The 449,268-nt window shown below is 58.4% G+C and carries 464 protein-coding genes, 6 tRNA genes and 10 pseudogenes (1 of these 480 only partly in view); 232 read left to right on the top strand and 248 right to left on the bottom strand.

Translation table 11 applies throughout. The features are described 5' to 3' along the window. From EIK79_RS03270 to EIK79_RS03260, 3 genes are all read right to left on the bottom strand, one after another. Positions 1-259: the 5' portion of an IclR family transcriptional regulator gene (locus EIK79_RS03270; protein ID WP_124953683.1), read on the bottom strand. Its footprint begins 503 nt before the window's first position; the window shows 259 of its 762 coding nt (coding positions 1-259); the start codon lies at positions 257-259; the stop codon falls past the left edge of the window. Positions 260-614: 355 nt separating this feature from the next. Next, positions 615-1,106, bottom strand: a complete 492-nt coding sequence (locus EIK79_RS03265; protein ID WP_124953682.1) for a GNAT family N-acetyltransferase — start codon at positions 1,104-1,106, stop codon at positions 615-617. A gap of 60 nt (positions 1,107-1,166) precedes the next feature. Beyond that, positions 1,167-2,051, bottom strand: coding sequence for a cell surface glycoprotein related protein (locus EIK79_RS03260; protein ID WP_124953681.1), 885 nt, complete (start codon positions 2,049-2,051; stop codon positions 1,167-1,169). Between the two features lie 794 nt (positions 2,052-2,845). On the opposite strand from EIK79_RS03260, the gene EIK79_RS03255 reads away from it, so the two are divergent. Then, a complete protein-coding gene (locus EIK79_RS03255) occupies positions 2,846-3,442 on the top strand; it encodes a rhomboid family intramembrane serine protease (RefSeq protein WP_368276577.1) in 597 nt (198 codons plus the stop codon). Positions 3,443-3,456: 14 nt separating this feature from the next. On the opposite strand, the gene cofH is transcribed toward EIK79_RS03255, so the two are convergent. The 3 genes from cofH to EIK79_RS03240 form a co-directional block, all read right to left on the bottom strand. Beyond that, entirely contained in the window at positions 3,457-4,821 is a 1,365-nt protein-coding gene (cofH, locus tag EIK79_RS03250; protein ID WP_124953679.1) for a 7,8-didemethyl-8-hydroxy-5-deazariboflavin synthase subunit CofH, read from the bottom strand. A gap of 92 nt (positions 4,822-4,913) precedes the next feature. Next, positions 4,914-5,879, bottom strand: a complete 966-nt coding sequence (locus EIK79_RS03245) for a formyltetrahydrofolate deformylase (protein WP_124953678.1) — start codon at positions 5,877-5,879, stop codon at positions 4,914-4,916. A gap of 129 nt (positions 5,880-6,008) precedes the next feature. Beyond that, complete coding sequence (locus tag EIK79_RS03240; protein ID WP_124953677.1) at positions 6,009-6,194, bottom strand: hypothetical protein; 186 nt, start codon at positions 6,192-6,194, stop codon at positions 6,009-6,011. Between the two features lie 152 nt (positions 6,195-6,346). Between EIK79_RS03240 and fer the strand changes: the two genes are divergently transcribed. Then, positions 6,347-6,982 carry a ferredoxin Fer gene (fer, locus tag EIK79_RS03235; RefSeq protein ID WP_124953676.1) on the top strand — a complete coding sequence of 212 codons (636 nt, stop codon included), beginning with the start codon at positions 6,347-6,349 and terminating at the stop codon, positions 6,980-6,982. Between the two features lie 76 nt (positions 6,983-7,058). Here the strand turns inward: fer and EIK79_RS03230 are convergent, their stop codons facing one another. The 3 genes from EIK79_RS03230 to EIK79_RS03220 form a co-directional block, all read right to left on the bottom strand. After that, on the bottom strand, positions 7,059-7,334 hold the full coding sequence (locus tag EIK79_RS03230) for a winged helix-turn-helix domain-containing protein (RefSeq protein ID WP_124953675.1): 276 nt from the start codon (positions 7,332-7,334) through the stop codon (positions 7,059-7,061). A gap of 77 nt (positions 7,335-7,411) precedes the next feature. Continuing rightward, the gene (locus EIK79_RS03225) at positions 7,412-8,200 is read right to left on the bottom strand and encodes an ABC transporter permease (RefSeq protein WP_124953674.1); all 789 of its coding nucleotides are present in this window, start codon (positions 8,198-8,200) and stop codon (positions 7,412-7,414) included. Next, on the bottom strand, positions 8,197-9,162 hold the full coding sequence (locus EIK79_RS03220) for an ABC transporter ATP-binding protein (RefSeq protein WP_124953673.1): 966 nt from the start codon (positions 9,160-9,162) through the stop codon (positions 8,197-8,199). The genes EIK79_RS03225 and EIK79_RS03220 overlap by 4 nt, the downstream gene beginning before the upstream one ends. A gap of 315 nt (positions 9,163-9,477) precedes the next feature. On the opposite strand from EIK79_RS03220, the gene EIK79_RS03215 reads away from it, so the two are divergent. From EIK79_RS03215 to EIK79_RS03195, 6 genes are all read left to right on the top strand, one after another. Beyond that, positions 9,478-10,581, top strand: coding sequence for a PstS family phosphate ABC transporter substrate-binding protein (locus tag EIK79_RS03215; RefSeq protein WP_124953672.1), 1,104 nt, complete (start codon positions 9,478-9,480; stop codon positions 10,579-10,581). Positions 10,582-10,637: 56 nt separating this feature from the next. Further along, positions 10,638-11,702: a phosphate ABC transporter permease subunit PstC gene (gene pstC, locus EIK79_RS03210; RefSeq protein WP_124953671.1), complete on the top strand. Its 1,065-nt coding sequence runs from the start codon at positions 10,638-10,640 to the stop codon at positions 11,700-11,702. Beyond that, positions 11,699-13,309, top strand: coding sequence for a phosphate ABC transporter permease PstA (gene pstA / locus EIK79_RS03205; RefSeq protein WP_124953670.1), 1,611 nt, complete (start codon positions 11,699-11,701; stop codon positions 13,307-13,309). The genes pstC and pstA overlap by 4 nt, the downstream gene beginning before the upstream one ends. Then, a complete protein-coding gene (gene pstB, locus EIK79_RS03200) occupies positions 13,302-14,213 on the top strand; it encodes a phosphate ABC transporter ATP-binding protein PstB (protein ID WP_124953669.1) in 912 nt (303 codons plus the stop codon). Before pstA ends, pstB begins: the two co-directional genes overlap by 8 nt. Before the next feature lie 105 nt (positions 14,214-14,318). Beyond that, the gene (locus EIK79_RS17895; protein WP_185715490.1) at positions 14,319-14,468 is read left to right on the top strand and encodes a DUF7557 family protein; all 150 of its coding nucleotides are present in this window, start codon (positions 14,319-14,321) and stop codon (positions 14,466-14,468) included. Between the two features lie 300 nt (positions 14,469-14,768). Then, positions 14,769-15,050, top strand: a complete 282-nt coding sequence (locus EIK79_RS03195; RefSeq protein WP_124953668.1) for a PadR family transcriptional regulator — start codon at positions 14,769-14,771, stop codon at positions 15,048-15,050. A gap of 198 nt (positions 15,051-15,248) precedes the next feature. Here EIK79_RS03195 and EIK79_RS03190 read toward each other — a convergent pair whose 3' ends face one another. Then, the gene (locus tag EIK79_RS03190; RefSeq protein ID WP_124953667.1) at positions 15,249-16,574 is read right to left on the bottom strand and encodes a polysaccharide deacetylase family protein; all 1,326 of its coding nucleotides are present in this window, start codon (positions 16,572-16,574) and stop codon (positions 15,249-15,251) included. A 1,149-nt stretch (positions 16,575-17,723) separates the two neighbouring features. Between EIK79_RS03190 and xacR the strand changes: the two genes are divergently transcribed. Further along, a complete protein-coding gene (gene xacR, locus EIK79_RS03185; protein WP_124953666.1) occupies positions 17,724-18,479 on the top strand; it encodes an HTH-type transcriptional regulator XacR in 756 nt (251 codons plus the stop codon). Positions 18,480-18,742: 263 nt separating this feature from the next. On the opposite strand, the gene xacF is transcribed toward xacR, so the two are convergent. Next, positions 18,743-20,185 carry a 2,5-dioxovalerate dehydrogenase gene (gene xacF / locus EIK79_RS03180; RefSeq protein ID WP_124953665.1) on the bottom strand — a complete coding sequence of 481 codons (1,443 nt, stop codon included), beginning with the start codon at positions 20,183-20,185 and terminating at the stop codon, positions 18,743-18,745. Between the two features lie 103 nt (positions 20,186-20,288). Between xacF and gfo6 (EIK79_RS03175) the strand changes: the two genes are divergently transcribed. Further along, positions 20,289-21,380 carry a D-xylose 1-dehydrogenase Gfo6 gene (gene gfo6, locus EIK79_RS03175; protein ID WP_124953664.1) on the top strand — a complete coding sequence of 364 codons (1,092 nt, stop codon included), beginning with the start codon at positions 20,289-20,291 and terminating at the stop codon, positions 21,378-21,380. A gap of 31 nt (positions 21,381-21,411) precedes the next feature. Here the strand turns inward: gfo6 (EIK79_RS03175) and EIK79_RS03170 are convergent, their stop codons facing one another. The 5 genes from EIK79_RS03170 to EIK79_RS03150 all read right to left on the bottom strand — a co-directional run bounded on the left by EIK79_RS03170 (position 21,412) and on the right by EIK79_RS03150 (position 27,725). After that, positions 21,412-21,762, bottom strand: a complete 351-nt coding sequence (locus EIK79_RS03170; RefSeq protein ID WP_124953663.1) for a hypothetical protein — start codon at positions 21,760-21,762, stop codon at positions 21,412-21,414. Between the two features lie 72 nt (positions 21,763-21,834). Beyond that, positions 21,835-24,042 carry an ABC transporter ATP-binding protein gene (locus EIK79_RS03165; protein WP_124953662.1) on the bottom strand — a complete coding sequence of 736 codons (2,208 nt, stop codon included), beginning with the start codon at positions 24,040-24,042 and terminating at the stop codon, positions 21,835-21,837. Further along, positions 24,043-25,056, bottom strand: a complete 1,014-nt coding sequence (locus tag EIK79_RS03160; protein ID WP_185715489.1) for an ABC transporter permease — start codon at positions 25,054-25,056, stop codon at positions 24,043-24,045. It abuts the gene before it with no gap. Then, on the bottom strand, positions 25,046-26,044 hold the full coding sequence (locus EIK79_RS03155) for an ABC transporter permease (RefSeq protein ID WP_124953661.1): 999 nt from the start codon (positions 26,042-26,044) through the stop codon (positions 25,046-25,048). Before EIK79_RS03155 ends, EIK79_RS03160 begins: the two co-directional genes overlap by 11 nt. 34 nt (positions 26,045-26,078) lie before the next feature. After that, a complete protein-coding gene (locus tag EIK79_RS03150; RefSeq protein ID WP_394337768.1) occupies positions 26,079-27,725 on the bottom strand; it encodes an ABC transporter substrate-binding protein in 1,647 nt (548 codons plus the stop codon). A gap of 264 nt (positions 27,726-27,989) precedes the next feature. Here EIK79_RS03150 and EIK79_RS03145 point away from each other — a divergent pair, with 264 nt between their 5' ends. Continuing rightward, positions 27,990-30,059, top strand: coding sequence for an alpha-glucuronidase family glycosyl hydrolase (locus EIK79_RS03145; protein WP_124953659.1), 2,070 nt, complete (start codon positions 27,990-27,992; stop codon positions 30,057-30,059). 54 nt (positions 30,060-30,113) lie between these two features. Beyond that, positions 30,114-30,347 carry a hypothetical protein gene (locus EIK79_RS03140; RefSeq protein WP_124953658.1) on the top strand — a complete coding sequence of 78 codons (234 nt, stop codon included), beginning with the start codon at positions 30,114-30,116 and terminating at the stop codon, positions 30,345-30,347. 18 nt (positions 30,348-30,365) lie between these two features. On the opposite strand, the gene EIK79_RS03135 is transcribed toward EIK79_RS03140, so the two are convergent. After that, the gene (locus EIK79_RS03135) at positions 30,366-31,271 is read right to left on the bottom strand and encodes a HEAT repeat domain-containing protein (RefSeq protein ID WP_124953657.1); all 906 of its coding nucleotides are present in this window, start codon (positions 31,269-31,271) and stop codon (positions 30,366-30,368) included. A 149-nt stretch (positions 31,272-31,420) separates the two neighbouring features. Between EIK79_RS03135 and EIK79_RS03130 the strand changes: the two genes are divergently transcribed. Next, positions 31,421-32,305, top strand: a complete 885-nt coding sequence (locus EIK79_RS03130) for a fumarylacetoacetate hydrolase family protein (RefSeq protein WP_124953656.1) — start codon at positions 31,421-31,423, stop codon at positions 32,303-32,305. 12 nt (positions 32,306-32,317) lie between these two features. Here the strand turns inward: EIK79_RS03130 and EIK79_RS03125 are convergent, their stop codons facing one another. Beyond that, complete coding sequence (locus EIK79_RS03125) at positions 32,318-34,645, bottom strand: glycoside hydrolase family 3 N-terminal domain-containing protein (RefSeq protein WP_185715491.1); 2,328 nt, start codon at positions 34,643-34,645, stop codon at positions 32,318-32,320. Positions 34,646-35,581: 936 nt separating this feature from the next. Here EIK79_RS03125 and EIK79_RS03120 point away from each other — a divergent pair. Together EIK79_RS03120 and EIK79_RS03115 are read left to right on the top strand one after the other, a co-directional pair. Continuing rightward, a complete protein-coding gene (locus EIK79_RS03120; RefSeq protein ID WP_124953655.1) occupies positions 35,582-36,532 on the top strand; it encodes a ring-cleaving dioxygenase in 951 nt (316 codons plus the stop codon). Positions 36,533-36,609: 77 nt separating this feature from the next. Then, positions 36,610-36,966 carry a four-helix bundle copper-binding protein gene (locus EIK79_RS03115; protein ID WP_124953654.1) on the top strand — a complete coding sequence of 119 codons (357 nt, stop codon included), beginning with the start codon at positions 36,610-36,612 and terminating at the stop codon, positions 36,964-36,966. 280 nt (positions 36,967-37,246) lie between these two features. On the opposite strand, the gene EIK79_RS03110 is transcribed toward EIK79_RS03115, so the two are convergent. The 3 genes from EIK79_RS03110 to EIK79_RS03100 form a co-directional block, all read right to left on the bottom strand. Continuing rightward, positions 37,247-38,062 (bottom strand): manganese catalase family protein, encoded by an 816-nt coding sequence (locus EIK79_RS03110; protein ID WP_124953653.1) that lies wholly within the window; start codon positions 38,060-38,062, stop codon positions 37,247-37,249. 252 nt (positions 38,063-38,314) lie between these two features. Next, positions 38,315-39,067 (bottom strand): proteasome assembly chaperone family protein, encoded by a 753-nt coding sequence (locus EIK79_RS03105; RefSeq protein ID WP_124953652.1) that lies wholly within the window; start codon positions 39,065-39,067, stop codon positions 38,315-38,317. A gap of 97 nt (positions 39,068-39,164) precedes the next feature. After that, positions 39,165-39,662: a hypothetical protein gene (locus EIK79_RS03100; RefSeq protein WP_221621662.1), complete on the bottom strand. Its 498-nt coding sequence runs from the start codon at positions 39,660-39,662 to the stop codon at positions 39,165-39,167. 205 nt (positions 39,663-39,867) lie between these two features. On the opposite strand from EIK79_RS03100, the gene EIK79_RS03095 reads away from it, so the two are divergent. Further along, entirely contained in the window at positions 39,868-40,692 is an 825-nt protein-coding gene (locus tag EIK79_RS03095) for a succinate dehydrogenase/fumarate reductase iron-sulfur subunit (protein WP_394337767.1), read from the top strand. A 14-nt stretch (positions 40,693-40,706) separates the two neighbouring features. On the opposite strand, the gene EIK79_RS03090 is transcribed toward EIK79_RS03095, so the two are convergent. Both EIK79_RS03090 and EIK79_RS03085 read right to left on the bottom strand, forming a co-directional pair. Next, positions 40,707-41,132 (bottom strand): CBS domain-containing protein, encoded by a 426-nt coding sequence (locus tag EIK79_RS03090; RefSeq protein ID WP_124953651.1) that lies wholly within the window; start codon positions 41,130-41,132, stop codon positions 40,707-40,709. An 81-nt stretch (positions 41,133-41,213) separates the two neighbouring features. Then, positions 41,214-41,546, bottom strand: coding sequence for a DUF7130 family rubredoxin-like protein (locus tag EIK79_RS03085; RefSeq protein WP_233737886.1), 333 nt, complete (start codon positions 41,544-41,546; stop codon positions 41,214-41,216). 110 nt (positions 41,547-41,656) lie between these two features. Between EIK79_RS03085 and EIK79_RS03080 the strand changes: the two genes are divergently transcribed. Beyond that, positions 41,657-41,992: a DUF5789 family protein gene (locus EIK79_RS03080; protein ID WP_124953650.1), complete on the top strand. Its 336-nt coding sequence runs from the start codon at positions 41,657-41,659 to the stop codon at positions 41,990-41,992. 22 nt (positions 41,993-42,014) lie between these two features. Here the strand turns inward: EIK79_RS03080 and EIK79_RS03075 are convergent, their stop codons facing one another. Then, the gene (locus tag EIK79_RS03075) at positions 42,015-42,497 is read right to left on the bottom strand and encodes a YciE/YciF ferroxidase family protein (protein ID WP_124953649.1); all 483 of its coding nucleotides are present in this window, start codon (positions 42,495-42,497) and stop codon (positions 42,015-42,017) included. 86 nt (positions 42,498-42,583) lie between these two features. Continuing rightward, on the bottom strand, positions 42,584-42,883 hold the full coding sequence (locus EIK79_RS03070) for a DUF7553 family protein (protein ID WP_124953648.1): 300 nt from the start codon (positions 42,881-42,883) through the stop codon (positions 42,584-42,586). A 142-nt stretch (positions 42,884-43,025) separates the two neighbouring features. On the opposite strand from EIK79_RS03070, the gene EIK79_RS03065 reads away from it, so the two are divergent. Beyond that, positions 43,026-43,769 (top strand): YqjF family protein, encoded by a 744-nt coding sequence (locus EIK79_RS03065; protein ID WP_233737885.1) that lies wholly within the window; start codon positions 43,026-43,028, stop codon positions 43,767-43,769. 21 nt (positions 43,770-43,790) lie between these two features. Here the strand turns inward: EIK79_RS03065 and EIK79_RS03060 are convergent, their stop codons facing one another. After that, positions 43,791-44,738 (bottom strand): TIGR03557 family F420-dependent LLM class oxidoreductase, encoded by a 948-nt coding sequence (locus tag EIK79_RS03060; RefSeq protein WP_124953647.1) that lies wholly within the window; start codon positions 44,736-44,738, stop codon positions 43,791-43,793. Between the two features lie 347 nt (positions 44,739-45,085). Further along, positions 45,086-45,364 (bottom strand): hypothetical protein, encoded by a 279-nt coding sequence (locus EIK79_RS03055; protein ID WP_124953646.1) that lies wholly within the window; start codon positions 45,362-45,364, stop codon positions 45,086-45,088. A 228-nt stretch (positions 45,365-45,592) separates the two neighbouring features. Here EIK79_RS03055 and EIK79_RS03050 point away from each other — a divergent pair, with 228 nt between their 5' ends. From EIK79_RS03050 to EIK79_RS03040, 3 genes are all read left to right on the top strand, one after another. Then, a complete protein-coding gene (locus EIK79_RS03050) occupies positions 45,593-47,170 on the top strand; it encodes an FAD-dependent oxidoreductase (protein ID WP_124953645.1) in 1,578 nt (525 codons plus the stop codon). A gap of 98 nt (positions 47,171-47,268) precedes the next feature. Beyond that, on the top strand, positions 47,269-47,835 hold the full coding sequence (locus EIK79_RS03045) for a uracil-DNA glycosylase (protein ID WP_124953644.1): 567 nt from the start codon (positions 47,269-47,271) through the stop codon (positions 47,833-47,835). A 47-nt stretch (positions 47,836-47,882) separates the two neighbouring features. Further along, entirely contained in the window at positions 47,883-49,211 is a 1,329-nt protein-coding gene (locus EIK79_RS03040; RefSeq protein ID WP_124953643.1) for a TIGR00341 family protein, read from the top strand. Between the two features lie 42 nt (positions 49,212-49,253). Here the strand turns inward: EIK79_RS03040 and EIK79_RS03035 are convergent, their stop codons facing one another. Beyond that, a complete protein-coding gene (locus tag EIK79_RS03035; RefSeq protein WP_124953642.1) occupies positions 49,254-49,466 on the bottom strand; it encodes a hypothetical protein in 213 nt (70 codons plus the stop codon). A 294-nt stretch (positions 49,467-49,760) separates the two neighbouring features. On the opposite strand from EIK79_RS03035, the gene EIK79_RS03030 reads away from it, so the two are divergent. From EIK79_RS03030 to EIK79_RS03020, 3 genes are all read left to right on the top strand, one after another. Beyond that, positions 49,761-50,120, top strand: coding sequence for a hypothetical protein (locus EIK79_RS03030; protein WP_124953641.1), 360 nt, complete (start codon positions 49,761-49,763; stop codon positions 50,118-50,120). A 126-nt stretch (positions 50,121-50,246) separates the two neighbouring features. Beyond that, on the top strand, positions 50,247-50,519 hold the full coding sequence (locus tag EIK79_RS03025; protein ID WP_124953640.1) for a hypothetical protein: 273 nt from the start codon (positions 50,247-50,249) through the stop codon (positions 50,517-50,519). A gap of 51 nt (positions 50,520-50,570) precedes the next feature. Beyond that, entirely contained in the window at positions 50,571-50,837 is a 267-nt protein-coding gene (locus EIK79_RS03020; protein ID WP_221621661.1) for a hypothetical protein, read from the top strand. 18 nt (positions 50,838-50,855) lie between these two features. Here the strand turns inward: EIK79_RS03020 and EIK79_RS03015 are convergent, their stop codons facing one another. From EIK79_RS03015 to EIK79_RS03005, 3 genes are all read right to left on the bottom strand, one after another. Next, positions 50,856-52,088 carry a CBS domain-containing protein gene (locus EIK79_RS03015; protein WP_124953639.1) on the bottom strand — a complete coding sequence of 411 codons (1,233 nt, stop codon included), beginning with the start codon at positions 52,086-52,088 and terminating at the stop codon, positions 50,856-50,858. A gap of 264 nt (positions 52,089-52,352) precedes the next feature. Beyond that, complete coding sequence (locus EIK79_RS03010; protein WP_124953638.1) at positions 52,353-53,447, bottom strand: putative sulfate/molybdate transporter; 1,095 nt, start codon at positions 53,445-53,447, stop codon at positions 52,353-52,355. 73 nt (positions 53,448-53,520) lie between these two features. Then, positions 53,521-53,955, bottom strand: coding sequence for a universal stress protein (locus tag EIK79_RS03005; protein ID WP_124953637.1), 435 nt, complete (start codon positions 53,953-53,955; stop codon positions 53,521-53,523). Between the two features lie 211 nt (positions 53,956-54,166). On the opposite strand from EIK79_RS03005, the gene EIK79_RS03000 reads away from it, so the two are divergent. From EIK79_RS03000 to EIK79_RS02990, 3 genes are all read left to right on the top strand, one after another. Further along, positions 54,167-54,844, top strand: coding sequence for a helix-turn-helix domain-containing protein (locus EIK79_RS03000; protein WP_124953636.1), 678 nt, complete (start codon positions 54,167-54,169; stop codon positions 54,842-54,844). A 134-nt stretch (positions 54,845-54,978) separates the two neighbouring features. Beyond that, on the top strand, positions 54,979-55,719 hold the full coding sequence (locus EIK79_RS02995; RefSeq protein ID WP_185715487.1) for a helix-turn-helix domain-containing protein: 741 nt from the start codon (positions 54,979-54,981) through the stop codon (positions 55,717-55,719). A gap of 151 nt (positions 55,720-55,870) precedes the next feature. After that, complete coding sequence (locus EIK79_RS02990) at positions 55,871-57,664, top strand: ribosome biogenesis/translation initiation ATPase RLI (protein WP_124953634.1); 1,794 nt, start codon at positions 55,871-55,873, stop codon at positions 57,662-57,664. Positions 57,665-57,699: 35 nt separating this feature from the next. Here the strand turns inward: EIK79_RS02990 and EIK79_RS02985 are convergent, their stop codons facing one another. Next, the gene (locus EIK79_RS02985) at positions 57,700-58,821 is read right to left on the bottom strand and encodes a glycosyltransferase (protein ID WP_124953633.1); all 1,122 of its coding nucleotides are present in this window, start codon (positions 58,819-58,821) and stop codon (positions 57,700-57,702) included. Positions 58,822-58,992: 171 nt separating this feature from the next. Between EIK79_RS02985 and EIK79_RS02980 the strand changes: the two genes are divergently transcribed. From EIK79_RS02980 to EIK79_RS02955, 6 genes are read left to right on the top strand one after another with little or no spacing between them, the layout of a single operon-like run. Continuing rightward, positions 58,993-59,766: a CDP-alcohol phosphatidyltransferase family protein gene (locus EIK79_RS02980; protein WP_124953632.1), complete on the top strand. Its 774-nt coding sequence runs from the start codon at positions 58,993-58,995 to the stop codon at positions 59,764-59,766. An 18-nt stretch (positions 59,767-59,784) separates the two neighbouring features. Further along, positions 59,785-59,988, top strand: coding sequence for a hypothetical protein (locus EIK79_RS02975; protein WP_124953631.1), 204 nt, complete (start codon positions 59,785-59,787; stop codon positions 59,986-59,988). Beyond that, entirely contained in the window at positions 59,985-60,986 is a 1,002-nt protein-coding gene (locus EIK79_RS02970; protein ID WP_124953630.1) for a zinc-dependent alcohol dehydrogenase, read from the top strand. The genes EIK79_RS02975 and EIK79_RS02970 overlap by 4 nt, the downstream gene beginning before the upstream one ends. After that, positions 60,986-61,387, top strand: coding sequence for a 6-pyruvoyl trahydropterin synthase family protein (locus EIK79_RS02965; protein ID WP_185715486.1), 402 nt, complete (start codon positions 60,986-60,988; stop codon positions 61,385-61,387). The genes EIK79_RS02970 and EIK79_RS02965 overlap by 1 nt, the downstream gene beginning before the upstream one ends. Further along, positions 61,354-62,211, top strand: a complete 858-nt coding sequence (locus EIK79_RS02960) for a class I SAM-dependent methyltransferase (protein WP_233737883.1) — start codon at positions 61,354-61,356, stop codon at positions 62,209-62,211. Before EIK79_RS02965 ends, EIK79_RS02960 begins: the two co-directional genes overlap by 34 nt. Continuing rightward, positions 62,208-62,759 (top strand): metal-dependent hydrolase, encoded by a 552-nt coding sequence (locus EIK79_RS02955; RefSeq protein WP_124953629.1) that lies wholly within the window; start codon positions 62,208-62,210, stop codon positions 62,757-62,759. The genes EIK79_RS02960 and EIK79_RS02955 overlap by 4 nt, the downstream gene beginning before the upstream one ends. 32 nt (positions 62,760-62,791) lie before the next feature. Here EIK79_RS02955 and EIK79_RS02950 read toward each other — a convergent pair whose 3' ends face one another. Continuing rightward, positions 62,792-63,064: a DUF7475 family protein gene (locus EIK79_RS02950; RefSeq protein WP_124953628.1), complete on the bottom strand. Its 273-nt coding sequence runs from the start codon at positions 63,062-63,064 to the stop codon at positions 62,792-62,794. A 250-nt stretch (positions 63,065-63,314) separates the two neighbouring features. Between EIK79_RS02950 and EIK79_RS02945 the strand changes: the two genes are divergently transcribed. Continuing rightward, positions 63,315-64,577: an MFS transporter gene (locus EIK79_RS02945; protein ID WP_233737873.1), complete on the top strand. Its 1,263-nt coding sequence runs from the start codon at positions 63,315-63,317 to the stop codon at positions 64,575-64,577. Between the two features lie 28 nt (positions 64,578-64,605). On the opposite strand, the gene EIK79_RS02940 is transcribed toward EIK79_RS02945, so the two are convergent. Next, the gene (locus EIK79_RS02940; RefSeq protein ID WP_233737870.1) at positions 64,606-65,703 is read right to left on the bottom strand and encodes a TrmB family transcriptional regulator; all 1,098 of its coding nucleotides are present in this window, start codon (positions 65,701-65,703) and stop codon (positions 64,606-64,608) included. A 119-nt stretch (positions 65,704-65,822) separates the two neighbouring features. Here EIK79_RS02940 and EIK79_RS02935 point away from each other — a divergent pair, with 119 nt between their 5' ends. Together EIK79_RS02935 and EIK79_RS02930 are read left to right on the top strand one after the other, a co-directional pair. After that, positions 65,823-66,542, top strand: coding sequence for a DUF7504 family protein (locus tag EIK79_RS02935; protein ID WP_124953627.1), 720 nt, complete (start codon positions 65,823-65,825; stop codon positions 66,540-66,542). Next, complete coding sequence (locus tag EIK79_RS02930) at positions 66,539-68,722, top strand: hypothetical protein (protein ID WP_124953626.1); 2,184 nt, start codon at positions 66,539-66,541, stop codon at positions 68,720-68,722. Before EIK79_RS02935 ends, EIK79_RS02930 begins: the two co-directional genes overlap by 4 nt. Positions 68,723-68,755: 33 nt before the next feature. Here EIK79_RS02930 and EIK79_RS18925 read toward each other — a convergent pair whose 3' ends face one another. Then, a complete protein-coding gene (locus EIK79_RS18925; protein WP_267900516.1) occupies positions 68,756-68,887 on the bottom strand; it encodes a DUF7503 family protein in 132 nt (43 codons plus the stop codon). Positions 68,888-69,097: 210 nt separating this feature from the next. Here EIK79_RS18925 and EIK79_RS02925 point away from each other — a divergent pair, with 210 nt between their 5' ends. The 3 genes from EIK79_RS02925 to EIK79_RS02915 are packed head-to-tail and all read left to right on the top strand — an operon-like array spanning position 69,098 to position 72,879. Further along, positions 69,098-69,277: a hypothetical protein gene (locus tag EIK79_RS02925; RefSeq protein WP_124953625.1), complete on the top strand. Its 180-nt coding sequence runs from the start codon at positions 69,098-69,100 to the stop codon at positions 69,275-69,277. Next, positions 69,270-71,282 (top strand): hydantoinase/oxoprolinase family protein, encoded by a 2,013-nt coding sequence (locus EIK79_RS02920; RefSeq protein WP_124953624.1) that lies wholly within the window; start codon positions 69,270-69,272, stop codon positions 71,280-71,282. Before EIK79_RS02925 ends, EIK79_RS02920 begins: the two co-directional genes overlap by 8 nt. A 4-nt stretch (positions 71,283-71,286) precedes the next feature. Continuing rightward, positions 71,287-72,879 carry a hydantoinase B/oxoprolinase family protein gene (locus EIK79_RS02915; RefSeq protein WP_124953623.1) on the top strand — a complete coding sequence of 531 codons (1,593 nt, stop codon included), beginning with the start codon at positions 71,287-71,289 and terminating at the stop codon, positions 72,877-72,879. Positions 72,880-72,909: 30 nt separating this feature from the next. On the opposite strand, the gene EIK79_RS02910 is transcribed toward EIK79_RS02915, so the two are convergent. After that, positions 72,910-74,307: an arylsulfotransferase family protein gene (locus EIK79_RS02910; protein WP_124953622.1), complete on the bottom strand. Its 1,398-nt coding sequence runs from the start codon at positions 74,305-74,307 to the stop codon at positions 72,910-72,912. A gap of 193 nt (positions 74,308-74,500) precedes the next feature. Further along, positions 74,501-75,121, bottom strand: coding sequence for a DUF7547 family protein (locus tag EIK79_RS02905; protein WP_124953621.1), 621 nt, complete (start codon positions 75,119-75,121; stop codon positions 74,501-74,503). Between the two features lie 102 nt (positions 75,122-75,223). Here EIK79_RS02905 and EIK79_RS02900 point away from each other — a divergent pair, with 102 nt between their 5' ends. Continuing rightward, complete coding sequence (locus tag EIK79_RS02900; RefSeq protein WP_124953620.1) at positions 75,224-75,853, top strand: DUF7504 family protein; 630 nt, start codon at positions 75,224-75,226, stop codon at positions 75,851-75,853. Positions 75,854-75,898: 45 nt separating this feature from the next. After that, complete coding sequence (locus EIK79_RS17890; protein ID WP_185715485.1) at positions 75,899-76,042, top strand: hypothetical protein; 144 nt, start codon at positions 75,899-75,901, stop codon at positions 76,040-76,042. Positions 76,043-76,161: 119 nt separating this feature from the next. Here EIK79_RS17890 and dpsA read toward each other — a convergent pair whose 3' ends face one another. From dpsA to bioB, 6 genes are all read right to left on the bottom strand, one after another. Continuing rightward, the gene (gene dpsA, locus EIK79_RS02895; protein ID WP_124953619.1) at positions 76,162-76,710 is read right to left on the bottom strand and encodes a DNA starvation/stationary phase protection protein DpsA; all 549 of its coding nucleotides are present in this window, start codon (positions 76,708-76,710) and stop codon (positions 76,162-76,164) included. Positions 76,711-76,911: 201 nt separating this feature from the next. After that, positions 76,912-77,406, bottom strand: a complete 495-nt coding sequence (locus tag EIK79_RS02890) for a hypothetical protein (protein ID WP_124953618.1) — start codon at positions 77,404-77,406, stop codon at positions 76,912-76,914. Positions 77,407-77,539: 133 nt separating this feature from the next. Continuing rightward, positions 77,540-78,214 carry a dethiobiotin synthase gene (gene bioD, locus EIK79_RS02885; RefSeq protein ID WP_124953617.1) on the bottom strand — a complete coding sequence of 225 codons (675 nt, stop codon included), beginning with the start codon at positions 78,212-78,214 and terminating at the stop codon, positions 77,540-77,542. Continuing rightward, on the bottom strand, positions 78,211-79,437 hold the full coding sequence (locus EIK79_RS02880) for an aminotransferase class I/II-fold pyridoxal phosphate-dependent enzyme (RefSeq protein WP_124953616.1): 1,227 nt from the start codon (positions 79,435-79,437) through the stop codon (positions 78,211-78,213). Before EIK79_RS02880 ends, bioD begins: the two co-directional genes overlap by 4 nt. 13 nt (positions 79,438-79,450) lie before the next feature. Beyond that, positions 79,451-80,506 (bottom strand): transcriptional regulator, encoded by a 1,056-nt coding sequence (locus EIK79_RS02875; RefSeq protein WP_124953720.1) that lies wholly within the window; start codon positions 80,504-80,506, stop codon positions 79,451-79,453. A 28-nt stretch (positions 80,507-80,534) separates the two neighbouring features. Beyond that, positions 80,535-81,644 (bottom strand): biotin synthase BioB, encoded by a 1,110-nt coding sequence (gene bioB, locus EIK79_RS02870; protein WP_124953615.1) that lies wholly within the window; start codon positions 81,642-81,644, stop codon positions 80,535-80,537. A gap of 149 nt (positions 81,645-81,793) precedes the next feature. On the opposite strand from bioB, the gene EIK79_RS02865 reads away from it, so the two are divergent. The 3 genes from EIK79_RS02865 (at position 81,794) to EIK79_RS02855 (ending at position 83,437) form a co-directional block, all read left to right on the top strand. Then, positions 81,794-82,123, top strand: a complete 330-nt coding sequence (locus EIK79_RS02865; protein WP_124953614.1) for a DUF7116 family protein — start codon at positions 81,794-81,796, stop codon at positions 82,121-82,123. Between the two features lie 76 nt (positions 82,124-82,199). Next, positions 82,200-82,784 (top strand): hypothetical protein, encoded by a 585-nt coding sequence (locus EIK79_RS02860; protein ID WP_124953613.1) that lies wholly within the window; start codon positions 82,200-82,202, stop codon positions 82,782-82,784. 53 nt (positions 82,785-82,837) lie between these two features. Further along, complete coding sequence (locus EIK79_RS02855) at positions 82,838-83,437, top strand: hypothetical protein (RefSeq protein ID WP_124953719.1); 600 nt, start codon at positions 82,838-82,840, stop codon at positions 83,435-83,437. A gap of 5 nt (positions 83,438-83,442) precedes the next feature. Here the strand turns inward: EIK79_RS02855 and EIK79_RS02850 are convergent, their stop codons facing one another. From EIK79_RS02850 to EIK79_RS02815, 8 genes and pseudogenes are all read right to left on the bottom strand, one after another. Continuing rightward, positions 83,443-84,420, bottom strand: a complete 978-nt coding sequence (locus EIK79_RS02850; protein WP_124953612.1) for an isocitrate/isopropylmalate family dehydrogenase — start codon at positions 84,418-84,420, stop codon at positions 83,443-83,445. Next, a complete protein-coding gene (gene leuD / locus EIK79_RS02845; protein WP_124953611.1) occupies positions 84,417-85,058 on the bottom strand; it encodes a 3-isopropylmalate dehydratase small subunit in 642 nt (213 codons plus the stop codon). The genes EIK79_RS02850 and leuD overlap by 4 nt, the downstream gene beginning before the upstream one ends. After that, positions 85,055-86,476, bottom strand: coding sequence for a 3-isopropylmalate dehydratase large subunit (leuC, locus tag EIK79_RS02840; protein ID WP_124953610.1), 1,422 nt, complete (start codon positions 86,474-86,476; stop codon positions 85,055-85,057). The genes leuD and leuC overlap by 4 nt, the downstream gene beginning before the upstream one ends. Continuing rightward, on the bottom strand, positions 86,473-86,739 hold the full coding sequence (locus EIK79_RS02835; RefSeq protein WP_124953609.1) for a hypothetical protein: 267 nt from the start codon (positions 86,737-86,739) through the stop codon (positions 86,473-86,475). The genes leuC and EIK79_RS02835 overlap by 4 nt, the downstream gene beginning before the upstream one ends. Before the next feature lie 10 nt (positions 86,740-86,749). Further along, positions 86,750-87,796 carry a ketol-acid reductoisomerase gene (ilvC, locus tag EIK79_RS02830; RefSeq protein WP_124953608.1) on the bottom strand — a complete coding sequence of 349 codons (1,047 nt, stop codon included), beginning with the start codon at positions 87,794-87,796 and terminating at the stop codon, positions 86,750-86,752. Further along, positions 87,793-88,431: an acetolactate synthase small subunit gene (gene ilvN / locus EIK79_RS02825; protein ID WP_124953607.1), complete on the bottom strand. Its 639-nt coding sequence runs from the start codon at positions 88,429-88,431 to the stop codon at positions 87,793-87,795. Before ilvN ends, ilvC begins: the two co-directional genes overlap by 4 nt. Further along, positions 88,428-90,203: a biosynthetic-type acetolactate synthase large subunit gene (gene ilvB, locus EIK79_RS02820; RefSeq protein ID WP_124953606.1), complete on the bottom strand. Its 1,776-nt coding sequence runs from the start codon at positions 90,201-90,203 to the stop codon at positions 88,428-88,430. The genes ilvN and ilvB overlap by 4 nt, the downstream gene beginning before the upstream one ends. A gap of 270 nt (positions 90,204-90,473) precedes the next feature. Further along, positions 90,474-91,679 (bottom strand): annotated as a pseudogene (locus tag EIK79_RS02815) (LeuA family protein); the annotation flags it as partial. A 312-nt stretch (positions 91,680-91,991) separates the two neighbouring features. Between EIK79_RS02815 and EIK79_RS02810 the strand changes: the two are divergent. Next, on the top strand, positions 91,992-92,831 hold the full coding sequence (locus tag EIK79_RS02810; RefSeq protein WP_124953604.1) for an aldo/keto reductase: 840 nt from the start codon (positions 91,992-91,994) through the stop codon (positions 92,829-92,831). A gap of 91 nt (positions 92,832-92,922) precedes the next feature. Beyond that, a complete protein-coding gene (locus EIK79_RS02805) occupies positions 92,923-93,627 on the top strand; it encodes an MBL fold metallo-hydrolase (protein ID WP_394337766.1) in 705 nt (234 codons plus the stop codon). Between the two features lie 72 nt (positions 93,628-93,699). On the opposite strand, the gene EIK79_RS02800 is transcribed toward EIK79_RS02805, so the two are convergent. From EIK79_RS02800 to EIK79_RS02785, 4 genes are all read right to left on the bottom strand, one after another. Further along, on the bottom strand, positions 93,700-94,020 hold the full coding sequence (locus tag EIK79_RS02800) for a DUF7126 family protein (RefSeq protein ID WP_124953602.1): 321 nt from the start codon (positions 94,018-94,020) through the stop codon (positions 93,700-93,702). After that, a complete protein-coding gene (gene guaA / locus EIK79_RS02795; protein ID WP_124953601.1) occupies positions 94,020-94,937 on the bottom strand; it encodes a glutamine-hydrolyzing GMP synthase in 918 nt (305 codons plus the stop codon). Before guaA ends, EIK79_RS02800 begins: the two co-directional genes overlap by 1 nt. After that, complete coding sequence (pyrG, locus tag EIK79_RS02790; protein WP_124953600.1) at positions 94,937-96,580, bottom strand: glutamine hydrolyzing CTP synthase; 1,644 nt, start codon at positions 96,578-96,580, stop codon at positions 94,937-94,939. Before pyrG ends, guaA begins: the two co-directional genes overlap by 1 nt. Positions 96,581-96,672: 92 nt before the next feature. Further along, positions 96,673-97,305, bottom strand: coding sequence for an alpha/beta hydrolase (locus EIK79_RS02785; protein ID WP_124953599.1), 633 nt, complete (start codon positions 97,303-97,305; stop codon positions 96,673-96,675). A gap of 53 nt (positions 97,306-97,358) precedes the next feature. On the opposite strand from EIK79_RS02785, the gene EIK79_RS02780 reads away from it, so the two are divergent. Further along, entirely contained in the window at positions 97,359-98,201 is an 843-nt protein-coding gene (locus EIK79_RS02780; protein WP_124953598.1) for a PspA/IM30 family protein, read from the top strand. 83 nt (positions 98,202-98,284) lie between these two features. Here the strand turns inward: EIK79_RS02780 and thrS are convergent, their stop codons facing one another. Further along, positions 98,285-100,234 carry a threonine--tRNA ligase gene (gene thrS, locus EIK79_RS02775; RefSeq protein WP_124953597.1) on the bottom strand — a complete coding sequence of 650 codons (1,950 nt, stop codon included), beginning with the start codon at positions 100,232-100,234 and terminating at the stop codon, positions 98,285-98,287. 437 nt (positions 100,235-100,671) lie between these two features. After that, the gene (locus tag EIK79_RS02770; RefSeq protein ID WP_124953596.1) at positions 100,672-100,941 is read right to left on the bottom strand and encodes a hypothetical protein; all 270 of its coding nucleotides are present in this window, start codon (positions 100,939-100,941) and stop codon (positions 100,672-100,674) included. 209 nt (positions 100,942-101,150) lie between these two features. Between EIK79_RS02770 and EIK79_RS18675 the strand changes: the two genes are divergently transcribed. Continuing rightward, positions 101,151-101,321 (top strand): hypothetical protein, encoded by a 171-nt coding sequence (locus EIK79_RS18675; protein ID WP_233737865.1) that lies wholly within the window; start codon positions 101,151-101,153, stop codon positions 101,319-101,321. A 6-nt stretch (positions 101,322-101,327) separates the two neighbouring features. Beyond that, positions 101,328-101,576 (top strand): His/Gly/Thr/Pro-type tRNA ligase C-terminal domain-containing protein, encoded by a 249-nt coding sequence (locus EIK79_RS18670; protein WP_267900519.1) that lies wholly within the window; start codon positions 101,328-101,330, stop codon positions 101,574-101,576. Positions 101,577-101,650: 74 nt separating this feature from the next. Here EIK79_RS18670 and EIK79_RS02760 read toward each other — a convergent pair whose 3' ends face one another. The 4 genes from EIK79_RS02760 to EIK79_RS02745 all read right to left on the bottom strand — a co-directional run bounded on the left by EIK79_RS02760 (position 101,651) and on the right by EIK79_RS02745 (position 104,814). After that, positions 101,651-102,151 carry an HTH domain-containing protein gene (locus EIK79_RS02760; RefSeq protein WP_124953595.1) on the bottom strand — a complete coding sequence of 167 codons (501 nt, stop codon included), beginning with the start codon at positions 102,149-102,151 and terminating at the stop codon, positions 101,651-101,653. A 196-nt stretch (positions 102,152-102,347) separates the two neighbouring features. Next, entirely contained in the window at positions 102,348-103,397 is a 1,050-nt protein-coding gene (locus EIK79_RS02755; protein WP_124953594.1) for a dipeptide epimerase, read from the bottom strand. Beyond that, positions 103,394-104,410 (bottom strand): DUF1611 domain-containing protein, encoded by a 1,017-nt coding sequence (locus EIK79_RS02750; protein WP_124953593.1) that lies wholly within the window; start codon positions 104,408-104,410, stop codon positions 103,394-103,396. Before EIK79_RS02750 ends, EIK79_RS02755 begins: the two co-directional genes overlap by 4 nt. Before the next feature lie 59 nt (positions 104,411-104,469). Continuing rightward, positions 104,470-104,814 (bottom strand): DUF5802 family protein, encoded by a 345-nt coding sequence (locus EIK79_RS02745; protein WP_124953718.1) that lies wholly within the window; start codon positions 104,812-104,814, stop codon positions 104,470-104,472. Positions 104,815-104,953: 139 nt separating this feature from the next. Between EIK79_RS02745 and EIK79_RS02740 the strand changes: the two genes are divergently transcribed. From EIK79_RS02740 to EIK79_RS02730, 3 genes are all read left to right on the top strand, one after another. Continuing rightward, a complete protein-coding gene (locus tag EIK79_RS02740) occupies positions 104,954-105,616 on the top strand; it encodes a DUF1405 domain-containing protein (protein WP_124953592.1) in 663 nt (220 codons plus the stop codon). Between the two features lie 90 nt (positions 105,617-105,706). Further along, positions 105,707-106,549 carry a hypothetical protein gene (locus EIK79_RS02735; RefSeq protein ID WP_124953591.1) on the top strand — a complete coding sequence of 281 codons (843 nt, stop codon included), beginning with the start codon at positions 105,707-105,709 and terminating at the stop codon, positions 106,547-106,549. 78 nt (positions 106,550-106,627) lie between these two features. Further along, a complete protein-coding gene (locus tag EIK79_RS02730) occupies positions 106,628-107,311 on the top strand; it encodes an ArsR/SmtB family transcription factor (RefSeq protein WP_124953590.1) in 684 nt (227 codons plus the stop codon). A 6-nt stretch (positions 107,312-107,317) separates the two neighbouring features. Here the strand turns inward: EIK79_RS02730 and EIK79_RS02725 are convergent, their stop codons facing one another. Then, complete coding sequence (locus EIK79_RS02725) at positions 107,318-107,773, bottom strand: hypothetical protein (protein ID WP_124953589.1); 456 nt, start codon at positions 107,771-107,773, stop codon at positions 107,318-107,320. 158 nt (positions 107,774-107,931) lie between these two features. Then, positions 107,932-108,579, bottom strand: a complete 648-nt coding sequence (locus EIK79_RS02720; RefSeq protein WP_221621660.1) for a hypothetical protein — start codon at positions 108,577-108,579, stop codon at positions 107,932-107,934. Between the two features lie 319 nt (positions 108,580-108,898). On the opposite strand from EIK79_RS02720, the gene gatD reads away from it, so the two are divergent. Genes gatD through EIK79_RS02705 form a run of 3 tightly spaced genes read left to right on the top strand, consistent with a single transcriptional unit; the run spans position 108,899 to position 111,483 of the window. Continuing rightward, complete coding sequence (gene gatD / locus EIK79_RS02715; protein WP_124953587.1) at positions 108,899-110,140, top strand: Glu-tRNA(Gln) amidotransferase subunit GatD; 1,242 nt, start codon at positions 108,899-108,901, stop codon at positions 110,138-110,140. Next, positions 110,131-111,048 carry a GNAT family N-acetyltransferase gene (locus EIK79_RS02710; protein WP_124953586.1) on the top strand — a complete coding sequence of 306 codons (918 nt, stop codon included), beginning with the start codon at positions 110,131-110,133 and terminating at the stop codon, positions 111,046-111,048. Before gatD ends, EIK79_RS02710 begins: the two co-directional genes overlap by 10 nt. A 51-nt stretch (positions 111,049-111,099) precedes the next feature. Then, positions 111,100-111,483 carry a PaaI family thioesterase gene (locus tag EIK79_RS02705; protein ID WP_124953585.1) on the top strand — a complete coding sequence of 128 codons (384 nt, stop codon included), beginning with the start codon at positions 111,100-111,102 and terminating at the stop codon, positions 111,481-111,483. Positions 111,484-111,504: 21 nt separating this feature from the next. On the opposite strand, the gene EIK79_RS02700 is transcribed toward EIK79_RS02705, so the two are convergent. Both EIK79_RS02700 and EIK79_RS02695 read right to left on the bottom strand, forming a co-directional pair. Then, positions 111,505-112,518 (bottom strand): LLM class flavin-dependent oxidoreductase, encoded by a 1,014-nt coding sequence (locus tag EIK79_RS02700; RefSeq protein WP_124953584.1) that lies wholly within the window; start codon positions 112,516-112,518, stop codon positions 111,505-111,507. Positions 112,519-112,624: 106 nt separating this feature from the next. After that, positions 112,625-113,440: a DUF7839 domain-containing protein gene (locus EIK79_RS02695; protein WP_124953583.1), complete on the bottom strand. Its 816-nt coding sequence runs from the start codon at positions 113,438-113,440 to the stop codon at positions 112,625-112,627. A gap of 147 nt (positions 113,441-113,587) precedes the next feature. On the opposite strand from EIK79_RS02695, the gene cbiT reads away from it, so the two are divergent. From cbiT to EIK79_RS02640, 11 genes and pseudogenes are all read left to right on the top strand, one after another. Beyond that, entirely contained in the window at positions 113,588-114,154 is a 567-nt protein-coding gene (gene cbiT, locus EIK79_RS02690) for a precorrin-6Y C5,15-methyltransferase (decarboxylating) subunit CbiT (RefSeq protein ID WP_124953582.1), read from the top strand. After that, positions 114,151-114,879, top strand: coding sequence for a cobalt-factor II C(20)-methyltransferase (locus EIK79_RS02685; protein WP_124953581.1), 729 nt, complete (start codon positions 114,151-114,153; stop codon positions 114,877-114,879). Before cbiT ends, EIK79_RS02685 begins: the two co-directional genes overlap by 4 nt. Continuing rightward, complete coding sequence (locus EIK79_RS02680; RefSeq protein ID WP_124953580.1) at positions 114,872-115,729, top strand: cobalt-precorrin-4/precorrin-4 C(11)-methyltransferase; 858 nt, start codon at positions 114,872-114,874, stop codon at positions 115,727-115,729. The genes EIK79_RS02685 and EIK79_RS02680 overlap by 8 nt, the downstream gene beginning before the upstream one ends. A 30-nt stretch (positions 115,730-115,759) precedes the next feature. Then, a complete protein-coding gene (cbiG, locus tag EIK79_RS02675) occupies positions 115,760-116,731 on the top strand; it encodes a cobalt-precorrin 5A hydrolase (protein WP_124953579.1) in 972 nt (323 codons plus the stop codon). Between the two features lie 6 nt (positions 116,732-116,737). Beyond that, a pseudogene (locus EIK79_RS02670) lies at positions 116,738-117,606 on the top strand (precorrin-3B C(17)-methyltransferase). Positions 117,607-117,611: 5 nt separating this feature from the next. Further along, entirely contained in the window at positions 117,612-118,550 is a 939-nt protein-coding gene (gene cobJ, locus EIK79_RS02665; RefSeq protein ID WP_124953578.1) for a precorrin-3B C(17)-methyltransferase, read from the top strand. Then, positions 118,540-118,788 carry a ferredoxin gene (locus tag EIK79_RS02660; protein WP_124953577.1) on the top strand — a complete coding sequence of 83 codons (249 nt, stop codon included), beginning with the start codon at positions 118,540-118,542 and terminating at the stop codon, positions 118,786-118,788. Before cobJ ends, EIK79_RS02660 begins: the two co-directional genes overlap by 11 nt. Beyond that, positions 118,781-119,488, top strand: coding sequence for a cobalamin biosynthesis protein (locus tag EIK79_RS02655; protein WP_124953576.1), 708 nt, complete (start codon positions 118,781-118,783; stop codon positions 119,486-119,488). The genes EIK79_RS02660 and EIK79_RS02655 overlap by 8 nt, the downstream gene beginning before the upstream one ends. Next, positions 119,488-120,717: a CbiX/SirB N-terminal domain-containing protein gene (locus tag EIK79_RS02650; protein ID WP_124953575.1), complete on the top strand. Its 1,230-nt coding sequence runs from the start codon at positions 119,488-119,490 to the stop codon at positions 120,715-120,717. Before EIK79_RS02655 ends, EIK79_RS02650 begins: the two co-directional genes overlap by 1 nt. Continuing rightward, positions 120,714-121,085 (top strand): DUF3209 family protein, encoded by a 372-nt coding sequence (locus EIK79_RS02645; RefSeq protein WP_124953574.1) that lies wholly within the window; start codon positions 120,714-120,716, stop codon positions 121,083-121,085. Before EIK79_RS02650 ends, EIK79_RS02645 begins: the two co-directional genes overlap by 4 nt. After that, a complete protein-coding gene (locus EIK79_RS02640; protein WP_124953573.1) occupies positions 121,078-122,295 on the top strand; it encodes an outer membrane protein assembly factor BamB family protein in 1,218 nt (405 codons plus the stop codon). Before EIK79_RS02645 ends, EIK79_RS02640 begins: the two co-directional genes overlap by 8 nt. Positions 122,296-122,318: 23 nt before the next feature. Here the strand turns inward: EIK79_RS02640 and EIK79_RS02635 are convergent, their stop codons facing one another. From EIK79_RS02635 to EIK79_RS02610, 6 genes are all read right to left on the bottom strand, one after another. Further along, positions 122,319-122,825 (bottom strand): hypothetical protein, encoded by a 507-nt coding sequence (locus EIK79_RS02635; RefSeq protein WP_124953572.1) that lies wholly within the window; start codon positions 122,823-122,825, stop codon positions 122,319-122,321. Between the two features lie 67 nt (positions 122,826-122,892). After that, a complete protein-coding gene (locus EIK79_RS02630; RefSeq protein ID WP_221621659.1) occupies positions 122,893-123,534 on the bottom strand; it encodes a methyltransferase family protein in 642 nt (213 codons plus the stop codon). A gap of 23 nt (positions 123,535-123,557) precedes the next feature. Then, positions 123,558-123,905 (bottom strand): (2Fe-2S) ferredoxin domain-containing protein, encoded by a 348-nt coding sequence (locus EIK79_RS02625; protein ID WP_124953571.1) that lies wholly within the window; start codon positions 123,903-123,905, stop codon positions 123,558-123,560. Beyond that, on the bottom strand, positions 123,902-124,642 hold the full coding sequence (locus EIK79_RS02620) for a CbtA family protein (RefSeq protein WP_124953570.1): 741 nt from the start codon (positions 124,640-124,642) through the stop codon (positions 123,902-123,904). The genes EIK79_RS02625 and EIK79_RS02620 overlap by 4 nt, the downstream gene beginning before the upstream one ends. 3 nt (positions 124,643-124,645) lie before the next feature. Continuing rightward, complete coding sequence (locus EIK79_RS02615; RefSeq protein WP_124953569.1) at positions 124,646-124,828, bottom strand: CbtB domain-containing protein; 183 nt, start codon at positions 124,826-124,828, stop codon at positions 124,646-124,648. A 52-nt stretch (positions 124,829-124,880) separates the two neighbouring features. Beyond that, a complete protein-coding gene (locus EIK79_RS02610; protein WP_124953568.1) occupies positions 124,881-126,944 on the bottom strand; it encodes an ATP-binding protein in 2,064 nt (687 codons plus the stop codon). Between the two features lie 34 nt (positions 126,945-126,978). On the opposite strand from EIK79_RS02610, the gene cobN reads away from it, so the two are divergent. From cobN to EIK79_RS02595, 3 genes are read left to right on the top strand one after another with little or no spacing between them, the layout of a single operon-like run. Next, on the top strand, positions 126,979-130,839 hold the full coding sequence (cobN, locus tag EIK79_RS02605; protein ID WP_124953567.1) for a cobaltochelatase subunit CobN: 3,861 nt from the start codon (positions 126,979-126,981) through the stop codon (positions 130,837-130,839). Continuing rightward, the gene (locus tag EIK79_RS02600; protein ID WP_124953566.1) at positions 130,829-131,515 is read left to right on the top strand and encodes a precorrin-8X methylmutase; all 687 of its coding nucleotides are present in this window, start codon (positions 130,829-130,831) and stop codon (positions 131,513-131,515) included. Before cobN ends, EIK79_RS02600 begins: the two co-directional genes overlap by 11 nt. Further along, complete coding sequence (locus EIK79_RS02595; protein ID WP_124953565.1) at positions 131,512-132,276, top strand: cobalt-precorrin-7 (C(5))-methyltransferase; 765 nt, start codon at positions 131,512-131,514, stop codon at positions 132,274-132,276. Before EIK79_RS02600 ends, EIK79_RS02595 begins: the two co-directional genes overlap by 4 nt. A gap of 62 nt (positions 132,277-132,338) precedes the next feature. Here EIK79_RS02595 and EIK79_RS02590 read toward each other — a convergent pair whose 3' ends face one another. Continuing rightward, on the bottom strand, positions 132,339-133,109 hold the full coding sequence (locus tag EIK79_RS02590) for a CbiX/SirB N-terminal domain-containing protein (RefSeq protein ID WP_124953564.1): 771 nt from the start codon (positions 133,107-133,109) through the stop codon (positions 132,339-132,341). 289 nt (positions 133,110-133,398) lie between these two features. On the opposite strand from EIK79_RS02590, the gene cobT reads away from it, so the two are divergent. Continuing rightward, a complete protein-coding gene (gene cobT / locus EIK79_RS02585; RefSeq protein WP_124953563.1) occupies positions 133,399-134,400 on the top strand; it encodes a nicotinate mononucleotide-dependent phosphoribosyltransferase CobT in 1,002 nt (333 codons plus the stop codon). Then, positions 134,397-135,692: a cobyrinic acid a,c-diamide synthase gene (locus tag EIK79_RS02580; protein ID WP_124953562.1), complete on the top strand. Its 1,296-nt coding sequence runs from the start codon at positions 134,397-134,399 to the stop codon at positions 135,690-135,692. Before cobT ends, EIK79_RS02580 begins: the two co-directional genes overlap by 4 nt. A 1-nt stretch (position 135,693) precedes the next feature. On the opposite strand, the gene EIK79_RS02575 is transcribed toward EIK79_RS02580, so the two are convergent. Further along, positions 135,694-135,999 carry a MazG nucleotide pyrophosphohydrolase domain-containing protein gene (locus EIK79_RS02575; protein ID WP_124953561.1) on the bottom strand — a complete coding sequence of 102 codons (306 nt, stop codon included), beginning with the start codon at positions 135,997-135,999 and terminating at the stop codon, positions 135,694-135,696. 97 nt (positions 136,000-136,096) lie between these two features. On the opposite strand from EIK79_RS02575, the gene EIK79_RS02570 reads away from it, so the two are divergent. After that, entirely contained in the window at positions 136,097-136,960 is an 864-nt protein-coding gene (locus EIK79_RS02570) for a hypothetical protein (protein WP_124953560.1), read from the top strand. 323 nt (positions 136,961-137,283) lie between these two features. Here the strand turns inward: EIK79_RS02570 and EIK79_RS02565 are convergent, their stop codons facing one another. The 3 genes from EIK79_RS02565 to EIK79_RS02555 all read right to left on the bottom strand — a co-directional run bounded on the left by EIK79_RS02565 (position 137,284) and on the right by EIK79_RS02555 (position 140,281). Then, positions 137,284-138,249 (bottom strand): transcription initiation factor IIB, encoded by a 966-nt coding sequence (locus tag EIK79_RS02565; protein WP_124953716.1) that lies wholly within the window; start codon positions 138,247-138,249, stop codon positions 137,284-137,286. A 167-nt stretch (positions 138,250-138,416) separates the two neighbouring features. Further along, on the bottom strand, positions 138,417-139,757 hold the full coding sequence (locus EIK79_RS02560) for a TIGR00341 family protein (protein WP_124953559.1): 1,341 nt from the start codon (positions 139,755-139,757) through the stop codon (positions 138,417-138,419). A 68-nt stretch (positions 139,758-139,825) separates the two neighbouring features. Continuing rightward, positions 139,826-140,281 (bottom strand): YbhB/YbcL family Raf kinase inhibitor-like protein, encoded by a 456-nt coding sequence (locus EIK79_RS02555; protein ID WP_124953558.1) that lies wholly within the window; start codon positions 140,279-140,281, stop codon positions 139,826-139,828. 148 nt (positions 140,282-140,429) lie between these two features. Between EIK79_RS02555 and EIK79_RS02550 the strand changes: the two genes are divergently transcribed. The 3 genes from EIK79_RS02550 to EIK79_RS02540 all read left to right on the top strand — a co-directional run bounded on the left by EIK79_RS02550 (position 140,430) and on the right by EIK79_RS02540 (position 143,278). Then, a complete protein-coding gene (locus EIK79_RS02550) occupies positions 140,430-141,437 on the top strand; it encodes a CapA family protein (protein WP_124953557.1) in 1,008 nt (335 codons plus the stop codon). A 233-nt stretch (positions 141,438-141,670) separates the two neighbouring features. Next, positions 141,671-142,189, top strand: a complete 519-nt coding sequence (locus EIK79_RS02545; protein ID WP_124953556.1) for an Lrp/AsnC family transcriptional regulator — start codon at positions 141,671-141,673, stop codon at positions 142,187-142,189. Between the two features lie 441 nt (positions 142,190-142,630). Continuing rightward, the gene (locus EIK79_RS02540; RefSeq protein WP_233737862.1) at positions 142,631-143,278 is read left to right on the top strand and encodes a halocyanin domain-containing protein; all 648 of its coding nucleotides are present in this window, start codon (positions 142,631-142,633) and stop codon (positions 143,276-143,278) included. 156 nt (positions 143,279-143,434) lie between these two features. Here EIK79_RS02540 and EIK79_RS02535 read toward each other — a convergent pair whose 3' ends face one another. Then, positions 143,435-144,190 (bottom strand): IclR family transcriptional regulator, encoded by a 756-nt coding sequence (locus EIK79_RS02535; RefSeq protein ID WP_124953555.1) that lies wholly within the window; start codon positions 144,188-144,190, stop codon positions 143,435-143,437. Between the two features lie 364 nt (positions 144,191-144,554). Between EIK79_RS02535 and EIK79_RS02530 the strand changes: the two genes are divergently transcribed. The 5 genes from EIK79_RS02530 (at position 144,555) to EIK79_RS02510 (ending at position 150,700) form a co-directional block, all read left to right on the top strand. Next, a complete protein-coding gene (locus EIK79_RS02530) occupies positions 144,555-145,787 on the top strand; it encodes a mandelate racemase/muconate lactonizing enzyme family protein (protein WP_124953554.1) in 1,233 nt (410 codons plus the stop codon). A gap of 491 nt (positions 145,788-146,278) precedes the next feature. After that, positions 146,279-147,589: an ABC transporter substrate-binding protein gene (locus tag EIK79_RS02525; protein ID WP_124953553.1), complete on the top strand. Its 1,311-nt coding sequence runs from the start codon at positions 146,279-146,281 to the stop codon at positions 147,587-147,589. A 38-nt stretch (positions 147,590-147,627) separates the two neighbouring features. Further along, the gene (locus tag EIK79_RS02520; protein ID WP_124953552.1) at positions 147,628-148,572 is read left to right on the top strand and encodes a carbohydrate ABC transporter permease; all 945 of its coding nucleotides are present in this window, start codon (positions 147,628-147,630) and stop codon (positions 148,570-148,572) included. A gap of 2 nt (positions 148,573-148,574) precedes the next feature. Next, positions 148,575-149,501 (top strand): carbohydrate ABC transporter permease, encoded by a 927-nt coding sequence (locus tag EIK79_RS02515; RefSeq protein WP_221621657.1) that lies wholly within the window; start codon positions 148,575-148,577, stop codon positions 149,499-149,501. Between the two features lie 35 nt (positions 149,502-149,536). Then, positions 149,537-150,700 carry an ABC transporter ATP-binding protein gene (locus EIK79_RS02510; protein ID WP_124953551.1) on the top strand — a complete coding sequence of 388 codons (1,164 nt, stop codon included), beginning with the start codon at positions 149,537-149,539 and terminating at the stop codon, positions 150,698-150,700. Positions 150,701-150,729: 29 nt separating this feature from the next. On the opposite strand, the gene EIK79_RS02505 is transcribed toward EIK79_RS02510, so the two are convergent. After that, positions 150,730-151,503 carry an SDR family NAD(P)-dependent oxidoreductase gene (locus tag EIK79_RS02505; RefSeq protein WP_124953550.1) on the bottom strand — a complete coding sequence of 258 codons (774 nt, stop codon included), beginning with the start codon at positions 151,501-151,503 and terminating at the stop codon, positions 150,730-150,732. An 89-nt stretch (positions 151,504-151,592) separates the two neighbouring features. On the opposite strand from EIK79_RS02505, the gene EIK79_RS02500 reads away from it, so the two are divergent. The 5 genes from EIK79_RS02500 to EIK79_RS02480 all read left to right on the top strand — a co-directional run bounded on the left by EIK79_RS02500 (position 151,593) and on the right by EIK79_RS02480 (position 157,161). After that, on the top strand, positions 151,593-152,636 hold the full coding sequence (locus EIK79_RS02500) for a zinc-dependent alcohol dehydrogenase (protein ID WP_124953549.1): 1,044 nt from the start codon (positions 151,593-151,595) through the stop codon (positions 152,634-152,636). A 106-nt stretch (positions 152,637-152,742) separates the two neighbouring features. Continuing rightward, positions 152,743-153,810 carry a D-xylose 1-dehydrogenase Gfo6 gene (gene gfo6 / locus EIK79_RS02495; protein ID WP_124953548.1) on the top strand — a complete coding sequence of 356 codons (1,068 nt, stop codon included), beginning with the start codon at positions 152,743-152,745 and terminating at the stop codon, positions 153,808-153,810. A gap of 738 nt (positions 153,811-154,548) precedes the next feature. Beyond that, positions 154,549-155,493: an ABC transporter ATP-binding protein gene (locus EIK79_RS02490; RefSeq protein ID WP_124953713.1), complete on the top strand. Its 945-nt coding sequence runs from the start codon at positions 154,549-154,551 to the stop codon at positions 155,491-155,493. Next, entirely contained in the window at positions 155,490-156,329 is an 840-nt protein-coding gene (locus EIK79_RS02485; protein ID WP_124953547.1) for an ABC transporter permease subunit, read from the top strand. Before EIK79_RS02490 ends, EIK79_RS02485 begins: the two co-directional genes overlap by 4 nt. A 91-nt stretch (positions 156,330-156,420) precedes the next feature. Next, on the top strand, positions 156,421-157,161 hold the full coding sequence (locus EIK79_RS02480; RefSeq protein WP_185715483.1) for a superoxide dismutase: 741 nt from the start codon (positions 156,421-156,423) through the stop codon (positions 157,159-157,161). Positions 157,162-157,167: 6 nt separating this feature from the next. Here the strand turns inward: EIK79_RS02480 and EIK79_RS02475 are convergent, their stop codons facing one another. Beyond that, positions 157,168-158,739 carry a TrkH family potassium uptake protein gene (locus EIK79_RS02475; RefSeq protein ID WP_124953546.1) on the bottom strand — a complete coding sequence of 524 codons (1,572 nt, stop codon included), beginning with the start codon at positions 158,737-158,739 and terminating at the stop codon, positions 157,168-157,170. Beyond that, entirely contained in the window at positions 158,736-160,061 is a 1,326-nt protein-coding gene (gene trkA / locus EIK79_RS02470; protein WP_124953545.1) for a Trk system potassium transporter TrkA, read from the bottom strand. The genes EIK79_RS02475 and trkA overlap by 4 nt, the downstream gene beginning before the upstream one ends. A 163-nt stretch (positions 160,062-160,224) precedes the next feature. Between trkA and EIK79_RS02465 the strand changes: the two genes are divergently transcribed. The 3 genes from EIK79_RS02465 (at position 160,225) to EIK79_RS02455 (ending at position 161,429) form a co-directional block, all read left to right on the top strand. Beyond that, complete coding sequence (locus EIK79_RS02465; RefSeq protein ID WP_124953544.1) at positions 160,225-160,779, top strand: NUDIX hydrolase; 555 nt, start codon at positions 160,225-160,227, stop codon at positions 160,777-160,779. Positions 160,780-160,853: 74 nt separating this feature from the next. Beyond that, positions 160,854-161,039 carry a hypothetical protein gene (locus tag EIK79_RS02460; RefSeq protein WP_124953543.1) on the top strand — a complete coding sequence of 62 codons (186 nt, stop codon included), beginning with the start codon at positions 160,854-160,856 and terminating at the stop codon, positions 161,037-161,039. 138 nt (positions 161,040-161,177) lie between these two features. Beyond that, positions 161,178-161,429 carry an MTH865 family protein gene (locus EIK79_RS02455; protein WP_124953542.1) on the top strand — a complete coding sequence of 84 codons (252 nt, stop codon included), beginning with the start codon at positions 161,178-161,180 and terminating at the stop codon, positions 161,427-161,429. A gap of 164 nt (positions 161,430-161,593) precedes the next feature. Here EIK79_RS02455 and EIK79_RS02450 read toward each other — a convergent pair. Together EIK79_RS02450 and EIK79_RS18920 are read right to left on the bottom strand one after the other, a co-directional pair. Beyond that, positions 161,594-161,700: transfer RNA gene (locus tag EIK79_RS02450), tRNA-Glu, on the bottom strand. A 120-nt stretch (positions 161,701-161,820) separates the two neighbouring features. Continuing rightward, entirely contained in the window at positions 161,821-161,955 is a 135-nt protein-coding gene (locus tag EIK79_RS18920) for a DUF7128 family protein (protein WP_267900515.1), read from the bottom strand. A gap of 110 nt (positions 161,956-162,065) precedes the next feature. Here EIK79_RS18920 and EIK79_RS02445 point away from each other — a divergent pair, with 110 nt between their 5' ends. Genes EIK79_RS02445 through EIK79_RS02435 form a run of 3 tightly spaced genes read left to right on the top strand, consistent with a single transcriptional unit; the run spans position 162,066 to position 166,350 of the window. Further along, positions 162,066-164,201: an AAA family ATPase gene (locus EIK79_RS02445; protein WP_124953541.1), complete on the top strand. Its 2,136-nt coding sequence runs from the start codon at positions 162,066-162,068 to the stop codon at positions 164,199-164,201. Positions 164,202-164,247: 46 nt separating this feature from the next. Then, positions 164,248-165,264: an aldo/keto reductase gene (locus tag EIK79_RS02440; protein WP_124953540.1), complete on the top strand. Its 1,017-nt coding sequence runs from the start codon at positions 164,248-164,250 to the stop codon at positions 165,262-165,264. A gap of 15 nt (positions 165,265-165,279) precedes the next feature. Next, the gene (locus tag EIK79_RS02435; protein ID WP_267900518.1) at positions 165,280-166,350 is read left to right on the top strand and encodes an NAD(P)H-dependent flavin oxidoreductase; all 1,071 of its coding nucleotides are present in this window, start codon (positions 165,280-165,282) and stop codon (positions 166,348-166,350) included. Positions 166,351-166,355: 5 nt separating this feature from the next. Here EIK79_RS02435 and EIK79_RS02430 read toward each other — a convergent pair whose 3' ends face one another. After that, a complete protein-coding gene (locus EIK79_RS02430; protein WP_124953538.1) occupies positions 166,356-167,228 on the bottom strand; it encodes a universal stress protein in 873 nt (290 codons plus the stop codon). 98 nt (positions 167,229-167,326) lie between these two features. After that, a complete protein-coding gene (locus EIK79_RS02425; protein ID WP_124953537.1) occupies positions 167,327-168,508 on the bottom strand; it encodes an MFS transporter in 1,182 nt (393 codons plus the stop codon). A gap of 118 nt (positions 168,509-168,626) precedes the next feature. Between EIK79_RS02425 and EIK79_RS02420 the strand changes: the two genes are divergently transcribed. Next, complete coding sequence (locus EIK79_RS02420) at positions 168,627-170,072, top strand: MATE family efflux transporter (protein WP_124953536.1); 1,446 nt, start codon at positions 168,627-168,629, stop codon at positions 170,070-170,072. Between the two features lie 364 nt (positions 170,073-170,436). Next, positions 170,437-171,381 (top strand): acyltransferase family protein, encoded by a 945-nt coding sequence (locus EIK79_RS02415; protein ID WP_124953535.1) that lies wholly within the window; start codon positions 170,437-170,439, stop codon positions 171,379-171,381. Between the two features lie 34 nt (positions 171,382-171,415). Here EIK79_RS02415 and EIK79_RS02410 read toward each other — a convergent pair whose 3' ends face one another. The 4 genes from EIK79_RS02410 to EIK79_RS18915 all read right to left on the bottom strand — a co-directional run bounded on the left by EIK79_RS02410 (position 171,416) and on the right by EIK79_RS18915 (position 175,686). After that, entirely contained in the window at positions 171,416-172,582 is a 1,167-nt protein-coding gene (locus EIK79_RS02410; protein ID WP_124953534.1) for a FecCD family ABC transporter permease, read from the bottom strand. Positions 172,583-173,496: 914 nt separating this feature from the next. Then, complete coding sequence (locus EIK79_RS02405; RefSeq protein ID WP_124953533.1) at positions 173,497-174,570, bottom strand: M24 family metallopeptidase; 1,074 nt, start codon at positions 174,568-174,570, stop codon at positions 173,497-173,499. A gap of 115 nt (positions 174,571-174,685) precedes the next feature. Next, positions 174,686-175,111, bottom strand: coding sequence for a TRAM domain-containing protein (locus EIK79_RS02400; RefSeq protein WP_124953532.1), 426 nt, complete (start codon positions 175,109-175,111; stop codon positions 174,686-174,688). Positions 175,112-175,557: 446 nt separating this feature from the next. Then, complete coding sequence (locus EIK79_RS18915) at positions 175,558-175,686, bottom strand: hypothetical protein (RefSeq protein ID WP_267900514.1); 129 nt, start codon at positions 175,684-175,686, stop codon at positions 175,558-175,560. Positions 175,687-175,954: 268 nt separating this feature from the next. Here EIK79_RS18915 and EIK79_RS02395 point away from each other — a divergent pair, with 268 nt between their 5' ends. Together EIK79_RS02395 and EIK79_RS17885 are read left to right on the top strand one after the other, a co-directional pair. Beyond that, positions 175,955-176,377, top strand: coding sequence for a helix-turn-helix domain-containing protein (locus EIK79_RS02395; RefSeq protein WP_124953531.1), 423 nt, complete (start codon positions 175,955-175,957; stop codon positions 176,375-176,377). A gap of 140 nt (positions 176,378-176,517) precedes the next feature. Further along, entirely contained in the window at positions 176,518-176,691 is a 174-nt protein-coding gene (locus EIK79_RS17885) for a hypothetical protein (protein WP_185715482.1), read from the top strand. A gap of 126 nt (positions 176,692-176,817) precedes the next feature. Here the strand turns inward: EIK79_RS17885 and EIK79_RS02390 are convergent, their stop codons facing one another. Then, complete coding sequence (locus tag EIK79_RS02390; RefSeq protein ID WP_124953530.1) at positions 176,818-177,093, bottom strand: winged helix-turn-helix domain-containing protein; 276 nt, start codon at positions 177,091-177,093, stop codon at positions 176,818-176,820. Between the two features lie 448 nt (positions 177,094-177,541). Here EIK79_RS02390 and EIK79_RS02385 point away from each other — a divergent pair, with 448 nt between their 5' ends. After that, entirely contained in the window at positions 177,542-178,570 is a 1,029-nt protein-coding gene (locus EIK79_RS02385) for a DUF1616 domain-containing protein (RefSeq protein WP_124953529.1), read from the top strand. Between the two features lie 6 nt (positions 178,571-178,576). Continuing rightward, positions 178,577-179,158 (top strand): metal-dependent hydrolase, encoded by a 582-nt coding sequence (locus EIK79_RS02380; protein ID WP_124953528.1) that lies wholly within the window; start codon positions 178,577-178,579, stop codon positions 179,156-179,158. Between the two features lie 7 nt (positions 179,159-179,165). On the opposite strand, the gene EIK79_RS02375 is transcribed toward EIK79_RS02380, so the two are convergent. Both EIK79_RS02375 and EIK79_RS02370 read right to left on the bottom strand, forming a co-directional pair. Next, positions 179,166-180,770, bottom strand: coding sequence for an alkaline phosphatase family protein (locus EIK79_RS02375; protein WP_124953527.1), 1,605 nt, complete (start codon positions 180,768-180,770; stop codon positions 179,166-179,168). Positions 180,771-180,937: 167 nt separating this feature from the next. After that, positions 180,938-181,492, bottom strand: coding sequence for a DUF7344 domain-containing protein (locus EIK79_RS02370; RefSeq protein WP_124953526.1), 555 nt, complete (start codon positions 181,490-181,492; stop codon positions 180,938-180,940). A 421-nt stretch (positions 181,493-181,913) separates the two neighbouring features. Between EIK79_RS02370 and EIK79_RS02365 the strand changes: the two genes are divergently transcribed. From EIK79_RS02365 to EIK79_RS02340, 6 genes are all read left to right on the top strand, one after another. Continuing rightward, a complete protein-coding gene (locus EIK79_RS02365) occupies positions 181,914-182,939 on the top strand; it encodes a Gfo/Idh/MocA family protein (protein ID WP_124953525.1) in 1,026 nt (341 codons plus the stop codon). A 1-nt stretch (position 182,940) separates the two neighbouring features. Continuing rightward, on the top strand, positions 182,941-183,924 hold the full coding sequence (locus tag EIK79_RS02360; protein WP_124953524.1) for a glycosyltransferase family 2 protein: 984 nt from the start codon (positions 182,941-182,943) through the stop codon (positions 183,922-183,924). Continuing rightward, a complete protein-coding gene (wecB, locus tag EIK79_RS02355; RefSeq protein ID WP_124953523.1) occupies positions 183,917-184,984 on the top strand; it encodes a non-hydrolyzing UDP-N-acetylglucosamine 2-epimerase in 1,068 nt (355 codons plus the stop codon). Before EIK79_RS02360 ends, wecB begins: the two co-directional genes overlap by 8 nt. After that, positions 184,977-185,918, top strand: a complete 942-nt coding sequence (locus tag EIK79_RS02350) for a polysaccharide deacetylase family protein (protein WP_124953522.1) — start codon at positions 184,977-184,979, stop codon at positions 185,916-185,918. Before wecB ends, EIK79_RS02350 begins: the two co-directional genes overlap by 8 nt. Positions 185,919-186,044: 126 nt before the next feature. Then, positions 186,045-187,049 (top strand): GNAT family N-acetyltransferase, encoded by a 1,005-nt coding sequence (locus EIK79_RS02345; protein ID WP_124953711.1) that lies wholly within the window; start codon positions 186,045-186,047, stop codon positions 187,047-187,049. A gap of 82 nt (positions 187,050-187,131) precedes the next feature. Next, positions 187,132-188,436 carry an antibiotic ABC transporter permease gene (locus EIK79_RS02340; RefSeq protein ID WP_233737858.1) on the top strand — a complete coding sequence of 435 codons (1,305 nt, stop codon included), beginning with the start codon at positions 187,132-187,134 and terminating at the stop codon, positions 188,434-188,436. On the opposite strand, the gene EIK79_RS02335 is transcribed toward EIK79_RS02340, so the two are convergent. Then, positions 188,428-189,441 (bottom strand): lipid II:glycine glycyltransferase FemX, encoded by a 1,014-nt coding sequence (locus EIK79_RS02335; protein ID WP_124953521.1) that lies wholly within the window; start codon positions 189,439-189,441, stop codon positions 188,428-188,430. The two genes, EIK79_RS02340 and EIK79_RS02335, sit on opposite strands and share 9 nt — an antisense overlap. Positions 189,442-189,836: 395 nt before the next feature. Between EIK79_RS02335 and EIK79_RS02330 the strand changes: the two genes are divergently transcribed. The 3 genes from EIK79_RS02330 to EIK79_RS02320 all read left to right on the top strand — a co-directional run bounded on the left by EIK79_RS02330 (position 189,837) and on the right by EIK79_RS02320 (position 192,293). Continuing rightward, positions 189,837-190,451 carry a DUF7344 domain-containing protein gene (locus tag EIK79_RS02330; RefSeq protein WP_124953520.1) on the top strand — a complete coding sequence of 205 codons (615 nt, stop codon included), beginning with the start codon at positions 189,837-189,839 and terminating at the stop codon, positions 190,449-190,451. Between the two features lie 115 nt (positions 190,452-190,566). Continuing rightward, positions 190,567-191,682 (top strand): DUF354 domain-containing protein, encoded by a 1,116-nt coding sequence (locus EIK79_RS02325; RefSeq protein WP_124953519.1) that lies wholly within the window; start codon positions 190,567-190,569, stop codon positions 191,680-191,682. A gap of 56 nt (positions 191,683-191,738) precedes the next feature. Next, the gene (locus EIK79_RS02320; protein ID WP_124953518.1) at positions 191,739-192,293 is read left to right on the top strand and encodes an NAD(P)/FAD-dependent oxidoreductase; all 555 of its coding nucleotides are present in this window, start codon (positions 191,739-191,741) and stop codon (positions 192,291-192,293) included. 90 nt (positions 192,294-192,383) lie between these two features. Here EIK79_RS02320 and EIK79_RS02315 read toward each other — a convergent pair whose 3' ends face one another. Continuing rightward, the gene (locus EIK79_RS02315) at positions 192,384-192,686 is read right to left on the bottom strand and encodes a HalOD1 output domain-containing protein (RefSeq protein WP_221621655.1); all 303 of its coding nucleotides are present in this window, start codon (positions 192,684-192,686) and stop codon (positions 192,384-192,386) included. 250 nt (positions 192,687-192,936) lie between these two features. Between EIK79_RS02315 and EIK79_RS02310 the strand changes: the two genes are divergently transcribed. Both EIK79_RS02310 and EIK79_RS02305 read left to right on the top strand, forming a co-directional pair. After that, positions 192,937-194,004, top strand: coding sequence for a glycosyltransferase family 4 protein (locus tag EIK79_RS02310; protein WP_124953517.1), 1,068 nt, complete (start codon positions 192,937-192,939; stop codon positions 194,002-194,004). 72 nt (positions 194,005-194,076) lie between these two features. Further along, entirely contained in the window at positions 194,077-195,552 is a 1,476-nt protein-coding gene (locus tag EIK79_RS02305) for a sulfatase (protein WP_124953516.1), read from the top strand. Here EIK79_RS02305 and EIK79_RS02300 read toward each other — a convergent pair. The 3 genes from EIK79_RS02300 to EIK79_RS02290 all read right to left on the bottom strand — a co-directional run bounded on the left by EIK79_RS02300 (position 195,540) and on the right by EIK79_RS02290 (position 199,908). Then, complete coding sequence (locus EIK79_RS02300) at positions 195,540-196,781, bottom strand: WD40/YVTN/BNR-like repeat-containing protein (RefSeq protein WP_124953515.1); 1,242 nt, start codon at positions 196,779-196,781, stop codon at positions 195,540-195,542. The two genes, EIK79_RS02305 and EIK79_RS02300, sit on opposite strands and share 13 nt — an antisense overlap. After that, positions 196,778-198,691 carry a hypothetical protein gene (locus EIK79_RS02295; RefSeq protein ID WP_124953514.1) on the bottom strand — a complete coding sequence of 638 codons (1,914 nt, stop codon included), beginning with the start codon at positions 198,689-198,691 and terminating at the stop codon, positions 196,778-196,780. Before EIK79_RS02295 ends, EIK79_RS02300 begins: the two co-directional genes overlap by 4 nt. A gap of 254 nt (positions 198,692-198,945) precedes the next feature. Continuing rightward, positions 198,946-199,908 (bottom strand): hypothetical protein, encoded by a 963-nt coding sequence (locus tag EIK79_RS02290; protein ID WP_124953513.1) that lies wholly within the window; start codon positions 199,906-199,908, stop codon positions 198,946-198,948. 147 nt (positions 199,909-200,055) lie between these two features. Here EIK79_RS02290 and EIK79_RS02285 point away from each other — a divergent pair, with 147 nt between their 5' ends. Further along, the gene (locus EIK79_RS02285; RefSeq protein WP_124953512.1) at positions 200,056-201,537 is read left to right on the top strand and encodes a flippase; all 1,482 of its coding nucleotides are present in this window, start codon (positions 200,056-200,058) and stop codon (positions 201,535-201,537) included. A 5-nt stretch (positions 201,538-201,542) separates the two neighbouring features. Here EIK79_RS02285 and EIK79_RS02280 read toward each other — a convergent pair whose 3' ends face one another. Further along, positions 201,543-202,679, bottom strand: a complete 1,137-nt coding sequence (locus EIK79_RS02280) for a Gfo/Idh/MocA family protein (RefSeq protein ID WP_221621654.1) — start codon at positions 202,677-202,679, stop codon at positions 201,543-201,545. Positions 202,680-203,055: 376 nt separating this feature from the next. On the opposite strand from EIK79_RS02280, the gene EIK79_RS02275 reads away from it, so the two are divergent. Then, positions 203,056-205,176: a hypothetical protein gene (locus EIK79_RS02275; protein WP_124953511.1), complete on the top strand. Its 2,121-nt coding sequence runs from the start codon at positions 203,056-203,058 to the stop codon at positions 205,174-205,176. Between the two features lie 88 nt (positions 205,177-205,264). Next, positions 205,265-205,486 carry a hypothetical protein gene (locus tag EIK79_RS02270; protein ID WP_124953510.1) on the top strand — a complete coding sequence of 74 codons (222 nt, stop codon included), beginning with the start codon at positions 205,265-205,267 and terminating at the stop codon, positions 205,484-205,486. 20 nt (positions 205,487-205,506) lie between these two features. On the opposite strand, the gene surE is transcribed toward EIK79_RS02270, so the two are convergent. The 5 genes from surE to EIK79_RS17880 are packed head-to-tail and all read right to left on the bottom strand — an operon-like array spanning position 205,507 to position 209,939. Continuing rightward, positions 205,507-206,295: a 5'/3'-nucleotidase SurE gene (gene surE, locus EIK79_RS02265; RefSeq protein WP_124953509.1), complete on the bottom strand. Its 789-nt coding sequence runs from the start codon at positions 206,293-206,295 to the stop codon at positions 205,507-205,509. A 47-nt stretch (positions 206,296-206,342) separates the two neighbouring features. Next, positions 206,343-207,746, bottom strand: coding sequence for a methyltransferase domain-containing protein (locus EIK79_RS02260; protein WP_124953508.1), 1,404 nt, complete (start codon positions 207,744-207,746; stop codon positions 206,343-206,345). Between the two features lie 18 nt (positions 207,747-207,764). Beyond that, the gene (locus EIK79_RS02255; RefSeq protein WP_124953507.1) at positions 207,765-208,487 is read right to left on the bottom strand and encodes a prephenate dehydrogenase/arogenate dehydrogenase family protein; all 723 of its coding nucleotides are present in this window, start codon (positions 208,485-208,487) and stop codon (positions 207,765-207,767) included. 50 nt (positions 208,488-208,537) lie between these two features. After that, positions 208,538-209,710: a M24 family metallopeptidase gene (locus tag EIK79_RS02250; protein WP_124953506.1), complete on the bottom strand. Its 1,173-nt coding sequence runs from the start codon at positions 209,708-209,710 to the stop codon at positions 208,538-208,540. Positions 209,711-209,762: 52 nt separating this feature from the next. Further along, positions 209,763-209,939 (bottom strand): hypothetical protein, encoded by a 177-nt coding sequence (locus tag EIK79_RS17880; RefSeq protein WP_221621653.1) that lies wholly within the window; start codon positions 209,937-209,939, stop codon positions 209,763-209,765. Positions 209,940-210,179: 240 nt separating this feature from the next. Here EIK79_RS17880 and EIK79_RS02245 point away from each other — a divergent pair, with 240 nt between their 5' ends. The 5 genes from EIK79_RS02245 to EIK79_RS02225 all read left to right on the top strand — a co-directional run bounded on the left by EIK79_RS02245 (position 210,180) and on the right by EIK79_RS02225 (position 214,615). Next, positions 210,180-210,650, top strand: a complete 471-nt coding sequence (locus EIK79_RS02245) for a hypothetical protein (protein WP_124953505.1) — start codon at positions 210,180-210,182, stop codon at positions 210,648-210,650. Between the two features lie 24 nt (positions 210,651-210,674). Further along, positions 210,675-211,415 carry a ThuA domain-containing protein gene (locus EIK79_RS02240; protein ID WP_124953504.1) on the top strand — a complete coding sequence of 247 codons (741 nt, stop codon included), beginning with the start codon at positions 210,675-210,677 and terminating at the stop codon, positions 211,413-211,415. A 70-nt stretch (positions 211,416-211,485) separates the two neighbouring features. Then, on the top strand, positions 211,486-212,454 hold the full coding sequence (locus EIK79_RS02235; protein ID WP_124953503.1) for a sugar phosphate isomerase/epimerase family protein: 969 nt from the start codon (positions 211,486-211,488) through the stop codon (positions 212,452-212,454). A gap of 89 nt (positions 212,455-212,543) precedes the next feature. Next, a complete protein-coding gene (locus tag EIK79_RS02230) occupies positions 212,544-213,656 on the top strand; it encodes a Gfo/Idh/MocA family protein (RefSeq protein ID WP_124953502.1) in 1,113 nt (370 codons plus the stop codon). Positions 213,657-213,748: 92 nt separating this feature from the next. Further along, positions 213,749-214,615 (top strand): SMP-30/gluconolactonase/LRE family protein, encoded by an 867-nt coding sequence (locus EIK79_RS02225; protein ID WP_124953501.1) that lies wholly within the window; start codon positions 213,749-213,751, stop codon positions 214,613-214,615. Positions 214,616-214,695: 80 nt separating this feature from the next. Here the strand turns inward: EIK79_RS02225 and EIK79_RS02220 are convergent, their stop codons facing one another. After that, a complete protein-coding gene (locus EIK79_RS02220; protein WP_124953500.1) occupies positions 214,696-215,676 on the bottom strand; it encodes a hypothetical protein in 981 nt (326 codons plus the stop codon). A 90-nt stretch (positions 215,677-215,766) separates the two neighbouring features. Next, on the bottom strand, positions 215,767-217,002 hold the full coding sequence (locus EIK79_RS02215) for a hypothetical protein (protein WP_124953499.1): 1,236 nt from the start codon (positions 217,000-217,002) through the stop codon (positions 215,767-215,769). A 492-nt stretch (positions 217,003-217,494) separates the two neighbouring features. On the opposite strand from EIK79_RS02215, the gene EIK79_RS02210 reads away from it, so the two are divergent. The 3 genes from EIK79_RS02210 (at position 217,495) to EIK79_RS02200 (ending at position 222,574) form a co-directional block, all read left to right on the top strand. Further along, positions 217,495-217,848, top strand: a complete 354-nt coding sequence (locus EIK79_RS02210; RefSeq protein ID WP_124953498.1) for a hypothetical protein — start codon at positions 217,495-217,497, stop codon at positions 217,846-217,848. A gap of 76 nt (positions 217,849-217,924) precedes the next feature. Continuing rightward, positions 217,925-219,310 (top strand): hypothetical protein, encoded by a 1,386-nt coding sequence (locus EIK79_RS02205; RefSeq protein ID WP_124953497.1) that lies wholly within the window; start codon positions 217,925-217,927, stop codon positions 219,308-219,310. Between the two features lie 159 nt (positions 219,311-219,469). Continuing rightward, complete coding sequence (locus EIK79_RS02200) at positions 219,470-222,574, top strand: VirB4 family type IV secretion system protein (RefSeq protein WP_124953496.1); 3,105 nt, start codon at positions 219,470-219,472, stop codon at positions 222,572-222,574. 62 nt (positions 222,575-222,636) lie between these two features. On the opposite strand, the gene hflX is transcribed toward EIK79_RS02200, so the two are convergent. From hflX to EIK79_RS02155, 9 genes are all read right to left on the bottom strand, one after another. Continuing rightward, a complete protein-coding gene (gene hflX / locus EIK79_RS02195) occupies positions 222,637-223,956 on the bottom strand; it encodes a GTPase HflX (protein ID WP_124953495.1) in 1,320 nt (439 codons plus the stop codon). Positions 223,957-224,039: 83 nt separating this feature from the next. After that, entirely contained in the window at positions 224,040-224,765 is a 726-nt protein-coding gene (locus EIK79_RS02190) for a ribosome assembly factor SBDS (RefSeq protein ID WP_124953494.1), read from the bottom strand. A 57-nt stretch (positions 224,766-224,822) separates the two neighbouring features. Then, positions 224,823-226,694, bottom strand: a complete 1,872-nt coding sequence (locus EIK79_RS02185) for a S9 family peptidase (RefSeq protein WP_124953493.1) — start codon at positions 226,692-226,694, stop codon at positions 224,823-224,825. A 160-nt stretch (positions 226,695-226,854) separates the two neighbouring features. Then, positions 226,855-227,607, bottom strand: a complete 753-nt coding sequence (gene psmA, locus EIK79_RS02180; RefSeq protein WP_124953492.1) for an archaeal proteasome endopeptidase complex subunit alpha — start codon at positions 227,605-227,607, stop codon at positions 226,855-226,857. Between the two features lie 2 nt (positions 227,608-227,609). After that, entirely contained in the window at positions 227,610-228,089 is a 480-nt protein-coding gene (locus tag EIK79_RS02175) for an Rpp14/Pop5 family protein (protein ID WP_124953491.1), read from the bottom strand. A gap of 3 nt (positions 228,090-228,092) precedes the next feature. Next, positions 228,093-228,716: a class I SAM-dependent methyltransferase gene (locus EIK79_RS02170; RefSeq protein WP_124953490.1), complete on the bottom strand. Its 624-nt coding sequence runs from the start codon at positions 228,714-228,716 to the stop codon at positions 228,093-228,095. After that, positions 228,700-229,395: an RNase P subunit p30 family protein gene (locus EIK79_RS02165; RefSeq protein WP_124953489.1), complete on the bottom strand. Its 696-nt coding sequence runs from the start codon at positions 229,393-229,395 to the stop codon at positions 228,700-228,702. The genes EIK79_RS02170 and EIK79_RS02165 overlap by 17 nt, the downstream gene beginning before the upstream one ends. A gap of 8 nt (positions 229,396-229,403) precedes the next feature. Beyond that, positions 229,404-229,841 (bottom strand): RNA-binding protein, encoded by a 438-nt coding sequence (locus EIK79_RS02160; protein ID WP_124953488.1) that lies wholly within the window; start codon positions 229,839-229,841, stop codon positions 229,404-229,406. 9 nt (positions 229,842-229,850) lie between these two features. Beyond that, positions 229,851-230,042: a DUF1918 domain-containing protein gene (locus EIK79_RS02155; RefSeq protein ID WP_124953487.1), complete on the bottom strand. Its 192-nt coding sequence runs from the start codon at positions 230,040-230,042 to the stop codon at positions 229,851-229,853. 203 nt (positions 230,043-230,245) lie between these two features. Between EIK79_RS02155 and EIK79_RS19370 the strand changes: the two are divergent. Continuing rightward, positions 230,246-230,338 (top strand): annotated as a pseudogene (locus EIK79_RS19370) (heavy metal-binding domain-containing protein); the annotation flags it as partial. A gap of 117 nt (positions 230,339-230,455) precedes the next feature. Here the strand turns inward: EIK79_RS19370 and moaC are convergent. Genes moaC through EIK79_RS02130 form a run of 4 tightly spaced genes read right to left on the bottom strand, consistent with a single transcriptional unit; the run spans position 230,456 to position 233,666 of the window. Further along, positions 230,456-230,935 (bottom strand): cyclic pyranopterin monophosphate synthase MoaC, encoded by a 480-nt coding sequence (moaC, locus tag EIK79_RS02145; RefSeq protein ID WP_221621652.1) that lies wholly within the window; start codon positions 230,933-230,935, stop codon positions 230,456-230,458. Continuing rightward, entirely contained in the window at positions 230,932-232,365 is a 1,434-nt protein-coding gene (locus EIK79_RS02140) for an NAD(P)H-hydrate dehydratase (RefSeq protein ID WP_124953485.1), read from the bottom strand. The genes moaC and EIK79_RS02140 overlap by 4 nt, the downstream gene beginning before the upstream one ends. Positions 232,366-232,417: 52 nt before the next feature. Then, entirely contained in the window at positions 232,418-232,696 is a 279-nt protein-coding gene (locus EIK79_RS02135; protein ID WP_124953484.1) for an acylphosphatase, read from the bottom strand. Positions 232,697-232,745: 49 nt separating this feature from the next. Beyond that, on the bottom strand, positions 232,746-233,666 hold the full coding sequence (locus tag EIK79_RS02130) for a DNA-3-methyladenine glycosylase family protein (RefSeq protein ID WP_124953483.1): 921 nt from the start codon (positions 233,664-233,666) through the stop codon (positions 232,746-232,748). An 80-nt stretch (positions 233,667-233,746) separates the two neighbouring features. Here EIK79_RS02130 and EIK79_RS02125 point away from each other — a divergent pair, with 80 nt between their 5' ends. Then, positions 233,747-234,217, top strand: coding sequence for a DUF555 domain-containing protein (locus EIK79_RS02125; RefSeq protein WP_124953482.1), 471 nt, complete (start codon positions 233,747-233,749; stop codon positions 234,215-234,217). A gap of 262 nt (positions 234,218-234,479) precedes the next feature. Here the strand turns inward: EIK79_RS02125 and EIK79_RS02120 are convergent, their stop codons facing one another. The 3 genes from EIK79_RS02120 to EIK79_RS02110 form a co-directional block, all read right to left on the bottom strand. Beyond that, positions 234,480-234,719 (bottom strand): UPF0058 family protein, encoded by a 240-nt coding sequence (locus EIK79_RS02120; RefSeq protein WP_124953706.1) that lies wholly within the window; start codon positions 234,717-234,719, stop codon positions 234,480-234,482. A 206-nt stretch (positions 234,720-234,925) separates the two neighbouring features. Continuing rightward, a complete protein-coding gene (locus tag EIK79_RS19405; RefSeq protein WP_124953481.1) occupies positions 234,926-235,108 on the bottom strand; it encodes a DUF7836 family putative zinc-binding protein in 183 nt (60 codons plus the stop codon). 92 nt (positions 235,109-235,200) lie between these two features. Continuing rightward, positions 235,201-236,181, bottom strand: coding sequence for a transcription initiation factor IIB (locus EIK79_RS02110; protein WP_124953480.1), 981 nt, complete (start codon positions 236,179-236,181; stop codon positions 235,201-235,203). Positions 236,182-236,475: 294 nt separating this feature from the next. On the opposite strand from EIK79_RS02110, the gene EIK79_RS02105 reads away from it, so the two are divergent. Further along, entirely contained in the window at positions 236,476-237,972 is a 1,497-nt protein-coding gene (locus EIK79_RS02105; RefSeq protein WP_124953479.1) for a sodium:solute symporter family transporter, read from the top strand. Positions 237,973-238,102: 130 nt separating this feature from the next. Here the strand turns inward: EIK79_RS02105 and EIK79_RS02100 are convergent, their stop codons facing one another. Further along, positions 238,103-238,387, bottom strand: coding sequence for a DUF357 domain-containing protein (locus EIK79_RS02100; protein WP_124953478.1), 285 nt, complete (start codon positions 238,385-238,387; stop codon positions 238,103-238,105). Between the two features lie 116 nt (positions 238,388-238,503). On the opposite strand from EIK79_RS02100, the gene EIK79_RS02095 reads away from it, so the two are divergent. The 3 genes from EIK79_RS02095 (at position 238,504) to EIK79_RS02085 (ending at position 241,022) form a co-directional block, all read left to right on the top strand. Next, on the top strand, positions 238,504-238,965 hold the full coding sequence (locus EIK79_RS02095; protein ID WP_124953477.1) for a hypothetical protein: 462 nt from the start codon (positions 238,504-238,506) through the stop codon (positions 238,963-238,965). An 87-nt stretch (positions 238,966-239,052) separates the two neighbouring features. After that, a complete protein-coding gene (locus tag EIK79_RS02090; protein ID WP_124953476.1) occupies positions 239,053-240,093 on the top strand; it encodes an NAD(P)/FAD-dependent oxidoreductase in 1,041 nt (346 codons plus the stop codon). Positions 240,094-240,731: 638 nt separating this feature from the next. Further along, positions 240,732-241,022 carry a DUF7545 family protein gene (locus tag EIK79_RS02085; RefSeq protein WP_124953475.1) on the top strand — a complete coding sequence of 97 codons (291 nt, stop codon included), beginning with the start codon at positions 240,732-240,734 and terminating at the stop codon, positions 241,020-241,022. Between the two features lie 21 nt (positions 241,023-241,043). On the opposite strand, the gene EIK79_RS02080 is transcribed toward EIK79_RS02085, so the two are convergent. Together EIK79_RS02080 and EIK79_RS02075 are read right to left on the bottom strand one after the other, a co-directional pair. Further along, positions 241,044-241,703, bottom strand: coding sequence for a 2,5-diamino-6-(ribosylamino)-4(3H)-pyrimidinone 5'-phosphate reductase (locus EIK79_RS02080; protein ID WP_124953474.1), 660 nt, complete (start codon positions 241,701-241,703; stop codon positions 241,044-241,046). Positions 241,704-241,766: 63 nt separating this feature from the next. Then, positions 241,767-242,879, bottom strand: a complete 1,113-nt coding sequence (locus EIK79_RS02075) for an NADH:flavin oxidoreductase/NADH oxidase (RefSeq protein WP_124953473.1) — start codon at positions 242,877-242,879, stop codon at positions 241,767-241,769. 245 nt (positions 242,880-243,124) lie between these two features. Here EIK79_RS02075 and EIK79_RS02070 point away from each other — a divergent pair, with 245 nt between their 5' ends. Then, the gene (locus EIK79_RS02070; protein ID WP_124953472.1) at positions 243,125-244,390 is read left to right on the top strand and encodes a S8 family peptidase; all 1,266 of its coding nucleotides are present in this window, start codon (positions 243,125-243,127) and stop codon (positions 244,388-244,390) included. 7 nt (positions 244,391-244,397) lie between these two features. Here the strand turns inward: EIK79_RS02070 and EIK79_RS02065 are convergent, their stop codons facing one another. Beyond that, on the bottom strand, positions 244,398-244,829 hold the full coding sequence (locus EIK79_RS02065; protein WP_124953471.1) for a DUF5796 family protein: 432 nt from the start codon (positions 244,827-244,829) through the stop codon (positions 244,398-244,400). Between the two features lie 135 nt (positions 244,830-244,964). On the opposite strand from EIK79_RS02065, the gene EIK79_RS02060 reads away from it, so the two are divergent. Both EIK79_RS02060 and EIK79_RS02055 read left to right on the top strand, forming a co-directional pair. Then, entirely contained in the window at positions 244,965-245,810 is an 846-nt protein-coding gene (locus EIK79_RS02060; protein ID WP_124953470.1) for a shikimate kinase, read from the top strand. Beyond that, a complete protein-coding gene (locus EIK79_RS02055) occupies positions 245,768-246,073 on the top strand; it encodes a chorismate mutase (RefSeq protein ID WP_124953469.1) in 306 nt (101 codons plus the stop codon). Before EIK79_RS02060 ends, EIK79_RS02055 begins: the two co-directional genes overlap by 43 nt. Before the next feature lie 42 nt (positions 246,074-246,115). On the opposite strand, the gene EIK79_RS02050 is transcribed toward EIK79_RS02055, so the two are convergent. Continuing rightward, positions 246,116-246,394 (bottom strand): hypothetical protein, encoded by a 279-nt coding sequence (locus EIK79_RS02050; protein WP_124953468.1) that lies wholly within the window; start codon positions 246,392-246,394, stop codon positions 246,116-246,118. 360 nt (positions 246,395-246,754) lie between these two features. On the opposite strand from EIK79_RS02050, the gene EIK79_RS02045 reads away from it, so the two are divergent. Beyond that, a complete protein-coding gene (locus EIK79_RS02045; protein WP_124953467.1) occupies positions 246,755-248,203 on the top strand; it encodes an aryl-sulfate sulfotransferase in 1,449 nt (482 codons plus the stop codon). Between the two features lie 353 nt (positions 248,204-248,556). Here EIK79_RS02045 and EIK79_RS02040 read toward each other — a convergent pair whose 3' ends face one another. The 7 genes from EIK79_RS02040 to EIK79_RS02010 form a co-directional block, all read right to left on the bottom strand. Further along, entirely contained in the window at positions 248,557-248,928 is a 372-nt protein-coding gene (locus tag EIK79_RS02040; RefSeq protein ID WP_124953466.1) for a hypothetical protein, read from the bottom strand. Between the two features lie 190 nt (positions 248,929-249,118). Next, positions 249,119-250,066 carry an AAA family ATPase gene (locus EIK79_RS02035; RefSeq protein WP_124953465.1) on the bottom strand — a complete coding sequence of 316 codons (948 nt, stop codon included), beginning with the start codon at positions 250,064-250,066 and terminating at the stop codon, positions 249,119-249,121. Between the two features lie 102 nt (positions 250,067-250,168). Then, the gene (locus EIK79_RS02030; RefSeq protein ID WP_124953464.1) at positions 250,169-250,795 is read right to left on the bottom strand and encodes a nucleotidyltransferase family protein; all 627 of its coding nucleotides are present in this window, start codon (positions 250,793-250,795) and stop codon (positions 250,169-250,171) included. Further along, positions 250,792-251,031, bottom strand: coding sequence for a hypothetical protein (locus EIK79_RS02025; RefSeq protein ID WP_124953463.1), 240 nt, complete (start codon positions 251,029-251,031; stop codon positions 250,792-250,794). The genes EIK79_RS02030 and EIK79_RS02025 overlap by 4 nt, the downstream gene beginning before the upstream one ends. A 165-nt stretch (positions 251,032-251,196) precedes the next feature. After that, on the bottom strand, positions 251,197-251,967 hold the full coding sequence (locus EIK79_RS02020; RefSeq protein WP_124953462.1) for an enoyl-CoA hydratase/isomerase family protein: 771 nt from the start codon (positions 251,965-251,967) through the stop codon (positions 251,197-251,199). A gap of 68 nt (positions 251,968-252,035) precedes the next feature. Continuing rightward, a complete protein-coding gene (locus EIK79_RS02015) occupies positions 252,036-253,124 on the bottom strand; it encodes a Gfo/Idh/MocA family protein (RefSeq protein ID WP_124953461.1) in 1,089 nt (362 codons plus the stop codon). 88 nt (positions 253,125-253,212) lie between these two features. Next, a complete protein-coding gene (locus EIK79_RS02010; RefSeq protein ID WP_124953460.1) occupies positions 253,213-253,584 on the bottom strand; it encodes a DUF7344 domain-containing protein in 372 nt (123 codons plus the stop codon). A gap of 253 nt (positions 253,585-253,837) precedes the next feature. Here EIK79_RS02010 and EIK79_RS02005 point away from each other — a divergent pair, with 253 nt between their 5' ends. Further along, positions 253,838-254,227 carry a hypothetical protein gene (locus EIK79_RS02005; RefSeq protein ID WP_124953459.1) on the top strand — a complete coding sequence of 130 codons (390 nt, stop codon included), beginning with the start codon at positions 253,838-253,840 and terminating at the stop codon, positions 254,225-254,227. A gap of 92 nt (positions 254,228-254,319) precedes the next feature. On the opposite strand, the gene EIK79_RS02000 is transcribed toward EIK79_RS02005, so the two are convergent. From EIK79_RS02000 to EIK79_RS01980, 5 genes are all read right to left on the bottom strand, one after another. Then, positions 254,320-254,607 (bottom strand): MarR family transcriptional regulator, encoded by a 288-nt coding sequence (locus tag EIK79_RS02000; RefSeq protein ID WP_124953458.1) that lies wholly within the window; start codon positions 254,605-254,607, stop codon positions 254,320-254,322. Between the two features lie 159 nt (positions 254,608-254,766). Next, entirely contained in the window at positions 254,767-255,432 is a 666-nt protein-coding gene (locus tag EIK79_RS01995) for a thioredoxin domain-containing protein (RefSeq protein WP_124953457.1), read from the bottom strand. Beyond that, entirely contained in the window at positions 255,432-256,871 is a 1,440-nt protein-coding gene (locus EIK79_RS01990) for an RtcB family protein (RefSeq protein ID WP_124953456.1), read from the bottom strand. The genes EIK79_RS01995 and EIK79_RS01990 overlap by 1 nt, the downstream gene beginning before the upstream one ends. A 72-nt stretch (positions 256,872-256,943) precedes the next feature. Then, on the bottom strand, positions 256,944-257,453 hold the full coding sequence (locus tag EIK79_RS01985; RefSeq protein WP_124953455.1) for a hypothetical protein: 510 nt from the start codon (positions 257,451-257,453) through the stop codon (positions 256,944-256,946). A gap of 91 nt (positions 257,454-257,544) precedes the next feature. Further along, on the bottom strand, positions 257,545-258,012 hold the full coding sequence (locus tag EIK79_RS01980) for a cupin domain-containing protein (protein WP_124953454.1): 468 nt from the start codon (positions 258,010-258,012) through the stop codon (positions 257,545-257,547). A gap of 328 nt (positions 258,013-258,340) precedes the next feature. On the opposite strand from EIK79_RS01980, the gene EIK79_RS01975 reads away from it, so the two are divergent. Beyond that, entirely contained in the window at positions 258,341-260,554 is a 2,214-nt protein-coding gene (locus EIK79_RS01975; RefSeq protein WP_185715479.1) for an immune inhibitor A domain-containing protein, read from the top strand. Between the two features lie 23 nt (positions 260,555-260,577). On the opposite strand, the gene EIK79_RS01970 is transcribed toward EIK79_RS01975, so the two are convergent. Then, positions 260,578-261,009: a DoxX family protein gene (locus EIK79_RS01970; protein WP_124953452.1), complete on the bottom strand. Its 432-nt coding sequence runs from the start codon at positions 261,007-261,009 to the stop codon at positions 260,578-260,580. A gap of 113 nt (positions 261,010-261,122) precedes the next feature. Between EIK79_RS01970 and EIK79_RS01965 the strand changes: the two genes are divergently transcribed. After that, positions 261,123-261,968, top strand: coding sequence for an alpha/beta fold hydrolase (locus tag EIK79_RS01965; RefSeq protein ID WP_124953451.1), 846 nt, complete (start codon positions 261,123-261,125; stop codon positions 261,966-261,968). A gap of 5 nt (positions 261,969-261,973) precedes the next feature. Here the strand turns inward: EIK79_RS01965 and EIK79_RS01960 are convergent, their stop codons facing one another. Next, positions 261,974-262,666, bottom strand: coding sequence for a TOBE domain-containing protein (locus EIK79_RS01960; RefSeq protein WP_124953450.1), 693 nt, complete (start codon positions 262,664-262,666; stop codon positions 261,974-261,976). A 66-nt stretch (positions 262,667-262,732) separates the two neighbouring features. Between EIK79_RS01960 and EIK79_RS01955 the strand changes: the two genes are divergently transcribed. The 8 genes and pseudogenes from EIK79_RS01955 to EIK79_RS19195 all read left to right on the top strand — a co-directional run. Further along, the gene (locus EIK79_RS01955) at positions 262,733-263,707 is read left to right on the top strand and encodes an extracellular solute-binding protein (protein ID WP_124953449.1); all 975 of its coding nucleotides are present in this window, start codon (positions 262,733-262,735) and stop codon (positions 263,705-263,707) included. Beyond that, positions 263,704-264,495, top strand: coding sequence for an ABC transporter permease (locus tag EIK79_RS01950; RefSeq protein ID WP_124953448.1), 792 nt, complete (start codon positions 263,704-263,706; stop codon positions 264,493-264,495). Before EIK79_RS01955 ends, EIK79_RS01950 begins: the two co-directional genes overlap by 4 nt. A 3-nt stretch (positions 264,496-264,498) precedes the next feature. Next, positions 264,499-265,518, top strand: coding sequence for an ABC transporter ATP-binding protein (locus EIK79_RS01945; protein WP_124953447.1), 1,020 nt, complete (start codon positions 264,499-264,501; stop codon positions 265,516-265,518). Positions 265,519-265,896: 378 nt separating this feature from the next. Then, a complete protein-coding gene (locus EIK79_RS01940) occupies positions 265,897-266,076 on the top strand; it encodes an enolase C-terminal domain-like protein (protein WP_185715478.1) in 180 nt (59 codons plus the stop codon). A gap of 43 nt (positions 266,077-266,119) precedes the next feature. Next, positions 266,120-266,293: a hypothetical protein gene (locus EIK79_RS17870; protein WP_185715477.1), complete on the top strand. Its 174-nt coding sequence runs from the start codon at positions 266,120-266,122 to the stop codon at positions 266,291-266,293. A 76-nt stretch (positions 266,294-266,369) separates the two neighbouring features. Then, positions 266,370-267,404 (top strand): hypothetical protein, encoded by a 1,035-nt coding sequence (locus EIK79_RS01935; RefSeq protein ID WP_124953445.1) that lies wholly within the window; start codon positions 266,370-266,372, stop codon positions 267,402-267,404. A gap of 108 nt (positions 267,405-267,512) precedes the next feature. Beyond that, positions 267,513-267,778: pseudogene (locus tag EIK79_RS19200) on the top strand (aminotransferase class V-fold PLP-dependent enzyme); the annotation flags it as partial. A 5-nt stretch (positions 267,779-267,783) separates the two neighbouring features. Next, positions 267,784-267,878: pseudogene (locus EIK79_RS19195) on the top strand (RidA family protein); the annotation flags it as partial. Positions 267,879-268,275: 397 nt separating this feature from the next. Here the strand turns inward: EIK79_RS19195 and EIK79_RS01920 are convergent. The 3 genes from EIK79_RS01920 to EIK79_RS01910 form a co-directional block, all read right to left on the bottom strand. Then, entirely contained in the window at positions 268,276-269,919 is a 1,644-nt protein-coding gene (locus EIK79_RS01920; protein WP_124953444.1) for an MBL fold metallo-hydrolase, read from the bottom strand. A 271-nt stretch (positions 269,920-270,190) separates the two neighbouring features. Continuing rightward, complete coding sequence (locus tag EIK79_RS01915) at positions 270,191-271,735, bottom strand: alkaline phosphatase family protein (protein ID WP_124953443.1); 1,545 nt, start codon at positions 271,733-271,735, stop codon at positions 270,191-270,193. 67 nt (positions 271,736-271,802) lie between these two features. Further along, a complete protein-coding gene (locus EIK79_RS01910; protein WP_124953442.1) occupies positions 271,803-272,837 on the bottom strand; it encodes a lysylphosphatidylglycerol synthase transmembrane domain-containing protein in 1,035 nt (344 codons plus the stop codon). A gap of 153 nt (positions 272,838-272,990) precedes the next feature. Here EIK79_RS01910 and EIK79_RS01905 point away from each other — a divergent pair, with 153 nt between their 5' ends. Then, positions 272,991-273,401: a DUF7475 family protein gene (locus EIK79_RS01905; protein ID WP_124953441.1), complete on the top strand. Its 411-nt coding sequence runs from the start codon at positions 272,991-272,993 to the stop codon at positions 273,399-273,401. A gap of 63 nt (positions 273,402-273,464) precedes the next feature. On the opposite strand, the gene EIK79_RS01900 is transcribed toward EIK79_RS01905, so the two are convergent. Together EIK79_RS01900 and EIK79_RS01895 are read right to left on the bottom strand one after the other, a co-directional pair. After that, a complete protein-coding gene (locus EIK79_RS01900; RefSeq protein ID WP_124953440.1) occupies positions 273,465-275,993 on the bottom strand; it encodes a penicillin acylase family protein in 2,529 nt (842 codons plus the stop codon). Positions 275,994-276,074: 81 nt separating this feature from the next. After that, entirely contained in the window at positions 276,075-277,058 is a 984-nt protein-coding gene (locus EIK79_RS01895; protein ID WP_124953439.1) for a bile acid:sodium symporter family protein, read from the bottom strand. Positions 277,059-277,202: 144 nt separating this feature from the next. Here EIK79_RS01895 and EIK79_RS01890 point away from each other — a divergent pair, with 144 nt between their 5' ends. Next, positions 277,203-278,354 (top strand): sulfatase-like hydrolase/transferase, encoded by a 1,152-nt coding sequence (locus tag EIK79_RS01890; protein WP_124953438.1) that lies wholly within the window; start codon positions 277,203-277,205, stop codon positions 278,352-278,354. A 6-nt stretch (positions 278,355-278,360) separates the two neighbouring features. Here the strand turns inward: EIK79_RS01890 and EIK79_RS01885 are convergent, their stop codons facing one another. The 4 genes from EIK79_RS01885 to EIK79_RS01870 form a co-directional block, all read right to left on the bottom strand. Then, a complete protein-coding gene (locus EIK79_RS01885; protein WP_124953437.1) occupies positions 278,361-279,182 on the bottom strand; it encodes a polysaccharide deacetylase family protein in 822 nt (273 codons plus the stop codon). Positions 279,183-279,245: 63 nt separating this feature from the next. Beyond that, positions 279,246-279,956 (bottom strand): CPBP family intramembrane glutamic endopeptidase, encoded by a 711-nt coding sequence (locus tag EIK79_RS01880; protein ID WP_124953436.1) that lies wholly within the window; start codon positions 279,954-279,956, stop codon positions 279,246-279,248. Beyond that, positions 279,953-280,159 carry a helix-turn-helix transcriptional regulator gene (locus tag EIK79_RS01875; protein ID WP_124953435.1) on the bottom strand — a complete coding sequence of 69 codons (207 nt, stop codon included), beginning with the start codon at positions 280,157-280,159 and terminating at the stop codon, positions 279,953-279,955. The genes EIK79_RS01880 and EIK79_RS01875 overlap by 4 nt, the downstream gene beginning before the upstream one ends. Then, complete coding sequence (locus tag EIK79_RS01870) at positions 280,156-280,572, bottom strand: hypothetical protein (RefSeq protein ID WP_124953434.1); 417 nt, start codon at positions 280,570-280,572, stop codon at positions 280,156-280,158. The genes EIK79_RS01875 and EIK79_RS01870 overlap by 4 nt, the downstream gene beginning before the upstream one ends. Before the next feature lie 240 nt (positions 280,573-280,812). On the opposite strand from EIK79_RS01870, the gene EIK79_RS01865 reads away from it, so the two are divergent. Next, positions 280,813-281,853, top strand: coding sequence for a DUF2304 family protein (locus tag EIK79_RS01865; protein ID WP_124953705.1), 1,041 nt, complete (start codon positions 280,813-280,815; stop codon positions 281,851-281,853). Positions 281,854-281,945: 92 nt separating this feature from the next. Further along, the gene (locus EIK79_RS01860; protein ID WP_124953433.1) at positions 281,946-283,793 is read left to right on the top strand and encodes an ArnT family glycosyltransferase; all 1,848 of its coding nucleotides are present in this window, start codon (positions 281,946-281,948) and stop codon (positions 283,791-283,793) included. 87 nt (positions 283,794-283,880) lie between these two features. On the opposite strand, the gene EIK79_RS01855 is transcribed toward EIK79_RS01860, so the two are convergent. Then, the gene (locus EIK79_RS01855; RefSeq protein ID WP_233737849.1) at positions 283,881-285,242 is read right to left on the bottom strand and encodes a S8 family peptidase; all 1,362 of its coding nucleotides are present in this window, start codon (positions 285,240-285,242) and stop codon (positions 283,881-283,883) included. A gap of 644 nt (positions 285,243-285,886) precedes the next feature. On the opposite strand from EIK79_RS01855, the gene EIK79_RS01850 reads away from it, so the two are divergent. Further along, positions 285,887-286,573 carry a DUF7504 family protein gene (locus EIK79_RS01850; RefSeq protein ID WP_124953432.1) on the top strand — a complete coding sequence of 229 codons (687 nt, stop codon included), beginning with the start codon at positions 285,887-285,889 and terminating at the stop codon, positions 286,571-286,573. Between the two features lie 432 nt (positions 286,574-287,005). Here EIK79_RS01850 and gatA read toward each other — a convergent pair whose 3' ends face one another. From gatA to EIK79_RS01835, 3 genes are all read right to left on the bottom strand, one after another. Further along, on the bottom strand, positions 287,006-288,280 hold the full coding sequence (gatA, locus tag EIK79_RS01845) for an Asp-tRNA(Asn)/Glu-tRNA(Gln) amidotransferase subunit GatA (protein WP_124953431.1): 1,275 nt from the start codon (positions 288,278-288,280) through the stop codon (positions 287,006-287,008). Further along, positions 288,277-288,555, bottom strand: a complete 279-nt coding sequence (gatC, locus tag EIK79_RS01840; RefSeq protein WP_124953430.1) for an Asp-tRNA(Asn)/Glu-tRNA(Gln) amidotransferase subunit GatC — start codon at positions 288,553-288,555, stop codon at positions 288,277-288,279. The genes gatA and gatC overlap by 4 nt, the downstream gene beginning before the upstream one ends. Before the next feature lie 128 nt (positions 288,556-288,683). Next, positions 288,684-289,391 carry a PHP domain-containing protein gene (locus EIK79_RS01835; protein WP_124953703.1) on the bottom strand — a complete coding sequence of 236 codons (708 nt, stop codon included), beginning with the start codon at positions 289,389-289,391 and terminating at the stop codon, positions 288,684-288,686. A 156-nt stretch (positions 289,392-289,547) separates the two neighbouring features. Here EIK79_RS01835 and purL point away from each other — a divergent pair, with 156 nt between their 5' ends. Continuing rightward, on the top strand, positions 289,548-291,716 hold the full coding sequence (gene purL / locus EIK79_RS01830) for a phosphoribosylformylglycinamidine synthase subunit PurL (protein WP_124953429.1): 2,169 nt from the start codon (positions 289,548-289,550) through the stop codon (positions 291,714-291,716). A gap of 22 nt (positions 291,717-291,738) precedes the next feature. Here purL and EIK79_RS17860 read toward each other — a convergent pair whose 3' ends face one another. Together EIK79_RS17860 and EIK79_RS01825 are read right to left on the bottom strand one after the other, a co-directional pair. After that, complete coding sequence (locus EIK79_RS17860) at positions 291,739-291,897, bottom strand: DUF7550 family protein (RefSeq protein ID WP_185715475.1); 159 nt, start codon at positions 291,895-291,897, stop codon at positions 291,739-291,741. 60 nt (positions 291,898-291,957) lie between these two features. Next, positions 291,958-293,547: an ArnT family glycosyltransferase gene (locus EIK79_RS01825; RefSeq protein WP_124953428.1), complete on the bottom strand. Its 1,590-nt coding sequence runs from the start codon at positions 293,545-293,547 to the stop codon at positions 291,958-291,960. Between the two features lie 171 nt (positions 293,548-293,718). Between EIK79_RS01825 and hisF the strand changes: the two genes are divergently transcribed. Continuing rightward, on the top strand, positions 293,719-294,534 hold the full coding sequence (hisF, locus tag EIK79_RS01820; protein ID WP_124953427.1) for an imidazole glycerol phosphate synthase subunit HisF: 816 nt from the start codon (positions 293,719-293,721) through the stop codon (positions 294,532-294,534). Positions 294,535-294,554: 20 nt separating this feature from the next. On the opposite strand, the gene EIK79_RS01815 is transcribed toward hisF, so the two are convergent. Further along, positions 294,555-296,816 (bottom strand): CDC48 family AAA ATPase, encoded by a 2,262-nt coding sequence (locus EIK79_RS01815; protein WP_124953426.1) that lies wholly within the window; start codon positions 296,814-296,816, stop codon positions 294,555-294,557. Continuing rightward, positions 296,813-297,046 carry a hypothetical protein gene (locus EIK79_RS01810; protein WP_124953425.1) on the bottom strand — a complete coding sequence of 78 codons (234 nt, stop codon included), beginning with the start codon at positions 297,044-297,046 and terminating at the stop codon, positions 296,813-296,815. Before EIK79_RS01810 ends, EIK79_RS01815 begins: the two co-directional genes overlap by 4 nt. A 176-nt stretch (positions 297,047-297,222) precedes the next feature. Between EIK79_RS01810 and EIK79_RS01805 the strand changes: the two genes are divergently transcribed. Then, entirely contained in the window at positions 297,223-297,993 is a 771-nt protein-coding gene (locus EIK79_RS01805) for an alpha/beta fold hydrolase (RefSeq protein WP_124953424.1), read from the top strand. 4 nt (positions 297,994-297,997) lie between these two features. On the opposite strand, the gene panB is transcribed toward EIK79_RS01805, so the two are convergent. Together panB and EIK79_RS01795 are read right to left on the bottom strand one after the other, a co-directional pair. Next, positions 297,998-298,810, bottom strand: coding sequence for a 3-methyl-2-oxobutanoate hydroxymethyltransferase (gene panB / locus EIK79_RS01800; RefSeq protein ID WP_124953423.1), 813 nt, complete (start codon positions 298,808-298,810; stop codon positions 297,998-298,000). A gap of 60 nt (positions 298,811-298,870) precedes the next feature. Continuing rightward, positions 298,871-299,581, bottom strand: coding sequence for a DUF2270 domain-containing protein (locus EIK79_RS01795; RefSeq protein ID WP_124953422.1), 711 nt, complete (start codon positions 299,579-299,581; stop codon positions 298,871-298,873). Between the two features lie 109 nt (positions 299,582-299,690). Here EIK79_RS01795 and EIK79_RS01790 point away from each other — a divergent pair, with 109 nt between their 5' ends. Continuing rightward, positions 299,691-299,933: a DUF5822 domain-containing protein gene (locus EIK79_RS01790; protein ID WP_124953421.1), complete on the top strand. Its 243-nt coding sequence runs from the start codon at positions 299,691-299,693 to the stop codon at positions 299,931-299,933. Positions 299,934-299,937: 4 nt separating this feature from the next. Here EIK79_RS01790 and EIK79_RS01785 read toward each other — a convergent pair whose 3' ends face one another. From EIK79_RS01785 to EIK79_RS17855, 3 genes are all read right to left on the bottom strand, one after another. After that, positions 299,938-300,453, bottom strand: a complete 516-nt coding sequence (locus EIK79_RS01785; RefSeq protein ID WP_124953420.1) for an HAD family hydrolase — start codon at positions 300,451-300,453, stop codon at positions 299,938-299,940. A 179-nt stretch (positions 300,454-300,632) separates the two neighbouring features. Further along, on the bottom strand, positions 300,633-300,971 hold the full coding sequence (locus tag EIK79_RS01780; RefSeq protein ID WP_124953419.1) for a hypothetical protein: 339 nt from the start codon (positions 300,969-300,971) through the stop codon (positions 300,633-300,635). A gap of 106 nt (positions 300,972-301,077) precedes the next feature. Then, entirely contained in the window at positions 301,078-301,239 is a 162-nt protein-coding gene (locus EIK79_RS17855; protein WP_185715474.1) for a hypothetical protein, read from the bottom strand. Positions 301,240-301,815: 576 nt separating this feature from the next. On the opposite strand from EIK79_RS17855, the gene EIK79_RS01775 reads away from it, so the two are divergent. After that, positions 301,816-302,280, top strand: a complete 465-nt coding sequence (locus tag EIK79_RS01775; protein ID WP_124953418.1) for an NUDIX hydrolase — start codon at positions 301,816-301,818, stop codon at positions 302,278-302,280. A gap of 28 nt (positions 302,281-302,308) precedes the next feature. Here EIK79_RS01775 and EIK79_RS01770 read toward each other — a convergent pair whose 3' ends face one another. The 5 genes from EIK79_RS01770 to serS all read right to left on the bottom strand — a co-directional run bounded on the left by EIK79_RS01770 (position 302,309) and on the right by serS (position 306,906). Beyond that, positions 302,309-303,433 carry an acyl-CoA dehydrogenase family protein gene (locus EIK79_RS01770; RefSeq protein ID WP_124953417.1) on the bottom strand — a complete coding sequence of 375 codons (1,125 nt, stop codon included), beginning with the start codon at positions 303,431-303,433 and terminating at the stop codon, positions 302,309-302,311. 50 nt (positions 303,434-303,483) lie between these two features. Continuing rightward, positions 303,484-304,290 (bottom strand): aminoglycoside N(3)-acetyltransferase, encoded by an 807-nt coding sequence (locus EIK79_RS01765; protein WP_124953416.1) that lies wholly within the window; start codon positions 304,288-304,290, stop codon positions 303,484-303,486. A gap of 82 nt (positions 304,291-304,372) precedes the next feature. After that, positions 304,373-304,657 carry a DNA-directed RNA polymerase subunit L gene (locus EIK79_RS01760; protein WP_124953415.1) on the bottom strand — a complete coding sequence of 95 codons (285 nt, stop codon included), beginning with the start codon at positions 304,655-304,657 and terminating at the stop codon, positions 304,373-304,375. 60 nt (positions 304,658-304,717) lie between these two features. Next, positions 304,718-305,476 (bottom strand): CPBP family intramembrane glutamic endopeptidase, encoded by a 759-nt coding sequence (locus EIK79_RS01755; protein WP_185715473.1) that lies wholly within the window; start codon positions 305,474-305,476, stop codon positions 304,718-304,720. 71 nt (positions 305,477-305,547) lie between these two features. Continuing rightward, positions 305,548-306,906: a serine--tRNA ligase gene (gene serS / locus EIK79_RS01750; protein ID WP_124953413.1), complete on the bottom strand. Its 1,359-nt coding sequence runs from the start codon at positions 306,904-306,906 to the stop codon at positions 305,548-305,550. A 110-nt stretch (positions 306,907-307,016) separates the two neighbouring features. Between serS and EIK79_RS01745 the strand changes: the two genes are divergently transcribed. The 3 genes from EIK79_RS01745 to EIK79_RS01740 all read left to right on the top strand — a co-directional run bounded on the left by EIK79_RS01745 (position 307,017) and on the right by EIK79_RS01740 (position 309,905). After that, a complete protein-coding gene (locus EIK79_RS01745) occupies positions 307,017-307,928 on the top strand; it encodes an MBL fold metallo-hydrolase (protein WP_124953412.1) in 912 nt (303 codons plus the stop codon). A 236-nt stretch (positions 307,929-308,164) separates the two neighbouring features. Further along, positions 308,165-308,329: an FmdB family zinc ribbon protein gene (locus tag EIK79_RS17740; protein WP_148094119.1), complete on the top strand. Its 165-nt coding sequence runs from the start codon at positions 308,165-308,167 to the stop codon at positions 308,327-308,329. A gap of 190 nt (positions 308,330-308,519) precedes the next feature. After that, positions 308,520-309,905, top strand: coding sequence for a S8 family serine peptidase (locus tag EIK79_RS01740; protein WP_124953411.1), 1,386 nt, complete (start codon positions 308,520-308,522; stop codon positions 309,903-309,905). A gap of 23 nt (positions 309,906-309,928) precedes the next feature. On the opposite strand, the gene EIK79_RS01735 is transcribed toward EIK79_RS01740, so the two are convergent. Both EIK79_RS01735 and EIK79_RS01730 read right to left on the bottom strand, forming a co-directional pair. Then, positions 309,929-311,059, bottom strand: a complete 1,131-nt coding sequence (locus EIK79_RS01735) for a S8 family peptidase (protein WP_124953410.1) — start codon at positions 311,057-311,059, stop codon at positions 309,929-309,931. 292 nt (positions 311,060-311,351) lie between these two features. After that, on the bottom strand, positions 311,352-312,494 hold the full coding sequence (locus EIK79_RS01730; protein WP_124953409.1) for a CBS domain-containing protein: 1,143 nt from the start codon (positions 312,492-312,494) through the stop codon (positions 311,352-311,354). Between the two features lie 83 nt (positions 312,495-312,577). Here EIK79_RS01730 and EIK79_RS01725 point away from each other — a divergent pair, with 83 nt between their 5' ends. Then, positions 312,578-312,895, top strand: coding sequence for a lycopene cyclase domain-containing protein (locus EIK79_RS01725; RefSeq protein ID WP_124953408.1), 318 nt, complete (start codon positions 312,578-312,580; stop codon positions 312,893-312,895). Here the strand turns inward: EIK79_RS01725 and EIK79_RS01720 are convergent, their stop codons facing one another. The 8 genes and pseudogenes from EIK79_RS01720 to EIK79_RS01685 form a co-directional block, all read right to left on the bottom strand. Next, a complete protein-coding gene (locus EIK79_RS01720; RefSeq protein WP_124953407.1) occupies positions 312,896-313,102 on the bottom strand; it encodes a hypothetical protein in 207 nt (68 codons plus the stop codon). A 62-nt stretch (positions 313,103-313,164) separates the two neighbouring features. Continuing rightward, the gene (locus EIK79_RS01715) at positions 313,165-313,713 is read right to left on the bottom strand and encodes a hypothetical protein (RefSeq protein WP_124953406.1); all 549 of its coding nucleotides are present in this window, start codon (positions 313,711-313,713) and stop codon (positions 313,165-313,167) included. Positions 313,714-313,781: 68 nt separating this feature from the next. Continuing rightward, positions 313,782-314,426 carry a triose-phosphate isomerase gene (gene tpiA, locus EIK79_RS01710; RefSeq protein ID WP_124953405.1) on the bottom strand — a complete coding sequence of 215 codons (645 nt, stop codon included), beginning with the start codon at positions 314,424-314,426 and terminating at the stop codon, positions 313,782-313,784. Positions 314,427-314,494: 68 nt separating this feature from the next. Then, a complete protein-coding gene (locus EIK79_RS01705; RefSeq protein WP_449405134.1) occupies positions 314,495-315,049 on the bottom strand; it encodes a multiprotein bridging factor aMBF1 in 555 nt (184 codons plus the stop codon). A 101-nt stretch (positions 315,050-315,150) separates the two neighbouring features. Further along, the gene (locus EIK79_RS01700) at positions 315,151-315,762 is read right to left on the bottom strand and encodes a CDP-alcohol phosphatidyltransferase family protein (protein WP_124953403.1); all 612 of its coding nucleotides are present in this window, start codon (positions 315,760-315,762) and stop codon (positions 315,151-315,153) included. Beyond that, complete coding sequence (locus tag EIK79_RS01695; RefSeq protein ID WP_124953402.1) at positions 315,759-316,253, bottom strand: adenylate kinase family protein; 495 nt, start codon at positions 316,251-316,253, stop codon at positions 315,759-315,761. The genes EIK79_RS01700 and EIK79_RS01695 overlap by 4 nt, the downstream gene beginning before the upstream one ends. Then, positions 316,250-317,317, bottom strand: a complete 1,068-nt coding sequence (hisC, locus tag EIK79_RS01690; protein ID WP_124953401.1) for a histidinol-phosphate transaminase — start codon at positions 317,315-317,317, stop codon at positions 316,250-316,252. Before hisC ends, EIK79_RS01695 begins: the two co-directional genes overlap by 4 nt. Before the next feature lie 66 nt (positions 317,318-317,383). Continuing rightward, positions 317,384-317,557 (bottom strand): annotated as a pseudogene (locus tag EIK79_RS01685) (TRASH domain-containing protein); the annotation flags it as partial. Between the two features lie 452 nt (positions 317,558-318,009). On the opposite strand from EIK79_RS01685, the gene EIK79_RS01680 reads away from it, so the two are divergent. After that, positions 318,010-318,351 carry a winged helix-turn-helix domain-containing protein gene (locus tag EIK79_RS01680; RefSeq protein ID WP_124953399.1) on the top strand — a complete coding sequence of 114 codons (342 nt, stop codon included), beginning with the start codon at positions 318,010-318,012 and terminating at the stop codon, positions 318,349-318,351. 105 nt (positions 318,352-318,456) lie between these two features. Here EIK79_RS01680 and EIK79_RS01675 read toward each other — a convergent pair. The 10 genes and pseudogenes from EIK79_RS01675 to EIK79_RS01635 form a co-directional block, all read right to left on the bottom strand. After that, positions 318,457-319,688: pseudogene (locus tag EIK79_RS01675) on the bottom strand (RNA-guided endonuclease InsQ/TnpB family protein). After that, entirely contained in the window at positions 319,685-320,074 is a 390-nt protein-coding gene (gene tnpA, locus EIK79_RS01670) for an IS200/IS605 family transposase (RefSeq protein WP_124953398.1), read from the bottom strand. The pseudogene EIK79_RS01675 and the gene tnpA overlap by 4 nt, the downstream one beginning before the upstream one ends. A 152-nt stretch (positions 320,075-320,226) precedes the next feature. Continuing rightward, positions 320,227-320,433, bottom strand: a complete 207-nt coding sequence (locus EIK79_RS18660) for a hypothetical protein (protein ID WP_233737848.1) — start codon at positions 320,431-320,433, stop codon at positions 320,227-320,229. A gap of 78 nt (positions 320,434-320,511) precedes the next feature. Next, positions 320,512-320,574, bottom strand: a pseudogene (locus tag EIK79_RS19190) (hypothetical protein); the annotation flags it as partial. A gap of 245 nt (positions 320,575-320,819) precedes the next feature. Continuing rightward, entirely contained in the window at positions 320,820-322,097 is a 1,278-nt protein-coding gene (locus EIK79_RS01660; protein WP_221621651.1) for an MFS transporter, read from the bottom strand. A gap of 216 nt (positions 322,098-322,313) precedes the next feature. After that, the gene (locus EIK79_RS01655; RefSeq protein ID WP_124953396.1) at positions 322,314-323,201 is read right to left on the bottom strand and encodes a hypothetical protein; all 888 of its coding nucleotides are present in this window, start codon (positions 323,199-323,201) and stop codon (positions 322,314-322,316) included. Positions 323,202-323,311: 110 nt separating this feature from the next. Next, positions 323,312-324,520, bottom strand: coding sequence for an outer membrane protein assembly factor BamB family protein (locus EIK79_RS01650; protein WP_124953395.1), 1,209 nt, complete (start codon positions 324,518-324,520; stop codon positions 323,312-323,314). A 414-nt stretch (positions 324,521-324,934) separates the two neighbouring features. Beyond that, on the bottom strand, positions 324,935-326,098 hold the full coding sequence (locus EIK79_RS01645; RefSeq protein WP_124953394.1) for a hypothetical protein: 1,164 nt from the start codon (positions 326,096-326,098) through the stop codon (positions 324,935-324,937). Positions 326,099-326,192: 94 nt separating this feature from the next. Next, the gene (locus EIK79_RS01640; protein ID WP_124953393.1) at positions 326,193-327,026 is read right to left on the bottom strand and encodes an MBL fold metallo-hydrolase; all 834 of its coding nucleotides are present in this window, start codon (positions 327,024-327,026) and stop codon (positions 326,193-326,195) included. A 35-nt stretch (positions 327,027-327,061) separates the two neighbouring features. Then, positions 327,062-327,403 (bottom strand): hypothetical protein, encoded by a 342-nt coding sequence (locus EIK79_RS01635; RefSeq protein WP_124953392.1) that lies wholly within the window; start codon positions 327,401-327,403, stop codon positions 327,062-327,064. A gap of 186 nt (positions 327,404-327,589) precedes the next feature. On the opposite strand from EIK79_RS01635, the gene EIK79_RS01630 reads away from it, so the two are divergent. The 5 genes from EIK79_RS01630 to EIK79_RS01610 all read left to right on the top strand — a co-directional run bounded on the left by EIK79_RS01630 (position 327,590) and on the right by EIK79_RS01610 (position 332,157). Next, positions 327,590-328,090 carry a DUF6789 family protein gene (locus EIK79_RS01630; RefSeq protein ID WP_124953701.1) on the top strand — a complete coding sequence of 167 codons (501 nt, stop codon included), beginning with the start codon at positions 327,590-327,592 and terminating at the stop codon, positions 328,088-328,090. Positions 328,091-328,176: 86 nt separating this feature from the next. Continuing rightward, entirely contained in the window at positions 328,177-328,842 is a 666-nt protein-coding gene (locus tag EIK79_RS01625; protein ID WP_124953391.1) for a hypothetical protein, read from the top strand. Positions 328,843-328,887: 45 nt separating this feature from the next. Beyond that, a complete protein-coding gene (locus EIK79_RS01620; RefSeq protein ID WP_124953390.1) occupies positions 328,888-330,630 on the top strand; it encodes a spermidine synthase in 1,743 nt (580 codons plus the stop codon). Between the two features lie 13 nt (positions 330,631-330,643). Continuing rightward, positions 330,644-331,174, top strand: coding sequence for a DUF2617 family protein (locus EIK79_RS01615; protein ID WP_185715472.1), 531 nt, complete (start codon positions 330,644-330,646; stop codon positions 331,172-331,174). 26 nt (positions 331,175-331,200) lie between these two features. Continuing rightward, a complete protein-coding gene (locus EIK79_RS01610) occupies positions 331,201-332,157 on the top strand; it encodes a hypothetical protein (RefSeq protein WP_124953388.1) in 957 nt (318 codons plus the stop codon). 24 nt (positions 332,158-332,181) lie between these two features. Here the strand turns inward: EIK79_RS01610 and EIK79_RS01605 are convergent, their stop codons facing one another. The 4 genes from EIK79_RS01605 to EIK79_RS01590 form a co-directional block, all read right to left on the bottom strand. Further along, positions 332,182-332,736, bottom strand: a complete 555-nt coding sequence (locus tag EIK79_RS01605; RefSeq protein ID WP_124953387.1) for a magnesium transporter — start codon at positions 332,734-332,736, stop codon at positions 332,182-332,184. Continuing rightward, positions 332,733-333,299 (bottom strand): magnesium transporter, encoded by a 567-nt coding sequence (locus tag EIK79_RS01600; protein ID WP_124953386.1) that lies wholly within the window; start codon positions 333,297-333,299, stop codon positions 332,733-332,735. Before EIK79_RS01600 ends, EIK79_RS01605 begins: the two co-directional genes overlap by 4 nt. Positions 333,300-333,343: 44 nt before the next feature. After that, positions 333,344-334,483, bottom strand: coding sequence for a DNA-methyltransferase (locus EIK79_RS01595; protein ID WP_124953385.1), 1,140 nt, complete (start codon positions 334,481-334,483; stop codon positions 333,344-333,346). 105 nt (positions 334,484-334,588) lie between these two features. Further along, positions 334,589-335,965 carry a signal recognition particle protein Srp54 gene (locus EIK79_RS01590; RefSeq protein WP_124953384.1) on the bottom strand — a complete coding sequence of 459 codons (1,377 nt, stop codon included), beginning with the start codon at positions 335,963-335,965 and terminating at the stop codon, positions 334,589-334,591. Positions 335,966-336,123: 158 nt separating this feature from the next. Between EIK79_RS01590 and dnaK the strand changes: the two genes are divergently transcribed. Next, complete coding sequence (gene dnaK / locus EIK79_RS01585; protein WP_124953383.1) at positions 336,124-338,019, top strand: molecular chaperone DnaK; 1,896 nt, start codon at positions 336,124-336,126, stop codon at positions 338,017-338,019. Between the two features lie 49 nt (positions 338,020-338,068). Here dnaK and EIK79_RS01580 read toward each other — a convergent pair whose 3' ends face one another. Continuing rightward, complete coding sequence (locus EIK79_RS01580; RefSeq protein ID WP_124953382.1) at positions 338,069-338,941, bottom strand: TIGR01548 family HAD-type hydrolase; 873 nt, start codon at positions 338,939-338,941, stop codon at positions 338,069-338,071. Then, positions 338,938-339,390, bottom strand: a complete 453-nt coding sequence (locus EIK79_RS01575; protein ID WP_124953381.1) for a UPF0146 family protein — start codon at positions 339,388-339,390, stop codon at positions 338,938-338,940. Before EIK79_RS01575 ends, EIK79_RS01580 begins: the two co-directional genes overlap by 4 nt. Here EIK79_RS01575 and EIK79_RS01570 point away from each other — a divergent pair. Further along, on the top strand, positions 339,385-339,906 hold the full coding sequence (locus tag EIK79_RS01570) for an archaemetzincin family Zn-dependent metalloprotease (RefSeq protein WP_124953380.1): 522 nt from the start codon (positions 339,385-339,387) through the stop codon (positions 339,904-339,906). The two genes, EIK79_RS01575 and EIK79_RS01570, sit on opposite strands and share 6 nt — an antisense overlap. Before the next feature lie 147 nt (positions 339,907-340,053). Then, a complete protein-coding gene (locus EIK79_RS01565) occupies positions 340,054-340,239 on the top strand; it encodes a hypothetical protein (protein ID WP_124953379.1) in 186 nt (61 codons plus the stop codon). Between the two features lie 44 nt (positions 340,240-340,283). On the opposite strand, the gene EIK79_RS01560 is transcribed toward EIK79_RS01565, so the two are convergent. Together EIK79_RS01560 and EIK79_RS01555 are read right to left on the bottom strand one after the other, a co-directional pair. Next, positions 340,284-342,107 carry a ribosome biogenesis/translation initiation ATPase RLI gene (locus EIK79_RS01560; protein ID WP_124953378.1) on the bottom strand — a complete coding sequence of 608 codons (1,824 nt, stop codon included), beginning with the start codon at positions 342,105-342,107 and terminating at the stop codon, positions 340,284-340,286. Continuing rightward, positions 342,107-342,424, bottom strand: a complete 318-nt coding sequence (locus tag EIK79_RS01555; protein ID WP_124953377.1) for an EMC6-like membrane protein — start codon at positions 342,422-342,424, stop codon at positions 342,107-342,109. The genes EIK79_RS01560 and EIK79_RS01555 overlap by 1 nt, the downstream gene beginning before the upstream one ends. Positions 342,425-342,639: 215 nt before the next feature. Between EIK79_RS01555 and EIK79_RS01550 the strand changes: the two genes are divergently transcribed. Continuing rightward, positions 342,640-342,912, top strand: a complete 273-nt coding sequence (locus tag EIK79_RS01550; protein WP_124953376.1) for an ArsR family transcriptional regulator — start codon at positions 342,640-342,642, stop codon at positions 342,910-342,912. 29 nt (positions 342,913-342,941) lie between these two features. On the opposite strand, the gene EIK79_RS01545 is transcribed toward EIK79_RS01550, so the two are convergent. Beyond that, the gene (locus EIK79_RS01545; RefSeq protein WP_124953375.1) at positions 342,942-343,211 is read right to left on the bottom strand and encodes a thioredoxin family protein; all 270 of its coding nucleotides are present in this window, start codon (positions 343,209-343,211) and stop codon (positions 342,942-342,944) included. 101 nt (positions 343,212-343,312) lie between these two features. Here EIK79_RS01545 and EIK79_RS01540 point away from each other — a divergent pair, with 101 nt between their 5' ends. From EIK79_RS01540 to hisE, 4 genes are read left to right on the top strand one after another with little or no spacing between them, the layout of a single operon-like run. After that, the gene (locus EIK79_RS01540; protein WP_124953374.1) at positions 343,313-343,471 is read left to right on the top strand and encodes a preprotein translocase subunit Sec61beta; all 159 of its coding nucleotides are present in this window, start codon (positions 343,313-343,315) and stop codon (positions 343,469-343,471) included. A gap of 39 nt (positions 343,472-343,510) precedes the next feature. Further along, positions 343,511-344,104 carry a pyridoxal 5'-phosphate synthase glutaminase subunit PdxT gene (gene pdxT, locus EIK79_RS01535; protein ID WP_124953373.1) on the top strand — a complete coding sequence of 198 codons (594 nt, stop codon included), beginning with the start codon at positions 343,511-343,513 and terminating at the stop codon, positions 344,102-344,104. A 45-nt stretch (positions 344,105-344,149) separates the two neighbouring features. Further along, entirely contained in the window at positions 344,150-344,647 is a 498-nt protein-coding gene (locus EIK79_RS01530; protein ID WP_124953372.1) for a bifunctional nuclease family protein, read from the top strand. Continuing rightward, on the top strand, positions 344,640-344,924 hold the full coding sequence (gene hisE / locus EIK79_RS01525; RefSeq protein ID WP_124953371.1) for a phosphoribosyl-ATP diphosphatase: 285 nt from the start codon (positions 344,640-344,642) through the stop codon (positions 344,922-344,924). Before EIK79_RS01530 ends, hisE begins: the two co-directional genes overlap by 8 nt. A 2-nt stretch (positions 344,925-344,926) precedes the next feature. Here hisE and EIK79_RS01520 read toward each other — a convergent pair whose 3' ends face one another. Next, complete coding sequence (locus EIK79_RS01520; protein WP_124953370.1) at positions 344,927-345,286, bottom strand: DUF5518 domain-containing protein; 360 nt, start codon at positions 345,284-345,286, stop codon at positions 344,927-344,929. Between the two features lie 96 nt (positions 345,287-345,382). On the opposite strand from EIK79_RS01520, the gene EIK79_RS01515 reads away from it, so the two are divergent. Together EIK79_RS01515 and engB are read left to right on the top strand one after the other, a co-directional pair. Next, positions 345,383-346,354: an NOG1 family protein gene (locus tag EIK79_RS01515; RefSeq protein ID WP_124953369.1), complete on the top strand. Its 972-nt coding sequence runs from the start codon at positions 345,383-345,385 to the stop codon at positions 346,352-346,354. 3 nt (positions 346,355-346,357) lie between these two features. Next, a complete protein-coding gene (gene engB / locus EIK79_RS01510) occupies positions 346,358-346,975 on the top strand; it encodes a GTP-binding protein EngB (RefSeq protein ID WP_124953368.1) in 618 nt (205 codons plus the stop codon). Between the two features lie 3 nt (positions 346,976-346,978). On the opposite strand, the gene EIK79_RS01505 is transcribed toward engB, so the two are convergent. Next, a complete protein-coding gene (locus EIK79_RS01505) occupies positions 346,979-347,716 on the bottom strand; it encodes an SDR family NAD(P)-dependent oxidoreductase (RefSeq protein WP_124953367.1) in 738 nt (245 codons plus the stop codon). A gap of 111 nt (positions 347,717-347,827) precedes the next feature. Between EIK79_RS01505 and EIK79_RS01500 the strand changes: the two genes are divergently transcribed. The 4 genes from EIK79_RS01500 (at position 347,828) to EIK79_RS01485 (ending at position 350,831) form a co-directional block, all read left to right on the top strand. Next, positions 347,828-348,355 (top strand): GNAT family N-acetyltransferase, encoded by a 528-nt coding sequence (locus EIK79_RS01500; protein ID WP_124953366.1) that lies wholly within the window; start codon positions 347,828-347,830, stop codon positions 348,353-348,355. A 70-nt stretch (positions 348,356-348,425) separates the two neighbouring features. Then, positions 348,426-349,331: an ABC transporter ATP-binding protein gene (locus EIK79_RS01495; protein WP_124953365.1), complete on the top strand. Its 906-nt coding sequence runs from the start codon at positions 348,426-348,428 to the stop codon at positions 349,329-349,331. After that, positions 349,328-350,113 carry an ABC transporter permease subunit gene (locus tag EIK79_RS01490; protein ID WP_124953364.1) on the top strand — a complete coding sequence of 262 codons (786 nt, stop codon included), beginning with the start codon at positions 349,328-349,330 and terminating at the stop codon, positions 350,111-350,113. Before EIK79_RS01495 ends, EIK79_RS01490 begins: the two co-directional genes overlap by 4 nt. Before the next feature lie 31 nt (positions 350,114-350,144). Continuing rightward, positions 350,145-350,831: an HAD family hydrolase gene (locus EIK79_RS01485; protein ID WP_124953363.1), complete on the top strand. Its 687-nt coding sequence runs from the start codon at positions 350,145-350,147 to the stop codon at positions 350,829-350,831. Between the two features lie 9 nt (positions 350,832-350,840). Here EIK79_RS01485 and EIK79_RS01480 read toward each other — a convergent pair whose 3' ends face one another. The 3 genes from EIK79_RS01480 to EIK79_RS01470 are packed head-to-tail and all read right to left on the bottom strand — an operon-like array spanning position 350,841 to position 353,054. After that, a complete protein-coding gene (locus tag EIK79_RS01480; protein ID WP_221621650.1) occupies positions 350,841-351,260 on the bottom strand; it encodes a hypothetical protein in 420 nt (139 codons plus the stop codon). A 49-nt stretch (positions 351,261-351,309) separates the two neighbouring features. After that, entirely contained in the window at positions 351,310-352,686 is a 1,377-nt protein-coding gene (locus tag EIK79_RS01475) for a DUF402 domain-containing protein (RefSeq protein WP_124953361.1), read from the bottom strand. Further along, positions 352,683-353,054, bottom strand: a complete 372-nt coding sequence (locus EIK79_RS01470; RefSeq protein ID WP_124953360.1) for a DUF7532 family protein — start codon at positions 353,052-353,054, stop codon at positions 352,683-352,685. Before EIK79_RS01470 ends, EIK79_RS01475 begins: the two co-directional genes overlap by 4 nt. A gap of 109 nt (positions 353,055-353,163) precedes the next feature. Between EIK79_RS01470 and EIK79_RS01465 the strand changes: the two genes are divergently transcribed. Beyond that, entirely contained in the window at positions 353,164-353,820 is a 657-nt protein-coding gene (locus tag EIK79_RS01465) for a riboflavin synthase (protein WP_124953359.1), read from the top strand. 6 nt (positions 353,821-353,826) lie between these two features. On the opposite strand, the gene EIK79_RS01460 is transcribed toward EIK79_RS01465, so the two are convergent. Then, positions 353,827-354,846: a PrsW family intramembrane metalloprotease gene (locus EIK79_RS01460; RefSeq protein ID WP_124953358.1), complete on the bottom strand. Its 1,020-nt coding sequence runs from the start codon at positions 354,844-354,846 to the stop codon at positions 353,827-353,829. A 115-nt stretch (positions 354,847-354,961) separates the two neighbouring features. On the opposite strand from EIK79_RS01460, the gene EIK79_RS01455 reads away from it, so the two are divergent. Then, a complete protein-coding gene (locus tag EIK79_RS01455; protein ID WP_124953357.1) occupies positions 354,962-355,147 on the top strand; it encodes an HVO_0416 family zinc finger protein in 186 nt (61 codons plus the stop codon). A 70-nt stretch (positions 355,148-355,217) separates the two neighbouring features. Here the strand turns inward: EIK79_RS01455 and EIK79_RS01450 are convergent, their stop codons facing one another. Together EIK79_RS01450 and EIK79_RS01445 are read right to left on the bottom strand one after the other, a co-directional pair. After that, entirely contained in the window at positions 355,218-355,670 is a 453-nt protein-coding gene (locus EIK79_RS01450; RefSeq protein ID WP_124953356.1) for an RNA-binding domain-containing protein, read from the bottom strand. Continuing rightward, positions 355,660-356,199 carry an AAA family ATPase gene (locus EIK79_RS01445; RefSeq protein ID WP_124953355.1) on the bottom strand — a complete coding sequence of 180 codons (540 nt, stop codon included), beginning with the start codon at positions 356,197-356,199 and terminating at the stop codon, positions 355,660-355,662. Before EIK79_RS01445 ends, EIK79_RS01450 begins: the two co-directional genes overlap by 11 nt. A gap of 98 nt (positions 356,200-356,297) precedes the next feature. Between EIK79_RS01445 and EIK79_RS01440 the strand changes: the two genes are divergently transcribed. Then, positions 356,298-356,373, top strand: a tRNA-Arg gene (locus tag EIK79_RS01440). A 204-nt stretch (positions 356,374-356,577) separates the two neighbouring features. Then, positions 356,578-356,982, top strand: a complete 405-nt coding sequence (locus EIK79_RS01435) for a hypothetical protein (RefSeq protein WP_124953354.1) — start codon at positions 356,578-356,580, stop codon at positions 356,980-356,982. Positions 356,983-356,990: 8 nt separating this feature from the next. Here the strand turns inward: EIK79_RS01435 and EIK79_RS01430 are convergent, their stop codons facing one another. After that, complete coding sequence (locus EIK79_RS01430) at positions 356,991-358,085, bottom strand: aminopeptidase (RefSeq protein WP_124953353.1); 1,095 nt, start codon at positions 358,083-358,085, stop codon at positions 356,991-356,993. A 279-nt stretch (positions 358,086-358,364) separates the two neighbouring features. Further along, the gene (locus EIK79_RS01425; RefSeq protein WP_124953352.1) at positions 358,365-358,592 is read right to left on the bottom strand and encodes a YgaP family membrane protein; all 228 of its coding nucleotides are present in this window, start codon (positions 358,590-358,592) and stop codon (positions 358,365-358,367) included. 290 nt (positions 358,593-358,882) lie between these two features. Here EIK79_RS01425 and EIK79_RS01420 point away from each other — a divergent pair, with 290 nt between their 5' ends. Further along, the gene (locus tag EIK79_RS01420; protein WP_124953351.1) at positions 358,883-359,890 is read left to right on the top strand and encodes a threonine aldolase family protein; all 1,008 of its coding nucleotides are present in this window, start codon (positions 358,883-358,885) and stop codon (positions 359,888-359,890) included. A gap of 73 nt (positions 359,891-359,963) precedes the next feature. Here EIK79_RS01420 and EIK79_RS18900 read toward each other — a convergent pair whose 3' ends face one another. Further along, positions 359,964-360,098 (bottom strand): DUF7859 family protein, encoded by a 135-nt coding sequence (locus EIK79_RS18900; RefSeq protein ID WP_267900512.1) that lies wholly within the window; start codon positions 360,096-360,098, stop codon positions 359,964-359,966. A 62-nt stretch (positions 360,099-360,160) separates the two neighbouring features. Beyond that, positions 360,161-360,706: a metallophosphoesterase gene (locus EIK79_RS01415; RefSeq protein ID WP_368276533.1), complete on the bottom strand. Its 546-nt coding sequence runs from the start codon at positions 360,704-360,706 to the stop codon at positions 360,161-360,163. A gap of 40 nt (positions 360,707-360,746) precedes the next feature. Here EIK79_RS01415 and EIK79_RS01410 point away from each other — a divergent pair, with 40 nt between their 5' ends. From EIK79_RS01410 to EIK79_RS01390, 5 genes are all read left to right on the top strand, one after another. Beyond that, entirely contained in the window at positions 360,747-361,688 is a 942-nt protein-coding gene (locus EIK79_RS01410; protein ID WP_124953350.1) for a cation diffusion facilitator family transporter, read from the top strand. A 327-nt stretch (positions 361,689-362,015) separates the two neighbouring features. Continuing rightward, complete coding sequence (locus EIK79_RS01405; protein WP_124953349.1) at positions 362,016-363,533, top strand: ATP-binding protein; 1,518 nt, start codon at positions 362,016-362,018, stop codon at positions 363,531-363,533. A 59-nt stretch (positions 363,534-363,592) separates the two neighbouring features. Beyond that, a complete protein-coding gene (locus EIK79_RS01400; RefSeq protein WP_124953348.1) occupies positions 363,593-365,266 on the top strand; it encodes a Na+/H+ antiporter NhaC family protein in 1,674 nt (557 codons plus the stop codon). 66 nt (positions 365,267-365,332) lie between these two features. Next, positions 365,333-366,403, top strand: a complete 1,071-nt coding sequence (locus tag EIK79_RS01395; protein WP_124953347.1) for an archaeosine biosynthesis radical SAM protein RaSEA — start codon at positions 365,333-365,335, stop codon at positions 366,401-366,403. A 56-nt stretch (positions 366,404-366,459) separates the two neighbouring features. Continuing rightward, the gene (locus EIK79_RS01390; RefSeq protein ID WP_124953346.1) at positions 366,460-370,155 is read left to right on the top strand and encodes a tetratricopeptide repeat protein; all 3,696 of its coding nucleotides are present in this window, start codon (positions 366,460-366,462) and stop codon (positions 370,153-370,155) included. Positions 370,156-370,164: 9 nt separating this feature from the next. Here EIK79_RS01390 and purQ read toward each other — a convergent pair whose 3' ends face one another. From purQ to EIK79_RS01375, 3 genes are all read right to left on the bottom strand, one after another. Continuing rightward, positions 370,165-370,854 carry a phosphoribosylformylglycinamidine synthase I gene (gene purQ, locus EIK79_RS01385; RefSeq protein ID WP_124953345.1) on the bottom strand — a complete coding sequence of 230 codons (690 nt, stop codon included), beginning with the start codon at positions 370,852-370,854 and terminating at the stop codon, positions 370,165-370,167. Further along, positions 370,851-371,102: a phosphoribosylformylglycinamidine synthase subunit PurS gene (gene purS / locus EIK79_RS01380; RefSeq protein ID WP_124953344.1), complete on the bottom strand. Its 252-nt coding sequence runs from the start codon at positions 371,100-371,102 to the stop codon at positions 370,851-370,853. Before purS ends, purQ begins: the two co-directional genes overlap by 4 nt. A 98-nt stretch (positions 371,103-371,200) precedes the next feature. Continuing rightward, entirely contained in the window at positions 371,201-372,124 is a 924-nt protein-coding gene (locus tag EIK79_RS01375; protein ID WP_124953343.1) for a helix-turn-helix domain-containing protein, read from the bottom strand. 389 nt (positions 372,125-372,513) lie between these two features. Here EIK79_RS01375 and EIK79_RS01370 point away from each other — a divergent pair, with 389 nt between their 5' ends. Beyond that, on the top strand, positions 372,514-372,858 hold the full coding sequence (locus EIK79_RS01370) for a hypothetical protein (RefSeq protein WP_124953342.1): 345 nt from the start codon (positions 372,514-372,516) through the stop codon (positions 372,856-372,858). A 278-nt stretch (positions 372,859-373,136) separates the two neighbouring features. Here EIK79_RS01370 and EIK79_RS01365 read toward each other — a convergent pair whose 3' ends face one another. Next, positions 373,137-374,156: a phosphoribosylaminoimidazolesuccinocarboxamide synthase gene (locus EIK79_RS01365; protein WP_124953341.1), complete on the bottom strand. Its 1,020-nt coding sequence runs from the start codon at positions 374,154-374,156 to the stop codon at positions 373,137-373,139. Positions 374,157-374,398: 242 nt separating this feature from the next. Here EIK79_RS01365 and EIK79_RS01360 point away from each other — a divergent pair, with 242 nt between their 5' ends. After that, positions 374,399-376,033, top strand: coding sequence for an Hsp70 family protein (locus EIK79_RS01360; protein ID WP_124953340.1), 1,635 nt, complete (start codon positions 374,399-374,401; stop codon positions 376,031-376,033). Between the two features lie 54 nt (positions 376,034-376,087). Then, on the top strand, positions 376,088-377,587 hold the full coding sequence (locus EIK79_RS01355; protein WP_124953339.1) for a J domain-containing protein: 1,500 nt from the start codon (positions 376,088-376,090) through the stop codon (positions 377,585-377,587). A 7-nt stretch (positions 377,588-377,594) separates the two neighbouring features. Here EIK79_RS01355 and cofG read toward each other — a convergent pair whose 3' ends face one another. The 3 genes from cofG to EIK79_RS01340 form a co-directional block, all read right to left on the bottom strand. Beyond that, positions 377,595-378,647 carry a 7,8-didemethyl-8-hydroxy-5-deazariboflavin synthase subunit CofG gene (cofG, locus tag EIK79_RS01350; protein ID WP_233737901.1) on the bottom strand — a complete coding sequence of 351 codons (1,053 nt, stop codon included), beginning with the start codon at positions 378,645-378,647 and terminating at the stop codon, positions 377,595-377,597. Positions 378,648-379,032: 385 nt separating this feature from the next. Next, on the bottom strand, positions 379,033-379,638 hold the full coding sequence (cofC, locus tag EIK79_RS01345; protein WP_124953338.1) for a 2-phospho-L-lactate guanylyltransferase: 606 nt from the start codon (positions 379,636-379,638) through the stop codon (positions 379,033-379,035). A gap of 116 nt (positions 379,639-379,754) precedes the next feature. Beyond that, positions 379,755-380,468: a TMEM165/GDT1 family protein gene (locus EIK79_RS01340; RefSeq protein ID WP_124953337.1), complete on the bottom strand. Its 714-nt coding sequence runs from the start codon at positions 380,466-380,468 to the stop codon at positions 379,755-379,757. A 175-nt stretch (positions 380,469-380,643) separates the two neighbouring features. Here EIK79_RS01340 and EIK79_RS01335 point away from each other — a divergent pair, with 175 nt between their 5' ends. The 3 genes from EIK79_RS01335 (at position 380,644) to arcS (ending at position 384,521) form a co-directional block, all read left to right on the top strand. Further along, complete coding sequence (locus EIK79_RS01335) at positions 380,644-381,198, top strand: NUDIX hydrolase (protein WP_124953336.1); 555 nt, start codon at positions 380,644-380,646, stop codon at positions 381,196-381,198. Between the two features lie 30 nt (positions 381,199-381,228). Further along, a complete protein-coding gene (gene tgtA, locus EIK79_RS01330; protein WP_124953335.1) occupies positions 381,229-382,701 on the top strand; it encodes a tRNA guanosine(15) transglycosylase TgtA in 1,473 nt (490 codons plus the stop codon). A 65-nt stretch (positions 382,702-382,766) separates the two neighbouring features. After that, complete coding sequence (gene arcS, locus EIK79_RS01325) at positions 382,767-384,521, top strand: archaeosine synthase subunit alpha (protein WP_124953334.1); 1,755 nt, start codon at positions 382,767-382,769, stop codon at positions 384,519-384,521. On the opposite strand, the gene msrB is transcribed toward arcS, so the two are convergent. Further along, positions 384,518-384,931 carry a peptide-methionine (R)-S-oxide reductase MsrB gene (gene msrB / locus EIK79_RS01320; RefSeq protein ID WP_124953333.1) on the bottom strand — a complete coding sequence of 138 codons (414 nt, stop codon included), beginning with the start codon at positions 384,929-384,931 and terminating at the stop codon, positions 384,518-384,520. The genes arcS and msrB overlap by 4 nt on opposite strands. A 971-nt stretch (positions 384,932-385,902) precedes the next feature. Between msrB and EIK79_RS18380 the strand changes: the two genes are divergently transcribed. Beyond that, positions 385,903-386,121, top strand: coding sequence for a hypothetical protein (locus EIK79_RS18380; protein WP_124953332.1), 219 nt, complete (start codon positions 385,903-385,905; stop codon positions 386,119-386,121). A gap of 358 nt (positions 386,122-386,479) precedes the next feature. Here the strand turns inward: EIK79_RS18380 and EIK79_RS01310 are convergent. The 3 genes from EIK79_RS01310 to EIK79_RS01300 all read right to left on the bottom strand — a co-directional run bounded on the left by EIK79_RS01310 (position 386,480) and on the right by EIK79_RS01300 (position 388,256). Next, a tRNA-Ile gene (locus tag EIK79_RS01310) sits at positions 386,480-386,553 on the bottom strand. Positions 386,554-386,676: 123 nt separating this feature from the next. Next, positions 386,677-387,183 (bottom strand): FxsA family protein, encoded by a 507-nt coding sequence (locus EIK79_RS01305; protein ID WP_124953331.1) that lies wholly within the window; start codon positions 387,181-387,183, stop codon positions 386,677-386,679. Between the two features lie 98 nt (positions 387,184-387,281). Beyond that, positions 387,282-388,256 carry an FKBP-type peptidyl-prolyl cis-trans isomerase gene (locus tag EIK79_RS01300; protein ID WP_124953330.1) on the bottom strand — a complete coding sequence of 325 codons (975 nt, stop codon included), beginning with the start codon at positions 388,254-388,256 and terminating at the stop codon, positions 387,282-387,284. Positions 388,257-388,364: 108 nt separating this feature from the next. Here EIK79_RS01300 and cyaB point away from each other — a divergent pair, with 108 nt between their 5' ends. The 5 genes from cyaB (at position 388,365) to EIK79_RS01275 (ending at position 392,802) form a co-directional block, all read left to right on the top strand. Then, on the top strand, positions 388,365-388,925 hold the full coding sequence (gene cyaB, locus EIK79_RS01295) for a class IV adenylate cyclase (protein WP_124953329.1): 561 nt from the start codon (positions 388,365-388,367) through the stop codon (positions 388,923-388,925). A gap of 63 nt (positions 388,926-388,988) precedes the next feature. Further along, positions 388,989-390,194 (top strand): methionine adenosyltransferase, encoded by a 1,206-nt coding sequence (locus EIK79_RS01290; RefSeq protein WP_124953328.1) that lies wholly within the window; start codon positions 388,989-388,991, stop codon positions 390,192-390,194. A 41-nt stretch (positions 390,195-390,235) separates the two neighbouring features. Continuing rightward, positions 390,236-390,703 carry a DUF5804 family protein gene (locus EIK79_RS01285; RefSeq protein WP_124953327.1) on the top strand — a complete coding sequence of 156 codons (468 nt, stop codon included), beginning with the start codon at positions 390,236-390,238 and terminating at the stop codon, positions 390,701-390,703. Positions 390,704-390,746: 43 nt separating this feature from the next. Beyond that, on the top strand, positions 390,747-391,601 hold the full coding sequence (locus EIK79_RS01280; protein WP_221621649.1) for an alpha/beta fold hydrolase: 855 nt from the start codon (positions 390,747-390,749) through the stop codon (positions 391,599-391,601). Positions 391,602-391,632: 31 nt separating this feature from the next. After that, a complete protein-coding gene (locus tag EIK79_RS01275; protein WP_124953325.1) occupies positions 391,633-392,802 on the top strand; it encodes a glutamate--cysteine ligase in 1,170 nt (389 codons plus the stop codon). A gap of 1 nt (position 392,803) precedes the next feature. Here EIK79_RS01275 and EIK79_RS01270 read toward each other — a convergent pair whose 3' ends face one another. Continuing rightward, positions 392,804-393,673, bottom strand: a complete 870-nt coding sequence (locus EIK79_RS01270; RefSeq protein ID WP_124953324.1) for an SDR family NAD(P)-dependent oxidoreductase — start codon at positions 393,671-393,673, stop codon at positions 392,804-392,806. 106 nt (positions 393,674-393,779) lie between these two features. Here EIK79_RS01270 and EIK79_RS01265 point away from each other — a divergent pair, with 106 nt between their 5' ends. After that, positions 393,780-394,499: a helix-turn-helix domain-containing protein gene (locus EIK79_RS01265; protein WP_185715470.1), complete on the top strand. Its 720-nt coding sequence runs from the start codon at positions 393,780-393,782 to the stop codon at positions 394,497-394,499. An 89-nt stretch (positions 394,500-394,588) separates the two neighbouring features. On the opposite strand, the gene EIK79_RS01260 is transcribed toward EIK79_RS01265, so the two are convergent. The 3 genes and pseudogenes from EIK79_RS01260 to EIK79_RS01250 form a co-directional block, all read right to left on the bottom strand. Then, a complete protein-coding gene (locus tag EIK79_RS01260) occupies positions 394,589-394,981 on the bottom strand; it encodes a hypothetical protein (protein WP_124953323.1) in 393 nt (130 codons plus the stop codon). 44 nt (positions 394,982-395,025) lie between these two features. Continuing rightward, positions 395,026-395,499 (bottom strand): annotated as a pseudogene (locus EIK79_RS01255) (sodium/proline symporter); the annotation flags it as partial. Continuing rightward, positions 395,414-395,926, bottom strand: coding sequence for a hypothetical protein (locus EIK79_RS01250; RefSeq protein ID WP_185715469.1), 513 nt, complete (start codon positions 395,924-395,926; stop codon positions 395,414-395,416). The gene EIK79_RS01250 and the pseudogene EIK79_RS01255, both read right to left, overlap by 86 nt. A 301-nt stretch (positions 395,927-396,227) precedes the next feature. On the opposite strand from EIK79_RS01250, the gene EIK79_RS01245 reads away from it, so the two are divergent. Then, entirely contained in the window at positions 396,228-396,806 is a 579-nt protein-coding gene (locus EIK79_RS01245) for a winged helix-turn-helix transcriptional regulator (protein ID WP_124953322.1), read from the top strand. An 84-nt stretch (positions 396,807-396,890) separates the two neighbouring features. Next, entirely contained in the window at positions 396,891-397,382 is a 492-nt protein-coding gene (locus tag EIK79_RS01240) for a phosphopantetheine adenylyltransferase (RefSeq protein ID WP_124953321.1), read from the top strand. Between the two features lie 2 nt (positions 397,383-397,384). On the opposite strand, the gene EIK79_RS01235 is transcribed toward EIK79_RS01240, so the two are convergent. Further along, positions 397,385-397,693 (bottom strand): cyclin family protein, encoded by a 309-nt coding sequence (locus EIK79_RS01235; RefSeq protein WP_124953320.1) that lies wholly within the window; start codon positions 397,691-397,693, stop codon positions 397,385-397,387. 115 nt (positions 397,694-397,808) lie between these two features. On the opposite strand from EIK79_RS01235, the gene EIK79_RS01230 reads away from it, so the two are divergent. Beyond that, positions 397,809-397,892: transfer RNA gene (locus EIK79_RS01230), tRNA-Leu, on the top strand. Positions 397,893-397,969: 77 nt separating this feature from the next. Here EIK79_RS01230 and EIK79_RS01225 read toward each other — a convergent pair. Then, positions 397,970-399,148 carry a type I restriction enzyme HsdR N-terminal domain-containing protein gene (locus tag EIK79_RS01225; protein ID WP_124953319.1) on the bottom strand — a complete coding sequence of 393 codons (1,179 nt, stop codon included), beginning with the start codon at positions 399,146-399,148 and terminating at the stop codon, positions 397,970-397,972. 87 nt (positions 399,149-399,235) lie between these two features. Then, positions 399,236-400,477, bottom strand: coding sequence for a putative manganese transporter (locus EIK79_RS01220; RefSeq protein ID WP_124953318.1), 1,242 nt, complete (start codon positions 400,475-400,477; stop codon positions 399,236-399,238). Between the two features lie 150 nt (positions 400,478-400,627). On the opposite strand from EIK79_RS01220, the gene EIK79_RS01215 reads away from it, so the two are divergent. The 16 genes from EIK79_RS01215 (at position 400,628) to EIK79_RS01140 (ending at position 414,328) form a co-directional block, all read left to right on the top strand. Further along, positions 400,628-401,833: a thiolase domain-containing protein gene (locus tag EIK79_RS01215; RefSeq protein ID WP_124953317.1), complete on the top strand. Its 1,206-nt coding sequence runs from the start codon at positions 400,628-400,630 to the stop codon at positions 401,831-401,833. Continuing rightward, positions 401,830-403,245, top strand: a complete 1,416-nt coding sequence (locus tag EIK79_RS01210) for a zinc ribbon domain-containing protein (protein ID WP_124953316.1) — start codon at positions 401,830-401,832, stop codon at positions 403,243-403,245. Before EIK79_RS01215 ends, EIK79_RS01210 begins: the two co-directional genes overlap by 4 nt. Before the next feature lie 64 nt (positions 403,246-403,309). Further along, entirely contained in the window at positions 403,310-403,486 is a 177-nt protein-coding gene (locus EIK79_RS01205; RefSeq protein WP_124953315.1) for an HVO_2753 family zinc finger protein, read from the top strand. A 10-nt stretch (positions 403,487-403,496) separates the two neighbouring features. Then, entirely contained in the window at positions 403,497-403,763 is a 267-nt protein-coding gene (locus tag EIK79_RS01200; protein ID WP_124953314.1) for an elongation factor 1-beta, read from the top strand. A 97-nt stretch (positions 403,764-403,860) separates the two neighbouring features. Beyond that, positions 403,861-405,105, top strand: coding sequence for an inorganic phosphate transporter (locus EIK79_RS01195; protein WP_124953313.1), 1,245 nt, complete (start codon positions 403,861-403,863; stop codon positions 405,103-405,105). Between the two features lie 77 nt (positions 405,106-405,182). Next, positions 405,183-405,473 (top strand): 50S ribosomal protein L21e, encoded by a 291-nt coding sequence (locus tag EIK79_RS01190; protein ID WP_124953312.1) that lies wholly within the window; start codon positions 405,183-405,185, stop codon positions 405,471-405,473. Continuing rightward, positions 405,470-405,826, top strand: coding sequence for an RNA polymerase Rpb4 family protein (locus EIK79_RS01185; protein ID WP_124953311.1), 357 nt, complete (start codon positions 405,470-405,472; stop codon positions 405,824-405,826). Before EIK79_RS01190 ends, EIK79_RS01185 begins: the two co-directional genes overlap by 4 nt. 95 nt (positions 405,827-405,921) lie before the next feature. Then, a complete protein-coding gene (locus tag EIK79_RS01180; protein ID WP_124953310.1) occupies positions 405,922-406,476 on the top strand; it encodes a DUF655 domain-containing protein in 555 nt (184 codons plus the stop codon). A 52-nt stretch (positions 406,477-406,528) separates the two neighbouring features. Then, positions 406,529-407,398: a 16S ribosomal RNA methyltransferase A gene (locus tag EIK79_RS01175; RefSeq protein WP_124953309.1), complete on the top strand. Its 870-nt coding sequence runs from the start codon at positions 406,529-406,531 to the stop codon at positions 407,396-407,398. Further along, a complete protein-coding gene (locus EIK79_RS01170; RefSeq protein ID WP_124953308.1) occupies positions 407,385-407,966 on the top strand; it encodes a HemK2/MTQ2 family protein methyltransferase in 582 nt (193 codons plus the stop codon). Before EIK79_RS01175 ends, EIK79_RS01170 begins: the two co-directional genes overlap by 14 nt. Positions 407,967-408,011: 45 nt before the next feature. Next, the gene (locus tag EIK79_RS01165; protein ID WP_124953307.1) at positions 408,012-409,004 is read left to right on the top strand and encodes a 5-methyltetrahydropteroyltriglutamate--homocysteine methyltransferase; all 993 of its coding nucleotides are present in this window, start codon (positions 408,012-408,014) and stop codon (positions 409,002-409,004) included. Further along, complete coding sequence (locus EIK79_RS01160; RefSeq protein ID WP_124953306.1) at positions 409,005-410,081, top strand: methionine synthase; 1,077 nt, start codon at positions 409,005-409,007, stop codon at positions 410,079-410,081. Between the two features lie 118 nt (positions 410,082-410,199). Next, positions 410,200-411,225: a tyrosine--tRNA ligase gene (locus tag EIK79_RS01155; protein WP_124953305.1), complete on the top strand. Its 1,026-nt coding sequence runs from the start codon at positions 410,200-410,202 to the stop codon at positions 411,223-411,225. Between the two features lie 219 nt (positions 411,226-411,444). Further along, positions 411,445-412,680: an outer membrane protein assembly factor BamB family protein gene (locus EIK79_RS01150; protein WP_124953304.1), complete on the top strand. Its 1,236-nt coding sequence runs from the start codon at positions 411,445-411,447 to the stop codon at positions 412,678-412,680. After that, entirely contained in the window at positions 412,677-413,093 is a 417-nt protein-coding gene (locus EIK79_RS01145; protein ID WP_124953303.1) for a hypothetical protein, read from the top strand. The genes EIK79_RS01150 and EIK79_RS01145 overlap by 4 nt, the downstream gene beginning before the upstream one ends. Positions 413,094-413,158: 65 nt before the next feature. After that, complete coding sequence (locus tag EIK79_RS01140) at positions 413,159-414,328, top strand: pyridoxal-phosphate-dependent aminotransferase family protein (protein ID WP_124953302.1); 1,170 nt, start codon at positions 413,159-413,161, stop codon at positions 414,326-414,328. Between the two features lie 3 nt (positions 414,329-414,331). Here the strand turns inward: EIK79_RS01140 and EIK79_RS01135 are convergent, their stop codons facing one another. From EIK79_RS01135 to EIK79_RS01095, 9 genes are all read right to left on the bottom strand, one after another. Beyond that, positions 414,332-415,306: a Gfo/Idh/MocA family protein gene (locus EIK79_RS01135; protein WP_124953301.1), complete on the bottom strand. Its 975-nt coding sequence runs from the start codon at positions 415,304-415,306 to the stop codon at positions 414,332-414,334. 56 nt (positions 415,307-415,362) lie between these two features. Then, positions 415,363-416,172: a CBS domain-containing ParB/RepB/Spo0J family partition protein gene (locus EIK79_RS01130; RefSeq protein ID WP_124953300.1), complete on the bottom strand. Its 810-nt coding sequence runs from the start codon at positions 416,170-416,172 to the stop codon at positions 415,363-415,365. A 75-nt stretch (positions 416,173-416,247) separates the two neighbouring features. Next, the gene (locus EIK79_RS01125) at positions 416,248-417,723 is read right to left on the bottom strand and encodes a DHHA1 domain-containing protein (RefSeq protein ID WP_185715468.1); all 1,476 of its coding nucleotides are present in this window, start codon (positions 417,721-417,723) and stop codon (positions 416,248-416,250) included. Between the two features lie 107 nt (positions 417,724-417,830). Further along, positions 417,831-419,273: an NADH-quinone oxidoreductase subunit N gene (locus EIK79_RS01120; protein WP_233737899.1), complete on the bottom strand. Its 1,443-nt coding sequence runs from the start codon at positions 419,271-419,273 to the stop codon at positions 417,831-417,833. A gap of 104 nt (positions 419,274-419,377) precedes the next feature. Next, positions 419,378-420,973, bottom strand: a complete 1,596-nt coding sequence (locus EIK79_RS01115) for a complex I subunit 4 family protein (RefSeq protein ID WP_124953298.1) — start codon at positions 420,971-420,973, stop codon at positions 419,378-419,380. After that, positions 420,970-422,994 carry an NADH-quinone oxidoreductase subunit L gene (nuoL, locus tag EIK79_RS01110; RefSeq protein WP_124953297.1) on the bottom strand — a complete coding sequence of 675 codons (2,025 nt, stop codon included), beginning with the start codon at positions 422,992-422,994 and terminating at the stop codon, positions 420,970-420,972. The genes EIK79_RS01115 and nuoL overlap by 4 nt, the downstream gene beginning before the upstream one ends. Positions 422,995-422,998: 4 nt before the next feature. Beyond that, positions 422,999-423,301, bottom strand: a complete 303-nt coding sequence (gene nuoK, locus EIK79_RS01105) for an NADH-quinone oxidoreductase subunit NuoK (protein ID WP_124953296.1) — start codon at positions 423,299-423,301, stop codon at positions 422,999-423,001. After that, a complete protein-coding gene (locus EIK79_RS01100; protein ID WP_124953295.1) occupies positions 423,298-423,651 on the bottom strand; it encodes an NADH-quinone oxidoreductase subunit J family protein in 354 nt (117 codons plus the stop codon). Before EIK79_RS01100 ends, nuoK begins: the two co-directional genes overlap by 4 nt. After that, complete coding sequence (locus tag EIK79_RS01095; RefSeq protein WP_124953294.1) at positions 423,648-423,920, bottom strand: NADH-quinone oxidoreductase subunit J; 273 nt, start codon at positions 423,918-423,920, stop codon at positions 423,648-423,650. The genes EIK79_RS01100 and EIK79_RS01095 overlap by 4 nt, the downstream gene beginning before the upstream one ends. Positions 423,921-424,240: 320 nt before the next feature. Here EIK79_RS01095 and EIK79_RS01090 point away from each other — a divergent pair, with 320 nt between their 5' ends. After that, the gene (locus tag EIK79_RS01090) at positions 424,241-425,191 is read left to right on the top strand and encodes a twin-arginine translocation signal domain-containing protein (protein ID WP_124953293.1); all 951 of its coding nucleotides are present in this window, start codon (positions 424,241-424,243) and stop codon (positions 425,189-425,191) included. Positions 425,192-425,391: 200 nt separating this feature from the next. Next, positions 425,392-425,709, top strand: coding sequence for a hypothetical protein (locus EIK79_RS01085; protein ID WP_124953292.1), 318 nt, complete (start codon positions 425,392-425,394; stop codon positions 425,707-425,709). Positions 425,710-425,814: 105 nt separating this feature from the next. On the opposite strand, the gene EIK79_RS01080 is transcribed toward EIK79_RS01085, so the two are convergent. Further along, positions 425,815-426,225 (bottom strand): DUF7548 family protein, encoded by a 411-nt coding sequence (locus tag EIK79_RS01080; protein WP_124953291.1) that lies wholly within the window; start codon positions 426,223-426,225, stop codon positions 425,815-425,817. Positions 426,226-426,307: 82 nt separating this feature from the next. On the opposite strand from EIK79_RS01080, the gene EIK79_RS01075 reads away from it, so the two are divergent. Next, positions 426,308-426,679 (top strand): DUF5798 family protein, encoded by a 372-nt coding sequence (locus EIK79_RS01075; RefSeq protein ID WP_221621648.1) that lies wholly within the window; start codon positions 426,308-426,310, stop codon positions 426,677-426,679. A gap of 32 nt (positions 426,680-426,711) precedes the next feature. On the opposite strand, the gene EIK79_RS01070 is transcribed toward EIK79_RS01075, so the two are convergent. Both EIK79_RS01070 and EIK79_RS01065 read right to left on the bottom strand, forming a co-directional pair. Continuing rightward, positions 426,712-427,125, bottom strand: coding sequence for a CoA-binding protein (locus EIK79_RS01070; RefSeq protein ID WP_124953290.1), 414 nt, complete (start codon positions 427,123-427,125; stop codon positions 426,712-426,714). 48 nt (positions 427,126-427,173) lie between these two features. Next, positions 427,174-428,007, bottom strand: coding sequence for a geranylgeranylglycerol-phosphate geranylgeranyltransferase (locus tag EIK79_RS01065; protein WP_124953289.1), 834 nt, complete (start codon positions 428,005-428,007; stop codon positions 427,174-427,176). Positions 428,008-428,161: 154 nt separating this feature from the next. Here EIK79_RS01065 and EIK79_RS01060 point away from each other — a divergent pair. The 3 genes from EIK79_RS01060 (at position 428,162) to EIK79_RS01050 (ending at position 430,418) form a co-directional block, all read left to right on the top strand. After that, positions 428,162-428,238 (top strand) — tRNA-Arg (locus EIK79_RS01060). Positions 428,239-428,691: 453 nt separating this feature from the next. Beyond that, a complete protein-coding gene (locus EIK79_RS01055; protein WP_124953288.1) occupies positions 428,692-429,618 on the top strand; it encodes a MarR family transcriptional regulator in 927 nt (308 codons plus the stop codon). Beyond that, complete coding sequence (locus EIK79_RS01050; RefSeq protein ID WP_124953287.1) at positions 429,615-430,418, top strand: DUF6036 family nucleotidyltransferase; 804 nt, start codon at positions 429,615-429,617, stop codon at positions 430,416-430,418. Before EIK79_RS01055 ends, EIK79_RS01050 begins: the two co-directional genes overlap by 4 nt. Positions 430,419-430,569: 151 nt before the next feature. On the opposite strand, the gene EIK79_RS01045 is transcribed toward EIK79_RS01050, so the two are convergent. Next, positions 430,570-430,767 carry a MarR family transcriptional regulator gene (locus tag EIK79_RS01045; RefSeq protein ID WP_185715467.1) on the bottom strand — a complete coding sequence of 66 codons (198 nt, stop codon included), beginning with the start codon at positions 430,765-430,767 and terminating at the stop codon, positions 430,570-430,572. A 291-nt stretch (positions 430,768-431,058) separates the two neighbouring features. Here EIK79_RS01045 and EIK79_RS01040 point away from each other — a divergent pair, with 291 nt between their 5' ends. After that, positions 431,059-431,958, top strand: a complete 900-nt coding sequence (locus EIK79_RS01040; RefSeq protein ID WP_124953285.1) for a glycoside hydrolase family 16 protein — start codon at positions 431,059-431,061, stop codon at positions 431,956-431,958. A gap of 216 nt (positions 431,959-432,174) precedes the next feature. Here the strand turns inward: EIK79_RS01040 and udk are convergent, their stop codons facing one another. Further along, on the bottom strand, positions 432,175-432,819 hold the full coding sequence (gene udk / locus EIK79_RS01035; protein WP_124953284.1) for a uridine kinase: 645 nt from the start codon (positions 432,817-432,819) through the stop codon (positions 432,175-432,177). 160 nt (positions 432,820-432,979) lie between these two features. Here udk and EIK79_RS01030 point away from each other — a divergent pair, with 160 nt between their 5' ends. After that, complete coding sequence (locus EIK79_RS01030; RefSeq protein WP_124953283.1) at positions 432,980-433,753, top strand: hypothetical protein; 774 nt, start codon at positions 432,980-432,982, stop codon at positions 433,751-433,753. A gap of 528 nt (positions 433,754-434,281) precedes the next feature. Beyond that, positions 434,282-435,772: an IMP dehydrogenase gene (gene guaB / locus EIK79_RS01025; RefSeq protein WP_124953282.1), complete on the top strand. Its 1,491-nt coding sequence runs from the start codon at positions 434,282-434,284 to the stop codon at positions 435,770-435,772. A gap of 1 nt (position 435,773) precedes the next feature. Here the strand turns inward: guaB and EIK79_RS01020 are convergent. Next, positions 435,774-435,847 (bottom strand) — tRNA-Lys (locus EIK79_RS01020). A gap of 95 nt (positions 435,848-435,942) precedes the next feature. Here EIK79_RS01020 and EIK79_RS01015 point away from each other — a divergent pair. Further along, positions 435,943-437,391, top strand: a complete 1,449-nt coding sequence (locus tag EIK79_RS01015; protein WP_124953281.1) for a DHH family phosphoesterase — start codon at positions 435,943-435,945, stop codon at positions 437,389-437,391. 12 nt (positions 437,392-437,403) lie between these two features. Here the strand turns inward: EIK79_RS01015 and EIK79_RS01010 are convergent, their stop codons facing one another. The 3 genes from EIK79_RS01010 to EIK79_RS01000 all read right to left on the bottom strand — a co-directional run bounded on the left by EIK79_RS01010 (position 437,404) and on the right by EIK79_RS01000 (position 439,043). Next, positions 437,404-437,700 (bottom strand): PRC-barrel domain-containing protein, encoded by a 297-nt coding sequence (locus EIK79_RS01010; RefSeq protein ID WP_124953280.1) that lies wholly within the window; start codon positions 437,698-437,700, stop codon positions 437,404-437,406. Between the two features lie 71 nt (positions 437,701-437,771). Beyond that, on the bottom strand, positions 437,772-438,536 hold the full coding sequence (locus EIK79_RS01005) for a helix-turn-helix transcriptional regulator (RefSeq protein ID WP_124953279.1): 765 nt from the start codon (positions 438,534-438,536) through the stop codon (positions 437,772-437,774). A 273-nt stretch (positions 438,537-438,809) separates the two neighbouring features. Beyond that, positions 438,810-439,043 carry a DUF5816 domain-containing protein gene (locus EIK79_RS01000; protein ID WP_124953278.1) on the bottom strand — a complete coding sequence of 78 codons (234 nt, stop codon included), beginning with the start codon at positions 439,041-439,043 and terminating at the stop codon, positions 438,810-438,812. A 551-nt stretch (positions 439,044-439,594) separates the two neighbouring features. On the opposite strand from EIK79_RS01000, the gene pan2 reads away from it, so the two are divergent. Further along, on the top strand, positions 439,595-440,815 hold the full coding sequence (pan2, locus tag EIK79_RS00995) for a proteasome-activating nucleotidase Pan2 (RefSeq protein WP_124953277.1): 1,221 nt from the start codon (positions 439,595-439,597) through the stop codon (positions 440,813-440,815). A gap of 42 nt (positions 440,816-440,857) precedes the next feature. Here the strand turns inward: pan2 and EIK79_RS00990 are convergent, their stop codons facing one another. Continuing rightward, positions 440,858-443,110, bottom strand: coding sequence for an NADP-dependent malic enzyme (locus tag EIK79_RS00990; protein WP_124953276.1), 2,253 nt, complete (start codon positions 443,108-443,110; stop codon positions 440,858-440,860). Between the two features lie 147 nt (positions 443,111-443,257). Here EIK79_RS00990 and EIK79_RS00985 point away from each other — a divergent pair, with 147 nt between their 5' ends. Beyond that, a complete protein-coding gene (locus EIK79_RS00985) occupies positions 443,258-444,148 on the top strand; it encodes a COX15/CtaA family protein (protein WP_124953275.1) in 891 nt (296 codons plus the stop codon). A 21-nt stretch (positions 444,149-444,169) separates the two neighbouring features. Here EIK79_RS00985 and EIK79_RS00980 read toward each other — a convergent pair whose 3' ends face one another. From EIK79_RS00980 to EIK79_RS00970, 4 genes are read right to left on the bottom strand one after another with little or no spacing between them, the layout of a single operon-like run. Continuing rightward, entirely contained in the window at positions 444,170-445,621 is a 1,452-nt protein-coding gene (locus tag EIK79_RS00980; RefSeq protein WP_124953274.1) for a replication factor C large subunit, read from the bottom strand. Beyond that, positions 445,618-445,746 carry a hypothetical protein gene (locus EIK79_RS18895; RefSeq protein ID WP_267900511.1) on the bottom strand — a complete coding sequence of 43 codons (129 nt, stop codon included), beginning with the start codon at positions 445,744-445,746 and terminating at the stop codon, positions 445,618-445,620. Before EIK79_RS18895 ends, EIK79_RS00980 begins: the two co-directional genes overlap by 4 nt. Further along, entirely contained in the window at positions 445,733-446,068 is a 336-nt protein-coding gene (locus EIK79_RS00975) for a hypothetical protein (RefSeq protein ID WP_124953273.1), read from the bottom strand. Before EIK79_RS00975 ends, EIK79_RS18895 begins: the two co-directional genes overlap by 14 nt. Then, positions 446,069-446,299, bottom strand: coding sequence for an AbrB/MazE/SpoVT family DNA-binding domain-containing protein (locus EIK79_RS00970; protein WP_124953272.1), 231 nt, complete (start codon positions 446,297-446,299; stop codon positions 446,069-446,071). A 170-nt stretch (positions 446,300-446,469) separates the two neighbouring features. On the opposite strand from EIK79_RS00970, the gene EIK79_RS00965 reads away from it, so the two are divergent. From EIK79_RS00965 to EIK79_RS00950, 4 genes and pseudogenes are all read left to right on the top strand, one after another. After that, positions 446,470-447,063, top strand: a complete 594-nt coding sequence (locus tag EIK79_RS00965; protein WP_124953271.1) for a GNAT family N-acetyltransferase — start codon at positions 446,470-446,472, stop codon at positions 447,061-447,063. 107 nt (positions 447,064-447,170) lie between these two features. Continuing rightward, a complete protein-coding gene (locus EIK79_RS00960; protein ID WP_124953270.1) occupies positions 447,171-448,091 on the top strand; it encodes an ABC transporter ATP-binding protein in 921 nt (306 codons plus the stop codon). Further along, positions 448,088-448,936, top strand: coding sequence for an ABC transporter permease (locus EIK79_RS00955; protein WP_124953269.1), 849 nt, complete (start codon positions 448,088-448,090; stop codon positions 448,934-448,936). Before EIK79_RS00960 ends, EIK79_RS00955 begins: the two co-directional genes overlap by 4 nt. A 67-nt stretch (positions 448,937-449,003) precedes the next feature. Next, positions 449,004-449,268: pseudogene (locus EIK79_RS00950) on the top strand (glycine cleavage system aminomethyltransferase GcvT); the annotation flags it as partial.

Below are 449,268 nucleotides of genomic sequence, written 5' to 3'. Positions count from 1 at the left end.
GAGCGACGTTGTACACCTTCATTCGGGTGCGTGACTTCTCACCAAGATGAAGGAACCGGGCACCCACGTGGTACGTGCCGTCGTTGTTGAGAAGATATTCCATCTCGGTGAGTGTCTGTAAGTGATCGTGAATCGTGCTGGTCGGCATCTCCAGTTCACCGGCGAGCTCAGACACCCCCGCACCGTTCAGTTCGTGGAGCGTCTCGATGATCTCGAACGTCGTCTTCGTCGCCTGCACTGATGTGCCATCCGTAGCCATGAAAGTCGTGTTCATTGTCATACATGATAATTGTTCCGGTGATACCGGAGATGAGCGGTGGGATATCCGACCAAATTTTGGGCGTGCATGGGACCACAGCAGAGTAGTGTATGGAATCATACATCATACACGTTCACATGATTTTTGTCATAGAATTATAGTTATTTGATATGATGGCCCTGATAATCACGAGATGGCCGGAACAGAACTAGACGTACAATTGATCGTTAGAGCAAGTTACGGATAATATGTAATAACTCTCACCGGTAATGATCGGGGTTTGTTCGCCCGGCCCGGTGGAAACCAGGAAATTCCGTGACTGGAAACGCGTTCGTCGATTGTATTTGTGGAACTGCTACAGTTCCCGGACCAGTACTCGGTCCTCAACCTCGTGGCCGGCGTGCTCGACCGTCCGTTCCTGGTTGATTTCGAACCCGTGTTTCCTGTAGAAACTCAGAGCGATGTTGTTTTCGGCCATGACGGTGAGCCACGCCGACGCACAGTTTCGCGCACGGAGGTCTTCGAACAGTCGGTTTAGCAGTTTAGTGCCAGCCCCGTCCCCCCACCGGTCGGGATGGACATAGATCCGCCATACGACCGCGTCGGCGGGACCGTCTTCACTAGGACCTCCCTGCGCGAATCCGATCACCTCCGCCTCGACCGCTACAATCATCGTGGTGTCGTCTTTTCGAATGGCTGTTTCGAGACTGTCTCTATCGTACCATTCTGCGAGCATGTCCTCGACGGCGTTTGCACCGACGATGGGCGCATGAGCTGCGTGCCACGCCTTCCGCGCGACGTGTTGGACTGCCACGGCGTCCGCAGGCGTCGCCGTTCGAAATTCCATTTTTCTAACACATGTCGGTCGTTGTTGTGAAGGTGTCGGTGGATATCGATGGGAGTGCGCTCAGTCGTCGTCGCGTCCGAGCACGAACATCATGAGCGCAACGAGTGCAACGATCGCCTGAACCACACCGAATCCTCCTCCGGTGACGCCGCTACTCCCGGTAGTATCGGGTGATGAGCGATGTGTTGGCGGGTGGGAGTTGACTAGGGGGGTGTTCTCATCGGGTGTTTCAGTCGTCGGTTCGGTTCGATTGTCGGACGCCATACGGATCTCAACCGGTTCGTCCATGGCGAGTTCGGTCATCTCACCGGTGCCCGAGCGGACGAGCCAGCGCTTGATCTCGTTCTGTTCGGGCCGGCCTTCCCACTCTTCCCACGGGTAGTTCTCGGAATTCTCGTTGAATCTCATAGCAACCGTGATGGTGTCGTTCGTTTCTTCGAGCCCTCGAAACGCCGCCCCGTCGGTCCGGTGCCCGTTCATGAGCCACTCGATGTGGCTTGACCGACGACTGTGGCGAAACACGTCGTCGCGGTTGTTGTACGTGTCGTCTTCGACGACCCAATCGCCGCTCTCGGGCAGCCCAGAGATATCGGCTGTGATGACCGCTCCGCCCCCAGTGGTGTTGCTGTGCTCGTCATGGAGAAACACGAGGCTCAGCCCACTCTGTCCGTGGTAGACGAACAGCTGACTGACCTGGTCCATCTGGATGTCGTCCGTTCCGTAGGAACTGTACTGGCCCTCCGGCTCGGTGGCTGGTGAGCGATAATCGTAGAACGCTTCGACTGAACGGGTGCCGTCGCCAAGTGGTGTGACCCGAATCGAATCGTCACCCTGTGTAAAAACGACCGTCGGCGTCTCTGCTTGACCCACTGCTGGTGTCCCGACCACCGCAACAACGATGACCAGCCCGATGACCGAACTGACCACGATCTGTAGCGTGTTCATCCGTCGCCCCGTCGCTGGATCAAGCGGGATCCACGCCGGCCACGTCGTACACTGTCGTGGTCCATTGCTACGCTGTCGACAGCAGATGACTGTATAACGACAACACGACACATGTAACAAACCACGGTAGCCGGTGCAAAAACAGATGCGCTTGTTGACAACGAGCGGTACTGACTGTATCGATAGAGAAATTAGACCAGTGTCGAGTCAACCGGTGAACAACTGAACGTCTGCGATATGTTCGGATTCTTCTTTCATTGCGGAAAATTTCTCGTATCATCCGAGTTCGAACGGATTGTCCGCACACAGTCCATCAATTGCTGTTTTCGAGGGAGCTGCTCCGCTGAAAACGACGTGGTACGTCGTCGATACTGGTGTGTTCTCACCGTGGATCTCGTGGACGCGTGTTCGTTGCTCTACCCCAATCCCCGCGCTGTCGGCGGCCGCGACCGGATCTAGGACTGATTACCTGAATTGGGGCGCTAAGGCCCCTTCCTTAAGGAGCGACCGAAGGGAGCGAGTAGGGAGGGAATACAGCGTTACGGTCGTCCGTTGCTATCACAATGTTGCCCGTGAAATTCTAACTCAGATTGAATTTCATATTTCTCTGATGAAAAGCTACCATCAATGTTGCTTTGCTGTCGTTCCGTTATTTCCATCTTCTACTGTTTTTGTTCTCTCCTTTGGAGACCAACGAGCGATTCCACCGACCCAGCCGTTCCAATCGCTGTTTCGAGGCAAAACGACTCTCGTATAACCGTCACAGGTAATACAATTCAGTCCGAATAGAACGTGTGACACGGAGTCCGACTCTGAAAACCCTGCAGATCCTCATCGGGGTGTTTCTCGTTCAAATCCTCGCCGGAATTTTCCATATCGGATACGGTTTGTTCGCGCTTTCACTGCCGCTTTCTGTCGCACCGTGGACCATCGTGGTGAGCGTGTACGCCCACGCCGGTCTCGTTCACCTGGTCGGGAACGCGTTCGCACTCGTCCTTTTCGGGCTCGCGGTCGAACGGGTGACCACACCAGCGCGCTTTCACCTCTACTTTCTCGTTTCTGGCGCGCTCGCTGGCGTCACGCAGGTAGCTGTGTCGGGGTTGTTCGGGCCATCAGTTTCTGTGATCGGAGCCAGCGGCGCGGTGTTCGCGTTACTGGGGTACGCGCTCACGGGGAACGCGTTGGCTATCGGCGTCCTCTCGCGGTTGAGTCAGCGCGCCCAAGCCGGCGTGTTCGTCCTCATCGCTGTCGTAGTCACGTTCCTCACGGCCGGTCCCGGCGTGGCGCTGTTGGCGCATTTCACAGGACTGGTCATCGGTCTTCTCGCCGGGCGCGTACGATTACTCCACACCGACGGAAACACGGACTCAACGACCGCAACGAAGCCGTAGCGACAGTTGGTTTCTCACCCGGAGTGTTCGACCAGCGGTGTACCGTCGGCACGCGGACCGAGCTGCGGACCAAATGGTGGCGCTGTCGGATCAATCTCTCGTCGTTCAGTGTAGTCCGTCGATCGTTCGACAGGAACGCGTCCGATAGCGGTGATCATCTCGACGTACTCACGGAATGAGCGGGCTTCCCCGTACCCGCCACCAGCGCGCTTCGTGATCTCTTCCGAGAGGATGGTTCCCATGAAATCATCGGCACCACACGAGAGCATCTTTAGCCCCAGCTCGTCGCCGTATTTGACCCACGACGACTGGATGTGATCGATATTGTCAAGAAACAGCCGGGAAACGGCGATCATCAGCTCGTCTTCCGCAGTGGTCGCTCCGTCGTCGATCATCCCCTCTTCGTACAGGGGGGTGTTGGGGTGGATAAACGAGAGCGGCACGAATTCAGTGATAACCCCGGTTCGGTCCTGAATATCCCTGACGCGTTTGAGGTGCATGATCCGGTGCATCTCGTTTTCGACGTGTCCGTACATGATGGTCGCAGTCGTCGACAGCCCCACATCGGCAGCGGCTTCGATCGCGTCCATCCACTCGTCGGTACGCATCTTGCCGGGGCAGATGACATCACGCACCTCATCAACAAGGATCTCTGCGGCCGTTCCCGGTACACTGTCTAGCCCGGCCGCTTTCAACCGGCCGTACACCGCTTCGTAGCTCCACTCCGTTCCCCGACGAGCGTGGTAGGCCTCTTCGGGCGTCATCGAGTGGAGATGCACGTCGTCGACTGACATCGCCGCCATCTGTGCTGTGTATGTCCCCGGGTTCTTCTCGTAGCGTTCGGGAGATTTGTAGTTGAGATCGCCTCGATCGCTGGCTTCGAGTATTTCGCGGTGCTCGTCGTCGAGCGCGAACGCCGGATGGAGCCCAGAGACGGAGGTGACTTCGTAGATCCCTGTATCAAGCGCGTCCGCGACGATGGCGCGGGATTCTGCCGGCGTCTTGGTGAATCCGTCGTGTGCGGCGTCGTTGTCTTGCAGAAACTGCTTTGACCGATCTTTGAAGTTGCAGAACAAACAACCCGTGTTGCAGGCCGTCGTGACGTTGTTGTTGAGATTGGCGATGATCGTAACTTCGTCACCGACGATCTCCTCACGCCGACGGTCAGCGATTTCGAGGACTACCTCTTTCCGACGGGGATCGATCCCGTCCCGGTCCGTTCCCGTCGTGAGAAGCTCAACGCCGTCAGCGACCGTGAGCCGATCGCCTGCGCGGGCTTTCGCTACCGCGTTCTCGAAACTCTGGTCGGTCTCCGGTCGATGGGTAAAACCGAACCGGTTCCGCGGAACGTTCGCTTGAACCGGTGAAACGCTCGTCATATTTTTGGATCAGAGGGATCTACAAAGTAGCTTACGTTCCTCCCAGTACTGACAACATCCGGGTCTGCACTGACGCCGCTATCCGCTATGTGTCACCCTGTCTCGGCTTCGACGTTTTGCTCAGTCCGTTCATCGATCGGCACGCTCGGATTAGCGTTGTGCAGTTCTTCGGGTGTTCCGAGCTGCACCGCCTCGGTGTCGACTCCGTTCCGGAGGTGGGTCGTCCCTTGATGAACGTAGATGGAATCGGAGAGATGGAGCTTGATCGCCTCCAGAAGCGCGTCGGCCTCAAGTGGTTGTCCACGACGCTGGAGATCGGTTTCCGTAGCGTCGGCAGGAACATTGAACGCCCGTTGCGTGATGATCGGTCCTTGATCGAGATCCGTCGTCGCGTAGTGTGCGGTGACGCCAGCGATCCTGACACCCGCATCGAGTGCCTGTCTGTACGGTTCCGCACCGGGGAAGGCAGGGAGCAACGATGGGTGGATGTTGATGATCTGTCGCTCATACCGGAACACGACTTCAGGACCAAGGATCCGCATATACCGGGCCAGAACCACGAGATCGACGTCGTACTCCGAAAGCAACGTCAACAACTGCTCTTCGTCGGGCGTGCCGTTTTCGTCCCCGATATCGTAAAAGGGGATGTCGTGCGCCGTGGCAATGGATTCGAGATCCGAGTGATTTCCGATGACGACCCCGATTTCGGCGTCCAGTTCTCCGTCTCGTTTCGCTTCCAAGATCGCCTCCAAACAGTGTGATTCCTTGGTGACGAGGATCCCGAGCCGTTTGGCTGTTGACTCCGCGGGGAACCGGATTTGTATGCTCACACCCAACTCCTCCCCGAGTTCGTGAAGGTCATCGCGGAGCGTTTCCGGCCGACAAACCATTTCAGCGGTGTCGACGTGCATGGTCATCCGGAACAGCCCGTCTTGAACGGCTTGGTCCAAATTCTCGATGTTGATCCCGCGCTCGAAGAGTAGATTCGTGATGTTCGCTATCAGTCCCGTGTCGTCGGTGCCAACGATGGTTACCTCAGTGTACTCTTGTGTCTTCATTTGAGAATATTCCCTCATATCGTCTGCCGCTATTATATTAGGGATATCCAACAGCATAAAAACTCATCGTCTCAGGACGAGCGTTCCGTGGTGTGGTATCGAACGACAGCCACCGCTCGGACGAGAACGTTAGCTCGTGTCTGTTTCTATTGCTTTCTTCAGTACTATCGGAGTGATGACAGCGTCTGATACACCGATCGCAAGCACGAGCCATCGCATGGTCCCTTCAAGGAAGGCGAACGCGATGAACGCCAAAATAACAAATCCACTGAAACCAGCAGCGTACGGAATGATCGCTTTGAGCTGAGTGCTCATAACGAAAACATTATCGAATAGAGTATTATTAGTTTCGTTTCTATATTATAAGATCTAATTTAGTGCCAGATATACCGAGTGGTCATGGTCGAAAACGAGAGAGGTGTTTCGGCCAGTCAAACTCTTTTGCGCGTCGGTTCACTACTACCCGCATGGTCTCCCCGTTCGATGTGCTACAACTTGATGCGGACGCGGACGACGCTCAGATCGAGCGTGCGTACCGTCGACGGGTGAAAGAGTCCCACCCAGATCACGGGGGATCGGTCAGAGAGTTTCAGCGTGTTCAGTCGGCATACGCGGCGCTCACAGGCGACGCCGGCATCGACGTACAGGAGGAAGGGACCGACGACGAAGCCGGACGAAATGGAACGTCTCGCGTCGAATACCTCAACTACGAAGTCCTCGACGATCACGGGTGGGACTTCGATGACGAAGACCTGTTCGAGAAAGCGGCTGCTGCGGACCTCGATCCAGCTGACTACGGACGGTTCTTAGTCCATCCACACGAGTCACTGCTTGAAGCGGCCGAGAACCGCGGCTTCGTGTGGCCGTACGCCTGTCGCGGCGGGGCGTGTGCCAACTGTGCGGTTGGAGTCCTTGCGGGTGAGCTTGCGATGCCGGTCAACACCATCCTCCCGTCGGAGATGCTCGCGTGTGGGATCCGCCTTTCATGTAACGGCGTCCCGATCACCGAGACGATGAAGGTCGTGTACAACATCAAACACCTCCCCCGGCTCGATGAACTCCGATTGCCACCCCGCCCGTTCGAAGAGGCCCACAACGACTGAGGGTCTCGATACGGACAAGGTGCTTGCCGTAGCTGGCTATCGACACGGAGCAACTCACTCAGGCGTCCTGAGCAAGCTATGCGAGGTTTTCGGCTTCGATCGTCTCCCAGATCTCGGCTCCTTGTTCTGTGATCCCGTACACCCGACCTTTCTTTCGGTCGTCGGAAACAAGAAGCTCAACGAACGCCTGCTCGCGCAGTTCACCCAGCGCCCGCGAGATGTGCGACATAGACAACTCCGTGTCTTCGGCCAGCTGTGACGGCGTTGCTGGCTGATTCACCAGATATTTGAGGACGGTCACGCGATACGTCGAGGCAAGGACGAAACTCACCTCATCCCAATGCGGTGCCATTCCATACCACGACATGACTTCGTCTGCTAGCTACTTGAGTACTCGGGCTACACTCGACGGAAAACAAAGATCTAGCGTCAGTCAGTCAACCCGTAGCCGTGTTTGAACAGCCATACGTCGACTGCGACGACGACAACGGTCGCGCCCGTGAGCACTGCGAGAGACACGACTGGACTGATGTCACTGAAGTCGAGGAACGCGAACCGGACGCCCTCAACCATGTACACCATCGGGTTGAGCAGCGAGACGGACTGCCAAAATGAGGATAAGGCGCTCAGGGGATAGAAGACCGCGCCGAAGAACACCAGTGGTCGGATGATGAACTGGTTCATCACGGTCAGGTGGTCGAAGTCCTCTGCCCACAGTCCGCCGATGACGCCGAACCCTGCGAACAGCAGCGTGATTATGAACACGAACGCGACGACGTAAACAGGGTGGGCGAATCCGACCGGTGTCATCGATGGAATGACGTTCGTGAACAACACACCAACTCCTGTTATCAACGCGGCGATGAGGGTACCCCGCAGCGCGCTCGCTGCGACGTACGCAAGCACCATTTCAGTGTACGAAAGGGGTGATGTCTGAACTTCGTGGATATACTCGTTCCATCGCCCGTGAAAGATGGAAAACGAGGCGTTTTGGAAGGCGTCGCTGACCGCACCGAGTACGACCAATCCCGGGAGGATGAAATGGATGTACGTAACGTCACCACCGACATCGATGCGTCCACCGAGGATCACACCGAACACGATCAGATAGAGGGCGTTCGTGATCGCCGGCGGGAGAAACGTGTTTCGGGGGCGGCGAACGAACCGGAGTATCTCCCGGTGGATGAGCGTCCGCAACCCAGCGGAACCAATACTCATAGCATCCCCTCCGGTGTGGCTCGTTCTGGATCAGATGTGGATTCCTCGTCAGTGCCGGTCAGCGAGACGAACACCTCTTCGAGTGACGTGCGCGAGATGTCCATATCGACCACGGTGTGTCCCTGCCGGTCGAGGCTGCGAACCAGCGCAGGTGCAACCGCGCCGCCTGTGGGGGCAGTCACCACGAGGGCGTTGTCTGTCATCTCTATCTCCGTGACGCGTTCGTCGTCGATATCCGGTGGTCGGACGGGTGGCGATTCGAGTTGGAGACGAATCGTGTCGTTTCCGCGTTCCATCAACGATTCCGGACTCGCAACGGTGAGCTTCTGTCCCCCGTCCATGATGGCAACCGTATCACACAGCCGTTCGGCTTCCTCGATGTAGTGGGTCGTCAGCAAGATCGTGGTGCCGTCATCGTTGAGTTCGGTGATGATCTCCCACAGATCGTGGCGGAGTTCTACGTCTACGCCGGCAGTCGGTTCGTCGAGAATGAGCAGATCTGGGTCCGAGACGAGCGCCCTGGCGAGCATGAAGCGGCGCTTCATCCCGCCCGATAACCAGTCGAACCGCGTGTTGCGCTTGTCATAGATCCCAACCGTTTTGAGCGCCCTGTCGGCGCGTTTGCTCGCCGTTTCGCCGGTGATACCGTGGTAGCCCGCCTTGTGGATCAACACTTCCCGGATCGGGAAGAACCGGTCGACGTTGAACTCCTGCGGTGCGAGTCCGATCCGATCGCGGGCGTCCCGGTATTCCGACTGCACGTCGTGACCGAACACGCTTGCCTCTCCCCCTGATTTCCGAACGAGTCCGACGAGAATGTTGATGAACGTCGTCTTTCCTGCTCCGTTGGGACCGAGCAGACCGAAGAACTCGCCCTGTTCGACAGAGAGAGAGATCCCATCCAGCGCTCGAACGCTGCCGTAGCTTTTTTCGAGATCCGTCGTAGAAATGGCAAGCGACACGAACATACATAGGGTGGGCAGACGATTAAACGTGTTGTGTCGGTGTGGCTGACCCACTGCCGTGAGTGCTTTCGGTCGTCCACCCGTCTGTCGCTCCTGAGCCGGCGGAACTCCGAACCCCGATCCGTTTCAGAACGCTCACGCCGCAGATTCCCTGTGGCGCGTTCAATAGAGGTAACCATACTGCTACATACTACTCATTTCTATCAGATCTCACTATACCACGTGTTTCATATCATTTAATTATATATACATCTTACATCGATGTACTCATATTATAAACCTCTTTAGGACGGATCTGTCTGTACTCGGGTGATGGCGTACGACACAGAGCGGCTGTCTGGACCGGTGTCACGACGTACATTTCTCCTTACGTCCGGCATGGTGGGGACGACAGCGCTTGCTGGCTGTCTCGGTGGAGGAAGTGGAGGAAACGACCAGTCATCTGGTGACACCACGGGCACGTCGACGCTGACCGGAGACGGTTCATCGACGGTGTTTCCGATCATGAATACGGGAGCGAGCTACTGGAATTCGAACCCAGAACCGGGTGATAAAGATTACTGGCCGAACAAGTGGGCAAAACAGACGTACAACACCGACAACCGTCTCGCGGATTTCTTTGCCAAAAAGTACGGCTATGAGACCACGGGCAAGCGCTCAAACCCACCGTTCCGGGTGAGCATCGCGCTCAGTCACTCTGGTACGGGCGTCGAGGGCGTAATGGACGGTCGGATCGACATCGGTGACGCGAGCGCCTCGGCACAGGCCGAGCTCTCGGGAAAAGACGTTTCGGACGCTGAAATGAAGAAGTTCGTTGACCACGTGGTCGGCGTCGACGGCCAGCCGATCGTTGTGAGCAAGGCGATCAAAGACGCGGGCGTCACAACGATCACGCTCGCTCAGCTAAAAAAGATCTACCGCAAAAAGATCACGAACTGGAGCGAGCTCGGCGGTCCCGATAAGGATATCCTCGTGCTTGGTCGAGCTACAGGCTCTGGTACTGACACCGCGTTCCGATCGAACGTGTACGGTGATCCCGAGGCCTCCATCAGTCCTGACCAGCGGTACGGGAAGAATCAGCAACTCCAACAGGCCGTCTCACAAGCCGACAATGCGATCGCGTATATGGCACTCGCGTTCGTCCAACCCGACGGACAGGTGCCGCCGATCGGCCTCAAAATCGATGGCACGTTGTATAAATACGGCAAAAATCTTGGAGCGAAGAAATACCCGCTCTCGCGGGACCTTCACGCTTACACGTGGGAAGACACCTCCAAAAAGGAAGCCGCGTTTCTCAACTTCATCCTGAGCGACTTCGGGCAGGAAATGTTCGTCAAGGAGAACAACTACTTCGCGCTCCCGAAGGATCGACTCAAGCAACAACGCAAGAAAGTTGAATCGAGCAAATACGAGTGAGTTGCTTTCGCAGTGTCCACACACGTATTCAGCTTCCGATCGAAGACGTGATGATAATGTCAAAATTTGATACTCTTTCGACGCGCGTTCACAGACACCGACCAGAGGACGACGGTGCGTTAGCGGTATTGGGAGTCGGTTTCAGCTGTCTATTGATCGCGTTTGTACTGTTTCTGACCGGATCGGGCCTGACTGCTGTTCCGTTCCTCGGGTTCCTCGTAGCGGCGGGCGTCGGGTGGATCGCTTACCAGCCCACGACGGCAAAGTGGCTCATGTTTCTGGCGACGGTTGTGACCGTTATGACCCTCGGTCTCATCGTGGCGTTCATCGTCCGGGAGGCGATTCCAGCCATACGGATGATGGGGGTGGACCTTCTTATTCGGACGAATGAACCGCTGTGGGGCTCGGGGACGTTTTCGCTGGCACCGATGATCGTGGGTACTGCAACGACAACAGTGATCGCGATGACTATCGCGGCTCCGCTTGGGATAGCGGGGGCGCTGTTTCTGAGCGAGATCGCCCCATCCACGGTTCGTGAGATCGTCAAGCCCGGAATCGAGTTATTGGCAGGCATCCCGTCCATCACCTACGGATTTATCGGGTTCGTCATCATCAACGGCTTTTTCGACAGCCAACTTCAGACGCCGACGATTGGTAACTACTTCACCGTCGGTCTGGTGATCGGAATCATGGCGCTCCCGACGATCGTGACGGTCGCTGAGGACGCCATCTCGACTGTGCCTGAATCGATGAAAAGCGGCTCGTTGGCGGTCGGGACGACCGATTGGCAGACGATGAAGAGCGTCACGATCCCGGCGGCGTTTTCAGGCATCTCTGCCGCGGTGTTACTCGGTGTCGGCCGTGCAATGGGCGAGACGATGGCCGCGACAGTGATGATTCCCCACACCAAGGGATTTCCCTCCCCGTTGTTCGATGTATTCGGGGGAACTGGTGAGACGCTAACCACGGTGATCGCCTTTGAGGGTGGGAACGCCAGTGGAACCCACATGAGCGCGCTGTTTGCGGCTGGCGTCATCCTATTCCTTACCGTACTCACGCTGAGTGTCGCTTCACAGATCATTGAATCGAGAATGCAGCGGAAACTGGGTGGGAAGCAATGAGCACAGAGAGACAGACACAGCTTGTTTCGACGCAGTCGTCGATTGGTAGCCGAGCCACCGTGGCGATCATCGGTCTTGGACTCGTTGTGTTTGCGGTGAGTTGGCTGGCGCTGTTCCAGTGGATTGGTGGCGAGACGGACGTTCTGGGTGTCGGCCTGTTCCGTCTGCTTGGCGTTTGCCTCCTGTTCATTGGTGTTGGTACCGGTGCATGCGGATTTGCCGCCCGTTCCGGTCGAATCGCTGCGACGCCACGACGGTCTGCTGGACTGCTTACGGGCGTGCTGTTTGGTCTGCTGGGCTTTCTGGTTGGTGGGTTGAGCGGTGCCCAGACGTTCGGTCTCGGCACCGCCGGCTGGTTGGTGTCTGCCGCGGGGATTGGTACCGCTGCCGCCACGGCAGCTGTGTTTCCCCGCGAGGAGTTGGGGTCCACTATTCCACCAAGCGTGTTCGTGACGTTCGTCGGAGCTGTCATCACGGCCGGAATCATCGACGCCGGCTGGACGTGGACGCCGGTGGATCTCTCAGTAACGTTGATCGGACCGGTCGTAGTTCCCTTACTCACAATCGTTGCGTCATTGATCGGTGTTTGGAGCGCGGCGAAAGCTCACAGCGGATTCGGTGCTCGTGGCCGACAGAGCGGCGCGTTTCTCCTCATCTCGTTGAGCATCCTCGGGATGCTCTCGGTGCTCGTGTTGTTGGTTGGGTTTATCGTCGTTCGAGGACTCGACACCGTGTTGACCGACGCAGGCGTGGGAATTGGTTCGATCACCGTTCTGAACATTCAAATCCCATGGGTTGACGTTCAGATCCCGTTTTTGATGAACGTCACGCAGGGTCTCTTTGTCGATGTCAACGGCATCTTGCCCGCCATCGTGGGGACGCTCTGGTTGGTTATCGGGGCAGTCGTTTTCGCCGTGCCACTTGGAATCGGTGCTGCGATCTTCCTTACCGAATACAGTGAAAGCGAGCGGTTCACACAGCTCGTGGAGATCGCTACCAACGGACTGTGGAGCACGCCGAGTATCGTTTTCGGTCTTTTTGGACTCACATTTCTCCTTCCACGAATCAGTAACAACCACCGATCGCTCCTCGGTGGACAGCTCGTGCTCGGGTTCATGTTGTTACCACTTGTGGTCATCACCAGCTACGAGGCGATCAAGGCGGTACCGGACGAGTTCCGGGACGCGAGCGCCGCACTCGGGGTCACGAGATGGCAAACCATCAGAAGCGTCGTGCTTCCAGCAGCGATGCCCGGTATCATCACGGGAATCATTCTCGGCGTGGGCCGGATCGCCGGTGAAACCGCACCGCTGTTGTTCGTGTTTCCGAGATCAACGTTTCCCAGCTCAGTCCCGAACGTGCTTGGATCGTTCGAGTTCTCGCTTGCGCCCCCCTTTGTAACCAACGAGGCGCTACTGAGCGGAGGGAGTGCGCTCCCCTACCAGTTGTACGCCTCAATCACCAGCGGCCACGTTCCCGGCCAGACGTTCACCGTCGAACAGTTCGGCTGGGGAACGGCGTTCGTACTGTTGATTGTTGTTCTCGCGCTGTACGGTATCGGCATCACAACCAGGCTTTACTTCCAGAGGAAGCTCCAGCATGAGTGACATTGATATGAAACAAACACGGGCAGAATCAAACGAACAGCGGACGACTACTACGGTTGGTGAGACCGAGGAGGAACTTCAGTCGGAGTGGTCGGCGTACGAATTCGACGGCCAGACCAAGATTTCCGTCTCAGATCTGGATGTCTACTACGGCAGCGATCAGGCACTGCGGGGGGTGTCAATGGACATTCCCGAGAAGAGCGTTACCGCGCTCATCGGGCCATCGGGGTGTGGGAAATCGACGTTCCTCCGGTGTCTCAACCGGATGAACGACCGCGTCAGCAGCGCTCGGGTCGAGGGATCGGTGACGCTTGACGGTGAGGAGATATACCAAGACGGCGTGAACCTCGTCGAGCTACGAAAACGCGTCGGAATGGTGTTTCAGGCCCCCAATCCGTTTCCAAAATCCATCAGGGATAACATCGCCTACGGGCCGCGCAAACACGGCGACATCGACACCGGTCTACTCGCGCGCCTGCTGGGCGACGCAAACCCCGAGGAAGAAGAGGATTTGATCCAGCGATCGCTTCGGCAGGCGGCCCTCTGGGAGGAGGTCAGCGACCGATTGGACGACAACGCGCTCGGTCTGTCGGGTGGACAGCAACAGCGGCTCTGCATTGCTCGGTGTCTTGCGGTCGATCCTGAGATCATCCTGATGGATGAACCAGCTTCGGCGCTAGATCCGATCGCCACCTCGAAGATTGAGGATCTCATCGAATCGCTGGCCCAAGAGTACACGGTGGTTGTGGTCACGCACAATATGCAACAGGCCGCACGAATCTCGGATCAGACGGCAGTCTTTCTCACTGGCGGCGAACTCGTCGAATATGACGACACGGACACGATCTTTGAAGATCCCAATAGCCAGCGGGTCGAAGACTACATCACCGGCAAATTCGGATAATCGTCGTGACACGAGAGCACCACTAATAGTCGTTTCTCACCACAGCGTCATACTCTCCTGCCTGCGTAGACAGTATTTATCCGGTTACATCCCCAATAGCCAGTGATGCCTGACGTTACCCTTGACCAAGAGACAATCGAACAACTCGACGCGCTTCGAGTTGAGGACGAAAGCTACGATGAGATCGTCTCCGAACTCATCAGCATCTATCAGGCGACGGAGCTGACACTTTTTAAAACAGGTGATGAAATATAAAATAGTATTGACTTCTCCTGCGTCCTGAAGGACAGGGGACCGTTAGTCGCCTTCGTCAGGCGGAGCTGTCTCGCCGTTCTCCGTACTAATTGGTCCGGACACCGGTTACGACTGCTGAGTGGGAACACTCGCGTTGTGCCAGCGCGACGGAAAGAGGGAATCATCCCCTGGCCGTCCCATGGTGCCCTAACCGCCACAGCGCGTGTGATGACCCGGGCCGAACCCATATTCCCTTACTAATAATACCTGTGAAGTTATGGGAAAGAGATATGTGACATGATATCTTAGTCATAGATAGATATGTATGACTTGACTGGTTTCCAACGAGACTTGTTATACGTCATTGCAGGTAGCGACGATCCACACGGACTTGCGATCAAAGACGAACTCGAAACGTACTACGAGAAGGAGATTCATCACGGCCGACTGTACCCGAATCTCGACACATTGGTAGAGAAAGGGTTAATCGAGAAGGGCCATCGGGATCGACGGACGAACTACTACACGGTCACGCGCCGGGGTCAGCGCGAGATCGACGCCCGTACCGATTGGCAAGCACAGTACGTTGATCCTGTGGCCTAAAATCCAAACCACTACGAATCATTAATATAGTTTTATTTGTATATTGTATCAGTTACTCCAAATATAGGCGCATATCCCCCCGGTATCTACCGACGTGAACAATGGGCGTTGGTTGATTATAATATCTCAAGATGATAAAATAAAATTAAAAAACCACACGACGTTATTTAGGGAACAGGACCGATAGATTCCGTATTATCACTTATTCTTGGTTAGTTGCGTTGGTGTGATGACATCGACATTCTTCTTTTCAATATAATCGAGGAGTTTCTTGAAGTCTGCTTTCGGCAGCCATCCATCACCGTCACCAATCTCGTGGAAGTAAAGAACAGCGAGCTGGTTGAATTCGGCGGCCATATCGATGATCCGACGGGATCCTCGGATGGATTCCCCGTTTATTCTAGAGATAAATGATGGATTACTCGGATATTTCGCGTTGTTCGGACATCCTCCCTGCAGGTACGCTGTCTCGAACAGCTCATCGATGTTTTTGAGTGCCGCGTTGTTCAGGCGATGGTTCGGGAGAACGAAGTGCTTTGCTCCTTGCTTGAACCCCTGTATCTTGAGGTACTGCTGGACCTGTTGAAGAGCCTGCTTTTGCTGTTCAGCCTTCATTGTTGACAGGGGTTGGCCGTAGTGACCGACGATGTCCCATCCTGCTTTCGACATCTCGCGCATCTGTTGGGAGGTCACGTACTCCTCGGAGTTGACTGCATTCGGAATGACTGCTACCGATCCAGGCCATCCCCGCTCTTTTAACATTGGGAAGGCGTTCTCATAGGTGGTGTAAAATCCGTCATCGAACTGGAGCATCACCTTTCCTTTGTTCCCTTTGGGAACTTTCCGGAGGTCGTCGACTAACACTTTGAACTTCTTACCGTCCTGCCGTGGTCCGACTTGTATCTCGATCTTCGTTACGTTCCCTAGCTTGGGATTCCCTGTTTTGTCCGTGTAGCCGAGATCGAACCGAACCCATCCATCCAGTTCACGCGGGAACTGACGAATCGCAGTAACCATGGCGCTCTCAGCTGGAGCGATGACGTTCACCGCGATCCTCATGCGGGTGTCCTGAAGCTTCAGATTTGGCTTCTTTATTTTCGCTGCCAGCGAGAGATCGTGTTTGGTGAGATCGAGCGCGTTCTCACCGCCTGAATCGGAGAAGAACGTTTTGGTGATCTTGGCGACGTTCTCCCCCCCTTTCGGTTCGAGCGCCACGGACTGGTTCCCTTGAAACACGTCTTTAGTAGTGGTCGATAGCTTGCCTGCAGCGGGTTGCCAATCCTTAACACTACTGAAATCGACGACCGATTGGCCCGGTGCGTTGTTGCCACCGGAGCCGCCACTGCTACCGCCGCTGGTGGTGGTGGTCGCGGTGGTGGTCGCAGTGCCGTTGTCGGTCCCACTAGGATCGGCGGGTTTATTTCCACCTCCTCCCCCCGGAAGAGACGAACACCCAGCTAAGGACACTACCCCAGTGACACCCATCGTCGTGAGAAATGCACGGCGAGTAGATTCTTTTCCCATACGATAAGCTTCCAGCACAACGTACTATATGTTTTGTGAATCACCGATCGTTTACCGTGCTATCGACAGATCCGTGGGTGTCGATTGCTGTTCTGGTGAATAAGCGGCGTGCGAATGTCACTCACACCGACTGACAGCATGTTTCGGTCTGATTGCACTCCGTACAGTGGTTCAACCGCCGAATATCCAAAAAGATCGGTGATGATACTGGGAGGCGACCGAACAACATCGTAAAAGCCATTGCTATCTGTTCCGACACTGAATGAGGTGTCCAAAACGTAATCATTAGAAGTAATAACTCGATCAAATCAGCGTTTGATATTCATTACTCTCGTAATATTGATGTGTCCAGTCGCGGCTCCGCGTGGCAAGAAACGGTGAAACTGTTAGTTCGCACTGGATCAGCTGTCCGGACAATATCGAATCTATAAACTGTTATAATCAGCTAAAATCGTATGCCTTTGCTGGATAACATTCTGACTAGATAGTATCACATCGATATCTGACGCCCCCTCGGCGTCGGTGGAGCTACTTTCGTATGAGTAAACTATTCTACCGGTATAGCTACCGGAACTAGCTCCTATCTGGATGTCGTATGGACAATAGAAATCAGTTCGGATATGTTCAGTATATAGCCACCCACTGACATAGCGTGCTTGGTAATGATAGATGTCATTACAAACGTATGGCCGTAATGGACAAGCGCTCCAGTGTCTTATTTGCGGGAGAGAGCCACAGACAACAGCATCGTCTATAGTTCAGACGATTCAGTATTACTGTTAGGTGTGTGAAAATAAATGTCTTGCAATGTTCTTCACCAGAAAACGAGCGACGCGCTCGGCTTTGAGCCAGCCTCTTGCTCTATCGCAATTCGGGACGAGAAGCCCGCGATGACATGCGATTGCAGGGGGCACGGCGATCCGACACACTGTTGCAGTTCGCGTCGTCACCGGTTGATAGTCTCAAAACGGCCGGTAGACTGTGTGTTGACACCACGAGGGAGGCTACGGTGACCACGATCAGCACTGCTCTGGATGAATGATGACAGGTGGGCGTCCCGCGTCGATCACCACTATACTGGTTATTTTCGCTGCCTATATTGTTCTATAGAACAGAACGTTTATTCGGAAAGACACTAAAGGAGAACGCATGGACGCCAAATATCCGGTGCGGACTACGGAAAAGACGCTTGCTCTGATCGAACAGTTGATGGAGGGCGGTCCCTGTGGTGTGACCGAACTGGCGAGTGATATCGATATGGGAAAGAGCGCTGTGCACAACCATTTGACAACGCTTCAAAAGCACGGCTACGTGCAACAGATCGATGACGAATACCAACTCAGTTTGAAGTTTCTTGAAGTCGGCGGTCGAATTCGTAAGTCAATGGAACTGTACCAAGTGGCCGAGCCTGAAGTGAAGTCACTCGCAGCAGAGACTGGCGAACTCGCCAACATACTCATTGAAGAGCAAGGAATGGGCGTCTATTTGATGCGAGCGAAAGGGGCAGATGCGGTGGATCTCGATACGTACGCTGGTCTTCGGACACGCCTCCACACGACGGCACTCGGAAAGGCGATTCTCGCTTATCTTCCGGAGTCGAGAGTCACAGAAATACTTGATCAGCACGGTCTCCAGCAGAAGACGCCAAAGAGTATCAGCACGCGCGAGGAATTGTTTCAAGCGCTTGATGCTGTCCGCGAGCGTGGGTATGCTATTGACGACGGCGAGCGTCTTGAAGGGCTTCGGTGTCTCGGCGCTCCCGTCAGAACGTCCTCGGGAGAAGTATTAGGGGCGATCAGCGTCTCGGCCCCTGCGAGTCGCGTCAGCGATCAAGACCTCCACGGCGACCTTCCCGAGAAAGTGCTCAGCGCGGCGAACGTCATTGAACTCAATATCAACTACTAGTCTGTTCTGTCATCTTGGACGATTACTGATTTGATCTTCAATCTGTTTTGGACGCTCTCTAACGTAGATGGGTCGAACACGGGCGTTTGGACGCGTTGTCATCACTGTACGGGAGCCACAGCTGTTCTGCATTTCAGAATTGGGTGACGGTGTGTTCCTGCGTTGTCCCCACAGTTTACGTGCCACCGACATGTCTGCGGATACGCGTCGAAACAGCACCGACGGAGGAGACGCAGAATAAGAAGAAACAGCGGATTCCGGATTCAGTAGTTGTCGTAGACGGTTTTCTCGATGGTGTAGAAATCGAGCCCGGCGTCGCCCTGTTCGCGCCACGTTTCCGAGGACGAACGTTTGAACCCACCGAACGGCACGTGGAGTTCGAGACCAGTGGTTTTCTCGTTGACTTTCACGACGCCCGCCTCTGCCTCTTCGACGAACCGGTTGGCTTCAGTGTGATCGTCAGTAACGATACTGGCAGAAAGTCCGTACTCGACGCCGTTAGCCACGTCGAGTCCCTCCTCGAAGTCCTCGACCTGCAACACGGCGACGACGGGACCGAACACCTCTTCTTGGGCGATGCGCATGTCGGGTTCGACATCGGTGAAGACGGTCGGCTCGACAAAGTACCCATCGTCGAGACCCTCCGGAACGCCGCCGCCTGTAGCGAGCGTCGCCCCCTCGCTTTGGGCAACGTCGATGTATTCGAGGGTCGAATCCAGTTCGTCGTCGCTTACCTGCGGACCCATCTCGTGGTCGTCGCCGGGACCGATGTCGATGGTTTCCGCTTGCTCAACCAGTTCCGCAACGAAGTCGTCGTACACGTCTTCGTGGACAATGGCGCGGGAACACGCTGTACAGGACTGTCCCGTGGTTCCGAACCCACCTGAAGCGACGATGTCGGCGGCCTCTGCCGGATCGGCCGACGCGGAGACCACCGTCGGGTTCTTCCCGCCGAGTTCGGTTTGGACGCGTTTTCCGGCGTCGGTCGCTTGGTCGTACACCAACTGGCCGACCTGACTACTGCCAGTGAACGAAACGAGGTCAGTGCCGTCGTTTTCGATGAATTCGGTGCCAACCTCGCTACCGGGACCGGTCACGACGTTGAGAACGCCGTCCGGGAGTCCCGCTTCATCGAGGGCCGCTGCGATTTCGATGACGACGCCAGGGGCCTGTGACGCGGGCTTGAGGACGACGCTGTTGCCCGCAGCGAGCGCGGGCGCGAGCTTCCACGCCGGAATGGCGATCGGGTAGTTCCACGGTGTGATGAGCGCGGCGACACCGACCGGTTCCGTTCGGACGTAGAGATTCGTACTGGGCGCGCTTGCCCCTTTCACCGTCCCGCCGAGATCTGCGGCCTTGGTTGCGAAGTAATAGAAGATGTCGATCGCACGCTGGACCTCACCGGCAGCCTCCGGGCGGGCTTTCCCCTCCTCAGCGATCAGGAGATCGGTTAGCTCCGATTTGCGCTCTTCGAGGAGCGCTCCAGTCGCCCGAAGGATGCGCCCGCGCTCGGGACCGGGAGTGGCTGCCCACTCCGATTGTGCGTCGGCAGCGGCCTCGACTGCCGTCGACGCGTCGGCCGCGGTAGATCGTTGATACTGTGCGATGACCTCACTCGGATCTGCAGGGTTCGTTACGTCGAGCGTCTCTCCCGTCTCGGTTGCAACCCACTCACCGTCGATGTAGTTCTCTCGTGTCTCCACCATTAGATTGGTATTCATGGTTCACTCATACTATTCTTACGGTTTTTTCGAGCGTCGTCGTGCTACCGTCCACTACATTTTTGGCAGTCGCCTCGAACTGCAATACATGTTAGTCGACGACTATCTGCAGAACATGAGAGACCGCGATTGGGAACAGCTGGGATCGGGGACGCTTCGCTTTGCCTTGGTCGGTCTCGGGTGGTGGACGCGCGAGCAGGCGATTCCGGCGATCGAGTCGGCGGCGTTCTGTGAGGCCACTGTTGCGGTCAGCGACAGTCAGGAGAAAGCTGCGGACGTGATGGCTAAAACAGATCGTTTGGAGACAACGATCACCTACGAGGAGTTCGTGAACGGCGAGGCAGCCGAGGAGTACGACGCCGTGTACATCTGTACACCTAATGCCCGGCACTTACCGTACGCGGCAGCGGCAGCCGACCACGGCAAGGCAATCCTCTGTGAGAAACCGATCGAAGCGACCCAAGAACGCGCAACGGAACTCGTCACAACGACACAGGACGTTCCGCTGATGGTCGCCTACCGGATGCAGACCGACCCTCAAGTGCGCCGAATGCGTGAACTCATCGCGGAAGGCGCTATCGGTGATCCGGTGGTCGTCCACGGTCACATGGGTCAGCAGTTGCTTGATACGGTGTCGGAGTCGCCGGATCAGTGGCGACTCGACCCAGAACTCTCCGGGTACGGCGCAACAGTGATGGATCTCGGCATTTACCCCCTCAACACCGCTCGGTTCGTTCTCAATGCTGATCCGGTGAGTGTGACCGCACAGATGCATTCGGAAAACGAAGCGTTTCAAGACGTGCCCGACCAGCACGCCGCGTTTACGATACAGTTCGACGACGGAACGTACGCCGCTTGTACGGCCAGCCAGAACGCGTATCGTTCGGGGCAGTTACGGATCGTCGGCACAGAGGGCGAACTCCGACTCGAACCGACGTTCCTCGGTGAATCGCCCCAACGATTGACGCTCCGGTCATTCGATGGGCGGACGGCGGAGATAGACGATGGCCGTCGTGATGTGTTCGGTGACGAGATGACTGAGGAATTCGACTACTTCGCTGACAGGGTCCTTCGTGATGAGCCGCTCGGTCCCGACGGTGAGCACGCGCTTGTGGATATGCGGACGCTCGCAGCCATTTACGAGGCGGCCGAGACCGGCCACGAGATAGCAATTCAGTGACGCAGCCGTGGCGAGGCTGTGCACCGACAGCTCACGTGGTTGTTGTCCCTTGCTGTTCGAGGATGTCAACGAACTCGTTCGTAAACTCGACTGTCCGTGTCGGTAGTCCGTACCGGTCAGTTTCCATGTCGTACTCTCGGAGCTTCGAAACCGTTTCCTCGGTGTGTGGCAGCGTCGTCACCGTCTCACGGACATCGATTTCGAGGCGCCCCTCGTCGGTGTCCAGCCACGCCTGTGTCCGTTGTTTTTCGTCGTATTCGATGGTGTACGTCTCGCCACCGATCGCGGCCACGATGTCGTCGATCGTTCCGATCTCGATCCGCTCGGTGTCAGTACTGAGAAACAGCGTCTCGTCCGCACACTCCGGCTCGTACCGTGCCATCAATACGGTGTGCACCCGTTCACTAATAGCGTTGTCGCTGTTTGCTCCGGTCGTCGGAAGTCGACGGCGGTGTCAGTTCGGGGGTTCGTTCCGCCGCTGTGCACCTTCTACGGGTTCGCTGTCCCAGTACTCGTGGTCGGGATGTTCTCGGAAGCACGCGGCTTTCCCGTCTCCGTCGTTGATCTCCTGTAGCTCCGGTTGCTCCTTGCGACACACCTCGCGGGCGACGGGACAGCGCGTGTGGAACCGACAACCCGATGGTGGATCGACCGGATCCGGCACGTCGATCTCCCTGATGGGGGGATCGTCGGCTTCCATTGCGTCGAGATCCAAATTCGGCGTCGCCCACCGGAGTACCTCCGTGTACGGATGGCGTGGATCGTGAATGAGCCGCTCAGCCGAGCCGATCTCGACGATCTCACCGAGGTACATCACAGCGATCCGTCCATCACCGTGTTCAGCGAAATACCGCGCGTTCGAGAGATCGTGCGAGATGAACAGGAACGAGGTGTCGAACTCCGATTGTAGTTCGAGCATCAGATCCATGATCTCGATGCGCAACGAGACATCAACTGCGCTGATCGCCTCGTCAGCGAGAATCGCGTTCGGATTCATCAACAACGCCCGGGCGAGGACAACACGCTGTTGCTCACCGCCCGACAACTGGTGTGGATACCGGTCGATGAAATCCTCCGGTGGCGTCATACCGACCCGTTCGAGCAGCGAGTAGATCCGGCTTCGACATTCGTTCGTGCTGGCGTTTGGGTGGGTGTGTCGGAGTGGCTCCGAGAGGATGTCCACGATACGCCGGTTGGGATTGAGCGCGCTGCCCGGATCCTGGTGGATGATTTGGAGTGCTGACCGGATCTCGTCGTGTGAGATCGTGCTGTCGCTCCCGTCTGCCGTCCAGATATCCTGTCCTCGATACTCAACCGAGCCACCGGTCGGGCGCTGCAGTCCGATCATCGTCTTGCCCAACGTCGTTTTCCCGCAGCCACTCTCACCGAGAAGGCAGACGAGATCTTGCTCTTGGATGTCGAGCGAAACATCATCAACTGCTCGGACAGTGTCTGGATCGCCGCTGAACCGCTCAAGCAACCCTTGTTCTTTCGTGAAGTGGACATCGACGTTCGTGAGCGATAGGAGGGGCTGGCCGTCGGTCTTCGATTGCTGTGTATTCGTCGTCCGATCCGCCATATCACTGGCGTCGTACCAGTCGCTCGCCTTTCCGGCGTTGAGAGGGATCTCCTCGCGGGCTTCTTGCCAGTGGTGACACGCCGCTCGGTGGTCGGTGTCGAACTCGTCGAACACGTCGAGTTGTGGGTCTTCGGCCCGACATTTCTCGGTCGCAAGCGAACACCGCGGATGGAACCGACAGCCCGATGGGACGTTCACTGGCGCGGGACCCTCTCCGTCGATGGGTTGCATCTCCACCAACGGCGCGTCGATGTTCGGCGTCGCGTTCAACAGTTTCCGTGTGTAGGGATGGGCTGAGTCACCGATGATCGAATCACGCGGGCCGATCTCAGCGAACTGGAACGCGTAGATGATCGCCATCCGGTCGGCAAGCGACGCGACTAGCGGGAGATCGTGCGTGATGAAGACGATCGTCAGATCGTACATCGATTGGAGATCGTCAAGGAGTTGGAGGATCGATCGCTGCATCAACAGATCGAGCGCGGCCGTCGGCTCGTCCATCACGAGCACCTCCGGATTCAACACCATACTCAGGGCGATCAAGGCGCGCTGTTGCATCCCACCCGAGAGTTCGTGGGGATACGAATCGAGCACTCGATCCGGCTCAAGATAGAGGTTTTCGAGCAGTCCCCGAGCGAAATCGATCCCTTCGGAGACGCTCCTGTCGTGGGTCTTGAGCGTCTCCGTGAAATGGGTCCTGATCTTCATCGTCGGGTTGAACGAACTCATCGCGCCCTGGAACACCATCGACACCTCTTCCCACCGGAACTGGCGAAGCTCTTCGTCGCTCAGCTCCAACACGTCGACGGTCGATCCGTCGTTCCGGTGATAGCGGATCTGTCCGCTGAGCACTCCCGGATCGGGAACGGCATCGAGCAGGGCGGACGCGAACATCGATTTCCCGCTCCCACTCTCGCCAACGATGCCGAGGATCTCGCGTCGATCGATGCTGACACTAGCGTCGTTGAGAACGTACGTTTCTCCATCGTTGTAGGTGACGTTCGCGTCGTCAATTTCGAGGATCGGATCGTCGACGCCCTCGTCCGATGCCGCTCGGTTTCCAGCTGCACTATCTGTAGACATTCACATCATCCCCGTTGTCGTGGTCTCGTTCTCTTCTTCGATCGATTCCGATTCGCCGGTGAGCCGGGTACGGACCTGCGGGTTGAACACCCGGTCGAGTCCTTGGCTTACCAGAATGAGCCCGAACGTAAGCCCGACGATGGCGACGATCGGGACGAGAAGCCAGTGGAACGCCTCCATGGTGAGCAGACCGCCTTTTTCGTACCCATAGTTCAGCGTGACGCCCCAGTTCTGCCCGGTGTACGGTAATACACCGAGGAAGTACAAGCCGACGGCCGCGAAGATGGTGTAGCGCGCGGCGAGCACGAAGTTGACCATCACGTACGGCATGATGTTCGGCAGCACGTCCTTGAGAATGATGCGCGGCGTGCTCGTTCCCATCGTTCTGGCGGCCTCGATGTAGCTCGATTCCCGGATCGAGAGCACCTGCGACCGGATCGAACGCCCCAATCCGGCCCAGTAGTTGATCGTGAGGATCACTCCAAGGAAGATCGGATTTTCCGGTTTTAACGCGACCGCCAGCACAATGACGAGCGGCAGTCCCGGAATCGCCATGAAGAAATCGGAAATCGACGTAATAGCGTTGTCGACGGTTCCGCCTTTGTACCCGGAGATGGTGCCGACGAGGACCGCGATCCCGGTCGCCCACACGCCGCCCGCCAACACCATCAACAGCATGAACGGCGTCGAATCGATGATCAGAGCCAGCAGGTCGACGCCGGACCGTGTCGTTCCCAGCGGGAACTGCATGGTCTCGAAGGGTTTGAGGAGCGGATCGGCCTGATTAGTCCCGGGATTGCGCCAGAGGCCGAACACTTCGACCAGTGCCATTAGTCCGTAGACACTCAGGATGAGGAGACCGATCCGGGTGCGCATATCCGCCCACGCGATGACGGCCGGCTCGTAGACCCAACGACGACCGAACTCGCGTAACCGTTCACGGCGGCTCATCTCCACCGCCGACGCCTCCGACCGCCAGTCGATGTCGTCCGTGGAATCTGCCTCAGTAGCCATCGGTATCACCTGCGCTGATGCGTGGATCAATCAGTCCGTACGTCAGATCCGCAATACACACCGCGACGACGAGTGTGACCGTGATAACCAGGAAACAGCCCATCATCAGCGGATAATCGTTCGCGTTGACGGCATTGATCAGATAGTAACCGAGTCCGGGATAGGAAAAGATCTCTTCGAGGACGACGGTTCCCCCGAGGCGAAACCCGAGCAACAGGAGCAGCCCGGTGTACATCGGAAGGATGGCGTTCTGGGCAACGTATCGGGTCGCGATGCGGCCATCAGAGAGACCGCGCAGCCGAGCGACTTCGACGTACTCTCTGCCGAGCACCTGAATGCTGTTGCTCCGCATGTTGAGCGCCGTCGATCCGATCCCGCCGATGGTGAACGCGATGATCGGAAGAGCGGCGTGGTGTAGAACGCTGGTGAAATATTGGAGGGTAAAGCCTGCTTCGACCGTCCGCGCGACCGCGTTCCCGGTCGGAAAGAGGCGGAGCTGGTATCCGAGGAAAAACAGACCAACCACGGCGAAAATGTAGTACGGCACCGCCATCAGGAAGATCGATCCGCCCGAAAACACAGTGTCAAAAATCGAACCCTCCCAGTACGCTTGAACGGCACCGATCAGCACGCCGATGACGAACATCAGCACCGTCGAGACGACAACAAGAAGCACCGTCCACGGGAGCGCTCGGGCGATGATTTCGAGAACAGGCGTTCCGTAGGATATCGATTCTCCCAAATCCAACTGTACGACACCGACGAGATAATCGAGGTACTGCTGCCACAGCGGCGCGTCGGGCCGAATGTTCTGGAGTGCCTGAATGCGTGCGTCGACCTGTTCGGCCGGAACACCCTGCCGGAGAAGTTGCACTCGCAACTGGGTGAACGGACCACCGGGCAGCAGGCGGATCAAGCCGAAGCTGAGCGTCGCAACCGCGAACACGGTGAGTGGAATCCTGAGTGTGCGTCTGAGATAGTAGTTCATGGTGTCTCGTTATATATGGAACAATTTTATAAGTTCATGCGTCGTGCTGGAGTTCGCCTTCGTGGGTCCACCAGTACGGCGGCCATTTGACGCGTCGATTAACGTTCTCCTTCGGGGGGATCGTCCAGTTGTCGTTAGTCATCCATGACTGTTCGTATTTTGAGACGAGTCCGAGGAACGGGAGTTCGATGTGGCTGTGCCACGCGGCCCGTTGGACGAACGGGCGTGACTTGTCATCACTGGGTTGTTGTGCGATTTTCTCGGTCTCCTCTAAGGGAGTGATCGTCATCTCGCCCCCGCCTCGTCCGGGAATCGTCTGTTCGGATTCGGCTTTCTCCCGGTAGTTGTGACCGCCACCGATCTCCTCCTCCCACAGCTGGTAGCGCAACGGGAAATACGGGAACGTCGACCGTGAGCCACCCGGCAGCCAGTAGAGACTCCCCATCGTGAAGTTGCTGTTGGAATAGTGGCTGAACCAGTCGTTGGTCGGCAGCGTGCTGATCGAGAAGTCAAAGCCGAAGTTGTTCAGCTGATCGACGACCGTGCTAGTCATCGTCGTCCAGTCCGACCAACCTGCCGGCGAGTAGTACTCCCCGCCGATGGTGCCGTCTGAGCTCTGCCATTTCCCGTTCTGCTTGGAGTAGCCGGCGTCTTGGAGCAGTTTGGTCGCTTTCTGGGTTTGGCTTGACTTGGGTCCGTACGTCTCGAAATCACTCATCCAGTCACCAAGCCAGTACTCCTGATCTTTGGGCGCGATCCCACACGGCGTCTGACTGACGAACTTCGAGCGCGGCCCGGCGTTGTCGACGATCGCCTGCCGGTTGATGACGTGGGCGACCGCTTGCCGGACTGCACGCTTACCGAAATGCGGATCGTCGTGGTTGAACACGACGCCGTACCCCCACTTCGCAGGAATGTTGACCTCCACCACGTGATCTTTAAACTGATCGACGATCTCCGGCGGCACGAACAGGCTCGTCGCCGCATCGATCTTATCGCCCGAGACCAACGCCTGGTGTTGGGCGGTGTTCCCGCCGAAGCTCTGGAGCAGATACGTGTCGATGTCGACGTTGTCGGCGTTGTAGAACTCGGGGTTGGGTTCGAACTCGAACGCCTGTTTGTCCTTGCTTACGAACGAGAACATCCCGCTGGCGACGGGATCTTCCCACGCCCATTGTAGAAACTCGGACACATCTTTGTCGAGGAATTTCTCGTGGGTTTCTTTTTTCGTGTCTACGAAGAAGTTCGTGAGTTCGAACTTGATGATCTGTGGGTTCGTCGTGTTTGAAAGCAGCAATCGGGCGGTCTTCTTATCCACGATCTTGTAGTCGTCGAGATAGCCCCACAGCGACGTTCCGGTTTTCTTCGCCAGTTGGAGTTGAACATCCAGATCCTCGGTCGTCCAATCATCGCCGTTATCCCACGTCAGATCATCGCGGAAGGTGAGCGTGACCTCTTTGTCGTTGATCTGCAGATCTTTGAGTGCACCAAGGAGGAACTTCTCCTTGTTGAACGAGTATTTCAAAAATGGCGCGAAAACCGCTCTGCCCGCCGGCCACGCGTAGTTTTGGATCCCAGAGGTGTTGAAGTGGAGATCGACAGGATTACCGGTGTAGGCGTTTCGAAATGTGGCGCTGTCACTGGATTGATTTCCTCCGGTGCAGCCGGAAAGCATTGCCATTCCGGATGCCCCAGCTACGGCTAGTAGTTCTCGACGGCTAATCAAGCCGTCGTAGTCGCTCAAACCGCTGTTAGATTTCATAACATGGGATACGTAACCATGGTTGATAATAAACATTGTGGATGATAATCACGTCTTGATGTGATATTTAATACTGTTCCGGCATGAGCGGATCGCGCCCGGCGATCGAGGACGGACAGCACACTCAGATATCTTCCCGACCAGCACAGTTTTACAGATCGCCGTCAATAGGTCGATCGATCGATGCACCAGTACGACGATTGCTGGCTCCGATACGACTGTGTCGTTGAGAGCGAGCGCTTGGATTCGTATCGACGGCGGTGTGCGCACGCGTACGTTGCCGAAACGGCACCGGAACTGAGCGCGGTTCGGGACGAACTCCGGCGGGCACTCCCCGAACTTCTCGGGACCGATCCACACCTCTGGCAACATCCGCCGACGACGGTTGAGGGGTTTCTCGCCATCGGGACTCCTGCGGACATGGAGATGATCGCCGGATCGGTACCAGTCGATGCCGTTCACGATCTCAACGACGGAGGGTATCTCATCCGTTCGGTGCGTTGGAACGAGATGGACTGTCTCGTCGTCACCGCGCCCACTGATCGGGGGTTGGTGTACGGAACGTTCCATCTGCTCCGGCTGTTACAGACCGGTGAGTCGATTGAGGAGTTGGCTATCCGCGAGGAGCCGGCGTACGAACACCGGTTGCTCAACCAGTGGGACACCCCGTTTCACCGGTCGGTTGAGCGCGGATACGGTGGTGAATCGATCTTCGACTGGGAACGATTGCCCGATCTTCGACCGAGATACGAGGACTACGCTCGGCTGCTCGCCTCCGTCGGGATCAACGGGATCGTCCTCAACAACGTCAACACGACCAAGCCCTCACGAGCGAGCGCAAACGACGCGTTCGAGGCGTTCGAGGGGTGGCAGCTGCTCGAATCGCGCCGCCTCGAAGATCTCACCGGACTCGCGTCGCTGTTCCGACGGTACGGGATCCGGACGTATCTCTCGGTTAACTTCGCGTCACCGATGCTCGTTGGGGATCTCGACACCGCCGATCCCGAGGATCCGGCCGTTCGAGCGTGGTGGCGGGAGAAAGCCGACGAGATATACGACCTCATTCCGGATTTCGGTGGGTTCCTGATTAAGGCCGACTCCGAAGGCCAACCCGGTCCGTACGACTACGACCGTGATCACGTGGCGGGAGCGAACGCGATCGCGGCGGCGCTCCAGCCACACGGCGGACGGGTCTGGTGGCGAGCGTTCGTGTACGGCTCACACGAGGACCGGGCGGTACAAGCGTACGAAACGTTCGAACCGCTGGATGGAGCGTTCGCTGACAACGTCACCGTTCAGGTCAAGAACGGCCCGATTGACTTCCAACCCCGTGAGCCAGTATCGACGTTGTTTGGCGCGATGGCGGAGACGAGTCTCGGATTGGAGCTACAGATCACCGGAGAGTACACCGGCCAAGGCGTTCACGCGACCTACCACCTCCCGCTGTGGAAGGAAGTACTCGACTTCGACACTCACGCCGACGGCGAGGACACGCCGGTGCGGTCGCTGTTCGACGACGACGGTGCGGGGATCGTGGGCGTTGGAAACGTCGGAGAAGATCACAGCTGGACGGGTCAGTACCTCGCGCAAGCGAACTTGTACGCCTTTGGCCGTGTCGCGTGGTCTCCCGATCGGTCCACCGAGGCGATCACCGAGGAGTGGGTCCGCCAGACGTTCGGAACCGGCGAGGATGTCGTCGATACGGTGTGTGAGATCCTTCAGGACTCTTGGGAGGCCTGCATCGACTACGAAACCGGCGGACTCGGTCTCATGCATATGATGCACAACGGCGAGGAGTATCTCGAAAACCATTATCACCCATCGCCGGCGGAGTGGCCCGGCTACCACGGCGCGAGTACCGACGGGATCGGTGTCGACCGGACCGAGACCGGAAGCGGTTACGCCGCGCAGTATCCATCACCGATCGCGGATCGGTACAACTCCGTGGAGACGTGTCCCGAACAGTACCTCCTCTTTTTCCACCACCTCCCGTGGGAGTACGAACTGGCGGACGGCACGACGGTTGTTCAGCGATTGTACGACAACTGTTTCGCGGGCGTTGCGGAGATCAAGCGGCTGCGGGAGCTGTGGCACAACCTTGCGGGAGACATCGACGACAGGCGGTATCACCACGTTGCAGAGCGGTTCGACGAGCAACTCGCACACGCCAAGCGGTGGCAGACGGTGCTCACGTCGTACTTCTATGAGCAGTCAGGCGTTCCCGACGAACACGGTCGCGTTCAAGACGAGTAGCGCTGTCCGCCTGCCCACCGCTGTGTTTTTCACCGATCCAACCGATCTCACCCTATGTCGAACCGCTCCGTGCTGCTCGATCTCGTCTGTGCCCAGCGTCGACAGATGAAGTTCCTTCTCGCGCTCTTGATCGCCTCGGGACTGTTTGTCGGGCTGTCGGTCCTGTTTATTGAACCTGGCGACGCGTCGTTTCCGATCCTCGTCGTTGATATCGTTCTCGTCGTCGGTTGCTTCGTCTTTTTCAGCACGGCCTATTGGTACTGCACCAAGCGAGCGATGGACGAGTGACCGTCGGTGTCTGCTCCGCTATGCGGAGTCAGCAAGGAAGTTCGCCGTCTTCGTTGCGATCGCTCGGACGGTTTCGTCGGACGCCGTTTCGGCAACAGTTCGCAGTTTCGGGACGGCCGCGGCGTCACCGAGGTGCCCGAGCGCACGGATGGCACGCGCACGGACAATCGTGCTCTCACGGTCGAGGCAGTCGATCAGTTCGTCCCCAAGGGGTGTGACGACCGCCGGATCCACGGCCGCGAGTTCAGCGAGTGCGTCGACAGCACCTCCGGACACGATGGGATCCACGTCGTCTAACAGTGCGCCGAGATCGCTGGCGCTGTCGAACGCCGCTCGTGGTTCCGTTTCGGTGATCGCAACGACGACGTTGATCAGTGTTTGTCGTCCAGCGATCTGCCGGCTCCGCTCGGCTTCCGCGTGCTCTTGCAGCGTCCGACGGGTCGCACGGTCGCCTACGACGCTGAAATCTGTGGCAGTGCGGTCCGGTTCGGTGTCGCTGAGGCAGTCGATCAGCGACCGTGTGTAGGGCGCGACCAGTTCCGGTCGCTCTACGACGAGTTTCCCGAGGACGGTCCCAGCGGTCAGTCGCACGTCGACGACCTCGCTATCGAGCGCATCGATGAGACCCGACACTCTCCCGTCGAGTTCGTTCGGCTCCTCTTCCACGACGGCGTCGAGCGTGGCGATCGCACGGAGCGCAATCGGTGGCTTGTCCACACCAGCTAACGGTGCGATCACGTCGAGAAGCGGCACCACAGCACCGACGTTCTGTTCTGCGAGCGCTTCACAGACGTTCACGCCCCGCTGTCGGATCAGCGGGTCCGACGAGGAGAGTGCAACACGCACGTCAGCCTCCGTGACATCACGAGGCGTAACCGACTCGGGAGCGATCCCATCGAGCGGCGCAGGGGAATCCGCGGTCATACCAGCATCTATGCAGCGTGAAGTAAATACGTACGGGATCGTCCGTCTACGCCCCTGCACTAAGCGATGACGACATCCTCCAGACGGGCGATCCGTTCGCCTTCGTCCTCTGGCGATACTCTTTTAACGATATCAGTGCATCAACGTGTATGCGGTATTATCGACTCTCAGATGAGGAGCATGGGTCGCGCTCTGGATCTCTCGTCGTCATTGACGACGATGACGACGCGTATGACTTGACGACGGCGTCGGACGATCTCGGCTCGTTCACCGAACTCGCGCGCGCGGCGAACGCCTGCAATCAGTCGATCGACGCCATTGCCCGAAGCCGAATCTCCGACGCCGATCCTCGTGATCTCGACACCATCGATACGAACGCTCTTCTGCCAGTTGTCCCGGATGAAGTGTGGGCAGCGGGCGTCACGTACCGGATCAGCGAACAGGCTCGCACGGCTGAGAGTGGCAAGCCAGAAGTGTACATCGACGTGTACGACAGTGAACGCCCTGAGCTGTTCTTGAAGGCGACGGCCTCGCGGACGGTCGGTCCCGGAGACGCTATCGGCGTTCGAGGCGACTCCGAGTGGGACGTTCCAGAGCCGGAGCTGGGCATCGTCCTCCATCGCGGGGAGGTGGTCGGTTACACGATCGGTAACGACGTGTCGAGTCGTGACATTGAGGGCGAAAATCCCTTGTATCTTCCACAGGCGAAGGTGTACGATCGCTGCTGCTCGCTCGGTCCCTGCGTCGCCAGCCCGGACGTCGTCGGAGACCCTCACGACCTCACGATGTCGCTCACCATCGAACGCGACGACGAGGTGGTGTACGAGGAAACTACGTCGACAAGCGAGATGGTGACCACCTGCGATCAGTTGGTCGAATATCTCAGACAGCACAACAGCCTTCCAGAAACGCTCGTTCTTCTCACCGGCACCGCGCTCGTTCCACCGGAGACGTTCACGCTCCACGAGCAGGATCAGGTCACAATCGACATCGATCGCATCGGACGACTCGTCAACGACACCGTCGTCGTTTGAACGGGAAGGTGTTCAGCGTTCGGCGTCCGACACGCCAGTCTCTGTGAAGTACGTTCGTTCGGGCAACGGCACGGGTTTTGTTTCCGTCACCTCGAACGAGGCTGATGCAACGATGTCGGCTGCCGAATGGCCGACTCGGAACTCATACGGACCCGCCTCAACAGCAAGATCGAGGTTTCGGTCGCGGTAGGCGAGTTGTGAGGCGTCGACCTCGAAACGGACCCGCTTGGCGTCGCCCGCGTCGATGTGGACGCGTTCGAACCCGACGAGTTCCTGAACCGGACGCGCTTGATCCGGATTCTGCGCGCTGGCGTACAACTGCACAACGTCGTGGCCCGCTCGGTCACCAGTGTTCCCGACGATTACCTCAGCGGTCACCGTTCCCGACGGCCGAAGCTCATCGGTCGACACCGAGAGATCACCGTACTCGAAGTCCGTGTAACTCAATCCGTGACCGAACGCGTACAGCGGATCACTCTCCGTGTAGACGTACTCCTCGTTCGCGGTGTTGGGCTTGCGACTGTAATGGACTGGGAGCTGTCCGACGGTGCGGGGGATAGACACTGGGAGATGGCCGCTGGGGTTGTGTTCACCGAATAGCACGCTAGCGATCCCCGCTCCACCCTGTTCGCCGGGAAGCCACGCCTGGAGCACAGCCGGGACTTCCTCAGCGATCCACTCGATGGCGTGTGGTTTGCCACTCACGACAACGACGATGAGCGGCGTGTCTGTCTCGTGGCACCGCTCGACAAGCTCCTGTTGGACGCCGGGCAGTCCCAACGTCACCACGTCACACCCCTCACCGCTCGTGGGGACGCTCGGTCTGTCATCGTCTCCCTCGGCGTCGGAGAAGTCCACGGCAGAACGCGCACCGACGACCGCGATGGCGACATCAGCCGCGGCCACGGCGTCGACAGCTTGATCGATCCCGTCGGTATCGTGGCCGGTCGTGGCACACCCCTGTTCGTGGCACACGTCAAATCCGTGATCACCACTCCGAGCGCGGACGGCATCAAGGGGGGTCGTCGCCTCGAAGTCGGTTTCCTCTTCGGGGTAGTGGGCGGGGTAAGCGTAATCACCCAGCAGCTCTTGGGGATCGTCGGCTTTCGGACCGACGACCGCGAGCGTCTCCAGTTCCTCACCCGAAAGTGGGAGTGTGTCGTCGTCGTTTTTCAACAGCGTCATCGACTCGCGTGCTGCCTGTGCGGTGAGTTGCGTCGCCGTCTCGGTGCCGAACGGCTCGCTCGCCGTCTCGGGATCGACCGACGCGTCAGCAAGCAGTCCCTTTCGGGCCTTCATGCGCAGGACACGACGAACGGCCTGATCGATCGTTTCTTCATCGAGTTGGCCCTCCTCGACAGCGGTAACGAGGTGTTCACCATAGCAGTCCGTGTACGGAAGTTCGACATCGATCCCAGCTTCGAGTGCGGTAATCCCCGCTTCCTGCCGGTCGGCCGCAACGCCGTGCTCGCTCCGGAGGAATTCGACGCTGTAGTAGTCGGAGACCACGGTCCCCTCAAAGCCCCACTCCTCCCGAAGCACGTCGGTCAGTAACCAGCTGTCGCTGGCACACGGCACCCCATCGATGTCGTGGTAGGCGTTCATCACTGATTCGGCGTTCGCTGTTCGGACCGCTGCCTCGAAGGGGAACAGGTGGGTCTCGCGGAGTTCGCGCCGACCGACCGACACCGAACTCCGGTTCTTTCCGCCAGCACCGACGCTGTGGCCAGCGAAATGTTTCAACGTTGCCGAGATCCCATCACCATCGCCCTGCAGTCCGTCGACGTAGCTACACGCCATCGACGCGACGAGATACGGATCCTCTCCGAACGTTTCTTCGACGCGTCCCCAGCGGAGATCACGCGCTACATCGAGAACCGGGGACAGGGCGTGTGCTGTGCCGATCGCCTCCAGTTGACGCCGAATGTTGTCGGTGATCGCTGCGAGAAGATCTGGCGACCACGTGCTCGCCACCCCAATCATCTGCGGGAACGTCGTTCCTTCGGGACCCATGTAGCCACTCAGACACTCCTCGTGGGGGATCGCTGGAACACCGAGGCGCGTCTCCTCTCGAAGATACTCCTGTATCTCGTTCGTGCGTTCGGCGGCCGTCTGCGGTGACAGACTTCCCTCACCACCGACGCGCGTCAGATGACCGATGCCGTTCGAGAGGTGGTCGTCAAGTGCTGCTTCGTCGAGATGGCCCTGTTCGTCGAAGAGCGCGCCGGCGTTCACCGATCCGAGCTGTGCCGCCTTTTCTGTGAGCGTCATCCGTTCGAGGAGCTGTTCCACTCGCTCGTTGGTCGTTCCACTCCCGCCACTGTCTGCGTCTGGTTCCATCACCAGAGTTGTTTCGATCATGAGTCTTAACGATTCGGGTGTCGGCTGTGAAAAACGTCTGGCGACGGCTCTCCCTATTGTTCTCTACAAGAGAATAATTTGGTCTGGCTTGATCGTCCATAAACAAGCACAACGCCGCTTTGCTGCTTACATCTACGAGACGGCCATACCGAGAACACCGTCAGGGGATGTGGATTCCATTGTTATTCATTGATACAGAACAAAATCGGCACTCGCTTTGTTGTCTCGACGGGACTATATGGTGTTACAAGGGTACGATTGTAATGGGTTCGGATCGGTCGTGACAGTCCTCCACCTCCGTACAGTCGTCGAGACAGGATTTATTGATCCTAAGACGAGGTGATCCGTGATTGAGACGCTTTTGTGAGCGCACCGATAGCTGGCGTTCGATCTCGACAGTCAGTTCCGATCACAGTGAAGATACGTCCTGTGTTCTCTATGGAAGAATTTCAACTGTACGCCGGAAACGACGAGTATCACGGCTACCGCTTGCGACGCGCGCCAGGTAGCCGATGGCGTACGATCGATGACATCGAACGCTGAGGGAATCAGAGCCGTGATTAGTCCCACCAAACAGACGTATTCGTTTGCGATGTGTAAGTGTTATCCGAGATGATTGGAGGAGATTTGACTCACGACGCTGATTTATATAGGAAATCAACTATAGGGATCTCTACAGACTCTTTTCATCTTTCTATCGGCCTACTAACATATTCAGCGCCCAGTGTCTCATACGACAGATCTGAGGATTCGACGTTTCCATCCTAATACTGAACTAACGGCACGTTTGTGTGTTCAGTATAGTTATCCATCAATAACCGACCAATCCCTTCCGAAACGAGGTAACAGTGGTGTCACCTGGTGATCCAAGGGGTAGCTGAGCTATAAATAGCTCCCTGCTCCTACCAAACGGTGATGGCACCGACCACGCCTGGGCTTCACCACGTGACTGCGATCGCAAGCGATCCACAGGTCAACGCGGAGTTCTACGTCGACACGCTCGGTCTCAGATTCGTGAAAAAGACGGTGAACCACGACGACACGTACACGTACCATTTCTACTTCGGTGACGGCGAGGGAACGCCGGGGACGAACCTCACGTTCTTTCCGTGGGGCGATCGAGGCCGGTCGGGACAGTTCGGCGCGGGGCAAACGAAGACCACGGCGTACGCCGTTCCGCCGGACTCACTCGGTTACTGGATCGACAGACTGGAATCACACGGCGTCGACGTGACGGAACCGACCGAACGGTTCGGGGAGACAGTCATTGCGTTCGATGATCCAGACGGGATCTCGCTCGCTCTCGTCGCGACCGACGACGCACCCCCTGCCCGTCCTTGGGAAGCGAGTCCCGTCCCGGAGAGCCACCAACTGCGCGGTTTGAACAGCGTCACCCTAGCCGTCAATGAAATCGAACCGACTGCTGACGTACTGACCACGGGACTCGGCTACGAATTCGAGACTGAGGAGGACGGACGACACCGATACCGAGCCGCTGGTGGCGGACCTGGTTCGGCTGTGGATCTCCTCGAAACAGACCGCACACGCGGCCGATCCGGGGTTGGCACCGTTCACCACGTCGCCTACAAAGCCCAAGACACGACCGAACAACAACGGTGGCGCGAACACCTGATCGACCAGAACCTTCGCGTCTCTGAAATCATCGACCGAACGTACTTCCAGTCGATCTACTTCCGTGAACCGGGCGGCGTGCTCTTCGAAATCGCAACAACGGGACCCGGCTTCACTGTTGATCAAACGGAGGACGAACTCGGTACCGACCTTGCGCTGCCGGAGTGGTTAGAACACGAACGCGCAGAGATCGAATCTCATCTGCCATCGTTCGAAACGCCGCCCAAGAGCTAACGACAGCCCATCGAAGGGACGACACGGCAAAGGCAGGCACAGTCGTGATCCCGTTTATTGTCTTCTGATGAAATGCAATGGCTCTTGCAGAAACCGTCTCCAAGATCGACCGGCTGAATGACCAACAACGAGAGTGTATCGAGCAGTGTCAGGAGGCAACCGAGGTTTGTGAGTGGTGCGCTGATGAGTGTGCAGACCACGGTGAGGAAATGGCGCGGTGTCTCCGCCTCTGTCGGGATGTTGTCGATATCGCGTCGCTTCACGCCCGGTTCATGGCCCGCGATTCCGGCTACAGCTCTGAACTCGCTGGAATCTGTGCTGACCTGTGTGAGGAATGCGCTGAGGAGTGTAGCCGTCACGACCACGACCACTGTCAGGTGTGTGCAGAAGTGCTCCCCGACTGTGCTGAAAGCTGTCGCGCGATGAGTGCCTGATCGGACGAGTCCGGACGCACCAGTTCCGATCGAGCGTCACAGCGACGGTCGGTCACCGAGCGTCCGCAACAGCGTTTTGTTCGACGATAGAGAAGCGGTATCAAATTGTTCTTTGCGTGCTCCGTAAAGAATCGTGCGAGTTGCTGGGTCTCGCCTTCGTTCGCGGCTTCAACAGCCATATTGGTGTCGCGGAGTAGCCCCATGGCCCGACGTTCACAGGACCGGTCACGTTAGGGCTATCTCGGCGCGAACGTTCAGATGGGTGCGTTAGTGAGATATTTCAGTTCACTTCGTTGTACATCTCTTCGATGACCTTTTCGAGATCTGGCTTCCCGCCGCCAGGCTGTTCAGACAGGAAGGAGAACTCGCCTTTTCCGTCGGGAGATTCGCCCTGCGTCCACGGCTGTTCCGGATCCTCACGGTCGCCACTGAACGTAGACATGAATGCGTAGTTGTGCTTCTGGTTTTCTTCTTCTTGTGGGAAGCTTCCTGGGATCGGCATGGGTTCCTCAAAGGACTCTTCGAGCACAACGCGCCACTGGTTCTGATGCATGGTATCACGGGCGATGAGATACGAGAGCATGTCTTTCATTCCGGGATCGTCTGTCACCTCCCACAGACGGGTTGCTAAGAGGCGGCCCGTCGATTCGGCCATTACGTTCGCGTACATGTCTGCGGCCATATTGCCGCTTGCGACGACACAGCTACCGTTGAACGGAACGCCGTTACTGTCAACCGGCATCGCATGCAGTCCTGCCGAAAGCGCCTGTCGGGGCTGCCCGCTGTCCATCATGGTGGCGATGACCGGGTCCTTTCGCGCTTGATCACGATCTTCCGCAGAGGCCCCCTCTAAGTTCTTCGCCACGGCAGTTGCAAGCATCTCAATATGTCCCAGTTCTTCGGCGGCCGTCTCCATCAGCATCATCCGAAACTGGTGCTGTTCTTTGGGTACTGCGAATGCCTGAAACATATACTGGAGTGCAACACGCATTTCTCCCTCGACACCCCCGATCGCTTGTTGAAGCATCTTCGCAAACTCCGGATCCGGCTCTTCGACACGCACCTCGTACTGAAGTTCTTCACTGTGATGGAACATCTGTCTCCCAGTATGACGGTGCCTGCCGGTACTAGTGTTTATTCTGCCTTCATACACAAGTAGTTATTATTAAAATATATAGAAATGAAGTGTGAGACCAAACTCGGCTCCGCGTGGGTGTTCGGTGGGGCGTCTCACGGCGCGCTCCGAGTCGTGTTCCCATTACATTCGTACCCCTGTAAAAGCAGGGCCGCTGTGTTGACGTGTCTGCTCGACTCACTCACTGCTTCCCATCGCTCCGTTATTCTGCTGCTAATGGAACGTCGCAGTGGGCTGTGCACGGGTGCTCCCGTCGGACGATTCTCCGAGTTGTTGTAGCGCTGATTCAGCGACAGGAGAGATATCGATCGACTGCTCGACGAACGGTTCCGTGTCGATCTCGATTCCGGTGATCGGTTCGATCCCCTGATCGATGACGATCCGGGCCGCTTCGTAATCGGGTAGTGTATCGGTGCTCTTGACGAGGAGTCCGACGCTGTCGAGGCCGTCGTCTGACGCCTGGTTGAGAAGCGTTCCCGTCGGTCCGGTAACGATCCCGGCATGGTGTGGCGACGCGATTTCCGCCTTCTCAAGGTGGGCTTCGCCCCGTCCTGTCGTGAGTCCGTACAGCCGTTCGGGATGGTCCGTTTCGTTCTGTTCGATCGTTTCGGAAAACCCACTAATGTAGATCGGCGTCACCCCCTCCTCGTTGAGCCAGTCGGTGATGCAACCGGCGAAATCCGGAGCGTTGGACGCTGGTATCGGGATGTCACTGACTAACACCAACAGGTTCCGCGTTTCATCCGCGTAAATCTGAAGCGGTGGTCGAACGCGGGGGTCAGTCGAGCGATAGGCAGCGACGGGAGGAATGCTCTCGCAGTACACGCCAGCGTAGTACTCCATCTCCAGCGTGGAGACGAGGTAGTCGGTGATGAGCTTCCCGATCAACCCCTTCCCTGGTAGCCCATCGATCAACGTCGGTTCGTCGAGCGTGATGTCTGGTGATTTGATAGTGATGTGTGCCATGAATGGGCTAGTACATTCGTTCGGATAACGTTGACTGCAGCATATTCCGAGCAACACGACAAGCGGGCTATGGTTATTTCGGGTTCATTCCTGAGCGCTACCGGTTGGATCCGACCCACGTCCCGAGCGTGAGGCCGTAGATGATATGACCCACGTGAAAAATGAGCCGCTCGTTCGCTTCGAGATCCATGTCCAACAGCCACTTTAACACGATGTGTACCCCGAAGACAGACAGCAACAACCCGAACGCGGTCCCCCGAACGATGCCCTGCCATTCGTCGGCAACGTCCGAGCCGGTTCCACCGGGAGCACAGCACAGGACGAAGGCGACGCCGCCCACAGTGCCGTACACCAAATGGAGGATGATTCCGTGAACCGTGTGTTCCTCTGACGACCCTCCGGCGATGTACTTCGCCCAGAAGTTCGCCGTTGGTGGGAGCGAGCGTGTGATCGGGACGCGAAACGCAGTCATCACGAGGGTTCCGATGAGTCCGCCTTTTCCTCCCACTCGGACGGCGTCGAGTCCGTCTGCTACCGTCTGTGGTGGCCGTTCGGAGCAGTCCTGCCCGGTGGCTTTGAGGACGTTCGAAAGCATGGGATTCTGTCACCGATGACTGCCAATATCAGCAGCCAGTTTGATAGAGCTACCGGTCCGAAACCCACGATCGTACCGGAATCCGACGCCCGTCCTGATCGATAGCACCAGTGGGACTTATTGTCATAGTCGCCGTACGATCCTCTAGGTGATACGCGTGAGCCAACAAGAGACGACCGCGGACACACAGGACGATTCGGAGAGAATTCCATCCCGTGAAATGTTGGCAGGGCGGTCTCCGCAGCAGCAACGAACGGCGGAGAGGACGACCCAACAGTCCAAGAGAGCGACCAGTGACCGGCCGGAGGATCAGGTTCGACTCCGAGTGTTCCGCTACGATCCCGGTGTCGAGGACAAGCGCGAGCCGCGTTTCGATGAATTCGTCGTCCCGTTCGAACAGGGAATGACAGTGTTGGACGCACTGATTCACGCTCGTGACACGTTCGATCCGTCGTTGACCTTCCGACACTCCTGTCGTCAGGCGATCTGTGGCTCTGATGCCTTTTTCATCAACGGTCGGCAGCGCCTCGGCTGTCGGACGCAGATCGAGGGTCTTTCAGAACCGATACAGGTCGAACCGCTCCCACACCAGGACGTGATAAAGGATCTTGTCGTCGAAATGGAACACTTCTACGACCAGATGAAGGCTGTCAACCCGTACTTTCAGACTGAACAGAAACCAGATGACGCGCTCGAAGAACAGCGCCAGCGACCGGAAAACCGCGAGAAGATCAAGATGAGCACGCGCTGTATCTGGTGTGGCGCGTGTACGTCCTCCTGTAACATCGCGTCTGGCGGCAACTATCTCGGCCCGGCGGCGATCAACACATCCTACCGATTTCTGATGGACGAACGCGAAGGTGAGGAGATCAAGCAACAACGACTCGAAACGATGGAGGAAGAACAAGGGGTGTGGCGGTGTCAAACCCAGTTCTCCTGCACTGAAGTCTGTCCGAAAGACATCCCCCTGACTCAGCACATACAGGAACTCAAACGCGAGGGCGTCAAGCAGTCACTCAAATTCTGGTGAGTCGCCCTCGTCGATTACGGTTCATAGCCTGGCGACTGCTTTTCGATGATTGTCGAAGCATCCGCCAACTGTTCTCCAACTAATGAGACGACATCATCGAGCGACACGACACCGACGAGCGAATCGGAACTGTCGACGATGGGAAGCCGCCGCACTCCTTTTTCGGCCATCGTTCGTGAGATGGCGAGACTATCCTCGTCCTCTTGCAGTGTCACCATTCCTTCAGTCATTATCTCCTCTGTAGTCACATCCGAGAGGTTGCCGTCGTGATCACCCGTTGCGAGAGCAATTTGGCGGTCCGTGAGGATCCCCGCCACCTTGCCGTCGTCTTCGACGACGAGTGATCCGACGTTTCTTTGACTCATTTGCTTGGCACAGTCGCTCACGGCGTCGTTTTTCGATGCTGTTATCGGATCGTTTGCGATTTCTCTTACAGACATGCTTCACCAGTAGTATCACCCAATCGAGCCTAAACATCACGCCTGTATCTGCCACGGTGTGTTGTCGAGAAACGTTCCCCGTCAATCCTCGGTCCAGTACATCAGCGCCTCTTTCGGTTCGCCACACCCGGTACACTGATCCGGGAGCCCCGACTTGATCTGTCCCATCTCGCCGCACTCCGTACACCGCCACATCAGTTCTCCTTCGCCAAATTCGTGGCCGGAACGAGCGTGTTCGACCGTCAGACTCTGGGCCCCCGCTCGCGTGGTCACGAAAACGCCTCCTTCTCCGATTCCACGGATCGTTCCGATCGGATTGCCGTCTTCGGTGTACACTGTCTGTCCGACTCCGAGTGTCTGTCCGCCTGATCCGGTGTTTGGTTGCTCCTCGTCTGGTGGCGTTTCCCCGTTCATGTTCGATTACTCGCTGCCTAGTCACTTAAACCTCCGCCCGGTTCCGTTGTTTTCTGCAAACTGGATATGCGTGGTAAAGACGTATACCGCCGCCGACTCCAAGGAGGGATATGCCCGAAGATGAGACCGATCGTGTGGGTGGTGTCGACTTCACAGACACCATGCCGATCCTTAAGGAGGCGTCGTATCCGATGACAGTCGAGGAGTTGGTCGACGAGCACGGCGACCACGAAGTGAACCGGACCAACGCCGAGCCGATCACGATCGATGAACTGTTCGATCCGATGGGCGAGACCACGTTCGAGTCGCCCTCGGAAGTTCGACAGATGATTCTCAATCTGATGCCAAAAGAATCAGTTGGTCGTGAGGGGTACTCCGACCGCGGTGGTTCGGCCCCCGAAGAAACCGAACCCGTCGATCAGCAGGACGAAGACGAGTCTGTGTAGTTCGTGTGACTATTGACCGATATCACTCCGGCGATCGAGTCTCACGGCTGATGTCGGACAGCTTATTCAACGCGTTTTCCTCTTCCTGCCGGGACTGTTCGAGTAGATCGGCGGCCTCGTCCATTCCGAGATCGGAAGCGGTGGGAATGAGCGTGTCGTAGGCACCGATCTCGTAATGTTCTGTCTTCTGTCCGGCCGAGAGGTTGAACCGATCGAGAACCTGCTGCTCGGGATCTCTGCTGGCAAATTCGTCGTGATCCTCGATCAGTCCCTCCACTGCTCTATCCGGTTTCCCCTCCGGTTCCATATCCATCATCCCGAACACCTCTTCAAGTCGGTGGACGTGCTCTTCGGTTTCCGAGCGGTGTTCCGAGAAGGCCTCTCGCAACGTGTCTTCGGCGGTTTGCTGTTCAAGCTCTGAGAGCGTATCGACGAGTTGCTGTTCGGTGTAGTAGATGTTTTTCAGGCCATCCTCGAACATTTCATCGAGTTGGTTGGCAGTCATTGCAATCACCAGCTAACAGATCACCGGCTAGTTCCATAAACAGACCACCAGCAGTCGAAAGCTACGTTCGGTTCTCTGTCGCGTGGTTACTCCTCCGCGTTCCATTCCGTGTGTTCCTGCCGGAAGATGTCGATCGCGTCCCGTGCCTCAGCGATTTGAGTTTCGGTATCACCGCTTGCTGTATCGAGGAGTCCAGTGAGCTTTTCCTCGATCGGCGTGAGCCGCTCGACTTCCATCCCGGGATCAGTGTCCTGTGTCGTTTGACCGTCGGTGAGTTCCATCAGACCCTCATCGATCGAAGCGAGTTGTTCACGGACGACTGCGTTGTCAGTCGTCTCACTCGCCCGCTGAACGGACCGACGGGCGACCGAAAGTTGATCGATCATAGGCGTTCCTCGGATGACCGTCGGCTTAGTCACGAGGCCTGTATTCCCTTGCTGCGTGCGACCGTGCGTCTCCGCAACTGAGACGTCTCTGCACGGACGCCCATTTGCAACCAAAGCCCCTATCGGCCACACGCTTGTTTCTGTGAGTGATGAACTGGTTTCGGCGTGGTTCAGTATGGTAAGCGCGTCGTTCGCGTTCAGTTGGCGTCGCGTTGTGTTCATTAACTGGCCCGTCGAAGCGGAGCTACTCGCTTCTCACCTTCCGGGGCCGTTCGCCGTTCACACGTACGACGGTACGGGGTGGCTGACGATCGTTCCGTTCGTCAACGCCGAGACGCGACCGCTCGGCGTCCCCCGACGCCTTGGAGTTGATCTCCCGGAATTGAATCTACGGACGTACGTCGTTCACGACAGCGATCCTGGCGTGTACTTTTTCAGCCTCGACGCCCCCAGCGTGCTCGCCGTACTCGGAGCGCGGTTCACTCACTGCCTGCCGTACTACTACGCGCAGATGTCCGTCGACAACGGCACGAACGGGATCCGGTTTCGGAGTCGACGACGGCATCCAGGCAGCCGCCCAGCGAGTTACGACGCCACGTACCGCCCGACCGGGTCCTCATTCACGGCCGGTCCAGACTCGCTCAGTGGGTTCTTGACCGACCGTCACCGCCTCTACACCCAGTCACAGAACGGAGACATCCGGTACACTGATATTGAACACGAGTCGTGGACGCTGTACGACGCACGCGTCGAGACGACTGAGAACGCGCTCTTTCAGGCAAACGGGTTCGATCACCCCGACACCGAGCCGGTGTGTTATTACAGTCCCAGTATCGAGGTGACGACAACACCCAGCAAACATTGGGAGCGGACAGCGCAGGAATAAACGGATATGGGTACCGATACGTTAGTACGATGGAAGGATCTCGTTCTCGTACAGATCGAAGAATCCCTCCTGATCGGGACCGACCTGATGAACATACACGTGATCGAACCCCGCATCGGCGTACGCTTCGATCAGCTCAATGTGGTCGTCCGGATCGGGACCACAGGCGACGAGTTCGGCAACGTCGTCCTCGGTGACCATCTCCACGGCCTGCTCAAACTGTTTGGGCGTCGGGAGCAACTGTCCGACCTCGCCGGCGAGCGCGACGTTCGGCCACCACTCGTGGGCGATCTCGCGGGCTTCGGATTCCGATTCAGCATAGCAGACCGTCATCTGTCCGTAGCGCGGGCCATCGTTCGTCTCCGTGAACGTCTCAACCAGCGACTCTTTGGGAGCGGTGCTAACGAGTCCGTCACCGATGTCCCGTGCCGCCCGAGTCGATTTTGGTCCTGTTCCGGAGACGTAGATCGGCGGTGGTTCTTCTGGGAGCGTGAACAGCCGGGCGTTCTCAACGGTGTAATGGTCCCCGCGGTGGGTGACGTTCTCGCCGGTCCAGAGTTTCCGCATGATTTCGACCGCCTCTATGAGCATCTCCAAGCGGACATCGAACGGCGGCCACCGGTCGCCGGTCACGTGCTCGTTGAGGTTCTCACCCGTGCCGACGCCGAAGAAAAAGCGGCCGTCGAACATCGCCGCCGTGGTGGCGACTGCGTGGGCTGTCACTGCTGGATGCATCCGCACGGTCGGACACGTAACGCCCGTTCCGACATCCAACGAGTCGGTTGCCTCAGCGACAGCCCCCAGCGTGCTCCAGACGAACGGCGCGTTTCCTTGTGTCGAGGTCCACGGATGAAAATGGTCCGAGATGAGGGCATACCCAAAGCCGGCCGCTTGTGCGCGAACCGCGTTCTCGACCAGCGTGTTCGGTCCCCGTTCCTCGCTACTGAGTGTGTATCCGATGTTCGTCACGGCTGATCACTCCGGCTCGTGACGGCACGCGTCGGACGGTTGGTTGGCTGTGCGTCGTCGAACTCGGAAACGGGTGGACATGACATCTTCGGACGGGACGTTCTAATTTGGCTGCGTCGGTTGATCTCTCCGTGCTGCTCTGCTGGTCGGTGGATCCCTGAGCCATGGCTGCTCATAGATGACTGCCGAGCGCAATCCCGAAACAGGGGATGGTCGACGAAAGCGGATCGTTCCGGCGGCTCCCATCGGCATTAGCGTGGTCGTCTGTTTGATTGCATCGGTATCTACTACGGCATTATACAAGAAGGTTCGGCCGACTGTGACCGGTCATCGTTTGGGCGCGTCGATCACTCGTGTGTCCCCGTCTGGAATCGAAACACTGTGACGTACGCCCCGATGCCGGACGGAACACGCTCTAACATGGCGCGCGGAAGCGTCTGGAGCGCGTTCGGGTCATCCCATCCGAGTGTCGTCATCGTGGCGTCGTCAAGGGTGTCGGCGGGATCGATTGTCACGTCCTCGGCCACGACGCCATGGATAACGCCGAGTTCGGTTCCGCTCTCGTCGATGATCGGCAGCCCCGTGTCCTCGGATCTCACGCCCTCTGTAGACGTTTCTCTCGTCATGGCCTGAGATCTGTCCTCCGTAACCGTAACGATCACGCAGGAACTGGCAGGCGTTTCAGGACCCCCGTTAGCTGTGGCTGGTGCGCTTTGCGCCACCGATCCAGCGCCTCCATCAGGGGGCTACTCGTGCCGCCGTGGATGAGCATCAACTCCCCGGTAAATACCGGGCGAACGGCCTTCCCCGCTGGGCGCGTCGGCTTACTTCTGTCACAGCACCCGGTGATCGATATGGATAACACCAACACTCCGGACGACAGCTCCCCGGCCGGACAGGCAGGACGACACAAGCCGATCTGGTTCGATACCACACCCGAAACGGGGTACGAAGCACTCGATGGCGAGGTGAGCGTCGACACTGCCGTCATCGGTGGCGGGATCGCGGGCATCACGACGGCGTACGAACTCCGAAACGCCGGTCAGTCGGTTGCCCTGATCGAACGCGATCGAATCCTGTGTGCCGTCACTGGACGCACGACCGCGAAGCTCACGTCGTTACACGGCCTGTTGTACGCACACCTCTGTGATCATTTCGGCCAGCAGCACGCTCGCCAGTACGCCAACGCCAACGAGGCAGCCATCGATCAGGTCGAGACGACCATCGAAGCGCAGGGAATCGATTGTGAGTTCGTGCGCACGCCGGCGTACACGTACGTCGAATCCGAAACCGGTCGCCAGAAGATACGAGAAGAAGTCGACGCTGCGCGCCGCCTCGGGCTTCCTGTGTCCTACGTCGAATCGACGGACCTACCATACGACGTAGAAGCAGCCGTCGAGTTCACCGACCAAGCGCGGTTCAACCCCCGACGGTATCTGCTGGAACTCACACGAACCATTCCCGGCGACGACAGCCACGTCTTCGAACGGACGACGGTCCGAGACGTTACGGACGGCACACCGTGTCGCGTGACAACCGATCACGGTGCGGTGATCGCTAACGACGTCGTGATCGGGACGCATTTCCCCATTCGGGATCCCGCCCTCTATTTCGCCCGGCTCTCCCCGAAACGCTCGTATGTCCTCGGTGTGCGCCTCGCCACCGAGCCTCCGAAGGGTCTGTACTACGATCCCGAAGAGCCGTACTTTTCGGTTCGACCACATCCCGATGACAACGCGTCGATGGTGTTGATCGGCGGTCAGAATCACCGAACGGGCCACGGCAACAGCACAAAAGAGCACTACCGTCGACTGGAGCGCCAAGCCCGCGAACGGTTCGACGTCGAATCGATCGAGTATCGATGGGCAACACAGGATTACGTCGCCATCGATCACGTTCCGTTCGTGGGTCGGCTCGCACCCCAGATGCGCCACCTGTACGTGGCGACCGGATTCGGTGGCTGGGGGATGACCAACGGGACTGCTGCCGGACGACTCCTCAGTGATCTGATTCTCGACCGGGAGAACCCGTATCGGTCGGTGTATCAGCCGACGCGACTCAATCTACGAGCCTCGGCTGGACAGTTGTTGTCGCACAACGTCCCCGCCGCGAAACACCGAATCGGGGATCGGATCGGGAGTCCCCCTCGGTTCGACCGTTCGCAACTCGATCGGGACGAGGCGGTGGTTGTCACCGAACAAGAAGATCCCGTCGCAGCTTACCGCGATGAGTCGGGACGGCTCCACGCCGTCTCGGCCATCTGTCCCCACATGGGATGTCTCCTCAGGTGGAACGACGGCGAGAAGTCTTGGGACTGTCCGTGTCACGGCTCTCGGTTCGACATCGATGGCACTGTCCTCGACACGCCAGCGGTCACGGAGCTTGACCGGTACGACCATCTCCTTCAGGGCGACCGATCGGACAGCACGTGACCGATCACGCGGTGCCCACCACCGGCGTTGGCGTCCCCCAGAACACGAATGGGAGTGATTGATACGTCTCCCCGTAGTCCCGTCCGGTTACCCACACTATGACCATCGAATCCGATTTCGACACCGAATTCGACGAAGCGCTTACGAACGTTCCCGAAGATCAGTACGACCGTTCTCGGTTCGTTCCGGGCAGCGGATCGCTCGACGCGGAGATCGTGCTCGTCGGGGAAGCCCCTGGTGAACAGGAAGTCAAACAGAACGAGCCGTTCGTCGGACCGGCGGGGACACGGCTCCGTTCGTTGTTCGAGGATGTCGGTCTCGACCGGGTGGAGCCGTACATCACGAACCTCGTGAAGGTCAGACCACCGGAGAATCGCAATCCCCGTCGGGAGGAGATCGACGCGTGGAAACCGCTTCTCGACGCGGAACTCGAACGCGTCGATCCCACTGTCGTGGTGCCGCTGGGAACGTTTGCCTCCCGCGAGCTGCTCGATACCGATCGGACGATCTCAGCGCTGCGTGGACAGGCCTACGAGCGGAACAGTCGACTTGTCGTGCCAACGTACCACCCAGCGGCGTCGTTTTACGACGACAGCACCCTCGATGCCCTCGCAGAGGATCTCCGTTTAGCAGCAGAGAACGTACAGTCAGAGCGCACCTCATAGAGACGATCACGGGGCACATTTTTCTTATTGCCCGTCGTCAATCCGGTGTGCGTCTCGTTCAGCTACTCGTTTCCGATCGACAACACGACACCGTCACCGACTTCCTCGATTCGGAGGGGATCGACTACATCCGACGGCGGGTCCGGACGAACGAACCTGATACCACGAAGTGGCTCATCGAATTCCCGGTGCCGACCGACGCGATCGGGTACGTGTTCGATCGCTTGATCGATATGGGGATCGATGAGGAGCAGTACACCACCGTCATAAGCCTCGAAGGAGCGTCAACGCCTCGATCGGAGTCGCTTCTCGATCGGTTTGCGAGTGATTTCGACACGCTGACCCGCCTCGAACTCAAATCGAAAGCGCGAGACATCAGCTACGATCTCCGATCGTTTCTCGTGATGATCTTTCTGAGCGCGATCGTCGCAACCGTGGGGCTACTCATGGACTCACCAGCGGTCGTCGTGGGATCGATGGTCATCGCCCCCATTATCGGTCCGGTGATGACTGCCACTGTCGGTGCTGCCACTGGGGATCGGAAAATGCTGTTACACAGCCTTCGGAATCAGGCGCTCGGCTTCGGAGTGGCGATTCTCGGAGCAATGTTGTGCAGCGTCGGCCTGCAGCTCGGCGGGATCGCACCGAACTCGCTAGACGTTTCGACGGTCGAGTTGATTTCCCTCCGGAGTGCACCGAACTGGTTCACTGCTCTGATCGGGATCGCCTCCGGTGCCGCTGGTGCCTTCGCGTTGACGACCAAAGGCTCCACATCGCTCGTCGGCGTGATGATCGCGGCCGCACTCATTCCTGCGGCCGCGACCGTCGGGATCGCCGCCATGTGGGGCGCGTCCCGGCTGGCCGTCGGTTCGTTGTTGCTGTTGGTGCTCACGCTCCTCCTGATCAACGCAAGCGCCTTCGCCGTACTGTGGTGGTTCCAGTACCGTCCTCAACGTCAGGGATGGCTGGTTTCAGCCGACTCCGGAACGTGGCTCGTTGTTGTGACGGGGATCGTTCTGATTGCACTCACCGTTCTCACGGCGGGAGCCTTTTATGAACAAAGCTCGTTCGAACAAACAGTCAATCACGAAGTGGAAACAACGCTCGCTGCTCCCGAATACGCGTCTCTTGAACCGGTCACGGTGCGAACCGAGTACACTGGTCCCGGTCCGTTCAGTTCCCCTGAGACGGTCACGGTTGTCGTGAGCCGCACGGATGGCGATAGTCCCCCTCCGGAGGTGGCAGAAACGTTGGATAGACGAATCACCGAATCGACCGACGAGACTCCCATTGTCCGCGTTCGCTTCGATAGCTACCAGTATTCAAACACCAGTCGCGTGAACGTCCCGAGTCGACCGTCCCCGTTAGGGACGTGATGGCAGTGTTTACTCCCATTTGTCGTCGAGTGTGGACGTTGTTCATCGGTCATCGATGTACCGGAATCCAGTGACGGTTATCTCTCCGCACGTCGGACAAACGCTTTCGACGACGCCGTCGGGACGCCGGTCGGAGAGGGTGGCTGGAGCGGACAGTCCGACCGACTGGCGGTGTTGGCATTCATTGCAGGTGATCGTCACCGTTGTTGACGAGCCTGTTCTTTCCGCCGGTGTGAGACCACCATTCTGGGTCATTTGTCTCCCTCCCCCTGCGGTCGAGCGGGCAGGGTAATCGTCACTACGATTCGAACGGTCAAATTTGTACTGGTGTCGGTAGATATGAACTCTCCTGTAATGATTCATGCTTGCAAAAGCAACTGTCCGGTAACGTTCGTCGTCGCCCACGGTGGTGGAAAATCGACTGTCGCGCGTTGTTGTCGGTGAACGGTTTACGCACGCGTCTTCTTACCCCCCGAGGACTGCACTGCGATCCACAACCTTGTATTGGAAGACAGAACGAGTAGCGTCCAGAGGATCCTTACCTTACGCATGGCAGTCATCGACACACTGGTCGTATTCGTGATCAGTCTGCTCGTCGGAGCAACTGGTATCTACATCGGTGCCCGTATCATCACCGATACGGAAAGCTTCACGTATGCGATCATCACAGCGCTTATCGCCTCAGTCGTGTGGGCCATTGTTGCCCTTTTCCTCGGTTGGATCCCGTTTCTCGGTCCACTCCTCGGGCTGCTGGCGTATCTCGGCGTAATCAACTGGCGGTATCCCGGCGGTTGGATCAGTGCCATCGGGATCGCGCTGATCGCGTGGGTAGCCTCGTTGATCATTCTGTACGTGCTTGCGGCGTTGGGAATCGTCGCGCCCGACGCCGTCGGGGTCGTCGGGATGTAATCTCTGTGCCGCCTTCTGCGTCGAATTCTGCCGAATGAACCGGGGCAAGACGGGCGTCGAAACGTCTCGGTGATAGCTGCAAATTCCGGGACGGCGTTTTCAATGCTGGATCGTTTTCCATCGAGTATGGCCGAGACACCAGACCCGGATATGATCGAACAGAGCGATAACTACTACCACGTCAGATACAACGATCCGGATCAGTTCGATACGATCCGCACACCGGACTGGGCGGCAAACGCGGCAGAATCGGTATCGGAGGGAAGCGAGGTTCGCACCGGGCAAACGGCGGGGTCGGACGACTGGCTGGTAGAGAGTGTGCTGATCCCGACCGAAGGGATGGACGAGGATAGCGCAAAAGAACAGGCCCAACAGATCGTTGAGAAACTCGAATCGTGAACCAGGGCGGTCCGCGGACTTTTGCCCGCGCTTGCCGTACACACAACAGCAATGTCAGACACCTCACCAGAGAACGAAAAAACGCCCACGAAAGCCCGAATGATAATCGAACCCGACGCGTTGCACGAGGGAGAGGACGAACTCTTTCTCGACTGCCCACAGTGTGGTTCGACCACAACGATCTCTCGGATACTCAACAAAGGCCGATGCTCAGGATATTTGGACGCGAAGGAGGCAGAGTCCACAACCGAGGACGAACAGCTTCTCGATCCGATCTGCACCGCGAAGCTGTCACTCGAACTCGTCTGGACTTCCTGAGCCTCCCGATCGGTCTCACTATTCGGCTGTACGCCACCAGCTGAGCAGCTTTTTGGCCTGTGAGGAGGAACGATTCCGCCGTTCACCGGGGTGCTTCCGGGATTTATCTTCAAGGGCATTTCCTTCCGCAACGGCGGCCGCCTCCTTGAACGCCGGGCGGGCACCGTACTCCTCGGCCGATCCCACGAACCGCCCTTGATCGGTGAACAGCCGAACGGTTACGAGCAATAACGGCGTGCCGCGCTGGCGCTCCTGATGCTCGTGGAACACGACGTTCGCTTCCAAAATATCCATGTCTTGGTATTTCTGGTCGATCCGTTCGATTCGGGAGGCGATGTCGGTACGGGTAAGATTTCCTTCCAAATGTTCGACACCGAACACTTGTATGTCCATGTGGCTCTCTTCGTCGACCGTCAGCGCGCGCAGAACGTCAGTCGTCGTCATGATGCCGATCGGTGTGCCGTTCGAGTTGATGGCAACCAACGATGAGTACTCAGTGCCGAGGATCTCCGCAACGGCTTCATCAAGCGGCGTCTCGGGGGCAACAGTGCGGACAGGCGTCGACATTACATCCCGAGCTGGGAGGTCGAGCATCCGGGCAGATTCGCCAACGCGCTCGCCAAAGCTGCGGTTGCTGCGAAAGCCAGGAGACGAACCCGCCCCGCCGTGGCCGTCGAAGCCGTCGGGTGCACCGCTTCGATTGCGGTCCATCTTCCGGACGATGAACTCCACGAGGTCGAAGACGCTGATGAGACCGATCGCTTCCGTCTCTTCGATCACTGGCACGCGAGAGATGTCGTTTTCCCGGAGCACGTTGATGACCCGGCCCAGCGTATCGTCCGGTTTGACCGAGATGAGATCTCGGGTGAAGACATCCTCGACACTGAGTGCGTCTAAATGTTCCAACACGAGATCGAGAATGGCGTGGTCGGTGATAACCCCATAGAACTGTGTTCCCTCGTAGACGGGCAGCAGTTTCAGTTCACTCTCAACCATCAACCGCGCCGTTTCTCGGACATCCTCCGTCCGACTGACCCGGGGTGGACTCCGAACGATCGACCGTAACTTCTCCCCCGGGTCGTGGTGGGAGCCGAGCAGTTCCTTTCGCGGAATAACCCCTTCGACTTCCTCGCCCTCTACGAGGATGGCGTTCGTCAACACCTCCCGATCGAACGCCCCTCGGAGCTTTGACACCCGCGTCTCTGGATCGAACGATGCGTGCTCGGTCATAACAGCCTCCGAGATGTCCATCGCTAGAAGATGTGTTACCGTGAGAGAAAAGCCGTGTGGTTGCAATGACTGCCGTTGCGCGTCCTCTCTCACGGGCGGTCCCCGCTCGATTCCAATAAATATTCGATCACAGACAATTCGCGCAGAACCGATACAGTACGGTCCGGAGCCGATCTATCTGTATTACAGCCAACCCAGACATTTCCAAGCACGACCATTACAAGCGTATGCTTGTAATAAGGGATGATACTACACATAACCAACAGCAATATACCCGAACAGGAATCAGTTTTCAGCGGTCGTTCGTTCCAGGGTTAGGTGCACGAGGATTCCGACAGCGAACGCGACGCCGAGACCCACGAGGATCGCCACCACTCCGATACCTGCTGAGAGCAGACGGTTCGAGGAGCGCAGGACGCTCGTCGCCAGCGACGCCCCGATGATCACGAGCAATACGCCGAGCATCGCCACTGGAAACGCGCGTAGCAGCGGTGCTGTCGTGAAAAGCGCGATCCCAAGATAAAACAACCCGACGACGACGTTCGCACCGCCTGTTCGCGCGCCGAACGCGTGTTTTCCCGCGATCCCATCACAGCCGTGGCACATCGGGATTCCACCGACTGGAATCGCCACCAGATTCGTCATCCCCATGCTCGTCGACAGTTCGTCGGGTGTGACATCTTCTCCGAAGCGATCAGCGATCAACAGCGAACTTGCGAGTGCCGCGTTCCCAATCGTCATCGCCAACTGCGCAACCACGCCGTCCGCAGTAGTCCACGTGATCCCAGTTGTGAACGGCGTTGGCGGCGGTCCCGGCCAGTGGGGTGCCGGTAGTCCTGCTGTCACGATGGCAATCGTTATCCCGACGGTCAGGACGGCGAGCGCGCTCACGTTTTTCGAACCTGCACAGATGAGCACGACGACGATCAGCGCCCCCACGCCGGCGAGAACCCACCGGTCGCTGGCGAGGTGGAGACCGGTTTCAACGAGGAGCAACCCGACTGCGAACTGCACGCCTCGGACGACCGGCGTTCCGATCCAGCGTTCGGCGGCTGCTAAGACGCCCCCGAGACCGATCACGAGGAGCACGACGCCCAGTATCACCCCGGCGGTGGCGAGTTCAGCGTATGTGAGCGTTCCAGCGATAGCGAGGGCGGCCAACGCCTTCATCGGTTCGACCGAAACGGGCAGGCCGTATCTGATTCCCCAGATGATCTGGAAGACGCCGAAGGCCACCAGCACGTGTGGCACCGAGACATCGGTCACGAGTCCGAGAGCGACGACGATCGGCAACACCGTGATCGAATCACCGATCGCTCCTGTGATCTCGTTCGAACCGAAGGCGAGTCGTTGATGGTCGATCCGATTCAGGAAAGACACCGTTCGAACACCCCTGTGTTTCCTGGCCTGCGGCGCAGGGATCGTCACTGTTCAGCGTCTCACTGTGCGATGCTTACCGAACGATGGTAACTGGCACTGATGACCGGCGAGCAACCGTTTCGGCGACGCTTCCGAGGAGGATACGACTCGCACCGGAACGGCCGTGGCTTCCAATAACGATGTGATCCATCCCGTGGTCGTCAGCGTACGCCACGATGGCGCGTTTGGTTGATCCGGTTTGTATTTCGGTGTCAATGCCAACGTTGTGGGCGTCGGCCCGTTCGGTCGCCTCCGCCAACAGCTGTTGGGCCTCTTGCTGTCGTTGTTCTTGAATGGCTTCGTAACTCACCATCCCACCCCCTTCGATTCCGCCGTAAGCGTGCTGCTGGACAGGATCCAGAACGTGAATGACCGTGATGTCGTCCTCAGCGTGTTCGGTCAGCGCGTACTCCAATGCCTCGCGCGATTGCTCGGAGCTATCGATCGGAACGAGAATGTTCCGGGACATTGACGGGGACTACGACGCCGAGTCGTAAATACTGTCCGCTCGGTGAGTAATCGAAAGCAACCTGTCGAGACACGCGGGGACGGCAGGATCCAGCCCCGGTCGCCACCGAGACCCCGGAGTGGTACGGCGGCATATTTTATATAATCCTTGAATATCGAAGGTTCTATATTCTTTGTTATCAGTAGCAACCATACAGCAACACTCCGAACACATGACTGATACAAACATCGTCGTTGATATCACAATCCCTGCTGAGAGTTTCGAACTGGGACGGGTGTTCAGTGAGTTTCAGGGTCTTAGCGTTCGGCTTGAGCGGGTCGTGCCACTCCGCTCCGAGCCGTTGCCGTTGGTGTGGCTATCACACGACGATCCATCGGCGGTGCAAGCGGCGCTTCAGGAGCATTCACAGACGGAACTCGTTCGAACCATTTCGACGGCGAACGATGAGGAACTGTTCGAAGTCCACTGGCAAACGGAAATCGGTGGACTCATCCGGATCATGATCGACACGGATGCCCGTCTGCTTAAAGCCGAAGGCACCGCCGAGGAGTGGCGGTTTCGGCTTCGCTTTGCGACTCACGAGGATCTCACGGCGTTCAATCAAGCCGTTACCGATCATGGTATCCCCCTGTTGCTCCGGCAGTTGCACAGTTCGGCCGAATCGACCGACGACCCGTCGTTATCAACCAAACAACGAGAAGCGATCACGGAGGCGTATCGACAGGGCTACTTCAACGTCCCCCGAGACAGTTCCGTAACTGACCTCGCTGACGCGATGGATATCAGCGATTCCGCGCTGTCACAGCGCCTCCGTCGTGGTCTCTCCGTGCTGGTCCGGGAAACGCTCATTTCGAACACAACAAGCGACAGCGCGGCGAGCGAGGAGTGACTGCTGACACCTTTCTTACTGAAGGGTGGTTGAGTAATTAGTCACACCGACGATTATTATACAGGATGGAAGAGAGAATTAATAGTAAGATGATCAAGGAAATACTTACCGGCGAGTCACCCGATCAGACGGACATGGGCATTCGAACGGATCGAAACGCGAACCAGATCGCTGGGATCGGCCGAGGAGACGAAAGCACGCTCGTGTGTGGGCGGCTTCCGACCGAAGCGTTCGGGTTGCACGAAACGTTTGCCACGGTGCCGGATCTCACCGTCGAGTGTGCTCCGCTTGTAGCGGCGGGCGAGACAGCCAACATGTCTATGTTGTGGGCCAGCACTGACGAAGCTGATCTGACAGGCATCTTGAATGATGACCCGACCGTGTTTGCTGCTAAAGAGCTGTGTCAATCTGACGATCGGTGCTTATATCGGGTGGAGTGGACTCACAACGTTCACCGCTGCATCGAAATCCTTCTTCAATCGCAGGGAATCCTGCTCAGCAACCGCGGCACCCGGTCAGGATGGGCCGTCGAAGTTCTCTATCCCACCCGTGAGGATGTTCGAACCGCGACGGAGTGCTGTGAGCGCTACGGGCTTTCCGTTACGATCGATACGATTCGCTCACTTGACTCCGATCGGATGGTCCAGTGTGGACTGACACCGGCACAGCACCGGGTTCTCACGCAGGCGTGTCGACACGGGTATTTCGACGTTCCCCGGAAAATCGGGCTTGAGGAACTGGCGGACAAGATGAGCGTCTCGCACCAGGCCCTTTCCGAACGGTTGCGCCGGGGGCACGACACGCTCATCAGATCCACGCTCATCGAAACGTCGTCCGTCTCGCCAACAGCCCCCGCGTCGACGCTGTCCCTGTAGTCCCACCGGTGTGCTCAACATGCAGTATCGATCGCCATAGCTACCCGGTTCCCCTTCAATTACAACTACTGCACTCCGATCGGGTCATCGATGGCCGTCCGAGCGCGGAGCCGCAGAAATTCACTTGTGGTCCGGTCCACTACTCGTTCGCATGGGAGACCCCACCACATCAGCGCAACAAGATAAGTACGTGGCGGTGATCGATCAGGAGATGGTCACCGACGAGGTTCGAGACATCGCGCTGAAATACGATCCCCTGAATCAGACGGGGCAGGATGAGGGGTTTCACCTGACAGACGACGGGGAGTTACACATCAACGACGAGGTAGTGATCGAGGAGCACAAGATCGTTGCAAACAAGATTCCCACTGACGCGATCGAGATCGTGCAGCTTCCCGCTGAACGCGGTGAGTTGGTCCATCAGTTCGGAGACAACGGCTTTCGCCTCTACGAACTGCCCGGACCGTCCGAGGGGCGTGTCGTCGGCTTGCTCGGTCCGAACGGCGTCGGCAAATCGACTGCGCTCGGCATTCTCAGCAGATCGTTGAAACCAAATCTCGGAGACGCCGCGGCTGATCCGGGGTGGGACACCATCGTTCGTGAATTTCGCGGTACTGCTGTCCAGACGTATCTCGAACGGCTCCGGGACGGAACCGTTCGAACGGCGTACAAACCCCAGCGGATCGATCGGATTCACGATCAGTACGACGGCACCGTTGGGGATCTCCTCGGTGACCGCGACGAACGAGGCGTGGGTGATGCGCTCCTCGAACGCCTCGATCTCACTGCGCTCACCGACCGGCGCGTCGATGACGTTTCCGGCGGCGAGTTACAACGTGTTGCGGTCGCTGCGACGCTCGTGGCTGACGCCGACACGTATCTGATCGACGAACCGTCGTCGTATCTCGATGTCGATCAACGGCTGACGGTCGCCCAAACAATACAGGAGTTCACAGGGGACTCGGTGGCACTTGTTGTCGATCACGACCTCATCACGCTGGATGTCGTCGCTGACAGCGTTCATGTGGTGTACGGTGAACCGGCGGGGTTCGGGGTTGTCTCACGGCCGCTTTCAACCCGGCGCGGGATCAATCAGTTTCTCGATGGCTATTTGCGCGATGAAAACGTCCGGATCCGGGAACAGGCGATCGACTTCCTTCAGGACTCTACACGCCCCGCCGATCGCGGAACTGACGCGTTCGAATTTCCGACGCTGAAAACGTCATTCGAGTCGTTTTCACTGCGCGTCGAACCGGGAACGCTCCGGGACGGTGAAGTTCTCGGCATTCTGGGTCGAAACGGGCTGGGAAAAACGACGTTCGCAAAGCTGCTTGCAGGCGTTCTCACGCCAGACGAGGGAGAGATCGGCACCGATGTCAGGGTCTCGTACAAACCCCAGTATCTGCAACCCGCCTTCGAAGGGACGGTAGAAGAGTTGTTCGCCAGCGCCCTTGATGTCTCCAGTCGAACGGTCGAAACCGATCTGCGGCAGTCGTTCGATCTCGATTCTTTGTCGGAACGAACAGTGGCGGATCTCTCCGGCGGTGAGCTACAGCGAGTGAGCATCGCGCTCGCGCTCGGTCGAGACGCACAGCTGTATCTGTTGGACGAGCCGTCTGCGTATCTCGACGCCCAGCAACGAACGGCGTTCGGTGCGACGCTGCGCCAGTTCGTCACGCGAGAGAACGTGTACTGCTTCGTTATCGAGCACGATTTACTCCTTCTTGATTACGTTTCCGACCGGGCCGTGGTGTTCGAGGGCGACCCCGGAACGCGAGGGATCGGGCGGTCTCCGCAGCCCGTCCACCACGGAATAAACCGGTTTTTACAGACCGTGGGCGTAACCTTCCGGAAGGATCCAACCACTGGCCGCCCGCGAGCGAACAAACCTGGGAGCCAGAAGGATCGGGAACAAAAATCGGCCAACGACTACTACGTCGTGTAAACTTGCAGAGAGATGGCTACTTGCGAATGCCGGGTTCACTGTGCTTCGAGGAGTCGCTCAACGTGTGATCGAAGTGATCTCTGGAATGTCTTTCGGGAGAACCGTTCTGTGGAGAACGCCGGAGATTCGTCGGCGTCTACCGCACGTGCGATGAGTGTGACGGCCTCTCTGAGGGAATCGAACAGCCGATCGGAACGACCGTCGAGCACTTCCTGTTGGCCCCCACTCGCGGGAGCGAACGCGATCATTCCGGCCGTGCCGTACTCAGCGACGGTCATCCCAAAATGCTCTTTCGGTTTCATATTCAGGCCGTACTTGTGGGTGCACAACAACCGTTCACGACGGCTTCGTGTGACGTTTCGTTCCACCACGACGTACGATCGTTCGCGGGCGGCGGCGGTGACCCGAGCGGCGTAATTTCGGTACGCCCGCGGTGTCGCGCCAACGATGTGGAGGTGAAGATCGTATCCTCGTTCGCGGAGACGGTCGATCACCGTGATCGCGTCGAGCACTCGTTTATCCGGCGCGAGTCGCCCGACCACGACGATTCCTTCCTCACGGTCCGACCACGGACGGTCACACGGGACCGGATCGACAGGTGGGACACACACCGTCGGCCGACCGCCGTAAATCTCCTCGACCACTGACGCTGTCCACGAGGAATTCGAGAGCAGTGTGACACCGGGAGCAGTCGCCTCAGCACGGGTGGGACCGGCGAGGCGGCTCCAGAGACGGTTCAGACGACCCGGAGCAGCGTCAGAAAGCCGATGGAGATTGAACTGCGGATAATGGACGTACTGGACCGATGGAAGCGACAGCGAGAACTCGTTTGCCGTGCTCACCGCGAGATCGAATTCACCAGCAAATGATCGGAAAAAGCGGTGGAGCAGGACACTCCGGAACGCGAGTTGTGGACCGATCCACGGAGCACCAGCCGAAAGCGTCCCCGAGATTGCCGGTGCACCACGGGGCATCCTCACAGCGATATCCGGGATGGAGACACCAAAGCGGTCCGCGAGAACTGCTGGGTTCGTCCCCGAAACGGTGATCAACGTGACATCGTGGATGGTCTGGAGCGCTTCACAAGCAGCGAGACAGACAGCGTCAGCACCGCCATGGAAATCAAGCGTGTTGTGGAGCACAGCGACGCGGGCCATATGCGGCGTTCGTGTCGTTTCTCAATAACCCTACGCCCTCTACTTTTTTGTGTTTCCGATCGAAAGACGCGTCGTGACGTGTGTGTTCGTTGGTGCGGGATCGGTCGCGGGGAAGTGTGTAGCTGGTCTCTCTGACTTGTCGCTTGAAGATCCGGCGTCTGGGCGACTCCTATGACAGCGACCACAACGACCAGTCTTCAGCGTGATTGGATTCTCGTCGTCGCCCTCTTCATGCTCGTGCTGCTCGCCGGAGCCAGCGGCGTTGCCGTGGTTACAGCCCCTCAGCTGGCGACGCAGTGGCTCGTTCTCACAACTGTCGTCGGGACTGTTGAGCTTCGATACCTCCGGCAGCATCTCGACACGAATCATCCAGTAGGGACAGAGGGGTTGTACGATTCTCTCGGATTCGCAAACGCGGTGACGCTCACCCGTGGCGCGGCCTTCGCGGCCGTCGCTGGGTTCGCCGTCGTCGAACCGACGCCCGCTCTGGCGTGGATGCCAGCATTGCTCTACGGCTCGGGCTGTCTGCTCGATTGGGTGGATGGGTTCACAGCCCGCATTCTGGGACGAACGACGGTGCTCGGGACGAAATTGGACATGGCGTTTGACACGCTCGGCGTTCTGGTCGCCCCGATCGTCGCCGTGCTCTGGGGACGGCTGCCCGTTTGGTATCTGTCGCTTTCGGCCGCGCGATATCTCTTCAAAGCCGGCCGCGGACTACGACGACAACGCGGGAAACCGATCGCAGAGCTTCCACCAAGCGTAGTTCGACGGCCGCTTGCGGGAGTACAGATGGTGTTCATTACGGTCGCGCTGGCACCTGTGCTCTCACCTGAGACGATTCAAACGCTCGCCGCCGTCGTGCTTCCACCGTCACTGATCGTGTTTTTGCGGGACTACCTCGTCGTGGCGTGCCACCTCGGCCGACAGAAGGATCATTATTGATCGAGATGTACAATGCGTGTGAACACCGCAGGCAACCACGTGGTCTCGCTTCCGCCACCCCTAATCAGTCGGGCGATTGACACACTTGATCCGTGGAAGATACTTCTTGAAAAGATCGTTCGCGTTCGGGACGCCGATGAAACCGGTGTGAGGCCCCTCTCAACGGTGCTTGGGGCGCTACGGACACGACTACAGGACGCACCACAGGGGATCGGTCGATGAACCGGCAGTCGCTTTATTTCACCGCGCCACACGAGACCGAACTCCGGCGAACAACGTTCGAGCCGGCCGCCGACGAGGTGGTTGTTAAAACGCGTGTCTCAGCCATCAACCGCGGGACCGAACTCCTCGTTTATCGCGGTGAGGTCCCGCCGGAGCTTCCGGCTGATGAGACCATTGACGCGCTTGACGGTGATCTCTCGTTCCCACTCCGGTATGGATACGCAGCGGTCGGTGAGATCGTCTCGTCCGGCCAAACGATCTCCGACGACCGCGTTGGACAGCGCGTTTTCGCGTTCAATCCCCATGAGTCTCGATTCGCAACACAGCCCGAGGCGCTCGTGCCCGTTCCCGACGACGTGACCGACGAAACAGTGGCGATACTCCCATCAGTTGAGACGGCGACATCGCTCGTACTCGACGGTCGTCCGCGTGTTGGGGAACGGGTCGCCGTCTTCGGCGCGGGCGTCGTCGGTCTGTGTACGATCGGCGTGCTGTCCACGTTTCCTCTCGAACGACTCGTTGCGGTCGATCCGCTCTCGGACCGGCGTGAACACGCCTCGGAACTGGGCGCCGACGAGACTGTTGCCCCCGACGAACTAGCAGCAGTGACGAGAAACGAAGACGGGATGGATCTCGTGTACGAACTCTCAGGCCGTCCGTCGGTGCTCGACGACGCGGTCTCCGTGACGGGGTATGATGGCCGCGTCGTCGTCGGATCGTGGTACGGTATCAAGCGAGCCCCGCTTGATCTCGGAACGAACTTCCACCGCGACCGCATTACCATCGAATCGAGTCAGGTGAGTACGCTGTCGCCCGAATCACGCGGCCGTTGGACGAAGGCGCGGCGGATCGACACCGCGCTCGCTCGTCTGCGAGCGCTCCCGGTTGCCTCGTTGATCACTCACCGCGTCCCGTTCACTGACGCACCGTTGGCGTACCAACTGCTCGATGACCGAACCGGCTCTCCCTTGCAGGTGCTCTTAACGTACTCACAATGATGACGAACACGAATCACATGTATGAACTCGCGGTCACGCGGGATTTCGTCGCACAGCATTATCTCACCGTTCCCGATCCAGGAGCGGAAGGAAACGTTCACAGCCACCGGTACGCTGTCGAACTACGGTTCGCCGGACCGACGCTCGACGAGTACGGTTACCTCGTCGATATTGACGCGGTGAACGCTGCTCTCGACAGTATCGAGAAACGATACCGGGACGCCACGCTCAACGATCTCCCGGAGTTCGAAGGGACCAACCCGAGCGTTGAGCGGTTTGCCCGACTGCTCGGTGACCGCGTCGAAAACGCGATCAGTGAACCAAATCCGACGCAGTTTCTCGTCCGTCTCTGGGAGGGCGAATCGGCGTGGGCAAGCCACCACCGCTCTCTGGATCGATGACCCACGCTGATCCCCAGTATCTCGACGCGAAGCGGTCGATCGATCGCCGGGCGCTTTCATCACGGGTCCGGGAGCGACTGCTGACTGTGCTTCCGGACGATCCGCGCGTTCTTGAAGCCGGGTGTGGCACGGGCACGATGGTCGCTCGGCTCCATGAATGGGGCGTCGACGCCGGAACGTACCGAGGTGTCGATCGGTCGCTGACTGTGCTCGAACACGCCCGGGACCGGTTGACGACCGAACTCGACGCCGAACCGCTCGATGAGGGGTTTCGGGTCGCGGAGCTGTCCGCCCGGTTCGAGCAAGGAGATGCCCTCTCGGCGTTCGACGGGGAGACCGCCGATCTTCTCATCGCGGCGTCCTTCCTCGATCTCGTTCCGGTTCGTCGGGCGTTCGACGCTTTCGAAGCCGCCCTGAGAGCGTCTGGATTCGTCTACGCACCGCTCACGTTCGACGGCAGCACGATCTTCCAGCCAGACCACCCGGCCGATGCGGCGATCGAGGCGGCGTACCACGCCGCTATCGACGAGCGATCCGGACGCGACGCGCACGCTGGCCGACACGTGCTCGATCACCTCCGAAAGCGGGACGGCCGCCTGCTCTCGGTCGGTTCCTCCGATTGGATCGTTCGACCGCGTGATGGAACGTATCCCGGCGAGGAACAAACGTTTCTCGCTGCGATTCTCGGATTCGTTGAAGACGCTGTCAACGACCATCCCGAGGCGAACGACTGGCTTGAAACGCGACGGCGACAGCTCGACGCCGGAACGCTGAGCTACACCACACACCAGTACGATTTCCTTTATCAGACGCCCGAGCCGTGATGGTTCTTACCCACATCGCCGTTGGGATGGCCCTGTCGCTACCAGTGGCGGCCGTCGCGCCCGAATTCGCTACCGCCACCGCTATCGGCGGAGCGATCGGTGGAGCCGTCCCCGACGTGGATCTCCTCGTCGGTGATCACCGGCGGACGCTCCACTTTCCCGTGTTGTACTGGCTGCCAGCGATTGCGCTCACGGCGGTCGCGCTGGTTGCGATTCCCATCGTCGTCGTGGCTGCAGTCGCCGTCAGTGCCGCGGCTGTCCATTCGGTGAGCGATGTGCTCGGTGCCGGGGAGGAACTCCGGCCGTGGGAACGAACGAATACGGACGCCGTCTACGACCACCTCCGGGGACAGTGGCTCCGCGCTCGGTACGTCGTCCGGTACGACGGAGCACCCGAGGATTTCGTGCTCACAGTGGCGTTCTCAACGCCGGTCGCTGTCTGTTTTCAGGGGCTTCCTCGGTGGATCGCTGTTTCGACGGTCGTCGTCGCCCTTCCGTACACGCTCGCCCGGAAACGACTCGCGGACCAGTTCGAGAAAATCCTGTAGCTTGGTGTCTCTCTGTGGGCTGCAGACAGCGGCTACCCCGCGCGCTGGTTGATCCAGAGATACAGCACGATTTGAACGGCGACGAACGGAACGCCAACTATGTAGAGCGAACGACGGTAGCCCAACAAAAGCAGCCCGATCCCCGCGAAAAAGCCGATCCCCGCGAGCAAGAACGCGGTGGGGAGCACGCCCGGAAAGGCCATGATCCCCAACACCAAATGTATTACACCGGTGATAATTGTGAGTCCGATAGCGATCCAGTGAAGCGTGGTGAGTGATTCGGTGTTGGTCTCGGGTCGACTCATTGTAGTGTATTATTATCTGATGGTAAATAAATTGGTCGCCTGTAACACTGATTATTCGGGTTGCTACTCCCTCATATTTTCTTATTAGAAACACCACACATATTATTTGTTGTGGAACATTTATTGAATCTGTCTGATTAGTCCGGCACTGATCCGAACAGTGCCGGACCGCAGTGATGTCGCGTGTAACAACAGGTATTGTTAAACAAGTTGATAATTATTATTAGGTCTTAGCGTTGATCGTCCGACGATGCGTTTTCGAACGTGGCTTCTGGACTCGGTGATGGAGGTATTCGGTAGCGACAACGAGGAGACCAGCAGTTACCAGTCTGCGTCGTCTCAGGCGGGGAACGAGCGGCCGCGGCGCGCCCGTCTCGCAGATTCAGTCATCTTCACCGTCCTCGGAGTAGTGTTTTCGACGTGGGCGGTACGTATTCCTGCTGTCAGCAGAGCGCTTTCCCTCTCGGAGGGAGAGATCGGGCTTGCGTTGCTCGGACTCGCGATCGGGAGTATTTTCGGACTCATGACAAGCGGCGTTCTCGTCTCGCGCTACGGTGGCCGGTGGGTCATCCGCGGTGGACTCGGTGTTTACACCGTCGCACTCGTGGGAATCACACTCACGAAGGGGCTTGTTGCGCTCATCGGCGCGGTTCTCGTGTTCGGATTCGGGAAGGGTGTGATTGATGTCGCCGCCAACGCCCAAGGCGTTCGGATCGAACGGGCCTATCCCGGCCAAATCATGGGGAGTTTCCACGCTTTGTTCAGTGGCGGTGGCTTGGTCGGTGCGGGACTCGGAGCGGTTGCGACCAGCGTCGGCCTGTCCGTTCAGACCCACTTCACGCTCGTCGGCACTGCTCTGTTCGTTACAGGACTCACAGCGAGCGTTTGGCTGCTCCCGAAATCTCCAGACGCGGGAACGGGACCGACCGTCGTGTTGCCATCCCGGACGCTCGTTGCCTTCTGTGTCATCGGCTTCTGTGCGCTGTTCATCGAAGGCGTCGGCAACGATTGGAGCGCCGTGTTCCTCGAAACTAGCGCCGGTGGCACCGAAACCATCGGTGCGCTCGGCTTCGCAGCATTTTCCGGTACGATGATGCTTGGACGGTTCCTCGCTGATCACGCCGTCGAGCGGACGAATCCGAAGCGATTTCTCCGTTTCGCCGCGCTCGTTGCCGCCGTGGGTATCGGACTGACGCTCCTAGCTCGGCCACTCGTCGCCGTGGTCGGATTCGCGGTGTTGGGACTCGGACTCGCTGGTATGATGCCGGTTGCGCTGAGCATCGCAGCAACCCACGACCCCGAGACACCACCGGAACAGGCGATCGCCGCCGTTTCGACAGCGGGCTACGGCGGATTCGCAGTCGGTCCGGTGGTGATCGGTCTCATCGCGGAAGCGACATCGTTGCGCGTCGCGTTCGTTCCCGCTCTCGTCTTGATCGTTCTCCTCGTCGCAGTCACGGGACTGCTCCCGACCGTTGCCCGATCAGTTGCTGACGCTGAGACACCCGCGTGATGGTTTCCAGTTCGAACACCGCATACCTCTACCCGATCCGGTCAATCGTGAAGCGTTTGCCGGCGATGTCTTCGACGTGTGCGCCCCGTCCACCGACGGTGTAGACAGTCTCCTCCGTGTGAAAGCGGATCTGTGCCTCAGCAGCGAGTTTCACGAGCGACGGTCCCTCACCATCGGTCTGCGAACCGGTGTAGTTTACGGCGACGAATTCCCCTGTGAGCTGGCACTCTTGGCCGGTCTCTGTGAAAATCCCCCGGATCCGTCCTGCTATTCGTTCATCGGATTCGAGGAGCGGTTCGAGGGCACGAATGCATTCGGTGATCTCGACGAACGAGAACGGCGGCTGGTCGTTCCGATCAGCGTAAATCGTCTCGTACACCTCCCAGAGCCGTGTCAGATAATACCAGTGAAAGACGTACGCCGTCGTGTAATCATCGATGAGGACGCCGTATTCTTCTGTCTGCCTGTCTGGCGTTGCATAACACGCCTGCTCCCGATCGACCAACACGAGAAACGGACCGGTGAGTTCGCGCCGCCGAACTTCGGTGCAGACCCCATCGAACGCGGCCCTATCGACCGGAAGCGCTTCGTCAGCGGGTGAGTAGAGCGAGAGATGGACGTGAACACCACGGTCATAGGCCTCCGCTAGCAGTGGCTGAAGCGCCCTGAATCGACTGGGGGTGGCTGCCAACTGGATGTGATCGTGTGCCGTCTCGATGGCGTCACGCGCGTGGTCAAACACCGTTCGTAGCTGCTGAACCAAACTCACGTTGCTGTCGGTGACTTCTGGCTCCTGATAGCGCGTTTCGATCTCTTCGATAGCGGCTTCGTACCGCTGAACAGCCGTTTTGAGGCCGGCAAGCGCGTCATTCGGACTGTTCGCCCGAGCGTAGAGGCGATCTTGATCGTACATGGTGACGTATCCCTGCTCTTCGAGCGCGCGGAGTACGTCGTAAATTCGAGGTTGGGGAACGCCGCTCACAGACGCGATCTCACTCGCAGCCGCAGAGCCACGGTCCAGCAGCGTTGCGTATGCGTCCGCTTGATATGGAGACATCCCAGCGTCTTCGAGAACAGTAATCAGTTCGTCGGTCTCCATCACCGATCGCAGATTCTTCCGTCGCACACATAAGTACGTGCATCTCCCGTGTTCGTCCCGATCGGGAATATATTTCCCACACCATAATGCTGAATATAAATCTGAATTCCGATAGGTTGATACTTTGATGGAATGCTATGAATAACATGAAACACGCATCACGCGGTTCGAACGCTTCGGGATCGAGACAGACTGAGAAATCGTTCACCGATACACTCATGGGACTCAAACGTCGTGGCTGTTGTGTGCTCGTGACCGGTCAGGTAGATGAACGGGTTCGGGCTGCACAGTCGCGTCGGCTTTTCGGTGAGCGTGAGACGTCTCGACAACGCGTACTAACGCTTACCGACGCAACGTCGGATCTCGACGCCCAGTATCTTCCCGAGAGCATAACACCAGCCCATTCGAGTGTGACCACGCTCAATTACACTGGCGTCGTGCGTGATATCGCAAGTACGGCTGATCCGACGGCTGAGTTGCCCCCGACAGCTGCCAGTTCGGAGCCGTCGGATTCGATGGGCAATCTCGGGGACCTCCTGTACGACTCGATCAAAGAAACTATTCGAGCCGGGCAGACGGTTCCGGGCGAACTCCGCTTGGGTATTGCAACCCTGTGTGTGCTCCTCGATACCGACGGTCTCTCAGCAACTGAAGCGTTCGTCCGCGCCCTCCGTGCGGATGTGCTGGCCGTCGGGGGTATGGCTCATTTTCATCTTCCGTGTTCACCCGGCTCCGAAACACTGGCTGCGCTGGATCCTCTGATAGATATCCACATCGAACTTCGTGAGTCAAATGGATCTGTCGAGCACCGATGGCGTCTGTCCGAAACTGATCACGTGACCGATTGGCTTCCACTCCAACGATGAGTCAAGCCGTACTCAACGACGCCGTTCGCGTTGTTCCCCAGTCGGGATCCAAGCCACCAATGATCGATCTCGTCGACGATATCGAGGGAATTCGGGCACAGCTTTCGACGAGCCGGCGCGTTCGGCCAGCACGCTGTTCGAGCACTCAGTTTCGATTCCCTGTGGACGTGGCATATGAACTGTCGCCGCTTGCGGTCTGGACACACCAGTCCAATCCGATACTCGTGCAGGATGATGGTGGGTTTGTCTGTGCCGAACTCATGCACCACGAAAGCGCCTCGTTGTCGGCAGGACAGTACACCATTGATATCACCTCGTTGGGTCTGAAAGTGTATCTGTACGTCGAAGGAGAGGTAGAAATCTCTCACACTGACGATCGGGGCCGGATCATCGATTGCCGAGGGGCTGAGACAGTCCAGCTGGGGCTGCGGTCGTTTCATGAGGTGCCGGCAGCGACGGTGACGACGACCGACCAGCCCCGAGATGTCATGCGTGCGCTGTCCTGTCTGGGATCGGCGCTGAAAACCACCTCCTGTGAGCGGTCGTTTCCGACGCTTCGGGGGCACCCCCCGCTGTTCGAACGAGGCGAGCGCTTTCAGGTCCCTGGAGATCTGGAGCGGACCACGGAGACAGCGAGTCTCCGCATTGAGGTTCCACCGACGCTTGAGATGATCTATCCGGTCGCGCCACTGGCCTACTACCTGAACGCCGTTGTCGTTCCAGGAGACACCCCGTGTCTCGTCGCCGGGGACAGTACTATTCCACTCGACCGCGGTGATGGCGTCGAACAGGGTGGAGCGCAACTCCTCAAACACGTCTTTACGCTCGATTGCATCGCGCGAACGGAGGGGTTTTATCCGATCACGCTCGGTGAACGCACAGCACTCGAACAACGCCATTCGGATTCCATCGCAATCGATTTTGCGACGCTCTACGAGCGATCTCTTGCCGAACAGGTACAGACGTATCTCTCGATCCCGTTCGATCGCGTCGAAGACATCGTTCCGCGCTGGCCGCTGACTGCTGACGTTCGACCGGTTGGAAACTACCTTCCGTATCTCCCGTTCGTCGTTGCAAGTCTCGGCACCATCCGGTGTCTCCCGATGAGTTGTCCGTGGTCACCGCCCTCAGACGCGCCCGAAATCGAGGCGTTCTATCGAGCGGGGCAGGAAGCCGCCCGCAACGATGGGGCAGACAACGGGACTGGTACGTCCTCCGTCTCGGGTCCCCCCACCCGATCCTCGGAAAACGGGTTCGACAGTGCCATGTCATCGGTCATTCACAATCCCCCAACCGCAGACAGCATCGCCCACCTGTGGCTCGCTGATGGGTATCCGATGCAGGGGACAAAGCCGACGCTGGACGCGTTCGAACGTCGGTTCGATCCGATCACGGCGACAGAGTACGAAGTGGTAGTGATCAGCAACGACGCACAGATGGAAGCTGAATCGGATGTTGCCGAACTGTACGGACAACACGAACGAATGGATTTCGACGTGACGATACGCGAACAACTGTCTCGTGCCAACCTTCGAGAGCTGTTTACCGAGGAGTACGATCTCGTCCACTACGTGGGACACGTCGACGCAGACGGACTCCAGTGTGCCGATGGCTGGTTAGACGTTCGGACGCTCGACGCGGTCAATACCCGGATATTCGTTCTCAACGGCTGTCGATCCTACGAACAAGGCGAGGCGTTGGTCGAACGCGGTGCAGTCAGCGGGCTGTGTACGCTGGCGAACGTCGGAAACACGCCGGCTACCCAGATCGGTCGGACCGTTGCGCGACTGCTCAACGGCGGCTTCAGCCTCAGTGGCGTCCTCGACATCATCAGTGAGGACTTTCTCACCGGACAACAGTATATGATCGTGGGTGATCCCAGTAGAGCGGTCGTCCAACGACACGACGCCACCTCGATCCTCGCTGAAATCACACCCGCCTCGGACAACGACGAGCTCCGAGTGGATATTCACGGCTATCCGACGATCCGCTCACCCGTCGGTATGCTCTACGCACCAGCCATAGACGAAGAGACGTTTTACCTCAACAGTGGCCACATGACAACAGTGACCGCTTCTCGCTCAGAAATTAAAGAGTATCTTCACCACGATCGCTTCCCCGTTCGGATTGCGGGATCGTTTGCGTGGAGTGATGCGGTTTCTCTCGATTCGATCGAATGACGCGCCGCCGGTTAGGCCTCACCGCAAACTGGGTTACGGTCCCGGAAAGGTGGCATTGCGAGCGACTGCGACGCCGCTCTGGGAGAGCACTACCAGGACCGTGAAGATCGCAGTCGTTAGTTTCGGATGTTCTGCCAGCCGTTCCACGATTATACTATCGGACATGACGTTTCTATAAATGGACCAACTAACAAAATATTTATCTGATCGTTTTTAATAAGAATTTGTCGGATGAGAACAGTGGGGCGGCACCGTGCACGGAACCTCACTCGTTCGGTGTCGTTGTTCGACAGCCACAAACGACTGTCGTCTCCAGCCGAATAGTCTCACAAACCCTTTTCTGATTCCACCCGACGGATATCGGTAGGTTCCAACATGCACAGGAACATCACCGAACAGGGACGGATCGTCTGTTCTGACACCCACCCGAAGCGGTGCCGGCTCGGGTGGTCCGACGACCGACCGCGCGAGCAGTTCTCTGCAGACAGCACGCCGCCTTCGGGCGAGAAAAGACGAGACAATAACGCCAGTGTCGGACGTGATTTCGATGTGTGAGTCCAGTCGGTTGCGACTCGGGACTGATGTCGGTGGAACGTTCACGGATATCGTTTTATCGACCGGGACCCACCTCTTCACCGCGAAAGTCCCAACAACAGCCGATCAAAGCACCGGCGTTGTTGAGGGAATTCGGACGGTCTGTGACAGAGCGGCTGTCGCGCTCGAAGACGTAGACGAGTTCACTCACGCGATGACCGTCGCTGTCAACGCCCTCCTCGAAGGGACGGGTGCGAAAACGGCACTCGTCACCACCGAGGGATTCGGTGACGTGCTCGAAATCGGTCGGCAGACCCGACCGAGCCTTTACGATCTCTCGCGGACGCCTTCAGAGCCACTCGTCCCCCGGCACCGACGGTTCGAGCTGTCAGAACGGACGACCCCCTCAGGGCGAGCGGACGGCGTGGAGACATCAGCTATTCGTGAGATCGCCCGCCGCGTCCGCGATAGCGAGGCTGAAAGCGTCGCGGTCTGTCTGCTGCATGCCTACGCCGACCCCAGCAACGAGCAGCGAGTCGTTGCGCTCCTCACGGATGAGCTCGATATCCCGGTTTCAGCGTCGCACGAAGTGCTTTCCGAGTTTCGGGAGTACGAGCGGACTTCTACGACCGTTGTGGACGCCTACGTCACACCGACGATCGACAGCTATCTCAAGCGACTCACCCACGAAGCGACCGAGATGGGACTGCCAGAGCCGCTCGTGATGCAGGCAAATGGCGGCGTTGCCGGGGCGGAGGCGATCCGGGAACACGCGGTTACCACGTCGCTGTCCGGCCCGGCTGCAGGCGTTGTCGGCGCGAAGACGACCGCGAGCGGTCTCGTTGCTGGCCGTGGACTCCGTGGCGTCGTCACGTTCGATATGGGCGGGACATCGACCGACGTGAGCCTTGTCAGCGATGGCTCGATCGAGCGCACGACGGACACAGAAATCGGTGGCCGACCGATTCGGACACCGGCGGTCGATGTAACAACAGTCGGCGCGGGTGGGGGCTCAATCGCGTGGGTTGACGCGGGTGGTGCCCTCCGCGTTGGTCCCCAGTCAGCCGGTGCCACTCCGGGTCCCGCCTGCTATGGAAAGGGGGGAACTGAACCGACCGTCACCGACAGCTACCTTCTGCTCGGCTACATGGGAGAGAACACGACGCTCGGGGGTGACATCTCGCTCGATGTCGACGCGGCGCACGCTGCCCTCACTGCTCTGGCTGCGGAAGCCGGTCTCTCAGGTCCGATCGCGGCTGCACGCGGTGTTTATCGCGTTGCCAACGCGAATATGGCACGGGCCATTCGGGGAGCGACGGTCGAACGCGGCCACGATCCCCGCCGGTTCGGTCTCGTGGCGTTCGGCGGTGCTGGACCGCTGCACGCGGGGGCACTCGGGGCTGCGCTCGGCATCGAGACGGTCTTGGTTCCGCCGGCGTGTGGGGTGCTGTCGGCGTACGGCCTGCTTGCGGCCGACGAAACACACGACGCGGTCCAGACGCATCGCACTACACTCGCCACGGCCGATCCGACGGTCATTGAGGACCGGTATGCCGATCTCGCTGCGCAAGCACGCACGGACGCCCGTGATCCCGATACGGCCACGGTCGAACGGCAGGCCGACCTTCGGTACACCGGACAAGGTTTTGAACACACCGTAGCAGTCGGGTCGCCGTTCGATCCGGAAACGGTTGCCGAACGCTTCCACGACGCCCACGAGTCGGCCGCCGGATACCGGATGGATGAGCCGATCGATCTCGTCAACCTCCGAGTTCGGGTCTCTTCCCCCCGCTCCGGGCCGACGGTCACCCACGAAGCGGACGGCGACGCACAGATCGGCGTTCGTGAAGTCCGCTTCGAGGACGCGGAAAGCGAGGAGACGCCGGTGTATGAACGATCCGGGCTTTCAGTCAACCGGACGCTCAGCGGCCCTGCCATCGTCGAACAACCGGAGAGTACCGTCGTGATTCCACCGACGTGGGACGCTCAAGTCCACTCGGACGGAACGATTATCCTCACGGAGTGATTCAATGATGTCTATCGATCCAGCCACCCTCGAAATCCTCCGAAATCAGCTCGAAGGAGTCGCTGAGGAGATGGGCCACGTGCTCGTTCGTGGCGCGTACTCCCCGAACATCAAAGAACGCCGGGACTGTTCGACCGCGCTGTTCGACGCCGACGGTCGGCTGGTCGCACAGGCAGAACACATCCCGGTCCACCTCGGTGCGATGCCCGCGGCTGTCGACGCCGTGCGCCAGCACGATCCCACCCCCGGCGAGGTGTGGGCGCTCAACGATCCGTTCATGGGCGGAACCCATCTCCCGGACGTAACGCTCGTCTCGCCGCTCGCCCCGGGCGACGAGATCGTGGGATACGCCGTCTCACGCGCTCACCACGCTGATATCGGTGGCGCGACACCCGGAAGCATGCCCGCTGGGAGCCGTGACATTCACGAGGAAGGTCTCCGCCTCCCCTGTGTCCGCCTCGTTCAAGAACACGAGATCGTTGACGACGTTCTGGATCTCGTTCTCGCCAACGTTCGAACGCCGGACGAGCGCCGAGCGGATCTCCGTGCGCAACTGGCTGCCCACGATCGGGCTGAAAGCCGCCTCGGTGATCTTCATAGCGAACACGGTGAAACGCTGCTAACCGCCTTCGACGCGGTCATCGACTACTCCCGCCAGCGGATCGAAGTGGAACTTGCTGACGTTCCTGACGGTGTCTACGAAGCCAGAGACGTACTCGAAGGTGATGGCGTTACCGACAACGCGATCCCGATCACGGCGACAGTTACGGTCGACGGGTCGACGCTTGACGTAGACTTTACAGGCACGGCCGACCAAGTGGCTGGCAACCTCAACGCGCCGCTCGCCGTCGCCAAAAGTGCGGTGTACTTCGTGATTCGGTGTCTGACCGACCCGGAAATCCCACCCAATCAGGGCTGTTATGATCCCATCACGGTGTCCGCTCCGGACGGATCACTGCTCAATCCACAGCCCCCTGCGGCCGTCGCAGGCGGAAACGTCGAGACGAGCCAGCGCATTACTGACGTAGTGTTCACGGCGCTTGCGGAGACGATTCCCAGTCGGGTGCCCGCACAGGGCCAGGGAACGATGAACAATCTCACCATCGGCTCGCGCAACGGGGAATTCGTCTATTATGAGACGATCGGCGGCGGTGCCGGCGCGACCAGCGAACGGGACGGACCTGACGGCGTACAAGTGGGAATGACCAACACGTTGAACACGCCTGTCGAAGTGCTCGAAACCGAATATCCGCTCCGGGTCGAACGCTACGCGCTTCGCCCCGGAACAGGAGGTGACGGCCACTATCGCGGCGGACTCGGACTCGAACGATCGGTGACTGTCGAACAACCGGCCACGGTCTCCCTTCTCACCGAACGACGACGCACGCGCCCGAGCGGTATCGCGGGGGGCAACGACGGTGCGACCGGTGAGAACCGTATCAACGGTGAGCGTGTTCCGGCGAAAACGACGATCGATGTCGACGCCGGAACGACGGTTACCGTTCACACTCCCGGCGGCGGCGGCCACGGTGCGCCGGCCGACCGCGATCCCCGCGCCCGAGACCGAGATCGCCGCAGTGGAAAAACGGACGGATAGTCCGACCGCGTTCGGTGAACGCCCGTCGACTCAGTTTTTCTCGTCTCGGTAGAGCGGGAACCGGAAGCCGATCCGCCGATCGTGTAGCTGCCATTTGATCTCAAGCGTGATCCACGTGAGACCCACGAGAAGACCGAAAGCGACGACAGCGAACTCTTGAGTACCCATCCATACTGGACTGACGAACAGGATCCCGTTAGTGATCCGGTGGGGAACGACGGACTGGACGCCATCAGCAATCGTATCCAGAGGACTGAATCCGTCACCATCACCAGCGGTTGCGTTGTCGGCCGTCCGGGACTCATAACCGAGTGTTTCTGCGCTTTTTCCTTTCGTGCTCTCAACACCCGTTTCGAGCCGTTCGGCCTCGTAGGGCAACGTCGATTCGACTTGCCACTCGATCGCCCCGTTCGGAGCGATCTCCATCACACGATTGCCGTGGGTGTCGGTGACGAGCGTGTTGCTGTTCGGCAGGCGGTCGGCGTCTCGTGGCCACTGCATTTGTTCGTCCGACCACTCCCAGCTCCGGACCCAACTGCCGTTGTTGCGCTGGAACTCCTGAATCCGTCCGTTCTCCGAATCAGCGACGACCACAGCAGGTCCGCCCCGTGACGCAGGAATGTAGTCGGGGTTGTGCTGTTCGAACATGGTGCTGTAGTTGTCTTCCGCTCCGAGCGTCCAATTCTCCTGCAGTCCGGTCTCGGGATCGATGAAGGCGACTTGGTCCTGGTTCCGGAGGCTGACCATGATTTTCCCCGCGTTCGTCCCGTTCTCGATGTACTCGACATCATTGATGTGCGCCCAGTCGTGGGGATACGGCCCACCGCCATCGACAGGGTAGTCGCTTTGGGCGTCCCACAACCACTCGATGATCTCCGTTTCGGTGTCGACAATGAACACCTGATCGTCGAGGATGTCCGCGATCAGAACGTGTGTCCCGTTGATCCGGACGGCGTCATGCCATTCACCGGCAGTTTCCTGGTGGTCGTAGCGCTCATAGAGCACGTCGACTTCGCCGGTCTTGAGGTTGACACGCTCAAGGACGTTTTTCGCACACGGCGGATCGCTGCACGTCGGCCCCTTGGTGTGGATCGTGTCCGTCGCGGTGTACTCAACGACCATCGGATTCTCCGCGACGGGATCGACATCGAAGTACTTCGTGTGAGTGTCGTTGTAATATACGATTTCACCGTTCGGAGCGTAAGCGGTGATTGTTCCGTGCCGCCCCGATTCGGTAACGACCGTGTGGTTGTCAGTCGGCGGTGCGTTCGGTGTGGACTCCTTGGACGCGGTCGAAACACCGCCTGAGGCCGCAGTAGCGAGCACCGCGGCCGAAAAAAGGAGCGCAACCACGAACACGGCACGGAGTCGGTTGCGAGAGAGCGCTGATCGAACGCCCCCACGTGATAGCTGCCACCGGTCGATCACGGTACCGTCACTCTCGACTGTCGCCGCGTTGTCTGGGAAACCATTGATTTCCGCTTTCTGAGCAAGATATTAGGATTTTGTGAATCGTATCGGGCTGAAGACGCTACTAAGCGATACGATTGCGTAGTCGAGTGACGCGATTCACGCCCGCCCTAAAGGGGGAGATTCTCTCGCTGGTTAAAGATAGGCAGGATCAATCGGTATTGTCGTCCTCGTCGTCATCGAGTTCTCGCTTTATCGTATCTAATTCCTCGTCCACGTCTATCCCGTCGTCGCTCGGATCCGTATCTGGCTCGCTCACATCGATCCTGATCGCACCGTCTTCTATGGGCTGCTCGTCGGTGGTGTCTTCCGTCCCGTTCGTTTCACTGGTTTCGGTCGAATTCGTGAGTCGATCATCGATCTCCTCGCGGAGCGTTCGGGCGTCGTTCAGCAATGCTCGTGCGTCGTCGTTCGATGGCTCTCCGTGGAGCGCTCCCTGAAGATCCGATAAGGCGCCATCGAGCGCGTCGAGCGTTCGACGGCCAGTCTCCTGAACGCGTCGATTTTCCCGTTGTCGAGACGTTCCCTGTTGCTCCTGTCCGTTGACCAACCCGAGTACCCCTTGGAGAAGTTCGAGCGCGCGGATGTGTGTCTCTAGCAGGGAGATGAGCGTCGGAATCGTATGCTCTTCGGTAAACCGGAGGAAGCGACCGGGCGATGGGAGACGACGGGATCGAGGCTGGTGCTCATCGGCGAGCGTGTCCTGTAGCTCCGAGAGCGTCGTCGAAAGCTCTGTGAGCAGTTCTTCGAGATCCTCGTCCTGTTTGGCCATACCGCAACTCCGGGCTCCGACGTGAAACACGTGTCGGAGATTCGGTGATTGAGATTGCCAGAAGCTTTATAATATATACAGATAGTATCATACAATATTGGGATGGATGGGGAGAATACAACCAGAGCCTTTGCTCGCTCACTCGCTGCGCTCAAACGACAGGGATGTAGCTTACTCATCACTGGCCCGGTCCGTGATGGCTCTCACCTCCGACTCTCCCGGCGCTTGCTGGGCGATATCGACACAGACCGACGCTGGCGGGTGATCGTGGCGACCGACACCGAGGGGATCGAAACCCGTTGTCCGAAGCGGGCCGAGACACACCGCTACCGAATCATTGACCGTCGACCAGCGATACGAAGCAGTGCGGTCTGTGCGCGCTCCTCACGGGTCGATCTCGGGCGGGTGGCACGCGACGTTTCCGTAACGATCGATGAATTCGACAGCGACGCCAATGGACTGGCCCCCGGCGAGCTTCGGCTCTGCGTTGACTCGCTTCAGCCACTCCTCGACACCCATCGCTCCGGGACCATCACACAGTTCATCGATCGCACGACCGAACGCGTCCACGAAACGAAGGGGATGGGTCATTTCCATCTTCCCGTCGATCCCGAGCGAACGATCGTCTCAACACTCATCGATCGGTTCGACGTACACGTCGAACTCCGGGGCGGCAAACACCGGTGGCACCTCCTCGATGATGACATCCAAACCGGCTGGCTGAGGATCTAGGCCAACCAAAACATTTTTAGATTTAGGTGCGCCTAATCAACGGTAATGGCTACGTCCGAACCCGCAGTGGAGTCCGCCGAGGCGATCGTTACCGCACACGCGACTGCGCCCGAGAAAACGGTGTTCGTCGAATCCGGCAATCACGACGCGTGGATCGCAACGAATCTAGTCGTCGATCTCGAACGATAGTTCTGTTCGCCGCAGTCTCGTTTTTCCATAAACCGTGAAACGAGCGGAGTAATTGCTGCTGTCTGGAGTTCGGACGGGAAGGTCCGCGTGTCGACAGTCGGACGGAAAAATCGGAGCGATCAGTGGGTTGCTTCCTCAAGGACCAGCGTATCGTCTTCGAGGTAATGTTCGATGTGGTGAGCGTCCTCTTCGACCTCTACGAGAATGTCCCGCAGTAGCTCCCCAGTCGCGTAGTCACCGAGGTTATCCGCAAGCTCGATGTGGTCACGGAGCGATTCGATGATGTCGCCGTACATTTCGAGGTCGTTCGCGAGCGAGAGTCGGAGGTCGTACACGTCTTCGCCCTCGAACGAAACCGTAGCCCGTTCTGCTTGAGTGGTCGGGCCAGCGACCGGCACGCCACCGAGTGCCTGAGCGCGTTCTGCGATCTCATCGGCTCCGTGCTCAACTGTCTCGTAGGCCTCTTCGAGGAATAGGTGGAGATCCCGAAACTCAGCGCCTTCGGCGTCCCAGTGATGCTTTTTCAGCTGGTGGTACAGAACGTAAGCGTTCGCAAGATCGGTGTTCAACGCGTCGATGATCTGCTCGGATCGATCAGTATCGATCCGGAGATCGTTCTCGGTCACGGTTCCTTGCTTCTGACGGATCCGCCCTTCTTGTGTGCTCATCTCAGTCGGTTATACTCGCGCCTATCACTTAAATCTTCGTGAGACAGAAAATAATCTTCGGCTAACCAAAACTCCATTTTCATGATTGAGATCAATAACGCACATATGGAAAACTTACATCGATAGCGCGACTGATCACCGAGACAGTGTGATCAGTCGCGGAGGAATTAGTCCACAGCAGTAAGAACGGAAACGATGTCGCTACTCGCGGGATTCGTTCAGGACTTCAGTGTCGTTGTGTAAGACGACGATTCGTCGGGGCGCTTCGTTTTTGAACTCGAAGACGGCGTCGTATTTGATATCCGTTAAGCACATCGAACACGGGCCGTCGTTCTCGCGTTTGTAGGACTGTATCGAAACGGTGAGTGTCCCCGCTTTACTCGTCGCGCGTTTTAGTTTTGCCGTATAACACGAGTCCGATCCGGTAATGGTCCCTGTAACGCGGATGCGGGCTGTCTCGAACGACGCGCTGCTCTCGTTTGTTCCTGCGCCACACTCGGTAGAAATCACATCGAACGAGCGGTTCGTGAAGACTGAGGTGCCGGTGTCAGTTGTCGTGTCCCCTGCGTCGGTAGTCGCTGTCTCTGGTCTCGTGTCGTTCTGCTCGGTTCCCCTACTACTCCGTCGAGTGGTACAACCAGCCAGTCCGAACGTGGCGCTTCCACCGATAGCTTTGAGAAGCGCGCGTCGATTCATAATGTATTCTGTGTCATTATTCTACAAAGGTGTTCGGAAATAACAGATGGTTGTTTGATCTACTACGATATCGATCGACAGATCGCGGCCAATAACGCGGTTGCAGACCGTACGTGGCGCTTTCGAGAGGATGTCAAGAGTCGGGCGCACCACGAGCAGGGAGTGGATCGAGAAGCGGGAGCAACCGTTCACTCGCCGTGTCGATGAGGTCGGCCTGTTCGACCGACGGCATCGTTACCACCGGGGCGTCGATCATCGTTTCGAGCGTGTGTGGATTCGATCGTTCCGCGATGGTGGTGCCGTCGTACTCGTTCAACACGACCGCCAGCACCGGAACGTTGCGCCGTTGTAATGCTTCGATCGTCAGCGCGGTGTGATTGAGCGTACCGAGTCCTGAGCGCGCGACGACCACCGCGAAACAGTCGAGCGCGGCGACGAGATCCACGACTTCCCGACCATCGGCAAGTGGTACACGCAGCCCTCCGATCCCTTCGAGGACGCCCACCGCGGCGTCCGTGAGTGCGGCGGCCGTCTCCTCTTGAATCGACTGGTAGGAGAGATCGGCGTCTTCGTGTTCGGCCGCCACGGCGGGGGCCAGTGGTTCCGTAAGATACCGGAGACAGACGGCGGCGTCGGGATCGTCACAAACCGTGGCGACGACGTTCGCGTCATCGTCGGGTGGAAAGCCCGTTTGGGCCGGTTTTACGGCCCGAGCGTCACATCCACGTTCACGGAGCGCACCCACCAAGCCGGCGGTAACGACAGTCTTTCCGACGCCCGTATCGGTGCCGACAACAGCAATCTTCACCGTTTCCCCTCCGCTCGTTCGAACGCCGTCACACACTGCTCGATGTCGCGTTCGGTGTGGGTTGCCATGGGTGCCAATCGGATCCGGCTCTGCCCGTCGGGCACTGTTGGTGGACGAATGGCGGGCGCGATGATCCCCGCTTCTGTGAGGTGGGTGGCGAGTTCTACCGCCTCGGATCGGTCCCCGACCACCACCGGTAGAATGTGCGTTGTTCCCATCACGTCGAGGCCAAGCGATTCTAGTCCGGTGCGGAGCCGTTCGACGTTGTCCCACAGCTGTGTACGCCGAGACCCGTTTCTGGCGATCGAAAGCGCCGTTCGTGCCGCTCCAGCGGCTGGCGGTGATAAGCCGGTTGAGAAGACAAACGAACGCGCGACGTTCGAGAGGTGTTCGACGACCGGCTCGCTGGCAGCGACGAACCCACCCTGTGCGGCGAGTGCTTTCGAGAGCGTTCCGAGCTGTACGTCAACCCGCTCGGTGAGTCCCTCGCGCTGGACGATCCCGCCACCGTCTTCGAACACGCCGGTTGCATGGGCTTCATCGACCATCACCCACGCGCCGTACCGCTCTGCGGCGTCACACACCGCACTCAAGGGAGCAACGTCGCCATCCATACTGAACACTGAGTCGGTGACGACAAGCCACGATTCATCACTGCTTTTAGGGGCACGATCGGCCATTGCTTCGGATAGCGCGGTGGCGTCGCAGTGGTCGTAGACGACGGTCTCCGCGTCGGATAACCGACAGCCATCGATTATACTCGCGTGGTTATACGCGTCAGAAAACACGACATCCGGATCAAGCGCTGTAATGGTGCCGACGTTCGCCGCATACCCCGAGGAGAAGACGAGCGCCCGCTCGGTTCCTTTCGCTTCAGCGAGATCGCGTTCGAGCGCGCGGTGAACGGGTGTGTCGCCGGTGACCAACCGACTCGCCCCCGCTCCCGTTCCGATCGAGTGAGCAGCGTCTCCGGCAGCGCGTTGAACGCGCTCGTCGGTAGCCAGTCCGAGATAGTTGTTCGATCCGAACACCACCATCTCTGGTTGCTTTCCGAAGACCGGCTGGTCGGCACCGGGATCCTCGGCGTATCGGCTTCGTTCGCGCACCGATTCGATCGGGGTGAGATCCCGTCGTAGCCCTCGCTCCTCGCGGTCGTCTAGTCGTGTCTTGAAGTCGAACCCCCGATCGGCTGAACTGGGGCGTTCCGCTTGGTCGTCGCTCATATCGGCCAATCAGTTAGAACCCCGGCAGCAGCTCTGCCGGACCGAACACGCCGTAGACGCCGTTTCGGTTCATCCGGACCCCCGTCTTTAGGTAGCCGATCGCCGGCCCGTTCACGTTCGCTGCCATGCTCGTCGCGTCACCAAGCTGGAACGTATTGGTCGCGCGTTCGCCGTCGAACGTCGTTCCGGTTACGCTCACGGTCGTTGTCGTCGGCTTCTCGTCGTTACGAACGTCAAGAACCCCGCCGACAGAAACGTCGTCCGCGTCGCAGATCCCAGCCCGTTCGAGTAACACATCGTCGGCGTGTTCCATATCAGTGAACTCAAGCACCCCATCGTGGTCGTCGATCACTGCCTCAATCTCTGCGTCGGTCATCTCTCGGGCGGTTTCGATATCGTATCCATCGAGGTGGGCGATGTCCTCCCTGACCGTTCCTCGGTTGTCCTCGTAACCGGATTTGAGTCCCACACCCCACCTGATGTCGATCGACTCCACGTCTACGAACGACTGGGCCGCAAGCGCCGCGCCGCCGGTGAGAAATCCGGGTGTCGCACCCGCGCCGCAGACGAACGTGATGCCCGAATCGACCAGCTGTTCTTCCCGTTCGTCGAGCAGTCCGATGACGCGCGACCGTTTGAGCACGTCGATCAACACGCCGTCGTATCCAGCACCGACGAAACGGTCAGCGACGCGCGGGATGAAATCGTGTTCGAGGTTCGGCAACGCCATGAGCACTGCGTCGATGAGACCACTTTCTGCGATCACGTCGTCGATCGGCGTTGTTGTACTGTCTCCCTGAACCGAGGCGGCGACGCCCTCGCCTGCTCCGCTCTGTTTGATCGCGGTTCCGCCATCGGTCACTGGGTCGCCAGCTCCGCCGTCGCCGCTCGCGATGTTGCCCTCTGTCGCGTCGAGAAGTTCCGTTACGTCCAATCCCTCGTGATCGACTGCGATCCCGTGACGATCACACGCCGCAACAGGTGTGAGCCATTCTTTGTGAGTCGATAGTTCAAGCGTCCGTCGTCCGATACCACCCGTGCCGAGTACCGCAACTGTAATATCATCAATCATGGTTGTAACGTTGAGTTCTCTCGTGTCAGTCGTCTTGCTGTGCGGTGTTGGTCGCCGTTCCGGCAGCGGTCTCGACGCCCGGCGAGTCGCCGTCCCGAGCTTTCACCGCTGCCGAGTCGAAATCGTTAACGGTCCGGTTTGGTTCCAGTCCTGCCCGCTCGATGATCCGGATGTCCTCTCCCGGAGATTGACCCTCAGTCGTGAGGTAATCCCCTGTAAGAACGCCGTCAGCGCCCGCTTCGAACGGAAGATGTTGCTCGTCCGGAGCGAGATTCACCTCCCGACCACCGGTGAGTCGCACCCGAGCGTAGGGATGGAGGAACCGATACACTGCAACCGTTTTGATCAGCTCAGTCGTCGAGATCCGCGCCGACTCCCGCTCACCGAGTGGCGTTCCAGCCACTGGGTTGAGGACGTTCACCGGGAGTGAGGACACCCCAATGTCTTGGAGCGCGATGGCGGCCTCGACCCGATCCGTCGGCGTCTCACCCATCCCCAAAATGACGCCGGCACACAGTTCCATCCCTGCCTCCCTTGCGACTCGGAGCGTTTGCACCCGATCCTCGAAGGAGTGGGTGGTGACGATCTCCGGGAAATATCGCGGGGAAGTCTCGATGTTGTGGTTGTAGTGGTTGATCCCCTCTTCGGCAAGGATCGCAGCCTCCTCGTGGGTGAGGATGCCGAGACTCGCATCGACTTCGACGCTCGTTTCCTCACGAACCAGCCGGATCGCACGGATGACCTGCTCCCACTCCTCAGGCCGGTGTTCCTTGCTCACACCCTTTTCCGCGACCACGACGCCAAAACGCTGTGCACCGTCCCGCTCGGCGCGTTTCGCCGCCGAAAGGATTTCCTCGGGATCGAGAAACCCGTGCGTGTCGATCCCGGTGTCGAAATGCACTGATTGGGCACAGAACCCACAGTCCTCCGCGCAGTTGCCTGCCTTGGCGTTCACGATGCTACACGCATCGACAGTTCCATCGCTGAACTGTGACCGAATGAGATCCGCTCCCGCTGCTAGTGCCCTGACCGGCTGAGCGAGCAACGCGAGTCCGTCCGTCCGATCGAGCGTCTCACCGTCGAGTACGCGCGTGACAGCGCCGTCAACCGTTCGGTTACCAGTCTCGTTAACCACACAGCTACAACTGGTTGACTAGTTATAAACGTTTACGGTTCTTGTAGAATAGTATGGAATTATAGCATACGCAAATTACTACAATTATTCATATCGAGTATAAACTTAGCCGGTACAGCTATAGTGGAGAGTGTGCTATGTTGTCCCAGATGGGGATTATTAGCACGCCCTTACTGGAGGAAGCACGGTCGATTTTCAGCGATCTGGGGTACACCGTGTCCACTGCTGGGACCGAACTCCGGGCAGAGCGGAAATGGCGTGTAGTGTACGTCACAACGTCCGATCCAGACAACACTCCTAATCGGGGCAATCTCCGGTGTTTCGTGGCACCCGAAGATCGGGCGGCGTCACTGTGTGAGGATCTGCTCTCCCGTGCCCCGGATTATGAGTGGGCGGTGATGGGTCTCGTTGACTCCGGTGGTTATCGGATCTACCACCCGGAAACGGGCGGGGGAATCTCGGCCTCATCGTCCGTGTGATTCGCAGTCGCTTCGGCTATCTTTTTTATCAAGTTATGAGGCGTACACATTTATCTGTGGCCGTGGTAATTGGCGTATGGATACCTCTATTCTGAATCGAATTCTTCAACATAGATACGTCAATGCGGTACTCGCGTGGTCGTTGATCGGCTTTGTCGGTGGCGTTGCCGTCGTCAACGCGAGCCGTAATCCCTTATGGGCAGGGTTTGCGACGGTCATTGTTGTGCTCAGCGTGATTCCGGCTGTTCGACGCCGTTCGATGTGGACGATGCTGCCGTGGGAAGTGCTTGTGCTCGCGTCGCTCCCGTTGTTGGCACGAACGTTTGGAATTCCCGGAACTGGTCGCGTAGCGACGTATCTCTCTGTTGCGACGGTCGCCCTCATTATCGCGGTCGAACTCGATGCGTTTACAGCCGTATCGATGACCGACACGTTCGCCGTCCTTTTCGTTGTCATCACCACGATGGCTGCGTCGGGCGTTTGGGCAGTCGTTCGGTGGAGCGGAGACGTGTATCTGGGGATCGTCTTCCCGCTCACAGAACGGGAGTTAATGATCGAGTTCATCGCGTCCACGATCGCGGGTGTGATCGCTGGCGTCGTTTTCGATGTCTACTTCCGCCGACTCCGCCAGACGGACAGTTCACGGGTGAGTGACGCGTGAGATGGCCCACACTCCCCATCGGAGACCGATTCGAACGGCGACTCGTGTGGGTCATGCAGGTCGGTCTCATTGGAATGTTCTTCATCGGTCTCGACCGTCGAAACACTGGTATCATCGTGAACAGCTTCATCGGGCTGTTCGTCGCTCAGCTGCCACCGCTCATGGAGCGCGATTACGACATCCCGATGGATCCCACGCTCACGCTGTGGATTACGGGCGCAGTGTTCTTTCATGCGCTCGGGACAGTTGGGATTCCAGGCGCTGATCTCTCGTTTTATCGATCAGTGTGGTGGTGGGATCATCTCACACACGCCCTTTCAGCGTCGGTCGTTACCGCAGTCGGGTACGCGACTGTTCGCGCAATCGATCTCCACAGCAGCGACGTCCATCTCCCATCAGAATTCATGTTCGTGTTCTTGTTGTTGTTCGTCCTCGCGTTCGGCGTGCTCTGGGAGGTGGTCGAATTCACGCTCAGTGAAGTGTCTCGTATCGTCGGTGGGGGATCGATCCTGACCCAGTACGGCATCGAGGACACGATGCTCGATCTCGTGTTCAACGCTGTCGGTGCAATCGTGGTCGCCGTCTGGGGAACGGCGTATCTCAGCGGCGTTGTCGGCGCTCTCACCGAACGGTTCGATGACCGGAGTGAATGAGTGTCTTAAAGCCGGTTGATGATCGCGCTCGTCATGTCCTCGGTGGAAGCGCTTCCGCCGAGATCGGGGGTGTGCGGTCCCTGTTCGAGCGTTTCCTCGACAGCCGCTCTGACTCGTGTCCCAGTGTCGTCGTAGCCGAGGTGTTCGAGCATCATCGCTGTGCTGAGGACGGTCGCGGTCGGGTTTGCGATCCCCTCTCCGGCAATGTCGGGTGCGCTGCCGTGTACCGGCTCGAACAGCGCGTTCTCCGCGCCGATGTTCGCGCTCGGAAGTAGCCCCAGTCCTCCGACGAGTCCAGCGGCAAGATCCGACAGCATGTCACCAGCGAGGTTCGGGCAGAGGACCACGCCGTACTCTTCCGGTTGCATGATGAGCTGCATAGCGAGCGCGTCCATCAGTGCCGTGTCGTACTCGGCGTCGCGTTCCTCAGCAACGCCGTCAATGCTTTCAAGGAACTGCCCGTCGGTGGCGCGCATGACGTTGGCCTTGTGGGCGACGGTCACCGGATCGTCGCGTTCTGCGGCGTAATCAAAGCCGAAGCGAGCGATCCGTCGAGAGGCGTCGTCGGTGACAACACGTGTGAGCGTCGTGATTCCCGGTTCGATCTCGTTTTCGATCCCGGCGTAGACGCCTTCGGTGTTCTCACGGATGAACACGAGATCGGTCTCGGGTTTCACGGCGTCAACGCCGGGATACGCCCGAGCCGGCCGAATGTTGGCGAACGAGCCGACCGCTGCCCGGAGGGGCAAAATAACGTCCGCAGCCGTCTCGCCGGCTGCGCCGAACAGCGTTGCGTCGCTGTTTTCGACCAACCGGACCGTCCGGTCGGGAAGCGCCTCACCCGTGTCTGAACGCGTGTCGTCACCGGCCTCACCCATCACGAACGACAGCCCGAGGTCGAGTTCATCGAGTATCCGCACCGCTGCCGGCACCACCTCGCGCCCGATACCGTCGCCTGGAATCACCGCGATCGTTTCGCTCATTGGATGTATGGAAGGTCGGCCGCTGTTTGTTCGATGGCCTGTTCGTTCGATTTCATCAGCGCTGTCGTGTCCCAGATACCATCGACCAAGGCGGTCCGTTGGGCCGGATCGACCGCCACATCGAGGGTTGTGGACTGATCGTCTGATCCGCGTTCGTAGGTGACCGTCTCCGTCTCGACATCCACTGTCAGCTCGGTGTCTGGGTGGTTTTCGACGGTCGTCTGTAGCTCACTGATGGTCCCCTCGTCGGCGGTGACTGTCGGGATGCCTAACGCGAGACAGTTCCCCGCGAAGATCTCCGCGAAGCTCTCCCCGACGATGGCGTCGATTCCCCACCGCATGAGCGCTTGGGGGGCGTGCTCGCGCGAAGAGCCACACCCGAAGTTCGCGTTGACGACCAGCACTGACGCGTTCTGAAACCGCCGTTCGTTGAACGGGTGGTCTTTCCGGTCGTCCTGATCGTCAAATCGCTGATCGAAAAACGCGAATTCGCCCAACCCGTCGAAGGTGACGACCTTCATGAACCGTGCTGGAATGATCTGGTCGGTGTCGATGTCGTTGCCTCGGACTGGGACACCGGTGCCGGAAACGCGGTCGATCGACGGGACCGACGCAGCGTCGGCGTCACTGTCGCTCATGCGACGGTCACCTCCGGTAGGGTTCGCACGTCGGTCACTTCGCCGGTGACGGCTGCGGCGACGACCATCACGGGACTCATCAACACGGTACGGCCGTCTTTGCTCCCTTGCCGTCCGACGAAATTCCGGTTCGAGGAGCTTGCACACGCCTCATCGCCGTCGAGTTGATCCTCGTTCATGCCGAGACACATCGAACAGCCCGCGTCGCGCCAGTCGAAGCCGGCGTCGGTGAACACCGCGTCGAGCCCCTCGGCTTCGGCGGCGGCTTTGACGCGTTGGCTGCCGGGAACGACCATCGCCCGCACGTCTGGGTGTACCGTTCGTCCCTCTAGGAAACTGGCTGCGGTTCGGAGATCGCTCAACCGGGCGTTCGTACACGAACCGAGGAAGGCGACATCGATCTCGTAACCGTTCATCGTCTCACCCGGTTCGACCCGCATGTGCTCCTGTGCGCGCCGGGCCGTCTCTCGTTTGGCCTCGGGCAGCTCGGTGGGATCGGGAATCGGCTCGGTGACGCCAGCGACCTGTCCTGGGGTGGTTCCCCACGTGACGCACGGCTCGATCGCAGAACCGTCGATCTCGACCACGTCGTCGTACTCGGCGTCGTCGTCGCTTTTGATCGATTCCCAGTACGGTCGTAGCTCCTCGAATCGCTCGGGATCATCGGCAAACGCTTCGGTGTCCCGGAGCCACTCATAAGTGGTTTCGTCGGGATTGACGTAGCCCGCTCGGGCACCACCTTCGATCGACATGTTGCAGATGCTCATCCGGCCTTCCATCCCGAGCGATTCGATGGCTTCACCGGCGTATTCGTACACGTGGCCGACGCCGCCATCAGTGCCAAGCTCTCGAATGATTGTCAGGATGATATCTTTGGCTCCGACGTGCTCGGACAGCTCTCCGGTAACGCGGATCTGTCTGACCCGCTGCTTGTCCATTGCGATTGATTGCGTGGCGAGTACGTCACGGATCTGACTCGTTCCAATGCCAAAGGCCAGCGCGCCGAACGCGCCGTGTGTCGAGGTGTGACTATCGCCACAGACGATCGTCATGCCGGGTTGGGTCAGGCCCTGTTCTGGACCGATAACGTGGACGATGCCTTGGTTCCCGGTCGTCGGATCGTCGAACTCGATCCCCGCCGCTTTGACGTTCTGTTCCAACTCACTCATCATCTCTTCGGCGGCGTCGTCACCCAGCGGCCGGGACTGATCGGCCGTCGGAACGATGTGATCGACGGTCGCGTGCGTGAGGTCGGGTCGGGCGACCTCGATGTCCCGTTCGCGCAACATGCCGAACGCTTGGGGACTAGTCACCTCGTGGATCAGGTGCAACCCGACGAACAGCTGATCTTGTCCGTTGGGAAGCGTCGTGACGGTGTGGCGGTCCCACACCTTATCGTACAGCGTTCCGCGGCTCATGCGTCCTCGCTCCGTCCCCGCTCGTAGAGTCGATCGCGGGCGACACCTTCTCCGTGCGGCGGCGTGTGATCGATCTCCGCGAGTCGTGGACCTGTCTGTTCCTCAGCGGGGTGGTCACGGCTGCCTGTTGCTGATTCGTCCTCCGTCGCTGCGCCGCCGTCCGTGACGACGACCGGTCCGCGCCGGTACACCATCGCCGTCCCGAACGCCTCTTCAGTGAACGGATTCGTGTGATCGACCGCTCCTAGCGTCTGCTCTGTCATTTTTCTGTCCTCAATCGTCCGCAGTGATTCGTTCTTCCTCACTTTCCTCGGCGTCGGTGGCTTCGCTCCATGCGAACAGTTGACGGAGTTCTTCACCGACCGCCTCGATGTCGTGGTTCTGCTCTGCTTGGTGGTGGAGCGAGTAGCTCGGTCGTCCCGCGCGGTTTTCCACGATCCATTCGCGCGCAAATTCCCCGTTTTGGACTTCTTCGAGCGTCTCCTCCATGTTCTCCCGGACGTGGTCGTCGACGATCCGGTCGCCTCGCGTCAGTCCGCCGTACTCTGCTGTATCGGAGACCGAATCCCACATTCCGCCCAGTCCATCCTCATACAGCAGGTCGACGATGAGCTTCAGCTCGTTCATGCACTCGAAATACGCCATTTCGGGGCTGTAGCCGGCATCCACGAGCGTTTCGTAGCCGTGTTTGATGAGGCTCGTCACGCCACCGCAGAGAACGGCTTGCTCACCGAACAGGTCGGTCTCGGTTTCCTCACGGAACGTGGTTTCGACCACACCCGCGCGGGCACAGCCGATGGCTTGGGCGTACGCGAGCCCTTCTTCTTTCGCGGTGCCGGTCGAATCCTGGTAGATGGCGAGCAATCCGGGAGTGCCTTCGCCGTTCTCGTAGTTGCGTCGGACGAGATGGCCGGGGCTTTTCGGGGCAACCATCGTCACGTCAACGTCCGCAGGCGGCTCAATTTGGCCGTAGTGGATGTTGAAGCCGTGCGCGAACTGGAGCGTGTCGCCCGCTTCGAGTCCGTCCTTGATATCCGCGTACACCGCCGGCTGAACGGTGTCCGGGACGAGCATCGAGACGATGTCAGCCGCTTCAGCAGCGACTGCAGGCGTCGCTACCTCTAGTCCCGCGTCTTCGGCGGCCGCCCGAGAAGATGACCCCTTCCGAAGCCCGACGACGACGTTGACGCCGCTGTCAGCGAGGTTTTGGGCGTGGGCGTGCCCCTGACTTCCGAAGCCGAGTACGGCGACGGTCTTGTTTTCGATAGCGCTTCTGTCCGTGTCTTCGGTGTAGTAGATCGTTGTGTTTGAATTGCTCATTGTGAGTCGTTCGTCTGTGTTCGTTCGTACCGCTCTTCTTCTGCGTCTGTGGTCCACACCTCTCCGCGTGCGAGCGCTGTCTGTCCTGTACGAGCGATCTCCCGGATGCCGAACTGCGCGAACGCGTCGATGGCGTCGTCGATCTTCTGCTCATCGCCAGTGATCTCGACGGTGATTGTTCGCGGACCCGCATCGAGAATCGTCCCACTGTACATCTCGGTGATCGCGTGGACTTTGTCCGGCTCCTCGCCGTGGACTTTCAGCACGACCAGTTCGCGTCGAACGGCGTCGCCGCCGAGTTCGCGCACCGAGATCACCGGAAGGAGCTTTTTGAGTTGGGTCTCGACCTGCCGGATCCCTGGCTGTGACTCCTCGATGACGAGTGTGATGCGCGCGGTCTCGGGATTCGTTGTGGAACCGACGGTGAGGCTCTCGATGTTGAACTGCCGCCGACTCACCAACCCCGACACCTTCGACAACACTCCCGGCTCGTGTTGGACGAGCGCGGAGATGACGGTTCGGTGACGTTCGTGGTCGGCTCCGTTCTGGGGATCGAGCCGGATCCCCTCCGGGGAGCGTCGTCCGTCGGGGATGTCTCGGGCTTCGGGGTGCGGTCCATCGAGTCCCCGACTCATAGTTGGTCCTCCGAAAGGGCGAACTCGGCGTTGTTACCGCCGCTGGACACCATGGGGTAGACGTTCTCTTCTGGATCGATGAACACGTCCACGACGCTCGGCCCATCGTACGCCTGCGCCGCTTCGAGTGTGTCCGGGACCGCCTCGTACTCACGGACCGTAAAGCCCTTCGCGCCGAACGCCTCCGCAAGCGTGGCGAAATCGGGCACCCACTGGTATTCGGACGCCATCCGACGCTGGTCGAAAAACGCGTCCTGCCACTGGCGGACCATCCCGACGGCCTCGTTGTTCAACACGATGACAGTGATGTCGAGTCCCTCGCGGACGGCGACGCTCAACTCCTGAATCGTCATCAACAGCGACCCGTCGCCGTCGAAACAGACGACATCCCGATCGGGCGCGGCCACCTTCGCACCGATGGCCGCTGGCAGTCCGTATCCCATCGTTCCCAACCCGTGTGAAGAGATCCACGTGTTCGGCTCCGTGTACGTCCAGTACTGGGCGGCCCACATCTGGTGTTGGCCGACGCCCGTGGTGACGATGGCGTCATCGGGCGTGAGTTCGTCCATCGCCTCAACGACGAACTGGGGTTTCAACGGCTCGTCCTCTGGCGTGGCGTACGCCATCGGATACGCCTCTTTCCACGTCTGGCACTGCTTGCGCCACTGGGACGCCGCTGGAGCGTCATCCATCGCGGTCCGAAGCTGTTCGAGAACGCACGATGCGTCTCCGATCAGCGGATAGTCGGCGTGAACGTTTTTCGAGATCTCGGAGGGATCGATGTCGACGTGGATGATCTCGGCTTCGGGCGCAAACGTCTCGATCCCGCCCGTGAGCCGGTCGTCGAACCGCGTCCCGATGGCGAGCAGGCAATCACAGTGAGAGATCGCCATGTTCGCATACCCCGTTCCGTGCATCCCGGCCCACTCCAACGCCAGTTCGTGGTCTTCCGGGAAGCTCCCGATACCGGGCATCGTCGTCACAACGGGGATCTGGTGTTCGATGGCGAACGTCCGCAGTTCCTCGCTCGCGTCTCCTTTGATGACCCCACCGCCAGAGAGGATCAACGGCATTCTCGCGTTCGAAAGCGCTTGAATCGCGTCCTTAACGGCGCTCTCGGCTGCAGTTTCGGAGATCTCGTGGTACTCCGGCGTCGTAGGTCCGTCGGGGACGCTGTCTGTCGTCCCGTTCGTTACGTCCTTGGGGAGATCAACGAGTGTCGGTCCGGGTCTACCCTCACGCGCGAGTGCATACGCCTCACCGACCACGTCTCCGACCGTCGCCGCGTTGTCTGCGAAGTAGCTCGCTTTCGTCACCGGACGGGTGACACCGACCGTATCGGTCTCCTGAAACGCGTCGTGGCCGACGAGGTCCGTGGGAACCTGCCCGGTCAGCGCGATCACCGGATCGGAATCCATGTCGGCGTCGGCTAACCCCGTCGTGAGGTTCGTCGCACCCGGTCCTGATGTCGCCATACAGACGCCGGGTTCACCGGTGAGCTGTCCGTAGGCGTCGGCGGCGTGGGCCGCCCCCTGCTCGTGGGCCATCGTGATGTGGGTCAAATCCTGCTTGGCGTACAACGCGTCGTAAACGGGCATGATCGCACCGCCCTGAACGCCAAACAGATGCTCGACACCGGCGTTTTCGAGCGCGGTAACGACGGCCTCCGCGCCGTTCGTGACCGAGATCGAGTCCTCATCTGGTCGCGTTTCTGCCGCAGCGGTGGTCGTGCTCTGTTCGTCTGTGTGAACGGTCGAGACGTGATCACTCATCGGTAGTCACCCCTCTCGCGTCGCTCATCATACATGTCTGTGTGGTTGTTTGTTGGTGGTGGATAGCTCCAAAACGGTGCAGCGAACGCCGGATGTGAGGTGGTGTAGGGGCTAGTTGGCCCCTACAATAATGAGAGACGTGACGCTCGGTACGGTCGTATTCCGGGCGACTGTGAGCGTCATTATCGGACGATGTTCCGGGTGATGTATAAACCTTCCGCGTCCGGCAATTGTGCCGTCGCTGTCGACAGCAGCGAGCAGTGAGAATCATCAGTTTACTCTCACCTGCTCTTTGGAAACATCCATATCGCGGGCGAACTCTCGGAGTGTTTCTACGGTGATCCGCTCCTTCGTAGCTCCTTTATCCTTGACGCGTCGTGTGAGTTCGCGGACTTCTTCGTCCGTCGGTTGGAACCCGTCGGCTTCGAGTCGTTCACGAACCGAATGCTGTCCGGTATGCTTACCGAGTACGAGCTCCCGTTCTGCACCGACCATCTCGGGCGTCATCACTCCCGGTTCGAACGTATCGGAGTTCTCGATGATACCCGCGGCGTGGATGCCCGACTCGTGGGCGAACGCGTTTTGCCCGACGACAGGCTTGTTCGCTGGAACGCCGATGTCGCTTTTCCGCTCGATCGTTCGTGACAGCTCTGTTAGCTGTCTCGTATCGATGCCGGTATCGACATCGTACAGACAGGATAATGCGGTGAGAACCTCCTCGTATGCGGCGTTGCCCGCGCGTTCACCGATGCCGTTCACGCTAACTTGTGCTTGGGCTGCGCCCGCTTCGTACCCCGCAACGGCGTTCGCGGCGGCCAACCCAAAGTCATCGTGTGTGTGAACGTCGACCTGCGCGTCGGTGTGCGTACAGACGGTGTCGATCAGTTCCCCGAACCGGCCGGGGGTTGCCACCCCACAGGTGTCCGGGATGTTGATCCAGTCGACGCCCGCCTCGCTGACGGCCTCGACAATCTCCGTCAGAAACGCCTCGTCAGTTCGCGTGGCGTCCATCGGTGAGTACATCACGTCGACACCCGCTTCACGGACGCGCTCGACGGCGTCAACGGATCGCTCGCGGACTTCTGTGCGCGTCGAATGCATCGAATCCTGAATCTGCACGTCGCTCGTGCTCGCGAACACGTGGACCAACTCGACACCCGAATCGAGTGCGGCCTCGATGTCCGCCTCTACGACGCGCGCCAATCCACACACCGTCGTCTCTGTACCCTCTGCAATGTCACGGACGGCTTCGAACTCCGCGTCCGAATTCACTGGGAACCCCGCTTCGATAACGTGTGTTCCCATCTCGTCGAGCAGCGCCGCTATCTCCCGTTTGTCATCATAGGAGAACGATGTTCGCGGTGACTGCTCCCCATCACGGAGCGTCGTATCGAAAATCCGTGCGTGGCTGATCTCAGAAGTGGAATCTAACGTGCCCTGGAAGAACTCGACCCGCCGGCGACGCCGACGTGTCCTCCATACTTTCGCTCATGTGCATTCGTCCAATATCCCACACTGAATATAAGTGTGGCTCTCTCGGTGATTTCTGCGCCGAACGCCCCGGCCACTGTCTCGTTAATCGCCCGACGTAATCATCATCAAGGTCATCTTCATACCTTATACTCCGCCGTGACCCCACCGATTCAGTCGGTAACAAGGGTTTAGAAAGTGAAAAAATAAATAATGGTGGCACGAAAACATGTCTTCGCGGACCGGTTGCTCGGAGCTTCGTAGTGGTTGCAGGCGGTTATCCGTAGCTATTCCTATGTCCGTCCCGTAATTCAAATCATGAAACACGTCACCGCCGCCGGTCAGGCGGTTCCAGCGGTCGGTCTCGGAACGTGGCAGCTGACGGGAGCGGACTGTTATGAAGCCGTGCAGTCGGCGGTTGATCTCGGGTATCGGCACATCGACACCGCACAGGTGTACGGTAACGAACGTGAAATCGGAGACGCAATCGGTGCGAGCGGTGTCGATCGAGATTCGTTGTTTCTAACGACGAAGCTCGGTCGTGGCAGTTACAGCTACGACGCTGTGCTCCGATCGACTGACGAGAGCCTCTCAAAACTCGATACGGAGTATCTCGATCTGTTGTTGATCCATTGGCCCGTTGATCGCCTTCCGACCGCACCCTCGCTCAGCGAAACGATCGACGCGATGAACGAACTCCACCAACGGGGCAAGGTCAGACACATCGGTGTGAGCAACTTCGGCATTGATCGCCTCCACCGTGCACGCACCCTCTCCGAGATACCGATTCTCACCAACCAAGTGCAGTACCACCCGTTTTGGGACCAGACGCAGCTCCTCGACTACTGCCAGATACACGATGTCATTCTCACCGCGTACAGTCCGTTCGGTCACGGCAGCGTGATCGGAGATCAGACGCTGTGCGAGATCGGCGAGCGGTACGGGAAATCCAGCGCACAGGTCGCGCTTCGGTGGCTGCTCCAACAGGAGATGGTGTGTGCCATTCCGAAGGCGTCGTCGCCCGACCATCTCAAAGCGAACATCGACGTGTTCGATTTCGAACTCACTGATTCGGAAATGGAGACGATTCACCGTCCATCCAAGCTCCGGACGGTTTCGAGCATGGTCGCCTCACGGCTTTCCGACTGGAACCAGTGAGGAATGAGATAGATCTCCGTGTGTGGTATGCCGGGAAGGCGTTCTCAGAATCATCGGGAGTTTCATAGTTCGCGTTCGTACTACTTGTATGGTGTTCGAACTCACAGAGTCAAAGAGGAGCGAAGCTCCGCACGCAGCGAGACGCACCGCGTGGCAACTCGATCTAACCGGTGTGAACGCGTATCTCGTTGACGACGGAACAGTAACGCTCGTGGATACCGGAACGCCGTGGGGTATTTCGAGGCTCGTCCGTGAGATCGAACGAACTGGGCACGCTGTCACGGACATCGACCAAGTCTTGCTCACCCACTACGACATCGATCACGTTGGCGGTCTCCGTGGATTAGACCGCGATATCCCCGTGTATCTCGGGACGCCCGATCGGGGCTTTCTCACCGGGCAGGAACGGCCACCCTTGTCGACACCCAAAGGAGTGTTACACCGCGTCGTCGGTCCGTTTCTCCGGGATCGGGATCACGTGATCGAACCTGTCGAGGATGGCGATGCGATCGGCAGCTTCAAAGCGTACCACACGCCCGGACACACGCCGGGACACATGGCGTATCTCAGCGAGTCCCTTTCGATCGGCTTTCTCGGAGATCTCGTCATTGAACGCAAGGGAGAACTAGTTCCGTCTCCGTGGTATCTGAGCTACGACACTGATCAGGTCGCTGACAGCATTCGCGATCTCGCAGATCGGCAACCTCCGATCGAGACGGTCGGCGTCGGGCACGGCGTGCCATTTCTCAAAAACGGCTGTGTCCGATTAGCCGAACTCGGCCGAGCGATCGCGTGAGTCGCGGTGTCTCATGTCGGGTGACCACGACCCGTTCGCCAGCCACATGGGAGTCCTTCGGTAGCGAGGTGATCAGGCAGTGAGTTCTTCAGCGACGGTTTCGGGGGCCATCAGTTTGGGATCGAGGATGAGTTCCGCGCCAGTGCGCGCGAACTCGGGGAGCGAGTCGTGGCTGTAAACGACGACCCGTAGTTGGGGGTTGATCTCGTTTGCGACCGGGATCGAAGTCGCAAGCGTGGCGTCGGTCACAATCAGCAACTCGGCGGTCTCAGTGCCCGCGTCGAGGAGCTGTTCGCGTGCAGCCGTTCCCGCGGCGCGGGTGGTATCGACACCAGCGGCTTCGAGTGCGTCACCCAGTCCATCGTCGTCGGGTCCGATAACGACAGCGTTCATTACTCGTACTCGATGGTCGCCGGAGGTTTGTGTGTAACGTCATACAACACGCGAGAGACGTTCGGGAGTGTTCCCGTGATCCGACTCTGGATCCGCTGGAGAACGTCCCAGTCTAACGGCTGTGCGCGGGCGGTCATCCCGTCACGGCTTTCGACCGACCGAACAGCGACCACGTGCCCGTGAACTCGGTTGTCACCTTTCACGCCGGTCGCTTTGCCGAGCACCGCCGCGAACGCCTGCCACGGCTCGTACTCTTCGAGTTCGTCCTCCACGACAGCGGTCGCCTCTCTCGCAACTTCGAGTCTGTCTTCAGTGACTTCTCCAATAATACGAACCGCAAGCCCCGGACCGGGGAACGGCATCCGTTCGGAGACAACCGATTCCAGTCCGAGCGCGCGGGCCACTTCCCGAACCTCGTCTTTGTACAGCTCCCGCACCGGTTCAACGATGCCATCAAAATCGACGACATCGGGCAGTCCACCAACGTTGTGGTGAGATTTGATATTGCCGTCGCTCTCGATGCGGTCGGGGTAGATCGTCCCTTGGACGAGATAGTCGGCGTCACTACTGCGGGCTTCACGCTCGAATTCACGGATGAACTGTTCACCGATCGCGTGGCGCTTTTCCTCGGGATCAGTGACGCCCGTCAGTGCTTCGAGAAACCGATCCTGTGCGGAAACGATCCGGAGGCGATCCATGTACGCGAACGTCTCCTGGATCTCGTCGGTTTCACCCTTCCGCATCAGTCCTGTGTCGACGTACACGGGGACGAGTTGGTCACCGACGGCTTTGTGGGCGAGCGCCGCAGCAACCGAGGAGTCTACACCCCCCGACAACGCGATGATCGCCTTTGCCGAGCCGATCTCCTCGCGGATCTCGGCAACGGCGTCCTCGATGAATCGCTCTGTTTCGACCATTATCGAGCCACCTCGGCTCGGTCGGTTTCACGTTGCTCGATTATGGCGTCGATCAACCCGACGAACGGCGGACTCGCGCGGCCGGGCCGGGATCGGAACTCCGGATGGAACTGCGTCCCGAAGAAATACGGATGATCGGGCAACTCCAATATCTCCATTCGGTTGCCGACACGGCCCGAAAAGCGCAGTCCGTTCGCTTCTAGCTGGGCGATGTAGTTGGGATTCACCTCGTATCGGTGGCGATGGCGTTCGACGCACGGCCCATCATACAACTGGGCGGCGAGGGTATCTGACTGGAGTTCCGTTTCGTAGGATCCGAGTCGCATCGTCCCTCCCATCTCGTCGAGATCCGACTGATCGGGCAGCAGATCAATCACTGGGTTGGGTGTTTCCTCATCGAACTCCCGAGAATGAGCGGTGTCGAAACCGAGAACGTTGCGGGCGTACTCCACGACTGCGAGCTGGAAGCCCAGACACAGCCCCAGATACGGGATCCCGTTCTCGCGCGCGTACTGGATGGCGTCGATCTTACCTTGGGTCCCCCGGACGCCGAACCCACCGGGAACGACAATCCCGTCGGCGGATTCGAGTCGTTGTTCGTGTTCGGGGTTCATCTCCTCGGAGTTGACCCAGCTGACGTTCACATCGACGCGGTGGTCTAGGCCGGCGTGTTTGAGCGCTTCGTGGACCGAGAGATAGGCGTCTTCCAGCGCGTATTTCCCGACGAGCGCGACGTCAACCTCGCCGTCGGCCTCACGGGTGACGATCTCTCGCCAGCCGTTGTCTCGTTCGTCCTTCGGGATCGCTGGCTCCTGTAGCCCAAGCTGCTCCATCACGTACTCATCGAGCCCTTCGTCCTCAACCATCAGCGGCACGTGATAGATGTCGTCGACATCCGGGTTCGAAAACACTGCTTCTGTCGGCACGTCACAGAACAGCGCGATCTTCTCTTTCGTTTCGGGATACAGTCGGTCGTCACACCGGCCAACGAGCACGTCCGGCTGAAGACCGATGCTCCGAAGTTCCTTAACGCTGTGTTGGGTCGGTTTGGTCTTTTGCTCGCCGTTTTTCGAGTACGGAACGAGCGTCACGTGGGTGAGGAGAAAATCCTCCGGCGGTTGCTCGTGAACGAACTGCCGGATCGCTTCGAGAAACGCCATCCCTTCGATGTCACCGACCGTCCCGCCGATCTCAACGATACACACGTCGTGGCCCGATGCGGCCTCTCGAATCTGGCGCTTAATATCGTCGGTGACGTGAGGAATGATCTGGACCGTCTTTCCGAGGTAATCCCCAGAACGCTCCTTCTCGATCACGTGTTGGTAGGTTTTGCCCGTTGTGATATTGTGATCGGATGTCATGTCGATATCAAGAAAGCGCTCGTAGTTGCCCAGATCCAGATCGACTTCACCACCGTCTTTCAACACGTACACCTCTCCGTGTTGGAAGGGGTTCATCGTTCCCGCGTCGACGTTCAGATACGGGTCGATCTTGACGGCAGTAACGTCGAAGCCAGCGTTGGCGAGCAGTCGGCCGGTGCTCGCGGCCGTGATCCCCTTGCCGAGTCCAGACATCACGCCGCCAGTGACGAAAATAAACTTGTTTCCCAATGTTGGGTCGTAGTCTGTCGGCTCCGTCGGCATACTGTGGGTGGGCCGCTGTCGGTGAAAACCGTTTCGGGCGCGAGGCGATGCGTGAACCGATGGCGCACCGACGCGTCGGTTCGTTGTGCCCGTTACAGCTCGTTCTGGAAGAACGTTGATACCTGTTCTGCGACGCGTTCGGTTTGTCCGACGAAGAAGTGGTCTGCGCTCACTTCGAGGACAGTGTGGTCGGTTTCGATTGCTCGATCAACGAGGGGCTCCCAGTCAGCGGTCGTATCGCGTTCGCCATAGACGATCTGTGTCGGACAGTCGATCGTTTGGAGGGCATTGACGGCGTCCAGTTCTCCGATCCGAGCACCGGGAGCGAGGGCACAGACACACGCCACGTCGGTGTCGCTGTGGCCCGCGGCGACGAGCGCAAGCGTCCCGCCAAAGCTGAATCCGTACACTCCGACGCGTTCGTACCGCTCGTTGGCCCACGCGATCGCGTTCAGCGTGTCGGTGTGCTCACCGCGTCCCTCGTCCCACTCGCCGTAATCGAACCGGAGTGCGGCGACCCCGGTGGCAGCGAGCGCGTCGGTCACAGCGGTCAGTCGTTGATCAGTGCGGGTCCCACCCATCTGTGGATGGGGTGGGCAAGCAACAACACACGCAGTTTCCTCTGGAGCAGTCACCGTTCCGCGAACGTCACGCGCACCGCCAATGAGAACTGGCTCCGATTCCGTGGGAGTGTCCTCCGATTCAGAGCCGTTGTGATCCGTCATGGGTCGTGTTCGTTAGTATGTGGTTTAATAGGCTGGATCGTTATAGTCTGACTATGGGAATCCTTTCACGGACGTCGTACGTTATCCGTTCGAAGATCAACGCCCTCCTCAACCGCACTGAAGATCCCTCCGAAACGCTCGATTATTCCTACGAACAGATGCGAGACGAGCTACAGGAGGTCAAAGAGGGGATTGCCGATCTTACCACACAGAAAAAGCGCCTCGAGATGCAGAAACGGCGTCTTGAAGAGAACGTTGACAAGCACAACGAGCAGGCGCGGACGGCGGTCGAACAGGACCGGGAAGACCTCGCTCGCCAAGCCTTAGAGAAGAAAAAGCAGAAGATGAATCAGATCGAGGATCTCGAAGGACAGATTGCCGATCTACAACAAACCCAGGATTCCCTCGTTGAGAAAAAGGATAAGCTCCAAAACCGCATTGAGGAGTTCCGCACGAAAAAGGAATCCATGAAAGCCCGCTACGAGGCCGCCGAAGCGTCAGCGCGCGTCTCCGAAGCCGTGACCGGGGCAGGCGACGAGATGGAAAACGTCTCACAGGCCATCGACCGTGCCGAAGAACGTACTCAGGATATGGAAGCTCGCTCTGCGGCGCTCGATGAGCTTGAAGAAACGGGGGCACTCGACAGCTCGCTGTCGGACAAAGACAGCCTTGAACGCGAGCTCGATGAGATATCGGCCAATAACGAAGTCGAAGCCGAACTTGATACCCTCCGCTCGGAGATGGGCAAAGAGTCCAAGAACAAAAGCAACGACACGACGACCGAGACGGAGACTGAAACGGAGACAGAGACGGATGTCGCGTCTAACTCCTCGTCTGACTCGAACTCGGAGATCGAGAGTGAACTGGAGGAGCTTCAGGACGACAAATCGAAGTAATCTCACATCTATCTTTAAACAGCGAGAGAATCCTCCTCCTTTAGGGCGGGCGTGAATCGCGTCACTTGATTCCGCAGCCGCCGTTAATCGGCCGAACTCGATTCCATCGCGCGCTGAATGTCTGGCTCGACGTGTTTTTCGTCCCGCTCCCGTTCAAGACGCCTCCGGAAGGCTTTGATATCCACGTCGTTTCGCTCTTGCTCTTTCCGGTCTCGGACCGAGACCGTCCCGGCTGCTTGTTCGTCGTCACCAATGATCAGCATGTAGGGAACGCGGTCGTCGTGGGCGGCCTGAATCTTCTTTCCGACGGTCCATGACCGATCTTCGACGGTCACACGGAACGAACCCAACGCCTCTTTGATGGTCTCAGCGTACTCGATGTGATCGTCGGTGATCGGCAGGATACGGATCTGTTCGGGCGCGAGCCAAAGGGGGAAGCGACCGTTGAAGTGCTCGATGATGACGCCCATGAAACGCTCGAACGATCCTAACAGCGCTCGGTGAATCATCACCGGCCGGTGTTCTTCGTTGTCCTCGCCAATGTAGGTGAGTCCCAATCGCTTGGGAATGTTGAAATCCAACTGCACCGTTCCGATCGTCCACTCTCGATCGAGCGCGTCTTTGGCGTTGATACCGATCTTCGGCCCATAGAAGGCGGCTTCGCCAGCCTCTACGTCGTAGTCGAGATCCTCGGACTCCAGCGAGTCTCGGAGCGCGTCAGTGGCGTTCGTCCAGATCTCCTCGCTCCCGATCGCGTTATCCCCCCGCGTTTCGAGTTTGTACACCACCTCCAAATCGAGGTGACCGTAGATCTCTTCGATGACCTGAATGGCGTCGATGATCTCACCGCGGATCTGATCGGGACGAATGAACGCGTGACCGTCATCCTGGGTGAACCCACGAACCCGGAGCAACCCCGATAACTCACCCGACTGTTCGTTTCTGTAGCACGTGCCGAACTCGGAGAACCGGATCGGAAGATCTCGGTAAGAGTGGGTGTCCCGGTCGTAGATGTAGGCGTGGTTCGCACAGTTCATGGGCTTCAGGCCGTACTCCGTGTCGTCCTGTTCCCAATTGAACATTTCACCTTGCTCGGTGAAGTTCTCGTAGTGACCCGTCGGTTTCCAGAGCTCGGCTTTGTTGAGTTCGGGCGTCCACACCTCCTCATAGCCCAGTTCGTCGTTTTTGTTCCGGACGTACTCTTCGAGTTCGCGCCGGATCGTCATCCCGTTAGGGTGGTAATGCACACAGCCCGGCGAGTGGTCGGGCACGGAGAAGAGATCGAGCTCTTGACCGATCTTGCGGTGATCGCGCTCTTTGGCTTTCTCGCGGCGTTCGAGGAACGATTCGAGCTCTGATTCGGATTCAAACGCCGTTCCGTGCACCCGCGTGAGGCTTTCGTTGTCCTCTTCGCCGCGCCAGTACGCAGAAGAGATCGACAACAGCTTGAACGCGCCGATTTCCCCCGTCGAGTCGACGTGCGGACCCTTACAGAGGTCTTTGAACTCCGCTTGCTCGTAGAATGACACCGGTTCCTCGCCGGCCGCCTCCGTTTCGAGGATCTCGCGTTTGAATCGGTTGTCCTGATAGATCTCGAATGCTTCGCTCCGCGAGTGGGTGACGCGCTCGATCGGGATGTCTTCCGCGATGATCTCCTGTGCTTCGTCTTCGATCTGCGCCAGCGCCGTATCGTCGAGATCGACGTTGTGCACGTCGTAGTAAAAGCCGTCATCCGTCCACGGGCCGATCGTGAGCTTCGCCTCGGGATAGAGTCGGAGCAACGCCTGTGCGAAGACGTGGGCTGCGGAGTGCCGGAGCACGTCGAGATACTCCTCGCTGCTTTCGGTGACGATCTCAACATAGGCACCGTCGTGGATCGGCGTCTGTGCGTCTACAAGCTCTCCGTCGATAACGCCCGCCACAGTGTCGCGCCCGAGACCGGTGCCGATCTCGTAGGCGACATCCTCGACGGTTGCGTCCTCCTCGACGGTGAGCTCAGATCCGTCTGGAAGCGTGACCGTGATTTCGTCCATACACCAGCAAACCGAGGACGGAGGATAAGTGTGTTGAGACCGTGCGAACGGTTCCAGGGGGAGCTTAGGATCTGCCCGTGACTGGGTGGCTAATCAAGTGTGATCCTACATACAGTTTGATGAATTTTGTTTTATATCTCGTCTATATGGAGTGTTGACCTAAATACTCATGCAGTGCCCCGTCTCTAAACAATAAATCACAGAATATATGTTTGAATTGACTGAATCACTGTCTATATGAGATGGGAAGTGCTTCAGCTTCAAACATGTTCTCAGCGAGCGCTGTGGCACAACACCAGTCGGTTGACTGCAAGCGAAGCTCAAAAATTATTCCAGCACTATCATGAGTGTCGCTGCAGCCAGCACCAGGCACGGGAGGGTTGCTGATGGGTGTAGCGAGTGCTGTCAGTTTGTGGATCCTAGCCGGACTCGTCGTGTTAGCAGTCGGTCCGCTCTTTGTTGAGCGGCCGATGTGGACGCCGTTCTGGCGTGGGGTGTCCTCGATTTTTGATCCGTGGCGACGCGTCCATTGGCTGTGTGTACCTGTGCTGGTGCTCATCGTATTGGTGCTGTTTGGACTGCAAGCGCGTTCGCTTCAGGCGATCCCGGTAATCGAACAGCGTTTGAGTTGCCCCGAAGGCATCATCTGGGTGTTGTTTCGCTTGTTGAGCAGCATCGGAAACCGACATCGACGTTTCGTCACTCATATACGATTCTGATATTCCACTAATTTATAACTCTTTTCCTCAGATGATAAAAACGATACCGTGGCGGACTATTTTTCGTTTAGTAACATTTTCGACATCTTTAATCGAAAGATACGCGATTTGTGAGACCGTATAGCCAGATGGACGGATCTGAACCCTTTCTGTATCATTGTATGACATAGAGTACTCTATAGAGACAATGAGTTGATATGTATGGCCGGATATTTATGGCCGCGTTGCTCGAACAGGCCGCTCGCCACGAGACGCCTCGGCTGCCGACGTGGCTGTCGCCCACACAGGTCCGATTCATTCCTGTGAGCAACGACCACGTTGCGTTCTGTGATAATCTCGTGGAGACGCTCGCTGACTCCGGGATCTAGGCGGACATTGACGACCGGAATGAGTCCGTCGGCAAACGGATCGCTACAGCAGAAACCGATTGGGTCCCCTACTACGCGGTTGTGGGCGATCAGGAACTCGAAGAACCGATGTTCAGCGTCACTGTCCGGGGGCAAGACGACACGGAGTTGTCTATCGACGCTCTTGCTGAGACAGTAGCCAACGATGTGGGTGACAAACCCGCCAAACCGCGGCATCTTCCCCGGTATGTCAGCGATCACCCGGAGTTCGCGTGAGGCTGTCGCTGACTGGAGGGTTGGCCGGGAGGATCCACGCCAACGGTGGCACGCGAGTAGGGAGGGGGATGAATTCAGTCGTCGCTCGGAACGGCGGCTCGATCGCTCGGTTCGGACTCCTGTCGCTCATTGTTGAGCGCCCTGATCCGATCCATCGGCGTTGTGGGCGTCGCTTCCTCGGCGGTAGCGGAGGGAACGACCCATTCAACCTCACCGTCACGTCGACAAGCCAACGCCACGCTCGGCAACGAGATGAACTCGTGGGTCTCGCCGGTGATCGCTGAATGGATGGTTTCCCGGTCGAACCCTCCTTCGAGCGTCGCACCGCATTCGGTGGCCCACTGCTTGAATTCGGCAACCCGTTCCCGGATCGTTGCCCCAGCGTCCGTACGAGCGACTGCGGGATCAGTACTCACCCGTGAACCCCATACTGTGACCGTGTACTCCTCGACCTCTCCCTCTGTCGTGAACTCCTCAAGACGGTCAATCATCGTCTCCACTTGCACACCGGTCCCCGAGGAAAGTGACCGAACGTACAATTCCATCCGTTTGGACGAGCTGGCATTCTCGGACATCTTGTCTGTACACCACGGCGTAAACGACCAAAAACGTTCGCTACGTTTCCTATAGTGACAATCCCTCCCGCAATACATTACAAATGTACATATTTACAGGAACGGAATGGCTGATACGTATCGGTCGTGGCTATGGTCACCAAACGTGACGGAACACAGGGAAATCAGTGGTTAGGCGGATCGTTCACACTCGATTTCATATCGGCTCCACGCCAGTTCCGGGTCGGTTGACCGTCGACAGATCGATGGTTCCCGCCGACAGATCGATCCCGCTGTAGCGATCCTCCGCCAAGAGGAGCGCCCCGTCGAGGTCAGCATAATCGACCAGCGGGGTGAGGTGGCACGCGCCAGCGATGGCAGCGTTCGTCTCGACCATACAGCCGAGCATGATTTCGAGATCGTGCGCGCGGGCGGCGTGGATCAACTTGCGTGCTTGGCGTGGACCACCGCATTTCATGAGCTTGACCACGACGATGTCGGAGCGGTCGGCCACGTTCGGCACGTCAGCCGGAGTGACACACGATTCGTCGACAGCGATCGGGAGGCGAGCATGTTCATAGACGAACCGGAGTCCATCCCTATCAGTGGCAGCAACCGGTTGTTCGAGGAATTCGATGTTGTGGTGGGCGAGTGTTTTACTCATTTCGACCGCTTCTCGGGGTGTCCACGCCTCGTTGGCGTCAACGCGGATCCGTGCCTCGGGCGCGGCATTCCGGACAGCCTCGATGATTTCGGGATCATGGTCGGTTCCCAGTTTCGTTTTCAGCACCGTGTAGCCCGCATCGACGGCCTCGCGGGCATTGTCAGCCATCGTCTGCGGATCGTCGAGACCGACAGTGAACGAGGAGGTGATCGATCGAGAAGGATCGAGACCGAAAAGCCGGTACAATGGGAGATCGAGCCGTTTCCCAACGAGATCATGAACCGCGATGGAAACCGCAGCCTTCGCTGCGGCATTGCCCCGAACGTGATCGTTCATCGCGCGTGTGATCGCGGCCCGGTTCAACGGGTCCCCAACCGTTTCGAGGGCGTCGAACAGCCTTGGCAAAACGGATTCGACCGTCGCTGGAGTTTCGCCGTAGTAGGGGTCCGGCGCTGCCGCGCCGACACCTGTTCGTTCCCCGTCGTCGATCCGAACGATGACGTTCTCGGTCGTTTCAGTCGTTCCTCGGGAGATGGTAAATGGCCGATCGAGGGGTAACGAAACGCGTTCGAAGGAGGCTTCGAGATCGACGTTCTGCGTCATGGGTGTTCCTCAATAGCGGTTACGATCTCCTCGACGCCGCACCGGATTGGATCGGTCGCAGGCGCGCCAATGGCGTTTTCGTAGGTTTCGAGGGCGTCCCGTGCGTCCGCCGCGTCGAGTGCTGCCGTGTTGAGCGCGCCACCGACGACCGAACACGGCGTGAACGCTCCTGCGAGCGATTCGTACAACTCGACGACTTCCGGAACGGACGGAAGCGAGAACGATTCATATCCATGGATGACATCTCGACCAGCCTCGTGACAGAGAACGAGTGCATCCGCCATCGTGCCGTGGAGGATGCTGCTCGTCACTCCCGAATACGCGGGATGAACGATCGATCCCTGTCCCTCAACAAAGAGGTAGTCGTGGTGTGCCCGGTCGAGGAGCATCCGCTCCAGTGCCCCTGCCGCGAAATCACTCACGACGCGGTCGATGACGATGCCATCGCCGTCGAGCATCACGCCTGTCTGGCCGGTCGGCACCATTCCCGCGTCGAGTCCCCGGTCGCGGGCAGCCTCGACCAACTCCATCGTCGTGGTCATTTTCCCGACCGAACAGTCCGTTCCGACCGTGAGCACTACCGTCGCGTCGATGTCACGCGCCGAACCATCGCTCACTGTGAGTTCCTCTGGTGGGCGACGAACGTCCCAGATCCGACAGTCGTGTGTTGCCGCGAGTTGCGCGAACTCCTCATCGGTCCCGAGATACTGATGCAAGCCGGACCATACGTCACTCCCGCGCGCGAGCGCTCCGGCGATATCCGAGCGCCACGTTTCGTCGAACGTCCCACCGATCGGTGCGATCCCAACAACGAGGACATCAGCCTCCGGAACCGCTTCGATGGTGTCGACGATGGGTGCGTCCTGTACGTCTGTCAGGTGGTCGCTTACCCGGCTCCCGGCCGTCGCACGATCGATGACAGCTACGATATCGTGGTCGCCGTACCGCAACAGTCCCTGGGCGGTTTTGGCCCTCGATGGAAATCGATCGTGAGCGAGTAACGCGAGTCGCATACGTTCTCCTTGCGGTGAACGTAGTTAACTGGCCCGACGTCCGATGATCGGTCGAGCCGTCAGATTCCGGCCGCAATTCCCATCTCGACGAGCTGTGTAGCGCGGTCGGCTTTCGCCAAGAAGACCTCCCGAAGCGTTGGTGGCTCGTCCAATCGCTCGGGAAGCATCGACTCAGGAACAGCCAACGTCTGGCCCGGAATGCCGGTGTCCCCGTGAACCGCGAGATGGCGATTTCCGAGCTTCATTACTAGTGGATTGTCGAGGCGCTCAATCCCCCGACCGGTAGCGTACAGTTGCTCGTTGACCGCCTCGTGTTGTTCGTCGTGCATCACCGGCCGGTCGCCTGCGTATGGCTCTACGTACAACCGGCCGAGATAGTACGCCCGTGAGAACGGTTCGAACATTCTTCCCACAGTTATTTGTTAGCCATTCACATGAATAAGGGTTTGGCAGTGGATTTATATTGACGTGCAATCAGTTCTGATAAAATCGACATGTGGTGAAGTCGACACCGCTTTATTCTGGGAGTGAAGGAAGTCGGTCATGATCCCAAAGCGGTGGGCACAGTATTATCTGGGTAACGGTCCGAGCCTCGTCTGGTTGTTGCTGGCAAACGTGGTGGGTGTGCTTGTCGGTGTTCGGTACTACGTGGAGACGATGCCCGCCGTCTCGACGTTCGCGTGGCCGTTGTACGCGGATTCACCGACTGCCGTGTTGCTCGCAGCACTGTCGATAACGACGCTGTTACCGAATCTCGGCCGTCGAATCGATGACGCACCGATGAACCGTCCGCTCGCGTATCTCCACACGCTGGCGTTCGTGTGGCTTGTAAAGTACGGTCTCTGGACGGTGCTCGTGCTCAATCTCGAATTCTCCTCATACTACCCCGATCTGTGGGCGTATTTTGGCATTATCATCACCCACCTGTTGTTCGTTGTGGAAGCACTTCTCATTCCGCAGTACGGAGAAACGACGCGGGGGGCACTCGTGGTTTCCTTTGTTGCGCTGTTGTGCAACGATTTCGTCGATTATTGGCTTGCCGACGTTGGTGTGTGCGCACTCGGCCAGCCACTCAGCCGGTGTGATCTGTATCCGCCGCTGCGCGCCGAGCCCGGCGTGGTTATTCCACTCCTAACTGTTGTGCTCTCGGTCTGTTCGGTCGTCGTTGCGTCCCGATTGTTCGAACGGTTTGAACCCGGAGAATAGTTTCTACCGCGGCTACCACGGATCGTTTAGGCCATAAACAGTCCGAACGGACAGCTGTCCTTTTATGTATGGGCGAAGTGGAACAGCTAAATGGATCGTCACCTCACACTCGTGCTCTTAACTGCCGTAATGCTTGCTGTCGGTGTGATGCCAGGGACGGCCACAAACGGCAGCGCACAGATGGAGGACGGCGACCCGATGGGTCACTCGGTGTCGTCATTCATGCAGGTCAGCGCTGTGGAAGCTGATAGCACAGTTGACCGAGAGATGTGGAGAGCGTCGTTCGAAAACGCCGAAAACGAGTCTGTGAAAGCAGAGCTGATCGAACAGCGCTCGGAACAACTCTCAAGAGATCTGTCGGCGGTTCACGCCCAACAGGAACAGATCAAAAACGGGACCCTCTCGCAGGCGTACACTGATGCCCTCACCGCTCACGTTACTGAGCTTCGACAGTCCGTCCAGAACACCAGTCAAACCGCGAATAAATCGAACGTTAGCTCGGAGTCGCTCTCAGGGCTTCGGGAAGAGGCGTGCAGCGTGCCCGTCTCCAACGGCTCTGAAATCGTAGTCGTCTCGAACAGCACGGAACTTCGTTGTCCACCCCAGTCACCGGGAGGTACTCCCGCTAATGACACGACAGAAACGCCTCCCGCGACCGACAATGGATCGGCCAACAATACAACAGAAACGCCACAGGGACCCGGAAACAACACGACGGAAACGCCACAGACCCCCGGAAACAACACGACGGAAACGCCACAGACCCCCGGCGACAACACGACAGAAACGCCACGGACCCCCGGCGACAACACAACGAAAACGCCACAGGAGAACACCACTATGAAAACCGAGACGACGAACGATCCGACCACAATACTCGAATTCCCGTTTCGGAGCGATCGGTCGGCAGCGTACGCCGCTCGGGTTGATTGATCGTCTTCGGAGGGCGATCGCTCCGAGAGATCTGAGGAGAGCGTTACGGTTTTGAGGTTGAACCACTTACCTCAGGTAATGGATTCCGCCGCGCTACTCGATCTATTAGGGAACGAGAACCGTCGGCGCATCCTCCGTCTGTTAGCACGAAAGCCGTGCTACGTCACTGAAATCAGCGAATATCTCGGTGTCAGTCCGAAAGCAGTCATCGATCACCTCCGCAAACTGGAGAAGGCAGGATTGGTCGAATCTCGTGTTGACGATCAGCGTCGAAAGTATTTCTCGATCGCCCGAAATCTCCGCCTAGAGGTGAATGTCTCTCCGTACGGGTTCGGTGCGAAAAGCGCGTATTCAGCGAGTCGTGGGTTAGATATGACTCGCTGCCGGTATCTCACTATCGATATCACCACGCCGGAACAGGTGGGAGAACTGACCGAGCTCACGCGCGAGTTGCAACGGTTAGAGAAACTTTCGAGCGAGTTATCGATGGCCCAACGGTGGGTTCACGGTCGGCTGACGGAGGTAATGGACGGTATTTCGCGCCAGATTCACGAGGATTCCGCGCTTGGAACGAGCGATGGCGACGACGCTCGTTTTTATGCTGAAGTGTTGTCCGCGCTTGCGAACGGTTCGGAGCGGGTCGATCAGATCGGTCGCTCAGTCGATGCGTCTCCGGATCTCGTTGAGAACGCGCTTCACTCACTCGCTCGTCACGGCGTCGTCGAACAGAATGATGGAGAATGGACACTCACTGCGGACTGAGGGCGCTCACTCGATGTCTCGGGTTACGCCATCACGGAGGTCCCGTCCGAAGTAGTAACCGAGCACTGCCACCACCATGCCGACGCCGAAGCCGACGGTGGCGAATTCCATCACATTGGAGCCGACGAGGGCGATCGTCATGTACTGAGTGAGGAGACTCACGGCGACGGCCGTCGCGCCGGCAACACCGGTTTCGAGGTAGTGGCGTTCGCTTCTAAACCCGCCAAGCGCGAACGCGGCACCGAACAGACCGACGAGACCGATCCCCGGAAGGGCCGAGATGATTGGGAGCAGCGAAGGAGTGAACAACCCAACCGACAGCGCCACGAGCGCGAGCAGGAAATACCGCGGGGAGAACACGCCAGTGAACTTTGAGACGAGACGATCGCGCCGAGAGGTGGGCTGTGAGTCAGAGCGGGAAGCGGTTTCCTCCCGCTCGCGGAGGAGTTCGTCAGTACTCATACATACATGTAGGGAACCATGCCATATCGGTTTTGGGACCCACCTTTTTTGCGCTCGGGTGGCCTTCGGCCACCCTCACCACGCGAGACGGTCGCTCACTTCGTTCGCGCTGCGACTCGCTGTCGCCAGAAGCAGAAGGCTTCTGGCTGCTTGAGGCGCTACGCGCCTCTCTGGTTCCCACTCGCTACCGCTCGCGGGAACGCAAAAAATCTGGACCAAAAAAGCCGCTCGCTTCGCTCGCGGTGAGTGACCTGCCCGCTCCGCTTCCGCGACCGCCTCCGCTCCGCGGCTGCCTCTGCCTCCGCCGCCTTTGTGTTCTCAGTCATCGGCGTGGACGGCTGGAGCCTCGCTAACGACACGTGTGACCTGCGCAGTTGGGGCGCTCTTCGCATCGGGCTATTCGTGATACCGAACGCGCCTACCGTTCTCGCACCGCCCGGCGACGACCAACCCCTTTGCCGCGTCGTAGCGCGCGATGTCGCAATGCCGGACAGATTGTCGTAGTTCACTTGTGATCGACCAGGCCCAGCGGTTGCTAAGATCTCCTCGATCTGGGTCGCATGTGAACAGCCCGTATTCCGACAGGGCTTGCACCACAAGAATCGGAGATTCTGGCGCCACCACGTTGCTGCGCCCACGTCCATCACGTGGTACAGTTCGGCTTCGAAGATCCGCTCTCGATCTTCGACGGTCGAGACGTTCACTGATTCGTCCAGCAAGACCCAGAACTGAAACACGGGCAGCGTCGTCTCGTTCTTCTCGCGAGCACAGCGAGTGAGAGCCTGCAAGAGTGCTACAAAAGACACTCCGCGTCTTTCGAACCACTTCGCTCTTGCAATGCAGATTTTTGCGCGAGTGGTATGCGGAGGCGGTGCGGACAAGATGCAGCACCGCGAGCGAAGCGAGCGGCTTTTTTGGTCCGGATTTTTTGCGTTCCCGCGAGTGGTAGCGAGTGGGAACCAGAGAGGCGCGTAGCGCCTCAAGCAGCCAGAAGCCTTCTGCTTCTGGCGACAGCGAGTCGCAGCGCGAACGAAGTGAGCGACCGTCTCGCGTGGTGAGGGTGGCCGAAGGCCACCCGAGCGCAAAAAAGGTGGGGTTGAAGTACGCGGTGTTGGTAGACCCGACATGGACACTGGGGACCGCATTCGCGTCGAGCGCGGTGATGTGGCGTATGAAGGCGTGTATCTGCCTTCATCGACCGAGGAGACAGTCGTCGTGAAACTTGATGGGGGATACAACGTCGGTATCGACCGCGAGGAGAGTCGTATCGAACTGCTCGAACCGGACGTGTACGACATCGAGACCACAACGAGCAGCGAAGAATCTGCCGTGGAGACCGATCCCGATCTCCCGACAATCTCGTTGATCTCGACAGGGGGGACGATCGCTTCTACGGTGGACTACCGAACCGGTGCGGTCACGTCCCAGTTCGATGCTGAGGACGTGTTACGCGCAGTGCCGGATCTCGCCGGCCGGGCAAACTACCGCGGACGGGTGGTCACGAACATCCTGAGCGAGAACATGACGCCCGAGGTGTGGCAGGATCTCGCGTGGGCGGTGTATGAGGAGATCGACGCCGGGGCGGACGGCGTGGTCGTCATGCACGGTACGGATACGATGCAGTATACGGCGTCCGCGCTTTCGTTCATGCTCGACACCCCCGTTCCGATCGTCTTCACCGGGAGCCAGCGCTCGGCCGATCGACCGTCGAGCGACAACGTGATGAACGCCGTCTGTGCGGTCGAAGCGGCCAAATCCGACTGCGCAGAGGTGCTCGTATGTATGCACGAAACCGAAAACGACACGACGTGTGCGCTCCACCGAGGGACCCGCGTTCGGAAGAACCATACGTCACGGCGGGACGCTTTCGAGACGATCGGCAACGAACCGCTGGGATCGATCGATTACGACACGGAGGCAGTGTCGTTCCGACGGGCGTACGAGCCGCGAGGCGACACTACACTGGACATCGCGCCTGCCCTCGAAACCGATGTCGAACTCCTCAAGGTGACGCCTGGCATGGACGAGGCGTTTCTGGATGTCTGTGCGGGGAAAGCTGGCGTCGTCATCGAGGGGACCGGACTCGGCCACGTTCGTACGGACCTCATCGATCGCATCGAGACGATGATCGAGGACGGAACGACAGTCGTGATGACCAGCCAGTGTCTGGACGGACGGATCTGCGATCGCGTGTACGATACGGGGCGTGATCTGCTCAACGCGGGCGTAATCGAAGGGGAGAACATCCTCCCCGGAACAGCGATGGTGAAACTGATGTGGACGCTGGCGAACCGATCGACGGTCTCTGAAGCGATGCAAACCCCGATTGCGGGCGAGGTGACCGAACGCTCGGTGCCATGGACGTGACCCAGATCGCTATCCGACCGGCCCGCCCTGACGACTATGAGGCGGTTGCGGCGTTCACGCGAAACACGTGGCCCGACCGGGAGGGAACGGATTATCTCCCGCAGGTCTATCACGACTGGATTGAGGGTGGCGGGGACCGCAAACGGACGCTTGTCGCTGACGCTGGCGATGAAATCGCCGGCATCTGTCAAGTTGTCATGCTGTCGTCTCACGAAGCGTGGGCACAAGGCATGCGCGTCAACCCTACATACCGGGGCGAAGGAATCAGCACCGACCTCAACGCCGCGCTGTTCGAGTGGGCACGCGATCGCGGAGCAACTGTCTGTCGAAACATGGTGTTTTCGTGGAACGTCGCCGGGTTGGGTGGTTCACGGGCCGTGGGGTTCGAACCTGTCACCGAGTTCCGGTGGGCACAGCCGGATCCGGCGTCCGACCTCGGGGAGTCGGAACTTGCCGTTTCGCACGATCCCACGATAGCGTGGCGCTACTGGGTCGACAGCACGGCCCGCGAACAGTTAGCCGGAGTAACGCTCGACCGCGTCGAATCGTGGGCGCTCTCAGAACTCACGCTGTCGGACCTCGAACAGGCGGCCGAAGAAACCGCCGTCGTTGCGGTGCTCAGTGACGGTGTCTGTGCCATGACGTTCCGGACCGACGTTCGGACTACCGAAACCGACGCAGGACAGACCGAAACCGTCGCTGAATACGGCGTCGGTGCATGGGACGACATCAACGCCGCACAGGCGTTGTTCCGCGCTATCAAAGCCGACGCCGCTGATGTCGGAGCGGATCGAACACGGGTACTCGTTCCGGAAACGCCCCGACACGTCTCCGACGTCGCGTGGCTTCGGGCTGGCGTCAGCGACCATCCCGATTTCGTTCTCGCTGCCGATCTGACCGACCGGTGAGAATCGGAGCCGTCACCCGGTTTTATTGTATCAGTCATCGAACCGGTGGGTATGGACATCGAATCGTTTTTCGAGGAGATGCCGTTTGCAGACCTCCTTGGCGTTGAGGTGACCGAGGCTGCTGATGGGCACGCCGAAGGATGGATCGAGATGCGCGACGAACTCTCATGGAACGCCGACCGAATCATGGCTCACGGCGGCGTGACGTTCACGCTTGCCGACACAGTCGGCGGGGCGGCACTCGTCTCGCGCATCGATCAGCCCGTGCCGACAATCGACATGCGGATCGACTATCTGAACGCCGGGACCGGCGACTTGTACGCACAAGCCGATGTCGTCCGGTGTGGCAGCGATGTCGGCGTGGTAGACGTAGACGTGTTCGCCGCCGACGATACCCACCTCGCAGACGCGCGCGGCGTGTACAAGACAGGGTGACCCGGCGTCGATTCCAGTCGATCACCGGAGCTGTGGAACGACGTACTGACCGAGGCGTTCGATACACGCGCACATGGCGTCGGTCCCGATCCCTGGGTGGTACGTGCGGAGAATGAAATGAACATCGTCACCGAGTGCCGCCCGATACCGTTCGAGTTCCTCGGTGACCTGCTCGGGCGTGCCGTAGATGGCTCGGTCTTTCAGTTCGGACCGGCGTTCGGCCGGAAGCTGCGACACGGAGTCACCCGAGAAGATCTCAGCATACCGGCGATGGAGGTAGAGATAGCCGTCTCTCATCCGCTCCCACGCCGCCGCTTTGTCGTCGGTCGGATCACCGACGAACCCGTGTTGGAGCACGTAGATGGTGAACTCGCCGTCGATGTTTTCATTCTCACGGACAGCTCGGATGTCCTCGACCCGCGTTCGTAGCTGTTCGAGTGAGAGCGCCGAGGGCGCACACCACGCGTCACCGATCCGGGCCGCCCTGCGGACGGCGGGTTTCGATCCCCCACCCAGCATGATCGGGATCTCTCCATCCGGTTTTGGCGTGACGGTCACGCCGGGCGCGGCGTCGTGAAATCCTGACTCGTAGCTGATCGAACCGTCGGACCACGCCGAGCGCAGCAACTGCGTTGCGTCGGTCAGCCGGTCGACGCGTTCGTCTGTGGGCACGCCGAACGCCTCGAATTCCCGAGGATTCGAACCGATCGCTACCCCGAGCGTGAGTCGACCATCGGCAAGCAGATCGACCGTGGCGGCATCTTCAGCGAGCCGAACAGGATCGTACAACGGCGCGAGCGCGACACACGAGCCGATTTCGATGGTCTCCGTGACCGCGGCCAGCGCCCCGAGCGCGGGCATTGTCGCTGAAAGATAGCCGTCGGATTCAAAGTGGTGTTCGGATACCCACGCACTCGCAAGATCAGCATCATCGATTGTCCGACCCAGTTCCAGCATCTCCTCGTATATCTCGCTCATCGATCGATCGTCGTCAGGTCGGCGTTGACAGGTGAACAGTCCAGTTCCGATCTCCATACCACTCATCTGACACCGAGACGAATCAAACCAGGGGGCGTGACAGTACTTTTGAAACTACGGCATTTCAATTTATAAATATAAGTAATGGAAATAAAATAGTAGCTCACTCGTCGGTCGCGTCGACGACTTCATAACCGATGTTGCCTTCCCGGAGCCGATCGGTGTGTGTCGACAGTTCGTCGGTCGTGGCCACCAACAGCACGGACTGGCCTTTCGTTGCTGCCTCTTCGACGGCAGCTTCAGTTCCGAACCGGATATCGGGATCGACACCGAGGTGACGCACCGCGGCGAGTGCTTCAGTACCTGCAACGGCGACGAGATCGTGATCGTCTCTGACCGACTGGATCGCGTCCGGATCAACCGCCGTGCTCCCACCGTTTTGCACCGTCGGCACCGCTACGATCGTCACCGTTCCGAGATCGTAATCGAGGACGCCCTCGAAGTTAGTGACACCAACGTCCTGTTCCGGGTCGGCGTCCGTTACTGCAACCGCAGTTGCGCCGCCAATATCCCCCGACATCGCCCGCAGCACGCCGTCCTGCATCGTGAGCGTCACGGTCTCACCCTCGCTGATCTCCGTCCTCGCAAGCGCAGTTTCGATGTCGACCTGTCCGATAACGTCCTCCGAGACGTGCTGGACGAATCCGCGTAGCTCGTCGGTCTGCGTGATGAGCCAGTCGACACCTTCTTTGGTGATTTCGTACCGACCACGCCCCTGTTTGTCGACGTAGTCCTGTTCGATGAGATCCCGGAGATAATCGCTCACTGCCTGCGCCGTAATCCCGATCGCGTCCGCAATCTCCTGTTGACTCACTGCCGGCTGGTGCTCTGCGACCTGTACTAGGATCTGATATCGGGTGGCGTTCCGTTTGCTTCGGAGCACACCGGAGTCATCCGTCCCCACAACGTCCTTCGGCATTAGTGGCTCTCAACACCGACAACTCAAGTATTTTTGCTTTAGACCTGGTGAATTTGTTCTCAACTGCTGATTCTGGCCCTTGAGCCAAATTCACTTGTTCTATAACAACCAAAATTGTTTTACGTACTACGTGAGTTGTAGAGACTGATGTCGCGCGTATCGCTCCCATACGACGCAAAGGCAGGGCCGACCAAGGCGGAGGTTCGGGCTGTGCTGTTACACAAACTCGATCTCACGGCGGCCGACCATGTTGTCGAAGTCGGTTCGTGTACTGGTGCCGTTACCATCGAAGCAGCACGTCGTGCTGACCGGGTTACCGCGCTCGAACGCAAGCCCGACCGGATAGCGGTGACGCGGAAGAACCTGGCCGCAAACGACGTGAGTGGTGATGTCACACTTCGAGAAGCACACGCACCGGCAGGATTGCCGGAAGACGGTGACGCGTTGTTCATCGGCGGCAGCCGCAACTACGAGGCGGTGCTCGATCACGCGGTCGAAACGGGAATCGACCGGATCATAATGAACGTCTCCCGTCTTGAAGTCGCGGGTGAGGCTGTTCAAGCGTTCCGCGAGCGGGGAGTACTTGAGGAGGTCATCCAGATTCAGGTGAGCCACGGCTACGAGCTGGCCGGCGCGACGAGTTTCGACTCAGACAATCCGGTGTACATGGTGGTTGGCGAGACCGACGAATCGGACGCCAGAGGTGGCAGATGACGCTGTACGGCGTCGGATTGGGTCCGGGCCGTGCGGATCTCGTGACTGTACGCGGTAAGCAGATACTCCAACGAGCCGACGTGGTGTACACGCCCGGTCGGCTTTCCCGATCGGTCGCCGCCGAACACGTGCCTGACGCGCGGATTTCGGGCCTTTCATTCCCGATGACCCGCGACGAGGACGAACTCCGAACGGCGTGGAAGAAAGCCGCTGCAGAGATCGCCCCGCGTGCACGCGAGGACTCTGTGGCGTTCGTGACGCTTGGTGATCCCAACGTGTATTCGACGTTCGGCCATCTCCGGCGGACGCTTGACGCGTTTCATTCGGTCGAGATCGAGATCGTCCCCGGTGTGAGCGCCGTCACGGCGTTTACGACAGCACTCGGGATCGAGATCACAGCTGGTTCGAGCCTCGCGTTGCGGGAGGCCGCTGGTGGTGTTGCTCCGAGTGGTCCCGACCGGATGGTTCTGTTCAAAGTCACCGACGCACCGTCGACTCACGAAGGACTCATCGAGAGCGGCTACGACGTGGTGTACGGCCGCCGGCTGTTCATGGAATCGGGGGATACCGTCGTCACTGACGATCCCCACGCCGTCGATGGTCGGGATTACTACACGCTCGCGTACGCCGAAAAACGCGGAATTGACGATGAATCACCAACTGCGGCGTTCGAGGGAGCTGACACGCACGGCACTGATCTCGCGGAACGGAGTCACAATGAGTGATCCCCAAACGGCCATCGATGCGGCCACTGCGGCCGAGCGCGATCCTCGTATCCACGAACGGACCGCTGGCGAGCGTCAGGAGGGCATTCCGTTCGTCGGAGCCGGACCGGGTGATCCAGGACTGCTCACGGTCACGGGAAAAGAGCTGGTCGAAGCCGCCGATCTCGTGGTACACGCGGGATCGTTGGTCAACAGCGAACTCCTCGCTACCTACTGTGCAGACGCCGAGCAGGTATCGAGCATCGGGAAGGATTTGGAGGAGCTCGTGCCGCTGATGGCCGGGGCCTACGAGGCTGGCCGGTCGGTCGTTCGGCTTCACAGCGGTGATCCCGCCGTCTACGGGGCGGCGCTCGAACAGATGGACGCCCTCGAACACGACGGCGTTCCGACGTATCTTGTGCCAGGGGTGACAGCGGCGTTTGCTGCCAGTGCAAGCCTCCGAACCCAGCTCACGCTCAACGGCGTGGCGAATCACGTCGCGTTCACTCGGCCACAGGGAACAACGCTCGATCCGTCAGATGACCACATCGATGAGTTCGTTGGGATGGGTGATGTGACGACCTGCATCTATCTCGGGACACACGCGATCGCTGAGACGATGGACCGGCTTCTTGCGGGAGGGCATGATCCCGAAACGCCGGTTACGGTCGTCTATCACGCGTCTTGGCCTGATGAGGACATCATCGAGGGAACCATCGCTACCATCGGTAATCGGATCGAAGCGGCCGGGTACCGTGCCTCCGCGCTCGTCATCATCGGTGACGCAGCGCGAAAGGCGGGATACGAACGCTCGTATCTGTACGGCGAATGGGCGAACCGCACCGCTGCAGACGGAGAGAGTAATGACTGACACACAAATGAAAACGAGCGCTGTAGACACATGAGTACGAACAATACCACGGAATCGAACGGAGCGAGCCACTGCTCAACGCCGGATTCTGACGGCGAGGTGGCCGAGGAGATCGCCATCATCAGCTTCGAGCGCAAGCTCGACACCGCCCGCACGATCAAAGCGGAGATCGAAGACGCCTACGACCGAGTTGACGTTATCGAATACCACGGCGACGTGTTTGCCGACCAGTGGGAGGAGTACGACTGTTTCGTCGGGTTGATGGCGTCGGGCATCGCGGTGCGCAAAGCCGCGCCGCTGCTCGCGGACAAGTGGGACGATCCGGCTATCGTGGTCGTCGACGAACAACTCACGTGGGCGATCCCGCTCACGGGTGGCCACCACGGCGCGAATCAGGTCGTTACCGATCTCGCGCAGTTGGGTGCAGTGCCTGCGATGACGACCGCGAGCGAAGCCGCTGGCAAGCAAGGCGTCGAGAGCAAGGCCAAAGCCTTGGACGCGCACGTGGTCAACGGCGATTCGACGGTCGCAACGAATCTCGCCGTGCTCGACGACGAACTCGGACCAGTCGCCCGACTCGACGGTCCTCGTGCCGTCTTCGTTGACGACGACGTAACGGTTCTCAAGCCAAACAAGGATGGCGTCGTCCTCGGCACCGGCACCGTTTCGGGCGTCCGAACAGAGCAGGTGCTCACCGCATGGGAGACCGCGCTATCGGCGCTGGATCTGGGCTTCGATGATGTGACGTTCGTCGCCACCGGCACTCGGAAAAAAGACGAATCGGGGCTGTACGAAGCGGCCCAGAAGATCGATGTCGGGATCGTGCTCTTCGAGAAGGAGATGCTCGCAAGGTTCGAAGGGCCGAGTCCCTCCCGATCGAACGAACTCATCGGCTGGCCCGGTATCGCAGAGGCGTCGGCCATCGCTGGCGGACGCAACCACGAACTCCTTCAGGAGAAAGAACGCTACGACGACGCGGTGACAGTCGCGGTGGGGCGGTGAGACACCGTGACTGACGCTGAACCATCCGACGGCGAACGCGGCCGACTGTACGTCGTCGGGATCGGTCCCGGACTTCCCGACACGATGACCCAACGCGCTCAAGACGTGATTTCGAGCGTCGACTGCGTTATCGCGTCGAACCTTTATCAGGCGTTCCTCCGGGCAGACGGAACGCTTCCAGCCAACGAGACGGCGACCGGTTCGGACGAGGAGGCGGTCGTCGCTCGCTCCGACGGCACCCGCCAAACGATCATCCGTTCCTCGATGGGTCGGCAGGTCGAACTCGCTCGGGAGGCGTTCGAGCGGGTGCGTAACGGTCAAACCGTCGCTCACGTGTCGGGCGGCGATCCGAACGTGTACGGGAAAAGCGATCTTCTCTATCTGATGGCCGAAGCAGAGAACGCCTACGACGTTCCGATCACCGTGATTCCAGGCGTGACGGCCGCACTCGGTGGCGCGGCGAATCTCGGCGCGCCGCTCAGTAACGATTTCTGTACAGTTTCTCTGTCTGATAAATGGCGGGGATGGGAGGAGATCGAAGAAAAACTGCGCGCGGCGCGGTCAGTGGGTTCGTCATCGTGTTGTACAACTGCTGGCGCAACTATCAGCGCGCGGTCGGTCTCATCCAGGAGGAGCGCGCCGACCACGTTCCGGTTGGTATCTTCAACGACGCCGGGCGTGATGACGCCGGTCGAAATATCAACGGTGAGACCCACACCATTACGACGCTTGGAGCGGCGACCGACCACGACGAGGAGGTCGGAGGCATGGGCACGTCGATCCTCGTCGGTACGGACGAAACGATGGTTTGGGAGAACGATTACCGAACACACCTCTACACCCCGCGCGGCGGGCGTGATGTGGAGGATTTCTAATAATTATGAGTAGTGACAACACCAGCACGAGCACAGAGCAACGAACGTATGGCGGTTCGACATCGGAATCGGAGTCGGAGTCGGAGTCGAAATCAGGATCGGCGTGTGACGACTCGAAGCGGGAAGCCACCGATGAGCGGGTTGGAGCGTCTATCGAGGCATTCGACGCCGATCCCGGTCGGTTGCTCGCGGTGGGGATCGGTCCCGGTCAGCCAGAGGGAATGACCCAGCGCGCCCGTGCTAGCCTCTTGGAGGCAAAGCACATCGTCGGGTACACGACGTACATCGATCTCCTCCCCGAGGAGATCACGGAATCGGCCGAGGAGCTGTACGACACGCCGATGTGTGGGGAAGTCTCCCGCACTGAGGAGGCAGTCGATCGCGCGCTCGCGGGCAACAATGTCGCTATCGTTGGAAGCGGCGACCCGAACGTGTACGCGCTCGCAGGGCTGGCCTTAGAGATCCTCGAATCGAAAGGTGCGACCGCGAGTATGGTCGACTTCGAGGTCGTGCCGGGCGTACCCGCTGCCCAATCCTGTGGGGCACGCGTTGGTGCGCCGTTAGTGAACGACAGCGTCAGTATCTCGTTGTCGGATCACCTGACACCGATGGAGACGATCGAGTCACGGCTTCACGCCGTCGCAGCCGAAGGGTTCACCATCACCATCTACAACCCCTGGAGTCGCAAGCGTCGAGAGAATTTCAAGCGGTGCTGTGAGATTCTCACTGAACACCGCGATCCAGACACGCCCGTGGGAATCGTCCACGGCGCGGGCCGCGAGGACGAACGAACGGAGATCGTTGCGCTAGACGAACTTGAGGAGCTTGGCGAAACGGAACTCATCGACATGACGACGACCATCATCGTCGGCAACGAGGAGACGTACGTCTGGGATGACCGCATGGTGACGCCCCGAGGCTACGAATCCAAATATGAGTACTGAGTACCACATCCGGATTGATCGGACCGCCTGTGTGGGTGTCTTCGCGTGTCTCGTTCGTGATGACCGGTTCGAGGAAGCCCCAGACGGACTGGTGACGATCGAACGAGCTGACGGATCCGATGAACAAGCAGACGAGACGATCGCTCGATTCAGCGACGACCGTCTTGCGGATGCCCGCCTCGCAGCTCGCGCGTGTCCGGTTGACGCCATCGACGTGACGGTGATCGACGATGCGTGAGACGGGCGACGATCTCCTCGATCCAACGCCGGAGACGGCGTACTTCTGGGGTCGGGTCGCCGGCAACGGCACGGTCACGACTGATCGAGTGATTGTACGTGTCGGTGACAAGTCCGCACTCGACGCAGTGGCTGGGACCTCCGAAGCCGATGCCAATGGTGAGGACCCCAAGCACACGATTGCGGTCCACGAATCGGCCCACGACGCGACCGTCGTTCGCTATGAGGAGGTGTACGAACTCCGGATACCGGTGTCACCGTCGTTCGCCCAACGCGCCACTGACGCGGGCGTGGTGACCGGAGCCGACGTGCCCGAGAATCGTCGGTTTACGGGCTTCGATGACCACCGCCAGCAGCTGGTGCGGGGACTGCTCGAAGCCTGTGGCACCGTCTGTTTCCAGGAATCCTCGGCGTCGGTCGGAGTGTCGTTCGTTCACGAGGACAAGCAGCTACTCGAAGCGCTTCGGACGCTGCTCGGCAACGCGGCTCCCGAGATTCCCACCGAGGGGCTTTCAGAAAGCTCCTCGGGTGGCTACTGGTTCGGGCTTGCAGCCACCGCCGATCCCGCGGCGTTTGCGCGATGGGTGTACGCTGGAAGTGATGACTCGGGGCTGTACGCCGCCGATAGACGCCGGAAGCTCCGACGGAGCGTCGAACGCGCGACAGGTGGCGATGTCGGATCGCTTTCGTTCTCAGAATAATGACGGAGACCATCCTACCGACGACCGCGATCGAGGACGAAGCGGTGTTGCTGATCGGTCACGGATCGCGCCGAGAGCGATCGAACGAGCAGGTTCGCTCTCTCGCTGCGGGGTTAGAACAACGACTCGGAATTCCGGTCGACGCGGGGTTTCTCGAACTCGCAGCGCCCGCGATCTCTGAGGCGATCGCGGGATTAGCGTCTGCGGTGTCAACGATCACAGTGGTCCAACTCTCCCTGTTCGCAGCGAGCCACGTAAAAGCCGACGTGCCGCTGGCGATCGAACAGGTCCGCGCCGAGCGTTCCGACGTGACGATCCACGTCGGTAGCCACCTCGGCATCCATCCAGCGATCGTCGATCTGCTCGACGAGCGGGCCAGTGCTGTCGAGAGTACGCTCGGTGTCGACCGCGATACTGACACCGTCACGGTCGTGCTCTGTGCTCGCGGCTCCAGCGATCCCGACGCCAACGGCGACGCCAAGAAGCTGGCGCGCCTCCTGTATGAGGGGCGCGCGTTCGACCGGGTCGAAACCTGTTTCGTCGGTGTGACCGAGCCACAGCTCACTGACGCGCTGCATGCGACGGTGAAACACCGTCCGGACGCCGTCATCGTCCTTCCATACATGCTCGGTGATGGCGTCCTCACACAGCGCGTTCGGGATTGGACCGCCGATTTTGACGAAACGTATCCGTACGTCACCGTCGGCGCAGGCGATCCGTTGGGCACTGATTCTCGTCTGCTAGACGTGCTTGGTGATCGATGGCAGGAGGCGCGCACCGACAGCGTCCAGATGTCTTGTGATACGTGTAAGTACAAGGTCGAACTCGACGGCCATACCGAGGACATTGGTGGTGCAAGAGCGATGCTCCGGGCGCTCACTCATCAGGCTGAACACGCCGACCGCGACGACGTTGACGAGCAGCCACACGCCCACGACGCTCCAGAGAAACACGTCGCCGTCTGTACGAATCAGACGTGCGCCGCTGACGGTGCGCCTGCCGTCTTAGAGCGGCTACGCCAGCACGCCCGCGATTCAGAGGCGTGTGACGCGCGCATCACCCGTTCGTCGTGTCTCGGTCGGTGTGGGGACGGTCCGATGGTGGCCGTCTACCCCGACGGCGTCTGGTACGGTGATGTCGACGCAGCGGATGCAGAGCGTATCGTTTCGTCTCACCTCGATCGGGATCGCATCGTTTCGGAGCTTGTCGATCAAACACTGACATCATGAGCTGTTACGAACTCGAAGCGTTACGACTCGGATTGATGAACGTTCTCGGAACCGAAGACGAGAGCGCGCGCCAGCACGCTGAGCGGGAACTTGAGGGCCGCATGGACGGCCCTATCGGGGCGCTGGCTCGTGCCGAAACGCTCGCTGAGATCGAGCGACACCTCGATTCGGCACTCGTTGATCTCGAATCCGAGATCGCCGTCACCGACACCGACGATCCCGCCTACGGCTATCTCCGGGGACGGCTGGTCGCTGTTCGGGACGCAGAGCAAGCGGTCGCTCGCGTGACCAACCACGGAGAGAACGTGCTTGACGGACTGGACGACGCTCACGATCTACTCCACGAGGCGTTCCCGGTCGATGAGTGACGCGTGGCAGACCGTCGATATCGACAGCGATATCGACTCCGCGCGGTCGCGCCACACAGGACGGCGCTCGGCCGTCACCGTGACCGGAAATCACGTCGTGGTCGGAACTGCTGTTGGCACTGTCGTCGCCTACGACCGGTGGACGCTTGAGGAACGCTGGCGTGTCGAATCGGACGCCGAGGCGGCAGTCGTGTCGATCGCATCGTTCGCGGACAGCGTGGTCGTTGGTGAACGCAGTGCGACCGGTGCTATCCGTGCGCACGATCTCGATACAGGAACCGTCCGCTGGCAATACGCGGCAGCCACCGACGTGGGCGAGCCACGAAAGCGAACACGGTTTTTCCTCCCGTTCGTCGTGGATCTCGTCACCGATGATGTTCGTGTGTACGCCGCCGTCCGGCGGTATGAGCGCGATGATGAACGACGATCGTTTTCGAGCGCCGTCTACGCGTTCGACGCGGATGGTGCGATTGCGTGGATCCACGAAACGGACGCGTCGCCCATCAGTGTCGCTGTTCGAGACGATCGGGTCGCTGTGGCGTACAACCGGTGCCCCGGCGAGCACGATTCTGGGCTAGTCGTGCTCGACGCCGAAGACGGTATGATCCGGTACCGATGGGATCCGCCAGCAGACGGCCAGCGACGGGTAGGTGACGTGTCGCTACTCGATACCGGGGCAGTGGTCACGAGTCACGCCGACCACCGTGGCTATCGGATTGGTCCCGACGGCATGGAGTGGGGCGTGGCTCTCGCCATACCCACAGAGATCGACGGGGAGACGGTGTACGCGTACCCGAATCACGTTCACGCGACCCACGACGGGGCGGTGTTCGTCACCGGCAACACGTATCCCGAAGTGGGCCGAGAGACAACCGTGCTCCACCCCGAGGAACACACGGCCATTGGCGTCTCACCCGACGGGAGCCGCGAGTGGTCGGCGTCCGTCGGCGGCTTCGCGACTGAACTCGCCACTGCTGCCGACAGGGTGGCGGTGCCGAGCGCACAGCAGTTCCGGACGCGCGATCCCGGTGTCCACGGGCTGAGCGTGTTCAACGTGGCAACGGACACGATAACCAGCCATCAAACGACGGGCATCGCCACCGCTGTCGCGCTCAACAGCGAGACGATCGCTGCCGTCGAGGAACCCGTGGTGTATCACGAGGAGGATCAGCGGCGGGGCGCGTACCGACTGCTCGTCGGCTCGCTCTGAAGATGGCTCCCCCGTTCGATGCATCAGGATCGTTCGACCGCTGGTGGCTGGGACCGTTCGCTCGCGTCGTGAGCGAAATCCGCTGTGGCACAGTCCGGACAGTAGTGGTTCGTTCCGTCTGAACGAGTGTACACCGGAACGCCAGCGACGGCGAACTCCTCCCGATAGCGACGAATCACACCCCGCGTCATTTGTGTATCACACTCGATACACAGTTCCGATCGGCCTTCGTTCGGAGACAGAACGCGCCGATCGACGCTCTGTACCTCCCCGAACCGAGTGAGAGAATGACGACGGTTCAGCCGCCGACGGAATTGGGGATTCACAAACACGCCGAACGCGATGAAACACGCTGAGAGCAGAAACAAGACGGCAGCAATACTGATGCTACTCGGATTCTGGATCGCACCACCGACCGCCCCAACGCTTCCAGCGACACCCAACACCACCAGCATCCACCCAGCAACCCCGTACATCAGATCGGAGACGGTGTCCGCGAGCGCGATCACATCGGAGGACTTTTTTGACATTCTTCCACCTACTTGTCCTTACGGGGCGGTATTCCAATATCCTTTGCCCATTCAACAATCAGTTCGATCAGTCGGTGATCAGCAGACGAACGGTGTAAGTCCCGACGAACTGGGGAACGTGATCCATGTACTGGTCGTAGGCCGTGCCGTACTCCACACGCAAATGCGACTCCTCGACGTACGGTAACAGCACCACCCAGCCGACATGAGCCGCTGCGAGCACGGCTACCAACACAGAGTTGATGAGCAGCGCGACCCCGACCGTTCCGACGATCATCCCGACGTACTGGGGGTTTCTGCTGTACGCGTACGGTCCCTCCGTGTACAGCTCACCAGTCACGCCCATCGTCTCCTCCGAACGCATCACACCCGCGCTCCGGAGAAAGATTGCCGTACCGACGACGGCGAGCACCGCACCCGCGAGGAGCGTTCCGGGCCGTGGCAGTAGCCACGCGTTCCAGTCCAGAACGGCGACGGTCACCAACGAGCCGTTGAACAGCCAGACGAGCGTCCAATGAAGATAGTACGCCCGCGTCTTCTCGCCGGGCGGCCACAGCTGGTGGTCGGTCGTGAGCGTCACGAGCAATAAGCCATACACGCCAGCAGCCCCAACCAATCCAGCGGCAAATACGACCACTGTAACGTTCAGCGCGATCATCTCCGTTTCAACGTTCGCGTTGGATGTCGAAGACGCTACAGCCGAACACATGAGGTGGTTTATTCGATCGTGGCTCAGGACTCCCCCGTCGGTCTCACACCCAACTGCGAGGCGTCCGCTCCGAACTCTTCGTGGAGCAAATCAGGCACGTCCTCCGGTTGGACGTCCGAGTACCACCGGTTGCGTGGATGGATCACGATCGCCGTCCCCGCTTCGCTACACAGCCCGAGACAGCTCGTTCGAGCAACGTGGACGTGCGACCAGAACACGCCACGCTCACGCAGCCAGCCTTTAATCGCTTCGTACACCTCCATCGCGCCAGCATCGGCACAACAGGCGTACGACGACTCTCGGTCGTTCGTACAGACCAATACGTGATCGGTGAATCCGTTCGCCCGAACCTCGGCCGTTCGGTCGTTCATGGCTCGACAGCCATCGACGGCGCGTCGATCGGGTCGGTCTCCGACTCGGGGATCGATCGATCGCGTCGAACCAACCACGCGTGGGCAGTAGCGAGTACGAACCAGAACCCGACCTGTCCCATCGCAGTGACTGCCCGTATCACCGTCGCCAATTCGGATGGGATCGGTCCAGTAACCGAGTTCGCCGGTGCCACGAGGGCAACCACTGGGAGCACTCCGAACATCGTGGTCGCTCCGAACGCTGCGATCGCCCGGCTCCGATCGTCAAATCGTCGTCGGAGCCGCCGATACACGTACCCGGCCAGCCCACACGACAGCGCACCCGCGCCCATCATGAGGGCGTACCACGCGATCCGCACATCAACCGAAAGCGATTGCTCTACGCCCGGCGGTTGGGGCGGCAACGCGAGCCACGGCGCACCAGATATCGTGATGAACCCAGCACCGCCGAGCAGGTAACTTTCTGCGTCCATCGATCCACCGGGCAACACCGGCTCCAGAAAGTAGTAGATGGCACCGAACACCACGATTCCGAGCAACACACCCAACAGCACGCCACCAACGACGCTGACCACCGCCGCAACGGTGTCCGAAACTGTTGAAGAGTGTCCATGGCTGTGCTCGAACGTCTCCGCGTATCCGATGAGCGGATTTCCAACCAGCGCGATGAACAGACCGAACGCGACGCCGCCCACCACTCCCGCTTTGGCCCCTCGAGTGACGTATTCAGTGAACATTGCTCAGTGGCAGGTGACGCCAACCGCGTGACGGAAATTGTGCATTGAATCGTGGACCATCGGATCTTGTAAAAACAGCAGTACGAACCCGGCCGCGACGATCGATGCCACCATCAGCGTTAACTGCGTCGGTGTAACGTCGATACGAACCCGTTCGATCCGTCCGTGGACAGTGTCCGTCGTCATGACAAACTATACTTGTACAAGATCAATCTAGATTGTAAATCTTTCGAGTGTGTTATTCTATAGCATTGATAGCAGCATCGACGCGTTCTGGTGACAGCGCGTCGAGAGGGACGCGTTCGCCACCGGTCATTTCAGCGACGGTTTTCGTGAGTCCGGAGCCGTCGCCGGCGTCAACGACAAGCGTGTGAGCACCGGTCTCGGCAAGTCGCGTCGCTGCCGTGCGCGTCTCGCTCACCGGATTTTCACGCGGGACGTTCGCCCGTCCGTCGGTGACCGCTACGACGAGGCCCGCGTCCGGATCGGCGTGTTCGAGCAGTTCGCCAGCGGTTCGGAGTCCGGCCGGGAGCGGCGTCCGGTCTCCGGTCGGCAGTTCCTTGAGGTGGCGGGCGGCGAGCGCGACGCTGTCGGTTGGTGGAAGCAACACGTCGGCTTGCTCGCCAGAAAAGGCGATGAACGCGACTTCGTCGCGGTGTTGGTAGGCGTCCTGTAAGAGTCCGAGCACGGTTCCCTTCGCAACAGCCATCGCGGGCCGCATCGACGCGCTGGCGTCGACGACGAACACCACGAGGGCAGCCGTCTCAGACTGTCGCACTGAGTGGCGGAGATCCCGCGACGCCACCGACTGCGCGCCGCGGGACGCGGCGGCTCTGACGGACGCCGCAGCGTCAAGCCGCCGATCGGTCGGTGTTGCTTGTTGTGTCCGAACGCGACTACCCGATCCGTTGATACGCGAAGGCACACGAACATGATCGCCCCGCACCGAGTCGATTTCATCGGACACGGGAGGAACGGACGGATCGGGTGCGTTCCCAGTACCGATGTCAGCCCGGTCCTGTCCGGGAATGATCGGGGCGGCCTCATCGCCGTCGTCCGTTCGGTCTCCGTTGGCTTCCCCCTGTGGCTCCGCCGATTGATCGCTGTCGGACGGTTCGTCTGAACGGGCTTCCGTCGATGACGGAGCAGTCGGCTCCCGGTCGTCCGATTCGGCCTCCGTCGTTCGGTCTGCCTCGCCATCGGTCTCGGGACCGTCCTCGCTCGGTTCCTCGCCACGACTGCTTGATTCGTCTCCGCAGTCGTCCGGTTCGGATTCCTCGTCAAACTGCCCGTGGATGACATCCTCGATGTCCTGAGCGTCCTCGAACGGTCGAGATCGCAACCGGTGTGGAAGCGCGAGCGACACAGCACGCTGAACGTCCGACTCGGTCACCGTCGTCCGGTCATCGAGCGCGGCGAACGTCATGGCAGCGTGGGCCGTGGCAATGTCACCTCGATGCCCTTCGACGCCCGAGTCCCGGCAACATTCAGCGATCGTTTCCGCGATCGATCGCGGTACTGAAACGTCTTGAAGACGGTTGCGGGCGGCGCGAACGCGATCCTGAACTGTCGCCGTGTCCAGCGTTGATCTGCCGTCCTTGTCCGCCTGTCCGATCGCCCGATTGATGATTGTGACCCGTTGGTCGAGATCCTCACACGCCGTCACGGTCGCTTGGAGCGCAAAGCGGTCGCGTAGCTGTGGTCGAAGCTCGCCTTCTTCGGGGTTCATCGTGCCGATGAGCGTGAACTCCGCTGGATGAACGACACTCACTCCGTCGCGTTCGACCTGGTTGACACCGCTTGCAGCGGCGTCGAGCAACACGTCTACGATATGGTCGTCGAGGAGATTCACCTCGTCGATGTAGAGGATGCCACGGTTCGCGCGCGCAAGCACTCCCGTATCGAACTCGTATTCACCCGCAAGCGCGTCCGCCACCGACAGTGTGCCCACGACACGCTCCCGGGTCGCACCCAACGGAAGCGTCACGAGGGGCACCGATCGCTCGGCCGTTTCCGGATCGGTCCGCCTGCGACAGTCCGCACACTGACGTTTCGGTTCATCCGGTGGACAGCCGTACGGACAGCCCGCGATCACCGACTGCGACGGCAGTTGATCGGATAACGCCCGCACTGTCGTGGATTTTCCCGTCCCCTTTTCGCCGCGGATTAACAGCCCATCCAGTCCGTCGCTCACCACGGTGGCGAGCAGTGCTTCTTTCAACTCCGCTTGGCCGACGATCTCGGTGAACGACAGCGTGCTCCCCTCGGGCAAAGTTTTTTTATCCGTGCGTAATTCAACCATACTTGTATTAGACAAAAGGAGGTTTAACAAACTTATGCCAACGATCGGTTTGTACACGGCGACGGAAAACGAGCTAGGGGCGATTCAGCAGGCCGGGTCCCGGACTGAGGGCATTGATCTGGTCGTTCGATCCGAAAGTGATCTCGACGACGAATCAGCGATCGACGCATTCGTAGAGGAGTTGACGGACGCGACAGCAGCGGTGTTCTGGTTACACGGGACCGAGGAGAGCATGCCGGGGTACGACCACGCAGTCAGTCGGTTGGAGGAAGCGGACGTTCCCCGCATTGTCAAATCCACTGGTGACGCCTACGCCGTCGAGGACACGAGTGTCACGGCGGCGGTCCGTGATCAGGTGTACGCGTATTTAGAGCGGGGCGGAACCAGCAATATCGCTAACTGCGCCCGGTTTCTGTCCGACGAGTACGCGACAGACGAGTGGGCGTACGATGATCCGGTTGCGCTCCCTACGGAGGGCGTGTACCACCCGGATCATCCGGGGGCGACCTACGAGGAGTTGATAGCAACGTTCTCATCGGAGCGGCCGACGGTCGCGGTCTGGTTCTACGAGTCCCACTGGACCCACGAGAACACTCGGTACGTGGACGCACAGGTGCGCGCCATCGAAGCCCAAGGAGCGGACGCGCTTCCGATCTTCTGCAATCCAGCGACCGATAGCGACGAGCAACACGACGCGGAGTGGGTGACTGACGCGTGGCTCACCGATGAGCAGGGCGAACCGGTCGTGGACTGTGTGCTGTCGTCGTTCATGTTCTCGTTGTCGATGGATGAACGAGGACGGAGCGCGAGTGATGAGGGCGCAAACGAGGTGTTTCTCGACCGATTGGGCGTACCAGTCGTCCAGACGATCACGACGATGCGCTCGCGCGATCGATACGAGGGAAGCGACACGGGCGTGATGGGGTTCGAACTCGCCTTATCGGTCGCGCTGCCGGAATTCGACGGCAACCTCATCACGCACCCCATCAGTGGCAAGGAACGAACCGATGACGCGGCCGGCATCGGGTGTGCACCGAAACAGCATTTCCCGATCAACGATCGTGTCGACCACGCCGCGCGGCTCGCGGTCAACTGGGCAACGCTGGGGCATATCTCACCGTCCGAGCGGCGGGTCGCTGTCATCTTGCATAACTATCCCCCGAGCGACGACGGCATCGGCACCGCGTTTGGACTCGACACACCCGAAAGCACTGTCAATCTACTCAATGAGCTAGCAGCTCGCGGATACGATCTCGGCGGAGCGCGTCCGGACAGCGGACAGGCGTTGGTTGAGGCGCTGACCGCTCAACTCACGCTTGAAGACCGGTGGGTCGCCCCAGAGGACGTACGCGAGTTGAGCGTCGACACCGTTTCATCCGAGCAGTACACAGCGTGGTTCGAGGCGCTTGACGAACGGTTTCAGGCGAACGTCGTCGAGGAATGGGGGCCGGTGCCCGATCGGGCGTTCGCAGTTCCGGGCGTCGAGTTCGAGAACGTGCTCGTCACCGTCCAGCCGCCGCGTGGATTCGGGATGGATCCCTCGAAGGTGTATCACGACTCGGATCTCCAGCCACCACACGATTACGTGGCCTTTTACAGATGGCTCCGGAACGCGTTCGAAGCTGACGCCGTCGTCCATCTCGGAACGCACGGAAGTGTGGAATGGCTGCCGGGCAAAACGGTTGGACTGAACGGTGAGAGCGCTCCCGATCAGTTGCTCTCCGATCTCCCAAACGTCTATCCGTACATCATCAACAACCCCGGTGAAGGGACACAGGCAAAACGCCGGTCGTACGCGGCCATCGTGGACTATCTGACGCCGGTGATGCGTTCTGCTGGCACGTACGACGAGCTGTCCGAGCTAGAAGAGCTTGCCAACCAGTTCCGGGAGGCTGGTACGGTCGCGGCCCGCACCGACGACGGCGAGCAGCTCGCTCGGCTCATCCGAGAGACAGTGGACGAGTTGGATCTCGCTGTCGAACTCGGGATCGATGGCTCGATCGAGTCATCGGTCGAGGTTCGGGGGCCCGATGCGGCCGGATCAACGCTCGCGGAGGGCGCAGTGGCGGGCGACGACATCGGTATCGACGAACTCGTCGAACGCATTCATGAGTATCTCACCGATGTGAAAACGACGCAGATTCGGATGGGGTTGCACACGATGGGTGAACCGCCTGACGGTGAGCGTCTCATCGAGTATCTTGTCGCGCTCACTCGGCTCGAAAATCCGGGGGCACCGAGTCTTCGGGAGAGCGTCGCCGGTGTGCTCGGCGTCGAGTACGATCGGATGCTCAACGATCCCGGTTCGTACAATGAGACGTTCGGAATGACCTACGCCGAGGCCGCTGACGTGGTGTATGAGACGAGCGTTGAGCTCGTGGAAACGTTGGCGGAGCACGGGTTCGACGTTCCAGCAGCCGGGACGGACACGGAGCCGGACGAACTGACCATGGATCACCTCGTGGTCGATCTCGAACCGCTGGGAGACGGGCGAGCGATCCCTGGCGCACACGAGGAGCTGCGGGCGGTACTCTCGTTCATCTGTGAGGAGGTGACGCCGCGCATTCGAGACGCGAGCGCGGAAATTCCCCGGACGGCTGACGCCCTCACTGGCGAGTACGTTCCGCCGGGCGGCAGCGGTGCGCCAACACGCGGCGGCGTCGATCTGTTGCCGACAGCCCGAAACTTCTACACGCTTGATCCGCGGAAAGTGCCCGCAAACAGCGCGTGGCGAGTCGGCAAAGCGGTGGCCGCGGGCGTGCTCGAACGCCACCGGTCCGACACGGGTGCGTACCCCGAGGAGATCGGCGTCGTTGCGTGGGGCACTCCGACGGTCCGAACACGCGGAGAGACGATCGCGCAGGTGCTCGCGCTGATGGGGGTCAAACCGGAGTGGACCGACGCCGGGCGGATCGATGACGTACAACCGATCCCGCTTTCCGAGTTGGATCGCCCGCGCATCGACGTGACCACCCGTGTGTCGGGGCTGTTCCGGGACGCGTTTCCACAGGCCGCGAGCGTCGTCCACGACGCGGTCGAGGCGGTGGTCGAGTTGGACGAGCCACACGAGATGAACTACGTCAAAAAACACGTCGAGCAGGAAGCCGAACGACTGCGCGAAGAGGGCATCGAGAATCCGACCGTCACACACCGCGTGTTCACCACGCGACCCGGCGGTTACGGCGCGGGAACCAACAAGGCCGTCGACGAAGGAAACTGGACGGACAGCGCGGATCTCGCTGACGTGTACGTCCAGTGGGGTGGCTACGCGCTCGGCAAGCGCGGCCGCGTCACTGAGGCCCACGACGCGTTCGAGCGCCGACTCGGCACGGTCGAGGCCACCGTGAAGATCGAAGACACCGCCGAACAAGATGAATTCGACAGCTCGGACTGGTACGCCTTTCACGGCGGGTTCATTACCGCCGTTTCCGAGATCGCAGACGACGAACCGGCGTCGTACGTGGGCGATTCAGCCGATCCCGACAACGTGTCCGTGTACACCAACGAGGAGAAGGTGCGCAAGGCGATGCGCGCCCGAGTGCTTAATCCCGATTGGCTCGACAGCATGACCGACCACGGCTACAAAGGCGCGGGTGACCTATCGACGACGGTCGACGTGGTGCTCGGTTGGGACGCCACCACGGGTGTCGTGAGCGACCGGCTCTGGACTGACGTTGCAGAAGCGTACGCCCTTGATTCTGACCGCCAAGAGTGGCTGCGCGAGGTGAATCCGTGGGCCTTAGAGAGCATCACCGACACGCTGTTAGAGGCAATCGATCGCGGGCTGTATGAGGCGGATGACGCGATGAAAGACCAGATACACGATGTCAATCTCCGGGTGGACGGCGACCTCGAAGCCCGCGCGTCCAGCGAGGTGACCGCCGATGACGACTGAGGACACCGAGCCGTACGCCGATCTCGGTGCCACTACCGAGTCCGCCATGGCGATCGCTGAGACCAGCATGGATCGGGTTCGGGAACTCGTTCCCGATGCGACACTCTCCGACCGCATGCGACAGAAGGCAGTCCATGCAACCGGCGATCCGGAGTTTCAGCACTTGTTACGGTTCACCGGCACGCCCGTCCGTGCTGGCGCACGGGCAGTGCTCGGTGAACAGGCCATCGTCACAGACATCACGATGGCCAAAGCGGGCATCACCGATCGGGGACATTCCTGTCCGGTTCGCAAAGCGATCGGTAACGGCAGCGAGCTGGCCGAACGGACTGGAATGACCCGGACGGCCGCCTCGGTGTTCGAACTCGATCGTCAGGGTATCTATGAGGGAGCGATCGCGGTGATCGGAAACGCACCGACGGCGGCGCTCGCGCTCGCTGACTGTATCGAGGACGGTACCCGGCCCGCCATCGTGATCGCCACGCCCGTGGGATTCGTCAAAGCCGAAACGAGCCGAAAACGGATCCGAACAGTCACGGCAGCGCACAACGTCCCTGCGGTCACGAACGTCGGTCGGCGCGGGGGGAGCGGGCTTGCGGCGGCACTGACCAACGAGTTGATCCACGTCGCGAGCGACGCCAGAAACGACGCTGTGGATCTTTCCACCGAGTCATGACCGAGGAGTACGATCTCGACGCCGGTCCCGATCCGGCGAGCGTTGCGGCGGCAACTCCCGAGACGGAACCCAGCTACGACGCCACGCCGGTGTTCGCCGTCGGCATCGGTCCCGGCAACACGGCGTACCTCACGCCGCGCGGCGAACGCGCCATCAGAGAGGCCGATGTCGTCGTCGGTTTCGAGACAGTGATCGAGTTCATCCGCGGCTGTACCGACGCTGAGCTGTTGGCGTGTAGCTACGCGGATGAGACCGAAACGCTAGAGCTGTTCGCCCAGCGGGTGGCAGAGGGTGCCACCGGAACCGCCGTGTTGATGGGTGATCCCAACCACTCGGGCTACCAGTTCGTCGGAAAGGTTCAGGCCGCTGTCGATTCTGCGGTTCGGATCATCCCTGGGATTTCCTCGCTACAGGTGGCTGCCAGTCGCGCCAGAACCCCGATGGAGGAAACGACGTTTGTCACCCTCCACAAAAGCGGGGAAATCTCCTCGGATCTCCATCGGCTGTGTGAGCAGGTCGGACACCGTCACCTGCTCGTACTGCCCCGTCCGTACGACTGGATGCCCGGTGATGTCGCCGCGACGCTCGTCGAAGCCGGCGCATCGGAATCGCTCACCGCGATCGTCTTCGAACGGCTCACTCACGACGACGAAACGATCACCAAGACGACGCTCAGCGACCTCGCGGCTCACGCCGGTGGTGTCGAAGCCGCGTCCACACCGTTCTCGGATCTCTCCGTGCTCGTCGTGCGGGCTGGCTAGTTCGATCTCTGAGAGCGTTCCGATCCACTGTTTTCAGCGGGTGGAACGCACGCCTCCGCGCGTCAATCGGGTCCTTCCCCATCGGTTGCAACTGGGCGCTGAGTTGCCGTCAACCGGGCTTCGAACGCGGTTGATTCCCCCACTGCCAGCACCCGCTGTTTTTCGAGTTCCGCGTGGATCGCGTCCGTGACCAGTGGGTGTGTCCCGAGTGGATCGGTGTACTCGATTCCTGTCGGCTCCAACTGCTCGGGAATCCGTCGCTCAGTTGCCTCACAGTGAGTGAGAAACAACGGCACTGCAACCGCTCGATCGTTCGAGATCGCATACCGTGCGCATTCGATCGCTGGATCTTGAACGAGATAACACGCGTGAACGTCCCCGTACGCCGTTCCCTCTCTGAGCCGCGTCGCGTGATACTCGGCCATTTGGCGGTGGTAGGGCTTCGAACTGCTCCCGAACCCGACCAACACCAGCGACACGTCGGGACCGGCCTGAATCTGATCGGTGGCGCGCTGGACGATCACGTCGGTGATGGCCGGGTTCCACCCCACCGGCTCACAGTACTGCACCGTTCCGGAAACGAACGACAGCGCCGCTGGGAGTCCCCGGACTGTCTCGAACGTGTGAGCGACGCACACCGGCATTACGTACACCCGGTCGCCCGGTATCGATCGCAGCCGACTGCGAAGCTCACGGACCGGCTCGCGTTCGTACGTCACAGCGTCCACCTCCTCGACAACACCACGCCGGGCGAGACGATCCGCGTGCGTTTCGAGCATCTCCTGAGCGTGCGCCGTCTCGCGGCCGATGAGTAGGAGTGTTTCGGATGTCATTGATGAATTCGGTGGATATACAAGTATATCTGATCTAGCCCAAATAGGCTTGCATTGATGCATGGTGCAGACTGGCAAATAAGTTTTGGTCAAATATAACAAAAATTTATGTATGATTGTAGGTCGAATCGGCTGGCTCGTGTAGTACTCGCCGCTTGCTCGCGCTCTTCACCGAGGAATTAATATGGAATTGTTCCAACAATACTGTACTAGTGTTATTATCGAATATGACCCGACGTAGTTCCAGTATCGAACGGTTACCGTCTTACAGAGCGGGGTTGATCGCGCGATGAAGTTCGTTTTCGTGGCGGGAAACACGGAGACAGCCCGGATCGATGGGATCAGCGCCGCAGGTGCTACTCCGGCGATGATGGTCCACACGCCGAGCGCCGATCTCGAAATCGTCACGTACGGACAGCCGGTGAGAGCGCCGGTGGTTCCCGTCAGTCCATCGGGATGTCCGACACCCGCAGTAGTCACGCGCGCGGTTTATGAGCTGGTCGGATTCGAACAGATCGCGGTTGACGCCGGTCTCGCGCGTCCGACCAGCGCGCCCACGGTGTCGATCGGTGTCGATCCCGGCCAGAATGTTCGGGAATCAACGCCTGTGCCGGCCGCCGCCGCAGCGTTCAAAACGGCTCGAGAACTCGGACGACAGCTGCCGGACGAGAAGCTCATCATCGGTGAGACCATTCCGGGTGGAACGACGACTGCGTTAGGCGTACTCACAGCACTCGGGGAGCGCCCGACGGTGTCGTCCTCGCTGCCGGAAAACCCACTCGAACTCAAGCAAGGCGTGATCGAGGTGGGACTCAATGCGAGTGGTCTGTCTGCCGGTGATACTGCTGGCGATCCGACGGGGACGCTCAGGTGTGTTGGGGATCCAGTGTTAGCCACCGTCGGGGGACTCGCTGTCGGGGCTACCGAGTCAGGGACCGATGTGACGCTTGCAGGCGGAACCCAGATGGCCGCAGCCGCGGCGCTCGTTCGTCACGCCGGCGTTGACGCCCCGCTTTCGATCGCCACGACCGTCTTCATCGTTGAAGACGAGTCCGCAGCCATCAAGGAGTTGGTAGCTGATCTTTCGGTGGACATGACGGTCACCGATCCGGGATTCGATCAGCGGGATCACCAGGTGATGGACACCTATCTCACTGGCGAGGCCAAAGAGGGGGTGGGAATGGGTGGTGCGCTGGCGCTGGCCGATCAAGCCGATGTCACGATGGCCGCCGTACGCGAGCAGATCATTGAAGTGTATGATCGGCTCCTCGAACAGGACGAGGCCGAATGAACGGCGTCGTTCTCGCCGGAACGCGCTCCGGTGTCGGGAAAACCGTTGCCACGCTCTGTGTCATCCACGCGCTTGAGACATCGGGGATCTCGGTCCAACCCGCCAAAGCCGGCCCGGATTTCATCGATCCGAGCCACCACGAACACGTCGCTGGGCAGGGTTCGCGGACACTCGACCGGTGGCTCCAGGGTGCGGATGGACTCCGGCGGAACTACTACCGGGGGAACGGTGATCTCTGTGTCGTTGAGGGGGTCATGGGGCTGTACGATGGGGACGCATCGAGCACTGCGATGGTTGCCAAAGCGCTTGATCTACCGGTCGTACTCGTCGTCGACGCAAGCGCCGGCATGGAGAGTGTTGCCGCCACGGCACTGGGATTCGAACGGTACGCGTCGACGACTGGCCGCGACATCGACGTTGCCGGTGTGATCGCCCAACGCGCACACGGTGGTCGTCACGAAAGCGGGATCCGTGAGGCGCTCCCCGAGGGTATTACGTACTACGGCCGTATCCCGCCGCGAGAGGAGCTGGCGATCCCCGATCGCCACCTCGGATTGCAGATGGGCGACGAATCCCCGCTCCCGCAGGAGGTGCTCGAACACGCGGGAGACCACCTCCGGATCGATGCGCTCATGGATGTCGCACGCGCGCCGCCACCACCCGCTCGGATGCCGGATCGGTCATCCACGGATGAACGGATCGCCGTTGCTCGTGATGGGGCGTTTCGATTCTACTATCCGGCGACGATCGAGCGACTGCGTGCGCGTGCTGACGTGTGTCCGTTCGCACCGATCGAGGGTGACGACCTGCCCGACTGTGACGGCGTCTATCTTCCGGGCGGCTATCCGGAACTGCACGCCGCTGCGCTGGCGGACAGCCCCGCCATCGAGCAGGTGGCCGAACAGGCCGCCGACGGACTCCCGGTGTTTGGGGAGTGTGGGGGACTGATCGCCCTGTCAGAAACGCTGACCACCGACGACGAAACTTACGAGATGGCCGGCGTCCTTCCGGCCCACGTCCGAATGCACGATCGGTACCAGGCGCTCGACCACGTCGAACTCCGCGCCCGAACCGACACGCACACCGCCACCGCTGGTGAGACAATCCGTGGTCACGAGTTCCACTACTCCAGCGCCGACGTTGATTCGGACGCTCGATTCGCCTTCGACGTTGAGCGCGGCGACGGTATTGACGACGGACGGGACGGACTGATGGAGTACGACACGCTCGGGACGTACTGCCACGTCCATCCCGAAAGCGGCGCGTTCGACGCGTTCGTCGACCGGTTGTGAGCTACTCCGAGGACGGTGTCTCTGCGTCGATCAATCGGCGTTCGTACTTTTCGAGCGCCGTTTGTAGCGCTGCGTCCGCGTTGATCTCCTGACTGTCAGCGAGTGCGAGCAGCGAGAACAGCACGTCACCGATCTCCTCCTCGCTGAGTGTGAGTTCACCGGGGGAGGTTCCGTAGTCCGTTGAGCTGTTGGCGTCCTTTGCTACCTCCCCGACTTCCGAGACGAGATCCAACAGCCGATACGCGGGCGGAGCGTGAAGATCGTGTTGTTCGATGAACGACGCAACGCGTCGTTGCTGTTGATCCATTTGTGTTCCGTTTCACTACAGACTATTTACTACTAGTGTTTTTCTTCGGACCGCTCAGATACAGAAAACATTTCACTTCTAGCCAAGTAGTGATGGTATGGCGTTCTTGACGACACGGGCGTTTCAAGACGGTCCTCGCCCGGATCCAATCTACGCACTGGTCACCGGACTGTATGCGTGTGCCCTCCTCATTCCGCTCGGTTCTATCGTATTGGCAGGCTTCCTCACGGACGCCGTGTTGTTCACGCTTGTAGTGGTTACCGCGACAACGGTCGTGATAACGGTTGTGAGTGTCGCCGTCGTTTACATCCCCGGACTCGCTATTGAAATCGGCTACTCAGGTCTTTCGTGGACGCTCTGCGTTGTTCCAATGGTGGTGTTCATTCTCCCGATCGTGGGAGCTATCGCCGGTATCGTTCCCGGGTCGTTCGACTCGGTAATCGGGTGGTCGCTGCTGGGAATAGTTGCTGGAGGATTTTTTGGCGGTCTCGTCGTGGCAATGAGCTGGACCCGGTGCGCGAATGCCCAATTGTCAGACGCAATCGATCTCACAGAGGGGGAGGCATGGCTCCCGCGGCGTCACCGTCGGATAGTGGACGCAATCGGAATTGTCGGCGGTGTGGGTCTGACTCTCGGAGAGATTGCCGAAGGTCTCTTCGGGTACGAAGGAAGCTATCTCCTCGGACAGGTAATATTGGTAGTGGCAGTGACGGTGCATATCAGCTGTCCTCACGGGAGGACGTACCGCGTTTCCGACGCCGGACTCGCTGCCGAACGCGGTTTTGTCCGCCGATTCCGTCCGTGGTCGACGTTCACCGGCTACACCCACGCCGAGGATGCGCTCTATCTCCATACTGCGCAGTGGTGGCGACCGACGATCCGCTGTGACACCGACGAGATCGACGAAATCGATCGGGTGACTGACGCGCTCAGCACGCACCTGCCTGTCTTGGACCGATGACGATGTGGGGGACGATCAACCGAACGCGAAGCCGATCACACGTCACAATCGAATACTGATTAAATATCGAACCCATTTGGAAACTTTTTTAGTGGTGTAGTTGGTGGATGGAACTGTGGCGCACGAGCGCACCGGGAGGATGAATCCAGGACACAACGGATGAATCACGGCCGCGGACCGAGGCAGCAGTAGTCGGTTCGCGTGTCTACTCATCAGGCATTCCTGCGTTTTCATGGTCAGCGGTTCGGACAGGTTCGAACACCTGTTTTAGTAGATGTACGTTTCGTCAGCCACAGTTTGAATAGTTGTATTGCAGTTCGTTGTCAATTCTCAATCGTGAGACCGATGGCGTCGAGTTGTTCGTGGTAGCGTTTTCGGATCGTGACCTCGGTCACTTGGGCCACGCTTGCGATGTCGCTCTGTGTCGTTTCAGCACCACAGAGACGCGCTGCGGAGTAGATGGCCGCTGCTGCGTATCCCGTGGGTGATTTTCCGGACAACAACCCTTCGTTTGCGGTGGTGCTACAGATCTCCATCGCTTTCGCTTGGATATCTTCTGAGAGATCGAGTGCCGAACAGAACCGAGGGATGTACTGGCGTGGATCGGCGGGTTCTAACGCGAGCGAAAGCTCGCGGGCGACGTAACGGTGCGTTCGAGCGATCTCAGACCGATCGACCCTGGAAACCTCCGTTAACTCGTCGAGACTGCGTGGTATCCCTTCCTGTCGGCAGGCGGCATACAGCGTAGCGGTGGCGATCCCTTCGATCGACCGCCCACGAATGAGATCCTCATCCAGTGCTCGCCGGTAGAGCACCGACGTGATCTCACGGATGGATTGAGGAACGCCGAGCGCGCTGGCCATGCGGTCGATCTCCGAGAGCGCAAACTGGAGGTTCCGTTCTCTGTTGTTCGCGGTCCGGGCGCGCTCGTTCCACGTGCGGAGCCGACGCATCTGCTCCCGTCGTTTTGCGGAGAGGGTGCGACCGTTTCCATCCCGATCTTGCCAACTGATGGCGGTCGTTAACCCCTTATCGTGCAGCATCCGCGTCACTGGTGCACCGACACGGGACTTTTTCTCCCGTTCGGACGCGTCGAACGCTCGCCACTCCGGTCCCGTATCAATCATCGATCCCTCGATCACTAATCCACAACGATCACAACACCGTTCTCCTCGGTCCTGATTGCGATACACGGACGAACTACCACACTCCGGACACTCTAGTTCCGATGGCTGAGTCACCGTTGTGGTATCGTTCTGGTTCCCCTGCTGCTCGTTCACGCTCGCCATCGTGTCACTCATCTTGCTCACCCACCGTCGAACCGCCGTCCTGTTCTGAATCTTGGATACCGTTTTGGATCACGATATTGTAGTAATCATTGACTACAATATAAATATTACTGTAGTATGGGTAGATAAATTGGTTCCAGATCCGACTTGTCATTCATGGCTTCGATTTAGCTTGCGGATGTGGCTCTGAAACGTGTCGAGTGCAGTGATTCGAGTTGGGGCGTTCCGGACGTGGCATTTGATGTCTGGAGCCTTTCCTGAACGACAGTGACGGAGACATCGGTCCCAGTTCTGTTCTCGATCCGGTATCTGAGCCGATCAGCGAACTGATCCGAGTTGGTCTCGGCGTGAACTGTGACAGCCGTCGGGGTTCGAGTGAACGGTCGTAACTTATAGGAAATATTAACGGACAGTGTTCGAACATCGCTTTCGGCGGTGATCGTTTCGACTTCTTCTTCGAAACGGCTGTTCTGACTTATATTTATTGACGTCGTGATGAGAAACGCGGAGACGATCAACAGTCCAATGAGTAACGTTCCGATCCGTTTCATGGTCGTTCGTTTTGCAGTCTCCTGCTCGAACCAATGAGGGGGACGGTATCCCCGCATCCAGAGCACACCGAGGCTTGCGAAATTGATCGAAAGGATGTTGACAAGCAAGAGCACAGTAACGCTGATGAGTACGACGGGTGACCAGTAGGCCATCGATAGACCGACTGCCGCTGCAGGCGGGATCAGGGCCGCTGCGATCATCACACCAACCAACGGCGCGCTTGCCCCCGAACTCACCGAGAACGCCCCGACTGCACCGGAGCCGAGAGCAACGATGAGAGACAGCGCGCTGGGATTGGTTCGTGAGACCACTTCGTCTATCGTGTGCAGGTCGACAGTCGGCATGATCGTAAACTTGATGAGATACGCGAAGAGCGTCGCACTGCCGACCGCGAGAACGAGTCCGAGACCCTGAGCAAGGATGCTCGTTCGAAACAGTTGCTCGTCGTTGACGATGCTTCCGACGCTTGCGCCGACGGCCGGGCCGAGCAGCGGCGCGATGACCATGCTCCCGACGATGACGGCAGCGCTGTTGGTGAGTAGCCCAACGCAGGCGACGATGGAGCTCACGATGGTGAAGAACACGTAACTCGGCGTCAGAATCGCCATCTCTGTCACTGTGTCTTGTAGTTCCTCTCGTGAGATCCGGTTGCTCGTAAAGGGTTTCAACAGTGGTGTCGAGTCCGGTCGTGTCGTTCGTTCCGTCCCTTTCTCCGGTGAACCGAGGATCGCTTCGACATCCGTGATGATCGCGTATCCCTCTTCTTCGATACCGATCTCGCGCAAAGAATCGAGAAGCCCTTCAACTTCGGCGGTTTCGATGGGGACAGAAACGATTGTCTCAGCGTTGAGGTCGGATGTTTCATCAGCGATTGCGTAGTTGAGCTCCCGCTCTTCCAGCAGTTCCACGACAGCGTCGTGTTTCGCGGGGGGAACCGCCATCTGAACCAAACGCATTGTTTGCCGTCGCTACTGGTTCACTCGCAATGGTGTTAGCGGTGGCGGTGAGGACAATCTGCCACGGGTCACGGGGCTGCGGTTCCCGTGAGCGTCGTGTGCGCGATGATGTGGCCTTTCATCGCGTTCTCGACCGCCGCCTTCGTGGACGCGGGTTGAAGATTCAGGGGACTGTCGAGCGCGTAGAGTTTGAAGCGATAGGTGTGTCGTCTGTCGGGCGGGTTTGGACCACCGTAACCGACATCACCGTAATCATTCGTGCCCTCAATCGCTTCGGTTGGCTCCCACTTTGATGGGATTTCGGTTCGGTCGGGGTCGATGTTCCACACCACCCAGTGATCCCAGACTTTTCCTGCTGGTGCCCGTGCGTCCGGATCGTCGATGATGAGCGCCAACGATTCGCTTTTGGTCGGGACAGTGGCGATGGACAGCGGTGGATTGGCGTTTCGCTCCGTGTAGCTGTATTCGTCCGGGATCGGCTCTCCGTCGGCAAACGCCGGACTCGTGAGTTCGAGATTACTCATCGTGCTGTGGTAGCTTCGTTCGCGTTCGTCGTCTCGATTCCGCTATGATGCTATGGATCGCCACAATCAAAAATCCCACCGTGACGTTCGACGCGTCCGATTTCCTCGCCCGCGAAAGCCGTTAGTGCTACACAGCCTAACTACAGCTATGGCTTCGACCCTTCGGCTCGGATTTACTGGCGATGTCATGTTGGGTCGACTGGTCGACCGTCGACAGCGGTCGCGGTCTGTCGACGCCGTATGGGGAGACCTCCTTGATGAACTCCAGTCACTCGATGGACTGTTCATCAACCTCGAATGTGCCGTCTCACGGGAAGGTCATCCGTGGCGTCGGACCTATCGTCCGTTTCACTTCCGAGGGGACCCGCGCTGGGTCGTTCCGGCTCTTGAACGAGCGGGTGTCGACTGGGTTTCACTCGCCAACAACCACGCCTTGGATTACGAAGTCGAGGCGTTGTGTGACACGGTCGATCGGCTTGATCAGGCCGATATCGCCCACGCCGGGGCTGGTCGAACGGACGCAGCGGCCCGCGAGCCGGCCCGGCTGTCGATCGACGGCGTGGAGATTGCCCTTTTCGCGTTCACTGACAACACCCCTGAATACGCTGCCGGCCCCGACTCGCCTGGCGTCGCACACGTATCGTTCGATCTTCACGACGAGGAGAGCCGAGAAACACTCACATCGACGATACAGAAGGCGAAGGAAACGAATCCAGATATCGTCGTTGCTTCGCTTCACTGGGGACCGAACATGGTCACCGAACCGTCGTCGGCGTTTCAGGATGTTGGACGCTGGTTGATTGAGCAAGGAGTAACGCTCGTTCACGGCCACAGCGCTCACGTGGTTCACGGAATTGAGATCCATGACGGTCATCCGATTCTCTACGATACCGGTGATTTCGTCGACGACTACGCGGTTGATGAAACACTTCGAAACGATCGTGGATTTCTGTTCGAAGTCTGCGTCCGACGGGACGGGATCCCCGACGAACTGCGACTCATCCCGACTGAAATCCGTGATTGTGCAGTCAACACTGCCTCTGAAGCGGCTACTGAATGGAGCCATAGACGCCTGCGAGAGCGCTCCGAGCCGTTCGGAACGCGACTCGCACGGGTGGGCGACGAACTCGTCGCGTCACTCGATGACGATCGGTGACGATTCGCATCCACAAAACTTATTACACAGATCCCATCAGTTCTACACGGACAGCGAATCCGAAGCGACACGTTCAGTCGATGGCATACGGCTGGTCTATCGTCTGCTGTCCGTGCTCTCTCTGGTCCCGCTCCCGTTTTTCTGCCTCTGTCGGTGGATCTTCCCTCATTTCGTCGGTTGTCAAAAGCGAGCCACCGAAACACGCAGGTAGTACGACTGTACTAGGATACTGCATGACCGATTCAGATGACGCACCGAACTGGGATTTCAAGGAACGAGACGTGTATATTCTTCGGGAACTTTCGGAAGATCCACAGCTTTCCTCGCGTGAGCTCGCGGACATCCTCGAACAGAAGTACGGCATCGACATCTCTCACGTAACGGTCAGCGAGTCGATCCGAGGAATGCGAGAGGAAGGTGTGTTTCGGGAGGCGATCATCCCCAACGGCGCGTACTTCCTGTTCGGCATGTTCGAGTTCAAACTCAATCCCGAACATTTCGAGGAAACGTGGCGCGAAGCACTCGAAGCGATCCGTGGCTCGCCTAACACCTTGTTCATGTTCCTCTCGGACGGTGAGTATCAGTGGAAGTCGATCATGATGTTTCCGAATCGACGCGCCGAGTCGAAATGGATCCACGATTTCTACAAGGAGTACGGTGATTCGGTACAAAACATACGGAACTCGGTGGTTCACAACGTCCTGAAATTCCGGACGGACGCGGAAATCCTCGAAATCCTCTACGATCAGTGATCCATTCCTGGATCGGATCGTTGGCACAGTGAACGACAGCCCGGTTTTGTCGCCGTCTTTCGCGTTGCGATCGAACTGTAACAAATTTATAAGGTAGAAGTAATTGTACTATTGCTCTGATCTGGTGTGTGATGGATATCGGTGTCACAGGCGAATCCATCGGCAGAGACCCTCCGACCGAACTGGCTACACAGAACTGATGAAACGTGCAGACACACTGATAGCGGATAAAACGATTGTAACGCGTCGCGGACATCGGTTCGTTTCGGGAGAAATGAACGCTACAGTGGTTCACTGAGCGAGACCTATCAGTGAAGCGCGCTCACGAACCACAAAACGCGTAATGATTGCAGTATGTGGTTTACTCCTTCTCGGATACAATAACTTATGTGTAATAGGTCCTACCATAGGATTCTTCACTCATGGGTGCTAATATTTGCCATGGGTTGGGAAAACGAACACAATATGTCCCGGCGAACGTTCATCAGCGGAATGGCGGGGGCAACCGGCAGCGTGGCTGGTAGCGCGGGGGTAACAGCCCAGACACAGGGGGGAGGAGGTTCGATCGACTACGGCGGCTGGCTTGACGATGTGGGGTACTGGGACGAACAGACAGCCGACCGAACGGGACAACAAGCAGTGACGATCGCGGTCGGTGGTGACCCGAACAGCGGACTTTCGTTCGATCCCGTCGCTGTCCACATCGATTCAGGTACGTCCGTCACATGGGAATGGACTGGACAGGGTGGAGCCCACAACGTTGTCGCTGAAGACGGCAGCTTCAACAGCGGGAGTCCGGTCGCCCAAGCAGGGACAACGTTCACCCGGACGTTCGACGCGGATGGGATCACCAATTACTACTGTGAACCCCACCAGAGTCAGGGCATGAAAGGAGCCATTGCTGTCGGCTCTGTTCCACGGGAGGCAGCCGTACAACAGGAGACTGATCCGGAGGATCTCGGCGTTCCCTTCCAACCTCACTACGTCGGTATCAGTGCTCTACTGACGATGTGCGCAACACTCATCTTCACCTTTTATCTGCTCAAATACGGCGAAAGCCCCCATACGAAGGGCGGAAGCCGGCGGTGACGGTCGAAACGATTCATCCGCAACCGGTGCAATGGCGGTCCCTGATCACTCCCGTTACATTACAGCGGTACTCCTGTAACCCCCACGAAACCCGAACGCACGGATGTTTCCCACAATATGGGATACTCGGTGTGAACAGTTCGAACAGCGAGCTGGCTACGAATGAGTGATGTTGAGTTCGATGACGTTGACCACTTCGAGTAGCTTCCTCGGTAGCTCCTCTCGGAAGCGCTGTTTTCGAAAACGGTTTGCTGGACCGGAGACGCTGACTGCTCCGAGCACCCGTCCCGAAGTGCTTAGGACGGGCGCAGCGACACACCGAAGTCCTTTGATGCGTTCTCCACTATCGAACGCGTACCCACGATCTTCTATCTGCTGTAGCTGATCGGCTATTTCGTCAGGATCGGTCACTGTTTTGTCGGTCCGTTGGGGTAGCCCTTGTCTCTCGAAGATCTCTTGTCGTCGCTGCTCGGGAAGATGGGCGAGAATCGCCTTGCCGAGCGCGGTGCTGTGTAGATACACGCGGGTACCGACGTGTGCTTCGACTTTCACCGCCTCATCGCCGTACGCGCGGTGGAGATAGATCCCTCGTCCGTGTTCTTCTACGAGAAGATTCGCAAGCTCGTTGGTTTGCTCCGCGAGTTTATCGACTTCCGGAACGGCGACATCGAACAGTTTCATCCGACTCCGAGCGTGTGCGCCGTGCTCTAGGAACCGGAGTCCAACGTGGTACGTCCCGTCTTCGGAAACAACGTACTCCTCCTCTTCGAGCGTCTGGAGGTAGTTGTACGCCGTGCTCGTCGGGATGTCGAGCGCCGTCGAGAGTTCCGTCAACGTCGTCCCACCCCGCTCTTGAATCGTTCCCACGATTTCGAACGTGGTCTTGATCGATTTGATCGAATTTTTTCCCATAGGGGATTGATCACACCAACAAGTATAAATCCACTGCCATCTCAACGCATTCGATTCGTGGCCGCTGCCGCAGGCTGACAGCGGCGACGGTGTTCGCTGCCGACTGGTCTTATCGGTGTCAACTACTGATCGATCGGGGTCGTGATCGCTGTAGCTCCGTCGGAATGTCGGTCTCCGGTGGTGCACGCTCGATAACAGGATTGTGGGAAGAAGGACGGTTCCGTACGGCACACGCCTCGGGAGCGGCCTCTTCTTCAGTTGTCTGAACGACCGTTCGGTCGTCGTTGCCGATACGACATGGGTGTGGCTCCGTTCGTTCATCCCGAAAACGTTTTCATACCGACCGTTGATGTTCACACGTCGTATGAACTACAGGCAGTTGCGAGATCCGAATGCGGAGTACACGATGCGCGATCTGTCGGGCGAGACGATGGGACTGAACCAGGATCGAGGGCACCGCGACGTGGAGATCACCGATGTCCAGACGGTGATCGTCGACGGCAACTATCCGTGGACACTCGTCCGCGTGTACACGGACAGTGGTCACGTCGGAAACGGCGAAGCGTACTGGGGCGGTGCGCTGCCGGAGATCATCGAGCGACTCACGCCCTTCGTGGTCGGTGAAAACCCTCTCGACATCGACCGGCTGTACGAACACATGATCCAGAAGATGTCTGGCGAGGGATCGATCGCTGGAAAGGATATCGCCGCTATTTCCGGCATTGAACTCGCGCTCCACGATGTCGTCGGGAAGATCCTGGACGTTCCCGCGTATCAGCTGCTCGGAGGAAAGTATCGGGACGCGATTCGTGTGTACTGTGACTGTCACACTGAAGAAGAGGCCGATCCTGAGGCGTGTGCCGAGGAGGCCGAACGGGTGGTCGACGACCTCGGTTACGACGCGCTGAAGTTCGATCTCGACGTACCGTCCGGTCACGAGAAGGATCGGGCGAACCGCCACCTTCGAACGCCGGAGATCGAACACAAAGCGGAGATCGTCGAACGGGTCACAGAACGCGTCGGTGACCGGGCCGATGTGGCGTTTGATTGTCACTGGGCCTTTTCCGCAGGCAGCGCTCGACGGCTCGCACGGCGGCTCGAAGCGTACGATGTCTGGTGGCTCGAAGACCCTGTCCCACCCGAAAACCACGATGTGCAGCAAACTGTAACCCAATCGACCGGCACGCCGATCGCCGTTGGGGAGAACGTCTATCGGACGCACGGCCAACGCCGTCTCATCGAGGAGGAAGCGCTCGACATCATCGCTCCCGACGTTCCGAAAGTCGGTGGAATGCGAGAAACCCGAAAGATCGCGACGCTCGCTGATCTCTACTACGTTCCGGTCGCAATGCACAACGTCTCGTCTCCGATCGGAACGATGGCTTCCGCACACGTGGGGAGCGCGATCCCGAACGCGCTGGCACTCGAATATCACTCCTACGAACTCGGCTGGTGGGAAGAGTTGGTCGAAGAAGACGACCTCATTCAAGACGGCTACATGGCTGTCCCTGAACGGCCAGGACTCGGCCTGACACTCGATCTTGACACCGTCGCTGATCACCTTGCCGAGGGTGAAACGATGTTCGACGAAGCCTGACCCGCCGACCACACACAGGGACCGATCACGGTGGATGTCCAGCACCGATCGGGCGCAATCAATCAACTCGCGTCGGCTTTCCGACCCGATCGACGTTCCCTTCAAAAGAAGATGATGTACTGTATATTCGAAATTGAATCCATAATACTGGCGATAACGCTGCTTTTTGGAAGTATTTTCACAATGCTTATCGAGAGAAACGTGGAGATCGTGCCCAACTCGTCGCTCATGATGGTGGTCCCCACCTGACGAATAATAGAAGATATCCTATTAATATAGAAACATAACACATTTGACCTTGTTAGTTGTGTATGGTATGAAGAGTTACATATAACTAAATATATATCTACATGGTGTCTATTAGGTTGGCCGGACGCGCCTCTGAAGATGAAACGGCGGACGACGTTACCGGAGGGAATACGCTTCATCTCTATGGAAAATGTTTAATAGTGATCAACGACACGGAATGGTAGGCAGTTTAGTGATGCACCATGTCTACTGACATCGACCATGTTAACGATCCGGACCGACGCCGATATCTGAAAGCACTTGCGGCCATTGGTGCTGTCGGAACGACGGGGATCGCCGGCTGTTTGGATGAGGGGAATAGTTCCAACGGTAACAAAGGCGGTACGCTCGAAGTCGTCCACGGCTGGAATTCTGGTGACGGAAAAGCCGCTATGGAAGCCCTCAAAAAAGCGTTCGATGAGGAATATCCCGATGTGTCAACCGACTATAACGGTGCTGGGGGTGACGCCAACAGCAATCTCAACACAGTCATTGCAAACAGATTACAGAACAACGATCTGATGGGAGCGTTTGCGAACTGGCCCGGAAAACACCTCGAACGGTACAAGGGTGCCCTCATGAACGTCGAGAAAGACGTTTGGGAGGAGGCAGGTTTCAAAGACACAATCCACAAAGCGACGATCGAGCAGTGTACGTTTAACGACAAGATGCCGGCGGTACCGATCGGTTCCCACCGGATGAACAACCTCTTTTACAACGTTCAGGTGTTCGAAGAGGCGGGAGTCGATCCCAAGTCGTTGGATTCGGTGGATGCGCTGATCTCGGCGCTCAAAACGATCGGTCAGAACACCGACGCAGTGCCCATGACGCAGGCGATGAGCGGACCGTGGACGAATCTCCAGCTGTTCGCCCAGATCCTCCTGAGTCAGTCGGGTGTGAAGGCGTACACCAACTTCATCGACGGGAACCCCGACGGGAAGGCCATCCGATCGGCACTCAAAGCGACGAAAACCATCCTCCAGAACCACATCCCTGACAACGCCTCGACGCTGAGCATGACCGAGGCCAACGAGAAGATCGTCAACGGCTCTGCTGGCTGTGTCCATCAGGGCAACTGGCTGTACGGCGCGTATCGCAAGAATGATCAGGTGAACTATCAGAAGGATTGGGATTGGATCCCCTTCCCCGGAACGGAAGGAGTGTACGTCTTCCATCTCGATTCGTTCGTGGCGCCCGCGAACAACCCAACTCCGAAGCTGACCAAGCAGTGGCTCCGATTCGTGGGATCGAAAAAGGCTCAGATCACGTTCAACAAGAACAAGGGGTCCGTTCCGCTCCGAACCGACGTGGATCCCAGTAAACTGCCGAAGTACCTGCAGCAGATGTACGAGGACCTCCGGTCTGCGAAACAGCTGCCCCCCACGATCGCACACGGGCTGGCGGTCACGCCACAGACGCTCACGGCGTGTGAGGAGGCGTTCCGTGTGAACTTCATGGGCCCCTACAAGGTCGAGGCAGCCGCGAGTGATCTCGAATCGGCGGTTTCGAACTGACTCATAAGTGATACAATTCATCCAATAAGCAATCTGTTATGGCTACACACGAAGCAACCGGGGAGTCGGTAGCGGACTCCGTGGGATGGCGGACGAAGTTCCGATACGTCCTCAACGGGGATTTCGTTCGGTCCCTTCCGTTCTGGGGCATCCCCTTTGTGATCATGGGGATTGCCGTCTACGGTGGAATCGGCTACAACATCGCAATCTCATTAACGGACACCGCCGGGATCGGACCTGTTGACTGGTCGAGTCTAGATCTAGAGATGTACAGCCAAGCACTGGCAGAACCAGCTGTCCATCGGGCTGCCATGAACACGTTCGTTCTGTTGGTCGCGTTCACGGCAATCTGTCTCGTGCTCGGACTGTTCCTTGCGGTACTACTCGACAGGCAGTTCCGATTTAAACAGCAGACACAGATGATCTACCTGCTCCCGATGAGCCTCTCGTTCGTTGTGACAGCGAAACTGTGGGTGTGGATGTACGACGCCGAAGTCGGTGTCATCAACGTCGTGCTTGGATTATTCGGGATCAGTCCGATCAACTTTCTCGGAAATCCGTCGTTCTCACTCGCTGCGATCATCTTCGCGTTGATCTGGCAGTTCAGCGGCTACACGATGATCGTGTATCTCGCCGGGTTGCAATCGATTCCGGAATCGCAGTTCGAGGCCGCACAGATCGACGGCGCCAGTACAATCAGGATCTACCTGCGCGTCATCATTCCACAGCTCAAGGCCGCATCAGTGAGCGCGGCGGTCGTGTTGATGGTGTTCGCACTGAAGACGTTCACCTTCCTGTACGCGCTGACGGGCGGATACACGCCACCGAAAGGCACTGACATACTGGCGACGCTGATGATGCGGGAGGCGTTCAACAACGTTCAGTGGGCGTACGGAGCGGCGATCGCTACCATGCTGTTGATCATGGCTCTGGGCGTCATCTCGCCGTATCTCTACTACCAGCACAGACAGGGGAGTCTCTGATCATGGCACGAGAATCACTTGCCGACATCGACGTTGCGGGGATCGTGCGCGGGATGAATGCCCGGCGGCTCGGGATCTACATCGTGGTGACGCTGTTCATCGCGTTTTTCCTCGCGCCGCTGGAGGCGGGGATCCTAACAGCGATCAAAACCGACGCATCGATCGCCAATACGATGCCGTTTCTCCCGCCGGGTGCCGACGGGGTGACGGCCGAAAACATCGGAACTGCTTTCAGCCAACTGCAAGGGGGCATCATCAATTCGCTCGTGATGGCGGTACCGGCCACGCTCATCACGATTGTGTTCGCCAGCATGGCCGCCTACGGTCTCACGATGATCGACTGGCGGGGACAGGTTGGGATCCTCATCCTGTTCCTCATCGGCGTGTTCGTGCCCTACCAAGCAGTTATCATTCCGATCGATAAGTTCTGGTATCAGGTCTTCCCCCTGGCTCAGATGCTTGAGCCAGTCGCGCGGTTGAAGCTCGTCGAACCCGGACATCTGCAGTTGGTTCCGTTGACGATCACCCACATCGCGTACGGAATCCCAATCGTCACGGTCCTGTTTCGGGGATACTACCAGAGCATGCCCACCTCGTACATCGAAGCCGCGAAGATCGACGGAAAAAGCCTCACGAGCATCTACAAGGACATCGTCCTCCCCCTGTCGAAGCCGATGTTCGGCGTGGTGTTCATCTACCAGTTCACGCAGATCTACAACGAGTTCCTGTTCTCGTTGACGATCATCAAGTACGCGAACGCGACAGCGGCGACGATGACGCTCGTGCTGTCGGGCATCGGTGCCTCGATCTCCGGCGTCGATTACGGCCTTCGGATGGCCGCGGCGTTTCTCGCTGCGCTGCCGACGCTGGTGTTGTACATCGCGTTTTCCGAACAGTTCGCGAAAGGACTCCAAACGGGCGGAGCGTAACCGGTTTCAGGACATCTACACCATAAACAGCAAACATGGCTAACATAACTATCGAAACACTCACGAAACGCTTTGATGACGTTGTCGCCGTCGATGACGTGAACGTCGATATCGAGGACGGAGAGTTCATCGTTCTCGTCGGTCCATCGGGGTGTGGCAAGACGACGACACTCCGGATGATCGCCGGGCTGGAAACGCCCTCGGAAGGTCAGATACAGTTCGACGGAGACCTGATGAACTACCGCACGCCCCAAAACAGGGACGTTGCGATGGTGTTTCAGGACTACGCCCTGTATCCGCACATGACGGTGCGTGGCAACATGAAGTTCGGGTTGGAAGAAGAGCCGGATTTCACTGACGAAGAACGCAAACAGCGGGTTGAGGAAGTCGCGGAGTTGCTCGACATCTCCGAACTGCTCGACCGGCGGCCCGAGGAGTTATCCGGGGGCCAACAGCAGCGTGTGGCGCTCGGCCGAGCGATCGTCCGCGATCCTGAGGTGTTTTTGATGGACGAGCCGCTATCGAATCTGGACGCGAAGCTCCGCGCCCAGATGCGGACGGAACTCCAACAGCTCCAAGAGCAACTCGACGTGACGACCGTCTACGTGACACACGACCAGACCGAGGCGATGACGATGTCCGATCGGATGGTGGTGATGAATGACGGCGTCCTCCAGCAGGTCGGTGAGCCACTCGAACTGTACCACGAGCCGACGAACATGTTCGTCGCCCAGTTCATCGGTGAGCCGTCGATGAACTTCCTTGATGGAAGCTACGAGGATGAGGCGTTCGTCTCCGAGCAGCTGGCCTACCCCTTCGACGACCGGATCACGGACGGTCTCAGTGCGGTGTCTGACAACGATCGACTGGTGCTCGGTATCCGTCCAGAGGACATCGAACTCCATGATCCGGATGGCGAACCACAGGGTGAAACCAGTCACGAGAACCACACGGCAGCAATGAGCGTGACAGTGGTAGAGCCGATGGGCAATGAGAATGTGATCCATCTCACGTTTCCGGACTCATCGAGTGGAACCGAGGATCTCATCGCGATTGCCGACGGAATGCGACGGATCGACGCCGACAGCGATATCCACGTTCACATCCCACCCGAAGCCGTCCACGTGTTCGACGCAGAGACCGGTGACGCGCTCTACAATCGACGCCTCGAACACGAAGGGAACGTGATTCAGATCTAGTCGCGAAAAGAGGGGTGTTGCTCGCAGCTCTATAGGGCGCTTGTGGCGAAGCCTCCGTCAATCGTGAGGATCTCGCCAGTGATGTATGATGCTGCGTCGCTGGCGAGAAAGACCGCTCCGCCAACGATTTCCTCGCGCTCTGCGACACGGCCGAGCGGCGTGCGTCGATCGATCCGGTCGCGTTTGTCGGTCCCCTCGGCGTAGGTCGCCTCGTTCTGTGGCGTGATGACGAAACCAGGAGCGATCGCGTTGACTCGGATCTCCGGGGCCAATTCCTTCGCAGCCGCCCGTGTGAACGCTTCGACACCGCCTTTCGCTGCGGAGTAGGCCGGCAGGTTCGCCATCGAGAGTCTGGCCGTCAGCGAGGAGATGGTGATGATGGCACCGCCGTCTGCCATCGCGGGAGCGAACGTTTGTGTAACGCGCCGGACACCATCAAGCGCGACATCGGTCACTCGATCCCAGTCCTCATCATCGATTCCGAGAACCGACTCCCGGGAGATCGCACCTTGGGAGACGACGACCACGTCGATGCCGCCGAGTTCCTCGATTGCTGCCTCTCGAACCCGTTCGATCGTTGCCGCCTCGGTCACGTCGCACGTGACCCGCGTGGTGGTCACACCGCGTTCTTCGAGCGCCGTAGCGGTGGTATCAACCTTGTCCTCGCTCCGACTAGTCCCGATCACGTCGGCTCCTTCGCTGCCAAATCCCAGAGCGATGGCCTCCCCGATCCCGCTGGTCCCACCGACGACGACGACTCGTTTATCGCTAACACTCACTGGCGTGTGTTCGTACGAACCCATACCGGGCGTGGGATCAGAACTCGTATCACAGTTTCGGTATGCGGTATCCCGTAGAATTATAACCACTGGACTGTCAGTATTCATCGTCCATGCGTGGATTGGCGAAAGTGAGCCGTACGAACGGCGCGATGGAACTCGTCGAACGGGAACGACCGGAACCGGGATCAAACGAGGCGCTCGTCGAAGTCGAGTACGCGGGACTCTGTGGGAGTGACGCCGGCATCTACGAGTTCGAATCGGCGTTCGAGCGGATGGAACTGCCGACCGTCATCGGTCACGAATACACCGGGCGGATCGTCGAAACCGGCGATGACGTTTCCGCGTTCTCGGTCGGTGATCGTGTGGTTGAGCGACCAATTCGAGGATGTGGTGACTGTTATCAATGTTCTATTGGTGAGGAAAACGTCTGTCAAAACGCGGTGATCACGGGTGTCGACCACGACGGCGCGTACGAACGGTTTGTCGCGGTTCCCGAACGGGCGCTACATCCTGTTCCGGAAGGCGTCGACCCGATGCACGCGGCCGTTGCTGAGCCGACGAGTATCGGTGCGCGAGCGGTGATCGAGAACTCCCGTGTGAGTCCCGGTGACCGGGTGTTAGTTGAAGGTCCGGGACCGATCGGGCTTCTGACCGCCCAGATAGCTCGCGCACAGGGCGGAACCGTCGTCGTCTCCGGGGTCGACCAAGACGGGACGTACCGGCTGCCACTGGCCGAGCGGCTGGGACTCGAAACGATCAACGTCCAATCTGGGGCGTTCGAAGAGCGGTGTGCTGAACTGACTGATCGCGTCGGATTCGATGTCGTCTTCGATACGACCGGCCATCCCTCGGGATTGCCGTCGGCTGTCGACGCCGTCCGAAAGGGCGGACAGATCGTTCTCGTCGGACAGACTGGCGAGACGACGATGCCGTATTCGCCGCTTGTCCGGGCTGAGATCGATCTTCAGTGCTCATACGCGTCAATGTATGAGGATTTCGAACGGGCGTTCCGTCTCATCCGCTCGGGAGATGTCGACTGTGAAACGTTCGTCGACGATCGGTTTTCGTTGCTCGACGCCGACGACGCTTTCGAGGCGTTTGTCGCCGGCGAAACCTGCAAACCAGTGTTCGACGTTACGCAACTCGTGCAGTAGCCCGCTCTCACTACGAGAAACACGACCGTCGAATCGTTCGCTGTCGTTACACCGCTTCTCCGAGGAGTATCGGTGTTTTAGTAGTTGGTTGTCGTACCGGACCGTAATGCTCGATTGGATCGATAGCTACGAGACGCGCCGGTGGCAGTCGACGACAGAGGGAACAGTTCGATACGCACTGCTGGGACTCGGATGGTGGACCGTCGATGTCGCCCTGCCTGCGATCGCGGCCTCCGAACTCGGTGAGGTGACAGTTCTCGTGAGCAGTTCCACGGACAAAGCCGAGCGAATCGCCGCCGAGAACGGCGTCGATCGGGGGCTCAACTACGAGGAATTCCACGACGGCGTCGCAACCGACGCGTACGACGCTGTGTACGTTGGAACGCCGAACGCGTACCACCTCGAATACGTCGAAACGGCGGCCGCACACGGGAAGGACGTGCTCTGTGAAAAGCCGATGGAGAGCACAGTCGAACGGGCACAGCAGATGGTCGAACAGTGTGAGGCCGCTGGCACCGACCTGATGATCGGCTACCGGATGCACACTGATCCGGCCGTTCAACGCGCGAAAGAACTCATCGAAGACGGGTTTCTCGGAGAGCCGGTCTCCGTCCGCGGCCACAACAGCCAACCACTCCTAGAGATGATTCCCGATCCGGATCAGTGGCGGCTTGATCCCGACCGAACCGGCTACGGGACGACAGTGATGGATCTCGGGATCTACTCGATCAACACAGCCCGCTTTCTGTTGGACCGCGATCCCATCGCTGTTCAGTCCCGACAGGTCTCGACCCACGACGCGTTCGACGATGTGCCCGACGAACGGACCGCTTCGCTCCTCATTTTCGAGGACTGTGAGATGGTTTCGACCGCGAGCCAGAACGCTTACGAGGACACTCGCCTCACCATCACCGGAACGCAGGGACAGATCGAACTCAGGCCCGCCTTCCACGGCGAGTGTGGCCTGCACCTCTCCCGAAACGATCTTTCAATCGACGTGACACACGAAACGTTTGATGCCGAGCGGGAGACGACGGAACTGTTCGATTATTTCTCTGACCGACTGCTCACCGACGGCGATATCTACCCCGACGGTCGCCACGGACTCGTGGATATGCGCGTCATCGAGGCGATCTACGAAGCCGCAGAAACCGACGGCAGGATCGAACTGTAAGCCATACACCGCCGACGCACGGTGGTGAACACAACGGAGGAGCTGCCACCCAAACCAATTCCCACAATGCTGAATAATCGGCTGCGGTCGGATGTCTCTTGTCTGGATCGATATTCAGAAGGGAAGCGTCCGCTCTACGACTATCTGTCCCCTTGATCCGTTCATACTGTCGTTTGGGACAGAGTTTCGTTCCGACAATGGTGGATTGGAAGTGGTTAGCTCTTTCTAATAATTCGGCCGGGCGATGACCGAAACGATGGTGACCAACCTACGCATTCCCCAGTACGGAACACCAGTCTTATCACTATTATTATGTATCGTATCTCCCCCTCTAGACGCGTCCCTTCGCTGTGTATGACAGATTTGATATGCAAACACTATTATCTACTATTTACAAATTTGCTTTAACAACGTCTGATCTCTGTTCGGCTGAGAAAATTCACATCAAAACCGTGCGAATACTACGTTCTGCAGTCGTATTCCCTCGAATACGAATCGTGCGCAGCCAGATCTTCTCTGTACCTATAACTACCAACACGCTGTTAGAACAGAAGTAACCGTACCTACTCGCCCGTAGAATCGAATATCCATCATTTTCAGTGTATAACTATTCGTATGTATGAACATCGCACACCATGACTGTCCGTAACGTATCGTTAACTGTGTTTACAAGTCTGAATGCGGGCCAAATCGTTTTCACCACATTTATTACTTCTGGCGATCGTGTCGGGAATACGAATGGTCGCCATCGATACCACAGCCCTCACGAAACGATTCAAAGACGTTACCGCTGTTGACGAGTTGGATCTGCGAATAGAGGAAGGAGAAATATTCGGGTTTCTTGGACCGAACGGTGCCGGGAAATCGACGACGATCAACATGTTACTGGATTTCCACCGTCCGACGTCGGGATCAGCGACAGTGCTCGGATACGACGCACAGGACGAAACCGACGCAATCCGACGCCGGGTCGGTGTCCTTCCGGAAGGAATGGAACTGTACGGCCGGCTTACAGCCCGCGAACACCTGAAGCTGTGTGTTCAAATGAAAGACGCCGCCGATGATCCGGACGCCGTGTTAGACCGCGTTGGATTGAACGACGCCGTGAATCGTCCGGTGAGTGGGTTCTCGAAGGGGATGGCCCAGCGGCTCGCGCTGGGGATCGCGTTGGTTGGGTCGCCCGATCTACTCATTCTTGACGAACCAACGTCCGGCTTGGATCCCAACGGCATTCAGGAGTTCCGTGACCTTCTCCGGGCAGAAGCCGAATCTGGGACGACCGTCTTCTTTTCGAGTCACGTTCTTTCGGAAGTCGAAGCCGTGTGTGATCGGGTTGGTATCATGAACGAGGGGTCGCTCGTGGCGCTCGACACGATCGACAACCTTCGAGAACACGCCGGTTCGGGTGGCGTCGTCGATCTCACCCTCGAATCGGTGCCTGATGATCTCTCGCTCGGACAGCTTGCGGGCGTCACGGATGTCACGATCGATGGCACTCAGCTCCACGTCAGCTGTGCGACACCCCAAGCGAAAATAAACGTGATCCAGCACGTCGACCGCGTGTCGACGGTCACCGGGATCGTTGTTGAAGAGACATCCCTCGAAGACCTGTTCAACGAGTACACCAACGGTGGACGAGAGGGGTCTGGCGAGACGGAACGGGCTGCGGAGGTGATCGCATGAGCTTCGTCGGTGTCGTCCGGAAGGACCTTCTTGATGTCCGGCGGTCCAACCTCCTCCGGGGGATCGGACTGCTGTATCTCGCCTTCACTGTGTTGTTCTTCTGGGGAACAGGCAGCTCGGGGGCTCCGAACATGTATCTCTCGCTGTGGTCGATGACCGCGGTCGCTGTTCTCATTGTCCCCCTGATCGCACTCGTGGCAGCGTATCTCTCGGTGGCTGGCGAACGCCAAAGCGGCAATCTCAAATTTCTCCTGTCGTATCCGAACAGCCGCCGTGACGTCGTTCTCGGAAAACTCATTGCTCGATCGATTGTCGTTGGTGGCGCGATCGCGTTCGCCTACGTTGTCGGACTGGCGCTGGCGCTCTACTACTACCCGGATGTCGCTGTTGGTGATTTCGTCGCTTTTGTGGGGCTGACACTGCTGTACGCCGTCGTGTACGTGAGCATCGCAGTCGGGTTATCTGCCGCCACAGGTACCCGATCCAGGGCGATGGGCGGAGCCATCGGTGTGTGGTTTTTCCTGAACGTGTTCTGGAACGCCTTCCCGATCAATCCGAACACCATCATCGAATTCGTTGCCAATCGGCTCGGAACGTCTGTCTCACAGAACCTCAAAGATCTCGTCTGGTCGCTCAGCCCGACCGGCGCGTACATGAATTCGATGCAACTGGTGTTTCCCGACTCCGTTGCCCAGCAGACGGGACAGGCGACGTGGATCGATCCCAACGCTCCTTTCTATCTGGATGGGTGGTTCATGCTGGTGATCCTCGCGGCGTGGCTCGTTATCCCGCCCCTGTTGGGCTACTGGCGGTTCCAGCGCGCTGATCTCGGGTGAACGTCGCCGTCTTATTACATCAACAAACAACAATGTATCCGGAATAGAACAGTAACACTATCTTTTTGTGAAAGGCCAGTTACCGATAGCTATGCACGAATCCACGAACGATGATGGGACGACCCGACGAACGATGCTACAACTACTCGGAGCGACCGCAGGGATCGCTGCGGTCGGCGTTGAGGACGCGCTTGCAGTGGGAACGGAATCATCGAAAAACGATCGGTACACACTACCACCGCTCCCATACGACTACGATGCGCTTGCGCCAGCCATCGACGAGCAGATCATGCGACTCCACCACGACAAACATCATCAGGGCTACGTTGATGGGGCGAACGAAGCCCTCGACAAATTAGATACTATGAGACAGAAAGATCGATTCAATAGTATCAAACCAATTAAAAGAGATCTTTCATTCAACGTGTCAGGCCATATTTTGCATTCGGTTTTCTGGGAGAGTATGTCACCCAATGGCGGTGGACGCCCAGCAGGCGGACTCGCAACCGCTCTCGAACGGGATTTCGGATCCGTTGATGGAGCTATCGCGGAGTTCTGTACGGCGGCCAAGAACGTGGAAAGCTCCGGATGGGGGTTACTCGTCTACGATCATCTGGCGGATCGGTTGTTAGTGACTCAGGCGGAAGCGCACAATGATCTCGCGGTTCAGGGTGCGACACCGTTGCTCGTTATCGACGTATGGGAACACGCTTACTACCTCCAGTACACGAACGACCGAGGAGCGTACGTGGATGCGTTCCTCGATGTCGTCGATTGGGAGACCGTCCGCAGTCGATACGAGGCCGTAACGTCCTCGAACGTGTGGATATGAGAGTGCTCATGTCCGCCAGTACGCCGGTGTGAGTAGGACGAGTACAGGGAGGATTTCGAGCCGTCCGATCCACATCAGAAACACCATGAACAGTTTCGATGTCAGGGGGAAATCGAGATAGCTGTTCATTGGCCCAACCGACCCGAATCCCGGCCCGACGTTACCCAAGGTGGCGGCGACGGCACTCATCGCCTCGAACGCGCTCAAATAGTGACCAACCCGCCACGCGTCCGCGATCACGAGAACAACCCCGACGAAAAAGAACACGAGATACAACAGGGTGAACGCGTAGATCCCTCGGACAGTGCGTTCATCGATCGGATGACCGCCTAACCGAACCGGTGAAACTGCCTCGGGATGGACGGTTGTAAACAGCTCTCTGCGGAGTGATTTGATAATCACGACCCAACGGACAATCTTGATGGCACCAGCAGTCGACCCTGCCGATCCGCCGATGAACATCCCGAACAACAGCACGTATTTCGTCGGAGCGCTCCAAACGTTAAAGTCCATACTGGCGTATCCCGTCGTCGTGACGATGGAAACGACCTGAAACGCCGCGTGTCGAACCGAGGCTTCGAGGTTGCCGTTGAAGGGAGCAATAGCAACCGGGAGGGCTTGGAGTCCGGTGCCCAAAAACAACTGCCCAGCGACGACAGCGGTGAGCACAGCTATGACGCCAGTAAAGGCTTGGAACTCGGTGTCATCGAAGAGCTGTTTCGGTCCGTCCGTAACGACGTGCCAGAACAGGGCGAAATTCGTTCCCGCGACAATCATGAACGGAATGATCACCCATTGCACCGCAGCGGAGAAGGCCTCAATCGATCGTGCCTCCGGTGAAAACCCGCCGGTCGGTAACGTCGTGAGTGCGTGGGAAACAGCGTTGTACAGCCCCATGTTCGGGGCGAGTCCGAGGAGATGAAGCCCGTACAACAACACCATTTCGAGGAGAGTGAACCCCAGATACGCCATCCAGAGTACGCGCGCAGTTTTAGCAATGCGTGGCGTGAGCTTCTGAATACCTGGTCCAGGGGCTTCCGCGTCCATCAACTGCGCACCACCGACAGACAGTTCCGGAAGGATGGCGACCGCGAGCACGATGATGCCCATTCCGCCGAGCCATTGAGTGAGCTGTCGCCAGAGCATGAGGGCGTGAGAGTGGCGATCAAGCGAGATGTCTCCCATAACGGTCGCGCCGGTGGTGGTGAAGCCACTCATCGACTCGAACAGCGCGTTTTCGGGTTGCGCGAGCGTCGATTCAGTGCCGACGACCCCGGCGATCAGATACGGCAGCATTCCGACGAGCGCGACGACCAGCCACGTGAGCGCGACCATGAGGAATCCTTCACGCGCCCCGAGGTCCGGATCGGGATCGACGCGTTCGAGCGTCACGCCGACAACGATGGCGAACAGCAAGGACACGACGAACGTTGGAACGTCCTCCCCGTAGTACAGCGCGACGACGAGCGGAACGAGAAACGCCCCTGAGAGGTATTTGACGACAGTACCAACGAGTCCGACACTCGCACGCCAGTCGACACGGAGCTGTTCCCGGCTTCCAATCCAGCCCGGATTCATACCATTTTTGCCACAGTTTCGACAGCAGCTGTTTCAGCGAATAACACTACATGATCACCGCTCTCGATGACGGTGTCGCCACGGGGTGTGATGACCGAACCATTCCGGGTGATCGCACCGACGACGACCTGAGTCGGGAGGTCTGCCATCGACTCACTGATCGATCGATTTTCGAGGATACTGCCGGGGCTGACTTCGATTTCGAGCACTTCCGCACAGCCGTGTTCGACAAGTGCCACGTTCTCGGTACCGTGTGTGAAACGGATGATTTCCTCAGCGGTTGCGTCGCGCGGATTGATCGCCGCACCGACGCCGACCGCCTCGAAGAGATCAGTGTACTCGGTGGTTTCAACCACTGTGATCGTTCGGTCGACACCGAGCCGTTCCGCCAACAGCGACGCGAGCAAGTTCTTCTCATCGGAGCCAAGGGTGGCGATCACGACATCGGCGTCACCGACGTGCTCTCGATCGAGAAATTCCCGATCAGTCGCGTCGCTCTCCATCACCGTCGTCCCGACGAGTTCCTCGGCCAACTCCCGCGCCCGTTCGTGGTCGTTCTCAATCAGTCTGGGATGGCGATCGCGGTCTTCGAGCAGTCGAGCGGTTTGAACCCCGGTTTGGCTCCCGCCGACGATGACGATGTCTTGATCCTCGGTGTGATCAGGCGAGAGAACCCCGGCAAAGGCGTGTGTGCTTTCGGGACTCCCGATGACGACCAAGTCGTCGCCGGCTTCGATAACTGTGTCTCCGGTTGGAATTATTACAGAATCGCCTCGAAGAATGCCTACAAATGTCAATTCGATGAAATTATCTGCGTTCTTGACCGTTTGGCCGGCCACCGGACTGCCGCTTGGAACGCGGAATTCTGCCATCAATATTCGTCCACCGGCGAAGATATCGACGTTTTGAGAGGAAGGCAGGCCGATAACCCGAACGATCGTTTCCGCCGTCAGGAGATCGGTACACACCATGAAATCGACACCGAACGTGTTACCGGTTTGGTTCCACGTTTCGAGATAGTTCGTTTGTTTCACACGTGCGATCGTGAACGGATCGCTCACAGCCGTTGCCGTCGCACAGGCTACGACGTTCGTCTCGTCGTTGTTGGTGCTGGCGATGAACAGGTCGGCAGTTTCGATACCTGCCTCCTTGAGCGTTGAAAGTGATGTGCCATCACCCTTGATAGCGAGCACGTCGAGCGAGTAGGTGAGCTCTTCGACCCGCTCGCCATCGATATCGATAACGATAACATCGTGATCGGCGGCAAGGCTCGCTGCAATCGAGGCTCCAACCTGCCCCGCGCCGGTAATAATCACGCGCATACGTACTCCCCTCCCACTATATCCAGACAAACGTGTGACCGACTAAGTGGATTGCTATTCACTTACCCTACATCTAACACTTCTCAGACACATTCACCGGTGAAGTTTATTGGCGTGGGTGTGGTACATTCGGTCATCGTGGGGGACCCAGTGCTCGACAACGATGACGCTCAATGATCTCTGGTTTCTTGCTGACCGGGCCGCCCAGAGCGCTGAAAAAGCGTACCATCAGCTGACAAAACACTACAACGACCCACTCGAATTCACTCGAACCAAGACGGTCAGTCGGGTGCGATTTCGAACGCTTGCTGAGCGGATCTCTCGATCGGGTGCCCCCTACGGGTCACACACGATCGTCTATCGACCCACAGGGAAACTCCTCCTCGTTCGTCACGAGGAGGTCGATATGTGGGTACTCCCAGGTGGCCAACTCGATACCGGAGAGTCCTTTCACGACGCCGCACGGCGTGAACTCGCTGAGGAAGCAGGAATCGACGTGACGTACGACGGTCTGGCGACGCTCACCCGTGTTGAGGTGGTCTATCGGGACCACCGAACGTGGGGCGTCATGCCGGTGTTTGCGGCCCGAGCGAACACCGTCGAAACCGATGTCTGTGATCCGGACGGTGAGATCAGCCAAGCGCGCTGGTTCTCCGAACTCCCCGAAGATACCCGCGATCGGGAAGATCTCCTTGCCTGGCGAGCAGACGTATTCTGATGACGTTCTTGGATCAAAAATCCATTCACAGCATCTGGGAAAATTTTTTATGGTGTTGTTTCTAATGCAGTCCCATGATCGGAAGTGACGTTCCGTACGTTTACGATCGGTTCGATGACACCGAGATCAGCGACGCACCGGTGCCGGTTTCGGAGACGAGCGCCGGGATGGGACACGAGACGGTCATTACCAACGGGGTGGCGATGAGTTTCCGATCCTACCAACGCAGAAAACGAGATGGTTACGTGACGTTCGAGTAGTGTCGTGTTCGATCCCGATCGATGTAGACGGATGTAGTGTCAACTCCGTAGATCAATTTTGGAAAAATAAACTTCGGTTCTTTTTGCAGCAGTTCCGTGCAACTTTTTGGTAGCGTCGACGCTTATTGGTGATGTATCATGGTAGATAAAGACGAACTCCGAGAACAGATGCTCGACGCGTTCGGCGGTGCCGACTACCCGATCAACAGTCCGATGGATCTTGTCCCTGCGCTTCCCAGTGGGCCATCGACGAAGTTCGAATCGGGCGACTTCTCCATGACGGCCATGGAACTTAACACCAAACTTGGCAGCGGTGACTTCCCGTACGAGACGCCTGAAGCCTTCGTTGACGACGTGATCGATCAGCTCGAAGAACAAGACGAGATTTAACGCGATCGCTCCGAACGATCGTTCACGCGGGTGGTTTTTTCGCGCTCGGAGTGAAGGTGTCGATCGAGGTGCTTGTGTCGTGATGGTCGCTTACCAGCAGCGCGTGAGACACGCGTCCGTCTGTGATATGAATTACACAAAAATCGAGAATTACTACAAAACGATGCTCCGGCGGGGATTTGAACCCCGGTCATTGCCTATCTCCCCGCGACGCCCGAAAGCGAGCACGGGCGAGAGGGCAATATGATTGGCCGGACTACACTACCGGAGCGTACTTCGGCGTGTATTCACTACTCTGGGCGAGTCATGTATAATGGTTCCGTTTTGGTTTCACTGTGAGAGTCCGGTACAGACGCCCCATCCCTGCCGTTCGACGGGGCGACAGTATCCGTCACTGGATGTAGTTCGGTTCGTCTGACTCACACCGCTCTTCGTGTTCTTTCGCTTCCGTTTCGTTGTCGAACATGAGACCGCAGGCCTCGCAGGTGTGCCATGTTGTATCATCCCGTTCGACCTGTGTGACCATACATCTCTATTGGTGTTCCTCAATAAAGGAGTTGCGTGGATACCCCGGGGATATGCTTCAGTGAGACTATCGGACAATGGTCTCAAGGGGGGGTGTCACGTAACTCGAACATGGAACAAGCGGTTGAACTGACCGTTCAAAGTGCACGAAAGCGCGACGCGGGGCGTGGAATCGCACGACTCGCCAGCTCAACGTGTCGCGCGCTCGGCGTGTTGAGCGGTGAGACGATCCTTCTCGACGGACCCCGACAGACCGTTACGAAAGTGTGGCCGGGCGGCGATCAGGGTGTCGTTCGTATGGACGCTGAGACACGACAGAACGCGGGCGTAAACATCGGTGACCAGATACGCATCCGTCCGATCGACGTTACGGATGCCAGAAGTGTTCGTATCGAGCTACCGACTGTTCCCGATTCGGACGGTATCGCGTCGGCACTCAAACACGAACTGCAAGACCGGCCGGTGCAAGCGAACGAAGCGGTGTACCTCGAACGGCTCGGTGCCCGCGTGACGATCGCCGGCACGACGCCGTCCGGAATGGTCCGGATCACCGACGAGACGACCGTTTCGCTCACCGCAGAAGACGGTGACGACAGCACCGACTGGGCGTCGTCCGAGGGGACTCCCGATCAGTCCACTGAGGGGAGAGCGGAGCCGGCGACCACGCCGTCCACCTCCGACCGGATCACCTACGAGGATATCGGGGGGCTGGACGACGAACTCGAACAGATCCGTGAGATGATCGAGTTGCCCCTCTCCGATCCCGCGCTGTTTCGCCAGTTGGGCGTCGATCCGCCGAAAGGAGTGTTACTGTACGGTCCTCCCGGCACCGGAAAAACCCTCATTGCGAAAGCCGTCGCTAACGAGGTGAACGCCCACTTCGAGACGATTTCCGGCCCCGAAATCGTCTCGAAGTACAAAGGCGACACCGAGGAACGACTGCGCGAAACGTTCGAAACGGCGGCTCGGCAGGCACCAACCATCGTTTTCATCGACGAGATCGACTCCATCGCCGGTTCGCGCGACGACGAGGCGGACATGGAGAACCGGGTGGTAACGCAGTTGCTGACGCTGCTGGACGGTATCGGGTCACAGGAGGAAGTCGTCGTCATCGGGGCGACCAACCGTGTCGATACACTCGATCCGGCGCTCCGACGTGGTGGACGATTCGATCGAGAGATCGAGATCGGGGTTCCTGATGAATCGGGTCGCCGCGAGATCCTCGATGTCCACACGCGTGGGATGCCCCTCGCTGCGGACGTGGATCTCGATCAGTTTGCGACACGAACCCACGGGTTCGTCGGAGCCGATGTCCGGACACTCGTGACCGAGGCGGCGATGATCGCGCTCCGTCGGTACCGTAACACAGACAGCGAGGAGTTGACTGTTGTCCGCTCGGATCTTGAAGCGGCGATGGCCGCCGTCGAGCCAAGCGCAATGCGGGAGTACGTGGTCGAGACGCCCACAACCACGTTCGACGATGTCGGCGGACTTGAAGACGCGAAAGCCACCCTCAGAGAGGCAGTCGAATGGCCGCTCACCTACCACGCGCTGTTCGAGACAACACAGACCGAACCGCCCTCGGGCGTGTTGCTGTACGGTCCACCGGGCACGGGGAAAACGCTACTCGCGCGCGCGCTCGCCGGTGAGAGCGATGTGAACTTCATCCACGTGGCTGGGCCTGAACTCGTCGACAAGTACGTCGGAGAGTCTGAAAAAGCCCTCCGTGAGTTGTTTGAGCGCGCCCGCCAGACCGCTCCTACGATCGTCTTTTTCGATGAGATCGATGCGCTCGCTGGCCGTCGGGAAGAGTCCCACGAGGTGACCGAGCGGGTCGTCTCCCAACTGCTGACCGAACTCGACGGGATGACCGACAATCCCAACCTGATGGTGTTGGCAGCGACGAATCGACGCGAAGCCCTCGATCCAGCACTGCTCCGCCCTGGCCGACTGGAATCACACGTCGAGATTCCGCTGCCGGATGAACCCGCACGGCGGGCGATCTTCGAGGTGCATAGCGACGGGAAGCCGTACGCCGACGGCGTGGATCTCGACGCGCTCGCTGCCACTACCGACGGCTGGTCGGGTGCCGAACTCGAAGCCCTCATTCGACAGGCTTCGATGCTCGCCATCCGGGAATTCGCGTCCGATCTCGGTCCCGACGCCGCCACCGAACGCGCCGAGGAGATCACGATTACCGCCGAGCATTTCGAGGCGGCGCGCGAGCAGGTCCGAGCGGAGGCGTGAGCCGCCCGCCGGAAGCTATTTTGACGATGGTGGTGACTTTTTTTGCATGGAGTACCGACAGCTCGGGTCGACGGGAACAGCGGTATCGGAGTTGTGTTTCGGGACGTGGCGATTCGGCCGCGAAACGGGTGGTGTCGTCGAAACGGATCGGACGGCTGCCCACACGTTACTCGACGCGTTCGCGGATCGGGGCGGGAATTTCATCGATACGGCGAACGTCTATGGGTCACCCTCGGGAACTGCGGAACAGTACATCGGGGAGTGGCTTGACGAGCGCGACCGCGAAGAGTTCGTTCTCGCTTCAAAGGTGTATTTCGAGACCGACGCGAACGGCGGGCATCCCAACGACGGCGGTCTTTCGCGCACCCATATCCGGAATCAGATCGAAGGAACGCTCGACCGACTCGGCACCGACTACCTCGACCTGTACTACATCCACCGATGGGACGAGGAGACGCCGATCGAGGAGACCCTCTCGACGCTGAACGGACTGGTCGAAGACGGACGCGTGAACTACCTCGGCGCGAGCACGATGGCCGCGTGGCAGCTCACCAAAGCCCTCTGGAAGAGTGAAAGCAACGATTGGGAGCCCTTTTCCGTCACTCAGCCGCTCACCCACGCCGCCTATTATGAGGATGTCAGAGAGTATCTCGATGTCTGTTCGGATCAGGACCTCGCTGTCTGTCCGTACTCGCCGTTGGCCGGTGGCTTTCTCACGGGGAAGTACGAACGCGCCGATCCAGAAGACCCGGAGGCAGTGACGGCTCCCGACGGCTCGCGGGGGAGCTTCGATGACCAGTTTGGTGCGTACTACACGTCAGAACGAGGCTGGCACGTGCTCGACGCGATCCGCTCCGTCACCGAAGAAGTCGACGCGACGCCGGCACAGGTGGCGCTGCGCTGGCTGATGGATCAGGAGGCGTTCACGTGCATTCCGATCGTCGGCGCGCGGTCCGTCGAACAACTCGATGAGAACGTCGGTGCGACGACCATTTCACTGAGCGACGACCAGCGCCAGCGTATCTACGACGCTCGGTTTGATGCGGACGGAAATCGGTACTGAAGACGGACAGAGACGATCCATCTATTTCCCTGTCGGAGACGAGCGTCAGAAGGGATGGCAGAAATCACAACGGAGCTGACAGAGCTGTTCGGTCTGGACGTGCCGATCGTGCAGGCCCCGATCGGGAGCGCGACGTGTCCGGCACTCGCCAGCGCAGTGGCGAACGCCGGCGGAGTAGGGATGCTCGCGCTCACGTGGCGACCGCATGCCGACGCTCGGGCGTGCCTGTCAGAGACCGAACGACTGACTGACGAGAGAGGGACGGTCGGGGTGAACCTCGTTCTCGACGAGGACGCGACAACGATTCCGACGGAGGAACATCTCGATATTTGCGCCGAGCAGTCGGTCGACATCGTCTCCTTCTCGTTCGGGGACGCTGCCTCGCACGTGGATCGGGTACACGAGTTCGGTGCTGTCGTGATGCAAACCGTCGGCTCTGCCGCACAAGCCCGCTCAGCGGTCGATGCCGGTGTGGATATCGTCGTCGCCCAAGGGTGGGAAGCGGGCGGGCACGTCCAAAGCGAGGTGGCGACGCTCCCGTTGGTGCCCCGCGTCGTGGATGCAGTGCCCAAGACGCCGGTGATTGCCGCGGGCGGGATCGGTGATGGCCGTACCGTCGCGGCAGTGCTGACGCTAGGTGCGGCTGGCGCGTGGCTCGGGACGCGATTCGTCGCGACAGCGGAGGCTCACGTCCACGACCGCTACCGTGAGCGGGTGATCGACGCCGAGGAGACCGATACCGTCTACTCGACACTGTTCGATCGGGGATGGCCGGACGTTCCCCACCGGGTAGTCGAAAACGACACCGTCGATCGGTGGCGTGCTGCTGGCAAACCGGAAACAGACCGTCCTGGTGGTGGCGATCACGTGGCTACCACCCCGACCGGCGAACCGATCGAGCGGTACGCGGACTCACTCGCCGTTCCCGAAACCACAGGCAATATCGATGAACTCCCGTTGTACGCCGGTCAAAGTGTGGGTCTGATCAACGACCGTCCCACTGCGTCGTCGGTTGTCGAGGCGTTGGCCGGCGAGACTGAAGCCGCGCTCGACAGTGCAGCGTCAAACACTCGCTCGTCACATTGATCGGCTTATTCGCCGGCGGCGTCCGTCGATCGGACGGTCAACACGGGGATATCGGCCACCCGGATCAGGCGTTCAGCGACGCTGCCCAGTACGAACCGGTCCAGTCCCTTCCGACCGTGGGTGCCGAGAACGAGCAGATCGATGTCACGCTCTTCGATCGTCGACCGGATTTCCTCGTGGGGAATCCCCGGAACGACTTGCTTGGTCGTCGAAACGCCATCTGACTCCGCAGCCGTCGTTACTGCAGAGACTGCGCGCTGGCCGTCCTGTTCGAGTACGTTCTGGACCGGAAGATTCTGATCGAGCTTCGTGTCTACGACGTACAGCGCGTGGAGCGTCGCCTCGTACCGACGGGCGAGTGCGATCGCGTGCTCGATCGCGGCGGCCGAACCAGCGGTACCGTCCGTCGCAATGAGGATGTCCGTGTACGCGGTCGACCGAGGGGGATCAGTCAATCGGTTGGTCAACACCGGAACGGCTGCTGTTCGGACGATCGATGTGGTGACGCTGCCGAGCAGATACTGCCCCAACCCCGTCCGTCCGTGAGTTCCCATCGCGATCAGATCGGCGTGTTCATCCGCATACGAAACGATCTCGTGTGCCGGATCCCCCTCCCGGACGGCGTCCACGACAGTCACGTTGTAGTCGGACGCTTGTGATTGCACGGCTGCTGTCGCCCGATGGGCTGCCGCAGTGCGCGACTCCCGAACCGACTGCAGAAACGATACATCCGTGTCGATCTCCTCGAAGACCCCGAGGTCGACCACCGACAACGCGTGAACGGTGGCGTCATACCGCTCGGCCAGCGCGAGTCCGTGGGTGATCGCTCCCTCGATCCCCTTGCTCCCGTCGGTTGGAATGAGCACGTCACTGTACATGTGTCGGAGTTGGGCCGCTGTCGTCTTAACAGGCCGTGAGGTCTCATGGCTGGTCCGCAAGCAGTGCGAGACAGGTGGACGGCGTGCCGAGAAACGTGCTACAGCCCGAGCCGGAAGGTCGCGTTCACAGAGAGCGCAACAGCTGGAACGAAGAAGGCGATGGCGAGGATCCCGATCGCGCTGGCCCACCCACCGAGAGTGACGGCGCTGCCGACGACGACGCCAGAGAGGCTTGCGAATCCGATGTAGACGGTTCGGATCAGCCCGAACCCGGTGCCCCGCTCGTCGTCACTGAGCTGGTCGATAGCCCGTGACTGGACAGGCGAACTCCATCCCATGCCGACGCCGAGACAGACAACGGCCCCGGCGATCGCCGGCGTCGTCGCTCCGGTGAGTAGTCCCGCTGGCCCGAGGATTCCGATGAGGAGCACCCCGACCGTCACGGGATCGTGCCCGAATCGATCGGAGAGCCAGCCAGCAACCGGTTGGACGACGGCCACGATGATGAAATACAGCGTGAACAACATCCCGGCAGCCGACGAGGAGAATCCCACGTACGCCCGGAGGATGTACGGCAAAAACGAGAACGTCGCTACGTCGACGAACTGGCCGACGCTGGCGATCGCAGTGGTAAACGCAACGGATGGACGGGACAACAGTGACAGTAGTCGGGAGGGCTGTAGCTGTTCGTGGATCGATCTGTCAGGACGGTTCGGCGTTCGCGTGCGTACGAACAGCACGAACCCCGCGGTCAACGGAACCACGAGAGCCGCGCTGATGAGGGGCACGGTGTGCCAACCGTAGGTGACACTGAGAAACGTGACGACTGGTCCCGTGAGTCCGACGACCTGCGCGCCGACCCGGTGGATTCCGACCGCGCGACCGGTGTGCTCAAACAGATCGGACAGCAGCGCCGTGGCAGGGCTGTAATACGTTCCGGTGACGGCTCCAATAATGCTCATTCCGGCGACGATGGCTCCGCCGACGGGGGCAACAAGGAGCACCAAGCTCGCTACTCCCGTCAGTCCGAGAGCGGCGATGATCACCCGCCGCTCACCGAACCGGTCGCCCAGCGCTCCGCTGGGGAGTTGGGACAGCGCGTAAGTGATTGTGCTCGCCGTGACCGCCACCCCAATGGTGAAGACGGACGTGCCGAGCGCGGTCTGGATATCTGGAAAGACGAGCGCGAGCGCGAACTCGATGAACCGGACGCCGAAATACGCCAGCACGCACAACAACAGAACGGTATGGCGGTACCGCCACCGACCGATCTCGCTCATCTCCGTCTAGGATCATTCCACTGTCTTAATAACTTTCCCACTACATGGGAGGGTTCGAACGGGTCGTTCCTACCGGTGAACGAACTCCTATACCAGACCGGAGAGTACCGGGTACTCTATGTCTCGCGTTCCAAATCCCATCCGACTGGTTGTGCTCTGTGTCGGCCGCGTGCTTGTTCGTGTGGAGCTGGTTAGCAGCGAGCGCGCGCGTCGGATCACGGAGTTAGCGTGGCCCCGCATCGTTACCGGTGTGGCACGGATGTCGAAAAGCGCCGTCGACGTGGCGATGGTTGGCGTTGCACTCGGATCCACAGCGATCGCAGGCGTCGGGCTGGCTGGCCCGTACTGGGGACTGGCGTTTGCAGCCGGCGGCGGGCTTGCTGCCGGCACGATCGCGCTCGTTTCACAGCGGTTCGGTGCCGAGGAACTCGATGAACTCGGTCAGGCGGTCCGGACGAGCGTCGTAATCGTCGTCGGTCTTACGGTTCCGATCTCGATCGTGTTCTTTCTGTTCCCGACCGAACTGATTTCGGTGCTCAGCGACGACGCGGCGGTGATCGACTTCGGCGCGTCGTATCTCCGGTACGTGGGACTTGGTGTTCCGTTCGCAGGGCTGAACCTCATCGGCAGCCGCGTGTTCATCGGGATCGATGACGCGTGGACGCCGATGATCGTCCGTTCGGGCGGTGCGATCTCGAACCTCCTGCTGAACGCCGTCTTGATCCTCGGGCTGCAGTTGGGTGTTGTCGGTGCGGCGATCGGCACTGTCGCCTCGAATGTGCTCGTAACCGGAACGTTCGCGCTGTTGCTGCTCGCCGGTCGCGTGCCCGGAGGCCGGGAACTTCCGATCCAGATCGATCCGCTCGGACCGTATCTCAACGCCGATCTCGGGGAACAGCTGTTGGAAATCGGTGTTCCTGTTATTGGCCGTAACCTCGTCTGGACGGTCGCGGAGTTCCCAATGCTGGCGATTCTCACGCTGTTCGGATCGGAAGTCGTCGCGGCGTTCGTCATCGCTCGGCGGATCTGGGGACTGATGAACACCCCCGGCTGGGGGTTCGGTCTCGCCGCCAGCAGCCTTGTCGGACAAACCCTCGGCCGTGGCGACGAAACGGCGGCCGAGGCGTACGGACGGGAGATCGTCCGGTTTGCGGTCGCGGTGTATCTCCTGTCGGCGGCGCTGGTGTTTCTGTTCACCGAGCCGATCGTCATGAGCTTCGTCAGCCGGCCGGACGATCCGTCGGTTCCGATCGCGGTGTCGCTCGTCTCGGTCGCGTGCCTCGCGGTCGTTCTCCAAGGCGTTTCGGGAGGCGCTGCTGGACTCCTTGACGCCAGCGGTGATACACGGTGGACCTTCTTCAGCCAAGCGTTGGGGATGTTCTGCTGTTCGATTCCGCTCACGTACCTCGGCGCTACCACCTCCCTCGGTCTCACCGGACTGTATCTCGCGTTCGTCGCGGAAACAGCGATCCCAGCGACCCTCAACTACTACCGGTTCGTTTCGAACACGTGGAAGGAAGTCAGCCGGGATTATCGTGTCGATACTCGTGTGGCTGATGACTGAGGCTGCACACCTGAATCGACAACACGACGTATCTGGTGTGTACAACCACTGTCCCAAACAGCCCAGACTGGACAGGCACTACTCTACAACAGTAGATAACAAATATTTTTGAACAGTATTTTTTTGATGTATATTCTATCTGGTATGCGCAACATCTACATTCTGGCCAAAAAATATACGGGCTAATCAGACGTTCCGCCCCCTGTGACTAACCGAATCTACAGTATAGATTCAACACGAATAGTTGCAATCGTTTTTGTTATTTCGATCCATACAGATCCATTCATGGGACTTGGCACATACGGAAATATAGCCAATTTTGTCATAAATACTGCCGCAAGATTTGCTGTCCCCCTTCTTTTTCATGACATCTGGGTACTTCTTTGCGACCAACATTTCGAATACCAATATTTCTGAGTATTTCTTCCAGCGGGCCAGGAGAATCACATCGATCTACGTGTTCGGGATCCTGCTCACTGCCCCTGTGTTCCTCGTGGGCACCGTCGTGAGCACCCACATCCAACATGGAAACCTCATGAGCAACGCCACACACGAAATAATCGGGTTCATGTCTCCTCTAGAACTGCTATACTATGGTGATTCAATCTCAGAAATCCTGTGGTTTCTGCCAGCACTCTTGTACTCCTTAGCACTGATATCTCTATTCGTCACAGTCGACAAAACGAAATATCTGATCCCGGTCTCACTCGGATTCCACGTTGTCGGTCTCTTGGGAGCAAGCTATACGATGTTCGTAGATATTCCATTCCCGAATCGGGATGCACTATTTTTCGGATTCTTTTACACTAGTCTCGGCTACTACATCTCTGCCCACGACTGGCAACCGGCCACCGAGCGAAGCAAACTGTACCTCGGGGCGACCGTTCTCTTCGGCGTACTCCATATCGCAGAGCGATACGTACTTGGCTACATTATGGCTGAGCGGACGTTTGCTCACAGCGTCTACGCACCGAGCTACACGATTGTAACCGTTCTACTGACCGTTTCGTTGTTCCTCTTTCTCCTCTCGCGGCCGGCGCTCGGGAAATCTACCCCATTACCGTCGCTTGGCAAATACGCCGTCGGGGTGTACGTAGTCCATCCCTCTGTTTTGTTCGTTTTACAAAACGGAAGTGCTGTTTTAGGCCTGCTCGGATACGGGATCGAGAACACGATCGTGTGGCATCTCATATTGACCCCCGCAACGTTCATTGGGTCGTTGCTCATCTACGCCGCGGCTGACGAACTTGGACTGGTTGAGATCGGTGGCAGCCACCTTCCACGATTGGATCAGCTTCGAGTGTGGTAAGCCCGTCCTTGGTGTGGTTCGGAGCTGTGTTCGATTAGACGTCTCCGAGCTGCTGCCGTTTCCGCATGAGATAGAGGAAATACGGCCCTCCGATGAGACCAGTGACGACGCCGACAGGGAGCTGTTGGTTGGCTGCACCGATCAGTATCGATGGGCCAAGCCGAGCGCCGACATCAGCGACGACCATCAACGCCGGACCAGTGAACAGGCACCCGACGATCAGCTTCTTGTGATCGTTTCCGACGAGGGTTCGAACTAGATGGGGAACGATCAACCCGACGAAGCTGACGACGCCTGCGACTGCGATGCTCACAGCAGCGGCGAGCACGGCAACACCTGAGAGCGCAAAGCGAACACGCTCGACGGACATCCCTAGTGATTTCGCTGTGCGTTGACCGAGCAACAACACGTTCAGCTGTCGGGCGCTGATGATGGACAACGCCATGACAAGTATCGTCCACGGCAGCGCTATCCGGAACTGCGTCCAACCCACGCCCGTGAGCGAGCCCGTCATCCACGCCATGGCGGTTTGGGCGGTGCCGATGTCGGTGGCGAAAAAGAACAGCGACCGCTGGAGCGACTGAAACACCGTTGCTACGATGATGCCCGCCAACACCAACCGGACGGGACTGGTTCCGTTTTTCCACGCGATCGCGTACACGATGGTGAACGCCACTGCGCCCCCGAGCGCCGCGACGATCGGGAGCCACGCGGTGAGACCCGTGAACACGACGAGCGTGAGCAAGATCACCAACCCGGCACCGTGAGAGATCCCTAACACGAACGGACTTGCGAGTTCATTTCGCGTGACCGCTTGAAAAATCGCGCCCGACACCGCGAGGTTCATCCCGACGAACACGGCGAGCAGTACCCGTGGCAACCGGATGTTCCAGACGACGGTCGTCGATGTGTCGAGTTCTGGAAGCGTCCCCGTAAAGCCCGTTATCGATCGCATTACGGAGTCACCGAGTATGAATTTGGACAGCCACCGGAGATCGAACAACACAGCCGGGTTGAACACCGCCTGCCATACTTCCGTGAGCGACATCTGGTAAGAACCGAAACTCACCTGTACCAACCCTCCGACGGCGACGAGCAGTACGCTTACCCCACACAACGCTAGCAGCGACGGATCAAAAAGCCACTGTAGCGGCTTCGAATCAGATCGGGGACGCGTGACCGAGGACTCACGCTCGCTCATCGCGCTTGCTCACCACCTCGTTCTCGCCCACCGGACACCTGCGGGATCACACGATCTGTGAGCCGTGGGATCACGACATCCCGTCTTCGTTCGCCGCTCATGTGTTTAGGCTAGCCTAATACATTATAAGCACACCGGAACGACACGCACTACTGACTGTGGCTACCTGAAACCGGTGTCACTGCTCTGAATACAATTAATTATACACAGATTCGGATGGGAACGGGGACGGTTCACCTGATGTTTGTTTACGGATCTTCGATTTTGTGCTCTATAGCACAATGAAATGCGCATATATCCTGCTGCGTTTATTTGTTGTGATTATCGTGGCTAGTCCTAATCGTATTCCATCGTGTGACGGTTGAGTGCACTGGACTGTATGACCAATACAAACATATGTTATTGTATACTCGCTCCGGTTTCACAACCGGTTTTCCTGATGGTTAGGATGACGTGTCTCGATTCGGTTACAGGCGTACGTTTGTAATTCTATTTCGGTGAGACACGCGTGATTGACGATTCGCGTCGTCGTATGGTCGTCGAATATGTTAAACTTCCTTGTCTTAGAGGACAAACGCCTACTACCGCTGATCGAAAATGTATGGTTACTGTGAGTGAGTAGTATGAAGCGATCTCACCTACCAACGAAATTAAGACGCGGAAAGGACGAGTGTGTGCGATGGTCGTCCACGGCGGTCAGTTGCTTGCCACCACGCGGTCTGAGTTGAGTGGTCAGTATCCATTCTACAAGCAATCAGTAATAAAAATAATGTATTAATATGGCGTTTTGATACAGCGGATCCAATCATAAACAATCCTGTAGTAAACCCGTCGACGCATCCGCGGGACGACACCGACCCGTTCCTCGCCGCGCATCCAATGACTTATGAATATCACGGAGCGATCGAACCGAGCTACTGGACGAGAACGTCGTGCTGTGGGAGAGAGAGATCAAAGCCGACAGCGTCCGTCGATGTCGTGGGCCACTCCCCGGTTCTGGTGAGTGTTTCGAACCCGTCATCGGTGACGATAACGGTGTCCTCGCATTTCGCGCCTTGGACGGTGGGATTCCACGCGTACCCCATCGGGAGCGTGACGGGGGCGTCCGAATCCGGCGTTGCGATCCACTCGCGCGTAGCGTAGCCCCCGGCCCCTCCCTGGTGGTGGAGTCGCCATTCATCGGGATAGCCGACAGCCGCATAGGCGTCCTGAATGGCCCCAAACACCTCGCTTGCGGTTCCACCACGAAGTCCAACGTCACGGGTCGCGGCCAACGCCGTCGCGTGGACCCGTGCGGCCGCGTGGTGGCGGTCCGAGAGCCACGCGGGTGGATCGAACGCGACCGTTCGAGTGATCGAGATACAGAGTCCGGCACGAACGGTACACAGTGTCACGATGGCGTACGCGCCTACGGCCGCGTCTGTCGGTGTAAAATGCCGGTGGCGCTGGACCCGCTCCGCGCCGCCGACGAGCGCGACGGGGACGGTGATCCCCCGTTCTTCGAACGCGCGTTTCAACCGCGCCGTAACCGTTCGTTCGGACGTGTCTGTGGATAGTGACCGACACACCTCCTCGACTACTGTCGCGGTCTCCGCTCCGAGTGCACGGTACTGTTCGATGTCATCGTCGGTGAGTGGCTGTCGGTACGGCGAGATGTCGATGGAGTCGAACCCTGAAACGTCGAAATCAGCAGCTGCAGGCGTTGGTGACCGCTCTGCGACCGCCTCAGCGAGCGTCGATTCGTGCCACTCATAGGATCGGACCGTCGTCTCGGGCAACTCCTCGCGGATGCGATCTGCCTCGTTGTTGGCGGTGACGATCTCCATCGAATCGCCGTCGTAGCCGGCCGCAGCAACGCCAACGGGATCGGTAACTGTGATGACATTGTCACTCCCAGTGAGCCAACTGAAGGCGTTCGGTCGCGCGAACCAGACGGCTTCGAGTGAATTGTCAGTGAGCAGCGTATCGAGCGTGTGACGACGTTTCATACGCTATCGATCTGTCACCCAGCAATATAAGAGTTGCAGAGGAACGCTTTCATACCGAGTACAGTCCCGTGGTACTCGGCTACAATAGGGACAGCTGTTTCAGTTTCATTCCCAGCTACGCAGACGGCGTTTCGTCGGATGTCGGCTCAGAGGCGATTTCGTGGTCGGTGGCATTTGCGAATGCAACCGACGGGGTGACGCGCTCGATTTCGACTTCGATCTCCTCACCGGGTTCACCGCCAGGCACGATGATCACGTACCCCCGCTCGACCTTGGCAATCCCGTCGCCCTCCCGTCCCACGGCTTCGATCGTCACTGTTCGTTGCTCACCTTCCGACACCGGCGGTGTCGAGTCGACGGACTCCGGTCGCCGTTTCACCTGCTGGCCGGGTGTGTTCAACAGCGCGACCCGGTACACGCTGTTCTCCCGAATCGTCCCGTGTGAAACTTCTTCCATCGGCACCTCGATGACGTAGTTCTCGTCGCGTCGTTCGATCGTTCCGGTGAACACTGTGCGGAGCGCGTCCGAAATTTCGACCATATTTCGACACACGGACCCACCCGTTAAGAAAACATCCCTCTGCGTTAGCAACCCATGTCAGAAACGCTCTGGCAGTCGAACGAACAACGCCACATCAGTGGCCGTCTCCCACGTGACCGATACGGAGATCTTTGGATTGAGTGAGGTGAACAAAAATATTCGTACTCTAACGCCGTTTCCCACTGAATGATCGATCGAGACGCGAACAATAGTACTGTTGTAATGGATGACTGTGATACTTACGAGCACGTCATCAACTGGAGAGAGGCACTGATTCGGGTGTCCGATAGACAAAAGGACGGAAAGAAACCCGACCAGCGTTTATTTCCTCTTCTGTCTCTGCTGAGCGGTAGAGGTCGCGGTAAAGACACGATATCGCGTGGGAGCGTGTTCGCTACTCTTCATTGATCACGGTAGCAGCTGCGACGCTTGACTGACGCGTTGTGTTAGAGACCTGGGGCCATCCCGAGGTATACCGCAACGATGTATACCCCACAAACGGCAGCGAACAAGAGGATGAACAGGATGAGATAGTCGTACATCCCCTGAATCGTCATCGGTGACGGAAGATTCATACAGGATCGTACAGGGTGTAGGTCAATAACGCCACCGGAAAATATTACATACCTGTAAGAGAAAGAGTTGACAGCGATGATCGATCCCTGTCGACATGTGACGTAGTAAGACAACTGATGATGGGTTCATGTGGATGGCGGATGAGTTGTTCGGTTGGAATCACGATCGCACGGAACGAGCCAGTAGTAGCGTGTCAGCCCGTTTCGATCGAAATACATCACACCGCGAAATACTTAGATTTTTTTACCTATAGATAGTAGCCACGCTATGGACAAGCTCGCAGACATTTCGGGTGATCGCCTGTTGGCGGCCCTAGAGGAGGCCGAGAGTGCGAAGGCCACAAAGCGTCTCATGATCGCGTTGGCGTATAAAGACGGTGTTTCGGTCGATACATTGAGTACACGGTATGGGCTATCGCGTTCGACAGTGTACTCGTGGCTTGATCGTTTCGAATCCCGGTCGATCGAAGCCGCGATCGAGGATGACTCCCGACCGGGACGACCGCCGAAACTGGACGATGTACAACAAGCGGCAGTGCGCAACGCGCTCGACGCGTCCCCTACCGATCTCGGTTACGAACAGTCGATATGGACGCCGGAGCTTCTCCAAAAACACATCGAGCGCGAACACGAAGTTTCGTACTCGCTCGGCCACGTCCGTCGCATCATTCGGGAGCTATCTGAGGTATAACGCCAACTGAGTGGCACTCATGATTTCGTCGTGATCGATCGACCGTCAGATGCGCGTGGTTGTCGAACTCGTGGGTTTCGAGCGCTCTCAACTGTGTAAGCAGCTAATAACTTTGCTGAGTAAGAACGTATCCGGCAGTGATGTCCGAGTGGCTGACCGAAAGTGACTGGGAGCGCATCATTTCGTTTGCGAATGCCAGTATGCACGAGCGAACACCAGAACTGTTACTGCCCGAATCGGATGCAGGCATCGACGGTGGCGAGACCCGCTCCCAGCCGGAGTCCGACCCAGTAGAAACGGCTTCCGACGACTAACCACGGCTTACTGCTTTTTTACGACAAGATCCAGAGGGTTCCGAATGAGACATCGTTCGACAACAGAGGAGGACCTATCGGTGTTCTTCACCACGCTCCGACCGGATCGATCCGGTTGCGATCGGTTCAAACGAGATTTTCGGCCTCGATCGTCTCCCAGATCTCTGTCCCATGCTCTGTGATGCCGTAGACGCGCCCTTTTCTGCGGTCTTCGGACACGAGCAGTTCAACCAGAGACCGTTCCCGAAGCCGACCCAACGCGCGCGAAACGTGTGAAATCGATATCTCAGCGTCGTCGGCGATCTGCGATGGGGTCGCAGGACCGACCGCGAGTCGTTGGAGCACGGCAACTCGGTAGTTAGAGCTGATAACGAAGCTCACTTCGTCCCAGTTTTGTGTCATTGGATACCCTCCATGGTGTCACAGTCGTCCTTACAGCGTTCCGTATTGCTCGAAGACGGGTTTAGTAATATACCACATACCGCACTTGTCGGTGTGTCTCTGTGGCTGTTCCCCCGTCGGACAGCAGCGCTGTTTGTGAAATATGGTTCGAACCGTCGTATCGAGCCGGTATCTGTTCTGTTTCGCATAAATTACCACGATCCAAGTCGTTTTCGCCGTTCGGTGTGCGATCTATCATCCGATTACTTCTGATTCGGTCCACGGGACAGTCGGGCTTGCACTCGCGGAGTAATATATGTATAACAATGCGTGGACGCGGGGTGAAAAGGGACACGGGAATGTACACCACCGATCGCTGGCTGTGGTACGGATGTAGACGACAACCGGTAGTGATGAGAAAACGGACCATACCGAAGCGACGACGCAACCGAGCGACAGTGGGGCGGCGATGACTAACACGACGGATTCGTGGAATCATCGGATACAGATCGGACTAGTACTCGGTGAAGTCATCGCGGTCATCGGCTTTGTGGCGGCCGCGGATTTCGCCGTGCTTTCGTTTCCGCTTCCAGCTCGCGTAGCGGTTGGGCTACCGTTGTTGTTCTTCTTCCCAGGCTACGCCCTGTTGTCGGTACTGTTCCCCTCCAGTCAGTTTCGGACCAGATACGGTGCGCTTGACGCGTTTTCCTCCGGAATCGACGGTATCGAACGCGCGGCCCTGTCGTTTGGGGTGAGTCTTGCGTTGCTGCCACTGATCGGTCTCGTCTTGTGGACGCTGTCTCCCGTGGGGTTTGGCGTCCGAGTGCTACTCGGTGTGCTGTCAGTCGAGATCGGACTCGGCATGATCTACGGAGCGTACCGGCGCATCAAACTCCCACACAATCAACGCTATCGTCTCCCAGTCGATCGCTGGCTCTCGGGGCTGTGGTCCGACAGCGTCGACAAAGGAGTACTCGGCACGGCGATGAACCTGCTGTTGGTGCTGTCGGTCGTTGCAGCCGTGGTAGCGCTCGGCTATGGGGTGTTGGTGCCCAACGAAGCGGAGACATCCACTGGTGTATCGATTCTCACACCCTCTGGCGGCGAACTCACGTTCGTGACGAATTCAACGGCCGTGACCGCCGGTGATCGACTCACCCTGTCGATCACCAATCGGGAGGAACGAACGGTCACGTACACGACCGTCGTCGTCGTACAGCAGATCGATTACGATGGGCAACGGACGAACGTGCGCTCGTCACAAGAGTTACAGCGGCTGCAAACCACTGTCAGAGCGGGTGCAACAAGTCGTGTGAACCACACCGTCACGCCATCGGGCCGAGGATCGAACCTCCGGCTACGGTATCTCGTTTACAAAGGCGAGCCGCCAGCGGTCCCGACCGCAGCCAACGCGTACCGTACGGTGTACATCGGACTCACCGATCCAGGACCGACACCGTTACAGCGAAACCAGACGCGCGATATACGGGGGCGCTGACCACCAATGTGGCCGTGGGAACATCTCGCCGTCGGCTATCTGTGTTACTCGTTGTACAGTCGGGTGCGAACCGGTTCCCCGCCCACGGAGTGGGCAACGATCGCGCTTGTGGTCGGAACACAGTTCCCGGACATAGTGGACAAACCGCTCGCGTGGCAGTTCGGACTGTTGCCCTCCGGAAACTCGCTCGCCCACTCGGCACTCGTTGCGGGCGTGTCCTCCGCGCTCGTTCTCGTGGTTTCACATCGCCGGCGGGTTCCACAGCTCGGGATCGCGTTCGTGATGGGATATCTCCTTCACCTCCCTGGGGACGTGCTCTATCCGTTGGTGTATGGCAACGGACTGTGGACCGAATTCCTCTGGTGGCCGTTCGTGTCGGTCGGTTCAGGAGAGAGCTTCAGTGTTCTCTCGAAGGTCTCTCACCTTCTCAAGCGAACCGGTGGCTTCCTCATGACTCCGGCCGGTCGAGCGTATCTGGGTGGCGAGCTGGGTTTACTGCTGTCGACCATCGTCGTGTGGTGGTTCGATGGCCGTCCAGGGATCGGCGTCGTTCGGACTGCTCGCACCGACACCGTTAAAACGAGCTGAACGACAGTCACTCGATGTATCCGAGGTCCGCAAGCCGGTCTTCGATCGATTCATCGGTAGTCACACGCCGATATTCGAGTTCGAACGGTGAATACTCCTGCTCACCGACCGAATCGACGATCGGGAGCACCCGCCCGTCCATGGCGACGTCTGCTGGCACATCGAACGTAGCGAGCACAGTCGGCGCGATATCGAACAGATGTGCGTCTGTGAGTGGTGTTGCCTCGTCAATCGACTCACCGAGGGCGGCGATGACTCCCTCGCGTTTGTGATTCCACGGCTCGTTCGGCTCGCTGAACTGCTGCGTGCCGATTTGGGTTGAGAGGAACTGATCGAAATCCGTTGGTATCGTCACGATATCCGGTGCTTGATCAGAGAACGGGCCGCTGAACTGCTGTTCGCGGCGCACGACCGATTCGAACACTGGGTTGCCGGCCGGCGTTTCGACCGCTTGCAAGCGGTCGATGAGATCGGACCGGATCGATTCGTACTCTCCTTGGGGAACGATCCCTTCCGGCTCGCGTCCCTCAAGATTGATCCGAACGCCTAGCTCGGTCCGGGATCGCATGTACGCCCGTGACCGGGGGAAATCGACCTGCTGAGCCGCGGTACTGATCGCCGTCGTCGGGACGTGCCGGAGCACGAACTGCTTGAGACCCAACACCGAGAGGAGCGATTCGATGCGCTGGCTCGTCATTCCGAACCGCGCCGCCACTGCCGTCAGTCGCTCAATGAAGCTCGTATCGTATCGTGTGGCGCTGACGCCTCGCTTGAGTTGTCGGTCACGAACGGCGGACCACGACGGCATCCCGATGCCGCCGTTGGTGGTTTGGACGTACCCCTGTTGGTCGAGATATTCGTTGACCAGAAACGTCCGTCCGTTGTACGGACCCATCCCGTGATCGCTCACAACGATGACGTTTCGAGGCGAACAGACATCGATGATCTCTCCGATCTGCCGGTCGACCGCGCCGTACACCCGTTCTAATTCAGTCCAGTCGCCCGGCCGCTTGTGACAGATGGCGTCAGTCCATTGAAATTGTACGAACCCGAAATCCGGTTCGAAGCGATCGACGAGATACCGGAACGCGTCGCCTCGCATTCGGACGCAGTCGGTCGCTGATTCGACCGTCCCGTACACCTTGTACTCACCGATCGCGTCCACCATCTCCGAAAACAGTCCCGGAGGATGACATTCGGGCGATTCGGGAGCGGTGTAACCGGGGACCAGTGCGCCATCAAACGGTCGAGGTGGATGCGTAACGGGGACGTTGACGACGACGCTTCGGTAGCCGTGTTTATCGAGATACTCCCACAACGAGCGTCGACGAACGTGCGTTGCGTTGACGACGCTCCACTCATACCCCTCGAAGTCGAGAAAATCGAACACGCCGTGCTTCCCCGGATTCATCCCTGTGTACAGGGAGGGCCACGCGCTCGCGGTCCACGGCGGAATCTGCGATTCGAGCGCGCCGCTGGCCCCCTCGAACAGCCGTTGTAAGTTCGGCAGTTGGTGTCGATCGAACTGTGGTTCGAGTATCGATCGAGCTCCCGCGTCGATGCCGATTAACAACGTCTGCAGACCCCTCGTTTCATTACTCGACTCGGACATGGATAGTACACCCCTTGGATATGGCGTTCGTTCTCATTTCTAACACTCGTTGGTCTCGTACTGCGCCCCGAGGGCACACGCGTTCGATCGTCGGTACTGGTGTGAGTATCGACTGGCAGAGGGACGCTGTAGCCATCCCCATTGCGATCGGTGTCTGGTGGGTGATCTCACTCATTCTCAGTCACATCGATCGGCAGCTGTTGGTTGTCGTGTCTCACCCACAGGAGATGGACGAACGATGTAATGCCGAACAGAAGGAGAATGAGCACCCCCGCTACCGTCGCTGAAAACGGACCGATGTCAATTAGCCCGATCACGAAAAGCACGACGCAGACGATCGTCAACAACGGATACACGAACTCCCACGGTATCTCCGGACCCGCTTCGTCTGGGAGATACGCGTCGACAACACCGGCTGCCTGTGCGAGAGTGACCTCGCCACTGTCCGTGTCGTACTCCACGATGCCGGCGTCAGCCAACTTCGGGATGTGGGTCTGATACAAAGACACGTACGCCCGTTTGCGTTCCTGGTCGCTCAGTTCCTCAACGGGAGTTTCGTACTCCCACGCGGCTACTTCGTCAGCGAGTGCTGTCAACGCGAGCGAATCCGATTCAGACCGAAGATAATGCAGTACGAACCGACGTCGAGGGCTACTCAGGAGATCGAAAACGAGATCCTGTGATAACGGCTCTGAATCCTCTTCATCTTGGTCTTTTGACATGTCATTATCCGTCGGGCTTGTGGTCGTCGCCACCGAGTCGAGACGTTCACCGGTTACGGCCTTTGTTACACTCGTCCTACGACTCGTAACCCGGTGTTACTGTCTCTCAGATCACGATCGAGATCCCGTCTACAGCCGAGTAAGAGCCGCGTTCGATCGTTAATCGGGGGGAGAACGCAGGAACGTCATTGCCTGAAACCATTTTCAGAAATTCGTTATTACTCGATGAAATCTGAGAATAACAAAGCAATGAACTGGTGTCGCCTCTGTCGTATGGCGCTACTTCGAACCTGCACACAGGTACTGGGACTGGGTTCCGTCCCGAGTCCGAGCAGAGTGTGGCCGGGCTGTACAGTATCTCCTGTTTCGCAGGCAGTTGGCGCGATAACAGATTCCCATGACACCCGCTCTAAAGCAAACCATGTCTGAGCAGATTTCAGTTGGGGTAATCGGCGTCGGTACGATGGGAAGTCACCACGCACGCGCTTATTCAGAGTTGCCGCGTGCCGATCTCGTTGGTGTCGTTGACGAAGACGATACGTGTGCGCAGTCGGTCGCAACGGAGTACAGCACCCGCGTTCTTGATCGCTCAAGCGTGTTCGACCGGGCCGAGGCGGTTTCGATCGCTGTTCCGACACACGCCCACGCCGAGGTCGCACGTGAAGCGATCGACGCAGGGGTCGATGTGCTCATCGAAAAGCCGTTTGTCCGTGAACCGGCGGTCGGACGAGACCTCATTGAACGCGCTCGTGAGCAGGACGTAGTTTTGCAGATCGGGCACATCGAACGGTTCAATCCCGCGATCCAGACGCTCATGGACATCCTTGCGGATCTCGACGTGATAGCGGTCGACGCGCGCCGGCTCGGTCCCCCAGTCGACCGGGACCTCGATAAGAGCGTGGCGTACGATCTGATGATTCACGACATCGACGTTCTACTCGCGTTGCTCGGAAGTGATCCCCTGTCAATCAGCGCCGTTGGGTGTCACGACAACCGCCACGTCACCACGACGCTGCAGTTTGATGATGGAATCGTCGGTACCGTGACGGCGAGTCGGCTCACCCAACAGAAGGTGCGGGAGTGTTGGATCACGGCGAGAGACTGTCTCGTGATCGTCGACTACATCGAACAGTCGATTCGAATCCACCGCCACTCGCTACCGGAGTACGTTCAGTCCGCCAATGGCGTTCGCTACCGCCACGAAAGCATCACTGAACGGCCGACCGTCGAGAACGGTGAGCCGCTCAAAGCGGAGCTGTCGTCGTTTCTCGACTCGGTAAACGACCGGTCCGAACCGGCCGTCACGGGCGTCGATGGGCTGCGGGCGGTGGAAGTCGTCCGTCAGATCGACTCGCTTGCGACTGATCCCGCTGCAGGGGCGGCCAGCGATGCTGTGACTCGACGACCGATCGATACGAGCGGTTCCGATTTCACTGGAGGGATGTGAGATGTACCGAGACCACACCGTCGGCGTCGTGATCACCGCTTACAACGAGGAGGGACTGGTCGGTGATGTCATCGACAGTGTCCCCTCCTTTGTCGACGAAGTGTACGCTGTAGACGACTGTTCGACCGACAACACGTGGGCGGAGATCACCGAGCATATGGCAATGGCACCGGCGGAGACGTCCTCGTTTCCGCTGCCCGACGGCGGTCATCGCTCCCAACGCCGTGTCGTTCCCGTTCGCCACGAGCAGAACCGTGGTGTCGGGGGTGCGATCAAATCTGGCTTTCAAGAGGCGTTGGACAGCGGCGTGGATATCGTCGCCGTGATGGACGGCGATGGACAGATGGATCCCGCTCACCTCGATCGGCTGCTCGATCCAATCGTCGACGGACGCGCCAGCTACGCGAAGGGGAACCGGCTGGCGAAGCGGTCACATATAGAATCGATGTCGTGGTTCCGGCTGTTTGGCAACGTCCTGTTGACGATCCTCACCCGGATCGCAAGCGGCTACTGGCGCATGCGCGACCCGCAGAACGGTTACAACGCCATCGACACGGCGACACTGGAACGGATTCCGCTGTCGCAGCTCCACGACCGCTATGGCTTTCGAAACGACGTGCTCATTCGACTGAGTGTTGAGGGGGCGACCATTGCGGATGTCACAATGCCGGCGGTGTACGGCGAGGAGGAGAGCGGTATCCATTACACCGCGTTCATTCCTCGACTGTCGTGGCTCCTGTTGGGCCGGTTTTTCTGGCGGTTGCGAACCGAACTACGGCGGAACTGGCTGCTCTCTCCGTCGATGTCAGAGTCTGCGAGTCTGTTCGCTGGTCTCGTGATCACTGCTCGGTTGCGCACACGAGAGCGGACGCCGCCGTGGCTCACTCTGCTCGGCACGGTGCTCAGCGGACTGTTAGTCGTGTTTACGATGGTCGAAGAGCGCTACGCGAACGACGAGACGATATCCATCGAGGACAATGAGTAAGCGCGTTCTGTCAATCGTCGGTGCGCGTCCGCAGTTCATCAAGGCGTTTCCGGTTTCGCGAGCGCTTGACGGTGAACACCAGGAGACCGTCGTTCACACCGGTCAGCACTACGACGCGATGCTCTCCGACGTGTTCTTCGAAGAGTTGGACATCCCTGAACCCGCGTACAACCTCGGCGTCGGATCGGGGAGCCACGCCGACCAGACCGGGCGCATGATGATCGAGTTGGACAGCGTGATGGCTGCGGAGTCCCCCGACGTGGTGATCGTTTACGGAGACACCAATTCGACGTTGGCCGGCGCGCTCGTCGCCGCAAAACGATCAGCCTCGCTGGTCCACGTCGAAGCCGGACTGCGCAGCGGCAACCGAGCGATGCCCGAAGAACACAACCGGATCGCAACAGACCACCTCGCTGATGTGTTGATCGCACCGACCGAACGAGCGGTGGAGACGCTCCGTGCTGAGGGCGTTGGCGGTGAGGTGCACGAGACCGGCGATGTGATGTACGACGCGTTGTTGTACGTCCGTAACCGGGCAAGCGAGCTATCGACTCTTCGGTCGGATCTCGGGATCGACTCGACGGAGTACGTTCTTGCGACGATTCACCGAGCTGGGAACACAAACGACCGTGATCGACTCGCCGGGATCGTTGAAGGACTTGCGAGCGTCGACATTCCGGTCGTCGTGCCGATCCACCCGCGCACGGAGCAAGCGCTCCACGAGTACGGGCTGTTCGAGACCGCAAACGAGCAGCTCACGATCATCGAGCCGGTCGGTTACCTCGATTTCGTCCACCTACTCGACGGTGCTGCGCTGGTTGCGACCGATTCCGGCGGTGTCCAGCGCGAGGCGTTTTATCTGGACACGCCGTGTGTTACGATGCGCGACGAAACCGAGTGGGTCCAGACGATCGACTGTGGATGGAACACGCTCGTCGGTGCCGACCGATCCCGGATCAGTCGCGCACTCGCCCGGATCGATACGCCAGCAACGAAACCGCAGTTGTATGGAAACGGGCAGGCCGCCCCACGAGTTGCTGAGGTGATCGCTGATGCATGATCTTACAACAGATGTAGACGATGACACTAGTGTCAGTAACAGCCCGTTTGCGCTGTGTCTCACTCACGATGTCGATCGACCGTACAAGTCGTTGTTCCAAGCGCTGTACTATGCGTTGGTCGATTCCGATCCGTCGCACTTGGCGTCGACGCTCCCGGAAGAGAACCCCTACTGGCAGTTCGAGACGATCATGTCGCTCGAAAATGATTTAGGGGTCCGGTCGGCGTTTTATTTCCTGAACGAACCGGATCTGTTCCACGAGAAGCCGGTACAGGCGTGGACACAGTCGGACAACTGGATCCAGCAGATGGGGCGGTACGACATCACGGATTCGGAGGTCGCGTCGATCATCCGGACGCTCAACGCCGACGGCTGGGAGATCGGACTGCACGGCTCGTACCAGTCCTACAGCGACAAGCTGCGTCTCACCTACGAGAAGGCGGTTCTCGAATCGATCCTCGGGGAGACGATCCTCGGCGGCCGTCAACACTATCTTAATCTCGACGGATCGGAGACGTGGCGCTATCACGCCGAGATGGGACTGCGGTACGACGCTAGTCTCGGATCGAGTACTGAGTACGGATTCACCAACGGATACGGAGTCAAACGACCGTTCGACGACGAGTTCATCGTCTTTCCCCTGACAGTGATGGAGACCACACTCCCCGATCCCGGGGAGCACGCCGAGCACGCGCGAACGGTGTGCGAACGACTGCTCAGCGAGGCTCGCGACCATGGGGCGGTCATGACTGTCCTCTGGCATCCTCGATATTTCAACGATCAGGAGTTCCCCGGCTACGCCGATCTGTACCGGTTTCTCATTGAACGCGCACGCGAGTTGGACGCATGGATCGGTCCACCCGGCGAACTGTATCCCCATCTCGTGAATCGAGCTACCCCCACAACGAGCAGCAAACTATCCGAACGGAGCTGATGAGTGATACGCTATGATCGAAACGAACGCTACGCGATGGATCGTAACCACGAACGAAGCGACGCAGAGACGGAGCTGTCCGCTCCGACCACAATCACGAGAGGGACAACGATGAGCACGAACTCGATCGAAACCCGCAGCCTCTCCCTCGAAGAATGGAACGACGTGCTCCCCGACTCGGGGACTGAAGTGTTCCACACAGCCCCGGCACTCGAAGCTGTCGACAACCACACCGAGGGGGAACTGCAGTTGTACGGTGGTTTCAAAGGCGATCAACCGGTGGCGTTGTTGCCAGTGTTCATCGATCACAAGGCGGTCGGTCGCGTCGTGACATCGCCGCCGCCGTCGATGGGAATCCCGCGGCTCGGACCGTTGTTGTTATCGAACAGTCCGAAACAAAGGAAGAAAGAGACGGTCAACTACGGCTTCACGGCGGAGATCCTCGACGATCTCTCCGTCGACGCGAGGTTGACGTTGTTCCGTATGATCTGTCCGCGGGCGTACGCCGATCCACGGCCGTTTCAGTGGAATCAGCTCAAGGTGACGCCCGAGTTCACCTACATCCTCGATCTTGCGGATGTGACCGACGATACGGTGATGGATCCGTTCAGTCGGAGCCTCCGAAACGAGATGCGTCGCGGGGAAGAGATCGATGTCACCGTCGGTATTGAGGGACGGGGCGCAGCCAAACGCATCTGGGACTCAGTCGGATCCCATTTCGAGGAGCAAGGGATGCAGCCGCCGATCGCGTGGGAATTCGTACGCGATCTCCTTGAAGCGCTGCCCGAACACCACCGGGTGTACGTTGCGCGAGAGCCGGATGGATCGTTCAGCAGCGGTATCATCGTTCTCTACTCCGATGACACCGCCTACTTCTGGCTTGGGGGGATCATGACGACGTACGACGGCGTGAGCGTCAACAGCCTCCTCCACAAGCGGGTCATCGAGGACATCGTCACGGAGCCACAGCTCGAATCGGTGACGCGTTACGATCTCGTCGGTGCGAACACGGAACGGCTCTGTGAGTACAAGGGGAAATTCAGCGGCGATCTGGTGCCGTACTACGTCGTCGAATCAGTCGGCCCAGAGATGAAACTCGCCAAAGGAGCGTACAACTTCGCTAGCCGATAGCCGAAACGATCACGAGAACCACCAGCCGACCACGACGACTCGAATCGCAGCGCTCTCAGATACGACCGGAACGCATGATAACATGACACAACGCATCTCGACTCAGACCGCAGAAACGTCCGCAACGAACGACGAACAACACCTCATCGAAGTCCTGCGCGAGACGCTGACGTATGCCCGCGAGCGAGAGTACCGGGGGTGGGATTACGGCGATGGGATGAGTAGCCGGCTCCTCCGGATGCTCCCGGTGGACAACAGGTGGCTCAACATTTTCGTGCAGGAACTCGCCAAACGACCACCGATTAATGTCCGGCCGTTGTTGCTCGTCGAGCAACGGCGAAACTACAAAGGAACGTCGCTGTTTGCGATGGCGAACCTGAACACGGCACGACTACTCGGAGAGATCGAGTGGAACTCGACCGATAGAATCGACATGGAGTCCGTCGTCAAAAACGGCGAGGCAGCCGATACGACCGAGCAGGTCGACTATAAGCGGGAAGCGTACCAGCTCAATGAGTGGCTCATTGCGAACCGGAGCGTCGGATACAGCGGCTTCTGTGGCGGACACAACCATAAGATCCAACACATCGACGGGAAGGGACTACCAAACGACCCGGATATCGTCTCGACGTCCTACGCCGTCAAGTCGTTGCTCTCGGCCAGGGGTCTCGATCCGATGTACCCCTCGATCGCACAGACGGCCGAACAGTTCATCGTCGAAGATCTCGACTACCGTACCGTTAACGATGGGGCCGTCATCAACTACCATTTGAATCATTCGAGTGATATATACACCATCAACGCAGGGGCGATCGGTGCCCGGATGCTCATCGATCTGTATGCGTACTTCGAGAAGGAGTCTTACCGCCGCCGAGCACAACAGATCTTCGACCACATCGTCGGTCTCCAAACTGATCTCGGGGGGTGGATGTACCGGGATCCGTCATCGTCGTCGCATCTCTCGATGGACAACCACCACAACGGGTTCGTTATCGAGTCACTGCTCCGCTATCGGGCGGTAACCGGATCGGATCGGTACGAGGAAACGATCGACCGGGCACTGTCGTTCTACCGGGAGACGCTGTTCGATCCGTCCGGCGCGCCGAACTGGGACGAAAACAAAACGTATCCACGGGACATCCACGCGAGCGCACAGGGGATCCTCGTATTCACGTACGCCGGTGATCTCGACTTCGCCCGGCGCATCCTCGCGTGGACGCTCGATCAGTTGTACGCCGGGAACGGACGATTTTACTACCGGAAACACCGGCTGTACACCACCCGAATCACGCTCATGCGATGGTGTCAAGCGTGGATGGCGTACGCCATCTCCGAGTATCTCACTGCGCTGCACGAGCCCCGATCGTCGGTTCCAACCTCACGCTAACCGCCGTACCCACTGGTAGGCGCGTGCGAGCGTCGTGGTCACCGTCGAACCGTGTTCGACGTTGTAAAACGGGACGAGTTCGGGATTGAACTTCGCCTTATACCGGTTGATCCGGGGGTTGTCCGCGCCGACGAGATCGTAGGCAGACCGGTCTCGATCGATCGCTTCGGTCATGACGTGCCAGTCGAGTAGGTCGTTGACGGGCACGTCGGTCGACGTATCGGATCGAACGCCTCCCTGCCACCGATAAACGGTTTCGCCGTCATCAAGCGCGATCAGTCCGCCAATGAACTCGCCATCGATCCGAAGCGTGTACGGGCGCACTGCTCCCTCCGGAAGACTGTTCGCCAGTTCCGTCACAAAGGCGGGCGTGACGTGGTAGCTTATGCCCTGACGCGCGTACCGTCGGTCTACCTGTTCAACGATATCGTAGATCGCGGTTCGACCGCCTTCTTCGATCGTGTACGACGCTTCTGCTGCGTCACGAATGTTGCTCCGTGCGTCCCGACTGAACGACATCAATAGATCGTCCGTCCCCTGCGTGAGATCTACGAGATACGTGTACGACGGCGTCACCTCACAATCGTTCCAGAGGAACGGACGGATATCCTCATAACAGCTGTGAATTCGAAGATGCCCGTATCGGGGATTGAACGCCGATTTCGCCCACTCGAAACACCCCTCGATGAACTCGTGTTGACGGCGTTCTCGCTTCCGCTGTTTCAGTCCGCCCCCATTCAGCAACGCGGGACCCAAGTAGGTGACCCGAAGCTCCGGCGGTGGTGAAAACAGTAACCGGACCGGTCCCCGCGACAGTTCGAACAACGGAAACACCCCGATCGGCTCTTCCCCAACGTACCCCACTAACCGATGAACGTCTGCCCCGGTGTGATCTGCCTGAATCGATAACGCCTCATCCCGATGAAAGAGACACGTCTGGGGGGACCGCTCGACGAGTCGATTCCACGTTTCGGTCTCCTTGACACGCTCGATCTCAACTCCCATGTCACTATGCGCCGGTTCGATCCCCAGCACCCTGTCATTTTTTATTAATCTACGGGATATTCTTACCAGACATCACGATAAATGATGTGTTCTACCGAGAGATTTCAGTACGCGTGGTGGATGTTCGGTAGCACCCTCACGGGCTACTGGGAAAATTCAGAATTGATTTTAGAGAAAATAATTGCTTTCTATCGATTCAAACTCGACAACCAGTTAAACCGACAATTAATTACAAGTAAGTCCTCGACCTAATATATTCCGCCGCGGTAGCTGCCCACTACTCACAGTGTCGGGGCACACGAGCACCGGGTATTGAGAGACATGCGATCAGCAAAAATGTGTAGTTTGAGAGTCGTACCGCTATCGGCCATCTGCGTGTGCGACAGGTGGTATCGATGAGTACCAAGACGCCGAACGATACGCAGTCTCAGTCGGTCGAAGACGACAGTTCGACGGATGTCGGCGTCGATGGTGACGGGAGTGACGACGGTGTTGGTCCGGCGCTCGGTCCGGATCGGATCTTTGAGGTGTTGAAAAATCAGCGCCGACGCCGGACCCTTCAGTACCTCGTTGAACGCGACAATCCAGTGACGATCGGTGCGCTTGCCGAACACATCGCTGCGCTCGAAAACGATACGACGGAGTCGGCGCTCACCTCTCGTGAGCGCAAGCGCGTGTACGTCGGTCTGTACCAGTGTCACCTCCCGAAGATGGACGACACGGGGGCGGTCGAGTTCAACAAGGCGCGAGGAACTATCTCCTTGGGACCGACGTTTCAGCAGTTCGAACCGTATCTGAATCTCGATGGCGATGACGCGGACGCGTGGGCACACTACTATCTCCTGCTCACCGGCGCAAGCGGAGTGATCTTCGGGGCGAATACGCTGTTTGCCGGGATTTCATCGGCGCAGTTGTTCACTGGTGTTCTGGTAGGGTTCGTCGTGCTCTCGATAATGCATCTATATAAGACCACAGAACACCACCCCTTGTCGGGGTTCATCGATCGTTGATTCCGAGTCAGTCGACCGCGCGCCGATCGACGAACGATCGAGGCTCGCGATATCCATTCCCAGTCTGTTTCGAAAGCAGAGAGTAACAAAGCCGTTTGGACAGGAGTTTCCGAGCATGCGATACGTTTTCTTTACGAACACGCCGGCGCACGTCCATCTGTATAAGCACGTCGTGCGCCGACTCCGGGCGGAAGGACACGCAGTTTCAGTCATGGCGCGTGATTACGGCTGTACAACTGCACTGCTCGATTGGCACGACATCGACCACACCGTGTACGGCGCGTGTGACACGACGCGGTGGTCGTTGCTCGGACAACTCCCCCAACACTACATCCGCATACTGACCCACACGCGCGCGTTCGATCCCGACGTGATTTTCGGAATGGGCGCATACGCAGCGCACGCAGGCGCGTTCACGAGGACCCCCACTGTACTGATACTCGATTCGGAACCGACCGGGCTAGATCACGCCGTGTCGATGCCGTTCGCCCGGACCATCGTGACCCCACAGGCGTTCCGGAAGGATTTGGGAACGAACCACTACGTGTTTGTGGGGTTCAAAGAGAGTGCGTATCTCCATCCGGGGGTGTACGAACCGTCTACCAACATTCGCAAGCGCCTCGGTCTGGGAGCGACCGAACGATTCGTTCTCATTCGATTCAACGCGTTCGGCTCCCACCACGACGTGGGGCAGGGGGGATTCTCCGAAGAACAACGCCGGACGCTCATCGAACGGCTCGCTGATCATGCGACGGTGTTCGTCTCCGATGAAGGGGGCACCCTCTCGCTTGACTCGCTGCCTGCCCGGCCGTTCGACGACCATCCGGGCGTCTTACACGACGCGCTTGCTGAGGCGTCGTTACTCGTCGCGGATACACAGACGATGGTGACAGAAGCAGCGCTACTCGGAACGCCCGCGATCCGGTCGAACTCGTTCGTCGGTCCGGACGATATGGGCAACTTCCTCGAATTGGAGTCGAACGGTCTCGTGTACAACCTCCGATCGTTTGACACCGTTCTCAAAACGGCTGAACGGTTGCTTGACCGACCCGACCTCGAAACCGAGTGGCGACGAAAGCGCGATCGGTATGTCGCGGATATGGTTGACCTCTCGTCGGCAATCACGTCGCTCGCACGAGCGAGTGGGGACACCGCTGCTGTTGATGAACTCCACCCATACTCACACGCGCACGAACGGAGGACGCCCAAACTCTCACAGCAAGGGGATTGATGTGTTCAGGGCATCGATCGAACAGTTATATGCATGGCAAACGTACGTACTAACGCATGACGCGTGTCACAGTGATCGGCGGTGGTCCCGCGGGCTTGAGCGCAGCGTTGTTCACGGCGAAAAACGGGCTGTCGACGGCGGTGTTCGACACCGATGCGACGTGGATGCACAAAGCGCACCTGTTCAACTACCTCGGGATCGACAGCGTCGACGGCAGTGCGTTCATGGACGACGCCAGAGACCAGATCGATGAATTCGGTGTCGATCGTCACCAAGAAGAGAGCGTCACAGAAGTCAACCGCTCCGAGGCGGACTTTACCGTCGTCACCGAGGAAGACGAATACGAGAGCGAGTACGTCGTGCTCGCCACCGGCGCGGATCGTGACCTCGCGGAAACGTTAGGGTGTGCGTTCGGAGACGATGGCACTGTCGATGTTTCCATTTCGATGGAAACAAGCGTCGAGAACGCGTACGCGACGGGAGCAATGGTGCGCGCCGAGGAGTGGCAGGCCGTCATCTCAGCCGGTGACGGCGCAGCAGCTGCGCTGAACATACTCACGAAAGAAAAAGGTGACCACTTTCATGATTTCGATACCCCAGCAGACGCATAGCACAGCGTTCTGTGTAACAAGCAACTAGCTACGATTCTGTCGCTACACAACGCGCTGATCGTTCTGAAATGCTGTAGCCGATTCGATCAGCTACTCGACGTAGATGTGGCCGGTGCCATCCTCCGAAACCGTTACCGTGATACGATATCCGTCGAACGTGAACCGTACTTCCCCCCCAGCACCGTCTTCGAACAGGGCGTTCAACGCTTCCGGATCGACTACGGCGTTCAGGGACGCCGTGATCTCCGTCTCATCGACTCCCGCCACGTTGCCAACCGCCTCGACAACGCGTACTCCAAGGGAGTGCCGAGAGGAGTCGTACAGAAACTCCGTCGTACCGGTTCGTACCGGCTCGCTGGATGTTCGGCCCATCTCTTTATCCATATCCCCCATTGTCGCCTCCGTGTTGGTTTCTGCTCTCATAATCGTTTCTGGGATCGTTCCCAAGAGAGACAACAGTGAGTAGTAACTGCTACCACACACATAAACGGTTTGGAACTCTCCTCTCGTTTCACGTTGTTCAGACACATTAGTTCCGATACATACCATTTGATCATCGCACATGGCTATGCGGGTTCTGCTGTGATCGCTCGCGTTGTTGAAACAGAATAACAAAGGGGGTGTCCGCTTACGATCCGCAGTGATGACCCCGGATCGATTACTCATCATCGGGACACTCGGTGGTGGTGGTATCCACCAGTACATCGAGCAACAGTATCGCCATCTCGACTCCGTCGAGGCGTCAGTGTACGACATGGTGTCGGATCCGAAAGGAGAGGGGAAATGGTGGCTATTCACCTCGGTAGTAGCGTCAGTGTGGGCCGCAGTTCGGTTCCCGTTTCGGACACCGCCGGACGCGGTTCACGTCCACACCTCACACCGGTTTTCGTTCTACCGATCGGCGTTTTACGTTCTGTACGCGTCGATCGTTTGGGACCGACCGGTCGTATTACACGTCCACGGTTCCTCCTTCGATTCGTTCGTAACGACGGACTCGTGGCTCGTTAATCGAATACAAACGCTCGTGTTCGGGAAGTGTGATCGCATCATCGTGCTGTCTCCATACTGGGAGGAAGTGTTATCTACGCGTGTTCCTGCGGAAAAGATCCGTGTGCTCCCGAACGCGATCGCTCCATCGGAGTATTCGCCCGACTTCGAGACTGACACCCAACACGTGGTGTTCGTCTCGAATCTGGTTGAGCGGAAAGGGGTGTACGAGTTGACCGGAGCCATCGAGGACTTCCTCGAACGGGACACGAAGCAAAACGGGACTGACATTCGGTTCAGCATCGCAGGGAGCGGGCCGCTCAAAGACCGCGTCGAATCGCTTGCCGACCAGCACGACGCCGTCGAGTATCTCGGCTACGTTTCCGAGCGCAAAAAACGGACGCTTCTCGATTCGGGCACGATATTCGTGCTCCCGGCGTACGCCGAGGGGTTGCCGATCGCGCTGCTAGAGGGGATGGCCGGCGGTAACGCCGTCATTTCGACCACCGTCGGGAGCATTCCAGAAGTCATCGATGAGGAAAACGGACTGTTGATCGAACCGAAAAACACGACCCAGTTGTCGGACGCGCTCGCCACGCTCGTGGCAGACCCGGAGCGAACCGAGGCGATGGGACGGACGAACCGCCAGCTCGTCACCGAGACGTATTCGTGGGACACGACACAGCAGACGCTCCGAGAGATCTACGCCGAACTACCGGCGTGAGCGCCGAGTACCAAGGGCTTACGCCGGACAGAGGCTGTATAACAAAGCTACGAACAGTGCACGCTCTGGGGTATGCCCGATCCTGACGTTCTGTTCCTCGTGCTCGACTCGGCGCGGCGAGACCGTGTCTCGGCCTACGGCCACGACCGGCCGACGACGCCGACACTCGATACGCTGGCCGACGAAGCGACTGTGTTCGAGCACGCGTACGTTCCAGCACCGTGGACGCTCCCCTCACACTGTTCGATGTTCACGGGGCTGCATCCGTCCGAACACGGTGTTACGAGTGGATTCACCCGTCAGGGGTTCGGGATCCCCTCAAGCGTTCCAACGCTCGCTGAGCGACTCACAGAGCGGGGCTATCACACCGCTGGATTCTCCAACAATCCGTGGGTTGGGCAGCTTTCGGGGTTGGATCGTGGATTCGAGGAATTCGTCGAGTGGGATCTTGAGATCAGCCGCTCGGCTACTCCGATCCATAGCCGACGAGGACGGCTCTATTCCAAGCTCCACACCGCACTCGGTCACGCGAGCCGACAGCCGCTGGTCCTGCTCAAGCGGCGGTTTTTCACCGAGCGGCTCGTCTCTCGTGCCACCGAGTGGCTCTCACATACCGCTGACAGCGAGGCCCCCACGTTCACCTTCCTCAACCTGATGGAAGCTCACAGCCCGTATTACCCGCCACGAGACGCGTTCGACGCGCTCGGTCTCGACCGCCCGTCAGCGATCGAAGCCCGTCGGCTCAACGTCAAACTGCTCACAAACATCATGGGCCGCGCCAGTATCGACTGGGAGACGCGTGAACGACTCCTCGAATATTACGACGCCAGCCTGCGCTATCTCGATCGGATGGTCGATCGGCTGCTCGCTACCCTCGAACAGCACGGAGGGTACGACGACGCGTTGCTTGTCGTCTGTGCCGATCACGGCAAGACGCTCGGAGAGTACGACCGGGACGCGACGCCGCCCCACTACGTCCGAGACGTGAACACGATGGTGCCGTTGTTCATCAAGGAGCCGGGACAAACCGCACCTGAGAGCGTCGAGCGACCGTTTGAACTCCATCGACTCTTCGAGACCGTTCTCGACGGGACGCTCGACCGATCGTTGCCAGCCACGCCCTCAACGGCTCTGATCGAGGACGTGGTGCCCCACACCGGCCGAGACATCGACCCCGAAGAGATAACCCACTGGCGCATGCTGTCCGATGGCACCCACAAGTACGTAACCTCTGTACCGACGCAAGATCCCACCGCCAGATCGCAGTCTGCACACGACAGGAACGGACACCAGCCACACCACGACTCGGAGATCGATGCGGATCGAGTCGAACCCCGCGAACGGAGACAGGAGTATCTCCTCCGAGGCACGGGAATCGAGGAAGCCATTGTCGAACCGGAGTCATCGGTTCTCGATCGGTTCCGATCGCTGCTTACAGAACGAACGGAGCAGTTCGACATGACGGTGGCTGCTGATTCTGGGGCGAACACGGGACAACTGAGTGGGAGCATCGAAGCACAGCTAGAAGATCTCGGTTATCTGGATTGACTCTCAGCCACCCGCGCGATCGTTTCCGGGGAGACAGTGATGAGTCGACCGTGATCGGTTGCGGTGTTGAACGGATTGATGATCAGTCCATGATCGGCGTCCGCCCCGAGAAAGACGTACGTGTTCGCAGTCGGGACCCATCCACCCGGATCGACGCGTTTGATCAGTCGTGTCGGCGTTCTGAATCGCGCTAGTTCGTACCAATCTGTGTACTCCGTTCTTGCTGAGGCGGCGATGACTGTCGCCGTCTTGTGTTCGGACTTCGTTCGCGCCTCGTCGGTGTGATCACGGTTGGGGGCAGTGCTGTCGCCCCCGGTTTCGGCAGCCGTCGAGAAGACAACCCACGGCGTGTCATCGACTGTCAGCGTTGTCCCGAAGTACACCGAATTCGGAACGACGCCGACCGATGTCAGAGACGGGCTGGTGTCAAGCGCCGGGTGTCCGCCGCAGTTGCTCGGTGACCGTTCCGCGGTCGGTGATCGAGAATCCACGCCCGGTGTCGGCCGCGTTGATTCTTCGTTGATGTCTGCCCTGTCGAGCCGGAAGATGGGGTTTCGATCGGAGTACACACAGTCCATCCCCCAGAGGACCGCTGAGGGAGTGAACACGAGCGCGACGGCACGCCACCGCTGGCTTCCACCGCCGACGGGTTCGAGTTGTCCCTCCCGGAGCCGCCCGATGTAACACTCAGGATCCCTGTCGCCGGTCGTCACCCACAGCTCACCTGTGTACGGATCGGAGCAGATCGTATGAATGTGGCGTACGTCGGGCAGTTCGAGCACCGGTGACCACGTTCGTCCCGCATCAACCGAGCGCAGGATCCGCGGCGTGGCGTCGTCGTCGAGCGGATATTCTCCGAGGTAGATCGCCCCACGGTGGGCGCACACTGCTGTCGGCAGGACGCCAGCTACACCCGAGGACGGTGGCAGTCGATGCGTGTGGAGCCACGTTCGACCGCCGTCGTGAGAGGCGAACAGCTGTCTCCGAACGGTCGCCACCAGCACCGACTCGGTGATAGGCCAGACGTTCGTCGTCTGGTAGGCACCGACAGCCCACTCGACCACTGATCGCCACGGTGGTGTCGTCGTCACTGCGTACCGAAGCCCAGAAACACCGGCAAGCGGGTTCGGAAGACGGCTGAGCGGTTCGAGTCGGCCGGGCGGCCCACTGAAGACGGTGCGCCCACGGGACGCGTACACCCGCCCATTAGAGATGGACTGCAGTTTCATCGGTTCACACCAACTGTAGCCGCCGGGCCACCCGAAGTCGATTCAGACCTGTTTGCAACGTAGTACAGCTGTACTTCGCCGTTCGACATGACGCGGTCGACGCCCGGCTGATGCTCGATCGATCGGAATCCCTCCTTGGAGAATCTGAGCTGCTGATACGCGTTTATCTCTCGCTCCCGGTCTAATCGAGTGACGATGACGTATCGAGGCGACTCAAACGTCGCCTGAAGCCGGGAAATAGTGTTAAATGGGACGGTCTTTCTGTACAGCTTTTCCCGCTCAAGCCGCCACTGCACGCCACGGGTGGCGTCGGCGTATCGCGTCGGCTCCATCCGAATACCGAGCACCGGAACGCCGTCCGCCCGGTGTTCGAACGTCTGATTGTATCCCTCCATCTGCATCTCTGTCACCTGCACGTTTTGCTTGTAGATGTACGGAGATTGGTAGGCGGGGGCGATCGCCAACACGAGCATGAGTGCAAACACGGCCGCGAACAGGAGTCCACCCCGTGGCAGTGACACGGAGCGGCTGAGTCGGTCCAACCCGATACACAGTCCGACGGCACCCAACAGCGTTGCAAGCAACATCAGAAAGCCCAGATGCCTGAACTGCATCTTCGAAATACTCCCGACGAAGTACACAAGAAACACCCCGAACAACGGAAGGAGGCTCAACGAGAGATACAGCCGTGTACTCTCGGGGACCGTCGCGTCGTCGTCGAACGCGTGAGAGACCGACAACAGGGCGATGACGGCTGTGATAGCCGTGTACACTGCACTGAGCAGAAAGAGCTTCACGAACAGTTCCGGGAGGCTGGCTCCGATGGCCGTTATCGAATCACCTTGCGCTTGGATCTGCTTTCCGGCGATGGTGTCTCCCCGAATATAGCCGGCGATCTTTCCCAAGTGTTTATCAGCCAGACGATAGAACCACGACGTTCTGGTGGTCCACAGCGCGTACACGCCGAAGAAAAACAGCGTCGGGGCGTACAGCCGTGGGTGTTTCGATACCGGATGATCGGAGCGGAACAACCGATACAGCAACTGTACGCCACAGATGGTGACGAACAGGAGGAGAACGTTGAGCGCCTGCTGGGGATGGTACAACACGACGCTTGCAAGCACGACGGCGAGGACGACGAACGTTCCTGCCACGGTGTCTACCGGTTCAGACTGCTTCGATCGCCGGTCGTACCGGCCGCCCGAGAGAAACGCTTTCAACAACAGGAAAACGATGAACGCAGAGTACAACGTCGTGAGCGTGAATGGATGCACACGAAAGTGCGTGCTAATGTGGTTTATTGGCAACAGCAGCAGCGCCGAAAACACACCGATCGTGGTCGCGCGCGGACCGGAGACGAGGAGTCGCACACACAAGGGAACGAACAGGATGTACACGAGTACAAAGAGGGGGGTAACGAGCAGTACTGCTCGTCTGAGAGAGTAACCGACGATCCGATTGATGAACACGGCGACCATGTGGATTCCGGGATATATGATCCCGAGCGGACTCGTTCGTCCACTGTCGAGATCCTTCGCCAGCCCGAGATGTGTCATCGGATCGGCCGTTCCATAGAAGTAATACCCCCGAATGAACGGCAGTCCCAAAACTGAAAGCACGGCGGTCGCGGCGAGCACCAACGCAAGCGATCGCACCCACCGAACCGGCGACACGAACGCTACAAGCAGTGCTCCCCCGAGCGCGACGCCGACGCCGACCCAGAACTGTACCGGTGTCGCGGCGTACAATGACAGTTCGTAACCGACAGCAGGAACGGACTTCGCTGAAAGGATGGCCCCCGTGAGCGACAGAAATCCGATCGTTACTAACGGCTTTGTCCACCACCGCTCTGGATTCGTGCCGGTCTGGCGCTCTGGGGTGCCAGCACCCCGTGCTGTTGACGCCGTCATAGCGACTGATAGAAGGCTAAGGACGCTACGATTGTACGGAAATCACGGAGGACCGTGATCTCACGAGAGTGCTGTTCGTGTGGACATTCCGCTATTTCTTGGACCAATAGCTGTTCTGTCGTGGAAATAGGTTGTCTCGACTCTTCTGGTCGGGGTGGGACACATCGTACGACTCGCCCGGAGAACGTGGGTGAGACACTCATGGTCGTGGCTGTCAATCCGGTTGCTTGATTACGAACATCGTTATGCGCCACCTATTCCAGATATCCGAGTGGGTATAACTGTGCTGTCATTATATCGGTGTCGTCGTCGTGCTGTCGATCCGTACTCGGTGGGAATTGATTCGATTTGGAGTGGGGCTGTTCCGGTCGGATATCTCGTCGTTCAGACGACGAAACGACCTGCCACGGAACCGTAACGAGTTCTTTGGTGTACGTCCCTGGTGGATGCCCCCATTCAGCGACCGGAATTGGTCCAGATCGCTCACCGAACATGTTACCGTGATCGGACGTTACCACCGAGCGGCCCGACAGCGTCCCAACGAGTTCTCGAACAGCGGGTAACACCCGATCGAGATTGTTCCGATAAGCGTCCCAAATCTCAGACGCTGAGACGTCCGCGTCTCCGTCTCGGAGTCGTCCCCAGATGTCCGTCTTGTCGCTTCCTTCAAGACGGTTCCCGACATTGATTTCGGGGTTCTCGATGAACGGGTAGTGCGGTTGGATGAAATGCATGATGAGCCGTTTGTTCGGGTACTGCGCCGCTACGCGACGCCCATAATCGGTCATCGTTCGCGGAAGAACCGTTTTGTGGGTGTCGTCCCACCCGTGTTTCCAGACATTGATGACTTCATGAAACGTCGCATCAATCCGGTCGTTCCAGCGGTACAGTTGCGGACTCGCGGTTACGTACACGGTGTCCATCAGTGTACGACCGGCAAAGTTTCCAACCAGGAACTCCACGGTGTGTGACCCTCTTGATTCGCGTCGTTCGAGCGTTCCAGAGCACTCCTGTTGCTGTGCAGAAAAGAGATCGTACCGACACGCATCAAGGATAATCAAGTTGTCCCAGTCCTCGGCCATCACATCGATGCCGTCGGTGTTGTACTCACGCCGATACAACCGGCGGTTGTACAGTCGGTTCAACTCCTGCCCGAAAAACGACGGTCGCTGTACCCCTCGTCGAACCCCCCGCCACAGCTGGGACGGTGTGTACATCGTCCCTTCGTTCCGACTGCTCCGCTATCGTAATTCCCTTGCTACGGCCGATGACGCCGGCACGGACAGCTTCCGAGGACGACGATCGACCGGATAATGCACACATTACTATCCCTCCACAGCCAGTCTCCACGGACGAGATCGACAGTGACAATTGCACGCAAGGTTATGCGCGGTCTACAAGCCATGCTCGTCGCTGAAGGAGCACGCATGGTGTCCAAGGGTCTTATCGTTATCGTGCTTGCGAACTACTTTCTCTCTCCCGATGAGTACGGATTGTTGTTCCTCTCGTTGTCCGTGCTCGGAACCGGGCTGTTGTTCAGCTATCTCGGCTTCGCCAAATCAGCCGCTCGCTACATCACCGAGTACAAAACCAAAGATCCGATCCAGATTCCTCATATCGTCACCACCTCCCTCCAGTACAATCTCGTGTCGATCATCGTCGTTAGCGTGACGTTCGTGTTGGGAAGTGGGTTTATTTCGGAGTTAGCTAACGAACCAGGTATTCAACCGTTTCTCGTCATCGGATCGCTGTACATCGTCACGATGACCCTCTCGAAGTTCACAACAGTCGTGTTTCAGGGGTTCAATCGCGTGCGCTGGAGCGCGTGCATTGGGGCGCTGGCGAACGTCAGCCTACTGGTGTTCACTGTCGTTTTCTTACTCGCTGGACTGGGTGCCATCGGTGCGTTAGCGGGCTACGTACTCGGGCACGCACTCGCCGCAGCTGTGGGTTTGGGCGTCATTTTCGTCCAATTCGTTCCCAAATACGCTGGGAAGGGTGGTGTGGAGTCGGGGTTACCGAAGAAGATTCTCCGGTACAGCATCCCGCTCACAATCACACGCAGCGGTCACACGCTCGACAAAAACGTTGACACCATCCTCGTGGGGTTCTTTTTGAATCCTGCTGCTGTCGCGTTCTACGTCCTCGGGAAACAGATTGCCGATTTTGTAACAGTGCCAGCGACATCGCTCGGCTTTGCTGTCTCACCGGCCTACGGCGAACAGAAAGCGAGTGACGCGCTCGGTCGGGCTGGGGAACTGTACGAACACGCGTTCGTTCACACAGTCATGCTGTACCTTCCCGCCGGCGCGGGGCTCATACTCGTCTCTGAGCCGACGATCCGGTACGTGTTCGGGACCGATTATCTCGGTGCCGTTCCCGTCGTGCAGGTCTTTGGCGTGTACATCGTTCTCCGAGCGATCGATAAGATCACCAACGACGGACTCGATTTCGTTGGTCGCGCCCGCGATCGTGCGATTGCAAAAACCGGGGCGTCAGTCGGCAACGTCGTCTTGAACGTGTTGTTCATCCCTGTCATCGGCGTTGTCGGTGCTGCGCTCTCGACGGTTATCACCTACGTCGTGTTGATCGGCGTTGAGATATACATCATCGATCAGGAGTTCCCGATCGCACGAACACGCCTCTGTCGTGAAACGCTGCTCGTCTGCGCGATCACAGCGCTCATGTCCGTCGTCGTCGTCGTGTTGTTGCCCCTCGTTTCCAATCTCGTCTCCTTGCTCACGGTGATCGCCCTTGCTGGGGGGGTGTGGGCAGGACTAGCGCTCGTAAGTGGACTCATTGACGTCGCACTGGTGCAGTCGTTTCTCCAAAGTGTAACGGAGTGAGATCACTACGGCCGTTCAAACGACTGCTGTGCCGAGATGAGAGGGGCCCCTTCCTCTGCTTCCTCACGGATCAGTTCCATCAGTCTGATCACCCACTCGGCCTGTTCGATCGGAACAGGCGGAGCGTTCCCCCGAATCAACGCAGCGGCTTCCGCGTCGATCTGATAGTAATGCGAATTTAGCTGTCGTTCGGTTTCCCAACTGTTGTTGAACCGGTTAGCGAGAACGTCGTAAAACGCCGTCGCCGTGCCCACCATCCGACGAGCGGCACGGTCGAGGTTGTTCCTAGCGCGGTGGATCGACGACGCCGTGTAATCCACGCCGAGTGGAACGACAGTTTGGGAGACGAGATCGATCACTACCGATCCCTCCGAGCCGTGTACATCGATTCGGTGGACAGGGACTCCGCCCGCACTCACGCGAACCGAACAGAGGGTGCCGTTCTCAGATCGGTACTGAATCTGTGTCGTGTCGTAGGTGAACGACTGCTCATACGATGTTGTCAACGCGGTTTGAACGTCGATCTCGTCAACGTCGCTCGGATAGCCACCCGTTCCGAGGGCGAGATACAGGGGATGGGGGATCCCCTCCTCGAACTCACCCCCCGGCAACTCAAACGTCCACGACCCACGGTTGGGCTCGTCGGCAAAGGACGCACCAGTGTACGTCACGTCGACGCCTCGAAGCTCACCGAGCGCACCCTGTTCGAGTAGTGTTTGGGCCTCTCGCATCGCCGGGTCGAACATGTGATTGTGCACCGACGACACCGAAGCGTCGTTCGCGTCGGCTGTCTCGATCAGCTCCTGTAGTTCTTCGCTGGTCATCGTGATCGGCTTCTCGATCAGCACGGAGACACCAGCTGCGAGCGCCGTCCGTGCGAGTGCGACGTGCGTTTGCACCGGCGTGCAGATGTGGATCCAATGCAATTGCTCGCTGGCCAGTAGCTCCTCGATGTCGGTGTACGCCGCTGTCTTGTGCTCTTTTGCCATTCGTCCCGCCCGTTCCTCATCGAGATCACAAACCGCGACCGGCGTCGTGTTCGGACACTCCCGAAGCGCCGACAGATGTTGTCCAGAGATGATACCTGCTCCAATGACCGCTGTTCTGAGGACCATCATGCGAAATCGTCCGATCGAACCCATTGTTATGTGTCTCCTGACGATCCATTCAATCCGGTAGGCAGATCGTTCTGCAACGCTCACTAATGATGGTAGAATATTTAACGTGCCAATTTGTTATTGTTTCTCGTCAATAGTCAGGAGTGCTGACGAGCGCGCAGCAGGCCCGGTAGACTGTCACTACCACAGATCATCAGCTCCGCTGTACCCAACGATTTCGACGGGTAAGCACGTCCTACAACGTGTAAGAGCGACTTACGGAGGAATATGATCATATTACCAACATTATATGTGGTCGGTATGTAATTGTGGCTAACCTTCGGTATCGGTAAGGCGTTAGTATCGAAACGCCACGTACGTAGCCAGAAGGTACTTCTGAGTAATCCCGTTTTACCAACCGATGAGATCTGATTCAGAGAACGGAGAGGATGACTCGTCACATCTCGAACGACGTAGTTACATCAAGCTTACTGGAGCGGTCATCGGTGGTTCCGTACTCGGAACGACACAGGCCGGACGTGCAAGCGCGAAAACGCGCCACGGTATCACGTTCAACAACGTCGTCGACGCGGTCAAGGATCTCGGCTGTGATCCAAACGGCAACGGCGACGTTACCAGTAAAGTTGAATCAGCACTCGACGGACAGACCCTCGTGGAGTTCCCTGCGGGAACGTACCACTGGGGCGGTTCGATCACTGCGGACACCGATCGGATCGGTATTCGGGGGAAAAACGACAACGTGACGTTCACGTTCCCCTCCAACTATAACGAGTTCTTCATTAACACGACCTGTAATAAGGCGCTGTTCGAGAACTTCGACGTGGATGTTCGTGCCAACCAGACGGCCACGGGGATCCGGATCAACTCCGAACGCGGTTTTCACGCGGAGAACATCGAGCACATCGGGCGCGCAATCGTCGATTCGAGCGACGTGACCCGGTGTTGGCAGCTTCGGGTGAACGATCCCAACTCGACCGGCGTTCTCAAAGACTTCGTTGCGAAGAAAGGCTCGGCGTGGGCACACTACAAATCCGGCGACGGTCGTGCTGGCATCTCCGTCTACGGCGGGAAGGGCACGGTCAAGATCGTCGACTGCCACCTCGAAGAGTTCGGTAACAACGGCATCTACGGAAGCCGGACGCTCAGCTCGGTGCAAGTCATCGGCGGCACCTACCGGAACAACAACGTGTGTGGCATCCGGATTTCGGGTGAGGGAAGCTACGTCGATGGGGCAACCGTCGAAGTCAACCCCCAGAAGTACTCCGGTCCCCACACGCTCGAAGACGACGCGTTCACGATGCGCGGTGTGCTGTTCGAGCAGGGCAACGCCTCGTCCGCGACCGGCGGCAACTTCGACGAAGCCGGCGCAAAAGTCCGAAACACCGACATCACCATCGAAAACAACCCTACCAGCGGGCCTGGGATCGCCGTTTGGACTGGCGGCCGCACGCTGAAGGTGAAAAACACCCGGATCACGTATAACAACGACGGCGCGCCGGCCATCCGTCGCGAGAAACAGGTCTCTCAGGGGCGTCACGGTCCCAGTCCGAACCCCCGGTGGCTCCGCATGGACCGCGTCAAGATCACCGGTTCAGCGGCGAGCGGTCCGTCCGTGCTGGTCGGACAGGGCAACGGCTCGCAGATCAAAAACAGCTACATCGAGCAGAGCGGTTCCGGCCGCAAAGGGATCGTGTTCTCGAATTCCGATAACACCCTCGTCAAAAACACCACGATCAAGACGCCAGGGAAATCGGTCCAGTTGAAATCGTCGTCTGGTAAGACCATCAACGTCAGTAACTCCGGATCGGCGCCGTCGCTCGATCTCAGTAGCTCTGGATCAGGATCCGGGGCTGGATCCAAGTCCGCTTCGAAGAAGAACAAGAGTAAGAGCAAGAACGAGTCTGGATCGTCGTCTGACTCCTCTCAGGGTCTCCTCTCGAAGATGACCAACCTCTTGGTCGGAAGCGCAAGCGGTGCCGGCGCGAACGCTACCACCGAGAACGGTGCAAGCGGGGCGGACACCCACACGCTTGAGATCAAAGGGAACGGTTCGAAGGCCAACTACACGTTTGCTGTCGACGGCACCCTTCAGCCGAACGAAGATCCCGGGTCGTTCGATTGCACGAGCGAAACCTTGGTCGGTGAAAACTGGTCGTCCGGTGCCGTCAGCAACTCCTCAGATAAGTTCCTGTTCACCGGCTCCGTAACGTCGTTCTCGACAGACGGTAACCTCACCGTACAGGTCGACGGACAAGCTGTCGACCCGAACGCACTCGGTACCGAGGGTGACAAACAGCACACCCTCATCATCGATGGGAGCAACTCCAACGGGGCGTCGAAGTACGCCCTATCGGTGAACGGGTCGCTCGAAAAAGGAACGTTCGCAGAAAGCGATGACACGGTTTCGGGATCGACAGCCCGCGGGACCGTCTCCGATCGACGCGACAGCTTCCGGTTCTCCGGGCAGATCACCGAGCTTGATGTCGACGGCGACGCCGCCATCAGTTTCGGTCAACAGTAACGGACACAGATGTACGCAACGAAAGTCACATCTCGAGATATCAGTTGCCGGATCTCTCTATCCGGTCGGTCGAAGCGAGCCACGGACGATGACGAGTGAGAACGACATCTCAGACTGGAACAAACAACCGCCAGATCCTGATCTTGAACAGGATCTGGGCTACGATATCGACAGTTGGGAGGTGGCGAGCACTCACTGTCGAGGGGAGGAACATCTCGTATTCCTTCCGTCGTCCAACCGAATACGCCGCGACAACGAGTTCATCGTCGCACATCCCGACGACGTGTGCGATCTGTTCGACAGGATCTGATCGATTCGTTCTAAGCGGCTTCACTCTGGCGTTACTCTGTGTGCGTAATCACTGGCGAGTTCCGTCAGTGTCTCGTGATTGTTCATTGAGTGCGGTGCGGTGAGGGGTGAGACACTGACGCGGCCGTCGACGATGGCTCGTCGGTCGGTACCGTCCGGGTCGTCGATGGTTCCGTCCGCGAGCTGATCGAAGATTCGATCTCGCAGAACGATGTGATCCTCGTTCTCGATCGCGTCGATTTCGTAGATTCGTGACGGTTTGGTGATCTTCATATCACACGGTCCTTCCTCGGTCATCGGTATGTTGACGTTCAGGTAATCTGCGTGCTCGAAAACTCCTGATTCGAGGGTCGTCTCCGCGAGATACCGCGTCGCACGCGCCGGTTCCTCGTACTCTGCTACGGACGGTTCGAACGAACGGAAGTCGATATCACCACCCGGAATGTACATCGAAACGGCCATCGCTGGCACGTCGAAAAACGTCGCCTCGACGGCGGCACTCACCGTTCCCGACCGACCGAGCACGTACGCCCCGAGGTTCGCACCACGATTACAGCCAGAAACGACGAGATCGAACGCCGTATCGAGCGCCTGCATCCCGACCACGACACAGTCGGCGGGTGTGCCATCGACCGCGTATCCGAGCTCGTGGGAGTCGACTTCGACCTGCTGCGACATCGCACGACCGACTGCGCTTTGGTCGCTCGCGGGCGCGATCGCCGTCACGTCACCAACGTCCGACAGTGCGGTGTACAGCGCGTACAGTCCTGTTTCCTCGATGCCGTCGTCGTTCGTGAGCAGGATGTTCATTTCGTGGTGATTCGGGTGGATGACGAAAAAGGACCCGTTATCGACCGTTACGCTAGTCGATCCACGACCGTTTCCCCGTCCACGACCAGATTGTACGCCGATTCGTCATCGTTCCAGAGCACGAGGGCGTTCTCGAACGCGAGCAGCCCGCCGTACGGCGTGTGGATGAGTGCGTCGTTAAGTCCGGTTTCGTGGACGAGCACCGCGAAGTGGTCGATCTGCTGGCTTCCATCCCCGATCAGAAACAGCGGATGCTCCCCGCCGAGATCGTGGCTCAACTTCACAGAGAGGAGATCGATTCGGTCCGAAACGTGGGTTTCTGTGTCGGCCATCGGTGTGAACCGCGAGGAATCAGGAGTGATCGTGACCTGTTGGCGGTCGTCCCGGCGGAGCATCGAGTACGCATACTGCACGTCGGTGTTGATGAACGCCGAGGCGTCGGTTTCCGCGGTTTCTGACGCTGCGTCTGCGAGCCGTCTCTGCACCGACGGCACCGACACGTCTGGTTCGACATCGAACGACCACGCCTCTGCTCGGGAACTCGGTGTCAACTCCGGCCACAGCCGAACTGTTGGTGCGTACACCGTGTATCCCAACTCGTCGGCCAGCGTTCGCTCGGTTTCACGGAGTCCCGTTGCCGTGTTCCGATCGGCCGGCGCGAGCAACAGACACGTTCCGTCCGGTGTGAGTGCGTCCAAATAACGATCAACCGTTGACACCGGATCGTTCAGTTCACTCAAAACGTTGGCGAACAGCACTAAGTCGTACTCCGCGGCCGGTTCGAACGCTTCTGCACGGGTGCGGTGAACCGTGACCGACTGGTTGCGGCCTGGCGCTACGAGTGACTCGAACACTGATGCGGCCGCGCTCGGCTCAACGGCGTGGTAGTCGATCAGACACGGCTCCAGAAGGTCGAGCAGTCCTAAGGCCGGTCCACCGACGCCCGCCCCGATGTCCAACACGCGAAGCCGGTGGTCCACCAAATTCCCGCGAATCAACTCCATCAGCGCGTGCTGTATAACTGCATAATTATCATATAGGTGGTATATAGCGTACGCGAGCGCGGTGTCACGATCGTACTCAACTGGACGCTGATGGAGGTAATCGTCTTTGATCTGAACGATGATCTCCCGGAGTTGCTCGCCCGATTCGCCGGTCGACCAGTCAGCCCCGAACCGCTCACACAGCAGGGCGTCGAGTCGCTCGGTGTGCTCCGTCGGAACGCTGACGCCGTCAAACGGAACCTCGACGGGTTTCTCAGGAACGGGGACGAAAACATCGTCCTGTTCGATCAGTTCGAGTTCGAACGCCTGTTCGCGTAACACCTGTCTGACAGCCGCGGGATGGGGCTGCCCCTCGACGTACTCATACAGCTCTTCGGGATCGATCGGGCGGACGTTGCGCAGGTAGCGAGCGTTGTCACGCACCTGTGTTCGTTGGTCGTCGTTCATCGCCTCGGATACGTCCGGTTATCGGGCGTCGCGGTAGAGGGTTTCGAACGTTTCGGCGTCCGCCTCAGCGATGCGGCGCGTGGCGGCCGCGACATCCTCGGCACCCCCAAACGCCGCTTGGATCTCTGCGTACACGTCCGGATCACCGCCAGTGACTCGGTCCGTGAGCGCCGAAAGCTGCTCGGACACCGGGGTGTGGAACTCCTCTCGAACCGGTTCACTCGCCAGTCCGAACGCGAGAATTGCGGCGTGCGTTTTGGCTTGGACGGTCGACATCGAACGATCGTGTTCGACAGCAGTGGTCTCGAACAGTTCATTGCCGCGTTCGAGCAACGTCGATCGGATCCGATCGGTGACGGGACCGGATTCGTCGGCCACCACGGCGATCCGTCCTGGGGCGTATGCGGCTCCGAACAACGGGTGCAGACTCACGCGTTCGTGCTCGGACGCGTGTGTCCGCATGGCAGCGACAGCGGGTTCCATGATCCCAGTGATATCAACCACTGCGCGGGTGGCGCGGTCGGCGTGGGCGGCGATCGCGTCCGAAACGGCAGGGATCGGCACCGCGAAACAGACGACATCGAACTGCTCAGTCGTGTCGAGACCGACAGCGCGGCCGTCCGTCGCGGCAGCAGCGGTCTCCGCAGCCGCCCTGTTGCGGTCCGCGTACGCGACCGACGCATGAACTGCCCCACCGAACCACGTTCCCATCTCGCCAGCGCCGACGACGAGTACGTTCATGCTGCGCGATTCCTCTGCAGTATATAAAAGCCTGTCCGACCGTGCCGGCGTCACTCCACAACCAACTGTTTCGGATACTCGGTGAAGTTCTCGAAGCCATCTTCGGTGACGACACCGAAGTCCTCGATCCGAACTCCGCCGACAGCAGGATCGTACAGTCCCGGCTCGACAGTGACGATGTGGCCTACTTCCAGTTGCTCTCCCCCCGGTGCGAGCCGCGGCTGTTCGTGAACGTCTAAGCCGATTCCGTGCCCAGTGCTGTGGATGAACCCTGTTTCGGTCGATTCGTCGCTTCTGAGCGTCGGCTCGCCAGCAGCCTCATACACGTCACAGACGGCAGTATGAACGTCACCACCGGACACTCCGGCTTCGATGACATCGAACGCGGCTTGCTGGGCCGTGTGGGTGAGGTCGTACCACTCCTGGATCGTCTCAGACGGTGTTCCCTTCACGAACGTCCGGGTCATATCCGCGAAGTATTTCGACTCCTTTCCGCGCGGGAAGATGTCGATAATGATGCTTTCGTGTGGCGCAAGCGGTCCGCTCCCCCGGTCGTGGGGATCGGCTGCGTCGGCCCCACACGCGACGATGGTTTCATCGAGAGCGTGGTCGTTTCGGAGGAGTTCCATCTCGATCTCACGACGAAGGCGCTCGCTGGTCAACACTTCCCCATCGTGAACGAGTACATCTGACTCGATTGTTGCCTCCCTGATGAGCGCCTCGGCGCGACCCATCGCCGCCTCGTTCGCCCGCTGAGCGGTGCGGATCCGTTCGATCTCCTCGTCCGTTTTGACCGCGCGCAGTTGCGTGATCATGCTCTCGGTATCGACTGTCACAGAGATACCGAGATCGCGCAGTCCGTCGGCACTCGACAGGGGGAACCGTTCGGGCACCGAAACCGATGTGACTCCGTGTCGTTTCAGAAACGCAGCAATGACACGGTTTTTCGCCTCGGTTTGTCCGTACTGACCGCGTTTTTTCCGGTAGTCGAAATCGCTGTATCGGGCGACCGTTTCCGCGTTGCTCTCTCGCTTCGCCCGACCGTATTCGAGGCTTGACACCAGCATGTGAACGCCGTCCGCGTACACCGTTACGAACGGATCGGGGGCGCTGAACCCGGACAGATAGCGTTGATCCGGAAACTCGCCGTCCGCGTCGATGAGATAGCCATCATCATTCCGATCAGTGAGGAATCTGTCTAGATCCGAAGTATCGGGCTGCATATCATCTATCTTATTCCCAATGAAGTAAACGTTGGCTGTCGCGTCGGAGACGCTACCCGAACTGCGACCAGCCGCGGCGACTGAGAAGTAACAAGATGCCATAGCCGATCCCACCACCGACGAACAAGATGGGCGGAATGAGAAACGGACCGAACGTTTCACTCACCCACTCGATCCCAGCGTACGCTAGCACAGTCGTCAGGTTTCGTTTCCAACGGAATAAAGCCACACCCCCACATCCCGGTCAAATCACTCGTTGATCCACCACAATAGTTTTTGTAACCAGTCTATTATAGACAGTTGTAGCTGGCAACCGTATCCATCCCGAATGGGTCCAACTGCTGTCATTCCATACCGCCAGCACTCGTTTGTTGCAGTCGCTGCTAGCCGTTCGTGAGAACGGTTAACGGAAAAACCCGCTGTGAGCGCAGGCAACGAAATTTAGTCGGTTTACAGGTGATCATCCGTTATGGTACGATTCGTCTGTCCGTCGTGTGGGGCGGTTCCAGACGCCATCGAGACGTGGAACCGGGTCCGTTCCTCTCGGACTGATTCGGATCCTCCCACGATCCAACTGCTTCTTGATGAAAATCTGGATCCGTCCGAATCACCGTTCGGAACGGAGACACTGGAGCCGGTGCGGACTCTACACCCGTGTGGACACACGTATCCGAACGAGAATGTAGACACCGTACTGAGCCTGCTTGAGGTGCTCGAAACGCTCCTTGAACAACACGATGAGACGACCAACCCATTAGAAACCCAGTACTTGCGTCACGAGATTCACACCGTCAGCAAGCAACTCGATACGGTCACACAGCAGTGTGTCGATCAGGCACTGACGGTCGATCCGGACCAGTACCGGCAGTGGCAATCGAAGAGACGCCCCGAGCGTACTGCTGATAACAACTCGGTCGATCCGTCGGACCCGAACGATTAACACGCCGGTAGGGGATGGTGTGGTATGACGACGGTTACTGTGTGGAACGAATACCGGCACGAACGTGAGGCTGATGTCGTCGCTTCTGTGTATCCAGATGGCATTCATACGGTCATCGCTGATGGGCTTGCTAATCACGGCTTCGAGACGCAAACGGCCACACTCGATGAACCGGAACACGGGTTGAGCGAGACCGTTCTCGCGGAAACGGACGTGTTGACGTGGTGGGGACACGACGCCCACGAGGAGGTCAACGACGCGGTGGTCGATCGCGTTCACGAACGCGTCCTCGAAGGCATGGGGCTGATCGTTCTCCACTCCGGACACTACTCGAAGATCTTCCGACGACTGTTAGGAACGAGCTGTTCGCTCAAGTGGCGCGAAGCAGCCGAAACTGAACGGCTGTGGGTCATTGAGCCGAGCCACCCGATCGCGGAGGGGCTTCCCGAGTACGTTGAACTACCCGAAACGGAGATGTACGGGGAGCGTTTCGACGTTCCACCACCCGAGTCGCTGGTGTTCCTGTCGTGGTTCGGAGGCGGGGAGCTGTTCCGATCGGGCTGTTGTTACACCCGCGGTAACGGACGCGTCTTCTATTTCCGCCCCGGCCACGAGACGTATCCGATCTATCACGAGGAGACAGTACAGCAGATCCTCGCCAACGCCGTCGCGTGGGCTGCACCCGGTGACAGTCCAACTCCGACGTTCGGCAACAGCGATCCGATCGAGTCAATCGACACGACCGACAACCGAACCGTTCACTGACCGCTGGGCACCGAGGGATCAGCGCGGGATCCCCAAAACGTTTATTGGTATTAGAAATAATTCAACTCTCATGCAGATCGGTGTTCTGACAGCGGTCCTCGACGATCAACCACGAAATGAGGCGTTCGAGTATCTATCGGAACTCGGCGTCGAGGCGGTGGAACTCGGAACCGGCGGTTTTACCGAATCCGAGCACCTCCCCCGATCGGAGTTTCTCGACGCGGAGGATCGACAAGCAGAGCTTCACGAACAACTGGAAACGAACGGTCTCTCGATCTCAGCGCTTGCGACCCACAACAACCCGCTGCATCCCGACGAAACGCGTGCTGATCGGGCCGACACTGAGCTTCGGGAAGCGATTCGACTCGCTGATCAACTCGGCGTCGACACCGTAACGTGCTTTTCGGGGCTACCGGGTGGCGGTCCGAACGACGAAACGCCGAACTGGATCACCGCGCCGTGGCCTCCTGAACACGCCGAGAGCCACGAATACCAGTGGGAGGTCGCTACCGACTACTGGGGCGACATCGCTGACCATGCGGCGTCCCACGGCGTGAATGTCGGTATCGAGATGCATCCCAACATGTTGGTGTACGAACCCACGGGACTGGTCCGATTGCAAAAGGCGACCAACGAGCACATCGGGGCCAACTTCGATCCGTCTCACCTCTACTGGCAAGGGATCGACGTGCTGGAAGCGATCCGGTATCTCGGAGATCACGACGCCATTCACCACGTTCACGCCAAAGACACCCGCGTCTACGAGTCGAACGAACGATTGAAAGGCGTGCTCGATACCACCCCCTACACCGATGAACCGAACCGGTCGTGGCTGTTCCGCTCGGTCGGCTACGGCCACGACGAAGCCCACTGGAAGGATGTCGTCTCTACGCTTCGGATGGTAGGATACGACGGTGTGCTCTCCATTGAACACGAAGATTCACTCACGAGCGGACGGGAAGGGTTAGAAAAGGCGGTCGATCTCCTCGACCGAGCTGTGTTCGAGACGACACCGGGCGAAGCCTACTGGGCGGAGTGACGGTACGAACGATGTTTACCTCTTTCTTTACGTCGGAACGAATAGTGGAAATGGAAAACACTAAGAGGTAGTTCTCAGAATCCAAAAGCATGACACTCGATATCGGTGTTCTCGGCTACCGGTTTATGGGGAAAGCCCACGCCAACGCTCTCGCTCGCCTGCCGATGTTCTTTCCCGACGCTCCGGACGTGAACCGCCACGTTCTCATCGGCCGCAACGAGACGGCACTCGAATCGGCGGCCGACCAACTCGGATTCTCACACACCGCGACGGAGTGGGCCGATGTCCTTTCTGATATCGACGTACTGTACAATCTCGGACCTAACCACGTTCACGTCGAGCCGTCGATCGCGGCGCTGGAGGCTGGTGTGTCGGTGTTCTGTGAGAAACCACTCGCGCCGACGCTGTCGGCAGCAAAACGGATGGCCGAGGCTGCCCGTGAGTCGAACGCAATCGCGGGGATCGCATTCAACTACCGATATCTACCCGCCGTCCAGTACGCCCGCCAGCGTATCATGAGTGGAGACCTCGGAGAGATCCACCACGTCCGAGCGCGGTATCTCCAAGATTGGCTCGTTGATCCGGATGCCCCCTGGAGCTGGCGACTGTCCGAAGAGATGGCTGGCAGTGGATCGCTAGGCGATCTCGGGGCGCATTCCATCGATCTCGCGCGGTTTCTCCTCGGTGACGCCGGTCAAATCGACCGCGTTTCCGGGCAACTCCGGACGTTCGTCGATGAACGGCCGGTCGACACGGAAGGCGAGCAAACCCGTCCCGTAACGGTCGATGACGCCTATTCGGCACAAGTGACGTTCGCCTCGGGTGCGATGGGAACGTTCGAGGCGTCGCGGTTTGCGACCGGACACGAAAATGACAACACGATCGAGATCAACGGCTCCGCTGGCAGCCTTCGGTTCTCGCTCGAACGATTGAACGAGTTGGAGCTGCTTGAACCGGGAGATAGAGGATTCCAAACGATCATGATCACTGACCCGGATGATCCGTACATCGATCACTGGTGGCCGCCCGGCCACACGATCGGCTGGGAACACACGTTTGTCCACGAAAACTACGAATTCCTCAAGTCTGTCCAAAACAATACCGGATACACACCTAGCTTTGCCGACGGTCTGGCAGTTCAGCGCGTCTTGGACGCGATTGAGGAGTCCGACGAACGCGGTGAATGGATTGAGATCGGATAAACGATCGCAGATCGACTCGATGCGTATGGTCGCCCGAGGGCGACCGGATCGTCTCGAACCTTTATAACCAAGCGGTCTGTAGTAGCGCATTAATGGTAGCTGAACCGGAACGATTCGTGGACCACGCCTACGAAACGGGAGAAGGTCCGTTGTACCACCCTGAAGAAAATCGTCTGTACTGGGTCGATATCCCGAACGGGCACATGTATCGGTACGACTTCGAGACGGACGAACGAGAGCAGTGTTACTCTGGCCCGTCGATCGGTGGATTCACAATGCAAGCGGACGGCTCACTCCTGTTGTTCAAAGAAAACGGTTCGATTACGATCTGGAACGATGGTCAGCAGGAGACAGTCGTCTCGGAGATCCCCGAAGAGCGCGGTTCACGGTTCAACGACGTGATCGCGGGACCGAACGGACGGGTCCTCTGTGGAACGATGCCACCTGATGGACGACTGTATCAACTCGACACCGACGGATCGTTGACGCTACTCCTCTCGGATCTCGCCGTTTCGAACGGTTTGGGATTCAGTCCGGACAACACGCGCGTCTATCTCGCTGAAACCGAAGCAGAGACGATCTGGTCGTTTGAGTACGACGCCGAATCCGGCACTCTGTCCGATCGCAAACCGTTCGTTAGTACTGTCGGAGGCGCGGGACTCCCCGACGGACTAACGGTGGATGCGGAGGGGTACATCTGGTCAGCGCGGTGGAACGGTGGGTGTGTGGTTCGCCATCATCCCGACGACGGTCGTGTTGTCGATCGTTGTTCTCTACCTGCGCGGAAAGTCTCTTGTGTCACGTTCGGCGGCCCTGACTACGAACACGCCTACGTCACCACCGCGACAGCGGGCAACGACCGGTCCGTCGAAGGAAACGGTGCGGGTGCGGTGTTTCGCTTCACTCCCGATGTGAACGGCGTTCCGGAGTTCCGATCCCGAATCGATCCCCAACAGTAACTGGAGGTTCAATTTCGGGAGACGCAGACCGGATCGTGGCGGGAACGACAAAAATGAAAGTTTAGTCAGCTCGATTCGGCCTACCAGCGCTGCTGTCTGGGTAAGAAATACCAGCCGGCGCCGACGAGAAGTGCTACTAGGACGAGTCCACTGGCCACACGGAAGAGAAATGCGAGCGGTGATGTAGATTCCGACGACTCGGCTCCCTCGTTACTCGTTGCCTGCGTAGTGTCGGTTCTCCCGCTGTCCGCCGGCGCTTGTGACGCGTCTCGACTGTTTGTCGGCTGACTTGTCGTGCGTTCGGTTGTCGTGAGTACGGGGGCGTCAGTGGCTGCTCCCCCGATCGGTGTTGGATGCGTATCTGTCTGTGTTCCATTATTACTGTTCTGAACAGCGGTGTTCTGTCCGTTGATGAAAACGCGTGCCTGCCGATCGAACGACGTGGATGTCGTGTTCCCTGTGAAATAAAACGAGTCGTACTGGTCGGTGAGTTGGCCCTGAATCCGGGTCCCGTTCGCTCCGCCGGCTACTGTCGTCTGATCCTGCCCCTCGGTGGATTCCCCCGGCGTAGCGTCACCGGTGACTGTGATTTCGTAGTTGATGGGATTGTTAGTCGAGGAATTCGGCCGTGCGATCCGGAGATGGTTGGCCGAAAGCGTGTCCGGTGAGATCTGTTGTCCCTCGATCCGGAGTTGTGGATCACCGCCACGGGGCTGGAACGATTCGATGTAACCAGTGTACGTTACGGTGTCTGTAGTGTCGTCGGTCGTGTTATTCCACGACACACCGCCAACCCGACCGCTCAGTGTTCTGCCCTGAACAGCGTCACTTTCGTTTGGCTCCCCCCTGACTCTCCCCGTTGCTGAAAGAACGTACTGAATCGGTTCGTCCGTCGTTTTGATGACCATCGTGTGTTCGTCGCTAACGTTTTGTGGTGGGGCTGACTGATCAACGATCGTCGATGGGCTTGCCGGCATGGCTAAGCCGGAAAGAGCGATCGATCCAACGATGACGAACAACAGCAGCGGTCGAGTATAGCTGAGATTATGCACTGATAACATCGTATTACAGCCGTTATCGAGAATATAGCTCCCATTTAATTATATTTTATCGATTATATATTACTATTGTGGTCGAGAGAAATCCCGGACTCATTGTGTCGTCGATTCGTTCTGTGTCGATCCCTGAAACAATTGCTTGAGATTCATCGGTGTAGGTGTTGCTTTCGGCGGGTCGTCCGTCGACGAATTCTGCGATTCCGCTACCTGAAGCTCGATTTCTCGGAGTCGTTCTTGTCCGGAGAGGACCGCACTCGAACCGTACGTGTTGCCTTTGACGCGCACGTCTGCCTTGTTGGGAAAGAGAACGACCTTACCTATAGCGTCCGGTTCACCCCCATCTATCTGCTCAGCACACCAATTATTACAAAAACGGGCGTATTCTTCGGGATACCCCTGAATGGAAAACGCCGGATACGAGGTCAGTTTGAACACGTTATGATGAATGTTGACGAACGTACCGGCAACGGTTCCGAGTTTGGAACCTTTGAGATAATCGAGATTCTCACCAAGGTAGTGCATATCGAATGCGTGTAAGGTTGCATTCGGTCCGATAACGTTGAACCGGGCTTCGTACCCACTGGTTGGGTACCCAAAGCCAGCGATAGAATGACGATTGTAATCAAAGGTGTTCCACTCGATCAGATGCAATCCATTGTATAATTCCATTGGATATCCGAGATGATTCATCTGGTTGTGGTGCATCGAGTTGTGATGGATCCATCCCTGCGTGTATTTGGTTTCCGCTCCGAGAGCGATTCCGGCGAACGTCCAGCCGAAGACCTCACAGTGATCGATGATCGCAGTTTGTCCCTGAAAATTGAATCCGAGTGCCGCGAAATCCTCCTCGTCTTTATTGCCTTGCCACGGCTCGAACTTATCCAGCCGCGGCCCCCGCAGTCGAAGGCCAGTGATCCGGCATCCACCGGCATCGTTGATGAAGATCCCTTTGTCGTAACCATCCGTTTTGATCTGTCCGCCGTTCTTGTCGTTCAAATTACGGCCACTGGCAATCGTCACGTTCGGTGCGATGGGAGCACCGATTACGCCCGTCATATCGATTGTGACTGAGTTTGGAATCCACACTGTCGCTTCTGGAGTTCGAACTGCTTCGAGGAGTGATGCCCGATCGGAAACGACCTGCGTCGCCATTTCCCGGGTAACACGGTGTTTTTGGGAAGCGAATTCCATCGATGGATACTTTCCTCCTCCATTGTCGCCACCGATCCACATCGACAGACAACCGCTTATTGACGACATGCCGATACCCCCGGCAGCTCCGACGGTTTTGAGAAACCGGCGCCTGTTAGTTGTCTTCTTCGTAGCCATGTCACTAGTGTATCAACCGACTGTGTTGGGCGACGGTTCCAGACTGCAATAAACGTACTATGTTGTGGATATCGATAAGGATTTTACTGTACGTTATCAGACTATCATACGTATCCATGTCGTCTCACACTCTCTCGGGGAATACTCCTGGTGGTCGATGTTTCACTCATCTGGCTCCCGTGTATAATGATACCGTCCAATCTGGTATAAATCTATGCTGATAAAAAACATTAACATACTATCTGTACCAACTATCCATTGCTTCTCGTATCATCATCATTTGGAACGACATTTGTATCGTTATAATAAATAACCCTTATGGTGTTTTTTCCGGTACTTTTTTATACCCTCACTCTAATATTAACTCATATCATGGTCAAAAAGACGCCTCTGTCAAGGAGTGTAGAACGTATAACTGAGATGGTTAGTAATATTACTAACCAAGTTATACGAATCGCCACGCGGCCGGGACGCCACGATCTGTATCTATCTATGGGTACCGTGGTGTTGTTTCTCATACCGCTGTATTCAACGCCAGTTGCGGCTCAATTGGGCGTGTCCGAAGCTGAACAGGTGTTGTGTGACGGTTCAGCCGGCGTCAATATTGCTCAGATAATCACGGTCGGCTTGGGATTGATATCAATGTATTTCATACTGAAATTCCTCATCAGGATGATGACCGGGCTAGATAAAGCCGGGAGCACTGATTCCGGTGCTCAGGCCCAAGGAAAACAGGAGGCAAAAGGTGGTATCTACTCGCTCGTAGCGGCGCTTCTTCCTGTTCTCGTGCCTGTTTTCCTGAACACTGCAGGTATCGACGTCGCTTCATGCCTGTTCCCCACATAATGGAGGAATCGGCGTGATACATGCTAGTACCCATCGCATAGTCGTGTTAACTTGTCTTATCTGTTTGTGTGGCGTTGTGACTCCTGTCGTCGGTGCGCCGACTGGTACTGATGGCTCATTGTCCACGGATGCTCAACACCACGTGAGTCAACAGACACAGCAGATGCGGGCAGAAGGGACCACAGACACGTGGTTTTCTCTCGTTGACGGGACAGGGCGACCGGTCTCCGGACTGAACTGGCTTGGCGGACCGACTGGCGATGGCGTCTATCCCCAACAGGATAATGGGGACGGTGACAAGTACACGATAGATATCGGCGTTGTTGACATTGATATTGGTGAAATAATCAGAAAGGCGTTCAAATTCATCGTTAGTTTGACGATGGAACTGATCAGTTCAGCGATCGATACGTTCAACGACTACATTCTTGGTGTGCCAGCACCGGGGGATCCAACCGAGGTATCGACGTGGATATCAGCGGAAAACCCGTGGCCGGCTGTCTACGGTGTCTATGGAATCATGACGACCGTAGCGATCGCCCTGCTGACGCCTTCGTTTATGGTCGCAATAGACACGGTCGATCCTCACCAACGGCGTACACGTTTGACCGAACTCGGAAAGGCAGCGTTTTTCATCATACTCGGTGTTCCAGCGGTCGCGTTCTGTCTCCATCTCGGTAACGAGTTCACACAAGCGATCGCTCCGGGTGGATATGAGTTCATATCGTCAACGTCCGGTGTTGCAGATCTCAGTCTCGGACTCCTGTTTGGAGCGTTACTCATCTGGGCGAAAGGCACTGTCGTCGGAATCGGACTTATTATATCAATAATGATTTATATGTCTATATATATTTTGGTTGCGTTTTGGCCGCTCTTCTGGGCGCTTCGCGTGCAACCCCAATCAGATCTACAATCGTACGGTATCGTCGGGATCTCTATGCTCCCTTTAATCATTCTGTTACGGTTCACACAGAGCGGGATTCTCCGCCTTCTCCATCAGTTGCCCTACGACAGCCTTGGTGGTATAGCGGTCAAGGTGATAGCGATCGTCGCCGGGCTTTCGATCGCATTGATATGGTTGCCGTACATTTTCGTAACGAAGCTGTTCCCCAGATCGATCATACTCACTCAAAATCGGTCGTCGTCGGGGACCCACCATCCGACGAGTCAGCCCAGGGGATCCGGCAGCAGTGGTGGACAGAGGGGACAGAATCAGAACAGATCCTATGGTTCCGGCGGGTATGGGGCGACGAGCAAGTCGCCTGACAGCCAGTCATCGTTCAGTGTCGGTAACTCAGGAAGCGTCTTCGGGATATCGACAGGATCGCCGGGTGGAAACAACTCAAAGAGACGATCCTCTAATCGTCGCAGTCGAGACAGATCTGAGGACGATGATGACGACGACTCTAACAAAGAGCCGAAAAAGAAGTTCGGTGCCTCAAGTGAGAGTCCGAATCGCTAAGTATCCATACTATTAAATGATATTCCGGCTATTTATTGGGGAGAACGGTAGTAATCCAAATACGCAGCAAATACACGATCAACAATGAGTACGAACTCACAGAGCTCAAACACACAATCAGATCAGACTGGCCTGATATTACCCCATGTTGATACGGATGTGACGATCAAAGGTGCCGTTACGCTCGATAACATCTACTCGTTCGCCATTCCGTTCGCCACACTGATCATTGCGTTACTGGCATGGTCGATCGACGCCACGATAATCGCCGTCGTTTCGTTTGCGATTTCCCTCGTCGCACTGCCAACAGTACTGTATCTCACGTACACTAATCCGTACTATCTCTCCTCGCGCGAGCGGTTCGAACGGTTCATTGAGTCGCGTCGGATCCAACAGAAGTTCCCCTATCATTATCACGAAACGCTTGGACGACAAATACACGGAGTGGAACGTCTGTATCCAGATGGAACCGCTAAGATGACCGACGGCCGCCGAGTCGGTCTCATTGGTGTTAAGGGGATGAACGCCTGCCGGATCACCTCCCAAGAAGCACACACGTACGTCGGGGCACTCACGAGCGGTATCGACGAACAGATCAAGGACATCCCGTTTTCCATATACGCAACGTCAGACACGTTCGAGACGGAGGAGTTGATCGAGCATATAACGGAGTGTGTCGAAGAGAGCGAGCGGACGAACGAATCGCTCGCTGGCACCGCTCGGGCAGATGAGTACGTTCGGGAGCTGTTGCTCAACGTGTCCTCGTGGTTCGTCGAGACGGAATCACCCAAATGGGACGCCAACGACTGGGAGTATTACATCGTCGTCGAGGTCAGTCCTGAGGACGTAACCACGGGGCCGATATCCGCTGACACGGGTGACTCCGGACTGTTTGGGCTGTTCTCATCGACTGACGACACCGAAGAGAACCGGGCGCTAGACTCGGAACTACGCGCAGAGCTCGACGATCGAATGAACACGATCCGAGGCGCGCTCGCCTCAGTAGAAGGGATCGACAGCGGTCGAGCGGGCGTTCTCGACCACGCCCGTCTGCTGTTACGGTACTGGTCGGGAGAGCCGTCACTGTCTCTCGGAACGGAAGTGAGAGAAGCGATGGCAAACGACGATAACCGGGTCAGCGTCGGAGAGACCCCGACCGAACGCATGCTCACTCCGAGCGAGCTTGACGCCCAAAACGGCCGTGTCACGGTCGGAGACGAGCTTTGTAAAACGTTCTGTGTCATGGGGTGGCCGGTCGAACCCCCACCGTTGTTTCTCGGAGACCTATTCACCATGCGAAAGGCGAACGTCGACGTTCGTGTCCATGTCGAACCCGAGTACAAGCAACGGTCGATCGAGGAACTCGAACGGCTGTACGCAGATGTCGAGTCCGAGGAGATGGAGCGCGCCCAGAACATGGACGCGAGTAAGATACAGATCCAAAACGATAAGGATGCGGTCCGGAAGATGTATCTGCTCCTCCGGAACACGACGGCGCAACCGTGGCAGGTGAGTATGTACGTGACAGTCCGCGTCGGACCGGAGGAAGCATACGAGTACGCACAACAGATGGGCCGTGAAACGGAAAACCTGTATCTAGCGAAGGTTCGGGCGCTCGAAGACGCCTGTGACGATGTTCTCGAAGTGCTGACGAGCGCACCCGCTGGACTCGGCCCTCGCCAGCCCAGTTCTGATATGTCTGCACTCGATATGTTCGAATCGTCATCTCCGACTGGAGCGGATCTCTACCACGAAAAAGGCGACAAGCCAAAGCGAACACGCATGCTTGGGGGTGCGATCGCAGCGATGTTCCCGTGGTGTGCCGGAACCATGCAAGAATCCGGTGGGCTTCGATTCGGGCGCAACAAACAGAACGGTTCGGCCATTTTCGCGGACCCGTTCGAACGCGGTGCTCCCCATCTTCTCACGCTCGGACAGACCCGTTCAGGAAAGACGTACTCAGTCGAAACTGCACTCGCAGAATGGTACTGTTCGGATCCGTCTCGAACGCTCATCGTCTGTGACACTGAGCAAGGATTTGAAGGTCTCACCCAACTCTGTGGCGGGAAACACATCGTCGTCGACGGTCAGCAGACGATCAATCCGTTTGATATCCAACGACCACCAAAGCGCATCCGTGAATCGAGCGTCGGGGAATCGAATCACTTCCAGATGAAAATCGACGAGGTTACAAGCTTCTTTGCTGGCATCCTTCGGGCACAAGGGATCGACCCGTCGGGGTACATCTCCACGATCGAAGACGCGGTCCAAGAAACGTACGAATCCGTTGGGATCACCCACGATCCGGAGACCCACGACGAGGCAAGCCCAACGATCGAGGATTTCGTTTCGGTATTAGAACAGATGCTCAACACCCCCGAACGCTTTACGTTCACTGGTCATGAGCGCGAGGCCGAACAGCGCGTTCGCGTCGTTTCCGATCTCCTCGACAAACTCAGTGGATTCAAAGAGAACCGGAAATACCACCACATGGTCGGTGAGACCGAAACTGGCATCCTCGACCGCGAGACAGATATGGCGTACATCGATCTCAGTCAGTTCAATGAGGCGTCTGAAGCCGAAAAATCAGTTATGCTCCATCTGATCTTCGGGCAGGTGTACCAGAAGGTCAAGCGAACCAAAGGAGAGATCATCTTCTTGATCGATGAGGCTCACTTCCTGCTCCACAGCGAAGAGATGATCGAGTATCTGCAGGACGCGGCTCGGAGCTGGGCGCGATACGACGCGGCGTTGTGGTTCGTTACCCAATCACCGCGGGAGTTCATTGAGCGCGCACAGTCAATCGGTGAGGGCCAAGAGAATCAGCGTCGAACCATCTTGGATCAGTGTTCGACCATCCAGACGTTCCGCACGCCTCGGATCGAACCGGAGTTGCTCATGGAGGGATTGGGACAAAACCGGAATCAAGCCGACTTCGTGCGGAACACGGCCGTCACAGGCAGTTCAGAAAGCCAGTATTCGGAGTGTCTCATCCACTTCCAGGATCGGGAAGGATGGTGGGAGAGCCACATCGAAGCCAGTCCGTTCGAGGATATCGTCTGGAACTACGCGGGGCGCAAACACGGCGACTTTGACCAGTATCTCAGAATGAACTGGGACGGATTTTCGAGAACTTCGGCTCGATCCCCTGATGCGTCCGAACAGGCGGTGATCGGAGACCGTGAGGAGGACGTGACGACCACGTTCGAGCAATCAGTTTCGACGAACGGCGGCGAGTTCGACGATCGATCGTCTGATCGATAGCTGAGCGGTGTCGATATCGTTCGTGCCAACCACGAATCGGGACCTGACGAGGGTGTTTCAGTTCATTCGGCGGGAACGGTGAGTGTCCCAGCTTTTGCTCTTGACTGTTCGACGACGGCCGGCCGTGCTTCGAAGTCAACAACGACCTGTTCGCCGTAGGTAACGTCATTGACGCGAGCGTTGTCGTGGATCCACGAAACGAGGCTCATCGTGTCATCAGTCATCGGCAGCACCAGCCGCTCGTGTTCGAACGGCGGAAGTTCACGATCGACCCGGTCGAGTAGCTCATCCGTACCGGTCCCCTCGACAGCACTCACGGTGATCGGATGGGGTGCGAGTGCTGAGAGGGCGTTCATCTTTCGTTCACACTCCTCTTTGTCCACGCGGTCGATCTTGTTCAATACAGTGACAATCGGTGCCTCGTTGCGCTCATACAGCGTGTCGTGACAGGTGATGAGCTTCTCGCGGATTTCCTCGATTGGTTCCGTAACGTCCACGACGAGGAGCACGAGATCGGCCCGATAGACGGCATCAAGGGTGGATTTGAACGACTCGACCAACCAGTGGGGAAGTTCCGAGATGAAACCAACCGTGTCGGTTACGAGAACGTCCCGCCGGTCCATGTCGACCCGCCGGGTCGTGGTTCCGAGCGTCGTAAACAGCCGATCCTCGGATTCAGCCGTCGGGTCGAGATCGGGGTGTTGGTTTTCGTTCTCGTCGACAGCGAGGTCGCGGGCGAGTTGGCGCAACAGCGTTGACTTTCCGGCGTTGGTGTATCCTGCGAGCGCGACGAGATCAAAACCGGATTCCCGGCGCTGTTCGCGGCGCTTCTCCTCCTCTTCTTCGATTTGGGTCAGCTCCTCTCGGATCCGACTGATACGGTTTTTGATGTCCTGCTCTCGGCTCTCATCGTACTCACCGAGACCCATGAAGCCGGGGCGTTCGTCGCGCTTTGCGAGACTCACTTTGGCTTCGACTCTCGGGAGTTCGTATCTGAGTTCAGCGAGTTCGACCTGGAGTTGTGCCGTCCGTGTCTGGGCGCGCTGCCCGAAGATGTCGAGGATGAGCCGGAACCGATCGACGATGTTTACACCGTCAGGGAGCCGGGTCCCCAGATTGTACGTCTGGTACGGCCCTAATCGGTTATCGAAAACGACAGCGCCCGCGTCTGTCCGTTCGAGCAACCGAGCGAGTTCGTCGACTTTTCCCGAACCGAGACAGAGCGCTGGGTCCTCCGTTCGTGTTTGGGTAATCTCGCCAGCGATGCGGTAGCCAGCAGAGCGGGCCAGATCCCGAATCTCGTCGGTCTCGGGATCTGACGACCCCGACGGCCCGCGCGCTGCGATGACCGCGCTTTCCGGATCGTGTGGTGTTCCCGTCACTCGTGAAAAAATAGGCGGTCTGGTCACTTAATCCTCCGGGACGATTGAGAGCCGCTCACCCCACAGGAGCCACAGAGGGGATGTCACCGCGTACTGATTTCGTCTTCGTCTTTGACGACGCGGGTTTCTGCCCCGCCGCTGGAGACTTCGTTGACAAGATCGTAAAAGTCGTTTTGCAGTCCTGCGGGAAATTCGAGGACACCGACCCAGCCGCCATCAGACTGCCACTCTTCGCGCTGGAGATCCCCGAACTCCCGGATCCGTGCCTGCCCGCTCCCGGCGTGCTCGGCCGGTAGCTTCACCGCGATGATCACCTCATCGAACCGGATCGGGATGATGGGCCGGAGCGCGTCAAGCGCGTCGTCGACCTGATTTTCGACTGGCTCCATCGGATCGACCGTGAATCCCGCCTCTTCGAGCGCGCGCTCGATGCGCTCGGGGGGATGTGGCGCGTCGTCCATCTGTGGGTTGACGGCGTTCCGAGCGATCCGATCGATGAGCTGTTTGTGTTTTTTCTCTTGCATCTCCCGCCGCTGCTCGGCGGTGATCTGGATGTCGCCGCGTTGTATCACCTCTGGAATGATCTCTAGTGGCTCGGTGGTGTCGAACACCGTTTCGAGGTCGTTGGCTGCCGGCCGGTCGCCGCTTGAAGCGTCCTCAAACACGTCTTCGGCGGCGATCACGTCTTCGAGATCATCCTCGAACTCACCGCGTTTGATGGCGAGCGCCGCGTCTGGGTCTACGAGTACTTCGAACCGCGTGCCGTGGGATTCGAGCCGCGCTGTCACCGCTTCGTCAAGGGATATCATGGGATGACTCTGGGTATTCGGGGCGCGGTAAAGTGTGTTCTCCCTTGGAAAGGGAGATCAGTCCGCCGAGAACCGTCGATCGAGGAAGTCATCGAGGATCGTAAACATGCGAATCTTCTGGTCGATGTCTGAGGAGCCGTGTCCTTCCGCGCCCAACTCGACGTATTCGAACGCCTCACCCCGCTCATATCCGGCGTCTTCTAGCGCCGTCCGGAAGCGGCGGGCTTGTGAGATCGGCACGCGGCGGTCAGTGACCCCGTGACAGATCAACAGTGGTGCGGAGAGATTCTCGACGTGGGTGATCGGACTCCGATCCGCATACAGGTCCGGATTCTCGTCAGGCTGACCCAGATACCACTCCATGAGTTCGGTCCGGTAGTGGGGCATCGAATTCTCATACATGTCAAACAGGTCACTCACACCGATCCACGAAACACCCGCGCTGTAGAGTTCAGGATAGGAGAGCAGTTGCATGTACGCCGAGTAGCCGCCGTACGAGCCACCGAAGACGGCGATCCGATCGGCATCGATCCGGTCATCTGTTCTGACGTGTTCGACGGCAGCTGCGATGTCGGCCTGTTCGTCGCCACCCCAATCACCTTTGAGTCGCTCGATGAACGCACGCCCTCGACCCTTCGATCCGCGGTAGTTTACCTGCAACACGCTGTATCCTTGCGCGACGAGAAACTGGGCAAACAGATCGAACTGTCGGAAATCTGCCCACCGGGGACCGCCATGGGGATTGACGATCAACGGTGCGGGACGAACTCCTGAATCGTACAGCAGAGCACCGATCTCCAACCCGTCATGGGATTCGAATCGGAAATACTCAGCGTCAGTGAACCCATCCGGCTCAAAGGAACCGTATTCCGCTTCGAGGAGTACTGTCTGCTCGTTCGTAGTGAGATCGTACGCAAGCAGCTCTGGTCGTCGGTCGGTCGTTGTATGCGAGAGCAGAACACGATTCTCCGAAAGCACTGCCTCGCCGTCGGGAGCAGGGAACGACGTAAATCCCTCTGGGAGATCGAGTTCACGAGCGGCCCCGTCCGTGTCGTACACGACCGCTCGGACGGACGCACGACTAGTTCGGTGGGCAATAAACTGGGATCCATCCGGCAAAAAGCAGACAGCACGCTCTTCGTGTTGGGATTCACCGTACCATTCGATTTCGTCCGTTCGGAGGTCGTAAATTCCACACCGAGAACGGTTTTCGGTGTTGTCGGTCACGAGCAATCTGTCGCCGTCGGGTCCCCAATCGACAACGGTGGCCTCAGTGCCCGTTTCACCGATCCGGAGATTGCGAGCCGGTGATTCCTTTTCTTCACCGCTATCGTCACCGGTGGTCGGTGGGGGATCGTGCACACAATCTCCAATGGTGGCGACGTACACGTCTTTGTTCGTAACCTCGTCGCTCTCGTTCGTGGTGTAGGCCACGCGCGTTCCGTCGGGCGAGAAAACACCACCCACAACAGCGTGATCATACGCCGTCAGCCGGGTCGTCTCCCCTGTCGTGAGACAGTGCCGGTAGAGATTCATCTGTCCGTTAGTGGTCGATTGGAGCAACAGAGACGATCCATCGGAGGAAACGTCCGCCAAGATCGTTTGTCCATCGAGTTCGACGACTGGCTCTGTTGTCCCGTCTCGATTGAGTGCGTAGATGTCGTTTTGCTCGTCGCCATCGACATCGCGGTGATAGAACACCCGCTCACCATCGGCGTCCCATCTGATGAACCAACGAGCGTTGCGCGGAACAACACCGTCACTGATCCGTCGTCGGTCCCCTGTCTCAACATCGAGAACAAACAACTCGTTGCGACCGGTCTCGTCGTAGTAAAACGCGATTTCAGATCCGTCGGGCGACGCGGTCGGATGGTAGAACGTCGGGAGGGCAGCGAGCGCTTCGAGCGGTGTCTGCTCAGTGTCGGACATACGACATCACTACCCATAAGAACGCATTAATCTCTTTTTAATCTTCCTAATGATTTTCAATGAATGCTTTCGAACCCAATAGAAATAAATCGATCAAGCGGGAACCGAGGTGCCGTATGTGGCCAGTGTCTCGCAATGTCGCTGTCGAAGCGTGAACGCACTACTCTTCGTCGTCCGTGTCGTCGGGGAGGAGATCGTGCTCGTCAAGATACGATTCGACCTCGTCCTCATCGAGTACCTGGTACTGTTCGGTTTCGCTGTCGATGGTTGCGACGCCGAGTCCTTCCGCCTCAAGACCGTCCTCGTTGACCGACGCGAGTGCCTCAAGAGCGAGTCCGATGCCGCCTTCGAGATCCATCTCCGCTTGGTACTGTTCTTTGAGGTACTCTTCGATGTCCGAGCGGTTCGCGCCGACTGCGAGCGCTTTCCATTCGTAGGGCGTTCCCGAGGGATCCGTTTCGAACAGCCGTGGCTGACCATCATCGATGCCACCGATAATGAGCGCGACGCCGAACGGCCGCGCGCCACCGACTTGCGTGTACTGCTGGATGTTGTCAGTGACGGCCTTCGTCAGCGTTTCCACCCCGATCGGCTCGCCGTAGCGCAGTTGGTTAACCTGTGAGTAGCGCCGAGCGTAGTCGATGAGCTGTCGGGCGTCAGCGACGTGACCCGCGCTGGCGATGCCGACGTGGTCGTCGGCCTTGTGGAGTTTCTCGACGCTTTCGCCCACCAATAACGGCGATCTGATCCGTTTATCAGCGAGAAGAACGACCCCATCGGCCGTCCTGACACCGACGCTTGCCGAGCCACGTTTTACCGCCTCACGAGCGTACTCTACTTGATACAACCGTCCGTCCGGTGAGAAGATCGTAATCCCCCGGTCGTAGGCTTGCTGTTGGCTTTGTCCCTGCATAGTTACTCGATATCGAAGTCGGTCGCACCCGCGAACCCGTTATCGGTTCGTACCGCGATACGTCGCTCCCGAACGAACGCGAACCGATCGGCATTCTCGAACGCAACGGTTCTTTCCTCTGGGGTTTCCAACGGACGCCGTATATACCTTTCTTCGCAGGCTCGGACCGTTCCACCGACACCGCGCACGGCCACCCGTACTGGCTGGTCATCGATCTGATCGATACAGGCGATCACTGCCCGTCCGCGCTCAACTTCCCCGCGCCGTACGCGGACGACGGCCGCTCCGTCGCCGTTGCTGAACGAGAACCCGAACACGCTCAAATCCACCTCCGCACTTCCAACGTCTCCGATGAGGTTCTGGGCGTTGTAATACAGTTCCCGTTGGAACTGTCCGCGGGTGATCTGCGCGTCTGGCCACGCCTCGATCTCGACGCCGAGATAACGCCACCGCGGACGAAGGTGCTTTGGAAGATGGCGCACGGTTCACTCCTCGCTTCGGGTGGTTCGCTCCGCGACCAACACGCCGACTTGCTCGTGTATCCGTTCGACGGCGGTCAGCGAGAATCCGGCGTCCGTCAGGGCGTCAGCCAGTACGCCCACTGTCGAGGGGTCGTCAACTTCGGGATCGTAGTACGGCTCGTCAGGATCTGGGGTGTCGAAAAACATCACGTCTCCGAGGACGAATCGCTGGGGACCGAGTGCGGCGATCGTTTTGATCGCTGCTCGTTTTTCATCGTCGCTCAGGTGGTGGAGCGCGAAATTCGAAACGACGATATCGACGGGACCGTCGTAGTTCGGTTCGCGGAACGTACCAGTTCCGAACGCCACGTTTTCGATGTCGTGAGCGGCTGCTTTCTCTCGGGCTTGGTCCATCATTCCGTCGCTGATGTCCCGGCCGACGACCCGTGCCGCGTCAGCCGCCAGAGACAGTCCGATCGCGCCAGTACCGGTGCCGAGATCGAGAACGGTGTCCGATGGCTCCGGAGCCGCGTGGTCAATGACGAGGCTCACACACGCGCGATACTCCTCGTTTTCGGGTTGCTGCTCGTCGTAGGCCCCAGCGTGGTCGTCGAACCGTGCCGCGTGTTCCTCAATCGTCTTCTTCATACCGTCCGATACGGACGCCAGGCTCAATGAACGACTCGGACCGTCGATCCCGGTTGCGCGCTGCGATCTCCTTCCACGCCAGTAGCCCGTGGCGTATCTGGTCGTCAGTGAATCCGATGACGGTTCCAACTCCCACGAGTTCCCGAGGGGCCCGCAGTTCCAGGTGGCTGTGGGGATCGCCGCTCACGACGTACGGAACGTCGTACTTGTCGACGAGCGTGCGGAGCCGCCGAAGATCTCGAAGCGCGTTGACGCGTTCGCCGCCGTCGGCGCGTAGCACGCGCGCGAAATTGAACTCGATGTGGACACCGTTATCCGCCGCGGCGCGCGCAAGGACATGGTTGAAATCGCCGTCGGCCATCGGGTGGGCGAGGACATCGACCCGCTCGTCCTCACACGCCAACCGATTGTGTTGCCCGCCGTGGACACAGACGATCGTCTGACGCGATCGGTGGCGCGTGATCGCGCTCGCCATCGACGACCGGTCATCGGCACGGAGCTCCACGCCCGCAACCAGATCGACGCCGAAGCCTGCTGCGATCTCGTTTGGATCATACTCCGCCATGGCGTCGTCGTGACACCGAACGACGAGACCGTCGTACTCCAGTTCGGAGGCGGTGAGCGCGAGGCGGGAAACTGTACTTGTCCCATCAGGACGCGCGTGAACGGCCTCATACATGGATCAGATCACTCTGAAAGCGGATCGAACGCGTCAATCACGTTCTCGATCGCGGATTCTTTTTTAGCTGGATACGCTTCGACCTTCCCACGGAACGAAAGCCCCTTTCCGAGCGTTACCTCTCCAGCCAGAGCGGCTTGTTTGTCGAGATACAGATACAGCTCGCAGTTTTCGGTCACTCGTCGATCGAGTTCATCACGCAACTGTGTCCACTCCTCGGCAGACAACTGGTCGAGTTGTGCGAGGACGTGTCGGATCGCGTCCGCGCTTTCGACCCGCGCCGATAACACGACGATGCGGTCGCCAGCATACCCCGTATTCTCAACGCGCTCGATTTCGAACTCCTCCGGCAGAAACGTTCGGAGAGCACGCTCAACGCGGGGTTCGTCCTCAGTGGCGTAACAAAACGCCTGAAGATCGACGTAGTGGAACGGAACACCCGACACGGCCGGTCGTTACTCCTCTGAATCCGAAGCAGGTTCGAGAGCGTCTTCCGGCACGCCCTGTTCCTGTCCGTCTTCGAAGCTCACTGTGTACGTCGCGTCACCGAACATCGTCTCCATCACTTGGGTAATCGTCCCAACGTCACCGTCGTGCTCGCTGTGTTGATCGTGTAACACCACGGTGTCGTCTTCATCGAATGCCATATCCCCCATACCCCACGATTCAACAAAAAAACCCTGATTTCCGACCCGGACGACCACGGCCGAATTTGTATATATATTGTCGTCATCGGCTCCAACGGACAGGTTGCTCTTACCGACCGCACGGAACGGACGCCGCCGTTCGATACGGAAACAGATTGGAACTCATTCAAACGTTTAATTATACCTTACAATACATATCTACCATGGAGTTTGTCACCACTGAAACGGTTCCCGGCCGCGAGATTCAGAAGACACTCGGCATCGCGCGTGGCAACACCGTCAAAGCGCTTGACATTCTCCTCGCCTGGTTCAGTTACGTACCGGTCTTTCTCCGACTGTTCGACGCGGATGCTGGTGACGACCGATCTGGTCCATTGCGACTGAACTGAGACCGTCGTCCGCCGCGTGTGTCATCACTCGATCGTCGTTTTCTCCTTGCTGTGGACGTGCACGTCCTTGATCCGGGTGGTGGGGTACTCGCCGTGCTCGTCTTTTTCGGCGGCTTTCACCATGTCCCAGACGACGTTCAGCCCGGTCGTAACGCCGGTGAGTGCCTCCATCTCGCAGCCGGTTTTGCCAATGGTTTCGACGGCGACCGTCAGCGACAGTCGGTCCTCTGCTACTTCGAAGTCGGTGTCGACGTTCGTGATCGGAATCTGGTGACACATCGGGATCGACTCCCACGTGTGCTTGACCGCTTGGACTGCTCCGACGCGGGCGGTCGCCAGAACGTTCCCCTTTCCGATCTCGTCGGCATGGACGGCGTCGACAGTCGATGGTCGAAGCTCGATGGTTCCAGTGGCGACCGCTCGGCGTTTTGTATCGGGCTTTCGACCCACGTCGACCATCTGGACCGAGCGCTCATCATCAATGTGTGAGAACGCATCGGTCACGCGTCTAGCACCACCGGAACGTTTTCGATGAGATCGAGTGGGGAGATCGATGCTCGTTCGTTGCTGGCTCGCTCACCGGCCCGGCCGTTGATGTACGCGCCGATCGCGGCGGCGTGGATCGGATCGAGAACCGACGCGAACGCCCCGACGATACCCGCGAGCACGTCGCCCGTTCCGCCGACGGTCATTTCGGGCGTTCCGCTGCGGTTGACGCGCGTTCGTCCGGTAGATCCATCGGCAATCACGTCGTATCGTCCTTTCAATAACACTGTCACACCGAGATCCGTCGCAAGCGTTCGGACATCGTCCATCCGGTCGCGCCAGCTGTCGCTCGGATCTCCACCCATGCGCCGGAATTCGCCAGCGTGTGGGGTGCAGACGAGCGACGCGTCGGTATCAGCCGCGTCGGGGACCACACCGAGAGGATCGGCGTCGACGACACACGTACCATCGAACGAGGAAATGAACGATTGGGCGGCAGCCAGTGACTCATCGTGGGCACCCAATCCGGGACCGAGAACGGCGACATCAACCTCAGCAGCCGCTTCGAGGAGTGATGTGACGTGGTCGGAATCCAACCGGTCACCGGTCAGTGGCGTCGTGATGAGGCCTTCGTTGAAGCTCTGCACGGTCTCCGCCACCGCGGTGGGACAGGCAACCCGGACGATGTCAGCACCGGCGGCCAGCGCAGCCTGTGCGGTCAGTGCCGGCGCGCCCGTGTACGGACCGCCGCCGATAACGAGTACGGTTCCGTTGTCTCCTTTGTGGCTGTTTGGGGCTCGTCCAAGTCGGAGCAGATCACCGCGCTCGACGAGTGTGTCAGCCATCGCAGGGATCCCAATGTCGGCAACCGTCACTGACTGCTCTGGTGACTCCAATCCTGGTTTCATGTCGTGGAACGTGACCGTGTGATCCGCATCGACGGCGACGGAGGCTACGGTGCCACTGTTCGCGTCCATCCCGGACGGAACGTCGACGGAGACAACCGTTCCGTCGCTCTCGTTGATCCGTTCGATCGCCGTGTGCGCGGGTTCACGGGGCGCGCCTCGCACGCCGGTTCCGAGGATTCCGTCCACGATGAGATCCGGGGTTCCGAGGTCGAGATCACGCGAATCACGCGCCTCACGGATGTCGTACTCCCCTCGATTGAGGGCCACCCAATTCTCCCAGCTGATCTCCGTGCTGATCGTTTTTGCACGCCCGAGCAACAACACCGTCGGATCGTACGCGTCGAGAAACCGCGTAGCCACGAAGCTATCTCCACCGTTGTTTCCTCGGCCTGCAACGATCACGACATCGTCATCGGGTTCGGCATGCTCTCGAACGACACGGGCGACAGCACGGCCGCTCGATTCCATCAGCTGCTTTCGGGGAACACCGAGTGCGGCCGCGTTCGCGTCCACGACGGCCATCTCTTCGATCGTAATCATGGCCGGACGTTTGCTTGCTCGGGGGTTAAACCTACGGGGCCGTCGGACCGCGTTATCGCCGGACCTGAAAGCCCGCAACACCCTCGGGATCGCCGTATTCGACAGTCACGTCGTTCACATCAGCCCGTGTGCTTCCTGTGTGACACCACTCGACCATCGACTCAACCGCGCCGGAGGGTCCCTCAAACACTGCTTCGACGCGGCCGTCGTCCAAGTTCTTCACCCAGCCGTCGACGCCCCGCTCGGTAGCCGCTTCGCGCGTCGTCGCACGATAATACACGCCTTGGACCCGTCCCGAGACAAAAACGTGTGCACGTGTTCGGTCGGACATGCTGGGTGATTCCGTCCGAACGAACAAAACCGTCGGGGACATCTCCTGTTTATGCCGCAACGTCTGTCTCCTCGGCTTCTCGGAGGTAGTGGAACACGTACGTTTGCGCGTAGCCCGCGTACTCCGCCCCGAATCGCTCCCGAATCGCCCGCGACATCTCCGTATAGCTGTCGCGGTCGCAGTCAGGGAACTGATCGGCGATCGCGCCTCGGATCCACGTATCGAGTGGGACGGCTTGGAGGAAGTCCAATGAGAACAACAGCACGCAGTCAGCAACCTTCTGTCCCACACCGACGAACTCTGTGAGGCGTTCTCGTGCCTGTTCATAATCCATGTCGATCACGTCTGTAGGGTGGAGTTCCCCGTTTGCGACCATCTCTGCGGTCGCCACAACGTACGGTGCTCGGTAGCCGAGCTTGAGTTCACGGAGTTCGGCTTCTGTCGCAGTTGCCAGCTGCTTGGGCGTCGGAAACGCGTGGTACGTCTGTCCGTCGAATTCGACTGGATCTCCGAACGCACGGGCGAGCGAACGTTGCATCTCGTGAATGCGCGACACCCGCATCTGTGCCGAGCAGATGAACGAGACAAGCGAGGAAAACGGGGGATCGCGAACGAGACGTAGTCCCCGGTACGCCTCGTATGCCTCCCGAATCAGCGGTTCGTCTGCCGTCTCATCCATGATCGCGTCGAGATTATCATCGAGACGGAGGAGATCCACAAGCGGCTCGTGGGCGTCGATCGTCGATTCCCACTCCAGCCGTCCATCGCGTTGCCGGACGCGGACGACGGCGGGCTGACCGACCATCGTCGCAGGAAGCACAGTAGAGTACCACGCAGACCCGCCGTACGTGTGTGTTTGGTCATACATCCGTCCATCCTCGCGCGACCACGTGTAGCTCTGTCCGCTCTCAACCGTCGATTGGAGATCGAACGCGCCGACAGAATCGAGCGAGATGACGCCCTGCTCCATCATCCCCAGTAACGATCGATGAGGTTTTCGAGCTTTCGATCGAGGCGAAGGTTCATACGGTCAGACAGCGAAAAGGAACTATGGACTGTCGTGTCGTCGTCGAGGCGGCAATACCCGTCTACGATGTCGGTTCCGCCGATGAAGCCGTGCGCATCGCGATTTCGAAGACAGGGGACATGCTCAATCCCGATCTCAACTACGTCGAGATCTCGATGGGAACGCGTTCGTGTCCGCATTGTGGCGAGGAGATGGAGCCGGCGTTCGTCGCCGCTGACGAGGCCTTAGTCGCCCTCGAACTCGAAATGACGGTGTTCAACGTCGAAGACGAAGAGCACGCATCGCGCATCGCACGCAAAGAGATCGGCCAGCGAATGCAGAAGGTACCGCTCGACATCATCGACGTCGAAACGATCGATTCCGATTCCGACTCCGACTCCGACTCCGAATCGGAGTCTGATTCCGGAGAGACGTCCGCAGAGACCAACAAAGCCGAAGAGACAGATGACGAGGATCTGCTCCCAGATTTCCAAGATCTGATGGAGGAGAACTGACCGTCACACTCGACGGCGAACGACATCGTGAGCGGCGCACAAAACGAACGGTTAACAAGCAGGTGACCCCAGAGCGGAACCGCTGTTCGAACCGATCGGATGAGACGCGTATTTCTCGACTGTTGATGAATTATCATTACATAATCTGATGTATCCTGCCCGTACTATCGGTAGGATGATGCTACTTCGTGATGAACGGATCCACAATCGGAGAATGCACTGTCAGTCGGTGTCGGTATCCGCAGAATACTGGGTGGCGATATCAGTCAGCAGTTGCTGAGATGGGCTGCTCGTCTTCGACGGTCGTTATTTCGCCCGTAATCCCTTCAGCCAACGCAAAAACAGCCTCTTTGTGGTCAGTTTTCGATTTGTGAATAGATGTCGGCTGCACACCGAGTTCGTCGTATGCCGTATGATCAACAGCGTTCTCGCTTCGAAGTTCGTAGTGGTTGCATACCTCTGCAAGCAGACCGTGAAGGTGGATCAGTTCCTGCTTTTTCATGGTCGGAAACACATAGTAACTCCGGGCATATAGTATTACCCTGAGACACGTTACCATTTGTCTGCGATAGAAGCCCTGTGGCGCCTGCTCAAAGGGGTTTCATCCTTCTGGCGATTAAGCAGTGGAAAGAAAGAAGATCGATTCATCAAACAATGTATATCAATATAGTGCTCGGTAGTTGCTAGAAACGTGTCTATATGCTAGACCTACCCGAACGTTTTGAGTGTCTCAAGTTCGTGCTCTGTGCGCGCAAATTCCGACAGACGTCGACTCGCGTGACAACCAGGGCAGTGATACGTTGTACCGGGCGTCGGCAGATCTCCCGGTGATGCGGTCCATTGCTTGCCACACTCCGGACAAAGCAATCTCACGTACGTTTCTGTCGGCATACTCGAAAGATGTACACGCAGTACTAAAAAGGTTGACCAACTACTCAGAAAATTTCACTTTCACTACTATTTGTGTGAGAAGACACGTCAGTTTAGGCTGTCGGATTGGCATCCGCTTCGAGGATCTCCTTGTAGCGGTTCCGGATCGTGACCTCGGAGATGTTGGCAACATCTGACACTTCGCTTTGGGTGACCTTCTGATTGCACAGCAGTGACGCGGCGTAGATCGCTGCCGCTGCCAGTCCGACCGGGCTTTTGCCGCTGAGGATTCCCGCTTCACGAGCGTTGCTGATGAGGTCCCGAGAACGGCGCGTGACCTCTTCAGTGAGGTCGAGATCGCTGGCGAACCGAGGGACGTAGCTCTCGGGGTCGGCTGGCTTGATTTCGAGGTTGAGTTGGCGCACCACGTACCGGTAGGTTCGCGTCAGCTCCATCTTATCGACTCGGGACACCATCGTGATCTCATCGAGGCTCCGTGGCGTACCGGCTTGACGAGCGGCAGCGTACAATGCCGCAGTAGCGACGCCCTCGATCGACCGCCCCGGCAAGAGGTTGTCCGACAGCGCACGCCGGTAGATGACGCTCGCGGTCTCGCGGACGGTTTCGGGAAGGCCGAGTGCCGACGCCATCCGATCGATCTCACCCAGCGCCTGTTTCAGGTTGCGCTCTTTGGAGTCCCGCGTCCGAAAGCGCTCGTTCCAGGTGCGTAGCCGCTGCATCTTCTGGCGCTGGCGCGATGACAGTGAGTTGCCGTAGGCGTCCTTGTTCTGCCACCCGATGTTCGTCGACAACCCCTTATCGTGCATCATCGTGGTGGTCGGCGCACCAACACGGCTCTTCTCGTCTTTCTCTTGGGCGTCGAATGCCCGCCACTCCGGACCGTGGTCTATTGAGTCCTCCTCAACAACCAGCCCACACTCCTCACAAATGGTCTCTCCGTGTTCGCTGTCGGTTATCAATCGACCGCCACACTCCGGACACGTCGAGACTGACTCTTGTTCCTCTTCGTCCTCCCGTTCAGTGGTCGATTCTCTCGACTCTTCCGTGTATTCTCGGATTGTCGTATCACTCATGATTATATCTGATGGGCGCGGCTCGCGGGTAAATAAATCAGGAACCCGTCGACCGCACCTATCGCCTTACCCACCGTAAGTCCGTAAGGCATATAAATGTTTCGCTCTCTGGAGGCGAAAAACCGATTGACTGCGTGACGATGAACGTCAGTTATCCGAACTGGAACGAACCGAACATGGTGGGGTGTGGTATCGACCAACAATATGAATGTTTCGTCGCCTACGATCGCAGTCACCACATCTATGTATCAGCGGTAAATATCACCGAGTAATGATTCTGAGAGGTGGTCGTGAGTGATTTCCTCGTCGGTCGCGCTCGGTGTGACCGCGCTCGTGGTGGGTGGGGTATCGGTGGTCGGGATGTGGTTCGTGCGTGGCCGGATCGGCAGCGTGGAAGATTACATCAGTGCGAGAGACAGCGCCGGGACGGGGACGCTCACAGCGACGCTCGTCGCGTCAAGCATGGGCGCGTGGATCCTGCTATCGCCCGCAGAGGCGGGCGCTGCGTTCGGCGGTATCACCGCTGTCTTAGGATACGCGGTCGGGAGTGCCGTTCCGATGGTGATTTACGCGGTGATCGGGCCGCGCATCCGAGAACTGATCCCTGCGGGCCACACACTGACGGAGTATACGTACGCCCGGTTTGGTCGGCTGATGTACGGATACGTGCTCCTTGTGAGCGTGGGGTACATGTTCGTGTTTCTGGCGGCGGAGATGACGGGTATCACGGGGGCGTTGTCGTTGGTCGCAGGCGTCCCAATGTGGCAAACTGCGCTGTTGATCGGTGGGTTCGTTCTCGCGTACACCACGTATGGTGGACTCCGAGCGAGTATTTTCACCGATACTGTCCAAGCGTTGGTGATCCTCCCGCTGCTTGCGGTTAGCTTCGGTGTTGCGCTGCTTGAACTCGGCGGAACCCGCGCCGTCTACGAGAGCGTTGTGGCGTCGAATCCGCAGCTGTTAGATCTGGGCTTTGCTGTCGGTGTGGAATCAGGCGTCTACATCGCCGTCTCAGTGCTCGGAGCGGAGATGTTGAATCAAGCGTGGTGGCAGCGCGTCTACGCGGCCGAAAACAAACGGGTGCTCACACGGTCGTTTCTCGTGACGGCCGTCGCGGTCGTCCCGATGATATTCGTTGCCGGGTTGTTCGGATTGGCTGCGCAAGGCCTCGGTTTGGTGGAGGGCAATGCGAGCATCGCCTTCTTTCTCGTGACCACGGAGGTGTTTCCCGACACAGCTGTTCTGGGGATCGTGATCCTCGCTGTGTTGCTCGTGATGAGTAGCGCAGACACGCTGTTCAACGCTATTTCGAGCATCGTAACCGCCGATCTCCCTCGAATTCTCGATCCAGGCGAGAAGACGCTCACCACCAGCGCGCGCGTGCTGACGGTGATCGTCGCGCTGGCGGCCATCGTGATCGGCGCACAGGGGTACAGCGTGCTCACACTCTTTTTCGTGGCCGATCTGCTCGCTGTGGCGACGTTCATCCCCTTGCTGACCGGACTGTACGCGAGGCGGCTGTCCGGCCACGGAGCGTTGCTGGCGAGCCTCACCGGATTGCTCGTCGGGGTGTTGTTCTTCCCGATCGCTCGGCCGTTGCTGTCGGCGCTGGAGCCGTCCCTGCCAGCCGCGACGTATTTGAGGTCGTTTCTGGGTGCCGCGATCGTGTCGGGCGGTGTGACGGCCCTGGCTGCGGCCGTCGGACGATCGCGGATCGATTTCGATCGGCTCGACCGAACGATTACGCGGTTCGATCACGGTGTCGATGATACTGGCGGTGATGAGCGATGATCACGATCGGGCCGACCGTCTTCACGGTGGTGACGTGGGGGTCGATCGCGCTCGTCTGTCTTATCTTTCTATACGAGCTGTACGTGGTGTTGGCCGAGTACGATATCGTGTAAGGTGGACGATCGAACACTCACACTGTAAAGAGGTGACCGTCGGTTGGCACGTCAAACAGTCCGATGCGAGCGCCCGCGTCGAGCCACGCGTGGCCATACGAGAAGGCAGCCAACGCGTTCACGTCGTCTCCCTGCTCACGGAAGTGCCGTCCGTCCTCAAGATACGAGTTGGCCATCTCGTGGTACTCAGCCGCGCTCTCTCTCAGCGGTGTCTCTTTCGGTGGCGCGATCGTGGCTTCCGCAAGCGCCTCGGCTAACAACCGCTCGTACCGGTCGGTCTTCTCTTCGAGATCCGCGGCCATACCGTACGTCAACCCGGATGTCCGATTAACGGTTTGGATCCAGCGGAGTCGGAGCGTCAGGTAGCTAATAATTATAATACCAAAAATATTTGTAATAGATATTGGTATGAATCGGTATGCTACAGAAAGTCAACTGGGGCACAGCGGTTCAGGCAGTCGCTATCGGGATGCTTCTCGTTGGTATCACCAGTGCGAGTTTCGGTCTCTACACCGGATCCCAGTCGTCTCCGTATCTAGTGCAACTCGAAAATGAGAGTTCGTCTGTGAACGAATCGGTACCATACGAGAACCTCACCTCATCACAGAAAGAGCTGTTCGATCGAATCGTTCCTGAGCAGCAAGGCTCGGGTGGCGGTGGAGCCGCCTCTGTCGGCGGTGCGTCGTTGCAGTTTTTCGCTAACAACGTGGTCGAATACAATGGTGGCTACTACGCGTTTGAAATACAGTATGAGGGTGAGGAGGGCACGGTTCAGGCTTCGTTTGTTGCTGGCGGATGTGCGTTGTTCGGTCTTGGATTCGTGGTGTTCCTCCTCCCCCAATTCGTGTACCGACAACAGACAGGGAATTCTGAAACGTGATTATTGCGCCGCACCACGACCGAGATATCGGAATCCCCTCGGGATTGAACAAGCTACTAATGTCGCCCGTGACTACTACCGATACTGATGACTGACGCCACACACCGACGGCTCATTATCACGGGGACGGGGATCGCCGGCCTGTCCGCTGCGATTTATGCGGGTCGGGCGAACAACGATCCACTCGTGATCGAAGGAACCGAACCAGGCGGACAGCTCACGCTCACAACTGATGTCGCCAACTATCCGGGCTTTCCAGAAGGAATCTCCGGGCCGGAGTTGGTCGACCGGATGAAAGAGCAGGCGACTCGCTTTGGAGCCGACATCGAACACGGTGTGGTCACCGAAATCGATGACACCGATCGCCCGTTCCGGGTTGAATGTAACGACGGGTCGACCTACACCGCTGACGCGGTGATCGTCGCCTCGGGAGCGAGCGCGCGCACCCTCGGTGTTCCCGGAGAGGACGAGCTGATGGGCTACGGCGTCTCGACGTGTGCGACGTGTGATGGCGCGTTCTTCCGTGGGGAGGAAATGCTCGTCGTCGGCGGTGGCGACGCCGCGATGGAAGAAGCCAGTTTCCTCACGAAGTTCGCCTCGAAAGTGTATCTCGCTCATCGCCGGGAATCGTTCCGCGCCGAACAGTACTGGGTGGATCGCGTTCAAGAAATGGTTGACGATGGGGAGATCGAGATCCTCCGCAACACGGAACTGACTGAGATCCACGGAAGCCAAGAGGAGGGCGTTTCGCACGTCACACTCGCACACAACGAGTCTGGTTATCCCTCTGAGAAACTCGATGAACCGGAGACAGAAACCACCGAACGCGACGTGGGGGCCGTCTTCCTCGCCATCGGTCACACGCCCAACACCGAGTATCTCGATGGAACGGGCGTGAAAACCGACGAAGACGGATACATCATCACCAATGGCGGTCGGGGCAGCGGCCAAACCAGTACCGACGTTGCAGGGCTGTTCGGCGCTGGCGATGTCGTTGATTATCACTATCAACAGGCTGCAACCGCTGGCGGAATGGGCGTCAAGGCCGCACTCGACGCGGACGACTATCTCGATCAGCTCGCTAGAACCCAGCAGGCCGAGGTGGCTGCCGCCGAATCCGACGACTGAGCACTGCCACGACCCACTCATGCATTCTCATCGGTATAAACCATAATATATTATTGCACTATAGACATATTACCGTTGTATGCTGGGATGGATGTGCTGTTGTCACCGAGATACTGCCACACTTGAAAAATCAGTTTAGATACATAATATGGGGTCGGAACGGTGGACCCGCCGGACAGTTTTGCGACACGGTAGCGCTGTGGGTGCGACGGCTATCCCCGCAGGCTGTCCGGTTGTCATTGAAGCTAGGTATATCGAACAGGAGACGTACAACGGGTATACGATTCTCACTCACCTCCTGAGAGCACCTATAGCCGTCGGTGACAACACAGTACTTTATCCCCAAACAGTAAGTATATTTTAAAAAAGATTATTGATGAAAAAATAGAGAGATAGATCGGTACGGCGATCAGATCGAGGCGTTTGCGACGCTCAGCGAGTATCTCGCGGGAGACATCATTTGGTCGGGTTTGAGTTTGAGACGGGGTCTCTACCGTACTCTCCGTTGGCACGGATCGATAAAAGAAAATGCCCGTAGCAACGCCTCAAACGGCGTGTCGTGTGTACAGCATTTGATGGGGCTTGCTTCTGCCGCTTGTACCCAACAGAGGTTAGTGGTCGTCGGTCAAACGGGGGGTATGACGACAGACGCAAACGACGTTGTCATTACGATTGCAGGGCCGAACGACGAAACAGAGGTCGCGCTACCGGAGTCGTTGTTCGATGCACTTTCGAACGAAGAAGAGACGGCTTCCGACGTTGTGAGTGACATCCTCGTCCTGTCGTGTGCACAGCGCGTTCACGCGCTCGTTCATCACGGTGAGGAAGAGATAGATGAAGACCTTTCTGCTGTTGAAGACAGGATGATGGCCGTGTTCGAGGAGCATTTCGGGATGACGTTCGCTCAGGCGACCGGACACGATCACTGAGTCCGTTTGTAGGGCAGGCAGTCACTCGTTTTCAACGCGCCACCGGAGTAGCACACCGTCACCGAGGCGTTCGACACCACGGAGTGTCAACGCCGGAAACGATTCAACAAATCCGTTCCCGTCAGCGAGCGTCGGCGCGTCTTGGCCTCCGATGACGAGCGATCCGACGTACACCGAAAGCTCATCAACGAGCTCCGCTTCGAAGCAGGAGAAGATCAGTTCGCCGCCGCCTTCAACTAGCAGTCGCTCGATCCCCTCGCGTTCAAGGGCACCGAACGCGTCAGGGAGATTCACGCGATCGGTGCCAGCGACGATAACCCGTGCGCCGGCGTCTCGGAACGCGTCGCGTCGCTCTGGCGGAGTGGCCTCACTGGTGAGCAGATATGTTGGTGCGTCGCCGGAAAGCAGCCCAGCGTCGAGTGGGGTCCGTCCCCGGGAGTCCACTACGACGCGGGCTGGCACACCTGTCGGCTCGATTTCGGATCGACGCTCACGGTCAAAGCGGATCAGTGACGGATCGTCGGCTATCACCGTTCCGACACCCACCACGATTGCATCGACTTCGGCCCGCCTGCGATCGACGCGAGCAAAGTCGGCGTCACCGCTGATACGAAGCTGTTCGCGGCGGTGGGTGGCGAGCTTGCCGTCTGCGCTCATCGCGGCGTTAACGAGAACGTGCATAGTGGGATCGATTTCCGTGAACGCATAAAACACCGAGCATGGATCGGCGTCAGCGAAACAGATCTACTCCGGGGCGATTCCGGGGTATGCCCGGTAGTACTGCGGCGGTGGCGTGATCTCCTCGGCACCGAGCTCAGACGCAGCGGTGAGCGTGAACTGTGGGTCACGGAGGTGTTCACGACCGACGACGGCGAGGTCGGCCTGTTCAGTCCGGACGACTGCGTCGGCGTGCTCGGGCGTCGTGATCCCGCCCACGGCGCCGACACGGATGTCTTCCGTCGTTTCCGCTCCGATCCGTTGGGCGTAGGTTGTTTGATAGCCTGGCCCAGTGTCGGGGAGTTGCTGGCCGGGATGAATGCCGCCCCCGCTCACGTCGATGAGATCCACACCGTTCGTGGCGAGTTGATCTGCTAGACGAATCGACTCCTCGACCGTCCACGCGTCCCGGTCGGGAAGCCAGTCAGTGGCTGAAATCCGAACGAACACGGGTTGATCGTCGGGCCACACCGAGCGCACAGCAGAAACTACCTCACGAAGCAGTCGTGTCCGGTTCTGGAAGCTCCCGCCGTAGTCGTCGGTCCGCTGATTCGTGACTGGCGAGAGGAATTCATGGAGGAGATACCCGTGTGCAGCGTGAACCTCTGCGATCTCGAACCCCGCAGCGAGTGCGTTCTGTGCAGCGTTCTCGAACGCCCCAATGACGGTTTCGATGTCGTCTTGATTCATTGCACGCGTCGGCGGCGCGTCGTCCTCGTAGGGCCACGGGTCGGAGCTGGGGGCAAGCACTTCCCAGCCACCGTTGTCAGGCGAAAGCGGCGTGCTTCCGTCCCACGGCCGACGCTTCGATGCCTTCCGCCCGGCGTGAGCCAACTGGATCCCTGGAACACTTCCCTGCTCGCGGACGAACGACGCGATCGGTGCGAGCGCGTCAGCGTGCTCAGTGTCCCAGATACCAAGATCCTGCGGCGTGATACGACCACGCGGCTCGACAGCCGTCGCTTCAGTCATCACGATGCCCGCTCCGCCGATCGCGCGACTCCCGAGATGGACGTAATGCCAGTCCGTCGCTACGCCGTCGCCAGATTCGCATGAATACTGGCACATTGGGGAGACCATTACCCGATTCGGAAGTGTCGTCTCACGCAGCGGTAATGGGTCGAAAAGATTCGCTGTCATTGATCGTTCCTACCTGTATCTAGCGGATGGGAATGACGAAGACGGACGACCTTGCCGGCCCCGAACGCGTTTTTACTGTTGCCACGGCTTGGGGTCAGTGACCGTCTCTCGTCGCGTGATTCACTTCTGCACCAAACATACCTACATTTACATGATATTAATTAACTATATACTTATGGACACATATAAAATAAATTCAGATAATCCTATATGTTATCGGGTTTATTGTAATTATGTTACCATATATGACAGAAAGTCCCTCCAACGATTTCGATCCAAGCCGACGTGATGTCCTCCGCTCTGTCGCCGGTGTTGGCGCGTTCGGATTGGTTTCTGATGTAATCGACGAGATCGCGGCGGATCTCGTTGCGATCAACGTGGGGTACCACGATGACGGCGTGCTCGATACGATCGGCACGTTGGTAAACGACATCGACCTCCTTCGCACGTACGCATGGGGCGCAGCGACTGTCGCGGTTCCCAAACCGTTCCTTTCAGACGGGTCGGTCCAGACCCTCCAGGCAGACGATTCGGTGCGGTATGTCGAACAGGATAAAGCTGCTCAGGCGTTCCAGCAGCAACTACCGTGGGGGATCGACCGCGTCGATAGCGATGTGGCTCACGAACACGGACGGACCGGCAGTGGTGGCGATGTCGCCATCATCGACACCGGTATCGATAGCTATCACTCCGATCTCGACGCAAACATCGGTGAGGGTGATTCGTTTACACTCGGGATCGGAATCCTTTCGGAATCGAGCGAGCAGCAACGTGCTGAACGCAAGCGCAAGCGGGTCAAACAGACAGCAACACGCAAGGAAGCAACCACACAAGGCGGACTCATTCCCGACTGGCAGGACGACAACGGTCATGGAACGCATTGTGCCGGCATCGTGGCTGCCGTCGATGACACGAACGGTGTCATCGGTGTGAGTCCCGACGCGACGCTACACGGGGTCAAGGTACTCACAGCATTGGGGAGTGGTACCGCGTCGGATATTGCTTCCGGAATCGAATACGTCGCCAACCAAGGATGGGATGCCGGGAGTCTGAGTCTCGGTTTAATGCAGGATTCAGCGCTTCTCCGGGAGGCCTGCCAGTACGCTACCGATCAAGGTACGCTTTTAGTGGCCGCTACAGGTAACAGCGGTCCCTGTACCGACTGTGTTAGTTTCCCAGCTGCTTATCCAGAGGTTGTCGGTGTCGGGGCAACGACCAGCGACGACGCACTCGCTTCGTTTTCTTCGACCGGACCAGAGGTCGATCTGGTTGCGCCGGGAGCGAACATCCGATCGACGTATCTCTCCATTCTGAGCTCGTATCAGTCCCTCTCGGGAACGTCGATGGCCTGTCCGCACGTCGCCGGTGTCGGTGGGATGTTGATGAACGACGGCTATTCGAACACCGAAGCGGCCGAACGACTCACTGCGACCGCCGAAGACATCGGACTATCAGAAACCGAAGCCGGCACTGGACTGCTCGATGTTCCCGCCGCGGTCGGTGTCGAATAATACGGACTCACTCGCTTGCAGCGACAATCTCCCACGATCGTTCTGCGCGTTCGTCTTCAGCGAAGACGAACACGCGCCCGCGCGCAGCAGACGGATCGGAAGCGACTTCGATCTGATAGCCGGATCGCTGCACTGTAACGCCCGGAAAGATCGATCGCTCTTCATCGGTTTCTACTAGCACTCGTCCGACACCAGTGTTGCGGAGGATTTCATCGGCGGTCTTCCGATCATTCACGTAGATCATCACGCCCTCAGTCTCTGTGGGATCGGTGACGAGGACGTGTACCTGAGTACCTGGTGGCGCACGGACCGGCCCACTCGTTTTCTCCGGAACGCCGTGATAGAACACGCTTCGATCGTCTAAGTATTCCACCTCGACCCCTTCCGGTTCGAGAGCGATCCGAAGAGTGTCCGGAGAAATCTCGCTTCGTTTGCCCATAAAACACGTATTCGAGACGCCTATAAGAGAAGCACGCACTGGTTTCTTTTCGTATCTTGTCAAATAATTTCTGTGTTTCTGTGTAACCTTGGCCAGGACCACCAGTGGTAAGTGTACCCACCGTTAGGGACACGTGTGAACGGCCGAGCAATAGCCCCTGCTGCTGGCACTGTTTTGAACGCGCTTGCAACCGGGATCGGGTCAGCGTTCGCCATCGACAGTGAGATAACTGCAACCGTCCAGCTCACGCCCGACGGGCCGATCACTGGCGAGATAGCGGACGCACCAGACGCCGACACACGGCTCATCGAACGGTGTGTTGAACTGGTCGTCGAACGGTTCGGTGATGGACACGGTGGAACGGTACGAACCCAAAGCGAGATTCCGATGGCAGCCGGATTGAAGAGTTCGAGCGCAGCCGCAAACGCGACGGTGCTCGCAACGCTCGACGCGCTCGACGCTTCCTGTCCCCGCGAGGACGCGGCTCGAATCGGCGTTACTGCCGCCAGAGACACCGGCGTTACCGTCACAGGGGCGTTCGACGACGCCAGCGCAAGCATGCTCGGCGGATTGACGATCACCGACAACGCGCGTGATGAGTTGCTCGATCACGACACCGTCGATTGGGATGTGCTCGTTTGGACACCGAACGAACGAGCGTTCAGTACTGATGCCGATGTCGACCGGTGTAAAACGATCGCACCCATGGCCGATCTCGTGGCTGACCTAGCGATGGCGGGCGATTACGGACGGGCGATGACCGTGAACGGGTTGGCCTACTCCGCAGCACTCGGCTTCCCGACTGAGCCACTCATAACGGCTATGCCTCACACCCGTGGTGTCACCTTATCGGGAACGGGGCCAAGCTTCGTTGCAGTCGGTGATCAATCGGAACTCGAACAGGTCCAAGAACGGTGGAACACGTACGACGGAAACACATGGCTGACGACAACACGGACGGACGGAGCACAGAGGAAATGACCCTTGAACAACTGCGCGATGAGATCGAGACGATCGATCAAGAAATCGTGGAACTGATCGCACAACGCACGTACGTCGCTGAATCGATCGCCTCCGTCAAGCGTGAGCGAGGACTGCCAACGACGGACGAATCACAGGAACAGCAGGTGATGGAGCGAGCGGGCGAGAACGCGGCCCGTTTTGACGTGGATGCAAACCTCGTGAAAGCCATTTTTAGGTTACTTATCGAAATAAACAAAGTTCATCAACGGGAATCCCGGTGACGGTCCGCTCCGTCGACGACTCGTTCTCGGTGTTTCTGGCAGTCACACGGACACCGGCGAAACCATATTCCATTTCGTAAGTTCGTTGAGCGCGGTTTCAAGGACCGTGTCGACCTGCTCGTCGATCGGTGTTTCACGCCGGGGACCCTCAAGCAGCACGCGAAGTTCGAGTACGTCTTCGAGTGCCACGTGCGGATGGTGAGTGTACAACGCCTGAAGGGTAATGGTTCTCACCGCTTTCGGTGTCGGGGGCTTCCGGCGCTCGGTGAGAGATCGCAGTGCTGCACTGCGAACGGTACGACGGCAGTCGTGATCGGTCATGGATCGAACCATATTTTGTGTATTACTACCACAATATCGTGGTAAGGGAACCTTATCGGTCGCTGTGACACCAGGTTACGTGGCTAGTAGATAGCATTCCTTCTGCTTGTATATCATTTGTCTTCATGTATTAAATTTTCTCAGAATTTTTGGTATATGATTCTGAATCGGTAGTGATTTCCCAAACGGGTTTCGGCGTTGTGTCATTCAACCGATCACTTCTCAGTATGATCCGTAGACCTCGAAGAGGATCGTTGGATTACAAATACGGTCCCGATCTGAATACAATAAATAATAGATTAGTAACAATTGCTTATTGAATCGGTATATATTTGGTAATGACACACGAGCAAATTCGTAATGAGTGCTCTCCGTTCGTTACTGTCGGGTCGTTTGGGTGTCGTTCGTCTGTGTCTTGGTTTGGTAATCCTCCTTCTGTGTGTCTCAGCAGTGTCAGCGACGATTGGCTACTCGCCGCCGGAAGTACATCCAGTTTCTATCGATCGGGAGCCACCGGGGGATACTGTCATTTCTGTTCAAGGGTATAACATTTGGGGAGTAACAAATCCACAGAAGCCGGCACGGCTTCTTTCAGTCGCCCCGAACGGTTCCCTCGGGTGGCACACTTCTGGTGATCAACTTGACGTATCGTGGTTTTACGATGTCGATCCGCTTGCGAACGGCGATCTTCTTGTCGTCGGCACGATCGAAAAACAAAAAACACGCGTTTTGCGTGTCGAACCAGACACGGGTACCGTCAAATGGTCTGAAACGCTTCCGTTGTGGGATACCCACGACATCACCCTGACCGAAAACGGGAATCTACTCGTGGCAAACATGCGCAACACGGAAAACGGCACCAGTAATGACCGTTTGTACGTTTACAACCGAACAACCGACGAAATCGACTGGGAGTGGCGTTTCCGTGACCATTATCCGAACGAAACCGATGCGGGCGTTTCCTCGGACGACTGGACACACGTCAACGATGTTGACATCATTTCCCCCGGGTTGTACATGGTCTCGCCACGGAATTTCGACGAAGTCATCGTCATCAATCGATCGACCAATAAAATCGTCATGCGATTAGGTGAGGATGAGAGCCATTCGACACTGTATGAGCAACACAATCCGTCGTATCTTCAGGGTCCCGATGGACGACCGACGTTCCTCGTTGCCGACAGCGAGAACGATCGAGTCGTCGAATACGCCTGCGACCGAGCCGATTCAGATCACCCGCTCGACGGTGATATGAAACCAAACTGTGATTGGAATCAGACGTGGGAGGCTGGCGTTGACCAACTCTCGTGGCCACGGGACGCCGATCGGCTTCCCACCGGCAACACCCTGATCACGGACACTCTCAACCACCGGGTTATCGAGATCTCTCCCAACGGCACTGTTGTTTGGGAGTACAGTGCGCCGTGGCTCCCCTATGACGTGGAACGGCCCGCACATGGGCATGAACCGGATGGACCGACGATGCAGGAACTGAACCAAACGGGAAGCCACTCCCTCACGAACGGATCGGTGAACCCGAGACAGGATATCACTGGCCCGAAACTCACAGACCAGATCGCCACAGCCACCGAAGGGGTTCCGGGAGATCACGTGATCGCGGCTGGTCTCGATCGATTCAGCAAAGTCGCTCCGTGGATCCGTCCCGTCTGGCTGAGTCCTAACGGATTTTTCCTCCTCAGCTGTGGGGCACTCGTCGGCGTTGTCTGGGGCGGTGGAGAGTTTTTCATCCATCGCGGACGGATCAGCACAGTGCTTCGTCGCCACGTATGCCGACTTCGCACTAGTTGACAATCGAGTCTCTACCCTTTATTTATCTGAGCAGTTATGTTACGGACAGCGGACGCTTCTGCCGTATCGGCTGTATTCGCTTTGGATCCTGGATAATCCGATTGAAACTTACGTGAGGCGAGGAAATACCACAACCGTGTCCCTCGTCTATTCCCGACGATTGGTAGTGAAATTTGATCGTAATAATATTAAATCTTATTGTGCAATTTGATATGTAGCATATGAACACTATGTCGATGCCATATAATTACGAGAATAGTGCCGTAACCTCATCTGACTTATCAAATAAGAAGATTAGTTCCGTAAGACATGTCACCTGTCGATTGCTGGGATCTGTCCACTGATACTGTAAATCAGGACACCCGTCCACCACGATGATCGGCCGTCGTCGTTTGCTCAGTACTTGACTGGAAACACGACAGGACCCGATTCGCCAGTCGGGAGTACGTCGCTTGATCAACCATCGAAAGTTCGACCATCGACCGCCCGCTTACTGTGGTTTCATCCTGTTCGTTCGAGATGAACTGCTTGCGCCGAACTGGCGAGTGAAACACACGGTATAAATCCTTGCCCGTGTACGTTTCGTCGCTCGCTGCCATTGCAAGTAACGTTGTCCGGACGATGGGTTCTACTCCCACATCTCCGCTTTCCTCGTCGGTCAAGCGTAACGCAGCAATCCACACATCGATGTCATCCGCATTGATCTCTCGGCTCCAGATCAACATCTACTTTCCAATATTATATCTATTAATATAATAGTTCCGGTAGTACGGATAAAATATAATAAATATATGATGTCTATTGATAGTGAAATACAATAGATACGTGGCTGCTCCATACGTGGCTAACAATGAATGACAAGCGCGTCGCGGAAACGGCACGAGGAAGTGTTCGATTCTTCAAATCCAGTAGAGATCACACGGTCGGCACGGGAACGCTGGTGAGGATGTCTTGAACGATCTCTCGTTCTGATAACTCTTCGACGGCGGCTTCTGGGGTTCGGACGAGTCGGTGAGCGAGCACGGGCGGCACGAGCGTTTTGATATCATCGGGCGTGACGAACTTTCGGCCCTGAAGCACGGCGTACGCTCGGGTCGCCTCAAGCAACCGTTGTGTCCCCCGCGGCGATACGCCCACCGAAACGTGTGGCTGCTGCCGTGTCGCTTCCGTAATCGCAACGATGTACGCAAGAAGATCCGAATCGACGTGGACCGATTCGGGCACGGATTGAAGTGTTCGGACGTGGTCGGTCGTGATCTCCTCTTGAACGGACGGTGTTTGTTGGTCACGAGTGAGTCGGCGGTCCAGAAGTTCGATCGCACCATCCGTATCGGGGTATCCGAGGCTTGCTTTGATCATGAAGCGGTCGACCTGTGCTTCAGGAAGCGCGAACGTGCCTTCCATGTCGATCGGATTTTGCGTTGCGATGACGAAAAACGGGTCAGGCAGCGCGTGTGTTTCACCGTCGACCGTGACTTGTCCTTCTTCCATCGCTTCTAAGAGCGCAGCTTGTGTTTTCGGTGGCGCACGATTGATCTCATCAGCGAGGAGGATGTGTGTGAAGATCGGTCCCGGCGAGAATTCGAACGTCCGATCTTGCTCGTTGAAGACGTGTGTACCCGTAATGTCTGCGGGTAGCAGGTCGGGAGTGAACTGAATGCGAGAAAACGAAAGTCCGAGTGCCGTAGCCATACTCCGAGCGGTCAGTGTTTTACCTGTCCCGGGAACGTCCTCTAACAGGACGTGACCCCGAGCGAGGAGTCCCACCAACACTGTTTCGAGAACTTCCCGATCAGCGATGACGGCAGTCTCGATGGCTTCGAGGACCGCATCACACCGGGCGGTAGCGTCGCTGATTTCCATACCTGTTCTCGACACGTTAGCTACATATTATTACTGTATCTTGTTAGCTTTCATCAACAATTCGTCAGAAGAACACGTGTATTGTGCATCATGTCAACGGTGCTATTTGATGTCCGAAACAGTATCGATATCACGAACGACGCCGGGATCGTTCGTTTCGACGAGCACGGCCTCGTTCGATTTCGTGATGAGTTTCTGTCCTCCCCGGTCACCCTCGATGGTAATGAGCGCATCGTAGTGGCTAGCATCGAACAGCGTTGGATTCCCCTGCATCCCCTCATAGGCGGCCGCGAGGATGGTGTACGTCGATTCTGCGTAGACGTTCACTAGTTGTTGGACCGATTGGGAAGTGATGAACGGCATGTCTCCCAATCCGAACAGGACCCCATTCCATCCTCGATTGCGGGCCACAACGATGCCACAGTGGAGTGACGTGCTCTGGCCGTGGAGATACGCCTCGTTTACTACGAAAGTGACGTTTAAACCATCAAGCGCGGCCCGCACGGCGGATGCGTCGTGACCGACGACAACGACGACATCCTCAGCGACGGCGAGAAATGGCTGTACCGCTCGCCTGATAATCGGTACGCCGTCGATCTCGTGTAAGAGCTTGTTTCCCTCACTAAAGCGGGTGCCACGTCCTGCGGCGAGAAGAACACATCCCACCTCATCATCCGGTTCGACATCGTAGTTCGCAGACTCTAGAACCGGGAGATCGGTTTCGCTCACGCGGACATCACGCTCCGAACGGCCGCCTCACCGTCACGGTCGAGAGCCGCTCTCGGCAGTTTCGAACAGGTGGCTCCCCGTGTTCCGAGCCAAACAGGATTGATCTCACCGAACGTGAAGACGGAGCGATATACAGTAGTGCCTGCAGAAATCGACGCTGTGTTGATGGGTGCGTGCAGACGGTTCGATTCGTGAATGTTCTCCCCAGAGAACAGAACGCCACTGTCCTGGTTCATGTGTATTAGTACCACACACCCGCATAAATTGCTTCTGACTACTTGATAGATAGAATTGTATTTAACCTAATGTATGTGAACTGTGACGCTGGTGGTTGGAGTCACGAGTACGGACATAGCGTGTGACGCCGAGTGATCAAACGTCTCGTTCACAATAGGAGAGAACTACTGACCAGTGAACGTAGGGTCTCGCTGTTCAGCGAACGCTTGGATTCCTTCTGTGAAGTCTTCGGTGGTCACCATCCGCTTTTGGGCACGCGTCTCAGCAGCAAGCGCTTCCTCTAGCGAGCGGTGTGTGTTCCGGAAGAGTAGCCGTTTCGCTTCCCCAACCGCTCGCGTTGGTCGCGAACACAGCATCTTGACTCGCTTATCAACGACATCGTCTAGGTTCGAGTCCGAGACCACCTCGGTTGCGACACCGAGCTCGACGGCCTCTTCAGCATCGATCCGTCGGCCAGTCGTGAGCAGTTCCATCGCTCGACGCATTCCCACGAGCCGAGGAAGGACGTAGGTCGCACCAGTGTCGGGGGCCAATCCGATGTCTGTGAATCCCCATCCGAACTCGGCAGACGCACCAGCGTACACGAAGTCACACGCCGTAGCGATCGAGGCACCGGCACCGATCGCCGGGCCGGGCACTGACGCCACGGTTGGTTTTTCCATTCGGAGGAGGCTTGTCGCAATGGCGTTCAGTCCGCCTTCGAGTTCGGCTGCTGGTCCCTCAGCCCCGATTCCACTTGCAAGATCGATACCGGAACAGAACGCTTCGCCAACACCGGTAACGACCACACACCGTACTGAACGGTCGTGAGCGATCGTCCGCAACGATTCAGCCATCGTTTCACACGCCGCTGACGAAAGCGCGTTCATTCGGCCGGGATTCGAGATCGTGACGGTCGCGGCTTCGTCATTGCGGCTGACTGTTATCTCTGCCATGCTTTCGTTTTCGATCGGAGTGTCGTAACTCCGTTGTCTCACGACCACGGTGGAGACATTTCGTCGCTTCACTCGGGCGTGAGCAGTGGTTTCGGTTTGAGGGACGCGTCGGTATCGTCGTCGCTCGATCGGTAGATGGCTTCGAGGACGCGCTGGGTAGTGAGCGCTTGTTCAACCGTTGCGAGTGGCGTTTCGGTACCGGCAACGGCGTCGAGGAATCGGCGCTGTTCGACCCGGTGGGCGTTGTCCTCACGCGTCGTGATCGTGCTGTCAGCGAAGTGTGGTGCACCACTGGCGTCGGTCTCGAAGATCGTCAACTCTCCTGTATGGAGATCGAGCTTCGCGCCAGCCTCTGTCCCGTGGAGCACGAAATCGGTCGTGGGGGGGCGGTTGGCCGCCCAGGCGACATCGAGCGCGATTGTCGTGTCATCCCCACACCGGATGAACGCGCTCGCAGAATCATCGACATCGAACGCTCCATCTCCCTCCGTCCCGTGCATGTCGAGGTACGTGTACTCCGACCGATCACCGAACACCGACCGCGTCACGCCCGACACGTCCATTACCTCCGGAAATTCGAGCAGGTATAACGCGAGATCGATCGCGTGCGCGCCGATGTCGACGAGTGCCCCACCACCTGCCGTCGCCTCGTTCGTAAACCACGAGCCGCGGCCGGGAATCCCCCGACGACGGAGGTAGTTTGCCTCAATGTGATACACCTCCCCGAACCGACCATCCCGAAGATAGCTCACCAACACCGCCACAGGGTTGGCAACACGGTTGTGAAACCCAACCCGACAGACGGACTCCTCGTCCTCTACCGCGCGCGTGATGCGCTGGGCGCTCTCTGTGGTATGAGCGAGTGGTTTTTCGATGAGCACGTCGAGTCCAGCCTTCAAGGCGGCGATCGCGCACTCCTCGTGATACCGGTTCGGCGTCGTGATGATCACCGCGTCAACGGCCTCATACAGGGCCGCATGCGAATCGAATGTGGGAACATCGAACATCTTTTGGAACCGTTTCCGGGCCGAATCAGCAATATCCATTCCACCAGCGAGCGCCACCTCGTGCTGGGTGGCAAGCGACGTGAGCTGATCCGCGTGATACTGTCCGATCGTGCCCAAACCAACGATTCCAGTCTGTATCGGTCCAACCATGTCAACTGTTGACTGTTGTGACGCCGGACGTAATGAAGGTTGCTATCCGGGAGTTTAAATAACTCCCTGAACGCAATCGACAATCCCCTCACTGGAGCTTCGCGTCGATGGCTGTGAGCACGTCGGCGTACAACTCGAACCGCTCGCCTCGAACGATGGAATCGGTGTTTTGGGTGTCGAGAACACCGGCAATCGAAAGCCGTGTTACGTCTCGTTGTCGGAGTCCCTGAACGGATCGTCGAAAGTCCGACCGGGCCAGCGCTGACAGGGGTTCGTTCTGTTCGATCGAAGCACACACGCGGGCAAGCTCCTTAGTACTGACCGAAGCAGTCGGAGACAGTCGGTTCATGTACCGAATGACAGTACGTCGACGCAGCGTGCTGATCGGCTCAAAAAACGACTCCTGATCAGACAGTTCACGTAGTTGTTCGACGTGTGTTGTCGGATCTCGTCGCGTCATTGTTCGTTGATGTTGCCACGCAGTCTGTCACTGTACACAAATGTTTCTCTATTATAATGTAGTAAATATTTTTCGATAGTATGGATTATTATCTGAACCCAATCCTTTTCATCAGATGCTAAATTAAACGATATTAATACTGTATATAATCGTATTGGAAGGTTACTTCGATTACTACTGGCTGGCGCACACGATACACGTTGAAATGGGTGTGAATAACTATCATTGATAGGTCTGTGTGTTCAGCTATTCCGTGTCATCCATTGCCACAACCCTCACGAAAATACAGACAGTGGATCTTCCACGGCCTGCAATAGATAGGACCGCTGCTCTTGTGATAACGGATGCGATCCGAGCAACCGGCTTGGGACCTGGAGCACAGTTTTACTTCGATCCGACTTCTGTCGAGGCGCTCGGACTTCTCCTTGCGTTTGGTGAACCGTCCATAGATCCGACACCTCAGACTCGATTCACCCGTGCTGTCCAGCGGTCATCGCCAAACCGAGAATCTCTTGAGCTCGAAATTCCGATCGAAGGTCTACAAGCGCTAGATATCGACGCGCATATTCCAGATTCAGCACGGGTGATGGAACTGTCCGTCTGGGCGGGATCACAACTGCTCGGGTTCGGGATCAGTGAGTAGCTCCTTCGTACGAACCGTCGTGGACTGTGCGAACGTGGTAGGGATTGTTTATTTGGTGTTTTGATTACACTCCCGGAGTTCACCGAGACTGATCAGCGCGTGCGATCGATGTTAGCCGTCTGATACTGGTATTGTCGTGGATCGTCGGGACTGGTTTGTCGAGTAACGAGATCCGCCTCTCGCAACCGCCGGAGGGCATACCGCGTCGTGCGCGGTGAGAGCAGCGTGCGGTCACTGAGTGCCCGCGTCGTGAGCGGCGATTCGCTCTCATCGAGAACCCGATACACCAGTTTTGCGCTTGGGGACTGATCGCGCAACCGCTCGCAGTCGGAACAGGAACGCTCAATCGTGCTACCAGTCGACGTGTCGGGAGGTGACATACATCCCCCTGTACTGAGGGAAGACGGAAACCGGTTCCCATTCGACAGCCGCAGCTGTCATTTTCCGAAGTCGATCCACGCCGCGTATGTGTGGCTGTTCGACCATCTGTGTGTAATATATATTATGTTATTGGAGAACACTGTTCGACGGACGCTCAGTTAAGGGTCGGTGATCGCAGCGGTGAGTTCGTCCGCGGAGGGTGCTTCTAATTTCTGGTCATTGACGAAGACGGTTGGCGTCCCTTCAACGCCGCGATCTCTGCCGTGCTCGCGTTCCTGTTTGAGTAGTTGGCAGTACGGCAGTTGTTCGGACGCGCGCCGGACGATCTCCGGATCGGTCTTCGTTTTTCGGGCGAGTTCTTCGAGGACGGCGGTTGAATACTCCGATTCGTGTCGATACGCCCGTTCGGAAAAGTCCCAGAATGCTGCCTCAGATCGAGCGTTCTGAACCGCACGAGCGGCGTTTGCGACGGGATAGGACCACTCGGAGACGGGAATCGGGAAGTCGTGGTGTACGAACCGGGCTTTGTTCGTCGGAATTCGGTCGCGGACGGTCGGATACGTCTCGGTGAAAAAGTCCCGACAGTGTGGACAATCGAAATCAGTGTAGATCGCAACCGTGACGGGAGCCTCCTCGGGACCGGAAGCGGGGGCTGGCAGCTCCGTGATCTGGTCACCCGTACAATCAGGTGGTTCGGGTCCACCGAGAAACGGTACGGTACAGCCGGCAAGCGATCCGACGGCCCCCACACTGAGGGTGAGCAGTGCTCGCCGCGACAGTCTTCGTGCAGTCGGACCTTGGGAAGGATGATCTGACCCAGACATCAGTCGAGCGCTTTCAGATTGTGGACAACATCGAGACGGTCGACGATGGTCGCGGTCGGTTCGATCGCCTCAGCGATCGCGTCAGCGGATTTGTACGCCATCGGGGCCTCATCGAGCACGTCTTCAACCACCGACTCGGAGTAAATCCCGTCCATCGCCGTCGTGAAGGCGTCCATCGAACCGTTCTTTTTGGCCTCTCGACGGCTCATCTCCCGACCGGCACCGTGGGGAGCAGTCCGATGGTAGCGTTCGTTGCCGCGCCCGTGAGCGAGGATCGACCCGTCCGCCATGTTGAACGGGATGACGAGCCGTTGTCCCGCTCGGGCGGGGGTTGCGCCTTTCCGAACGATCAGATCTTCGAAATCGATGTAGTTGTGGATGCTGGAGACGGTTTCGACTGGTTCGATCTCAAGCGCTTCACAGATCGCTTCGCTCATCAGCTCGCGGTTCCAGCGGGCGTACTGCTGTGCGAACAGCATATCAACGTAGTAGCCGTGGGCTTCTCGACCGTCGAGCCAGTCGAGTGCCTCGTTTCGATCCTCGGGATGGAGATTTGTCAGTGTTTGGAACACATCGTCGACTTCGGATGTCTCGAACTCCGAACGGAGCCGGTCTTTCTTGATTGGTGACTCACCCATCCCACCCGTTATCCACGTGTGTAATTCCGCGTCACTGACCGTCGCTGGATCGAATTTGAGGTACTCATAATACTCCTCGGGAATCGCGTCCCGGACTGCTGTTGCGTTCCGCCGGTCAGTCGCCACCGACTGCCAGTGTTGGGCGACCGCCATCCCGAGATATCGAGAGCCACTGTGGATGACGAACCAGTACTCTCCCGATTCACGCGCGCGAGCGAACTCAACGAAGTGGTTCCCACCGCCGAGGGTGCCGGCGCTTTTGATCACGTGACCCATCCCGACAGATCGCCCACCGAGGACGCGCTGACAGAGGGACTTGAAATACGCCCCGTCGTATCCATCGAAGGAGAATTCGATGGGAGCAATCTCCTGACCGAACTGCTCGCGGTAGGCGTCGTTGAACCGGTCAAACACCCTGTTGGCCCGCTCAAACGGGAACGTATCGATCAGATGCGGTGCGTCGTCGTAATCGTGTACCGACCGCCCCATCGGTACCGCCGATCGCACTCGGCGCTCGCGTTCGGCGTCCGTACACGGTAGTTCGGTTCCGATGTTCGTTGCGGTGATACCGCAGCCGACATCGACGCCCACAATGTTTGGAACGATGCGATCGGACAACGACATCGTGAATCCGATCGGCGCACCTGACCCAGGGTGACAGTCGGGTTGCATCACGATCGGCTCGGTGAACGCCGGATGATCGATCAGTTCCTGAACCTGCTCGACGACTTCCGATTCAAGGAGGGACTCGTCGTCGACCATGAAGCGAGCGTCGGTGTGTGTTCCCGTGATCTGCTTCATTGGTGAGGATTTGTTTCCATTCGTTGATGGCTGTTTCGCTAGGGTGTGACACCAGCGCACACGCGGCCACTGTCACCCCGGACGCGCGAGTGACATCAGCCAGTCGAAAGCGTACGGTGAAAGTAACACGGTGCCGGCGTGGTACCAGAGGACGCCTCCGACGATCAAGCCGACTGTTCGTCGGTCGTACTGCTCGGGCCAGTTGATTCCGAGGCGTGGGAGAACGACCAACAACAACACCAGTAATAGGAGGACGTATCCAACGACCAACACGGCGCTCGCGGTGGTGATGAGTCGCTCGACGACTGCCGGATCGGCGTACTCGACGGCGATCACGTCGGCAGCGAATGCAAACAGTGCGATTTCGCCACCGCCGATCACCGTCATCCACACGGTGTAGTTTCCGACCCAGCCACTGAACGGACCGATACGTCGAAACAACGAGCGGATTCGGGTGCTCAGAAGAAACGGCACCGCTACGAGCGACGCACATAGTCCCAACCAGAGGCTGAACGCCCCGATCCGGATCGTGCCGAGCGCGAAGTCTGTGGATACGAATCCGACAACCTGAACGACATCCATACGCACAACCGCATTCGCGCGACAATAATAAAGCGATCGAGTGACTACAAAACGAGAGCAACCGAATACCGCATTGGGTGTCGCCGTTTTGTCAGGGAATCCGGTCGACTTCGGTGTCACACTCCGAACACCGGATGGTGATGGCCTGCTCTGAAGTCACGACGGTTTGTATGGTCCGCTCATCACACTGGGCACATTCCCGGAGATACTCGATCTCCGATGAATTACGGGGAACACCGATAGCAAGAGCGACCACTCGCTCGTCTCCCCGGTTAGTCCCGAGCTGAAATTCCCCAGACGCAAACCGGATCATCTCACCAGCCTCAACGGCAACGTCCCCGGATTCCGTTTCGAACGTTGCTGTCCCGCTCTGTACGTAAAATAACTCTTCCTGATCGTTGTGTCGGTGGTAGTCGTAGCCGAAACTCTCCCCTGATGCGATCTCGAAGTAGTTGATTGCGATTTCGCTTGTATCCAGCGCCGTTGAAAGCGGCCGGACGACATCGGCGGGACTGTTCGTCGGTGGCGTTTCGATCTCTTCGATCGTGACGATCTCCATTGTCCATGGGCGTTTGGGCGCCATCATAATCACGTTTCACTCAAACGACCGGCGCTCTGGTTCCAGTTCAGGGAGATAATCGATGAAAGAGATGGATCGCATAGATGTATATGCACATATAAGTTTTCATTAGTGACCAAATGGGGCAAGTATAAATGGGTTATCATTATGTCTGTTTATCCGTAAAGGCGTGTATCTCATGAAACGCCCGATAGTCGCCATCGTGGCGATGATGATTCTTGCCAGTTCAACCGCATTTGTCGGCATGTCACCTGCCGCCACTAATAACGAAAAAATAATATCTGGAAAAGAGAACGGTAGCACAAATGTGTCACATATAGATTTCAGTGACAGCCGGGAATCCCCCGGTCATCATTCGGATCACACCGAAACGGGGTCCGAGAAGACGGCTGAATCATCGAACGAAACCACGATTGAGTATCGTCCTCGTGGACTCTCACCGAAAGAACTCCAAAACGTCACGTTCGATCCATCCTCGGTTCCCGAGGCGATCGGAACGTCGGGTGCGTATCACGGTACGACAGAGAGAGACAGTCCGACGGTTGGGGCCACGAAGATGTTTCCCTCGTTGAACGACACAGCTGGAGAGTATTCGTTTCGGAACTTCACACTTCGGGACTACACCGAAAACAGTTCGGTGTGGGTTGCAGAGGATCTCTCGTGGCCAGAAAACGATTCCCGTGAGGCACCGACCGTCACAGACACACAGATCGAGTATCTCACCACGGAGTACGAAGCAACCGTGTATCCCGCGAACAAGCGGCTGTTCGGTGCTCCAGATGACCGCGACGGGACCGACGCTACCCTTTCCGAAGAGAATGACGTTCCGGATGACTACTACCGATCGCCGGATGGTGAGAACCGAACGATCATTCTCGTGGATAACATCCGCGATAAGAACTATTTCAATGAGAGCTATCCGGTGTTCACGTCCGGGTTTTACTCGCCAGTCATCGAGCGCCGGACCGACCGGAACGTTTTGACCATCGACACCCACGACTGGGACGGTCGACTCGGACCGATGGACGCACCGTGGCGTCTGGACACCAATGAGAGCACGAACGCGAGCGAGGCAGACGCCCACGCGGTTGAGGGAACCGTGACGCACGAACTGCAGCACCTGATTCACAACGACCACGACACTGATGAGACGACGTGGATCAACGAGGGGATGTCCGAGTACGTAGAGTACGCTTCTGGCTACGGGTTTCCACAGAACCATATCGCGGCGTTCGAGGAACGGCCGAACAATTCCCTCATCGAGTGGGGTGACCAAGGGGGAATCAACATCCTTGCAGATTACGGAATAGCGGCATTGTTCCAGACGTATCTGACACAGCAGTATGGTGAGTCATTCACCCAAAAGCTGGCCCGTAATCCCGACAACGGGATCGAAAGCATTGAAACGACACTCAATGAAACGGGCGTGAACCAGGATTTCTATGGAGTGTATCAGGACTTTTCGACCGCGTTGATCGTAGAGAGCGTTGCCGGTTCAGTTCGGAAAAATGGTTCCGATCGGTATCGCTTCCAAGGGATCGATGTCAACGTGAGCATGACGCACACCACGAACGGACGGGTACCGGCGTGGGGTAGTTCCTACACCGCCTTCGAGAGTCCTGTAAACGATTCGCTTCTCGCGTTCAGCGCCAACGGAACGGAGTTCCGACCACTTCCGTGGGAGACGGTTCCGCTACCAGGCGCCGAGACGACTGGCAATGCGTCGAACCGTTCGAACGAGACCGTGTTATGGAGTGGTCGCGGCAACCGCATGGATAACAACGCCATCATGGCGGCCGATCTTCGGGAGACCGAGTCAGCGACGTTGTCGTTCGAAACGTACTACGACATCGAACGGGGGTGGGATTACGGCTTCGTTCAGGTGTCGACCGACGGCGGCGACACGTGGACCACGTTGTCGAACGAAAACACGAGTGAGCAACTGGCCGAACCCGAAAGCGCATATCCACCGATCACCGATCACCTCCCCGGATTCACCGGCGAGACGGATGGCAAGTGGACCACTGAGTCGTTCGATCTTTCGGCGTACAGTGGTCAAGAAGTGCTGATCTCCTTTCGGTATATGACTGACTACTCGACCAACGGTAATTCCAGTTCAATGCCAGGAACCGGCTGGTATCTCCGAAACATCAAGATACCGGAAGCAGGACTTTCCTACGACGGATCAGACACCGATCCGTTCCGGGATATCAGTAAAGTGCACGGCGAGCGCGTCAAATACCAGTTCACTGCTGTTGGCGTCACCGAAAACGGCACAGCCGAAGTCAAACAGCTGGACGCTCGGACGTTTGCCGGCTCCGCGAGCGAAACGTGGTACGACGCGTTTGAGGGATCGGGATACGATCGAATCGTCACCGCAGCCTCATGGGCGGCTCGTCCCAACGAAACCGGCACCGTCCCATACGAGTTCACCGTGACACCGCTCACCGAGTACGTCACGGATCTGTTCAACGATATCCCCTTCCCGTGGCGACACGTCGCGCTCAGAGGTGATAGATGATCGATCAGCTCCGATCGAGACCCTCATCCATCTACTGTCGGCCAGTACAGTTCTCCATCGAAGAGCGTGTGAGTGAGCGAGAACTGGCCGGGACCGGTTGCGACGAGCGAGAGCGCCATGAAAAAGAGCACGAGTGTGTACTCATACCCGCTGAACCCCTGTGGGAGGTGGACCAGAACGGTCGCAACGAGCATGTTGATCGCTACTCCGATCGCGGCGTATCGCACGAACAACCCTGCCACTAGCAACACGCCGCCACCGAACTCGATCAGTGCGACCAGCCACGCCAAGCCAGTGGTCGCTGGAAAGCCCAGCCCGCCGATGGTCGCCGCAAAATCAGAAATCGGCATCGCAGCCGGACCGACACCCATCAGTTTTCCAATTCCGTGGACAATCATAACGGCACCGAGTCCAATCCGGATGAGAAGTGGACCCCATTTATTTGTGTTTGACATACCTGTCTGCGATTTCTAACGCCGTTCCTTTATGTCTTCTGAGAAACATCGCTTCACGTATCGAACTGGATCGACGAAACACATTATACGGTCGTGTTCGTCTGTCGACAACGATGAACCGGACCGATCAGTTCTGTTCAGTGGATGGGATCGAGTTACATTACTCGGCGTGGGGTGCGGCGTCAGCGCCACCGGTAGTGTGTTTACACGGACTGTCGCGTGTGGGTCGGGATTTCGACCCGATTGCGCGGCGACTCACCGACACGTACCGGGTGCTGTGTCCGGATCTTCCCGGACGGGGACTGAGTGGATGGGCCGATCCTACTGCGTACACGAATGAAGCCTCCGTGGAGCGACTAGTCAAATTCTGTGACACACTCGGACTCGAATCGATCCGATGGATCGGAACCTCCATGGGCGGAGGGCTCGGGATGGCGCTGGCCGGTGGTCCCCTGTCCGATCGGATCTCCCACCTCGTCGTGAACGACATCAGTCCCGATCCGATCCACGACGCCGACGATCAGGCGTTGGCACGCATCAACGAATACGTGCCACAGCCACCGGCTGTCGACACTGTAACGGCGTTAGAAGCGTACTACCGGAAGATCTACGAGCCACGATTCAGCGAAATGACCGATGCTGAGTGGCGACGGTTCACAGTAACGTCAGCACGCCGCACCGACGACGGCCAGTTCACGCCCGCCTATGATCCACGGATCATCGAAGCCCTCGACACGAGGGCAGAATCGGACACGGATCCGTGGGCGGTATGGGACGGGATCACTGCCGATATCTGTGTGGTTCGTGGAACAGCATCCGGGATTCTTCCCCGCGAGCCGTTTGAACGGATGATCGACCGCCAACCAAACGCGAAGACGATCACTGTCGACTGTGGGCACGCCCCAGCCCTGAACACCGACGACCAGATCGACCCGATCAAGGCGTTTTTCGCTCAGTGAGTGCGTTACCGATCACGCTCCATGGGGATCGTCCGGGTCGCGGTCGCCTTGAACGACGCAACGACGGGGTCGTCCGATCGAAACCCGACTTCGTCGATCGTGCGTTGGGTGACGAGTGCGATTAGCGGCGCATCGATCCCGACATCGCACGCCACCCGAGCGATCGACTCGCCGCGATCGATGTAGGAGATCGTTCCGGCCAGTCGATTTCGGGCGCTCATCCCGTCGGTCGACGGTACGGCGTCGGGGGTATGAAGCGTGATGGCGTCCGCTCGGAGCACGACCTGCACTCGATCGGCAGGTGTCGACACCAGCGCACGGACGGTACCGGCGGGCGTTTGGACGGTTGCCAATTCTGCGCTGCGCTGGGTGACGGTTCCGAACACGACCGTTTTCTCGGTTTCGGCCGTGCCGGCGTACGCGGTTCGCAACCGTTCGAATCGCGCAAGGAGATCGCGGGCGTTGTCGGTGAGTTCACTCCCGCCACCATCGATGCCGCCCCGCTGGCGTTCGACGAGTGGGCCGAACACCGCCTCTAGCGCCTTGATCCGGCGATGCGAACGAGAAAACGACCGTCCCAATGCGTCTGCGGCGGCGTTAAGCGAGCGTTGATCATCGACTGCACGCAACAGACGCGCGTCTGCAGTCTCGAACGACACATCTTTTGCCTGTAATCGGGTCTCGAATTCCGCGTCCATACGTTTTCATCCGAATCTAGCTGGAAAGCCTTTATGTCTAACTCACAATAACGATCCGTTACGTCTATGACGAAACAACGGTCGCGGCGAACGGTGTTGCAAACGCTCGGCACGGGACTCCTCGGGCTGTCGGGCTGTCTTGAGACGGGATGGTTTCCGACCGGCGATCGTCACACTGGTCCGGTCACAATCCTCGCGGCGGGCAGTCTCACAAACGTGCTGTCGAACGGACTTGCGCCAACACTCAACACGCCGGTACAGATCGAAACCCACGGTTCGGCGCGGATCGCCAGAATGGTTGCGGACGATATCCGTCATCCGGATATCGTCGTGGTGGCCGACACGGCGTTGTTCAACGCGCCGCTAGATCCGTCGTGGTACTCGGTGTTCACGAGTAACGCCGTCGTAATCGCGTACAATACGTCGACCGAGGGCGGAAAGCGCGTTGGCAGGGCGGAAAACGCGTGGTATGAACTGGTAGCCGAGGACGACGTGGATCTCGGACGGACGGACCCTAAGGCGGATCCATTGGGGTATCGGACGCTGTTCGTACTCGAACTTGCCGCTCGATACTACGACGTCGAAGACCTCACGGCTACGATTCTCGCAGACGAACAGATCTATCCGGAATCATCGTTGATCAGTCAATTCGAGACCGGCGCGATCGACGCAGCGATCGCATACCGGAACATGGCCGTGGAACGTGGGTACGACTACATTGACCTTCCCGATCCGATTGATCTCAGTGCGCCCGAGTACGCCGAAGACTGGTACTCGACGGTGTCGTACACGCTGCCGGATAGAACGGCGGTTCAGGGAGGAACGATCAGCTACGGCGCGACTGCTCGGACGATGGCCGACGACGTTCTGTCGGTGTTCAATCGCCTCGTTCGAGACGCCTCTCTCCGCCAGCACGGGTTCATCCTGCACGAATCGTTTCCGAACCATCACGGACACGTTCCCGCACGGATCGAAACCCCGGACCATCCCACGGGTCGTTCGACCGCTGAGCGCTCGGTTACACGTCCCGTTTCCCAATGAGGCAGGAATCGATTCTCTCCCCCGATTGGCTGACAGTGACATTGGTGCTCGGTGGTGTGTTGGTCTGTTACTATCTCGTTCCAGTAGCAGCGTTATTCCTCTCGGTTCCGCTAGGGGATGTCATCGTTCAGATGAGCGACCCATCGGTGGTGCAGGTAGTGGCAACGTCGCTGGTCGGTGCCACGATCAGTACGGTCGTTGCTACCGTGTTTGGGGTGCCACTGTCCTATTGGCTTTCCCGAGAGCAGAGCCGGAGATCGAGCATTATCGTCGGAATCGTGGTCCTCCCGTTGGTGCTTCCGCCGATCGTGAGCGGCATGGTCCTGCATATGGTGTTCGGGCCAAGCGCACCGATCGGACGACTGGCCGCCGCTGTCGGCGTACAGACGTGGCGCTCGCTCCTTGGCGTCGTGCTCGCACAGACGTTCGTCGCTTCCCCGTTCGTCGTCGTCACCTCTCTGGCTGCCTTCAGCGGGGTGGATCCGACCCTCGAAGCCGCTTCCCGATCGCTCGGCAAAGGCCGACTGACGACTGTCTACCGGATCACGCTGCCGCTTGCGATGCCGGGAATCGTCGCCGGGATGGCGTTAGCATTCGCCCGAGCGATGGGGGAGTTCGGCGCGACGATGATCATGGCCTACCACCCTGAAACGATGCCCGTGCGGATCTGGCTGGCGTTTAGCGGACGAGGAGTAGACACGGCGTTTCCCATCGCAATACTGCTCGTGCTCGTCTCGGTTGCAGTGCTTGTCGTTCTGAACACTGTCGCTTCTAACCCCTGGACCTGACCCATGCTTGAACTCACCACCCTCCGAACATCGTACGACGCGTTCGACCTCGGACCGATCGACCTCACTGTCGAAAACGAAGTGCTTGCCGTACTCGGTCCATCAGGGAGTGGCAAAACCACGCTCCTCTCAACGATTGCGGGAATCGTCGACGCCGACGGCGGAATGGTCACCCTGAACGGCACGGAACTCACGGAACGACCACCCGAAGACCGCGATGTCGTCCTCGTGTTCCAGGATGGCGCGCTGTTCCCACACATGACTGCGAGGGAAAACATCAACTACGCTGCAACAGGAGCCACACCTATCGACGCACTCATAGAAACACTGGAACTCACGGAGGTTTTGGACCGAAACGTAGAGACGCTTTCGGGCGGTGAGCGCCAACGCGTTGCGCTAGCGCGGTCGCTCGCCACAGAGCCCGGTGCACTGCTCCTTGACGAACCGCTCGCCAACCTCGACGCACCCATCAGACACCGGTTGCGCCACGAACTGAGGGACCTGTTCGTCTCGCTCACCATCCCGATCGTGTACGTCACCCACAATCAACGCGACGCCGCTGTTGTCAGCGATCGGATCGCCGTCATCCACGACGGCGATGTCCATCAGGTCGATACTCCCACAGAACTGTTCGCTCATCCCGAGACGCCACTCGTCGCGTCGTTCACCGGAAACGTGAACGTGTTCCGTGCGCGGATTGCCGATCACGACCGTCTCGAATGGAGTGGTCGACGGATGTGTGCCCCTATCGACGGGCGCGATGTCGGGCAGTCGGTCCAATTTTGTATTCGACCGGAACACGTCTCCGTCGTCCAATCGAGTACGAACAACCCGAACGTTTTCGCTGGAACGGTCACCAAGAGCGTCTTTCAGGGCAGTTCCTACAATCTTACCGTTCAGCTAAAACACGCGACTGATCCCGTTCGTCTCACACTCTCGTCCCGAACATACGACCGATTGGAGCTCGCTGAGCAGGAGCAGCTACGAATAAAATTAAATACAAATTATATACATATAATATAGGGAAATGATATGATACACAGAGGGTACCTACCTCCTGGGGTTTGTGTAATATACACCAATATTATCCAGATATCAGTATGATATACTAGGATATTATAAAAATAACTATAGTATAGATGAAAATAGAAATTTGTGGGAATTGTTCTACAGTAGGTAAAAAATGAATGTATGATATATGATCGTAATGGTAAAGTATACGGAATAGTATGTTTGTATCGAGTCCTCGGGAAGGGAGCTCGACGGTTCACATCGATTACAAGTGTACATTTGTAACGGCTATAGAACGAGAGCCGATCGATTCATCGCTGACGATCCAGACGGTCACAAACCGGGTCGAGAACGTCCGCCAAGCGGTTCGGTGAGACGGTTGATATCGTCGTGGACTTCAGGGGACGAGCCTCGACGCCGATGGCAAAACGCCTTGTTCACGCACTCGAACCGTACGAACCGATGTTCATCGAAGAGCCGGTGTTGCCCGAATACAACGATACCCTCGGTCCGATCGCGCTCGCGGCCTTGATGCAGGTGTGCGCCTCGATCTCGAACCTCCTGATTTAGGATCACGGGTTCGCGTTCTCCGAAGGGACTTCTGGGCCGCCCCATGAGTATCTTTCCGCCCCGGATGCCTTCGAGTTCGAAGCGGGCTTGCTGTCGTTGCTGTCGGAGTCGCGGACTCGACATCGATGAGGACGCCGTCCGGGAGAAATCACAACAGGGGATCGACTGGCACAACCCTGTCTGGCGACACGAAGACGGAAGCAGTGCCGAGTGGTAGACACCAGCGGAATCCTCGACAGGCCGAAAAGGCTATGCCGACAGATTGGTTGGTAACAACACAGGCCACATTCAAGATGACAAAGGAGTCGGCTACTGGGACGAACGGGATAGAGACGGGGACGAGCTATTTCGGCGTTCGCGATCGACGACACGTTGAGCGCGATCTCGATCGATTCGTCGAATCTGGGTTGAATGCCGTGTTACACACGTTCAGCGAGGCGGACAGGGAGTACTACCAAGACACGATGGCAAGGATCGTTACAGCCAGCCACGATCGGGATCTCACGGTGTACGTGAATCCGTGGGCAGTGGGGCGGGTGTTCGGCGGTGAAGCGCTGTCGGAGTTCATCGGTCGCCATCCCGATCAGTGTCAGGTGATGTCAACCGGCGATCGTGTGGGTGCAGCCTGTTTCAACGCTCCTCGCTTCCGTTCGTTCATGCGAGAGTGGACACGCGATGCCGCCGATCTCGGTGCCGACGTGCTCTTCTGGGACGAACCACACTGGTACATTCCCGCGTGGCACGACAAACGAGATCAGTTCCCTGAAAACGCGTGGAGCTGTCGGTGTACACACTGTCGAACCGCCTACCGCGAGCAGTTCGACGAACCGATGCCGGTCGTCCCAACCGAGCGAATCGAACGCTTCCGTGAGCAATCACTGCTGTCGTTTCTCACCGATATGATGGAAGTAGCCAACGACCGTGGAGTCCGAAACGCGGTCTGTTTGCTTCCGAGTGAGGACAGCGATCACGGGCTTCGAAACTGGAGCAATCTCGCTGAGCATCCGCTGCTCGACGTGCTGTCGACGGATCCCTACTGGGCTGTTCACGGGAACGAAGCGCCGGCGGAGTTCGTCGGCTACTTCGCTGATATGGTTGCCTCGCTCGCCCAAACCCACGACATCGATAGCCAGATATGGATTCAGGGGTTTCGGCTTGACGGCGGGGCAAACGCAACCGAGGCAGTCCGCACCGCAACACGAACCGCAATCGAAAGCGGTGTCGACAGCGTGTTCATGTGGGGGTACGACGCCTGTCGCAGCATCTCCTCGATCGCCTGTGAACAACCGGATGCGGTTTGGTCGGCGTATCTCGAGGAGCTACCGTGAACACACGACTGAGCACCGCGATCCGCTCATCGATTAAAAGATCGAAAGAGTGTACTGGAAAACTGATAAACGTTCGACGAGAATGACGAATGGAGTGACAAGAACCATATATATTATGAGTTCGGTGTTTCGCCAGTGATCAACGCTGCGGGAACGAAGACTCGGATCGGAGGGAGTCTCATCCGATCCGAGGCGATCGAGGCCATGCGAGAAGCCGCCGAATCGTTCGCCGTGTTGTCTGATTTACCAGCGCGGGAGCGGGACTGATGCTCGCGGGGGCTGCCGTCCTCGCACAGGATGATTTCAGTGCCATGCCTCGGCTGTCGGAGACGGCGGGGATCGTCGACGAGATCGTGATGAAGCGTACGAAGCGCTGCTTTCCAACCCGTATCCGGCCGCAGTGCGGTCGAAGTCGTGAAACTGCCGGTCGACATCGACGGAGAAATCGAAGTCATCGCTGTACGGCCGGACTGAGACGGGCAGTAACGGTCACTGACGGAACGAATTCGACAGAAATTATTAAATTATTATAATATAAGTATACTTACATAGAATTATAACAGACATAATATTTCGAGTGAAGTTCTATAGTAGCATCAATATCGTATTCGAACAGTGAGATAGAATAGTAGTACCGCTGTATCAATGTCGATTCGTAGCCTTTCGGCCAGTTACCTGCTGAGAATCATATTGATATGTTTCTCGAAGTCAAAGAATTATTAGATCAGGCCAAATCAGTAGCATTAGTGTTATTATGAAGGAAAACCACTTCTTGATCGCTTACTTCCCAAAGAAAACCATCACTGAACCATCAGATAAAAACTACATTATGTTTGTGGATACAGTATATATCTATCATGTGTGGCCTCGATTAGTTCTCGTCAGTTTCCGTGTCGGTCTCAGATACGACGCCGACAGTGTCACCGACATCGACAGCAGGAAGCTCCGTATCGACGCGAAGAATGGTCACTCCGTCGTGGACATCGAGTACCCGTGCCGGGTATCGAGACGCCTGTAGCGTGTTTTCGAGTTGGTCAAGCCGGTCGAAAACCTGCTGTAAGGCAGATGCCTCGTTTTCTTGAGTCATGTGAGTCGACGTGTCGGCGGCTGTTTCGGGTGCCTCCTCTTGTGAATCCTCAGTGAGTTGTGGAACGCTCTGTGTGAGTGTTTCAACGTCGAGTCCTTCCGCAGTGAGATCCACCTCCGAGTAGCGGTCAGTCGAGGGAAACAACAGGTTAGTATCGCCGTCAGGAAGCACCTCACCGATCCGTCGTGTCGTCCGGCCCGAAGATTCGACTCGCTTGCGGGTCATTGCTGACACCCAGGGTGGTGGAGTCCACCCGTGTTCGTCGAGAAGCGTATGCCGGGTTTGATCATCCGTCACCCACACGTAGCTAGCGAACTTGTCTTTGTACCGATCGGCTTCGGGACCCGCCTGGTGCATGACCACGACGTGAACTGGCATCAGTTGATCCACCACCGTATCGATCGACTCGCGGGACGGATGGTTGCTCAGAAACGCATCATGGACGGTACAGCTAGCGGTTCGAACGGGAGAGTCAGTCCCCGACAACACCTGTATGAGTGTTGCGCCCGGATCGTCTTCGATCGCTGAAAACAGTCGGTCAGCGCTTTTCGTCCCCCCCGGCGTCGGTACCTCTGGACCTGCAATCGTGATGGTTCCCGAATCAAGAACTGCGTTCGGATCGGTGAACTCGGTCTGAGTGCTGACCGCGGGAATATCGTATCCCAACTGATCAGCCAGCGTTCCGGCGTGACCAACGAGCGTTACAGGCAGATACAGATCGTACTGGTGGGCGAGGTGGCCGAGCAGGTACGCGAGGTGAACGCCGGTCAGGCCACTGGTTGTGGCAAGAACGGTCGACCCTGCAAGCGCGCGCTTGATGAGTTGTGAGACTGTCGCTGTCAGTGTGGTTTCGATATCCTCGCTCGACGCTGCGTTCAACAGGAGGACATCGACATCAACCGGAAGATCCGGCTCAAACCCCGGGTATCCTGCGGCCCGTCGAAGCGTGAAATCGCCCGTTGTGAGTATCGTTCGGTGCTTGTTGCCGTCCTCGATCGAGAGCAGTATCCCAGTCGCTGCCGGGGTGTGACCGACTGGAACCGGACGAACGCGTAACCCGTCGACGATCGTCGTCCACCCTTCCAACGGTGTCACCCGATCGAGAACCGCTTCTCGCGTCTGGGGATCTGAAAAGCCTTCCCCAGCATCGATCACGTCTGCGAGAATCGACGCGGTGTCGGGTGCCGTGTAGATCGGTGCTGCGTCCCGGAGATTCTCTGCGAGCGTCGTGTAATGGTCGAGGTGAGCGTGAGTCAGACAGATCGCTGTGAGATACTCATCGTCTCCCTCAAGAAGAGTGTCCACGTCGACACCCTCTCCAGCATCGATGAGAAGACAAACGGTCTGGTCTGGAAGAAGTCCCTCAATACGAACGACCACTGATTCACGACCGTGAAACGGATTTGCGTGTTGATAGCTAATATGCATCTTTCAATCTATCGTGCAGTGGATCGCTTGTGATTTTCAACAAAACGTTCATATTCCCCTCCCCAACGGATCTCGATACGAAATATTCATGCCTCCGGTCGTGTGGTATGGTCAATCAATACATATGGGTTATGGGTTATTTTCACTACTTATTCTAGGTGTTATTTGCAAGCGGATTACGGGCTACTGTAAATGATGGATATATTGTTGTACCCCTATCGCTGAATCTAACCGTCCGCCCGTCAGGGCGGGATGGTGTCAATAGGGGATGTCACTCCATGTAGCCGAGCTGTTTGAGCCGATCAGTGACGTTTTCGTCTTGTTGTGGATCGTACCGTTCATCGGGGGCGATCGGCTCTCTGCTGTCCCACGACGGCGTCGAATCGAAGATCGGAAGCACTTCGCCTTGCATATCGGACGGAACGTCGCTTCCAGCAGAGACGAGTAACGTGGGTGCAATATCGAGAATACTGATGGGATCGATCTCGCCCTGGTCGTCGAATTCGGGTCCGGTGGCGAGGAAGATTCCGTGGGGCGTGTTTTCTGCTGCCCAGCGATCGGGGCCCGTCTGTACTGTTCCCCCGCCGACGCCGTCGTTGACGTGCACGCCCGGCCGCTGGTCCACAACGATTTCGGGACCCTCCGACGTGTACGGCCCTGTGTAAACATCCTGACCGTGATGAACGGCGGTGAACAACGGTCCGTCCGCGTCGGAGACCTCCTTGAGATCGTCGATGAGTTGTTCGGCCACCGACTGGGTGTCGAACGCGGGATTGAGATAGATCGGGCCTTGGGCACTCGCCACCGCTTTCGTTCCGTCCAGATCGATCGCGTCGAGCTTGCGGCCGCGTTTGACGCCCGCACTCTGGGGTACCAACTGCTGGATGCGTTCTGGCACCGTCTCAGCCAACAGATCCACGATTCCAATCCGTTTTGCCACGGAAAGGATGTTTTCGCGGTTGATACCGAGCGGGCGGAACACGTCCTCAATCGTGCGCTGGCGGGCCTGATACCCGTTCTCGGCAAGCCACTCATTGATGTAAAACTCCGTTGTGGTCGCCGCGCTTCCGTGATCGGAGACGACGACAAGATTCGTATCTTCTAGCTCAGCGATCTGTCCGAGCCACTCATCAACGAGCGTCCACGCCCGTTTTGTCGGCGTGTCGTCCCAGAAGAAGTGATGGAGTACGTTGAGATAGAACAGGGTCACGTGCATGAAATCCAGCTCTTCGCGTTCGAAGAGATCGAGCGCGACCTCAAAGCGCGCGTCTAACAGGGATAGGATCGCTTCTACCTCCGCGCCGCGTTCCTCGTTTGAAGAGATGAGCGGCTCGGGGTGGACTCGGTAGTCGAACTCTGCATCGAGATAGTCTGCGAGGTCGTTGGGGTAGGTGTACCCCGACTCGATCGATCGGTACTCACCTTCGATCGTCGCTGGACCGCCACAAACTAGGACGCCATCGATCTCGCGGGGCGGGTACATCGTCGGCATGTTGACGACGCCGGTCGACAGTCCCGCGTCGTTGAGGTAATCCCACAGCTCAGCTGTCCGGTAGTCTCGGCTGTCGGCTGTCGTGATCTCACCGTCAGAGAGGTTGACGCGCTCGAACCAGTACACGCCAAACCCGCCGGGATCCTTTCCTGACGAATAGCATTTCCAGTTCGGAAACGTCACTGGCGGAAGACAGCTCCTGTGTTCGGCCCACACACCCTCGTTTCTGAGTGCGGCGAGGTTTGGAAGATCCCCCGCCTCAATCCACGGGTCGAGGAGCCGCCAACTCGCTCCATCGAGACCGACGACGAACGTCCGGCTCATATCCACTGCGACCAGCCACCTGGTGATAGTCCTTACCTTTTCGAGGAGCCAGCAGCGCGCTCCCAGACTACTGTTCGTCGGTCGCGATCGCAGTGAGATCGAGACGCGTCACGGGATACCAGCCAGCGAGCGACGGAAGGTATACGCTGAGAAAGCGATCAACGAGGATCACCGGCGCGATGATCGGCTCAGCTACGCCGAGCGCGCCGAACACGAGCGTTGCCGAGGCTTCCGCCACACCGATTCCACCGGGCGTGATCGGTAGCAACGTCACGCTGTAGGCCGTCACTAACACGACCGGCAGCATCACGGGTGAGAATTCGACATTGAGCGCGTCCAGCAACAACCACACGCGCACCCCTGGAAAGACCATTCGTGACGCAACCCATCCGCTGGCGTACAGCCCGATAACACGGTAGTCGGTCAACAGCGTGTCGAACACATCGGTAATCCCGTCGCTGAACGATGGGAGTCGTCCCACCACCGCAGAGAGACCTTTCGACACCAGCGGGATCCGTTCGGCCCGTTCACGGGCGGCGCCGGCGAGCTGACCGACACTGTCGAATCGCCAGCCGGCGATCAAGGAACCAATACCGACAAAGAGATACAGCGCGACCGAACCGGCAAGCACGATCAACAGTCCGGGAGAAAATTCAGACACAAACAGCGCGAGTCCGATCGCCGCGACGAGACCGTTACAGACGGCGTACAGCGCGGTATGAACGCCGGCGATAGTGACGACCTCGCTCCAGTCACGCCGGGTGTAATGACGAAGAACGAGGGGCGCGATCGATCGACCAGACAAGCGGGATGGGAGGAGCTGGTTAACGAAATTGGTGATCAGCGTCGTGCGCGCCGCGGTAGAAAACGGTGTTGTGCTGATGCCGTTGAGCAACACGTGCCACATCGAGAACCGAGAGAGAGTTTCTGCAACACTTGCAGCGAGAATCACGACCACGACGCCGTAGTGTATTCCGTCAATTACTGTCAGAACGCGTTCCCATTCGGCGTTGAGAACCAACCACAGCAATGCAGCCCCACCGAGCGCGTACTGAAACAGTTTGAGCAGCCACCGGTAGTTCGATCCCGAGATCAATCCCATGCAATCATCGTCCCCTTCATCCGTGAGATGGTCGGAGGAACTACTCGGCTGTTCCGGTTCCGATCTATTGCGAAGGAGAATATTCGTTGTGTGGTTTCGGTGGTGTCTGCCGCTTTGATAGCGTATTTCCTGTGGCTGTGTGTTATTTAGATCATGTCTAATAGCCAAACAGCTACCACAGGGAAATCAGCAACGTTCACCGGGCTTCCGTCGGGTGTCGCTCCGTACGTAGCCATCCTCGCAGCACTCGTCTCAGCCGGCATTCACCTGTGGCTCACTCCAGTGGTGATCGAGTTCGATACGACGCAGGCAATCCTGTTCGTGCTGGCCGCGCTTGGGTTCATCGGCGGGATCGGCGTGTTTCTGACCCGGTACTGGCGACGGGAATTCTATCCGGCTGCGATCCTGTTCTCGCTCGCCCAAATCATCGCGTTCTTCGTGATGGATGGCCCACTCAACAATCTCGCAATCGCCTCGAAAACGGCCGAAGCCGTCTTCATCGTCGCCGCAGCGTACCTCTATGTGAGCGGTGGGCGCGAGGACCAAGCAGTCACTTCCTCTTAATCGGAGTCCTGAGCCGCCAGTCCCCGTTAGGTCTGATCAGGTCCGGTTAGGCCCGGTCTCGAACTACTGCCGTCGGAGCCATCGGGTGAGCAGCGCGAACGCCTGACCGTTGATACCCGACTGGCGCACTACAGAGAGTGTGTCTTGGTGACAAGCGTTATCCGCGACAGCCGCTCGTTCGACTGGGAACGGCTTGTATTCGAACCGTTCGTACAGTTCGAGCTGGTCGGTGAGCCGGTCCGGTGGTGATCCCCTAACTGTCCCGATAAGTTCACCGACAGAGAGATGTCCTGAATTTCCGGGCGGAAGGATTGATCGGCCAGCACCAGTGTCCAACGATACGAGGAAGTTCCAGCTCCCACGATTAACGAGACCGATCTCTGGTCCGTCCGCCGCAGAGATAGTCTTAAAGCCAGTCGTTCGTCCGTCCATCCGCCACGCCGTCGGATCGTCGGTACCGAATCGATCGGCTAAGCTGTTTCGCGCGCGTTCGACCGCCGTCCGGACGGTGTCGGTAGGCGTCTCACCGAGCCACTCGTGATTCGTGCGTTCGGCAAGCGCGTCGATGAGGGTTACGTCCCGCAACGCCCGGCCGTGGTCGCCGGCGTGAGGATCCTCGTTTTTGTCGAGATCAATGTCCGTCGGCGGATTGAACTGGAGCGGTGGCACGAGATCCCCGAGTTCCTTCTCGAACGCGAGTTCCTGTAGCTCTCGACGAACCGTTTCCCAAATGGCGACCCCGGGATGGTGGCGACCGTTTTCGGTGTGCCACGTGTACGCTTCGTTCGCCCACTGTTCGAGTTCATCGCTGAGTGCGTCCAGCCCCGCCTCACGAGCCGCGTCGATGAACGCCGGAGTCGTCGCGTTTGCGATCGGACTCCGGGTTGCGGCGTTTCGAACGATCCCCGCGAGATCATCGATCGAGAGCGGACCGTCATCGATGGCGTCCTGAGTCACCCGGTCGAGCAGTTCGACGCGGTGGATCGATCCCCAGCGCCCCGCAACGTCACCGGCTCGCCACCCCGCGACCGGTGCGTTGTTCCACTGGGCGATGTATCCCTGCTCAGGATCTCGAACGGACATCGTGAGACCGGTTCCGGTAGTGATCGACTCCCAGCGGTGGGTCGAGCCGGGCGCAGGGAACCGGTGATCGAGCGCGTCGTTTCGATCCGGGACCGATCCAGTGTGAACGTACGCGATCTCTTCCTCATCGGCGTAGATGAAGTTGAACGTGAACGGGAACTCCGCGAGCTGGGTTTCGAACTCCTCGAAACTGTCTTGTCGACCGAGTTCGGCCCACTGGAACACGCCAGCCAGCTCGTCCCCGCGCGTTGTGGTGCGTTGACACCACGCGATCCGTTCGTCAGGATTCCACGCGATGACGGGCATCGAATCCCCACGTTCTTCGATGCGGGCGATCTCCTGTTCGACAGCGCCTTGGGGTCGATCACCGTTGCCGAGTGCACCGAGCACCGACGGACGGTGAACGACCGTTTCGGTCTCCATCCGTCGCCACTCCCCGTTCCACCGGTATCGGTGCCGGTCTTCAGGATGGAGTTCAACGGCGATCGTGTCGACCTGATCGTCGTAGCCGCTGGTGACGCTCCACGCGAACTCGGGCGTTCGCCCGATGACCACACCGGGCGTACCGACGACGCCAACCCCTGAAACGTCGAACCCCGCGCCGTGTAGCCCGATCTCGTGAATCACTGGCGGCTCGAAATAGCCCATCTGTGGCCCACCGAACAGCATCGGCGTGTCCGTTTCGGTGTGGTCTCCATCCACAGCGAGCGCGTTGCTGCCCCACCGGAAGCCCGAGAGCGCGCCGATCGCCCGACGGACTGATGGGGTGGCTCCATCAAGCACGTCGCTATCGACACCCCAAGGTGTTGTGTCAGTCGCGGCGTGGGTGAGCGCTATCTGTTCGTCGGGAACGGTGTCGTAGTTGGGAACCGATTCACCGCCCGCAACCGTCAGCTCCGCGTCGTCGATCGTGGTGTAGTGGTTTTCGGGGACCGACAACCAGTTCAGATCCTCGTACGCCTCGTAGGCCGCTCGTTCACCATCAAGGCTGTCGATCAGTTGGGCGAACGTCTCCGCGTTTTTCAGCTCCGTGCCGCCGTCAACACCGAAGTAGCCGATCATGTACGCTATCACCGCGACGCTGTCGGTCGGTGACCACGGTTCAGGAGAATGCCCTAGGGCGATGAATTCAGCCGGGAGATCCCGGTCCACGAGACGCTCTATGAGCTGTCGGTTCACGCCGTCGGCAAACCCTTGCAGCGACACCTGCACAGTGGTGCTCGCGGTCTCGTACTGGGCGGTGAGTTCCTCGCGTGTGTAGAGATCGCGCCGGACCTGCACGTCCGATTGGAGCTGCATCGGCCCGAGCACGCTGGCGCTGTCACCGTAGCCGATGTGGCGCAACGCGTCCATCTCGAACAGTCGATCGCGCGCTTGCACGTACCCGTTCGCGTACGAGAGGGCGTACAGCTCGTCTTCATCGACGTACCCCTCGGTGTCATCGACGTAAACGTGGGTGACGTTGTACGCGTCAGTCAGCAACTCGACTGGCGGCATCGCGTCGCTCATTGGTCTGTCTTCGTCTCCCGAGAGGGGGAACGTTTCCCCGGTTATATCCGGGGATTAAGCACGAACGATCGCGCCAGACAACTAGTCGCTAGGGGTCAGGACGTGATCAGCGGAATCGTCGCTGCGCCGCACGAACAACGTCGCGAGCGCCGGCCCAGAGACGTTGTGCCAGACGCTGAACAGCGCTGGGATCAAAGCGACTGCAGGCGAGCCGAAGAACTCGCCCGCGAGCGCTACCGCGAGTCCGCTGTTTTGGAGACCGACTTCGAACGCACACGCTCGTGCCCGATCTACATCCATTCCGGACGCGTGGCCGACGGCGTAGCCGCCAGCCAAACCAAGCGCGTTGTGTAAAACGACCGCAAGAAACACCATGCCTCCGGTGGTGAGAATCGTCTCCGTATTGACCGCCACGATGGCCGCGACGATGCCGACGATCGTGACCACGCTGATCGCTGGGAAGATCGAAAGCCCGATCGAGGCGACGGTCGGGGTGTATCTGTCGAGTGCCACACGTAGCACCACCCCTACGATGACCGGCAGCAGGACAATCTGGACGATTGACCCAGCCATCTGCCCGAACGTGACAGAAACTGACTCGCCTGCGAGCACCACGATCCACGCCGGCATCGCGAGCGGCGCGGCGAGCGTCGTGACCGAGGTGATCGTCACCGAGAGTGCGACATCACCCTTGCCGAGATACGTCATCACGTTCGAGGCGGTGCCTCCCGGAGCCACACCGAGGAGAAGCAGCCCCAACCCGACTTCGTCCGGCAGTCCGAGCAATCCGACGAGAACGACCGCAAACGTCGGCATCAAAAACCACTGACTCATCGCACCCACAAACACGTCCCGTGGTCGCTCTCCAACCCGGCGGAAATCCGCGGGCGTCAGCGTCAGTCCCATCCCGAGCATGATGATCCCCAAAAGCGGCGTGATGTACGCCGCGATCGGTGTGAACGTCTGTGGGGAATACAACGCGATCGGAACGACGATCGCAACCCAGACAACGAAGTATTTGCTCGTGAACGCACCAATCGATCGAAACGAAGCTTGCCAACGCATTCGTTGTTCACTGACAACACGATCCCTGATCGGTATGTCTCCTCCGTCTTTCACGTCAGTGCGCGTGATTGGTATGATTCTGTCGGACTGCGGTCCGATCGTGAATCCCAAGACGTATTTCACGCTAGGGATCGGTATAGACCAATGAATGACATCGTTCTCGTGACCGCTGATTCGGTGCGATACGATCACGTCGACGAGATGGAGTTCGTTTCATCGTTCGGTTCACAGACCGGCGTGACGGCCGCTCACTACACCCGGCCGAGCATTGCAGGGTTGCTTTCATCGAGTTTGGTGTCCGCGGTCGAATCACGGATCGCCGGGCCGACGCTTCCGAGTGTGTTACGCGACGAAGGATACACCTGTATCGGGTTAGCTCCGACGCCACAAACCGATCCGGCCTTCGGATTCGGGGACGGCTTCGACGCGTATGAGACGTTCAGTGAGGGGGGAGGCGACAACCCGCTCAAAAACAGACGGAGTTGGCTCCGGGAGTCGCTCGGCCGATTCGATTCGGTACGGCGGCTGTACCGGCGACTAGTTCCGATGGAAGCAGTGTTGTCGGGCATCCCGAGCGACGAAGAAGTGATCGATATGGCGATCGAGCGGTTCAACGAGGCCGCATCACCCCGCTTTCTCTGGGTGCATCTGATGGAAAGCCACCGTCCGTATGGCACCGGCTCCCAAGCGCTTCCGAAGGAGCTCGACCGGCGTGCCGGGGCGTCGGGCAACGAGGGACTGCTCCGATCGGTTTCTGTCAGTGACGAGGAGATCGAGGAAATAGATGGATACTATCGGGACGCGATCGGTCGGGTCGACAACGAGATCGAGCGGTTGCTCACCGAGATCGACACCGAGCCGGCGTTCGTATTCACGTCCGATCACGGCGACGAACTCGGTGAAGAGGGATACTTCTACCACCAGGGTTTCCGTCGACGAGTCGTCGACACGCTGATCGAGGTGCCGGTCGTGATGGATGGGTTCGATGTCGAGCCGCCGGAGCGGTTTAGCGCACTCGACATCGCACCGACGATCGTTGACCACGTTGGCGGTGACGTTCCCGATGATTGGCACGGACGGCGGCTTACAGACGGCGGCTCTGAAACGCTGATCACGGTTGCCCCGTGGCACGAGAGGGCGACGGTAGCCGTCCAAGACGGCGAAAAAAAGCTGGTCGCGCAAGACGCCGACGTTTCTCTCGAAAGCGACGCAGGGCAGGCGCAAGCGAGCCGATCGGACGTGTCCCCCGAAATCGAACAGCGGCTTCGGAACCTCGGTTATACGGACGCAGGGTGACACCGATCAGTCGGCGGTGGTGAGCGACCGCATCGGGACGAATCCAAAGCGTGAGTCGAGGATCCTCGTGATCGCCTGTCGCATCCATTCGCCAGTGCGCCAGTACACACGCCTAGGAACGCCATCGACAGCAGGCAGATCCACCAACTCCCACGGATGAACGTACAGGATCGGCGTGATCCCCCGACGGGAAAGGAGCCGCATTCCCCACAGTACGTATCTGACGCCGAAAAACCGAAGCCACGTCCCAGTCAGTGGTAGCCGGAGTCCGGGCATGACAGCGACCGGTAGCTCCGTGATCGACGATGGTGCGCCGTCCACGGCCTGATCGGCCGGGACGGGTCGCTGAACGGTGTGATCGCCGCCGTACCACCCGGGAATCGACCGGCACGGTACGACGCTCGAATCGTATTCGTAACCGGTCGCATCGAGTGTCTCGAAATGATCGTGTGCGGTGTCGAACGACGGCGCGCGGAACCCCGTAACCGACGCGCCCGTTGCGTCTTCAAGCGTTTTTCGTGAAGCCTGGAGTTCCTCGTGACGTTCGGTTTCATCTACTTCTGTGAGGTGAACGTGGTTGTGCGTGTGTGACCCGACCTCATGGCCGGACTCCACGACGCGCGTGAGGAGTTCCGGGGCGTGCTCTGCAATTTCCGCGACAACGAAAAACGTTGAGGTGGCGTCCCCCTCCCCGAACAGTTCTAGCAGCAACTCAACACCCGAACGACCGATATCGGTATCCGTCGTCGATCCGCGGGCGTTCCGGTACGCCGGAATGTGGGTGAACCATTCCATATCCACCGAAAGCACAGCAGTCGGGCGATCCATTGCGTGATCGATACTATACTGTCGAATCCACGCTTACATGTAACTTCGGCTTTGAAGTGGAAACTACACCAACGCGAGCAGTACGATCGATGCGGTGCTGAAGACATTCACTCCGATGTGCGTGAGGACGCTGCTGACGGTTCCGTACCGGTGGCGGAGCACTCCGAACACGAGACCGAGCGCGAGAAGCGTTGTGAGCCGCGCGATTGACAGATCCACGACGACGTGTTTCAACGCGAAGAGAATCGCTGTGAGTAGTATGCCGGCTACCGCTCCCCAACCGGCAACAAGTTCGGACTGGACGACGGCGCGCCACACCTGCTCCTCAGCGATTGGGACGGCTACACCGTTTCCGAGAAGAAACACCACCGCCAGCAGTGGTGTCCTGCGGAGCACTTTGCCAACTGCGTCACCAACGGTGACACTAGTCTCTCCCAATCCGAACAGAGTAGCGTCGATCTGACTGGTAATTGCCATTATAATGAGAGCGATGACAACACCCACTAAGCCAGCAACGACTGCCCGAAACGACCACTCGTATTCCCACAGTCGTACGTCGTGTCCGGCTCGGAGTGCAACCGCTGAGAGTACGGCAGCCATCGCTGGAAATCCAATGAGAAGAATGATCCAATCGGCTGTGAAGCCGAAACCGATTGTGGAAGCCACGACAGAAACGACGCCTCGCCGCAACAGCAGTTCCAGAGCAATCCATGCGATAACAACACCGAAGGCAAGCGTCGGCAGGGGATCCGCATCACGTGTGAGTTTAGTCATCCATCCTCCTCCGATTCCGGATCGAAGAGATCCTCGATCAGACAGTCAAAATGATCGGACAGCTCGAACGCGAGTTCAAGCGAGGGATCGTACCGTTCGCGCTCGATAGCGTTGATCGTCTGACGAGAGACACCGACGCGCTCTGCGAGATCGGCTTGACTCAAACCGGCGTCTGCCCGGTATTCACTGAGTTCGTTGTTCATGATCGCTTCCGATGCACGGTGTAGATCACGCCAAAGATCAGATACAGCACACAGTACGCGTAGAACGCACCCCACAACTCCGGCGGCATATCATAGGAGCCGACTGTTTCGAGCGCGAACAGCGCGGGTCCACCGAGAACGAGCACGAACGAAAACACCCAGAGCGTCAATCCAGCAGCCTCGCGGTCGAGTTGTTGCTCGCGCTCGTCGTACAGTTCGATCGAAGTCCCTTTCCAAATCCCGACCATCCCCAGAAAGCCTGCCCAGTAGATGACCGTCCCGAGAATGACGTACCCTGACAGCACTCCAGTGAGATACGCAACGATCCCTCCGCCAATGCAGGCACCCATCAAACGATGGTAAAAGCGCCTTGTTTCGAGCCGATTCATCGATGCTGTGTCGATTCGTATCATGAGTGGTGTAAAACTCCCTTGTCGTCAAGGAAGCTTTACAGTAAAGCATGCTTTACACTCTAATAACTCTTTCCCCGCGATAAGGGTTTGTACCGCCGTTGAACTGTCTCAGCGTTTGCCGTTCCCGAGCGCAATTCCACAACGCATATACTGCGCCGTCAAGATCTCAGGAATAGCAAACGCATGAAGGGAGTACCGGAAGTTGTCAACGTTGAGGGTGTAGTGTTGAATCTGATTGGGATGGGATCCTCCGGATTGGACAGCATCGAGCTCACGGTCGCCCTCCTCGTGCTCTCGGGAGGGGTATTGCTGTGGGGGTTCGAGCGATACCGCACGAACTTCTCGAAATCGGAGTTTCTCGTATCGATCCTCCTTGCGGTGGGTATTTTCGCTATCGGGCTGTTTCCGGACATGTTCGACGTGGTTGGAGAGGTCCTTGCGATCGATCGCCGACCGTTCGCGATCTCTCTGATCACGAACGTCACGCTGGTCTGTCTCGTATTGCTGTTGTTCGCGCGAACGCGGAGCAACCAACAGTCGATAGCGACGCTTACACGGAACTTAGCGATCGATCAGGCAGCCAACGACGACACCGATTCGTCATCGGTGTACGTGGTGATCCCTGCCTACAACGAGGCCGAAAGCATCCGGAGCGTCGTGACGTCGCTGCCGGATACGATCGGAGAGTATGTGCTGCAACCACTCGTCGTTTCGGACGGATCGACCGACGCGACCGTCGAACGAACGGCAGCGACGGACGCGATCGTCGTTGATCATCCGATCAATCAGGGACAAGGTGGCGCGCTCAGAACCGGCTTTTCGATCGCCAAACAGCACGGCGCTGACATCGTTGTCACGATGGACGCCGACGGACAACACCCCGTTGAAGAGCTTTCTCGATTGATTGAACCGATCGCCGACAGTGAAGCCGATTACGTTGTCGGTTCCCGGTACACCGGTGTGGATGATTCCAACAACAGCGCCACCCGACAGTTCGGGATCCGAACGTTCACGGCACTCATAAACGTGATGACGAAGGCGGACATCACGGATTGCACCAACGGATATCGGGCGATTCGAGCCACGAAGCTCAATGAGATGACTCTTTCGGAAGAGCGGTTCAGTGCGCCGGAACTGCTCATCGAAGCCCGTAAAAACGGGCTTCGAATCAAGGAAATCCCCATCACCATTGCACAGCGAGCAGCCGGCGAAACGAAAAAACCGAAACTCGGCTACGCGTTCGGTCTCACACGGACGATCTTCGTCACGTGGCTCCGATAACGCCGATTTGAGCACGACTTGATCCGTGGACTCACGTGGTGTTAGGCAGATAAAATAGATGAGTTTTTACCTCGGTTAAAAAAACTATTTGCATGGATGTGCGGTCGGTCACGCGTTTGGTGGGTTACGCAAAACGACGGGTGATACAGGATTTCAGGGCTGATCCGTATCTCTGGTACGTATTCGTGGTAGCGGTGGTGATGCTCGGATTTTGGTTTTGGCATCAGGTTCCGAGTTTCGCAACGCACGACGAGCACACGCGTCTCCTCGACGTGATGCCGGCGATCGGGGTGCTCACCACTGGTCCCGGATTCGAGGCGTTCCAAAACGGCGTGACTCAAGGGCGGATGTACGGCGCAACGTTTTATCTGAACGCGATCGCTCTTCTTCCGGCGGTGGTGTTCGCAATCATTACAGATCAGCTTGCAGTGTTCACACCGTTTTATCGTCCAAACGCGACGGCACACATCTGGACGGTCGATACAGACGTGTGGCTGCTCTGGCACAGTACACCACGCTGGGTATGGACTTCCAGCTTGTTGATCGTCCGATTATTTTCGGTAGTGTTCGCCCTCGGCTGTGTGTATCTAGTGTATCGAATCACATCCCAACTCCGCGATCGAACGGCCGGACGGCTGGCCGCTCTCGTTCTGTCGTTCACGTTCGGTTTCGTCGTGATGGCTCACGAGAGTGGTGAAGACGTTCCATCAGCGTTTCTATTGTTGCTCGTCATCTATCTCGCGCTCCGGTACGTCGAAACCGGTGACGAGCGGTATTTCTACGGTGGCTGTGGCGTCGGCGGGTTCGCCATGGCGTTCAAACTCACAGCGGGCGTGAGTGTCATACTGCTCGCAACGGCACAGTTCCTCCGCGCCCGAAAGGCAGACTCGGAGTGGCTCCGGGCGCTGATCCGTCCCCGGCTTCTCGTCGTTGGGGCGCTTGTCGGGATTAGTGCGATGATCGTCGGTTATCCCTCCGTGTTGTTGTCGGGACCCGAGGTGCTCCTTGCTCGGATTACGCGAGGAACGACGCACAAAGCAACGATATCCGGTGGACGGAACGCTTCTTCGGGGTGGTGGATGCTCCGGAGCTACCTCAACGGGTTCGGGGTGGTGCTCTTTCTCGCGGTGATCGGGAGTGTGGCAGCAATCCTCCCACAGTTACGAACTCACTCGGAGAAGACCGACGGGCTAGTGCTGTTGGTCGTGGCTATCGCTAGCTGTCTCGGGTTGCTCTCGTGGTGGCAGTACATCCGGATGCATCATCTCCTTTTGACGATCCCACCGCTCGTGATTCTCGTGTCGGTCGCGCTGTGGCAACTCCATGAACGGACGGAGACGGTGGCGCGGGTCGTCGTCACCGTGGTGCTCGTATCAAGCGCGCTGTATACTGGCTACGGAACCCTCGGCTACGCCGATCAACCGAGGGCAGCAGCCACGGACTGGTTGGCTACCAACGCCCCCGAGGACGCGACGGTCGAACTGTACCAGATTCACCCCCAAGCCGCAGCGATCCCACACGGGATGAACACGAGCCATTACACCCACAGAGCCGACGGCGAACTCACCCGACCCGAAACGACCTACGGCGAGTGGATGCAGAACATGCCCGATCGTTGTCCCGAGTACATCGAACTCACACGTGAGGATCTGCTTCGGTTAGCCCCACCGGATCTGAACGGGCGGGCCAACTTCTACGCCGACCACCACCGCGAAATCGAGTACATTCGTTCGCTCATGACCGATCCGAACGACAGCTACGAAGTGGCTGCCGAGTTCGGGCAGCGACCCCGGTTTCTCGATCGAAAACGGTCCCAATCACCCCTCCCGGAGTTGCTTCGCGTCGGGATAGTTCCCCGAACGGTACAGTACGGTGACGAACAGGATCTCGGTCCTGAACAGTACACGCTCATCTTGAAACGAACCGGCCCGTGTCGGTGACACGTTGCTACCGCCCACACAGAACACCCACGGCGTTCAGCCCAGTTCTCGACGGGCACCCTCACCGACTGGTCCTCGGTTCGACGCTCACAACCCGAGCGCAGCGGGGATATCGAGTAAGCCTGCTCCACCGTCGCTTTCGGAGAGACCGATGTCTTCTGCCGTTTCGATGAGGCGATCGGCGGCAGCCGTGTTCTCGTACCCGTCCGCCATGAGGAGTCCACCGGCCGCCGCGACGTGCGGTGCTGCCATCGACGTGCCGGACAGCGTTTCATACGGTCGAACATCGGTGGTGTACGTCGATCTGATGTTCTGACCAGGCGCAACGAGATCGATCTCCGGTCCAGTCGCCGAGAAGGACGCGAGTTCGTCGTCGGTGGTGGTTGCTCCGACGCCGACGACGCTGGAATACGCGGCGGGATAGCGCACACAGTCCGTACACGGTCCCACGTTCCCTGTCGCTGCGACGAGAAGCGTGCCCTGTTCGGCCGCATACGAGCACGCGTCCTGAATTAGCTTCGAATCGTGTGAAGAGCCGAGACTCAGGTTTGCAACCTCCCACCCCTGCTTTGCAACGTGATCGACGCCGGCTGCGATGTCAGACGCCGATCCAACGCCGGACGAACTCAGAACCTTGATGGCGTGTAACGTCGCGTCGGGAGAGACGCCCACGACTCCACCCGAGTTGTCGATCGCTCCAACGGTGCCCGCGATGTGGGTGCCGTGGCCGACGGAATCGTGCCACTCGGGAGCGCTAGAATTGAACGCCGCCGGTCGGGACTGACCTCTGGATCCGGTGTCGAGCAATCCGTGGGTCGCGTCGAACGCCGAACGGACGCCATCGAAAATGGGTGTCTCATCCGACTGTCCACCCTCTGACAACAATCCAACGGTGTCGAGAAACGACGTACCGTCTCCGACGTTGGCCTGCAGATCAGGATGTGTCCCGTCGATTCCGCTGTCGAGAATTGCGATATCGATGTCTTGACCGCTGATCCCTTCAGTGTGGGCCAGTTCAGCTCCGGACCGATCGATCCCCCACGGCGTATACTGCTGATGGGCAATCATCGGCCGATCCGGCTCGATGTATCGAATCGGCTGATCGGATAGGACGCCATCGATTCCTTGTGCTGTCACCAGTTGCTGGGGGATCGTCACTGTCGCCGCATCGAACTCAAAGGTGCGAACGACTTCGTCTGCGATCTCGGTCGCTGCGGTGTACCCACTGCTGTCTTGGTAACCGATGTTTACCGGAATGAGGCTGTCGATACCCACATCGAGCTGCCGACCGATCGAACTGAAGAGGCCCAGTCCGCTCATCGATCGAAGGAAATCGCGCCGCCCTCGTTTCGAACTGGTGTCGTCTAGATCTGCGTCCGTCATCGTCTGTCTGCGTGAATCGGTGGCCTCTGTTCGCTCGTTGTCACACCGGTTTGTGAGTCCTCCCACAGGGGGAAGGAGCGTTCATCGGAGAACGCCACACGTAAAATATTGATGTCATTACTCTGTTCGAGCATAGATAGTAAACACCTCGAAAGAAAAGTTATTAAAGTTTTGGGTAATGTGTAGAATAACCAATTCAGAAAATCCAATAAGATGGAGATACAGCACTCATTGAGAGTGTATAGGTGAATCTCCACAATAACATATTACCTATATGATTATATAATAGAATACTATCTGAACTATAATATTCTATAGAATCATCTAAACATGAATACGATGGGATGAACGCGTCGTACTCACGTTCACCGAACGATGCTTACGGATGTGCCCCTCTCGTCACTGGTTTGATCCGTACCTGTATCAATCCGCGCCGTGAGCCGGCACGTAACCACACTCCTGGCAAATCCACGACCGATACTCCTGCTGTAGTTCTCCCTCACAACTGGGACAGCGATAACACATACGATATCGAGTAGTATCGACGATCGCTTATAGTTTTTTCGACGATTGTCTCTCCAAGACAGTTTCACCGGAAAAATATCGTTTTACTCAGAATTTTCCATGGCGTTAAAACAATAAAATATTGTGCAGATACAGGGGCGGGCGACCACAACGTTTATTTTCAGTCTGTTCACAGGGGATAGTTGATGGTAGTCGATGGGGAAGTGCTGGGGTCAGCCGAGTTTGCGGCAGCTCTCAGCCGTCTGAAGCAGTGTGGTAGCACATTACTCGTGGTGGGGAACGTCGCGCCCGAGGTTCATCAGTTAGCGTGTCGGCATCTCATGGGTGATCCAAGCATGCATCGCCAGCGGTTGTACGTAACGACGGACGGTTCAGGGACTGACGCCCGATCAGCCATTACGGACGACACCTACCACCGGGATCACGTCGTGGATTACGTAACGCAGTTCAGGAGTGCCACTGATTCACAGCTGGGCGGTTCCGGTTCGGTGAACGTCTCACACACGACCGCGAACACCCCCGCATCGCTCGTTGCCAAAATCATCGGTACCATTCGTTCCATCGAACGCGCTGCTGAGCCACTCGCGGCCGGAGAGCTTCGCGTGTGTGTCGACTCGCTGTCGACGTTTGTCGAGTCAAACGAGAGAGACATCTCTCTGCGACTCGTTCGGTACACAGGCATCGCAACACGGCGACGAAGCGGAATGGTCCACGTACACCTTCCGATCGCCCGGGACTCGGAACTCACGAGGCTGTTCGAGCCGCTGGTGGACGCTATCGTAGAACTTCGCGTCGCGAAGGGAACGCCTCAGCAGCGTTGGCACCTCATCGATCCCTCGATGACGTCAAACTGGACCGATATCAATGAGTGATATCTCACATACTTCAAAGGTGATGGCTCTTTCGCCTGTCTCTACCGTCCCATGCGACGTTTTCCCGTTTGTCCCACCGAATCACACTGCCCCCTTGATCCACTGGCCCCAACTGTCCAGCCACACTTCGAAGGGCGGCGAAGTGATGGAAAAACAGGAAGCGGCCTCATGAACCAAAGCGGACGATTCGCCCGGAATCGTGCTGATCGACAGGGGAGACCGGCGTCGATGCACGCCCTACACGCCATCCCAACCGACACCAGTACCCGTTTTCGTGGATCGACTCGACCATCCAGTTGACAGCACTTTCACCATCCGTACGCTTGCTATCATGCTGCCAGTGGTTCCCGGTGTGAATCTTAGGAACGCAGATGGCACATCGCTTCGAGGAAAGATCGTCCGAGAAGGGCCAGTTCGACTGCACTCAGTTAGTCATTGGAGCGCACTTCCAGCGCGGAGGATTCTGTGCTCTCCGAAGGCAGGGCCAATGAGTTGGAATCCGACGGGGAACCCATCGGCGCGGCCCACAGGAACGGAGATCGCAGGAAGGTTAGCGAGGTTTACAGGGACCGTATTGGCATCTATCTGGTAGAGTTGGAGCGGATCGTCGAGGCTTTCACCGATTTCTGGGGGAAGAACAGGCATCGTGGGTGAGGCAAGCACGTCCGCGTTTTCGAACGCGTCATCGAATTCCTGTTTGACCCACGCACGAGCGTCCTGTGCCTTCTTGTAATACTTGTCGTGGTATCCGGCCGAGAGCGCGTACGTCCCCAGTAGGATTCGGCGTTTGACTTCCTCACCGAACCCGCTCTCTCTGGCCTGAGCGAACGACTCGTTCCAATCGCCTTCATACCCGCCAGAGACGCCGTACCGCACGCCATCAAAGCGCGCGAGATTCGAGGAGGCTTCTGACATGGCGATGACGTAGTACGCAGCGAGGGCGTGCTCAATCGAATCGAGTTCGATCTCGACAACGGTGGCACCTCGTGCTTCCAGTTCGGCTACTCCGTCATCGAAGGCGGCCGCCACCCGTTCGTCGGCCCCAGCGCGGAGATTCTTGAGCACACCGATCGTCATGCCGTCAACGTTTCCATCGGCAGCAGCGGCGTAGTTCGCGTCTGCTCCGTTCTGGTGGGTGGTCGCGTCGTTCTCGTCGGGACCGGCGATCACATCTAACAGCGTGGCGGTTTCCTCGACGGTCGGCGCGATCGGCCCGATCTGCTCTAAGCTGTTGGCGTACGCGATCAGCCCGTATCGGGAGACGAGTCCGTACGTGGGTTTGAGACCAACGACGCCACAGAACGCTGCCGGATTACGAATCGATCCCCCGGTGTCGGTTCCGAGCGCCAGATCCGCTGCCTCTTCTGCGACGGCGGCGGCACTTCCCCCTGAGGAGCCACCGGCCACACGGCCCGGGGCACGAGGGTTCTCTGTCGGCCCGAACGCGGAGGTTTCGGTCGTTCCACCCATTCCGAACTCATCCATGTTCGCTTTGCCAACAATCGTGGCACCCGCTGCTGTGAGTCGCTCGACAACTGTGGCGTCGTACGGTGGGACGTACTCTTCAAGCATCGTCGAGCCACAAGTCGTCCGGACACCGGCGGTCGAAATGTTATCCTTGACGGCGATGGTTCGACCGGACAGCGGGCCTTCGCTGGTGGGTTCGATCGTTGTCTCAGTGATGAAGGCGTTGTGCTCCGTACTCATGATACCCGGGGGCCTTTGAAGTAGCCGTCTTCGGTCTCAGCAGCGTTGTCGAGCGCCTCGTTCTGATCCAGACTCGGGCGTTGCTCGTCCGGCCGCATGACGTTCACGAGATCGCTCTCCCGTTCGATCTCGGGGACTTCATCCAACGAATCGAAGTAGTCAAGGATATCCTCAAACTGTGCTTCGAACCGTTCGGCCTCCGACTCCGTCAGGGCGACCCGTGCGAGATCCGCCACGTGATGGACTGCATCGGCGTCGACGGCGTCCTCACTCATATACGGGACCAGTCCGGGCCGACCACTAAGCGTTTCGATACTGCAAACGATCGACGAGCCGCTGGTTGGGACTGGGAGAACGTATCACTGCGAGGATCACTCGATGTCCGCTGAACCGCGTGGTCCGATCAGAGCAAGCCCCGGCCGGTGTCTGAAATGAGATCCTCCGCAGCGTATTTGAGGCGTCGCTTGGCGGCTCCACCAGCTTGCCGGAGACTGATCCGCCACGGGGTTCGCTGTCCGACGACGGTTGTTTCTCCGTCAGCGATGGCTTGAAGGATGCCATCGATCGTTCGTTGTCCGCTGCCGACGTGGGTGATTGCCTGTCCAACCATCTCAGCGATGTGGGCGTCGCTACCGGCGGTCATCGGCAACTCACGGTTGGCTGCAAAGCGCTTGGCCTTTCGGTTCGAGCGCCCGGTGAGCAGGCGAGAGTTATACACCTCAATAGCATCCGCGCGAGCCAACTGTTCGTACGAAACGTTCGGTGCGACACCGTGACGAGCGCCCTGAAACGGGTGGGGAACGACCGCAATCCCCCCGAGATCGTGAATCCGCTCGATCGTCTCTGTGAATGTCAGTCCCGACGGTACGCGTTCTTCGATTCCCAATCCGAGTACGTGGCCCGCAGTGCTCGTTATCTCCGCTCCTGGAATCCCGACCAATCCGTATTCAGGAGCCATTTCCGAGGCTTTGAGACTCGCGTCGATCTGGTCGTGATCAGTTACTGCGACCGCATCAAGACCGATCGCTTCCGCTTGGGTGAGTAGCATGTCAATCGGATCACGGCCATCGTACGAACGGTCGGAGTGGGTGTGTAGCTCGACCGAAAGCACATCCAGCAGTTCGTCGCTGCTGGCAAAAGCGATACGATACTCGATTCGATCGATAAATGTCACCCAATATCATTCACAACGAGCTATAGATAGACCGGAGCAGCGGATTGGACAACATAGAAAGGGCTTTCACCGGGCTTAGCTGACATCCCGGCAATGAGCCTCTCCGCGTCGGATTACGAACTCGTCGTTTCGGAACTCGACCGCGATCCGACACCAGCAGAGGAAGCGCTCTTTGAAAATCTGTGGAGTGAGCACTGCGCGTATCGTTCTTCCCGACCGTTGCTGTCAGCGTTCGATAGCAACAGCGATGCTGTCGTCGTCGGTCCAGGCGATGACGCCGCAGTTGTTGCGCTTTCTGATTCGGTGTACATCACGTTGGGGATCGAGAGCCACAACCATCCGTCCTACGTCGATCCCTACGACGGAGCTGCGACGGGAGTTGGGGGAATCGTACGCGACACCATGTCAATGGGAGCGTATCCGATCGCGCTCACCGACAGCCTCTATTTTGGATCGTTTGCGGACGAACACCCCCGGTATCTGTTCGAGGGCGTTGTTGAGGGGATCGCAGATTACGGCAACTCGATCGGCGTGCCGACTGTCGGCGGCAGCGTCGTTTTTCATCCTGAATATGCAGGAAATCCGCTCGTCAACGTCGCGTGTGTTGGGGTCGTCACCCCCGACCGATTGGTTACTGCCGAAGCCCAGAACGCGGGCAACACGTTAGTGCTCGTGGGCAACGCCACCGGGCGGGATGGGCTCGGTGGCGCCAGTTTTGCGAGCGAGGATCTGAGCGAGGACGCCGAAACCGAGGACCGACCGGCGGTGCAGGTCGGTGATCCCTACACTGAGAAGCTCCTCATTGAAGCGAACGAAGCGTTACTCGATGAGGAGTTGATCGAATCGGCGCGCGATCTCGGCGCGGCGGGGCTTGGCGGGGCATCCAGCGAGCTGGTCGCAAAAGGCGGACTGGGTGCACGCATCGAACTCGATAGCGTTCACCAGCGCGAGCCGAACATGAGCGCGCTCGAAATCCTCCTCGCTGAATCCCAAGAGCGGATGTGTTATGAAGTCGCTCCCGAACACGTCGATCGCGTCCAGGAGATCGCAGACCGGTTTGATCTTGGGAGCTCTGTCATCGGAACGGTGACAGAGGGCAACTACGTCTGTACGTTCGACGGAGAAACGGTCGTCGACGTGCCGGCCGATTACTTAGCTGACGGTGCGCCGATGAACGATCTCGACAGCGTTCCGCCAACGCCGCCCGAAGAGACCGACCTCCCGACACCGACGTTAGAGACTGCGTTCGAGTCGGTGCTCGCAAGCCCGAGCACGGCGAGCAAGCGGTGGGTGTACCGTCAGTACGATCACGAAGTCGGAACGCGGACGATCGTTCGGCCTGGTGATGACGCTGCGGTGCTGGCTGCCCGTGAATGTGAAGATGAGCGAGGAATTGCGATCGCCGCCGGAAGCAATCCCAACTGGACAGCGCTCAATCCGTATGACGGCGCTCGTGCGGTGGCGCTTGAAGTCACGACGAACCTCGCTGCCAAAGGGGCGACGCCGTTGGCTGCCGTGGACTGTCTCAACGGCGGCAATCCCGAGACGCCCAGCGTGTACGGTGGGTTCAAAGGAATCGTTGACGGACTGGCTGACATGTGCCGAGCGCTGTCGGTGCCAGTCGTCGGGGGCAACGTCTCCTTGTACAACGATTCTGCGAGTGGTCCGATTCCCCCGACGCCGACACTCGCAATGGTTGGAACGACGACGGGGTACGACGCTCCGCCGCTCGGCTTTCCCGACTCCGACGAACCGGAACCGGGAACGATCCTTCTCATCGGGGACCACACCGTGGCGTCCGAGCGGACGCCACGACTCGGGGGATCGGAGTATCTTGCTCAGTTCGACGGCACTGACGCGTTTCCCACCCCACCCGGGGAGTCCGTAGCGACGGCGTTCGTCGAAGCGCTTGCGGCAGTTGCGACCGACGAACACACTAAAGCGGTACACGACGTGAGTCACGGCGGCCTCGCCGTTGCCCTCGCAGAGATGATCTCAGAGAACAGGGGCGCAGAGGTAACGCTCACCGGTGACGACAACGGCGCAGGGCTGTTGTTCCACGAACGAACAGGGCGGGCGGTCGTCGAAACCACTGCACCGACTGCGGTCCGAGCAGCGTTCCCGGACAACGTTCCGGTTGAGCGGATCGGCTACACTGACGCGAGCGGTGAACTCACACTAACGGTGAACGGAGAACGGCTCGAATACGACGCAGAGACAGTCCGATCGATTCGAGGAGTGCTCGATCAGGAACTCGATTGATGCGCTTTCGTTCGTAACTAGCTCAGAGTGTGGTGAGAATCGGCACGCCGAAGACGATCGCCAGCCCGACGATCGCAACGACGATTCCGACGCCGACGTCGCGCATGGTGTACGGCTGTTGGGGGGCGGTTTGGCGTTCGATGTGGTCCGCGTCGATCGCTGTGCTCTCGTGATTAGCCATATCTGTGCTGTGGCGGGACTGTACTTTGGGCTGTCGGTCCGGTTTCTAGTGCGATGATGGTTATCTCCGCCGAACGATCAGTGTGCCTTTGGTCTCGAAGACGACTTCGTAGTCGGGTGATTGCCGCAAACTGCGTCCGAGACGCGTCCAGCGGCGTTCTCCCGCTTGGCGGTCTTTGCGAGCGTATCCCGAGGCGGTAAGATACACGTAGTCCGGATCGAGATTGAACTGATCGAGCCGTGACGTGAGACAGGAAGCGTCGAGACACGGGCGTAACTGGTCTCGCATGTGCATCTGTCGGTCTCTCGTTCCTTCCCACTCACTCCCTTGGGGGACAACGAGATTCGTCCGATCAGTGAGTAGGGGGAACCATTCCGCAACGTCTCCGATGACGACGAACGAGGCGTTTTCGGTCGTGTTCGACCGGACCCATTCCGTCGCTGTTACGTCGGAGCCGTGCACGAACATCGGTAACTCATCGTCCGCGTCCCCGCCAGCAACGTACACCGCTGCGGAGGTCGTGCCGTAGGCTGTGACCAACCCAAGGATGAGGATCGCCAGCACACAGCCGCGCGGTCCGTTGGATCGCAATCGCATCGCTCCGCGCTTACAGGCGGACAACGCCGTCCCGTCTCTTGTTTCGATTGTCTCTAAAACTGTGGTCTCGATCCGTCGGAGAAGCGGAACCACTCCCTCAAACAGCGACACGGCGACCATCATCGCGCCGATAACGAGTAGGAATTCGTCGCGGCCGGTGAGAAAACCAACGACGACGAACCAACTCGGGAGCATCGGCTTCCGGCGGACAAGGAGAAACAGTCCGCTGAGAATTGCAAGCGGAGGCCAAGGTGACGGCACCGACACCGTCTCCGTGGGAAACTCTTGGTACCAGTTGAGATAGCCGATGCCGTCGTGAGTGCTCCCCGCCTGCAGGAACACCTCAAATCCGTGCGTGCTGACAACCGGCAGCCACCACGGCGCAGCGAGAACGATACCACCAGCGGCGACAACAGCCCCGCGAAGCAGTCCGTCTACCGTTCGGTCGAGCCAGACGTACAATACGAGGTAGCTCGTGCCGAAGAAGAACGTGTACAACGGGTGAGTGAGCAGCGTTGCCCCGAACAGACCCATCGAGGCGAGCAGCCACGTCCGTGAACCGGTTTTGAAAAGCCGAACGCCGGTGTATATGCCGGCACTCGTGAACAGCAACGCCGCTGCCCGGACGGTCCCGCCCGCCGTGAGAGTCAGATGAAGCACCGACGGAGCGGTTGCGACCACGATTGCCGCAAACGCCCCTTGTCGACGGCTCTGGAGTAGCTCTGTCGCTGCTACGGCGTAGACGATGAGCGCACACGCGACTACCACTCCCGGAAAGAGACGCGCAAGCGCGAGCGGTGGCGCACCGATGTCAAGCAGGAATCCGACGACGAACAGCATGAGCGGCGGATAGCTGAAGGGTATCCCGCCCGACGTGTAATGTGAAATCCTTGTGGGCAGCGTGTACCCGTGGGCGACAATCTCCTCACCCATCATCAAGAACAGCCCGCCCCCTAACGATGGATGCTCGTGTGTCAGAACGTACGCGAGGTAAACCGGAACGAACACAAGGACGCCAGCAACACACCAGCGCCAGTGAGATCGATCGATCACGCGTTTCTGGTCAATAGCCAATAACTAATATCTCAGTGTATATTTTCGGACGCGGTTCGATCGTTGAAATTGAATGAAACGTATATGTTGTCCAGTAGCCAGCCATACGGAACAGGCGTCGGTCGCCTCGCGAGTCGGACTCGTTTTAATACCTCGAATCCTACCTCGGGCATGACGTTGGCCAAGCGGATCATTCCCTGTATCGATGTGGATCTCGACGAGGAGGGGAACGCCGCCGTCTACACGGGCGTCAACTTCGAAGATCTCCAGTATACGGGCGATCCGGTCGAGATGGCGCGCCGGTACAACGAGGCGGGCGCTGACGAATTCGTGTTCTTGGACATTACGGCGAGTGCCGAAGGACGGGAAACGATGCTAGAGACGGTGTCTCGGGTTGCGGATGAAGTGTTTATCCCACTGACCGTTGGCGGGGGAATCCGGACTCGGGAGGACGTAAAGGAGACGCTCCGCGCTGGGGCTGATAAGGTGTCGATCAACACGGGAGCGCTCAAACGGCCCGAGCTCATCACGGAGACGGCAGCGGCTTTCGGTAGTCAGTGTGTCGTTATCAGCGTCGACGCTCGGCGTCGGTTCGACGAGGCAGGCGAACAGTACACCCGTGTCGATGGAGAGTCGTGCTGGTTCGAATGTACGGTTAAGGGCGGCCGCGAGGGTACCGGCGTTGATGTCGTCGAATGGGCGACGGAAGCCGACGAACGCGGCGCTGGTGAGTTGTTCGTCAACTCCATCGACGCCGATGGAACGAAAGACGGCTACGATATTCCGCTCACGGAAGCCGTCTGTGACGCCGTTTCGACGCCCGTCATCGCGTCATCGGGCTGTGGCGGTCCCGAAGACATGTACGACGTGTTCACCCAAGCTGGGGCGGACGCGGCGCTGGCTGCGTCGATCTTCCACTTCGGAGAGTACACCATCGAGGATGTCAAATCCCATCTCGCTGCGCGTGACGTTCCCGTCAGGCGATGATTCCGACCAATCCAGTTTCGTCACTGGAACGTTCGGCTGATCTGTTCTCTGTCGGTCGGTTCACTGGCGCGTCCGAACTGGTCTTCGATCTCGTCGTACTGTTCGCGGACTTCGTCGGTGACGCTTGGACTGGTCTCCTCAAGCGCCTGCTCGAAGTGATCCATCGTGATGCGGACGTTTCCAACTGAGGTTTCGATCTCTTCGGCGTCGACGTGGTCGATGAATTCACGGGTAGCGATCATCGCGGCTTCGCGACAAACGGCTTCGATATCGGCTCCGACGTACCCATCAGACATCCGTGCCAGCCGTTCGAGATCGACGGCGTCAGCGAGGGGTTTGTCACGGGTGTGGACCTCGAAGATCGCTTGCCGGGCCTCCTCGTCAGGAACCGGCACGTGAACGTGCCGGTCGAGACGTCCGGGCCGGAGGAGGGCGCTGTCGATGAGATCCGGTCGGTTGGTCGCAGCGATGACGACAACGTCGTCGAGTTCTTCAACGCCGTCGAGTTCCGTCAGCAGTTGTGAGACGACGCGCTCGCCGACACCGGAGTCGCTCATGCGCTGTCCGCGCTCGCCCGCGATCGAATCGATCTCATCGAAGAACACGACGGTCGGTGCGTTCTCCCTGGCCTTCGAGAAGACATCTCGGACGCCTTTCTCGGATTCACCGACATACTTGTTCAACAGCTCCGGTCCCTTGATCGAGATGAAGTTACTGTTGGCCTCGTTGGCGATGGCTTTTGCGAGCAACGTTTTCCCTGTGCCTGGTGGACCGTACAGGAGGACCCCTTTGGCCGAGGCCATGTCCATCGTCCGGAACACCTCGGGATAGTCGATCGGCCACTGGATCGTCTCTCGGAGCCGATCTTTGGTGTTTTCGAGTCCGCCGACGCTGTTCCACGTAACGTCTGGAACTTCGACGAACACTTCCCGGAGCGCGGACGGTTCGATGCCTTTGAGCGCGTCCCGGAAATCGTCGTCCGTCACGCGCAAGTCTTCGAGTACCTCGCTGTCGATCTCGTCGCTTTCGAGATCCAACTGGGGACGAATGCGCCGCAACGCGGTCATAGCGCCCTCTTTGGCGAGTGATTCGAGATCGGCTCCCACGAACCCGTGCGTGTTCTCGGCGTACACGTCAAGATCGACGTCGTCGGTGAGAGGCATCCCTCGGGTGTGGACCTGTAAGATCTCCTTGCGTCCCTCTTGGTCGGGCACGCCGACTTCGATCTCCCGATCGAATCGGCCGCCACGCCGAAGCGCGGGATCAAGCGCATCGACGCGGTTGGTTGCGCCGATGACGGTCACTTGCCCGCGTTCTTCAAGCCCATCCATCAGCGAGAGGAGCTGAGCGACGACGCGGCGCTCGACATCGCCAGTGGTCTCACCGCGTTTTGGTGCGATGGCGTCGAGTTCGTCGATGAAGACGATCGCGGGCGCGTTGTCGGAGGCCTCTTCGAAGATCTCCCGGAGCTGTTCTTCGGATTCACCGTAGAATTTCGACATGATCTCCGGCCCGGAGATGTTGGTAAAGTACGCGTCGATCTCGCTAGCCACCGCCTTGGCCATCAGCGTCTTACCGGTTCCGGGTGGGCCGTGCAGGAGGACCCCCTTGGGTGGATCGATCCCCAACTGCCGGAACAGTTCTGGATGACGCATCGGCAACTCGATCATCTCTCTGACCTGTTCGAGTTCCTCGTCTAGTCCGCCGATGTCTTCGTAGGTGACGTTGGGCGTCTCCCGATCGCTTGGCTCTTCAGAAACGATCTGTTCGGCGGGTTTCTCACTCACATGCATCTCCGTCGAATCGGTGATCACGACCGTCCCGCTCGGGCTGGTGTCTGCGATCTTCAGCGGGATGCTCTGGCCGGACATGCTGGATAGGGGACCCAAACCGAACGAGATCGGAACGGTTTGACCCGTCGTCACCGCGTGGCCGCTCAGTTGATCGCGGATCAATGATCCGACGTCGCCCTGAATCCGGAGGGTCTGGGGCAGCGCCACTGTAATGCTTTTTGCGGGCTTTACGTCCGCTTTCTCGACGGTGACGCTGTCGTCGATCCCGACGCCGACCTCCTGACGGAGGCGTCCGTCGATCCGGATGATTTCCTGCCCCTGATCCTCCGGATAGCCCGGCCAGACGCGGGCGACAGCACGGCCATCGTCTGCGCTGATAACGATGTAATCCCCGTTTTCGAGATCAAGCTCGGACATCGCTTCGCGGTCGATCGCTGCGAGTCCACGCCCTGCGTCTTTTTGTTTGAGGAATTTAACTGTGAGTTTCATCGTTCCACCTCTACACCAACGATCCCGTTTTTCATAAACGCTTGCGCGTCGCCGGTCGGAAGGTCGATATCGTACTGTTTGCCTTCGACGGCGAACATCGCCGTTCCGTCAGCGACATCGATCGATACGTCGGTGCCGGCACCGACGTCCATCACGAACACGATTGCGTCGTCGTATTCGTATTTGGAAACGGGTGCTCCCTCACTCGTGAACCGCTGTTGGTCGTTCATGCTAACTCTAAGTTAGTCACGGTACTATATAAATCTTCGGCAAAAAATCGCGACACGGTGTTGTCGATCAGAAGATCGGTAGAAATGCGGTTCAGATCGTTAGGAGAATCAAACAGTGAAATGGTGGGGTGAATCTAGAGGTGCAGTGTTTATGGAACTGTCGGCGTAGTTCCGGTATGCAAACCGTTCATCACAACGGACGCGAGACGGGGTTTCGGCGGACCGATTTTGGAGACGGGAAGCCAGTGGTGTACGTTCACGGCAGTGGTGGCACTCACAACGTATGGGTTAACCAGTACGGTTCACACACGATCGATCGGCCAGCTGTCGCGCTTGATCTGAGCGGCCACGGAGAAAGCGAGGACATCGATACCGACCCCGGTGTTGAGACGATCGAAGCGTACGCGGACGACGTGGGTGCCGTCGTTCGTTCGGTTGATGGGGGTGTTGTTGTCGGGAACTCCCTTGGCGGTGCGGTGGCGCTGTGGCTCGTTCTCGAACGGGACGTGTCCATCGATGGGCTCGTTCTGTGTGGGACGGGTGCGAAACTGGGCGTGAACGACGGGCTTCTTGAGATGCTCGCGTCGGATCTTGCGGGGACGACAGAACTGCTCCACGGGACGGATCTGCTGTTTCACGACGCCGATGCGGACACTGAAAGCATTTCCAAGGAAGCGATGCGTACCGTGGGGTTAGGCGTACTGCGGCGGGATTTCCTGAGCTGTGACGACTTCGATGTCCGTGATCGATTGAAAGAGGTTTCGACGCCCTGTCTCGCTATTACGGGCGAACACGATCAGCTCACCCCCGTTCGGTTTCACGAGTATCTCGCGGAAAACCTCCCGAACTGTCAACGAGCGACCGTTCCGGACGCAGCGCACCTTTCGATGATTGAGCAGCCCGAACGGTGGAACGACACCGTTCGATCGTTCGTCGAGACTATCTGATCGTTCAGTACAGTTCGTCCAAATCCTCTTCGACGTGGCTGTGTTCTTCGGCCGGGAACGTTCCGGATTCGACCGCCCCAACGTATCCATCGAGTGCGTGCTGTAGCTCCTCGCGGGCGTTTCCGAACGCCGTCGCAAACGGGGGCGGGTTCTCGCTGAGTCCGACCGCGTCGTGGAACACGAGCACCTGTCCGTCACAGTCGGGACCGGCACCGATCCCGATCGTCGGAATATCGAGTTCGTCGGTGATGTGGGCCGCGAGGTTCGCAGGCACGTGTTCGAGAACGAGCGAGAACGCACCAGCGTCTTCGTGGGCGCGCGCGAGATCGAGAATCTCTGCGGCGTCTTCTTCAGTGGTCCCCTGTCTGGTGTAGCCACCGAGTTCGTTCACCCTCTGGGGCGTCAATCCGAGGTGTGCCATGACCGGGATGCCGAGTTGAACAAGGCGTTCAGTCAGATCGACGGTGTGTGGGCCCGATTCGAGTTTGACGGCGTCGGCTCCGGCCTCTTTGAGCATCCGGCCACAGTTGTGGACGCTCTCGGCTGTTTCGACTCCGAAGGAGAGAAACGGCATGTCGGCAACGACGAGCGCCTCCTCAGCAGCACGAGCGACGGCACCCGTATGACTCGCTACCTCATCGACGGTTACAGGTAACGTCGATTCGTATCCGAGTGCAGCGTTACCCATGCTGTCACCGACGAGGATGATATCCATCCCAGCCTCTTCGACGAGGCGTGCTGTTGGGGCGTCGTAGGCTGTGAGCATCGTTACTGGCTCGGAGCCAGCCTTCGAACGGATCTCTGTCACTGACGGCATGACCGATAGTGACCTCCGCGTCAGGTAAACGTGTTCGATTCGACGCGTTCCCCCGGTGTGTTACTCGCTTTCCTTCCACTCACCGTACTCCCGATCACCGAATTCGCCTTTGGCCTGTCGCTCTCGCGGCCACACTGTGATCAAGACAACGGCAATGTAGTAGAGTCCGACGACGACACCGACACCAATCCCTGAAACGGTTCCGATGGCGGCTGTCGATTCCCATGAACCGGTAGAGAGCGCCGTGACTTTGAACAGCCACGACGCGATCAACAGCGTGATGAGTGGGAGATACACCCGACGAAGTCGGTGGGCAAGCGCCTCGGTGAACGGAACTTTCGTCGTCGGATTGCGGTAATCGTTGCTCAGTTCACGCCGCCACGCGCGGTGTTCGACCCCTTGGGACGGATCGAGTGCGTTCGCAAAGAGGTTCTGCTGGAGCATCCGCGCGCGAGCGCGAAACACGTCGTAATCCTGGTATCGACGCGCTTCGATCCCCACGAAAACGGTGATAACCACAATTCCGGCGAGGATGATCTCGTCGCGTCCTTCTGTCGAGAACGCGTAGACGAGGATCGCCGCGATGATCGTGACCGCCCAATTGGTCGTTTCGTCGAGTCGCTGGCGCCACATTGTGACGCGACTCATTTCCCCCCGGTAAAAGTGCGCGGCGACGGATCCGAGACCGACGCTCTTGTCCACCATCTCGCGGCCGATTTCGCGCTCCTCGGGGGCTTCCGGATCGAAGTCTCGCCCCTCGTCGGTGGCCATACAAGCAGTTGGGTCGCTGTGTGCTTAACGTCGCGGCACGACGGAACGGGTAGGTTTATTCACCATCACGTCGCATGTACACCTACCCTACTGAATCGAAAGAAGAGCCATGCCTGAGCACATCAAGACGACGACACCGGAGGGGGTGGACTACGGCTGGGTGATGCAGGTCACGTTCGTCGTGACGATTCTCATTGGCGCGCCTGTGGTTGCAGTGCTGTCGCTGAACGCCGGGGCGCTCCACACATGGACCGATCGCGCCATGTTTGCCCTCCGGATCGGGTCGGTCGTGTGGATTGTCACCGCGATCTCTGTCTTTCTGTACGCCCGCCGAACGCAGGGGCAGACGTAGCTCTCTATACGTATCTGTACGCCGTTCCGGCCCGGTCTGCGGTCAGTTTGTCTCGTTGTGAATCACCGACGAACAGCGTTTTTTCCGGCGTTCTGTCCAGTTGCCGAACGGCAGCGAGCAGCGGTTCCGGATCCGGTTTCCGCGTTGTAACCGTGTCCCGACCGATCACGGTCTCAACGTGGGTGGCGATGTCGTGGTGTTTGAGCGCCAGCCGACACGCCGCCTCACAGTTGAGCGAACAGACTGCAACGGGAACCGATCGGGGCAGTTCCGTGGCGGTTGGGAGTCGCGTCGAACGCTCTGCGCCGCGCCGCTCGTGTTTGCTGATAGTGCGTTCGATGGACGGACGAACGCCGATGTCGTCCGCGAGATCTAACATCCCCCACAGATCCGTTCCATCGACGGTGACGCCCTCGGCTTCGAGGAGTTCGGCCCCTTCCTGCGCGACGGCGTCCCAGTCGACCGCGAGGTCGACGAGCGTCCCATCGAGATCGTAGACAACCGCGTTGTACTCAGTCATACTATCGCTCGGTGCTCACAGGTAGTAGGTTTCCCGGTCACCCACCTTTTTTCCGTTCGGGTGAGCTTCGCTCACCCTCACGCAAAAAATCTGGACCAAAAAAGGCCGCTCGCTGCCGCTCGCGGTGCTGCGTCTTCCCCGCACCGCGACCGCCTCCGCCTCCACTGACTCTGTTGTTTTTAGTCGTCTGCGTGGACGACTGGAGCTTTGTCCACGACACGAGCCACGTCAGGGTAACAGGCCCGCAGTCCATCGAGATCCCCGCGCTGGCGATAGTGGCAGTACTCCGCCAGCATCTCTACTAATCTGGCTGGGGCACCCGTCGCGTCGGGTTGTTCGGTCACCTCGGTTGGCTCTCGATCGTTTTCAGGGGTGTACACCGACTGGACGACGGTCCCATCGCGCTGCTCATGGTAGCGCACCCGGCCGCCATTGTCGAACCAGCCGGTGGCGACCAGCTCGCCCGTCGCCTCATACCGCGTGATGTTCGCAATGCCGGGTAGGTCGTCGTAGTTCACCTGTGATCGGCCAAGTCCGGCCGTCGCTAAGATCTCCTCGATCTGGGTGGCATGCGCACAGCCCGTGCTCCGACACGGTTTACATCACCAGAATCGAAGATTCTGGTTAGCAGCCAGAAGCCTTCGGCTTCTGGCGACACCAGACGCCGTTTCCCACGTCCATCACGTAGTACAGTTCAGCCTTCGAAATCCGGCCTCGATCGTCGAGGGTCGAGATGTTTACCGACTCGCCCAGCCGATCCCAGAACTGAAACACTGGCAGCGTCATCGTCTTCCCCCCACGAGCGCAGTTCCCGCGAACGAAGTGAGCGGCTTTTTTTGGTCCAGATTTTTTGCGTAAGGGTGGCCTCCGGCCATCCGAACGGAAAAAAGGTGGGTCATCGACGACCCTCCAGCAGCGGGCACCCGACCTGATGTGCGTACCGCGATCGAATCGGCCGACCACAGTTCCGACACCGCTGTCGCTGTTTAGTTTTCTGATACGATTCGACACCGTTACATGTCTCTGCTTCGTTCCCAATCATGGGTTTTCCTCTAGCGAGAACCCCAGCGTCGGGTGGTCCTAACACCCGGCGCGTTTCCATGAACGCGCGGCCGCGGTGTGCTGGCGTTCTCGTTTATCGTTCCTTACCCCATCACACATAAAGGTACTGATGCAATGAGCAATATCGTGTCATACCAACAACTCGTTCGACGGTGCGTGCGGCTCGGAGCGGACCGAACTGTGGCACCTATGGACTTTTTAGCGATTTATTGATCCAAAAGAATAACTTATTTTTGGCAGCCATATCTCCATAACATCAAAGTGATAAGATACAAATGCTGATACGCAGCTAACCAGAGTATGGAGACGACCCGTCATTTCACAGCGACTGTCTACATCGTTAACGACGGCGCGACCGCGCTGCACAACCATCAGGAAGTCGGCAAACGAATCCCACCCGGCGGTCATGTCGATCGAGATGAACTCCCTCACGAAGCAGGTCTCAGGGAGGTGCGCGAAGAGACGGGACTCGATCCGACGCTACTCAACGACGCACAGCTGGTTGATACGCCAGATGGGCAAGTACTCCCGCGTCCGCGTCATCAGATGCTCTACGACATAAACGTTCACGACGGGGACGTTGGACACCAACACATCGACAACATCTACTACACGACGGTTCCGAGCCGCGACATCACTCCCGGACCTGATGAAGTCGGCGCAAACGCGTGGGAGTGGTATACCGTGGCGGATCTTCAGGAACAAAACCTATCTCCGAACGTCGTTCAGTTCGGACGCGAAGCGATACGGATGGCAGAGCATTGACCTCCTCCCGCGCCTAAAGTCGCGGGAATCACTCACCGAGTAGCCCACGGGCGATGACCGTCTTTTGGATCTGGGTAGTGCCTTCGTAGATGGTGGTGATCTTCGCGTCACGGTACAGCCGTTCGACAGGGAACTCAGTCGTGTAGCCGTACCCGCCGTGGAGTTGGACGGCGTCGTTGGTCACGTCCATCGCGTTCTCGCTGGCGACGTATTTCGCCGTGCTCGCCGCCATCGAGGCGTCGGGTGCGTCCGCGTGGCGTTTGCGGGCTGCCTCCCGAGCCAACAGCCGCCCGGCTTCGGTTTTCGCGTGCATCTCCGCGAGCGTGTGGCGCACCGCCTGAATCTCGCTGATCGGGCCACCGAACTGCTCGCGGTCGGCAACGTAGTCAAGCGTCGCATCGAGCGCCGACTGCGCGAGTCCCACCGCCTGGGAAGCGATGGCGATCCGACCACCGGTGAGAATCGACAGCGCCGCGCTCAGCCCCTTGCCCTCCGGTGTGAGTCGGTTCTCGGCAGGGATCCGAACGTTATCGAACGTGAGCGGCGTCGTGTCGCTCGCTCGCAATCCGAGTTTGTCCTCTTTGGGACCGACCGAAAGTCCCTCGGCGTCTTTCGGGACGACGAACTGGGTGATCTCCTCAGGACCCGTTTTGGCGAACAGCACGATCACGTCGGCGCGCTTTCCGTTGGTGATCCACTGCTTGTCGCCGTTGATGACGTAGCTATCTCCATCCCGTTCAGCGGTCGTCTGCATTTGGGCCGGGTTCGACCCCGCGCCCGTCTCCGACAGCGCGAACGCCCCCACAGGCCGGCCTTCGGCCATGTCGGGCAGCCAGCGCGTTTTCTGTTCGTCAGTGCCAAACGACGCGATACAGGAGGTCGCCAAACAGTGCACCGAGAAGGCGGTCGCCACCGCTAACGTGCCGTACGCGAGCTGTTCGTTGACGAGGCTGTAGGTGACGGGATCGGCGTCGATACCACCGTACTCTTCGGGTACCGTCATCCCCATCAGATCCAGTTCAGCAAGCCCATCCCATACCGATTCAGGAAACGCTTCGGTTTCGTCCGCCTCGCGTGCGAGGGGTCGAATCTCCTCGACGGCGAACTCGTGGACCAGGTCGCGGATCGCTTCTTGCTCGGTTGTCAGCTCCATACCCCCCTTCTCGCCGTGCTGGTGCAAAAATTGCCCGTTCTCTTTCGTGTTTACCGGTTCGTTTCGAACCAGTCGACCGCGAAGTCGACCATCTCGCGCTGGTTCAAGAGCTTCGATTCGGCAGCACCGACGGCACCGGTCGCACAGTCGATCTGTCGCTCGAAAGCGGTTCCGAGTTCGGAGAAATCCGCAGTGTTCGTCTCGATATTCTCATATTCGATACGGTGTCGTTCGCCGTCCTTGATGACCGGGGCGACGTTCGACGTTCGCTCAGTAGAGATGTCAGCTCGGTACTCCGCGAGGTGAAGCGACGTATTCGTGCTGTGATCAGTGCCGAGAAACAGCACGTCGGCGTCTCGGTCATAGAGGCGCGCGAGCGGCGAGTGCTCACCGAGTCCGTTGTCGAAGCTGTGACCGGCAGTGATCTCCTCGGCCGCCACTCCCCACGCCGCGAACGAAAACTCCGGATGGTGGCTCCGAACGGTGTCCGGATACCCACGGAAACATTCTGGCACCGCACCGACGCCCCGACTCGGCGTGACAACCGGCCGGAACGCTGGCCGTGTCTCACGAATGGTCGACTCCCAGTCGTCCGGAACCGGGGGATTCGACCACGTCGCCGGATTGCTGTACTGGGCGGTAAACGCTGGCATCACCACTGTGCCAGATGGCGTCACTGCTGTCCGGAGTGCCTCCACGACCGCTTGGGCACCGCCGGACACCCAACCTAGCGCGCTCAGAGAAGAGTGAACGAGAACAGTATCGCTTTCACTGAGACCAATCTCACGAACAGCGTCCACGATCGACGACACAGTCACCGGATCGGCCACCCGCTCGACGGTTCCGCGTTCACCCATGCCTCCTATTCATCAACCGATCTATATTATAGTTGATGATCAAAAAGGATCGAACACCGACGAACGCGGTCCAACCCGATCGCTACGCGGCGGTTTCGAACGCCGTGCGGAAGTCCGACGCTTTGGTTTTGATGTTTTCGGCAGCCAGAGACAACATATCGAGCGGATCGGTTTCGTCTTCGGTTTTGATGGTGAGGATCGGATCGGTCTGCCCACCCGACTGTTCAGGGTTCAGATCGTACGTTGCAGCGGCGACAGCATCAATTTCGAGGAGCGCCCCTTTGAGAACGTTCATGAACGTGTGATCTTCGCCGGCGATTTCGATGGAGAGTTCTGTCGGCTCCTTGTCGATGACCCGGAGTTCCATGGATGTATGTTGTCGATCCGGCGTTTGAACGTTTCGGACGCACATCCACGCGGTCGACGATTAGAATAAGACTGCGGGAGTTGTCGACCCGTATTTCAACCCCACGTAGGTGAGCGTAAACAGGGTCGCGTTGTACAGTCCGTGTATGAGTGCCGGAACGACGAGGTTGTTCGTCCGCTCGTAGGCGGTGCCGAAGATTAAACTCGGAACGAGCAAGACAGCAATCGTGACGGCACGGTCACCGAGTGATCCCGTCAGAGACCCAACGTGTGCGCTCGCAAAGATGATGGACGCAAGGATGATTGCCAGTACGGGACCGAACCGTTCCCGGAGCGATCCTTGGATGATCCCGCGAAAGAGGAGTTCCTCGCCGGGGCCGATGAGAACGATCGTAAGCACGATCAACAGCGGGATCAGATCCGGATTCTCGACGACCAGCCCCTGAATCTGGTTCTGTCCCGGATTTAAGCCTAACAAGAGCACGATGATCAACAAGACGAAGACGGAGCCGAACGCTCCGATCCAGCCAAACACGATCCACAGTACGCCGTTGAGATCCGGGCGTGAAACACCGATCCAACCGAGATCGAGATCACGGAGCCATAGATAGCCGGCCGCGATAGAGCCGAATACGACCCCCTGTTGCAACAGCACGCTGAGCGTGAGACCGCCCCATGCAGGGAGGGTAAACGGGAGCAATCCCAACACGAAACGGACGATTGGCGAGAGCACGTATGCTGTGCTACCGATCGCCAGCACAGCAATCGTCACAGCGATCCCGATCGCTGTTAGACGGGACGACCAAACAGAGCGATTCATTCGCATTCGGTCTGTCGTCCGTTCGCCGGAGGCAAATATCCTCCTCTCTCAATCCCAAAAAGACAGTTTTGCTACTCGTCGGCGCTTCCAAGCGCGCTCTCACCCACGTGGTCGTGGCCGTCAATGACCTCCTGCCCACCCATGTATGGTTGGAGCGCCTCGGGTATCTCGACAGTTCCATCCTCATTCTGGTAGTATTCGAGGATGGCGACCATCACACGCGGCAGTGCGACCCCTGAAGCGTTGAGGGTGTGGAGGTACTCCGCGCTCTCGTGGCGTTCGGGCCGATAGCGCAGTCCCGCTCGGCGTGCCTGATACTCCTCGAAGTTCGACACGCTCGACACTTCGAGCCACCGCCCACCTTCAGATGGACCATCATCCATATCGTCGGCGGGTGCCCATACTTCGATATCGACCTGTTTGGACTGTTTGTCACCGATATCACCAGCGCAGATGTCCAGGATCCGGTAGGGCAGTCCGAGTCGTTCTAGTGTCTCTTCGGCCTCTTCGAGCAACTCGTCGAATCGATCGTAGCTGTCGTCGGGTTCGACGAAGTTCACCAACTCCACCTTGTTGAACTGGTGAACGCGGACGATCCCCCGCGTTTCAGTCCCGTGTTCACCGGCCTCACGCCGGAAGTTCGGCGTGTACGCCTGATGTTTGAGCGGGAGATCATCACGGAGAAGGATCTCATCGGCGTACATGTTTGTGAGCGGCACCTCCGCAGTAGGACAGAGCCAGAGATCCTCGTTTTCGATCTTGTACGCGTCGTCTGCGAACTTCGGCAGTTGCCCCGTGCCAGTCATCGAATCGCTGTTGATCGGAATCGGTGGGAACACGTCCATGTATCCCTGTTCACGGTGGAGGTCCAGCATGAACTGAACGAGCGCGTGTTCGAGCCGTGCACCGTCACCAGTGAGGAAATAGTAGCCGCTACCGGTTGTTTTCGCTCCTCGGGCTTCGTCGATGATCGCCAATTGCTCTCCGAGCTCGTAGTGGGGAACGACCGTTTCGGGCAGCGAACGAAGCTCACCGAACCCCTCCCGTCGAAGCTGGACGTTGTCGGATTCGTCTGTTCCGGACGGAACGCTGTCGTGGAGGATCTGGGGCAGTCCGAGCAGTGCTGACTCCAGTTGCTGTTCCAGTTCCTCCGCACGCGTCTGAACCGCTTCGAGTTCCGTTTTGAGCTTCTGGGAGCGCTCGATCGCCTGCTGGGCGGCCTCCTCTTTGCCGTCGCGTTTGAGCGTGCCGATCCGCTCGCTGACTTCGTTGCGCTCGTGACGGAGTTCATCGCCCCGCGCTTTGTACTCACGCCATTCCGAGTCGATCGTCAGAACACGATCGAGATCGATTTCGTCGGCCATTCCTCGCCGTTCGAGTGTGTCCCGAACGACAGCAGGGTGCTCACGGACGAACTGCCTCGATAACATGCCCCCCGTTTCCCTCGGACAGAACTAAGGCGTATCGCATCCGTGTTCGAATGGGACACACCGGTCACTGCGACAGAACACTTTTGCCTACCGGTCGTGGCATTCGGATTATGGCAATCGGAGACTGTTATCCGGTCGAAACGGGGGAGTGTACCGACCTCTTCTATCTGGATACTGGGATGTACGACACTGCTGAGTACGGTGCTGTCTACATCCTTACTGGGGAGCGCTCTGCTCTCATCGATACAGGGATCGGACAGCGCCACGATCTCATCCTCGATGCGATGGACTCGGTCGGTATCGCCCCTGAAGAGCTCGACATCATCGCCCCCACTCACGTTCACCTCGATCACGCGGGTGGAGCGGGCTATCTCGCCCGAGACTGTCCGAACGCGACGGTCGTGGTTCACGAACGTGGTGCCCGCCACCTCGCTGATCCAACACGCCTCATCAAGGGAACGAAAGCCGCTGTTGGTGATCAGTGGCAGTTCTATGAGGAACCGCTCCCAGTCCCAGAAGACCGGATGCAGCCGCTCACGGACGGTGATGTCGTCGATCTCGGAGACCATCAGCTCCACGCCCACCACGCGCCAGGCCACGCCTCCCACCAACTCGTCTTCGAAGACCCGGCCAACGACGCGGTGTTCACCGCAGACGCAGCCGGAATCTACGTTCCGACCATCGATGCCGTCCGCGAAACGTCACCGCCATCGGAGTTCAATCTCGAACAGTGCCTCGCAGACATCGAACTGCTCAAAGACATCGATCCCAAAACGCTTCTGTACGCCCACTTCGGACCAACGCCGACCGCGGATCGATTCGCGGAGTACGCCGATGTGCTCACTGACTGGGTTGCGACCGTCGAAGCGAAACGCACAGAACTCGAAAGCGACGGGGCTGTCGTTGAGTACTTCGCTGAAAACACGTCGATGGTCGATGTCTGGGGAGAACTAAAAGCACGCGCCGAAACAGCCATGAATACACGGGGCGTCCTTCAGTATCTCGATGCCCAGCCCGAGTGAATCGCTCCGTCTCCGCTGCGACAGGAATTAAGCCAGAGTGTCCCGAGGTTTCGCGAATCGTGTAACGATGTGATGAGTGCGAGATGTCGTGGTTTTCTTGACTCACCCTCGGTCGCAGTTCACATGTTAGTTAACCCCTGTTAAAATCACTTTCAGTGACTGTTTTATCCACCTGAAGACTTATGTCCCCATTCTACGTACCAGTGTACCAAGGTTGGTGAAACAGAATGAACATTATGACCGCACTTAAGGAGGAGTTTACGAACACGGCACCAACCGAGAGGTCTCCATATGAGTGTGGCAGCTGTGAGATGCGATTCGAGCTACAGCGGCACGTCTGTCCGCAGTGTGGCAGTTACTCGATCGAACGAACCGAATGGCCCTGTCTTCCCGAGCGCTAATTACTGTTTGCGGTGATTCAAATACCCGATCCCGAACGACTCATTCCTTCTGAGCATTGATCTCGGAGGCGTGCGCCGAATTCCGATCCGTGATACATCGATAGAACCAGAGCCCGCAACTCGATTTCTCGATTAAACAACCGGTCATAACGGGGGATACGCTCTATGGTTGGTCTCGATACGTGATGGTATGGCAGATACTATTGGCCGACGGGGGTTTTTGAAGACGCTCGGCGTGGTCGGTGCCGGAACCGTCTTCGGTGTGCGTTCCGGGGAGGGAGCGAGCGGCATAGTCGATGCGACGCTCGATACGACGACGAGCGCCCTCCAAGAGGCGCTCGTCGTCTTTGAATCGAACGCGATCATCGACGAGGTGCTCGGTGGACGGGTCGAGTATTACGCCTACGACGTGCTTCCGTTGGCGTACATCGCCGCTGGTGGCGGACTCTTACAGGAACTCGCAGCACTCGATGGGGTTGTCACCGTTCGAGCTAACCGTGAGCTCGAATATCACAACGCTGACGCACGCGAGATAACGGGAACGAACGACGTGCAGGCTGGAGAGGGCGTTGACGGGTACGACGGGAGTAGCACACACGTCGCGGTGATCGACAGCGGCGTCGACGGGGACCATCCCGATCTATCGAATGTTGAGAACAACTATCAGTGGGTCGGCAACCCGTTCGGAGCACCGACGCTGTGGGCTCACACTGGATCACTCGATACCGATACGCTCGGGCACGGAACACACGTCACTGGGACCATCGGGGGGGATGGATCGGCAAGTGCTGGACGGCAGCGCGGCCACGCACCCGGCGCGTCGTTGACAGCCTACTCAGCGGGCGTCTCTCTCAGCATCCTGAAAGCCAGCGCGGCGTATGACCACCTCCTCGCCACCCATTCCGACGTGCAGATCGTTTCGAACTCGTTCGGATCGACGGGGGGTGAACCGTTCGATCCGACCGCGCCGATGAATGTAGCGACCAAACAGGCGTACGACGCCGGAATCTTACCCGTCTTTTCGGCGGGCAACGCCGGGCCGGATTCGGCCACACTCAACCCGTACGCAAAAGCCCCCTACGTGCTCGGCGTCGGTGCAACTAACGACCAGCGGCAGGTCACGGAGTTTTCCTCCCGGGGAGATCCAAACGGTGTGTTCGACCGCCAGCGTGCGCTCTCGACCGTCGAGTCCGAGGACACCGATGTGCTCGCGCTCGAACGGATCGGCGTCGGCGCGCCAGGAAACGCCATCGTTAGCACAGTAAGCCCAACGGACACCCTGAATCTCACCGGTGCAAGCTCCGAGCACTACTACACGGAGCTTTCGGGAACGTCGATGTCCTGTCCGTGTGTCTCGGGCATCGCTGCGCTCCTCATCGACGCCTATCAGCAGAACGGTCACGGGACTCCTGCCCCCATCGACGTGCTCAACACGATCGAAGCGACGGCGATCACCGACCGGAGCGAGTACACGGCTAGCAGCATCGGTGCCGGGTTCGTTGACAGCGTTGGGGCTGTCTCACGGGCAGAATCCGGCGATCTTGCTGACTTCGAAGACGTTACGCTTGCTCGATAAAAACGAAAACGGCGTGGGGTACGTCAGAGTCCGAGCGCGCTCGCAGCGTCTAACAGCCCGGCTCCCTGTTCGTTGCTCGACAGCCCGATGTTCTCAGCTGTCGACGTGAGTCGCTGTCGTGCTTCCGTGTTTGTATACCCCTCACTCATGAGCAGTCCCCCAGCACCCGCGACATGCGGACACGCCATCGAGGTTCCACTGAGTGTGTTGTAGCCGTCGCTGGTGTACGTCGAGTAGATGTCTGCACCGGGTGCGGCGATTTCGACTTCCGGACCGGTCGAAGAGAAGCTCGCAAGTCCATCCGCGTTGTTCGTCGCGCTCACGGCCATGGCGTCGGAATGGGACGCTGGGTGGCCCACACAGTCCGTACACGGGCCGCTGTTACCGGCAGCCGCGACTACAAGGACACCCCGGCTGTAGGCGTAGTCGACGGCGTCGGCTACTGCTGCGGAATACGATCCGCCGAGACTGAGACTTGCGACATCCCACCCCCGATCAGCGACGTATTCGATCCCTGCAGCGATGTCGGAATAGGAACCACTTCCGTAGGAATTGAGCACCTTCACGGCGTGCAGCGTCGCGTTGGCGCTCACGCCGACGACGCCCTCGGCGTTGTTCACCGCGTTGGCGGTTCCCGCACAGTGAGTGCCGTGGCCGTTGTCGTCGCCCCAGTCGTAGTCACACCCCCACGAACAGCTCGTGACGGCGTATCCCGCTCCGAGATTCGCCTGAAGGTCCGGATGGCTGGCATCGATCCCCGTATCGATAATGGCGATGTCCGCTCCTGAACCGGTGTAGCCCGCGTCGTGAGCAACGTCGGCGTCAACCCGATCAATACCCCACGGTGTCGTTTGGGCGAGCGCGTGCATTCGTCCGTTCTTCTCGACGTATCGAACGTCTGAATGCTGCTGTAGCCGTTCTACCGCCTTCGTTGGTACGCGGGCTGTGACCGCGCCGAAGGAGAATTCGCGGACAGTCTCCTCTGCCTCGGTGACCGCCATACTCCGGCCCGCCTCGTGATCGAATCCGATGTTCACGTAGACTTTGTCGCCTGCGTCTGCCGATCCGATTCCACTGATCCCCGTTAGTGCTGTGGCGCTACCGATTGTTTGGAGCAGTCTCCGCCTCGATATACCGCTGTTGTTACCTCGCATACCCAGAAAAATAATTATATCGCTATGACTTATATTTTTTGTTTACTAACATGAAGAAAATATATTAATTATCTCATAAATATAAGAATATATGACACTGTTGGACGTGATGGTTGTCAACGAGTATCAATTTGGTGTTTGTATAGATAGATATCTCCAACCAGTGTGTGATTTCAAGCTAAAATCACGGTGACGGAACGCTTCGATTTCTAGTTTTCCAGCAGATCACAAGGCAATGTATAAAATGGGACTCGATCCTCCTACGCCCGTCTCCGACGCGACAGGCGTGGTTTCACAACCTGTTGAGCTTTCGCAACAGTTGGCCTTCGTACTGTTCGTCGCTCCGAGTGCCTTTCAGTTCAAGAACGTTCCGTTCCAGTCGATCGAGCGCGACCCGGAAGGCCGAATCCGCACCATATCCTTCACCAGAGCCAGCGATCTGGCCGTGGTTGGTTCGAAGTCGGATCTGACACTGAATGAGCGGCGTCCCTCGGAGTTTTTCTTTGTGTTTTTGGAGACGGACGTGGGCGTGTTGAACGTTCATTCGCTGGTATTTCCCGACGACTTCCTCGATGTTCCGTCTGATCTCCTCGCGTTGGAGCGTATCGAGGAGATCGATGTTGGTGATCTGCACGTCGAGATACTCCTCTTCGGTGAACGTGAGCGCCCGGAGCACGTCAGTTTTCGTGAGCACGCCGGCGACGACATCGTCCTCATCGGTTGGGGTAACCACCACGCCACCGTAGTCGTGTTCGAGCATCACGTCCACGGCGTCTCGAACGGTGCTGTCGATCCCGACGGTTTCAACAGGATTTTGCATCACGTCGTAAACAGGGATGTCAAGCACGCGGTTGCGGTCGCCGGCACGGTCTCCGTGGGTGGGTTTGTCCACGTCTCGGACCGCGACCTCGATGATGTCGTGTGTCGTAACCATGCCCGTCAGCTTCTCGTTCTCGTTGAGTACGGGAAGCCGTGAGATACCGTTCTCGCGCAGAAGGTTGATGGCCCGGCCGATGTTGGTGTCCTCGGTGATTGTGACGACGCTGTCGGTGTGAATCTGCTCGATCGAGAGGACCTCAAGATTGTCGAGCACTGACTCTAAGATCGCATCCGCAGAGATCATGCCCCAGTGGTCGTCGTTCTCGAAAACAGGAGCGACCTTGGTGCCGCCCTCAACAAGCATCCGTGCGACATCTCGAACGTTACTCGATCGATCAATTTTCGGGGCGGAGTCGGCCATTGCACCGACTTTCGTACCGTCTTCGACGTGGGACTGCAACAGCTGTCGTTCCGTGATGATCCCGTCGTACTCTCCCTCGTCGGTAACGATGATCCCCTTCGGGTTATCGCGCTCGAAAACGCCCCGAACTTTGGCAAGGCGTTGTGACGCCTCAACCTCGACAGCGTCCCGTGTCGCGATGTCTACTATGTCCATGGTAGCCTCTCGGCTCTGTTTGTGTTGTACGATAATCAAAGTTGGCGGGGAGAGCTAATAGCCGTCGTAATCGAACGAAGTGCATGATCGATTCGCTTCCAGACATCGGGATGTTCGGCCCATATACGTATCTTATCACTGAACTGTTCTGGGGGGCGATAGCACTCGCGCTAGTGGTGTACGCTGGTGTCGTCCGGAGTGCGATTCGAACGATACTCGTTTTATATCCGTTCGCATACGTTTGGGACTGGTACACGTTACAGATGGGTGTGTTCGTGATTCCACTCCGTACTGGGGTTGAACTGCTCGGCATTCCCATCGAAGAACACATCTTCATGCTAGTCGTTCCGGCGTTGGTGGTCGGTCTCCACGAAACGCTCCGGTCGTTAGATCGGTCCTAACTACCGTTCCCGGCGTCGACCGCTGGGAACCACGATCTTGGCGAGGAGACCCCCAAGAAGCAGTCCCGCGAAAACGACGAGTGCGGTTTCTGTGACAGTCGCGTTGCCAACGAGGGTGATAAGACCGGATGACACACCGACGAGAGCGACGATCGCCGGCCGGATCCACTTAAAGCGGTTCCGATCGCTCGGAGATGGACCGACCACGGTGTCTCACCCGTGGACTCTGTCGGGAGCGACGTACTGCGTGTTTCTCGACACAGTATCGGTCACTGGAATCCTCGATCGACGCCGTCGTCGGTGACGATGTCCTCAAAATCCCGTTCGAGGAGTCGCTCGGCTTCTTCGAAGGTGGTGGTGAGATCTTCGAGCGGTTCGGGACGGTCGTACTGGTCGTACTCCATCGGTCCGTAGGCGGGGCTGTCGAGTGCACCCATCACGTCCTCAAACAGCGCGTCCGGTGTTGTCGGGGCGTCGGCATGGGTTTTGATCACTTCTTCGAGTTCGCTCGCCGTCTGTTCGGCTTGGGTTTCGTCCTCGATTGGGGATCGGACACCGAACCGGCCGGCGCTGTCGGTGGGGAACAAGGGATCGAGCTCGTCATCGATTCGACGAGCGACCTGTCCCCCGATACCTTTCACTTCGAAGGGGTTTTTCGCGTACGTTTTGAGCTGGAACACACCCCGATCAGGGTGACCGAGATACATGTCCTCCCCGACGCCGTCGCTGCGGGTGCCGGCGACGGCGCGCCAGTCGTCAGGTTTCGCAGTTGAATCGACGATATCGGTCAGTATGTCCTGCCAATCACGGATACGCATTGGTGTCTCTACGGACGACTATCAAATGAGCGTGTCGGCTATTGGACCCGTGATCGATCGTGGAGAGATCACAGCTCAGAGACGAGATCAGCGAGGGCAGCGCGGGGATCGTCGGCTTTTGCGACCCCGCTTGCGAGTAGTACGCCCTCGCTACCAAGCTCCCCAGCAGCCGTCACGTCCTCTCCTGATGAGATGCCCGCGCCACAGAGCACGGGAATCGAACTGTCGACGGCATCGGCCGCGCTGACGGCATCGGTGACGACTTCGGGATCGGCGTGGCTGACTGGCGTGCCGGTACCGATGAGCTCGGGGGGTTCGACAGCCACCATATCTGGTGACAGCGCTGCGACAGCGCCCACCTGTTTCGGATTGTTCGCGCAGACGATGGTGTCGAGACCAGCCCGGTCGGCCGCACGCACCCCTGCATCAATATCCGCCAGCCGTAGCCGGCGTTCGGAGTGGTTAAGCAAGGTGCCCTGCGCACCCGCCGCAGCGATCGCGTCCGCGAGGGTGCTTCCCGTATGACTTCCGTGATCGACGGGATCGACGTGTTGGCCCCACGTTTCGACGCCCGTCTCCGCAACGCGCGTGATGTCGGCGGTCTGGGGAGCGACAGCAACGCGCGCGTCAGCGTCGTCACCAACAGCAGCGGCTGCCGTGGCGATCGCAACTGGGTCACAGTCGTAGGCCTTCAAGTTTACGAGGATGAACATACCGAAGACGACACGCCAAGGCTGATATAACTACTCGTTCGTGGTGGTAATCGCCACCACGGGATCGTTCATTCCTTGCGACGGACAACGTCGCCAAGCGTGTAGTTTCCAGTCGATGATCCCCCTTCCCATTCGCTGTCGTCCGTCTCTGCCGATTCCGAAAGCGAAATGCTCAGCTTGCGTTCGAGTTTCGTCTGAACCGAATCGCTCGGAAGGCTGTCGCCGTGTTCGAGCTTCCGGATCAAACTCGCTTTCTCGTTGAGTTGGTCCGCCAGTTCCTCCTGTGAGAGACCGGCCGACTCCCGGGCGTTCCGAATACGCTGGTCGTAATCTTGCGCGATTTCGTCCATCTCATCGAACATATCGTGGCTTCGAGAGTCGGTGCTACTCGATCCCGTAGACGGTGTGCCTGACGTGGATGAGGAGCCTGCTGACCCACTGTCTGTCGAATATTTCGTGGACGTGCTGGAGGTCGACTCCGTACGAACCTCAGTCCCGAAGTCCGCACAATCGTCACAAACGTCGATCTCCGCCCCCTCGATCCGGACCGTTGTCAGGGACGGTACCTCTTTGCCACACATCTCACATTGAGGCATAGCTGAATCTTTGCCACCATGAGGCATAAATGGTACGCTGGCTACGGCTCACAATGATTGTCACACCAACGTTCGAATGTCTGTCGTAGCGTTTCATCTGAACGCCAGAAGCACGTTCCAGTTTCGAGTCAGCCGTCGAGTGCTGCTATCGCGTGGTAAAACCGTTGAACCGCCGTGAGGTGTCCGACGACGGCAAACAGGACAAGAAGCCAGCCGATGACGGTCAGGTTGTAGAAGCGTCCAGGAACGAGTGTATAAAGCACACCACCGATGCCGATGAGTGCGAGTCGGTCGGCGCGGCCAAGAACACCCCCATACACACGATCGAGACCGACAGCCGCTGCTTGTGTTCCAAGATACGATGTCATCAACACGCCCGTGACTGCTGCCAGTCCGAGTTCATACTGGTCGCTTCCAGCGGCGAGTCCGACGAGAACGACGATGTCGGCGTACCGATCGAGGACGTGGTCAAGGAGATCGCCCGTCGAGGAGGCGACGTTCAGCCGGCGGGCGAGCGCTCCGTCGAGGAGATCGAGCCACCCGTTACAGAACACGAGCACGGCCCCGCCCATCGCCAGCCACGGAGTGGTGTCCGCGAACGAAAACGCGACACCAGCACCGAACGCCAGCGCGAACGCCGTGACGCTCACCGCGTTCGGTGTCAGTCCGACACGGACCGAGGCGTTCACGAACGGGTTCAGTACGCGGGACGCCAGCGGACGGAAGCGATCGAGCGTCATAGGTACTCAGTGAAATCAACGTTCCCAGCGCTCGGTTCGCGCTCGTCGGCAAGCACTCGATTGATCTCCGTTGCGACCGCCGACGGGTCCTGATCGGTGGTGTCGATCTCGTAGACATCGGCGTGGCGATCGAGTGCCTCCACGAGAATTACGTCGAGCGCTTCGGCCTCAGCGTTCTCTTCTGCGGACGCTTCGGATTCACCGCGCTCGCGCAGCCGTTGGTGGAGTTTCTCGGGGTGACACCGGAGCACGACGACGCGTTCCGCCTCGAAGTGGTGTGCGAGGTGCGATTCGACGATCGTCGGCTCGCGCTCAGCAAGCCACGTCTCGGTTCGATCGAAGTCCACGACACGGCTGTCGCGTGTATCGTCGGTCTCGGTGTAGAGCCCCTGTTCACGGATCACCTCGTTGAGATGGACGACATCCGGTTCAAGCAGTTGTGCAGCTGTCGTTTTCCCCGTTCCGGGGGTGCCAGTGATAGCGAGTTTCATACGATATCGTTGATAACGTCGACTGCGCGTTTCGTTTCCTCGCGCGTTCCACAGCTGATCCGAATACAGTCGGACAGCCCGAAGCTCGTACAGTCCCGAACGATGACGCCGCGCTCGCGGCAGTCTCGGGCCACCGTCTCGGCGTCGTCAACTGCCGCGAGCACGAAGTTCCCCCCGCTGGGCCAGGTGTGTGCCTGTAACTGCTCGTGCATGTACTCGCGTGCCCACCGCACCAGTTCGACCGTGTTGTCGAGGTGGGCGTCGTCTTCGAGTGCTGCTAGCCCTGCCCGACACGCGAGTTCACTCGCGGCGAACGGCGTCGTGACGCGTTCGTAGGCGTCGGCCCACGTCGGTGGCGCGAGGAGATAGCCAAGCCGGACGCCGGCCAATCCGTAGGCCTTTGAGAACGTGCGGAGAACAGCGATGTCGTCGCGTTCACCCAGTAGATCGATCGCGCTGTCTGTGCTGGCGAATTCGGCGTACGCCTCATCGACGAGGATGAGCGTCGAATCGTCGGTGCGGTCTGCGAGTGTGAGCAGCTCCTCGCGTGGAAGTTCGCGGCCGGTCGGGTTGTGTGGACTGGTGATGTAAACGACGCGCTCGCCGTTGTAGCTCTCAAGGACAGTCGTCGCGGTCTGTTCGAAGCCGTCAGCTTTGTTGAGCTGGTACGTCCCGACCGTGCCGTGGTGGTACCGGGCGCTCATCGAGTAGTAGGCAAACCCCGGATCAGGAACGAGCACTCCGTCGCCCGGTTCCAGAAACGCGCGTGCGAGGTAATCGAGCGCGCCGTCGCCGCCGTTGGCCAGCCATACCTGTGAGGGTGATACGTCCCACTGGCGCGCGATCGCGTCGGTCAGATCCGTGTGGGCGGCTTTCGGATACGTGTGGCTATGAGTGGCGTGCTGTTGGATCGCTTCAGCCGCGGCCGGACTCGGCCCGAGTGGATTCTCGTTTGAAGACAGTTTGACCAGTTCGTCGGGATCGAGGCCGATTTCGCGGGCGACTTCCTCGATGCCGCGTCCAGCCCGGTAGACGCTGTGCGTGGAGAGGTCCCGAGGTTGCATTATCTACATAAAGGCTACGGACGGCCGGGCTTAAACGTGCTCACACGGATCGGCGGAGGCACTGGTCTACTCGGACGTTCGAGCGTGGAGTTCCTCGTACGTCTCGGTGAACTGTTGTTCACACGACGGACAGCAAAAGTGATAGACAGAGCCGTCGAGTCGCGTCACGACGCCCTCCTCAGTGACGGTGTTGCCACATTCGGCGCACGTCAGCGCGAACGCCGTCCCGCCAGCAGTAGGGAGAGTCCTGTCTCGTACCGCTGATGAACTGTGCTATGCCCACTCGTGATCGTCCCAGCCTTCGTAGTGTTTCAATTTGGTTGTAATCTCCCATACAGGCCAGGTGCATTCGTAGTAAAGATAGTCGGCAAGTACCCCAAAGTTGGAGGAATCGATCATTACTCCCCGCTGGCCATAATCCAACACGAATGGAAGATCGGAGAGGGTATCGTATGCTGTTCGAACCGCACCTTCCTCATGCGGCTTAAAGGCGGCTTGGCGTACCAACTCGTCCTTAGCAATAGGGGCACCGTATCGGTGTTTGCTGACGAGGGGACGGAGGAGCGCACAACGATGCGTCGTTGGTGGCACAGTCACACATACCCCCGATCGTTACAAGAATGTTACTATGCATTAACGGATGGCGCAATAACATTTAACACCTCTGCGTTAGTACTGTCAAGCCACGACCTATGGCCCAGAGCGACTCTGCGTCCGACGGACGCGCCCAGACGAAACAAGCCCGCCTGAGCAATCCAAGCGGCTGGCTGTACCTCACACAGCATGACAGCGTCCCGCTTCTCGTCGATGCCTTGCTCGACTGGCCACCCGACCGGGAGTTCACCGTGCAGGAGTTCGCAACCCACGCCGGGCTCGTCCGCCAGACGGTCAGCAAGCATCTCGATATCCTCATCGATGTCGGTCTCATCGAGGTGATCCCCGAGACCCATCCCCAGCGTTACCGGCTTCAGGAGAGCGCTGTGACGAAAGAACTGTTCGCGTTCAACAGCGCGATCAACGCTGCTGCGGAGTGAGTGATCGAAACTGCAACACGGTAACACTGAACCTTGACCTCCTCTCGCGCCTAAAGTCGCGGGAATCCCACCATGGGATTTCAGGCCGAGCGCGGCCCTAAGGTTTCAAGACGCATACGTTCCAAGCGTCTCTTGCTGGGTAGCATCGGCTTGGCTGTCTTGCGGGCCGGTCAAACGGCCCCCTTCCTCAGCCGAGTCATCGCCGTCCGTGTGTTCTCTTGAATGGCTCTCTCCGCTGAGGTAGCGGTCTGCAATATTGAGCGCGGCGTTAACGTCTGCTTGGTAGTCGGATACCCAACACTCCGAATTGGAACACTTGAACGTCGCCTGTTCTGGGCGATATCCCCGTTCACCGCAACAGTGACACGTTTTGGACGTGTATGCAGGATTCACCGTTTCAACGCGAATTCCCTTCGCGGCGGCCTTGTACTGGATCTGGGCGTGCATCTTGGCGAACCCCCAGCCGTGCAGTCGCCGGTTCATGAACTTGCCGTAGTCCATGTTCTCACGGATATGCGTCAGATTCTCCAACACCAGTACGGGATTGTCGAACTGGTCGGCGTACTCAACCACTTCCGACGTGACGGTGTGAAGAATCTGGTCGATTTCGCGCCAGAGCGCATCTCCATACCGTTCTGCAATCCGTTCACTACCGCGTTGTTGAAGGCGTCGAGTCGCCGTGAAATACGTCTCACGGAGTTGTCGAACTGTCTGCCTTCATCGTTCCACATCTTGGGTGCAGTCGGGGAGCCACGCTCGTCACGGTGACACACCGTTAGTAAAGAGGCTTCCCCGATGTCTACCCCAATCGGCGTTTCTCGCGCCGAAGTAGATCGTTCTTCCACGTCTCTCGTTGCGACAACGTGCAGATACCATTCCCCGCGCCGGTCGAACAGCCGACACTCGCCCATCTCTGCATCGCCAGCGTATAATGCTTTGAGCCACTCGCGTTGTTCAGGATTTATCTGGGCCGGTATCCAGAGGTGATAATCCTCGTGATGCGGGATTTTAACGTACCATTCGATGGCGTTCTGTGGCTTGTGGTCCAACCGAATCCCCTCGTTCGTGAATCGAACTGGGTGGTCGTCGTGAAGCGCTTTTGCATCGTAGCTTCCGCCACAGAGTTGCGGGACGTACTTCTTGAGGGCGTTTTTCGCGTATCCTGAAAGGTCATAGTCAACCACCACGTCGTTCGTTGCCGATTGGGTGGTACAGTTCGCATTGAACGCGGCGTGAAGCGCCTGCTGGTAGGCAGTTTTCGTCTCACAGAGCTTGCGGTGCTTGTGGGTGTTCGGGTTCACAAGCTTCAGTTCCAACGTCTCTTTGACCTCTGTCACTGTTCACCCACCTCGTGTTGGTGGATGTACTCTTGGACGGTCTCGCTGGAGACGTGCCCTGCCGTCCCTGCGTAGTAGCCACGTGCCCACTGGATTTTGGCACTGTCACGGGTGACGTGACGGTGGTTGTACTTCCGTGACGAAATCCCCTTGAACCAGTTGGCAAGGAGCGACGGGGCGTGTTTCGGCGGACTGCTGACAAACAGGTGAACGTGGTCGGGCTGGATGGTGAGGTCGATAATCTCCAAGCCTTTGTCGTCCGCAATTTCGTGAAGAATGGATTCCACACGGCGTACAACCTCACCGACGAGTACCGACTTACGATACTTCGGTAGCCACACTATGTGGTAGTTGAGGTTGTAAGTCGCGTGCCGTGTGGTCTTCATCTGAACTGCACACTATGATTGTGTCTATCTTAAAACCACCGAAAAGCGTGGAGAGATCCAGTTCAGCTATCGAATGAGGTTGTATACGCTATGGTCCGCTCGACCTGCGCCTGAAGACGCAGGTATGCGCTCGCGTTCTCGTATCACGACACTCATCGCTCAAAGAGACCGAGTTCGGACGCGCCCCGCAGGAAGTCAACATGCTCTATCTCAACGGTTGCACTGGCCTCCCGGTACGTCAACTCTCCATCTTCGACCGCATCCCAAATATCAAGGATCGCATCAATACTGTCTTGACCGTAGGTATTGACGAGATAATCGAGCGTCTCCGATTCAGTTTCAACTGCTGTTGCGATCACCCCGGGCGAGAGATGGAACTCGAAGTCGACGGGCGCATACCGTGCCGGCTTCCCCTGTTTGCGTTCCAACAAACCAGCGGACTGCAGCTCACGACAGTACTCGTGGGCAGTCGTGTGTGGGAGATCGAGATCGATCTTCAGCTCCGTGACAGTGAATTCACCCTGCTCGGCCGCGTATCCGAGGAGATCGAGCTTTCGATCGTTCGAAAGTTGCTCAAAAACGGATTGTAGTCGTTTCCGAGAGGGGGGGTGTATCGTCGATGGTGCTCATTCGATAATCACGTATATACGTATTTTTCGGATGATTCTAAGTGTTTCGCCGCTGGTGATGGGGGACATCAATGGAAATTGCGTAGTCGAGTGACGCGATTCACGAGAGCTAACACTCAATCGTCGGGCGTCGACGGTTCACCGATCGTTGTCTCCCCGCTGGGCTTGCCGGGATCGTACACCTGCGTGAGGACGAGAAGGGTTCCGACCAGCGCGAGCGCCGCCCCGAAGACGAACGGAACGGGGTAGCCAAACCGGATGAGAAAGCCGGAGGTGAGCGGTCCGATAGCGGTTCCGAGACCGAACGTCATCGTCAACAGCGATAGCTGGGTGCCGGAATGTCCTTCCAGCGCGAAATCGCCGGCAAGCGCGAGCGCGGGCGCGAACACCATCGCCCCGGCGATGCCTTGGGCAAACCGCGCGATCACCAGCCCCCAAGAGGTACCGATGAACCCCTGAACGAGCGTCGACGGCACCAACAGCAACATTCCGATCACAATGAACGGTCGCCGTCCGTACCGATCGCTGGCGTGGCCGATCGGCGTCTGAAAGAGCACTTGGGCCACAACGAACGCCCCGAACTGAACGCCGAACATCGCCGCCGTCTGATGAAGCCGGCGGTTGACATGGGGCTCAATCGTCGAGAGCAACGCGATGCTGATCGCCATGAACAGCGACGCGAGCGAGAGCGTGAACACGGGATCAAGCGTTGTCCGTCCGTTGGAGAACACGGACACGGAGAGTTCCTCTGTCGTTGATTCGGTCTGCGGGCTATCCTTGACGAACGCGGCGACGACGAGCAAGCTAGTGAGGATCGCCCCGGCAGCAATGTAAAACGCCGCGTTGAATCCGCTGATTGAATACGTTCCGTTTAGCGCCGAGACGTGGTACGGACCTAGATGCACGACCGAACCAGCGACGACCGGTCCGAGACCGAAGCCGACGAGCCGAAACGTGTTGTAAACACCCATGTTGCTGCCACGACTGGTGTCCGTGGCGTATTCGTCGATGAGCGCGACCGTAGCCGGGATCGTCAGCGCCGCGCCGACGCCTTGGGCCGCCCGAATGACGAACAATGCCGCGTAGCTCGTAGCGAACGAGTACGCGAAGCTCGCAACACACAGCACTGACAACCCCGCTAAAACGAACACCCGCCGTCTGCCGAGCCGGTCGGAAAACCGACCGGTAAACGGCTGTCCGAAACTGTTGAGAAATCCGAACATAGAGAGGATGAGACCAGTGAGAAGCGACTCTTGCAGACCGAAGAATCCGCCGCTGATGCCGCGTGCGATGTACAGCGGGAGAACGATGATCAGAAACGAGTTGCCGAACGAATCGACCATTCGCGCAAGCGCCAGCGACACCACCGCGCGGTCGATATCGAGCATCTCCATCTATCCGTCGACCCCATAGTCGAATCGATTATTTCGCCACACCTCAACGGCCTGGCGCGTCCGATCGGTCGGACAGTGTAACAAAAGAACGCTTCCGATCGAACGAACACGGTCCCGGATCATGATCAGCACGGCCTATGTCCGTCCTGCCAATCAACGTTCTGAACCAGTGAGCGACCAGATTAACTGACGCGATACCCGGTTCGTGCGGAAAGGTCACAGCGACGGCGTAACAACCGTTTCGCTCGTTGCGAACAGCCCTTTCGTTCGTTCATGGGCAGACGTTAGCTCTGCTCGGTTCTCAAGCAGTACGGTTTCACTCGGGAAGAGCCGTTCACCGAGGACAAGACCGTGCTCCCGTGCCGTCGATCCGGAGACGGTAAGGTACACGCCAAGACCGGCGTCAGCGATCGCGGCTTCCTCTTCGACGCCGTCGTCTGGATAGCAGAACTCAACGGTATCGACGGCAGTGGTGCCGAGCACGGCTTCCACAAGGCGTTCGTACCGTGGGGAGATACACAGCGGACCGGTGTAGGATTCGACGAACGCCCGCGTCGGATCGTTGCCGACGACATCCGGGTCCCCGAGCAGCGTGTGATAGACGGTGTCACCGAGTCCGTTGACGACACGCACGTCGGTGTCGTGTGGGTTGATACGGTCGTTCACCGCGTCCATGTCGGTAAGCGGATCGGAGCGAAGCGTGACAACTTCCTCAAGAACGAGATCGGCGCTATCGAATCCGAGCGCGAACTCGTGTTTCCGCAGCGCGCGAAACGGCTCCTCTCGGCCGACGAGTTGGATCTCATCGTCTCCGATGGGTACCGTCACGGAATCGAACACGATCCGCCGGGGGAGTCCAGAACGAGCGTCTCGGTAGAGCGTATACTCCGGAGCAGTCGCGTCGGTAGGATCGCTGTACTCCGCGAGCCGGTCGTACACCGACTGGCTCGGGTTGTTCACACCCTTGGTGATTGACTTTTCATGCCTGAGAGTGGAGATGATCCGGTCAGCTACCGCCGTCGCCCCGCTTTCGTCCGCCACTCGTTCGAGAACGGCGTACAACGGCCGTCCCTTCCGGGGGACGGCTACCCGAATGGTCGTCATTACCGAATCGAACCCACCGAGCAGTAAAACCCGACCGGTCTCGGACGGTACCACCGGAACGTTCTCGCCGTCGTGTCCGAATTGTCCTGACGATTAACACCAGACGCTGGTCACGCGTCGACTTCGAGTGCGACCAGTTTGTAAGCGCCGTCGTCGCGTTTCACAGGGGTGAACAACCGTTCGGTCGTCGCTGCGACACCTGGACCGACGTGTCGTCCCAGATTCATAGACCAGTGCTTTCCCCCGAACTGGATAGACGCGACTCCGATGCCGCCTGACGGATCGAGTGCAAACAGGCGTCGACCGCCGACGTACAACGTATCATCGAGGAGTATCGGCGCGCACCTGACGAACGCCCCGAGATCGATTGTTACTCCTTTCTTTCCTTCGTCACCTCCGAGAACAACGACGTGACGGCCGGAGACGGCATACACCGACGAATTCCGTACGGCAAACCCGCTCGGATACAGTGAGCTGACGTACGTGGTCCACCGATACTGACCTGAAACCGGATCAAGGCTACAAATAGTGTTATCCGTCCCGCCGACGAACACCGTCCGATCGGAGATCACCGGTGGCGTCTCACTGCCCGCTTGGAGTCGTTGCCGCCACAGGGTGGTGCCGCTCTCATCGAAGGCGTACACCTCTCCCGAACGGGTAGTGACGACGACAAGTGGTGAATCGACTGCCGGACTCGTCGTGACTGATCCAAACACCGATTGCTGCCAGCGCGGCTCACCGGTAGCAGAATCAAGCGCGTACACTCGTTCCGTGTCCGTTCCGATGTACAGCGTATCACCGTTGTTGTTGAGCGTCGGCGTGCCTGACACGGCACCGGCTTGGTGGGCCTCGAACGCCCACAGTTGTTCACCACTGGCTGCATCCAACGCCACGACGCTTTCTGGCCCGTTCCTCACTCCCAGATAGACGACACCATCTCGAACCGTGGGAGCCGTATACAGCTGAGCGGTGTCAGTGGCGACTGTCCACTGCTGTGATCCTGTCGCTGCGTCATGGACGTGAAGCGCGGTGCTATCGGAGATGTACACTTGTCCCGCCGCGACGACAGGTTGATCGATCGGTGAACCGATCGGGAACCGCCACGCAACTGTCGGTTTCGAATCCACCGTTGCCCATTCGGCGTGTCTCGTGTTCGCGGGATTGTGACCGATGGTGGACCAGTCAGTGTCCGTTCCGCCGGAAACGGTCTCATCGCTGCTCGGACTGGAGGCTCCGATGCATCCTGCAAGCACGCTGCCGAGACAGCTTCCGACCGTTGCTAAGGCTCGACGTCGAGTGCACTGCTCGATGTCAAGCATCACTGGGTCCTGTGTTGCAGCGTGAGGTCCTGCACCGATACGCGCGAGTCTCCTGTCGGTAGATTGATGAGACAGTTCCGGTCAGTTGGAACCAGAACGTTTCCCGGTTTGGTGATACCCCGATTGGAGGACGGAGAGCTCCGTCGGTTTGCAGCGGCTGGCACGGCCGCTTCGCGCGTTCGATTTCGGTGTCCGCTGGGGCAGACACCGAAGTAACTGTCAGAAACCCGTGCACAAAGACATCAATGCGTGATGAAATCTTTAATATGTCGGATTCATCTCGACCATGCGTCCCTCCCACCCGAGTGGAAGAAGTCAGCAAGCGGCACAACGACTCTCAAAGGCGTCCACTCCAGCAACAGACAAGGTCGAGCTATGAACGGATCAGAAAGGATGTGTTCAGTCCGTCCACGGTCACCCATCAAACACCGACTGCATTCGTTGGCGGAACGTCGCAAGGCTGTCGAGCTCTGACTGGATCTGTTCGAGATCTTCTTCAGTGGCGGTGCTGTTGTCGAGCCGTCTGACCCGCGACTGCAACCGGGACACGTCAGAAGAGATCGATTCGAGATCCGATTCGAGTGTACTGAGATCATCAGACAGAGAATCAGCGTAGTCGTTGAGAGAATCGATTTCGGTCGTGAGAGAATCGATATCCGAGGAAAGGGCACCGATGTCGTTTGAGAAATCATCGATGGCGTTCGACAGTTCGCCGGACATTTCGTTGGTTTGGGTTTCGAGTGAGTTGACACGAGGATTAAGATCGTCGAGCTCTTGTCTGAAATCAGAGAGCATAACCTGCGCTTCTCCGTTCTCATCGAGAAAGCCTTCGAGAGCATCGGTGTAGGCCCGAAGGTCACCCACATCAGCCTGAAGACGGCGGATGCGGGCGTCCATGCTGCTGTCACCTTTTGTTCCCCCGCCCCGTTGGCGGTGGGACCGGCTGGGCTGTCGGGGTTCAATCGTGAGGTTCTCCTGCAGCGTTTCGAGCGCCTGATCGTCGATCGTACCGTTTCTGATCTCCTCAGCCAACGCCTCCCCGATGGAGTCCATGGTCGGCGCACTCGGTTGGGGTTGCTCTCCGGATCGGCCCCCGGGCCGAACGCTCGTACCGCCGCGAGTGCTTCCGGCATTCGGCTCGGGACTCCGAACGTCGTCGCTCTCGCCCGCGATGACCTCACGGACGTGTTGCCCACTGTTCTCTCCGAGAATGTCCGTCGCGGGATCGAGGATCTCGATCTCCGGCTCAACAAGGAACTGATCCGCAGTGTCTACGTAGATGTGGCGGAGCCCGTACACAGTGACGTATTCCTCGTTGGGATCGAACGACCGTTTGAAGACGGCGCTGTTTTCTTCGACAGACCAGTATTCGCCCCCGTACTCCGGATGAAGCCCGATGTGATCGGAGTTGACTTCATCGGGCAGCGTATCGTGCATGCGGAGCGTGATGGGATCGTCACGCTTCGAGCTGATGGTAAAAGCGATAGCCGGCACCGGAAACTCATCTGGTTCGAAGCGTTTTTCTACTGTCACGCCGGCCGCTTCGGCGATGACAGCCTCTGACTCTGCTGTACGCATGTTACTCTAACGCTACAGCTCACGGCGCATAAATCTAGTCCGTTTCCGATCCTGGGAATATAGGATTCTCTGACTATCTCAGAGATAGACAGGTTCAGCTAATCTGAACACGGTCACCGATCCGACAGATTTCGAGACGCCGGGGGTGTGACATCGTGTACCGATGGTGTTCGAGCGTCGTCGGATCGGCGGTGAGTCCGCGCCACATGTCCCAGTGGGTAGGGATGAGCCGATCGAGTTGGAGCTGTTCCGCCGCCTTGATGATCTGATTTTCGTCGTTGTACCACCGGGTGCGAACCGGCTCGCCCGTCTCTTTATCAGGAATCATTCCGACAGTGCCGAACGCCAGCGCACCGAGATCGATGTCGTAGGCCGAACCGATCGATTCGAACGCGTCGCTCGGTCTGGCGTCCCCACCGTGGAAGAACGTCCGTTCGTCGTGTTCGATGAGATACGACACCGGGTGTGTCGCGTCGGGATCGTTCGCCGGCTCGATGTGAACGGTCACCGCACCGATCTCGATCGTCTCACCCTCGCTCACCTGTTCGAACGTGGCGTCGGTGAGATCGTACGTTTCTCGCCAACCTTCGCGTTCGGTGACGGCCAGGCTGTCGTCAGGAGCATAAAAGCGGGCGTCCGTCGCTTCGAGGATCGGTCCCTGACTCGGCCCGTGGACGTGGTCAGTGTGTTCGTGGGTCGCCACCACGGCGTCAGCAACCTGCACGTCCGCTGGATCGAACGGGACCGGAATCATCCGAACCGTCCGTGGCGGATCGCCTGTCCCGAGATACGGATCGATGAAGATCGTCGTGCCGTCGTTGGCTTTCACGACGAATCCGTTGCACCCGAGGTACCACACGGATAGCGATTCCGGCACTGTTGCCTCGATTTCCCGGAGTAACCAATCACCCCAGTCGCTGTGAGTCATACTCGACTTGTTTCAGCGCGATCGTAAAATATCCTTCACTCACTTGCTGGGACACGATAGATTTCGATACTGTCGGGATGGATGTCCAAACCGATCCCTGTTCGACCCGGTTGCACAGAGTACGTCGCGGCAACAGACTCACCGTAGTGCAACGAGACGGTTACGTCGTAGGTCCCAGGCCGCTGAAAGACGCCACGCCATGTGATATCTCCCCCACGGACGACAGTTCGGTCGGCTGTTACGACCGCTTCGTTCGTCTCGTCGGTGATCGTCACGCTCACCTCACGCTCCATCAGATCGTAGTTGGTGATCCGAAGGTCCGGAACGATTCGGGTGATCGGTGATCGAGCCCGATTCCGGGAGCCGTACTGGCTCATATCTCTACGCTCGACCCCCTTCCTAAATAGGCTTCTGGCCGATCTACTAGATTACAGTGACAACTACCATCCAATGCAAATGTATCTATTATTATATTCAGATTTTTATTTGTGGGTGGTGTTACCGTACATATGGCAGTCGATGAGAACGAGCGGACAACGACTTCCGAGGGTGGAACAACGACGATGGCTGACACCGAAAAGACATCAGTATCTGAAGTCGGAACGACAACGGAGGAGTTAGCAGCGATCATCAGGGATGGTGTCGTGGGTGCTGCCGGCGGATTGGTCGGCACTGCACTCATGACAGTCGTTCTGCTCGTCGGGAACGCCCTCGGCGGGTTCGACTTATCGAGCTTCGCTGCTCTCGCTGAGCTTACTAGGCTCAATACGATCGCGCCCGCGATTCCAGCCGGCTACTTCATCTTTCTCGGCGGCGGAATGACGACGTGGCCGCTGTTGTTCGCTTCTGTCGAGCAGTATCTCCCCGGAAAAACGATTCGCCAGCGCGGGGTTCCATTCGGAACGGTGCTCTGGACCGGATTCGTGATCGCGTTTTACACCGGACAGACGGGAGCGGCGCTGTACGTCTACCTCATTACCACGTTGGTGGCCCACTGGGTGTACGGCTTCGGTCTCGGCTCAGTGTTCGATTACCTTAGTAATCGCCCTGATACGTTGGTGTAATCACCCGACTGAGATCATCCATCTACGGCGTCGTTTCTCTCAATAAGAAAGACTTATCGTCGTCTGGTGGGAATGAGTAGCATAGTATGCATCGTCGTCGCTTTCTTAGAGTTATCGGTGCTACTGCCCTGCCAGTCCTCGCCGGCTGTTCGTCGGATGAGACTCCTCCTCCGCGCAAATCCAGTGTTGTTGAGCAGCTTGAGACCAACGACGGGATGATTCGTATCGATCTCGCGGACCGAGTGTGGGTCTTATCGCGGTACACGCCCCCTCGGTCGTCGATCGATGCTCCGGTTGGCGTCGCGGCTGCAAAAGGCGGTGGCGGTGGTAGTGTCCGAGGCGCAACGGGTCGAGCAGGGGGCGGACACGTGAACGCTCCTAGAACTAATCACGGCTGGGCGTGGTGGCACGGTGGTGATTACGCCGATGACTGGTATGACGACCACGAAGACGAAACGAGCCGGTATTCGGTTCGAATCGAGAAGGTCGGGGTGCGTTCGTTCGGTTCCGACGCCGTGTTCAAAAAGGACCGCCCCGGTGCTGGACCGGTCGATTGGGATTGGACCTACCGGTCCCCCAAAGACCGAATCGACCACCCGCTCCGAAAACCAGGCTGGTACCGTGTCGGAGCGCACATCGTTGGCAAGAAAGTCGATCACGACTTCCAGTGGGAGTGTGTCGACTTCAAAGTCAGTTCTGTTGGACAGTCCTACGCCATACAAAACGAGTGGAAGGTGTCGCCCCGGATCTGATCGGAATCACAGAGGGCTGTACTGATCGGAAATACGTAGGCGCATATGAAACGTTCATTACGTTCTCGGCGGTTCGTACTGCTATCGGTGACGTTTGTCGTATCGTTCTGTAGCTTTGCGTATGAATTCGTCTACTCGGAGTTGCTCACCGTGATGTATGGGGGGACAGTCACCCAGTACGTCATCACCGTCGGGCTGTATTTTTTCAGTCTCGGCATCGGTGCTGGGCTGTCAGACGATCTTGGAGCCGACCGTCCCGCGAACTTCTTCCGAACCGAGGTGTATCTCGCGACGGTTGCCCCCGCCGGGTTCTTGCTCGTCGTCGCGCTGAACAGCGTCACACTCCCATCATGGATCCCCGCCGCTGTCGTGTGGGTACTCGCACGGCTCCCAGTGATCGCTGTGGGCGTGCTCTCGGGATTCGAACTACCCTTACTGACGAGAATGGTTCAGGAAACTGATGAGGACCCTTCTTCGATCGGAGGGGTCACCGGACGTGTCTCAACTCTCGGACGGCGCGGACTGGAACTGTTCTGGCATACGCATTCGTCAGGAGAGACACGAAGCGGACTGTCGGTCGTGCTCGCGCTGGATTACATCGGGGGGCTTGCCGGTGCGGTCGTCTACGCTCGACTCCTCTATCCGCGACTCGGGCTTGTGACGACGACCGTGGTGCTGTCGTTGATCAACGCAGTCACGGCACTGGTATTTCTCGTTCGGTTCAGTGAGCGGTGGGGCGTTGGTGGTGGTGGAACTGGGCTTTCGTTTGCCACCGAACCCCGGGTGTTGTTGGTCGTGTGTTTACTCCTCACCGCCGGCCACGCTGGGGCGCTTACTCACCACAAGCGGCTTGACAACCAGGTGACAGAGATGTATCTTGAACAGAAAATGGAAGCCGAATACGCGCCGGGAACCATGAAAACGGAAGTCCTCAACCAGAAGACGACGAAATACCAGCACCTCGTTCGCTACCGCCGGACGTGGACGGCATCGAGTTCGAACCCCTACTTCACCGGTCGGGCCGAGCAGTGTCTTCGGCTCGGAATGGACGTACAGTTGTGTGAGAGTTGGGCGGACTCCTATCACAACGGACTCGTGGACGTACCGATGTCGATGTACGAACACACACCCGACACCGAAGTGCTCGTAATCGGTGGCGGTGATTGGATCGCCATCGACCACCTTCGATCGTACAACGTCAGCGTTGATCAGGTAGATCTCGACGCCCAGTTCATGAATCACACCAAGCGAACGCCGTTCTTCCGCGAGTGGCACAACGATTCGTACACGTATTCACGGCTCAACACAACCGTCGAAGACGGCTACACGCATCTCCAGCGGACGGACAAACAGTACGATCTCATCCTGCTCGATGTCCCAGGCGCGTCCGACGACGACCTCCTCAAACTGTACTCCACGGAGTTCTACCGACTCCTTCGAACCCATCTCACAGACGGCGGGTTGGTCGGCACGTGGCTTTACTCCCCGAACACGCATCCCCAGCACCACAAGGCGTACACCAACACCCTCCGCGAGGCGGGCTTTACACAGCAGCTACCGTATTCGGCGTGGGAGGATACTGACAGCGACGGCCGGACCGAGCGTGTCGAACGATTCTCTCTGCTCGCACCGACGGCGCGCGGGCCGATCGATACCGGTCGAACAGCGTACGTCCGCCGGTACGCAGAGCGCTATGAAACGACCCAGTGGGAGCCGGTTCCGCGGTACGCCGGCGTCCGGAGCAACTCGATCTTCCATCCGAACTACGACATCATTGTCGATAGATGAGCGCACACATTGTATGACAGACAGTAGTATCGTTTCCGAACAGTTGTATTTCACGTACACGCGGACGCCACTGTCGCTCGACCAGTTCGATGTGAAGCGGACGGTTTCAGCCGAACTGTTCGGAACATCCGCCACGCTCACCATCATCGGTTCATCACATTACATCGCCAGTCGACGGCTGGGTTTTCACGAACTCTGTTCGTGTCGCCCGCTTCACGCCGAGTCGATGGCCAGCGTGTCTCTGCTGGAGTCGGTCGACCGATCGTTCACGTTCGAGAACGACCACCTGTCGGCGTCGACGACGCTCGAAACGCGGCCGCTCTCAGACCGTCCAGCAGCGGCCCGCGCCGATATCGCATACCGGTTCGGTCCTGACGCATGGACGATGATTCGCCTCACAACCGAAGGCTATGAGACGTACCACACGTATCCCGAATACGACTGCACGCTGTACAGTCAGACGCGTCTCACGGCGGTCACAGACGACGACTCGTCGGACACCGAGCCACCACGCACAACGGATTGTCGTATCCAAACAGATTGATATAAACAGACATTAAACTGGTACGTATGAGTGATTCCGCAACGACCTACAGCGGCGACGTAACGCTCACCGGTTCGTTGGACGCACCGATCGAGATCCGCAACCCTGATGACGTGTTCATCCAGATAGACGGCGTCGATGGCGATCTAATAGCGAGCAATCCGGAAAACGTGTTTACACACCATCCCATCGGGGAAACAACCCCCGAGGTCGATGTGGAAACGACTGTTCGTGGTGATCTCGAAGACGGGTACGTGCAAAACGGTGGGGTTGCTGGCGATCTCGTCGTTACTGACGCCGAGGACGTGTTCGTTCCGGCACACGCAACGGGAACGTTTTCGATCGGTGGTGCGGAAAACGCCTATTCTGCGTCGGATATCGATGTTCCCACTGATGGACAGGCGTACGATAGCACCACGACTGGGTGGCGACAATCGGACGCTGTCGAGGATCCCGACACAGGCGCATACGTCACTGGTGCACACCACACTGTCGACATCGATCAGGCGGTGAACGATATCGACGTGTACGTCGTCGGATACGGCCATGAAGTGACGATCACGGGGCGTGACGCCGCTGTCAACGTCGTGATACTCGGGTACGAAAACACCGTCCAAGTCGGACCTCGACTGTCGGTCGGCAACCAGACCACCACCGGTTTTGACAATGAGATCATTGACGATCCGTATCCAGTCGAGGATCTCATCGAAACCACGAAGGATGAGGCGTTTGACGCTGCCGGATTCGGACGATCGAAAGTCACCTATCAGGTTCCCGCGACGGAGGAGCAATGGTGTCAAAACTGCGGGGCAGCCGCCGACGCGGTCATCGAACGCCACCAGTTGGACGCGTGGTTCCTCTTTGGCCGTCCGATCAAGGTGTACGGCAAAAGCATGAATCCGGCGATGGAGTGTGAACACTGTTCGATGAACACCGTCGCTACCGAACTGTCCGAAGCCGAGCGAAAGAACCTTCTCGGATAGTATTTGTTTCGAGCCGCTGTCCAGTTACACAATCAGCTCTACTACGGCGAACAACACGAGGACGCCGAAAACGTCACAGACGTTCGTGACGACTGGGATCACCACGTCGTCGGGATCGAGTTGGAGTCGGTAGGCGGTGTAGGTTGCGACGACTGTAACGAGCACCGCGATCACGGCCAAGGCCCCACCGCTACCCACTGCAACGAGGAGGATCGTCATGATCGGGAGCTGTGCCGTTCCGAGGAGCGTGGTGAGCAGCCACGCACCGATTCCGACGCCCGGAAACACGGTGAACGCGAGCGCAACTGTAGCGAGGGCGTTGCCAACCAGCAGCGCGTCCGTGCCGAACGACAACGTTCCGAGATGAAGCGCCGTCGAGAGCCGTGAGGCGAGTATACTACCGAGATTACCGGCTGTGCCGATGACGACCGGAACGAGCACCAACAGTGTGGGATACTGCAACAACGTCGCTTCGAACTCGTTGAGGACGAGTCCGCTCCCGATCTCAAGGATCGTCAACGCGAACAGCACAGGGATCGTCGCGCGCATAATGGCCCGGACGGTCCAGTCGGTCGTCACAGTGCGAGCACCACCTTGACCGCGAGATACAGAAAGAAGACCCCGAAGATGTCGCCAGTGGTCGTTACGATCGGGCCGACCAGCGTGTCTGGGTTGTACCCTCGACGATAGCCAGCAAACACGACAACAACGACGGTGATCGATAGTGCAAGCCCCGAAAGCAGACCGGCCAACACTGCAACGGCGAGGAGAGCGCCTAACACGGCCGGCTCGGAGAGCACCCAGAGGAAGACGAACGCCGCGATGGCAGCGAACGCGCTCGTGAGCACCCCGTTTGTGAGTGCGGCAACCACCGCCGATTCGAGTCGCTTATCCCGAGAGGACAGCGACGGGGTGAGAAGTCCTTGATGGAGCGCGGTGGCGATGCGAGCACCGAGCGAGCCGTACACGTTTCCCCGCGTGGCGAGCAGCGCAGGAACGAGCACAAGTAACCCAGGAAGCAGCCGAAACTCCGTCTTCAGCCCGCTCAGAACGATCCCAGCGAGAAGGCTTCCGACCGTACTCGCGCTGAGTGCACCCACACCCTCGCGGTACGCCTTGATGGCGACTGATCGGACACCCATATGCTACGGGGGATCGCTGATCACAAAAAGGCGGTCGATTCGGTTCACAAATCGGATAATGAATCGATCTTTGCCTGTTCGAGGCTGTCGATGATGCCTGGCTGAGAGGTAGCGACCGGATCGTGTGACACCACGTACTCGGTCCCGGTGTCGATCGAAGCACTGGTCACGTCTGAGGCCGAATAAAACTGAACGTCCGTTTCTTGTTTCGTCATTACATCGAAATCGTAGTGGGTCGCCTCATACCCCTCATCCTCCTCAGAGAGGCGCTGTTCGATAAACGCCCGGTGATCGTCGAGACGGTTCTCGATGATCTCCGCCGACAGCGCGTCAAGATCCGTGATCCGTTGCTCGAAGATATCAGCGAACGCGGGTTCAATCTCGTAGCCGATCGAGTTGCGACCCGCGACCATTGCGGCGAGGGTCGACGTTCCGATGCCCCAAAACGGATCGAGAACAGTGTCGTTGTAGACAGAATACATGTTGATCAGTCGATAGGGGATGTCGAGCGGAAACGCCCCGGATCGGTCTCGAACGTCCTGCAGTTCGGTTTCCGTCGCCTGCTCCTGTTCCGGTTCGAGGAGCTGGGCTGTGCCGGTGATGTCGGTCCATACGTCCGTAAACCACTGATTGCGTTCCTCCCAGAAGTACGCTGACTGATAACGGTGGTCCGATCCGACCGCGAAACGACGCCGTTGGGTTCCGTTTCGGAACACGAGGATGTACTCGTGTTCGAGAGTGACGTACGCGTTCGGTGGAACCATGCCGCTGCCCATGAACTTCGTCCCCGAATTCGTCGGCTTACGCCAGAGCACGTCCGGCAGCGGTTCGAATCCGTGCTCTTTCATCGCTTCGCTGATCCGGACGTGGTTCTGATAAACGCGGAACCCCTCTCCGACTTTCCGAGTTGCGTCGCCCACGTTGATGCACGCGATGCCCCCATCGACGAGAACGCGGCTGAGTTCCTCCCACACCGCGTCGAGTTCCTCGTGCATCAGTTCGAACGCCGTCGTGCCGTTGTCCTCTGCGAGTGCCCCGCGTATGTCCGGAGACAGCTCCGAAAACAGTTCGTCCCACATCTCGATCATCGGATACGGCGGCGACGTTACCACCAACTCAACCGAGTTGTCATCGAGTGACATCTCTCGTGCGTCCGTGATCTGAACCTGGTGTGACGTTTTCATGGTTCGTGCTATCGTTCTCTAGACTAATATCCTTCGCTACTGTTCTATATTAGAAATTAGATATCTGTGTGGTGTGATTCCGGTCCGCGGCGACCGTCACAGCGTTCAGAACGGACCCATCCCACCGAGTCCGCCGCCTTTGTTGTCCATCTTTTTCATCATTCGTTGCATATCGCTATCGCCCATCCCTTGGAACTGTTTGAGCATCTGTTCCATCATCCGGTGTTGTTCAAGCAGTTCCCGGACGCGCTCTTGGGACTGTCCAGAGCCGCGTGCGATGCGTCTGACGCGGTCCGCACCGACCGAGCGGGGCTGTTCGAGTTCCTCGTCGGTCATCGAATCCATGATGACATCGAAATCCCGAAGCCGATCCTGTGTGATGTCCATCGCGTCGTCAGGGAGCTGATCGCGGATGTTGCCGCCGAATCCCGGAATCATGTCGATCACTTGGTCGAGCGGTCCCATCCGGTTCATCGCCTGCATCTGCTTTCGCATGTCGTTGAGGGTGAACTGGCCCTTCATGAGGTCTTCAGGCTCCCAGTCTTCCTCTTGGGCTTGGGTTTCCTCCATCGCGCGCTCGACGCGCTCGGAGAGCTGTTTGAGATCACCCATGCCCAGCAGCCGTGAGATGAACCCGCTCGGCTCGAACCGTTCGACATCCTGCACCGTCTCACCAGTTCCGAGGAAGGCGATCGTCGAATCGGTCTCGTTCACGGCCGCGAGCGCACCGCCACCTTTGGCTGTTCCGTCGAGTTTGGTGATGGCGACGCCGTCGATACCGATGGCTCGTTCGAACTCCTTGGCTTGATCGCTGGCTCCTTGCCCGATCGCCGCGTCAAGCACCAGCAGACTGATGTCCGGATCGACGAGTCTGTCGATCTCTTCGATTTCGTCGATCAACTCCGCTTCGAGCGCGTGTCGGCCCGCCGTATCCACGATGTGGACATCGCAGTCGTCTGTCGCCGCCAATCCATCGCGGGCGATTTGGACGGGATCGTCGGCGTCGGGATCGCCGTAGAACTCGACTTCCGCGCGTTCACACATCTGCTTTGCCTGATCGTACGCTCCGGGTCGGAACGTATCGGTTTGGATCACTGCAGGACGAAGCCCCTTCTTCGAGAACCACCACGCCATCTTCGCCGCCGATGTCGTTTTCCCCGACCCTTGAAGCCCGGCAAGGAGGATGGTTTGTGATTCAAGGGGAATCTCAGTACTCTCCCCGATGAGTGACACCATCTCCTCGTATACGATCCGGAGCACGTGATCCCGAGCGCTCGTCCCTGCTGGAGGGTCCTCATCGAGCGCACGCTGCTCGATCGAATCGGAGAGTTCCATTACCAAACTGACATCAACGTCGGCCTGCAACAGCGAGCGTTGGATCTCTTTTACGACTTCCGCTACGTCTTCCTCGCTCAGTCGGGACTTGCCTTGAAGCGTAGAAAGCGTCCCGCGGAGCGAGCTACCGAGATTGTCGAGTACCATTGCTCCATCCTAGTCCATTCGACAGTAAAGGCTTTCTCGTCTTTTAGGAAACGCATCGTTTGTTTCCGAAACATCACATCCACAACCGCATAGAACCGCTGTGTGAGACGCTGTGTTCAGCAAGGTTTAACGGTACGACAGCAATAGGGACGAGTAACATGGCGAGTAACAAGATTCTTGGTATCGATCTCGGGACGACAAACAGTGCGTTTGCGGTGATGGAAGGGGGCGATCCTGAACTGATCGTCAACGCCGAAGGCGACCGGACGACGCCCTCAGTCGTCGCGTTCACCGACGAGGAACGGCTCATTGGTGGCCCGGCGAAAAATCAGGCTGTCCAGAACCCCAAGCGAACGATCGAATCGATCAAACGACACATCGGTGAGGACGGGTACACGGTCGACATCGACGGCGAGGAGTACACGCCCGAGCAGATCTCCGCGATGATCCTCCAGAAGATCAAACGCGACGCCGAGGAGTACCTCGGTGAGGAGATCGAACGGGCCGTGATCACGGTGCCCGCGTACTTCTCAGACAGCCAGCGACAGGCCACAAAAGACGCCGGTGAGATCGCTGGTTTCGACGTTGAGCGTATCGTCAACGAGCCGACAGCCGCGTCGATGGCGTACGGGCTCGACGACGACACTGACCAGACCGTGCTCGTGTTCGATCTTGGCGGTGGGACGTTCGACGTTTCTCTTCTCGATCTCGGCGGCGGTGTGTATGAGGTCGTTGCCACCAACGGTGACAATGAGTTGGGTGGTGACGACTGGGACCAAGCGATCATTGACTCGCTGGCCGACGACTTCGAGGAGGAACACGGCATTGATCTCCGCGAGGAGCGCCAAGCGCTCCAGCGCCTGAAAGACGCCGCAGAAGACGCAAAGATCGAACTTTCGAGTCGTAAGGAAACGAGCATCAACCTCCCGTTCATCGCAACGACTGACTCGGGACCGCTCACGCTCGAAACGAAACTCACGCGGGCGAAATTCGAGGCACTCACCGAAGATCTTGTCAAGCGGACGATCGAACCGACGGAGCAGGCGCTGGCCGACGCCGGCTACTCCAAAAACGACATCGACGACGTGATCCTCGTTGGGGGATCGACCCGGATGCCGATGATCCAAGAGCAGGTCGAGAAGCTCACCGGACAAGAGCCGAAGAAAAACGTCAATCCTGACGAGGCCGTCGCGCTCGGAGCGGCCATTCAGGGTGGCGTTCTCGGCGGCGAAGTCGACGACATCGTGTTGCTCGACGTGACGCCGCTCTCGCTCGGCATCGAGGTCAAAGGCGGCCTGTTCGAGCGGCTCATCGAGAAGAACACCACTATTCCGACCAAAGAGTCGAAGATCTTCACCACGGCCGCGGACAACCAACAGAGCGTTCAGGTACGCGTCTTCCAGGGCGAGCGGGAAGTCGCAAGCGAAAACGAGCTTCTGGGTGCGTTCCAACTCGACGGCATCCCACCCGCGCCCGCCGGCACGCCACAGATCGAAGTGACGTTCAACATCGACGAGAACGGCATCGTCAACGTCGAAGCCGAGGAGGAACAAGGTGGCAACGCCGAATCGATCACCATCGAAGGCGGCACTGGGCTCTCCGATGAGGAGATCGAGCAGATGAAAGAGGACGCCGAGGCCCACGCCGAGGAGGATCAAAAACGCCGCGAGCGGGTCGAAGCGCGCAACACCGCAGAATCGACCGTCCAACAGGCTGAGACGCTCCTCGAAGAGAACGAAGACGAGATTACCGACGATATCCGTGAGGATATCGAGGACGCGAAGGAATCGCTCGAAGAAACGCTTTCGGACGAGGACACCACGACCGACGAACTCACCGACGCGACGGAAGAACTCTCCGAAGAGCTACAGGAAATCGGCAAACACATGTACCAGCAACAGGCCGGTGATGCCGCCGCAGGTCCCGGCGGTGCCGGTCCCGGAGCAGGTGCAGCTGGCGCTGGTGCTGCAGGTGCTGGTGCTGCAGGTGCTGGCGACGATCAGGAGTACGTCGACGCCGACTTCGACGATGTCGAAGACGAATCCTCGACGTAATCACCGAGTTATCGTCTGATATTCCGGTTACGACGGCTACAGCTGGTGATCAACTGCCCAGTATCGTTGGGAGTTCGTTGACGGTTTCGATGATCTCGTCGGCTCCCGCGTTTTCGAACGCCTGCCGCCCACGCTCTCCCGACAGCCCACCGGATTGGACCCCGATAGCGTAGTATTCGCGTTCTGGGTCGGCGTCAGCGGCGTTGTGAACCGTTTTGATGTCGTCAAGCGTGTCGCCCGCGAACGCAACTCGGTTCGCTTCGCCGTCGAATCGTTCTGTGAGACTGATCAGTGCGTCTGGTGCCGGCTTTCCGGGTGTATCGCTGTCCATCGTGAACAGCCGCTCGTCTAACACATCGATCCCGGTTCGATCAAGCGCGATCGCGGCCTCGGCTGCGGGCCGTCCAGTAACGATCCCGAGCGGTTGATCGGCCAGCCACGCGACGGTGTCTGGCGTGACGAGCACCGGTTCGTCGTGAATGAACCCATCGGCGTCCAAGTCCGGCTCACGGTCGTGGAGCTTCCGGTACAGCTCATTCCCGAGATACAGCTGCTGGAACACGGTGGTGAGGCGCTCGCGATCCCACTCCGCGTAAATCCGTTCTCGGACGTCAGGATCGACCGCGTTGGCGATGACCGTCCGTGCGCCGGCGAGTCCCCCGCCGCTCGCCTCGATTGCGTCAGTGAACGACGCGAGATCGTAGGCCAATCCTTCGTTGCGCGCAAGAATGTACAACGCTGTCGCGTGTGTGAGTTCCCAATCGTTGTTGAACCCGCCAGCGTTCTTGAACAGTTGGACATCACGTTTCGGAATCGTGTCCCCATACACACACAATACAGATTCCACGATGGCCCGCCGATAGGAGTCGGCAACATCGACGAGCACGCCATCGATGTCGAGCACGACGGCATCGACCTTCACACCGGCTCACCCCGCTCGGTGTGAACCCGAAACAGCGTCTCACCCGGCAGCGTTTCGGACTCGACGTTGGGCAGTGCCGGATCGTTCCCGAGCGTCGTAAACAGACAGTCTGCGTTTGCGTTTCGAGCGATAGACCAAAGCGGCCGTTGCAACTCCGGCGGACAGTTCAGCGCGTAAACCGCATCACCTCTCGTGTACACCGCTGACTGCGGCGCAGTGATATCATCACGAACGAACGTAACGCCCGGTGGGACTGAACACTCCTGTACATCGACCGCGATGACTTCTGTGCGGTTGGCGAGTGCGGTTGCAACGTCGGTCCGAGCACCGATGCCAATCTCGATGACCGTCTCGTAACTAGCGAGACGGTCGACCAACGCCTCGCGCGTTCGGGATGTCGTCACGTCGGGATATTTATAGCCGGTCCGTTCTAATTCCTTTCTATGCATGTTGACATCGTGCCGGTCGGTGATGTTCCTGCGGCTGTAAAACGTGAGGCTTCCTCTGGCCTCCGTTCCGTGTACGAGTGTGATGTCACTGTCCATGACGAACAGCCGATCCCCGACGGCGCGTACGATTCAAACCGAAACCAGTACCGTGCTGAGGAGTTCATCGAACTCGCCAGTCGTATCGGTTCCGGTAGCAAAAACATCGCGCTTACCGCAAAAGATCTCTTTTATCGCCGCCGAAACTACGTCTTCGGTCTCGCCTACCTCGATGGCAACGGCAGCGTCGTCTCTACGTACCGACTCCAGACGACCACCGACGGTGGACTCGCCACCAACTCCGGCAGGGAAGTGTTTTCAGACCGGATCAGAAAGGAAGTGATTCACGAAATTGGACACACACTCGGACTCGAACACTGTGACAACAAACGATGTGTGATGAACTTTTCACCGACCGTTCGGGAAGTCGACGTAAAAGAACAGTTCCTCTGCGGTAGTTGCAGCAGATTTGTTCACTGAACAGAGCCATCGCGTTTCTCACACTGCCGCTGGAACGCTGTGGGTATCGGCCGCTGCCGACATAGGTATTGTATCACTTAATAGACTCAATAATATATCATAGTGTACAAGCGAAAGATTTGTATCGCACGCAACATAATAGTCGATATGATGGACATGAGGAGGGATGTCACGGTTCGGGGTGGAGCCGCACTCGTGTTGATCGCGTTTCTCGTCGGAGTCGTCTCTCTGTACGATCCACTGCCGCACCCGGTAGAATTCCACATCGCACTCCCAATCAGTCTGGTGGTGGCGATCGTGGTGATCGGTGTGTGGCATCGGTCAAGAACATAAGCGAGTGACGTTCGATCACGATCCCTCTCGCCGCGGCCTGTGAGTCACTCTTCTTGAGGGGCGTAGTAGTACTCGCCGGCAGCTTTCTGTTCGCGGTCGAGTTGGCTGTCGGGTTTGTTGATGCGCGGCCGTGTCGTCCGCTGATCGCGTCGGAACGTGATTTCGAGGTCGCTGAGGAACTGATTCATCCCGTTCCGCATATCGACGGGCGGTGAGGCGTGACCGCTGGTCGCTGGCGACCCCTCAAAGACGAGCAGCCGATCCGCAAGGAGATCGATCATGTAGGTGTCGTGGTCGATGACCAGCGCGGTGGCGTCGTGGCTTTCGGTGTAGCGACGGATTGCGCGGGTGGCGAGCACGCGCTGTTCGACATCGAGGTGTGCGGACGGTTCGTCTAAGAGGTAGAGATCGGCGTCTTCAGACAGACACGCGGCGATAGCGACCCGCTGGCGTTCTCCGCCAGACAGGTCCGTCAGCGTCTGTTCCATGATCCGTTCGAGTTGGAGCGGCTGAGCGATCTCGGTTTCCCAGTAGGAAGAACCGAACTGATCGGTGATCGAAGAGAGGAAGGCATCAACTCGCATCGGTTCGTCGATCTCGATGTACTGTGGTTTGTACGCGATGTCGAGTTGGGTGTCGACCGATCCCTCTGTCGGTTCGATCGCCCCGGTGAGAAGCTTCGCGAAGGTGGATTTGCCGATACCGTTGGGACCGACCGCACCGAGCACTTCCTTCTCCCGGATCACGCCCGATTCGACCGTCAACGAGAACTCGTTCTCTCCGTAGGATTTGACGAGATCCGGATATTCGACGAGGATGTCGCCCGTCGATGCCGTTCGGGGCGCGTGTTGCTCGAACTCGATCGCCTCGGGCCGGATGCGCATGTTCTCAGACTCCAGATAGCCCGAGAGATACTCGTTGATCCCTTGGCGTGTCGACTTGGGTGGGGTGATGACACCGAACGCACCGGGTTCACCGTACGCGACGTGAATCGTGTCTGCGAGCAGATCGAGCACCGCCAGATCGTGCTCAACCACGAGCATCGACCGATCGCCCTCAGCTGCGAGTTCTCGGATGAGTCGCGCTGCAGTCACCCGTTGTCCGATGTCCAGGTACGGTGTGATTTCATCGAGGAAATAAAAGTCCGCGTCACGGGCCAGCGTTGCCGCGAGCGCGACGCGCTGTAGCTCCCCGCCAGAAAGCGTATCGATCGGCTGATCGACGACGGGACCGATCGACAGCCGTTCGATAAGGTCGTCGACGACGCCCCGCTCATCCGTCCCGGTGAGTAGCTCGCGGGTGTTGCCATCGAACTGATTCGGGATCTTATCGACGTACTGGGGCTTTCGGGCGACCGTGACGCTGCCGGTTTGTAACTTCTCTAAGTAGGTCTGGAGTTCGGTGCCTCGATACTCGTCGATCACGGTTTCCCAGTCAGGAGCAGCGTCGTACTCACCGAGATTCGGCGTGATCTCGTCAGCGAGAATCCGAACCGCTGTCGTCTTTCCGATGCCATTGGGACCGAGAATCCCGGTTACCGATCCCTCCTGTGGAACGGGCAGTCCGTAGAGGGCGAAGGAGTTCTCACCGTAGCGGTGAATTGGTGTCTGGTCCAGCTCTTGGGGGAGATTGATGATCTCGATGGCATCGAACGGACATTTTGCGACGCAGATCCCACACGATTCACCGAGACAGATCTCTTCGGAGATCCGTACTTGATCCGGCGTTCCCTGAACGGTCTCCTCGCCGCGTTTGGTGATGCACTCTTTTCCTGTCCGGTTTGGAGGGCAGTAGTTCGCACACTCGTAGTTACACCGGTCAGGTTGACATCGGTCAAGGTCCACGACGGCGATGCTGTCGTCGGCCATCAGACGCTCACTCCCGCGGTGAGAAGGATCGTTAGGCTGACGAACCAGAACGCAAACGTCATGAACGAAACGTAAAGGATGTCCTTCCCAGAGAGTTCCTCCTTGAGCCCACTCAGCTTGAGCACCGGGAACTGCACCGCGATGGCCGCCGCAAGCGCGTACACCGCGGTGGAACTCGTCGCGACCTCTGTTGGGGCCATGTTACCGGCGACGACGAGTGAGCCGTAGGCCGCGATGATCCCGAGAACGGCGGACAACGCCGTGACTGTTACCCCGCGTAGATAGTCGCTGTGGGCATCAGTCGTGTCGGTTGCCATGCCACTACGTCGGCTGGCTGGCCGCAAAAACCGTTCGATTATCTCTCTCCGCTCCGTATCGGTGGTGTCAGAACGGTGTTACGTTCCGCCTCGCCTTCTGTAGTCACAAACAGCACTTCCTCACAAAATGAAATATAAATTATATTACTACTAAAGATTTGTCAGCACGATTCGCCTCAATCTTTATACGCCCTGAACGTGTGAGTATCGAGAAAATGAGTGATACGACCACAGAGGGTCTTGTTGATCTCCCTCCGAGCGCGAAACTCGTCTACAAAGTCCTAGAGTACAACGGTCCGTTGACCCAGAAAGGGATCGTTGAAGAATCGATGCTGTCTGCGCGGACGGTGCGGTACGCACTCGAACGACTCGAAGGAATCGACGCAGTTGACGAAGACGTTTACTTTGCTGACGCTCGTCAGAACCTGTATGAAATCACCGATGATATCGGCGCAGAAAACACGGAAGCAGCCGTCTGCAACGATTAATATCCGTTACAGCTCTTCTCGTCTACGGGTTATGCTCCCGCCTTTTCCAGTGCGGTTTCGAGGTCGTCGCGCTGCGTGACGCCGACAAAGCGTTCAACGACGCCTTCCTCGTTTTCGATGATGAGTGTCGGCAACGATCGCACTTGGTATTCGTTGGCGATGTCCTGCTGTTCGTCGACGTTCACTTTTTCGACCTCGAACCGATCGTCCCAGTCTTCGTGTAGCTCTTCGAGGATCGGGTCTTGGGTCTTACACGGGCCACACCAGTCCGCGTAGAAGTCCTTCAGCGTGATGGTCATCGTACACCAAAGCTAACCAAGCCGTCGGAATAAGGGTTTTCACTACCTGCTGTACCGTCCCACGCCGAAACGCCTACAAACGATGGTTCGAATGTATTCGTATGAGTAAAGGACAAAGTTCAGGCGGGCTGATGTCGAGTGCCGGTTTGGTCCGGTATTTCGACTCCGATGATCGGAACGCCCCCCGGATCGACCCACGCACTGTCGTCGCGTTCGGTGTTCTGTTCGGCGTTCTCATCATCGTCCTCAACGCGCTGTAGCGCGGTGCTTTTCCGATTGCCCATCAAATATACCAGCAGATGACTCTCACTGTCGGCGTCATCGCCGTTCAGGGTGACGTCTCGGAACACGAAGCGGCGATTCGCCGCGCTGCCCACAATCACGATGTGGATCCGACCGTCCGCGAGATCCGAACAACAGGAGAGGTGCCTGACTGTGACGTGCTGCTCATGCCCGGTGGCGAGTCAACGACGATCTCTCGACTGCTCCAGAAACAGGGGATCGATGCGGAGATCAGGAGCCACGTTGAAGCAGGCAATCCGTTGTTTGCGACGTGCGCCGGGTTGATCGTCGCCAGCCGGAATCCGAAAGACGACCGCGTTCGATCGTTGGACCTTCTCGACATTTCGATCGATCGGAACGCGTTCGGCCGGCAACGGGACAGCTTCGAGACGCAACTCCGAGTTGACGGGTTAGAGGCACCGTTTCCGTCCGTGTTCATCCGTGCTCCACTCATCGACACAGTTGGCTCGGACGTGGAGGTGCTCGCGGAGTACGACGGGAGCCCGGTTGCCGTCCAAGAGGGACCGGTTGTTGGAACGTCGTTCCATCCAGAACTCACCTCTGACACGCGACTGCACGGTCTTGCGCTGTTCGATACCGATCGTTCGTAGTGACGTTCCCGAGGGGTTTTGCCGTCCGCGCTCTACAGTACTCGTATGAACGCGTCCATCGAAGGCGTCCGAGTAGCGGGCACACAGCAGGGTGCCGTTCCCGTCGTCACGCTCGCGTCCGACGACGAGGACGAAACGGATCTCCTGCCGATCTTCATCGGCTTCTCGGAGGCGACGAGCATCGTCCGGGGGCTCGATGCCGACACCATTGGCCGACCGCTCACACACGATCTGTTGCTCGATGGGATCGAAGAGCTCGGCGGCCGCGTCGACCGCGTTGCCATCACGGCGGTCGAGGACGGCACGTACTTCGCTGATCTCCACCTCGACACCCCACGGGAGTCCGTTGTGATCGATTCCCGTCCGAGCGACGCGCTCGCACTCGCTGCCCGGACGAACGCCCCGATCGAGATCGCGCCGGAGGTGTTCGATGGAGGCGGTGACGATCCTGAGCAGTATCTCCAACTCCACGACATTCGTGAGGTAATCGACGGCTCGAGTCCGGACGTGTGGCCGTCCACGGAGGAGGAATTCGATGAGTGAGGTGCTTGCGGAGCTGTTCGATGTGATCGAAGACCGAAAGGAAACATTGCCTGCGGGATCGTACACAACCACGCTGTTCACCCACGAGAAAGGCGAGAACGCCGTGCTTGAAAAGCTCGGAGAGGAAAGCACGGAACTCGTTTTGGCGGCGAAGGACGACGACCACGAGGAGATCGCCCACGAAAGCGCCGATATCGTCTATCACCTGCTCGTGTTGCTCTCGATGTACGACATGCAGTTGGAGGATCTTCTTGAAGAACTAGAACGTCGGCGGTGAACTCACGCGACAGCACCGCCGAGTGCGCCGGTGATTGCGCTCGGAACGGCCATCATGAGCGCTACCAGAATTGCGACCACACCGACACCGACACCGCCGAGTAGCCCGATCGGACCGGCAGCGATCCCGCCGACGATCGTCCCGCCGACGAGGACGACGACACCCAGCAGGATGCCGCCCAACGCCCCCGCGAGTAGTCCGTGCCACGCACCACGGCCCAGTCCGCCCCCCGCGAGATAGCCAGCGACGAACCCACCCAGAAGGCCGGCGGCAGCGTGGCCCAACACCGGAATGGCAAAACCGATCAGTCCGAGCACCAGTTCGACTAGAAAACCGATGACGACAGCGCGCCAATTGGTCATATTCAGTATAGTGCGTTCTCTGTTAAATCCTTTCGTCCACCGAGTGGCCACCGGTTCAACGAATGTGCTTTTACCTGCCGGACTAGTAGTCCTCCTATGACGTTCGAGGATTTACCGACCGTCCCTCGGTCGGAGGAACTCATCGATACGGCGTTTTCTCGGGCCGCCCGAGCGGGACGAGCGAAATCCGGCATCGAGGCACAACAGTCGATGCTGGTCACAGCCTCGAATATCATTTCCGATAACTTACAGAACGTCTCGACGACGTGGCCGGATTTCGACGCGCTCGATCCGTTTTATCACGAGTTGGCCGACGCCGTTGCTGACGGCGGCGTTGATACGCTCAAACAACACCTCTCGGAAGTGATGTGGGCTAGCGAGAAGACTGCCGAGATCCGCTCGGAGTATCAGTCTCGGCTCCGGGGAGACACCGAAACCGCGCAGTTGCTCCGAAAGCAGGCGTTCGCTCGGCTCGCTGATGTCACGCGCGAGGTGTCCGGAGATCTCGAAGCGCTCAATGAGGCGCGCGACCAGCTCAAGCAACTCCCCGACATCCGTCCCGACGAGCCGGCGATCGTCATCGCTGGCTACCCGAACGTCGGCAAATCAACGTTCGTAAACCACGTGACTAACGCCCGCAACGAGATCGCGTCGTATCCGTTCACCACCAAACGAGTGCAGGTCGGTCACATCGATCGCAACCACATCCGGTATCAGCTCATCGACACGCCAGGACTGTTAGACCGGCCAGCGGCGGATCGCAACGATATCGAATCCCAAGCCGTGAGCGCGCTCACCCATCTTGCCGACTGCATCCTCGTGTTCATCGACGCCAGCGCGTCGTGTGGCTATCCAGTCGACGTACAGCTCACGCTCAGGGACGAGCTCAAATCCCGGTTCGACGGGGTGCCAGTAGTGACCGTCTGTGCCAAGGCCGACCAATCGCGGGAGCTAGACGCCGACCTATATCTCAGCGTTCCCGAGGAGGAAGGCGTCGACGAACTCCTCGAAGCGGCGATCGACCGGATCGACCACACGATCGAGCTGCCGTACGAACCGACAGAATAGACCATGTTCGACAGCCGTCCAGATCGATCAGCTGAAGTCGTGCTCGTCGGTCGATCGAACGTGGGGAAATCAACGCTGATGCGCGAGTTGACTGGACACACGGTGACAACAGGCTCGAAACCCGGCGTAACCCGCTCGCCAAACCACTATGATTGGGTTGCGGAGGACTTCGTGCTCACGGATCTGCCTGGGTTCGGATTCATGGAGGGCGTGCCCGAAGAACGGCGCGAAGCGATCAAAACTGATGTCGTCCAGTACGTGGAAACCCACGCTGAGGCGATCCTCACCGGGATAGTCGTCGTTGACGGCAAGAGCGCTGTCGATATCATCGACCGCCATTCCGAGCGCGGAGCGGTACCTCACGATGTCGAACTGTTTCATTTCCTTCGGGACGTGGGGATCCCGCCGGTTGTGGCTGTCAACAAGATGGATAAAGTCGAAGACCGCGACGACCGCCTTGATGCGCTCTGTGACCGGCTTGGACTCGTTCCGCCGTGGCAGCAGTGGCACGAGACGATCGCCCCGATCAGCGCAAAGCGCGGCCAGATCACCCCGCTCACCGAGGCAGTCAGACACCACCTTCATGAGGCCAACCGAGACGATCTCCTCGGGTTTTTCTGATTGCTACACTGTTTCCGGCAGCCACCCGCCATCGACCGCGATGTTCTGTCCACTGATGTACTCCGGCCCACCCAGAAAGAACAGGACGGGATCGATCACGTCCGATAGTGTGGCAGGACGGTCACGCGGGAGGTCCTCGGGAAACGCGTCGGACGTTTCGACGACGTACGGTGACACGGCGTTGACGGTGATGCCATCCCTCTGGGTGTCGGCAGCGAGCATCCGGGTGAACATGAGTACGCCGGCTTTCGCCACGAAATACGGGAAGTTCGTCGGGCTGACCAGCCCGTTCTCAGCACTAGCGTAGCCGATGTTGACGATCCGCCCGTATTCGGCGTCGCGCATCGGGGACAGGGCGCGTTTCGAGCAGAGGTATGTGGCGTTGAAGTTCGTATCCAACACCCGATTCCACGTCTTCCAGTCGATGTCCTCCCAGTGTGTCGGTGCGAAGTCCCCAACGTTGTTTATAAGGAGATCGACACTCCCGAGTTCGGCTTCGATCGCGTCGAACACTGTATCGACAACGTCGGGATCGGTGACATCACCCTGAACAGTCGTCGTCTGCACCCCATACCGTTCGCGGGCGGTTTCTGCCGTTTCCTGGGCCGCGTCGGCGCTCGTGTGGTAGTGGACGGCGACAGCCGCGCCACACTCAGCGATCGCCTCGACAAACCCGCGACCGATGCCTGTCGCGCTCCCCGTTATGAGTGCCGTCCGCCCGGTGAGATCCGGTCGCTTCATACAGTAACATAGACGGGGAGACAGTAGAATCGTCGGTTGCGGTTGTGATACCGCGTAGTACGATATCACACATCAAATCGATTCAAGATGGTCGCTTTCTATCAACTGTGTATGTCAGGACCAGTGTTTCTGGAAGGTACGGACGTGAGCCTTCGGACGATCGAGGAAGATGATTCCGAGTTCTTCCAGCAGTTGGTCAACAATCCGCGCGTCCGAATCCCGATCGGTTCTGTTAGGGCAATGAACCACGCAGCGGAACGGGAGTGGATCGAGTCGCTCGATGAGCGTGCGGGAACGCATCTATCGGTGTGTGTCGATAACAACTCCGTCGGCAGCATCAGTCTCAAGTCCCCGAATGAAGTGGATGGCGTGGCTGAACTCGGCTACATGATCGCACCCGAGCAGTGGAACAACGGCTACGCCACTGACGCGGTGGAGGCGATCTGTGGCTACGCGTTCGACGAACGCCGGCTCAACAAGGTGCGTGCAGACTGCTATGTCACGAATCCGGGATCACAACGGGTGTTAGAGAAGGTGGGGTTCACCCAAGAAGGCCGGTTCCGCGAGGAGGCGTTTGTCGAGGGCGAGCATGTCGATGTGCTCCGCTACGGACTCCTTGCTGCGGAGTACTGCGGGTGAGCCACCGAACGTCCGTGCCCGACTTGAGGGACACAAAACATATACCCCGTGTGGTGTGAGCGTTCGATCAATGACTGCAATCGAATTAGATTCTCTTCGTAAGCAATTTGATGACATCGTGGCGCTTCGAGATGTTGATCTTACCGTTCAGTCGGGCGAGGTGTTCGGTCTCCTTGGGCCGAACGGTGCTGGAAAATCGACGATGATCGACGTGGTGCTTGACTACGTCCGTCCCACTGCCGGAACGGCGACCGTGTTCGGGTTAGACGCACAGCAGCAGACGAAAGCGGTGCATCGTCGGGTCGGTGTGCTTCCCGACGCGTATCACCTTGATGGCCACCTGAGCGCCCGCACCCATGTCGAATTCGCTATTGAATCGATGGACGCAGACGACGATTCGGACGCCCTACTGGATCGCGTCGGACTCGGTTCAGTCACCGATCGACTCGTGCGGGGGTTCTCGAAAGGGATGGAACAGCGGCTGGCGCTGGCGTTGGCGTTGGTCGGTGAGCCGGAACTGCTCATCTTGGATGAGCCCTCAACCGGATTGGATCCCAACGGCGCGCGCAGAATGCGGACGATCATCCACGAGGAGTGTGACCGCGGCGCGACGGTGTTTTTCTCCAGTCACATCCTCGGTCAGGTTCAAGCAGTGTGTGATCGCGTTGGGATCCTCGTGGACGGAACGGTTGTCGCAGTAGACAGCATCGGAGGACTGCAGGAGACCGTCGGAACCGCAGAAACGCTTCGGATAACACTCGACAGCCAGCCGGGTGAGACGATCGAATCGGTCAGACAGCTTCCCGACGTGAGAAACGTCTCGGTTTCCGACGGCGTCGTCTCCGTGTCGTGTCCAGCGCGTCAGAAGGTTGCTGTCATCGATACGCTCCGGCAGAACGCGACGGTGCTCGACATCGAAACGAGAGAAGTATCGCTTGATGAGCTGTTCGCCACCTACACCGGAGCGGACGGATGAGTTGGCAGGTCGTCGCCAAGCGGCGGCTGCTCGATCCCTACCGATCGCGGTATCTGTGGGTGGTGCTCGCCGTAACCGTATTGCTGTTCGGTGGCGGCGTCCACATGGCGACGAGGCCTGGCTTGGTCTCGATGCTCCGCAGTTTGGGCGCGTTGTTCGTCTCACTGTTGGCGATCGCCAGCAGCTACCGGACGATCGCGGAGCCACACCAGACCGGGAGCCTCCGAGTGGTGCTCTCCTATCCCAATTCTCGCCGGGATGTCGTGGTCGGTACAGCGGTGGGACGGAGTCTCTACGTCGTCGGGATCATCTCGGTCGGCTATCTCGTGGCCGGTGCGATCTCACTGGTCACGCTCGGAGCTGACAGTCTCCTATCCGTCGCGATCGTCTGGTTCGCTGCCGTGCTGTTCGGTGTCAGCCTGACAGTGCTGGCTGTCGGCGTCTCCGCGGCGTCTCGAACCGTGAACCGCGCTGCGATCGCCTCGTTTACGTTTGTGTTGCTGTTTTTCGGTGGGTGGAACCTGCTTTTGCAGGGGATCCGCTACGTACTCAACGGGTTTTCGACGCCGCAACCGCCCCAGCCGGGGTGGGTCGACGTGTTCGTAGCGCTGAATCCTATGCACGCGTTTGTTCACCTCGTCCAGACTCTGCACCCGACGCAGACGCTGGTGTATGAGTCCAGTGTTCATACGACCACGTGGTTCGGGATCCTCGTTCTCGTGTGCTGGGCGCTCGTTCCCGCAACGATCGGGGGCTGGCTGTTCGAACGGCGTGATCTGTGAGCGATCAGCGGTTTCACGATAGAAACATAATATGAGGCCGAGTACGGGCGATGTGAGCTACGATACAGTGGTGTTCGACAGCGACGGCGTGCTGGTCGAGCCGCCTGCGCGTGAAACTCAGCTTGGGGCCGCTCGGGCCGCGTTCCGTGCGGTGGGTGTCGAAGACGTTGCCCATGAGCATCTCGTCGACATCGTAGATGGTGTGACGAGCGACCGATTGACTGCGCTGTGTGCCGACTACGATCTGGAGCCAACCACGTTCTGGGCGGTTCGTGAGCGCCACGACGAACGCTCGCAGTTCGAGGCGTTCAGGGCGGGAGATCGATCGTGTTACGACGACGTTGCTGTTGTCTCGGAACTCTCTCAGTGCTGTGGCGTGGTGAGCAACAACCATCACAGCACGATCGAATTCGTACTGGAATTTTTCGGGCTGCAGTCGGCGTTCGACACGTACTACGGTCGGCCGAAAACGATCGAAAGCCTCGCGTTGAAGAAACCAAACCCGCACTACCTCGAACGCGCACTCTCAGAACTGGGAGCGGAAAAGGACGCGACGCTGTACATCGGTGATAGTGAGACGGATATCGTTGCCGCCGAGCGGACAGGTGTGGATTCGGCATTCGTCCGCCGATCCCACCGCCGCGACGCTGTGCTGACGGCCACGCCAACGTATGAGATTTCGGATCTCACCGAGATCAGGCCGCTCATCAGCAGCTGAATCGCTGAACTACTCGCCGGTTGAATCGTCCGGAGCGGTGCGTGCTCGGTCGCTCCACTCTTCTTTCTGTGCCCGTTCGGTGACGTGGCGTTTCCCGTTCGCAACGCGTTGATGGGCCGCGTTCTCGAACGCAGTGATCTCGCTCAAAAAGCTGTTGCGGAATTCTTCGATGATCTCGTAGCTCCAGCGGTCGTGTTCATCGATCCCACGAGGGAGCTGCTCGTCTCGGAGCGCGTCGGCTAACTCCGTCCTGCCAGCGTCACGAAGCAGCGTCTCCGCCCGCGCGAAATGGTCCATCCCGTGGCCGATGTCGTGGTGGAACTCGATGAGCGTGCCGTGAGCGCGGTGTACCCACTCCGCGCCGAGTTCCATCTCGTGGAGTGCCTGACATTCGGTGTCGCTCAACTCGTTCGGCTCGTGTTCTTCCATGCCGTGTGGTAACATCCAACCACCAATATACCTGTCCTCGGTTCGCAGGTCACTCCGAGAGCGCCCGCTCGATTGAGGTCGCCACCGTTCGGGCACGCTCTGCGAGGGGTTCGGGAACGTTTCCTTGTTCACAAGCCGCGTCGAGTTCGTCGTCATCGACGCGTTCGACGGTGCCATCAGCGTGTTTGACGACATCCACATGAAGATCGACGTAGCGTGCCGATTCGGGGAACAGCTCCACAGGCGTACAAACGTTGACGTACGTGCCTCGTCGCTTACCCTCCGCGCTGCGGTAGACGGTCGGATACCACCACCGTCCTTCCGTGAGCTTTGTGACGGCCGTGTCACCCGCCCGCCGCTCGACGCCGAGCGCGTCGTACGTTCCGCCGGGCGACATCCGGCGTTCGATCGTGATCGTCTCGTCAGTGTGATCCGTGACCTCTCCCGAACCGAGATCGAAACACCGGCCGTCAGGCTTGCCATGGCGCAACGCGATCCGATCACCGACGTGGGGGCCGAACTGACGGGTTGTCACGTCGAACGGAAACGAGTCCGCCGGCTCGCAAACCGCTTCAGTGAAGTCGACAGCCGCACTGGCAGCGGCAGCTCCGGCTTTGATCCGGTGGTGGCCGTCCATAGTGGTTGTCACCGACCGGCGGTGATCGTCGAGGGCAAAGCGGGTTTCCCGTCCGAACCACACCCATGTCGTCGTCTGCGTCGTGGCCCGCCGCTGTGGAGCACCAAGATCGGCACCGAGCACGCGCTCGATCCGCTCGGCGCGCTCGTTGAGATCGTCGAGCGCCTCGGTTAGCGCGTCGAAACTCGCGTCACTCGCGCGATCGCTCCACCGAACTGCCCACCCTTCACGGGGATCCGTTGAGAGCAGCTCCGTAACATCGATTCCGGTCGAGGAATTGGTGGAGCTACCGTAACGGAGGCGCGCGAACCCGTTCGCCACGGCGGTGTCACACCGGAGAACAGGCCGGTCGTCGGTCCACGGCGGCACGGCCGTTGCCACCTGCACACGGAGCTGATCACCGGGCGTAACGTGACCGTTCGTGTTGGGAAACGGCAGGTACCCCTCACCCTCACCGAGATCGACAATCGCGCCGTTCTCGACTGTGTCCGTCACACGGCCGTCGAACACCGCTTCCGTCGGAACCGGGTCGCTCCACGACAACGCGTCGATCCCGCTGTCGGTAACGGCGTTCGTGACAGCCTGTCCGGATTCTCCGACGCCGTTGACACACACTCCCAGCCGGTCGTCGGTCGTCTCGATCGTGACGGTGGCTGGCGTGTCGGCAAACGACGATTCGAAACGTGTGTCGATCGACTCCGAGGGCTGGACGATCTCGTATCCATCCGTCTCCGCCAGCAGTCGCGTCAACGCCGTCGTGTAGATCCCTCGGACACGAACGGTGGTCATAGTTGCTCGGGATCGTCGACGAATCGAACGCGGTCGTGCACCGTCGGGCCGAGCGCGAGTTCGACCGATCCGTCATCGAGCACGCGGCCGCCTTCGATCGGCACGCCCCACGAATCGAACCGGAGATACCCACGGATGTCGGCCGCGTGGGTGTAACAGTCGACGTACTCAACCGAATGCTCTTGGATGCCCCCGCTGCTGTGGGCGCGATCCATCTCTGAGTACACGGTGTCCGCCTCGAAAAACGCCGTTATCTCCGCTGCCGTCTCGCGCGTAGCGGTGACAGCGTGTTCAGATGCTGTTTGGATCTCGTCCATCGACAGCCCCACCGCACGGAGCGCGGCTTGTGTCCGTTGGTCGAAGTGCATACCGTCTCTGAAACCGCGGGCACCGAAAAGACCGCGATCCAGACTGAGCGCGATGGATCGGCATCAGAACAACGGAACGTTTTCGTAGCACAGCCGGGTAGAACGGCGTATGTTCACAGGGATCGTCGAGGAAACCGGAACCGTCGTTGCGATCGACTCCACTGACGAGGGCCGGCGGCTTCGCGTCGAAGGGTCGTTCGCTGATGAACTCGAAGCTGGCCAGAGCATCGCTGTCAACGGCTGTTGTCTCACGGTCGAGGACCACGACGCTGACAGCTTCGAGCTGTTTCTCTCTGCGGAGACGATCGACCGCACCTACTTTGGGGAGATCAATCGCGGCGATCGCGTGAACCTTGAACGCGCGTTGGCCGCGACCGACCGGTTCGACGGCCACATCGTGCAAGGCCATGTCGACGCCACAGCGACGGTCACGGCCATCGAATCCGTTGGCGACGACTGGACGTTCGAATTCTCGATTCCCGACGGTCTCGAACAGTACGTTGTCGAAAAGGGATCGGTCGCTGTTGATGGGATCTCGCTCACAGTTGCCGCTCACGAGTCCACCGGGGATACCGCTGATGCGACGTTTACCACCGCGATCATTCCGACAACGTACGACCTGACGACGCTCGCAGAAAAGGACGTTGGCGATCCGGTCCACATCGAAGCCGACGTACTCGCAAAATACACCGAACGGCTGCTTGCTCACGACGATCCAACCTCGGAGTCCGATGAGTCGATCGAGCACAGCCCCATCCCGCCGTGAGATGCCTTATTCGTCGAACTCCGTTCGAGCGACGGTGAGCGACGATCCGTTCTCATCGGTTTCGTCCGCGAACTTCGCGTACAGCCGTCGATATCGGTCGAGCTTCCGAAACAGGAGATAGCCGAAAAACCCCAAGTAGACGAGGACGAAGACGAAAAACGGGATGAGCGTCGGAACAGTCGGGAACGCGGCGGTGACCGTTCCGATGAACAGGGTCGAGAGCGTATTGTAGGTGGCGTGGATGAACACCGCGATGAGCAGCCCCTTCACGACGATGGGACCGGCGTCGTCTAGGTTGAATCTCGCCAACCCCAGATAGTACCCAGCGAACGCCGAGTAGATGACGTGTCCCGGTCCTGCGAGCGCCCGCGTTGCGGTGATGTCTGATCTGGCAGTGACCGTTTGGAGCATCGTCTCCGCCGGGATCCGAGCGAGGTCGACGCCGATGTAGAGGGCGTTTTCGATTGTTGCAAACCCGAGTCCTGCCACGGCACCGTACACCGCGCCGTCGATAACGGCGTCGAAACTCGGCTGTCGGTAGGCGAACAGCCACACGGCACAAAGCTTAACGAATTCCTCGACGGGCCCGACGATCAGATAGTACATGAGGATTGTTCCGATCGGTCCGCCAAGCACGGCCGAAAACGGGGCTTCGATGAGAGCAGCCAACCCCGCAAACAACACGCCGAGAACGAACGTGGACGCGACGACATCGACCGGTTCTGACGCTGTAACGTCCGACGCGTACACGTACACTACGATCGCCAGCGCCGGCAACGCGGAGAGCACTGTCAGTACCCCGATGACAGGAACCGATTTCGTCCGCAAATCCCTGAACGAGGCGTACAGTATCCCAAGCGTGAGCAACAGCGCGATGAGTACTGTTCCCCACCGCACACCGACGATTCCCCACCGATACAGCTTGCTCGCCAACCGGTCGAGGGCTGTTCGAGGCTCCCACGTCGCTACGTCGTACAGATCGCGCGACTGATTCCCTAATCGCTCTAATGGATCCCGATCCGCCATACCATGTCATCCCGTGGGAGAATATAAGCAGCTTTGTTACCCGGCGACGGGCGCGTGTCAACGATACGTAACTCGTCGATACGTTTATTGTGATGAGATACCATGGCAATCACGTATGGCGCTTGGGAACGACGACATGTTCGACGCGTTTCTGTCACAGCGTGGTCACCGAACGGAACCCGACAGCGTCGGGTGGAAGCAGGATCACAGGAAAAAACAGTGTCCCGAGTGTGGCGGTCTCCATGATCCACCCGCAACGGAGTGCTCGGTGTGTGGGTGGGTACCGCACGAGTCGTCGTAGCCGGTGAGCGGCTGGGAGGAACGGTCTACGTTTTCACGCGGTCGATACGGTCACACGATCAGGTGTCTGATCACTGATCGTCGTCGACCGGTACACCGTCCTCTGTCGGTGGTGCGAGATACCGAATGTACGTCTCTGGGTCTGGCTCTTCGACTGCCACAGTGACACGAACGTCACCGAGTTCATCCGGATTTCCGACTGCGAAGTTCACGACTCCCTCGAAGGCGGCCTGCTTTTTCAGCCGAAACTCGAACGTGTTCGTCTCCGGTTCGAGTCCGTCTAACATGGCTGCGCGCGCCGTATCGAGAATTGTCTGTTCGTGAAACAATTCCGAAAGGTGTTCGAGAGAGTGGGTCGTAGCGACGATCTCGCCGGCAGGCTGTCCATCGGCCGTGTCGGCTGGTGTTGGCCGTTCCTCCATCGTAGCGTCGGGAAAGAGGTTCGTGACGACGGCAACCACGCGATCGGTCACCTCCGTCGGTTGTACCGGAACTTTGATAGTCACGTCGATGCTATATATCATCTTCTTTGAGTATATTTCGGATCTGTTTGTGGTACGTTTCGATACTGTCCGTGTTTTCGATCGTAATGTCGGCGTTCTCGATCGCCGCGCCCATTCCAAAGGCGAGTTCTCGACGATCTCGGTCTTCGAGGCTCTCGGTGGCGCTGTCCCGATCCCTGTCATCGATCCGTTCTTTCCGAACGTCGAAGGGAGCTTTGATGGCGACCAGTCGAAACTGCTCCCCGAACGCCTCTTCGAAACGCTCTACCTCGTCGTTCGACCGAATGCCGTCAACGAGAACGGTGTCTGTGTCGGCGTACGCTTCGTGAATGTGTTCGACCGAACGGTCCGCGATTGCTGTCGGCCCGTCTTCCTCCCGCAGAGCAACCGCAACCGCACCGTGGTGGTCAGCGGGATCGAGTCCGCGTGCACGGCACTCTTCCCGGATGATGTCGCCCATCGTCACAACCGGAATACCGAGTTCGCGCGCGACGGTGGCAGCCTCGCCTTTCCCGCTGCCCGGAAGCCCGACGGTTCCAATGATTCCCATCGCCCGGAATTCGGGCTGATGTATCCTTAACGGCTACGTTCAGTCTACGAAGACGAATCCAACCGTTTTTGATGGTTGGCGTAAATTGGTTCGAATGAGGGCACGTAGCTCAGCTAGGATTAGAGCGTCGGACTTCTAATCCGACGGCCGTGGGTTCAAATCCCACCGTGCTCGGTGTCCTCTACTACGAACCAATCCCTACGCGGAATTTGAACTCAGGGAGTCACAGCACCCGAGCAGAATGAGGCTGATCGTCTCCATTCGGTTCAAATCCCACCGTGCTCGGCATCGACGTTCATATTATATTTTTGTGAAACTCCGAACCGCGTTCGTCGCGTGTCGGTAGGCTAATACCCCTTCCCATCAAACGTTCTTCCGATGAAATCGACGGAGCATGCGGTCATCGGCGCTGTTATCAGTGCACTCGGTGTCCGCGCGATTGGAAATCACCTCTCCCGTCCGTGGAAGGTGGTGCTCTGGGGTTACGGACTGTTCCTGAGCGTCTTCATCGATCTCGATCACTTCGTGCTCGCCAGATACTACACAGGTGATTGGGACGCGCTACTCGAAGCCCTCACAACCCCAAAGCGAGCGTTGACATCTCCCGAATGGTTGTTCAGTGACATTACGATGCGGGTGGAACGACTGTTGAGCCATACAATCATCGGCGGGGTACTCACGGTCGGCTCATTCCTCGTCGCGCCGTTTCTCGCCGGACTTACTGCGCTCGTCGTCTACACGCACGTCCTCTGTGACTTGCTGAGAGACACGAAAACACTATAAAACGGATTCTACGCCGCTTCGAAGCCGTCTTCGAAGACGAACCGCCCGTTCCGTTGGACGACTTCGCCGTCGAGTTCGATGAACGACTCCTCGCTCATGTCGACGATCATATCGACGTGAACGGCGCTGTCGTTTCGCTCGCGGTTCGGGCCAACGGTGCCGTTGTAGGCCTTGCCGAGCGCCATGTGGACGGTGTCGCCCATTTTCTCGTCAAACAGCATGTTGTACGTGAACTGATCGATGTCGCGGTTCATCCCGATACCCAACTCTCCCAGCCGTCTGGCTCCGTCATCGGTTTCGAGCACGCCGGTTAGCACGTCCTCGTTCGTGTCGGCGCTGTGCTCGACGACCCGACCGTCCTCGAAAACGAGATGTGCACCCGTGACCTCCCGGCCTTGGTGGTACAGCGGCATGTCGAACAACACTTCGCCGTCGACGGAGTCAGGAACGGGGGCGGTGAACACCTCTCCGCCAGGAAGGTTGTTCTCGGCGTCGTCGTTTTCGGTAACCATGCCGTCTACGGACATCGTTACATCAGTCGTGTCCCCGCTGACGATTCGGACCTCGCTGGCTGGATCCAGTTGCTCGACGAGTTGGCGCTGGTGTTCGCGCTGGGCCGCCCAGTCTTTGTCGATGGCGTCCCACACGAAGTTCTCGTAGGCTTCGGTGCTCATCTCAGCGAGTTGGGCGTAGCTCGTGCTCGGGAACTGGGTGAGACACCACCGCTGGGACAGCGCCGTCTCTTGGACGGGCTTGTAGCTCCGTTGGTTCGCTGCCATCGTTTCTGGGGACACGTCACTTTTCTCTGTCGCGTTCACACCGCCGCGCACCCGGATGAGCGCGTCCGCGGCTTCATACAACGCCAACTCGTGGGCTGGCGTTTCGATCTCGTCCGCGTCCACTGCCCGGAGGTACGCCCGCTTGGCTCGGCTGCTGTCGTCGAGAAACACTGGCGTCGCGCCGATGTCACCGATCGCTTCGTGGAGCGCGACAGCGAGGTCTTCTGCGTCAGAGGGGGCAGAGACGACCACGTTGTCGCCCGGCTGGAGATCTACAGAGTGATTCACGATAATCGACGCGTGTCGACGGATTCGTGCGTCCATACCCGGTGACTGTTTTTGCCGGAAAAACAACTTTCGAACCACCTTTTTTGCGTGAGGGTGGCCAAAGGCCACCCGAACGCAAAAAATCTGCATTGCAAGAGTGCTACAAAAGACGCTCCGCGTCTTTTGGCATGACGAAAGAGCGAAGCTCTTTCGAACCACTTCGCTCTTGCAGGCTCTCACTCGCTGCGCTCGCGAGAAGACCAAAAAAGGCCGCTCGCTTCGCTCGCGGTACTGCGTCTTCCCCACTTCCGTACTGCAACCGCTCCGCTACCGCTGTTACGAATTACTTTCCCATCGTTGACACCTATCGACGCTGAGCACCGCATTTAATCCACACCAGCCAACGGCGGCGTTAAACAACAACCCGACGCTTGCGATGCCCGCAGCGAGTGCTTTCGTTCGCTGGCCGTTGAGCATGGCTCCGATGGTGACTAAGAGTAACCAAGTTCCAAGCACACCACGAACGATTCGATCGATTCCACCAACGTTGCGATCAAACGCCATTATTGAGTCTCGAACGTGTGGAATCATAATCCGTGCACATTACTGTCATTCGATGACTACTTCGAAGGCTGTGCACCGGGACGCTCGCGGCGGCAGCGGTAGCGGAACGGTGCGGTAACAGAGTACCCAACCGCGAGCGAAGCGAGCGGCTTTTTTTGGTCCAGATTTTTTGCGTTCCCACGAGCGCCAGCGAGTGGGAACCAGCGAGTCGCAGCGCGAACGAAGTGAGCGACCGTCTCGCTAGGCGAGCGGTGGCCGAAGGCCACCCGAGCGGAAAAAAGGTGGTATGCATGATCGATCTACGAAGCGACACTGTGACCCGACCCAGCGATGCGATGCGCGAGAGCGCACGGGACGCAACGGTCGGAGACGACGTGTATCGGGAAGATCCAACTGTCAACGAACTCGAACGCCGCGCAGCTGAGCGGCTCGGAATGGCGGCAGCGCTGTTCGTTCCGTCAGGAACAATGGGTAATCAGGTTGCTGCACGGACCCACACCGAGCGCGGCCAAGAGATCCTCCTTGAACGAAACAGCCACATCTATCGGTGGGAGCTAGCTGGTCTCGCTCAGCACGGAGCGCTCCAGACGCGTCCGCTCGATGGAACCGACCGGGGGGTGCTGACACCCGAGACCGTTCGTGATGGCGTCGTCTCGGCTGACGGCCACCGTCCCGGAACGGGGCTGCTCGCGCTCGAAAACACCCACAACGCCGCCGGGGGCACTGCACTCGCCCCTGGTGTCATCGACGCCACAGCACAAGCGGCCCACGATCACGGTGTTCCCGTCCACCTCGATGGCGCGCGGCTCGGCAACGCTGCTGTCGCTCAGGACGTTCCACTCTCTCGGATGACGCGGGAGGTCGACTCCGTGATGCTGTGTCTCTCGAAAGGACTGGGCGCGCCAGTCGGATCCGTACTCGCGGGATCGGAGGCGTTCATCGATCGCGCCCGTCGGGTCCGAAAGCTGCTCGGCGGCGGCCTGAGACAGGCAGGCATCATCGCAGCTCCCGGACTGCGCGCGTTGGAGAACGTCGATCGTCTCGTGGCAGATCACGAGAACGCCAGCCTACTAGCAGACTCGTTGTCCGAGTTGTCTGGTTTATCAGTTCAGGAACCCGAAACGAACATCGTGCTCGTCGAAACTGAACGCACCGCAGAGGCGTTTCTCGATCGGTGCTCGGATGTCGGCGTCGGCGGCGTCGCGTTCGACGACCACCTTGTGCGCTTTACCACCCACTGGGATGTCGACAGAGACGACATCGAAACGGCAGTCGACCGGATCGCTACCGTCTGTTGAGGCCGCTAATTCGACACCCAGATTGGTTCACATAGTTGCATCCGGAAAAGCACACTTGTACGAAGCGCATCGATTATCGGTTCTTACCGTCCATCCCCTCCCGAAAGGCGAGTGCAGTTCGTCGAAACAGCAGGTACAACGCAAAAAGGAACAGTACGACGACGGCAAGCACGATGATGAGGAGTGGATCATTGAGATCGAACGGCATACCCCCACTCACGACGCTGTCATTAAAACCATTTCGTCCGTTCTGGGGTTAGCGGTCAACGGTCACGTCGAAACTGTGAACGTTTTGAAGACGGTTCCGTCGAGTTCACAGAGCCGGCCAACGCATCCGTCGTCAGTTGCCTCAAGCGTCGCGTACGCCGGTCGGTTGCCGCGCGGTTCGGCGTGACTGCCGGGATTGAGAAGCGTATATTCATCGGTCGAACGAACCATTGGAGTGTGTGAGTGACCGACGACGAGCAGGTCGGCGTGCTGTTGACGAGCGAACAGTGAGCGGGACGTTTTGGTGTGGTTATGGCCGTGAGCGATCGCGATTCGGATTCCGTCGTGTTCAACGGTGCGCGTCGCTGGGAGTCGTTTTTGGATGGGAAACGTATCACTGTTACCAGCGACGCCGACGAAGCGTGTGCTTTCGGACTCGAACGCCGTCAGGACGGACTCGGTGATGAAATCACCGGCGTGAACAACGAGATCCGCCGTTCGGACGGCGGTGAGTGACTGATCCGACAGTCGATGAGTGCTCTGTCCATGGGTGTCAGAAACGACAGTAATCATGCGTGAATCGGGGTTCAGTTCCACAGAGGCAGCCATGGGCGGTAGATATTTCGGTCGACAATCGGTGCAAAGAGTAATGGCGAGCAGCAAATCCGTCGTCATCGCGGCCTTCATCGCAAACGCAGTGATCGCAGTGTTGAAATTCCTCGGTTTTCTGCTGACCGGCAGCGCAGCAATGCTTTCAGAGGTATATCATTCGATCTCCGATACAGGCAATCAAGTGTTTCTCCTGTTTGGAATCCGCTACAGCGAGCGGGAACCCACTCAGAAACACCCGTTCGGCTACGGAAAAGCCCAATTTTTCTACTCATTTCTGGTCGCTGTGTTCCTGTTCGGGATCGCCGGCTGGGAGAGCCTCTCCCACGGGATCCACGTGTTCACTCATCCTGCCCCCGTGCAACCCTCTACAGAAACGCTGTTCGGATACCGGTTTCCGTCCCACTGGGTCAACTACGGCGTGCTCCTCGGTGCGATCGCCTTCGAGAGTTACGCGCTCAAAACAGCCTACGCCGGACTCACCCAGCAGATGCAAGAGCACGATTGGGAAACCATCGCTGAGGCGTTCAGGAAAACGAGCGACGTGACGACCCTGACCGCGTTCACGGAGGACACAATCGCTATCGCTGGCGCCGGGATCGCCCTAGCGGGCGTCTATCTCACGCGCGTTACGGGTAATCCCCGATACGACGCTGCGGCCTCGATCGGTATCGGGATCCTGCTTATGGGATTTTCGTTGGCGCTCGCGTGGGAAAACAAACGGCTCTTGCTCGGAGAAAGTCTTCCACCCGAGGATGAGCGTCCGCTGAGAGAACTGATCACCTCTGTTGACGGTGTTCACCACGTTGATGACCTCCGAACGGTGTTTTTCGGTCCCGAACAACTCCTCGTCGCCGCAAACGTCAGCTTCGAAAAGACGCTTGACACTGAATTGATCGACGAGCGGGCCGCTACGATTGAAACGACGCTCATCCACCACGAGGATCAGATCAAAAGAGTGTACATCGAACCGGAGGTCTGACGTTCTACCAGTGTAGGAACGTCGCGCGACGGTGCGTGAATGGAACGTCGCAATGTGTACTGTTCCCAGCAACCGGTGACATCCTCCTCGCCGTAAACGGCGGGAGTCTCTCCTTGAAGGAAGATAGGCAGGTGAATAGTTATTACCCACCGCTGAGATGAACACGGATAGAGACACTGACCGAAGATGACCCACCGGCTGACCGCGCACCGAGAACAGACATCGAAAATGCCGGTAAGATCAGCGAGGCAGCTACGGGCATGTTGAACAGGAAATGACCGTGAGTAACAGTCCGAAACCGTCTGTCCGGACGAGTCAGGGACGGACATGACGAATCAGTTGGACAACAAGGACCGGTTGTGGCGCTTGGTGAGTGCCGTGATTATCGGGGGATGCGGCGTCGTCACGGGCGCAATCAACGGGCTGCATTTCGTTACGGCGAATCCGGATTCGTTTCCGACGATCGCGTACAGCATCGTTCTCCCGATTTGTCTGTCAGTCGGGTTGGTCGCTGGAGGATGGTGGACCGGTCGGAGCAGCCTCTCAGCACCATACACGCTCAGAATTGCCGGTTGGAGCATCGTCGGTGGTGGCGTGTTTAGCATTTCTGGCGGGCTGATGATCGGATACCAGCAGTCGATGGGGAGTGTGCTGAGCGAACCGCTGTTCGTTCTCATTGATGTGAGCACCGGTGGAACAGCCATCGGGTTCGCGTTCGGACTGTATGCAGTCCGGATCAAGCATCAGGCCGCGCAGTTGGATCGGTACCAACGCCGGTTAGAACGAGAACGTGATCGGTTCGTCGCGCTGTTTGATAACCTTCCTGACCCAGTCGTTCAGTACAATTTCACGGAGGGTACAGCGATCATCCGGGTCGTTAATCCAGCGTTCGAGCGATTGTTTGATGTCGATGGCACTGTCGCCCACGGCTCCCCTGTCGGAGAGCACATCGTTCTGTCCAACCTCGAACAGTCAGCGATCGATCTCGATGCCACGCTTCACGCTGACAGCGTGGTACAACACGAGGTTCGACTCAAGACGGCGGTAGGAATCCGGGATTTCCGATTGCTCGTCATCCCGCCCCAGATAGCCACCGAACAGACCGGCCACATCATTGCTACCGACATCACCGATCGAAATCAGCACGTACGTAGACTCGAAGTTCTCAATCGCGTGTTGCGACACGACCTCCGTAACGCCGCGGGCATCATCATCGGAAGCACTGATCTGCTCAGGGATCGGCTCTCAGAGCCAGACGAGGTCGAAACCGTCCGTGAAACGGCGTTCGATCTCGTCGATCTGAGCGAGACGGTCGGAGAAATAGAAACCGCCCTGGACTGTGACCAACGGACGAACGGCCCGATCGCACTGCGTGAGGTGCTCACCTCGTGTATCGACCAGGCAAACGACGATTATCCCGACGCTGACGTTCGCCTCGATCGCTGCGTGCGTGGACAGGTTCCGGTCATCGCAAACGATCGGATCAATATCGCGCTCGAAAACGTGATCGAAAACGCCATCGAACACAACGACACGGAGACACCGGTCGTTTCGATCACCGTCTCGGATGAAGTCTCTGATTTCGTTTCGGTCGAAATAGCTGACAACGGTCCTGGGCTTCCAAAGCGCGAGCGGAACGTCATCGAACAAGGATCGGAATCACAGCACCACCACTCGTTGGGATTGGGACTCTGGTTTGTTAACTGGATCGTCGTTGATTCCGGCGGGAACGTGACATTTGATGACAACGAGCCGCGCGGAAGCATCGTTACCATTCACCTGCCGAGCGCCAAACTCAACCAGCAGACACCGACAGCCAACTCGATGAACGCCTCTGAAGGGTGAGCACGGGCGCGTACTGAGACGGGGAGTTTTTATAGCCAGAAACGGACGTTGGGGCAGTTATGTCGCTCGAAACCATTAACGCGGGTGTCTGGACGCTCATCCCGCCCCTGCTTGCGATCGGATTGGCGTGGTATATCCGTGACGCACTCATCGGGTTGTTCGCTGGCATCGTCGGGGCGGGGGTCGTGTACGGGGCGCACACACCAGTCGCCGTGGGTGTCCCGGAGGGACTCGCTGGCGGGCTTTCCGGCGTCGTTCTTGGTGGAGTGATGGGACTGACGGCGGTGCCGACGCTGATCGCCACAGCGCCGCTGTTCAACGACCCGTGGTACGTTGAGAACGTGCTGATCGCCCTGTTCATGATCGGTGGCATGATCGGGCTCATGATCCGTTCAGGAGCGATCCAAGGCGTTCTCGAAGCGCTTGCCGCGCGCGTCGATTCCCCGGCTGACGCCGAACGGGCGTCGTTTTTGGCCGGGATGATCATCCACATCGACGATTATTTCAACTGTTTGGTAGTCGGTTCGATGATGCGCCCGCTCACGGATCGGTACGATGTCTCGCGGGCAAAACTCGCTTACTACGTCGACAGCGCCGGGAGTCCAGCGGCTCGACTGGCGTTCTACTCGACGTGGGGTGTCGCACTCATCGGGTTCATCGGACAGGGACTCGTTCAGGCACAACAGGGGGGGTCACTGCCGTCGGGAATGGGAAATCTCGTTTCGGGCACCGGGCAAGAGGCCAGCGCGGCCACCGCAGAACTGTGGCCGTTGTTTTTCAACAGCCTGCTGTTCGGCTTTTACTCGTGGATCGCGTTGCTTCTCGCGGCACTGGTCGCGTGGCAGGTGGTGCCGAACTTCGGACCGATGAAACGCGAAGAAGAACGCGCACGCAACGGTGATGGCGTCGTCGGCCCGGACGCCAGTCCGATGATCTCCGAAGAGATGGATCGATACGAGATGGCCGACGCGGCAACCCCCGACTGGCGTAACTTCGCCATTCCGATCGGGGCGATGATTCTCCTCGCGTTCGCGGCAATGTTCTGGCGCGCGTCACCGGTGATACAGGCCGCTGAGATGTCGACGCTGTTTTCTATCGGTGGATACTCGTTGATCGTTCCCGGCGGCGGGCAATGGTCGTTCAACATCGGTGGCGTCAGGCTCGGACTGGCTGCCACCGGTGGACTGGTCGTGGCGTTCCTGTTGTACCGACTGCGGGGCGACATTCCGACGAACGCGGACGCAACGGACGCCACGGTTCACGGTTTCAAAGGTATTCTCCTCGCTGCCGCCATCCTTACGCTGGCGAGTTCGATCCAGAACAGCGTCACCACGCTCGGTATCTCATCGTTCGTCACGAACTGGTTCGTGGGTGTCCCAGCCGCGATCATCCCCGTTGCGCTCTTCATCGTGACCGCCTTCATCAGCTTCTCCGATGGGAGTTCGTGGGCAACGTACGGTATCATGTTCCCGATCGCCATGCCCATCGCGTTCACGACGGGGGCGAACCTGCCGCTCGTCATGGGTGCGGTGTTCAGCGGTGGTATTTTCGGTGATCACTGCTCGCCAATCAGCGACACGACCGTGCTCTCTTCGAGCACGAGCGGCAGCGACCACATGGTCCATGTCCGGACCCAGATTCCTTACGCACTCCTGACGGCGGGGATCACAGCAGTACTGTTCGTCGTCTGTGGCGTTCTCGTCCCACAAGGGTTCAGGATCCTTCCGTACTGAACGCCACGCTGTGCTTCTCGGGGAGTGACCGCGATGGTTTTACGCACGAATCGGATACCGTTGGTAATGAGCACCCCCGATCCCGACGTGTACGAGCAAGGCCGTGGGATGGACGCGCACAACCAGGTGATGCGCGACGTTCGCGCGCGTAACCAGCAAACGTACGATCCCCACGAGCCGACGCGCGTCTGGCTTGATGAGGACAATACGCCCTCCGGCGTCTACCAGTCACTGACGATCATTCTCAACACCGGCGGCTGTCGGTGGGCGCGCGCCGGTGGCTGTACGATGTGTGGCTACGTTGCCGAATCGGTCGACGGCGGCACCGTCCCCCACGCCGCACTGGTCGACCAGATCGAAGCGTGTCTTGAACACGAACGCGAGCACGCCGACACACCCGCTGATCTCATCAAGATCTACACGTCTGGCTCCTTTCTCGATGAGCGGGAAATACCAGCCAAAACACGCCGCGCCATCGCGTCGACGTTCGCGGACCGCGAGCGCATCGTCGTCGAAAGTCTGCCCGATTTCGTCGACAGAGAAAAACTGCAGGACTTTACCGAGGTCGGTCTCGACGTGGACGTTGCGGTCGGTCTCGAAACGGCGACCGACCGCGTTCGACACGACTGCGTCAACAAGTATTTCGATTTCGAGGACTTCGAACGAGCGAGCGAGACCGCGAGCGCCGTCGGAGCGGGGATCAAGGCGTATCTGCTGATGAAACCGCCGTTTCTCAGCGAATCCGAGGCAATTACCGACATGAAACGATCGATCCGTCGGTGTGCCGAACACGCCCACACCGTTTCGATGAACCCGACGAACGTCCAGCGACACACGATGGTCGAAGAACTGTACCACGATGGCGGCTACCGACCACCGTGGCTCTGGTCGGTCACCGATGTGCTCCGAGAGACGGCCGACGTGGACGCCATCGTCGTCTCCGATCCCGTCGGTCACGGCAGCGATCGGGGCCCACACAACTGCGGCGAGTGTGATGACCGAGTCCAGACCGCCATCAAGGATTTCGACCTCCGGCAGGACCCATCCGTATTCGACCAAGTATCATGCGACTGTAAGATAACGTGGAACGCGGTGGTAGAACGGGAGACGGGGTACGGGCAACCGTTACTTCATTGATATTCGTACGGGAGAACGTTCGGGTTTAAGGTTTCTCGCAAGAATCCTTTCGTAAGATGGTTACCCCCGTCGGAACGGATGATGTCTTTATTCGTTTACTACACCGTCGGATAGAGTTCCTCCGGTGTCTCGAATCATCACCCCGACGAAAGCCCGAGATAGTGGATCAGCTCGAATGGTCGCGGTCAACCGTCGACCGAGCCGTCCGAGAACTCCAACAGGCCGGTCTGCTCAAGCGGGGAACAGAAGGGTACATGACCACACTCGCCGGTCGTCTCGCCGCCACCACGTACACGGAATTCACCGAAATGGTGTCGGACGTGCACACTGCTACACCGTTGCTAGAAACGCTCGATCGGGAGCATCCCGTTCCCATGGCGACCGTGTGGGGAATCGACCCCGTACCGATCGACGATCACACACCGTATGAGATTCCATCAGAGTTACAGGAAGCGATCGAATCAGCCCATTCGCTCACAGCACTGATGCCGGTCATCTCCGACCCGATCATACTCGAATTCTGCCAATCGCAAGCGGTAGAAGGGTCCTTGGATCTCACACTGATCGTCGGACCGAATCTCTACGATGCGCTCCACGAACGGTCCCCGGATACGCTTTCAGTGTTGTCTCACCACGGACAACGGTTGTTGCGCGCGGCCCGCCCACCACCCCATCCCATGTTCCTCCTCGAACGGGCGTCAGGACAGAACGAGGGACTCATCATCGTTTATGAAGATGGTGTACAGTCCGCAATGTTTCGGAACCGCCGCCAAGACGGGTTCGAGGCCGCAAAGGCGTACATCACCGATATCATCGAGACAGCGACGGAGATCACCGACACAGAGGCTACGATGGGGCGACAACACCACACGTTGGTTCCCCATCAACGGTCGCCGCCCGAGAGAGCCAACAACCAGTCTCAAAGTGTGCTCGAACGGGAAGGGTTCATCGAGTTGACCGACGCGTACATCGACTCGCGCGAGCCGGGCGAACCGACGACGAGCTGGCGCACCGGAATCGACTTCGCTGAGATCGCCGCGGGGCACGCAATCGAACGCACGTATGATAGCGACCATACCGCGAGCGTGACGAATTCAAAAGAGGATCATCTGATCAGCGTGGAGGAGGCTGCCACCAGCGGACGGACATCGCTTGTTGGGGAGCTTCTCGATGGACTGAGTTCGGGAAGCGATCACGCGCTGGTGGGATTGCCGGGATCAGGAAAGAGCACGGTTTGTAAGATGGTCGCTTATCGTTGGCACGAGACCGGGCGCGGAAGCGTGTTTTACCGAGAAGGAGGTGCTGGCCGGACGTTCACCAGCACGGCAGCGCTTCGCGCGCGACTACGCGAATGTGAGGAACACACTTTGGTCGTCGTCGAAGACATCCTCTCCCCCGAAGCCAAGGCCGTGTTTCGAGTGATGGTCGATTACCGCGACGATCCAACAGTGACGTTTCTCGTCGAATCGCGTGAACACGCGTGGACCGATCCGTCGGCGTCGTCTTCCGGTCTGGCACCCCGTCTCGACAGCTACCGAACCGAAGCGATCGAACACGTTCGGATGCCGGCGCTAGATATCACCGAGTGTGAACGGCTCGTTCGCCATTTTGAAGTGATGCACGGACGGCAGTTCGCTCTCGAAGCCTCCGATCTGCTCGATTCTCCCGGGCAGGACAGCGATCCCGCCACGCTACTCGTCGTGCTCCACCGGCTCGTGTTGTCGACCGACCCGCTCGCCTCGGTTCAGGACACGCCTCCGACGACGCTCACGGAGGACGTTCGACGGACCTTCGACGATCTGCGAGCGGTCGGTGAGCGGGCACTCGATGTCGGTGTGTTCGTTTCGCTGCTCAACGCTGCCGACATCGGTGTGTATCCCGAACTCGTTTACGCACTCACATCGGAGACGACCGAAGCGATCGAGGAAGCCCTAACGCTGCTCGAAGGACGTGTCATCTTCGACCGCTCCGGCGGCGACGACGAGAACGACGGAAAACCCGCCTACCGATCGGTTCATAAATCGTGGTCCGTGTTGTTTCTCAGACAGCTCCACGAACGGGCGAGCGGCGTCCAAGAGCTGCGAGACGCACAACGCCGGTTTGGACGGATCGCCACAGCCCTGTTGTCGTTAGCCGACGACGAGACGAAACGTGCTTGTATCGATTGGCAGAGCACCGGCTCTCCGACTGTAATCAAAGAGATCTCCGCAGATCCACAAGCGTGGGCCGACGAGACTATAGAACGACTGTTCACCCTTGGTCTCGCTCATTCCTCGCTTGTTCCGTTATTCGAAACGAGCACGAACTCATGGATCGAACTGCCCAAGGCGTGTTCGGCTGAAATGGAGATTCGCCGTACGGAGTGGTGCGGGCAGATGGCCCTACAGGCGGGAGCACCTGATGAGGCGGCGACGGAGTTCGAACGCCTCGCTGCGCTCGCAGACGATCCTCCAGCGTCGGTCGACGCCGACTGTTTGGAGGCCAGATGCTTGAAATACCAAGGAACGGTCGCGTTCCGACGGAGCGAATACGACCGCGCGGAGTCGTTTTACGACCGGAGCCGCCGAGCCTACCGTGCGGCAGGTGATAACCGAGGCGAAGCCGACGTGGTCAACAACCTCGGGATCGTCGCGTGGTCGCGTGGTGAACTTGCTGTCGCAAAGGAGCGGCTTCAATGGAGTCTCGACCAGTACCAGGAACTAGGCGATCACGTTGCAGCGGCCGACGCCAGATTCAACCGGACGATGGTGCTTGACGTGGAGGGCGAGACCGAAACCGCAACCGAACAGTATCAGGTCTGTCTCGATCGGTACCGGTCAGTGGGTAACAGCCGATCGGAGGCGAACGCCCGCAACAACCTCGGCGTTCTCAAGCGCAAATGTGGCGAACTGAACGCTGCGGAGCGTCGTCTCACCAGAGCGTTCGACACGTACCGCGATATCGGGGACGAACTCGGACAGGCGGGCAGTCTTCACAGTCTGGGATCTGTCGCTCAGATTCGCGGCGACTTCGAGCGGGCGGTCGAGTGTTATGAGCGTAGTCTCGACCGTTATCGGAACGCTAGTGACACACACGGGGTGGCGCGCTGTCTTCACGACCGTGCTACCTTGGACCGCCGTCAGAACAGGCTAGATGCCGCCGAACGACGGCACGAACGCAGCTACGAACTGCGTAGCGACATCGGGGATCAGCGCGGGATCGCAGCGTGTCTCATCAGCCTTGGACGGATCGCCCGGCGGAGAGACGCGATCGAAACCGCGATGGATCGCACGAAGTGCGGTCTCGATCGCTACCGACAACACGGCGACGTGCGCGGGGAAGCCACCGCCCTCAGGTTGCTCGGTGCACTCTACTGCGATACCGGGCGAACAGAACGCGCGAAGGACTGTCTTGAGAGGAGTCTTGAACGGACGAGAGAGAGCAATCACCGCCTTGGAGAGGCACGAACACTACGCGAACTCGGTCGGCTTGCAGAGGCGCACAATGATCTCAAGCGAGCAAAAGAACGACAGCAATCAGCTCTGTCAACATTCACCGACATCGGCGCACGTCCCGACGCCGTCGAGACGTGTCACGAACTCATGGCCGTCTGTGACGCGCTCGGTGAACGAAAGACGGTGACTACCTACCGCGAAGCGGCCGTCGAATTCGCACGCGAGATGGGTGTTGATCTCGAAACGCTGAATCGACGACCCGATAATCGAGCGACATCGAAACCACCAACGTCCACCGATAGTACTAACAGCGGTTAAATCGCCGTGCTACGGATCCGCGACGGCGAACCCTTCGAGAATGGCGCGGCCGTCCGTTCCGTTCTCGGCCAGTTCTGGAAAGGTGGCTCGTTCCGGATGGGGCATCAACACCGCCGTCGTATCACGTTCACCGATCACGCCAGCGATGTTGTCCGTCGATCCGTTTGGGTTGGCCGCATCAGTGACTGCTCCGTCGGCATTACAGTACCGGAAAAGAACCCGGTTTTCGGCGTTCAACTCCGATAGAGTCTCCTCTGCGATCTCGAACCGCCCTTCACCGTGAGCGATCGGAAGCGAAATAACTTCACCCGCTTCGTAGGCGTGCGTCCACGGCGTATTCGCGTTCTCGACTCGGAGATGAACGTGCTCACATTGGAACCGCGCGCTCCGGTTCGTGGTGAATGCACCCGGCGTGAGCCGAGCCTCACAGCCGATCTGTGCGCCATTGCACACCCCCAACACAGGCGTCCCGTCCTCGACCTGTTGCCGAATTTCTGCCATCACCGAGGAGCGGGCAGCCATCGCACCGGCACGGAGATAATCACCGTACGAGAAACCGCCCGGGAGGACGATTCCGTCAGTCTCAGCGGGAAGACCGTCCTCATGCCAGACACGCCGGGCGTCAAATCCGACGTGGTCGAGCGCACGGACGGCGTCTCGGTCGCAGTTGCTCCCGCCGAACTGCACGACTGCGATCATCGATCGGTCACTACGACATCATAGTCGTGAATAGTCGGATTCGCAAGGAGACGTTCGGCCATCTCCTCGGCGCGTTCAGTGGCGGCTTCGCTCGATTCAGCATCGAAATCGATCTCGAACCGATCGGCAGAACGCAGCGCGTTCACATCGAATCCCAACCGCGAGAGCGCCTGCTGGGTCGTCTCTGCCTCCGGATCGAGAACACCCCGTTTCGGACGGATGGTCACTGTCGCCGTGTACGCGGTCATCGGTCCCGTCTCGGGATTGAGAGACCAAATGGATTGTTATCTCGACCATGGGATCGTCATTCTCGCTGGGGCTAATCGACGTGGAAAACCGCGATTCATTAGATCGGTTCCGCTTTCTCCCATAAGTATTCGAATATATTTATCGACTCCAACAGGTGATCAGTGTCCATCACCATCGTCCCTTGAGCTGATTCTGCGGGACCGATCGTGTATCCGACCCACCGATTCGAACAGTAATCGTGCTCTAAGAGGAAGTCATATATCACGGGATGTTCTGATCGGAGTTCCTCCATGTTTAGCCGATACAGCCCACACCCCGTGATCGTTGGCGTATTGGTTACACGGAATTCGCAATTATTCCGAACGGTTGCTTCGCTGTGCATATTATCTATCAAAAGATCTCTGAACGAGTCGACAACAGGGACCCAATCCTCACTATCCGCAGGGAGAAGATACTGGTACGTATGGCCCTGGCTCAGATTCTTCACGACAGTCGTGAAGAATTTCCCCGGTGTTTCGGTCTGCTGGTCAAGGAGATTATAATGGAACGATTTGAGAAACAGACGGATGTCTACGCTGTTTTCTTCCAATGCCAGCACTTGTGGATTGCTCAGTGTCCCGGAGAACAGCTGCTGTGTCGAACAGTCAGACAGATAATTTTCAATTTCCTCGTCCAACTTCTGTGAGATTCGATGGCCCACGTTTGAGACCATAGAAATCCGTTGGGCTTGTCGTAGCTGTGTATCCTGTAATGACTCGCCCATGTATCGAACCACAGGCCCAGCATTGATCTCGTTGCTGTCAGAGTTTTCACCGAAAACGAGGTAATCAAGACTAACGTCAAACACCTCTGCCATCGAGACGAGCGAGTCGAAACTCGGTCTCGCTTGTCCTTGTCGGTATGCTGACAATGTTGCTCCAGAAACCCCTACTTCATCTGCTATTTCTGCATTAGTCTCATTTGAAAGAGCAAGTAACTCAGAGATTTTACTTTCGAGTTTGATCTCACTCGTATTTTGCATAGCTATACCTAATACCGGATCGCTATAATCAGTAGTGGATTGTATATCTCAAATACAGCCTAATGAAAACTATGAGAAGTGAATAACAACTAGGTTATAAGCTCCCTTGGCCTGTGCAACGTATATGAGAAGATAACATGAGTTACTAGGCGACAATTATAGAGTATAGGAAGTGATGAATAGTTTGAATTAACGTATACGGATAGCTGCTGGTGTAAAAAATGAAGCAAACGAACGAACGGGGAACGTCAACACAGAATACATCGCTGACAATAGATTGGGAGTACACGTGTACGAACTGCAGTCGGGGTTTCAACGCCTCGATGGCGCATCAGATTGTCGTTGTGAGCGAAAACGAAGCAGAGATGATGTGTTCATGGTGTAAACACATGGACACGTATCGACCGCCGGACGAGAGCGAGATTGAGCGACCACCGGCGATCGTCAATCACACGATCGAAAACGACAGTGACGGGCTAACGATCGCGCGGTTGTTTTTCGAGGGAGGAGCATGGCTCCAATATCGCAAGGCTGCCGACGAATGGGTGTACGAGGAGATGTTTACTGCCGATGGAGAGGAAGTCGCCTCGTTCGAAACCGAATTCGACCGAAACGACTGCAACACCCCGGAGGAGTACCTCAGCCGAGAGATAGGCCGATACGACAAATACACCGTCCGAGGACTAGGAATTCAGCGGCCCCACATCGCCACCGTTCTCATCGAAGGATACTGAACCGCTGACAACGACCGGGATCACTGAGGAGGACGCGGGATCACTCATAAATGTCGTAGTAATTTAATATCCCGCGTGTTATCATTTTGTGCCACTGAACTCGTATGGGTTTGTTCACCCTCTCGTAGGTTTCGATCAACCCGGCAATAAAATTTTTCTAGGCTGCATACTAATAGTTAATAATCACAATTCTCTATCAAGAATAAAGTAATGTAGCCGTAGTAATAGGACTCTTCACTGCTATCGTTTCCCACACATCGTCATCTATCCGGCCATTATTACAAATCTTTAACACGTGTGACGGCGTCGTCGAGTGACGGTGCGTCGAACAGGTCTTGTTCGATGTAAGCGTTAGCACCTGCGGTGTACAGATCTGACACCGCCATGATCACGTCCCGATCGAGCGGTTGTGGATCAACGTCGCAGAGCGTCCGCCAATCGGCAATATCCTGTTCTCTCGCGTCCTGTTTGGCTTGCTTGACACTTTCAACCCAATCGGATTGGTTCCGTTTGTGGTACTGTCTGAGTAGTTCTTTCGAGACCTGCTGGTCGTCGTATGAGAATCGGTTCTCGTCGAACGTACCGACCACGTCTGCCACTCGGATGTCGCCCTCGGAGTAGAGGCATTCGATCTTTCCGTCCTCGTGGCGTAACCCCACATCGTCCGCCCGTTGGGTGATGAGTTCGTTGACTGACTTGGCGAGTGATTCGAGGTCTTCAATGTCGGCTCGGCCCGCGATCGTATCCGCTTGCTCACGAGACAGTACTCGGTCCGACTCCTCGTATTTGCTCGTGAATTCGATGACTGGCTCCGGCAGATCGACGGCTTCCTCAGGCCATTCGTCCGCATCGAGTCCGACATCCTCAGGATCAGCACGAGACCGGAGGCTCGATCCCACGGGAACGCGATTTCGGAACACGATTTCGAGCGGAATGAGGTAATTATCCTCTGCGGCCGAGTGGAACGCCTCATAGTCGTAGTCCCGGCCCTCGTGGGGCAGTTCGGGAATCCGAGTAAGATCGATCATCATCTCCTGTGGCGGGAGTGTCACAGCGTCGATGCTCGTCGTGTCACCCTTGTCTATGACACCTTGGTAGTGGGTGTCGATACCGTTGTCTTCGAGGAGTTCGAAGTTTGCAGCACCCATTGCACACAGACTCGCTCCTTTTTGTGGAATCGGATCAGGCATCTTTCCCCAGTCGAACACCGAGTAATCGTCGGTAAAGAGAAATCGGCCCCGACCGAGTCGATCCGGTGTTGGCGCCTTCTCGACGTGTATCTCTTTGACGCTCGTCATACTGCATTCTTCCTCGGGTTGCACTAATCGATTTCTATCGACGCGAGCGTTTTCCCCGTCCTATTGGTCTCCTCGCGCCGTGTACACCTGTCCCACCCCACGTAAATCCCGAATAGATTCAAGTGAATTACGTGAATTAGTCTATTCAGTAATCAGTTAGCAGTTGATTTATCATAGAAGAAAGTCAATCGAGTAATGGAATAGTCGACCAGATACGATTCAACGGGAAGTTCGGGACGATCATGGAGACACCGAACGTCGGCATCGACATCGGAACGACAACCAGCGCGCTAGCGACAGTGAGCGATGGATCGACGCTGTCCAGTGAGGAGTGTGTGAGCATTCCCACGGTTGTTTCGTTCGAAGGCGAGCACGCGGTGGTCGGAGAGTCGGCGCGCAGCCGAGCCATCCGAGATCCGATCCGCACCGTGCGGTCGTTTACGCGACTCCTCGGAACTGACGAACGTGTTTCGATCGTCGTTGACGGCCAAACCCGCGAATACACGCCAGAAGAGCTGACGGCGTTGGTGCTTACGAAACTACGACAAACGGCTCAGACCACTGACAAAGCGGGTGTCGTCCACGATCGTGGCGTACTAACAGTTCCGACGACGTTCACCGCGCGCCAGCGTCGGGCGTTGTGTCAGGCCTGTGCAATCGCTGGGATCGATGTCGTGCGTCTCATGACTGGACCGACGGCGGCGGCGCTCGCCCACGGGATACGGACCGACACCGATGGGACGATCCTCGTGTACGATTTGGGTTGGGGATTCGACGCGGCGCTCATCGACGTTACGGAGGGCGTGTTCGATGTCCTTGGAACACACGGCGATCCGTGGCTCGGTGGTGCTGCATTCGATGCAACGATCGTGGAATGGTTGGATCTTCATCTCGAACGAAAACACGGCATCGATCTCGAAAACGATCCGTTCGCTACAGAACGGCTGTTCGCAGCAGCCCGAACGGCAAAACACGCGTTGCTCTCTCACCGATCGACGACCATCACTACCACCCTCGAACACAAGGGGGAACGCTACGAGATCAGGCAGCCACTGCACCGAAACCAGTTAGAGCGCCGGACGCGCGACCTCGTGTCACGGACGGTCGGCGTGTGTGAGACCCTTCTGGAAACGACTGGACTCCGAGAGCGACAACTGGACCGACTGCTTTTCGTTGGTGGAGAGACTGATCTACCGTTCGTGCGAGAGCACATTACCGATCGGTTTGAGCACGCGGACGACCGACGAGCCACCGCTGAAACGATGGCGCTGGGTGGTGCGATGCGGGCGGCGATCGTCAACGAGCCGCCACCCACTCCCATAAGCGCCTCATCAACGGGGAGCATTCCGGCCGAAACGGTCGTTCTCGACGCGACGCCCCACTCGCTCTGTCTGGCACCGACATCCGAGACCGGGGACCAACTCGTTGCCAACAACGACACGCTTCCGCGACGAGCGACAGCGACGTTTACGACGACGACCGACCGACAACAGTATTTGGTCGTTCCGGTGTACTACGATCATGTCACTAAATCACTACATACGAAACGGAACCACCGAACTGAACCGGGTCGGACCACTGATCGAACGACGACCGATCGAAGCATGGATGACACTGCCACGACGAGCGAGCGAGCTGATGGCCAACAGGTGACTCGTCGTTTTCTCGACGCGTTTCGTATCGGACCGCTACGACCACGTCACGCCGGAGCCCCATCGATCGAGGTGACGTTCAAGTTCGATCCCAACGGAATCGTCCGTGCACACGCCACCGATCTCGACACCGAACGGGATGGCACGCTCGAAACCACAGCTGTTTATCGCTACACAGAAACGGAGATCAAGACGATGAAACACGAACTGCCGACAGTTCGATGACCGATCCTGAAGTCTCCAACGGCTCTCTGAGCCGCCACCGATTCGAGTCGTAGCATGTCTGAATCGTACTACGAACTCCTTGGCGTGGAACCGGACGCCTCTCGTGCGGAGATCGAGACCGCCTATCGAGAGACAGTCAAACAGGTCCATCCCGACAAGAGCGAGGGTGCCGACGCCGAAGAGACGTTTCTGCAAGTCCAGAAGGCGCGCGAGGTGTTGACCGATCCCCAACAGCGTGCGGAGTACGACCGTCGTCGAACGGCAACCGAATCGGAGACTGACGACATCTCTGAGGAGAGGAGCGACCACCGTCGCGCACACGATGGATCGTCTCCCGACGAGCAGACTGACCGACAACATCGGGGACGTGACGACGAACAGGGCCGCTACCGCCAACGGAGTCGGTGGACTGATCGATCCGATCAGCGTCGCTCGCGGAGCAGACGCACGTCTCATAGTCGGACATCCGGAGCCGATCGATCCCACAGGCTGGTGTGGGACGAACAACGTGCGATGATCGTGGCAACGATCTGGAAGTGGGGTGCAATGTTGTTGTGGGTCGTCCGGACGGTGATGACGATGGTTCGGTGTCCGCGCCGATTGGCTGTCGATCGAGCACGCCTCACGGAGGCGGCAACGACACCGACGGGGATCCGGATCAGCGCGACAATCGTGTTCGTACTCGGAGCGACTATCGCCGCAAGCTACGCCGGTTTCGACATCCAAGCGTCACCAACGATTGGCTTGGTGATCGTCATCGTGAGCCTGGTCGGGAGCTATACGGGGTACGATCTCCTGTTCCCAACGCCGTACTACGAACCACCGACGCAGCAGCGCTACGATCCGGACGGTGTACAGCGACTCTGGCCCATCGTGGCGACGAATCTCCTCGGAATCGGTCTCATCATGATCGCCCTGATCGGCGGTGCGCCTACTGGAGGAATCCTATTCACGGGGACAGTACTGGTGCCTGTCGTCGTCTCGCTCGTGTTTTCGGATGTCGTCCGACCGACGCTGTCATCAAATCACTCGGCCGGCGTCGATCACGTACTCGGTGCTCTCACACGATCTGTAAGCCTGCTACCGTCGGTCGTGATCGCGCTACTCGTTTTTACCCGCTGGGGGTTCGACACACCAACGGTGTTAGAACAGTCGGGAATGATGACCGCGACGCCGTGGTTCGGACGACTCACGCTCAGCGGCGTGTACGTGGGAGTGGTGCTCAACCTCCTCGTCGGTGTGCTTGTTTGTGTCTGTCTGCTCTGGAGTCTGTACGCCATGTGTCTTCATCTCACTGCCGCGCCGTGGGCCGACCGGTACAGCTACGGATACCAGATCCGACCCGGTCCGTGGAACCTGTTGGTTGCCGGGCCGTTCGTCATTATCGGATGGATGATCATTGCGGGCGTCCCTACAATCGACATCCCTGTCGGGATTTCCACGATCACGATCACTCAGCGAGGCCTGTTACTGGCCGTGTTTCTCCTTCCCTCGGTGTTGACCGGACTATACATTCTCCGGCGGCGACTTGAACCAATGTTCCACGTGCGATGACATGTTTTCACCCGTCCAACACTGATCGGAACCGTTGTCCGGCTTCGGTTTCGCTTTCGATAGCGCGTTCGATCCGTGTCGAGAGCCACTCGTCGTTGACGTATCGATCGTACACTGGCAGGCGTTCGGTGAGCGGAACACCGGCCATAGCAGCGATGTCGCGCAGTTCGGCCAATGCAGGCCACTCGTAATCGGGGTTGATGTAGTCGTCGGTGATCGGGGAGACCCCACCGAGATCGTCGACGCCACAATCTACGAGCTCACGGACTGGCGATAGATTGGGGGGCACTTGGACGCTCACCGACTCCGGCAGGGCGGCCCGAGCCATTGCGACGGCGCGGCGCATCGTCGGTACGGGAACGGGATCTGCTTGCCATCGTTCGTTGGGAACGACGTTCTGGACGAGCACCTCTTGTATGTGGCCGTATCGTTCGTGTAACGCAGCAATTGCTAGCAGACTCTCCGCGCGATCACGCCACGTTTCCCCGATCCCGACGAGGATCCCGGTGGTGAACGGAACACCGAGTTCGCCAGCGACGCGGATCGTGTTCAGTCGCTGCTCGGCCGATTTTGCCCGGGGACCGCCGTGGGCTTGCACGTCGGCCGTCGTCTCCAGCATCACACCCATGCTCGCGTTCACGTCAGCCACCTGTTCCATTTGCGCGCGTGTCTGGTCTCCGGGGTTCGAATGGGGCAAAAGGCCCTCCTCAAGCGCGATCTCGCACGCCTCACGGAGATACGAGTGGATCGACCCGTGACCCAGCTCAGCGAGTTGCTCGTGGATCTGTGTGTATCGATCGTCCGGATCGTCACCGAATGTGAACAGGGCTTCCGTACAGCCCGCGTCAGCTCCGATCCTGACAGCGTCCCTGATTTCATCCGGACGCATAAGCGACGCCTGTCCCGGCGGATCGTAGTACGTACAGTACGTACACGTGTACCGACACGCCGTCGTGAGCGGTACGAACACGTTGCGGGCAAAACTCAACTCTGATGGCGCCTCGACATCGTCGGGGGTAACGTCTACCAGTCGGTTGATCTCTGCGCGTGCGATCGACAGCGATTCCGAGACGGATACTGAACCCTCACCAGTCGTATCGGCGTCGATTCCGCCAGCATCGTCGTCCGTACTCGGTGATGTCACGCACAGTGATTCATTCCGATGATAAAAAAGGCTGTCACTCCTGACGGAGAGCCAGCCGTTGTCCCGTCTTCCCCTGTACGGGATCGACTCGCTTTGGCATCCGTTTGCGGTGAACAGTCACACTACATGCGACCCCCGCATATTGTGCTATGGCATAGCACAGTATAACGTTTATCCTGCCGGTGATCGAACCCAGCTGGACTGTATACACGCCGAAGCACACCCATGTGACATCCTCCCCGCCGTGAATGGCGGGATTCTCTGCTTGAAAGAAGATAGGACGTACGTGGTCCAAAACGCTTCATACGCGCTCGACACCGATCCGTCCAGTTTCGGTGTCGGTACACACCGTAAACCGGTCGTCAACCCAATCGGCAGCGGTTCCAGTGCCGTGGATGAGCAGCTCGGGCAGGTCCACCGGTTCGTCGATATCCGTACCAAGCCGGTAGGAGTCGATCGTCCGAACGCTGGCACCGATCGTTTCACAGCGATCCAGATGGTCGCGGTACGACGCTCCGTGATAATCCACCCGAAAGTCGGGGTGGCGCGCGACGAGAGCATTTGTCCCACCGCCTCGTCCCGGAGCGACCACCACGTCGCCCGGCGTTTCGAGCAGCCGAGAGATCACTGCTGGCGTCGTGAGCGCGAGATCAGCCATCACGACTGCTGTTTCCGGACGGAGATGCGCGTTCACAGCCGTAGTCAACGGTCGGTCGTCAACGAGACACTCTTTCTCGGAAAGTGGCGCTGTCGAGAGCACTGTCGGATCGTACCCTGCCGCGCGCACGGCACTGAGAACGTCGTCGAGCATGTGTCGAGACAGTTCCCGGCGTTCGTTGGCGTCGAGAACGGGCGCGAGCCGCGTTTTCGGTTCAGCGACGCGATACGGAACGAGTACGCGTGTCATGGATGTAGTAGCGATTGGTCGACAATCGTCGCATACCCCGCCGTCCACACCGGAGGGACAAAAAGCTGTCAGCAGGTCAGTGGGACAGCCGACTGGGGTCTCGAAACGTGGCCGCGTCACACCGCTGTGAGGACGATATTGGTAATTATTCCGACGAACCGCTCCCAAACCGACACCCCGGTAGCCATCGCCAGCACGGTGTCCGCGCCGAAGAAAGCGAACAAAAACGCCCCGAGAAGCTGAACAGTGCGAACATCGAAACGGTCGGCAAACCGGTGAAAGAGGTAGGCGTTCGCTAGACTCACAGGGATTATAACGATCATTTCGCCCAGCCAGATCGCTGATGTCGCTCCGTATTGGACCGCCAGCCCGATTGTGATCAGTTGCGTCTTGTCACCGAACTCTCCAGCCGCCATCAGTGCGAAGATGGAACAAAACTGTCCGAATCGGCCATCGAACGTGTGTCCGAAGAGATCGAACGACAGACGCGAGGACTCTGTTGACGGTCTTTCGGTTCCTTCAGCAGAATCCAGACCAGCAAACGGCTCCGAACCGTTCCGAGCTGAGCGAAACAGCACGACAGCGAACAGCAGAAACAGCCCTGCTGTGATGGCATTGAGAACAGCCTCTGGAAACAGCCCCTGAATCATCTGCCCGAACAGGATTTCGAAGACGGTCCATACCCCGAAGGCGGTCGCGGCTGCACCGACGACCACCAGCGGCTTGTACCGCGTTGAGAGTCCAGCGATGATGACCTGACCCTTCTCGCCGGGCAGAACTGTGAGCTGTGTAACTGCAGCAATGACGATGATGCTCAGAAATCCGGTCATGTTACGTCACCTCTCGGGTTCGGCCAGTCGCCGCGAGATCGAGTGATTCATCGACAACCGAATCCGGACTCATCTCACTATAATATTAGACTCGTCTAAGTTATTGCTTACGACCGTCACGTCCGGCGACCGTGGAAATCCGATCGCTTTTCATCGGCATCGACCAACCCGGTGTATGACCGATGATCTCGTGTGGGAGACGCTCGACTCCCAGACGGCGTATGAGTGTCCGGGGTTTACGATCAGAAACGAGTCGGTGCGGCTGCCCGATGGCACGGAAACGGAGTTCGATTATCTGAGCGAACCGGCAGCGGTCGTCGTACTCCCGTTCACAACCGACGGTGAGGTGGTCGTGATCGAGGAGTGGCGACAGGCCGTACACCGTGTCAACCGGGGGCTTCCCGTCGGGAGCGTCGAGCCGACCGACGAGGATCTCGCCGCTGCCGCTCGCCGGGAGCTCCACGAGGAGACGGGGTACACAGCAGACCAAATCGAACAGCTGTGTACCGTCGAACCAGCCAACGGGATCGCGGATTCGGTTCTTCACTTCTTTGTTGCGCGCGGTTGTGTCCAAGCCGACAGCCAACAGCTGGATTTCAATGAATCGATCCAGGTCGAAACGACGACGCTCGAAGCGCTGAGAAACGCCATCCGATCGGGAGAGATTCAGGACGGGCGGGCCGTGCTCGGTGTCCTCTACCACGACGCCTTCGGAAGCGACGAGGCTTAGAGTGCGCTTGAGCAACGTGAGGCAACAACCATGAGTGGGCGATTCGAGACGCGGGCGTTCGACGCAGGCGGCCGGATCGGGGAGCTGACCGTGCCACGGGCTGGCGTGACTGTCGAGACGCCAGCCCTGCTGCCCGTCGTGAACCCACACATCCAAACGATCGATCCCGCGGAGTTGTACACCACCTTCGACTCAGAGTTACTCATCACGAACAGCTACATCCTCCATCAGAGCGATGATCTTCGGGAGCAGGTGCAATCTGAGGGGGTACACGCGTTGTTGGACTACCCTGGTGCGATCATGACCGACTCCGGCTCGTTCCAGTTGGCCGAATACGGCGAGATCGATGTCACGACCGAAGAGATCCTCCGCTTTCAACACGAGATTGGGTCCGATATCGGAACGCCGGTCGACATCCCGACACCCCCTGACGTAGGACGGGAGCGAGCGAGTGCGGAGCTTCAAACGACCCAAGAACGGATCGATCTCGCAACACGAGTGAAAGAGGAGTTGCACGAGGAGATGCTGGTCACGGCTCCAATTCAGGGATCGACACACCTCGATCTCCGGACGGAGGCCGCCCGCCACGCCGACACGAGTGGGTTGGACGTGTTCCCGATCGGGGCGGTCGTGCCGCTGTTGAACGCCTATCGGTACGCCGACGTGGCTGATATCGTCGCCGCCACGAAGCGCGGACTTGGCACAGACGCGCCGGTTCACCTGTTCGGCGCTGGTCACCCCATGATGTTCGCGCTCGCCGTCGCGCTCGGCTGTGATCTGTTCGATTCGGCGGCCTACGCGATTTACGCGCGCGATGATCGCTACCTCACTGTTCGTGGCACCGAACACCTCTCGGAGTTGTCGTATTTCCCGTGTTCGTGTCCGGTGTGTACCGACCACACGCCCGAAGAGATTGAGACGATGGGCGCAGACGACCGCGAGCGACTGCTCGCGCGACACAATCTGCACGTCACGTTCACGGAACTCCGCCGAGTGAAAGAGGCCATCCGGAGCGGAAATCTGCTCGAACTCGTGGATATGCGCGCGCGCGGTCACCCGAAACTGCTAGACGGCTACCGAACGCTACTCGATCACACTGAGCTGTTAGAACAGTCCGATCCAGTTTCAAAAGACGCCGTCTTTCACGTTTCAGCCGAATGTGCGCGTCGACCAGAGGTGTATCGCCACCACGAACGGCTCGAACGGATCTCAGTGGAGGGGGAGGTGTTGCTTTCTGAGGGCAGCCCGAACGAGGCGTACACCGAAACGTGGCGCGTCGTTCCCCCGTTCGGGCCGTTCCCGCGCGCACTGTCAGACACGTATCCGCTCACCGTGGAAGTGCCGGAGCGGTTGGATCGATCGAGCTACGAATCGGCGGCGGCTGGCGTTTGTACGGTCGCTGCGGCGAACCCACAAACCTCGTTTACGCTGGCACACTACGATTGGCCTGACAGCGCGTTGGAGCGACTGCCCGAACGAGTAACGGTGCGGCAACTGGGCTGAGCGGATCGTCCACACACGGCCACGAACAAGAAAGGTAGTTCCGCGTCGGTCACTCACTTGGGGCAATGACCGAGTATTTCGAAGTACATGAGCGCGATGGGGCGGCTCGGTTGGGAGAGCTTCGCCTCGACGATCCCCTTCAGACCCCCGCGCTCGTTGACGACGTGATCGAGGACGCGGGAAGCCTCTGGTCTGAGAAACGGACGGTACCGTCTGGTGATAGTTCGACGCTCACTGTTCTTCCCCACCGGGGGTTTCCTGCGGGAACCGCACCCGAGGTACAAACGGCGTTCGAAGTCGACTATCCGGACGTTGACTATCCGAGTGCGGCCGTCGTCTCGGATGAGACCGCACGGAACCACGGCAGCGACGCGTACGTCCTCTCATCAGCACCCGGTGTCGTCGGGAACGCGGCGGCGTTCGTCGAAACGATCGTCGACGTTCGGGAATCGATTCCGGCTGACACTGCAGTGTTACTGTCGGGGGTCGCAACCCCGGCGAACGTCGCCGCCCTCGCGTACGCGGGTGTCGACCTCTTCGACAGCCACCGGGCGCACGTCCGTGGACTGGAGGGATTCTATCAGACCACGGACGGCGAGCGATTCCTCGAAGATCTTGCGGAGCTTCCGTGTTCGTGTCCGGCCTGTCAGCAGGGACTGGATGCGTTCGGTCGAGAAGACTGTGCCGAACACAACGTGGCAGCCCTCGAAACAGCGATTGCTCGCGTCCGCGAGCGCATTCGATCGGGACGGCTCCGGGCGTACGTCGAAGGCCAAGCCCGTCACGAGGCGTGGCTAACGGCGTTGGTGCGACGGCTGGACGATCAGTATGCGTACCTCGAACAACGGACGCCGATCCTCCGATCGAGCACGCTGCTCGCGGCGAGCGAGGACAGCATGCGCCGGGTCGAGATCCAGCGCTTTGCGGATCGGGTGTGTTCCCGGTACCGAAACCGGTTCGAGCAGCCACTGGTACTCGTTCCGTGTTCTGCCCGTAAGCCTTACAGTTCCTCTCAGAGTCACGGACAGTTCCACGACGCGATCAACTACCGTGCGCACAAGGTGTCGATGACGTCGCCTATTGGGGTTGTTCCCCAAGAGTTGGAGTACACCTATCCAGCCCAGCAGTACGACAGCGTCGTGACTGGCCGCTGGTCAAAAGAGGAGATTGATTTCGTTGCTCGGGTCCTCTCCCGGTATCTCGAGCGCAACGAGTATCCGCGTCACATCGCACACCTCCCGCCGGGTGGCTATCGATCGATCTGTGAACGGGTCGAGGACAGAACCGGCGTCGAGTTCGAGTACACCGTCGAAGATCATCCGACAACAGCCGAGTCCTTGGCAGCGCTTCGGGACACGTTGTCGGGTGAATCGAAATATCGCAAACGGGAACGCGAACACAACACTGTCCGCGCGATAGCGGACTACCAGTTCGGTCACACCGCCGGCTCAGAGCTGTTCGGGTCGATATCGGTCGCAGGACAACTACCGTCGCTGCGCGTCCACACAGCCGACGACCACGAGCAGTTGGCGACGATCGTCCCCCAGTACGGCACGCTCGCGTTCACCCTCGCTGGTGCGCGCCGCTGGGCTGACAGCGACGTTCCGACCGATCGCGTTGAGATCGATCCGTTCGTCCCGCAGGGCAGTGTGCTTGCTCCTGGTATCGAACGAGCGAGCGAATCGATCCGCGTGGGTGATGAGGTGTTCATCGAGGGACCGAAGGCGCTCGCTGTCGGTCGAGCGGCGATGAGCGGACCGGAAATGAACGCGAGCACGCGAGGTATCGCGGTCGAAGTCCGACACGCCGAGGAACGCTAGTCTTCGGATTCGTCTTCAGCGTCGAAATCGAGCGCGACGGAGTTGATGCAGTAGCGCTTGCCGGTCGGCTCGGGACCGTCCTCGAATACGTGGCCGAGATGTCCGCCACACCGGGCGCAGACGACTTCCGTCCGGTCCATCCCGTGGCTGGTGTCGCGGTGGAACTCCACGGCGTCATCGTTGGCGTCGAAGAAACTCGGCCAACCCGTCTTTGATCCGAACTTCGTCTCCGAATCGAACAGCGCCGCACCACACCCGCCACACCGGTATGTGCCGTCGCCGCTCTCGTCGATGTACTCCCCGCTGAACTTGGGCTCTGTCCCGCTTTCCCGGAGAATCCGGTACTCCTCCTCGGTGAGAACATCCTGCCACTCTGATTCGGTCTCGGGAAGGGACTCCTGTTCAGACATACGAAACGATAGGTGCGCAGGGTCGTTGTGGGTTTCGGTCAATCGTGTGGGGGTGAACGTCCGACGCGGTTAGGGTCCACTGGTGTTCGACCTTCGCGTAACCGAGTTGCGCTGAACACTGCCGTTCGGGTGTCCTCAGCACCAGAACACTTTTCGCGTGGCAAGCGGCGTTCATGCCTCTCATCGCAATGTGTGAGTAAAAGTTACCGAACAGAAAATAATCTGCCAATACTACTGACGATCAGTTCTGGTGGATAAGGAGGCATATCCTAAGGACGACAGTTTCAGAACGAGTGCTTTGACTGCGCCCATGTTTCTACCCAACCATAGAATATATACATCGTCGATGAGGAGTGAACGTGAAGCAAAAATGGCAGCCTGCCCGCCGTTTACACCGCTATGCTTGGTGTTCGTATGGGTTGCTCCGGTTCCACTCTTCGCTCACTTCGTTCGCTCATGCGTGTCCAGATTTGAATCGTGGACGTCCCAGTTATTAGAACCTCTATTCCTCGAATCCGGACGCTTTGGAGAGCTACAGCAGAAGGACTCAAACCTCTCACCGCAGCTGGCGAGAGACATGTAACAGCGCGTATCTCGCAAGCCGGTAAACGTAGTAATACATTTTGAAAAACAGTCAAAGCCACCCAATTGGAGGACGGGCAGCGGAATGCTATGGTTGAATCGTTCAGTGATTTATTTTCTCAATTCTTCCCGTGCTTGAAGAGAATACCGATGTGCCAAAACTGTCAAAACAACAAGGAAGCCGATCGCCGAAATCCATTTGGTCGTCCCTAAATTCTTGACGCCCAGTTCTCCAATTGTGATGGATATGAATAGTCCAGTGAGGATAGTAATCATTAGCGGGAGCCTTGGGTTTACTTCTTCGAACATGATTAGGAACATGAATAGGATGTATAAATAGTTGTGGATAGTTACGGAATACTTTTATATTCCATACCCAAAAACAGATTATGTTTGATGAATTTGACCCCGGACACCCAATGATGCTTACACTCCTTGTGGGTTTGTTCCTTACCATTGTGTGGGTTGATTTACAACAGAAGACGTATTTTGCCCTCTCTTTTGCTTCTATCATTGGCTTCTATATCATACTGGGAGTCATATCATTCAGATATCACTGCGCGGCGAAGGACGCTATCCTTTCGGGTCAAACAGCTGATGGGGATTAAATGCGACCGTTCGTGCTCGTGGTGATACAGGTTACGAGCGTATACCTGCGAGTTCAGGCGTCCCCAGAAATCAGAGATTTCTGGTGTGTGAATGAGATGTGAAGCATCTCGTCAACGCAGGTCAAGCGGACCATAGCAGCCATACTCACCATCGCTTGCATGGTTGGGTACGCTGTAGTGGCCTGCGTCAAATGAAAACTGTCTAGCAAAAACATGGGCCGACACGGATTTGAACCACCTGCAGACGGTCACTCACATTCGTTCGCGCTGCGACTGCCGTCATTCAAATCCGCGTGCTCCAACAATGAGCGCATAAAAACGAGCGGAGCGAAGCAAACGCTGATGAGTCGTAAAAACATGGGCCGACACGGATTTGAACCGTGGACCTCCCGGTTATCAGCCGAGCGCTCAACCTAACTGAGCTATCGGCCCCGTGAACGCATTCAACCGTACTGCCCTGTGCGGTTTAAACCTTATCAAAACAAATTCCGGGGAGGGTCGCTTGCTCATCGGAAACGACCCAGGTAACGGTAACGGGACGACCGCTACGTCCGTTCAGTCTTTCTTGCTATCGCCGTCGATGCTGTACTCGTCCTCACCGAGGTTGTACGTCGTGGTGGTTTGCTCGTTAGTGTTAGTGTCGGCGTTCGGAAAGCCGCCGGTGTACACCGTTCCGGTGATGAACTCGTCGCTTTTGCCGTCGAGATACGGCGTAATGACGTACTTCTTTAACAATAGTCTGACCGGATACCGCGTCGGGGGAATGACGAGAAGCAACCCACACAAATCAGTAACTAGGCCGGGCGTGAGGAAGAAGGCCCCTGCAGCGATGAGTAACGCACCATCGACGAGTTCGGAATCGGGTATCTCACCGCTGGACAGTTTGGTGTTGATCCGCCGGATGGCGTGGCGTCCCTCTGCCCGAACGAGCAACATCCCGATGAGTGCTGTCAGTACAACTAGTAAAACCGTCGCAGCCGGCCCGATGAATTCTGCCACTCCCACGAGAAGGACGATGTCCGCAAGCGGGATGAGCAACAGCAGGGCGATGATCCGCTTCATGGCTGGGTTATAGCCTCCGAGGGCAAACGTGTTATGTTCCGATCCATGAGCGGATACGTCATCGAGCAATACGCAATTCGTCCCGGGAATCGCTCGGATTACTCGGCAGATTCGTCCAGCTCTTCGCCCTCGATCTCCTCAACGATTTCGTCGGCGTCAACATCGACATCATCGAGTGCTTCCTCAATGTCGCCGCCGCCAGCACCGCCCATCATGCCGGGCATGCCCATTCCGCCCATCGGGCTGTCGTCGATGATCTCCTGAACAACGACGCGGTCGATCCCGGTCTGACCGATGAGCTGCTGGGCGATCTGCTGTTTCTGGAACATCCACTGCTGGTTCATCGCCAGTTGTGGGGTGGATTCGATGTACAGCGACTCCTTCTCAACGGTTACCGTTTCCATCTCGGGTTCGGCCTCTTCGTCTTCGTCTTCGCTTTCGACCGGCTGTTGTTCTTCGACTTCGTCGGTTTGGATCTCCATGTCGAGATCGATATCGAAGAACATGCCCATGAGACCCTCGGCGCGTTCGAGATCGTCTTCGACTAGTTCGACGATCTCATACTCGTACTCGATGTCCTCGCCAGCGAGCGGATGATTGAAATCGACGCGGGCGCGGCCGCCGATGATGGTTTCGAGGTAACCCTGTTGTTGGTCGATCTGTACCTGCGCGCCAGGATAACGGTCGTCTTCGGGAATTTTCTCCGTGCTCACAGTGCGCACTTCCTCTTGGTCGTACTCCCCGAATGCTTCCTCAGCGGGAATGGCAACCGAACCGCCGTCACCGACTTCTTTGCCGATGATGTCCTCTTCGACGCCCGGGAAGATGTGTTCGGAGCCGAGCACGATGACGCGCGGCTCAAAGGTCTCCTCCTCTCCGACCCCTTCCTCTTGTGCAACCTCTTCATCGGTCGTATCGACCAACGTTCCGTCCTCAACCGTGCGAGCGGTGTACGCGAGACGGACGAAATCGTCCTCTTGGAGTCCCGACTCGTTCTGTTCGGTCGTTTCCGGCGCCTCTGCTTCGTTCTCGGCATCAGATCCAGCGTTCGTCTCTTCTGGTTCGCCAGTCATATCGAATACGTCTTCCGATACGCCCTTAACCGTCACGTTTCCATTGACAGCGTGTGCGCAACTGCCACGCCCACAGCGAAAGCGTTTCCGCACGCAATTGACAGTACCATGTACGAAGTCGAAGTGAAGGTAAAAGCGTCTCACGACCGAGCACAGTCCCGATTAGCAAACTCCGACGCCACGCACACGGGGACAGTCAAACAGACCGACACCTACTACGACGCTCCTCATCGGGAGTTTGCGGCGACTGACGAGGCGCTTCGTATCAGAACCGAGCGTACGCTCGACAGAGAAACCGGAACCACGACGCGTCTCACCTACAAAGGACCCCGTATCGACGACGAATCAAAAACGCGCGCGGAGATCGAAACAGGGGTGGCGAGTCACGAACAACTCGCAGACATCCTCGAAAACCTTGGATTTGCCCCCGTTGCAACCGTCGAAAAGACGCGCGATCGGTACGCCATCGACGCCTACACCGTTACGCTCGATGTCGTCACCGATCTCGGAACGTTCGTTGAGGTCGAAACCGAACTCGAACCCGACGCGACTACCGAGGCGATCGAAGCCGCGCGCGACAGAGCGTTCTCGCTTCTTCGCGAGTTTGGGTTTGACCCGGAGAAGGGAATCAGAACGTCTTACCTCGGTTTGCTTCTGAATAACCAATAGTAATCAAATCAGCTTCGAAGGTTTCCGTAAGTTATAGAACGAATCCGAGCCAACAGCACAAAAATGAGCAGCCGGAACATTCAGGTCGAGCCGATGCGACGGCTGGCTGTCGAGGACCAAGCCGTCGAAATCGTCGAGCGGAAAGGGGTTGGACATCCAGATTCGATTTGCGATGGGGTTGCAGAGCACGTTTCCGAAGCGCTCGCGCGGGAGTATCTCGATCGCGTCGGGACAGTGTTGCATTACAACACCGACGAAACCCAACTCATAGCCGGCTCTACGGCACCGGCGTTCGGTGGTGGTGAAGTGACCACTCCGATTCGTCTTCTCATCGTAGGCCGGGCGACGCGGGAGTATGAGGGAACGACGATTCCGACGGAAACGATCGCGTTGACAGCCGCACGGGAATATCTCGGAAACCAGATTCCGGAATTGGATCTTGGAAGCGACATCGTTGTCGACGTGGAACTCGGAGAGGGCAGCGGTGACCTCCGAGAAGTGTTCGGAGAGTCGGGTCGGCAGATCCCGATGGCGAACGACACGAGTTTCGGCGTCGGGCACGCGCCACTCACCGAGACCGAGCGCATCGTCAAGTCGACTGAACGCCGCCTGAACACTGAGTACGCGAGCGATCATCCCGAAGTCGGCACCGACATTAAGGTGATGGGAAAACGCGAAGGGGAGCAGATCGATGTCACAGTGGCAGCAGCGATGGTTGACGCCCACGTTGAAGACATGGCGGCCTACCGGGCATCGGTCCGAGAGATGCGCGAGTACGTCCACGAGTTGGCGCGGGAGCTCACCGATCGGTCGGTGACGGTTCACGTCAACACCGCTGATGACTACGACGCGGGCGCGATTTATCTCACAACGACCGGTACGAGCGCAGAACAGGGCGACGACGGATCAGTCGGTCGAGGGAACCGCGCCAACGGATTGATCACGCCGAACCGATCGATGAGCATGGAAGCGACTAGTGGCAAAAACCCCGTCAACCACATTGGGAAGATCTATAATCTCCTTTCGACGGAGATCGCCAACCGAGTCGTGACGGAAGTCGAGGGGATCCGTGAGATCCGTATCCGGTTGCTCTCACAGATCGGCCAGCCGATCGATCACCCTCACGTTGCTGGTGGAGCAGTCATCACCGAATCGGACGTGTCGTTGGATGAAATCGAAGCGGACATCACCGCGATCATCGATGAAGAGTTGGCGAACGTCACGGAACTGACCGAACGGGTCATTGCTGGCGAGCTAACGACATTTTGAGAACGGAAACCGCTTTAGCGTCCCGCCGTGAAATCCACTCCATGACCCGGGTCTGTCTCGTTGGGAACGGAGACCATGATCTCCGAACGGAGTTGCTCTCCCGACAGACCGCCCGCGAGGCGCTCGCGACGTACGAGCTTGAACGGCCGTACGCCAACACCGTGGCGATCGAGACGATCAGTCTTGGGGTTGCAGTCTCGTTCTGTAACGATCTGAGCTGGTATCTCGCTCGCTTTGCCGAGGACGCACTCATTCTTGAACCCTCTGTCAGTGAGACGGAGTGGCTCTCGCAGGAGTTTGCGACCGCAATCCGCGATGGAGTGATCTCGCCCGAGGAGCACGCGCCCCACCGTGTGGTGTACGGCGTCGAGAGCGATGAAAGCGGCACACCGCGCCTTGTTGATCCGACGTACACGACCGTTACTGACGGAACAGAGCTGGCATACGATCACCGTGACAGGGACGACACGCTCGTGGTCCGCGTTACCGAATCGGAAGACCGGCCGTAGCACAGGCGAACGGTTTGTACGCTGACCCCGTAGGTGGCGTATGGTGGGTTCGAGACGAACGGTCCGTATCGGTCGCGTGGCTGTTTCGTACATCGTCTCCGGACCGGAGAACGCGCCGCCGGTCGTCCTGTTACACGGTGGAGGATTCGACGCGACAACTGTTTCGTGGCGGGACGTTCGGCCTGCGCTGTCGGAATCGTTTCGCGTGTACGCACTGGACTGGCCCGGATACGGGGAGAGCGATCCGCCAGAACGGACGCCGACGACCGAGTACTATATCGAGGTGCTCGATGGGTTTCTTGATGCCGTCGGTGTCGAGCAGCCGGCGCTGGTCGGTGTCTCTCTCGGTGGCGGCATTGCGCTCGGCTACGCGCTCGCCCACCCTGCACGGGTCCATCGACTGGTCGCCATCGACAGCCACGGCTTGGGCAGCACTGTTCCGGGCCACCCAATCACGTTGATCCTCGGAGTCTCGCTCTCCACACCGCTGTGGTGGCTCGTCCGCCGGAGTCGGTTGTTGGCGCTACTGAGCGTGTGTCTCACCGTTCATCCATCCAACATCACTGCTGACTTGCTCAACGACGTGCTCGTACAACTCGAACGACCGGACGCAACAGACGCGTGGCAGGCGTTCCAGCGGGCCGAACTCGATCGCTGGGGCGTCCGAACCAACTACGTCGACGTGCTCCACACACTCTCAGTCCCTACCCTGTTCGTCCACGGCGAACACGACGCATTCGTCCCTGTCGACTGGGCACAGAGAGCAGCCATGCTCGTTCCGTCTGTCGAGCTTCGTGTGTTGTCTGAGTGTGGTCACTGGGCACCTCGGGAGCGTCCCGACGCGGTAGTCGATGTGGTCCGTCCGTTCCTCGCGTCTGTGGACGACCGCGGAAAGTAAGTGTTTATCCACCGGAGGCGGGAGTTCGGATATGACATCGCAGCGGGACGGTGAACGACCGACGGGGACGACTGCCGAGACGACCGCGGAACGACCGTCGGGATCCGACGACGTGACGGAGATCGGCTCCCCAGAGGCGTTCGACCAGTTGGGAACGATCGGCATCGAAGAGGAGTTCTACGTCGTCGATGAGCATGGTCGGCCGACAGCCGGAACTGATGCACTCATCTATGAGAGCACGCCACCGGCGATTCTTGCGGAACGGCTGGATCACGAGCTGTTCAAATGCGTTATCGAGACACAGACACCGGTGATCGAACGGCTCGACAGCGCCGAGGACACACTCCGAACAGTTCGAACTGCATTGGTCGACCACGCCGAGGCGCACGGCTACAATATTGCGGCCGCCGGACTCCACCCAGCCGCGAAGTGGCGTGAACTCGAACACGCACAGAAGCCCCGATACCGATCACAACTCGACCGGATTCAGTATCCCCAACACCGCAACACGACGACAGGGCTACACGTCCACGTCGGTGTCGACAACGCGGACAAGGCGACATGGATCGCAAACCGTCTCCGGTGGCATCTTCCAATTATGCTCGCACTGTCGGCCAACTCCCCGTTTTGGAACGGCTACGACACCGGACTCGCGTCTGCACGGGCGAAGATCTTCGAAGGGCTACCCAACACCGGGATGCCGACGGCGTTCGATTCCTTCGAGGATTTCCTCGATCTCGAACGACTGATGCTCGACTCCGGTTCGATCCGGGACCGGGGTGAGCTGTGGTATGAGGTGCGGCCGCACTCCGTCCACGGGACTGTCGAGATCCGGACGCCCGACGCACAGGCCGACCCGGAGCGTGTGCTCGCGTTCGTCGAGTACACCCACGCGCTCGTCATGGACTACGCCGCGCGCTATGAGGATGGCGAACGCGCCCAGGAGACCGCGAGACGCCACCGACGGGAAACGCTCGATGAGAACAAGTGGCGGGCGATCCGCCACGGTCACGACGCGGCGTTTATCGACCGCGACTGTGCGGGCGTCGTCGATCTCGGGGAGATCGTCGAACGCGAGTGTGAACGACTCGATATTACTGGGCTTCGACGGCTGTACGACGGGGAAAGCGGTGCCCACCGGCAGCGGCGCATTCACCGCGAGGACGGTCTCGATGCCCTCTGTCGGACGCTCACGCTGTAGACTACTCGTAGGTGAGCGTCATGCCGTCGTCGAACAGCAGATCGCCACCGTTGAGGTGGGCAGCGTGTTTCGAAAACCCGAACACGAACAGGTTTGCAACGTCGATCGGCGTCATCATCTCCGTCGCTCGTGCCTGTCCGAGCATCACATCCTCGATCACCGCATCAACGGAAAGGCCGCGCTGGTCGGCCGTATCTGAGAGCTGATCGGTGACGAGCGGCGTCTTCACGTAGCCCGTGCTGACTGAAAACGAGCGAACCGTTCCGTTCCCTTCAGCTGCGATCGATTGGGTCAGTCCGCGAAGCCCGAACTTCGTGATGTTGTACGCGACCTTATCCGCAGTGACGTAGTGACCGTGTGCAGAACACATGTTGCCGACACAGCCGACACCATCGTCGGTTGATCGGATATGGGGCAGACAGAGTTTCGAGAGGTAGAGCGGTGCCCGGAGCATGATCTGGTGCATCGCGTCATAGGTGTCCATCGGGAACGCCTCAATCGGGTCGATGTGCTGAATTCCGGCGACGTTGGCGAGATATCGGATCGATCCATGGTCGGCCGCTGTCGTGACGATGCGCTTGAGATCGGCGTCGCTGGTGAGATCGGCACCAACTTGTTCGAACGTCCCATCGAGATCGAGCGCCACCACCCGATCGGCGGTTTCCGCAAGGCTCGATTCGTCGATGTCGGTCCCAACGACGGTCATCCCGTTGCCCGCCAGCGCGATGGCTGTCGCCCGCCCGATCCCAGAACCGGCCCCAGTCACGATACAGACGCTTTCTTCAGTAAACCGGTAGTCGTCGATTTTGAGAATCTCATCGGCCGATGCTGTCGGTGAGGCAACCCGCTGCTCGTTAGCTGATTCAGACATCGCCGCATTGTTCGAGAGAATTAGGCGAAAAACACGGGGTTCACATATGAACGACAATATGATCGATGACAACCCTTATTATTCATGGTTAAGAATGGGAAACGATATGATCTCGGTAACAATGGACATGATACAGTACGATTGTCCGTACATCGACGTGACTGATGACATCGATGTGTCGTTTCACACGATGCACTGGGATTTCAACACTGCTCAGGAGGAACTCGAAACACGGATCCTCATCACAGGTGCGGATCGCGGTGCGCTGACAAATGGGTTCGAGGCGTTACAACGTCACAACGGGATGATGGGGTTCGAGTTGCTCTCACGGCGCGGCGAGACGGCGGTGATCAAATCATCGATCGGTCAGACGAACGCGATGGGAACGATCCGGAAACATGACGGCTACATCACAGGGCCGTTCCAAATTCGTGGGGGAAGCGAGCGCTGGAGCGTCGGCTTCGACACAGATGTAGCTGCCGATGCCGCCTTATCTGACCTTTCGACGAAAAACGATTTCAAGATCGAAACGCGAAATGATACGTCGTTCGAAGAGTACCTTGACGTTATCCAACACATCGACGCGGCGAAAGGGTTCCTTGACGTGTGTCGGGAGCTTTCTGACACCGAACGCCAGACACTCGAGGTGGCAGTCGAAAGGGGATACTTTCGAACGCCCCGCGATGCAACGCTCGAAACGTTGACTGATGTGTTCGACATTTCGAAGACAGGGGTTTCGAAGAACTTGCGGCGCGCCGAGCGGAAGGTCCTCAGTCGGGCAGTTAGTCTGTTTTCGTCGGTCGACACAGACGAGCGTCGAGAGTAGCGTATAGAAAGAACCGGGATCAGAAACGACGATCATACGAGTCGTGGCGTTTCGATCGTGATATCGACGTGGGTAAGTTCAGGTCGCTTCTAGAGTGTCCAAACGACGTCGGCGGGTGACGCCCGCGAGTGCGTGCCGTACAGTCTAACTGTGGTCGTGGCGTCGTCGTCATCCCACGTCACAGTCAGCGTGGTGCGTCGGAGCCACGACCGTTCTCGAAGACGAACGGAGCGAAGCGCTGCGAGCGACACCGCGAAATTCCGTCGGTTAAGCGCCAATGCGCCTTCGGGAGTCATACGCTCGAGTTCTCGACGGCCGCGTTCGCCCGTGTCTGCTCGCAGGAGAAGTGATTTGAACGACTCACCGACGAAACACCAGACGATACGGCGGTCGGTCACGAGCAGTTCCCAGAACGCGAGCGGTGTCGGCCGCCGCTGGAACCAGCCTGTGAACTGCGAAAGACGCTGCTCGTTCGTCGTCATCGTTCGATAAGGATGGCGATATCTTCAGGCACTGTCCGACCCTTTTAGGTTACAATCGACACAGCGACGAAAAGAACAATAGTGACAAGCAACGCGACCGTTCCGACCGGGAATGACTCCGGAAACGGGTACAGCCCCATGATCGCCGTAGCGATACCGTCAAATCCAGCCGCCTCGGAGATTCGGGGCACAGCACTGTAAAACAAGTTAATCACCAAACCACTGACAAGCGCGGTGGTCGCCCCTTCCTTGATCGCACCAGTCCAGTTCAATCCGAGCGCCACGACAGCAAAAAACGTCGCTGCGAAAAATCCCCACCCGATAGTGCCGAGTATGCCAACTAGTGTCTCCGAGAAGTAGACGATGAGCGTCGAAATGAGGATAATACCCGCGAGAGCAGTCTGGGTCACTCGAAGCTCCGTCGTGTCGTCTTCAATCGGTCGTCCCTGTGCGCGTGGGAGGTCCCGGGAGATGGCCGCCGCGCCGATATTGAGAAACGAGTCGCTTGTGCTCGTGAGGGGGGACGAGGGGGTACCGTGTTGCTCGCTGTGCTCGTCCACAGTCACGCAGGATACTATCAACTATTTGTCTTCTTCCGGTCGATGGGAACACGAGCGCGTAGTACACCGCACCGAAGATCGGAAGCAACCAGAGAAAGACGACGTACGTCATCGTTGAAGTAGGCAACCCGAGCAGATACGTGTAGTCCGTCGTTCTAAGGTGCCAGCCGAACCAGATCCCTGTCAACCCGCTGAAGAAGATCGTACCCAGACCGAGCACTAACCGAGAGTACGGTGCAAGATCAAGTTCACTGCCATTTCGTTCGAGCGAGGCTGTTCCGAGTACCGCGACGATAAACAACGCCGCGACGTACGAAAACAGGCGATACATCCCGACACATCCCGCGAGTAACAGACTCCCTCCGAGGAGAGCGATTGCGCTCATTAGCCCGTTTCGAGTTTTTCGCGTTGACTGTGGTCGCGCGGTCTCCATTCGTAGCTGTATCAGGAAGCAACGATCGAAAAATGATAGGTTGACGTATGAACGATGGACAGCACCAGTGTGATCTGGTATGGAAAGCAGTAGCCCCGATCAGAGATTCCTTCAGAAACACGTCCTCATTAACTCTGTAAATTATTGTGAGTATACCCTATAGGTGATTATTCTCGAACAATTCCGTCTCACTGATCCATACAAGCAAGGGTTTTTATCCGAGAGTTTCGTCAACATGCACAGTGACTGAGCCATGTCCCCGAACGACACACGAGATGAACGTCGGATAGATGTTGAACAGTGCGACTCCGGCAATCCGCAACTCAGGCGGAGCGCCGCCACGGGGGAGGTGGATGAATCGCTCGTCGAGTTGTTGACGTGGATCCTCGGTACCGATACGCACGCTCGTATTTACCTGTATCTCCGCCAGCAGCCGGGAGCGACGAGCGAGGAGATCGCAACAGGAACGGGGTTGTATCCGAGCACAGTTCGGGAATCGCTTGCGGTGTTACACGAGGAGGGAACTGTCGAACGCTCCGAGTGCACCCTGAACGCCGATGATTACCGGTACGTCTATGAAAGCATTCCGCCAACGGAGTTAGTGCTTGACATTCTCGAACCGATACAGGAAAAACTGAACACAGTGTTCGTACTCGACGAACTACTCGGCGTCAAGAACAGCTCCGATCGTCAGTCTGGGTCTCACGTCTCGCCCCGTGGGGCAGGGGATACACAGCACCACGAAGAAGATCCAGATCAAGCGCACGCCAGACAGCAGGCTCCCATCTCGGTCTCCGTCACGGAAACTAAGTCCGGATCCGACGGGGAGTGAGTCACGGTCGCGATTGTTCGAGCGAGCGGGACAGAAGCGTACGAGCCGAAGCCACTAAGCCATGGGCGACGCATGACCGAACGTATGCAAGTCGCGTTAGGGGGGACGTTCGATCCGGTTCACGACGGCCATAGGGAGTTGTTTGATCGGGCGTTCCAACTCGGTGATGTTACCGTCGGTCTCACGAGCGACGAATTAGCGCCCCAAACCCGCAACGAACAACGCCACATCCGTCCGTTCGAGGAGCGGAAACGTGATCTGAAACGCGAACTCGAACGAATTGCTGATCGGCGTGGCGGTCAGTTCGAGATCCGACGACTCAACGAACCGACCGGTATTGCGACTGACCCGGGCTTTGAGTATCTCATCGTCTCCCCAGAGACTAGACCGACGGGGAAGACGATCAACCGGATTCGAACAGACCGGGGGCTTGACCCGCTTGAAATCGTTGTCATTGACCACCTCGCAGCTGAGGACGGCGACCGTATCTCAAGCACCCGAATCGTGAAGGGCGAGATCGACGAACACGGGACACTCACTCCTGAGCGTCAAGGACGTCCAACCTCCGAGCGATGATCTCACCATTTCGGCGGTCGTAGTCCGGCTTCTTCGATGAGTTGTTTCCAGCGTTGTTGGATCGTCAGCCGTGACACGCCGACTACGTCTGCAACGGCCTGTTGTGACCGACGATCGCCTTCGATGAGCGCGCCAGCGTACAGACTGGCTGCCACCGTAGCGCGTTTCGATCGCTCGGCGTCAGGCACTGTCGAGAGAAACAGATCCGTCGCGCGTGATCCGACCGTCGCGTCGAGATCTAACTGCTTGGTCGCCCGTTCGATCTCCGCGAGCCATCGCTCGTTTTCCACCTGCTCCCGAGCGCGGTACATGATTCGCTCTACCGATCTATCGGTCAGGATCGGAGTAAACCTTTGTGAGGTGTGGTAGCACGGATTGCCGTAGTAACGACAGGCTTTTTTCACCCATCGTTGTACGTTCGGGTGCGCGTGGGTAGCCAAGCTAGGAAACGGCGCAGCGCTTAGGACGCTGTCCCGTAGGGGTCCGCCGGTTCAAATCCGGTCCCACGCAGTGATTGAGTTTTCGAGCAGATCTATGAATAGAATGCGAATTATACGATTATATATCTTTCATATATTGAAGAATAATTAGAACAAGTCATCGGTTGTTTCTGCGTCTTGAACGTCACCGAGTGTCGTGTATCGAAGGCTCTGTGGATACTTGTTCTCATACGGAATTGGAGTTTCGAGTTCGTAGAGCGATCCTTTTTCGAAGACTACGACCATCTTGTCGTCTGCTATCTCGTCTTGGTCTACGTAATCGGACGGTTCTCGCATCAGCGGAGCCGCTTCAGGTGTCATCACAGCGTCCACTGTTGCGAAGTATTTCACAGCCCGAACGTCGCCTGTAATATACATCGCCACGTAATCGAATTCTCTTCCAATTCGAGCGAACCCCCACGCTTCGTTTTCCTTGAGAAGGGGAAGCCCGGATTCTTTAGCAGGAAAAACCGCGACATTGCTGCTCGGATCTCCATCAATCCCGGTTCGAGCTATCGTACCATTGACGTGGTCTTCGATCGGTTCTGACTGATTAGTGATATTTGGTACTCTTGATTCCCCACTGGAACTGATAGCTGGTTCCTGATTAACAAACTGTCGTTGCTCCTGAAGAACTGAGATGAGACGTTGTACGAACTCACGGGTTTGTTCTTCAAGATCGATCGTCAGTGTTCCCACCTCCATTTCCACCGTCTCGACGATAGACTCGGTAACATCACCTTCATTTTCTTGAAAGTGTCGAATCGCTCGGTTCGTCTGCGCGACTTGTTCTGCTATTTCATCGGACTGTCCTGAACGGATCGATTCCTTTGAAAGCAGTTCCAGTACACCGGGATTCTCCGGAAGGTCACCAAGGCCGAACTGGACGACTGACACCTCCTCCCCGCTGCTCTTCGAGGGAACTTTAGTGAGCACTTCGAACGACTTTCCGTTGGTGAGGAGTCCCCAGTCGACATCGAGTTCCTGTCGCATGTAGCTACGCAACTGTTGAACGTTCTCGTCGGTCAAAGCAGTACGAACAGGCTTTACCTCTACGAACATGACAGGAGTTTCCCCGACGAGGAGGGCATAATCAACGTGGGTGCTACCGGAAGCCATCGGAACGGTGTATTCTAGCACGACTTCGGTTGAGTAGAGATCCCAGCCGAGGAGTCTGAGGAACGGATGGACGAGTTTGACCTTTGAGTTCTCTTCGTCCATTCGAAGTGATGACTCGATGAGCTGTTGACACCGACCTACGTATTCGATAACCGCATCCCGATCCATCGGTCGATATTGAACGGTGAGTATACATATATCACAGGAAGGATGGACACGCTCGATAGATCGCGTCTGAACCGCAGTGATCGACGCTCACCCCCCAAGCACGCCGAACCCGAACATGGGACCGACAAGTAGATGCAGTCCGACGCCGACGAGGAGCGCGGGAACAGTGGTGTAAACCGAGGCAATGAGCGCGGCTTTCTTGTCCATCGCAATGAGTGGGAACAGCGCGTCGCCGTCTTGACTGATAGCGTTGGCAGTCAGTGCCGAGAAGGGAATGCTCCCCTCCGAATAGGCGGTTGCGAGCACGATCTGTGGGCCACAGCCGGGGATCAACCCCAGAGCAGCCCCGGCGACCGGCGTGACCAATCCGGCCGCAGCGGCGATGCCGGCGATGTCAAGCGAGAACAGCACGACGCTGTACTCATAGACGAGGTACGCCGCCAACACCCAGACAGTGACGAAGGAGGTTTCCATCGCCGCATGCGTCAACGCCTCCCGCGTGCTGTCGAATGCGTCACTCGCTTGCTCCATCCGGCCGTGGCCGATGTACCGCCGCCCGACGAAGTAGAGATAGAACGAGAGAGTGGTGCCGGTGAGACCGAACATGGTGAACAGACCCGCAAAGCCGGTGTTCGCCACCAGCGCAACCTCTGGCGCACCGCGGGCGAGATACGTCACGCCTGCGGCCAGCGCACCGATTGCGATCACCCACCAGAGCGCGAGTACACCCAGATTCACCCGCGTCATGAACGGTGATTCGCGCGCCGTCGACTCGTGGTCACAGCTCTCATCAGGATAATGGTGCACCTGACTCCCGACACCTGCGGGAGCGTTCGTCTTCGTACACTGCACAACGCCGCCGTTGGCCACCGTCCCCCCATCCGTTGCAGTGGGATTGAGACGACTCACAGCCTGATCAACGCGGTCAACACCGAAGCCGAATCTATCGACGGCATACCCTGAGAGAATCGCCGTGCCAAACCCGACACCGTAGGCGTACAGCCCCGCCTCAGGAGCGAGTGCGAGGATGACGAACGCCGAATCGCCTGCCGTAGCGATGAGTGTCGCCACCACCGTTCCGAACGTCACGCTGCCACGGATGTACAACGGCATCACGACGATAGCACCACCACACCCCGGCGTCAGTCCCAGCAACGCGCCAACGATCGGCTGTGCGCGATGATTCGATTCAAGCCACCCAATCAGCCGTCCATCAGTCTTGTACTGAACGTAGCTGAACAGAAACACCGTGATCGCTACGAACGCGCTTACTTGCACAAACCCATCCCGAACGGAGAGAACGAAGATCTCCCACAATTCACCGAACACAGAGATCACCCTGACCAGATAGATTAGCCATGTCTAAATCTATCTTTAGGCTGTTGTCATAAATAATTATCGCGGGGCTCACAACTGTATTCGGTGAAAACACACCTTCTCGATCGTAGCACAGTAGTGGTGTGCTACCCGAGATCAAGCATGCCCAACGCGTATGTCGTCGGGGCGGGACAGTCGGATTTCGGCTCGTTTCCCGGCGAGAGCTACCGGTCGTTGTTCACGGCGGCCTATGAGAACGCGCTTGACAGTGTCTCAGATGAACTTCCGTCGGAAGATATCGATGAGGCGTACGTGGGTACGTTAGGTGTCGGTGGTCGTCAGCTCGGACTGTCCGGGCCAGCGGTCACCGAACACGTCGGCTTGGATGGTGTCCCCTGTACCCGCGTCGAGAACGCGTGTGCTGCTGGAGGCTACGCTGTTCGGCAGGCCGTGATGGCCGTTCAATCCGGGATGGCGGATGTCGTCCTCGCTGGGGGCTTCGAGGTGATGACGGACGTGTCTGGTGAGTCAGTACGGTACTGGCTCGGTGTTAGCGGTGAAACCGAATGGGAACGGCTGTCGGGAACGACGTTTGCCGGGGTGTACGCCCAGATGGCCCGCGCGCACATGGAGGCGTACGACACGACAGCCGAACAGCTCTCGCGTGTGGCGGTGAAAAACCACGAGAACGGCGCGAAAAATCCCCACGCACACCTGCAGTTCTCCTGTTCGCTAGACGACGCCCAGTCAGCACCGACCGTTGCAGATCCGCTCACGTTGTACCACTGTTGTCCGACGACCGACGGCGCTGCGTGTGCGCTCATCGTGAGCGAGGACGTTGTCGAAGAGTACACCGACGACCGGATCCGGGTCGCTGGCGTCGGAGCGGCGAGCGACGCAGTCGGACTGTTCCAACGCGAGACGTACACAGGGATTCCTGCGTCCAGACAGGCAGCCACGCGGGCCTACGAGACGGCCGGAATCGACCCTCAAGACGTTGATTTCGCGGAGGTGCACGACTGCTTTGCGATCGCGGAGCTACTGGCGTATGAAGACCTTGGGTTCTGTGACCGCGGACACGCCGGCCCGTTCGTCGAGAGCGGCGCGACGGCACTCGATGGTGAACTCCCAGTCAACACATCGGGTGGGTTGAAGTCGAAAGGCCATCCGATCGGTGCGACCGGTACCGGGCAGGTCGTTGAGGCGTTTAAACAACTGTCCGGCCAGGCGGGCGACCGCCAGGTCGAAACGCCTCGATACGGACTCACGCACAATGTTGGAGGCAGCGGTGGCGCGGCGGTGGTTCACGTTTTCGAGCGCGAGCACGAGCGTGAGCGTGCGTCGGACACGACGGAGGTGGATCGATGAGTGAACTCGCGCGGATCCGGTCGGTCGGTGTCTACACGCCCGCGTTCCGGATCGAGTCCGAATCATTCGCTGACGCGTGGGGGCAGTTCGATCCGCCGGGAATCGAATCCAAGGCCGTTCCCGACGCCGACGAGGACGCGCTGACGATGGCGGCCGCAGCGGGGCGGCGGGCGCTGACGGCAGCAGGAATCGACAGAGAAGCGATCGACTGGCTCGGTTTTGCGACCACGACACCGCCACTGGCCGAGGGGGCACTCACCTCGCGGCTCGCGTCGATGCTCGGCGTCCCCGAACGGGCACGGACACAGACGTTCACTGGAAGCACGCGCGCTGGCACACAAGCGTTGCTCGCCGGGTCCTCGTTCGAAACGGCGCTCGTCATCGCAGCCGACTGTCCGCAGGGCGCGCCCGATGAGACCCGAGAGCACGCCGCTGGTGCGGGTGCAGCGGCGTTCGTGCTCGATCCGGACGGAGCGGCCATACTCACCGATCACGGTGAGTACGCCACACCGTCTCCCGGTACTCGATTCCGACGTCGAGGAAGCGAACACGTCGAAGAGATCGATATCGGCAGTTACGAGCGCCGAGCGTTCACCGAAACGATTTCTGCGGCTGCCGCGTCGGTGCCAACTGCGGGGGTGACGGCGGCAGCAGTCCAAGCACCCGACGGGAAACGACCGTATCGGGCTACGGCTGCGCTCGATGTGGCGTCTGACGCCATCCGTGCGTGTGCGACCGTCCACGCACTCGGAGACACCGGCGCAGCGAGCGTACCGCTTTCATTGGCGCGCGCCCTCGCTAGTGGCGATCACGAGACGGTACTCGCGGCGTCGTTCGGTAGCGGCGCTGGCGCGGACGTGCTTCGCGTTGAAGTTAGTGATGGTGATGGAGTGATGAGCGACTGCGCCGTTACCGGTGAGCGAACGCTCACCTATCCCGCGTATCTCCGACGACGGGGGGCGATCACCACGTCAGGGACCGATACGGGCGCGGCGTATGTTTCCGTTCCGTCGTGGGAACGGTCGCTTCCCCAGCGCCACCGGTTGGTCGCGGGGCAGTGTCCCGACTGTAACGACCTCACATTCCCACCGGAAGGCGCCTGTTCGGGCTGTGGCGAACTCGTGGCGTACGAGCCGATCGAACTGTGGACGACCGGCACTGTCGAAACCGTAACGAGCATCGGACGCGGCGGTGCGCCGCCCGAATTCGCTGAACAGCAAGCGCGTGCTGGCGCGTTCGGCGTGGCGATCGTCCGATTCGAGCACGGGGGGAACACCGTTAGCCTTCCTGGCCAACTCACTGCGGAGGCGGCTGTTGGGGAGACCGTCGTTCCGGTCATCAGACACATCTACACCCAAGAGGGCGTCCCGCGATACGGGGTGAAGTTCACGCCGCACACTGCTCATCGGTGACGCGGTCCACAATCCGACGGGCGGTTTAACAACAATTATACCTCGTCGTCCACTCACGACGGATATGAGCGCAGAACAGCGAGCACAGCGCAAATGCACCTCGTGTGGCATTAACATTGCCGGGTTGAGCGCGGCGTCGTTCGACTGCCCGGAGTGTGGCCACCAGCTCCACCGGTGTGAACGCTGCCGGAAGCAGAGCAACCTCTATGAGTGTCCAGACTGCGGATTCACGGGACCATAACGAGAGAACCATGGGAAAAGTCGCAGCCAACATCAAGGTCATGCCGGAAAGTCCGGATATCGATCTCGACGAGCTTCAAGAGCGACTCGAGAACTCGCTTCCGGAAGGAGCCAAGATCAACGGGTTCGAACGCGATGATGTCGCGTTCGGTCTCGTCGCGCTCGTGCCGACCGTCATCGTTCCCGACGATTCAGGCGGAACCGAAACGGTAGAAGACGCGTTTGACGGTGTCGACGGCGTTGAAAGCGTTTCTGTCGAAAACGTCGGTCGCATCTGAGACGTTTTCACTTTTTCCCGGCCCGTGGCAGTGATAAGAGGGTCGTTTTGGTCGCGCCACGAACGAATCATAATGGTTCGTGTGTAGGTTCTACACGATGGTGAATGTCATACTCCTCGGGATCGGACTCGTAATGGCGGTTTTCGTCGGAATCAACATCGGCGGATCTAACACTGGGGCCGCGTTCGGTCCGGCAGTTGGAAGCAACGTACTTTCGAAGCTGGCTGCTGGCGGATTGATGGCGCTGTTCGCGTTGCTCGGTGGGTGGATTCTCGGCCCGAACGTCGTCGAGACGCTCGGCGGAGATGTTGTTCCCGCCCGGCTGTTTTCGATCGAGGCCAGCATTGCGATCCTCTTTTTCATCGGATTCGCACTCCTCATTTCGAACTGGTTCGGTGTGCCGGCCTCCACATCGATGACAGCGGTCGGCGCTATCGCAGGACTCGGCTTGGCGACCGGGCAACTCAACTGGGCGGTGATGGGTTGGATCGTGGTCTGGTGGTTGGTCGCCCCCATTCTGGCGTTTTGGGTCAGCGGCGTCGTCGGCCGCTACTTCTATCCCAAACTGGTAGCGAAGTTCGAAATCGCCCAGACCCAGGGGCCGCTGTTCCACCTAAATCGCTCTGGGGCGATCCCCCGAATCGCGTTCGGTCCTGGCACCACCCAGCGGGAGGTGTTGGGAACGGCCGTCGTCGTCGTTATCGGCTGTGCAATGGCGTTTTCTGCGGGAGCGAGCAACGTTGCCAACGCCGTCGCACCGCTCGTCGGATACGAAGCGATCGGAATGGAACAGGGCGTCGTGCTTGGCGGGCTTGCGATCGGGCTCGGTGGGCTGACCATTGGACGCCGCACGCTCGACACCGTCGGAAACGATCTCACTGAACTACCGTTACTGGCAGCGGTCGTCGTGGAATTCGTTACGGCAGTGCTCGTTAGCTTTCTCTCGTGGCTTGGCATCCCCGCGAGTTTCGTCGTGATCGCAACGATGTCGATCCTCGGACTCGGTTGGGGCCGAGCCACCCGCACGGTCACGGCGACCGACGCCGTCCGAAAAGGAACCGACGGTAGCGTCTCAGTCGGGGCACTGGCCGCAGAGGGAGAGGACACCGGCGTACCGACCGTTGGTCGTCCAAACCCCGTTGTGGCCGGCGTGAACGATAGCGAAAACGGCAACGCCGAGAACGTTCCAGCCATCGGTGAAGAGGATCCCGCGGATCTACCCAGCGCCGAGGATCTTTTCGAGCCCGGCACCACTGCGAGGGTTATCGCGCTCCAGAACCTCGTTCCCGGCATCGCAACCGTCGGAGCGTATCTCCTGTTCCGGTTCGTCCCGCTGGCGTAAGAGCGACAGTCCGTCAGGAGGGAGCGCGCGATCGCAGAACGCACCTTTTATATCTCTCACCGGGGTACGTACTGGAAATGCCGAGTTCCAACGGACCCTTTAACAGCACCCGCAATAAGCTCTCGAACGACCCACGGGACAGGGGAACCACACCGCCCCAACAGCAGGTCGAAGAGTTCGAGATGGGCGAAACAGTTCACCTCAAGATCGATCCGAGCGTTCACGAAGGGCGGTTCCATCCTCGTTTTGACGGAACCACCGGAGAAGTTGTCGGAAAACAGGGTCGAGCGTTCAAGGTGCAGGTCACCGACGGCGGTACACAGAAGACGCTCATTTCCCGTCCAGCTCACCTTCGCCGGCAGAGATGACAATATTCAAAGAGAAGATCGAGGAGGAGCACCTCACGATCCCGGAGGTCAAAGAGTTGCTCGCCGAGATCGAAGCTGAGCGCGCAGCCGACGAAGAGCGGGAAATGCGCTATGAACTCGCGCGCGCCATCGAGCATGTCAATCGCTTTTCCGAGCTGAGTGCCGACGATTCGCGCGCACTCGTCGAGGAACTACAGGAACACGAGAAAGTAGAGACAGAGACCGCGTTCAAAATCGTTAACCTGCTCCCGCAAACCCGGGACGAACTCCGTGCCGTCTACGCCCAAGAGCGGTACTCGTTGTCGGGCGAGGAACTCGACGAGATCTTAAACAGCATCGCGCAATACGTGTGATCTCAGGCGATCGGTCTCCGACGGGTCTCCTGTGGCGGTTCCATACCAATGTTCCGGGTAGTTCACTTAAGTAGATGGTCGCCTTTGTACGGAACATGAGTGATGCCGAAAGCGGGGAGTCGAGTTCCGCAGTCGTATTGGACTACCTGCCCCATGGGCGTCCTGACGACGATCGTCCCCAGTATAAGAAGCCGTCGCTTGCATACACTATCGGCGTCGAAGAGTTCGAACTGCTTGAATGTGTACTAAGCGACGACGCGTCTGTGTCGATCGGTGATACGGTGGCACTCGACGGTGACAACGTCGATCGAACCCGACCCGTTTCCTACGACGAGCTCACGACCAGCGCGCGCTCGGAGATCGAATACGCTATCGAAGCGATCATCGACGAAGATGAACAGCGTTTCGTGGAGTATTACAACGACGCCCAGCCGATCACACTCCGCCTTCACCAGTTGAATCTACTGCCCGGTATCGGGAAGAAGCTCCGGAACAACATATTAGAGGAGCGAAAACGCGAGCCGTTCGAGAGTTTCGATGACCTCGAAAACCGCGTCTCTGGCTTGCACAGCCCCCGCGAAATCCTCGGAGAACGGATCCACGAGGAACTTCGGGAGGAGGACCTGAAATATCGGTCGTTCGTCGGCTGATCACCACCCGATAGCGAATCCGTTTTGCGACGCCACAGCGTACGACGGAACGATGAAAGATTCGTCTTCTCGGTCGTTTCGTGATCCCGATGCGCTCATCGCTCGGGCGGGTGTGGCCGGTGAACCGGACTACGACCAACACTTTCTTGTTGACGACCGTGTGCTCGATCGGCTGACAGGCTATCTCCCGACCGATACCGACACGAGCCATCTACTCGAAATCGGAGCGGGAACGGGAGCACTCACCGATCGATTGCTCGCCCACGGCGAACGCGTGACGGCCGTCGAACGCGATCCGACGCTTGTAGAATTTCTCCGAACGGAGTTTGAGGACGCCATTGCTGCCGATCGGTTGACGGTCATCGAAGGGGATGCGCTCGACGTAGAGTTGCCCGACGCGACCGCGTCAGTGTCGAACCTTCCGTACAGTGCGAGCAGTGACATTCTGTTCCGGTTGCTCCCGCGTTCCATTCCGCTGGTGGTGATGGTCCAGCGGGAGTTCGCCGCGCGCATGGCCGCCGATCCGGGGACCGACGAGTACGGCCGGCTGTCGGTCACAGCCGGCCACTACGGGGAGAGTGAGATCGTCGAGCCAGTTCCTCAAGAAGCGTTTTCGCCCGCACCACCCGTCGAAAGCGCCGTGGTTCAAGTGGTGCCCCGTTCCCCGGCGTACACGGTCCCCGACGATGCATTTTTCTTGGACTTCGTGACGGCGGTGTTCACGCAGCGCAGAAAGACGGTTCGCAACGCGATCCGCAACACGGCACACATCTCGAACCTCACGGAACCCGAGAACGTCGTGGCTGCCGTTGACGACGAAACACTGCGCAAACGTCCCGGAGATCTCTCACCAACACAGTTCGCGGCGCTGGCTCGGTCGGCGTTCGAACACGGCGAGCCGACGGTGGATGGACGTGACTGACCTGCGCGAACAACGCGACATCGAACAGGTGTATCAACCCGCCGAGGACTCGCACCTGCTCGCCACTACTGCGTGTGAGCACATCTGTGCTGACGATCGAGTGCTCGATGTCGGAACGGGATCGGGCTACGTCGCTGCGACCGTTCAGGAACGGACGGGAGCGACCGTGGTGGGAACGGACGTCAATCCACACGCGTGCCGACAGGCCCGCGACCACGGCGTTGATGTCGTTCGCACGGATCTCGTCTCTGGGATCTGTGGCTCATTCGACGTGGTCCTCTGTAATCCCCCCTATCTGCCGACTGATCCGGACGAGGAGTGGGACGACTGGATGGAGTACGCCCTTTCGGGTGGTCCCACAGGTCGGGCCGTCATCAACGACGTTCTCGACGCGCTTCGATCAGTGCTCAGTCCGTCCGGACGGGCGTACCTCCTCGTCAGCACGCTGTCTGATCTCGACGCCGTCACCGAACGCGCAAACGAAAACAACTGTGAGACCACGATTATTGAGGAGGAGTCAGTCCCGTTCGAAACGCTCGTCGTCTTCGAAATTACCCTGAAACATTAGACGCAGTAGAAAATATTATTTGTAGGGATTGCGTAGCCGGTTCCAATGGTGAACGTAGTCGCATCCACGCCGGGGTTGTTCCCGCTCCCGGATCCGGCAAAAACGGAGCTGTCGGATCTGAAAGGTCATCAGAAGAGTGATCTAGTCGACGGTGAGGAGGGTACAGACGTTTCTGCGGTGTACGACCGCGTCCGGACCGAACTGGTCGAGCGCCAGCAGGCGGCGGGTCTCGATCGGATTGTTGAGGGGCAGGCGCGCTGGGACGACATGCTCGCCCACCCGTTGACTGTCCACGACAACGTCGAGACAGGGGGAATCGTTCGGTACTACGACAACAACAATTTCTATCGGGAGCCGGTCGTTACCGGCGAGTTGACCGAAAGCGGAGATATGGCGGCTGACCTCGCCAGTGTCGGAGATGTCGATGGGTTGCAGGCGGTCGTTCCGGGACCGTACTCGCTTTCTAAGCTTTCGAGCGACGAGTATTATCGAGATGAAGCAGAGTTTCTTGGCGCGCTGGCGGAGTTCCTTGCTGGAGAGATCGAATCGTTCCCGTCGGTCGAAACGCTGTTCGTTCTTGAACCATCGCTGGTCGAAACGCCACCAGGGGACGGACAGGACGCCGCAGCAAGCGAAGCGATCGACACGGTAGCGGACGCGATCGACACAGACGTTGTCGTGCAAACGTATTTCGGCGCGCTGCCCGAGAAGGTCCACGCCCACCTACTCGACGCCGACATCGACGCTGTGGGGTACGACTTCGTGACCGACCACGAAGAATCGTTGTACAACATCAACGAATACGGAACGAAAGACGACATCGCACTCGGCGTCGTCGACGGGCAGAACACCCGCGTGGAGACAGTTGGAACGATCCGCGAGCGGATCGAGTGGGTCCAAGAGAGCACCCCAGGAGCCGACTTCGAGACGGTGTACGCGACGCCCAACACTGGGCTGTTTTATCTGCCCGTGAACCGTTTTGAGGAGAAACTGGACGCGCTTGGCGAGGCAGCGACCACTGAGGAGGTGCACGCATAGATGACTGACACACGCGAACAGTTCAGACCGGAGGGCCACCCGAACGATCACTTCCTGCTGACGACTGTCGTCGGAAGCTACCCGAAACCGAAATGGCTCAACCGTGTTCGGGAACTCTACGAGGATGAACTGGACTGTGACGCAGAATTCGACCGACAGCAGTGGCAGGGAGCCACAGACGACGCTGCGCGAATCATCACCGACGAACACGAACGCGCCGGACTCGATGTCGTCGTCGACGGCGAAATGCGCCGTACCGAGATGGTCGAGTACTTCGCTGAACGGATCGAAGGATACGAGTTCAACGGTCCGGTGAAGGTCTGGGGACACAACTACTTCGACAAACCCTCGATCACGCGCGATGTCGAGTACGACGAACCGTGGCTGGTCGACGAATTCACGTTCACTGACGGCGTCGCTGACCGGCCCGTCAAAGTGCCGATCACGGGACCGTACACGCTCGCCAACTGGAGTTTCAACGAGACGGAAAAAACTGAGGAGCAACTGGCGTACGACGTGGCCGAGTTGGTCAACGAAGAGATTGGGCGACTCGTCGATGCCGGCGCGCGGTATATCCAGATCGACGAACCCGCGCTTGCGACCACGCCGAACGACCACGCCATCGTCGGGGAGTGTTTAGAAACCATTGCTGGGGGGATCCCTGAGAACGTTCGGCTGGGGCTGCACGTCTGTTATGGGGATTACTCGCGCATTTACCCCGAAATCCTTGAGTATCCTGTCCACGAGTACGATCTCGAACTTGCTAACGGCGACTACGATCAACTGTCGGTGTTCAAAGAGACGGAGTTCACGAAAGACCTCGCGTTGGGCGTCGTTGACGTTCACACTGGCTCGGTCGAATCCGTCTCGGAAATCAAAGCGAACATCAAGAAGGGATTAGAAGTCGTGCCGCCTGAGCAGCTCACCATCAGTCCAGACTGTGGGTTGAAACTGCTCCCGCGGGAGATCGCCTACGGCAAAATGGAGAACATGGTCGCAGCGGCCCGCGAGATCGAGCAGGAACTGGACGCCGGAACGATCGACGTGAGTGCACCCATAGCGAGTGCCGACGACTGAGAGCGGACGAAACCGTGGGATCTGTCTCCCGCCGGGCAGCTTGACGCGGTGGTGTGGCAGGATCACTCCCATGCGTTCGTAGCGAACCATTTATTCGACCCACGAAGAAAGCGAGGGCATGGACACCGCCGAGCGGCGGGCGCTCATGACCCGCTACACGGAGGAGATCGTTACTGAGGAGGAACTCGATGAGTTGTTGGCCCGTGAGCAGCCGACCGTGTACATCGGCTACGCGCCGACTGGCGAGATGCACATCGGCCATTTTACCACGATCCGGAAGCTCGCGGATTTCATTCGGGCAGGATTCGACGTGACGGTGTTGATTGCGGATCTCCACGCTCACTTAGACGATGAAAAGAGTCCCTTCGAGCTACTCGACGCTAGGTCACGGTACTACCGGACGGCGATCAAGGCGATGATCGAGACCGCTGGCGCGTCGGCCGACCAGCTCACGTTCGTGCGCGGGAGCGAGTTCGAACTCGATTCGGAGTACACCCTCGAACTCCTCCAGATGGCGGCCGACACGACGATCAAGCGCGCCCAACGCGCTGGCAGCGAAGTCGTCCGCCAGAGCGAGAATCCGAAGCTCGGCGGCGTGCTCTACTCGCTGATGCAGTCGCTCGATGTCGCGGCGCTTGAGGCCGACGTGGCTTACGGTGGCATCGATCAGCGAGGGATCTACATGCTGTCTCGGGAGTTGCTCCCTGAGTGGGGCTATGAGAAGCCGGTGTGTGCGTTCGCGCCGCTGCTGTCGGGACTCTCGGGCGGGAAGATGAGCGCCTCGGACGAATCCTCGAAAGTGGGCCTGACGGACGATCCCGAAGCGGTCCAAGAGAAGTTGAACCAAGCGTACTGTCCACAAGGTGAGACGGAGGACAACGGCGTGCTTGAATACGTCCGGTACCTCCTCTTCCCGGTGCTCGAAGAGCGCGGCGAATCCTTCCACATCGAGCGCCCTGAGAAGTTCGGCGGCGACCTCGTGTATGAGAGCTACGACGAACTCGAAGCGGATTTCCTCAGTGAGGAACTCCACCCACAGGATCTGAAAAACGCTGCTGCAGGCGAGATTGCCGAGATCATCGCTCCTGTCGGTGACGCGCTGCGAGACGATCCCGAGCTGCTCGAAACGGCCTATCCTGAGTGATCGGTTGAGTCCATTCTAAGATCGCAGCAAACTGACAGCGGTCACGGTTTGTCTCCGGAGCTTCCGTCGATCGCCATCTCACGCTCAAACTGAGCAGCCCTATCCAGAGAAAGCGGCCCGACGAGCCGTTTCATGATTGCAGCGTTTCTTTCGGCGTTCTTGTCTGTCTACCTATAATAGAAGATAAACAGATAATACAATAGAACAAGAGATCAATACATGCCCAGAGAACGGTCTCCGATCACCCGGCGCAAGGCCCTCGCGGCCGGTCTCAGCGCGGCCATCGGAAGCGTTGCGCTCCCTCGGCAGTGGTTTATGGAGTCTGTCGAATCTACGGAGTCGGTCGAACGTCCCGCGTGGCCGATGGAACGACACGATCCGGCACGAACCGGAGACACGCAGGCTGATGGTCCCACAGAAAAGCCGGCCGTCGCGTGGCAAACCACGTTCGAAGACACGGATTCGTCGTTTCGAGGACCCGTTTGTTCGGAAGAGCAGATATATCTCTCGACGTACGACAAGCTGCTCGCGGTTGATGCAGAAACTGGAGAACGACAGTGGCAGACGAACAGACTTGGTACGCTTCCATGGACCGATGGCCTGCATCCGTGGAACGATGGCACGCTGTCGATCCGAGCGCCACCGGCACTCAGCAACGACCGACTGTTCATCGTCTCGGGAACGACTAGAACCGTCCTATATGCTATCGATCCAGCTGACGGCAGTCCACTGTGGGGGTACGAAACGAACTTCAGTCCTGACGAGACGCTTGTTACTGACACCACGGTGTACTTCTCGTCGTTAGGCGAGCCACTCGTGGCTGTGGATGCCACAGCGGGACTTGAGCGCTGGAAGACGGAGGCGGGCACGGGTGTCCACCCCCAAGCGTACGCACAAGGATACGTCGTCGGCCCAGTGCTCGGTCAAGACGGACAGTTCGGTGCTGTCGAAGCGTCGTCCGGTTCCGTTGAATGGACCCGAGATATCGACAACAGTGACCTGAGCCGCGGGCCGTGCATCACGAACGACACCGTCTACTGCGGGGTCGGAACGCTGTGTGCTCTGAATGTAGACAATGGATCGATTCGATGGAGACGGACAGTGGCGGAGCCTGACTTCGACCTCAGACCTGTCTCTGATGGATCGACAGTGTATCTCACACTCAGCGGGCGCGATCAGGTTCTCGCGCTTGATGGGCAGACTGGAGACGTACAGTGGCGCAGGCAGATTCACGGACTTCTTGGCGGAAGGACAGCAACACTCGCTAACAAGACACTGTATATTAGCCTTGAACACGGCGTCGCCGCCCTCGACACAGAAACCGGAGCGGAACGGTTTCGCGTGCAAGTCGGGGAGGACCACGTGTCCACATCGATCGACGCGTCAGTTCTTGCAGGCTCTACGCTGTACGTCGTGCTCGACCAGACGCTGTACGCTTTCACCGACCAGTCATGAGCGACGAAAGCGCACTCCAGAACATCCGGAACGGGTTTGCGAAAATCGACCAGCTCGTGACCCTCTGGATCGCTCTCATGGGTGCTATAACCTTCGGTCTCACCACTGTACTTTCTGTCACACTGATCAACGAGCCGTTTAGGTTGCCGCTGTACGCGAGCGGTCTCCTGACAGCGTGTGCGACCTTTATTATTTATTTTTCGAACAGCAAAACGGAGCCGGTCTTGCGGTTTGGGTGGACGACCGCTCTCGTGTTTGCCGTGCTGGCGATGGTGAATGGATCGTTAGATGCACCAACGAGCGGGTCGCTGTACTACATCGTGACAGCCCTTTTGAGCTGGATCGCGGCGCTTGCGATCGGCTGTGTCGCCGTCTGGACCGACGACTGGCGGGAACTCCGTCCGTGGGGATAGCTCCAGAAACGGCGAGGATTGTGAGAAAAGGCGGTGCTTATCCCTTCGAGGGGGTAGGTGTGAGTATGTCGGAGGAGTTCCTTCTGTTGAACCCGGGACCAGTACCGCTTACAGACGACGTGCGCGGGGCAATGGACGAACCGCTGGTGTCACACCGGTCGACGGCGTTCGAAGCGACCTACGAACGCGCACAGCGCGGCCTCGACTACGTGTTCAGCCAGTCGACACTCGACGGACGGACAACTGGAGACGGAACGAGTCTCATCCTCAACGGAACAGCGACAATGGGAATGGAGATGGCCGTTGCGAATCTCACCGACACCGACAGTGAGGTTGTCACTCTCGTCAACGGGAAGTTCGGCCGGCGGTTCAAGCGGATCGCGGAGCGCCACGCCCACGTCACCCCCGTCGAAGTCGAGTGGGGCGAGTCGTTCGACCTCGACGCGGTCGACCGAGCGATCACTGACGACACTGACCTCGTCACGATGGTCCACAACGAGACGAGCACGGGGCTTCTCAATCCGGTCGCAGAAGTCGGTGAACTCGCGGCCGAACACGACGCGCTGTTTGTCGTTGATGGAGTTACGAGCATCGGCGGCGATGCGTTCCACATCGACGACTGGCACGTCGATGTCGCGCTCACCGACGCTCAAAAAGCACTCGCTGCTCCGCCGGGCATCAGCGCGATTTACGTCACTGATCGGGCGGCTGCGGCTGCCGACGGTGCGTCGGCACCGTTCTATGCGGATCTCGACTGGCACCTCCGGAAATCGGAGGACGACCAAACGCCGTTTACCAGCGCCGTTCCGTTGTTCCGAGCGCTCGCGGTCGCTGTCGAGAACATTCGTGATGAGGGAATGGAGAGTCGCATCCGCCGTCACCGGCGACAATCACGGGCGTTCCGTGCTGGGTTCGAGGCGTTCGGGCTGGATTCGTTCCCGACGGTCGAGGGTCCGACCCAGCTTTCGAACACACTCACGGCGATCGACCTGCCCGAACTGGTGAAAGAATCGCCCGAGGAGTTCTTCGACGCGGTTGGTGAACGAAACGTCTCCATCAGCGGCGGCCAAGCCCACCTGGGTGGCGAGATTTTCCGGGTGAGCAACATGGGGAACCTCACAACCGAGCAGGTGCTGCGTGGCGTACAGACGGTCGGTGAAGCGCTAAACGAGGTCGGCGTCGACTGCTCAGTCTCGGCCGGGGTCGACGCAGCCCGAGAACAACTGGAGGAGTAACGGTTACAGTTCGATCCGTTCGTTCGATTCGGAGCTTCGAACGATCGCGTCGAGAACGGCCATGTTTCTTGCGGCGTCGCGGGCGTCCGTTTCGGGCGTGCGGCCATCAGCGACACAGCGCGCGAAGTGGTTGATCTCCCGTTCGTACTGATCAACGGGATCGAAGCGCTCCGTGCCGCGTCGACCGTCAATTACGTATTCGAGCGTTGCCGCTTCGGTGCTGTCGATGTCGAACGCCGTGTGTGTCTCAACCCAGCCGTTTTCGGCTTCGATCCGGTAATACTGATCCATCTGTGTGTCGAAACTCGATTCGACCGTTGCGCACAGACCCGACTCGTACTCTAAGAGAGCTGTCATGGACGTGTCGACGCCAGCGTCACGGGCGTCGTGTAACACGCCGGTAACGGCGGCCGGTTCACCGAGAAAGAGCCGCGCCGCGTTAACGGGATAACAGCCCACGTCCATGAGACTCCCCCCAGCAAGCTGTGGATCGAGCCGAATGTCGTCCGGTCGCCCACGGAGCGGGAATTTGAAACTCGACCGGAACGACGTGAGCCGGCCGAGCGAGCTGTCAACGAGCTCGAACGCCCGCTGGGTTCGGGGATGGAACCGATACATGAAACCCTCCATGAGGCTCACGTCACGGTCAGCGCAGTACTGTCGTAGCTCCCGGCACGCGTCCGCATCGACCGCGAGCGGCTTCTCACAGAGCACGTGCAATCCGGCGTCAGCCGCTCGCTTCACCCACGTTGCGTGGAGCGCGTTCGGAAGTGGAATGTACACCGCGTCCAATCGGTCGTCGTCTACCAGCGCCTCGTAGCTCGGATACCACTGCGGGATGTCGAACGCGTCGGCAGTCACTTGTGCCGCGTTCTCGCTCCGAGACGCGATCCCTCGAAGGTGATGAGCTGACTTCCGTATCGCGGGGATGACTGATTTCTGTGCGATCCCTGCCGTGCTTATCACGCCAAACTCCATACACGGAGAAGTGATCCGAACGGGTATAGCCGTTGAGAACTCGGAACCGAGCGCGGTCACCGAGAGTCGGATTGAAGGCGGGTTGTCGTCTCGATGAGTGGGTGATGGGCGTAGTCGACGACAGTGATGTCGTCAATGTTCTCTAGTTCGCCTTTTCGAGCCGTTTCGGCCATCCCCAACTCGACCGGCTCTTTGAGCACGATGACGTACGCGTCCATTTCCTCGATCCCGAGGCGGGCAGCGGCTTTCACGCGGTGGTGGCCGTCAGCGAGCAGCAGTCGCCGGCCACCGTTGTCGATCACGACCAGTGGCTCAGCCAGACCGTTTTCGAGTTCGTACACCCGGCCCTCCAGTTCGTCGGTGTACACCTTTCCCTGAGTCGGAATGAGTTCCGACAACGAAACAGTCCGACGGAGTTTGCGCATATCGACGCCGTGGATGTTCTTGAGCGTCTGCACGAGCTTGTCGACCTTGCCGGGAGTCGCCCGCTCGATCTGACTCCGGACAACATCGGCGTTTGAGATAATCCCAACGAGGTGCCCCGCGTCGTCAACAACCGGCAGCTTTTGAATTCCTGAACGAAGAATAACCCGTGCGGCGTCGGTGATGTCCATCTCCGGATGAGCAACGATGAGTTCTTCGCTCATCACTGTGAAGATCGGATCCTCGTCGTCAGCGAGGAGGAGGTCACGCGCGGTGATAATTCCCTGCACATATCGACCGTTGCACACAGGGAATCCACTATGGCCCTCATTCTCAGCGATACGTCGAGCGACGTCAGCGACCGTCTCGTCCGGGCTGACGGTCACGACTTCTCGGGTCATGTAATCTTTCACGCGGGGTTTGCCCCCCTCGCTGTCTTCCATTATATTCGTGTACGTATGTATTGGTTAAATGTTTCCCGGTCGGGACGACGGTAAGTCACTCGTTCAGGTCGGTGATCACCAATAGACGGAACCGGCGCCAGCAGTGGTTCGCTGCCACGACGGCCGTTCCCGAATCGTTTCGAAAAACCGTTCGTCGATGACCGTTCGAACGGTTTCGATCAGGTGTTCACGTTTGTCATCAGTGACTTCCTCGTCCTCAATAACGCCCAAGAATCCGAGCGGGATCTGTGCGCCCGCCATATCCGCGTGTCCACCGGCGTCGCCGATCTGGTCGAACGCGTCGCGGAGGGTCTCACCCACGTCGAGTGGGGTGCTCCTGGTCCGAGCCGACGCGTACACCGTGTCGTCCCGAATGCCGTAAACGAGCGTGGTCGTGACGCCGTCGATGTCTAGCAACCGATCGGATGCTTGCGCAATCGCGTCCCGATCACGAAAGAATTTCACACAACTCGTGAGTACCGACCCCTTGACCGTGCGATTTCGAATCGCGCGCCCGATCGTTTCGAACGTTTCGATGGTCATCTGGGGCTCTTCAATCTGCGCGAGAACGCTCATATCCGCAAACGGCGTGAGATACGCCGCAGCTTCGAAATCGTCGACGGCGATCTCGCGGCTGAACTGCTTCGTGTCGACCCAAATTCCGAACAGCAGTCCGGTCGTGATCGATGCCTTGGGTACGATGTCGAGCCGTTGGAAATAATCGACCAGAAGCGTGCTCGTCGCGCCGACATCGCTCCGAAGATCGACGAATCGCGCTTCGACGGGCTTTCGTGGCGGGTGATGGTCGATGACGATGTCGACATCGGTCCCCGCTGCCAGGGGATCGTTAACCCCCGGACGCGCGTGATCGACGAGCGCAATACCACCGTATTCAGAGAGATCGATCGCGTCGTCATCGCAGCGAAGCAGATCGTAATCAAGGACGTTCACGAGCGCGCGGTTCTCCTGATGGGTGATGTCGCCAGAGTAGCACGCGTCGGCCGGGCAGTTCACCCGTTCCGCGAGATCCACCAACGCGAGCGCGCTTGCGATCGCGTCCGGATCGGGGTTGTCGTGCATCACAACGGCAAGCCGGCCGTCGATGGCTCGGAGCGTGCGGTGGAGCTGTCGAACGCGGTGGCCTTGCCGACCGGCGGAGGCGAGTACCTGTTCTGCGATCGCTGCCCCTGGATCGATTACGCGGTCAGCGATCGATGATAGTTCCGAGCGGATCTGGTCGTTGGCGTTGGTTCCCAGATACACAAGGAGCATCGCTTGTGGATACACGGCTCGCGCAGTGTGTGCTGCCTGGTGGTTCTGGTGTGCGTCGTCGCTCGCAACGAGAATCGAATCCACAGGCGGAGTACGCACAGATCGGAGTACCTCCGGTGAGAACTCGTCGGTCTGGATAGCCGGAATGCCGTCACCACGTAACGTTTCGGCCCGAGCCGTATCACCGACAATGACCTGTAACTCATCAGGGCGCTCATCAAGTGTATCGGCCAGCAGTTGCCCGAGTGACCCACACCCAAGCACCAGCCGGGTTACCATACACTCCATAGTGGAGTCGGCCGGTAAATACTTCTTCTTTCAGTCCCCACCCTGTGCTCATTCGTGAATTGAGGCTACGAAGAGACGAAATAAAAACGAAGTCGCGTTCAGAACAGTCCGCTACCGGCGGTGAGTGCCGGATCGGAGAAGATGGCGAGTGCCGGGAGGAGCAAGAACGTTACGACCGCTGCCACGACGATCGCAGCGTACAGTCCGGTCGGATACCCATCGATGGTGAGGTCGCTTGCCGGCTCTTCGATCCACATCGCCTTGACCACCCGAGAGTAGAAGTACAGCGACAGGGCGCTGTTGACGATCAGTCCGACTGCAAGCACGTACGCCTCAGCATTGACGGCACCTAGCAAGAGGAAGTATTTCGAGAGCATCCCGCCGCCGGTCGGCAGTCCAGCGAGACTGAACAGGAAGATGGACATGGCCGCACAGGCCACCGGCGCTTTCTTCGCGAGTCCGTTGTAATCCTCGAACGTGCGCCCGATGCCCCAGTGTTCAGCCAACGCGACGAACAGGAACGCACCGGTGTTCATGAACCCATACACGAGCAAATGGATCATGCCCGCACTGAGCACGAACGATTGATCTGCCGCGCCCGTCAACGCGCCGAGTGCGATGAGCACGTAGCCTGCGTGACCGATTGAGGAGTACGCGAGCATCCGCTTGACCGTCTCTTGGGTGGCCGCGGCGAAGTTGCCGAGCGTCATTGTCACCAGCGCGAGGATCTGGAACGCCAGCACCCAGTCGATACCGGCGATCGCGTCGGCCGGGAACGCGGTGATGAAGATCCGGAACGCCAACACGAACCCGGCGGCCTTGGATGCTGACGAAAGAAACGCAGAGATGGGGGCTGGTGCACCCTCGTAGGCCTCCGGTGCCCAGAAGTGGAACGGAACGCTCGCGGTTTTGAACGCCACACCGCCGAGAATCATCACCACACCGATTCCCAGCACGCCAGTGAGGCTCCCGTCAATGCCCTCGGTGAGCGTTGCTGCAACGTCGGTGAACAGGAGGCTCCCCGTCACGCCGTAAACGAGGCTGATCCCGTAGGCGAACACCGCTGACGAAAGCGCGCCGATGAGGAAGTATTTCATTCCGGCTTCGACGCTGCCGCGATTGTCTTTGAGATATGCGACGAGCGCGTACGACGGCAGTGACGCGAGTTCGAGGCTGATGAACGCCGTGGCGAAACTGTTCGAATTCGCAAGAAGCGTCATGCCGATGGCTGCGAGCACTACCAGCGCGTAATATTCGCCCTGATACTCCCGGTCACCGATGTATTCGTGACTGGCGAGCGCGATGAGGGCAGTGACGCTGGTGAAGATGAACGTGAAAAACAAGCTCATCTCGTCAACGACCAGCTGGCCGCTGAACAACTCCGTCGACTCGACGCCGGTCACCAGCTGCGTCCCCGTGATAACCAACGCGATGAGTGAGCCGACAACGGTCAGACCCGACAACAGCGTGTTGTTCGTTGAGTCGGGATACACGCTGTCGACCGTGAACAGCGCGAGCGCCGTGAGACCGAGGACGATCATCGGCGCGATTCCCTCATAGCTACCGAGTCCGAGCTGTAACGGCTGATTCGATGCTGACACCGACGCCGTCAGGGTGGTCGGCGTCATGATCGTGGTTGCAACACTCATAGCAAAACACCTCCGAGGAACGAAACACCGAGTCCGAGCATCTCGGAGCCGGTATCGGCCTGCTGAGTGGCCGTGAGTTCGGTCATCGGTCTGATTGCGCCTTCGATCATGTCGAAGACGATCTCAGGAACGGACCCGAGCGCGATGATCAACACGATGAGGACCACGAGTGGTACCACGTCGTGAGCGGACGCACGGGTGATTTCGTAGTCGGTACTCACGCTGAACTGTCCGAACAGCGTCCGCTGCATCGCAAACAGGTAGTAGCCCGCGACGATGACGATACCGAACATGGCGATCGCTGTGAGCAGCGGCGCGTACGCGAAGTCTGCAGAGAACGACCCACTGAACACGAGGAATTCGGCTACGAACCCGGACATCAACGGAAGTCCCATATACGCGAACGACCCGGCCACGATCGCGCCGGCAGTGACCGGCATCCGGTCGGCCAGTCCGCTCATGTCACCGACCATTCGGGTGTGGGTCGTGTTGTAGATGACGCCGACACCAAGGAACAACAGCCCCGAGATCAGTCCGTGACTGATCATCTGGAACGTCGCGCCACCGAGTCCGTACAGCGTGAACGCGACCAGTCCGAGGATCACGTATCCCATCGACGACACGGAGGAGTAGGCAACGATGCGTTTGAGGTCCTGTTGGGCCAGCGCGAGCAACGCGCCGTAGATTACCGACACAACCGCGAAGGCGACGAGTATCAGCGCGTACTGCTGTGCGATCTCCGGAAGGAACGTGAAGTTGAACCGAAGCAACGCGTACGTCCCCATTTTCAAGAGCACACCTGCCAGAATCACCGACACCGGTGTCGGTGCTTCGACGTGGGCGTCAGGCAGCCACGTGTGCACCGGAACGACCGGCACCTTCACCGCGAAGCCGGCGAACATGAGGAAGAAGGCGACCGCCTTCACCGTGTTGGGAGGCATTCCCGCAATCGATTCCACAGCACCGGGTGCTGAGAGCGCCTGCGCGATCGCTGGCAACCCCAGCGTCTGAATCGAATCACCGAGTCCAAACACCAACAGGAAAAAGCCGACGAACATCACTAACGACGCGACGTTCGTGTAGACGAAGAACTTGATCGCGGCGTACTTCCGGCGCGGACCGCCCCACACGCCGATGAGGAAGTACATTGGGATGAGTACGGCCTCCCAGAAGACGAACCAGACGAAAAAGTCCAGTGCTGCGAACACACCGATGAGGCTCGCCTCCATCAGCAGCATCAATCCATAGAACTGAGATTGACGCTCATCGATAGGCGTCCACGCGCTCAGAATGGCGAGCGTCGTCAGTATCGTCGTGAGCACGATTAACGGCATGCTCACGCCGTCCAATCCGACGTGATAGAACAGTTCGTACGGGCCGATACTCAACCAATTGACCTTCGTCTCGAAGGCGAGTGTGCTGCCTTCGAGCAGCGCGTTACCAACGCCATCGAAGGTGGCGTACATGTACAGGCTTCCGATGATCGGCAGCAGGCTGATCCCGAATGACAGCCGCGCTGAGTATCGGTCTGGGAGCAAGAAGATGGCCACTGCTCCGACAAGACAGACGCCGAGGAGCAACTCGATCATCATACGAACCACCCCCCAAGGACGCCGACAGCAACCAACAACACGACCAGTCCGGCTGTGAGCAGCGTCGCGTAGTTGGTGACGTCACCAGTTTGAATGCGGCGAGTGCGGTCGCCCAGCGACAACGAGACGCCAGAAATACTGTTGACAGCGCCGTCGATGATCCCCTGATCGAACGTGTCTGCGCCGCGGGCCACGTTCGCTGTCAGACCTTCTGCGAGCCATACCTGATATTCGTCCTGATAGTAGTTGTTGAACAGCACCGTCTTGATCGATCCGAGCTTGTCCGTGTGTTCGTCCGGGTTGGGAACGTTGTAAAGGACGTGTGCAGCCCCTGCGCCAGCGAGCGCGAACAGCAAGGAGACGGCCCCCGAGGCGACCACGAGCGCCGATCCTGCGTGCACCTCTCCGTAGTTAGCCCACTGTTCGAGCAACGCACCGTAGTGTTCGACGGTGAGCGCCTCGCCACCGTGTTCGAACCAGACATGGAGGAACTCGATGTGTGCCCCGGTCAACTCCGCGATCGGTGTCATGTTAATGAATCCGATGACCGTGGCCAACACGCCGAGCACCACCAGCGGGAACTTCATGTTCCACCCAAACTGATGGGGGTCCTCTGCGACAGTGGTGCGCGGCTCACCGTGGAAGGTGAGGAAGACCATCCGGAACGTGTAAAACCCGGTGAAGAACACGCCGAGCAGCGCCATCGCGTAGGCGGCGAAGAAGATCGGGTTGTCCATCCCGCGGAGCAACGCCTCGAACAGCACTTCGTCCTTCGACCAGAAGCCCGAGAACGGGATGATCCCAGCGAGCGCGAGCGATCCGGCGAGGAACGTGTAGTACGTGACCGGCAGGCGGTCTTTCAGCCCGCCCATCTTCCACATGTCTTCATCGTGGTGCATCGCAACGATCACCGCTCCCGCGCCGAGGAACAGCAGCGCCTTGAACACCGCGTGGGTGGTCAAGTGGAACACGCCAGCGACGTAGCCGCCGACGCCGAGCGCGAGCATCATATACCCATACTGGGAGATGGTCGAGTACGCGAGTACCTGCTTGATCTCCCGTTTGACGACGCCCATCGTCGCCGCGAACAGCGCGGTGAAGCCACCGACGAAGGCGATGATGGCGAGTGCAGTCGGTGAAAGCGCGTAGAACCCGTACATGCGCGCGACGAGATACACACCAGCAGCGACCATCGTCGCGGCGTGAATAAGCGCCGAGACGGGCGTCGGACCTTCCATCGCGTCGGGAAGCCACGTGTGTAGCGGGAACTGCGCCGACTTCCCCATTACGCCACCCAATACGAGCAGCCCGAGAATAGTGAACCACGTCTGAGGATCGAATCCGAACGTGTTGATCCCAACCGTTTCACCGGCGAGGACTTGCTCTGCCAGCACCGGGAAGCTTCCATCTCCAGCGAACGCCGACGTGCCAAACGTCCCGAGCACGCCGACCACGCCGACGAGGAAGAAGTAATCACCGAACCGGGTGACGAGAAACGCCTTTTTCGCCGCCGACGGCGGGGCGTCTGCCCGAAACCAGAAGCCGATGAGTAGGTACGAGCACAGCCCGACCAGCTCGAAGAACATGAACGCCATGAACAGGTTCGACGCCATGACGAACGCCAACATGCTGAAGCTGAACAGGCTCAAACCGGCGTAGTACCGGGGAAGACCGGTCTCTCCCTCGTCGTTCATGTAGCCTAACGAAAACACGAACACCAAAAAGGAGATGAGCGAAACGATGAGCAACATCAACGCCGACAGTTGGTCGATGAGAATGCCGAGTTCAAGGGTGAACGGATCCGTGACGGCAATGAACGTGTGAACGATCTCCAAGTGGGGTTCACCGGAGCTCAGCACCGCGAAATACATCCACGCGGAGAGCAGCAACGATCCTCCTGTCGCCGTGATGCCTGCGAACGCGCCCCTTTTGGGCATGAACCGACCGCCAAAGAGCGCGATCAGGAACGATACGAACGGTAGTGCAGCGATTGCCGGTGCAAATTGGAAGGCTCCTGCCATAGGATTACCACCTCATCGTAGTTGCCGTCGTCACGTCCACGTCATTGAAGTTCCGATAGAGAACGAGGATGATTCCGATCCCGACAGCCACCTCTGCGGCGGCAAGCGCTATAGTGAACAGGCTGAACACCTGTCCCGTCAGGTTACCGTTCTGTATGGAAAAAGCGACGAAGTTGATGTTCGCAGCGTTCAGCATCAACTCAACACTCATCAGAAAGATCAGCGCGTTCCGACGAGTCAGGATGCCGAACAGCCCGATACAGAACACTGCCGCCGAGAGCACGAGATAGTACTGGGACGGAATCATCGACGATCCTCCCCCGGTTGGGGTCCGCCGTCAGTACGAACGTCTCTCGAAGCGACACCAGTGGCGTTGGAATCATTCTCTCGGCGCGCGAGCATCACGGCCCCCGTGAGCGCAGCCACGAGAAGAACGCCGGTGATCTCGAACGCGACGAGGAAATACTCCGACGCGATCGGACCACTCAGATCGAACAGCGCGTACCCGATGCTTGCGGTGATCGATCCTGATTCGAACCCTCGTACTGGCGGGAACTGCGCCGGTAGAAACGCTGCCGCCATGACGGCAAACAGCGCAACGGCGGCCAGTCCCGATAAGAGATGCCGCCCGAGTTGTAATCGTGGTCGGGTCGTCATGATACCGCCTCCTCGATCGGATCATCACGAGTGAGCATGACTGCGAACGTGACCAGGATCAACACTCCCCCGACGTACACGAGTATCTGCATCGTGGCGACGAACGCCGCTTGACGCATGACATAATGCGCTGCAACCGAAAGAAGCGCTATCCCGAGTAAGAGGGCAGAGTGCCACACGTCGCGCACGAGCACGACGCCCAAACTGCTCCCCACCGTGATAACGGCAAACAGCGCGAATGCCAATGTCTCATACGGTGCTACTGCCATTAGTGTCCCTCATGTTGGCTTCCCTTTGAAGATTTCGAGAACGCATGGAGAACAGCCAGCCACCATCTTGACAGACAATCTTTACTCTTGTATCAAAGTCATGACACACAACAATGCATTCCATACGGGCGTTCTAGATGGGAATCACCTCGGAGCATTTATTCTCTACAGCAATATTCACTCTCAATTTCATTTTTGTCCGAATAGACCAGTGAGACTGGTGTCGGCAACGATAGTTGTAGAGATATCAAATTAATGTATATCTAACATTTTATAGAAAGAATACTCTTAAATAATATTTCGACATACGGCATACTGCCATGGTTCGAGAGCAGTCACGCCGTCGGTTTTTGCAGTTGGCAGCAGCAGGTGCAACGTCAGTCGGAATCAGCAGCGTCGCCTCTCGGAAAAGCCGAGCAGTTCCAGCGATCGATGGACCGTCAGTGATCGGTCAGACAGGAACGATCGTCGCTAGTCGCCGTGCGCCCGGACGATGGCAACGCGTCAGTTTCGAGACGCCGTTTGCGCTCACACCGGTAGTGATTGTGCAACCGGTCGGAGCGCGTGGACCAGTGCCCGTCTCCATTCGAAAAGTAACCCGACGCGGGTTCGAGTTCACATTCACACGACAAAACCGCCATGGAGAGCGTGAGCCAGCACGGGTCAGCTATCTCGCTGTCGCTCGGGGCGTCCACGATCTGAGTGGCTCTCTGATAAACGCGGAGGCTGGTTTTGTGGCTGCTGATACGTCCCGCCAGACTGTCTCGTTCGATCACTCGTTTACTGAACGACCGATCGTCTTCGCCCACTCACAAACCCACAGTTCTCAGGCGACCACAACCGCATTGGGAGGGCCGGTCACCCCGCGGATCAACGTTACTGACCCGGATCGATTTTCCGTTCGTCTCCAAGCACAGGAACACCAGCATCAGGTCCAGTCCGAAACGATCGGATATCTCGCATTCGAACCAGGGTCTGGTGTGCTCGATCCACCCATGGGCGCGCTCGATCAGCTGTTGGGCCGATTCGAGATCAGTACTGCTCCGAAATCCGTTACCGATCCGTGGCATCAACTCGTGTTCGAACACGCTTACGACCAACCCATCTTGCTTGCGGGCATACAGACCGAACACGACGCCGTCAGAACTCGTGTCGCCAATCTCGATAGCAAGAATGCAGCGATCCGGCTCGAACACAACAGCCATGCGGCTGACAGTCCTGAACGGATTGGATACGCTGTCTTCGAGAACGAACACCTCATCTACGTGTGACGGAACTGCCATTCGCAACGCAGTGAACTCGGTCTCTCCTGAGCAGAGGAGATCCCACACAGGAACGAATCAAGGAAAATCGAAGGGATCTCGTATCAAGACAAACTGTAACGGGGTTTGTACAGTTCCGAAATACTTTGTCCGTTTTCTTTGTAGAAACATTTGTGTAGGATGGTTCGCATTGATCGTATGTACTAGGCATGGACAATCGAACCAATCCACAGACTGTTGGTCGAATCACTGATCTCCGAGTCAACGACCGTATAGAAGTTCGTTCGTTGGAAACGGGGCGAGAAGACGTGTTTATCGTTGATGGATTCGAACTCAACGTCATCGACGGACGACCGGAAATCACAGTGCAACTCCGGACACCGCACGACGAACCGGGACCGATCGTCTTGTTCAATACACCGGGAGGGATCTGTTTGAGTCCGACCGAAGTTCCACAACGCCAGAATATCGAAGCGGAAGTCGCCCTGTATGAGGGGAATGAATCGCAAGCGCACCAGTATCAGTAACAGGCTCTCGGACTGTACGACACGGGATACGACCGGAAGCCGGACTCCTGAATCGTGTTGAGTCCGACCGCGTCTACCCCGATCACCGTTCGATTCCAATTGCTGTTAAAGTAGGTTCAGTGCGCGTGTGTACCACACCGCACTAAGCGGGACGATGAGCGCGGCGAGAACCACCACGTAGCGGTGGTGTTCGAACGCAGCGCCTGTCGGGTAGGAAAACGCAAGTTGCTCCGGGACGGTGACGGCCCAAACCGCGGCGAAACCGGCGATGAACAGGCCAAAGACGAGACATATTCCTGCAGAGAGTGCGGGATCAGATCGTTGAGAGCGACCAGACGCGAACACGACGACGCAGACGAGTGCAAACAGGCCAGCAAACAACGGGTTGAACGCCCCAGATGTGTAATACGTGTTCGCTGCCGTCGGTGAGAGGATGGCGTATGGGATCGCAAGAGCAAGCACGACTGACACACAACCGACAATACCGATCACGGGAGCGAGACGAACGTCGTCCATACTGTCACCCGGAGCGCGACTGGCTTAATTCTCGTGAAACGGCACCGCAAAGTACACAACCGTTCGGCCCCCCGAATCCAGTATGGGCCTCGGTGGAACAGCGAAAAAGCTCCAGCGGATCGCCAATATGGCCGAAGAGATGTACGCCCGAGTGAACGATCTTCGTGAGCAGCTCAACGGTCTCAGCCAAACGGTCGATCAAACGAACGCGACTGTCGAACAGCTCCGACGAGAGCACGCCGAGACACGTGCACTAGTCGAACGGCTAGCGGAAGAGGAAGGGATCGACGTTGATGCGGTTCTGGCAAACACGAACGCTCCCGGAGCGCAGCGACAGCCAGAGCAACCGCAACCGCAGGACGGTCCCGATGAACGCGATCACGGGCGAGGACGTGGTGGTCGGGGAACGGCTCCCGGATCGTCGTCAGTCGACAGAGCGCCGGGAAACGAGTGAAAACGAAATCCCTGCGTGACGGGAGGGTGCCGTTATCGTACGAGCCGTCGGTGTTCCACTTTCATACAGCTGTCCTGAACGAACTGCCGTCCGGATGACTCCACTCGTCGTCTTGCTCTGTCGTCTCGAATACCGAGTTGGAGCCAGACGGTTTCGACATCAGTGCGGTCAAGCACTTCCATGACGATGCCGTTCACTTCCTCGCTCGGTCGAAATACGTCGACGATATCGATTTCGGCGTCGACTTCGCTTAAAGAGTCATACGCGGTCTGCCCGAGGATCTCCTCGGCGTAGGGATTGACGGGAATGACCGTATACCCGTGTTCGGCCAGATATTTCGGGATTTCGTGGGCATCTTTTCCGGGGGTCGACGAACAGCCGACCACGGCAACGGTGTCTGCGTCGAGGATCGATTGGAGTGTGTCGTCGTCCGTCGAGCGGTTCATACCGACACTACCGCGATCGGAGATAAAAAGCTGTCTAGTGAACAGAAATCAAACTATCGCTCGTCCGGCGACGAACGCCACTGCTGCCAAGAACATGCCGTATTTTATGTGCGATTGAGCCGCGGAGGGATTGCGGAACGCCTCTATCGTTCCTCCGAGTAACACTATATCGGCCGGAATTACGACCGCGAGATACGCTCGGCCGAACGTGTCGTTGAGATACGGAACGGGACTCACAGACACCGCTAGGAGACACCCCACGAGCGCAATGAGGAGGGCCGGCCGCGCTCCGATAGCGATCGGAAGCGTGTTAAGTCCCTCTTGCCGGTCTCCGTCGATGTCCTCAACATCTTTTACGATTTCACGAGTGATCGTCGAAAGCGCTGCCAGGAATGCGAGGGTCGCGGCCGTCTGCAGAGAGCCACTTTCCACCGCTGCGCCGCCGAACAGGAACGTGCTTCCCCCAAGACACGCGACGACCACGTTACCGACACCCGGTAGTCCTTTGAACAGTTCGGTGTAAGCGACGAGGGCGACGAGATCGACCACTGCGATGGCGATCGCGAGCCGTGGAAGCACGAGGGAAAAACAGACCGCGGCGACAAACAGACCGATGCTCAGACCGAGCGCACCACGAGGCGAGATGTCCCCTCGCGGGATGGGTCGATCAGGAGCGTTGATACGGTCGATCTCCCGATCGAAGTAGTCGTTGATGGCGTTGCCCGCACCGGTTGCGAGAACGGTCGCAACGCCAGCCGCGCTCGCGGAAACCGGCTGCTGAACGATCCCCCCACTGACGTACGCGCCGATGAGCGTGAGGATCCCCGCAGCGAGAGCGTTCACGGGACGGGTGAGTTCGACCAGTCCACGAAGCCTGTCCATGCGAGGTGGTTCTGGGGCTACGGAATAAGTAACACGAAACCGATGGGCACCTTCCGTTCCCCTTCACAGATAGGTCTCGGATCCGTTTCGAAACTGGCGATTGGCGAGGTTCTTTTGGTAAAGTTTAAATCACTCCGATGATTCCACCTGAATAGGGCGCTTAGCTCAGCCTGGATTTAGAGTGCTTGGCTTCGGACCAAGCTGTCGGGGGTTCAAATCCCTCAGCGCCCGTCTGTATTTTGTCGTGCGCGGATTTGAAGCAAGGAGTGAAACGCGTAAAACGACTGAGGTTCGAATCCCTCAGCGCCCGTTCGTTTTCCGAACGATTCGAATCCAACAGACAGCAGTGTGGTGTATATAAATCCACCGTCGTTTGCAGCTGAAAGTTCGTTCGGTTTCGGGTCGATTCCGACAGAGGTCGGTGCTGTCGTGCGGTTCGCTACATCCAACTCTGAGGACAACCCACTTCATCAATCGCCCAATGAGTCCGTTGGCTCTGCAATTAATATATGGCCCCGCGCTCGCCGTTGCTTCTCTTCATCCAGACAAGATCGATAGCAGTGTCCACCGCGCGCGATTGCGGGCCCGACTCACAAGAAATGCTGCTCTCCTCGTGGGCTCAGATCCATTCGCTGTAACACTACTCGAAACTCATTTATAATCAGTTTCGTACTATGTTACAGCATGCTCCGGAGCATCGAACTCGACGTTCTCGCCACTGCCGAACGCGGTGACACGATCTCTGACGTCGCGGCTAGCCTTGATCACAGCGAGAGTTACATCTCCCGTGCCATCACGACGCTCTCTGCGAAGGGTCTCGTTTACACGGAGCGCGATGGCCGTCGCAAGCGGATCATCCCTTCAGACACCCGCGCCGTCGAGATCTTTCAGGACCTCGTCCGCCAGCACGCTCACATCGACTTTCCCGAACTGTTGACCGGAAAATGTCTCGACGTGCTCTATCATTTCGATGGGCCGAGTACAGTCACGGAGTTGGCGGCGGCGAGCGGCAACTACCGGAACACCGTCAACCGCAATCTGAAGCGGCTTCGACACCGCGGGCTGGTGGGAACGGACGACGGACGATACCATTTCAACGACGAGTTCGACCGACTCCACGACTTCGCGCGCGAACTCGCGCACCATCTCCATCGCCACCGGCTCGAATCGGTTGCGCCGAGCGGGACGATCCTCTGGAACGGTCACGCCGAATTTCTCGCACAAACCGAGACGGAGATCGATGCAGATGGCTTTCACGAGACCGGATTGGCCCGGTTTGCGGACTATGACCTCCAGTTTCTGTTGACGAGCCACCGCTACTACTTCTATTCCGAAGCGCTGGACTCGGTCTCGCCAGCGGACCTCTGCTGTCACACGCTGCTGATCGACGACGACACCCGTCACCGCTCGTACTGCTTGCTTTTGTTCCGCCGCATCGATATCGAGGAGCCCACGCTCCGCGAGCGAGCGGCCAGATACGGGCTTGAAGAAACGATCGATTCACTTCTGTGCTATCTCGACAGCCACGGCGATGTCCAGAGCCAGCGCCTCCCGGCATGGCCCGAGTTTCAGGAGTTAGCAGCTGACTACGGGGTGGCCGTGCCCCAATGAGACCGACGTTTGGTCGCGAGTACATCGAAGATGAATTCCAGCGGATCGCCGACGGCCTGTCTGGTCCGCTCACGGTTTCCCTGATCGGTGGAGGTGCAATGTCGTTTCGTGATCTCAAAGGAGCGACGAAGGATATCGATCTCGTCATCACCGATGGTGAGGCGTACGGCCAGCTCTGGGCCGCCCTGATGGAGTTGGGCTACACCGAGGTGCAGGCACTCGGCCCCGATTACCAGGCCCTCGGAGCAACGAGTTGCGTCGAGAACGACGACGGTTGTCGGCTGGATATCTTCAACCAGCAGGTCGCGAACAAACTCATCCTTACCAACGAAATGGACGAACGCAGCGAGCCGTTCTTGACAACAGGCGCGTTGACCGTCCGCCTCGTCAGTACTGAGGACATCTTCCTGTTCAAACTGATCGCCGGACGGGATGGTGATATTGAAGATATGAACATGCTCGTACAAGCTGGGCTCGACTTCGATGTCGTCCAGTCCGAACTCGAGAGACAGATCGACCGACTCGGCGATGACCAGTTCGTCACCTTTGCGAACGAAGCCCTCCTTGACCTCGACGAGCGGTACGGAGTGACTACGCCGATCGAGGACCGCATTCAGGCGTTGACGACTCGGTACTACCGTGGGCTCGAAGTGCTCTACGCGCTTGATGAATCGACAACGGTACAAGAATTGGCGACTACCCTTGCGCTCGATATAGAGGAATGTACGGATCGAGTGACGTATCTGGAAGCGTTCGATCGCGTCTCCCGAGACGGAGAGACGGTCTATTTAGCGGAGTAGGTTCGATGCGACGACGGATCAGAGGAGAATCGTCCAAGTGGCTGTGGGACGGTTCCTGCTTGATCCCATGGTCCCCAGCGGATGTATTCAGTGATATAGAGCCGTGTTCTGGTGATCTACGCCCAGCCATTGACATCAGTTTTGAACGAGACTATCCGTCGAATTCGATCTCGTCTGCTGTGGCTTTGCCTGTAATGAATGATTCACCGAGCGTTGTAAGGCGGTAGTTTGAAGCATCCACTCGTTGAAGAAGTTCAGCGTCTGTGAGCGTTCGACAGCGCCGGGAAATATACTCCCCCGTGTAATCGATATTCGCGGCGACCACTGAGGGGAATGCAACGATATCCATCTCGTAGAGAAACTCCAATCTATTCGTGGCTTGCGGTCAAGCAGACGATCCGAAATTTCGAGGAGTGACCTCCAAGGCAGCGAAGCGTCCCTCTCTGATTTCTCAGCAGTCTACCGCCGATGCCAGGTGAAGTCAAAACATAACTAAAAATATTATTCAGGGACACAAACAATATTAATATAGATAAAATAATTTATAATAGTTGGAACGAATTCATTCTTGTCTGTCGGCTACTCGATCGTTCTACTCGCCTCGTGGGACGGTCGTATCCGCCGACGGAGCGCAACGAGAATGACTGACGATAGCTCACGCGGATCGAAAGACGCACCGACCAGCAACCGACTCCGGCGAAGGCATTTCCTGCAGACCGCAGGGGCTACTCTCGGGGGCGTATGGGCCGCTTCGACGGCGAGTGCTGCGTCTAGTGGTGATATCGTGGATTCGTCCGGGATGCACACACAGGCATTCGACGGCAATGAATGGACGCTCAGTTGGCGCGAGGAATTCGATACTGGCTCCATCGACCAGGGTATCTGGAACTTCGAGACCGGCAACAACGACGGGTGGGGGAACAACGAACTCCAGTACTACCAACGTGAGAACGCGTGGATCGAGAATAATCAGCTCGTCATTGAGGCCCGTGAAGAACAGGTCGACAGCTATGAGTACACCTCTGCACGCATGACCACCGCTGGGAAGTATGAAAAGCAGTACGGGCGCGTGGACGTGCGTGCACGTCTCCCACGCGGACAGGGAGTCTGGCCTGCGATCTGGATGCTCGGCGCCGATATCGGATCGGTTGGGTGGCCGAACTGCGGCGAAATCGACATCATGGAACTCATTGGGAGCGATGTCAACACTGTCCACGGTACTGTTCACGGTCCCAGCTACTCTGGCGGCAACAGCATTGGTGGCAGTTACACTGGCGGTTCGTTTGCCGATTCCTATCACGTCTTCCAACTCACGTGGTATCCCGACGCGATCAAGTTCTTCGTCGACGGCCAACAGTACTTTACTGTCACCCTGTACGATGTGGAGGCTTCAGGATACGATTGGGTGTTCGACGATGGACCGTTTTTCCTCATCTTAAACGTCGCTGTCGGCGGCAATTGGCCCGGCTACCCCGACGACAGCACACCGTTCCCCCAGCGCATGGAAGTCGACTACATCAGGGCCTACGACTGGGTGTAGCTCGACGCCACAGCTAAACCGACTTCGTTCGCTCGCGGACGACCGCGACCGTTCTTCTGTTCGTTGTTTTACGGACTGACCTCCTGCTCAGTAACACCGAATCCTACGCACTGTTGGCTAGCTATCTCCTCTTTGTCGTCTGGGTCGTTGCCGAATCGATCGGCGTTTCCGGTCTGATCAGGGGAGTGTAGCTGACTACCGAAGACGAAGAAACGATCACGACGCGTCGGATATCGGTGGCTCTTGTTCTCGCATTTCGGTGTGGATCGTTTTGGTGATAAGATCGACCGCGCTGTAGTTGAGTCCTTCAGGAATGATAACGTCAGCGTGCTCTCTAGTCGGCTCGACGTATCGCTCGTGCATCGGCTTGACCGTCGTGAGATACTGGTTCATGACACTTTCGAGGGTGCGATCGCGCTCGATGACATCGCGGCGAATCCGTCTAAGGATGCGGACATCGGCGTCGGTTTGGACGTAGATACACAGATCATACAAATCACGTAGGCGCTCTTCGAACAGCGAGAGAATGCCCTCCACGATCAGTATCTCGGTCGGTTCGATCCGCACTCGTTCGTCCGTGCGGTTGTGAACAGTGAAATCGTACTGTGGCATCTCGATAGGACGACCGTCGAGGAGCGTCTTGATCTGTTCCGCGAGTAGTTCCCATTCGAACGCCGAGGGATGATCGTAGTTCACCTGATCGCGTTCCTCAGCGGGCAGATGGGAGTGATCCTGATAGTAGTTGTCGAGCGGGAGAATCGACACCGCTTCACCGACCGTCTCACCGACCTCGCGCGCGACAGCCGTCTTTCCCGCACCCGTCCCACCCGCGATTCCGATCACGAACGAGGGAGCTGTCATTGGCTGTGTTGAGAACCCAACTTGTTTAAACTGCTCTATCGATCCGCTTCCCGTCGTGTGGGAACAGCACCCACCAACAGAGCGCGGTTATAACCGATCAGCCAGTTTCGACGGACGCCTTTCAGTAGAGTTATGTCCTGTTCGGAAACGACACACACCTGTGTGGTCGAATCTTCGCTCCGCGAATGATCGCGTTTCTCGCAGAACGGTCCTCTCCGCAATCGGTGCGGGGCTATTTGCAAGCAGTGCTGGTTGTGTCCATCCCCTTCCACCGCCACAAGGAGTACTCATACAAAAGGGGATCTTCGGTGAGCACAATGACCGTCGGGTCCCAGTGCTCAAAGCCGGGAACAACGAGATCAAAATCGAGATCGAAGACAAGGTACTCCAATCCGAATTCCCTCGATCCAACGAGACAGCAAACACCACTGTATCACCGTCACTCCATAATCGACTCAAACGCAAATACGATGATGTCCACTACTACGCCCAAGTTCGTAGACTGAACGGCCACGGACCGCTCGTCGAAACCAACTCGGGAGAAAAACCGAGACAGCCTGCAGTCGGTGGTACACCTCGGTATCTCCTTTCACGGGAGATATTCGGAAAGTTGCTCTCAGGCGATCGGATTGAGTACACATTGGCTATGTTTGATAGCCAGAGGATAAGCGCTGTAACATTGATAATCCGGGAAGGTGTGGTACGAAAAAAATTCCCAGAAGCAGATACGCCGGGGAATGTCCCCAGCTACCGTATCACGGTCGATCACGGAGAGGGACCAGACGGCGCTCCGTTCCTCCAAACGTACTATGCCTCCGAAGAGGTGTACAACAACGCCACGGTCGACGATAAGACGTATTTCGAAGTCATCTTCGAGAATCGAGTCAAACCGACGATACGGAGCTTATCTCCCGATCCGTACGGAAGCCTGTAACTGCTGTCCCCGAACGAATCAGAGTCGGCGTCGTTCGGACGTAGACCGCTGTTTGGGCGTCGATCGCCCACCGAATGGATCGAAAGAATCGAGTATCGATAAGGTAGTATAGTGACCTGATTTCAGTATGTATTCAACGTCTTTCGTGGTAAAGTAACAACAGTATCCAACACCGGTGAGAACCATCAGAACGAACGAATAGAACACCAACGCTGTGTAGATATCTGTTTCGAATAGGGCGAAATAAACTCCATTGGTGAGGAGGAATCCGCCGAGAACTAATAAAGCTGTATTGGTACGCTCTACCCATTCCTTCGACTGCCCGACGGCCGGTGATCGAGGAGTCGCGCCATTCAACGATTCCATACCATTCAATTGGGATTGCGCATTCAAGAACCTTCGTCAGACATCCGTCACACAGTCAATCAGTGAGAGGCGTCTCCGATTTCTGGGTCTCACAACCACAGTCCTTTGTGACGACATCCCCCATCACACAATCCTTTTATTAGGGGATCTATGACCGTTAACATGGCGAAGGAACCGCACGAGCAGACCTTTCTGGAGAAGTTGAACGTACCGGAAGCGTTGACGTTCGACGACGTTCTGTTGCGTCCGACCGAAAGTCACATCGAGCCGGAAGAGGCGAACACTCGGACGAACGTCTCGAAAAACGTTGAACTGTCGGTTCCGGTGTTGTCGGCAGCGATGGATACGGTGACCGAAAGCGAGATGGCGACCGAGATGGCCCGACAGGGGGGGATCGGTGTGCTTCACCGCAATATGCCGATCGAAGAGACCGTCCAGTCGGTCGAACGCGTTAAACGCGCGGACGAGTTGATCATCCGTGATGTCGTGACTGCAGCCCCTGAGCAGACAGTACAGGAAGTCGACCAAATGATGAACGAGAGGGGCGTCAGCGGTGCTCCTGTCGTCGATGAGGACGGCATGGTGTTAGGCATCATCTCCGGGACAGATATCCGACCGTACCTAGAGGTCGGTGACCGGGACGAGGTGCGTGAGGCGATGACCGACGAGGTCATCACGGCAGCCGACGACGTGACCGCCCGAGAAGCGCTCGAACTGATGTACGAGCATAAGATCGAACGCGTGCCGATCGTCGACGACTCAGGGATACTCACCGGACTGGTGACGATGCAGGGGATCCTTCAACGCCGCGAATACGACGACGCCGCTCGTGACGCGGACGGTCGTCTCCGTGTCGGAGTTGCTGTCGGACCGTTCGAGGACGATCGTGCTGTCGCTGCCGACGACGCCGGGGCAGACGTGCTGTTCATCGACTGTGCCCACGCACACAACCGGTCGGTTATCGAGAGCGCCCAAGAGATCACGTCGAGTGTTGAGGCCGACGTGGTGGTCGGAAACATCGGGACAGCAGAGGCCGCCCAGGCACTCGTCGACTTCGCTGATGGGTTGAAAGTCGGCATCGGTCCGGGAAGCATCTGTACCACCCGCGTCGTCAGCGGTGCCGGGATGCCCCAGATGACCGCCATCGCTAACGTCGCGGATGTGGCGAGCCAGCACGACGTGCCCGTTATTGCCGATGGGGGAATACGGTATTCGGGTGACGCGATCAAAGCCGTTGCCGCTGGTGCGGACGCGGTCATGCTCGGCTCTTATTTCGCTGGAACGGACGAGGCCCCTGGACGGATCATCACCAGAAACGGGAAGAAATACAAACAGTACAGGGGGATGGGAAGCGTCGGCGCGATGCAGTCTGGCGGCGGTGACCGGTACCTGAAAGAGGCCGACGAAGACGAGGAGTACGTTCCCGAAGGCGTCGAAGCCGCAACACCGTACAAGGGCAGTCTCGAAAGCGAACTCCACCAGCTCGTCGGTGGGATGCAGTCCGGAATGGGATACGTGGGTGCTGAATCCATCGCTGACGTGAAAGAAGAGGCCGAATTCGTGCGCGTCTCACCCGCCGGCCAAACCGAAGGCCATCCGCACGACGTGATGATCACCGACGAAGCACCGAATTACAAACCACGCGAGAACTGACCGGGCTGAGAGGGATTTGAACCCTCGGCCGTCTGGTTAAGAGCCAGATGCTCTGCCTGGCTGAGCTATCAGCCCTCATCATCGCATTACGGGGGTTGATTGATATACGTTTCCTTTGCTGACCGCAAAGAAGAGAGTTTCAAGTGTGTCGGACCCCCAAGTTGGGTACCATGAGTACCGCCATTACGATGGCGTCGATGTCTACCTACGCGATTCTTGGGTGTGGAAGTGTCGGTCACGCCGTTGCTGAGGAACTCGAACGTGAACAAAAAGACGTGCTCATTCTCGATAAGGACGAAGACCGCGTCGAAGCCCTCAGAGATCAAGATCTCGACGCCCGAACAGCAGATATCCGCGAAGCGGCGGTCGCTGAATCTATCGCTGAACGAGATGTGATTCTCATTATGGCCACGGACGTAGAGACGAACAAAACGGCCGTAAAACATCTCCGAGAACAGCCGGGTGAACGGTACATCGTCGTCCGTGCGTCCGATCCTGTCTCGGCGGACGAGTTCACGGAACTAGGAGCCGATGTCGTAATCAATCCATCGACAGTCATTGCCGACTCTGCGCTCCGAGCGCTCGAATCCGGCGAACTGGAGTATAAAACGGGCGAACTCGTCGATAGCATCGACAGCACGACAGCCAAGATGGCGATCCTCACGCACCATCGACCGAATCCGGACGCCATCGCCAGCGCGATCGCACTGCAAGCGATCGCAGACGATCGGGATGTCGACGCCGACGTGATTTACGACGGCGAGATGTCACTCCAAGAAAACAGGGCATTCGTCAACTTGCTGGGAATCGACCTTGTTTCGAAAGCGGACATCTCACTTGATACGTACGATACGATCACGCTCATCAACCACGCCCACGCCACCGAACCGACAGTGGACGGTGTCGTCGACATATACATCGATCACGCTGAGCCCCAGTTCGAGATGGAAGCGGCGTTTTCAGACATCCGTCCGAACGTGTCTTCATCGTCAACAATTCTCACGAAATATCTCCAAACGCTCGATCTCACCGTCAGCGAAGAAGTCGCAACCGCTCTTTTGTACGGGATTCGGGCCGAAACGCTCGATTTCAAGCGCGATACGACACCAGCTGATCTGACAGCCGCCGCGTATCTCTACCCGTTTGCAGACCACGACACCTTAGAACAGGTCGAAGCGCCGAGCATGAGTCCCGAAACGCTCGATGTGCTCGCAGAAGCCATTCACAACCGGGAGGTGAAAGGGAGCCACCTCGTCACGAACGCTGGCTTCGTGCGAGACCAAGACGCACTCGGCCAAGCCGCCCAGCGACTCCTCAACCTCGAAGGGATCACCACCAGCGCCGTCTTCGCCATCACTGACGACGCGATCTATCTCGCTGCCCGATCGAAAGACATCCGGATGAACATCGGCTCTGTGCTCGAAGACACCTTCGGTGATATCGGAGAGACCGCCGGACACTCGACCGACGCCAGTGCCACCATTCCACTCGGGATATTCACAGGAATCGAAACCAGCGAGGAAAACCGTGGTACGCTTCTCTCCCTCGTGGAAAAAGCCGTCAGAACCAAACTCTTCGAAGCACTTGGGGTCGAAGCGAGCGACGGGAACGGTTCGTGATGATAGCCAACCTCACTCTGTGGCTTCCGCTCGGTCATTCGCTTGCTTGAGGCGATCGATGGTGTCGGTGACGATAACGACATCACCGACCGACCGCACCCAACGATACGGAACGATGACACCCTGCCCCTCTGTGACGTACTCTTCAAAAAGTTCTCTATTGATCTTCCCGAGCGCTAGACCTGTCACTATTTCGGTATCGAGATCGAGTTTGAGATCGTCGACGCGACCGATAAACGTTCCATTGGCCGAGTACACATCGTGGTCAATGAGAGCTGTGATCTCCCGTGGTTCCGATTCGGTCACCATACGCGAGCGTCGAAGCGGAGCGTCTTAACCGTTTGTAGATCTCAAAAGTCATACCCCAATACAACAACACATCAGTCGATAGTATGTATCGGGAGCGATTCGTACCACATCTCTTCGTAGTAATCCATCGCCCACGCAATCGCTTCCGGAGTATCGTTGATGATACTCCCGTGAACGCCATCCGAACCGTATATCCGTAGTTCGACAACCGATTTCTCGTCGGATTCAACGATGGTTACGCCGAACGGCGGGGCTGTATCGGATTGCCCGAGTGCAATCTGGTCAGAAGAGAGAATCTCGGCAAGACGATCATTCTGGTCAGCGATGAGTCGTTCAACGAGCGACGACGAGAGAACGAGGGACAACTCTGTGCCGTCCATAGTTCGTTCGTAGAGCAGGTCGAGATACTGCTCAGACATCGTCGACGGAGCCGATCGAACACAGCGTGCACCATCGAGCAGGCGTTTGATCCGAGCGGAGTGAGACCGGTCATCAGTGGCATGAACGATTTCGGCGTCAGAGACCACCGCAGGGACAAGTGGTGCGTCTGCGTCTAACACTGAGAGCAACTCGATCGCCTCTTGGATGCACGCCATTCGTCGTTCGAAGCGGTCGTACACTGTCAGCGCCAGCCGTCCAGTGAGCGTCGTCAGATACCCCTCCTCGCACTGTTCGATGTATCCCACCGCCTCAAGATCGTACACGGCTCTTTTGATCGTCGACTCGGACACAGCGAGCACAGCACAAAGCTCGTCAGTGTCCTGGGGCTCGCCATCCAACTCCCGGAGAAGCGTTATGCGATTCAAAAGGAGTTGTGACGGCTCCGTATCTTCCATCACGTAAATAGTTACTGTCCAGTACTAAAAGTAATGCGGTAAATGAGCCGTGATTACCTCATAAGTGAAGGAAAGGTTTATATACTATTACCCAACTTCGAGTCAGATATTCAGGGAGTAAGGTGATATACATGCAGGCACATGAATGAATTGCCGGATGCCTCTGACACCCCGGCAGCTATCCTATCGGTGGCGGTGCTGCCCGACCCGCCACGGATTCCGAGAATTGATCTGGTTGAGTCACATCAGCGGTTCAATGCGTACGAACACGAATTACTCGTGTGCTGCGTCCCATTCTTCGGCTTTGTGAAGATTGCTACAGCTGCTACATTTGATGCGTCCCATGGCGTCGACAGCAGTATCAAACGATTCGCAGTTCGAGCAGAAGAAGCCCCACCGTTCTCGATCGGTGTTGTACACGACGTAGAAGGGGGCTTTCGATCCTCGCTCAGCCCGCGTAGAATCGACGTACAGCGTCTCCCCCTGTGGATGTGTTCGCTCTTCCATACGCCAGCATGGGAGACCGAGAAACATATACTGGTCGGATAACAGCAGTCGAAAGCGCGGTAGTTACGGTATCGACCTGCAAATTCAACAGTGGCAGCCGCCACGATCGCCCCTGAACCCTGCTGAGACAGTCTTAGTCGGTAACGGTCGAGAACGAAGAGAAAACGACCCGGCAACTGCCAGCCGAGTATATTTTGATCCGGCTGCCGATCACTCTGTGTCGGTTGTCCTGTCACACCACAGCCGACAGCCACATCCTATATGTGGCGCTCACTCGAAGCATCCAACGGGGTTCACACCGCCATACACCCATTTGGCTGGTCGGCGGGAGTGGCCTATCTGGGGACCACCCAGCCCCTTGGTTGACAGCGTGCGCCGCCCATTGGGGACGGGTGATTCGACCGTTCCCAACGCCTGGACTGGGGTACGGAGAATGACGGCACAAACCCGTGAACCGTTCGATTCCTAGCCGATGTGGCCGCTTACAGGTGATGGAAGCCTGACGCAACCCAAAGTCACTTTTAGCTTAGTGCCATAGGTAGGGTAACTCTATGTCCCGTAGTCCTTCGTTGCCGGATCGACCGCAATTGGAACTTGATCCGGAAATGCCGCCGGCCGAACGTCTCGACGCACTGCAACAACATTACTGTCGTATTCTAGAAGTGAATGAACAGCTCGACGACCAACTTGAGTCCGCCCAATCACAACAGGGGGCACTCCGAGAGGATGTCGAACAACTACAACGGGAAAACGAGACGCTGAAAACCTCTGCCCAGTACATCGCCACCGTTGAGGAGGTCATCGACGACCAAGTCGTGATCAAACAGCACGGCAACAATCAGGAGGTTCTGACCGATCTCTCCCCCCGGCTACAGGAGCAGATTGAGGCCGGTGATCGGGTTTCGATCAGCGACTCGTTCACCGTCCAGACGGTGCTCAGCAGTGAAACCGATTCACGGGCACAAGCGATGGAGGTCACGCAGCGTCCACGTGTCACGTACGAGGACATCGGTGGATTGGACGAGGAGATCCGCGAGGTGCAGGAAACGGTCGAAGAGCCGTTGCTTGACCCCGACCAGTTCGACGCGGTAGGGATCGAGCCGCCGTCGGGGGTGTTGTTGCACGGTCCACCGGGAACGGGCAAGACGATGCTAGCCAAGGCAGTCGCCAACCAGACTGAGGCGACGTTCATCAAGATGGCTGGCTCGGAGCTCGTCCAGAAGTTCATCGGAGAGGGTTCGCGGCTGGTGCGTGATCTGTTCGAGTTGGCTGCGGAGCGCGAACCGGCAGTGTTGTTCATCGACGAGATTGACGCGATCGCCGCAAAGCGCACCGATTCGAAAACCTCCGGGGACGCTGAAGTCCAGCGCACCATGATGCAGTTGCTCTCGGAGATGGACGGCTTCGACGACCGTGGCGAAATCAGCATTATCGCCGCCACCAACCGCTTTGACATGCTTGATCGCGCCATCCTCCGTCCCGGACGGTTCGACCGCCTCATCGAAGTCCCGAAACCGGATCACGAAGGGCGCAAACGGATCATCGAGATCCACGCGACGGAGATGGACCTCAGCGACGACATCGAGTATGACGAACTAGCGACGATGACCGAGGGGTTCAGCGGTGCCCAGCTGTCGAGTTTGGTCACCGAAGCGGGCATGTTTGCCGTGCGGGACGAACGGACGACCGTCCGGTCCGAGGATTTCGAGGCAGCCTACGACAAACTGAATGAGGACGATGACACGACAGTAACGACCGCTACGTTCTACTGATCCCGAAACCGCTCGGGAGGGTCCCGTCTGTTGCGGATAACACTAATTCGTTTGTGCGTCGACAGCAGCGATACTGGCGAGATTGACGATGTCTGCGACTTCGTCGCCGCGTTGGAGGATGTGAACGGGTTTTGCCATTCCGACCAGCATCGGACCGATCGCGTCGGCCCCGCCCAACCGCTGGAGCAGTTTGTAGCCGATGTTCCCCGCTTCGAGATTCGGGAATACGAGAACGTTCGCGGGCTCATCAAGCTCAGCGAAATCGTACGTTCCCGTCAACATCTCTTCGACCACTGCGGTGTCGGCCTGCATTTCACCGTCGACCGGGAAGTCGACCGAGGGATCAACGCGCAACTGGTTGGCCGCCTCCCGTGGCTTGACGGTGCCTTCGGTGCGCACGCTGCCGAAATCCGAATAGGAAAGGAACGCCACCCGTGGGGAGACGTTGAATCGCCGGGCCAGTGCTGCCGTGTGCTGGGCGATTTCGGCTAACACCGCTGCGTTCGGATCCTGATTCACCGTCGCGTCCGCACAGAACACCACCCGGTTTTTGAACGTCAACAGATAGACTCCGGCCGCGTAGTCAGCCTCGGGAGCGGTACCGATCACTTGCAAGGGCGGGCGCAACGCCGACGGATAGTGGTGTGTTAATCCCGCCAGCAGTCCGTCCGCGTCTCCAACATCAACCATCACACTACCCAAGAAATTCCCATCGTGGATCAGGTCGTCTGCTTCACGACGGGTCATCCCTTTGCGTTTTCGCAGTTCGTACAAGTGATCTGCGTACGTTGTCAGCGAATCCTCGCTCGGATCAACGATCTCCGGATCCATCTCTAGTCTGAGCGAGCCGGCAGTGTCATGAATCACGTCCCTGTCACCGATGAGGATTGGCTGTGCGATGTTCTGCTCGATGAGCTGGTGGGCTGCTCGGATGACTTTTTCATTGGTGCCTTCCGCTAAGACGATGCGCTGGTCAGCGGATTTGGCCTTGTTGAGCACCACTCGCATCATCTCGCGGGATTTGCCGAGTCGGGCCTCTAGCTGTTCGCGGTAGCTCGGTTGCTCGATCGTTTCGCGGGCGACGCCGCTGTCGATAGCCGCTTGGGCGACTGCTCCCGACACCTCGAACAACACCCGCGGATCCAGCGGCTTGGGAATGATGTACTCCGATCCGAACTGGAGGGGCTGATCACCGTACGCCTTGACGACCGCGTCGGGAACGTCCTGTCGAGTCAGGTCAGCGAGCGCGCGCGCCGCCGCCACTTTCATCTCTTCGTTGATTTCGCTCGCGCGAACGTCCAAGGCACCCCGGAAGATGAACGGAAAGCCCAGCACGTTGTTGACCTGGTTGGGGTAGTCCGACCGGCCTGTCGCCATGATCACCGTATCTTCACGGGCAGCTTTGGCCTCCTCGTAGTCGATCTCCGGGTCCGGGTTCGCCATGGCGAACACGATCGGATCTCGTGCCATCGACTGGACCATCTCTTGGCTGACGATCCCCCCGACAGACAACCCCACAAACACGTCCGCGCCGGCCATCGCGTCCGACAGATCGCCGCCCGGAATGTCGCGCGCGAACTCCTGTTTGAAATTATTGATTTCGCCACTTGCCACGCGCGATTGGGTAATGATTCCCGAGGAATCACACATGGTGATGTTCTCCTTTTTAGCGCCGAGGGAGACGTAAAATCGTGCTGTGGCGATCGCGCTCGCGCCCGCGCCGGAAAAGACGATGTCGAGATCGGAGAGCTGTTTATCTGCGATCTCGGCGGCGTTCACCAAGGCAGCACCGGAAATGATAGCGGTGCCGTGTTGGTCGTCGTGAAACACGGGAATGTCCATGCGCTCGCGCAACCGCTGTTCGATCTCGAAACACGCCGGGGCCGCGATGTCTTCGAGATTGATGCCACCGAACGTCGGTTCCATTGCCGCGACTGCGTCCACGAACGCGTCCACATCGGATTCGTTCAGTTCGATGTCGAACACGTCGATGTCCGCGAACCGCTTGAACAGCACACCTTTGCCCTCCATCACGGGCTTTGAGGCTTGAGCGCCGATATCGCCCAGTCCTAACACCGCGCTGCCGTTCGAAACGACGCTCACCAAATTTCCCTTGGTCGTGTACTTGTAGGCCGCTGTCGGATCTTCGTCGATCGCACGGCACGGAGCGGCAACACCCGGCGAGTACGCTAAGCTCAGATCGCGCTGCGTACTCGTCGGTTTCGTTGTCGACATCGCTATTTTTCCTGCCGGAGACCGCCGATGATACGCCAGCGAATCCTCATCTAGTCCCATATTCGCCCTCTGCAGAGGAACCCTAAATAACTACCTCGATACACTCGCTCTACCACGGCAGACTACTCGATCCGATTCCGTACAGAACGAAACGAGGACCGTCACCGAGTGAGGGGATTCAAATGGTCTCAGAACGGAGCAACGTGTATGAGGGTTCGATTCCGTCGGCTCATGGTGGCCACGACGGGGCTGACGTACGTTCTCATGTTGCTCGGCATCTACACCGCCGCGTTCGGTGCCGGACTGACGTGTGGTGCGCGGTGGCCGTTCTGTGATGGATGGCTGGGGCTGTTCCCGGCGAACATTCCGAGCTTCATCGAGTGGTTCCACCGACTCGTCGCCATGATCACCGGCTTTGTCATCCTTGGGGCAGCGTACGCCGGCTGGACGCGACAGGACGATCGTCGGGTGGCGTGGGCGATCACGCTCGCAGTGGGACTGTTACCACTCCAGATCGGGCTGGGAGCGGTGACCGTAACGCTGAGTGGTGTCTTCCCGTGGGGGTACGCACCGAGTGTACAGCTCTTACATTACACTGTTGCGCTCGCTATCCTCGCCTTGCTGACGGTCGCAACAGCACTCACGGTTTCCTCGCCGCCGACAGATAAAGCCGATCGCAGACAGTTCCGGTCCCGACTCCGCTGGGGCGTCCTGACCGCACTCGTCTTGTTGCCGATCCAGTATCTGTTCAACTACGGGACCGTGTTCGTGTACTCTCCGGTGGTGCAAATCGTCTACTACGCGCTGTCCTTGCTGTTGTTCGCTTTGCTCGTTTCCATGGCTGTCTGGACTGCGCGATTCGCAGCGAGAGATTCAGCGCGGGCGATCACCCGCGTGAGCCAGCTATCGACGGTCGGAGCAGTCGTGCTTACCGCACAAATGCTGGTCGACCGACAGCTGTGGGGAGCGGTCTCACCGGTGGTATCTGACGGCCTCACAGTGGCGTTAGGTCTCATTCTCCTTGCTGCCGGGTGGTTCGTTTTCCGAGGAACTGGACAATTACCCGGTCAGGAGTCTACGGTTCACGATTCCAAATAGAATCTGGTTGCGTTCGTTTCCTCACACGAAATCCCCGAGTCCGGTCTGCTGATCGTCGTTTTCGCGGTCAGCGTCGTCTGTTTCGGTAGGGTCGTCCGTTTCGTCGGTGTCGTCCGTCTCACCGCCGTCCGGTTCCGTACTGTCGGGAGACGCGGTTTCCTCGGGTGTCGAATCGTCGGTGGTCCCGTCTGCGTCTCCCGATTCGGGCGTCGACCGTAATCGTTGGGCCTCCGCAACGATGGATTCGACTTTTTTCGTGTTTTCACCACTACCAGTAACGAACGATACGTGTTCGGCGTCGAGATCGTAGCGGGCGGCCATAATGACCGTAAGCTCGCGGTTGGTACAATGGTGGGTCATCGTCGCGAGGTAGGGGAGTATCTCCCTGCGAGCGGTTGCGATGCTCGTTCCACTCGACGTAGCGATCTGCTGGGCGATGTAGTCCCGTTTGGATCGGGTGCTTTTCGATCGACCGAGCTTCGACCAGTAGCTTGGCGGACTGTAGCGCGTCCAGCCGCCTTTGGGTTCTCGACGCGCGGCAGCGACGCCCGCGGTTGTGTTGTCGCTCACGTATCGCCAGTAGGAGTAGTTCTGTGTCGCACGGACGCGCCCGAGCCATCGGTCGGCAGCAGCGAGGCGTTCATAGGCGTCAGCAAGCTCCGCTCCGTGGTAGTCCTTCGGAACGTTGTCCTCGATCCAGTTGATGACATCGTCAGGCGTTTCGTCTACATCGTACGAGAATTCAAGGGCACCACGGGCGTCTTCTTCTTTAAAAACGGCATCAAGCAACTGAAAGATCCCCTCTGTCTGATCGCGGTCATCGGTGATGACATCGGACTCTTCGATCCGTCCGCGGTTGCCAGCGATCGCTTGAAGATCGTTCACCGCGCCCCGGAGATCCCCGCTGTTGGTCTCCGCGATCGCATCGAGCGCTGCTGATTCGTATTCGATGTCTTCCTTCCGACAGATGTCCCTGAGCACGGGGACGATCGACCGCGCCGACACGTCTCGAAATTCGATCTCCTGACAGGCGTTCCGGAGCGCGTTCGACATCTCGTAATACTCGTTTGCGATGAGCACCATCGGCTGTTGAGTCTCTTTGACGAGTTCGGTGACAGCACGCGCACCGCCCCGGTCGGCGTTACCGTGTATGTTGTCCGCCTCATCCAAGAGCACGAGCTGTCGTCCGGTGCCAGACAGCGACTGATTCATCGCAGCGCCGCCGGCAACCCGCTCGATCGCGTCCGCAGTGCGTTGGTCGCTGGCGTTGAGCTCGATGGTCGACCAGTTCATATCGTTTGCGAGCGCGTGGGCCGCCGACGTCTTCCCGACGCCGGGACTGCCGTGGAGAATGGCACTCTCTCTGTGTTCGTCCCACGACTCGGCCCATTTGCGGAGCGCGTCACGGGCTTTGTTGTTCCCCCGAACTTCGTCCAGTGTGGTCGGCCGGTACTTCTCGGTCCAATCAGTCATCGTTGCCCCGACACACCACCGTTGCGTTCGTATGCGGCCTGTTCGAGCACATTCGTTACCTGCTCTCGGAGGGGTTCGAACTTAACGCTGAGGTTGTTCGAAGTCAGTCCCTCACGCTTGCTCATCGACTGTGTTCAGATCGAGACGGGGCGCGAACCCTTCGTACGATCCATCACTCGACACGACAGTGTTGCCGTCCGATTCGACGAGATGGAGCGCGTCGAAAGGGGTGAATCCGTGCTCTTCGACGTGGCTCGCCGCCACAACGACCGTCTCGACATCACTCCGAACGTCGATGAGACTGGACGCATTAGCAAGGAGCTCGATGAGTGTGAACTGCGATGTCCAGAGTGATTCCCGGTGTTCGCGATACACCGTCTCGGCGGCGTCACTGAGCCAATCGTCGTCCTTGATGAGTGCGAGCAGAAAATCAGTTTCGACGTACATTCACCTGCCAGCCTCATCAAGCGCATCACGTCGCGCGTGTTCGCGGAGTTCATCGACCGACTGCTCAACGCCTGCGAACTCCTCTCGGAGTGCTGAGAGCGGATCGTCCGCGATGGGAACGAGTTTAATGCTATCGTGCAGCTCAACGATGTGGTAACGCTCCCCGTGCCGTTCTCGTATCGCTTTGGGAAGCGTGAGCCGACCGCGACTATCGAGCGTTGTCTCGGACATACCTGATGTAATGGTGGAAATAAATAAAATCAACCCCTAAAAGCCGATATTTCCCACAGACTGTTCCGGTATCGCTGCCCCACGCTTCGATCGAGAACACTGCACACCGCCTACGTCATACATTCACACAGCTGCAGAACGCTTATCGTCGTTTCGTGATAGTATCAGCTATGTTTCCGGAGACGATCGAGACCGATCGGCTGGTACTCGACCGGTTGACGACGGAACACCTGTTTGAGTGTTACGAGCACGCGTCGGTCGACGCCCCCCACATCGAGGAGATCACGCGACACCTCAACTGGTCACCTCACCGATCGCTGAACGAGACCCGAACGTTCATCGAACGCCAACAGAACGCTTGGGCGGAGGGCGAGGAAGCGACGTACGTGGTGTATCCACAGAAGACCGAAGCGAACGCGGGCGAATTCGGCGGAACGACGGGACTCGGGATCGACTGGAAGCGGCGAGTGGGAACGTTTGGACTCTGGTTGCGCAAGCCGCTGTGGGGGCGTGGCTACTCCGGGGAGCGGGCGAATGCGCTCATGGAACTGGCGTTCGAGCGGTTGGATCTGGATCTTGTGACTGTCAGCCACCATCCGGATAACGACAGTTCAGAGCGCGCGATTCGGAAATACGTCGAGGCACACGGCGGCCGCCGCGAGGGCCACCTTCGCAACCACATCGCCTATCAGGACGGCACTGTCGTGGATGTGGTGCGGTACAGCATCGCACAGTCAGAGTATCGGGAACACCAAACACAATGACATTGATGTGAAAAGTTATTCATACGTAGAACGTATCTGCACAAAATTATAATATAATAAAACTACGAAATAATCACTGTTATAGTCCATGACGCACAATGAGCGGTATGGCTGCCATTGAGCTCCAAGGCGTGACAAAGCGGTTTGGAGATGTCATTGCTCTGAATGATCTCAATCTCACGGTAGAGGACGGCGAGATATACGGGTTTTTAGGTCCAAACGGTGCGGGGAAATCAACAACGATCAACGTACTGTTGGACTTCGTGCGCCCGACATCCGGAAACGCGCGAGTGCTTGGTTACGACGCCCGCGCGGAGAGTACCCAGATCAGACAGCGCGTCGGGGTGTTGCCCGACGGCTATCACGTGTACGACCGGCTGACTGGCCGGCAACACCTCCAGTTCGCCATCGATTCGAAGGACGCAGACGACGATCCCGACGAGTTGCTGGCGCGGGTCGGAATCTCGGAGGCTGCCGACCGGAAAGCAGGTGGCTACTCGAAAGGAATGGCCCAGCGGCTCGTGCTCGGAATGGCACTCGTTGGCGAGCCGGAGCTGCTCATTCTTGATGAGCCATCGACGGGTTTGGATCCTGCGGGCGCTCGCGAGATGCGAGAGATCATCCGTGAGGAGCGCGATCGCGGCGCAGCCGTCTTCTTTTCGAGCCACATTCTCGGGCAGGTCGATTCTGTTTGTGACCGTGTCGGCATTCTCCGAGAGGGTGAACTCGTTGCAGAAGACACGATCAGTGGACTGCGGGACGCGATCGGTACTCAATCGACGCTGGTTGTTCACGTGGACCAGACGCCTGCCGACATCAAACAGCGGCTCAGAGCACTCAACGGCGTAACAGGAGTTATGGTCGACGATACGACCATCACGGTCGAAGCCAACGACGGGTCGAAATCAGCGGTGTTGAGCACGATCGAGGAGAGTGGTGCAACTGTTGAGGACTTCGCAACGGAGGACGCGAGCCTCGAAGACCTGTTTATGGCGTACACTAACGACGAACGGCAGGTGGTTGCATGAGTTGGACGGTCGTCGCACAGAAAGATTTCCGTGACGCCGGACGGTCGAAAACGCTGTGGGCTGTGTCGTTGTTGTTCGTGCTCTTTGCGACCGGAGCAGCAATCATGTACGCCCAGATCCCTGCGCTCCAGCAAGCGGGTGCGAACAGCGCAATCTCCTCGCTCGGGTTCGTGAATTTCTTGCAAGGTCCAGTCACGATACTCGTTCCGGTCATCGGGTTGATGCTCGGCTACAAGGCCATCTCAGGGGAGGTCGAGAACGGCAGCGTGAAGCTCCTCCTGTCGCTGCCCCACCGTCGATCAAGCGTCGTAGCGGGCAAGTTCGTCGGGCGAGTGACCGTACTGGCGGTGTCGATCATCATCGGGTTCGCCGTTGCCACGGCCGTCATGTTGGCCTTGTATCCCGAGCTGTCACCCGGTCGGTTCGCGTTGTTCGTGTTGTTGGCCGTCCTGTTCGGTGCTGCCTACGTGAGTATTGGGATCGGATTCTCCGCGCTGACGAAATCCACGACGAAAGCCGGAGCCGGCATCTTCGGCGTTTATCTCCTGTTCAACTGGTTGTGGGGAACGATCGGAATGGGGGTCGATTGGTTCATCAGCGGGACGCTCTTTTTCAGACAGGGCGTTCCGGACTGGTATCTGTTGTACACGCAGTTGAATCCGAACAGCGCGTTCAGGACTGTGCTGGGAGCGGCGCTTTCAGACGCCAGCGTCAATGACGCACTCACCGCCCAGCCCGGCGATCCGTTTTTCCTCTCGGCGTGGTTCGCACTACTCATTCTCATTGCGTGGGTCGTCCTTCCGGCCGCGCTTGGCACCCTTCGGTTCCGGAGCGTGGATCTGTAGCGCCCGGCCGTCGCGTCGTCCGAATCAGAGAGGCAAACGATTACCCGGTCCGGTTCGTGGAAGGCGTATGGGACAGGAGCTACGACAGTCGCCGCTGGGCGATGTTCATACGGACCGGGGGGCGTCCCTGACATCGTTCGGCGGATGGGAGATGCCAGTCGAATTCGACTCGATCAGAACAGAACACGAGGCTGTTCGGGCGTCGATCGGGAAGTTCGATGTCTCACACATGGGCGAAATCGAAGTTCATGGGCCGGACGCGACCGAACTCACACAGCGGCTCACCACAAACGACGTGACTGCTCTCAAACCGGGAAAGGGACAGTACTCGG

The organism is Halocatena pleomorpha (assembly GCF_003862495.1).
Lineage (GTDB): Archaea > Halobacteriota > Halobacteria > Halobacteriales > Haloarculaceae > Halocatena > Halocatena pleomorpha.
The sequence above is the reverse complement of the archived record's forward strand: the minus strand, read 5'-3'. Positions and strand labels throughout refer to the sequence as shown.

What these genes read in the sequence shown, in the direction of transcription:
- EIK79_RS03265 (WP_124953682.1), bottom strand. Translation starts at nt 1,106, where the DNA reads ATGGAATTTCGAACGGCGACGCCTGCGGACGCCGTGGCAGTCCAACAC.
- EIK79_RS03260 (WP_124953681.1), bottom strand. Translation starts at nt 2,051, where the DNA reads ATGAACACGCTACAGATCGTGGTCAGTTCGGTCATCGGGCTGGTCATC.
- cofH (WP_124953679.1), bottom strand. Translation starts at nt 4,821, where the DNA reads ATGACGAGCGTTTCACCGGTTCAAGCGAACGTTCCGCGGAACCGGTTC.
- EIK79_RS03245 (WP_124953678.1), bottom strand. Translation starts at nt 5,879, where the DNA reads ATGAAGACACAAGAGTACACTGAGGTAACCATCGTTGGCACCGACGAC.
- EIK79_RS03240 (WP_124953677.1), bottom strand. Translation starts at nt 6,194, where the DNA reads ATGAGCACTCAGCTCAAAGCGATCATTCCGTACGCTGCTGGTTTCAGT.
- fer (WP_124953676.1), top strand. Translation starts at nt 6,347, where the DNA reads ATGGTCTCCCCGTTCGATGTGCTACAACTTGATGCGGACGCGGACGAC.
- EIK79_RS03230 (WP_124953675.1), bottom strand. Translation starts at nt 7,334, where the DNA reads ATGGCACCGCATTGGGATGAGGTGAGTTTCGTCCTTGCCTCGACGTAT.
- EIK79_RS03225 (WP_124953674.1), bottom strand. Translation starts at nt 8,200, where the DNA reads ATGAGTATTGGTTCCGCTGGGTTGCGGACGCTCATCCACCGGGAGATA.
- EIK79_RS03215 (WP_124953672.1), top strand. Translation starts at nt 9,478, where the DNA reads ATGGCGTACGACACAGAGCGGCTGTCTGGACCGGTGTCACGACGTACA.
- pstC (WP_124953671.1), top strand. Translation starts at nt 10,638, where the DNA reads ATGTCAAAATTTGATACTCTTTCGACGCGCGTTCACAGACACCGACCA.
- pstA (WP_124953670.1), top strand. Translation starts at nt 11,699, where the DNA reads ATGAGCACAGAGAGACAGACACAGCTTGTTTCGACGCAGTCGTCGATT.
- pstB (WP_124953669.1), top strand. Translation starts at nt 13,302, where the DNA reads ATGAGTGACATTGATATGAAACAAACACGGGCAGAATCAAACGAACAG.
- EIK79_RS17895 (WP_185715490.1), top strand. Translation starts at nt 14,319, where the DNA reads ATGCCTGACGTTACCCTTGACCAAGAGACAATCGAACAACTCGACGCG.
- EIK79_RS03195 (WP_124953668.1), top strand. Translation starts at nt 14,769, where the DNA reads ATGTATGACTTGACTGGTTTCCAACGAGACTTGTTATACGTCATTGCA.
- EIK79_RS03190 (WP_124953667.1), bottom strand. Translation starts at nt 16,574, where the DNA reads ATGGGAAAAGAATCTACTCGCCGTGCATTTCTCACGACGATGGGTGTC.
- xacR (WP_124953666.1), top strand. Translation starts at nt 17,724, where the DNA reads ATGGACGCCAAATATCCGGTGCGGACTACGGAAAAGACGCTTGCTCTG.
- xacF (WP_124953665.1), bottom strand. Translation starts at nt 20,185, where the DNA reads ATGGTGGAGACACGAGAGAACTACATCGACGGTGAGTGGGTTGCAACC.
- gfo6 (WP_124953664.1), top strand. Translation starts at nt 20,289, where the DNA reads ATGTTAGTCGACGACTATCTGCAGAACATGAGAGACCGCGATTGGGAA.
- EIK79_RS03170 (WP_124953663.1), bottom strand. Translation starts at nt 21,762, where the DNA reads ATGGCACGGTACGAGCCGGAGTGTGCGGACGAGACGCTGTTTCTCAGT.
- EIK79_RS03165 (WP_124953662.1), bottom strand. Translation starts at nt 24,042, where the DNA reads ATGTCTACAGATAGTGCAGCTGGAAACCGAGCGGCATCGGACGAGGGC.
- EIK79_RS03160 (WP_185715489.1), bottom strand. Translation starts at nt 25,056, where the DNA reads ATGGCTACTGAGGCAGATTCCACGGACGACATCGACTGGCGGTCGGAG.
- EIK79_RS03155 (WP_124953661.1), bottom strand. Translation starts at nt 26,044, where the DNA reads ATGAACTACTATCTCAGACGCACACTCAGGATTCCACTCACCGTGTTC.
- EIK79_RS03150 (WP_394337768.1), bottom strand. Translation starts at nt 27,725, where the DNA reads ATGGCAATGCTTTCCGGCTGCACCGGAGGAAATCAATCCAGTGACAGC.
- EIK79_RS03145 (WP_124953659.1), top strand. Translation starts at nt 27,990, where the DNA reads ATGCACCAGTACGACGATTGCTGGCTCCGATACGACTGTGTCGTTGAG.
- EIK79_RS03140 (WP_124953658.1), top strand. Translation starts at nt 30,114, where the DNA reads ATGTCGAACCGCTCCGTGCTGCTCGATCTCGTCTGTGCCCAGCGTCGA.
- EIK79_RS03135 (WP_124953657.1), bottom strand. Translation starts at nt 31,271, where the DNA reads ATGACCGCGGATTCCCCTGCGCCGCTCGATGGGATCGCTCCCGAGTCG.
- EIK79_RS03130 (WP_124953656.1), top strand. Translation starts at nt 31,421, where the DNA reads ATGCGGTATTATCGACTCTCAGATGAGGAGCATGGGTCGCGCTCTGGA.
- EIK79_RS03125 (WP_185715491.1), bottom strand. Translation starts at nt 34,645, where the DNA reads ATGGAACCAGACGCAGACAGTGGCGGGAGTGGAACGACCAACGAGCGA.
- EIK79_RS03120 (WP_124953655.1), top strand. Translation starts at nt 35,582, where the DNA reads ATGGCACCGACCACGCCTGGGCTTCACCACGTGACTGCGATCGCAAGC.
- EIK79_RS03115 (WP_124953654.1), top strand. Translation starts at nt 36,610, where the DNA reads ATGGCTCTTGCAGAAACCGTCTCCAAGATCGACCGGCTGAATGACCAA.
- EIK79_RS03110 (WP_124953653.1), bottom strand. Translation starts at nt 38,062, where the DNA reads ATGTTCCATCACAGTGAAGAACTTCAGTACGAGGTGCGTGTCGAAGAG.
- EIK79_RS03105 (WP_124953652.1), bottom strand. Translation starts at nt 39,067, where the DNA reads ATGGCACACATCACTATCAAATCACCAGACATCACGCTCGACGAACCG.
- EIK79_RS03100 (WP_221621662.1), bottom strand. Translation starts at nt 39,662, where the DNA reads ATGCTTTCGAACGTCCTCAAAGCCACCGGGCAGGACTGCTCCGAACGG.
- EIK79_RS03090 (WP_124953651.1), bottom strand. Translation starts at nt 41,132, where the DNA reads ATGTCTGTAAGAGAAATCGCAAACGATCCGATAACAGCATCGAAAAAC.
- EIK79_RS03085 (WP_233737886.1), bottom strand. Translation starts at nt 41,546, where the DNA reads ATGAACGGGGAAACGCCACCAGACGAGGAGCAACCAAACACCGGATCA.
- EIK79_RS03080 (WP_124953650.1), top strand. Translation starts at nt 41,657, where the DNA reads ATGCCCGAAGATGAGACCGATCGTGTGGGTGGTGTCGACTTCACAGAC.
- EIK79_RS03075 (WP_124953649.1), bottom strand. Translation starts at nt 42,497, where the DNA reads ATGACTGCCAACCAACTCGATGAAATGTTCGAGGATGGCCTGAAAAAC.
- EIK79_RS03070 (WP_124953648.1), bottom strand. Translation starts at nt 42,883, where the DNA reads ATGATCGATCAACTTTCGGTCGCCCGTCGGTCCGTTCAGCGGGCGAGT.
- EIK79_RS03055 (WP_124953646.1), bottom strand. Translation starts at nt 45,364, where the DNA reads ATGACGAGAGAAACGTCTACAGAGGGCGTGAGATCCGAGGACACGGGG.
- EIK79_RS03050 (WP_124953645.1), top strand. Translation starts at nt 45,593, where the DNA reads ATGGATAACACCAACACTCCGGACGACAGCTCCCCGGCCGGACAGGCA.
- EIK79_RS03045 (WP_124953644.1), top strand. Translation starts at nt 47,269, where the DNA reads ATGACCATCGAATCCGATTTCGACACCGAATTCGACGAAGCGCTTACG.
- EIK79_RS03035 (WP_124953642.1), bottom strand. Translation starts at nt 49,466, where the DNA reads ATGACCCAGAATGGTGGTCTCACACCGGCGGAAAGAACAGGCTCGTCA.
- EIK79_RS03030 (WP_124953641.1), top strand. Translation starts at nt 49,761, where the DNA reads ATGGCAGTCATCGACACACTGGTCGTATTCGTGATCAGTCTGCTCGTC.
- EIK79_RS03025 (WP_124953640.1), top strand. Translation starts at nt 50,247, where the DNA reads ATGGCCGAGACACCAGACCCGGATATGATCGAACAGAGCGATAACTAC.
- EIK79_RS03020 (WP_221621661.1), top strand. Translation starts at nt 50,571, where the DNA reads ATGTCAGACACCTCACCAGAGAACGAAAAAACGCCCACGAAAGCCCGA.
- EIK79_RS03015 (WP_124953639.1), bottom strand. Translation starts at nt 52,088, where the DNA reads ATGGACATCTCGGAGGCTGTTATGACCGAGCACGCATCGTTCGATCCA.
- EIK79_RS03005 (WP_124953637.1), bottom strand. Translation starts at nt 53,955, where the DNA reads ATGTCCCGGAACATTCTCGTTCCGATCGATAGCTCCGAGCAATCGCGC.
- EIK79_RS03000 (WP_124953636.1), top strand. Translation starts at nt 54,167, where the DNA reads ATGACTGATACAAACATCGTCGTTGATATCACAATCCCTGCTGAGAGT.
- EIK79_RS02995 (WP_185715487.1), top strand. Translation starts at nt 54,979, where the DNA reads ATGGGCATTCGAACGGATCGAAACGCGAACCAGATCGCTGGGATCGGC.
- EIK79_RS02990 (WP_124953634.1), top strand. Translation starts at nt 55,871, where the DNA reads ATGGGAGACCCCACCACATCAGCGCAACAAGATAAGTACGTGGCGGTG.
- EIK79_RS02985 (WP_124953633.1), bottom strand. Translation starts at nt 58,821, where the DNA reads ATGGCCCGCGTCGCTGTGCTCCACAACACGCTTGATTTCCATGGCGGT.
- EIK79_RS02980 (WP_124953632.1), top strand. Translation starts at nt 58,993, where the DNA reads ATGACAGCGACCACAACGACCAGTCTTCAGCGTGATTGGATTCTCGTC.
- EIK79_RS02970 (WP_124953630.1), top strand. Translation starts at nt 59,985, where the DNA reads ATGAACCGGCAGTCGCTTTATTTCACCGCGCCACACGAGACCGAACTC.
- EIK79_RS02965 (WP_185715486.1), top strand. Translation starts at nt 60,986, where the DNA reads ATGACGAACACGAATCACATGTATGAACTCGCGGTCACGCGGGATTTC.
- EIK79_RS02950 (WP_124953628.1), bottom strand. Translation starts at nt 63,064, where the DNA reads ATGAGTCGACCCGAGACCAACACCGAATCACTCACCACGCTTCACTGG.
- EIK79_RS02945 (WP_233737873.1), top strand. Translation starts at nt 63,315, where the DNA reads ATGCGTTTTCGAACGTGGCTTCTGGACTCGGTGATGGAGGTATTCGGT.
- EIK79_RS02935 (WP_124953627.1), top strand. Translation starts at nt 65,823, where the DNA reads ATGAAACACGCATCACGCGGTTCGAACGCTTCGGGATCGAGACAGACT.
- EIK79_RS02930 (WP_124953626.1), top strand. Translation starts at nt 66,539, where the DNA reads ATGAGTCAAGCCGTACTCAACGACGCCGTTCGCGTTGTTCCCCAGTCG.
- EIK79_RS18925 (WP_267900516.1), bottom strand. Translation starts at nt 68,887, where the DNA reads ATGTCCGATAGTATAATCGTGGAACGGCTGGCAGAACATCCGAAACTA.
- EIK79_RS02925 (WP_124953625.1), top strand. Translation starts at nt 69,098, where the DNA reads ATGCACAGGAACATCACCGAACAGGGACGGATCGTCTGTTCTGACACC.
- EIK79_RS02920 (WP_124953624.1), top strand. Translation starts at nt 69,270, where the DNA reads ATGTGTGAGTCCAGTCGGTTGCGACTCGGGACTGATGTCGGTGGAACG.
- EIK79_RS02915 (WP_124953623.1), top strand. Translation starts at nt 71,287, where the DNA reads ATGATGTCTATCGATCCAGCCACCCTCGAAATCCTCCGAAATCAGCTC.
- EIK79_RS02905 (WP_124953621.1), bottom strand. Translation starts at nt 75,121, where the DNA reads ATGGCCAAACAGGACGAGGATCTCGAAGAACTGCTCACAGAGCTTTCG.
- EIK79_RS02900 (WP_124953620.1), top strand. Translation starts at nt 75,224, where the DNA reads ATGGATGGGGAGAATACAACCAGAGCCTTTGCTCGCTCACTCGCTGCG.
- EIK79_RS17890 (WP_185715485.1), top strand. Translation starts at nt 75,899, where the DNA reads ATGGCTACGTCCGAACCCGCAGTGGAGTCCGCCGAGGCGATCGTTACC.
- dpsA (WP_124953619.1), bottom strand. Translation starts at nt 76,710, where the DNA reads ATGAGCACACAAGAAGGGCGGATCCGTCAGAAGCAAGGAACCGTGACC.
- EIK79_RS02890 (WP_124953618.1), bottom strand. Translation starts at nt 77,406, where the DNA reads ATGAATCGACGCGCGCTTCTCAAAGCTATCGGTGGAAGCGCCACGTTC.
- EIK79_RS02880 (WP_124953616.1), bottom strand. Translation starts at nt 79,437, where the DNA reads ATGAGCGACGACCAAGCGGAACGCCCCAGTTCAGCCGATCGGGGGTTC.
- EIK79_RS02865 (WP_124953614.1), top strand. Translation starts at nt 81,794, where the DNA reads ATGGGGATTATTAGCACGCCCTTACTGGAGGAAGCACGGTCGATTTTC.
- EIK79_RS02860 (WP_124953613.1), top strand. Translation starts at nt 82,200, where the DNA reads ATGGATACCTCTATTCTGAATCGAATTCTTCAACATAGATACGTCAAT.
- EIK79_RS02855 (WP_124953719.1), top strand. Translation starts at nt 82,838, where the DNA reads ATGCAGGTCGGTCTCATTGGAATGTTCTTCATCGGTCTCGACCGTCGA.
- EIK79_RS02850 (WP_124953612.1), bottom strand. Translation starts at nt 84,420, where the DNA reads ATGAGCGAAACGATCGCGGTGATTCCAGGCGACGGTATCGGGCGCGAG.
- leuD (WP_124953611.1), bottom strand. Translation starts at nt 85,058, where the DNA reads ATGAGCGACAGTGACGCCGACGCTGCGTCGGTCCCGTCGATCGACCGC.
- leuC (WP_124953610.1), bottom strand. Translation starts at nt 86,476, where the DNA reads ATGAGCCGCGGAACGCTGTACGATAAGGTGTGGGACCGCCACACCGTC.
- EIK79_RS02835 (WP_124953609.1), bottom strand. Translation starts at nt 86,739, where the DNA reads ATGACAGAGCAGACGCTAGGAGCGGTCGATCACACGAATCCGTTCACT.
- ilvC (WP_124953608.1), bottom strand. Translation starts at nt 87,796, where the DNA reads ATGAGCAATTCAAACACAACGATCTACTACACCGAAGACACGGACAGA.
- ilvN (WP_124953607.1), bottom strand. Translation starts at nt 88,431, where the DNA reads ATGAGTCGGGGACTCGATGGACCGCACCCCGAAGCCCGAGACATCCCC.
- ilvB (WP_124953606.1), bottom strand. Translation starts at nt 90,203, where the DNA reads ATGAGTGATCACGTCTCGACCGTTCACACAGACGAACAGAGCACGACC.
- EIK79_RS02810 (WP_124953604.1), top strand. Translation starts at nt 91,992, where the DNA reads ATGAAACACGTCACCGCCGCCGGTCAGGCGGTTCCAGCGGTCGGTCTC.
- EIK79_RS02800 (WP_124953602.1), bottom strand. Translation starts at nt 94,020, where the DNA reads ATGAACGCTGTCGTTATCGGACCCGACGACGATGGACTGGGTGACGCA.
- guaA (WP_124953601.1), bottom strand. Translation starts at nt 94,937, where the DNA reads ATGGTCGAAACAGAGCGATTCATCGAGGACGCCGTTGCCGAGATCCGC.
- pyrG (WP_124953600.1), bottom strand. Translation starts at nt 96,580, where the DNA reads ATGCCGACGGAGCCGACAGACTACGACCCAACATTGGGAAACAAGTTT.
- EIK79_RS02785 (WP_124953599.1), bottom strand. Translation starts at nt 97,305, where the DNA reads ATGACGGATCACAACGGCTCTGAATCGGAGGACACTCCCACGGAATCG.
- EIK79_RS02780 (WP_124953598.1), top strand. Translation starts at nt 97,359, where the DNA reads ATGGGAATCCTTTCACGGACGTCGTACGTTATCCGTTCGAAGATCAAC.
- thrS (WP_124953597.1), bottom strand. Translation starts at nt 100,234, where the DNA reads ATGGACGAAATCACGGTCACGCTTCCAGACGGATCTGAGCTCACCGTC.
- EIK79_RS02770 (WP_124953596.1), bottom strand. Translation starts at nt 100,941, where the DNA reads ATGAGTGACGAAACGTCGATGTCGGTTTCCGATGCTGCTCAACAAGCG.
- EIK79_RS18675 (WP_233737865.1), top strand. Translation starts at nt 101,151, where the DNA reads ATGTATGGCCGGATATTTATGGCCGCGTTGCTCGAACAGGCCGCTCGC.
- EIK79_RS02760 (WP_124953595.1), bottom strand. Translation starts at nt 102,151, where the DNA reads ATGTCCGAGAATGCCAGCTCGTCCAAACGGATGGAATTGTACGTTCGG.
- EIK79_RS02755 (WP_124953594.1), bottom strand. Translation starts at nt 103,397, where the DNA reads ATGACGCAGAACGTCGATCTCGAAGCCTCCTTCGAACGCGTTTCGTTA.
- EIK79_RS02750 (WP_124953593.1), bottom strand. Translation starts at nt 104,410, where the DNA reads ATGCGACTCGCGTTACTCGCTCACGATCGATTTCCATCGAGGGCCAAA.
- EIK79_RS02745 (WP_124953718.1), bottom strand. Translation starts at nt 104,814, where the DNA reads ATGTTCGAACCGTTCTCACGGGCGTACTATCTCGGCCGGTTGTACGTA.
- EIK79_RS02740 (WP_124953592.1), top strand. Translation starts at nt 104,954, where the DNA reads ATGATCCCAAAGCGGTGGGCACAGTATTATCTGGGTAACGGTCCGAGC.
- EIK79_RS02735 (WP_124953591.1), top strand. Translation starts at nt 105,707, where the DNA reads ATGGATCGTCACCTCACACTCGTGCTCTTAACTGCCGTAATGCTTGCT.
- EIK79_RS02730 (WP_124953590.1), top strand. Translation starts at nt 106,628, where the DNA reads ATGGATTCCGCCGCGCTACTCGATCTATTAGGGAACGAGAACCGTCGG.
- EIK79_RS02725 (WP_124953589.1), bottom strand. Translation starts at nt 107,773, where the DNA reads ATGAGTACTGACGAACTCCTCCGCGAGCGGGAGGAAACCGCTTCCCGC.
- gatD (WP_124953587.1), top strand. Translation starts at nt 108,899, where the DNA reads ATGGACACTGGGGACCGCATTCGCGTCGAGCGCGGTGATGTGGCGTAT.
- EIK79_RS02710 (WP_124953586.1), top strand. Translation starts at nt 110,131, where the DNA reads ATGGACGTGACCCAGATCGCTATCCGACCGGCCCGCCCTGACGACTAT.
- EIK79_RS02705 (WP_124953585.1), top strand. Translation starts at nt 111,100, where the DNA reads ATGGACATCGAATCGTTTTTCGAGGAGATGCCGTTTGCAGACCTCCTT.
- EIK79_RS02700 (WP_124953584.1), bottom strand. Translation starts at nt 112,518, where the DNA reads ATGGAGATCGGAACTGGACTGTTCACCTGTCAACGCCGACCTGACGAC.
- EIK79_RS02695 (WP_124953583.1), bottom strand. Translation starts at nt 113,440, where the DNA reads ATGCCGAAGGACGTTGTGGGGACGGATGACTCCGGTGTGCTCCGAAGC.
- cbiT (WP_124953582.1), top strand. Translation starts at nt 113,588, where the DNA reads ATGTCGCGCGTATCGCTCCCATACGACGCAAAGGCAGGGCCGACCAAG.
- EIK79_RS02685 (WP_124953581.1), top strand. Translation starts at nt 114,151, where the DNA reads ATGACGCTGTACGGCGTCGGATTGGGTCCGGGCCGTGCGGATCTCGTG.
- EIK79_RS02680 (WP_124953580.1), top strand. Translation starts at nt 114,872, where the DNA reads ATGAGTGATCCCCAAACGGCCATCGATGCGGCCACTGCGGCCGAGCGC.
- cbiG (WP_124953579.1), top strand. Translation starts at nt 115,760, where the DNA reads ATGAGTACGAACAATACCACGGAATCGAACGGAGCGAGCCACTGCTCA.
- cobJ (WP_124953578.1), top strand. Translation starts at nt 117,612, where the DNA reads ATGAGTAGTGACAACACCAGCACGAGCACAGAGCAACGAACGTATGGC.
- EIK79_RS02660 (WP_124953577.1), top strand. Translation starts at nt 118,540, where the DNA reads ATGAGTACTGAGTACCACATCCGGATTGATCGGACCGCCTGTGTGGGT.
- EIK79_RS02655 (WP_124953576.1), top strand. Translation starts at nt 118,781, where the DNA reads ATGCGTGAGACGGGCGACGATCTCCTCGATCCAACGCCGGAGACGGCG.
- EIK79_RS02650 (WP_124953575.1), top strand. Translation starts at nt 119,488, where the DNA reads ATGACGGAGACCATCCTACCGACGACCGCGATCGAGGACGAAGCGGTG.
- EIK79_RS02645 (WP_124953574.1), top strand. Translation starts at nt 120,714, where the DNA reads ATGAGCTGTTACGAACTCGAAGCGTTACGACTCGGATTGATGAACGTT.
- EIK79_RS02640 (WP_124953573.1), top strand. Translation starts at nt 121,078, where the DNA reads ATGAGTGACGCGTGGCAGACCGTCGATATCGACAGCGATATCGACTCC.
- EIK79_RS02635 (WP_124953572.1), bottom strand. Translation starts at nt 122,825, where the DNA reads ATGTCAAAAAAGTCCTCCGATGTGATCGCGCTCGCGGACACCGTCTCC.
- EIK79_RS02630 (WP_221621659.1), bottom strand. Translation starts at nt 123,534, where the DNA reads ATGTGTTCGGCTGTAGCGTCTTCGACATCCAACGCGAACGTTGAAACG.
- EIK79_RS02625 (WP_124953571.1), bottom strand. Translation starts at nt 123,905, where the DNA reads ATGAACGACCGAACGGCCGAGGTTCGGGCGAACGGATTCACCGATCAC.
- EIK79_RS02620 (WP_124953570.1), bottom strand. Translation starts at nt 124,642, where the DNA reads ATGTTCACTGAATACGTCACTCGAGGGGCCAAAGCGGGAGTGGTGGGC.
- EIK79_RS02615 (WP_124953569.1), bottom strand. Translation starts at nt 124,828, where the DNA reads ATGACGACGGACACTGTCCACGGACGGATCGAACGGGTTCGTATCGAC.
- EIK79_RS02610 (WP_124953568.1), bottom strand. Translation starts at nt 126,944, where the DNA reads ATGGTTGAATTACGCACGGATAAAAAAACTTTGCCCGAGGGGAGCACG.
- cobN (WP_124953567.1), top strand. Translation starts at nt 126,979, where the DNA reads ATGCCAACGATCGGTTTGTACACGGCGACGGAAAACGAGCTAGGGGCG.
- EIK79_RS02600 (WP_124953566.1), top strand. Translation starts at nt 130,829, where the DNA reads ATGACGACTGAGGACACCGAGCCGTACGCCGATCTCGGTGCCACTACC.
- EIK79_RS02595 (WP_124953565.1), top strand. Translation starts at nt 131,512, where the DNA reads ATGACCGAGGAGTACGATCTCGACGCCGGTCCCGATCCGGCGAGCGTT.
- EIK79_RS02590 (WP_124953564.1), bottom strand. Translation starts at nt 133,109, where the DNA reads ATGACATCCGAAACACTCCTACTCATCGGCCGCGAGACGGCGCACGCT.
- cobT (WP_124953563.1), top strand. Translation starts at nt 133,399, where the DNA reads ATGAAGTTCGTTTTCGTGGCGGGAAACACGGAGACAGCCCGGATCGAT.
- EIK79_RS02580 (WP_124953562.1), top strand. Translation starts at nt 134,397, where the DNA reads ATGAACGGCGTCGTTCTCGCCGGAACGCGCTCCGGTGTCGGGAAAACC.
- EIK79_RS02575 (WP_124953561.1), bottom strand. Translation starts at nt 135,999, where the DNA reads ATGGATCAACAGCAACGACGCGTTGCGTCGTTCATCGAACAACACGAT.
- EIK79_RS02570 (WP_124953560.1), top strand. Translation starts at nt 136,097, where the DNA reads ATGGCGTTCTTGACGACACGGGCGTTTCAAGACGGTCCTCGCCCGGAT.
- EIK79_RS02565 (WP_124953716.1), bottom strand. Translation starts at nt 138,249, where the DNA reads ATGGCGAGCGTGAACGAGCAGCAGGGGAACCAGAACGATACCACAACG.
- EIK79_RS02560 (WP_124953559.1), bottom strand. Translation starts at nt 139,757, where the DNA reads ATGCGTTTGGTTCAGATGGCGGTTCCCCCCGCGAAACACGACGCTGTC.
- EIK79_RS02555 (WP_124953558.1), bottom strand. Translation starts at nt 140,281, where the DNA reads ATGAGTAATCTCGAACTCACGAGTCCGGCGTTTGCCGACGGAGAGCCG.
- EIK79_RS02550 (WP_124953557.1), top strand. Translation starts at nt 140,430, where the DNA reads ATGGCTTCGACCCTTCGGCTCGGATTTACTGGCGATGTCATGTTGGGT.
- EIK79_RS02545 (WP_124953556.1), top strand. Translation starts at nt 141,671, where the DNA reads ATGACCGATTCAGATGACGCACCGAACTGGGATTTCAAGGAACGAGAC.
- EIK79_RS02540 (WP_233737862.1), top strand. Translation starts at nt 142,631, where the DNA reads ATGGGTTGGGAAAACGAACACAATATGTCCCGGCGAACGTTCATCAGC.
- EIK79_RS02535 (WP_124953555.1), bottom strand. Translation starts at nt 144,190, where the DNA reads ATGGGAAAAAATTCGATCAAATCGATCAAGACCACGTTCGAAATCGTG.
- EIK79_RS02530 (WP_124953554.1), top strand. Translation starts at nt 144,555, where the DNA reads ATGAACTACAGGCAGTTGCGAGATCCGAATGCGGAGTACACGATGCGC.
- EIK79_RS02525 (WP_124953553.1), top strand. Translation starts at nt 146,279, where the DNA reads ATGTCTACTGACATCGACCATGTTAACGATCCGGACCGACGCCGATAT.
- EIK79_RS02520 (WP_124953552.1), top strand. Translation starts at nt 147,628, where the DNA reads ATGGCTACACACGAAGCAACCGGGGAGTCGGTAGCGGACTCCGTGGGA.
- EIK79_RS02515 (WP_221621657.1), top strand. Translation starts at nt 148,575, where the DNA reads ATGGCACGAGAATCACTTGCCGACATCGACGTTGCGGGGATCGTGCGC.
- EIK79_RS02510 (WP_124953551.1), top strand. Translation starts at nt 149,537, where the DNA reads ATGGCTAACATAACTATCGAAACACTCACGAAACGCTTTGATGACGTT.
- EIK79_RS02505 (WP_124953550.1), bottom strand. Translation starts at nt 151,503, where the DNA reads ATGGGTTCGTACGAACACACGCCAGTGAGTGTTAGCGATAAACGAGTC.
- EIK79_RS02500 (WP_124953549.1), top strand. Translation starts at nt 151,593, where the DNA reads ATGCGTGGATTGGCGAAAGTGAGCCGTACGAACGGCGCGATGGAACTC.
- gfo6 (WP_124953548.1), top strand. Translation starts at nt 152,743, where the DNA reads ATGCTCGATTGGATCGATAGCTACGAGACGCGCCGGTGGCAGTCGACG.
- EIK79_RS02490 (WP_124953713.1), top strand. Translation starts at nt 154,549, where the DNA reads ATGGTCGCCATCGATACCACAGCCCTCACGAAACGATTCAAAGACGTT.
- EIK79_RS02485 (WP_124953547.1), top strand. Translation starts at nt 155,490, where the DNA reads ATGAGCTTCGTCGGTGTCGTCCGGAAGGACCTTCTTGATGTCCGGCGG.
- EIK79_RS02480 (WP_185715483.1), top strand. Translation starts at nt 156,421, where the DNA reads ATGCACGAATCCACGAACGATGATGGGACGACCCGACGAACGATGCTA.
- EIK79_RS02475 (WP_124953546.1), bottom strand. Translation starts at nt 158,739, where the DNA reads ATGAATCCGGGCTGGATTGGAAGCCGGGAACAGCTCCGTGTCGACTGG.
- trkA (WP_124953545.1), bottom strand. Translation starts at nt 160,061, where the DNA reads ATGCGCGTGATTATTACCGGCGCGGGGCAGGTTGGAGCCTCGATTGCA.
- EIK79_RS02465 (WP_124953544.1), top strand. Translation starts at nt 160,225, where the DNA reads ATGACGCTCAATGATCTCTGGTTTCTTGCTGACCGGGCCGCCCAGAGC.
- EIK79_RS02460 (WP_124953543.1), top strand. Translation starts at nt 160,854, where the DNA reads ATGATCGGAAGTGACGTTCCGTACGTTTACGATCGGTTCGATGACACC.
- EIK79_RS02455 (WP_124953542.1), top strand. Translation starts at nt 161,178, where the DNA reads ATGGTAGATAAAGACGAACTCCGAGAACAGATGCTCGACGCGTTCGGC.
- EIK79_RS18920 (WP_267900515.1), bottom strand. Translation starts at nt 161,955, where the DNA reads ATGGTCACACAGGTCGAACGGGATGATACAACATGGCACACCTGCGAG.
- EIK79_RS02445 (WP_124953541.1), top strand. Translation starts at nt 162,066, where the DNA reads ATGGAACAAGCGGTTGAACTGACCGTTCAAAGTGCACGAAAGCGCGAC.
- EIK79_RS02440 (WP_124953540.1), top strand. Translation starts at nt 164,248, where the DNA reads ATGGAGTACCGACAGCTCGGGTCGACGGGAACAGCGGTATCGGAGTTG.
- EIK79_RS02430 (WP_124953538.1), bottom strand. Translation starts at nt 167,228, where the DNA reads ATGTACAGTGACGTGCTCATTCCAACCGACGGGAGCAAGGGGATCGAG.
- EIK79_RS02425 (WP_124953537.1), bottom strand. Translation starts at nt 168,508, where the DNA reads ATGAGCGAGATCGGTCGGTGGCGGTACCGCCATACCGTTCTGTTGTTG.
- EIK79_RS02420 (WP_124953536.1), top strand. Translation starts at nt 168,627, where the DNA reads ATGTCTCGCGTTCCAAATCCCATCCGACTGGTTGTGCTCTGTGTCGGC.
- EIK79_RS02415 (WP_124953535.1), top strand. Translation starts at nt 170,437, where the DNA reads ATGACATCTGGGTACTTCTTTGCGACCAACATTTCGAATACCAATATT.
- EIK79_RS02410 (WP_124953534.1), bottom strand. Translation starts at nt 172,582, where the DNA reads ATGAGCGAGCGTGAGTCCTCGGTCACGCGTCCCCGATCTGATTCGAAG.
- EIK79_RS02405 (WP_124953533.1), bottom strand. Translation starts at nt 174,570, where the DNA reads ATGAAACGTCGTCACACGCTCGATACGCTGCTCACTGACAATTCACTC.
- EIK79_RS02400 (WP_124953532.1), bottom strand. Translation starts at nt 175,111, where the DNA reads ATGGTCGAAATTTCGGACGCGCTCCGCACAGTGTTCACCGGAACGATC.
- EIK79_RS18915 (WP_267900514.1), bottom strand. Translation starts at nt 175,686, where the DNA reads ATGAATCTTCCGTCACCGATGACGATTCAGGGGATGTACGACTATCTC.
- EIK79_RS02395 (WP_124953531.1), top strand. Translation starts at nt 175,955, where the DNA reads ATGGACAAGCTCGCAGACATTTCGGGTGATCGCCTGTTGGCGGCCCTA.
- EIK79_RS17885 (WP_185715482.1), top strand. Translation starts at nt 176,518, where the DNA reads ATGTCCGAGTGGCTGACCGAAAGTGACTGGGAGCGCATCATTTCGTTT.
- EIK79_RS02390 (WP_124953530.1), bottom strand. Translation starts at nt 177,093, where the DNA reads ATGACACAAAACTGGGACGAAGTGAGCTTCGTTATCAGCTCTAACTAC.
- EIK79_RS02385 (WP_124953529.1), top strand. Translation starts at nt 177,542, where the DNA reads ATGACTAACACGACGGATTCGTGGAATCATCGGATACAGATCGGACTA.
- EIK79_RS02380 (WP_124953528.1), top strand. Translation starts at nt 178,577, where the DNA reads ATGTGGCCGTGGGAACATCTCGCCGTCGGCTATCTGTGTTACTCGTTG.
- EIK79_RS02375 (WP_124953527.1), bottom strand. Translation starts at nt 180,770, where the DNA reads ATGTCCGAGTCGAGTAATGAAACGAGGGGTCTGCAGACGTTGTTAATC.
- EIK79_RS02370 (WP_124953526.1), bottom strand. Translation starts at nt 181,492, where the DNA reads ATGTCAAAAGACCAAGATGAAGAGGATTCAGAGCCGTTATCACAGGAT.
- EIK79_RS02365 (WP_124953525.1), top strand. Translation starts at nt 181,914, where the DNA reads ATGTCTGAGCAGATTTCAGTTGGGGTAATCGGCGTCGGTACGATGGGA.
- EIK79_RS02360 (WP_124953524.1), top strand. Translation starts at nt 182,941, where the DNA reads ATGTACCGAGACCACACCGTCGGCGTCGTGATCACCGCTTACAACGAG.
- wecB (WP_124953523.1), top strand. Translation starts at nt 183,917, where the DNA reads ATGAGTAAGCGCGTTCTGTCAATCGTCGGTGCGCGTCCGCAGTTCATC.
- EIK79_RS02350 (WP_124953522.1), top strand. Translation starts at nt 184,977, where the DNA reads ATGCATGATCTTACAACAGATGTAGACGATGACACTAGTGTCAGTAAC.
- EIK79_RS02340 (WP_233737858.1), top strand. Translation starts at nt 187,132, where the DNA reads ATGACACAACGCATCTCGACTCAGACCGCAGAAACGTCCGCAACGAAC.
- EIK79_RS02335 (WP_124953521.1), bottom strand. Translation starts at nt 189,441, where the DNA reads ATGGGAGTTGAGATCGAGCGTGTCAAGGAGACCGAAACGTGGAATCGA.
- EIK79_RS02330 (WP_124953520.1), top strand. Translation starts at nt 189,837, where the DNA reads ATGAGTACCAAGACGCCGAACGATACGCAGTCTCAGTCGGTCGAAGAC.
- EIK79_RS02325 (WP_124953519.1), top strand. Translation starts at nt 190,567, where the DNA reads ATGCGATACGTTTTCTTTACGAACACGCCGGCGCACGTCCATCTGTAT.
- EIK79_RS02320 (WP_124953518.1), top strand. Translation starts at nt 191,739, where the DNA reads ATGACGCGTGTCACAGTGATCGGCGGTGGTCCCGCGGGCTTGAGCGCA.
- EIK79_RS02315 (WP_221621655.1), bottom strand. Translation starts at nt 192,686, where the DNA reads ATGGGGGATATGGATAAAGAGATGGGCCGAACATCCAGCGAGCCGGTA.
- EIK79_RS02310 (WP_124953517.1), top strand. Translation starts at nt 192,937, where the DNA reads ATGACCCCGGATCGATTACTCATCATCGGGACACTCGGTGGTGGTGGT.
- EIK79_RS02305 (WP_124953516.1), top strand. Translation starts at nt 194,077, where the DNA reads ATGCCCGATCCTGACGTTCTGTTCCTCGTGCTCGACTCGGCGCGGCGA.
- EIK79_RS02300 (WP_124953515.1), bottom strand. Translation starts at nt 196,781, where the DNA reads ATGAAACTGCAGTCCATCTCTAATGGGCGGGTGTACGCGTCCCGTGGG.
- EIK79_RS02295 (WP_124953514.1), bottom strand. Translation starts at nt 198,691, where the DNA reads ATGACGGCGTCAACAGCACGGGGTGCTGGCACCCCAGAGCGCCAGACC.
- EIK79_RS02290 (WP_124953513.1), bottom strand. Translation starts at nt 199,908, where the DNA reads ATGTACACACCGTCCCAGCTGTGGCGGGGGGTTCGACGAGGGGTACAG.
- EIK79_RS02280 (WP_221621654.1), bottom strand. Translation starts at nt 202,679, where the DNA reads ATGGGTTCGATCGGACGATTTCGCATGATGGTCCTCAGAACAGCGGTC.
- EIK79_RS02275 (WP_124953511.1), top strand. Translation starts at nt 203,056, where the DNA reads ATGAGATCTGATTCAGAGAACGGAGAGGATGACTCGTCACATCTCGAA.
- EIK79_RS02270 (WP_124953510.1), top strand. Translation starts at nt 205,265, where the DNA reads ATGACGAGTGAGAACGACATCTCAGACTGGAACAAACAACCGCCAGAT.
- surE (WP_124953509.1), bottom strand. Translation starts at nt 206,295, where the DNA reads ATGAACATCCTGCTCACGAACGACGACGGCATCGAGGAAACAGGACTG.
- EIK79_RS02260 (WP_124953508.1), bottom strand. Translation starts at nt 207,746, where the DNA reads ATGAACGACGACCAACGAACACAGGTGCGTGACAACGCTCGCTACCTG.
- EIK79_RS02255 (WP_124953507.1), bottom strand. Translation starts at nt 208,487, where the DNA reads ATGAACGTACTCGTCGTCGGCGCTGGCGAGATGGGAACGTGGTTCGGT.
- EIK79_RS02250 (WP_124953506.1), bottom strand. Translation starts at nt 209,710, where the DNA reads ATGCAGCCCGATACTTCGGATCTAGACAGATTCCTCACTGATCGGAAT.
- EIK79_RS02245 (WP_124953505.1), top strand. Translation starts at nt 210,180, where the DNA reads ATGGTACGATTCGTCTGTCCGTCGTGTGGGGCGGTTCCAGACGCCATC.
- EIK79_RS02240 (WP_124953504.1), top strand. Translation starts at nt 210,675, where the DNA reads ATGACGACGGTTACTGTGTGGAACGAATACCGGCACGAACGTGAGGCT.
- EIK79_RS02235 (WP_124953503.1), top strand. Translation starts at nt 211,486, where the DNA reads ATGCAGATCGGTGTTCTGACAGCGGTCCTCGACGATCAACCACGAAAT.
- EIK79_RS02230 (WP_124953502.1), top strand. Translation starts at nt 212,544, where the DNA reads ATGACACTCGATATCGGTGTTCTCGGCTACCGGTTTATGGGGAAAGCC.
- EIK79_RS02225 (WP_124953501.1), top strand. Translation starts at nt 213,749, where the DNA reads ATGGTAGCTGAACCGGAACGATTCGTGGACCACGCCTACGAAACGGGA.
- EIK79_RS02220 (WP_124953500.1), bottom strand. Translation starts at nt 215,676, where the DNA reads ATGTTATCAGTGCATAATCTCAGCTATACTCGACCGCTGCTGTTGTTC.
- EIK79_RS02215 (WP_124953499.1), bottom strand. Translation starts at nt 217,002, where the DNA reads ATGGCTACGAAGAAGACAACTAACAGGCGCCGGTTTCTCAAAACCGTC.
- EIK79_RS02210 (WP_124953498.1), top strand. Translation starts at nt 217,495, where the DNA reads ATGGGTACCGTGGTGTTGTTTCTCATACCGCTGTATTCAACGCCAGTT.
- EIK79_RS02190 (WP_124953494.1), bottom strand. Translation starts at nt 224,765, where the DNA reads ATGATATCCCTTGACGAAGCGGTGACAGCGCGGCTCGAATCCCACGGC.
- EIK79_RS02185 (WP_124953493.1), bottom strand. Translation starts at nt 226,694, where the DNA reads ATGTCCGACACTGAGCAGACACCGCTCGAAGCGCTCGCTGCCCTCCCG.
- psmA (WP_124953492.1), bottom strand. Translation starts at nt 227,607, where the DNA reads ATGCAGGGACAAAGCCAACAGCAAGCCTACGACCGGGGGATTACGATC.
- EIK79_RS02170 (WP_124953490.1), bottom strand. Translation starts at nt 228,716, where the DNA reads ATGAAGAAGACGATTGAGGAACACGCGGCACGGTTCGACGACCACGCT.
- EIK79_RS02165 (WP_124953489.1), bottom strand. Translation starts at nt 229,395, where the DNA reads ATGTATGAGGCCGTTCACGCGCGTCCTGATGGGACAAGTACAGTTTCC.
- EIK79_RS02155 (WP_124953487.1), bottom strand. Translation starts at nt 230,042, where the DNA reads ATGGCATTCGATGAAGACGACACCGTGGTGTTACACGATCAACACAGC.
- EIK79_RS02140 (WP_124953485.1), bottom strand. Translation starts at nt 232,365, where the DNA reads ATGATTACGATCGAAGAGATGGCCGTCGTGGACGCGAACGCGGCCGCA.
- EIK79_RS02135 (WP_124953484.1), bottom strand. Translation starts at nt 232,696, where the DNA reads ATGTCCGACCGAACACGTGCACACGTTTTTGTCTCGGGACGGGTCCAA.
- EIK79_RS02130 (WP_124953483.1), bottom strand. Translation starts at nt 233,666, where the DNA reads ATGGAGCAGGGCGTCATCTCGCTCGATTCTGTCGGCGCGTTCGATCTC.
- EIK79_RS02125 (WP_124953482.1), top strand. Translation starts at nt 233,747, where the DNA reads ATGGACTGTCGTGTCGTCGTCGAGGCGGCAATACCCGTCTACGATGTC.
- EIK79_RS02120 (WP_124953706.1), bottom strand. Translation starts at nt 234,719, where the DNA reads ATGAAAAAGCAGGAACTGATCCACCTTCACGGTCTGCTTGCAGAGGTA.
- EIK79_RS19405 (WP_124953481.1), bottom strand. Translation starts at nt 235,108, where the DNA reads ATGCCGACAGAAACGTACGTGAGATTGCTTTGTCCGGAGTGTGGCAAG.
- EIK79_RS02110 (WP_124953480.1), bottom strand. Translation starts at nt 236,181, where the DNA reads ATGAGTGATACGACAATCCGAGAATACACGGAAGAGTCGAGAGAATCG.
- EIK79_RS02100 (WP_124953478.1), bottom strand. Translation starts at nt 238,387, where the DNA reads ATGGCCGCGGATCTCGAAGAGAAGACCGACCGGTACGAGCGGTTGTTA.
- EIK79_RS02095 (WP_124953477.1), top strand. Translation starts at nt 238,504, where the DNA reads ATGCTACAGAAAGTCAACTGGGGCACAGCGGTTCAGGCAGTCGCTATC.
- EIK79_RS02090 (WP_124953476.1), top strand. Translation starts at nt 239,053, where the DNA reads ATGACTGACGCCACACACCGACGGCTCATTATCACGGGGACGGGGATC.
- EIK79_RS02085 (WP_124953475.1), top strand. Translation starts at nt 240,732, where the DNA reads ATGACGACAGACGCAAACGACGTTGTCATTACGATTGCAGGGCCGAAC.
- EIK79_RS02080 (WP_124953474.1), bottom strand. Translation starts at nt 241,703, where the DNA reads ATGCACGTTCTCGTTAACGCCGCGATGAGCGCAGACGGCAAGCTCGCC.
- EIK79_RS02075 (WP_124953473.1), bottom strand. Translation starts at nt 242,879, where the DNA reads ATGACAGCGAATCTTTTCGACCCATTACCGCTGCGTGAGACGACACTT.
- EIK79_RS02070 (WP_124953472.1), top strand. Translation starts at nt 243,125, where the DNA reads ATGACAGAAAGTCCCTCCAACGATTTCGATCCAAGCCGACGTGATGTC.
- EIK79_RS02065 (WP_124953471.1), bottom strand. Translation starts at nt 244,829, where the DNA reads ATGGGCAAACGAAGCGAGATTTCTCCGGACACTCTTCGGATCGCTCTC.
- EIK79_RS02055 (WP_124953469.1), top strand. Translation starts at nt 245,768, where the DNA reads ATGGCTGACGACAACACGGACGGACGGAGCACAGAGGAAATGACCCTT.
- EIK79_RS02050 (WP_124953468.1), bottom strand. Translation starts at nt 246,394, where the DNA reads ATGACCGATCACGACTGCCGTCGTACCGTTCGCAGTGCAGCACTGCGA.
- EIK79_RS02045 (WP_124953467.1), top strand. Translation starts at nt 246,755, where the DNA reads ATGAGTGCTCTCCGTTCGTTACTGTCGGGTCGTTTGGGTGTCGTTCGT.
- EIK79_RS02040 (WP_124953466.1), bottom strand. Translation starts at nt 248,928, where the DNA reads ATGTTGATCTGGAGCCGAGAGATCAATGCGGATGACATCGATGTGTGG.
- EIK79_RS02035 (WP_124953465.1), bottom strand. Translation starts at nt 250,066, where the DNA reads ATGGAAATCAGCGACGCTACCGCCCGGTGTGATGCGGTCCTCGAAGCC.
- EIK79_RS02025 (WP_124953463.1), bottom strand. Translation starts at nt 251,031, where the DNA reads ATGAACCAGGACAGTGGCGTTCTGTTCTCTGGGGAGAACATTCACGAA.
- EIK79_RS02020 (WP_124953462.1), bottom strand. Translation starts at nt 251,967, where the DNA reads ATGGCAGAGATAACAGTCAGCCGCAATGACGAAGCCGCGACCGTCACG.
- EIK79_RS02015 (WP_124953461.1), bottom strand. Translation starts at nt 253,124, where the DNA reads ATGGTTGGACCGATACAGACTGGAATCGTTGGTTTGGGCACGATCGGA.
- EIK79_RS02010 (WP_124953460.1), bottom strand. Translation starts at nt 253,584, where the DNA reads ATGACGCGACGAGATCCGACAACACACGTCGAACAACTACGTGAACTG.
- EIK79_RS02000 (WP_124953458.1), bottom strand. Translation starts at nt 254,607, where the DNA reads ATGTCACCTCCCGACACGTCGACTGGTAGCACGATTGAGCGTTCCTGT.
- EIK79_RS01995 (WP_124953457.1), bottom strand. Translation starts at nt 255,432, where the DNA reads ATGTCTGGGTCAGATCATCCTTCCCAAGGTCCGACTGCACGAAGACTG.
- EIK79_RS01990 (WP_124953456.1), bottom strand. Translation starts at nt 256,871, where the DNA reads ATGAAGCAGATCACGGGAACACACACCGACGCTCGCTTCATGGTCGAC.
- EIK79_RS01985 (WP_124953455.1), bottom strand. Translation starts at nt 257,453, where the DNA reads ATGGATGTCGTTCAGGTTGTCGGATTCGTATCCACAGACTTCGCGCTC.
- EIK79_RS01980 (WP_124953454.1), bottom strand. Translation starts at nt 258,012, where the DNA reads ATGGAGATCGTCACGATCGAAGAGATCGAAACGCCACCGACGAACAGT.
- EIK79_RS01970 (WP_124953452.1), bottom strand. Translation starts at nt 261,009, where the DNA reads ATGTCAAACACAAATAAATGGGGTCCACTTCTCATCCGGATTGGACTC.
- EIK79_RS01965 (WP_124953451.1), top strand. Translation starts at nt 261,123, where the DNA reads ATGAACCGGACCGATCAGTTCTGTTCAGTGGATGGGATCGAGTTACAT.
- EIK79_RS01960 (WP_124953450.1), bottom strand. Translation starts at nt 262,666, where the DNA reads ATGGACGCGGAATTCGAGACCCGATTACAGGCAAAAGATGTGTCGTTC.
- EIK79_RS01955 (WP_124953449.1), top strand. Translation starts at nt 262,733, where the DNA reads ATGACGAAACAACGGTCGCGGCGAACGGTGTTGCAAACGCTCGGCACG.
- EIK79_RS01950 (WP_124953448.1), top strand. Translation starts at nt 263,704, where the DNA reads ATGAGGCAGGAATCGATTCTCTCCCCCGATTGGCTGACAGTGACATTG.
- EIK79_RS01945 (WP_124953447.1), top strand. Translation starts at nt 264,499, where the DNA reads ATGCTTGAACTCACCACCCTCCGAACATCGTACGACGCGTTCGACCTC.
- EIK79_RS17870 (WP_185715477.1), top strand. Translation starts at nt 266,120, where the DNA reads ATGAGTATCTTTCCGCCCCGGATGCCTTCGAGTTCGAAGCGGGCTTGC.
- EIK79_RS01935 (WP_124953445.1), top strand. Translation starts at nt 266,370, where the DNA reads ATGACAAAGGAGTCGGCTACTGGGACGAACGGGATAGAGACGGGGACG.
- EIK79_RS01920 (WP_124953444.1), bottom strand. Translation starts at nt 269,919, where the DNA reads ATGCATATTAGCTATCAACACGCAAATCCGTTTCACGGTCGTGAATCA.
- EIK79_RS01915 (WP_124953443.1), bottom strand. Translation starts at nt 271,735, where the DNA reads ATGAGCCGGACGTTCGTCGTCGGTCTCGATGGAGCGAGTTGGCGGCTC.
- EIK79_RS01910 (WP_124953442.1), bottom strand. Translation starts at nt 272,837, where the DNA reads ATGGGATTGATCTCGGGATCGAACTACCGGTGGCTGCTCAAACTGTTT.
- EIK79_RS01905 (WP_124953441.1), top strand. Translation starts at nt 272,991, where the DNA reads ATGTCTAATAGCCAAACAGCTACCACAGGGAAATCAGCAACGTTCACC.
- EIK79_RS01900 (WP_124953440.1), bottom strand. Translation starts at nt 275,993, where the DNA reads ATGAGCGACGCGATGCCGCCAGTCGAGTTGCTGACTGACGCGTACAAC.
- EIK79_RS01895 (WP_124953439.1), bottom strand. Translation starts at nt 277,058, where the DNA reads ATGCGTTGGCAAGCTTCGTTTCGATCGATTGGTGCGTTCACGAGCAAA.
- EIK79_RS01890 (WP_124953438.1), top strand. Translation starts at nt 277,203, where the DNA reads ATGAATGACATCGTTCTCGTGACCGCTGATTCGGTGCGATACGATCAC.
- EIK79_RS01885 (WP_124953437.1), bottom strand. Translation starts at nt 279,182, where the DNA reads ATGGATCGCCCGACTGCTGTGCTTTCGGTGGATATGGAATGGTTCACC.
- EIK79_RS01880 (WP_124953436.1), bottom strand. Translation starts at nt 279,956, where the DNA reads ATGACTAAACTCACACGTGATGCGGATCCCCTGCCGACGCTTGCCTTC.
- EIK79_RS01875 (WP_124953435.1), bottom strand. Translation starts at nt 280,159, where the DNA reads ATGAACAACGAACTCAGTGAATACCGGGCAGACGCCGGTTTGAGTCAA.
- EIK79_RS01870 (WP_124953434.1), bottom strand. Translation starts at nt 280,572, where the DNA reads ATGATACGAATCGACACAGCATCGATGAATCGGCTCGAAACAAGGCGC.
- EIK79_RS01865 (WP_124953705.1), top strand. Translation starts at nt 280,813, where the DNA reads ATGGGATCCTCCGGATTGGACAGCATCGAGCTCACGGTCGCCCTCCTC.
- EIK79_RS01860 (WP_124953433.1), top strand. Translation starts at nt 281,946, where the DNA reads ATGGATGTGCGGTCGGTCACGCGTTTGGTGGGTTACGCAAAACGACGG.
- EIK79_RS01850 (WP_124953432.1), top strand. Translation starts at nt 285,887, where the DNA reads ATGGTAGTCGATGGGGAAGTGCTGGGGTCAGCCGAGTTTGCGGCAGCT.
- gatA (WP_124953431.1), bottom strand. Translation starts at nt 288,280, where the DNA reads ATGAGTACGGAGCACAACGCCTTCATCACTGAGACAACGATCGAACCC.
- gatC (WP_124953430.1), bottom strand. Translation starts at nt 288,555, where the DNA reads ATGAGTGAGGACGCCGTCGACGCCGATGCAGTCCATCACGTGGCGGAT.
- purL (WP_124953429.1), top strand. Translation starts at nt 289,548, where the DNA reads ATGAGCCTCTCCGCGTCGGATTACGAACTCGTCGTTTCGGAACTCGAC.
- EIK79_RS17860 (WP_185715475.1), bottom strand. Translation starts at nt 291,897, where the DNA reads ATGGCTAATCACGAGAGCACAGCGATCGACGCGGACCACATCGAACGC.
- hisF (WP_124953427.1), top strand. Translation starts at nt 293,719, where the DNA reads ATGACGTTGGCCAAGCGGATCATTCCCTGTATCGATGTGGATCTCGAC.
- EIK79_RS01815 (WP_124953426.1), bottom strand. Translation starts at nt 296,816, where the DNA reads ATGAAACTCACAGTTAAATTCCTCAAACAAAAAGACGCAGGGCGTGGA.
- EIK79_RS01810 (WP_124953425.1), bottom strand. Translation starts at nt 297,046, where the DNA reads ATGAACGACCAACAGCGGTTCACGAGTGAGGGAGCACCCGTTTCCAAA.
- EIK79_RS01805 (WP_124953424.1), top strand. Translation starts at nt 297,223, where the DNA reads ATGCAAACCGTTCATCACAACGGACGCGAGACGGGGTTTCGGCGGACC.
- panB (WP_124953423.1), bottom strand. Translation starts at nt 298,810, where the DNA reads ATGCCGTCAGTGACAGAGATCCGTTCGAAGGCTGGCTCCGAGCCAGTA.
- EIK79_RS01795 (WP_124953422.1), bottom strand. Translation starts at nt 299,581, where the DNA reads ATGGCCACCGACGAGGGGCGAGACTTCGATCCGGAAGCCCCCGAGGAG.
- EIK79_RS01790 (WP_124953421.1), top strand. Translation starts at nt 299,691, where the DNA reads ATGCCTGAGCACATCAAGACGACGACACCGGAGGGGGTGGACTACGGC.
- EIK79_RS01785 (WP_124953420.1), bottom strand. Translation starts at nt 300,453, where the DNA reads ATGACTGAGTACAACGCGGTTGTCTACGATCTCGATGGGACGCTCGTC.
- EIK79_RS17855 (WP_185715474.1), bottom strand. Translation starts at nt 301,239, where the DNA reads ATGACGCTGCCAGTGTTTCAGTTCTGGGATCGGCTGGGCGAGTCGGTA.
- EIK79_RS01775 (WP_124953418.1), top strand. Translation starts at nt 301,816, where the DNA reads ATGGAGACGACCCGTCATTTCACAGCGACTGTCTACATCGTTAACGAC.
- EIK79_RS01770 (WP_124953417.1), bottom strand. Translation starts at nt 303,433, where the DNA reads ATGGAGCTGACAACCGAGCAAGAAGCGATCCGCGACCTGGTCCACGAG.
- EIK79_RS01765 (WP_124953416.1), bottom strand. Translation starts at nt 304,290, where the DNA reads ATGGGTGAACGCGGAACCGTCGAGCGGGTGGCCGATCCGGTGACTGTG.
- EIK79_RS01760 (WP_124953415.1), bottom strand. Translation starts at nt 304,657, where the DNA reads ATGGAACTCCGGGTCATCGACAAGGAGCCGACAGAACTCTCCATCGAA.
- EIK79_RS01755 (WP_185715473.1), bottom strand. Translation starts at nt 305,476, where the DNA reads ATGAATCGCTCTGTTTGGTCGTCCCGTCTAACAGCGATCGGGATCGCT.
- serS (WP_124953413.1), bottom strand. Translation starts at nt 306,906, where the DNA reads ATGTTATCGAGGCAGTTCGTCCGTGAGCACCCTGCTGTCGTTCGGGAC.
- EIK79_RS01745 (WP_124953412.1), top strand. Translation starts at nt 307,017, where the DNA reads ATGGCAATCGGAGACTGTTATCCGGTCGAAACGGGGGAGTGTACCGAC.
- EIK79_RS17740 (WP_148094119.1), top strand. Translation starts at nt 308,165, where the DNA reads ATGACCGCACTTAAGGAGGAGTTTACGAACACGGCACCAACCGAGAGG.
- EIK79_RS01740 (WP_124953411.1), top strand. Translation starts at nt 308,520, where the DNA reads ATGGCAGATACTATTGGCCGACGGGGGTTTTTGAAGACGCTCGGCGTG.
- EIK79_RS01735 (WP_124953410.1), bottom strand. Translation starts at nt 311,059, where the DNA reads ATGCGAGGTAACAACAGCGGTATATCGAGGCGGAGACTGCTCCAAACA.
- EIK79_RS01730 (WP_124953409.1), bottom strand. Translation starts at nt 312,494, where the DNA reads ATGGACATAGTAGACATCGCGACACGGGACGCTGTCGAGGTTGAGGCG.
- EIK79_RS01725 (WP_124953408.1), top strand. Translation starts at nt 312,578, where the DNA reads ATGATCGATTCGCTTCCAGACATCGGGATGTTCGGCCCATATACGTAT.
- EIK79_RS01715 (WP_124953406.1), bottom strand. Translation starts at nt 313,713, where the DNA reads ATGCGTATCCGTGATTGGCAGGACATACTGACCGATATCGTCGATTCA.
- tpiA (WP_124953405.1), bottom strand. Translation starts at nt 314,426, where the DNA reads ATGTTCATCCTCGTAAACTTGAAGGCCTACGACTGTGACCCAGTTGCG.
- EIK79_RS01705 (WP_449405134.1), bottom strand. Translation starts at nt 315,049, where the DNA reads ATGCCTCATGGTGGCAAAGATTCAGCTATGCCTCAATGTGAGATGTGT.
- EIK79_RS01700 (WP_124953403.1), bottom strand. Translation starts at nt 315,762, where the DNA reads ATGACGCTCGATCGCTTCCGTCCGCTGGCGTCCCGCGTACTGAACCCG.
- EIK79_RS01695 (WP_124953402.1), bottom strand. Translation starts at nt 316,253, where the DNA reads ATGAAACTCGCTATCACTGGCACCCCCGGAACGGGGAAAACGACAGCT.
- hisC (WP_124953401.1), bottom strand. Translation starts at nt 317,317, where the DNA reads ATGCAACCTCGGGACCTCTCCACGCACAGCGTCTACCGGGCTGGACGC.
- EIK79_RS01680 (WP_124953399.1), top strand. Translation starts at nt 318,010, where the DNA reads ATGGCCCAGAGCGACTCTGCGTCCGACGGACGCGCCCAGACGAAACAA.
- tnpA (WP_124953398.1), bottom strand. Translation starts at nt 320,074, where the DNA reads ATGAAGACCACACGGCACGCGACTTACAACCTCAACTACCACATAGTG.
- EIK79_RS01660 (WP_221621651.1), bottom strand. Translation starts at nt 322,097, where the DNA reads ATGGAGATGCTCGATATCGACCGCGCGGTGGTGTCGCTGGCGCTTGCG.
- EIK79_RS01655 (WP_124953396.1), bottom strand. Translation starts at nt 323,201, where the DNA reads ATGACGACCATTCGGGTAGCCGTCCCCCGGAAGGGACGGCCGTTGTAC.
- EIK79_RS01650 (WP_124953395.1), bottom strand. Translation starts at nt 324,520, where the DNA reads ATGCTTGACATCGAGCAGTGCACTCGACGTCGAGCCTTAGCAACGGTC.
- EIK79_RS01645 (WP_124953394.1), bottom strand. Translation starts at nt 326,098, where the DNA reads ATGCGTACAGCAGAGTCAGAGGCTGTCATCGCCGAAGCGGCCGGCGTG.
- EIK79_RS01640 (WP_124953393.1), bottom strand. Translation starts at nt 327,026, where the DNA reads ATGACTCACAGCGACTGGGGTGATTGGTTACTCCGGGAAATCGAGGCA.
- EIK79_RS01635 (WP_124953392.1), bottom strand. Translation starts at nt 327,403, where the DNA reads ATGAGCCAGTACGGCTCCCGGAATCGGGCTCGATCACCGATCACCCGA.
- EIK79_RS01630 (WP_124953701.1), top strand. Translation starts at nt 327,590, where the DNA reads ATGGCTGACACCGAAAAGACATCAGTATCTGAAGTCGGAACGACAACG.
- EIK79_RS01625 (WP_124953391.1), top strand. Translation starts at nt 328,177, where the DNA reads ATGCATCGTCGTCGCTTTCTTAGAGTTATCGGTGCTACTGCCCTGCCA.
- EIK79_RS01620 (WP_124953390.1), top strand. Translation starts at nt 328,888, where the DNA reads ATGAAACGTTCATTACGTTCTCGGCGGTTCGTACTGCTATCGGTGACG.
- EIK79_RS01615 (WP_185715472.1), top strand. Translation starts at nt 330,644, where the DNA reads ATGACAGACAGTAGTATCGTTTCCGAACAGTTGTATTTCACGTACACG.
- EIK79_RS01610 (WP_124953388.1), top strand. Translation starts at nt 331,201, where the DNA reads ATGAGTGATTCCGCAACGACCTACAGCGGCGACGTAACGCTCACCGGT.
- EIK79_RS01600 (WP_124953386.1), bottom strand. Translation starts at nt 333,299, where the DNA reads ATGGGTGTCCGATCAGTCGCCATCAAGGCGTACCGCGAGGGTGTGGGT.
- EIK79_RS01595 (WP_124953385.1), bottom strand. Translation starts at nt 334,483, where the DNA reads ATGAAAACGTCACACCAGGTTCAGATCACGGACGCACGAGAGATGTCA.
- EIK79_RS01590 (WP_124953384.1), bottom strand. Translation starts at nt 335,965, where the DNA reads ATGGTACTCGACAATCTCGGTAGCTCGCTCCGCGGGACGCTTTCTACG.
- dnaK (WP_124953383.1), top strand. Translation starts at nt 336,124, where the DNA reads ATGGCGAGTAACAAGATTCTTGGTATCGATCTCGGGACGACAAACAGT.
- EIK79_RS01570 (WP_124953380.1), top strand. Translation starts at nt 339,385, where the DNA reads ATGCATGTTGACATCGTGCCGGTCGGTGATGTTCCTGCGGCTGTAAAA.
- EIK79_RS01575 (WP_124953381.1), bottom strand. Translation starts at nt 339,390, where the DNA reads ATGCATAGAAAGGAATTAGAACGGACCGGCTATAAATATCCCGACGTG.
- EIK79_RS01565 (WP_124953379.1), top strand. Translation starts at nt 340,054, where the DNA reads ATGATGGACATGAGGAGGGATGTCACGGTTCGGGGTGGAGCCGCACTC.
- EIK79_RS01560 (WP_124953378.1), bottom strand. Translation starts at nt 342,107, where the DNA reads ATGGCCGACGACAGCATCGCCGTCGTGGACCTTGACCGATGTCAACCT.
- EIK79_RS01555 (WP_124953377.1), bottom strand. Translation starts at nt 342,424, where the DNA reads ATGGCAACCGACACGACTGATGCCCACAGCGACTATCTACGCGGGGTA.
- EIK79_RS01550 (WP_124953376.1), top strand. Translation starts at nt 342,640, where the DNA reads ATGAGTGATACGACCACAGAGGGTCTTGTTGATCTCCCTCCGAGCGCG.
- EIK79_RS01545 (WP_124953375.1), bottom strand. Translation starts at nt 343,211, where the DNA reads ATGACCATCACGCTGAAGGACTTCTACGCGGACTGGTGTGGCCCGTGT.
- EIK79_RS01540 (WP_124953374.1), top strand. Translation starts at nt 343,313, where the DNA reads ATGAGTAAAGGACAAAGTTCAGGCGGGCTGATGTCGAGTGCCGGTTTG.
- pdxT (WP_124953373.1), top strand. Translation starts at nt 343,511, where the DNA reads ATGACTCTCACTGTCGGCGTCATCGCCGTTCAGGGTGACGTCTCGGAA.
- EIK79_RS01530 (WP_124953372.1), top strand. Translation starts at nt 344,150, where the DNA reads ATGAACGCGTCCATCGAAGGCGTCCGAGTAGCGGGCACACAGCAGGGT.
- hisE (WP_124953371.1), top strand. Translation starts at nt 344,640, where the DNA reads ATGAGTGAGGTGCTTGCGGAGCTGTTCGATGTGATCGAAGACCGAAAG.
- EIK79_RS01520 (WP_124953370.1), bottom strand. Translation starts at nt 345,286, where the DNA reads ATGACCAATTGGCGCGCTGTCGTCATCGGTTTTCTAGTCGAACTGGTG.
- EIK79_RS01515 (WP_124953369.1), top strand. Translation starts at nt 345,383, where the DNA reads ATGACGTTCGAGGATTTACCGACCGTCCCTCGGTCGGAGGAACTCATC.
- engB (WP_124953368.1), top strand. Translation starts at nt 346,358, where the DNA reads ATGTTCGACAGCCGTCCAGATCGATCAGCTGAAGTCGTGCTCGTCGGT.
- EIK79_RS01505 (WP_124953367.1), bottom strand. Translation starts at nt 347,716, where the DNA reads ATGAAGCGACCGGATCTCACCGGGCGGACGGCACTCATAACGGGGAGC.
- EIK79_RS01500 (WP_124953366.1), top strand. Translation starts at nt 347,828, where the DNA reads ATGTCAGGACCAGTGTTTCTGGAAGGTACGGACGTGAGCCTTCGGACG.
- EIK79_RS01495 (WP_124953365.1), top strand. Translation starts at nt 348,426, where the DNA reads ATGACTGCAATCGAATTAGATTCTCTTCGTAAGCAATTTGATGACATC.
- EIK79_RS01490 (WP_124953364.1), top strand. Translation starts at nt 349,328, where the DNA reads ATGAGTTGGCAGGTCGTCGCCAAGCGGCGGCTGCTCGATCCCTACCGA.
- EIK79_RS01485 (WP_124953363.1), top strand. Translation starts at nt 350,145, where the DNA reads ATGAGGCCGAGTACGGGCGATGTGAGCTACGATACAGTGGTGTTCGAC.
- EIK79_RS01480 (WP_221621650.1), bottom strand. Translation starts at nt 351,260, where the DNA reads ATGGAAGAACACGAGCCGAACGAGTTGAGCGACACCGAATGTCAGGCA.
- EIK79_RS01475 (WP_124953361.1), bottom strand. Translation starts at nt 352,686, where the DNA reads ATGACCACCGTTCGTGTCCGAGGGATCTACACGACGGCGTTGACGCGA.
- EIK79_RS01470 (WP_124953360.1), bottom strand. Translation starts at nt 353,054, where the DNA reads ATGCACTTCGACCAACGGACACAAGCCGCGCTCCGTGCGGTGGGGCTG.
- EIK79_RS01465 (WP_124953359.1), top strand. Translation starts at nt 353,164, where the DNA reads ATGTTCACAGGGATCGTCGAGGAAACCGGAACCGTCGTTGCGATCGAC.
- EIK79_RS01460 (WP_124953358.1), bottom strand. Translation starts at nt 354,846, where the DNA reads ATGGCGGATCGGGATCCATTAGAGCGATTAGGGAATCAGTCGCGCGAT.
- EIK79_RS01455 (WP_124953357.1), top strand. Translation starts at nt 354,962, where the DNA reads ATGGCGCTTGGGAACGACGACATGTTCGACGCGTTTCTGTCACAGCGT.
- EIK79_RS01450 (WP_124953356.1), bottom strand. Translation starts at nt 355,670, where the DNA reads ATGATATATAGCATCGACGTGACTATCAAAGTTCCGGTACAACCGACG.
- EIK79_RS01445 (WP_124953355.1), bottom strand. Translation starts at nt 356,199, where the DNA reads ATGGGAATCATTGGAACCGTCGGGCTTCCGGGCAGCGGGAAAGGCGAG.
- EIK79_RS01435 (WP_124953354.1), top strand. Translation starts at nt 356,578, where the DNA reads ATGAAATCGACGGAGCATGCGGTCATCGGCGCTGTTATCAGTGCACTC.
- EIK79_RS01430 (WP_124953353.1), bottom strand. Translation starts at nt 358,085, where the DNA reads ATGGACGCACGAATCCGTCGACACGCGTCGATTATCGTGAATCACTCT.
- EIK79_RS01425 (WP_124953352.1), bottom strand. Translation starts at nt 358,592, where the DNA reads ATGGCGTTTGATCGCAACGTTGGTGGAATCGATCGAATCGTTCGTGGT.
- EIK79_RS01420 (WP_124953351.1), top strand. Translation starts at nt 358,883, where the DNA reads ATGATCGATCTACGAAGCGACACTGTGACCCGACCCAGCGATGCGATG.
- EIK79_RS18900 (WP_267900512.1), bottom strand. Translation starts at nt 360,098, where the DNA reads ATGCCGTTCGATCTCAATGATCCACTCCTCATCATCGTGCTTGCCGTC.
- EIK79_RS01415 (WP_368276533.1), bottom strand. Translation starts at nt 360,706, where the DNA reads ATGGCTGCCTCTGTGGAACTGAACCCCGATTCACGCATGATTACTGTC.
- EIK79_RS01410 (WP_124953350.1), top strand. Translation starts at nt 360,747, where the DNA reads ATGGCGAGCAGCAAATCCGTCGTCATCGCGGCCTTCATCGCAAACGCA.
- EIK79_RS01405 (WP_124953349.1), top strand. Translation starts at nt 362,016, where the DNA reads ATGACGAATCAGTTGGACAACAAGGACCGGTTGTGGCGCTTGGTGAGT.
- EIK79_RS01400 (WP_124953348.1), top strand. Translation starts at nt 363,593, where the DNA reads ATGTCGCTCGAAACCATTAACGCGGGTGTCTGGACGCTCATCCCGCCC.
- EIK79_RS01395 (WP_124953347.1), top strand. Translation starts at nt 365,333, where the DNA reads ATGAGCACCCCCGATCCCGACGTGTACGAGCAAGGCCGTGGGATGGAC.
- EIK79_RS01390 (WP_124953346.1), top strand. Translation starts at nt 366,460, where the DNA reads ATGGTTACCCCCGTCGGAACGGATGATGTCTTTATTCGTTTACTACAC.
- purQ (WP_124953345.1), bottom strand. Translation starts at nt 370,854, where the DNA reads ATGATCGCAGTCGTGCAGTTCGGCGGGAGCAACTGCGACCGAGACGCC.
- purS (WP_124953344.1), bottom strand. Translation starts at nt 371,102, where the DNA reads ATGACCGCGTACACGGCGACAGTGACCATCCGTCCGAAACGGGGTGTT.
- EIK79_RS01375 (WP_124953343.1), bottom strand. Translation starts at nt 372,124, where the DNA reads ATGCAAAATACGAGTGAGATCAAACTCGAAAGTAAAATCTCTGAGTTA.
- EIK79_RS01370 (WP_124953342.1), top strand. Translation starts at nt 372,514, where the DNA reads ATGGACACGTATCGACCGCCGGACGAGAGCGAGATTGAGCGACCACCG.
- EIK79_RS01365 (WP_124953341.1), bottom strand. Translation starts at nt 374,156, where the DNA reads ATGACGAGCGTCAAAGAGATACACGTCGAGAAGGCGCCAACACCGGAT.
- EIK79_RS01360 (WP_124953340.1), top strand. Translation starts at nt 374,399, where the DNA reads ATGGAGACACCGAACGTCGGCATCGACATCGGAACGACAACCAGCGCG.
- EIK79_RS01355 (WP_124953339.1), top strand. Translation starts at nt 376,088, where the DNA reads ATGTCTGAATCGTACTACGAACTCCTTGGCGTGGAACCGGACGCCTCT.
- cofC (WP_124953338.1), bottom strand. Translation starts at nt 379,638, where the DNA reads ATGACACGCGTACTCGTTCCGTATCGCGTCGCTGAACCGAAAACGCGG.
- EIK79_RS01340 (WP_124953337.1), bottom strand. Translation starts at nt 380,468, where the DNA reads ATGACCGGATTTCTGAGCATCATCGTCATTGCTGCAGTTACACAGCTC.
- EIK79_RS01335 (WP_124953336.1), top strand. Translation starts at nt 380,644, where the DNA reads ATGACCGATGATCTCGTGTGGGAGACGCTCGACTCCCAGACGGCGTAT.
- tgtA (WP_124953335.1), top strand. Translation starts at nt 381,229, where the DNA reads ATGAGTGGGCGATTCGAGACGCGGGCGTTCGACGCAGGCGGCCGGATC.
- arcS (WP_124953334.1), top strand. Translation starts at nt 382,767, where the DNA reads ATGACCGAGTATTTCGAAGTACATGAGCGCGATGGGGCGGCTCGGTTG.
- msrB (WP_124953333.1), bottom strand. Translation starts at nt 384,931, where the DNA reads ATGTCTGAACAGGAGTCCCTTCCCGAGACCGAATCAGAGTGGCAGGAT.
- EIK79_RS18380 (WP_124953332.1), top strand. Translation starts at nt 385,903, where the DNA reads ATGTTTGATGAATTTGACCCCGGACACCCAATGATGCTTACACTCCTT.
- EIK79_RS01305 (WP_124953331.1), bottom strand. Translation starts at nt 387,183, where the DNA reads ATGAAGCGGATCATCGCCCTGCTGTTGCTCATCCCGCTTGCGGACATC.
- EIK79_RS01300 (WP_124953330.1), bottom strand. Translation starts at nt 388,256, where the DNA reads ATGACTGGCGAACCAGAAGAGACGAACGCTGGATCTGATGCCGAGAAC.
- cyaB (WP_124953329.1), top strand. Translation starts at nt 388,365, where the DNA reads ATGTACGAAGTCGAAGTGAAGGTAAAAGCGTCTCACGACCGAGCACAG.
- EIK79_RS01290 (WP_124953328.1), top strand. Translation starts at nt 388,989, where the DNA reads ATGAGCAGCCGGAACATTCAGGTCGAGCCGATGCGACGGCTGGCTGTC.
- EIK79_RS01285 (WP_124953327.1), top strand. Translation starts at nt 390,236, where the DNA reads ATGACCCGGGTCTGTCTCGTTGGGAACGGAGACCATGATCTCCGAACG.
- EIK79_RS01275 (WP_124953325.1), top strand. Translation starts at nt 391,633, where the DNA reads ATGACATCGCAGCGGGACGGTGAACGACCGACGGGGACGACTGCCGAG.
- EIK79_RS01270 (WP_124953324.1), bottom strand. Translation starts at nt 393,673, where the DNA reads ATGTCTGAATCAGCTAACGAGCAGCGGGTTGCCTCACCGACAGCATCG.
- EIK79_RS01265 (WP_185715470.1), top strand. Translation starts at nt 393,780, where the DNA reads ATGATCTCGGTAACAATGGACATGATACAGTACGATTGTCCGTACATC.
- EIK79_RS01260 (WP_124953323.1), bottom strand. Translation starts at nt 394,981, where the DNA reads ATGACGACGAACGAGCAGCGTCTTTCGCAGTTCACAGGCTGGTTCCAG.
- EIK79_RS01250 (WP_185715469.1), bottom strand. Translation starts at nt 395,926, where the DNA reads ATGAGCGCAATCGCTCTCCTCGGAGGGAGTCTGTTACTCGCGGGATGT.
- EIK79_RS01245 (WP_124953322.1), top strand. Translation starts at nt 396,228, where the DNA reads ATGTCCCCGAACGACACACGAGATGAACGTCGGATAGATGTTGAACAG.
- EIK79_RS01240 (WP_124953321.1), top strand. Translation starts at nt 396,891, where the DNA reads ATGCAAGTCGCGTTAGGGGGGACGTTCGATCCGGTTCACGACGGCCAT.
- EIK79_RS01235 (WP_124953320.1), bottom strand. Translation starts at nt 397,693, where the DNA reads ATGTACCGCGCTCGGGAGCAGGTGGAAAACGAGCGATGGCTCGCGGAG.
- EIK79_RS01225 (WP_124953319.1), bottom strand. Translation starts at nt 399,148, where the DNA reads ATGGATCGGGATGCGGTTATCGAATACGTAGGTCGGTGTCAACAGCTC.
- EIK79_RS01215 (WP_124953317.1), top strand. Translation starts at nt 400,628, where the DNA reads ATGCCCAACGCGTATGTCGTCGGGGCGGGACAGTCGGATTTCGGCTCG.
- EIK79_RS01210 (WP_124953316.1), top strand. Translation starts at nt 401,830, where the DNA reads ATGAGTGAACTCGCGCGGATCCGGTCGGTCGGTGTCTACACGCCCGCG.
- EIK79_RS01205 (WP_124953315.1), top strand. Translation starts at nt 403,310, where the DNA reads ATGAGCGCAGAACAGCGAGCACAGCGCAAATGCACCTCGTGTGGCATT.
- EIK79_RS01200 (WP_124953314.1), top strand. Translation starts at nt 403,497, where the DNA reads ATGGGAAAAGTCGCAGCCAACATCAAGGTCATGCCGGAAAGTCCGGAT.
- EIK79_RS01195 (WP_124953313.1), top strand. Translation starts at nt 403,861, where the DNA reads ATGGTGAATGTCATACTCCTCGGGATCGGACTCGTAATGGCGGTTTTC.
- EIK79_RS01190 (WP_124953312.1), top strand. Translation starts at nt 405,183, where the DNA reads ATGCCGAGTTCCAACGGACCCTTTAACAGCACCCGCAATAAGCTCTCG.
- EIK79_RS01185 (WP_124953311.1), top strand. Translation starts at nt 405,470, where the DNA reads ATGACAATATTCAAAGAGAAGATCGAGGAGGAGCACCTCACGATCCCG.
- EIK79_RS01180 (WP_124953310.1), top strand. Translation starts at nt 405,922, where the DNA reads ATGAGTGATGCCGAAAGCGGGGAGTCGAGTTCCGCAGTCGTATTGGAC.
- EIK79_RS01175 (WP_124953309.1), top strand. Translation starts at nt 406,529, where the DNA reads ATGAAAGATTCGTCTTCTCGGTCGTTTCGTGATCCCGATGCGCTCATC.
- EIK79_RS01170 (WP_124953308.1), top strand. Translation starts at nt 407,385, where the DNA reads ATGGACGTGACTGACCTGCGCGAACAACGCGACATCGAACAGGTGTAT.
- EIK79_RS01165 (WP_124953307.1), top strand. Translation starts at nt 408,012, where the DNA reads ATGGTGAACGTAGTCGCATCCACGCCGGGGTTGTTCCCGCTCCCGGAT.
- EIK79_RS01160 (WP_124953306.1), top strand. Translation starts at nt 409,005, where the DNA reads ATGACTGACACACGCGAACAGTTCAGACCGGAGGGCCACCCGAACGAT.
- EIK79_RS01155 (WP_124953305.1), top strand. Translation starts at nt 410,200, where the DNA reads ATGGACACCGCCGAGCGGCGGGCGCTCATGACCCGCTACACGGAGGAG.
- EIK79_RS01150 (WP_124953304.1), top strand. Translation starts at nt 411,445, where the DNA reads ATGCCCAGAGAACGGTCTCCGATCACCCGGCGCAAGGCCCTCGCGGCC.
- EIK79_RS01145 (WP_124953303.1), top strand. Translation starts at nt 412,677, where the DNA reads ATGAGCGACGAAAGCGCACTCCAGAACATCCGGAACGGGTTTGCGAAA.
- EIK79_RS01140 (WP_124953302.1), top strand. Translation starts at nt 413,159, where the DNA reads ATGTCGGAGGAGTTCCTTCTGTTGAACCCGGGACCAGTACCGCTTACA.
- EIK79_RS01135 (WP_124953301.1), bottom strand. Translation starts at nt 415,306, where the DNA reads ATGGAGTTTGGCGTGATAAGCACGGCAGGGATCGCACAGAAATCAGTC.
- EIK79_RS01130 (WP_124953300.1), bottom strand. Translation starts at nt 416,172, where the DNA reads ATGGAAGACAGCGAGGGGGGCAAACCCCGCGTGAAAGATTACATGACC.
- EIK79_RS01125 (WP_185715468.1), bottom strand. Translation starts at nt 417,723, where the DNA reads ATGGTAACCCGGCTGGTGCTTGGGTGTGGGTCACTCGGGCAACTGCTG.
- EIK79_RS01120 (WP_233737899.1), bottom strand. Translation starts at nt 419,273, where the DNA reads ATGATCGTCCTCGGTCTCACGGCGCTCGCGCTGTTCACGGTCGACAGC.
- EIK79_RS01115 (WP_124953298.1), bottom strand. Translation starts at nt 420,973, where the DNA reads ATGATGATCGAGTTGCTCCTCGGCGTCTGTCTTGTCGGAGCAGTGGCC.
- nuoL (WP_124953297.1), bottom strand. Translation starts at nt 422,994, where the DNA reads ATGGCAGGAGCCTTCCAATTTGCACCGGCAATCGCTGCACTACCGTTC.
- nuoK (WP_124953296.1), bottom strand. Translation starts at nt 423,301, where the DNA reads ATGATTCCGTCCCAGTACTATCTCGTGCTCTCGGCGGCAGTGTTCTGT.
- EIK79_RS01100 (WP_124953295.1), bottom strand. Translation starts at nt 423,651, where the DNA reads ATGACGACCCGACCACGATTACAACTCGGGCGGCATCTCTTATCGGGA.
- EIK79_RS01095 (WP_124953294.1), bottom strand. Translation starts at nt 423,920, where the DNA reads ATGGCAGTAGCACCGTATGAGACATTGGCATTCGCGCTGTTTGCCGTT.
- EIK79_RS01090 (WP_124953293.1), top strand. Translation starts at nt 424,241, where the DNA reads ATGGTTCGAGAGCAGTCACGCCGTCGGTTTTTGCAGTTGGCAGCAGCA.
- EIK79_RS01085 (WP_124953292.1), top strand. Translation starts at nt 425,392, where the DNA reads ATGGACAATCGAACCAATCCACAGACTGTTGGTCGAATCACTGATCTC.
- EIK79_RS01080 (WP_124953291.1), bottom strand. Translation starts at nt 426,225, where the DNA reads ATGGACGACGTTCGTCTCGCTCCCGTGATCGGTATTGTCGGTTGTGTG.
- EIK79_RS01075 (WP_221621648.1), top strand. Translation starts at nt 426,308, where the DNA reads ATGGGCCTCGGTGGAACAGCGAAAAAGCTCCAGCGGATCGCCAATATG.
- EIK79_RS01070 (WP_124953290.1), bottom strand. Translation starts at nt 427,125, where the DNA reads ATGAACCGCTCGACGGACGACGACACACTCCAATCGATCCTCGACGCA.
- EIK79_RS01065 (WP_124953289.1), bottom strand. Translation starts at nt 428,007, where the DNA reads ATGGACAGGCTTCGTGGACTGGTCGAACTCACCCGTCCCGTGAACGCT.
- EIK79_RS01055 (WP_124953288.1), top strand. Translation starts at nt 428,692, where the DNA reads ATGCTCCGGAGCATCGAACTCGACGTTCTCGCCACTGCCGAACGCGGT.
- EIK79_RS01050 (WP_124953287.1), top strand. Translation starts at nt 429,615, where the DNA reads ATGAGACCGACGTTTGGTCGCGAGTACATCGAAGATGAATTCCAGCGG.
- EIK79_RS01045 (WP_185715467.1), bottom strand. Translation starts at nt 430,767, where the DNA reads ATGGATATCGTTGCATTCCCCTCAGTGGTCGCCGCGAATATCGATTAC.
- EIK79_RS01040 (WP_124953285.1), top strand. Translation starts at nt 431,059, where the DNA reads ATGACTGACGATAGCTCACGCGGATCGAAAGACGCACCGACCAGCAAC.
- udk (WP_124953284.1), bottom strand. Translation starts at nt 432,819, where the DNA reads ATGACAGCTCCCTCGTTCGTGATCGGAATCGCGGGTGGGACGGGTGCG.
- guaB (WP_124953282.1), top strand. Translation starts at nt 434,282, where the DNA reads ATGGCGAAGGAACCGCACGAGCAGACCTTTCTGGAGAAGTTGAACGTA.
- EIK79_RS01015 (WP_124953281.1), top strand. Translation starts at nt 435,943, where the DNA reads ATGAGTACCGCCATTACGATGGCGTCGATGTCTACCTACGCGATTCTT.
- EIK79_RS01010 (WP_124953280.1), bottom strand. Translation starts at nt 437,700, where the DNA reads ATGGTGACCGAATCGGAACCACGGGAGATCACAGCTCTCATTGACCAC.
- EIK79_RS01005 (WP_124953279.1), bottom strand. Translation starts at nt 438,536, where the DNA reads ATGGAAGATACGGAGCCGTCACAACTCCTTTTGAATCGCATAACGCTT.
- EIK79_RS01000 (WP_124953278.1), bottom strand. Translation starts at nt 439,043, where the DNA reads ATGGAAGAGCGAACACATCCACAGGGGGAGACGCTGTACGTCGATTCT.
- pan2 (WP_124953277.1), top strand. Translation starts at nt 439,595, where the DNA reads ATGTCCCGTAGTCCTTCGTTGCCGGATCGACCGCAATTGGAACTTGAT.
- EIK79_RS00990 (WP_124953276.1), bottom strand. Translation starts at nt 443,110, where the DNA reads ATGGGACTAGATGAGGATTCGCTGGCGTATCATCGGCGGTCTCCGGCA.
- EIK79_RS00985 (WP_124953275.1), top strand. Translation starts at nt 443,258, where the DNA reads ATGAGGGTTCGATTCCGTCGGCTCATGGTGGCCACGACGGGGCTGACG.
- EIK79_RS00980 (WP_124953274.1), bottom strand. Translation starts at nt 445,621, where the DNA reads ATGACTGATTGGACCGAGAAGTACCGGCCGACCACACTGGACGAAGTT.
- EIK79_RS18895 (WP_267900511.1), bottom strand. Translation starts at nt 445,746, where the DNA reads ATGAGCAAGCGTGAGGGACTGACTTCGAACAACCTCAGCGTTAAGTTC.
- EIK79_RS00975 (WP_124953273.1), bottom strand. Translation starts at nt 446,068, where the DNA reads ATGTACGTCGAAACTGATTTTCTGCTCGCACTCATCAAGGACGACGAT.
- EIK79_RS00970 (WP_124953272.1), bottom strand. Translation starts at nt 446,299, where the DNA reads ATGTCCGAGACAACGCTCGATAGTCGCGGTCGGCTCACGCTTCCCAAA.
- EIK79_RS00965 (WP_124953271.1), top strand. Translation starts at nt 446,470, where the DNA reads ATGTTTCCGGAGACGATCGAGACCGATCGGCTGGTACTCGACCGGTTG.
- EIK79_RS00960 (WP_124953270.1), top strand. Translation starts at nt 447,171, where the DNA reads ATGGCTGCCATTGAGCTCCAAGGCGTGACAAAGCGGTTTGGAGATGTC.
- EIK79_RS00955 (WP_124953269.1), top strand. Translation starts at nt 448,088, where the DNA reads ATGAGTTGGACGGTCGTCGCACAGAAAGATTTCCGTGACGCCGGACGG.